Origin of the sequence: Dactylosporangium sp. CA-092794 (assembly GCF_050948465.1) — a bacterium.
Lineage (GTDB): Bacteria > Actinomycetota > Actinomycetes > Mycobacteriales > Micromonosporaceae > Dactylosporangium.
In genome coordinates, this window is sequence record NZ_CP192044.1 from 4,866,805 (window position 1) to 5,324,261 (window position 457,457).

Consider the following 457,457-nt stretch of genomic DNA (forward strand, 5'->3'; position numbering starts at 1 on the left):
GCCATCAGATGACGTGATTGGCGACGAAGCGGCCCGCCGGGTCCACCGCGGCCCGGATCCGGCGCAGCCGGGACAGCGTCTCCGGCTCGAACGCCCGCGCGGCGTCGACCTTCGTCTCGGCGAAGTTGAGGTACTCCCGCCCGTTCGACCAGGGCCGCATCGCCCCGACGACCCGCTCGGTGTCGGCCAGCGCGGCCGCGGCGGCCTCCGGCCCGGGCACGATGCCGCAGGTGAACAGCGCGTAGGCGCCGTCCAGGCGGGGCAGCGCGCCGTGCCGCGGCGCCCGGCGGCCCAGCGCCCCGCCGAGCTGGCGCAGCTCCGCGGCGAGCAGCAGCGAGCTGCCCGCGTCGGGGCCGGCCGCGGCCAGCAGCGCGTCGACCGCCGCGGCGTCCAGGTCGCCGAGCAGGGCGGACCGGCCGATCGCCGGGCTGGGGCCCTCGGGGTCCATGTGCAGGCGGACCAGCGACGCGGCCGGCACGTCGGCGAACGTGTCCAGCTCCGGCCGGAGCGCGCGCAGCGGGGCGAGCACCGCCGGGTCGCCGAGCACCGCGCCGTCGATCACGAGCAGCTGCCGGCCGCGCATCGGCTCGGGGATCTGCGGGATCGGCGGCAGCTGCAGCAGCCGCAGCGCGGTGGTCACGTGGTCGGGCGCGGTCGCGGCCCACTCGAGCCACACCGGCACCACCCGCTCCGCCGCCCGCCAGTCCCAGACCAGCCAGCCGGCGTGCGCCTGGGCGATCGGGAAGAGGCCGAACTCGACCGCGGTGACCAGACCGAAGTTGCCGCCGCCGCCGCGCAGCGCCCAGAACAGGTCCGGCTGCGAATCCTCGCTCGCCCGCGCCAGCTCCCCGTCGGCGGTGATCAGCTCGAACGCGGTCACGCTGTTGGTCTGCATGCCGTGCTGGCGGGCGTACCAGCCGATGCCGCCGCCGAGGGAGTAGCCGACCACGCCGACGTCGGGGGAGGAGCCGTGCAGTGCGGTGAGGCCGTGCGGGGTGGCCTGCTCGACGACGTCGATCCAGAGCGTGCCGGCCTCGGCGCGGGCGGTACGGGCGACCGGGTCGACGGTGACCCCGGTCATCGCCGAGGTGCGCAGCAGGACCACGTCGTCGAGCGGGCCGAGCGGGCCCGCGTTGTGGCCGGTGCCCTGCGGGGCGACCCGCAGCCCGGCCGCGGCGGCGGCCCGGATCACCTCGGCCGCCTCGGCGGCGTCGGCCGGGTAGGCCACGGCGGCCGGGCGCTGGTCGACCGCCACGTTCCAGGGCAGGCGGGCGGTGTCGTACCCGGGGTCGCCGGGCAGGTGGATCGCGCCGCCGCAGAGGCCGCGCAGCGAGTTGGCTATCGTCGTCACGATTGTTCTCCCAGTGGTTGATCGGTGCTGGGAACACCGTGCCGGGCACCGGTTGGGCCGCTCTTGCGGCCGACCTGAGCGCCACGTGAGCCGAACTGTCAGCCAGCCGCCTGTTTGCGGCGGATCGCCGCGAGGGCGTCACGGACCGTGTGCGGGGTGAGGAACAGCGCCTGCGCGATCTCCCGCTCGTCGGCGCCGCCCTCGGCCAGGGCGAGCATGCGCCGCTCGCCGGTGGTCAGCTGTACCGGTGGCTCGGCCGGAACGTCCTCGCCGAGGGCGATCAGCGCGGCCGCGATCTGCGCCCGCAGCCCCAGCGCGCCGCACTCCTCGGCCAGCTTGAGCGCCTCGCGGAGCCGGTCGGCCGGGTCGTCGACCACCCGGCCCAGGGCGAACAGCGCCCGGGTGTGCTCCAGCCGGGCCGTGGTGGCCGCGAGCAGGTCGACCGCCTCGCGCAGCCGGTCCGCGTCGCCGGCGATCTCGCCCGCGATCCGCAGCGCGCGGCCCACCGCGCGCCGGGCGCCCCACGCGCGCATGTGCGCGAGGTCGTCCTCCGCCGCCGCGACCGCCTCCGCGGTCCGGCCGAGCCCGGCCAGCGCCACCGCCCGCAGGCCGCGCTCCTCGAACCACTGCGGGTTGCCCGCGGGCGGCGCCGCCGGCAGCAGCGCGAGCGCCTCGGCGTGGCGGCCCTCGGCCATGAGTAGGTACGCGTGGGCCTGGTTGACCAGCCGGATCCCGTCGCCGACCCGCGGCCGGTGCACGTTGGCGTCGACGAACGCCCGCGCGTCGGCGAGCCGCCCCTGGTCGACCAGCACCCGGATGAGGAACGCCTCGCCGTAGGAGATGCCCAGCGCCGGCACCCCGCCCCAGGCCAGGCTCTGCTCGTTGGCGGCGACCAGGTGCTGCACCGCCTCCGGCAGGTCGCCGCGCTGCCAGTCCCGCCAGCCCATCCACAGCTGCGCGGCGAGGACGGTGAACAGCGAGCCGCGGGTGTGGCCCTGGGCGAGCGCGTCGTCCCACAGCGTGCCGGCGTCGACGTCGGTGTCCTCCAGCACCACGCCCGCGATGACCCAGAACAGGCCCGGGTCGCCGTCCAGCAGCGACCCGTTCTCCAGCGCGAACGTGGCGAGCCGGATCGCCTCCTCCCGCTGCCGGCCGCGGGCGAGCAGCTCCCAGCCCCGGCAGGCGGCGAGCATCCGCGCGCCCAGCCCGTCGCCGGTGATCTCGGTGTCGAGGTCGCCGGCGACGTACGCCTCGCCGCTGTACATGTACGCCGCGATCCGCTCCAGCGCGGTCATCGCCATCCGCTCGTCGACGAACTCCGCCGCCAGCCGCGCCGAGGCCCGCCGGGCGAACGCCGGGGCGTTGCCCTCCGGCCCGGCGAAGATCAGCGTGTGGATGAGCATCCGGGCGACGCCGGCGAACGTCGCCGGGTCGGTCCACGGGTCGTCGTACGCCTCCCGCAGGTGCGCGATCGCTGCCCGCCCGTCGCGCAGCGTCTCCACCTGCCCCAGCGCGAGCAGGACGGCCGGGCGCAGCCGCGGCTCGGGCGGCTCGGCCAGGGCCCGGCGCAGGTACGTGGCGGCCCCGTCCGGCGCGCCCCGCCGTTGCGCGGTGTCGGCCGCGGCGCGCAGCACCTCGACCACCCACGGGTCGCCCCGCTCCGGTATCTGCAGCAGGTGCGCGGCGATCTGCTCGGGGGCGGCGCCGGCGAGCACCCGGGCGGCCCGCTCGTGCTGCAGCTGCCGCTCGCCCGGGGGCAGATCCTGATACACCGCGTCGCGCACCAGCGGATGCACGAAGCCGATGGGGTACTCGTGGCGAACCACCTCGGCCCGCGCGAGCGCGGCGACGGCCAGCGCCGCCTCGGGCTCGTCGACCTGGGCGAGCGCCGCGATGGTCGGCAGCCCGGCGCCGTCGCCGAGCACCGCGATGGCCCGCGCGACCGCGATGCCGGACGCCGGCATCCGCCGCAGCCGGATGAGCACCATGCTGGACACGGCCCGCGAGCCGATCGCGGTCACCGTGCCGGCGTGCGCGGCGGTCGGGCGCACCCCGCTGGACTCCAGCGCCCGCAGCAGCTGGCGCAGCAGCAGGGGATTGCCCGACGTGGTGCGGTGGCAGGCGGCGATGAACACGTCCTCGGCCTCGCCTTCCAGCTCCGCCCGGACCAGATCGCCCACCCCGGCCAGGCTCAGCGGGCCGGGCCGCACCGCGGTGGTGGCCGGGTCGAGCTGCAGCTCGGCGAGCAGCGCCTCGTCCTCGTATTGCTCGCCGGTGCGCAGCGTGGCGACCACCAGCACGGGCAGCCCCTCGAGCCGGCGGGCGAGGTACGCCAGAAATCGCAATGACCCCGTGTCGCACCACTGCAGGTCGTCGACCACGATCGCGAGGGGCCCCGCGGCGGCGGCGTTCGTGGTCAGCCAGTAGAGCCCGTGCAGCGCCGCGAACGTGTGGTCGCCCGGCGCCTGCGGCTCCGACGTCAGGTCGAACACCGCGGTCGCGGACGCGGCGGCGCCGGACAGCAGCCGCCCGCGGGCCTCCGGGTCGGTCAGCAGCGCCTCGAACAGCTGCCGGGCCGCGCCGAAGCCGAACTCCTTCTCCAGCTGGCTGCCGCGCGCGGTGAGCCCGAGCGCGCCGTGCTCGTCGGCGATGCGGCGGGCCTCGGTGAGCAGCCGGCTCTTGCCGATGCCGGCCGGGCCTTCGATCATCACCAGCCGTGCGCCCCCGGCGAACGCCTCGGCGGCGGCGTCGCGCAGCGCGGCGACCTCCCGCTCCCGATCCACGAGGTGGTCGCGCCCGCGCCCGGCTTGCGGTCCCCGCGTTTCCGCGTTTCCCGATGTGGTACTCCCGGCAGCCCCGCCCCGCGCCCCGGCGCCCGTTCCACCCGCCGGCCCCGGCCACGCGCCACCTCGTCCCGCACCGGCCCCGGCGGCTGGCCCTGGCCGCGCGCCACCTCGTCCCGCACCGGCCCCGGCCACCGGTCCTGGCCACGTGCCTGCTTGCCCCGGGCCGGCCTCGACTTGTCCGGCCCCGGCCACCGGTCCTGGCCACGTGCCTCCTTGGCCCGGGCCGGCCTCGACTTGTCCGGCGCCGGCCGCCGGCCATGGCCGTGCCTCGCGTTGCGCTGCGCCGGTCGCGCCCGCGTGCCTTTGCCGCGCGCCGCCCTGCGGCGCACCGGCATCGCCGACGGGGCTCGGCCAGGCGGCGGCCGCCGCGCCCTGCGCACCCTCCCCACGGGCCGCCGCCGCCGTAGCCGCCGCAGCCGCTTCGGTCGCTTCGGTCGCGGAATCGGTTGCCGCAGGAGCCATCCCGCTAAATGATGATATGTCCGAAAAGTCCGGCGCTTGCGCCGGACTTTTCGTGACTTGGGCCGATGCCGTGGTCGGGGGCGGCGCGTCCAGAGAAGGGGCCTGGGCCAGGACCTCGGCCTCCAGTTGGCGCAGGGCCGGGCCGGGGTCGACGCCCAGCTGCTCCGACAGCGTCTGCCGGGCCCGCCGCAGCGCGCCGAGGGCGTCGCCCTGGCGGTGGGCGCGGTACAGGGCCACGACCAGCAGCCGCCACCGTTTCTCCCGCAGCGGCTGGTCGGCGACGAGCGCCTCGAGCTCCGGCACCAGCACCGCGCTCTCACCCAGGGCCAGCCGCGCCGCCAGGACCTCCTCCCGGGCCACCTCGCGCAGCTCGCCCAGCCGGGCCGCCTCGGCCTGCGCCCAGGGCTCGTCGGCGTACTCCGCATACGCCGGGCCCTGCCACAGCCCGAGCGCCCGGGCGAGCAGGTCGCGCTGCTCCGGGTACCGCTGCAGGCGCAAGGCCTGCTGGACCATCGCGTCGAAGCGCCAGGCGTCGACCGCGTCCGGGTCGAGGGCGACCGCGTAGCCGGGCGGGCGGCTGGCGATGACCTTGTCGCGGGCCCGGGCCGTGCCGCCCGGCTCGAGGCGGCGGCGCAGGTGGGAGACGTAGGCCTGCAGGGCGCCGGCGGCGCTGGCCGGGGGGCGGTCGCCCCACACGCAGTCGATGAGCCGGTCGGTGGGCACGATGTCGCCGCGGTTGAGCACCAGGACGGCGAGGACCGCGCGCTGGCGCCGGCCGCCGAGGTCGACGGGCTCGCCGCGCAGGGTGGCGGTCAGGTGGCCCAGCACGCTGACCGACAGCTCCACCCCGGACACGCTCCCTGCTCCTGGGGGTCAGCACCCCCTGAGCGAACAACGTACCGCGTGCGGAGCCTAGAGATAGACGTCCAAACGGCCGGGGAACAGACTAGTAGTTTGCAGTCTTTGCTGCTGTACCGCGTCAAAATTGGCCCGCGCGTCCTCGGCCCGCTGCCGCAGCTGGTCCTCCAGGTCCCGCTGCTGCTGGATGCGCTGCTGGTCGTCGAGGCGCTGCTGCTCCTGGGCGGCCTGGTCGTCCAGCCGCCGCTGCCGCAGCTGGTCCTGCTGGCGCGCGGAGTCCTGCTGGTCGACCCGCCGCTGGTCGTCGATGCGCTGCTGGGCCAGCCGCTGGTCCTCGATGCGCTGCTGGTCGAGCCGCTCCTGCTGCAGCCGCTCCTGCGTGTCCCGCGCGGTCGGCGTGCCGGGCGTGGTCGCCGTGGTGGCGCTCGTGGTGGTGGCCGTGGTCAGCGGGGCCGGTGCGGCCGCTGCTACCGGTGTGATCGACATCGCGTACCCCGTTCTAGCGATTCGACTACTCTCCGATTTCTTCTGGCTACTACACGTTAGCACCCTCGGGGAACCCGGGCGCACCGCCTAGGCTTGCCTGGGGCCGTGCAGAGACGCCGGTCACGTTTCGGAATCGTTGCTGCCCGTTGCCGTTGACTCGTAATGTCCACGGCGGCAGTCCGACGGAGAGGCACTCCAGAACAATGTCCAGCGACGCGGTCCTCCACGAATCCGACAACCGGCACGCCCCACCGGCGACGGTGGTCATCTTCGGCGCCTCCGGCGACCTGACCCGCCGGAAGCTGATCCCCGCCATCGAGAGCCTGGCCCGGCACAACCGGCTGACCGAGCGCTTCGCGGTCGTCGGTGTCGCCCGCACGCCGATGGACGACGAGCAGTTCATCCGCAACGTCCTCGGCGACCGTGGCCTGTCCGGCATGCCGCAGCTGACCGGCGCGGTCCGCTACATCGCCGGCGGCTACGACGATCCCGAGACCTACAAGAACCTCGCCGCCCTGCTCGACGAGCTCGACGAGCAGCGGGGCACCGCCGGCAACCGGATCTTCTACCTGTCGACCCCGGCCGAGGCCTTCCCGCTGGTCGTCAACGGCCTCGCCGGCGCCGGGCTCAACCAGGCCCGCGACGGCTCCTTCGCCCGCCTGGTCATCGAGAAGCCATATGGTCACGACGAGCGCAGCGCCAAGGAGCTCGACCAGACGGTGCACGCGGCCTTCGACGAGACGCAGGTCTTCCGCATCGACCACTACCTGGGCAAGGACACCGTCCAGAACGTGCTCGCCCTGCGCTTCGCCAACTCGATCTTCCAGCCGATCTGGAACCGCACCTGGGTCGACCACGTGCAGATCACCGTGGCCGAGACCCTCGGCGTCGGCACCCGCGGCAGCTTCTACGAGCACGCCGGCGCGATGCGCGACATCGTGCAGAACCACGTGCTGCAGGTCCTCGCGCTGGCCCTCATGGAGCCCCCGGCGTCCTTCGCCGCCGAGGCGGTGCGCAACGAGAAGGTGAAGCTGCTGCAGGCCATCCGCCTGCCCCGCGGCCGCGACATCGACGACATCGCCGTCCGCGGCCAGTACACCCGCGGCGGTAGCCGCGAGGAGCTCATGCCAGGCTACCGCGAGGAGCCGGGTGTCGACCCGCTGTCGCGCACCGAGACGTATGCCGCCCTGCGCCTGGACGTGGACAACTGGCGGTGGGCCGGCGTCCCGTTCTACGTGCGCACCGGCAAGCGCCTGCCCAGCCGGGTCACCGAGGTCGCCCTGCAGTTCCAGCGCCCGCCGCACCTGCCGATCCCCGACTCCCAGCTGACCGAGCTGCAGCCCGACGCGCTGATCCTGCGCATCCAGCCCGACGAGGGCATCGCCCTGCGCTTCGGCGCCAAGGTCCCCGGCCACTCGTTCCGGGTCCGCTCGGCGAGCATGGACTTCTCCTACGACAAGACCTTCCGCGAGGAGTCGCCGGAGGCCTACGAGCGCCTGCTCCTCGACGCCCTGATCGGCGACACGACGCTGTTCATCCGCTCCGACGAGGTCGAGCAGTGCTGGCGCATCGTCGACCCGATCATCGAGCGCTGGGCCGGCGACACCAGCCCGATCCCGACCTACGAGGCCGCCTCCTGGGGCCCGACCGACGCCAACCGCCTCATCGAGCGCAGCGGCCGCGCCTGGCGCAACACCGTCGCCTGACGATCCGTGGCCCGGGCGGCGCCCCCGCGCCGCCCGGGGCGAACCGCGTCAGGCGCCCTGCCGCTTGCGCAGCGCGTCGACGGCCCGGTCGGCGTGCGCCTCCGTGCGGATCTCGCTCCTGATGATTTCCAGTACCGTGCGGTCGGTGTCGATGACGAAGGTCACCCGCTGCGCCGCGGTCAACCCGAACAGCCCGCGCTTGACCCCGAACCGCGCGCGCACGGTGCCGTCCGGGTCGGACAGCAGCGGGTAGCCCAGGGTGTTGCGGGTGGCGAACTCGGCCTGGCGCTCGACCGCGTCACCGCTGATGCCGACCGGCTGACCGCCCACCGCCTTGAGATCCGCGGCGAGATCGCGGAAGTGGCACGCCTCGGCCGTGCAGCCCGAGCTCAGGGCCGCAGGATAGAAGAACAGCACCACCGGGCCGTCCGCGAGCAGGCCGGTCAGCGACCGGGTCACGCCGTGGTCGTCGGTCAATTCGAAGTCCTCGACGATGTCGCCGACATTCATCCGAGCCACCTTTCCCTCATCTTCGGATGCGCCGGTTCACCCCCGGCACCGCGCCGAATTGTCACCCGCCGCACCTGGCGCGACCGAGCCCGGTGGCCGTCGGGGCCGCGATAGCGTCGGGCGTGTCCAGTCAACGTCATAGCGTCACCAGGGTCGATGTCGCCACCGGCATCCCCTACGACGACTTCGTGAACCGGTTCGAGCACGCGGCGCCCGCGTTCGACCCGGGCCCGTTCGAGCGCATCGCCGAGCACGGCGGCGGCTGGGACGAGGTCCGCGCCGCGGTCGCCGCCAACGCGCCGAACGAGATGATCCGCTACGCCCGGATCGACGTCACGCCCCTGCTGCGCCCCGCGGGGCACGCGACCCGGTCGACGGAGTACCTGACCGGCAACCACGTCATCGCCGAGTCGATGTTCCGCCACGACCCGCGAGCGCTGCTCTACGCACCGTTACGGATGCTGGTGTACAGCGACGACGACGGCAACGCCGTGTTCAGCATGCACCGGCCGAGCGACGAGTTCGCCAGCCTCGGTATTCCGGCGGTCGCCGAGGTGGGTGAGGAGCTGGACCGGCTCGTGGTCAACCTCCTGCGGGTATGCGGGGTCGACGCCGCGCCCGAGTTCGCCTGAGCGCTCCTGCCGTGGCGGCGTGCGTGACACGCGCCTGCCGGCCGCGCTGCGGCCAGCCACGAGAATGTGCGGCTTCCCGGCCTGCGGGCGGCGCGCGCCCGCCGCGGGTCCGGGAAGCCGCACCGATCCGGTCGTCAGGGGTAGCTGACGACCGTGTGCGGGACGACGCTCGAAGGCAGGGCGGCGTCGCCGGTGTCGTTGATGACGTGGGTGATGGAGCCCTTGCCGAGTGAGACGGTCAGGATGTCGTGGAACTTGACGTTGGTGTTGACCGGTGCTTCGTAGGAGTGGTAGGCGGCGATGGAGGGGTCGGTGGTGAATACGCAGTAGCTGCCCATGCCCCATGCCTCGTGTGAGGTCACGGTGTTGGCGACCTTGTAGGCGGCGTAGCCGGTGATCCCGTCGTGTGACCAGGCGGCGGCCGAGGGCGGGTCGTAGGGCAGTTCGTTCTGGAAGAAGATGGTCTTGCCGCCGTTGCCGTTCCAGATCACGTTGTACTTCTCGAAGTGCTCGACGAACAGGCCGTAGGCGGTGACGTTCTGGCCGTTGACGATGAGGCCGGTGTCGGAGGGGTTGGAGGTCCAGCCGGCGCCGTCGCCGTGGTCGGCTCGCCAGGACCAGATGTGGTCGATGATCGTGTTGTTGTTGTTGACCACGATGGCGTTGGTGACCTTGGCCGCGCCCGCGCCGCCGACGCGCAGGAACACGTCGGAGATGAGGTTGGGTGCGCCGGCGTGGTTGCCGGTGGCGCCGGTGGGGCCGACCTGGAGCAGGGCGGGGGAGTTGGTGGTGCCGGCGTCGAAGAGCAGCCCGGCGATCTTCACGCCGTCCACGTCGCCGACGGCCATGGGCAGGGCGCCGTTGTCGGCCACGATGGTGGCGTAGCCCAGGCCCAGGACGACGGTGCCGGCGCGGTTGATGTTCACCGTGGAGTTGAGGTGGTACACGCCGGGGGTGAACAGCAGGTTCAGGCCCTGTGCCACGGCCTGGTTCAGCGTCGCCGCGGTCACGCCGGGTTTGGCCACGTAGAACTGGTTGATCGACAGCGAGGATCCGGGGGTCTGCCCGTTGGTCCAGGTCGCGCCGCTGGAGTTGGTGCGCAGCGACGGCACGAACACCCGGTAGCCGGCCGCGTCGGCGTACAGGTACGGCTTCTCCTGCGTCACCGGCGACGTGGCGAGGGTCGTGATCGGCGGCGAGGGGAAGCTCTGCGCGGGCGCGCCCTGGACGCCCGAGAACACCATGTTCCACAGGGCGCCCTTCCAGCTGCCGATCGTCGAGTCGCGGGTGAACCACTGCTGCTGCGAGCACGGGCTGATCTGCCCGCTGACCCGGCTGTCGGCGATGTACCCGCCGGAGGCCCAGCCGCAGTTCGGCGAGGCGAGGGTCATGCCGCCGTGCACGTCGATGCGGCGGAACGGCGCGGCCTGCGCGACGGCCCACCGGTCGGTGCCGGAGACCGGGTAGACGGACAGGTTCTCGGCCGAGCGCCAGAAGTTCTGGGTGGCGTTGCCGGCCATCCAGCCCGCGTCGACCGTGATGTCGCCGTGGATCTGCACGTCCTGCGGGTTCTGCCCGAGACCGTTGATCGACGTATAGAAGCCGAGTTGCGCGTTCAATCCGGAGTACGACCCCGGCTTGAACAGGAACTGGTAGCGCTCCTGGCCGAACTGGTTCTTCTCCTGCTGGGTGAAGATCTGGTCCAGCTTCGCCTGGATCGTCGCGGACGACTGGCTCGGGTCGAACACGATCACGTTCGCGCCCAGGTCACCGCCGCCGGGCAACTCCGGGCCGCTCGGCGGGGCACTCGGCGTGACGCTCGGCGACGGGCTCTCCGGCGCGCCCGCGCCGTAGACGGCGAACTCGAACAGCGAGTAGCCGTACTGGGTCGCGCGGCTCGTGCCGTACATCCGGATGAAGCGGCCAGAACCGGTGACGGTCAGCGTCTCGGTGCCCCCGGCGCCGGTCGTGGTCGAGTAGATCGGATCCCAGCCGCTCACGCCGTCGGCGGAGACCTCGATCCGGTACGCCTTCGCATAGGAGCGCTGCCAGGTGAGCACCACCTGGCAGATCTGCGTGGTCGCGCCGAGGTCGATCTGGATCCACTGCGGGTCGACGCCGTGCGCGCTGGACCAGCGGGTCGAGGTGTTACCGTCGACCGCCTTGGCCGGCGTCAGGCTGCCCGACTCGTTCGAGGACGAAGTGGCCGGACGGTTCAATGCGACGTTGGTGGTACCGCAGGCAGTGGCGGCGCTCGCCTGCCGGGTGACCACGACGAGCGCGCACGCCATGAACGCCGCGGCGACGGCCGCGACGGCGAGCAGCGCACGACGCCGGCGCGGCGGCGCGCCGGAGTGTTCGGATGACGGTGGCATGGGCATCTCCAGGGGATCGACGGCATGGGCCATCGCCGCGCCGCGCGGACGGGGCGCCGCGGCGCGTGAGGCGGAAACGTGCTGGGCCCCGGGGGTGTTCGGGGCCGGGCGGATGAGTGGACAGTAGGTCCGCACGACGCCGCCCGGCAACCGCTTGCCAAACCTTTGCCATTACGATCTTCGTGGTCCACTGTGGACCTTGGAGCGGCATGGCAAATGATGGCAAGCGCTTTCCTCAGGGTTTGCGGCGCTGCTACCGTCGGCAACCATCCATTGTTGATGCTCGATTCAACCGCCAAGGAGTCGACATGAGCATCAGATCCGCCCTGCCCAGGTTCCGCCTGCACCTGACGATCGCCGGCGCCGTGCTCGCCCTGGCCGGCGGTGTCGCGCTCGCCGGCCCGGCCGCCGCGGCCGACGACCCGCCCAAGGCGCAGTACCACGAGATGCACGCCAACTGCAAGGTCAACCACAGCCTCAGCGACGACCCGATCGTCTTCCCGGGCCTGCCCGGCGCCTCGCACAACCACTCGTTCATCGGCAACCCGGCCACCAACGCGAACTCCACCCCGGAGTCGCTGGTCGGCGGCGCCACGTCGTGCGAGGACACTCTCGACGCCTCCGGCTACTGGTTCCCGACCCTGCTGCAGCGCGGGGTACCGCTGCAGCCCGACAAGCCGACCGTCTACTACAAGTCCGACGTGCGCGACTACCGCACCGTGCAGCCGTTCCCGGCCGGCTTCAAGCTCCTCGTCGGCGACGTCCGCACCCCTGACGCGGCCCACTTCCAGGGCAACTGGCAGTGCACCGGCTACAAGGGCAACGACATCCCGGCGTCCTGCCCGGCCGGCGCCACGCTGCAGGTGCGCCTGACCTCGCCGAGCTGCTGGGACGGGGTACACCTCGACACCGCCGACCACAAGTCGCACATGGCGTGGCCGGTGAACGGCGTATGCCCGGCCGACCACCCGGTGCCGCTGCCGATGCTGGAGATCAAGCTGCCGTACCCGCTGAACAACGGCGACACCGGCGGCCTGGCCTACTCCTCGGGGGCCGGCTACACGTTCCACTACGACTTCATGAACGGCTGGGACCCGGCCCGCCAGGCCTACCTCGTCTCCTACTGCATCAACGGCGGGCGGCAGTGCAACGGCTTCGGCGAGGACCCGAAGAAGCCCTGATCGGCGCGAGGATGGGCCGGTGCTCCAGCGTGCGCCGGCCCATCCGGCTGAACGCCGGACGGGCTCAGCCACAGTCAGTCACAGCCATCCGTTGATCGCGGCGATGTGCACCGCGGCTTCCGGAGCGGCGAGACCCCCGGCGGCCCCGCCCGCCGCGCGCGGCGCTGGTGACCCCTGCGGCCGGTGCGGCGTTTTGCTTCCGTGATCATGCGCCGGACGCGTCCACTGACTGGGATCCTCATGATCGCGGAGTGATAGTGCCGCTCCTGGTACATCGTCGCTCCACGATCATGGAGATCCCGCCATTCGGGACGCTCCTCGGCATGATCACGGAAAGAAAGCGCCGCCGGGGGCCCCTCATGTTCCTTGGTCGCTAAACCAACGACCGGAGACCTCGCTCATTGTCGATCTCGACACGGGTTGGGCGCCTCGGCCTCCGTGACGGGCACGTCGAGGAACCCGTTCACCGCCGGCCCTAACGCCGACGGGCTCAGCGGTCCGTGCCGGTCAGTGCCTCGGCGGCGGCCAGGGCGCAGACGGCGGCGGCGCCGTAGGTGGCTACGTAGGCGGCGCACGGTGGCGGTTCGCCGTGCGGGAGGCCCATCTCCACGACCGTGGCGTCCGGGCGCGCGGCCAGCAGTGCGCCGAGGGCCGCGGCGATCCACGGGTGGCGGTGCGCGTCGCGGACCGCGATGACCAGCGGCCGGCCGGCCGCCGCCGCGGCCAGGGCGGCGGGGTCGCCCGGTGGTTCGGCGCAGCGCAGCCCGGTGGTGGCGGGCAATTCGCGGGCGAGGGCGGCGGTGAGGCCCCACCGCGTGTCCGGGCCGATCTGCGCGTTGACGGCGGGCGACAGCTCGATGACGTGCGGCGCGGCCGGTAGCGGGCGGAGCGCGCCGGTGATGCGCAGGGCCCGGCGCGCGGCGATCAGTCCGATCGTGCGGTCGCCCGCCCAGATCGTCGTGTCGCCGTCGTCCGCCTTTGGTGTCGTCTCGCCGTCGTGACCGGCCCTCGTTGTCGTGTCGTTGCCCGCCTTTATCATCGTGTCGCCGTTGTCACGTGCCGTTCTTGTCATGTCGTCGTCGTCACGCGCCGTTCTTGTCGTGTCGTCGTCGTCACGTGCCGTTCTTGTCGTGTCGCCGTTGTCACGCGCCGTTCTTGTCGTGTCGTCGTCGCGGGCGCCGAAGGCCCAGGCGGCGACCTGCAAGGTGCGGGCCGCGGCCTCCGCGAGCCGCTGCTCGTCGAGGCGTCCGGTGCGCACGGCCGCGGCGATCGCGTCGCGCAGCCGGGCCACGACGGCCTCGGCGTCTCGCCAGCCGCCGATGCACACGGCGTCGGCGCCGGCGGCGATCGCGCGGACCGCGCCCTCCTCCAGGCCGTACGTCTTCTTGATCGCCGCCATCTCGATCGCGTCGGTGATCACCAGCCCGGCGTACCCGAGCTCCTCGCGCAGCACGCCCGTCAGCAGCCGACGGCTCAGCGTGGCGGGCACGCCATCGATCGCCGGCAGCAGGATGTGGGCGGACATCACCGCGCGCACGCCGGCGTCGATCGCGGCGCGAAACGGGGTGAGCGCGGCCGCGAGGTCGCCGGCGTCGTCGTCGAGCACCGGCAGCCCGACGTGGGAGTCGACGGTCGTGCCGCCGTGGCCGGGGAAGTGCTTGGCGCACGCGGCCACCCCCTGCGACTGCAGCCCGGTGACGAACGCGGCGGTGTGGGCCGCGACCCGGCCGGGGTCCGCCCCGAACGAGCGCACGCCGATGACCGGGTTGTTGGGGTTGACGTTGACGTCGGCGACCGGGGCGTAGTTGAGGTTGATCCCGGCCGCGGCGAGGTCCCGCCCGATCTCCGTGGCCACGGCCCGGGTCAGCTCGACGTCGTCGGCCACACCCAGCGCCGCGTTGCCCGGCCAGGAGCTCCCGGTTCGCGACTCCAGGCGGGTGACGTCGCCGCCCTCCTCGTCGATCGCCACCAGCACGGCGGGATTCTCCGCCCGCAGCGCGCGCGTCAGCTCGGCGAGCTGCGCCGGGCCGGCGACGTTGCGGTCCCACAGCAGGACCCCGCCGAGCCCGTCGGCCAGGGATCGGCGCAGCCAGTCCGGGGGCGTCAACCCGTCGAACCCCGGCTGCAGGACGGCGTTGGCCATCCGCGTCAACTCGTCCATTCCGCGGCGCTCCTCCGGTGCGGTTGCGATCAATATATATGCTTGTGGATATTCGAAAGGGGTGGCGATGCGGCTCGCACGTCTATGGTGGTCCGGCGCCGTGGTGGCGCTGCTGGCGGTCGGCGGGTGCGGCGGCTCCGCGGACCGGAAAGGCGGCGGCGACGCTCAACCGGGCGCCGCCGTCACGACCGCGGCGGCGTCCGCCGGGCCGGTCACCTTGCAGGCGGAGTTCACCGGGCCGAAGCCCGACCACGTGCTGCAGATCGGCGTGCAGTCGGCAACCCGCACCGGCGACCGCATCGCGCTGGTGCTCACCGGGACGTACGGCGGCAACCGGACCACGCGATGGGACGCTACCTCGGTCAATGCCAGCACCGGCGCCGGCCAGTGCCAGGTGACCGCCGACCCCGGTTTCCCGCAGGGTTCCAGCCGGCCCGGCAGCGTGGTCACCGGCACGTGGACCCTGACCTGCTCGGGCGGCGGCCCGGTACATCTGGTGGTCGACCCGTTCGGCGGCCTGCTGGACTCAGACACGAGCTTCCGCATCACCCTGCGCTGATCCTGCGGACACGTTCGGGTGATCGTGCTCGCATCGGACCGCCTTCGAACGTTTGTACGAGTATCCTGGAGCTCGTCCTCGTTCGTTGCCCAGGGGGGGTGGTGACGGTGGCCCGTCTCGGTGTCCCGCGCAGCGGTCCGGCCGGCTACGCGGTGCGGCTCGACTGGCCCGGCTCGGCGCTCGGCACCGGCCCGGCCGCGCTGAGCCACGAGTTCACACAGTTCACGACGAGCCTGCCCCGCGCCTTACGCCACGCGGCGGCCGCCCGCCGCTTCTGGTCGGCCGGCCCGCTACGACCACTGTCGGTCACGGTGGTCCCGATCGACCGCCCGGTCTACCTGAACCACGGCCGCGAGTGCGCGTCGCCCGACTGCCCGACCACGGCGCCACTGCTGGGCCTGGACCCGGCCGGCGCCGACCCGCGCCCGCGCCCGCACGCCGACGCAGCCCACCCCCGCCGCGCCGGCCCGTCGTAGCTCACCCGCGCCGCGGCAGCCCGTCGCAGTTCACCTCGCCACATCGGCCCGTCATGGTTCACCCTCGCGGCGCTGGCCCGTCGTAGCTCACCCGCGCCGCGGCAGCCCGTCGCAGTTCACCTCGCCACATCGGCCCGTCATGGTTCACCCTCGCGGCGCTGGCCCGTCGTAGCTCACCCGCGCTCCGTGGTCATGAAAAACCGTTGGTGTCGGCAGTTGGTTCGGCATGATCGCGGAGACTCTCGGTCGCTGCGTGCAGTTCCGCGGCGGGCAGCGCCGGCCGTGTATGGCCGTGCTTGCTGACCGTGCGCGCCGTGGGCGTCTGGACGCGCAGGCCGCCGGGTATCGCGGTGCCCGCAGGCATGACGGCGCCGGCCCGCGGCGCTGGCGCCGGTGACGCCAGTGCGCGGGCCGGCGCTCGGTCCGCGGTGCGGGCCCTGGCGCCGGTGCCGCCAGTGCGCGGGCCGGCGCTCGGGTCCGCGGTGCGGGCCCTGGCGCCGCCGGACGGGCGGGCCGACCGGGACCGGCGTCGGGGTCGGGCAGATGGGGTGGCCGGGGCTACAGGGAGACGTCGCGGGTGACGTCGAAGGCGGGGCCGGGGTTGTGCGGCAAGGTCGGGTGGGCCACGTCCGTGTCGAGGTCGAAGGGGGCGTCCTCGGCGTCCTCGGTGAGTTCCTCGTCGGCGTCGGCGTCGATGGCGCCGAAGTCGGCGGCGCCGTCGGCGTGCAAGGGCTCGGTGGTGTGTGACGCGACACCCGAGAAGTTCACAGCGGCCTCGTCCGTGCTCATTCAACGAGCGTGGGGGATTGCCGCGGGCCGCGCAACCAACGGCAGGTGAACCCGGACGGGGGTGCGGGCCTTGACGTGTGGACCGTTTTCGATGACTCTGATGTCCAGAGAGCGCTCTCCCATCATCATTTCGACGTCCCCGCCAGGAGCCGTCCATCATGCTCTCTCGAAGACTCAAGACCGTTTTCGCCGCGGCTGTGGTTGCCGCGGCCTACGCGCTCGTGGCGCCTGCCGCGGCGCACGCGGCCGGGACCCTGCTCTCGCAGGGCCGGCCGACCACCGCGTCGTCGGAGGAGAACGGCGGCACCGTCGCCGCCAACGCCACCGATGGCAATGCCGGCACGCGCTGGTCCAGTGCGTTCAGTGACCCGCAGTGGCTGCAAGTGGACCTCGGTGCGACCAGCACCGTCGACCAGGTCACGCTCGTGTGGGAGACCGCCTACGCCAGCTCCTTCCAGGTGCAGATCTCCGCCGACGCGGCGAACTGGACCAACGTCTACAGCACCACCACCGGCACCGGCGGCACGCAGACGCTCGCCGTGTCCGGGACCGGGCGCTACGTTCGTATGCTCGGCCAGGTCCGGGCCACGCAGTGGGGCTACTCGCTGTGGGAGTTCCAGGTCTTCGGCACGCAGGGCGGCACCAACCCGCCTCCGCCGACGGGGACGCCGATCTCGCGGTACAAGGGCGTGACCGCGTCGTCGTGGGAGGGCGGCAACGTGCCCGGCTACGCCCTCGACGGGCGGGCCGACACGCGCTGGAGCAGCCAGTTCAGCGACCCGCAGTGGATCCGCATCGACCTCGGCGCGACCGCGAGCATCACGCAGGTGCAGCTCGTGTGGGAGGCGGCCTACGGGACCGCGTTCCGCATCGAGACGTCGGCGAACGACAGCACGTGGACGGCCATCTACTCCACGACGACCGGCACCGGCGGTACCCAGGTGCTCAACGTGACCGGCACCGGCCGGTACATCCGGCTGTACGGCACCGCACGGGGCACCGGCTACGGGTACTCGCTGTGGGCGTTCGACGTGTACGGCACGCTCGACACCGCCTCGACCAGCCCGCCGCTGCTGTCCGGTCCGACGAAGGCGCCGGCCACCACCGGGCAGTTCGCGCTCAGCGCGCCGGCCGACAACGCGATGGTGACCACGACCCGGCGGCCGGCGTTCAGCTGGGCGGCGGTCGCCGGCGCGACGCGGTACCAGCTCTGGCTCAACGTCAGCCGCACCGACTACGACTTCACCCAGTCGGGCAACCTCATCGACCTGTACACCAAGGTCGCGGAGCCGACCGGGACCAGCTACACGCCGACCTGGGACATCTCGGACCGCTGGACCTACAAGTGGTACGTCACCGCCGTCACCGGCTCCGGCAGTACCACCTCGAACATCAGGAAGTTCTCGCTCTACCTGCCGGACGTGGAGACGGTCGCCGACGGGGTGAACCTCGTGAACGGTGCGCGGGACCTCAACAAGAACGGCACGATCGAGCCCTACGAGGACTGGCGGCAGCCGGTCGAGACGCGGGTCAACGACCTGCTCGGGCGCATGACGCTCGAGGAGAAGGCGTACCAGATGTTCTACAACGCCCAGGTCTTCGCCCAGTCCGGCTGGCACTTCGGCCCGGCCGAGGCGGCCGACCTCGACGCGATCCTGCGCAACGCCGCCGGCACGCGGCTGGGCATCCCGCCGATCTCCGCCGGTGACACGATCCACGGGTACAAGACCACGTACCCGACGCAGAGCGCGCTCGCCGCGGCCAAGGACTACCCGCTGGACTACAAGCTCGGCGACATGCAGCGGCGCGAGCAGCTCGAGGTCGGCACGCGCGGCGTGCTCGGGCCGCTCGCCGAGGTCGGCACGAAGGTGCTGTACCCACGAATCCAGGAGGGCAACGGGGAGAACGCCGACGTCGCCGCGGCCCAGGTCCGGGCCCTCGTGTCCGGGCTGCAGGGCGGGCCGGAGCTCAACCCCGGCTCGGTCCTCGCGACCGTCAAGCACTGGCCCGGCGAGGGCGCCGGCGGCGAGGCGCTGATCACCTACGACGCGGTCACCATCAAGTACCACATGATCCCGTTCCGGGCGGCGATGGAGGCCGGCGCGGTCAACATCATGCCCGGCTACGCCGGCTCGTCGTATCTGGACCCGGGCGGACCGGGGGCCGGCGACTCCGCCAAGATCCTGGCGTACCTCCGGCAGAACCTCGGCTACACCGGCCTGATCACCACCGACTGGCTGCCGTCGACGGCGTGGATCGGCGCCGCCAACGCGGGCTCCGACGTCATGGGCGGCGCCGACCCCGGCGCGGCGGGCTTCTCCATCGCCCAGTTCACCGCCGGCGTCCCGCAGGCCCGCATCGACGACGCGGTGCGGCGCATCCTGCGGCTCAAGTTCACCCTCGGCATCTTCGAGACGCCGTACGGCGACCCGGTCAACGGGCCGACCCGCTTCCACCAGCCAGCGTACGCGGCGCTGGCGAACCAGGCGTCCCGGGAGGCGCTGACGCTGCTGAAGAACACCGGCGGCAAGCTGCCGATCCGGCTCAACCCCGGCGACAACATCGTCGTCGCGGGCGCCCGGGCCACCGACCCGCTCGCGTGCTGCATCTGGACGTCGTACTTCCACCAGGAGTACGGCTCGCTCGACATCCTCGACGCCATCAAGCAACGGGCGGCGACCGCGGGCGTGAACGTGTACCAGGACACCGGGCCGGCGCCCAAGCTCGCCGTCGTCGCGGTCGGCGAACCCTCCTACACGCACGCCACCGCGTGGGTGAAGGAGCAGCCGTACCTGCCCGCCGACCAGCTGGCGATCATCCAGAACTTCCAGCGGCAGGGCATCCCGGTCGTGGTCGTGCTGGTGCTGCCCAGGCCGTACGTGATCACCGAGTGGAACGACCTCGCGTCGGCCATCCTGGTGACCTACCGCGGCGGCGAGGAGATGGGCCCGGCGGTGGCGAGCGCGCTGTTCGGGGACTTCACACCCTCGGGGCACCTGCCCTGGCAGCTGCCGCGGAACCTGTCCGACGTGCTGGTCCCCGGCGGTACCGACACCCCGGCCGACGCGACGGAGAGCTGGGACCTGCCCTACGACCTCGGTGCCACCGCGGCGCAGCGGGCCGACATCCGGGCGAAGATCGACGCCGGCCAGACCGTGCCGACCACGTACGGCAACCCGCTGTACCCCTACGGCGCCGGCCTGACCAACTGGTGATCCACCGTGCCCCGATAGACCTGCGTGCATGAGATTGCTGTGAGCCGGCGGCTGCTGGGCACCTCAGCCGCCGCCGGCGCCCGCACCCCGCGCGGGCCGGTGGTCGGCCCCGGGTCGAGGCCGACCGCGCCAGCGAGCCGCTCACCGGCTCGTTTACCACGCTGCATACTGCTGGGCGTGGCTCACTTCAGCAGGCTCTACGCGATCGTGATCGACGTGCCGCGCCCGGACCACGCCGCCACGGTGGCGTTCTGGTCGGGCGCGGCCGGCGTCGAGTTACCGGTCGTGGCGAAGTACCCCAACTTCAGCGGCAACGTCCTGCCCACCCACGACATGCTGCTGCTCGCCCAGCAACTCGGCGACGGCGCGCCCCGGGTGCACCTGGACATCCACACCGACGACCTCGACGCCGAGATCGCCCGCCTGGAGGCGCTGGGCGCGTCCCGCCTCGAGCGCGCCGGCAACTGGCAGGTCATGCGCGACCCGGCGGGCCTGCCGTTCTGCGTGGTACGGGACCGCCCGGGCACGCTGTCGGAGGCGAACGCCACCCGCTGGGAGTGAACCTGCCTCCCGGAAGCGTGCCACGTCGGGCGGGGCGCGCACCGTGGGGCCGGGCCGTGGCGCACCTTCGGTTCTACCACCGCAGCGCACCCTTCGGTGGTACCACCGCAGAGCACCGAGGAGCGCCCCATGTCCCGTCGAATCGTCTTCATCGCCGCGGCCGCCCTCGGCGCGCTCGCGCTGAGCGCCTGCGACAAGCAGACCACCGGCGGCACCGCCGCCGCCCCCGCCCCGTCCGCGCCGGCCTCGTCCGCCGCCGCCCCGGCCCCTTCCGCGGCCGCCTCGCACCCGGCCTCGGCCTCGGCTTCGGCGAAGCCTTCGGGCTCGCGCCAGGCGGGCGGGCTGCCCGACATCTGCAAGCTGCTGTCCAAGGCGGACGTCACCGGCCTCACCGGCGAGCAGGTGACGCTGATGACCGACGACGGCGGCAACTCGCCGAGCACGCGGTACTGCCAGTGGCAGCTCTCGCAGGGCCAGCTGACGATCACGGTGAGCGTGGAGACCCGGGAGAACTTCGACGTCCGCAACCGCCAGGCCACCCCGGTCCTCGGCGTCGGCACGACGGCCTACTCGCTCAGCGGCCACCTGTTCGTCTGGGAGGACGGCCACGACGTCGACGTCTACGCCACCCCGAAGTCCACCGACCAGGCCAACCTCCAGGTCGAACGCCGCGCCGCCACCGAGTTCCTCCCCCGCCTGGCCACCGCGACCCACTGACCCGATTCGCCGCGGCGGTCATGTGGCCCTATGCATCCCTAATGGGTACGGTGGCGGCATGACCTCCCGGATCGCTGTCGGACTCCCCGATGATCTCCTCGAATACATCGACCGTGAGGTTGCCGCTGGCGCGGCGGCGAGCCGGGCCGCGGTCGTGACGCGGGCGCTGCTCCGCGACCGGCGGCGCGCACTGGCGGAGCGGGACGCCCGCATGTACGCGGCGTCCGCGGACCAGAACGCGGACGGCCTCGACGACCTCGCCGCATGGGCGGCACGCCAGCCGTTGGACCTGGACTGACCCGGCCGATCCACCTGGTGCGGCTGGACAAGATGCGCTCGGCGCTGGTGCCGACCCGACCTGACGCGACTGCTAGCGATCGTTGGCCGCTGCAAGAGCAATTTGGCCACCCCGGCACCGGCCCGCGCCGCTGTCCGCGATGCCCGCCGGCGGCCACCGGTGCCCGGCCTGCGCGTCCCAACAAGCGGGCACGGTCTGCGACCACGTCCCACCCGTCGGGCGCTACCCGCCGCGCGGCACGGCGCAGGGACCGGAAGTCTCCGTGATCATGCGCAACCCGGCGTCGACACCAACGGTTTTTCATGATCGCGGAGCGCTGATGCACCCCTGTGTACCGAAAGGTTCCGGGATCATGGCAAACCCGTGGTGCGGCCACCGTGGGCAGCATGATCACGGCGACATTCACCCGCCGCGGGCCCGCGCCTGCCACCTGGCCACCGCGACCAGGCGCCGGCCACCTCATACACCACGCCAGCGGCCGTGACCGGATAACCACGACGGGCTGGCGCGGCGCAGGTGAACCACGACGGGCTGGTGCTGTGACGGGTAGCGGCGCGCCGGGGCGGGCGGCGAGGTGCCGCGCCGCCCGCGGCGGGGTCGGTGGGTTCAGCGGGCCGGGGTGGAGCTGGGCGGCGAGCCGGACGGGCTGGCGGTGGTGTAGCCCGGGTCGGCGGACAAAACGACGGTGGCGCCAGGGACGGTGGCGAGGCGCCCCTTCAGCGCCGGGATGTCGGCCGAGCAACGGAGCGTGAAGCGCCACGACTCGGGCAGGCTGTACCGACTCGTCGCCGCCACCAGGTCGGGTGCGTCGGCGAACTGCTGCTTGAACTGCTCCCACGCCTCCTCCTGGGTCACGTGTCTGAATGACGTGACCTCCGGCGTTTGCCGCAGGGCCGCGACCACCTGTGCCCGCTGGTCGTCGGTCGGTGCCGGGGACTCAAGGAAGACCGAGCCGTTGATCGGGGCGCAAGGCGGTGCCGCGACCCGGTCCCGGTCCGGCGGTGCGCCGTCGCGCGTGAACCACCAGCCCGCGGTCAGCGAGCCGGCGAGGATCAGGGCCAGGGCGGTCGCGGCGGCCAGGGCGGATCGGCGGTGGCGCCGGGCCGCGGCCGGCACCGCGGCGGCGCCGGGGGAGCGGATCGCCCGTTCGGCGGTGGCGCCGAGGTCGTGCAGGGCGGCGCGGAGCCGGTCGTCGAGGCGGTCGTCGGGCTCAGGCATTGTCGGTCACCTCGTCGTCGGTCAGGTGGCGGGCCAGGGTACGGCGGGCGCGGTACAGCCAGGTGCGCACCGCGCCCTCCCGGGCCCGGCACAGGTCAGCGATCTCGGCGACGGTCAGGCCGGCCAGGTAGTGCAGCACCACCGCCCGGCGCTGGTCGGCCGGCAAGGCCGCGAGCGCGGCCTCGATGGCCACCCGCTCCGGGCCCGGACCGGCGATCGGCTCGGGGCGCTGGCTCTGGCGGTACCGCAGCGCCGTGCGCATCCGCCGGATCCGGCTCGTCGCCAGGTTCCACGCGACGCGGCGCACCCAGGCGACCGGATCGTCGTAGCGGCCGATCCGGGCCCACCGGGTCCAGGCGCGCGTGAACGCCTCCTGGGTCACCTCCTGCGCCTCCTCGACGCCGCCGAGGTATACGGCGAGTTGCCCGGCGATCGGGCGGAACCAGGTCGCGTAGCACTCGGTGAAGTCCGGTGTGAGCGCCTGCTCTGCCGGGACCGGTGGCGGCACGCCGTCGAGTGCGGGCATCGTCGTCATACCTTTCCACACGCGCGACGGCCCATCGACGTCACAGGCCGTCCGGTCGTCTCCATCGACTTCACCCGGACGACGCCCGTGCGATGATCGCTGCCGTGGAACGGAACAACCCGGACGGGCGCGGCAGCGGGTGGCCACGGCGCCTGCTCACCATCGCCCTGGTCGTCCTCGTCGTCGTGGCGGTGTTCGTCTTCTGCGTCTGGGGGCCGTGACCGGACGCCTCAGACGGCGGCGCGGACCGTCCAGCCGGCGCGGCGGGCGTGGCCGGGCAAGGCGATCCGGCCGGTGGCCCACAGCAGGGTCCGGCCGGGCTCCGGGTCGGCGCCGGGCGGCACGTCGTGGGCGAACAAGCGGGCCAGCACCGCCGCGGACAGCTCGGCGGGCGGGGTCCAGGCCAGGCCCAGGCCCTGGGCGATGTCCCAGGTGTGCACCAGGATCTCGTCGACGGCCATGGCGGCGAAGCCGGTGCGGTCGGCCGGGCCCCAGTGCCAGGCGCGCGCGTCGGGCCCGGCCGCGTCGAGCTCCAGGCGCAGCAGCCGGGCGCACGCCGCCACGATCCGCAGCACGTCGCGCGGGTGGGTGCCGGGGCGCACGAGGAGGTCCAGCGGCAGGTAGCCCGCGGGGTCGGCGCCGGCCAGCTGGGTGGCGTAGGCGGTCAGGTCGTGGGCGATGTGCTCGGCGGTGCGCAGGCAGGTCCACTCGAGCACCCCCGCCGGCACCGTCCAGGCGGCGTCGGTGCGCTGGTCCTCGTCGAAGACCGCGTCGCGGTCGGCGCCGTCGGCGGGCCGGGCGCGGGTGATCGTGCCGGTGGCGGCGTCCCAGGCCGCGCCGGCCGGGGCGGCCAGCAGGCTCAGGGACTCGTCGAGGGCGCGCCCGACATGGATGCTGTCCACTGCTGCACCGTATCGGTGGCGGGCAGGGCGCGCACGTCCTCCGCGGTCAGCGGAATCGGGCCCTGGAACTGCCGGGCGACCGCGGCGAACCAGCCCAGGTGGAACTCGTCGCGGTCGGCGGCGAACGCGGCGCGCAGCTCGTGCCAGCGCAGGCCGGGGTGGCGGTGGTGGACCTGGTGCAGGTTGAAGGCGAGGACGAACAGCTCCAGCGGGCGGGGCAGGCGCAGGTTCATCGCGTCGAGCGGCCGCTCCAGACGGGTGCGGTAGTGGTACGCGTTGTCGGCCAGCGACACCATGAGCGCCCGGGCGCCGACCGCGATCCACAGCAGCCAGGCGTGCCGGCCGTAGGCGATCGACGAGCCGGTGTAGGTGACGATGACGGCCAGGGCCTCCAGCCGGAAGCGGCGCAGGTTGTCGCGGCGGGCGACGCGCTCGAACAGCAGGCCGCTGACCGAGTCCAGCGAGTCGGTCTGGCGCACCAGCAGCCGCCAGCCGCCCCGGGGCAGGACGACGAGCAGCACCGAGGCGATCTCGGCGGCGTAGAGGCCGCCGAGCAGGCGCGGATAGTAGCTGCGCGCGGCCGCCAGCCAGGTGGTGCGCTCCGGGTCGTAGACCTCGCTGCGCTCCCGCTGGGTGCGGCTGTACCGATGGTGCAGCAGATGCCCGGCCTTGAGCAGCGTGAACGGGCCGCCGTAGCCGACCGCGAGCACGCGGGCCAGCCGGTCGTTCCAGCCGCGGTCGGACAGCAGGGTGCCGTGGATGCCCTCGTGGATGAGCGACCACAGCGGCACGGTGGTGAGCGCGATCGGCACCAGCAGCCAGGCCCAGCGCAGGTCGAGCGGGAGCAGCAGGAGGGGCAGCACGACGAGCTGGAGCAGCAGGGTGGCGAGCGCGGCGCTGCCCAGCGCGATGGACAGCGCGGACTGACGGCGGACCATATTGGCACGCTAACCGGGGGAAGGAAACCACCGAGTGACTTCTTTACGAAGCCTTTCCATCGGTACCGCTGGAATCGTGACAACGCTTGGCACGATGGGCTCGTGCTGCTGGAGATCATCGCGCTGTCCGCCGCCGACGCCCGCAACGCCGAGGCGGGCGGCGCCGACCGGGTCGAGCTGGTCGCCGACATGGCCGTCGGCGGGCTGAGCCCGGCCCCGGCGACGGTGGCGGCGGTGCGCGCCGCGGCGGCGATCCCGGTGCGCGTGATGCTGCGCACCACCCCGGACTTCGCCGCCGACCCGCCGGCGCTGCGCCGCGCCGCGCGGGACCTGCGCGCGGCCGGGGCGGAGGCGTTCGTGCTGGGCTTCCTCACCCCCGCCGGGGCCGTGGACCGCGCCGCGCTCGACGCGGTCCTGCCGCACCTGGACGGGGCGCCGTGGACGTTCCACCGGGCGATCGACGCGGCCCGGGACCGTGCGGCCGCGTGGCGCGCGCTGGAGGGCCTGCCGCACCTGGACGCGGTGCTGACCGCGGGCTCGCCGGACGGCCTGACCGCCGGCCTGCCGACGCTGATTGCCGAGGCTTCGGGGGGTACCGTGAACATCCTGGCCGGCGGCGGGCTGCGCGAGCGGCACCTGTCCCCGCTCGCCGCGTCCGGAGTCACCGCCTTCCACTCCGGTTCCGCGGTGCGCCCGGGCGGGGACTGGTCCGCGCCGGTCGACCCGGCCCGCGTCCGCCGGCTGCGCGCGCGGCTCGACGGGTCCGTTGGCCGTATTCATATTTTGTAAGTAGGATTATCGCCCATGGCGAAGCTGCCGCGTTCCAGTCGCCTCGCGAGCCCGGTCGACACCGGAGCCTATGGCGAGTACCGCATCAATCAACGTCCGGACGACCCGCGGCCGCTCTACCGCTTCACCGGGCACGTCGAGGAGGGCTCCGGGCCCGGCCGCTACCACATCTATGCCGGCTGGTTCTGCCCCTGGTCGCAGCGGGTCACCATCGCCCGCGCGCTGGCCGGGCTGCAGGACGTGGTCAGCGTGTCGTATGTCGACAACGCCCGCGACGGGCGGGGCTGGGCGTTCCGCGAGCGCTACGGCCCGGACCCGGTCAACGGCTTCACGCTGCTGCGCCAGGCCTACGAGGCGACCGAGCCCGGCTTCGACGGGCACGTGAGCGTGCCCACGCTCTGGGACCGGATCACCGGGCGGGTGGTGAGCAACGACTTCAAGGGCATCGGCATCGACCTCGCCACGCGGTTCCGGCACCTCGCCACGCCGGTCATCGAGACGTACCCGCGGGAGCGGCGCGAGGAGATCGAGCGGCTCGACGCCTGGCTCGGGCCCGCGGTCAACCACGGCGTGCGGCACGCCGCGCTGCCGGGCGAGGACGGCGAGCCGGCCCGCAAGGCGCTGCACGAGGCGTTCACCGCCCTCGACGAGCGCGTCGGCAAGGGCCGCTACCTGGTCGGCGACGCCGTCACCGAGGCCGATATCCGGCTGTATGTGACGCTGGTGCGCTACGGGGCGGGGATCACGAAGTACCCGAATTTGTGGGCCTACGCGCGCGATCTCTACGCCATCCCGGCGTTCCGCGACACCACCGACTTCTCCACCTTCACGCCGGTCGGGGCGGAACTGCCCGACTGGGCGGAGGGCTGAAGCGGGGGCCACACGGAGGCGGTTGTCAATGTAGAGTAACCGCGTGTTCACGCTGGCGGTACCAACGGAGGGTCCGCGCTCGCGTGAGTACGTCCACAAGCGCCGCCCCGACGAGGTGCGCTGCTACTACGTCGTCAACCCGGCCTCGCCGCACGCCGGCTGGGCGCTGCGCGAGATCATCCGCCCGGCATTCCGGGCGCTGCACGCCGACTACGGCCTCACCGCGGCGCCGCTGGCCTACGGCGAGCTGCCGCCGCCGCGCGACGACGCCGTCACCTACGTCATCTACGGGCCCACCAACCCGCTGACCATGGCCGCCCCCGAGCGGCAGTATCTCGCCGCGCTCGCCCGCGGCGGCGCCCGCACGAACATCATCTCGGCCTACCCGCTGACCGCGGCCGGCCGCGACCGCCCCGGCTACCGGCGGGCCCGCACCGCCGTGCCGCGGCTCTGCGACGAGCTGGACATCAACGCCATCTTCCCCGACGAGCTCGACCTGGCCCGCGGCATCCGGACCAACACCTGGCACGACGTCTACGTCAACGTCATCGGCGAGACGATCCGGGTCAAGTATCGGCCGGTCCGCAGCGACGACCCCGCCGACGAGGCCCGGCTGGCCGCCCTGCGCCGCGAGCACACCGCCGACGTCGCCGAGCTGGCCCGGCTGCACCGCGAGTTCCGGCTCTGGCAGCGCAAGCCCTACACCGACGGCTCGCTGATGTTCGTGCACGACGGGCAGTGGCTCGTCTCCCAGACGATGACCGACAAGACGCTGATGACCCCGGACGACTTCGACCTCGTCACCGGCTACGACGAGCGGCTGGACAGCGTCACCTACACCGGCGCCCGCCTGCCCAGCTCCGACGTCCCCGAGTTCCTCGTCCTCGCCGACCTGCTGGCCCGCGGCGGCCGCCGGCCCCGGCTGATCGCCCACTTCCACCACCGCCGGCTGACCCGCGACCCCCGCTTCCGCCGGCTCGTGTCCGACACGACCATCGAGTGCGGCCTGTTCGCCGCCGGCCACCGCTTCCTCGCCGAGCTGCGCGCCCGCGACAGCGACTGGTTCATCATCCGCGAGCACGGCGTCGTGTGGGTCGGCGAGTCGACCGCCCACTTCGCCGACTTCGCCGCCCGCGTGGCCGGCTGAGACCGGGCGGCCACGCCCTACGATGAGGCGTGTCCCATCCCAGTCTGCTCAGCGCGGTGGGCGTCGATGTCGTGGGGGCTGGCCGCCGTGGCGCTGGTGCTCGCGCTCATCGTGCACGACACCAGGCTGCTGCTCAGCTGCGTGCGGCTGTTCGGGCGGGCGGGCGTCGCCACCGTCTCGGCGCTGCGCGCCGGCGCGGGCGAGCGCGGGCGGTGCCTGCTGATCGGGCGGTTGCGCGACGCGTCCGGCGGGCCGGCCACGGTGCGGTCCGGGCAAGCCGTCGCCTGGTACCGGGCCCTGCGCACCTGGCAGACCCGGGACAACCGCGGCGAGTTCGGCGGCAGCCAGACGGTGCCGATCGCCGTGGACACCGGGCCCGAGTCGCTCGTGCTCGACGACGGCACGGGCACCGCCGTCGTCCCGGCGCACTTGGTGACCCTGGACTCGTGGCGCTCGGTCATGACGAAGACCATCGACGTCCGCAACGGCGCCGAGCGTACCGAGGAATGGATCATTCCCGCCGGCGCGGACGTCGCCTTCGTGGGCGCGTGGGTGCGCCGCGGCGGCGGTGTCGTCGAACTGGCCTCGTCACGCACCTGGGCGGCCGAGGCGCTGCGGACCCCGAGGCTCGCCCGGACGCTGCTGCTGATGCGGGCCACCGGCTACGCGCTGCGGGTGCTCGGACTGGCGACCGTCGGCGGCATCATGAGCTACGTGATCGTGGGCGTCAACGCCGGACTGATCAGCGGCTGAGAGCCGGTCACGCTGCTCGCGCGCTCCGCACGACGACGCTGGGCGACTCCGCGGCCGGCGACCGTCGACATTGCCGGCTACGTTGCCGGCCTTCGGTGTCCGCCTCGCACAGCCGCTGGAGCCTGGGCGGCCCGTCGGCTGGACGACGCGCAGCTGCGGGCGGCGATGGACCACGCCTCGCGCCGGACCTCGTAGCCGGGTTCCTCAGCTCAGTTCCTCGGCCAGCGCGAGGATGATGCCGCTCGGTCCGCGGAGGTAGCAGAGCAGGTAGCTGTCCTCGAAGCGGGTTACCTCGCCGACGAGTTCGGCGCCGTGCGTGCGGAGCCGGGCCAGCGTGTCCTCGATGTCGTCGACGGCGAACATGACGCGGTGCAGGCCCAGCGTGTTCGGCGGGGTGAGCTCCGGATCGGCGGTGATCGCCGCCGGGTTGTGGTACTTGGCCAGCTCCAGCCGACCCGGACCGCCCGGGATTCGCATCATCGCGATCTCGCTGCGCATGTCGTCGAGGCCGACGACCTTACCCGCCCAGGCTCCCTCGATCGGCGTCCTGCCCTCCAGCTCCATGCCGAGCTCGGTGAAGAACGCAACGGCGGCGTCGAGGTCGTCGACGACGATGCCGACGTTGTCCATGCGCTGAATCGTCATGCCCCGACAATAGGGCGGGGTCCGACGCCGCCGGCTCAGCTGAGCACACGCGTCGAGCAGATGCGGATGCGAGACCGGTGAGCCGGAGTTCCGGCTCGCCGCGTTGATCCACCGGGCCCGGTGCACTCCGGACGCGATCGGCGACGATCTCGTACCGGCTGCAATCGGGCTGTTGCGCAAGATCGCCGACGCCGCACCGCCGGAGCGGCCGTGGCCGGCTTGCGTTGCTTGACACCTTTGCACTTCGCGACGCGGCCGACGTGCTCGGCCAGATCGGTCCGCCGGCGGCTGCAGCGCTGCCCCTCGTTGATCGCGGCGATGTGCACCGCGGTTTCGTAGCGCACCCCCAGGTGCGCCACCCCGGTCCGCGACGGCGCGGTGGCGCTCGACCCGCGCTCCACCGCGTGGCACTGCTGGCGGGTCGCGGGGCCGAAGGCGGTGGCCGGGGCCGCCTTCGACCCCGGCTTGCGCCCGCCCATGCCGCCGGATCCAGCGGCCGGCTCAACCCCGTCGATCCACAGCGGCGCAACCCCCAGCGGCTCCGCCCCGCGCGGCGCTGGTGGCCCCCGGCGGCCGGTGCGGCGTGCGGGCGGTGCGGCGTTTTGCTTCCGCGCTCATGCGCCGGAGGCGTCCATTGGCTGGGATCCTCATGATCGCGGAGTGATAGTGCCGCTCCTGGTACATCATCACTCCACGATCATGGAGATCCCGCCATTCGGGACGCTCCTCGTCATGATCGTGGAAAGAAAGCGCCGCCGGGGGCCGTTCGCCAACGACCGGAGACCTCGCTCATTGTCGATCTCGACACACCCGAACCTCAGGGCGGTCCGCCACCACCGCCCACTTCGACACAGGCCCTGGAACTCTGGCAACGGGTTTTGAAGTCAGGCTAGTGTTGTGCGGTGGACCCCATGTCGATGCCCGCCAACCGGTGGTGCCCCATCGCCCGGTCGCTCGGCGTGCTCGGGCAGAAGTGGAACCTGCTCCTGCTGCGCGAGGCGTTTCTGGGGCGCACGAGATACGGCGAGTTCCAGCGCATCGGCGTGCCGACCGGCACTCTCGGCGCGCGGCTCGATGCGCTGGTCGACGCCGGATTGTTTGAACGCCGCCCGTATCAGGAGCAGGGCGAGCGCTCGCGTGACGAGTACATCCTCACCGCAGCGGGCCGCGACGTGCTGCCGGTGCTCGCCGCGCTGATCGAGTGGGGTGAGAGTCACCTTTCGCCCGCGCCCGGCACCGGCGGCACCTACGCCGCGACGTCGCCCGAGGGTCACGCCGTCCGCCTCGCGTTCGTCGACGATCGCGGCACGGTCGTCGACAACGACGCTGTGACGGTTGCACGGAAACGGTAGCTGAGCGTCGGAGAGGTCCGCCGCATCATGGCGGACATCTCCGATCGGGCGGTTCTCGTCGTGCTCGCGCTACGGGTGGATGCCGAACGGACCGAGGATGCCGGTGTCGATGCGGGCGGAGTTGACCATCGCGGCGGCATTGGCGGTGGTGAAGACGTCGGCGGCGGCGAGGCGGCCGGCGTACTTGGCGGCGACGGGGGCGGCGGCCTGTTCGGCGGCGGCGTCGAGGTAGGACTTGAAGATGGCCCAGGCGTTCCCGGCGGGGCCGTACTTGGCGAAGAACGGCGTGGGGTCGAGGGTGCCGAGGACGGTACGGGTGCTGGCGGCGAGGTCGTTGACGTAGTCGCGTTGCAGAGAGGCGTCGGCGCGGGTACCGAGCCGGCCGAGGTGCCCGCCGATGAGGGTTTGCCAAGGGGTGGCCAGCACGGCGTCGTGGGCGGCGATCCAGCCGGGGACGTCCTGGGTCTCGGCGAGGTTCTTGAACGGGGCCCAGCCGGGGAAGACGACGTCGACCACCATCAGCGTTGCCGCGGACGGGACCTGGATGAAGATGTTGTCGGGGCTGTGGTTGGGGCCATGGTACGACAGAGTCAGCCGTTCGCCGCCCACCCGCAGTTCGTAGCAGTCATCGAAGGTGATGGTCGGCAGCGGGCGGTTGGTGTCGCGGGCGGTCTTGAGCAGTCGCTTCGTCTCGGTGTGGGCGACCCGGGTGACGCCGGCGCCGAAGATCGAGGCGGCGCCGATGTGATCGGCGTGGGAATGCGAGTAGACGAGGTGGGTCACCCGGGCGGGTCGGTGGCGGGCCTGAGTGACCTCCTCGATGGCCCGCAGGAGGTTGCGGCCGATGGTGGGTGGTGCGTCCACCACGACGACGCCCTCGGTGGTGGTCAGGAACATGGCCTGGTAGAAGCCGTCGGTGACCCAGTACAGGTTCCCGTTGATCTGGCCGACGTAGTAGCCCGATGCGTTGACGGCGGGGCCGAACGCGCCGGGCGGCACGGGGGCGTAGTCCGGCAGGGCGTCCGAGGACGCGGCCGCCGCCGGAGCGGCGTGGGCGCTGCCGGGAAGATCGAGAGTCAGCAGGCTCGCGGCGGCCGGAATGGCCGCAGCGACGGCGGCCCGACGCAGGAACGTGCGCCGGTCGGGCTGAGGGACAGTGTCCACGGTTCCTCCTAATAATTGCGTCTGAGAGCAACTTTATGGGCCCACAACGACGCTCTGGTTGCTCGACGGTGGTTGTACGTTGTCAGTATGCCGAGAATTGATTGCTCTCGCAAGCAATCTAGTGAGGCGTTGGCCACGCTCGGACGGCCGACCTCAGTCGCCGGAGCTCTTGCGGAGTGCCTCCAGCACGCGGGACAGCACCTGCGTCATCGTGCGCATCTCGCTTTTCGCGATGTGGTCGAGCACCAGTGCGCGGACCCGGGCGAGATGGCCCGGATACGCGGCAGCGAGCAAGGCCGTGCCGTCGGCGGTGATGGCGGCGATCGCGCTGCGCCCGTCTTGTTCGGACTTGCGGCGGGCCACCAGCGAGCGGCGTACCAGATCGTCGACGACCCGGGTGATCCGGCTGCGGGACAACGCGGTTGCCTCGGCGAGATCGCTCATGCGCAGCTCGCCGTCCTGTGCCTCAGACAGTGCGACGAGCACCGAGTACTCGGTCATGCCGACCCTGGCCTCCCGATCGAACTGTTCGTCGAGCACGTGGGGGAGCCGCACGACCACTTCGATCAGGGATCGCCAGAGCATCTCCTCGTCGCGGTCCAGGCCGGGCACGGGCGTCGTCATCGCAGCAGCGTACCGTCGGTGCCGGGCTCGGCTGCGCCGCCCGTCAGGACGCGCCGATCGGCGCCGGGCCGGGGTTTCCTGCCCGAGATCCAGGAGGGCGCGGCCATGTCGGCGTCGATGCACCGACGTGCGGACCGACCGCGAGCGCCGTCACGGCAGATCAGTCGATGGCGATGTCGGTAAGGTCAATGGAGATCAAGGTCGGGCCGGGCAGGGATGTACCGTCCTGCGCTACCGGGACCACGTATCGGTGCGTCGGGAAGACCAACCCGGAGACCGTACGGTGGGCGCCGACGTAATGCGCGGCCAGGCCCGGTGCGTTGCCCTGGATATCGACTCGGTAGTCGTGGCGGCACAGTAGGCCGGATTCGTCGTAGTAGAACGTCTGTTCCGGGCAGTGGGTGGCGATGCTCGGAGGAAAGGTCACCTGGAGCCGGCGCCACCGCTCACCCGCCTCCTGCCATGGGTGCACCTCTTCGGCCTGGACGCCTGGAAGCGTCAGCAGGTACGGGGCGGTGAGGTAGTTCCACAGCGCGTATCCGCCGAAGTACAACGCATGCAACTGGTCCCAAGCGCTGCTCTGGTTCAAGCCGGCGAAGGCGTCCCGCGGTGACTGGCGTTCCCGCAGGACCGTTCCGTCCGAATCCTCGATCGCGACGCGATCGGGTGTGTAAACGCCCTTCCGGCCGGGGCCGGTGAAGTCGGCGAATACTCCATGCTGCCGCTGCACGTCGAGCGTGAGGTCCGTGTGGGCGAAGATCGCTTCCTGCTTGCGCTTCTGGAACGCCAGGCCCCCCACCTCGGCGTTCACCCGGATCGTCGTGGTCTGCCGCCAGTGCTCGAGGCCACCATGGGCAACGAGTGCCAGGTCGAGGAGGTCGGACATGGTGCCAGCTCGCTTTCGTTGCGCGGCGGGCTCGGAGTCGTGGCCGGACAGGTCGGTCAGGCTCTCGCGCCCTGTTCTGACTGCTCTCCAAACCTAGCACCCTGGGAAGGAATTTTGAAGTCAGGGTGCGACGGTGAGGTGCGCGACGCTGGGTAAGGCCGCCTGCCGTTACGGGCGGGATGAGCTTTCGTGAATGTCGAGGGTGAACGGCACGGTGACGTCGCGGGGCGGGTCGTCGCGGCGCTCCATGTGCTGGCTGATCAGGTCGACGGCTGCGTCGGCGATGGCCGGTTTGTCGGGCGCGATGGTCGTGAGCCGGGGGGCGCTGTAGCGGCCTTCGTCGATACCGTCGAAGCCGACGACGGCGAGGTCGTCGGGGATGGCGAGGCGGCGGTCGCGGGCGGCGCTGAGGGCGCCGATGGCGAGCAGATCGTTGAAGCAGAACACGGCGTCCGGCGGTTCGGCGAGGTTGAGCAGGTGGGCCATGGCGGCCGCACCGTCGGCCCGGCTGTAGCTGCTCGACGTCACGTTGAGCCGGGGGTCCGGGGTGAGCCCGGCATCGTGCAGCGCCTTGTGGTAGCCGGCGAGGCGCAGCGCGGCGGTGCCGTTCTGGCCGGGCTGGTCGCCGATCGCCGCGATCCGCTTGCGGCCCAGGCCGATCAGGTGCGCGGTCGCCAGTTCCGCGGCCTTGACGTTGTCGATGGCGACGTGGTTGGCGGGCGCGTCGAGGGCGCGCTCGCCGAGCAGTACCAGCGGGGTAGCGTTGTCGATCTCGGCGATGTCCGACGGTCGCAGGCCGATCGGGCTGAGCACGACCGCGTCGACCAGCGCCCGGTGTGCGGTGTTGACGACTGCGAGTTCGCGTTCCCGCACGCCGCCGGTCTGTTCGATGAGCACCGTCCAGTCGCGCCGGGCGGCGGCGACCATGACGAGGCCGCAGAGCTCCGCGAAGTACGGGTTGGAAAGCTCGGGAACGGCCAGAGTCAGGAAGCCGGTGCGGCCGCGGCGCAGGTTGCGGGCGCCGATGTTCGGGACATAGCCGAGTGACTCGATGGCGGCCTGCACCCGGCGCCTGTTGTCGGCGGTGACGAACGAGTAGCCGTTGACCACATTGGAGACGGTCTTGACGGAGACGCCGGCGTGCGCGGCGACGTCCTTCAGGGTCACGGACATCCACGATCCTCCCATTGGCGGAGCCGACGATACAACGATGTAACGAGTTTGGGAAGCAGCCTTTACAACGTCGTTCCAACGATGCAACATGTGCTGACCCTGTCCCGCCGCAGGTCCGGCGGGCGCGTTCTCACACCAGCCGGGAGACGGAAGGTCGACCCAATGGCATCCATAACGAAGATCGGCACCGGACTCGTCGCCGCGTTACTGCTGACGGCGGGTTGCGGCGGCGGCACGCAGTCCGATCCCGACGCCGCCGTCGAGCTCAGCCTGTGGACCGGGTTCACCGGTCCGGACCGGCCCGCCTACGAGGCCCTGGTCAAGCAGTTCAACGACAGCCATCCCAAGATCAAGGTCACCATGGACGTGCAGCCGTGGGACGCGATCGGCCAGAAGCTGCCCGGCGCCTGGGCCACCGGCCAGGGCCCCGACCTGGCTACGCCCAACTTCGACCCGGGCGTGCTGTTCAACTACGTGAAGACCAACTCGGTGCTGCCGCTGGACGAGGCCGTCGGTACCGGCGACGGCAAGCTGAACAAGGATGCCTTCCCGGCCACCGTGAACACCGCGTTCACCATCGACGGCAAGCTCTACGCGGCGCCGGCGAACGTGGCGACGCTGGTGCTCTACTACAACAAGCAGATGCTCAGCGCGGCCGGTGTCGCCGAGCCCAAGACGGCGGACGACCTGGTGGCGGCGGCCCGCAAGCTCACGAAGGTCGAGGGCGGCAAGGTCACGCAGTACGGCATCTCGCTGGCCGACCACTCGACCATCCAGATGTGGCCGATCCTGCAATGGATGAACGGCGGCGACATCGTCGACGCGAAAGGCTGCGCCGTCATCGCGTCCCCGGCCAGCGTCCAGGCGCTGCAGACCTGGGCCGACCTGGTCACGAAGGACCAGGTGAGTCCCGTCGGCCAGACCGGCGCCGACGCCGACACCCTCTTCTCCGCCAAGAAGGCCGCCATGGAGATCAACGGCCCGTGGGCCGCGGCCGGGTTCACGTCGGCCGGCATCGACCTCGGGATTGCGCCGATCCCGGTCGGCGTGGGCGGTCCGGTCACGCTCGCCTCGACCGTGCCGCTCTCGGTCGGCCGCCAGACCAAGCACAAGGCGCAGGCGCTGGAGTTCCTGAGCTGGTGGACGGGCAAGACCGCGCAGGCGGCCTTCTCCGCGGCGTCGGGCTTCCCGGCGGTGCGTACCGACGTCACGACGAACAACGCGGCCGTGGCGCCCTTCGCCGCCGGGCTGCCCAACGCGCGGCTGTACCTGCCCGGCCTGCCCAGCTCGGCGAAGATCGACTCCGACGCGTACGTGCCGCTGATCGGCAAGATCACTCGTGGTGAGCCGGTCCAGGCGTCGGCGCAGGCCGCGGCCGACGCCATCAACAAGATCACCGGCTGCAAGAGCTGACCGGGCGTCCGGCCCGCCCGGGGAAGGCGGGCCGGACAGCGCCGCGAAGGGATGAACCATTCCATGAAGACGGCCAACCGAGCGCTGCGGTCGCTCAATCCGGCCTACCTGTACCTGCTGCCCAGCCTCGCGCTCATCGCGGTGTTCATCGCCGAGCCCATCGCCGGCTCAGGGTGGATGAGCCTGCACGACTGGACGATCGGCGAGGAGACGCACCGCTGGGTCGGCCTCGGCAACTACGCCGAGCTGCTCGGCGACGAGCGGTTCCGCAACGCGCTCACCGTCACGTGGCTGTACACCGCCGTGGAGGTCGTCGGTCAGGTCGGGCTCGGATTCGCCCTGGCCCTGTGGCTGCGCCGCACGACGTGGCTGACGAAGGTGCTGCGCTCGGCTTTCTTCTTCCCGACGGTGGCGTCGTTCGCCGTCGTGGGAGTGGTGTGGAAGTTCCTCCTCGATCCGCAGGTCGGGCTGGTCAACGGGTGGCTGGGACGGATCGGGATCCTCGGTCCGACCTGGCTGACCGACACGAGACTGGCTCTGCCGACCGTGATGGCGATCGGCATCTGGAAGGGGACCGGCTTCAGCATGATCGTGCTGCTGGCGGCGCTGCAGGACGTCCCGCGGCAGCTCATCGAGGCGGCCACACTGGACGGTGCCGGCCGGTGGCAGCAACTGCGGGCGGTCGTCGTCCCCGCGGTGCGCCCGGCCCTGCTGTTCACGGTCGTGATCGCGACGGTCACGTCCCTGCAGCTGTTCGACCTGGTCTACGTGATGACCTCGGGCGGGCCGCTGTTCCACACCGAGTCGATCGTGGCGTACCTGTACCAGCGCGGGTTCGTCGAATTCCGTATGGGCTACGCCAGCGCGATCGCCTGGGTCCTGTTCATCATGATCCTCGCGGTGTCACTGCTGCAGCTGCGCATTGGTGGCCGCGATGACGACGATTAAGCTGCTCCGTCGCACCGGCCGGCTCCTGTCGTGGCTGGTGCTGTGCATCGCGGCGGCGGCCACTGTCCTGCCGTTCGTGTGGATGCTCAGCGTGGCGGTGCGGACCCCGCAAGACCTGTACGGCGACCCGGGCGGGCTGTGGCCGGGCCGGTTCACCCTCGCCGGGTTCCATGCGATCGTCACCGATCTGCCGTTCGCGCGGCTGGCGTTCAACACGTTCCTGTTCGCCGGCGGAACGACCGTGCTGCTGGTGTTCTTCGACTCGCTGACGGCCTATGCGCTGGCCCGGTTGCGATTCCGGGGCCGCCGGGCGGTGTTCGTCGTCATCCTGGCCACGCTCATGGTGCCGTTCCAGGTGACCCTGATCCCGGTGTTCCTCACCCTGTTCCACCTGGGTTGGCTCAACACGTTCCAGGGCCTGATCATCCCGAGGGCCACCAGCGCCCTGGGCATCTTCATGCTCCGCCAGTTCTTCCTCACCATCCCCCGCGAGCTCGACGAGGCCGCCCGCATCGACGGGGCCGGCTCGTTCCACGTGTACCGCCGGATCATCCTGCCGCTGGCCAAACCGGCGCTGGCGTCGCTCTTCGTCATCCAGTTCATGGCCCTGTGGAACGACTTCCTGTGGCCGCTCGTCGTCTCCAGCACCATCGAGATGCGAACGCTGCCCTCCGCGCTCACGCTCTTCCAGAGCCAGTCCGGCGTCGACCACGCCGCCCTCATGGCCGGCGCCGCGATCTCGCTCGCGCCGCTGGCCGTCGTATTCCTGCTGGCCCAGCGCTTCCTCGTGCAGGGCGTCGCCACCACCGGTCTGAAATAGATGGGACCCATCGTGCTCAACTGCCACGTCACGCTCGACCCCGCGTTCCGCATCGGCACTGTCGACCCGCGCTTGTTCGGCTCGTTCGTCGAACACATGGGCCGCTGTGTCTACGGCGGCATCTTCGAGCCCGGACACGACCATGCCGGCACCGACGGCCTGCGCCAGGACGTGCTCAAGCTCACCCGGGAGCTCGGCGTCACGATGGTGCGGTACCCGGGCGGCAACTTCGTCTCGGGGTACCGCTGGGAGGACGGCGTCGGCCAGGTGAGCGAGCGGCCCCGCCGGCTCGACCTCGCCTGGCGGTCGGTGGAGACCAATGCCTTCGGTCTCAACGAGTTCATGACCTGGGCCCGCCGGGCCGAGGTAGAACCGATGATGGCGGTCAACCTCGGCACGCGGGGCATCCAGGAGGCGTGCGACCTGCTCGAGTACGCGAACCATCCGGGCGGTTCCTACTGGTCCGACCTGCGCATCGCGCACGGTGTCCGGGAACCGCACGGCATCAGGCTGTGGTGCCTGGGTAACGAGATGGACGGACCGTGGCAGGTCGGCCACAAGAGCGCGGATGCCTACGGCGTGCTCGCCGCCGAGACCGCCAAGGCCATGCGGCAGGTCGACCCCGGCATCCGGTTGGTCGCCTGCGGCAGCTCCAACGACCGGATGCCGACCTTCGGCGCCTGGGAGGCGACGGTCCTCGACCACACCTTCGACCACGTCGACTACATCTCATTGCACGCGTACTTCGAGAAGGCCGGCGACGACCGCGCGAGCTTCCTCGCCTCGGGCCTGGCCATGGACCGTTTCATCGACGGGGTCGTCGCGACCGCGGACCACGTCGCAGCCAAGAAGCGGTCCCGGCGCAAGCTCCTGCTGTCCTTCGACGAGTGGAACATCTGGTACGAGAGCCGCTTCGCCGGCCACACCAACCTCGACTGGGCCCAGGCGCCGCGCCTCATCGAGGACGAATACACCACCGAGGACGCGGTTGTCGTGGGATCGCTGCTGATGAGCCTGCTGCGCCACGCGGACCGGGTCGGCGTCGCGTGCCTCGCCCAGCTGGTGAACATCATCGCTCCCATCCGCGCCGAGCCGGACCGGCCGGCCTGGCGGCAGACCATCTTCCACCCCTTCGCCCTCACCGCCCGCCACGCGCGCGGCGACGTGCTGCGCGTCGAGCCGATCACGCCGACCTATGACACGGCGAAGCACGGCGACGTGCCGGTCGCCGACGTGGTCGCCACGCACGACCCCGACAGCGGCGCGGTCACCGTGCTCGCGGTCAACCGCAGCGAGACCGAACCGGTGCTCCTCCAAGCCGCGACCCGCGCCCTGCCCGGGCTGCGCGTCGCCGAACACCAGATCATTGGCGGCATCGCCGACGAACTGCTGCTCACCAACCACGCGGACGCCCCGGAACGGGTCGGCCCGCGTCAGGGACGGGGCGCCGTCATCGACGCCGGCGTCCTCGCCGTCGAACTGCCCCCGGTCTCGTGGAGCATCCTGCGCCTCGCCCGCTGACCTTCCCGACGAGCCCGATCGTGCCGGATCGGGCTCAGCAGGCGAGCTGGGCACACTTGGGTGATGGGACTGCATGATCTCGGCGTGGCGGTGCGCCGGTTGCGGGAGCGTACGGCGCCCGCCGCGGTCGGGCTGCCGGTCGGCGGCCGGCGGGTTCGTGGGTTGCGGCGGGAGGAGCTCGCCGAGCTGGCCGGAGTGTCCGCGGATTACGTGCGGCGGTTGGAGCAGGGGCGCAGTCACCCTTCGGCCGGTGTGGTCAACGCCATCGCCCGGGCGTTACGGGTGGGGCGGGCAGACTATGAGCGGCTGTGTGCGCTGGCCGGGTATGCCGCGGCGGACGGGCTGGTGCCGCGGCGGGTGGGTGCGGGCGCGATACGGCTGCTGGAGCGGCTCGACGACACCCCCGCGTTCCTGTGCGACGCGGCGTGGAACGTGGTCGCCGTCAACAGCGCGTGGACGGCGTTGCGCAGTGGCGCGCCGTCCGGGCAGGCCTGGGACTGGAACGTCGCGTGGCGCACGTTCTGCAGTCCGCTCGGCGGGATCAGCCGGACCGCGGAGGAAGCGGCCGGCTTCAAGGCGATGCTCGCGGCCCGGTTGCACGGTGCGTCGCTGCGGTACCCGGCCGACGAGTCCCTCGCCGGGCTCGTCGACGAGCTGCGGAGCACGAGCCGCGCGTTCGACACCTTGTGGCGCACTCCGGGAGCTGTCCGGGCGCACGAGAACAGCGCCGTGTTCCGTCATCCCGACGGTGGTGTTGTCACGCTTGACGGCAACATGCTCGCGGTTCCGGGCGACGACCTCGTGGCGGTTGTCCTGACGGCGGCGCCGGGATCGACGGACGCGGCGCGGCTGGCGGAGATCGTCGGCGGCTCCGGGAAGCCGGCCGTGCTCAAAGTGGGACAACCTGGCCCAGGCTGACCGGGCCTGTCACTGCCATGCTGACCTCGTGTTGATCATTCCCGCCGGCTGCAGCGCACCCGAACCGCGTGGCGGGGGTCACGCTCGCTCCGGGATTGCTTCGATCTCGTAGCAAGTTGCGCCGTATGTGCTTCAACTTCGAAGCACTTCCGTCGAAGGCAGGCTCAGACATGAAGGCAGTGCGTTTCCATGAGTACGGCGACCCCGACGTCCTGCGTTACGAGGACGTGGCGCAGCCCGTCCCCGGACCCGGGCAGGTCCGGATCCGGGTCGCCGCGACGTCGTTCAACGGGGTCGACGGCAACATCCGTGGTGGGTTCATGCAGGGCCCCATCCCCGTGCGGCTGCCGCATACCCCGGGTATCGACGTGGCCGGCACGGTCGACGCGGTGGGCGAGAACGTGGCCGGCGTCGCGGCCGGTGACACGGTCGTCGGGTTCCTGCCGATGGCCGCCGACGGCGCCGCCGCGGAATACGTCCTGGCACCGGCCGAGATCCTGGCGGCGGCGCCCACGAGTATCCCGCTGGCTGATGCTGCCGCGCTGCCGCTGGTTGGCCTGACCGCGTGGCAGGCCCTGTTCGACCACGCCCAACTGACCGCCGGGCAGCGGATACTGATCAACGGTGCCGGTGGTGCGGTCGGCGGTTACGCCGTGCAACTGGCGAAGAACGCCGGCGCCTATGTGATCGCCACCGGCAGCCCCCGCAGCGGCGAGCAGGTCAAGGCCGCCGGCGCCGACGAGGTCATCGACCACACCACCACCGCGGTGAACACGGCGGTGACCGAACCGGTCGACGTCGTGCTCAACCTCGCCCCGATCGACCCGGCGCAACTGGCCGCTCTGCTCACCCTGATCCGTCCCGGCGGTGTCTTGGTGAACACCACGGTGTGGATGCCCGCCCCCAGCGACGAGGAACGCGGCGTGCGCGGCATCGACCTGTTCGTCCGCAGCGACGCCGGCCAGCTCTCCCGCCTGGTGACACTGGCCGATTCCGGGCAGTTGCGCGTCGACGTCGCCGAACGGGTACCGCTGAACGAGCTTGCCACAGTCCACGCCCGGGCGGCCATGGGCGCGCTGTCCGGCAAGGTCGTCATCGTGGTGGAAGCACTCTCCAGATAGGAAGAACGTCGATGTCCGACAGAAAAGTGATCGCGGTGCTGGGCGCGACCGGCACGCAGGGCGGGCCGTGGCGCGGGTGCTGCTGGCCGACGGTGAGTTCGGCGTGCGGTGTTCGACGGGGCGTACGGCGCGTTCCTGGTCACCCCGTATTGGGAGCACCGCTCCCCGGCCCGGGAACTGGCCGAGGTGGAGAACCTCATCAGCGCCGCCCAGGCGGCCGGCCTGCAGCACGTGGTGTGGTCGACGCTGGAAGACACCCGGGAGGTCATCCCGGCCGACGACGGCCGGATGCCGATGATCGACGGCGGTTACCGGGTGCCGCACTTCGACGTGAAGGGTGGCTCGGCCGACGCCTCCAGGACGCTGGCCATCGAGCCCGTCTGCGCGGTGCTACCCCTCGGGCACCCACTCGCCACCCGCGACGCACTGCGCGGGCCGGTCAGTGGCAGGTGGCGCGGGCGGCGGCGAGGATCTGGTCGACCACCGGCTCCGGGTGGGAGATCAGGGTGAGGTGCGAGCCGCCCGGCACGCGCAGCACGCTCGACTTCGCGCGGGCGGCCATCGTGGCCTGCGACTCGGGGGTGATGATGCGGTCCGCGGTGCCGATCACCGACCAGGACGGGATGCGCTGCCAGGCGGCGGCCGTCGAGCGGGTCATGAACGCGGCGGTGGAGGCCGGGCGCTGCGACGCCCACAGTACCCGGGCCGTGGCCGGCGGCAGGTCCGGGCCGAACGACCGCAGGAACACCGGCTCCTTCAGGTAGAGGTCGGCGGCGCCGCCCGGCGCGGACGGGTACGGCACCCGGTCGTAGAGCGTGCCCGGCGGGCCGCCCAGCGCCGAGCCCGCGCCGCTGAGCTGGGCCGTGGTCTCGCCGACGGCGGGCATCGCGGCGTCGACGTACACCAGGGCCTTGACGTTGCCGTTGCCGGCCGCCGCGTTGGTGATGACCGAGCCGCCGTAGGAGTGCCCGACCAGCACGATCGGGCCGTCGACGGTGCGCAGGAAGTCGGCGACCGACGCCGCGTCGCCGGTCAGGCCGCGCAGCGGGTTGGCCACGGCGCGGGCCACGTAGCCGGCCTCCTGCAGGCGGCCGACCTCGCCGCTCCAGCTGGAGGTGCCGGCCCAGGCGCCGTGTACGAGGACGACCGTGGGCTTGGCGGCGCAGCCCGAGGGCGGGGCCGGCCGGGCGGCGGGTCCGAGGGCCGTCAGCATGAGCACGGCCAGGACGAGCGGCTTCATGCGGTGCAACTACCCGGAATCGGGCCGGGTAGTTGCACCGCACAAGCCGCATAAAGCCGCGAACTAAGCGGGCACCGTCCAGTTCTGGTTCGTGCCGCCGCCGCAGGTCCAGATCTGCAGCCGGGTGCCGTTGGCCGAGCTCGGCCCGGTGGCGTCCAGGCACTTGCCGGAGCCGACGTTGACCAGGGTCTGGCCGGTGCGGGTCCACTTCTGCGCGTTCGTGCCGTTGCAGTCGTAGAGCTGGACCTTCGTCCCGTTCGCCGTCCCCGCGCCGGTCACGTCCATGCACTTGCCCAGCGCCCGCAGCGTGCCGTCGGTGGCCCGGGTCCACTGCTGGGCGGCGGTGCCGTTGCAGTCGTAGAGCTGCACGGCCGCACCGTTGGCGGAACTGGCGCCCGCGACGTCGACGCACTTGCTGCCGTAGCCCACGATCTGCCCGGTCGAACCGCCCGGGCCGGTGGGGCCGCCGGTGGTCGGCCCGGAGGTCGGGCCGGTGCCGAGCCAGGTGTTGGCGGCGTTGGCGCCGGTGGTGTCGATCGCGGCGTTGTTCTCCACGGGGCTGGGCACCGAGCCGGGGAACACGATGAACGTGACCGGCCCGGCCGTGCCGCCGGTCGCCGGATTCGGGTCGATGCCGAGGGCGACGGCGAGCGCGTACGACCCCTCGCCGATGATGTTGTTCGGCCCCTCGTCGGCGAAGACCGCGTAGGCGACCTGGTTGTTGTAGACGACCGCGGCCACCGACCCGGCCCGGATGCCGTTGGCGCCGTAGTCGAAGCGGGAGCTGGGTAGCGGCACCACGTAGTAGCGCGTGACGTCGGAGGTGAAGTACGCGCCGGTCGAGGTGGTGAACGAGGTCTGCGGCTGGTACCACGGGTCGGTGCCGGCGTTGCAGTGCGACGTGCCGATGCCGTCGCAGTCGATGTCCATGTCGGCGGTCCAGAAGTAGGCCGAGCCGCTCTTGCAGATCGCGACCGTGGCCGCACCGCCGTCGTCGGTGGCGTACTTGCCGTTGGACACCTGGGTGCAGGTCTGGGTGCGGGCCAGCAGCTGGCTCGCGCTCGGCCCGGCGGCGAGCGCGGCGGTGCCGGACCGTGTGATCGCGAAGGCGGCGGTCGCGGTCAGCGACAGCGCCACCGTCACGACCGCGATGAGGGGGAGACGGTACCTGAGCACGGGCAGCTCCTAGGAAGACTCGGAGGAGGGTCTCCCGACGGCGAGCGGACGGAACCGCCGAAGGTTGAACGATAGGTAACCTGACTGACAGATATCTGTCAATACTCACGTTCATCCGGCAGGAGCGCCCGCGCCGCGTCGGCATCCCCGGCCCGCATCACCGCGTGGATCCGGTGCGCCAGGGCGGTGACGTCGGTGATGCCGACGGTCCACTCGTCGACGTACTGCCGCACGGCCTCCCCGGACAGCCCCAGCTGCAGCGACCGCCGCTCCGGCAGGGGCCGCAGGTGCAGGTCGCGCTCGGGGTCCCACTGCACCCGCACCGGGCTCTCGCGCAGCCGCCGTCCCCACTCGGCGCGGCTGGCGTGCACCCGCGGCTCGTAGTGGCTCAGGCACGCCCGCGCGAGCGCGTCGTCGAACCCGTCGCGCCGCAGCTCGACCGCCAGGACGTGCTCCTGGCCGGGCTTGGCGGCCCAGCCGCTGCGGTACATCATCCACAGGAACGACGGCTTGATCCAGGTCATCCGATCCCGCTTGAACGGCGGCACGAAGCGCCCGGCGGCGACCGCGGCGCGGGCGATCTCCGGGCTGTACGCCTGATACACCGTGATCGTCGCGGTGGTGTAGAGGGCCTGGATCTCGCGCGTCGCCACGCGGCCATCCTGGGCCCCCGCGCCGGGGTCGCGCCAGCGGGTTTCCGGCATGCTTTGCATCGTGGACGAGACCCACCCCTTCACGCTCGCCGATCTGCCCGCGGTCGCCGCCGACGTGGCCGCGAAGCTGGCCGAGGCCGGCTTCACCGAGGCGCCGCACCTGCGCCAGACGCTCGCCCTCGCCGAGGAGGCCGGCGAGCTGGTCGGGGCCGTGCGGCGCCACTACGGCATGGCCCGGCGCACCGGCCCGTTCTCCGACATCGAGGCCGAGCTCGCCGACGTCGTGCTCACCGCGTTCGTCACCGCCCACACGATGGGCATCGACCTGGAGCGGGCGCTGGCCGCCAAGCTCGCCGTCGTCTACACCCGCGGCTGGCGGGACGACCGGTGAACCGGCTGGACCTGATCGGCTGGGCCGGCGCGGCGCTGCTGGTGTGGTCGCTGTTCCAGCGCCGGCAGCTGCGCCTGCGGCTGCTCAACCTGGCCGGCTGGGCGATCCTGGCCGGCTACGCCGCGGCGGTGCGGGTCTGGCCCCTGGCCGGCCTCAGCCTCGCCCTGGCCGGCATCAATGTCCGGAAGTGGTACTCCCTGATGCGCGACCGCCACGACGAGCGCGCGTATCAGGTGGTGGAGGTCGCGACCGACGACAACTTCCTGGCCCACGTGCTGCGGGTGCACTGGGCCGACATCGCCCGGTTCAACCCCGACTTCCGCTTCGAGGACGACGAGCGCCTGGCCTTCCTCACCCTCAACCGCGACGAGGTGGTCGGCGTGCTGGTGCTGCGCCACGACCCGGACGACCCGGAGGTGGCGCAGGTCGAGCTCGACTACGTGACCGGCCGGTACCGCGACCTGACCCCCGGCGAGTTCGTCTTCCGCCGCAGCGGCCAGCTCACCGCGCACGGCTTCCGCCGGGTCCTGACCCCACCCGGCATGGTCGCCCCCTACTACGCCCGGCTGGGCTTCCGCCCGATCGGCGACCGGTACGCGCTGGAGCTCACTTCTCATTAGCTCTGCTAAGGAGGTATTCTCGGGGGTATGGATCACCAGGCCCTCGCGGACGCCCTGTTCGCCCAGCTCAACGGCGTGCGCCGGGTGCTGCGGCGGCGCACGCGGGCCAGCCTGGAGCAGATCGGCGGCCCGGTCCGCCCGGAGCTGACCCCGAGCCAGGTGGAGCTGCTGCGCCTGGTGGAGGCGGCCCCCGGCACCGGCGTGGGCGCCGCGGCGCAGGGCTTGCACCTGGCCGGCAACTCGGTCAGCACGCTGGTCAACCAGCTCACCGAGCTGGGCCTGCTGCGCCGCGACCGCGATCCGGCCGATCGCCGCTCGGCCCGGCTGTTCCTGACCCCGGCCGCGCAGTCCCGCCTGTCGGCCTGGCGCGCGGCCCGGGTGTCGCACCTGGCCGCCGCGCTGGCGCACCTCGATCCGCCCGACCGCGAGCAGCTGACCGCCGCGATCCCGGCCCTGTCCCGCCTCGCCGACATCCTCACCACCATGGACATCCCCGCGGCCTCGGACGCCGCCGGCGCGTCGCCGAGTCCCGTCGCGGCTCCGGGCACCCGCAAAGCCGCGGACGAAGCACCGCCCGGGCCGTCGTCGGTCACCGCCGCAAGTCAGCGGCCGGCGGGGGATTCTCTTCCTAGTTTCCTAGGAAATAGTACAGAGCGTGACGAGCGCGAAGGAGCCGCCCGATGACACCGGCAGTCGAGATTCGCGGGTTGCGGCACCGCTTCAAGGAGACCGTCGCCGTCGACGATCTGTCGCTCACCGTCCAGCCCGCGGAGATCTTCGGCCTGCTCGGGCCCAACGGGGCCGGCAAGACCACGACGATCCGGGTGCTCACGACGCTGCTGCCGCCCCAGGCGGGCGAGGCGGCCGTCTTCGGCCACGACGTGCGCCGCAACCGCATGGCCGTGCGCCGGCTGATCGGCTACGTCCCGCAGGCCCTGTCCGCCGACGCCGGGCTGAGCGGCCGCGAGAACGTCGCCCTGTTCGCCCGGCTCTTCGACGTGCCGCGGGCCGAGCGCAAGGCCAGGGCCGACGCCGTGATCGAGGCGATGGGCCTGGCCGACGCCGCGGACCGCCCGGCCGCGACGTATTCCGGCGGCATGGTCCGCCGGCTCGAGCTGGCCCAGGCGCTGGTCAGCGCGCCGCGGCTGCTGGTGCTCGACGAGCCGACGATCGGCCTGGACCCGGTGGCGCGGGCCGGGGTGTGGGAGCGCATCACCCAGGTGCGGGCCCAGACCGGGATGACCGTGCTGGTCACCACGCACTACATGGAGGAGGCCGAGGAGTTCTGCGACCGCGTGGCGCTGATGCACCGCGGCCGGATCCGGGCCCTCGGCACCCCGGCGGAGCTGATCGCCTCCGCGGCCGGGGAAAGTCTGGACGACGTCTTCCGGGAGTACACCGGCGATGATCTCGACTCGGGAGGGTTCAGCGATGTCCGTGCAGCTCGCCGCACCGCACGCCGCCTCGGCTGAGCCGCGGCCCGTCGGCCCGGCGCGGGTCCTGCTGACCCGCGTGTGGGCGATGTGCCTCGTGGAGCTGCAGAAGCTGCGCCGGGACCGGACCGAGGTGGTCACCCGGGCCATCCAGCCGGCGCTGTGGCTGGTCATTTTCGGTCAGACGTTCACGCACCTGCGGGCGATCCCGACCGGTGACGTGCCGTATCTGGACTTTCTGGCGCCGGGCATCCTGGCCCAGTCGGCGCTGTTCGTGTCGATCTTCTACGGCATCCACATCATCTGGGAGCGCGACGCGGGGGTGCTCGCGAAGCTGATGGTGACGCCGACGCCGCGGGCGGCGCTGGTGGCCGGGAAGGCGTTCGCGGCCGGGGTGCGGGCGCTGGTGCAGGCGGTGGTGGTGCTGGTGCTGGCCGCGGTGCTCGGCGTGGCGCTGTCCGCCAATCCGCTCAAGCTGCTGGGCACGGCGGTGGTGCTGGTGCTCGGTTCGGCGTTCTTCTGCTGCCTGTCGATCATGCTGGCCGGCCTGGTGCTGAAGCGGGACCGGATGATGGGCATCGGTCAGGCGATCATGATGCCGCTGTTCTTCGCGTCGAACGCGCTCTATCCGGTGTCGGTGATGCCGGGCTGGCTGCGGGTGCTCAACCACATCAATCCGCTCAGCTACGAGGTGGACGCGCTGCGCGGCCTGCTGATCGGCACGCCCGCCCACCTCCTGCTCGATTTCGGGGTACTGGTGGGATCGGTCGCCGTCGCGGTGTTCCTGGCCTCGGCGATCCTCGGTCGACTCACGCGCTGACGGGTCGATGCTCTACGATGCGTACCCATGACGGAGGGTGGCGAGTGGTCGGACCGGATCGACACGACCACGCCCCATCCGGCCCGTCGATACAACTACTGGCTGGGCGGCAAGGACAACTTCGCCGCCGACCGCGCGTCGGGTGATGCGATCGCGACGGTGTATCCGGCGATCCGCACGGCCGCCCGGGAGAACCGGGCCTTCCTGCAGCGGGCGGTGCGGTTCCTGGCCGCCGAGGCGGGCGTGCGCCAGTTCCTCGACATCGGCACGGGCATCCCGACCGCCGACAACACGCACGAGGTGGCGCAGTCGATCGCGCCGGCGTCACGGATCGTGTATGTCGACAACGACCCGATCGTGCTGACCCACGCCCGTGCGCTGCTGACGAGCACGCCGGAGGGCGCCACCGCCTACATCGACGCGGATCTGCGCAGCCCGGCGTCGATCCTGCACCACGAGACGCTGCGCCGGACGCTGGACTTCGACCGGCCGATCGCGCTGATGCTGATCGCGATCGTGCACTTCCTGTTCGACGAGGACAAGCCGTATGAGACGGTCGGCGCCCTGGTGGCGGGGCTGCCGTCGGGCAGCTACGTGGGGATGAGCCACGGCACGGGCGACCTGGTGCCGCGGGCGCAGCGCGAGCGCGCCGAGGCGGAGATCCGGGCGGGCCGGCTGCGGGTGGACGCGGTGGCCCGCTCGAAGGAGGATGTCGCCCGGTTCTTCACCGGCCTGGAGCTGCTCGAGCCGGGCATCGTCCCGATCTCGCAGTGGCGCCCGACGGTGCCGGAGGAGGACCGCCCGCCGCTGGCCGACGCGTCGCTCTATGGCGTGGTCGCCCGCGTCCCCTGACGGGGTCAGTCGCCGAAGTCGTCACCCGGATCGATCTCGACGCGCTGTTCCTCGGTGATCCGGATGCCGTTGCCGGTGAGCGCCCGGCGCCACGCCTCGGGCAGGGGCCGCGAGGAGAACCGGGTCTGGACCGTCCGGCCGGCCACGACGAGCTTGAGGGCGGTGTGCACGGGTCGTTCCCGGTCGGAGTCGTCGACGAAGGCCTTGCGCACGATGTGGACCCGCGTGATCGAGCCGGGCGGATAGGTCTGGGTCCGGCCGCTGAACCTGCGCACGGTCAGCCCGGCGGGGCTCAGGCGCAGCTCGGCGGCGGCGCGTCGCTCCCGCCGGAGCAGCCACAGGCCGACGAGCGCGCAGAGCGTGTAGGCGGGGACGATGGTGCGCAGGTCGAACGTGAACGTCGAGATGCCCGTGGCGAGGAAGAGGATCACCACCAGGGTGAGGAACTGGCTGTCGAAGAGCAGTGTTCCGCCGTCGGGCGCCCAGGTCAGCTCGTCGTCGCCGGTCATGTATGCATGATGGCCGAGGTCTGGCCGGCGATCGACCCTGTCGGGGGCTGACCGTGCCGGGCCCGGGTCGGCGTCCCGAGCCCGGCACGGTGTCCTCAGGCCTTGGCGAAGGTCTGTGCGCCGCTGCCGTTGCAGTCCCAGATCTGCAGCCGGGTGCCGTTGCCGGTGTTGCCGCCGGGTGAGTCGAGGCAGCGGCCGGACTGCGGGTTGGACAGGGTGCCGTTGGTGCCCGCGATCCAGACCTGCGCCGGGTTGCCGGTGCAGTTGTGCAGTTGCAGCTGGGTGCCGTTGGCGGTGCCGCCGCCGGCGATGTCCAGGCACATGCCCATCGTGGTGAGCGAGTTGCCGGTCCAGGCCCAGTTCTGGTCCCGGGCCTGGTCCTGGCAGTCCCACAGCTGCACGGCGGCGCCGTCGCCGCCGATGTCGTCGCCGTTGACGTCCACGCACTTGCCGGCCGGGCCGATGATGTTGGAGGCGCCGCCGTTGTACGCAAACGTCTGGGCGCCGCTGCCGTTGCAGTCCCAGATCTGCAGCCGGGTGCCGTTGCCGGTGGCGCCGCCGGGGGAGTCGAGGCAGCGGCCGGAGCCGACGTTGACGAGGGTGCCGTTGGGCCGGGTGACCCACTTCTGGTTGGGTCCGCCGTGGCAGTCCCACAGCTGGACCTGGGCGCCGTTGCCGGTGGCGCCGTTGACGACGTCGAGGCAGCGGCCGAGGGTCTGCAGCTCGCCGTTCTTCAGCAGCCAGTGCTGGTCCCTGGCCCAGGACTGGCAGTCCCAGAGCTGGACCGCGGTGCCGTTGCCGCCGGTGTCGTCGCCGGCGACGTCCATGCACTTGCCGGCCGGGCCGACGACGGTGTAGCCGGATGCGGTGGTACCGCCGCCGCCCGGGCCCTTGTTGTAGACGGCCACGGAGTCGATGACGAGCGAGGCGCCGGAGACGGTGGCGGCGTTGGGGCCGCCGCCGTAGGCGTTGGGGAAGCCGCCGCCGATGGCCAGGTCGTAGATGATGAAGAACGGGTGGTCGACGGCGTTGGACCAGGTGGTGGCGTCGACCTGGTTGCCGTAGAGGGTGAAGAAGTTGCTGCCGTCGAGGTAGAAGCGGATCTGTTCGGGCGAGACCGACCGGTCGATCTCGACGGCGTAGTCGTGGAAGCCGGTCTGGCAGCCGGGGCAGGCCCGTTCGCCGCTGCCGAGGCCGATGCTCTCGTTGCAGGGGCCGTTGGGGTTGACGCCGCAGTGCAGGGTGCTGAAGACGGAGCTGCGGCCGTTGATGTCCTCCATGACGTCGATCTCGCCGGAGCCGGGCCAGGGCACGCCGTTGCGCAGCGGGGCGCCGAGCATCCAGAAGGCGGGCCAGTAGCCCATGCCGTTGGAGGTGTTGACGTTGGGCTGCTGCAGGATGGATTCGATGCGGACCACGCCGCCGGGGTCGGCGCCGAAGGAGGCCGACTGGGTCTCGACCCGCCCGGAGGTCCAGCCGGAGCCGGGGTCGGAGCCGCTGTGCAGGGCGGTGAGCAGCAGGTGCCCGCTGCCGTCGTAGTGGACGTTGGCGGTGCTGCTGGTCATGGTCTCGATCTCGCCGGTGCCGAACGAGCTGCCGGGGCCGGTGTCGTAGCGCCACAGGCCGGTGTCGATGCCGCCGCCGGCCGGGCCGTTGAAGTCGTCGCTCCAGGTGAGGCTGAAGCCGGGCGGGGCGGGGTTGACGGTGGCCCCCGCGGGGCTGGTGGTGGCGGAGGCGTAGAACGGGACGGCGATGATGGCCGCCAGGGCGGCGGCGCGTAGTGCCGGCCGGGCGCCCCGGCCGAGTCTGGGATGCATCGGCGGACCTCCTCTGTCAGCATTGTTTACAGTTTCACCTCCGTGGTGTCAACGACTGTCGATATAGGCTCACTGTCCGTGCAGTGCCCGCCCGCCTGCTAGGTTGCGTAGAGTAACTGAACGGTGGCGTGGGGTGATTGCTCATGGGTGGCAAGCTTGGCGTCCTCGCGGCCGTGGCCGCCGTCGTCGCGGGAACGGGCGGCTCGGCGGGCGCCGCGCCGGCCGAGGGCACCGTCTACGGCCCGGCCGGGGAGGCGAGCGGCTACGTGGTGCTGCTCAAGGACTCGGCGGCCGCGCCGCGCGCCGAGAGCACGCAGGACCTCGTCTCGGCCCTGACGCGGCGGTACGGCGGCACCGTCCACGAGCAGTACACCTCCGCGCTGCACGGGTTCGCGATCGGCGGCCTCGACGAGACCCGCGCCCGGCAGCTCGCCGCCGCGCCCGAGGTCGCCCGGGTGGAACGCAACGTCCTGGTGCGCGCCCGCCGCGCCGCCCCGCCGCCGCGCGCCGAGGCCACGCAGAGCTACCCGCCGTGGAACCTGGACCGGATCGACAACCACCCGGGCAACATCGACGGCACCTACGAATACCCGGACACGGCCCAGGACATCACCGCCTACGTGCTGGACACCGGCATGCGGATCACCCACCAGGACTTCGGCGGCCGCGCCTCCTACGGGCGCAACTTCGTCAACCGGGTGATCAATTACTACCCGAACCCGGCCAACGACAACAACAGCAACGACCCGGACAACAGCGACGACTGCGACGGCTACGGCACCCACGTCGCCGGCACCATCGGCGGCACCGACTGGGGCGTGGCGAAGCAGATCAAGCTCGTCGCCGTCCGCGTGCTCGACTGCAGCGGCAACGGGTTCGTCTCCGAGATCGTCGCCGGGATCGACTGGGTCACCGCCCACGCCCAGCACCCCGCCGTGGTCAACCTCGACACGACCGGCGACCCGACCATCCTCATCGACGCCGCCGTGCGCCGCTCGATCGGATCCGGGCTGACCTGGGTCGTCCCCGCCGGCGACGGCTACGACGAGGACAGCGCGCCCGAAGCCTGCGCCGCCACGCCCAGCGACATCCGCGAGGCGATCGTCGTGTCGTCGTCGAGCCAGGACGACGACCCGGTCTACTACGCCGGCTACGGCCCGTGCGTCGACCTCTACGCCCCGGGCATCGACATCCCGGGCCCGTGGATCGGCTCCGACACCGCCCTGCAGTCGCGCGGCGGCACGTCCCTCGCCGCACCGCACGTCGCCGGGGCGGCCGCGCTGATCCTGCAGGCCCACCCGGACTACAGCCCGGCCCGGATCCGCGACGCGCTGGTGCAGGGCTCGACCGTCGGCAAGCTGCGCTGGTCGGCGGTCCGGCCGATTGTCGGGCAGAGCACGCCGAACCGGCTGCTGTTCGTCCGCCAGGCCGATCCGCCGCGCCCGGTGGGCCGGACGCGGAGCCTGTACAACCCGCGGTTCGGCACGACCGAGGTGTACGCCCGCTCGAACGCCGCCGACCATCTCATCTACGCCTACTGGTCGGGGGACTGGTCGGACTGGACCGACCTCGGCGGCACCCTCGCCGGCGACCCCGCGGTGCTCTACAACCCGAGGTTCGGCACCACCGAGGTGTACGCCCGGATGGCCGACAATCACCTCGCCTACCGCTACTACTCCGCCGGCTGGTCGCCGTGGATCGACCTGGGCGGCGACCTCGCCGGCGACCCGGCGGTGCTCTACAACCCGAAGTACGGCACCACCGAGGTGTACGTACGCACCTCCGCGAACACGCTCGCCTACGTCTACTACTCCGGCGGCTGGTCCGGCTGGAACGACCTCGGCGGCGCCCTCACCGGCGACCCGGGCCTGCTGTACAACCCGAAGTACGGCACCACCGAGGCCTACGCGACCACCGCGGGCGGGCTGGCCTACCGGTACTACCTCGGCGGCTGGTCGGACTGGACCGGCCTCGGCGGATCCGGGCAGGGCACGCCGTCGGTGCTGTACAACCCGACGTACGGCACCACCGAGGTGTACCTACGCACCACCGGCGACCAGCTCGCCTACGTCTACTACCTCGGCGGCTGGTCCGGCTGGAACACCCTCGGCGGCGCGCTCGACCAGCCGCCCGGCGTCGTCTACAACCCGACCCACGGCACGACCGAGGTGTACGTCCACACGCCGGACAACACGCTGCAGTACGTCTACTACCTGGGCGGCTGGTCCGGCTGGAACGACCTCGGCGGCGCCACCGCGGGCAGCCCGTCGGTGCTGTACAACCCGCGGTTCGGCACGACCGAGGCCTACACCCTGGCCCAGGACGGGCATGCGTACTACAAGTACTACGCCGCCGGCTGGGGCGACTACATCGACATCTCGCCCTGACCGGGGCGGCGGTTCAGGACCGCCACAGGCGGGTGACGGCGCCGGTCAGCGGCGCGCGGCGGGCCCGGCCGTCGCCCGCCTCGACCATGATCCGCCCGGCCGGGGCCATGTTCACGCCCGACTTGTTGCGGTGGTCGACGCGGGTGGTGAGCAGCCGCGGCCAGCGCCCGGCCCGGGCCAGCACGGCGAGGGTGACGCGCAGCTGCAGGTCGGCGAAGGCCGCGCCGAGGCAGCGGCGGGCGCCGACGCCGAACGGGAAGAACTGGTACGGCCCCGGCTGGGCCGAGCCGTCGAGCCAGCGCTGCGGGCGGTAGGCGCCGGGCTCGGCGTAGACGTCCGGGTTGCGGTGCTCGACCACGGTGGAGGCGACCAGCAGCGCGCCCGCGGGCACCGGCGGCGACCCGGCGATCTCCACGTCGTGCTGGACGCGGCGGGGCAGCGAGCCGGCCACCGACGGCAGTACCCGCTGCGACTCCTTCACCACCGTGTCGATGACGGTGTCGTCGGTGAGGTCGAGCTCGTCGAGCGGGTCCGGGCCGCCGGCGCCGGCGGGCCGGCCGGTGAGCGCCAGGATCGCCCACACCAGCGCCAGGGCGGTGGTCTCGAATCCGGCCGCGAACAGGCCGTGCAGCTCGCCGACGACAATGGGGCAAACCCCGTGATGGCCGGTCGTCCGCGGGCATAAGCACCGAAGACGCGGCCCCGCGGGCCGGCGGTGGCCGGCACAGGCCACAATCGGGTGTCGCGGTTGGGGAGGGGTTGGCTTGGCGGAGACGATCACGCCGTGGTGGCAGGCGGTCGACGAGGCCGTCGCGTCGCTCGTCGGGGCGTTGGCGGCGGCGGCCGCGCGGGCCGGCAACCGGGGCGGTCGCAAGCGCCCGCGGGGCCGGGCCCGGCCGAAGCGGGGGAGCAACAGCACCCGCCGGCACCTGGCCGACGTCATCCGCTCGCACCGGCTGGCCCCCGGCGTGGCCGCGGACCGGGACACGATCGCGGCCCTGTTCACCGGACACCGCGGGCTCGTCACCGACCCGGTGCTCGTCGTGGCCGTGGCCCGGGCCTGCGGCATCGTCGCCGGGCGCAAGCTCACCGCCAAGGAGGCCGCCCGGCTGCGCGCGGCCAGCATCCGCATCGCGAAGCTGATCGCCCGCGCCGAGGCCGCCGACCGCGCCGCCATGCGCGCCGCGCCGCCGGAGCCCGTCGTGCCGGTCGCGCCGCCGGAGCCCGTCGTGCCGGTCGCGCCGCCGGAGCCCGTCGTGCCGGTCGCGCCGCCGGAGCCCGTCGCCGCCCCGGAGCCGGTCGAGGTCCCGGTCGACGTGCCGTCGCCGCGGGAGCCGGACGTGGTCGCCGTGCCCGTGCCGCGGGAGCCGGACGTGGTCGCGGTGCCCGTGCCGCGGGAGCCGGACGTGGTCCCGGTTCCCGCGGTGCCGCCGGCCGTCCCCGTGGATCGCCCGGCGGCACCGGGGGAACCGGGCCGGCGGTGGCTGCTCGTCGCGGCCGCGCTGCTGCTGCTCGTCGTGGTGGCCGTGCTCGTCGCGCTCTTCGCGGCCGGCTGAGCGGGCGGTCAGGCGAGCAGGGAACGCAGGTAGGCGAGGTTGTCCCGGGTGCGCTCCTCCAGCGGCAGCGCCGTGGAGAAGTCCTCCAGGGTGACCCAGCCGTCGTAGCCGTGCTCGCGCAGCGCGGCCAGGTAGGCGCCGACGTCGGCCTGGCCGGCGCGCAGCGTCGCCCAGTCGGCCCGCCACGTCACCGTGCCGTCGGCGGCGGTGGCCTGCGGTGCCCAGGCGACGTTCTTCACGTGCACGTGCTGCAGGTACGGCCCGAGCAGCTGGAACGCCGCCCGGTGGTCCTCGTGGCCCTCGATGACCAGGTTGCCCAGGTCGTGGATGACGCCGACGGCGGCCGGGTCGAGGCCGTCGACGAGGCGCAGCGCGGCCGACGCCGACGAGGCGATCGTCTCGTGGTGCAGCTCGACCAGCACGGTGACGCCCCGGGCGGCCGCCTCCGCGGTGGCCCACTCGAGGTCCTTGCGGGCGGCGGCGAACAGGTCGCGGTAGTCGCCGGTCTTCAGCAGCGGCATGGTGACCCGCACCCGGCCCGCGCCGAGGGCGGCGGTGGCGGCGATGAGCCGGGCCACGTCGGCGTGTTCGAAGCTGCGGGCGTACCCGCCGATGCCGGAGTAGTCCAGGCCGGCGCCCCGGGTGAGCCGGTCGATGTCGGCCAGGTGGTCCTCGAGCCCGGTCAGCGGCCAGGTGGCCCGGTTGCCGGCCCAGAAACCGGGGACGTCGGCGTCGGCCTGGTCGGTGACGCGCCACTCGATGCCGTCCCAGCCCTGCTCGGCGAGCTTCGCGACGGCCTGCTCGGGGGTCCAGTCGGGGGTGGAGGCGGTGAAGACGGAGAACTTCACGGCAGTAGCTCCTTGGCAACAGCGGTGACGTCGTCGAAGACGCCGTCGAGGACCTGGTCGAAGTCGACGGGGCGGCCGAGGGCGGCGGACACGTAGACGGCGCGGACCAGCGCCAGGGCGAGCAGCCCGTCGGCGACCCGCACGCCCGGCGGCCGGCCGGTGTCGATGGCCTCCACGATGTCCTGGTACTGCCGCAGATGGCCGACCACGAACCCGTCGACGGGCTTCGGCGCGCCGGTGAGCTCGCCGGCGGGGACCAGATCGGCGGCGGTGAGCGCCGGGTCGGCGGCGGTGTGGAAGTACTCCAGCTGGTCGTCGTGCAGGATCGCGGAGCCCTCGGTGCCGTGCACGGCGAGGCGCACCGGCAGACCGGGCCGGGCGCCGGTGGTGGCGTGCAGCACGGCGTGGGCGCCGCTCTGGAACGTGATCGTGGCGACGGCCAGGTCCTCGACCTCGATGCGCTCGTGGCAGACGCGGGCGGTCCGGGCGTACACCTCGACCGGACGACCGAGCAGGGCGAGCATCTGGTCGACGAGGTGGATGCCCTGGTTGGCCAGCGCCCCGCCGCCGTCGAAGCGCCAGGTGCCGCGCCAGTCGGCGGAGTCGTAGTAGGCCTGGTCGCGCCACCACGGCATGGACACCACGGCGGACGTGACCCGGCCCAGCCGCCCCGCGCGCACGGCGCCCGCCACGGCGGCCATCGCCGGGTCGAAGCGGTGCTGGCTGACCACGGCGCAGACCAGGCCGCGGGCCTCCGCCTCCGCGGCGACCTTGGCGAACTCGCGGGCCTTGGGCAGCAGCGTGTCGAGGGGCTTCTCGACCAGCAGGTGCGCGCCGGCCCGCAGGGTCTGCTCGCCGGCCTCGACGTGCAGGCCGCTGGGCGTGCAGATGGCGACCAGGTCGATGCGCTGCGCCTCGAGCGCCTCGGCGAGGGTCAGGTGGGTCGCCGGGCGCCGGCCGGGGGATTGGGCGTCGACCTTGGCGGCGAGGCCCTCGGCGGCCTCGATGCGGGAGTCGACCAGGGCGGCCAGGCGCAGCCGCGGGTGGCGGGCGATCGCCTCGGCGTGGTTGCCGCCGATGATGCCGCTGCCGACGATCGCCACGTTGAGCACAGTCATTTCACTCCTCCGGCCGTCAGGCCACCGACCAGGAACCGCTGGAATGCGAGGTACAACACCACCACCGGCAACGCGCAGATGAGCGCCGAAGCCATCAGCTGTCCGTAGAGCGGGATCGCGCCGCCCTCCTGGGTCGCGCCGAACACCTGCAGCGCGACCGCGGCGGTGCGGGTGTCGGCGTCGGTGATCACCGAGGCGAACAGCACGTCGTTCCAGCCGAGCAGGAACGCGAAGATGGCGGAGACGACCAGGCCGGGCCAGCTGAGCGGGATCACGATGGAGCGCAGGATCCGCCACGAGGAGGCGCCGTCGAGGCGGGCGGCCTCGTCGAGCTCGGGCGGCAGGCCGCGCAGGTAGGTGACCATGACCCAGGTGGAGAACGGCAGCGCGAAGGTCAGGTAGGTGACGAACAGCGCCCACCGGGTGCCGATCGTGTCGATGCCCAGCACCCGGGCCAGGTTGGCGAAGAGCACGAACACCGGCAGCAGCATGAGGGTGCCCGGGATGCTCTGCAGCGCCAGCAGCCCGCGCAGGATCAGGCCCCGGCCGAAGAACGTGAACCGGACCAGCACGTAGGCGGTGGCCACCGACACGCCCGCCGAGACGATCGCGACGCTGCCGGCGACCAGGACGCTGTTGACCAGGCCGGCGCCGAGCGCGACGGTGTCCCAGATCCGCAGGTAGTTGGCGGGGTGGAAGCCGGCGGGCCAGAAGCCGCCGCGGGCCACCGCGAGGTCGTCGTTGACGCTGGCGAACAGCATGTAGAGCACGGGGGCCAGGGCGAAGAGGAGCAGCAGGGCGATGACGACCGCCTGCACCCCCTTGGGCAGCAGCCGCTGGACGTCAGTCTTCATTGCGGTTGAGCCTCACGGCGCGCAGGTACACCGACAGCGGGATGGCCACCAGCACCAGCGACAGCACCGCCATCGCCGCGCTCAGGCCGAACTTGAAGTTCTGGAAGCTCTCCACGTAGGTGAGCACCGGCAGCACCTCGACGTCGTGCGGGGCCGGCACGCCGAAGAGCACGTAGGGCAGGGTGAAGCTGTTGAGCGTGTGCAGGAACTCGATCACCATGCCCAGCGCCAGCACGCCGCGCAGGTGCGGCAGCACGATGTGGCGCAGCTTCGCCCACCAGCCGGCGCCGTCCAGCGCCGCGGCCTCGTGCACGTCGTCGGCGATACCCGAAAGGCCCGACAGGGCCAGCAGGTACAGCAGCGGCCACGACGTCCACAGCTGGACCACGACCAGGGTCCAGTAGCTGCGCGGGCCGTTGAGCCACAGGTACTGCTCGCCGAGCAGATGGTTCACCGGCCCGGCCGGCTGCAGCACCGTGCGCCACACGGTGCCGACGACGAACGCGGGCAGCACGTAGGGCACCAGGAACGCGGAGCGGACCAGCGCCCGCCCGGCGAAGCGCTGCTGGGTGGCCAGCGCCGCGGCCAGCCCGAACGGTACCGCGGCCACGGTGACCAGCACGGCGTAGCCCACGGTGATCCAGATGGCGTGCGGCAGCGCCGTCTCCCGCCACGCCTCGACGTAGTTGCGCCAGCCGATGTTCGGCGCGTCGGTCCACTGGCGCAGCGTGTAGGCGTCCAGGTCGAGGGTGGAGACCAGCAGGGCCACGCACAGCGGCAGGACGATGACGACGAGCAGGAGCACGCCACCCGGCGCCAGCATCCACAGTGGACGCTGGCGCCGGCTGACGGTGCGGCGCGCCGGCCGGGCGATCGTGGTCACTTGGCCTCGTTGACCGCGTTCTGCGCGTCCTTCTGCGCCGCGGCGACCAGGGACCTGAGCTTGCCGTCGTCGACCTTCCCGCCCTGCAGATCCGGGATCGACTGCACGACCACGTTGAGCAGGGCCAGCTGCACCTTGCTCCAGCCGCCGTTGAACGGCGTGCCGGCCGACTTCGACGCCGAGTCGACGATCGCGGCCAGCGCCGGGTCCGCCGAGAGCTCCTTGGACGCCGAGGCGTTGGTGGGCAGCTCACCGAAGGTCTTGTAGTACGACTTCTGCTGCTCGGGGCTGGTCACCAGCTTCACGAAGGCCAGCGCGAGATCCTTGTTCTTGCTGTACTTGGCCACCACCAGGTTGTCGCCCGACAGGATGCTGGTGGCGCCGACACCATTGCTCGGGCGGCTGGTCGTCCCCGGCGGGATCGTCGGCATGATGGCGTAGGCGTACTTGCCCGCGACCTGCGACTTGTCCAGGGTGACCTTCGAGGTGGCCGACACCATCGGCAGGAACGCGGCCTTGCCGGCGCCGAACTCGGCGATCGCCTGCGCGTTCTTCCAGCCGACCGCGGCCGGGTCGACGACCTTGTCGGTGGCCAGCCAGCCCAGGTAGGTCTGGTACGCCTTGAGCGTCGCCGGGTCGTCCAGGGAGGCCTTCTTGCCGGCCACGAGCGGGTTGCCGGACTGCACGCTCATCGCCCAGATGAACTTCCACGGGTCGAACCCGTCGGCGTAGGCGACGGCCATGCCGTAGGTGGTGCCGTTGGTCAGCTTCTTGGCCTGCTCGCGCAGCCCGTCCCAGCTGTCCGCCGGCTTGTCGATGCCGGCCGCCTTGAGCAGCTCGGTGTTGTACGCCATGACGAACGGGCGGCTGGTGAACGGGATGCCGACCTGATGCTGGGCGTCGGGCCCGGAGATGCCCAGCGCCGCCGGCACGAACGCGTCCTTGCCGCCGACCTTGGCCCAGTCGGCGTCGGTGAGCTCCAGGAACGCGCCGGTGGCGTAGGCGGTGGGGGTGAACGTGGTGCCGAGGGAGTACACGTCCGGACCCTGCCCGGACACCACCGACGTCTGGATCTTCGTCAGCTCGTCGTTGGCGGACGCGAACGTCTCGAACTTGACCTCGGCGCCGGTCTGCTGCTTGAACGTGTTGCTGATGTCGGTGAACCACTGCTTCTGCTGCGTCGGATAGATCGTGTTGGCCTGGACCAGCACGTTGAGCGTCTTCCCGGCGCCGCTCTGCGCGTCGCCGCCGCTGCTGTCGTTCCCGCACGCGGCCAGCGTCAGCACCGCGGCGGCGCCGACAGCGATGATCTTAGATCGGTTCATAGGGGTGTCCACTCCTCAGTGAGCGCAGCGCGGCCGTGGGAATTGGGGGTGTCGGCAACGCATCGATGCTGCTTGACGGCGGATCGAGGCGGACGCTATCAGGGCGAATCGGGCGATGGCAATCGTTTGCCATCGTTTGCCAAACCTGGTTTGCTTGGTGGCCATGCCCCGCGGTACCGGCCGGGAGCGCCCCGTCACGATCAACGACATCGCCGCGGCGACCGGCGTGGCCGCCTCGACGGTGTCCCGCGCCCTGAACAACCCGGGCCGGGTCAACGCCGCCACCCGCGAGCGCATCGAGGCCGCCGCCCGTGAGCTGCGCTACGTGCCCAGCTCCCCGGCCCGGGCCCTGTCGTCGGGCCGCACCCGGGCCATCGCCGTGCTCGTCTCCGACGTCACCAACCCGTTCTACTTCGGCGTGCTGCGCGGCACCCAGCAACAGCTCAAGGCCGCCGGTTACGCCCAGCTGCTCATCGACACCGAGGACTCCGGCGCGGTCGAGGCCGAGCTGCTGCACAAGATGCGCCGGTCCCTGGACGGCGCCATCCTCGCCGCGTCCCGCCTCCCCGACGCCGAGCTGGCCCGCCTCGCCGCGGAGATCCCCCTCGTCACCATCAACCGCAACGTCCGCGGCGTGCCCAGCGTCATCATCGACACCCCGTCCGGCATCGGCCAGGCCGCCGAGCACCTGCTGTCCCTGGGCCACCGCGACATCGCCTACGTCTCCGGCCCGCAACGCTCCTGGCCCAACGAGGCCCGCTGGCACGCGATGCGCGCCGTCGCCGCCCGCCACCGCCTGACCTTCACCCGCGTCGGCCCGTTCCCGTCCGGCCGCCCCTCCGGCGCGGCCGCCGCCGACGCCCTGCTCAACACCGGCGCCACCGCGGCCATCGTCTTCAACGACCTGCTCGCCATCGGCATCCTGCAACGGCTGCGCGAGCGCGGCGTCCGTGTCCCGGAGGACCTGAGCATCGTCGGCTGCGACGACATCTTCGGCGCCGACTTCTGCCACCCGCCGCTCACCACGCTCACCGCCCCCATCGAGCAGGCCGGCCGGGTCGCGGTATCGATGCTGCTCGCCCGCCTGGACCGCACCGCGCCGCCCCCGCCGAGCACCCGCCAGCAGGTCATGCTCCCGGTCCACCTGACCGTGCGCGGCTCCACCGGCCCTTTACTATGATGCCGCCATGCTGCTGGCTGGCCCCGCCTACGAGTCCGACCCCTGGGAGAGCTTCGCCGTCGCCGAGGTCGGCGCCGCGGCCGCTCTCGCCGGTCTGCTGGTCGTCGCCTGCTCCATCAACATCGCCCGCATCATCGAGACCCCGGCCTTGGTCCAGCGCCTCGGCGCGACCTTGACCCAGTTCACCGGCATCCTCGTCGTCGGCAGTCTGCTGCTGGTACCGGGCCAGCCCCGCTGGCTACAAGGCACCGAGATGGCCGTCGTGGGCCTCATCGTCGCGGGCCTGGTCTTCATGCAGCGCGGCCTGCAGGGCCTGGAGCCGCAGTACCGCCGCTCCGCCCTGACCTCCGTCGTCCTGGCCACCGTCGCCGCCCTGATGCTCGCCACGGGCGGCGCCGGCTACGCCACCGAGTCCATCGGCGGCCTGTACTGGCTGGTCCCCGGCATGCTCCTCGGCTTCGCCATCGGCCTGCTCAACGCCTGGGTCGCCCTGGTGGAAATCCTCCGCTGACCCCTCGTTGTCTGGTCAGATTTCGCCGTCCGCGTCCGGCCCACCGTCCACGATGGGCCGGCCCAACTGCCGGACCGCCGACACGACCAGGCCGGCCACGTCGTCGCCCCGCCCGAGCGGCTTCGGATTGATCCGCACCTCGCCGCCGCCGGCGCCGACCACGATGAAGCGGGTCGGCTTCCCGCTGCGGCTCGTCGCCACCACCAGCCGCTCGATCCGCGCCCACGGGATGACGTCGACCCTCCGCCCGGCCACCGCAACGATCCCGCCGTCGTAGAGATAGGTGGACGCCGCCCCCGCGAACGCGAGCCGCAGCGACAGCCCGACCACGAACACCCCACCCACAAATACCACGGCGCCGATGGCCATGAGCCCGAGCAGGAGCACGTGGTACCCACCGATGTGGACGGCGGAACCGGCCCGGAAAATGAGCACCCCCACGCCCACCAGCACCGCCGCCATGACGAGCCCGGCGACCGCGCTGAAGATGTTCGCCCCGATCTCCCGCTCGGCCTGCCAGGCCCGCCGCTCACCGAGCCCGTCCCGCGCCGCCACCTGCGCGGCCCGCACCGACAACCTGTCCTCTTTGGCGGCCACCTCGGTCATCGCCCGAACTCCGTCCATACGAACGCGAGCACTCAGAATATCCGCCACGGTCTATCGGCAGCAGCCCCTTTTCGCCGCCCGCAGGCTCAGCCGCGACCGCGACCAGGTCGCGTCCGCCGGCGGGGCACGCCGGTCATCGGCGCCGCTCCCCTGGGCGGCGCGGCCGGGCCGGCCATATGTCTCCGTGATCATGCTGCTCGCGGTGACCGCACACCGGGTTTGCCATGATCCAGGAGACTTGTGGTACACGGGGGTACGTCAGCACTCCGTGATCATGAAAAACCGTTGGTGTCGATGCCGCGTTGCGCATGATCGCGGAGACTTCCGGTCGCTGCGCCATGCCCCACGGCGGCCGGCGTCCGGCGGATGGACCTGCATCGCCGACCGTGCCCGGCTCTGGGCTTCATGTACAGCAGCGGGGTGGGCGTCGCCAAGGACCGTGGCAAGGCGGTCGCCTGCTATCGGTCCGCCGCCGAGCTCGGCGACGTGTTCGCCATGCATAACCTGGCCCTGCTCAACATCAAGGACGAGGGTCAGTACCTGCCGTTCCGCTTGAGTCGATGGGCGGCACCGACTTTCAGGCCGCGGCCGCGACCAGCGCCTTCACCCCGCTGCGGATGCTGGCGGGCGAGGAGTCATCGACGACCGAGACCGCCTTGCCTTTCGGGTCGCCGCCGACCGCGACGTGCCTGATCGCGGGAAATGTGTCGATGCCAAGCGTCATCGCGGCGACCGGCACGTCGCCGGCGGCGATGATGACTGTGCAGTGCTGGACTCCGAGGGTGTTGTAGTAGGTGAGGCCGTTGGCCGCGGTCTGTGGGCCGCTGATGGCCAGGTGCTGCACCTTGATGAGGGTGGCGAGCGAGGCGTCCTGCATCCCGTCCCAGGCGGCCTTCGCGGGCTCGCCGGCGAGGTCGTGGTCGTCAGTGAGCAGACAGGCAGTGGTGGCCTTGTACTGCCGCTCCCTTGGCGCCGGAGGCCGGTCGGGCCAGGCAAGCCAGGTGATGAGCGCGGCCAGGACCGCGGCGAGCGCACCGGCGACGATGAGAGTCCGCCGGTCGGTCAGGGCACGGTGCATCGCCGACCTCCCGTGTGACTCGGCATGCGGCTGGGACATTAGCGGTTGCCGGGACCGGCCGGAAGCCCCCGGAATCCGGCCGGTTCGTGCGAGCCGCGCTGAGCTGGGAATCTCATCACCGTAATTATTTCCATCATTCAATGCCTTGCGCGTAGTGATCGATGAGCTGCAGACTGCACCCGCGCTGTCGAAATTCGCACGGGGGAGGCTGCGATGAGCGGTCGTATTGTGCTGGGTGCTGCGCTCCCGCGGAGGCAGCGAACCGGCCGGCTGACCCGGCGGGTCGGTGTGGTGGTCGTGCTGGCCATGCTGCTCAGCGTCGGGATTCCGGCGGGAGCGCTGCCGTCCGGGCCGGGTCCTGGGCTGCCGGTCTCGTGGCTGTGGCGATGGCTCGGCGAGCCGGTGAGCTGGGCCAAGGACCCGAAGGGGCCGGAGCAGCTGCGCGGCAAAGGCCCGGACGGCCACTACCAGGCCGCGGCCCGGGCCCGCGACAGCGAGTCGAAGGTCCACGCCAAGGGCGAGCTGGCGAGGTACCAGCCGAATCAGCTCAAGGCGGAGAACCTGAGCACCGGGCCCGCGAAGAAGGGCTTCGACCCGAGGACCAGCCAGCGGGTCGCGTCGAAGGCGACCGAGCGCACGGACGTGTACCAGAACGCCGATGGCTCATACACACAGCGGATCTTCGAGGAGCCGGTCAACTTCAAGGCCGCGGACGGTTCGTGGGAACCCATCGACAGCACACTGCGCCCCGACGCGCAGGGCCGGCCGCAGGTCGGTGCGAACGCGTTCGAGCTGAGCTTCGCTGGCGGCGGGGCTCGCAAGCTCGACGCCGACGGGCAGGCGTTGAAGACCTCGGCGGCGGCCGGTGACGACCTGGTGCGCCTTACGCCTTCGAAGGGCACCGAGCTTGCGTACTCCCTTGCCGGCGCGACGCTCGGCAAGGCCCTCGTCAGCGGGCAGGTGGCGACCTACCGCGAAGTGCTGCCTGGCGTCGATCTCGAGCTCGCAGCGTTGTCGAGTGGCGTCAAGGAGACGCTGACGCTGCGTTCGGCCGACGCTCCGGCCACGTACGTCTATCCGCTCCGGCTCAAGGGCCTGACCCCGCGCATCGGCGCCGATGGCGGGGTCGAGTTCGTCGACGACACCGGCGCTGTCGTGACTACGATGCCGCTGGGTTACCTGGAAGACTCCGCGGTCGACATCAGTGGCGCCGGCGCGACGTCCTACGCAATGCGATACGAGCTGATCACTGTCGACGGCGGCCCCGCGATCCGGATGAGCGTCGACCAGGCGTGGCTGAAGGACCCGAAGCGCGAGTTCCCCGTCCGGGTCGACCCCGACATCGAGATGCAGCCCATCTACCCGTTTGGCGACACCTACAGCCTGTCATCCGAGACGACCTTGACCCACGGCGCCAACGACACCGTCGCGGCCGGCCGCTACGACGACTCGGTGGCCAACAAGGCGCGCGGCTTCCTCCGCTTCGGCGACATTCCTGCGTTCTTTGCCGGCAACAACTTCAAGCTCGACTCCGCGCGGCTGCACCTGTTCCAGACGTACCAGATCAAAGACGGCACCAACTGCCCGCAGAAGACGACGAACGTCTACCGCGTGACCGGCAACTGGTCCGAGAGCACACTGACCTGGAACAACCAGCCGGGCGACAACCAGGCCGCACGGGAGCTGGCCGGCCTGCAGCCGATGGCCTCCGACAACACGGCCAACAACGCCGCGTGCAACAACCTCGGCGGTACGCGCAACGTCGGCACGTGGATCGCCCCGTGGCTCGACAACGCCGAGGTCAAAGACTGGGCGATCCACAACAACACGTACGGCATCGTGCTCAAGGCCAACGAGAGCGACCCGACGTCGTGGAAGCGGTTCACCTCGTCCGATACGGTCCTCGTCTGCAACGACTCGCACTTCGGTGCCATCAATTGCTCGCCCTGGATCGAGGTCAACTACACCACGAACGCGGGGCCGGAGGTCTCGGCGCAGTACCCGGCGAACAACACGTCGGTGAGCACGCTGACGCCGGAGTTCTCGATGCAAGGCTACGACCCGGACAACTGGCCCGGCTACGGCGTGCAGTACCAGTTCCTGGTCTTCAACGACCAGGGTGTCCGGATCGCGGACTCGGGCCTGAGCGGCAACAGCGTCTGGAAGCCCAACCCAGGCGTGCTGCAGTGGGGCAAGCAGTATTTTTACCAGGCGAAGATCTACGACCAGCAGGTGTGGGGCCCGAGCAACCCGGTCACGTACGCCTTCTCCACCGCGGTACCGCAACCGCTCGTAAGCTCGTCGCTGGCGCAGAACGGCGGCAAGGGTTTCGAGGGCTCCGTCGGCAACTACACCACCTCCGACGTCGACGCCCAGGTGACCACGGTCGGGCCGGCACTGGCGATCAACCGCGACTACAACAGCCTCGACACCCGCGCCACGAGTTCGTTCGGGCAGGGCTGGTCATCGGTAACCGACATGCAGGTGCGCGAGGGCAAGGACGCGGGTGGCGCGCTGCAGACGGCGACGGTGCGATACCCCAGCGGCCAGGAGATCGCCTTCGGCCGCAACAACGACGGCTCCTGGACGCCGCCGCCCGGCCGGTACTCGGTGTTCAAACCGATCACCGGTGGCTACTCGCTCACCGACAAGGACTCCACGACCTACGAGTTCACGCGGAGCCAGGTCACCGGCGTGTACGGGCTGACGAAGATCACCGATCCGTCCGCGCGGTCGGTCACGTACCACTACGACGCCTCGGGCCACATCGATATGATGCAGTCCCTCGCCTCGCAGCGGGCCCTGCACCTGACCTGGAGCACCCCGCCCGACGCCACGGCGGCCCACGTCGCCGCGGTCACCACCGACCCGACCGACCCGGCCGTGTCCTCCAGCACACTCACCTGGGCGTACACCTACACCGGCGACAAACTCACCAAGGTCTGCCCGCCCGGTACCGCGACCGACTGCGCGAGCTACGAGTACCAGATCGTCAACCAGGCGCCGAGCTCGGTGCTCAACACCGGCCCCTACTCGTACTGGCGGCTCAACGAGGGCGCCGGGGCTACGCAGGCGCAGAGCGGCGTGCTGTCCAACGACGGCACCGACAACGGCATCTATACCAACGTCACGCTCGGCGGCGCAGCGGCGCTGGACCAGTCCGCCGCCACGACGGCCTCGTTCAACGGCACCAACTCGTCCGTCAAGCTGCCGATCAAGCTCGCCACGGAGAGCTCGTACCAGTCGATTTCGCTGTGGTTCAAGACCTCCACCCCGCTCGGCGTGCTGTTCTCCAACCAGACCAGCACGGTCGCCCCCGGCGTCACGCCCACCGGCGGCTACGACCCGGTGCTGTACATCGACAGCGACGGCAAGCTGCGCGGCGAGTTCTGGAACGGCACCGGCAACCCGGTCACCACCACCGGCACCGTCACCAACAACCAGTGGCACCACGTCGCCCTGTCCGGCAACGGCGGCAGCCAGAAGCTGTACCTCGACGGCGAGCCCGTCGGCACCGCCTCGGGCAACATCGTGCTGCACAACACCGGCCAGTCCAACCTGTACCTCGGCGCCGGCATCCTCGGCGGGAGCTGGCCCGGCCAGTCGTTCGCCACCCCCACCCCGGTCTTCTTCAACGGCTCGCTCGCCGACGCCGCGTACTACAACAAGCCGCTCACCGACGCCATGGTCACCGCCCTGTACACCGCAGGCCGCAACCCGGCCCCGGCGATGACCAAGGTGACCAGCAACGCCGGCCGCGTCCGCGCCCAGATCACCTACGACAATGTCAACGGCCGCGTCCACCAGGTCACCGACGAGGCCGGCGGCGCCTGGCAGATCGGCGTTCCCGCAACCTCGGGCTCCAGCCAGCTCTACGCCTCCACTGTCTTGGGCTCGCGGCCCAACGAGTACTACCGATTCAACGACATCACGCTGCCGCAAGGCCCGTACAGTCAAGTGGCATCAGGGTTCCAGTGGCGCTACAACAACGTCACCTTCGACACGACCCAAACCGGCACCAGCCCGTTCAGCGACTCGCACGGTGCGATCTTCAACGGCACCAGTTCGTACGTGCGGGCGGGCGACTATGACAAGTTCCAGGAGATGCCGCTCTGGAACCCGGTCTCCATCGAAATGTGGTTCAAGACGCCCGCCAACTATGCCGCCAGTGGAGTGCTGTACGCGAACCAGGCCGCAACCGTTGACGGACCGAATCCGAACACGCCCAACTGGGTTCCCATCCTCTACGTCGGCGGCGACGGTTACCTGCGAGGACAGTTCTGGAACACCACATTTGCGCCGATTACCTCAACGGCCAAAGTCAACGACGGCAACTGGCATCACGTCGTCCTGACTGCCGAGCGCACGACCGGCGATTTCGGCGCGAACAAGCAGAGCATGTACCTCGACAACACCATCGTCGGAACGAAGACGGACGGCTGGCTGGACGATCCTGGTGGGATCTACGCATATATCGGCGCCGGCACCACGCAGAACTGGCCCGGTTCCACCAGCACCGTCAGTTACTTCAAGGGCGACATTGCCGAGTTCGCCTATTACGATCATTCGTTGACGGTCGACCAGGTCGACGCTCACTACAAGGCGTCGCGAAGCGCTCTCGGCGTGCCCGGCACGCTAACCCCGGTCTCCTCCGTGGCGGTCACCGATCCGGGCGGTAAGACGTCAACGCGCACTTACGACGTGCTCAGCGGCAGCCGGCTGATCGCGGACACCGATGCGGTTGGGAACACCACCACGTACGGCTACGACGTCGCCGGTTTCGTTACCGTGGTGTACGACCCACTCGGCCAGAAGACCGAAACGGCGAAGGACGTGCGCGGCAATACTGTGCGCACAACCACCTGCAGCAATGAGACCGCTGGGCAGTGCGAGAGCACGCTGTACAAGTACTATCCGGACTCCACCAGCGTGAACCTGACGCCTGACGGGCGCAATGACCAGGTCACCGAGGTCAGCCACTCCGACCAATGGAGCAGTGGCTTGGCCGTCACCAAGTTGACCTATGACGGCCCCGCCGGCAACCGCACTACCATGACGTCGCCGCCGGTGCCCGGGTTCCCGAACGGCCGCACGACCACGATCGCTTACACGACGGCGACAACGGCGGCCGTCGGCGGCGGTGTAACTCCGGCGGGCTTGCCGACGACCACGACGTCGCCGGGCGGCGGGGTGCAGCGGACCGAATACAACGCCGCCGGCGACGCGGTCCGGGTGACCGATCCGGCGGGACTCGTTACCGAATTCAGCTACGACGGCATCGGGCGGGTCAAACAGCAAAAGATACTCGCGCCTGGCTATTCGAACGGCCTTGTCACCAGCTATCGGTTCGACCAGGAGACGCTGGTCGAGACGACCGAGCCGACGGTGACCAACGCCATCAGCGGTGCCCAGCACCAGGCCCGCACCACCGACGTTGTCGATGCCGACGGCAACATCCTGTCCCGCACCGTCAGTGACGTGACCGGCGGTGACAGCCCGCGCAGTGTGACCAGCGAATACAACACGCATGGGCAGTTGGTGAAGAGCAACGACCCGACCGGCGCGGTCACTCTGTACGGATACGACGTCTACGGCCGGCAGAATCAGCGGGTCAACTGCGACAGTAGCCCCGCGGCCGGCAGCCCGTGCCCCGCCGGCGATCGGCTGCAGACCCTCGGCCAAGCGTTCGACGCCAACGGCAAGCTACTCACCAGCACCCTGACCGGCAAGGACGGCACCGCCGTCCAAGAGACCTACAACGTCTACTACGCCAACGGCGACCTCGCCTCCACCACGGACGCGATGGGCTGGACAACGAAGTACGAATACTGGGACGACGGCAAGGTCAAGAAGGTCAGCCGCACGGACGGCACCAAGACCACCGTCCTGCAGGAGAACTACTACGACTCCCTAGGCAACCTCATCTCGGTCACCCAGAACAACGGCGCCACCGAGGTCGATCAGAAGTTCGACGACGCGGGCCGAATGCAGTCGACCATGACCTACACTACCGACCGGTCGATCGACGGTCCCCCGGACGGCCGCGGCACCAATTTCATCTACGACGCCGACGACCACGTGGTCGGCACTCGTCACGTCGCCGGGAATCCGCTGTATGTCACGCAGGTCATGAGCGACGAGCGCAGCACGTACGACCCCATGGGACGGCTTACCTCCCATTCGGTCGGCGTGGACGGTGCATCCGGCCCGGCCGCCTGGTGGAAGCTCGACGAGACCGCGGGCACCGACCCCAACAACAACCTTGGCGTCACGGTTACCGACTCCTCCGGTTCGCGCCTCGACGCCAACGCGGACGTCCGTGACGGCACGACACTTGGCAACGGTTATGCCAGCTTCAACACCAGCACCCCGATCGAAACCGAGTACCCGGTGCTCAACACGACCCAGTCGTACTCGGTGTCGGCATGGGTCAAGCTGAACTCGTTCAGCGGCGAGTCGACGTTCGTCGGCCAGGGCGGCGACAACATCGGTGCCTTCTTCGTGCTGTACCACTCGGGCAACGGCAAGTGGACGTTCATCGCGCCCAATACGGACAGCCAAAACCCGTCGGCCTGGAACAATGCCACGGCCGGGACCGCCGTGGCCACGAACCAGTGGGTGCATCTCGTGGCGGTGTTCGACGCGAGCACCAAGCGGATGTCCTTGTATGCGAACAACGTGCGCGGCACCGATGCCACGAACCCGACGCCGTTCAATTCGACGGGCGGGACCTTCATCGGTGGAACCCACGGGCGACTCGGCGGTCCTTCGTGGAAGCTCAACGGCGCCGTCGACAACGTGCAGGTGTTCCAGCGGGCGCTGACCGACGCCGACGTGGCGGCCCTGTGGAACAGCGGCAACGGGCGTAGCAACCAGGTCGCGCTCACCGGGAGCGCGCTGACCACGAACTACGCCGTCGACCAGCGGGGTCTGACGACGGGGATGACGGACCCGAACGGCAACACCACGTCGTACGTCTATGACGAGGACGGGAACCTGACCAAGACGCTGGCGCCCTCGGTGTTGGTGGAGACGTCCGGGCAGACCGCAGTGTCGGTGCGGCCGACGACGGTGCAGGGGTACAACGCCTTCGGCGAGACGGTCGAGGTGCAGGACCCGCTGGGCAACGTGGCCACGACCCGCAGGGACGCGGCCGGGCGGGCGTGGAAGACGATCCTGCCCGCGTATACGCAGCCGGGTGCGGGCGGGCAGACCATCATCGACGCGAGCACGACGTCGACCTTCGACAAGCTGGGCCGGACTACCTCCACGACCGACCCGCGGGGCAAGACGACGTCATACGAGTACGACACGCTCGGGCACGTCACGAAGACGACCGATCCGGCCGGCAAGGTGTCCACGGCGAAGTACGACCAGATCGGTGACGTGCTCGAGACGGTTGACCCGACCGGTGCGAAGACCAGCGCGACGTACGACTACCTGTCCCGGAAGGTGACCAGTACGCAGTGGGAGCGGCAGCCCACCCAGCAGGCATACGTCACCACCTACGACTACGGCACGGGTGCGTACGGCAGCTCGGCGAATTCCGGGCCGTGGCTGCGGAAGGTTACCTCGCCGGACGGGGTGAAGGCGGAGTCGACGTACAACAACGTCGGCGAGGTCGTGTCCAGCAAGGACCCGGCCGGGAACGTCACCACCACGTCCTATGACGCGCTGGGCCGGCCGGTGACGGTGACCCGGCCGGACGGCACGAAGAGCGTCACCACCTACGACGCGGCCGGGCGGGCGGTCAAGAGCCAGGAGCTCAACGCCGCCAGCACGGTGCTGACCACGAACACGGCCGGCTACGACAACAACGGCAACCTGCGTACGTCGACCGACGCGCGGAATTCGACCACGACCCTTACCTACAACGCGCTGAACCAGGTCACCGATGTGTCCCAGCCGGTGACCACCAGCACCTCCATCCATACGTCGTACGGCTACGACGCGGCCGGGCACCAGACCCGGTTCACCGACGGGCGTAGCAACCAGTTCTGGAACACGTACAACACCTGGGGTCTGCCGGAGTCGCAGATCGAGCCGGCCACGATCGCCTACCCCGGCGCCGCGGACCGTACCTTCACCGCCGTCTACGACGCCGGCGGCCGGATGACCGCGCAGCTACAGCCCGGTGGCGTACGCGTCGACTATGCGTACGACGATCTCAACCGGCTGACGGGGCAGAGCGGGTCGGGCGCCGAGGCGGCTACCGCGACGCGGACGCTCGGCTACGACGACGCGGGCCGCCTGACGTCGCTGTCAGTGCCGGGCGGTACGGACACGATCACGTACAACGACCGTGGCCTGCCACTGACGATCACCGGCCCGTCCGACAGCACGACGTACACCTACACCAACGACGGCCGGGCGGCGTCACGCGTCGATGCGGCCGGCACGACGAACTTCACGTACGACCCGGCCGGCCGGTTCCAGACGGCGTCGAACACCACGACGACGAACATCAACGTCACCGCCACCTACAACAACATGTCGTTGCCGCAGACGATCGTCTACGGGTCCAGCAACCAGACCCGGACGTTCACCTACGACGACCTGCACCGGCTGACCAACGACCAGCTCAAGCAGACGTCCGGCAGCACGATTCTGGGCAACATCGCCTACGGGTACGACGCCAACGGCAACGAGACGTCGAAGACGACGACCGGGTTCGCCGGCGCGTCCACCAACACGTATACGTATGACTTGGCGAACCGGCTTACGTCGTGGACGTCCGGGTCGACGGTCACCAATTATGAGTACGACGCCTCGGGCAACCGGACCCGCAACGGCAGCAAGACCTTCGCCTACGACCAGCGTAACCAGCTCGCCAGCGCCTCCGACGGCACGACGTACACGTACTCGGCGCGTGGCACGCTGCGACAGACGAGTAATTCGGGCGGGGTATACGCCACCACCGCCGACGCCTACGGGCAGGTCATCACCCAGCAGGCGGCGGGCGGGACGAGCACCAACCAGTACGACGCGGCCGGGCGCGTGGTCCGGACCGGGTTCAAGTACAGCGGCCTGGGCAACACGCTTGCTCAGGACAGTGCCGCCACCTATACGCGCGGCCCGTCCGGCGAGTTGCTCGGCGCTGGAAGCGGCACCGGCGCGTCCTCCAACTACGTCTGGACGGACCAGCACGCCGACGTCGTTGGGCAGTTCAAGGCCACCAGCACCAGCCTGACCGGGTCGGCCAGCTATGACCCGCTGGGCAAGGTTCTGGCCACCAGCGCACTGGTGGGCAACCTCGGCTACCAGTCCGAGTGGAAGGACAGCACCACTGGCCGGGTCAATATGCTGGCTCGCTGGTACAACACCGACACGGGCCAGTTCGACACCCGCGATCCGGTAGCGAACAGCCCGATCCCCGCCGCGGTCGCCGCGAACCGGTTCCAGTATGCGGGCGACAACCCGCTGACGAACGTCGACCCGGACGGCACCTCGTTCTGGAGCAAGCTCAACAACGCTGCCAGCAAGGTCACGAACGTCGTCAACCACTCGGTGCAGGTGATTCAGAACACCTACAACTACATCGAGACCAAAACGTCCCAAGCCTGGGACTACGTGACGACCAAGGCCTCGGACCTCGGCAACTACGTCTGGGACAAGACCAAGAAAGCTTCCAAGGTCGTCGCCGATTCGACGACGAAGTGGGTCAAGAACAAGTACAACGACGTCAAGGACAAGTACAACCAGGCCAAACAGTGTCTGCAGGGCGGCGTCTCCAAGTGCGTCCAGGAAACCGCCAAGGCTGCGGTCAAGCACGTCGCCGACACCGTCAAGAGCACCGTCGACGCGATCAAGCAGGATCCGTGGAAGTTCGTCGCCACCGCCGCGGTCGGGATCCTGGCCACCGTCGCGGTCGGCGCGCTGTGCGCCACGGGCGTCGGCTGCCTGATCCTGGCCGGCGCGATCGCCGGTGCGATGCAGGCCGGCGCGGGCTACATGGTCGACGTCGCCCGCGGCGACGCGGAGTTCTCCTGGTCCGGCCTGGCCGACACGATGATCGAGGGCGGCCTGGACGGCGCCCTGAGCGCCGGCGTCGGCAAGTTCACCGGCGGCGCCACCAAGTTCATGTCCAAGCCCTTCAAGGCCGCCGGCGCGGGCGGCATGAAGAAGGCGTTCGGCGGCGGCTCCAAGGAGGCCACCGCACTGCGGCGCTCCCGCGGCGGCTCAGGGGAGGGTTCCCCGGAGTCCACGGGCCCGAAGCGCTCTGGCGGAGCCGGTTCCGACGACGGCGACGGACCAACGGGCGGGCAATCCGGCGACGGATCTGGCGGTGGGTGCCGAAATGGTGGGCCGCGGCACAGCTTCGCCCCGGACACGCCGGTCCTGCTGGCCGACGGCACCACGAAGAAGATCGAGGACGTCAAGCTCGGTGACGAACTGGCCGCGACAGATCCGGCGACCGACACGACATCGGCGAAGCCCGTCACCAAGCTGTGGCGCAACCACGACACGGACCTGACCGACGTAACCGTTCGGGTGAGCACCCCGACGTCCGGGCACACCGCGCTGGCACCGAACGCGTCGAGGCTGTCGCGCGTCGGCGCGGCGCTGGTGACGGCGGCAGCGGTGACGGTCGGCATGACCACGACCGTCCTGCACACCACCCAGCACCACCCCTTCTGGGACCGCACCACCAACACCTGGATCGACGCCGCGGACCTGCAGCCGGGCGACCAACTACAGACCGACGCGGGCGCAACCGCCGAAGTCGCCGCCGTCCGAAACCTCACCGGCGCCGCAGACATGCGCGACCTCACCATCGCCGACATCCACACCTACTATGTGGTAGCCGGGGACACGCCGGTCCTGGTCCACAACTGCGGATTGTCGGATCGGGCGAGCGAAATTCACGCCGCAGAGCCAGATCAATACGTGCGCGATAACGTCAACACGGTATCAGTGGTCCGGGCGCAGACACCACATGGAGTGGTCGACGTGATTGCCGGCTCCGGCGATGGTCTAACACCTGCACAGATGTCTGTACCCCTCCGGCCCGGCGAGATGCATGCGCCGAATATTCCGGGTACGCACGCTGAGCAGAATGCATTCCTGTTTATTAACCAGCAAGGATGGACGCCAATCGCTGGGGGTAGTTCGAGAAACGTATGTCTTTCGGTCTGCGCTCCGTGGATTCGGGGCACCGGGGGAAGAATGATGGGCAAGGTCTATCATGGCAGCTTCCTTACCACGACGCGTCAGAGGAGCTTCGAGTGGTAGTTGACGAGGGCACTGTGCGCGCTCTACGCGAGGGTAGCGGACAGCTAGCGCGGATCTTCGCGGCGAGTTGCGCGGAACGATTGGTGCAGGTTTTCTGCGCCGCCCGGGCAACCGACCTCAGCCGTGCTGACGACATCGCCTACGTGGTCGAAACGCTTGAGGATCTCTGGGATCTGAAACGTCCGACCGGCACGTTCGACGATCGGCGTGAACATCTGCTTTCGTTCCCGGAACTGCAACCGAACGAAATGGGCTTCACTCAAGTCGCCGACATCTACTCTTTCTACGGGTGTCTTGTTCTTATGTATGCGACAAAGTGTGCAGCGGCCGGGGGCGATCCGGAGGCCGCTGTCAGTTGTGCGCATGCGTCTCTCACGGCTATGGGTCAGCTTGATCAGAACGTCGCCGGCGCGACGTTTTTTTCGGAAGAGAAGTCCCGGCAGGAGGCGACGATAGACCGATTCGGAAAGGGTGCTCCGGTAGCTCGGATTCGTGACGATGACCGCATCGCCGCCCAGGAGTTGGTCACGGCGATTCAGGATAGAATCAGCGGCGAGTGAGGATGCACCGTCACCACGTGCGTAGTGCAGTTAGTTCATCACAATGTCCTTGATCACCGCGAAAGGCAGCCCACGCTACTTGGACCTGTCGCAACGCTGGCGTCATCGGGCGTCATCGCCTGCGGTGCCTGCGGGCGCTCCCCGTTGCGCCCGCCGCAGTTCGTCCATCACCGCTAGGTGCCGACGCGCACGCGGGCGTCATCCCGCGCCCGTGATGCAGGGGCCCTCTACCTCCAGCGCCTCCCCACGCACGCGGGGAATCGGTGGACTCCAGCGCTGGCGCGTTCGGTCGACGCGGTCGAGTTCGGTACGTTGGCGCCGATTAAATGGGAACTCGCGCGGATAAACATCGATAACTCGGGATGACAAAAGCGTGCCAGGGTCAAGTTTCACTGACTGTTGACATAGCTCAAAGCGAGAGCCTTCTAGATCCTTGGGTTTGAGAATCTGAACACGAGAGTCGGGTTTTCAGGCTGCGGTTTTGAGTCGTGCGCGGTTGATGTAGTCCTGGACGTGCTGGTCGATGGTGGTTAGTGCCTGTCGGAGGGTGGGTGGGGCTTGGGGCTGGTCGGCGGCCAGGAGTGGTCGGAGGAGACGGTCGTGGAGTTTGGTGTAGAAGATCGCGAGGCGTTGCCCGTCAGGGGTCAGGACGTAGGTGTGGGTGTGCTCGACTCGGGTGATGAGGCCGTTGAGGCGCAGGCGGCGTAGGTCGTAGGTCATCTGGCCGGTGGTGTAGGTGGTGCCGAGCAGCCGGGCGGTCAAGGCACGGAGGCGCTTGTTGGTGACGCCGGTGACGGCGAAGAGGTGCAGGCAGAGGGCGCCGGTCAGGGCCATGACCCGAGGGTCGCCGAAGCGTAGGGCTGGGGCCCTCCTGCCGTCCTCGGTGAGGGTGGGCTGCGCGACCCGCTCAAGGGCTGGGCTCGCAAGGACGCAACCCTGAACGACCCGGATAGTGTCCAGCAGTCGGCGGTTGACGTCACGGGTCTTGGCGATGATCTCGTCGAGGTGTTCGAGGCGGCGCAGCACACCGAGGTCGTAGGTGTCGTTGATGACGGTTTCGATGCGCAGCGCGCGGCGGTCTTTGAGGTAGTACTTGATCCGGGAGTGGCGGTAGAAGGCGTTGACCACGATGCCGTCGTTGTCGCGGTCGATGGCGGTGCGGAACACGCCGTGGGTGGTGGCGCGGATCTGCCGGTTGAAGATGATTTCCATGTTGTCGGGGCGGCCGAGACGCGCGGCCTCCACGACTGCGATTTCTGCCCGCCCGGCACGAACCGCATCGCCGATCCGCGGCCGGGCCGGAACTGGCTGGCGTTTTACGAGATCGGGGTGCCGGCTGGGCCGGGCGTAATGTTCGCGGCGCCGGCGCTGGTCTGGCATTACGTCACCGCGCACGACTACCGGCCGCCGGCGGAGTTCGTCGAAGCGGTGCGGCGCTACGACGCCGGCTGGGCCACCGAGCCGAGCCCCTAGATTCCGCCCGACGCGAAGCGTGACGTCTGGAACTGCACCAGCGTGTAGCCGGGGTCAGCATGACTCGGCGACCGTGGATCTCGCTAAAAGACCGCTCGGTCAGGCTGAACCTGAGGCGTGAACCAAGGATCGGTATCCAGAAGCCCCACGCAGGGTCCTGCGTCGAGTGTGGCTGTCGTGCACAGTATTACCCCTCCGCCCGCCACAGCTCGTCCATAACTGCGAGGTGTCGGCGCCGGGGAGCGAGTCACTGTTCGGCGAGCACCGCGGCGGTGTCGATGACCGCGACCATCCGTCGGCCAACGGTGGCGGCGCGAATCGGAGGGGTGCGCGCCAGCCGAGCCCCCAAGACGACCGCGAAGGCCGCCAGCGAGGAGCCGGCAGCAGCGTCCGGACCGGCATGAAGAAGGCGTTCGGCGGCGGTTCCAAGGAGGCCGTCGCCTCGAGGCGAACTGGCGGTGCCGAGGGCTCCGGCGGCGGACGGCAGTGGCGGTCTGAGGAATCCAACGGGTCGCGCGGCGACGGTGGCGGCGGTTGCACAGCGGCAGGGGAACATAGTTTCGCGCCCGACACCCTGGTATTGCTCGCAGATGGTGCCGCCAAGCCAATCAAGGATGTCGCGGTTGGAGACCAGGTCCTCTCAACCGACCCGCGGACTGGGAACACCGAAGCGAAGACGGTCCAACTCCTGCACCGTAACCACGACACGGACCTGACCGACGTCACCGTTCGGATCGATGACCGGAACCCCGGCGACGTTTCCCAACCGGACCGTACCGAAGTGCTGCACACCACCTGGCACCACCCGTTCTGGGACGAGACGGTCGGCAAGTGGGTATACGCGCAGGACCTCAAGGTGGGTCAAGCGCTTCGGACGCTTGACGGTGACCTGGTAGTCGTCATCGTGTTGCACAACTTCGTCGGCGCCGCGCAGATGGATGACCTAACGGTTGCCGACGTCCATACCTATTACGTCGTCGTGGACGGCGAAGTAGTCCTCGTCCACAACAGATGCAAGGACAAGTATCACGACCGCGGCCGGGACCCCCGTGCCACGCACGGCGGCCAGGTACGGTACGGCGGGCTCGACGACCACGGCCGCCCCACCGGCGTGCACGCCCAGATCACCAAGGACATGCTGGACACGGGCGCAGGGGCCGGCAATCGCACGCCGGCGGGCTGGCCCGGCAACGGTTCGGACCACAATGTCGGGCGGGGCCACCTGCTGGCCCAACGCCTCGGTGGCCGAGGCTGGAAGGAGAACCTCGTCACGATGACGCAGTATCCGACCAACTCCCCGATCATGCGTGACGATATCGAAGACGTCATCTTCAACGCTGTGGACGCTGGCGAGAACATCCAGTACAGCGCGGTGCCGCATTACCTCGGCGACAACCCGATCCCGGACAAGATCGTCATTACGGCCGTCGGCAATCGCCGGTTCAACCGGACTTGGGAGTTGCCGAACCCCGCTGGGATGTTCGGATTTGACGGCGAACTCTAGCGTTGCGGCCGCCGAGCCATCCGTGACTCGGCGGCCACCGGCCGTTCATGACCAGATCGGTGCACCGCGGCGATCGGTAGTGCGGACAATTCGCGATCCCATGGTCGGCGCCACCGCCGTCGCGAATACGCGGACGGCGTTGTCATCCTCGGGTGGATAGGCGAACCGGATTTGGTGGGCGTATGCGGTCTCGTACGTGATGATCCAGTCGCGGTTGACGGCGGCGAAGAAGTCCTGCCGGTCGTCCTCGTCCTCGTCGCCGAGCGCGCTGCCGCGTTCCTGGATCGGGGCTAGGGCGTCCTTGAGCACCCGCAGGCGCTCCTCGTAGGGGATGTCGCTGTCCGACAGTACGACGTAGGCGTGGCTCCGCCTCCGGAACGGCTGGAACCACGGCGGCACGTCTGGCGATGCGATCAGCAGCCGCGACTCCAATGTGCCTTGCAGCCAGCCAGCCAGAAAGCCAGTGGCGTCGTGGTCGAAACGCTCCACACGGCGGTTGCGCGCGTCCCAGATCGTGACCCGCCATGACTCGGGTGGCCCTGCAGTCACCCAGCAGTAGGAGACGCCGTCATCGTCGACCGCCCACTCGAGCAGACCGCTGGCGGCCGGATAGAAGCCCGTCGGGGACAGTTCGGGGTAGTCTTGCAGCGTCTTCCGCTCGCGCTCAGTGAAGGAGCGGGCCCGCGCGAGGAGGCTGGCCGTCGGCCCGAAGGCTTGCAGGGGCGTGACGTGGTCCACGAACTGCCCGCGGCCGTATGTTTGGACCAGCCCCTTGAAATCGTCGGGCAGGGCCAACCCCAACTCAGTCTCAACACCACGCCAATCGCCTTCGGCATCGACCGGCAGGGCTGGCGGAGGGACGAGTCGAGTCAGCTCTTCGATCGTCATATCGCTACGCTAACAGGGAACCCGCAGCGTTCCATCGGCGCGCACGTGCGTAAGCGCTAGGCAGTCGCGCTCGATCGTCCGACGCAGGTAAACGAGCGGAGGTTCGCCGAAGACCGCGTCTGGAGCTGAAGTTGCGGGGTGAATCGCCCGGCGGCGACTCGATGGGCAGGCGGCCACCCGCCCCCTTCGTGGAATGTCAGCTTTTCGGCTGTGGGTTGGCGTGCCCCTGCGGAGGAGCGGTGGTTGTGGTGCGGCGGCGGACGATGGCTGCGGTCTTTTCGGCTCCCGGCAGGCACGCCATGCGCTGACCCAACCTGTCGGCTGAGTCATTTCGCACGCCCAGCTGCGCCGGCGGATTGTTCGGCTGCTCGTGACAACGGCTGTGTCGTCGATGCAAGGTAGCGTCGGGCGTCACCGGTGCCGAACCGACGCTAAAGATCTTTCGGTATTTGAGTGATGGTCAGAGACGTAGGCCGGTGTGGTCGAGGAAGTTGAAGCACAGTTGGTAGCTGCTGCCGATGCGGTGCAGTCCGGTGTGGGCCGTCCGGACTTGGTGGCGGATGGCCTCCGGGTGGCAGCAGAGCTCGTAAGGCTCTGGCCCAAGCCGCGGCTTCCGCTCGACTGGCAAGGGTCCGAAAGCTGGCTTGGTGGCCTGGCTGAGAAATCGCAGAATCCGAGCGGACTAATAGGCACTGTGAATGGGCAGATTGCATTCCACAAGCTCGGCAAAATTCGAGCGAGCTCCCCTATTCAGTAAGTCAGGGCGCAACTCCGGAGCGTAATGGTTTCATTGCAGTGTGCGTAGAAGTGCGTGGCTGTTCGTCTGGGTTGCTGTCAAACATCTGGAACGTATATAAATTGATAAATCTGGCTGATGTGGACGGTTGGCCGGGTCGACTTGCAGTAGCGTGATCGGCTGAGGGTGCGTGGGCCGTTGGTTCGCGCGTCTGGCGCCGGCACGCTGTCCGTTGGCCCGTCGCGTAGCGGCGGGGCGTCGATCCCCGGGAAGTCATCTCGGTCTGGACCGGCGAAGGGATCGTCACGGCCTTGTGTGCCGGATTCGAAGGCCTTCGTGGGTCCTTCTGGCGCTCTGTTGCGTGGGCGCGTGCGCGGGGCCGGAACGGCTGTAGCGCGTGCGCGTGCGTCCGGCCTAGTGATCGGCCGGACGATGCGGCGGGTCAGGGCGGCGACCAAGAACTGCAGGGCCTCGGTCTCCCGCGGACCAGGTGGTGGCGGACGTGGAGCAAGGGCACGACGAAGCCGACCTTCAACCGGAACGAGACGTGGATCCGGCAGAAGATGAAGGATGGATACGAGATCATCGACATCGGTCCGGACCCGAGCCGCACTGATCCCATCGGCAAGTACCACGGTATGGAAGTCCAGGAGACCGACGGCTACGGCAGGATGCACTTCATGAATTGGCCACCGTCGTGAGAAAGCGGGATCTTCGCGCCTCCGCGACCGGATGCGAGCGCGCGTTCGGCTTCCTGACCACGGATTTCGGCTACCGGCACGTCAGCACCACGATCCGGGACGCGGGCTTCCGCATCGACTATGCCGGCCCGGTGCTCGGCGTGCGCCTGGACTGGGAGCACGGCGACCCGTTCTTCGTGTGGCTCGTGCGTCTGGTCGACGGCGACTTCCCGCCCCGGTCGGGGATCCGCCCGGACACCCCGCTCGACTACCTCGATCTGGAAAGCCTCGAGGACGTGGTCGGCTATGAACGGCAGGTCGAGACGGGCGACTTCAGCCCCCTGCCGGACGAGACCACGGCGCGGCTCGTTGCGGAGAGTCTGCGGTCGTGCGGTGCGAGCCTGCTGCGCGGCGACCTTGGCCGGTGGGGCGCCGTCGAGACCTATATCAAGCAGCGCTTTCGCGACAACCTCGTCAAGCATCGAGCCTATGATCTCGGGCGGCAGCTCGGCTGGTTTTAGTACTGCAACGACAGGTTGTTACATAGAGCGGTTTTGTGGTACGTGATCGTGTCGTGTTGGAGGAGATGGCGGTCGGGTGGTCGGCGGGTTTCGCGGCGTTCGTTGGTCGGTTCGCGGGGGACGTTAGCCCCCGGCATTCGACCGGGGGTGGGCTTAGGCCGACCGTCGGCCGACTGCCTGTAGGGCGTCATGGAGCGACGCGGCGGAGGTGGGTGACGGCGCTGTCGTGGTTGCGGTACAGGGACTTGTCGAGGCCGTGGGCCGCCAGGAACGCCGACTGGTAACGCGTGCCGGTGTCGGCGTCCTGCCAGGTGCCGGCGGGCAGGAACGGGAGGCGGGCGGGCGGGGCCGGTTCGCCGTAGTGGTGGCCGTCGAGGAACTGGAAGACCGCGGCCTCCTCGCCGTCCGGCGACAGGTAGGCCAGGGCGGGGGCGGTGGACTCGCGGGGGGAGCGTAGCCGGTGGAGGCGGCCGTGCTGGACGATTGGGCGGATGCGCTTGTACTGGGCGATCAGGTCCGCGGCCAGCGCCAGGTCGTCGGGGGTCCAGGCGGGCAGGTCGCCGCCGATGCCCAGGACGCCGGCCATGGCCACGTGGAAACGGTAGCGCAGCGGCAGGCGGTTGCCGGTCAGGAAGTTCGGGGAATCCGTGACCCAGGCGGTCATCGCGCGGGCCGGATAGAGCTGGCTGAAGCCCTCCTGGATGTGCAGGCGGTCGCTCGCGTCGGTGTTGTCGCTGGGCCAGACCTGGTCGGTGCGGGCCAGGATGCCCAGATCCACGCGGCCGCCGCCGGAGGCGCAGGACTCGAAGCGGACCTCGGGGTGGTCGTGGCGGAGGCGATCCAGGATGGTGTACAGGTTGCGGGCGTGGCGGGTGGACCACAGCAGGTCGCCGTAGGGGCCGGGGTCGGTCACCGGGCGGTTCATGTCCCACTTGACGAAGGCGATCTCGTGCTCGGTGAGCAGCGCGTCGAGCCAGCCGTGCAGCCAGGCGGCGACCTCGTCCTTGCCGAGGTTCAGGACGAGCTGGTTGCGCAGTTCGTGGCGGGGGTACCCGGGGGAGTGGTAGACCCAGTCGGGGTGGGCTCGATAGAGATCGCTGTCGGGGTTGACCATCTCCGGCTCCACCCAGATGCCGAAGCGCATGCCCAGCTCGGTGACCCGCTTGATGAGGGGGTCCAGGCCGTTGGGGAAGCGGGTCGGGTTGGGGGTCCAGTCGCCGAGGCCGGCGGTGTCGGTGACCCGGGTGCCGAACCAGCCGTCGTCCATCACGAACAGCTCGCAGCCCAAGGCGGCGGCGCGCTCGGCCAGGGACATCTGGTTGGCCTCGTCGAGCAGGAAACCCGTTGCCTCCCACGAGTTGTACAGGACCGGGCGCAGCTCGTCGCCGTGGGGCAGGACGTGGCCCCGGACGTAGTGGTGCCAGGCGCGGCTGGCCGCACCGAAGCCTTCGGCGGTCCACAGTCCGCACGATTTCGGAGTTTCATAGGTGGTACCCCCCGTCAAAACGGCAACCGGGGGCTCGTGGCCGGCGCCGGCGTTGGCGACGACCCGGCCGGACGGGCTGCGCTGGACGTCGATCCGCCACGTGCCCGACCAGGCCAGCGCGGCCGTCCACACCTCGCCCGCCGTCTCGGTCGCGGTGCCGTCGTCGATGGCGAACCACGGGTTGTGCATCGCGCTGGTCGTGGTGCGGCGGCTGCCGAGGCGTACCACTCCATCGGCAAGCGGCGAACGGTCGAGCCGGCCGTCGGCGCCCCAGCGGCCGTGCAGCGAGCTGATCCGGTAGTCCTCCCGCGGCGGCAGGCACCACGCGGCGCTGTCGGCGCGGACGACCTCCACCGGGACGTCCGTCGCGAGACTCGCCCAGCGCTCGATGACGTCGTGGGCGTCCGTGACCCGGTAGTGCAGGGTGAGCCGCAGCGGGCGGGTCAGCTCGGTGAAGCGCAGGCTCAGGTGCCCGGGATCGGCCGCATCGATCTCCGCCGCGGCGAACATCCAGCGCACGGTGCGGCCGCCGTCGGGGAAGCGCACCGCGAGGGCCGGCTCCGCGAAGCGCATTCCGGTGTCCGACGGGTACTCCTCGCGGCCGTCCAGGCGGCTCTCCCAGCTGCCGCGGGCCGGGTCGAACGGCACCCGGGCCAGCGCCACCGCCGCCTCGTCGTCGACCGGGGCGCCCCAGTGCGCGGCGATCGGCACGTCCTCGCCGCCGAGGGACAGAACGTAAGCGCTGCGGGGTGTGCGCAGGACCCAGACATTGGGCGCAGGCTCGGATACGAGGGGCGAGGGCATCTCATGTTCGTAGCATCCAAGAGCCTCGTTGCGCGCGGGGCTGGGACCAAACTCACGTGCGGGCGGCAAAACTCAGGCGCGGCCGGCAAAAGCCGCGCCCAGCAACGCCGAACGCTCGGTGTCGGCGACCGGGCGGGCCGGCACCGGCAGGGCCAGGGCCGGGTCGATGAGGTCCCAGGCGCCGGTCATCGAGCCGCCCACGACGACCACCTCGGCGCCGAAGCGGCCCAGCCAATCGGTGAGCAGCCGGCCGAGGATCCCGAACGCGGTGTCGACCACCTCGCGGGCGTCCCGGTCGCCGGAGCGGGCCAGCTCCGCCAGGCCGCGCATGCCGTCGACCGTGGTGCCGGTGCGGGCGAGATACCCGCGCACGAGCGCCCGGTCGGAGACCAGGTCCTCGATGTTGACCCCGTCGACGTCGCAGAAGTGGATCTCGCCGTCCGGCGGCACGTCGGGGCCGCTGGAGACGATCGCGCCGTCGGCCAGCCAGGACGAGCCGATGCCCGTGCCGAGGGTGATGGCGACGCTGCGCCTGGTGCCGGTCGCGGCGCCGTCGACCCACTCGCCGAGGCCGAACGCGTCGGCGTCGTTGACGAACGTGAACGCCGCCGGGTCGGCCGGGATCGCGTCGGCCAGGGCGGCGCGCAGGCTCACCCCGTGCAGGCCGTCGAACTTGGCGACGCCTTCGTGCAGGGCCACCCCGGCCGCGTAGTCGAACGGGCCCGGGAACGCCACCGCCCACCGGTCGCCCGGCCCCGGGTCCAGGCCCTTGGCCGCGGCGGCGAGCACGCCGATGATGGTGTGTGCGTCCCGCGCCGGGTCGAGCGGGTGCCGCTGCCGGTCGAGGATCTTGCGGCCGTCCACGTCGACGGTGCCGGCGGTCACGTGACTGCCGCCGACCTCGAGGACACGCACGAGGCCGGGGACGGCGACGGTGGGATGCACGACGTAACGTTAGCGCACACATGATCGGCATCAGGCCGCCGTCATGGTCGCGGCGCGCGGGAGTCCGGGAGGCGCCATCAGAGTTCTGGTCACCGGCGCGGCCGGCACCATCGGCACCGCCGTCTGCGCCCGGCTGCGCGCCGCCGGCGCCGGCATCCACGCGCTGGTCCAGCCGGCGGCGCCGGTCGAGGGCGCCCGGCGGGTCGTCGCGGGCGACGCGGGCGACCCCGAGGTCGTCGAGGCGGCCATCGGCGACGGTGTCGACGCGGTGGTACACCTGGCCGCGATCCCGCATCCGCTGACCGACCCGCCGCTGACGGTCTTCGCCGGCAACACCCGGGCCACCTTCGCGGTGCTCGAGGGCGCGGCCGGCCGCGGGGTGCGCCGGGCGGTCATCGCCAGCAGCTACTCGATCCTCGGGCTGCGCTTCGCGCCGCGGACGCTGCACCCGGCGTACTACCCGATCGACGAGGCCACGCCCCAGCAGGCCGAGGACGCGTACTCGCTGTCCAAGCAGGTCGACGAGGCCACCGCGGCGATGATGCACCGCCGGCACGGCCTGGACATCGTCGCGCTGCGGTTCCCGTTCACCGCCGTCCCCGCCCGGCTGGCCGAGGTCGCCCAGAAGTGCGCGCGGGACCCGGGGACGATGGCCGCCGATTCGTGGTCGTACCTGCACGCCGACGACGCCGCCGAGGCGGTGTGGCTGGGCCTGACCCGCCCGGTGCGCGGCGTGCACCCGCTGCTGCTGGCCGCGCCGGAGACGATGTCGGCCACGCCGACGGAGGAGCTGATCGCGCGGTACCACCCGGACACGCCGCTGCGCCGGCCCATCCCCGGCCGGGCCACGCCGATCGACACCGGTGCGATCGAGCGCCTGCTGGGCTTCCACGCCACCCGGCTGCTGCCGGTCGGCTGACCCGCCGCGCGGTGGCCGGGCGACCACCGCGCGGGCGGGCGCGGTCAGTGCTTGCCGATGGAGTACAACCCGATGATCACGGCGATCACCACGAGCACGGTGAGGATGGCCATGGCGATCTTGAAGGCGCTGTACGGGCGCTCGCCGGCCACCTCGCCGGTCACGCCGTTGACCTGGATGTTGTACGTCTTGCCGGCATACAGGTAGCAGGCGATCCACACCGGCAGCAGCATGAGCTTGAACGTCACGTCGTTGTACTGCGTGTGCATCTGCTCGACGCGCTGCTCGTCGCCGCCGATGTCCTGGCGGCAGTCGCCCTCGATCACCGGGACCATCTTCTGCTTGGCCGCCTCGAGGCCGTGCTCGGGCTCGACGTCGTAGCGCAGCGTCTCGTGGCCGGCGAGGTACTCCGGCCGGTACGGCTGCGAGTTCGGCAGCGGCCACGGCTCCAGCGAGTCGAGGTGCTTCTGCGTCACCTTGGTCGTGCCGGTCACCAGCACGTCGTCGAACGAGCGCGCCACGGTGCCGCTGGCGTGGTACCACCGCGTCTTCTGCACCTGGCGGGTCTTCGTCTCGCCGTTCTCCGTATAGGTCTCGGTGACCCAGTAGTGCTCGCCCCGCTGACCCTGGTAGTCCGTCACCGTGTTGGAGTCGTACGTCCAGTGCGGCATGTACATGCTCTTCGCGGTCTCCGCCTCGGTGACCTTCTTCAGGCCCGACGGGGCGAACCAGCGCGACTTCGCCCACTTGCCCAGCGACTCGCGCAGCTGCCGCTTGTCGAGGACGAAGGGCAGTACCGCCTCCGGAACGACCAGATCGCGGGCGTTGAGCTCGGCCACGACCGGCGCGCTGCAGAACCGGCAGCGGTCGGAGATGGCGTCGCTCTCGGTCTGCGCGCCGCAGTTGCGGCACACGAACACGTGCTTGGCCAGCTGCGCGATCGGCTTGCGGGGCAGGCTGGTGAAGTTGAGGTAGTCGTGCTCACGGATCCGCGCGCCGGAGCTCTCCAGGGCGGTCTCGTGCCCGCAGTAGGGGCACTTGAGCACGTTGGTACCGGGGGCGAACTCGACGTTGGCGCCGCAGCCGGCGCACGGGTACTGGCTCTGTGACACCGCACTTTGCGACATGGATCAGCCCATCGGGGGGAACGGCGGGGGAACGGCGGCGAAGAGGTTGCCGAGCTCGGGGATCTGACCGGCCGGCGTCCACTGCGCCATGCCGTTCTTCCACACGAGCGTGTCGCGGGTGATCTGCCCGGCCTGCACCGCACCGGCGAGGCCGGCGGCGTCGAACGGGCCGGCCTGGGCGCCGTTGATCCCGGCGAACCAGGCCGCCGGCTGCGGCAGCGGCGGCGGGCCGGCCGGGGGAGCGGCCTGCGGAGCCGGCTGCGGCGCGTACTGCGGCTGCTGCGGCGCGTACTGCGGCTGCGGCGGGCGCTGCGCGGCGTTCATCGAGGCGGCCACCTGCTGCGCGGCCGCCATGCCCAGGCCCAGGCCGAAGCCCTCGCCCGCGCCGCCCTGGTTGTTCGCCGCCGCCTCCATGGCGTTGGCGGCCTGGAACTTCGAATACTGGTCCAGGTTGCCCAGCACGCCCATCGAGGTGCGCTTGTCCAGCGCCTCCTCGACCTCCGGCGGCAGCGAGATGTTCTCGATGATGAACTTGGGGATCTGGATGCCGTAGCCGACCAGCTCCTGGGTCAGCACCCCGGCCAGCTTCTGCCCGATGGTGAGCTGCTGCGCGGCCAGGTCCAGCACCGGCACCTGCGCGGCGGCGAGGGCGCTGCCGAGGTGGCCGACGATGAGCTGGCGCAGGAACTCCGACACTTCCTCGGTGCGGAACTGCGGGTCGGTGCCGACCAGCTCCTTGAGCAGCTTCTCCGGGTCGACCACGCGCAGCGAGTAGGCGCCGAACGCCCGCAGCCGCACCATGCCGAACTCGGCGTCGCGCATCATGACCGGGTTCTGGGTGCCCCACTTGAAGTCGGTGAACTGCCGGGTGTTGACGTAGTAGACCTCGGCCTTCCACGGCGAGTCGAACCCGTACTTCCAGCCCTTCAGGGTGGCCAGGATGGGCATGTTCTGCGTCTGCAGCGTGTAGGTGCCCGGCACGAACACGTCGGCGATCTGGCCCTCGTTGACGAAGACCGCGACCTGCGACTCGCGCACGACGAGCTTGGCGCCCATCTTGATCTCGTTCTGGTAGCGCGGGAACCGCCAGACGATCGTGTCCCGGCTGTCGTCGAGCCACTCGATGATATCGATGAACTCGCCCTTGATCTTGTCCAGCAGTCCCACGGTCGTCCCCTTAGCGTCCAGATCACCGAGCGTCGAAGACCCTAGCAACCGTTTCCGTGTGGAATACAAGTGTTGTCGGGAAGACGCTTGCTACGAATTTGAGCGTAGGACGGCTGGTCACGTCAGTCGGGAACCGGGCAGCCTGGGTGCTGGGACCGGATAGATGACACCTGTCCCGGTTCGACCTGGAACGCTCCGGCCGTCCCCGACCGCCCGGCCCGATGCGCCGGCGGCCCTCGCCGACGTCCGGATGAGCCGGTTTCTGCCCGATCGGACCGGCAAACGCGCCCGACCGGCGATGGCGCCTTTGCGCCCCCTGTGACACTTACCACGCCTTTGTCGCAAGCCGCTCGTGGCGCCTACCGCGCTGTTCGGGACGAAAAATCCAGACACTCCGTGTCCGGATTTTTCGGACTTATACCCTGACCGGGGATAAGTCCGGTAAGGTCGGCTGAATCTCTCCGTGATCATGCGACTTCCGCCGGCGCGCGGCGGGTTTCCCATGATCACGGAGACATATGGTACCTATGGGTACATAGTTACTCCGTGATCATGAAAACACGTGCTGCGGGCGGCGACTACAGCATGATCGCGGAGAGTTCTGGTCGAGCGCCCGCCGAGGGATGTGGCCGCTGCCCGGGCCGGTCCGTGGTGGTCGGCTGTCCCGGCCCCCGAGCGGTGCGGATCGAGAGCCCCGCGGCCGGCCGGAGCTGGGCTGCGCCGGCCGGAGCCGGGCTGTGCCGGCCGGCCGGCCGGTTGACGGGGCGGGCGTCAGAGGTAGATGTCGACGCCCTTGCCGTCCGAGACGTTGGCCGCCACCCGCAGGTTGTGCTTCGTGCTCAGCAGCTGCGTCAGCGTGTCCGCCTGGGCGTTGACCTGGGCCTGCCGGGTCGCCGGATCCACCTTGGTACCCGCGGCCGGCACGCTGAACGTGACGGCGTCACCGATGCGCATGTGCGTGTCCCTTCGCTGCAAGCGAGACGCGAGACCTGTCGCTCGAATGATCGGCCGCGGGCGGCGGGACGTGAGGCTAACGGCCCAGCCGCGCCTGCGCGGCCAGCGCCACCAGGGCCGCGAGCATGACCGCCCCGCCGTAGCACAGCACCGTCGTCAGCAGGCCCAGTGGCGCCACCAGCTGGCCCGCGACGATCGCCGGGACACCGAAGGAGAGGTACGCCACCAGGAACACCGCGGCGAACAAGCCGGCCCGCTGATGGGCCTCGGCGAGCGGGCCGACCGCGCGCAGCGCGCCGGAGAAGGTGGCGCCGAAGCCCGCGCCGCCGACCAGGCCGCCGACCCACAGCAGCGGCAGGGTGCCGGTGGCGATGCCGATCAGCACCACGGCGGTACCGGCCAGCACGGCGACCGTGCCGAGGCGCACGACGGCGCGGGCCGGGTGCCGGCTGAGCAGGTAGGCCGTGGCCGCCGCGGTGGCCGGGGGCAGGAACGCGGTCAGGCCGTTGAGCAGGCCGCTGCTGTGGTGGAACACGTCGCGCAGGATGCTCGGCGACAGGCCCATGAACAGGCCGGCCAGCATCCACGAGGCCAGGTGGGCGGGGGCGGCGGCCAGGAAGTCGGGGCGGGCGGCGCGCGGTACCGAAACCTGGGGACGCAGCGACGCGAGGGCGCCCGGTCGCGGGCTGACGGTCTCGGCCGACAGCACGGCGGTGGCGGTGCCCAGCGCCATGATGACGGCGAGGCTGGTGAACACGATGAGGTTCGCCGCGTGCGTGAACTGCACGGCCGCGCCGGTCAGCAGCGCGCCCAGACCGAGGCCGCCGGCCGGGGCGACCGCGCCGAGAATGCCGCCGAGGCGCTTGTGCGCGGGCGGCGCCAGCTCGACCAGGACCGCGGTGAACGCGCTGCTGGCGGCGCCGGTGGCCAGACCCTGCACGATCCGGGCGGCGATCACCCAGCCGATGCCGGGCGCGAAGACGAACATGAGCATCGCGGCGAGCTCGACGACCAGCGCGCCGACCAGGACCGGGCGGCGCCCGACGTGGTCGGACAGCGAGCCGACCACCAGCAGCGAGGCGAGCAGGCCGAAGGCGTACGCCGCGAAGGCGACGGTGAGCACCCAGGGCGCGAAGCCCCACTGTCTCTCGAAGAGCACCAGCAGGGGCGTGGGCGCGCCCGCGGCGAGGTACAGCGACGCGAACGCGAGCCCCGCCCCGGCGAACGCGACGCCCGGGGACAGAGTGCGGCGGCCGTCGGCGGTGAGCGGGCGGTCGAGTGTTGCGGTAGACATCGCGCGACTCCTAAAGCAAAGTTCCTTGCGTTACGCTGAAGGTACGCCCCGGGAACGCCATTAAAGCAAAAATCATTGCTTTAGTTAGGAGGGTCACATGACTGCGCCTGTGCGCCGCACCGGTGGGCGCAGCGCCGCCGTGTTGTCCGCGATCCGGTACGCCGTGGAAGAGCTCGTCCGCGAGCGCGGCGCCGAGAAGGTGACGATCCCCCTCGTCGCCGAGCGGGCCGGGGTGAACCCGACCAGCGTCTACCGGCGCTGGGGCGACGCCGCGGCGCTGCTGAACGACATCGCGACCTACCACCTCGACCCGGACCGCCCGCTGCCCGACTCCGGTGACCTGCGGGCCGACCTGATCGCCTGGGCCGGCGGGATCGTCGAGCACTACCGCAAGCCGCTCAACGCCGCGCTGCTGCGCGGGGGCACCCCGATGGCGGGCGAGCGGGAGACCGACTGCCTGCGCAACCGCCGCGCCGAGGCCCTGCAGATCGTGGAGCACGCGGGCTCGACCGCCCCGGGCGGCCCGGTGACGGCCGACGAGATCATCGATCAGCTCATCGCGCCCATCGTGTACCGGGCGATCTTCCTGCCCTGGACCCTGGACGACGATGATCTGGCGGTACGCCTGGTCGATCGCCTCCTGCCGGCCTAGCTTTGGTCCAATGAGTCGCCCACACCTGATCCCAGGTCCCGACCACCCGATCACCGTCACGCCGGCCGACGTGCGGGTCGTGGTGCGCGCCGGCGAGCACGTCGTCGCCGACACCACCGACGCGCTCGCCCTGCAGGAGTCGACCTATCCCGTCGTGTACTACGTGCCCCTCGCCGACGTCGACCAGCGGCTGCTGGAGCGCACCGAGCACAGCACCTACTGCCCGTACAAGGGCGACGCCTCCTACTACTCGGTCGTCACGCCGGACCGGACCCTCGACAACGCGGTGTGGAGCTACGAGGAGCCGTATCCGGCCGTCTCGCCGATCGCCAAGCGTGTCGCCTTCTACACGGACCGTCTCGAGGTGACGGTCGTCTCAGGCTCCTGACCCCGCGTAAACCGAGCCCCTTGCGCGCGGCGTCTATCATTCGGACGCCGCGCCGCGTCAAGCGGAACGGCGCACAGTCACTCGTTCGGACATTGTGCGCAATACGGGCCGGGGGTTTTGCGACGCGGTGCCTGATCGGTACCGTTCGCGAACGGGGAGGGCATAGAGAGATGTTGAGTCGTCGCAAGATGCTGACCGGCGGCGCCGGGATCGCCGCGGCCGCCGCGCTGGCAGCCTGCTCCGGCAACGACAGCAGCGGCAAGAGCACCTGGACGGCCGGCGGATCCTCGGCCGGGCCGGAGGGCGGCGGTGGCGACGGCGGCGGTGCCGCCACGCCCGCCAAGCTCACCATCACCCCGGCCGCCGACAGCAAGGACGTCGCGCCCACCAGCCCGGTCACGGTCGCCATCGAGGGCGGCACGCTCACCTCGGTCACGGTCGCCGCCGGCAGCAAGAACCTCGACGGCAAGCTCGCCGACGACAAGCACAACTGGACCTCGACCGGCACGCTGTCCTACGGCCAGACCTACACCGTCACGGTCAGCGGCACCGACGCCGGCGGCAAGGACGTCAGCCAGACCAGCAGCTTCACCACGCTGAAGCCGGCCTCGGTCGCCTCGATCACCTTCCAGGCCAACCCGATGCTCGCGCTGAAGAACGGCGGCACCTACGGCGTCGGCCAGCCCGTCATCGTGTTCTTCAACAAGGCCGTGAAGAACCAGGACGCGGCCGAGCAGGCGATGAAGGTCACCGCGTCGCCCGCGGTCGAGGGCAAGTGGCACTGGGTGAGCAACCAGAGCGCGCACTGGCGCCCGGAGAAGTACTGGGCGAAGGGCACCACCGTCAAGGTGAGCGTCAACCTGCTCGGCGTCGACCTCGGCGGCGGCGTCTACGGCGGCGGCAACTCCAGCGCCAACTTCTCCATCGGCCCGGCCCGCATCGCCATCGCCGACTCCAACACGCACCAGATGCAGTGCTTCATCGACGGCCAGATGGTCAAGCAGATCCCGATCAGCATGGGCAAGGGCGGCACCACGACCGGCTCCAAGGGCGAGACCATCGACTTCTTCACCCGCTCCGGCGTCCATGTGCTGATGACCAAGGAGCCGGTCACCACGATGAGCTCGGCGAGCTACGGCATCACCGACAAGAACAACCCCAACTTCTACGAGGAGAAGATCAAGCTGGCCTGCCGGATCTCGCTCGCCGGCGAGTATGTGCACCTGGCCGACTGGAACATCCCCTCGCAGGGCAAGGCCAACACCTCCCACGGCTGCATCAACGTCGCCCCGGCCAACGCCCAGTGGTTCTACGACACCTTCGACACCGGCGACGTCGTCGAGGTCCGCAACACGCCCAAGCAGCTGCCGCTCACCGACGGCATCGGCGACTGGAACGTGCCCTGGGGCCAGTGGTGACCCGCGCCACACGGACCATCCGGACGGAGTTCGCGTTCACCCGCTGAGCCGGAAATCTTCACCGATGCGGAGGATCGGTGCGGGGTGGACCTTGCATAGGCTTCCCGGCATGGGTCCGCGCTCCGCACGAGCCAGCCGCGTCACGGTCGCGGCGCTCCTCGTGCCCGCCCTGCTGGCCGGGGCATGCTCCGGCGGCCCGGACATCAAGCCGGGCGCCGACGTCGATGCCGCCGGGCCGCACTACACGGTCTCGGCGGGCCCGCCGGGCGCGCCCGCGACCGCGACCCCGGTCGCCGTGCAGCAGCCCGCGCCGGGGTCCTCCTCGCCCAAGCCGAGCGGATCGGCGGGCGCCCCGGGCACGGTCGACGGCGTTCGCGCGGCCGTCGTCCAGGCGATGAGCGCCGACGACCTGGCCGCGGCCTCCACGGTCGCCGTCGAGCAGCGCCCCGCCGCCCAGAACCAGCTGGTCTTCACCTGGACGGTCAGCAGCGACCCGGACGACACCGAGGCGCGCGACCGGGTGCGGGAGCAGGCGCTGCTCATCCTGCAGCAGGCCAAGCTCTCCGGCCTGCCGTACGGCTCGGTGCTGCTCATCGCCAACGCCTCCGTCCGCGACTCCAGCGGGCGCAAGACCCAGGTCGCCGCGGTGCGGGCCAAGTACAGCCGCGCGCTGGTCCTCGGCACCGACTTCACGAAGGTCTCCCCGGCCGACGTGTTCAAGCTGCCCGACGACAAGCCGGCCGAGATCGACCCGCACTTCAAGTAGCCGTCAGCACCTCGCGCGGCCTGGCCGCGAAGGCCTTCGGGCGCAACACGTGCCCGGAGTGCCCGCCGGTGAACTGCACGCACTCGCGGCCCAGCAGCCGGGCCAGGTGTCGGCGTCGATCGCCCGGCTGCTGGACAACGGCTCGGTGGTGACCGCGCCCGACCCGCGCGACCGGCGCCGCACCCTGGTCCGTCCCTCGGCCGTAGCCGCCGGCCGCCTCCTGGTGATCATTGACGCCCCGGCCGGCGACGCCCTGCGGGGTGCCCTCGACGACCCCGCCGCGTTGCCGGAGGTCCAAGGGCATCTTGTCGAGCGGGGGTGAATGGCGCGCGTCGCTGCCGAAATCATGATATGTCCGGATTTAAGATTCTTTGTGCCGGACATTCGCGAGGTCGGGAGGCGTCTTGAGGCCGTTAGCCGCAGCGGGGCTGCTGGTGGTGCCGGCGGCGGTGTTGACCGCGAGCGTGCCCGCCCATCCCGAGGCGCTCGTCGCGCCGCAGCCCGAGACGGTGGCCGCGGCAGGACCGGTGACCGCCGCGGACCTCGTGCGCGGGGCGGCGTTTCGCAGCCCGGAGCCGGACGTCGTGGGCTACGACCCCACGGCCGGCGTCGTCGTCGCCCAGTCCGGCAGCGGGGCCGAGCTGGCCGGGCTCGACGCGGGGACCGGGGCCGTGCGGTGGCGGCGGGCGCTGGACAGCGCGGGCGCCTACGGCACCGTGCTCTGGTCGCAGGCCGACCTCGGCGGCGGCTCGGTCGTCGTCAACACGTTCCGGCGGGACACCAAGACGGCGGAGCTGACCGCCCTGAGCACGCAGACCGGCCGGCTCAGCTGGTGGATGCCGCTCTCCGCCCGCACCGTGGCCATGTCCGCCGGCCCCGCGCTGATCGTCGGCGAGCCGGCGGCGGACACGTCGGCGATGCGCTGGGCCAACCCCCGCGACACCGCCCCGAACGACAAAAACACCGATAAAACGGATAAATCCGATTTGTCGGATGGGTTGCTCGTGACCGAAACGCCCGTCGTCGTCGGGCCCAAAACCGCGCCCAGCCGCGGTGCCACCCAGCACCCGACCCAAACCCCCGGCACGACCCCCGGCACGACCCCCGGCACGACCGCCGGCACGACCGCCGGCAAGAGCCCGAGCAGCGGCCCGCGGGTGAAGGCCAACGACAGGGCGCAGAGCGCCAACGGCACGAGCGGCGCGGCGAAGCGGTCGAATGCGGGCAGCGAAGCGAGCGGCGGGCCGCCGCGGCGGGCCGGGCAGTCCCGCGTCGGCGACACCGAAGAGGACACCGGCATGGCGACGACCCGGGCCGCGCCCGGGCCGGGCAGCATCACCGCGGTCGCGGCCGGCACCGGCGGACGGCTCTGGACGACCGACCTGCCCGAGGGCTGCGACCTGCGGGCGACCGCCGGCGACGGCACGACCACCGCGATCCGCCTGGCCTGCGCGGACGGCGACCGGCTCGAGGTCCGCGACGCCCGCAGCGGCGCGCTGCGCGGCAGGGCGGCGCTCGACCCGGCCGTCGACGACGGCGGGATCGGGCTGCTGGTCCGCGACGGCGCCACGGTGGTGCGGGGCGCGCGGACGTTCGCCGTGTTCGCCCCGGACGGCCGGGAGCTGGTCCGCCGGGCCGGGGACGGCTGCGCCGAGTTCTGCGACGTCGCCGTGGAGAACGCGACGGTGGTGCTCGCCCAGTCCGGCGGCAGCACCGACCGCACGGACGGGGCGCTGGAGGCGTTCGCGCTGCGCGACGGCCAGGAGCGGTGGCGGGCCGAGCGGACCGTCCGGGCGCTGGTCCGCGAGGGTGGCCGGCTGTACGCGGTGGGCCCCGCCCCGGCGCCGGTGCCGTTCCTGGCGGTGAGCGGGGTGGGGGAGGGCGGCGTGTCGGCGCCGTACCCGACGCTGCTGCCGGCCGCGAGCGCGCCGCAGGCCGGCTCGGCGCTGCTGATCGCGCAGGCCGACCAGACCCTGGCGTGGTACCGCATCCGGCCGGTGGCGGCGCCGGTCGCGACCGGCCGGCCGAACCCGTGCGCGGTGCTGCCGCCGGCCGAGGTGCGGCGCAGGCTCGGCAAGGGGCGGGTCACCGCGCGGCGCGAGGACGCCGCCGCGTGCGAATACACGCCGGCCAAGGGGCGGGCCGTGCGGGTGACGGTGCTGTGGGCGGGGGCGGACGAGGCGTCCGCGATCGCGCGGTACGACGTCGTCAAGGGCGAAGGCGTCGAGCGCTTCGGCGCGGTCGTCGTCAGGATCACGAGCTGACTTGGTGAGGCCGGTGGTGCCGCCGTTCCGTCTCTCGAACACCTTACAACACGCGTCCAAATCCGGACGTGACGCAGCGTAGACGTGACGATCGCGGATCGGCCACGTCCGCCAGCTTAGTGTATGAGCTTGGCGTGTCCGTCACGGAGTCGGGTGCGCCGCGGGCGGCCGGGGTGGCCAGAAACCGGCGCCGGTGGCCGCGATGCCTGCCGGCGGCTACGTGGTGCCCGATCTGCGCGTCCCGGGTGGGCGCGGTCGGCGATTACGTCCCACCCGTCGGTCGCTGCACGGCGCAGGGACCGGAAGTCTCCGTGATCATGCGCATCAGAACGTCGACACCAAGGGTTTTTCATGATCGTGGAGTGGTGATGTACACCCGTGTACCACAAGTCTCCGGGATCATGGCAAACCCGGTGTGCGGTCACCGCGGGCATCATGATCACGGAGACATTCGTCCGCCCCGGGCCGCGCAGGTCGGATGGTGCGCCTGGCGGTGCGACATCCGCGCCGGTCCGCCCTCGCCGCGCCGGTCGGGGCGACGCCGATGATCGCTGGTGCCCCGCCGGGGGCCACCGACGCCAAGCGTGCGGACGGGCGACCGCGGATGCTAGAAGTCGTCGTCGATGAGGCCGTAGGGCGGCTGGTCGGCGCGGCGTGAGTAGCGCACGATCACGTCGTCGGCGGCGGTTGGTGGCGGGGCGTTGTCAGCGACGATGATCTGCGCGCCGACGCCCCGGCCGGCCAGCCAGTCCTCGATGTGGCGGTAGATGCGCTCGATCGTCTGGCTGTCGGCGAGGTCGCCCAGGGCGCCGAGGTTCTTCTGCGGGCTGTCCAGCAGTAAGAACCCGGGGTGTGACGAGCGGCTCTCCCACGCGGTCTCGAACATCGCCAGCTGCCAGGCCAGGGCGATGAGGGTGCGCCCGCCGGAGGAGGCGGCGGTGTAGGGCTCGCCGCGCACGTAGGGGGTGAGGTCCTCGGCCAGGTAGGCGTCGGCGAGCTTCGGATACCGGAACTCGGACAGCACCTGCCGGTAGCGCTCGCTGACCCGGCGCACGACGGCGGACCGGTCGGCCCGGCGGGCGGGCGCCCCGGCCGCGGCGAGCTCCTCCCGGTCGGTGGCGATCTGGTCCATCATCTGCACGATGCCGGTGGCGCGCCGCTCCAGGCTCTGCACCAGGCGCAGGCCGCCGGCGGCGCGCTGCATGGTCGCCGCGGCCTCCTCCCGGCGGCGGGCGATCGCGTCGCGCTCGGCCAGGAACGGGGTGACGGCGTCCGCGGTGACCGCGTCGACCTCGGCGGCGGCCCGGGCCTCGGCCTCCTGCGCGCGCGAGGCGTCGGCGCGCAGCTGGGGGATCTCCCGATCGAGCTCCTCGAGGTAGCGGTTGAGCTCGGCCAGCCGGGTCTTGGCCGAGCGCAGCTCCGCCGAGACGTCGATGCGGGTGACCGGGAAGCGGCAGGCCGGGCAGCGCTCGTCGGCGGCCGTCAGCGGGGTCAGGCAGGAGGCGCAGGCGGTGGCGCCGGTCTCGAAGAGCCGGTCGGCCTCGGCGAGCATCGTCCACTTGCTGACGTCCTCGGCGTAGCTGCCGCGCAGCGGGATCATCCGCTGCAGCTGGGTCTCGCGGTCGCGCAGCTCGCTGTAGGCGGCCTGGGCCGCCCGGGCCGCCTCGCGGTGCCGCTCGCGCAGGTCGGCGGCGAAGCCGGTGCTCGCCCGGCCGCGGGTGTCGAGGTCGGCGAGGGACTGGGCACAGGCGGCGAGCTCGTCCTTGGCGGACTGGTGCAGCGACTCGAGGTCGGGGCGGGCGCCGATGTGCTGCTCGTCGACGAGTTGCTCGGCGGCGCGGTAGGCGGTGCGGGCCGCGGCCAGCTCGGCCTCGACGGTGCGGATGCGCCGGCCGATCTCCACGGTGTGGTCGTCGTGCACGTCGAAGACGACGTCGACGACCTGGCGCAGCTTGAGGTGCTTCATCGGCACGCTCTCGAAGAGCAGGTCCTTGCCGTCGAGCCGCTCGTTGGGCAGGAAGCACAGCCACATGAGGTCGCGGAAGCTCAGCGGGTCGTCGGTGTCCAGCGACAGCCGCACACCCTGCAGCTTGCAGTGCGACAGCAGCAGGCTGGAGAGGCTCTCGGGCTGCCCGGCGGGGCGCAGCGGCCGGCGCACCGGCGGGGTCGCGCCCGGCTCGTCGAGGCGCCCGGCGCGCACGTAGGCGAACATGGACGGCTCGCCGACGGCCCGCTCGATGAGATAGGGCGAGCCGGACAGCTCGACCTCCAGCGTCGCGGCCTTGACCTTCGGCATGATCTCCGGGTGCCGCGGATGGTCGCTCGCGCCCAGGCAGTAGTCGAGGAACTCGAGGATCGTGGTCTTGCCGGTGCTGAACGCGCCGGCGAGCACCGACAGCGGCCTGGGCGAGTCGTCGGGGGCGCGGAAGTCGACGTCGTATGCGCGGTCGTCACCCTGCAGGCGCAGGCGCCGTATCCGGATGCCGTGGGTTCTTAGGCCGATCATAGCGAACCCTTCAGTTGCCCGCTGTATACCGGGAGAAGCCACTGCCGTAGGCCCTCACGAAGTTTACGACCACTGAGGCGCCGGAGTCGCCGGATGACGATGCGTACCGCTGTGATGTATGTCTGAGCATACATCGCGGTGAATCGACTGGCGATGTCAACTCCCTCGTCGGTGAGCCGGTAGGTCACCCGCCCGGCGGCGCTGACCCGCACCAGCCCCTGGGTGACCAGGGCGGTTAGGTCCCGGCTCAGGTGCAGCTGGGCGGTGACGAACCGCTGGGCCGGGCTGTCGTAGGCGACGGTGCGCTCGTCGAAGCCGGCCAGCCGCAGCGCGGTGCGGTCCGGGTCGTCCTCGGCCCGGGCCAGCAGCAGCGGGTGACCGGCCAGGAACTCGTAGATCCCGAGCCGCTCGGCGTCGACGCCCTCCTCCGCCACGGCCAGGACCAGCAGGATTCGGGCGCGGCGGAAGGCGCTCACCTCGTCGGGGGTCATACCAGCTCCCGCCAGTGCGTGACCCAGCCGGCCCGGCGCTGCTCGACCACCCGGTGCATGAGCCCGCACTTGTGCACCGGCCCGGCGCGCAGGGCGTCGGGGAATGCGCTGCTCTCGCGGATCTCGCGCATCACCGAGGCGTGCAGCCCCGGCAGCAGCCCGTCGTCGGGGAACTTCGCGGCGTGCCGGTTGAAGTCGGCTTCCCAGATGCCGTGCACCACCCCATCAGCGTCCTCCAGCGCGTCCAGTTCCGCCGGGATCCGCTTGTCGAGAATTTCGCGGGCCAGCAGGTCGGCGTTGAAGTACTCGCGCTTGGCCGCCCCGACCTCCACGTGACCGGCCTCGCGCAGCTGGCGCACGAAGAGCGCCTGGTCGAGAGCGTCGTCCTCCGCCGGAGCAAGATCATGCAGCGGTACCCGCGGTGTCTGGACCGGCACCGGGCGCGGCGCGGCGTAGGGGTCGTAGAAGTGCCGGCGCACGTCCGCGCAGTCGGGCTTGATCAGCAGGTTGCGCAGCACGTTCTCGTGCCAGAGCTCGATCTGCACGCCGGTCTCGCGCTGCCGGCGGGCCCGCCAGTTGTCCCACCACTGGGCGGTGGGCGCGTCCATGCTCGACGGCACACACAGCACCCACTGCGCGAGCCGGTAGCCGTTGCGCTGCGCGGCGGCGACCGCGGAGTCGAACGACTCGCGGATCTGGCCCTGGTGCGAGCGGGTGACGACCGGGAAGAAGTACTTCGACTGCCAGATCACGACGAGGCCGGAGAGCTCGCCGAGCAGGATGTCGATGCCCCAGTCGCCGGGGTTGGCGGTGATCGCCCGGGCGCCGGGGTAGACCGCCGCGAGCAGCATGGCCAGCATCTGCTCGAAGTCGTCCCGGGCGCCGGCCAGGTTGCCGGCCCGCAGCTGGTGTGCGGCGAAGTTGATCGGAGGCTCGCCGGAGGCAAGGCTGGTCGCAGCCGCTGTCGCCGTCATCTCCCCTCCGCCCCTGGTTGTCTGTTGCCAACACGCGCATCGGGCACAGGCACGCCGGTGGTCTCCCACCCCGCGCCTCCGATGCCACCGCGCGGACCGCGGCACCGGTGCTTGCCCTGCGCTGACCCCCAGCTGGCGTGATCTTCTGGATACCAGGTTTTCACGCGCGGCAATGTCACCGCTACTATGAGCGTAGATTTCACCAAATGTGTGATCACAGTTTGTTCAGATCGACGTCCGCGTAGATAGCCGCGTGGTCCGACCCGGCGTGCACCGCCCGGGTCATCGTGTCGTAGATCGGCCACAGCACGCCGTTGCGCCCGCCCCACACGCCCTTGCGCTGGATGCCGCCGCCGGTCGCGGCCGCGAACAGCGCCGGGGAGAGCAGCAGGTAGTCGAGCTTGTTGCGGGCCGTGCAGGAGCCGTAGGTGCCCGGCCGCCCGCCGTCGGTGAAGCCGGGGTGCGCCGAGATGTCGCGCAGGTCGGTGCCGCGCAGCAGTGGCGCGAGCGGCTCGCTCTCCGGCGTGTCGTTGAGGTCGCCGAGCACCACCACGTAGGGCGAGCGCTGCGCCCGGTAGATCTCGGCCACCCGCGCCGCCTGCCGCCGCCGGGTCGCGTCGGAGGCGACCTTGCCGCCGTAGCCCTTGCTCTTGAGGTGGTTGACGAGCACGACCAGCCGTTCGTCCCGGCCGATGTCGAAGTGGTACTCCGGGCAGTCGCGGCTGAACACCCGCCCGCGCTCGTCCTCGTCGTCGACGTGGGTGCGCTGCCCGGAAAGCGGGAACGCGGGCGTGGACATGACCCCGACGTCGATGCCGCGCTCGTCGTTGCCGTCCATGACCATGATGTGGTGGTACAGCCCGCGCAGCCCGCCCTCGGTGAACCGCTTGAGCGCGTGCCGGCTCTCCGCCTCGATCACGCCGAGCACGTCGGCGCGCACGTCCATGATGACCCGGGCGGTGTTGAGCAGCGCCTGCTCGTCGCAGCGGTCCGTGGTGAGCTCGACCCACCCGATCCAGTCCGCGCGCCCGCCGGCGATCACCTCGACCCGCCCGTCGCGGGAGCGGCGCAGCAGCCGCCCGCGGTTCTGCCGCAGCCGGGCGAACTTGGCCAGGTCCCCGTTGCGCAGCCCGAGCCGGTCGAGCTCCCGCAGGATCTCCCGTTTCACCTCGTCGGTGTACACGGGCTCCTCGAGCAGCTCCCCGGCCCGCGCGAACGCCTCCAGCACCGGTCGCCCGGCCGCCCAGGTCCGCTGGTCGAGCGCCTTGGCCCGGTTGAACAGGTTCTCGACGTTGTAGCTCGCGATGCGCATCGTCCACGAGATTATGGGGAGATCGTCATCTGCGGATGACATGGTCCCCCGGATGGTCGCCGAGTTCATCGTCGTGTTCGTCGCGCTTCCCGCGCTGTTCGCCTTCGTGCACATCCCGGGCGGCCCGATCCCGGTCCTGCTGCTGCTGACGGTGGTCGTGGCGTTCTACATCCGCCGGGCCAAGGACTTCGACCGCGCCAGCCTGTGGCGGGCGGCGGCGCTGCGCCCCGCGCTGTGGCCGATCCTGCGGCTGTGGCTCGTCGCCGCGGTGCTGCTCACCGCGGCGGTGGCGGTGTTCGACCGCGGCCACCTCTTCGACCTGCCGCGGCACAACCCGATCCTGTGGGCGCTGATCGTGGTGGCCTACCCGGTGTTCTCGGTCTACCCGCAGGAGCTGCTGTTCCGCGCGTTCCTGCTGCACCGCTACGCCCCGCTGTTGCGCGACGACCGGGTCGCCGCCGGGGCCAGCGCGATCTCCTTCGGCCTGGCCCACCTGCTGTTCGGCAACCCGATCGCGGTGCTGCTCACCCTGGTCGGCGGCTGGCTGTTCGCCCGCCGCTACCAGCGGACCCGCTCACTGCTCGTGGTCTGCGTCGAGCACGCCGCCTACGGCCTGCTCATCTTCACCATCGGCCTGGGCCGCTTCTTCTACCACGGCACCAACTTCGCCGGGTCCTGAAAGCCGGCCAGAAGGCGGGTCCTGAAGGAGGGGACTGGAGCCGGTTCACGAGGCCGTGTCCAGCAGGTGGGTGGCCGCGCGCAGGGCGAGGCCGCCCAGCGGCTCGGCGCGGATGGCGGCCCGCACCGAGCTGCCGTCGAACAGCAGCAGGAGCTGGGCGGCCAGGAAGCCGGGGTCGCTCACCCCGAGCCGCTCGGCCTGCCTGCGGAAGTACCCCTCCATCTGGTTCTTGAACTCCAGCGCCACCGCCGCCGCCTCGTGGCCGGGGTCGTGCAGCTCGATGGCCGTGTTGGCGAACGGGCAGCCGTGGAACGACGGCGAGCCGGACTGCTCCTCGAGGCGGGCGAAGACGTGCAGGATGCGCTCGCGCGGCGAGACGTCGGCGTCCGCGGCCGGGAAGTAGCCCGCCACGGCGGCCGGGCCGTGCACCCGCAGGCTCTCGGCGATGACCTCGTCCTTGGTCGCGAACAGCTGGTACATCGACTTCTTCGACACCCCCGCGGTCCGGCACAGCCGCTCGACGCCGACCGCGGCGGTGCCCTCGGCGTAGAAGAGCTCGGCGGCGGCGCGCAGCAGGCGCTCGCGGGGCGGGGCGTTCGACGTCACACCGCGAGGTTAGCGCGCGGCTCGACAATCGGAAACCGATCGGTTTATGGTGTTGGAAACCGATCGGTTTCCGACTCTCGTGGAGGTACCCCATGAAGCTCAACGACGCCGTCGTCCTCGTCACCGGCGGCAACCGCGGTCTCGGCAAGGCGTTCGTGGAGGAGGCCCTCGCCCGGGGCGCGCGCAAGGTCTACGCCGCCGCCCGCGACCCGCGCACCGTGACCACGCCCGGCGCCACGCCGCTCGCCCTCGACATCACCGATCCCGATGCGGTGCTGCGGGCCGCCGCCGAGGCGCCGGACGCGACCCTGGTGATCAACAACGCCGGCCTCTCGCTCGGCGTCAACCTGCTCACCGGCGACCTGGCCGAGGTCCGCCGGGAGTTCGAGACCAACTTCTACGGGCCCGTGCTGGTCACCCGCGCGTTCGCGCCCGTGCTCGCGGCCAACGGCGGCGGGCACTTCCTCAACGTGCACTCGGTGCTGTCCTGGATCAGTTTCGGCACCTCGTACAGCGCCAACAAGGCGGCCCTGTGGCAGGCCACGAACGCGTTCCGGCTCGCCCTCGCCCCGCAGGGCATCGGGGTGACCGGGCTGCACGTCGGCTACATCGACACCGACATGGCCGCCGCGGTCACCGGCCCGAAGGTCGCCGCCGCCGAGGTCGCCCGGCAGGGCCTGGACGGCGTCGAGGCCGGCACCTTCGAGGTGCTCGCCGACGACGTCAGCCGCAACGTCAAGCAGGGCCTCGCCGCCGACCCGTCCGCGCTGTACCCCCAGCTGATCTAATGGGACGGTGAACGCATACCGGGCAGAGGGCGAGTTCCGGCGCGACTCCCGCTACATCGGCACCCGCGTCACCGCGGACGGCCGGGACGGCTATCCGGTCGAGCCCGGCCGCTACCGCCTGGTGGTGAGCCGGGCCTGCCCCTGGGCGAGCCGCGCGATCATCGTCCGCCGGCTGCTCGGCCTGGAGGACGTGCTGTCGATGGGCGTGTGCGGGCCCACGCACGACCAGCGCAGCTGGACGTTCGACCTCGACCCGGGCGGCCGCGACCCGGCGCTCGGCATCGAGCGGCTGCAGGAGGCGTATTTCAAGCGCTTTCCCGGCTACGAGCGCGGCATCACCGTCCCCGCCATCGTCGACGTCCCCACCGGCGAGGTCGTCACCAACGACTACGCCCCGCTCACGCTGGACCTGTCCACGCAGTGGACCGCCTACCATCGCGAGGGCGCACCGGACCTCTACCCGGAGCCGCTGCGCGCCGAGATCGACGAGGTCAACGAGCTGGTCTACCGCGACGTCAACAACGGGGTGTACCGGTGCGGCTTCGCCGGCAGCCAGCCGGCCTACGACGAGGCGTTCGAGCGGCTGTTCGCCCGCCTGGAGTGGCTCTCGCAGCGGCTTTCGCTGCAGCGGTACCTCGTGGGCAGCTCCATCACCGAGGCCGACGTGCGGCTGTTCACCACCCTGGTCCGCTTCGACGCGGTCTACCACGGCCACTTCAAGTGCAACCTGCGCAAGCTCACCGAGATGCCGGTCCTGTGGGCCTACGCCCGCGACCTGTTCCAGACCCCCGGCTTCGGCGACACCGTCGACTTCGACCACATCAAGCGCCACTACTACGTCGTCCACCGCGACATCAACCCGTCCGGCATCGTCCCGCTCGGCCCCGACCTCGCCAACTGGCAGGACCCGCACGACCGGGCCGCGCTCGGCGGCACCCCGTTCGGCGCCGGCACCCCGCCCACCACCCCCGCGGACCGTTAGGGCACCGCGGGCATGGGCAACGTCACCGTGGTCACCGGCGGCAGCCGGGGCATCGGCGCCGCGACCTGCCGCCGGCTGGCCCAAGACGGCCACGCCGTCGCCGTCGGCTACCGCACCGCGCCCGAGGCGGCCCAGGACGTCGTCGACGCCATCGCGGCGGGCGGCGGCCGGGCCATCGCGGTCCGCGCCGACACCACCGACGAGGACGACGTCGCCGCCCTGTTCGACACCGCCGCCGACCGCCTGGGCCCGGTCACCGGCCTGGTCAACAACGCCGGCATCGCCGCGCCGCTCACCCGCCTCGCCGGCCTGCGCACCGCCGACCTGCGCCAGGTCATGGAGGTCAACGTCGTCGGCGCGTTCCTCTGCGCCCGCCAGGCCGCCCGGGTGATGACCACCGGCGGCGCCATCGTCAACGTCTCGTCGACCGCCGCCACCCTGGGCAGCCCCGGCAACTACATCCACTACGCGGCGAGCAAGGCCGCCGTCGACGCGCTCACCCTGGGCCTGGCCAAGGAACTCGCGGCCGACGGCATCCGGGTCAACGGCGTCGCACCCGGCTTCGTCGACACCGAGATCCACGCCCAGTCCGGCGACCCGGACCGGGCCGCCAACGTCGTCGGCCGCATCCCGGTCGGCCGCCTCGGCATGCCCGGCGAGATCGCCGAGGCCATCGCCTGGCTGCTCAGCCCCGCCGCCTCGTACACCACCGGCACCACCCTCCGCGTCGCCGGCGGCCTGTAGCCGGGGCCGCTCGGCCTCGGGTGAACCGCGGATGCCGTTGCGCTGCAGTCGCCGCGGCGGAGCTGACCGCCGGGCGAATCAGGAGTGGGCGATCGTCGCGGCGCCGGTGCGGGTGAGCAGGACGACGCCGGCCGCGGCGGTCCCGGCCGCGAGGACGCCGAGGGCGATGGTCGCCGTCCCGGAGGTGACCTGCTCGCCGAGGACCAGCACGCCGAGCGCGGCCGCCGCGACCGGGTTGGTGATGGTCGCCGTGGCCAGCGGGGCACTCAGGCTCCGCCGGTAGGACAGCTGGGCGAGCAGCCTCGCAACCGAACCGCACCCGTGGACGGTCAGGGCAGCGGCTCCCAGGAGAAGGCGTCGCCGGTTTGCCGCACGGTACCGAAGGTGACGTCGGCGAAGTGGATGCCGAAGCCGATCGCCCGCTCGTCGGCGAGGCGCCGCAGCACCTGGCGCCGGACGGCGGCCGACTCCTCGGGCGACGACTCGCCCAGGAGCGGCCAGTCCGGGTGGGACACCTGCACCGCGGAGTGCATGACGTCGGCGAACGCGAGGAGCCGCGCGTCGCCGGACGTCAGCAGGTATCCGGTCTGGCCCGGGGTGTGACCGGGCAGGGCCAGCGCGGTCACGCCGGGCAGGATCGGCTCCGCGGCGCTCACCGGCCGGAACCGTTGCCCGATGGCGGTCAGGACCTGCTCGGACACCCCGGGCGTCGCCGCGCGCCCGGACCATTCGGTGTCCGACAGTAGGCAGGGCGCGTGGGCGAACGCGGGGTGCGCGGCCCAGCCGACGTGCTCGATGTGCAGGTGGGTGATCGCGATGGCCTCGATGTCGCGCGGTTCCCGGCCGAGCCGGCGGAGGTTGTCCAGCAGCGCGCCGCCGTACATCTCGGCGATGCCGTACTCCATCCGGGAGACCGGCTCCGGATACGGGCCGTAGCCCGCGTCGATGAGCACGGCCCGGTCGCCGTGCTCCACGAGCAGGGCGCCGCTGCTGATGGTCAGCCGGCCCGCGTCGTCGAGGAAACGGGCGTTGTCCGCCCAGTCGGTCTCGGACGTGCCGGGGAAGAGGAACCGCGGGACCATCTTGACCGCACCGTCGGGCACGAAGCTCACCCGCAGCGCACCGACCTGCACCTGCCGAAGTCTGTCCACGGCGGTGAGACTACTAGGCACATCCGACGGCGCCAAGAAGCGTATGAAAGGCCGCAATTCATCCCGTGGTACCGGACTATTAGTCGCATCGGCTACGCTCTGGCCGGTGAGTGATGAGCTGTCGTTCACCGCGTATGCGGTGCTGGGCGTCCTGTCGATCAACCGTGAGATGCTGACCGCCGGCGAGATCAAGCAGCGCGCGGGGTACGGCTTCCGGCACTTCTACGGCTCGCCGGCGGTCAGCCACATCCGCCGGGAGCTGCAGCGGCTGCTCGCGCTCGGCCTGGTCGAGGACCGGGAGGTGCCGATCGGCGGCGTCCGGAGGGCGCAGGTGTTCCGGACCACCGAGGCGGGGGAGCGGCGGCTGCGGGAGTGGGTCGCCGAGGGCGGCGCCGCCGAGCCGGTCGTGGTCAAGAATCCCGTGCTGCTGCGCGTCTTCCTGGGCCGCGAGATACCGCTGCCGGACGTGCTCGCCATCATCGACGCCCGCCTGCGGCAGGTCGACGACGACGTCCGCCAGATGCAGCGGGGCCGCCGCCGCGCGACCGACATGGGCCTGATCCCGCACCCGGACCGCGCCTACTCCACGGCGGTCTCGGACTACCTGCTGCGGTCCCTGTACTTCGAGCGGGCCAACCTGTGCCAGCTGCGCGACACGATCGCCGGCTTCGACCCCCAGCCGCCCGGCGACGACGAGCCCAGCACCTTCCGCCCCGCCGATTGACGTGGTTTCCGGCTAGAGGCAGGCCTCGAGCGCGTCGTAGAGGGCGTTGCTGCGGTCGTGGCCGGCCAGGTGGCGGGTCACGTAGGCCATGCGGTAGCCGTCCGGGTCGGTCAGGTGGCCGCCGGCCGAGGAGCCGCCGATGCCGCCCATGCCGATCCAGTCCTCGTCGCGGCGCCAGCCGAGGGTCCAGGTGGCGTCCTCCTCCAGCAGGCGGTCGAAGCCCACCGCCTGCGGTGCCAGGGCCTCGGCGAGCAGGCCGGCCGGCAGCAGCCGGGGGAGCGCCTGGTAGAGCCCGGCCAGCCCGCGGGCGGTGGCGTGCGCGTTCACCGCGGCCAGCTCGCCGGTGCGCCAGGCCGCGCCGTTGAGGACCGCGGTGTCCAGCAGGCCCGCGGGGTTGCCCAGGGCCCGCGCCCACAGCTCGCCGTGTCCGTGCACGGACCGATCCGGCCAGTCCGGCGCGCCGTGCTCGACCTCGGCGCAGCGGGCCAGGTCCGCGGTGGACAGTCCGATGTGGACGTCATGGCCGAGGCCGCGGACCACCGCACCGATGGTCTCGCCCGTCGCGCCGCGCAGGATGGCGCCCAGGATGTTGCCGTACGTCAGGGCGTGCTCGCCCACCGCCGTGCCCGGCTCCCACTCCAGCGGGCCGGCGAAGATGGCGTCGGTGCAGCGCCGCCGATCCAGGGCCTCGGCCGGCGTCAGCGGCTCGGCGATGGTCGGCAGGCCGAGCCGGTGCGCCAGGGCGTGGCGGACCGTTCCGCCCGGGTGGGCGAACGCCGGGTGGAAGCGGGCGACCGGGTCGTCCAGACCGATTCGGCCCTGCGCCACCCGGGTCAGCAGCGCCAGCGCCGCGACCGGTTTGCCGGCCGAGAACACGGTCGCGAGCGTGTCGGCGCGCCACGGTTCGGTCCGGGCCGCGTCGGCCCAGCCGCCCCAGAGGTCCACGACCAGGTTGCCGCCCGCGTACGCGGCGACGGAGGCGCCGGTCTCCGCGCCGGAGGCGAGCAGACCGGCAAAGGTCTCCGCGACGGGCTCGAACCCGGGGGCCACGGTGCCGTGCACGAGGTCGTTCACGGTCGGCTACGGTACCGGCCGGGCAGACCTTTGGCTGCCGGATATCCGCCGTTCATCCCGGACCGGTTCGATGACCGCGTGATCGCAACGGTTCGCCGGCTCCTTGTGGTGGGCATGGACGGGGTCAACTGGCCCCAGGTCGAGGCCGCCGGAACGCCGCACCTGGACGCGCTGGCCGCCGCCGGCGCCTTCGGGCAGAGCCTGGTGCCGTGCCCGCCGGACGTCGCCGAGACCTGCAGCGGCCCCGGCTGGTCGACCGTCGCCACGGGCGTGTGGCCGGCGAAGCACGGGGTGCGCGACAACGGTTTCGCCGGGCAGCAATACGGTGCGTACCCGGACTTCCTGACCCGCCTGCAGCGCGCGGATCCCCGGCGGCACACCTACTGCGCCGTCGACTGGGCCGCGCTGCACGAACAGGGCACCTTCGGCCCGGACATCCACACCCGCCTCACCCTCGACGGCGAGGCGGACGGCTACGCCACGCAGGACGAGAAGCTCACCGCCGACGCGGAGCAGCGGCTGCGCGACGACGACTACGACGCGTCCTTCGTCTACCTGGGCAACACCGACGCGGTCGCGCACCTGACCGGCACCGGCGCCGAGTACCGCGCGGCCATCGAGGAGCAGGACCGGCAGCTCGGCCGGTTGGTGACGGCGATCGAACAACGGTCTGCCCGGCGTACCGAATCGTGGCTCGTGATCGTCACGACGGACCACGGCCACCGCGTCCCGTCCGGCGGGCACGGCGGCTGCGATCCGGACGAGCGGGGCACCTGGATCGTCGCGAGCGGCCCCGGCATCGCCGCCGCTTCCCGCCCGATCGGCACCGCCCAGGTCGACGTCGCCGCGACCGCGCTGCGCCACTTCGGTCTCACGCCGCCCCTGGACGGCAGACCTTTGCAGGACCGGTGAGCCCGGTCGCCGGACCTTTGCCGGGCCGGTGGGGTAGAAACGCTGGATGACCAGCGCTGTCGACGGCGGGGTGCCCCCGCACGGGCGGATCCCGAAGTACTACGCGGTGAAGGCGCAGCTGCTCAACCTGCTGTCCGAGCTCGGCGAGGGCGCCCTGCTACCCGCCGAGCGGGACCTGGCCGCCACCTTCGGCGTGGCCCGCTCGACGCTGCGGCAGGCGATCCAGGAGCTGACCGTCGAGGGCCGGCTCAAGGCGTTCCGCGGCCGGGGCACGTTCGTCGCCGCGCCGAAGCTCATCCAGCCGCTGGGCCTGGTCAGCTACACCGAGGCGGTCCGGGACGCGGGCCGGCGCCCCGGCCGGCGCGTGGTCACCGTCGAGACCCTGCCGCCCGGACCCGACCTGGCCGCCGACCTGTCCATCGACCCCGCGACGCACGTGCTGCACCTCGAACGGGTCCTGCTGGCCGACGACGAGCCGCTGGGCCTGGAGAGCACGTACCTGCCGACCTCCCGCTTCCCGGACCTGCTCGACGGCTTCGACCCGACGACGTCGCTGTACCGCCACCTCGGCACCCGATACGGTCTGGTCTACACCGAGGCCCGCGAGCGCATCGAGACCGCCCTGGCCACACCCCGCGACGCGATGCTGCTCGGCACCAACCCGTCCGCGCCGATGCTGCTGATCCAGCGGCTCTCGACCGATCAGCACGGGGTTCCGATCGAACGGGTCCGCTCGCTCTACCGCGGGGACCGAATCGGCTTCGAAACCACCCTCCGCGCCGGCTGACCCGCCGCCGAACACCGCTGAGCCCCGCGCGATCCGCGATCACGGTCCTGCGCGGCCGGTCCGCACGCCGTGGAGCGCGGCGCAGCGACCAGAAGTCTCCGCGATCATGCCGCGCTCGCCGCCGGCACCAACGGTTTTTCATGATCACGGAGTGATCGTGTACACCCGCGTACCGAAAGTCTCCGGGATCATGGCAAACCCGCGGTGCGGCCGCGGCGACACGCATGATCACGGAGACATTCGGCCGCCGCGAGGCGGTGTAAATCGGATATTTCGCCTGGCAGGCGAAATATCCGGAATGAGGCGCCCCACCTCGCGGCGGAGGGGGCGGCGGGGACGGTGAGGGTGTCGCCGGGGTCCGCGCGGTGCCGGCCGGCAAGGTGGCGTTGATGACCGCCGTGCCCATCGGCGGCCAGCGCCGCCCCGCGTTCGCCGCCTCGGGGCTGCGTGATCGGCGCCACGCTTCGGGAGATGCGCCGGTCCGGTAGATTAAAGGTCCGAACCTTTGATCAAGGGGGTCGGCAGTTGAGGATCGTGATCGTCGGCGGCGGGGTGCTGGGCACCATGCATGCCTGGCACGCGGTGCGGCGCGGCCATGCGGTGGTGCAGCTGGAGCGCGAGGCCGAGGCTCGCGGGGCATCGGTTCGCAACTTCGGTCTGGTCTGGGTTTCCGGGCGGGCCGTCGGCGCGGAGCTGCGAACCGCGCTGCGGGCCCGCCGGTTGTGGGAAGAGATCGGCGCCGCGGTGCCCGGCATCGGCTTCCGCGGAAACGGTTCGCTGACATTGGTTCGCACCCAGACCGAACTGGCCGTCGCCCGGGCGGCGGCCGCCGCGCCGGACGCGGCCGAGCGTGGGTGGCGATTGCTGGAGCCGGACGAGGTCCGGGCGGTCAACCCGGCGCTGCGCGGGGAGTACCTGGCCGGGCTGCACTGCGCGGCCGACGGGGCGGTCGAGTCGCGCGTCGCGCTGCCGGCGCTGCGGGCGGCGCTCGAACACACGGGGCGGTATACCTGGCTGGCCGGGCGCGAGGTGCGGACCGTTTCCGGCGATTCGGTCCGCGACGACACCGGGGCCGTGCATACCGCTGACCAGATCGTGCTCACCACCGGAGCGGCGCTCGGCGGGCTGGTGCGCGAGCTGGCCGGTCCGCTGCCGGTCCGCCGCGTGTGGTTGCAGATGGCGCAGACCGCGCCGCTCGGGGAGGCGCTGACCACGTCCGTCGCGGATGCCGACAGTTTTCGGTACTACCCGGCCTACGACTCGGCGGCCCTTGTGGACCGCCAGCCGCAGCCGCCCGTCGCCGCCGAGCACAAGATGCAGCTGCTCATGGTCCAGCGGCTCGACGGCGGGCTCACGATCGGCGACACGCACGCCTATGCCGAACCATTTCCGTTCGACGAGGTCGAGGCGCCCTACGACCACGTGACCGAGGTCGCCTCCGCGCTGCTGGGACGGCCGTTGCCGCGGATCGAGCGGCGGTGGAACGGGGTCTACGCCCAGTGTCTGGATCCGTCCGCGGTCGTCCACCGCGCCGCCGTCGCGCCGGCCACCTGGCTGGTCACCGGGCCGGGCGGGCGCGGCATGACCTGTGCTCCCGCCATCGCCGAGCAGACCGCTGAGGAGCTGCAATGGTAGACCTGGTCGTACTGGACATGGCCGGCACGACGGTGCAGGACGGTGGCCTCGTCGAGCGCGCGTTCACCGCCGCGATCGGCGAGCGGGGCGTGCGTCCGGGCGACGCCGCCTACGACGGCATGCTGGCCCACGTCCACGCCACCATGGGCGAGTCGAAGATCAGCGTGTTCCGCCACCTGCTGGCCGGCGACGAGGCCGCGGCCCAGGCGGGCAACGCCGCGTTCGAGCGCGCCTACGCCGCCCTGGTCGACGAGGGACACTGCGCACCGGTTCCCGGCGCCGCCGAAGTGATCGACCGTTTGCGTACCAACGGCATCAAGGTCGCCCTCACGACCGGCTTCTCGCGGGAAACGGCGGACCGAATCCTCGCCGCCCTGGGCTGGCGCGACATCGCCGACATCACGCTGGTTCCGGCCGAGGCCGGCCGCGGCAGACCATTTCCGGACCTGGTCCTCACCGCCGTGCTGCGCCTGGAGCTCGACGATGTCCGCGAGGTGGCCACGGCCGGCGACACGACCTACGACGTGCTGTGCGGCCTGCGCGCCGGCGCCCGCTTCGCCGCGGGCGTGCTGACCGGCGCCCACGACGAGCCCGCGCTCCGGGCCGCCGGCGCCACCCACGTCCTGCCATCGGTCCGCGAACTCCCGGCCGCCCTCGGCCTTTGACCTCGACCGCCAGTGCTGGTCGGCCGCGGTTGACTGTCGAGGTCCCCCGGTGCATCTGCTGCCGATCTCGTTGGCGCTGGTAGCGGCACTCATCCTCGGACATCAGCGCGGTGAGGTGCGGTCCTGCTCGCCGCCGTCGCCGTCCCCGGCGGCGACGGTGTCGAGCGCTCGCTCGAGGTACGTCGCGAGCCGATCGACGTCGGCGTGCTTGAACGCGGTGTCGCCGATGATGCTGCGTAACATGCGTACCCCGGTGCACATCGCCAGCAGGAGTGCCGCTCGCGCCGTCGCATCGTCCCCGGGGAGCTGCTCGGCGAGCTGTCGCTGCGAGCTCGTCTCGAGGCGTTCCCGCATGATCTCCGCCGCCTGCGGGTTCGCTGCGGAGCGGAGGATGAGCAGCATCGGGCGTGGTTGCTGCACCAGGGCGACGACGTCGTCCCGATCCCGGGAACGCGTCGCGAGCGCTACCTCGAGCAGAACGCCGCGGCAGCGTTCGTCGCGCTGAGCCCCGACCAGCTGGCCGACCTCGACACGATCCGGGTCCACGGGGCGCGCCACGAAGGGATGGGTGCGATCCCGAACTGGTACGACGGCGTCACCCCGCCGCGGGTCCTCTGACCGCGACGGGCACGGCCCCCGCAGACCCGCCGGCGCAGGCTCGACCGGCCAGGTCCTGTGCCTAAGTCGGCGGTATTGGCGGACCGCGCTGAGGTTCGGGCATGTCGAGATCGGCAATGAGCGAGGTCTCCGGTCGTTGGCTGAACGACCAAGAACCGTAAGGGGCCCCGGCGGCGCTTTCTCTCCGCGATCATGCCGAAGAGCGTCCCGAATGGCGGGATCTCCATGATCGTGGAGCGACGATGTACCAGGAGCGGCACTATCACTCCACGATCATGAGGATCCCAGCAAGTGGACGCGTCCGGCGCATGATCACGGACGCAAAACGGTCGCGGCCCGCCCCGGTGGCCGATCTGTCGACGCGGACGGCCTCGTGGTGCGGCCCGGGCCGCGGCTGGTCGACGGGGTGGAGGCGCTGGCCGCGATCCTACATCCGGCGCTGATGCCGGCCGCCCCACCCGGCACGGTGGGCCGAGTGGCCTGTTCCCAGATGGGGTGTAGATCGGACTGGCGCGTGGCGGGCGAGGTCAGCGGACCGTATCGATGCCGGTGATGACCAGGCGGAGCGGCAGGACGCCGTGGCTCAAGGTGGCGGCGAGCGCGGTCGCGCCCTCCCGGGTGGCCAGCCCGGCGCCGGAGATTTGCGCGTCGCCGCTGATGACGTCGTTGATCGTCGGGGCGGTGACGATCTCGTTGTCCATGAGCACCGCGACCTGCGTTGCCTGGCCTGAGCTTTCGCCGGAGTCCATCGCCTCCTTGGTCAGGGCGGTCCACTTGGGCTGGCCGGCCGCGGTGAACCGCAGCGTGACCACCCACGAGCCCGATTCCTTCTGGATGACGGCCTCGGCGGCGGCGAGGTCGGTGCCGATCACCTTTGCCACGTCGAGGAGGTACTTGGCGCCGCTCTCGTCGCACGCGGCGGCCTGGGCGGCGGCGTCGTCCAGCGTGCCCGCCGGGCGGCCGTCGAGCATGGCGCAGGTGACGGCCGGGACGGCGTACTGCATGGACGGGGGCAGCGCGGCGATCTCGGCGCAGGTCAGCGCGTCGAAGCCGGTCAGGTTCTGCCCTTCCGCCGGGTCCTTGATCGCGGCGGCGGCGTCGAAGGTCGCGCCGAGCTTGGACTTGGCCGAGGCCAGCGCGGCGGCGCGGTCGGTGCGCCCCTGCGGGTCGGCCTTGCAGGCGGCGCCGGGGTGGTCGGTCGTGACGGACAGGACCTTCCGGAACGTGAGGCTGCCCGGCACGAGGACCGCGCGGGCGCGCTCGGCGTCGGCGTGGGCGGCGGTGACGAGCAGGGTGTCGGCGGAGATCGCGGTGACCGTCGGGCGGGTGAGATCGAGCTGGCGCATGCGGGACAGGATGATCTGTTTGGTCTGCTCCAGCGCGGCGGCGGAGGGGCGGTCGCCGTCGGCGCCGGTGAGGCGGACCGTGATCGAGACGTCGCCGGGGGACGGGCGGCCGTCCCAGCGCCGGCCGAGGATGATGGCGGTGGTTCCGGCGGCGATGGCGACGATCGCGACGACACCGAGCGTCAGCCACAACCACGGCAAGCGCCGGGCCGGCCGCTCCGGTTCGGGCGGGCGGTACCCTTCGGGCACGTAGCCGAGCCCGGGCGGGGCCACGGGCGGCAGGTATTCTGGCGCCGGTTCGTGCGTCGACATGGCGACAGGGTACGGGAGGTGCGCTCGCGTGCGACTCGGCGTGGACTTCGGTACATCGAACACCGTCGGCATGCTGGACCGTGCGGACGGGTCGGTCACGCCGCTGCTGTTCGACTCGTCGCCGCTGCTGTCGTCAGCGGTATGCGCGGAGGCCGGATCGACCCAGACCAGAACGGAACCGAGGCAGAGCGGGGAGGAGCTGCTGACGGGCGGCGATGCGGAGCGGGCGGCGATCGCGCACCCCGGCGGGCTCGAGCCCAACCCCAAGCGGCGCGTCGACGACGTGACGACCTGGCTCGGCGAGCGGGAGTTCGCGGTCGTCGACCTCGTCGCGGCCGTGCTCGGCCGCGAGTGGGCCGAGGCGCGCCGGGTCGGCGGCGCATCCCCCGAGGCCGTGGTGCTCACCCATCCGGCGACCTGGGCGCGGACCAGGCTGGCGCTGCTCACCGAGGCCGCCCGGCGGGCCGGTATGCCGCCGGTGACGCTCGTGCCGGAGCCGGTCGCCGCGGCCGCGTACTTCGCCGCGATCCTCGGCCACGAGGTGCCGCCCGGGCGGGCGCTGGTCGTGTACGACTTCGGCGCCGGCACGTTCGACGTGAGCGTGGTGCGGCGCGATGCAGAGGGCTTCGCGGTGGTGGCCGCCGGCGGGCTGCCGGACGTCGGCGGGCTCGACCTCGACGCCGTCGTCGTCGAGCATGCCCGGTCGCTGACCGGCAACGCCGCCGGCTGGGCCCGGCTGGACTGGCCGGAGACCACGGCCGACCAGCGGTCGCGGCGGGACCTGTGGCTGGGCGCGCGGGCCGCGAAGGAGCTGCTGTCCCGCCGCTCGCGGGCCGACCTGCACGTGCCGCTGGTCGACGCCGACCTGCACATCACCCGCGAGGAGTTCGAGCGGGTGGCCCGGCCGCACCTGGACCAGACGGTGGCGGCCACGCTGTCGGTGGTGCGGTCGGCCGGCATACCGCGGGAGCGCATCGCCGGGGTGTTCCTCGTCGGCGGATCGAGCCGGATCCCGCTGGCCGCCGCGCTCCTGCACCGCCAGTTGGGCATCGCACCGACGGTCATCGACCAGCCGGAACTCGTGGTCGCACACGGCTGCCTGAAGATGCCCCAGGTCGCCCCGCCGCCCGCCCCACCGGCTCGACCCACGCCACCGCCCGCACCGCCGCGGCCGGCAATGACGCAAGCGCCCGCACCAACACGGGCACGGGCGCAGGCGCAGGCGCAGGCGCTGCCGGCGGTCGGTGGGATCCCGCCGCGGGGCGTGCTGCCGGCCGACTTCCCCGTCCACCTGGTCGAGATATCGTTGGGCGGCCGCGTGGGGTACACCGTGCGCACCTACCTCACCGACGACGACGGCGGCGCGACCGCGGTCTTCGCCAGCGAGGGCGGCCGGCTGCCGCTGTTCGCCAAGCCCGAGCGGGCCGCCGACCACGCCGCGGGTAGCGACGGCCACGCGATGACCGAGGTGCTGCACTGGGAGGCGCTGAGCGAGGCGATGGCGGGCGCCTTCCTCACGCTCACCCCGCCGAACCGTTACAGGCTCGACCTGCCCTCCGTCACGCTGCAGCGCGCGCCCAAGGAATGGCTCCTCGACGTCGTCGTCGCGGCCGGCACCCTGGCCCGCGAGCTCGTCAACGCGCTGGACATCGAGGCGGGTTACGAGTTGCTCGGCGAGGGCACGATGCTGGACCGGCTCGACGACGCGCTGCGGGTGGCCCAGCGCATACCGTTCGGCCGCGGCCGGCGCGAGCTGCGGGCCTTCGACCGCGAGCGGCTGGCCGCCGACTGGGGCCGCGTCGCCGACCTGATCGACGAGCGCCTGGACTGGCGATAGAGGCGAGCGCCTGGACTGGCGATAGCGCGCTCAGGCCGAGCGGCGGAGCCGGTTGCAGGCGTCCAGCGCCTGGTGCAGGCCGTTCTCGACGGCGCTGAGGTCGTGCCGGTCGAGGGCGCGCCGCACCCGGGCGAGACACGCGGCGAGCAGGCGCGCCTCGCCGTGCGCGGCGGCGGACCGGGCCGCGCCGCCGCGGACCCGCACCAGCGCGCCCGCCGCCGCGAGCACGGCCAGGTCGCGGTGTGTCGTGGCGAGCGAGGCGCCGGTCGCGGCCCGGGCCTCGGCGACGGTGACGTATTCGCGCTCGGCCAGCAGCTCGATGATGCGCCGGTGCCGGACCGCCGGCAGTAAGGCGATGGTCATGGTGTCGTACACGTCGAACATCAGGAGATGGGATAGAGCTGGCCGCCGGTCTCCGCGGCGACGGCGGGACCGAAGTCGACCTCGCGGCCGTCGATGGTGAAGCGGTACCGGTCGAGCCGCCGGATCGCAGGCGTGGCGTCGAGGTAGGCCCGCAGATCCTCGAGCTCGGCCGGGGTCAGCCAGCTCGGCGGGTCGGAGACGGCCCGGAAGCCGCACACGTCGGCGAGGTCGCGCAGCCACCGCAGCTGCTGGGCGGTGAGCAGGTTGAGCTTGCTGCGGAAGTACACCACGTCGGGATCGACCTGCACGAGCGGGGACTGCCACAGCCGGTGCACGCTGTTGACGACGGCGTTGCGGGCGGTCGCGTCGGACGGGTCCTGCGAGGCGTAGTTGTCCCACATCGGGGCCACGTCCGGGCCGCTGCGCACGCCGTCGAGCAGGCCCAGGGAAGGCAGCAGGATCGCGCCGGAGCCGAGCAGGTACACGTCGTCGCCGGCGGTCTCGCGGATGAGCCGCAGCCCGTCGCGGTACACCCGCTCGCGCTCCCGGCCGGGGACGAACGCGGCGGCGGCGTTGATGAAGTCGAGCTTGAGGTACTTGAAGCCCCACTCGTGGACCACGGTGTGGACGAGCCCGGCGAGGTGCTCGCGGGCGTCGGCGCGGTCGAGGTCGAGCGCGAAGTACGGGCCGCCCCAGTTGTAGCCGGCGACGACCGGCCGGCCGGAGGCGTCGCGCAGCAGCAGCTCCGGCCGCTCGGCGGCCAGCCGCGAGTGCGGCAGCGCGATGAACGGCGCGAGCCACAGCCCGGGGGTGAACCCGGCGTCGGCGATGCGCTCGGCGAGGCCGCGCATGCCGCTGGGGAACTTGGCGTTGGGCTCCCAGTCGCCGACCTGCTGCTCCCAGCCGTCGTCGATCTGCACGACCTCGAAGGGCAGCCCGGCCAGGTCGGCGATGTCCTTGGTGAGCTGGGTCTCGGTGATGTTCTCGTAGTAGGCGTACCAGCTGCACCAGACGTTGCCGGCGCGGCGCCCGCTCACGCCGAAGCGCCGCGCGAGCTGGTCGGCGTAGCCGCCGAACACCTCTTCCTCGGTGCCGTAGGCGAGGAACCAGTCGGCGCCGGACGCGGCGTACCAGCCGGTGAGGGTGTCCTGGTCGGCGACGAGCCGGGGCGTGTCGAGGCCCAGCGCGCCCAGCAGCAGGGTCCGCCCGCCGGGGCCGCGCAGCGCGGCGACCGCCGAGGAGTGGTGGCGGGCCGGGTCGTCGAAGGCCGGGTCGTCGGCGGTGACGAGCCGGGTCGGGTTGGGCACGCGCAGCGGGGGCTCGCTCAGGCGCCGCCAGCCGCAGGGGCTCCACGAGTTCTGCCCGTGCCGGTAGAACGACGCGTCGCCGAGCCCGTGCAGGATCGACACCCGGCCTGGGGGCAGCAGGACGCCGCCGTCGACGGGGCGCGGGGTTCCGTCGCCGGAGTGCTGGAGGGCGAAGGGGCGTCCGTCGAGGTGCACGAGCTGTGCCATGGTTCTCCTTTGCGAAGCGACGGCGGGGCGCCAGGAAGGGCGCCCCGCCACGAGGACCTACTTGAACAGGCCGTTGACCTGGTCGTTGGCTTTCTTCAGGGTGTCGGCGGCGCCGGCCTGGCCCAGGGCGATGGACTGGATGGAGTCCTGCACGATCTGGGCGACCTCGTTGCCGTGGTCGCTGATCGGCAGGAAGAAGGTGCCGCCCGGCGCGGCCGCCTCGTCGGTGAAGACGTGCACGTCCCGGCCGGCCGCCTTGTGCGCGGCCAGGGCCTTCTCGGCGCCGGACTTGATGGCCGGGAAGACGACCGCGCGCTCGCCGACGATGTCCTGGCAGGCGGGCGAGCCGAGGAACTTCACCCAGGCCCACGCCTGATCCGGGTGCTTGGTGCCGGCGTAGATGGCGTCGGACAGGCCGTTGATGGCGGTCTTGCGCCCGGTCGGGCCGGTGGGCAGCGGGGCGAACGCGTACTGCTGCTTGGCGCCGGTGCCGAGGTAGGTGCTGATGGTCCAGGAGCCGACGATGGTGAACGCGGCCTGCCCGGCGTCCATCACCGCGTCGCGGCCGAGCGCGGACTGCTTGTCGAACTTCGGCGCGTAGCCCGCGTCGATGAGGTGCTTGAACCAGCCGATGGTCTGCGCGAGCTTGGGGTCGTCGTAGTTGTAGTGGCTGCCCCACGGGTTCTTGTCGAGGTAGGTGAAGCCGTTGGCGACGGCGAGGTCGCCCCAGCCGTTCTGGCCCTGCGAGCCGTCCGCCCACTCCGGCAGGAAGCCGTAGATCTTGACGTGCGCCTTGTCGAAGGCCGGGTCGAGGCCGTTGTGGCCCTGGGCGTCGACGGTGGCCTTGGCGATCGCCTGCTCGAACGTGCCGCCGTCGGCCGGGTTCCAGGTGAGCTTGTCCAGCCCGGTGGTGTCGGTGACGTACTTGGTGTTGTAGACCAGCGCCATGGTGTCCCAGTCCTTCGGCAGGCCGTAGCGCTTGCCGTCCTTGACGAACAGGTCGGCGAGGCCCGCCTGGTACTGGCTCAGGTCCACCTTGTCGCGGTCGACGAAGGGCTGGATGTCGAGGATCTGGCTGCTGGAGACGAACTGCGGGTAGTACGACGCGTGGTCGGTCCAGACGTCGGGCGCACCGCCGCTGGCCAGCTGGGTGGTGAGGTTCTGCCAGTACTGCGCCCACGCGGTCTGCGTGAACTTGACGGAGATGTTCGGGTTGGCCTTCGTGAACTCGTCGGCGCACGCCTGGTAGGCGGGCTGCTGCTTGTCGTCCCACAGCCAGTAGTTGAGCTCGACCTTGCCGCCGCTGTCGGCGGACTCGGCCGAGCAGGCGGCCAGCGGTAAGGCGATCGCCGCGGCGGTCAGCGCCGCCGCCGCCCGGATGCGAGTGGTCATCGGGATTTCCCTTTCAGGCGGGGAGGGGTGTCATTTGATGCCGGTGAAGTTCAGCGACTGCACCAGCCGCTTGCCCAGGAAGATCAGCAACAGCAGGACGGGCAGGACCGACAGGGTTGAGCCGGCCATCAGCCCGGTCCAGTCCGGAGAGGTGTTGGGGGACTGCTGGAGGAACACGCCGAGCGCCACGGTGAGCACCCGGGTCTGCTCCCCGCGGCCGACGAGCAGCGGCCACAAGAAGTCCTTCCACGCCCACACCGACGTGGTGAGCGCGATCGTGATGAGCGGGCCGCGGCTCATCGGCACGATGACCCGCCAGAAGACGCCCCAGCGGCCGGCACCGTCGATGATGGCCGCCTCCTCGACCTCGCGTGGCACGGAGAGGAAGAACTGGCGGAGGAAGAACACCGCGAACGGGGTCATCAGCAGGGCGGGCGCGACCATGCCGGCGAACGTGTCGATGATGCCTAGCCGCCGCACGAGCGTGAAGTTGGGCAGCAGCGTGAAGATCGGCGGCACCATCAGCGCCGCGACGACGGCGCCGAAGACCAGGTCACGGCCGGGGAAGCGGAGACGGGCGAAGGCGTACCCGGCCATGGCGCAGCAGAACGTCTGCACGATCGCGATGAGTCCCGAGTAGATGATCGAGTTGAGGGTGTACCGCAGAAAATTGATCCTCGCCCCCGACCCGCCGGCCGCCCGCGCGGTCTCGTCGTCGACCAGGCCGAGGACCCGCCAGAAATTGATCATCGTGGGGTGGGCGGGCACGATGCCGGTGCTGTCGGTGTAGATGTCGGCGGCCGGGGTGATGGCCGTGCGGACCATCCAGTAGAACGGCAGTACCGTCAAAACCAGAAACGCGATGAGCGCGGTCCAGGCCAGCAGGCGGCCGGGCCTCAGGCGGCGGGTCATGGTGTGAGCCCTTCTCAGGTCAGATCGGAACGCGAGGCGCGCAGCAGCCGCATCTGCACGGCGGTCAGCAGCCCGAGGATCGCGACGAGCACCATCGCGGCCGCCGCGGCGTAACCCATGTGGAAGTACGTGAAGGCCTGCTGGTAGATGTAGAAGTAGATGACCCGGGTGGCGCCGACCGGCCCGCCCTTGGTCGTGACCGCGACGGTGTCGAAGATCTGGAACGAGCCGATCAGCGACACGACGAGCACCAGGGCGAGGATCGGGCGCAGCAGCGGCAGCGTGATCCGGCGGAACATCCGCAGCTCGCCGGCGCCGTCGAGGGCGGCGCTCTCGTAGAGGTGCGGCGGGATCTGCAGCATGCCGGCGTACAGCAGCAGGGCGGTGTACCCGGTGTACGCCCACGTGTTGATGAGCGCGACGGACGGCATCGCCCAGGTCGGCGAGGTGAGGTAGCCGCGGTTGTCCAGGCCCAGGGCACCGGTGAGGTGGTTGACGAAGCCGAGATTCGCGTCCAGCAGCCACATCCACAGCAGGCCCACGGTCACGTTGGGCACCAGCCACGGCAGCAGCAGCGTGGCCCGCACGACGACCGAGCGGGTGAGCCGGTGCATCAGCGCGGCCAGGCCGAGCGCGAGCAGCGTCTGCGAGCCGATGTTGATGACGACGTACTCGGCGGTGACCTTCAGCGAGTTCCAGAACTGCGCGTCGCTCACCAGCTCGGCGTAGTTGTCGGCGCCGACGAAGGACGGGGTGTTGAGCAGGCTGTAGTCGGTGACGGAGTACCAGACGCCCTGGACGGTCGGGTAGAGGTAGAACACCGCGAAGCCGGCGAGCACGGGCAGCAGGAACAGCCAGGCGATCCGCCGGTCGTCGCGACCGCGGCGGGGCGGGCCGGCGGCGGCCGGGACGGCGGGCGCGGCCGGCGCCGGTGGGGCGGTCGTCGCCACGGAGTTGCGCGTCGTCACGATCCGACCTCGTTTCGTTGATCGAAAATCTTCGAATTTTGTGTCTTGCGGCGGGAGGTGGGCGGCCGCTAATAATGATGAAGCTCAGGGAAACTTTGTCAACACCTCCTCGAATCACACCCCCGGAGGCCCCTCCATGCCTGCTGCCCTGCGGCGGCGCGCCCTCGCGTCGGCCGTCGCCCTCTGCACGGTCGCCGCCAGCGCCGTGCTCGCCCTGGCGCCGCACGTCGCCGCCGCGTTCGCGCCCGTGCCCGCCGGCCCGCCCGCCCGCCCGGCCCCGCCGGCCGCGCCGAGCCCGTCCCTGACCGACCATCCGCTCACCGCCGCCCCGAGCCCGCTGGACAACCCGCTCAAGGGCTTCGCCCGGTTCTACTTCCCGGGCGAGGACCAGAGTCTGGGCTACCCGCGGTCACTGGCCTGGAGCTACTTCGGCCTGTCCGAGGTGATGACCAGCGCCACCGACTGCTCGGCCTACAACTGGTCCATTGTGGACAACGCGCTCAACGAGATCGCGTCGTACGGCAACCAGGCCGCCATCCGCTTCTACATGGAGTACCCCGGAGGCACCGGCAGCCACCCCGGCAACGCCATCCCGCACTGCTTCGACGGTCACGTCACCTACCGCAACAACACCTACTGGGGCACCGTGTCACCCGACTACGACAGCCCCTACCTGCTCAACGCGGTGACGAACTTCATCGCGGCCCTCGGCGCCCGCTACGACGGCGACCCGCGGATCGGCTTCATCAACCTCGGCCTCGTCGGGCTGTGGGGCGAGTGGCACACGTGGCCGTTCGACACCGACACCGCCGACGGCTACCCGAACCTGATGCCCACCGACGCGCACGCGGCGCAGATCGTCCAGGCGTTCGACACCGCGTTCAACACCACCAAGCTGGAGATCCGCTACCCGGACTCGGCCGGCGGCGCCGCGAACGCCCGCGACATCGGCTACCACGACGACTCCTTCTGCTACAAGGAGGGCTCGCCGCTGGCCGGCGTCACGCTGCCCCAGTCGCTCGGCGGGGCGAACTACGCCCAGCTGCAGCGCGCGCTGAACCAGGGCGTGGAGAACAAGTGGGTCACCGACTCGATGGGCGGCGAGGTACGCCCGGAGATCCAGAGCTCCGCGTTCACCTCGTGGCCCGGCGGCTCCGGCCAGGTCGACACCATGAAGGCCTGCATCGAGCTCGAGCACACCACGTGGAAGATCAACCAGACCAGCCAGAGCTACTCCGCGTCGGATCCCAACGTGGCCGCCGCCGTGCGGCTCATGGGCTACGACCTCACCGCCACACACGCGTACTTCCAGAACTCCGTGTCCGGCACCAGCGCGACCGTCGGCGTCACCGTCGCCAACAACGGCGTCGCCCCGTTCTACTACCCGTGGACGATGACGCTCGGGCTGAAGAACTCCGCCGGCACCGTGGTCAAGACCTGGGACACCCCCTGGGACCTGCGCACCGTCCAGCCGCTGAAGATCCGGGCCTTCCCGGACTGGGGCGTCGGCGCGGACCCCACCTACCGCGACTTCGGCTACCCGCAGTACTTCCAGTCCGACGTCAGCCTCTCCGGCGTGGCGTCCGGCTCCTACCAGCTCGTGCTGCGGGTCAAGAACCCGTTGGAGGCGGTGAGCCCGGCGGCGAAGCGGCTGCGCTTCGGCAACGCCACCCAGAACGCCGACGGCTGGCTGGGCCTGGGCTCGATCGGCGTCGGGACCACGGGCGGCGGGGGCGACACGACACCGCCGTCGGCCCCGACCGGGCTGGCCTCGCCGGCCCAGACGTCCTCCAGCATCTCGCTGTCCTGGAACGTGGCCACGGACAACGTCGGGGTCACCGGATATCGGGTGTTCCGCAACGGTACCCAGGTCGGCACGCCGACCGGCACGTCCTTCACGGACACCGGCCTGACCGCGGGCTCCTACACCTACACCGTCAAGGCCGTCGACGCCGCCGGCAACCTCTCGCCGGCCTCGGCGTCGCTCACCGTCGCGACCGCCGCGACGCCACCGCCGCCGGTCGGCCTGGTGCTCGACAACTTCGACGGGACGCCGGCCTATCCGTCGGCGGCGCAGAACGACCTCGGCCACTGGACCGGCGGCAACTGCTTCCTCAACGGCGGCGGCAATGGCGTGGTCTCCGGCGGGGCGCTCGCGTTGCAGTACAACAACTGCGGCTGGTTCGGCAGCGACGTGCTCACCGACCTGTCCGGCTACACGTACCTGGTCGTGCGGATCAAGGGCGCGAGCGGCGGCGAGCAGACCCATTTCAACCTCAGCCTGGGCGGTGTCACCAAGGTCTTCGGGGACTACACCCTCGACGGCGGCGGGCATCCGGCGCTGACCACCGCCTACCAGGACATCAAGATCCCGATGGCGGCCAACGGCATGAACCGCGCCGGCCCGGGGCAGCTCGCGATGGGCTTCTGGTACGGCGGCAACAGCACCATCACCATCGACAGCTTCTCCTTCAGCAACTGAGCAGGGTAGCGATGAGCATTTCGGTTCGGAGGATCGCCGCCGCGGCGGCGGTCCTCGCCCTCGCCCTGGCCGGCGCGCCCGGCGCCGCGCACGCCGACCCGCCCACCATTTCGGTCACCTACGCCGGCGACTTCGGTACGGTCTTCACCAACCCGGAGCGCGGCTTCCACAACCGCTACGAGATCGTCAACGACCCGAGCGTCAACGACTACGCCAGCAACACCATCCCCGGGTTCAACCCCGACCAGCTCGACCGCACCTTCGCCCGCGCGAAGGCCGACGGCGACACGCTGATCCACAGCTATGTCCACCTCGACAAGTACCAGACGAGCGACCTCCCGCAGGCCCTGCTGGACAACCTCGGGACCGGCCTGGCCGCGGTCCGGGCGCAGGGCATGAAGATCGTGCTGCGGTTCGCCTACGTCTGGGACGGCTACTCCGCGGTGACCGAGCCGCAGATGGAGCGGCACATCGACCAGCTGGCGCCGGTGCTGGCCGCCAACGCCGACGTCATCATGCACCTCGAGGCCGGATTCTTCGGCGCCTGGGGCGAATGGCACGAGAGCCCCTACACCGCCTCCTCCGACGAGAGCCAGGCCCCCGTGCGGTACCGCCTGGTGAAGAAGCTGCTGAGCAGCACGCCGGCGTCGATCCCGGTCGCCATCCGCTACCCGATCTTCAACTACGAGTTCGCCCAGCGCACGACGCCCCCGCCCGGCTGCACCCTGCCGGACAACTGCCTGCTGACCACCCAGGACTTCGACCGGCTCGGCTTCCACGACGACTGTTTCCTGGCCGACTCGGCCGACATGGGTACCTACGACCAGAACTCCTGGCTCGGCTGGTTCGACGTGTCGGTGAAGAAGCAGTGGGTGTACGACATGGCGACCTCCTCCGGCGGCAACAAGATCGTCGGCGGGGAGACCTGCAACTCCAGCGGCGCCAACGACACCGCCGGGGTCAACGCCCAGTACGAGCTCTCGCACCAGCACTGGACCGAGATCAACGAGGACTACGCGCCGGTCAACATCGACATCTGGAAGCAGGCCGGCCTCGCCGCGTCCGGCACCGACCCGGCGGAGACGCTGTTCACCCGGATCAAGCGCAAGCTCGGCTACCGCCTGCGCCTGGTCGACGCCACCTACACCGCGCAGGCCACCGCCGGCGCCCCCTTCACCTTCGCCGCCCACCTGGCCAACGACGGCTACGCGGGCATCATCAAGCCCCGCCCGGTGTACCTCGTCTTCGACGACGGCACGCACCGCTACAACGTGCCGCTCGCCGGAATTGACGCTCGCACCTGGCGGCCGGGCGCCGTCACGGTCCCGGCCCAGACGGTCACCCTGCCGGCGATGGCCGCCGGCACCTACCGGCTCGCGCTGTGGCTGCCCGACCAGGCCGAGGGACTGCGCGCCAACCCGGCCTACTCGGTCCGGCTCGCCAACACCGGGACCTGGGACGCCGCCAAGGGCTACAACGTGCTGACCGGCGCCATCAGCGTCGGCACGTGTACCGCGAACTGCGAGCCGCCCGGCGGCGGCACCGACACGACACCGCCGTCGGCGCCGACCGGCCTCGCCTCGCCGGGCCAGACCTCGTCCAGCATCTCGCTGTCCTGGAACGCGGCCACGGACAACGTCGGGGTCACCGGATATCGGGTGTTCCGCAACGGTACCCAGGTCGGCACGCCCACCGGCACGTCCTTCACGGACACGGGGCTGACCGCGGGCTCCTACACCTACACGGTCAAGGCCGCCGACGCCGCCGGCAACCTGTCACCGGCCTCGGCGCCGCTCACCGCCACGATCGCGGCACCACCACCGCCGCCGGTCGGCCTGGTCCTCGACAACTTCGACGGCACACCCGCCTATCCATCGGCGGCGCAGAACGACCTCGGCAAATGGACCGGCGGGAACTGCTTCCTCAACGGTGGCGGCAGCGGTGTCGTGTCCGGCGGGGCCCTGGCGTTGCAGTACAACAACTGCGGCTGGTTCGGCAGCGACGTGGCCACCGACCTGTCCGCGTACACCTATCTGGTAGTGCGGATCAAGGGCGCGAGCGGCGGCGAGCAGACCCACTTCAACCTCAGCCTGGGCGGTGTCACCAAGGTCTTCGGGGACTACACCCTCGACGGCGGCGGGCATCCGGCGCTGACCACGGCCTACCAGGACATCAAGATCCCGATGGCGGCCAACGGGATCAGCCGCACCAGCCCGGCCCAGCTCGCGATGGGCTTCTGGTACGGCGGCAACGGCACCATCACCATCGACAGCATCGCCTTCCAGTAGCGCGCTTGCGTTCGCGGAACTAGTTTGTAAACTCCATAGCAATATTGGCTGGCTTTCGGCGGACGGGGCAAGGGGCTGACTGTGGCGGATCAGGTCATCGCCGGCACCGATCTGTCCCGGCTGCGGGAGCTCAACTCGTTGACGGTCGTCCGGGCGTTGCGCGATCAACCCCTGGCGACCGTCACCGAGCTGGCCAAGCTGACCGGGCTGTCGCGCCCGGCGGTCGACGTCATCGCCCAGGGGCTCGTCACGGGCGGCTGGGCGACCGTCGTCGAGCCGGGCGCGAGCAGCACGGTGGGGCGCCCGGCCCGCCGCTACCGGTTCCGCGCCACGGCCGGCCACGTCATCGGCGTCGACGTCGGCGCCCACAAGATACTGGCGCTGCTGGCCGACCTCGACGGCAACGTCGTGCACACGGTGCGCAGCGCGGTGGCCGCCGACGCCGACCCCGGCGAGCGGCTCGCCGCGCTGGATGAGACCCTCGCCGCCTGCCTGCGCGAGGCGGGCAAGACCGCCGAGGACATCTGGGCCGTCACCGTCGGCGTCACCGGCCCGGTCGACGCCACCGGCCGGACCACCCTGTTCACCCCGCTGCCCGGCTGGCGCACGGTCGACCTGCCGGCCCACCTCAGCGGCCGGTTCACCTGCCCGATCATCGTCGAGAACGACTGCAAGCTCGCCGCCCTCGCCGAGCAGTGGCGCGGCGCCGCCCGCGATGCGAACGACATCGTCTTCCTGCTCGCCGGCATGCGCACCGGCGCCGGGCTGATCATCGACGGCATTCTCCGCCGGGGGTACGGCGGCGCCGCGGGCGAGATCGGCGCGCTGAAGGCCGTCCGCTGGCTCGCCGCGCCGTCCCATCTGGAGCACTGCCCCGGCGTGCCGGCCACGGTCAGCCCCGATGACGCCGCCGCCTGGGTGTTCAACGCCGCCCGCGACGGCAACCGCGACGCCCGGACGGCCGTCAACCGCTACGTGAAGGACCTCGCCGTCGGCACCGCCGCGCTCGTGCTGGCCCTCGACCCGCAGATCGTGGTCTTCGGCGGCGGCTTCTCCCGCTCCGCCGACCTGGTCCTCGACCCGCTGCGCCGCGAGCTGCGCAAGCTGTGCCTGCGCGTGCCGGACGTGCGCGCCTCGACCCTCGGCGCCGAGATCGTCGCGCTGGGCGCGCTCCGGCTCGCCCTCATCGAGGTCGACCAGCGACTGCTCACCGCCGGCCTCAGCGCCCCGGTCGCACCCCGCCGCGCCGAGCCGGCCTGACCCGCAGCGCACCCGGGTCGCGCGCCGCCGGGGCCGACACCTCGGCCTCCGCCGCCCCGGACCGCCGAGTGCCGCCGATTGTCTCCGCGATCATGCTCAACCGGCCGGGTGCACCAAGGGTTTTTCATGATCACGGATGCTGGATGTACGCCTGGGTACCAAATGTCTCCAGGATCGTGAAAAACCCGGGGTTTCGGTTGGCCGCCCGCATGATCGCGGAGGGTTCTGGTCGTCGGGTTCTATGTCTCCGCGGTGTCCAGCCGGGTCATCTCGATGACCTGGGTCAGCGCGGTGTGCAGCGCCAGCAGTTCGTCCATCGGCATGCCGAGCGCCGCCACGACCGCGGGCGGGACCTGCTCGGCCCGTGCCCGCAGCGTCCGGCCCGCGTCGGTCAGCGTGACCTCGAGGACGCGCTCGCTGGATGGACGGATTCGGCAAGATCCGCCGCCGCACCGACCGCAGCGGGCACGTCATCGACTTTGTGGCGGCCGGTCAGCGCGTCGCGCCGACCGACTCCAGGGCGTCGGCCGCGACCGAGCCGGCCGCGCGGGCGAAGGCGGCGACGGCGGGCGAGCGGGAGTCCTGCGGCCACGCGACGGCGAGGGTCCACGGGGCCAGGCCGGCCACCTCCCGGTAGGCGATCCCGGGCCGGGTGTGGCGGGTGGCCAGCGAGCAGGGCGCGAACCACACGATGCTGCCGACCTCGATCAGGCTGAAGATCTGCGGCAGGTCGAACCGGGGCCGGTCCGGATCCGGGCGGTACTGCGTGTCGGGCCGCCCGCCCGACTCGGCCGGCGACCCGTCGGGCAGCACGCGGCCGGCCAGGTCGGCCAGGGTGAGGCCGGTGCGGGCGGCCAGCGGGTCGTTCGCGGCCAGGGCGACCAGCCGGGGCTCGGTCAGCAGCGGCTCGACGTCCAGGCCGCGCTCGTCGACCGGCAGCACCAGCAGCGCGATGTCGGCGCGGCCCTCGCGCAGCGCCGGGGCCTGCTCGCCGCGGCCGCCGAGCAGCAGCTCCACCGGGATCGAGGCCGGGTCCAGCTGGAAGGCGGTGAGCATGCGGGGCAGCAGGCCGGCGTCGTAGTCGGCCTTGAGCGCGACGCGCAGCGTCGGCACGGCCTGGCCGGTGTGGCGGGCCCGGCGCTCGGCGGACGCGACCGCGTCGAGCGCGGTCCGGGCGTCGCGCAGCAGGGACTCGCCGGCCGGGGTGAGGCAGACGTGCCGGGTGGTGCGGTGCAGCAACTCGACGCCGAGGTGGTGCTCCAGCTCGCGGATCGCCCGCGACAGCGGCGGCTGGGCCATGCCGAGCCGCTCGGCCGCCCGCCCGAAGTGCAGTTCCTCGGCGACGGCGACGAAGTAGCGCAGCTGCCGTACCTCGAGGTCACTCATATCGCCACGGTATCAATCGGGACCGGATCGGTCCTTCAGCGCGGCCCGCGGCGCCGGTTCACTGGAGCGCATGACGATAGTGATCACCGCTCCCACCGGGCAGATCGGCGGCCAGGTCGTGCAGGGCCTGCTCGATCGCGGTGAACCGGTCCGGGTCATCGCGCGCGACCCCGGCCGGCTGAGCGCCGCAGTCCGCGAGCGGGTCGAGGTGGTGGAGGGCTCGCACGGCGACCCGGCCGTCGTCGACCGGGCGTTCGCGGGCGCCGGCGCCGTGTTCTGGCTGGTGCCGGCCGACCCGCGGGCCGCCTCCGTCGAGGCCGCCTACGTCGGCTTCAGTCGCCCGGCGTGCGCGGCCTTCGCCCGGCACGGCGTCGGCCGGGTGGTCGGCGTCTCGGCGCTCGGCCGCGGCACGCCGATGGCCGGGCGGGCCGGCTACGTGACCGCGTCGCTGGCCGTCGACGACCTGATCGCCGCCACCGGCGTGCCCTACCGGGCGCTGACCATGCCCTCGTTCATGGACAACCTGGTGCGCCAGACCGCCGGCCTCAAGAGCGACGGCGTGTTCACCGGCGTGCTCCCGGGCGACCACAAGGCGCCGGCCTGCGCGACCCGCGACATCGCCGCCGCGGCCGTGCGGCTGCTGGCCGACGGCGGCTGGACCGGCGCGGGCAGCCTCGCCGTGCTCGGGCCCGAGGACCTGTCCTTCAACGACATGGCCGCGATCATGACCGAGGTCCTCGGCCGGCCCGTGCGCTACCAGCAGGTGTCCGGTGAGGCGTTCAAGGCCCGGATGATGGGCTTCGGTACCTCGGAGGCGATGGCCCAGGGCTGGCTCGACATGGCGCTGGCCAAGGCCGACGGCCTCGACAACGCCGAGCCGCGCACCCCCGAGTCGAGCAGCCCCACCAGCTTCCGCCAGTGGTGCGCCGACGTCCTGCGCCCGGCCGTCAACGGCTGAGGACCGCCCGGCGCCCGCGGCGGCCTACAGGACGACCTTGAGGTCCCCCGACGGGCCGGCCGTCGGCGGCGGTCCGAGGTTGGCCAGGGCGGCCGCTTGCCGGAACGCCTGGACGGCGCCGTTGGCGTCGCCCGCGTCCATCAGGGTGTTCGCCAGTTCGACCCAGGTGCGCGCCGCCTGGCGGGATGCCTTGAGCTGGCCGAGGGTCTGTGCCGCCTGCGCGAAGATCTCCGTGGAGCGTTCGTGCTGGCCCTCGGCCGCCAGCGCGGCGGCGAGGGCCGTCCCGGCCCGGGCCCGCTCCAGCACGGCCTCGTCCCCCAGTTCCCGCAGGGACCGTTCGGCGGCGTCGGCGGCGGCCGCGCTGTCGCCGATCATCAGGTAGGCGCGGGACAGCTCGGTGAGGACGTAGCCGCGGTCGTAGCCCCGGCCGCACTCGACCAGGATGGCGAGCGCCTCCTCCAGGGTGGCCTTGGCGTCGACCGGCCGGGGCGGCTCCTGGTGCAGCAGGAGGTGGCCGTACTGGTTCAGCAGCCGGGCCGTGGAGCGCTGGTCGCTCGCCTGCCGGAAGTGCACGAGTGCCTCCTCGGCCAGCTCCAGCGCCTCACGGTAGCGGCCGCGCTCGCTGGCCAGATTGCTCGAGTTCCACAGCACCGAGGCGCGGGCGATGGGTGAGCCCATGCGCTCGGCCCGTTCCATTCCCTCGCGGAGCAGTCGCTCCGACTGACCGATGTCGCCGAGCTCGAAGTGCGCGGCGGCGACGGTGGCCAGCAGTTGGATGGCGGCGTCGGACTGCCACGCCTCCAGGCGGTCCAGCTCGCGCATGACGCCGGTGCCGATCTCGATGACCCGGTTGAGCTCGCCGATCTCGTAGAGGCATCGGCACCAGCTGATCACGACGTTGAGGGACGCGAGGTAGGCCGGGGTGTGCATCGCCTCGCGCACCAGGCTCTCGTACATCGCGGCGGCCTCCGCGAGCCGGCCCTGTGCCTCCAGCGCCCGGGCCCGGCCGATGGCGATGTCCGAGCGGGCCAGGGGATCCAGGTCCGGCGCGGCCAGGGCCGACGCGAAGTGCTCCTCGGCGAGACCGGCGTCGTCCGCCTCCAGGGCGATCTGTCCGAGGCGCACGTTGAGCGCCGTCGGCATCTCGGCCGGATGGTCTTTCTCGCCGGTCAGCTCCGCCACCGAGCACCCCAGCGTGCGGGCCAGCGCGCTGATGGTGTCCGGCGTGGGCGTCCGGCGGCCGGATTCCAGCAGCGATACGTAACTGACGGAGACGGAGTCGCTGGCGACGTCGCGCTGGGTCAGGCCGCGCGCCAGGCGAATGCGCTTCAACCGGTGGGCAAAGTCCGGTTGACTCGGTTGACTCATCGGACTCCTTGGCGTCTACTCAGTCAGTCATGTCGATGTTTGCTCTGAAAGGTATGGTACATGAGGTCTTTCCTGCTCTGGGTCATTGTGCTCGCCGCGACCGTCCTGCTCGCGGCCGGTGTCCGGGCGGTGCCGGCGATCAGTGCCGACGATGAGCCTCCCTTCGGGCCGGTCAGTTGCTGTTGGTGACACACGGGCGCCGTGGTGCCCCGGAGAGTGGCAGACGTCGATTGACAAGATTGACTCAAGTAGTCAAAATGAGTCGACAACATCGGTTGCGTCGGGGCCGGACCCAAGCGTCCCCCGCACGCCGACGGTGAGCACGTCGACGAGTCGAGTGGAGGTGAAACAGATGACGCATCATCGGTGGCACAAGCCCCGCATGGTTCGCACCGAGTTCGCAGCGCGCATGGACTGTGCGTGCGCATGCTCGGCGTTCGCGGGCGCCGGTGGCGGCGGGGGCACCTACACCCCGCCCACCTGCGGCTGCTGAACGGCTGTCCGCGACGAAGTGATCCCAAGCAAGCGCATGGGGAGTGGCCGATGGATAGCGGGCCGGGCACTCCCCATGATCCAACATGGATGGGGGAGACCGTGAAGCTGATCCAAGCGTGGCCCGACCTCGTCGCGCCGGCGGACCTCGTGCAGTTCCGGTGCCGGGACCGGTACCTGGTCGCCAATCCCGGGCTCGCCGCGTGGACGACGTTCGACGAGGACGGGATGGCGGTGCTGCGGGCGTTGGCGCGTGGCGAGGCGCCGCCGCCGCTGCCGGCCGCCGCGGTCGAGCGGACGCTGGCCGACCTCGTCCTGCACTGGCTGGTCTACCTGCCGGGACGCGTCCCCCAGGTGCGACCGCCCGACCCGGTGCTCAACGTCGTCTACTACGCGATCACCGACGGCTGCAATCTGCGCTGCCCGTACTGCTACGCGTCGTCCACCCGCCGGTTGCCCGGCGAGCTCACGACCGCGGAGTCGATCGACCTCGTTGATCAGGTCGCCGCCCTCGGCGCGAAGACGATGGTCTTCACCGGCGGCGAGGCGATGCTGCGCAAGGACCTCTTCGACGTCGCCGCCCACGCCCGCGGCCGCGGCCTGCGGGTCAACCTGATCACCAACGGCACCCGCATCCTCGACGAGGCCGTCGCGCGCCGGGTCGCCGACACCTTCGACGAGGTGACGGTCAGTCTCGACGGAGGCACCGCCGAGACACACGAGCCGACCCGGGGCAAGGGTACGTTCGCGCTGACGGCACGAGCCCTCGCGCTGCTCAACGACGTCGGCGTGGTCCCCTCGATCAACCACGTCGTCACGTCGGACAACGTCCCTGTGGTGGACCGGCTCGCCGAGTTCGTCTCGGGCCTGAAGGTGCGCCGCGTCCGGATGATGATGCACTCCGAGATCGGTCGCGGCACCCACGACAACCTGGGGTTCACCTTCGACGACTACCTGGCGCTGCAGCGCTTCACCTGGACGCACCCGCTGGCCGAGAACCTCCTGACCGACGGCCCGAAGGCGGCCGCCAAGCCGTGCGCGATCCGCGGCAACTGCGGGCTGGGCGGCAACGAGATCTACGTCAACTCGCTGGGCGACGTGTATCCGTGCAAGCTCATCACCGACCAGCCTCACCGGGCCGGCAACGTGCGCGAGCAGCGCCTGGCCGAGGTCTTCGCCTCGCCCGTGCTGGCCGATCTGCGCGGCAGCAGCGTCTTCCACGGCACGAACTTCAGCGACTGCGAGCGCTGCTACATCCGCGGGGCCTGCGGCGGCGGCTGCCGGGCCTTCCACGCCGCGCGGTCCGGCGACCTCAAGCGCAACAGCCGCGCGCTCTGCCGGGTGCTGCGCCAGTCGATGGTCAGCAGCATGTGGCAGGCGAGCGGCTACACCGGCGCCGACCTGCGCGACCACCAGGACGACATGATGACCCCCCGGCTGGTGCGCGACGGCGAGATTCATCCGGTCTACGAGGACTGGCGCACCGAGCCGTCCCGCCTGCTTCCGCTGCTGGCCTGAAGGAGCCGACGATGACGTTGTCCGTGAGCCAAGACGTTGTCTGGACGGATGCCGATGACGAGGTACGCCTCTACGACTCCGGCAGCGGCGAGTTCCAGACGCTGAACTCGAGCGCGGCGCAGATCTGGCGGCTCGTGGCCCAGGGCCGGCCGGCCGACGCCATCGTCGGCGAGCTTGCGGCCGCCTTCGCCCACGACGACGAGTACGAGGCCGAGCTCATCGCGAAGGACGTCCTCGAGTTCATCGAGACGCTCCGGGCGGCCGGCCTGCTCCACGACACGGGCGATGACCCGGCAGCCGATGTCGGATAACCCGTACGCGCAGCTCGTCCGCTCGGCGCTGGACCGCACCGGGCGCGCGGTCGTCAAGGCCGCCGGGACGAGCATGTCGCCGACCATCGCACCCGGCTCGGCGGTGACGCTGGCCGCCCGGCCGTTCGACGCGATCCGTCCCGGCGATGTCATCGCGTTCTGCCTCGGGCCCGACATCTTCGTCCATCGCGTCGCCGAGCGCGACCGCGACCGGCTGCTGACCATCGGCGACAACATGCCGCTGTTCGACCCGCCCGTCGGCGCCGACGGCTACCTGGGATGCGCCGAGGGCATCGGGGCGCCGCCGCCGGGCCGCAACGCCCCGCCCGGGGCCGCCGCCGACCTGACCGGCACCACCATCTGGACGCCGCGGCCGCCTGCCGATCGGTCGCTCGCGGCCCGGCTGGCCGCCCTGGGCGCCACCCTGCGCACCGCGGACTGGCCCGCGCTGCCCGCGCTGCTCGAACGCGCCCCGCAGGGTGCCCGGGTCGGCCTGTCCAGCGCCGGTGCCGGCGTCGCGCGAAGCATCCCGGCGCTGCTCGGCGGGGCCGGTCACCTGCTGGTGGGCTACCGCTTCGGCGGGCCCCGGCACGCGGCGACCGGGTGCCTGCCGCCCGACCTCGTCGACCACCATGTTCGAGCCGACACACCCCTGCGGGAGGTCTCGTTGGACCACGCCCTCGGCGTCATCGCCGCGACCTTTGCCGGCTACGGCGTCCGCGCCGGCGAGGGGAGCGCGTCATGACCGCCGCCGTCGAAGCCCAGGACGTCGTCAAGCGCTACCACAACGCGACCCGCAACGCCGTCGACGGCATCAGCTTCACCATCGACCCGGGCCAGGTGGTGGGCGTCCTCGGCCCCAACGGTGCCGGCAAGTCCACGCTCATCAAGCTGATCTGCGGCGCCATGCCGCCCACGGACGGTGCGGTGACCATCTTCGGCGGCAACCCGGCCGACAGCCGGGTGCGCCGCCAGCTCGGCGCCGTCCATCAGGTCACGTCGTTCGACATGATGCTGAAGGTGTCGGACAACCTGCGGATCGCGGCCGCCTTCCGGGGTCTGCGGTGGCGCACCGTCCGGGCCCACGCCGAGCAGCTGCTCGAGGCGTTCGACCTCGTCGGCACCGTCGACCAGCTGGTGTTCACCCTGTCCGGCGGCCAGCTGCGGCGGCTGCAGGTCGTCCGGGCGCTGCTGCGGGTGCCGCGCCTGTTGCTGCTCGACGAGCCGACCGCCGGCATGGACGTCGCGGGGCGCCGGCTGGTGTGGCGGCTGCTGGACGAGATCACCGCCGAGCACGGCACCACCGTGCTCTGGACGAGCCACAACATCGACGAGCTCGAGCGGAACTGCGAGAGCGTGCTGGTGATCCATCGCGGCCGGCTGCTGCAGCACGCCAGCCCCCGCTCGCTCGTCGAGCAGTTCGGCCGGCGGTACCTCGCCGTCCGGCCCGGCAACGCCGAACACGCGAGCCGGATCATGGCGCTCGCCGACCGGGCGGGCCTGCACGGTGAGCAGGAAACGGGCGCCGTGCGACTCTCGGGCCCCGACGTCGAGGACCGGCTGCCGGCGCTCCTCGCGACGCTGCACGAGCACGGGATCGCGGTCGCCTCGGTCGAGGTGCGGCAGATGTCACTGGAGGACGTGTTCATGGCGCTGACCAACGCGGACGAGGACCACCGGACCGTGGGGAGCGCGGCATGAGCGGCCCGTCGCGCGCCGCCGCCATGCCGACCACCGAGTCGCCGTGGGAGCGTGGCGACCTGTCCGCCACGCTGTACCGGGAGATGATCCTGCTCACCCACAACCGCACTAACCTGCTGCTGGCCGTCACGCCGACCATCATCTACATCGTGCTGTTCGCGACGTCGCTGGCCCGGCTCGTGCCGCACGTGCGGTACCACGACGCCACCATCGCCTATCCCGACTTCGCCGTCCCCGGACTGATGTTCTCCTCCCTCCTGGCCGCCTCGGCTTCCGCCGCCACGGCACTGTTCCAGGAGCGGATGGGCAACATGACGGTCGAGCTCTGGAGCACTCCGCTGAGCCGGCCCCGGTACGTCGCCGCGAAGCTGCTGGCCGGGGCTGGCCTGGTGACCGTGCAGGCGGTCGGCGCGCTCGCCGCCGCGGCGCTGGTGTTCCAGACCAGCTGGGCGGTGGACCGGTGGCTCACGTTGCTCGCCGGCGCCGTCGCCGCGTCCTTCGCGTTCAACGGCCTCTACCTGCTGCTGGCCATTTACATTCGCGAGTTTCAGCGGTTCATGGTGCTGGTCAACATCGTCACCCCGGTCCTGCTCTTCGGCAGCCCGGCGTTCTACCCGGCGGCCCAGATGGCGCCGCCGCTGCGCTTTCTCGCGCACTTCAATCCGGTCACCTACGGCGTCGCGTCGCTGCGCGACGGCCTGGTCTTCGGCTTCGGCACGGCGCTGCCGTCCATCTTGCTGATGGCCGGGGTGGCGGTCGTCACGGGGCTGATCGTGGGCCGGGCGCTGCGGCGGGGCGCGCAGGACGTGTGACCCGCCGCGCCGGGTCCTGAATGCGACAGCCGGGAACGCTCCGGCCCGGCCTTCGCCACCCTCACCGTCTACTCCGAGCGGGGCACCGTCGGGCTGGACCGGCTCACCGCGCTGCCGCGGGAGCAGCTGCGGGCGTGACCGGGCGGCGGTAGGCGACGACGCGCCGGTCGACGACGAAGCCGGCCCGCGCGTAGACGCCGGCCGCGCCGGTGGGGTTGGCGGCGTCGGTGTCCAGCCCGGCCCGGACGTAGCCGGCCCGGCCGGCCGCGGCCAGCGCCTCGGCGAGCAGCGCGCTCGCCACACCCCGCCGGCGCCAGGGTCCGGCGGTGCCGACCTGGCCGATGTACACCCGGTCCGGCTCGCCGCTGTCGTAGGCCAGCAGGTAGCCGGCGATCGTGTCGCCGGCGAGCGCCAGCCGGGACAGCTCGGGCCGGAAGGTCCCGGACCGCACGGTCAGCGCCGCCCACGACCCGAAGTCGCGCTCCTGATACCCCCAGAGGCCGCGGAAGGCCGCCGTGTGCGCGGAGTACACCCGCCGCTCTTGATCTTGTTGGTACGGCGCGAGCCGTATGCCGCCGGCGGGCGTGACGACCGGCGCCGGTGTCGTCGGCGCCGTCATCTCCAGGAAGTAGCGGGCGACGGCGAAGCCGAAGCGCTCGTAGAGCCGGGTCGCGGCCGCGTCGGCGGCGCCGGTGACGACCTGGGCCTGCCACCGCGCCTCGGGCGCGATCTCGGCGTGCCGGGCCGCGGCCCGGCCGAGCTGCCAGGCCAGCAGCTCCCGCCCGAGCCCGGCCCCGCGCCGGTCGGGGCGCACCCCGCCGATCAGCTCGAGCCGGTCGCCGCCCGCGGGCGGCAGCGGCACCAGCGCGGCGCCCACCAGCGCCCCGCCGGCGTCGGTGAGCAGCCGGGTGTCGGCCGCCGGGTCGCGGATCTCGTGCTCCACCACGCCCTCGACGTCGGCCGCGGCGAACCCGCCGGGGCCGCCGCCGGCCTCGGCGATCGCGTTGATCAGTCCGGCGATCGCCGCGGCGTCGCCCGGGCGGTAGGCGCGCGCGTGGACATCCATCACCCGTTCACGGTATGCGCCGCCGCAACCGGTTTGCGGTGCCGGTGGGCTTGGCGGCGTCGGGTACAGTCGGGCGGCCGGAGTGGGGCGGAGGTTTGGCATGAGCACGCCGCAAGAGGTCGGGGCCGTGCCGTCGGAGAGCGCACCGCCGCCCGGCCCGTCGATCGCCGGGCTCGGCAGCCGGGTCGTGACGCTCGTCGGGGCCCTCGCCGCCCTGTTCGCGCTCGCCCTGCCGTGGGCCCGGGAGGACAACACCATCACCGTCGGCACCGACCTCGGCGACACCGCCACGCTGCTGCAGCGCGGCGGAGACCAGTGGACCGGGTGGGCGCTGCACGGGGCGAGCCGGCTCGACGGGCACCGGCCGGTCACCGTGGCGATGGCCATGCTGCTGATCACCGCGACGGTGGTCCTGGCCGGGGCGGCCTGGACCGCCTTCGAGCGGCCGCGGACCCCATGGCTGGCGCCCGGCGTCGCCGGCGTCGCCGTGCTGACCCTCGTGGCGAGCATTCCGGGGCTCGACGGGGTCGCCGGACGCTTCGGCGCCGGATACGTCACGACCGTCGAGTTCGGCGTCGTCGTGTGGCGCACCGCGCTGATCGTGGCGGCCGTCGGGGCGGCCCGCCTGGCGCTGCTGCAGCGCATCGGCCGGCCGCCGGAGTAGCACCGCCCGGCTGCCTCGATCGCTGTCGACCACCGCGCCAACCACGGTGCGGCCGCCGGCGGTGATCCCGGACGCGACCGCCGGCCCGCGCGAGCGCGTCCTCGAGGTCACGCTGACCGACGCGGGCCGGGCGCTGCGGGCACGGGCCGAGCGGATCCCGCCCGCGGTCGTGGCGGCGCTCGGCATGCCGATGGACGAACTGCTGGCGCTGCACACCGCGCTGACCCGGGTCATCGAGATGACCCGGCTGGACACCGCGGAGGCCTAGAACCCGACGGCCGGAACTCTCCGCGATCATGCGGGCGGCCACGCCGAACCCCGGGTTTTTCACGATCCTGGAGACATTTGGTACCCAGGCGTACATCCAGCATCCGTGATCATGAAAAACTCATGGTGCACCCGGCCGGTTGAGCATGATCGCGGAGACATCCGGCGGCATCCGGCGGTCCGGGGCGGCGGTGGCCGAGGTGTCGCCCCGGCGGCGCGCGACCCAGCTGCGCTGCCGAAGCCGGTCCGTGGCCGAGCGACCGGGCGTCGCGGTCCCGCGCCTCAGGGCGTCAGGGCGCCAGCGTGCCCCGGGTGATCCAGGCGAGGTTGGACGGCCGCAGCGCGTCGGTGCGCTCGCCGAGGATCTCGTGCTGGTTGGTGTGCTCGGCCCGCATGCCGTGCCGGGCGAGCAGCGCGGCGAGGCCGGCGGGGGAGAGGAACGACAGCCAGGGCTCGCCGTGCTGGGCGTTCACCGGGCCGACCGCCTCGACGTAGGCCTGCCCGGCCGCGTCGCGGTCGGCCTCGGGCACCATGTGGTCGAGCACCAGGATCGTCCCGGCGCCGAGCCGCGCGACGGCGGCGACGGTGCGCTCGATCGCCGCCTCGGTGAGGTACATCGTCACGCCGAGCCAGCCGACCACCGCCGGCCGCCGCGGGTCGAACCCGTGCGCGACGAGCCCTTCGAGCAGGTCGTCGCGCTCGAAGTCGGCCGGGACATAGGCGGCGGCCTCCGGGATCCCCGCCGTTCGCAGGGCATTTCGCTTGTACCGCTGGGTCGCCGCCCGGTCGACCTCGAACACGCGCACGCCGTCGGAGGCCCGGTAGGCGTAGCTGTCGAGTCCGGCGCCGAGCACGACATACTGCTCGTATCCCGAGCCGCGCAGCGTGTCCTCGGCGTAGCGGCCCCGGCACACGACCTGGGCCCGCGCCCCGGCGAGCACGGGGTGCTCGCCGTGCAGCCGGTGATACTGCAGCAGCTCCTCGGCCTGCTCGCCGAGCAGCGCGCCGGCCAGCGAATCGACGAACACGTGCGGCTCGCCGTCGACGATGAGATGCGCGGCCCGGGCGGCGGCCGCCATGAGCGCGGTGCGGCTGATGGTTGCGGTATCGGTCACGCCGCAAACGCTAGCCACCGATCCGGACATCATATCATAAACGCCCATATTTATCCAGTACCGTCCGGGCCCGCGGCGCCGTCCTTACGGTCGATTTCCGGGGTCGCGCGCAGGAGCGGCGGGTAGAGGATCGCCGCGGGGCCGCGGCGGAACAGCTGGGCCGGGCGGCCGCGCTCGCCGGCGGTGGAGCGGCCGGTCGGGGTGACGAAGCCGGGGGTCGAGGTGGCCTTGCGGTGGAAGTTGCGGGGGTCGAGCGGGGCCGACCAGACCGCCTCGTAGACGCCGCGCAGCTCGGCGATGGTGAACTCCGGCGGGCAGAAGGCGGTGGCCAGCGGCGAGTACTCGAGCTTCGCCCGGGCCCGCTCCAGGCCGTCGGCCAGGATGCGGTCGTGGTCGAAGGCGAGCGCCGGCACCGCGGAGACCGGGACCCAGTGCGCCTCGGCCGCGTCGCCGCCGGCGCGCGGGGCCGGGGCGTCCGGGAGCAGGGCCAGGTAGGCGATGGTGACGACCCGGCCGCGCGGGTCGCGGTCCGGGGTGCCGTAGCTGCCCAGCTGCTCCAGGTGGCCCGCGTCGGGGACGCCGGTCTCCTCGGCCAGCTCGCGCGCGGCCGCGTCGCCGAGGTCCTCGTCCTGCAGGACGAAGCCGCCGGGCAGCGCCAGGTCGCCGGCGAACGGCGGGTAGGCGCGGCGGACGAGCAGTACACATAACGCCGAATCGCGGATCGTGAGCACCACGAGATCGACCGTCACCGCGAATGTCATGTAGTTATCACCACCTTGACGATAAAAGGCGACGACGTATATCGTCGGTTGGACGATAACTGATGGGGAGGGTCGCCATGGCGGATCTGACACGCCGCATGTTCCTGCGCCACCTGCGCGGCACGCCGACCAGCTGGATCCGGCACCACGTCAAGGGCAAGGTGCGCCACGAGGGCATCGGGCAGTCGTTCTGGTATCGGCCGCTGACCGCCGTGCTGTCCGAGGTGCCGGTCGACGACCGGGAGCTGCCGCTGCTGTTCCACGCCCGGACCGCCGACTTCGCCGACGTGACCGTGCAGGCGACCGTGACCTACCGGATCAGCGCGCCGGCGGTCGCGGCGGCGCGGCTGGACTTCTCCGTCGACCCGACCGGCGGGCAGTGGCGCGGGCAGCCGCTCGACCAGGTCGCCACCCTGCTGGCCGAGCTCGCCCAGCAGCCGGCCCTGGACCTGCTGGCGCGGCTGCCGCTGACCGAGGCGCTGACCGCCGGCATCGCGCCGGTGCGCGAGGCCGTGTCGGCGGCGCTGGGCAGCGACCCGCGCCTCGCCGACACCGGCGTGAGCGTGGTCAGCGCGCGCGTCGTGGCGATCCGGCCCGAGCCCGACCTGGAGCGCGCCCTGCAGACGCCGACCCGGGAGGCGGTGCAGCAGGAGGCCGACCGCGCCACCTACGCGCGCCGGGCCCGCGCGGTCGAGCAGGAGCGCGCCATCGCCGAGAACGAGCTGCAGAACAAGATCGAGCTGGCCCGGCGCGAGCAGCAGCTGGTCGAGCAGCACGGCGCCAACACGCAGCGACAGGCCGAGCTCGACGCGGCGGCCGCGCTGGTGGCCGCGCAGGCCGAGGCCGAGCGCTCGCGGGTCGCCGCCCAGGCGGAGGCCGACGCCGACCGGGTGCGCACCCAGGCGCGCGCCGACGGCGTGCGGGCGGTCGGGCTGGCCGAGGGCGAGGCGGAGGCGGCGAAGCTGGCCGCATACCGCGACCTCCCGCCCGCGGTGCTGCAGGCCCTCGCGCTGCGCGAGCTGGCCGGGCAGCTGCCGGAGATCGGCCAGCTCACGGTCACCCCCGACGTGGTGACCGGCCTGCTCAACCGACTGGGCCGATGAGCACCCTGGCCCCGCGGGTGGTGATCGTGTCGCGGCGCAGCGAGCTCGACGAGCTGCTCGCCCGGCACGGCACCCGCGCCGCCGCCGACTACTACCTGCGCGAGCGGGGCCGCGACCTGGCCGAGGTCGCGGCCCGGCACGAGGCGCTGCGGGCCGCGCTCGCCGCGACCGGCGCGGCGATCCCGGCCGACTGGCGGCGCGGCCACATCGACCGCGACGACCTGCCGCGGTTCCTGTTCGGCCCCGAGGACGTGGTGATCGCGGTCGGGCAGGACGGGCTGGTCGCCAACGTCGCGAAGTACCTCGACGGGCAGCCGGTGATCGGCGTCGACCCCGAGCCGGGCCGCAACCCCGGCGTGCTGGTCCGCCACGAGCCGGGCGCGGTGGGCCCGTTGCTGCGCGGCCGGCGCGAGGCCGAGCCGCGCACGATGGTCTCCGCCCGCCTCGACGACGGGCAGGAGCTGCTGGGGCTCAACGAGGTGTATTTCGGCCACGCCACCCACCAGTCCGCCCGCTACACCCTGTCCACCCCGGCCGGGCGGCGGGAGCGGCACTCGTCCTCGGGCGTGGTGGCCGGCACCGGCACCGGCGCCACCGGCTGGTGCTCGTCGATCGCCCGCGAGCGGGCCGGCGCGCCGGCCCTGCCCGGCCCGCGGGAGGCGGCGCTGTGCTGGTTCGTGCGCGAGGCCTGGCCCTCGCCGGCCACCGGCGTGGCGCTCACCAGCGGCCGGCTGGCGGCGGGGGAGCGGCTGGAGCTGGCCTGTGAGGGTGAGCGGCTGGTGGTGTTCGCCGACGGGCTGGAGGCCGACCGGCTGGAGCTGTCCTGGGGCCAGCGGGTGAGCATCGGTGTCGCCGACCGGCAGCTCAGCCTGGTCGTGTAAGAACAGGACGTGAACACCTATCCGCTGGGCGACCGTGAAGTCCACCGCGTCGGCTTCGGCGCCATGCAGCTGCCCGGGCGGGGCGCCTTCGGGCCGCCGCGGGACCGCGCGGAGGCCCTCGCGGTGGTGCGCCGCGCGGTCGAGCTGGGCGTGGACCACATCGACACCGCGCAGTACTACGGCCCGGACGTGGCCAACGAGATCCTGCGCAGCGCGCTGTATCCGTACCCGGACCAGCTCGTCTTCGTCAGCAAGGTCGGCGCCGCCCGCGACGAGAAGGGCGGCTGGCTGCCCGCGCAGGAGCCGCGGCAGCTGCGCGAGGGCGTGCTGGACAACCTGCGCGCGCTCGGCGTGGAGCGGCTGCACGCGGTCAACCTGCGCCTGAACGCCAAGGGCGACCCGGCGGTCTTCGACGCGCAGCTCGACGCCATGGCGTCGATGCGCGACGAGGGCCTGATCGGCGGCGTCGGGCTGAGCAACGTCGACGAGGAGCAGCTGCGCCACGCCCTCGGCCGCACCGAGATCGTGTGCGTGCAGAACCCGTTCAACCTCGTCGACCAGCAGTCCCGGCCGGTGCTGGACCTGTGCATCGAGCGGGGCATCGCCTTCGTGCCGTTCTTCCCGCTGGGCGCGGCGTTCGGCCGGGAGCGGGTGCTGGGCCTGCCGCGGGTGAAGGCGGTCGCCGAGCGGCTGGACGCCACCCCGGCCCAGGTCGCGCTGGCCTGGGTCCTCGCCGTCGCGCCGAACACGCTGCTCATCCCCGGCACCGCGTCGCTGGAGCACCTGGCGGAGAACGTCGCCGCCGGGCGCCTGCGGCTCGACGCCGAGGCGCGGGCCGCGCTCGGCCTGCCGGGTGCGGTGGGATGAAACGGCGGCAGGTCGCCAACCTGCTCGCCCTCGCGGTGCTGGGCTACCTGAGCCAAGGGCCGATGCACCCCTACGAGCTGTCCAAGACGCTGCGCAACAACGGCGACGCGCGCAGCATCCGCTTCACCCACGGTTCGCTGTACATGGTCGTGCAGCAGCTGGCCAAGGCCGGCTTCGTGGCCGAGCAGGAGACCAGCCGGGCGGGGGCGCGCCCGGAGCGCACCGTCTACGCGATCACCGACGCCGGGCGCGCGGAGCTGCGCGACTGGCTGCGCGAGCTGGTCGGCGAGCCGCAGCACGAGTACCCGGCGTTCGTCTCCGCCCTGTCGCTGGTCGCCGCGCTGCCGCCGGACGAGGTGGTGGCGCTGCTGCACGAGCGGGAGTCGGCGCTCGACGGGCTGCGCGCCGAGACCGCCGCCCTCATCGAGCGTGCCGAGGCCGAGGGCGTGCCCGCGCTGTTTCTCATCGAGGAGGTGTACCGGCTGAGGCTGATCGACGCCGAGCGCGCGTTCGTCGCGGAGTTCATCGGCCGGATCACGGATCCGCAGCAGGGCTGGGGCCCGATGTGGGCGGCGGCGCACGGTACCGAATTCGAAACCAAATAGTTGACACTGACTAATCGCTCCCGGATAGTTGAGACCAACTAATCCGGGAAGCGGGGTGCGCTCATGTCCGAGGCCGGCAACGCGATCATCATCGGCGGCGGGATCGGGGGCCCGGTGGCGGCCATGGCGCTGCGCCGGGCCGGCATCGAGGCGACGGTGTACGAGGCCTATGCCGGCCCGGCCGACGGCGTCGGCGGCGCGCTGAGCATCGCCCCGAACGGCCGCACCGCGCTGGCCGCGATCGACGCCGAGGCGGCCGTGGCGGCGGTCGGCCACCCGATGCGGGCGATGGTCATCCAGAGCTGGACGGGCAAGCGGCTGGCCGAGTTCGGCACCCCGCCCGGCCTGCCCGGGATGCTGCTGGTCTGGCGCGCCGACCTCTACCGCGCCCTCTACGACGAGGCGGCCCGCCGCGGCGTCCACATCGAGCACGGCAAGCGCCTGGCCGGGCTGTCCGACGCCGGCGACCGGGTCGTCGCCCGCTTCGCCGACGGCACCGAGGCGACCGGCGACATCCTCGTCGGCGCCGACGGCATCCGCTCCACCGTCCGGCGGCTCATCGACCCGGCCGCGCCCGAGCCGCGGCACGCCGGACTGCTCGGCTTCGGCGCCCGCATCGACGGCGACGGCCTGCCCGGCACCGCCGAGAAGATGCACATGGTGTTCGGCAAGCGCGCGTTCCTCGGCTACCAGATCGGCGGCCCGCAGACCGGCTGGTTCGCCAACCTCCCGCACCCGGCCCCGATGAGCGCCGCCGAGGCCCGCGCGATCCCCGCCGCGCGGTGGCTGGACCGCCTCACCGAGGTGTTCCGCGACGACCGGGGCCCGGCCCTGCAGCTCATCCGCCGCACCGACCCCGCCGAGCTCGTCGTCACCGGCGGGCTCGAGGACATCCCGACCGTGCCCACCTGGCACCGCGGCCGGGTCGTCCTGATCGGCGACGCCGCCCACGCCACCTCGCCCAGCTCCGGGCAGGGCGCCTCGCTCGCGATCGAGAGCGCCGTGCAACTGGCCCGCTGCCTGCGCGACCTGGACGTGCCGGAGGCGTTCGCCGCCTACGAGGCGATGCGCCGCGCCCGGGTCGAGCGGATCATCCGGATGGCGGCCCGGACCAACAGCGACAAGGCCGCCGGCCCGGTCGCCCGGGTGCTGCGCGACCTGCTCATGCCCGTCGCGATGCGGCTGCTCGCCGATCCGGCGAAGTGGGCGTGGCAGTATGACCACCCGATCGACTTCGCCGCGCCGGTTCCCGCCGCCGACCGGCCCCGCGTCGATCGATAGAGATCTTCCGGTACCGTCAGGCCCATGGTGCTTCCGAGCCCGTCCTCGGCCGAGGGCAAGGCCGGCCTGGCGGCCATCGTGAGCCGCCCCGCCGAGGCGACGCTGGCCCTCGACTTCGACGGGGTCATCGCGCCCATCGTCGCCGATCCGGCCGACTCCCGGCCGTTCCCCGGGGTGATCGCGACGCTGCACCGGCTGACGTCGCTGGTCGGCTCGGTGTCGATCGTGACCGGCCGCGCCGTCGCCCACGTCATGGCGCTCGGCGACTTCGGCGCCCTGGCCGAGGACGACCGCTTCGGCGTCTTCGGCCTCTACGGCCTGCAGCGCTGGGATCCGCAGCGGCGGGAGGTCGTCTCGGCCGTCGACGCCCCCGGGGTGCCGGTGGTGCGCCGGCTGCTGCCCGGCGTGATCGCCGCCGCCCCGGACTCGGCCGGGGTCGTCATCGAGGACAAGGGCATGTCGCTGGCCGTGCACACCCGGCGCGCGGACCGGCCGGAGGAGGCGTTCGCGGCGCTCAGGGGACCGCTGATCGACCTCGCGGCGGCCAACGGGCTGGCCATGGAGCCCGGCCGCTTCGTGCTGGAGCTGCGCCCGCCCGGAGTCAACAAGGGCAACGTGGTGTCCGGCATCGCCGAGCGCCGCGGCGCCAAGGCGGTCGCCTACTTCGGCGACGACCTCGGCGACCTGGCCGCCTTCGACGCCGTCGACGCGCTGCGCGCGGACGGTGTCGCGGGCCTCAAGGTCTGCAGCGGCTCCGACGAGGTGCCGGCGCTCAAGGAGCGCGCCGACCTCGTCGTCGACGGCCCGCCCGGCGTGGCCGCCTTCCTGACCGGACTCGCCGGCACGCTCGAGGGGTGAGCCGCCCGGCCGGTGTCACCTTGCCGACCTGACGCACCGTTCCCGGCTGCTACGTTGCGTGACATGCGGCTCGCGACGTTCAACGTGGAGAACCTGTTCGCCCGCGCCAAGGCGATGGACACCACCGTGCGTGACGAGGGGCAGACCGCGCTGTCCGCCTTCGAGACCTTCAACCGGATCGCCGCCAACCAGACGTACACCCCGCAAGACAAGACGGACATGCTCGACGCGCTGGTGACCCTCGGGGTCCTGGTGCAGACCCGGGAGGGCCGGCGGCTCAACGCCCGGCAGTTCGACACCGCCTGGGCCCTGCTCCGCGAGAACCGCGGCGACTTCCTCGCCGCGCCGGCCAACGCCGAGCCGCACATCGTGGCGAACGGCCGCGGCGACTGGACCGGCTGGGTCGAGCTGACCGTCGAGCCCGTCGACGAGCTCGGCACCCGGATGACCGCGCGGGTGATCACCGACCTCGCCGCCGACGCGATCTGCCTGGTCGAGGCCGAGAACCGCCCGGCGCTGGCCCGCTTCAACGACCAGCTGCTCGGCGGCCGCTACGGCCACGCGATGCTGGTCGACGGCAACGACCCGCGCGGCATCGACGTCGGGCTGTACCTCAACGCCGAGATCGAGATCGACTGGGTGCGCAGCCACGTCGACGTGCCCGACCCCGCCGTGCCCGGCAAGCGGCTGTTCAGCCGGGACTGCCCTCTCTACAAGCTGCGCCTGCCCGGCGGCACGGACCTGTACCTGCTGCTCAACCACCTCAAGAGCCAGAGCTTCGCCTCCGGCGACCCGGACCCGCTGCGCACCCGGCAGAGCACCGAGGTGCGCGCCATCTACGACCGGCTGCGCGCCGGCGGCGCCGACTACGTCGCGGTCCTCGGCGACTTCAACAAAGGCCCGGACCGCCGGGATCCCAAGCAGCACCCGACGCTGGAGGCGCTGCTCGGCTCGGGCACGCCGCTGGTGAGCTGCTACGACCTCGAAGCGTTCGACCAGCTCTTCGACCCCAAGGACACCGGCCGGGAACGGCCCGGCACCTTCCAGACCTGCTCGATCTCCAACCGGCTCGACTACATCCTGCTCTCGCCCGAACTGGCAGCGAAGGTGACCGGCGGCGGCGTGTTCCGCAAGGGCCTGTGGGGCGGACCGGACAACAAGAAGCCGCCGAAGCTGTGGAGCGTGTACCCGGAGCTCGACGCCGCCAAGCACGCCGCCAGCGACCACGCCGCCGTCTGGGTCGACCTCGACCTCTGAGGCGACGGCGGGACCTTTGGCCTTGGCGCGGCGGCCGCGGCACGGGAACGATAGGTACTCGTGTGGGCCGCCCGGCAAATCATCCTGTTCTGGGTGGCGGCGCTGCTGCTCACCGCCGGCGTGGGGGCCGCCGCCGCAGGCGCTACGGGCTGGCCGTCGGCGCTGTGGACCGGCGCGGCGGTCGTCGGGCTGGCGTACTCGACGGTCACCATCGCCGTCGCGGTGCGGCGCCGCCAGCCGTCGGTGGACGTCATCGCGTGGCTGGCGCTGGCCGGCGCACTGCTGGTCGGCGATCCGCTGGCGGGCGCCGTGATCGCCGTCATGCTGTTCACCGGCGGTGTGCTGGAGGCACGCGCGTCGGCCCGGGCCCGCCGCGAGCTCGGCCGCCTGGCCGCCGGGGCGCCGCGGATCGCCCGCCGGGCAGGCCCGGACGGCGTGGCGGAGATCCCGGTGGACCTTGTCGCGGTGGGCGACCGGCTGCTGGTCGGCGCGGGCGAGCTCGTGCCGGTCGACGGCCGGCTGCTCGACGACGGCGTGTTCGACGAGTCGGCGCTGTCCGGCGAGCCACTGCCGGTCGACCGGCGGGCCGGCGACAGCGTGCGCAGCGGTGTCGTCAACGCCGGGCCGGCGGCGCGGATGCTGGCCACCGAGACCGCCGCCGCGTCGACCTATGCGGGCGTCGTCCGCCTGGTGGAGCGGGCCCAGGCGAGCAGCGCCCCGTTCGTCCGCCTCGCCGACCGGTTCGCGCTGGCCTTCGTGCCCCTGACCCTGCTGGCGGCCGGGCTCGCGTGGGCGATCTCGGGCGAGGCGGCGCGGGCCGTGGCCGTCCTCGTCGTGGCGACCCCCTGCCCGCTGCTGCTGGCCGCCCCCATCGCGATCATGTCGGGGGTGTCCCGGGCAGCCCGGCACGGCGTGATCCTCAAGGGCGGCGCGGCCCTCGAGCGGCTGGCCACCGGGCGGGTGCTGCTGTTCGACAAGACCGGCACCCTGACCGGCGGCCGGCCCGTCCTGTCCGCGATCATCAGCCACGACCGCCCGGCCGACGACGTGCTGCGGCTGGCCGCCGCGCTCGACCAGGCGTCGGCGCACGTGCTCGCGGCGCCGATCGTGACCGCCGCCCGCGACCGCCGGCTGAGCCTCCCGCCGGCGTCGGGCGTGCGGGAGCGGCACGGCTCCGGCATCGAGGGCGTGGTGGAGGGCCGTTCGGTACGGCTGGGCAAGGCGGCCTGGGTCGTCGACGGCCCGGCACCGGACTGGATGCGCCGCGCCCGCCGCCGCGCCGCCCTGGACGGTTCGCTGACCGTGTTCGCGGCCGTGGACGGCCGCCCCGCCGGGGTGCTGCTGCTCACCGATCCGCTGCGGCCCGACGCGCCCCGCATGATGCGCACCCTGCGGGAGGCCGGCATCGAGCGCACGGTCCTGATCACCGGCGACCGGGCCGACATCGCCGAGACCGTCGGGCGGATCGCCGGGGTCGACGCGGTCTACGCCGACCGCGACCCGGCCGACAAGCTCGCCGTCGTCCGCGCCGAACAGGCCGCCGCACCGACCGTCATGGTGGGCGACGGGGTGAACGACGCCCCGGCGCTCGCCGCCGCCGGCGTCGGGGTGGCCCTGGCGGCCCGCGGGGTCACGGCCGCCGCCGAGGCGGCGGACGTCGTGCTCACCGCCGACCGCGTGGACGGCCTCGCCGACGCGATCCTCGTCGCCCGGCGCGCCCGGCGCATCGCCCGCCGCTCGGCCGGGGTGGGCATGGCGCTGTCGCTGGCCGCGATGATTCCGGCCGCGGCCGGGCTGCTGACCCCGGTCGCCGGTGCGCTGCTGCAGGAGGCGATCGACGTCGCGGCCATCGGCCTCGCCCTGACGGTCCTGCTGCCGCAGCGCACGCACACCGTCACCATGCCGGCCGGCGACCTCGCCGTGACCCGGGAGCTCTACGCGCAGCACACCGCCATCCGGCCGCTCGTCGAGCGGATCCGGGCCGTCGCCGACGACCTCTCCGCCACCGGCGGCGACCTCGGGCCCGTCCGCGAGCTGCTGGACCACCTCGAGTCCGACCTGCTGCCGCACGAGCGCGCGGAGGAGCGGCAGCTGCTGCCGATCGTCGCGCGCGCCCTCGGCGGCCCGGACCCGACCGGGGCGCTCAGCCGCACCCACGCCGAGATCGAGCACCAGATCCGCCGGCTGCGGCGCGCCGTGCCGGACACCGGCGAGCGGCCCGAGCCCGAGGACGTCGTCGACCTGCGTGCCGGCCTCTACGGCCTCTACGCCATCATGCAGCTGCACAACGCCCAGGAGGAGGAGAACGCGTTCAGCCTCATGCCGGCGCCCGACATCGCGGCGGCCGACCGGATCTAAGTTGTCGGGTCGTCGGTTGTTTGTGGGCGCCGGTCGAGGGGTGGGCGCGCCGCCCCTGAACCGGTGCCGCCGACCGCGATGCCAGCGGTGCCCCGCCCCAACACCGCGGCGCGATCACGTCCCAGACGGCGGGCGCTGCACCCGCGCGGCGCGGTGCTGGGACCGGAAGTCTCCGTGATCATGCACACTCGCGCGTCGACACCAACGGTTTTTCATGATCACGGAGTGCTGATGTACCCCCGTGTACCACAAGTCTCCGGGATCATGGCAAACCCGGCGTGCGGTCACCGCGGGCCTCATGATCACGGAGACATACCGTCCGGCCCGGCCGCGCGGATCGCAGGTTGCGCCCGCCTGGTGCGACATCCGCACCGGGGGCCGGCGCCGATGACCGCTGGTGCCCCGCCGATGGCCACCGACGCCCAGCCTGCGCCGGGCGTCGGGCATCAACCAGCACGATCAGGCGCTGGCCTCCATACACCAGGAATGCCATCAGATGAACGGCGCGTGACGGCAACGGATCGGCCTTCTGTACGGCCTCGGGGACCGTTCATTGCCGCCGCTTGCCCTATCCCGTCACCCGCCGCCCCCGCCGCACGATGGATCGACACGGTGCAGGGAGGCGGCGGTGGCGAGGTTCTTTCCGGCCCGGCCGCGGGCCCGCGCGACGCGCGGGGAGCGACTGGTCTTCGACCGCCTCGGTGCGCTGTCCGACGCGTGGCACGTCTTGCACAGCCTCGGCTACGTCGTGGAGGGCCGGGACGGGCTACGGTTCGGCGAGGCCGACTTCGTCCTGCTGCATCCGCGGCTCGGGCTGCTCATCGTCGAGGTGAAGGACGGCGCCTACGTCGTCGAGGGACGGCAGTGGACCGCGGTGCGCGGCGACGGCGGCCGGGTGCCGCTGGCGCGGGACCCCTTCGAGCAGGCCGCGACCAACCGGTTCCGGCTGGTCGCCTGGCTCAAGGAGCAGGCCGGCGTGCGCTGGGTGCCGGCGGCGCACTGCGTGCTGTTCACCGACGGGCGGCCGTCGGGCCACCTCGGGCCGAACGCACCGGACGCGCTGGCACTGACCGGCCCGGCGCTGCACCGGGTGCGCGAGGCCGTCGGATCGGTGTTCGACCACTGGCAGCTGGGCGGGTGGGCGCATCCCGACGACTTCGCCAAGGTCCTCGCCGCGCTGTGCCCGGCGGCGACCGTGGAGCGGACCGTCGACTACGACGTCGACGTGGCGACCGGCGAGATCGAGCACCTGACCCGGCGGCAGATCGACCTCACGTCGCGGCAGTTGGAGGTGCTGGCCCAGACATCGCGGCGGCGCCGGTCGCTGGTGCTCGGCGCGGCCGGCACCGGCAAGACCGTGCTGGCGCAGGCCCGCAGCAGGGCGCTGGCCCGTGACGGCGCCGTGGTCGGGCTCATCGGCCAGCCTCGGCACCTGCGCCAGCAGCTGCGGCAGTCCCTCCAGGCCAGCGGCGTGTACTGCGGCGACGCGGCGGACGTATTCAGCGACGCCTTCGGCACGGAGGCGTTCGCCGCCCAGCGCGGCAACGATCTGTGGTACGCCGCCCTCGAGCTCGCCGACACCCACGGGCCGCCCTTCGACCACCTGATCGTCGACGAGGCGCAAAGCCAGGACCCACTGCTGCTCGACGCGCTGGAGCACCTCGTGCGCCCCGGCGGCACAACCGTGCTGTTCGCCGATCCCTACCAGCGCGACTCGACCGGCATGTGGCGGCCGGCCGGCGACGGCTTCAACGAGTTCTGGCTCACCGAGAACTGCCGCAACGCCCTGCCGATCGCCCGGCTCGTCGCCCGGCTGTCCGGCGCGCACACGCCGCAGTCCGGCCCCGACGGCCGGACGCCGCGGCTCACCATGGCCGAGCACGGCGGCAGCGAGGAGATAGTCCGCATCGTCCAGGCGCTGCTGCTGGATCTGCTGCCCAGTCAGGTCGTCGTCCTCACCCGCAGCGCACGCGGCCACGAACCGCTGCGCCGGACCCTCACCAACGCCGGCGTCTCGCGCCGGCTGCTCGTCTGCTCGGTCGAGCAGTTCCGCGGCTGCGAGGCGCAGGTGATCGTCTACGCCGCGGACACCCCAGACGGCGGCGATCGGACCCTGGACTACATCGCCGCCAGCCGGGCCTGCGCCTACCTGCACGTCGTGGGTGACATACGGCAGTGGGAAGACACCCGTTTCCTGATGGAGGAGCACAAGTGACACTCTTCGAGGAGGCAACGAGCTACCTGCGGGCCGAGGGTTACTCGATCGGCACGACCGACGCACGGACCGGGCTGGTCAAGGCCGAAAAGGCCGGCATCGGCGGGATGAACGACCAGATCACCGTCTGGTGCCCGCCCTACGGCGAGCCCGAGGAACTGCGCCGCAACGAGGGCGGCATGCTGCACCGGTTCAAGGAGGACTCCCGCACCGGCGGCCTCAAGTTCCTGCTGCTCGAGTCGACGCAGGGGCTGTCCGCCGGGTTCCGCCAGCAGGTGCTGTCGAGCTATGACGTGCAGACCCGGGTACCGATCCAGTTCTTCGACACGCCGTTTCGCTGGGACGGCGCCGCCGCGCAGCAGCAGGCCGCCACCGCGGCCCGGAAGCTGCACGGCGAGGGCGAACAGGCCGCCCGGTCGCGCACCCCGCAGCCGTTCGAGCGGGTCAGCCGTGGCCAGGAGGGACCGGACCTGCTCGGCGAGCTGCAGCGCCGCTTCGGCGGCTCCGCGGAATGGGATCGCCCGATCATCCTGGTGACCGCGCCGGCCGGCTCGGGCAAGAGCATGCTGTTCAAGTCGCTGTTCGCCGCGCTGCACACCCAGTTTCTGGCCGGCAAGCGCCAGCAGCGGCGGGGCCGCCGGCCGTTGCCGCTGCTGCCGGAGTACCTGTCCACGGCCAGCGCGCCCGCCCTGCGGCCGATGGTGGAAGCGTTCATGCAGACGGAGTTCGCGCGCTCCACGAATCCGGCGACGTTCGAGTGGATGCTGACCCGGGGGTACGCCAGCTGGCTGCTCGACGGTCTCGACGAGGTGATCTCGCGGGATCCCCGGTTCTTCGAGTACATCGACGACATCATCAACCGCGACGGCCACCCCCGGATCCTGATCTGCGTGCGCGACTCGCTGCTCGGCTCGAGCCCCGGACTGCGCGACTACCTGGCCGACGCGTCCGACCGGATCGACGAGTACCGGCTGGTGCCGTGGCAGCGGGAGTCCGTCGTCACCTTCGCCCGGATCCGGCTCCAGGACCGCGACGAGCGGCTGATCTCGCTGGTGGACTCGCGGCCGAAGCTGCTCGAGCTGTGCGGCACGCCGTACTACGCCGAGTTGCTCGCCACGCACGTCGCCGAGGACCCGGTGGGTGAGCTGCCCGGCGACTACTCGGAGCTGGCACTCATCGAGGACGCCACCCGCTCGATCATCCGGCGGGAGTACGACAAAGGCCTGCTCACCTCCGCGATCGACATGGAGGACCTGCTCGACCTGGTCACCGAGGTCGCCGTCGAGGAGCTGCGCGACGTGCGCGACCGCGGCGTCGACGTCGCCTACATCGACGAGCTGGCCGCGCTGTTCCTGTCGGAGCTCGACGACGAGGTGCGGGAGCGGATCGCCGGGCAGATCCGGCAGCTGTCGCTGCTGCGCGGCGCGCTGGAGCTCAACCGGGTCCGCTTCGCGCAGGACGTCATCTTCGAGTACTTCATCGGCGTCCGTGCGATCGCCTACTTCCAGGCCAATCCGACCATGTTCCAGCAGCTGCTGGGCTGGCGGCGCTTCCCGCCCGACTCCATCGCGCTGCGGCTGCTGCGCACCTGGATCACGCAGCACAACGCCGGCGAGGACCTGCTCATGCGACTCACCCAGGCGGCCGACCACGACGTGGCCTTCCACAACATGCTGCAGACGCTGATCGGGCTGCCTCGATGCGCGGCGCTGCTCCAGGAGGCGCCGCTGGAACGCCGGGACCTCTCCGGCCTGGTGTTCTCCGCGATCCCGCTGCGCGAGGTGTCGCTGCGGGGCGCGAACCTCGAGGCGACCAAGTTCGTGGACTGCGACCTGACCGGCTGCAACCTCGCCGACGCCATCCTGTCCGAGACCGTCTTCACCGGCACCAGCCGCGAAAGCCTGCCGCGCGCCGACTTCGGCGACCTGGCGAGGTTCGTGTCGGTCCGGCTGGACCGCAAGACGGTCGACTCGGCCGACGCGTTCGTCAGGCTGATCGTCGAGCAGGGCGGCCACGCCCGCTCGGTCGATCCCTGCGCGTCCGCGCAGCAGCTGACCGGCCTGTTCCTGAAGTTCGTCCGGCCCAACGGGCAGGCCCGCCGGGACTGGCTGGACACCAAGGCCGTGCTGGCCGGCAAGCGGCACATCGACGATCCGTCGGTCGTGGTCAACGCCGCGGTGCACGCCGGATTCATCATGCCCGGCTCGGGGCGCGCCCGCTACGAACGCACCCACAGCGAACTCTACGCGGACATGGTCGCCTACGTCAGGGACCAGCGGATGGCCCCGAGCATCACCGCACTGCTCGCCGAGATCTGCCGGGAGCCGGACTGCGCCCATGCCTCCGCCGCGACCGGCTGACGGCCTCACGACCGCAGGAGGGTCAGCACGGCGAGCACCCGGCGGTTGACGTCGGGCAGGGCGGGCAGGCCGAGCTTCACGAAGATGCTGCGGATGTGCGCCTCGACCGTGCGCTCGGCCAGGAACAGCTGCTCCGAGATGGCCACATTGGACAGTCCCTCGGCCATGAGCGCGAGGATCTCGCGCTCCCGGTCCGACAGCGCGTCGATGCCCTCCCCGCGGCGGCGCGGGCGGCGCATGACCCGCTCGACCACGAGCGGGTCGACGGCCGTGCCGCCGGCCAGGACCCGGCGCACGTCGGCCAGGAACCGGTCGATGTCGGTGATGCGGTCCTTGAGCAGGTAGCCGACGCCGGCCTCGCCCTGCTCGAGGATCGTCACCACGTCGCGCGTCTCGATGTACTGCGACAGCAGCAGGATCGCCAGCCCCGGCGCCTCCTGGCGCAGCCGCAGCGCCGCCTTGAGCCCCTCGTCGGTGAACGTCGGCGGCATGCGGATGTCGACGATGACCGCGTCCGGGCGCACCTCGTCGACGCTGCGCAGCAGCTCCGCCGCGTCGCCGACCGACCCGACCACGTCGAATCCCTCGGCGGCCAGCAGCCGCTCCAGCCCGGCCCGCAGCAGCAGCGAGTCGTCGGCGAGCACCAGCCGGTTGCTCATCGTGCATCCTCCTCGGCGTTCGCGACGTTCAACGGCAGGCGGGCGGCCAGCAGGGTGCCGCCGCCCGGCGGGCTGCTCAGCGACAGGCGGCCGCCGCACGCCTCGACCCGGTCGCGCAGGCCCTCCAGGCCGCCGCCCGGCACGAAGGCGGCCCCGCCGGCGCCCGAGTCGCGGACCGAGACGAGCAGCCGGCCGTCCACCGTGGTCAGCCGCAGCTCGACGCCGCCGTCCCCGCCGTGCTTCTCGGCGTTGGTCACCGCCTCCAGCGCCACGTAGTACGCGGTCACCGCCGTCTCCTCCCCGATCTCGGTCGCGCCGACGCGATCGTCCACATCCACCGCGACCCGGGACCGCTCCGCGATCGACTCCAGCGCCCCGGCCAGGCCGTGGATGACCAGCGCCGGCGGGTTCATCCCGCGGGCGATCTCGCGCAGCTCGTTGACCGCCGTGTTCAGCTCCGACAGGCCCTGGTCCAGCAGGGCGGCGCCGGAGCCCTCGCCGCCGCCGGCCCGCTGGGCCTGGCGCAGCAGCAACGACGCGGCGATGAGCCGCTGCTGGACGCCGTCGTGGATGTTGCGCTCGATCCGGCGGCGCTCGGCGTCGGCGGCCTCGACCAGGCGGCGGCGGGAGCGCAGCACCTCGTCGAGCTGATGGGAGTTGTCGAGCACCAGGGCGGCCATGCGCAGCACCGCGTGGAAGACGTCCGGGGCGGCGGCCAGGGCCGGGTCGTGCACCAGCGCGCCGACGTCGCGGCCGCCGTGGCGCAGCGGGGTGAGCGCGGCGCCGGGCGGGCGGCGGCCGCCGAGGCGCCCCAGGTCGGCGGGGGAGAGGACCTCGAGCGTCGGGTCGCCCAGGCCGGCGCGCAGCGCGTCGCGCAGGCCGGCGGGCCCGGCCGGGTCGGCGCCGAGCGCGGCGACCAGCGAGCGGATCGCCGGCGGCGGTGGCTGGCTGCGGGCCAGGCTGAGCGCGGCGCCGACCGGGATCGCGGCGCTGCCGGCGTAGTAGACGATCTGCGGTAACGAGCCGCCGACGTACCACTCGGAGCTGACCACCGCGGTCGCGGCCACGTTGACGAGGTTGGCCACCCAGAACGGGGTGTAGGCGGCGCGGTACAGGGGGCTCGCCACGCGGTACCGCCGCAGCAGGAACAGCAGCAGTCCGGCGCCCACCACCGGATAGGCGACCGCGCGCACCTCCAGCAGGCCACCGATGCCCGCCGGGTGACCGGGCGTGAGCCACCAGCCGAGCAGTACCGCCGGCCAGAACAGATATCCGGCCAGCGCGGTGGCCCGGTCCAGCCGCCCCTGCAGCCGCCCGACCGGGATGACCAGCGCGCAGTGCAGCACCAGCGGCTGGTAGACGGCACCGAGCATCAGCCCGTCGCGGAACAGCCACGGCACCGCCACCCGGCCCGCGCCGTCGGCCAGCCAGCACAGCCCGGCGGCGAGCATCAGCGGCCCCATCCGCGAGTCCGGGCGGGCCCGCCACATCCGCTGCCCGACCTCGGTGTGCAGCACCCCGGTCAGCACGAAGCAGGTCAGCTCCCACGCCCCCCAGCCGCCGCGCACGCCCAGCACCGCGACGGCGATCGCCATCGCCACCGCCGCGCTCCGCAGGCCCGTCCGCACCGCAATATCGTCGGGCACCCGACGTATCAAGGGAATACGTGCTGCCACTGATGTCCGGGATCCCGGCCGATTCCTACCTTGAGCGCATGCGAATCCGAATCATTCCCCTGCTCGTCGTGGTCGGCCTGGCCGCCACCGCGTGCTCGCACGACCCTTCCGCGCCCACCGTCGCCGCGCCGGTCAGCCAGGCGCCGTCCGCCGCGGCCACCACCGCTACCGCCGCCCCGACGACCGCCGCCGCGACCGGCACCACCGCGCCCGGCGACGTCGGCGGCGACGCCGGCAAGCTCACCCTCGACCTGGTCGAGCGGCAGGTCGAGCCGGTGCTGTCCAAGGACCCCGACTGCCCCAAGGGCGAGTGGACCACCGACGTGTCGAACCTGCCCGATCGGTACCGCTCCGGCGCGAAGCAGTTCGCGCAGTACGACTGCCACCTCAGGGCCGGTGAGGCGGTGCCGCACCGGGTGGCGCAGGCCGTCTACATCACCTTCGCCGACCCGCGCATGGCCAACGACTACGCGGACAACGAGGCCGGGCTGTCGCCGTCGCTCGTCGCCTACAACACGGTGGTCGTGATCGGCTCGGGCCTGCCGACCGTGAACATCCGCCAGACGCTGCGCACCATCTCGCAGGCCTGCGTCTGCGGGCACGTCAGCTGAGCGACGTTTCACCGAATCTGCACAGCGCGCACACCCGCCGCCCCGACCCGCTCCCTACGGTCGGGGCATGCGGGTTCTCATGATTCTGCCGGCGCTGACCGAGGCGACCAGTCCGCTCTTCCGGCCGATCAAGTACTCCCTCTTCCCGCCGCTGGGCCTGGCGACGCTCGCCGCCTACCTGCCGGCCGACGACGACGTGCGGATCGTCGACGAGCACGTCGAACGCTTCGACCCGGCGGCGGCCGAGCTGCCCGATCTCGTGGTCATCCAGGTGTACATCACCTCGGCCCGCCGCTCGTATGAGCTGGCCGACTTCTACCGGGCCCGCGGCGTGTTCGTGGCGCTCGGCGGGCTGCACGTCACGTCGCTGCCCGACGAGGCCGCCGGCCACGCCGACGCCATCTTCCTCGGGCCGGGCGAGGACACGTGGCCCGTGTTCCTTTCGGACCTGCGACGGCGTTCGCCGCTTCGGCGGTACACCTCGAAAGCACGCGACCTGACCAGGCTGCCCCCGATCCGCCGGGACCTCATCCAGCGGCACCGCTACCTGGTGCCCAACTCGATCGTCGTGTCGCGCGGGTGCCCGCACCACTGCGACTTCTGCTACAAGGACGCGTTCTTCGAGGGCGGGAAGTCGTTCTACACCCAGGCCGTCGACGCCGCGCTCGCCGAGATCGACCGGCTGCCCGGCCGTCACCTCTACTTCCTCGACGACCACCTGTTCGGCAACCGGCGCTTCGCCCTGGAACTGTTCGCCGGCATGCGCGGCATGGGCCGGGTCTTCCAGGCGGCGTCCACAGTGGATGCGGTACTCGCACCGGACCTCTTGCCGGCAGCGGTCGACGCGGGGCTGCGCAGCCTGTTCGTCGGCTTCGAGTCGGTCAACGCCGGCAACCTCGCCGCCCAGCGCAAGCGCCAGAACGTCGGGAGCGACTACGCCGCCGTGGCCCGGCGCATCCACGACGCTGGCGTGATGGTCAACGCCAGCTTCGTCTTCGGCATGGACGAGGACGGACCGGACGTGTTCGACCGGACCGTCGACTGGGCGGTGGCGCAGGGCATCGAGACCGCGACGTTCCACATCATGACGCCGTACCCGGGCACCGGCCTGTTCCGCCGCATCGAGGCCGAGGGCCGCATCGTCCACCGCGACTGGGACCGTTACGACACCCGCCACGTCGTCTACACCCCGCGCGGGATGACCGCGCGCCAGCTCGAGGACGGCTACTGGCGCGCCTACCGCGACTTCTACCGCTGGGGCAACCTGTGGCGCGGCGCCGCCACGCACGAGCGCACCGGCGACCGGCTGCGGCACCTGGCCTACGCCGGCGCCTGGAAGAAGTTCGAACGGGTCTGGGACGCCCTGATCCGCACCCGCCAGGTCCTGCACGCCCTGCCCCTGCTGGAGTCCGCCCTGAGCAGCTTCGGCGCCCGCCGCCCAGTGCGGGCGGCGCCGCCGCAGCGTGCGACGATCGCGGCATGACACTGGCAGTGCTGGGCACCGGGATCATGGGGGCGGCCGTCGCCCGCAACTGGCTCAAGGCGGGCCACGACGTGCGGGTGTGGAACCGCACGCGGGCCAACGCCGAGCCGCTGGCCGCCGACGGCGCGGTCGTGGCGGACTCGGCCGCCGAGGCGGTGCGCGGCGCCGATCCGGTGGTCACCATGCTGTTCGACGCGGCCTCCGTCGCCGAGGTCATCCGGGCCGCGGCCCCGGGGCTGGCGCCCGGCACGCTGTGGCTGCAGCTGTCCACCGTCGGCGCGGACGGCGCCGACCAGCTGGGCGCGCTCGCCGCCGAGCTGGGCCTGGTGTACGTCGACGCGCCCGTGCTCGGCACCCGCGGCCCGGCCGAGCAGGGCAAGCTCAACGTGCTCGCCTCCGGCCCGGACGAGGTGCGGGCCCGGGTCGAGGAGCTCGCCGGGCCGATCGCGGCGAAGGTCACCTGGCTCGGCGCGGCCGGGCGGGGCAGCCGGACCAAGCTCGTGGTCAACAGCTGGGTGCTGACCACCGTGGCCGCGCTCGCGCAGAGCGTCGCGCTGGCCGACGCGCTCGGCGTGGACTTCCTGCCGCTGATCGCGGGCGGGCCGCTGGACATGGTGTACGCCCAGGTCAAGACCCCGCTCATGCAGCAGCGCGGCTACCCCGTCGCGTTCCCGGCCGAGGGCGCGGTCAAGGACGCCCGGCTCGTCGGCGAGCTCGCCGCCCAGCTCGGCGTGGACTCCTCGGTGGTCGACGCGGCGCGGGGCCTGCTGGAGACGGCGGTCGCCCGCGGCTTCGACGGCGACGACATGGCGGCGATCTACGAGGCCGTCCGCTCGCCGTCGTGACGCTCACCCGCCGGGCCGTGCTGGCGGCGGGCGGCGCCGCGCTGGTCGCGGGCTGCGCGGGCCCGCAGCGCCGGCCGCCGGTCGGGGCGGCGGCGTCGCCGTCGGCGGGCTCGCCGGCCTGGTCGATCCCGGTCACGCTGCCGCAGGCGTGGGCCACGCCGCCGGTCACCCGCTACGACGCCGGGCTGCGCGCCGCGGTGAGCCGCTACCTGCGCCCGACGCCGGACCATCCGGCGCATCCGATGTACCCGGGCGCGGTCGCCTTCGCCGCCGTCGACGGCCGCGTCGCCGCCCACTTCGCCGTCGGCGACGCGGTGCGGTACGCGCCCGACAAGACCGAGCTGCCCCCGGCCGAGCGGGTGCCGGCCCGCCCGGACACCATCTACGACCTGGCCTCGCTGACGAAGGTGTTCACGGCGGTCCTCGGCCTGCGCCTGGTGGAGTCCGGCCGCCTGGACCTCGACGCGCCGGTCGCGAAGTACCTGCCGGCCTTCTCCGACAAATCGGGCATCACCGTGCGGATGCTGTTCACGCACACGTCGGGCCTGTCCAAGGACACGCCGCTCGCCGGCGGGTCACCGGCGCAGCAGCTGGACCACGTGCTGCACGAGCCGCCGGTCGCCGCGCCCGGGTCCGGATTCATCTACGCCGACCAGAACTTCGTCGCCCTCGGCGCGATCGTCACCGAGCTTTCCGGCGAGCGCCTCGACGCGCTGGTGCGCACCCAGATCGCCGCGCCGCTGGGCATGGCCGACACCGGCTTCCTGCCGCCGGCCGCGCTGCTGCCCCGCATCGCCGCCACCGAGGGCCCGCTGCGCGGCACCGTCCACGATCCGACGGCCGCCGCGTTCGGCGGCATCGCGGGCCACGCCGGGCTGTTCTCCACCGCCGCGGACGTGGCCCTCTTCGGCCGCGCCCTGCTGGGCGGCGGCGGCCCGCTGCTGCGCCCGGCCACCGTGCGGCAGATGCGCACGAACGCCAACGCCCGCTTCGGCCCCCTCGCCGCGCACGGCCTGGGCGTCGACGTCGACCAGGCGTGGTACATGGGCCGCCTGGCCGGCCACGGCGCCTTCGGCCACACCGGCTTCACCGGCACGTCGATCGTGCTGGACCCGCACCGCGACGCGATCCTGGTCCTGCTGACCAACCGCGTGCACCCCGACGCCGCCTGGGGCAGCAACAACCCGGCCCGCAAGGCCGCCGCCGACGCCCTGGCCGGCTAGCGCGCCGCCGCCTCACGCCCGGGCATCTCTGTCGATCGCCCGGATGACGCTGCGGCGCTTTCTTTCCGCGATCATGCCGAGGAGTGTCCCGAATGGCGGGATCTCCATGATCGTGGAGCGACGATGTACCAGGAGCGGCACTATCACTCCGCGATCATGAGGATCCCAGCCAGTGGATGCCTCTGGCGCATGAGCGCGGAAGCAAAACGCCGCGGGGTCGCTGGGGGTCGCGCCGCTGCGGATCGGCGGGGTTGAGCCGGCTCTGGTTCTGGCGGCGTGGAGGCGGCCGGTCACCGCCTTCGACCCCGCTGATACAGGCCTTAGGCGCGGCCTTCGGCGGGGCCGGTGGGCGGGTCGCACGTCGGTCCGTCGAGCCACAGCCGGTCGGCCGTGCCGGCCGCGAGGTGCCCGGCGTAGATCTCCACCTTCGCGTGGATGACGGCGAGGGCCTCCTGCAGGTCGGCGACCTGCCGGCGCACCTTCGCCTCGTGCCGGCGCAGGATCTCGAACCGCTCGGCCTCGTTGCCGGCGCCGTCCCGGGCCAGCTGTGCGTAGCGGCGGATCTCGGGTAGGGGCATGCCCGAGGAACGCAGCTTCGTGCACACCCGCAGCCACTCCACCTCGTCCTCGGTGAACACGCGCCGCCCGGCCGCGTTGCGCCGCACGGGGGCGAAGAACAGTCCCTCCTGCTCGTAGAAGCGCAGCGTGTGCGTGGTCAGGCCGGTCATCGCGCTGACCTCGCCGATGGTCAAGGTGCTCATCCCGCCAGTGTACGAGTTTGACTTCGAGTCGACTCGAACTCGTAGCGTTGCGGACGAGAGCGACGAAAGGAACATCATGCCCACGACGTGGTTCATCACCGGTACCTCCTCCGGCTTCGGCCGCCTGCTCACCGAACGCCTGCTGGCCCGCGGCGACCGTGTCGCCGCGACGCTGCGCCGGCCCGAGGCGCTGGACGGCCTGCGGGCCGGGCACGGCGACCGCCTCTGGGTCGCCCGGCTCGACGTCACCGACGCCGAGCAGGTGCGGCGGGCCGTGGACGGCGCGTTCGCCGCGCTCGGCACGATCGACGTGGTGGTCAACAACGCCGGCTACGGCGTCTTCGCCGCCGTCGAGGAGGCCGGCGACGAGCAGATCCGGCGGGTGATCGACACCAACCTGCTCGGCTCGATCCGGGTCATCCGCGCCGCGCTGCCGCACCTGCGCGCCCAGGGGCACGGGCGCATCCTGCAGGTCTCGAGCGCGGGCGGGCAGACCACCTATCCGAACTTCAGCTCGTACCACGCCTCGAAGTGGGGCATCGAGGGCTTCTGCGAGACGGTGGCCCGCGAGATCGCGCCGTTCGGCATCGGGCTGACCATCGTCGAGCCGGGCGCGACGCCGACCGGGTTCGCCGACGCCGCCGTCACCGCCCCGGTCATGCCGGAGTACGAGCACACCCCGGCGGGCGAGGTGCGCCGCGCGGTCACCGGTGGCGCCTTCGACTTCCCCAACGACGCGCGGAAGATCGCCGCGGCGATGATCGACCTCGTCGACTCCGGGGCGGCGCCGCTGCGCCTGCCGCTCGGCCGCGACACCTACGACGACGTGCGGGCGTCGCTCGCCGCCCGGCTCGCCGAGCATGACGCACACCGCGAGGTCGCGTTGTCGGTTGTGCGGGATGGCGCGCAAGGGGGTGATGCGGAACGGCGGTGATGAATGCCGCATTCACGTTCTCATCCCCGTGAATGCGCGGTTACCGCAGCGGTCTCCGTCGATACCATCGAGCAGGGGGTATCGAGATGACGCACGGCACTACGCTGCTGCGGAAGATCGGCTGGGCCTTGCTCACCGGGTTCGTCGGCTTCGCAGGCTCCGCACTGCTGGACAACGTCCTGCGGGTGACCCTGGCCGACCAGCTGATCCTGACGGTCGTCATCGGCGGCGTGACGCTGCTCGCGCAGTACCTGGTCGACGTCGAACGCCGCCTCGACGGCTCCGAACGGGCCCACCGGGCGGCGATCGCGGACCTGCGCGAGCTGATCCGGCGCGGCTTCGACGGCGTGAGCGAGGCGACCGAGCTGATGGCCGAGATCGAGCAGTCCGCCGTCCGCCGTGACCTGCTCAAGCAGGTGATCCGCCGGTCCGCCAACGTCACGGCCGCGAGCCCACCGCTGGTGCGGGCCCTGGCGGAGAGCGAGACCAGGCGGCTCGCCGAGACGCTGCAGTCGCTGTCGGACGGACACGAGCTCTTCTACGACGGCGAGGACCGGGAGTTCCTGCTCGCCCTGGCCCGCGGGATCACGGAATCGGTCCTCGCCACCAGTTGGGCGACGGTCAACGCGGACGAGGTCGGCTTCGAGGCCGGCTTCTGGCTCAGCGACCTCGGCGCCCGGTATCTCGACCTGCAGCGCGTCGCCGTCCGCCGGGGCGTGGTCATCCGGCGCGTCTTCATCGTCGAGTCGCCGACGCTGCTGAACCATCCGGAGCTGAGCCGGATCCTGGTGATGCAGCGCAGCGCGGGCATCGAGGTGCGGCTGGTCGACGGCGGCGATGTGGCGCGGGACGGCGCGCTGTCCGACTTCGTCATCTTCGACGGGCAGATCTGCTACGACACGACGCCGGTGACCCGTTCAGAGGCGCCCGGGGCGTCGTGGCGGTACACCACCCGGCTCGTGCTCGACGAGGAGGCGGTCCGCTACCGCATCGAGCGCTTCCACGAACTGTGGGCGAGCGCGCTACCGGTGAGCCAGCCCTACCTCCGCCAGAACGGCTCGCCCGTGGTCCCCGGTGCGGAGCCCCTCGGACCGGCGTAGGTCGGCGGTGGCGTGGACGACCCGCAGCCACCGGTCGCTGCCGTCGTAGCGCGCGGTGAACGGCCGGCGCCCGTGCACGCTCCGCAGGTTGTCGATGATCATGATCTCGCCCGGTGCGAGCGGCACGTCCTGCATGGTGTGGCCGACCGCCTCGATCACCGTTTCGAGCGCGACACCCACCCGCGGGTCCTCGTCGCCGCGCCGGCTCATGAACGCCGGATCGAGCCGGACGAACGGGCGGTCGGCGTCACCGCTGAGCACGGCGACCGACGGCAGTCCGGCACCGGTTGCCCTGGCCGTGTTCGACGAGTCCGGCTCGATGCGGAAGAGCGGCTGGAAGAGCACCGAACGGGTGGACTCGTCGAGCGGCACGTCGGTGATGCGCGCGAAGCTCGTCGCGGTGCGGTCGGGGTTGCGCAGGCACAGCAGGCAGATCCAGTCGGGGCGCAACGGGTGGTACGCGTCCTCGTTGTGCCACATCAGCTCGCCCGAGGAGCTGGAGCCGAGCTGCGTCGTCTCGTTGCCGGGCAGGGGACTCACGTCCCGGACGAGCCGCCCGTCGTCGACGCCCGCCTGGGAGACCGGATAGCCCAGGAACGACGCGACGAGCAGCAGCATGGCGTCGGCCCGGGCGAGCTCGTCGTGGCGGGGCGGCTCGGCGCTGATCGGCGGGCTGGTGCCCAGGTCGGCGTCTTCGAGCGGCAGGCCACCCACGACGAGCCCGCCGTCGCCGGACAGCCGGAAGTCCACCAGCGCCCGGCGCAGCGCCATCGGCAGCTCCTGGGAGAGCAGCGCGACCGCGTGTAGCCGCGCCTCCGGCCGATCGTGACGAACCTCGGTCAGCACCCGGTCGGCCAACGTGCGGATGGCCGCGCCATCCTCCAGCGCGAGCGGCAGTCGCGCGATAGGCCGCACCGCGTTGGCAGACACCATTGTCCTCCGCTGATCGAGACGTCAAAGCCACCGGGACCCTGGCCGACGAACGACGGCCAAAGACGCCGCAAATCGGGACAAGCCGGTACACCGCCAGGCGATGACGCAAAGGATACGCCCGGCGTTGTGTGCTACCCGGGCGGGTCCAATATTTTGCTGCCCGGCCGGCGCCCCTGCGCGGATTCATTCTCGATGCCCGGCGGTGCTACTCCTCGCCGAAGTCGCCGCCCTCGTCGTCGAAGAAGACCTCGTCGATGATCTCGCCGGCGACGAGGCCGCCGACGATGCCGGCGGCGCCGGCGGCTACGACGGTGCCCATGCCGGGGCCGGTGCGGTGGCCGTGGCCGTGGCCGCCGTAGGGGCCGTGGCCATACGGGTCGTGGGCGTAGCCGTGGGCGGGAGGCAGGTGACTCGCGTAGCGCTCGGTGGCCTGGCGCACCCAACCGTCCACGACGGCCGGCCAGTCGGTGCCGGCGGTCTGGTCGTGGCCGATGCCGAAGCGGCTGTAGGCGTCGTGCCCGGACTGGAACAGGCCCGCGCGCTTGTCGAACTCGAGCACCACCTCCACGCCGTGCGGGTTGGTGACGAAGGTCAGCTCCACCTCGGTGATCCGGCCGCCGTACTGCGGCGCGGGCCAGAACTCGATCTCCTGGTAGACGGGCAGCTGCTGGGCGCCGTGGACGCGGCCGTGCTCCACGTCGGCGGACTTGAAGCGGAAGCCCAGCGTCGTGAAGGCGTCCAGGATCGCCTGGTGCAGCGGCAGCGGCTCGATCGCGACCGGGTCGAGGTCGCCCTTGTCGCGGCCGCCCGCGACCTCCAGCTCGGTGCGCACGCCCATCACCATGCCGGGCAGGCGCCGGTCATAGACGTCGGTGATCGGGGTCTCCCACGGCACCGGCAGGCGGAACGGCAGCGACTGTGCCTGCCCGGCCGGCACCCGGAAGCGCTCGGCGGCGACGACCCGCTCCAGCTCGAGGCCGGCCTCGCGGTCGAACGCCCCGCCCTCGAACTCGGCCCGCGTGACGAGGGAGAGCACCACCCGCTCGATCTGCGCGTCGCGGTCGCCGCCCTGGACGTGCACGGTCCCGTCGATGAATCCGCCCGGCCGGACGGTGGGCGTGTCGAGCACGGTGTCGACGCCGGGGCCGCCGACCCCGAACGCCGCGAGCATCTTCTTGAACACCATGGAATGGACATTAGCACGTGGAACTGTACGGTTTCCGCAATACCGAACGGACGCCGCTGAACGGCGGGCAAAGCGCCGGTTACCAGCAAGATTGGGCTTTGCGGACCGTAGTGCCTGCTCGATGATGGACACCGTGGCACAGGTCGCAGCCGCGGCGCCGAGAGCGTCGGGGTCGTGTTCGTCGACCTCGACCGGATGAAGCAGGTCAACGACACGCTCGGGCACAACGTCGGCGACCGGCTCATCGTCTCGTCCGCCCACCGGCTCACCGCGGCGGCCACCGAGGGCGACCTCGTCGCGCGGCTCGGCGGCGACGAGTTCGCGGTGCTGACCCGGGTCGCCGGCGCCCGGCGGCCGGACCTGTCCGCCGTCGCGCTCGGCGAGCGGTTCCGGCAGGCGATCGCCACGCCCGATCCGGCGCTGCCGTCCGGCGCGCACAGCGTGGCCAGCGTCGGCGTCGCCATCGGCGCGCCCGGTGCCGATGCCGAGACGCTCCTGCGCGAGGCCGACCTGGCGATGTACCGCGCGAAACAGGCCGGCGGCGACAAGGTCCGCATCGCCGTCGACATCGGCGCGCGGCTCGGCCCGCGCCCGGCCAGCGGCGAGGGCATCGTCCCCGCCATCGAGCGGGGCGAGCTGCGGCTGTTCTACCAACCGATCATCGGCGTCAACGACGGGCGGGTCTGGTCGGTCGAGGCGCTCGTGCGCTGGCAGCACCCGCAGCACGGGCTGCTCACCCCCGACCGGTTCCTGTCCGGCGTGCACCGCGCCCGGCAGCTGCCGGCGCTGGACCGCTGGGTGCTCGACCGCGCCTGCGCCGACCTCGCCGCCTGGGACGCCGCGCTGGGCGAGCAGGCGCCGCGGGCGGTCAACGTCAACCTCACCGTCGAGACGCTCAGCGCCCCCGACCTCGCCGGCCAGGTGCTCGCCGCGCTGCGCCGCGCCGGGCTCGCCCCGGACCGGCTGCGGGTGGAGCTGCCCGAGTCGGCCGACCTCGCGCAGCTGCAGGACGCCGTGCGGCAGCTGCGGGAGCTGCGCGACCAGGGCGTCGGCATCGTGCTCGACGACATGGGGGCCGGTTCGGCGACGTTGCGTCATTTGTCGGTACTACCGGTCACCGGCCTGAAGATCGACCGCTCGTTCGTCGCCCGCATGCTCGACAGCCGCAACGACGACGCGGTCGTCCGGCTGCTCGGCGACCTCGGCCGCAGCGTCGGCATCGACGTGACCGCCGAGGGCGTGGAGAGCGAGGACCAGCTGGACTGGCTGCGGCAGCTGATGGTGCCGTATGCGCAGGGCTACCACCTCGGCATGCCCGCGCCCGCCGACCACCTCACCGCGCTGCTGCGCACCGGCCGCCCGCGCGGCGTGGCCCGGGTGCCGATCGCGCCACACGTTCCCTGATCCCGGGAGCGTCGCGTCGTGGGGTACCATGGCCGGGTGATGCTGGGTTATCAGGCGTTTACCGTGGCTCCGGGTGGAGCCGGCGGTCACGCACGCTGACCTAGACCACCCGGAGCCAGCCAGGGCAGAGACCGAAGTCTCTGCCCTTCGTCGTGTCGCGCGGCGGGCTGGACACACCGGGCCCGCCTCCCTGGGAAGGAAACCGAGACGGGCATGAACACCAGCAATCTTCGGGTCACCGGCTACCGGCCGCTGTTCACCCCGCGCCAGCTCGCCGCCGAGCTGCCGATGGACGAGCGCCGCGCCGACGTGGTGCAGCGCGGCCGGGACGAGGTCCACGGCATCGTCACCGGCGGCGACGACCGGCTCCTCGTGGTCGTCGGGCCGTGCTCCGTGCACGATCCGGTGGCCGCCGTCGACTACGCGCGGCGGCTGGCCGAGGCGGCGCGGCGGCTCTCCGCCGACCTGTCGATCGTCATGCGGGTGTACTTCGAGAAGCCCCGCACCACCGTGGGCTGGAAGGGCCTCATCAACGACCCCGGGCTGGACGAGACGTTCGACGTGCCCCGCGGCCTGCGGCTGGCCCGCGAGCTGCTGCTCGACGTGCTGGCGCTGGGGCTGCCGGTCGGGTGCGAGTTCCTGGAGCCGACCAGCCCGCAGTACATCGCCGACGCCGTCTCCTGGGGCGCCATCGGTGCGCGCACGCCGGAGAGCCAGGTGCACCGGCAGCTGGCCTCCGGGCTGTCCATGCCGGTCGGGTTCAAGAACGGCACCGACGGCGACGTGCAGGTGGCGATCGACGGGTGCCGCACCGCGGCGAGCCGGCACGTGTTCTTCGGCGTGGACGAGGAGGGGCGGGCGGCGGTGGTCTCCACGACCGGCAACCCGGACTGCCACATCATCCTGCGCGGCGCCCGCGGCGGCCCGAACTACGGTCCCGGCGACGTCGCCGACGCCCTCGCCCGGCTGGAGAAGGCGCAGATGCCGCGGCGGCTCATCGTCGACGCGAGCCACGGCAACAGCGGCAAGGACCACGTGCGGCAGGCGGTCGTGGCCCGCGAGGTGGCCGACCAGGTGGCCGGCGGGCAGGACGGGATCGCCGGGGTGATGCTGGAGAGCTTCCTGGTCGCCGGCCGCCAGGACCTCGGCGGCGAGCTGACCTACGGCCAGAGCGTCACCGACGCCTGCATGTCCTGGGAGACCACGGAGGCCCTGCTCGACGACCTCGCCGCCGCGGTCCGCGCCCGCCGCGCCCGCTGACCGCTCCGCGGCCGCCGCGACCCCGGGGATCGCGGCGGCCGCTTCGCGGGACGACGGGGCCCGGCGAGCCACGACCCGACGCAGAGGACGTCAGCGCCGGCGCAAGCGGGCGTCGAGCAGCGCGGGCGGGGTGGTGAAGTAGTTGTCCTCCGGGTTGACGTCGAGGCCGGGCGGCACGATCGCGTCGATGCGCTCCAGCACGTCGCCGCTCAGCTCGACGCCGGCCGCGGCGAGCAGGTCGTCGAGCTGGTCCGCCGTGCGCGGGCCGATCAGCACCGACGTGACGGCGGGGTGGGCCCCGGCGAAGCCCAGCGCCAGCCGGGGCAGCGTCAGCCCCGCCTCCCGCGCGAGGTCGCCGAGCTCGGCGAGGGCGGCGACCTTCGCGCGGCCGTAGGGTGCGCCGGCGTCGTACCGGGCCGGCTGCCCCGAGGCGCGGTGGCCGGCCGTGGGATCGGCCCGGCCGGACAGCCAGCCGCCGTTGAGCGGACCGAAGGTGAGCACTCCGAGGCCGTGGCGCTGGATGGCCGGGAGGACGTGCGCCTCCGGCCGGCGGGTGAAGATGGAATACATCAGCTGTTCGGTCTGGAAACGGTACGTCCCGTGCCGCTCCGCCGCCCACTGCGCCGCCACGATGTGCTCCGCGGCGAACATCGACGAGCCGAAGGCCCGGATCTTCCCGGCCCGCACCAGGTCCGACAGCGCGGCGAGGCTCTCGGCGACGTCGGTCTCGTGGTCGGGGCGGTGCATCTGGTACAGGTCGATGTGGTCGGTGCCGAGCCGGCGCAGGCTGTCCTCGACCGCCCGGAAGATATACCGGCGCGAGCCGCCGCGCCGGTTGGGATCCTCGCCCATCGGCAGGCCGAACTTGGTGGCGAGCACGACGTCGTCCCGGCGGCCCTTGAGGGCCCGCCCGACGATCTCCTCGGACTCGCCGGTGGAGTAGACGTCGGCGGTGTCGACCAGGTTGATCCCGGCGTCGAGGGCCCGGTGGATGATGCGGATCGCGTCGTCGTGGTCGGGGTTGCCGTACTGGCCGAACATCATCGCGCCGAGCGCGAGCTCGCTGACCGAGATGCCGGTCGTGCCGAGCGTTCTGCGTTGCATGTGGTACGTGCCTTCCGGTCGGCGTTTCGGACCGTTCCATGCCAGCACCGGCGCCGGGCCGGCGGCGAGCCCGATCCTGCCGCCGGGCTGCCGGATCCTGCCAAGCTGGTCGGCGTGGACCTTTTGCACGAGCTGCGGGCGCTCATCCTGCGCCACGCCGGGCGCGGGCCGGCGGTCACCCGGACGATCCTGGACGGGGTGACGGTCGCGCGCGTGGACCGGCCGACGGAGCCGGTGGCGGCGATGTCCGAGCCGTCGGTCGCGATCGTCGCCCAGGGCGCGAAGCGCACCACGCTGGCCGGCGTGCCGTACGACTACCGCGCCGGGCAGTTCCTCGTGCTCACCCTCGACCTGCCGGTGATCGGCCAGGCCCTGCGGGCCAGCCCGGACGAGCCGTTCGCCGTGGTGAGCCTGCGGCTGCGGGCCGCCGACATCGCGCCGTTGCTGCCGGACGTCCCGGCCCCCGCGGGCGGGCCGCAGACCCGCGCACTGGCGGTCAGCGACGCCGGACCGAGGCTGCTCGACCCGGTGGTCCGGCTGCTGCGGGCCGTGGGCGATCCGGCCGAGCTGCGCGTGCTGGGCGACGGCTACCGGCGGGAGATCCTGTGGCGGCTGCTCACCGGGGAGCAGGGCGCGACGGTACGCCAGATCGGGCTGGCCAACGGAACCATCGCGCACGTTTCGCGGGCCATCCGCTGGATCCGCGACCACTACCGCGAACCGATGCGGGTGGGCCGGCTCGCCGCGCTGTCCGGGATGAGCCCGACCTCGTTCCACCGGCACTTCCGGGCGGCCACGTCGATGACGCCGGTGCAGTTCCAGAAGGAGATCCGGCTGCAGGCCGCCCGCACGCTGCTGCTGACCGAGGCCGACAGCGTGGCGGCGATCGGCGGCATGGTCGGCTACGAGAGCGCGTCGCAGTTCAGCCGGGACTACCGCCGGGCATTCGGTACGTCACCCGGCCGGGCCCGGGGAACCGTGGCGTAGCAAGACCTTTGCGGCATCACACACGGTGATGCAAGTGCTTGCAAAGATCATGTTGATTTTTGCACGACCTTCGCTACCCTGAGGGGGTGGTGACGAGGCTGTCCGAGGTGGCGCGGTTCGCGGGCGTGAGCGAGGCGACCGTGAGCCGGGTGCTGCACGACAAGCCCGGGATCGCCCGGGCAACCAGGGATTCCGTGCTCACCGCGCTCGACGTGCTGGGCTTCCAGCGCCCGTTCAAGCACCGCAGCGAGATGGCCCGCCTGGTCGGCATGGTGCTGCCCGACTTGCACAACCCGATCTTCCCGGCCTACGCGGAGGCGATGGCCGGTGCGCTGTTCCGGCAGGGCCTGGTGCCGGTGCTGTGCACCCGCACCGCCGACGGCGTGTCCGAGGCGCACTACATCGAGATGCTGCTGGCCAGGCACGTCGCGGGGATCATCTTCGTGGGCGCGAGCTACGCCGACGCCGGGCCCGAGCAGGCCGAGGCGCTGCGCCGGCGCCGGCTGCCGATGGTGCTGATCAACGCCGCCGACGAGAACCTCGGCGTGGCCCGGGTCGCCGTCGACGACGCGATGGCGGTCGACCTCGCGCTGAGCCACCTGACGTCGCTGGGGCACGAGCGGATCGGGCTGGTCGCCGGCCCGGCCGGGCACGTGCCCTCCGACCGCAAGGCCGCCGAGTTCCAGCGCCTGCTCAAGCGTGGCGCCGCCCGGCTGGTCGCGCGCACGCTGTTCTCCATTGAGGGCGGGCAGGCGGGCGCGGCCCGGCTGCTCGACGCGGGCGTCACCGCGGTGGTCTGCGCCAGCGACACCCTCGCCCTCGGGGTCATCCGGGCCGCCCGTAAGCAGGGCCTCGCCGTGCCGGCGGACCTGTCGGTGGTGGGCTTCGACGACTCGTCCTACATGGCCTTCACCGACCCGCCGCTGACCACGGTCCGCCAGCCGATCGACGCCATCGGCGCCGCCGCGGTCGCCTCGCTCGTGGCCCAGATCGAGGGCCGGAAGGCGGCGCTGGACGAGGCGCTGCACGACCCCGAGCTGATCGTGCGCAGCTCGACCGGGCCGGCCAGGCACTAGGCATCGATGGATGCCGTGTTTGCAGTCTGAAGCAAGCCGGAGCGGATCGGCTTGCAAAGACTTGCACCAGACTATGGACTTTCCGACGTCCATGGTCCTACTCTCGTGTCCACGCGGTCCGCTGATCGGGCCTGCGACCCGCGAGTAGCTCACGAAGCGTAACCTTCCGGGACCCGCCAGGCCCGGACGATCCTTTGTGCCCTCAGCAAGGGGAGGACCCATGAAGCGAGCCTTAGCGGCGCTGCTGTCGACGGCCCTGCTGGCCGGTGCCGCCGCGTGCGGCGGCGGTGACGACAAGACCGCCGCCGACGGACCCGTCACCATCACCGTCAACGGCCTGCCCGCGGCCACCGACGAGTACAACCGGGCCAATTTCGAGCGGGACATCCGCGACTTCGAGGCGAAGTACCCCAACATCAAGATCGACGCCAAAGAGGGTCAGATGGACCCGAAGACGTTCGCGGCCAAACTCGCCGGCGGCCAGCTGGAGGACGTCTTCTACGTCTACTTCACCGACCCGCCGAATCTCATCGCCAAGCACCAGGTCTCCGACATCACCCCGTATCTCGGCACCGTCCCCGCGATCAAGGACGTGCGGCCGGGGCTGATGAAGGTGTTCAGCGACGACAAGGGCAAGGTCTACGGCCTGCCGTCGGCGAACTACTCCCTCGGCCTGCTCTACAACCGCAAGCTGTTCCAGCAGGCCGGCCTCGACCCGGACAAGCCGCCGGCGACCTGGGCGGAGGTGCGCGAGGCCGCGAAGCGGATCACCGCGCTGGGCAACGGCATCACCGGCTACGGCGACTACAGCAAGAACAACACCGGCGGCTGGCACTTCACCGCCGAGCTGTACTCCGTCGGCGGCGACGTCGCGGTGAAGGACGGCGACACCTGGAAGGCCGCGTTCGACAACGACAAGGGCCGGCAGGTGCTGCAGACCCTCAAGGACCTGCGCTTCACCGACCGGTCGATGGCCGAGAAGCAGCAGCTGGAGTACGCCGACCTGCTGCAGCAGATGGCCGCCGGCAAGCTCGGCATGTTCGTCGGCGGCACCGGCGACCTGCCGAACATCGTCAACCAGTACAAGGGCAACTACACCGACTACGGGCTCGGCGTCATCCCCGACGGCAAGGCGACCCTGGGCGGCGGCGACGGCTACATGTTCAAGGCCGGCCTCAGCCCCGCGAAGATCAAGGCCGGCTTGCAGTGGCTCGCCTTCCGCAAGCTCGATCCCGACCGGGTCGACGCCGACAAGAAGCTCGACAACGACAAGAACCAGCCGGTGGGCATCCCCGAGCCGGACATCTGGACCGGTGCGTCGGAGCAGAAGCTGCTCGCGGCCAACGTGAAATACGCCAACGTCCCGGCCGCCAACTACAAGCCGTTCACCGACCGCAGCGCTACCGTACCGCTGAAGCTCGAACCGCCGAACGCCCAGCCGATCTACGCGGCCCTGGACACCGTGATGCTCAAGGTCCTCACCGACCCCGGGGCGAACGTCGACCAGCTGCTCAAGGACGCGCAGAGCCAGGTCAACCAGATCCTGGCGACGGTGAAGTAGCCGGTCATGGCGGTGCTCACGCCCACCCGTCCCGCGCGGCGCCCGGTCCCGGCGCCCGCGCGGGGCGGCGGCTCCCGGCGCCGGCGGCGGCTGGCGGACAACCTGCACGCGTACCTTTTCCTGGCCGCCGGTCTGCTCTGCTTCGGGCTGTTCAGCTGGTACCCCCTGGTGAAGGGCATCATCCTGGCCTTTCAGCAGGACAATTTCGTCACCGACCCGGTGTGGGTGGGCTTCGACAACTTCACCGCGGTGTTCGACGACCCGCTGTTCTGGACGGCCTGGAAGAACACGCTGGAGTTCACCGGCCTCGCGCTGCTGTTCGGGTACCTCGTGCCGTTCGTCGTCGCGCTGGTCATTCACGAGCTTCGGCACCTGCGGGGGTTCTTCCGCTTCGCGGTCTACCTGCCGGTGATGCTCCCGCCGATCGTGACCGTCATCCTGTGGCAGTACTTCTACGATCCCGGCAACGGTCTGTTCAACAACGTGCTGGCGGCGCTGCACCTGCCGGAGTCCGGCTGGACCCAGTCACCGCGGATGGTCATGGTGTCGCTGGTGCTGGTCAGCACCTGGGCCAACATGGGCGGCACGGCCATCATGTACCTCGCCGGGCTGGCCGCCATCCCCGGCGAGCTGTACGAGGCCGCCGAGCTCGACGGCGCCGGCGTGTGGCGGCGGATCCGGCACGTGACGCTGCCCCAGCTGCGGTTCCTGCTGCTGGTGCTCCTGCTGCTGCAGGTCATCGCCACGATGCAGGTGTTCATCGAGCCGTATCAGCTCACCGGCACCACCAACCCGGACTCGATCACGGTGATGGTGCTGATCTACCGGTACGCCTTCACCGTCAACAACGACTTCGGCATGGCCGCGGCGATGAGCGTGCTGCTGTTCGTGGTCCTCGGCGCGTTCTCGGCCGCCTACCTGCGGCTCACCCGCGACGCGCAGGACTGAGGAGGACACCGATGGACCGTTCCCTGATCTCCGACGCCGACCTGCGCCGCGGCCACGCCCGCCTGGTCTACCGGCTCGTGCTGTGGGGCCTGGCGGCCGCGTTCGTCGTCATCTTCTTCTTCCCGCTCTACTGGATGGTGACGGGGGCGGTGAAGACGCCGGTGGAGCTGGCCCAGCCGACGCCGACCCTCGTGCCGCACAGCTGGCATCCGGGCACCTATGTGGACGCCTGGCGGAAGCTGGAGATCGGCCGGTTCCTGCTCAACACGGCGTTCTACGCCCTGGGCGGCTGGCTGATCCAGCTGGTCGTCGACGTCGCCGCGGCCTATGCGTTGTCGAAGCTACGGCCCCGGTTCGGCAAGCTCATCCTCGGCGGCATGCTCGCCAGCCTCATGCTGCCCGCCGCGGCGCTGCTCGTGCCCAGCTACCTGACCGTCGCCGACGTGCCGCTGCTGCACCTCAACCTGCTCAACACCCCGTGGGCGCTGTGGCTGCCGGGCGCCGCCAACGCCTTCAACATCTACGTCCTCAAACGGTTCTTCGACCGGATCCCCGACGACCTGCTCGACTCGGCCTCGATCGACGGGGCCGGCCGGCTGCGCCTGCTGTGGCACGTGATCCTGCCGCTGTCCCGGCCGGTCCTCGCGGTGGTGTCCATCTTCGCCGTCGTCGGGGCCTGGAAGGACTTTCTCTGGCCGCTGCTGGTCCTGCAGGACCCGGACAAGCAGACGCTGAGCGTGGCCCTCAGCCGGCTGTCCTTCACCGGGTACGTCACGCAGAACGAGATGTTCGCCGGCCTCGCGATCGCCAGCATCCCGATGGTGGTCGTGTTCGCCGTCTTCCAGCGCAGCATCCTGAGCGGGCTGTCCGCCGGCGCGCTCAAGGGCTGAACCTTTTCAGATTGGAGATCAATCCGATGCTCCGACGATCCCGCCTGCTCGCGATCGGGTCCGCCGTCCTGGTCGCCGCCGCCGGCGTCCTGGGCGCCATGCCCTCCGCCACCGCCGCGACCACCGTCTACCAGGCCGAGTCCGCCGCCCTGTCCGGCGGCGCCGCCGTCGCCACCGACCACAGTGGATACACCGGCACCGGCTTCGTGGCCGGCTACACCGACGGCAACAAGGGCAACGCCGCCACGACGTTCACCGTCCCGGGTACCGGGAGCCGCCAGCTCACCCTCCGCTACGCCAACGGCACCACCGCGACGATGACGCTGTCGTTGTACGTCAACGGTTCCAAGCTGTCGCAGGTCTCGCTGGCGCCGACCGCGAACTGGGACAGCTGGGCGACGCGCACGGATACGGTGTCGCTGCCGAACGCGAGCAACTCCGTCGCGTACCGTTTCGACAGTAGCGACTCGGGCAACGTCAACCTCGACAGCCTCACCGTGGCCGACGTCCCGGCGCCGCCGCCGGGCACCTACGAGGCCGAGTCGGCCGCCCTGTCCGGCGGCGCCGCGGTCGCGACCGACCACAGTGGATACTCCGGCACCGGGTTCGTGGCCGGCTACACCGACGGCAACAAGGGCAACGCCGCCACGACGTTCACCGTCCCGGGTACCGGGAGCCGTCAGCTGGCGCTGCGCTACGCCAACGGCACCGGCGCGACGATGACGCTGTCGTTGTACGTCAACGGTTCCAAGCTGTCGCAGGTCTCGCTGGCGCCGACCGCGAACTGGGACAGCTGGGCGACGCGCACCGACTCCGTGTCGCTGCCGAACGCGAGCAACTCCGTCGCGTACCGTTTCGACAGTACCGACTCGGGCAACGTCAACCTCGACAGCCTCGCCGTCACCGAGGTCACCCCGCCGCCGGCCGGTGGCGCGGAGCTGGAGACCGCGTTCCTGTCCGGCGGCGCCGCCGCGGCCGCGTCGATCGCCGGCTACAGCGGCACCGGCTACGCGACCGGCTTCACGACGGCCGGCGCGCGGGTCATCCGCACCGTCAACGTCACCGCCGCCGGCAGCGCCTCGGTCGCCCTTCGCTACAGCAACACCAGCGGTGGCACGAAGACCCTGTCCGCCTACGTCAACGGCATCCGGTCCGGTCAGGTGTCGATGGCCGCCGGCAGCGGCTGGCAGAGCGTCACCCAGACCCTGCCGCTGCGGGCCGGGCTCAACCTGATCGGCTACCAGTACGACGCCGGCGACTCCGGCAACGTCCAGCTCGACAGCGTCACCGTCACCGGCGCGGCGGCGCTCGCCGCCCGCGGCGCGACCCTGCCGTACACCACGTACGAGGCCGAGAACGGCACGACCAACGGCGTGGTCCTCGGCCCGGACCGCACCTACCGCACCATCGCGTCGGAGTCGTCCGGCCGCCGGGCGGTGCGCCTGGACAACGCCGGCAAGTACCTGCAGATCACGCTCGCCCAGCCGGCCGACGCGGTCGTCGTGCGCTACTCCATCCCGGACAACGCCGCCGGCACGGGCACGACCGCGCCGCTGGCGCTCTACGCCGGCGGCGCGAAGGTCACCGACCTGACCCTCACCTCCGCCTACAGCTGGGTCTACGGCGCGTACCCCTTCCCGAACGACCCGTCGCTGGGCAACGGGCACCGGTTCTTCGACGAGACCCGGCTGAAGTTCGCCACGACGTACCCGGCCGGGACCGTCCTGCGACTGCAGAACGACACCGGCACGCCGATCACCGTCGACCTGGTGGACGCCGAGGTCGCCGCCCCCGCGCTCGCCGCGCCGGCGAACTCGCTCGACGTCACCGCCTACGGCGCCACCTCCGGCTCCGGCGACGACACCGCCGCCTTCAACGCCGCGATCAGCGCCGCGAAGGCGCAGGGCAAGGCCGTCTGGGTGCCGGCCGGCACCTTCGACCTCACCTCCCGGCTCACGGTCAGCGGTGTCACCGTCCGCGGTGCCGGCGTGTGGTACTCCACGATCCGCGGCAACAACGGCCGCGGCGGGTTCTTCGCCACCGGCGGCAACGTCCAGCTCGCCGACTTCACCTTCGCCGGCGACGTGCGCTACCGCGACCCGGACGGCACCGTGACCACCGACGCGGCGATGGAGGGCGACTTCGGCACCGGCTCGCTCATCCACAACGTCTGGGTCGAGCACTCCAAGGTGGGCCTGTGGGCCAACGGCAGTACCAACGGCCTCTACGTCGCCGGCGTGCGGGTCCGCGACACGTTCGCCGACGGCGTCAACGTCAACACCTTCCCCAACCCCGACATCGCCAACAACGGGGTCGCCAACGTCCGCGTCGAGCAGAGCACCTTCCGCAACACCGGCGACGACGCGCTCGCCATCTGGTCCTACGCCACCCCGGTCACCGGCGGCGCCTTCCTGTTCAACACCGCCGCCCTGCCCATGCTCGCCAACACGGCGGCGATCTACGGCGGCAACGACAACCGCATCGAGGACAACCTGTTCTCCGACACCGTCGCAGTGTCGGCCGGCATCACCGTCAGCACCTGGCACAGCGCGCAGCCGTTCGGCGGCACGACGCTCGTGCGCCGCAACACCCTGACCCGCACCGGCGGCTGGAACGAGAACTGGGGCAGCAGCCAGGGCGCCATCTGGATCTACGCCGAGTCCCGCGACATCACCGCGCCGGTGCTGGTGCAGGACGTCGACGTCCTCGACTCCACCTATCAAGGCATCCTGATGAGCTGGCAGAAGACCATTTCCGGGATCACCTTCGACCACGTCCGGGTCCAGGGTGCCGGCACCTACGGCATCGACATCGCGTCCCCCGGCAGCGGCACGTTCAACTACGTGACGGTCTCCGGCACGGGCTCGGGCGGCCTCAACAACCCCACCGGCTTCTCGATCGTCCGCGGCCCCGGCAACAGCGGTTTCTAGCACCCCTCAGGAGGGATTGACAGTGTCCACAGCAGACACCCGATGGTGGCGGCATGCGGCCATCTACCAGATCTACCCGCGCAGCTTCGCCGACTCCGACGGCGACGGCGTGGGCGACCTGGCCGGGGTTCGCGGCCACCTCGGGTATCTGCGGGACCTGGGGATCGACGCCATCTGGTTCAGCCCGTGGTACCCGTCGCCGATGGCCGACGCGGGCTACGACGTGGCCGACTACCGCGACATCGACCCGGTGTTCGGCACCCTCGACGAGGCGCAGGCGCTCATCGACGAGGCACACGCGGCCGGTATCCGGATCATCATCGACATCGTGCCCAACCACGCCTCGGTGGAGCACGCGTGGTTCCGGGCCGCGGTTTCCACCGGCGAGTTCCGCGACCGTTTCCACTTCCGGTCCGGGCGGGGCGAGGCGCCGCCGAACGACTGGGAGTCCATCTTCGGCGGCCCGGCGTGGACCAGGGTCGCCGACGGCGAGTGGTACCTCCACCTCTTCGACGCCGGCCAGCCCGACCTCAACTGGGACCACCCGGCGGTGCGCGAGGAGTTCGACGACATCCTTCGGTTCTGGTTCGACCGGGGCGTCGACGGCATCCGGATCGACTCGGCGGCAATGGTCGCCAAGGACCCGGCCCTGCCCGACTTCGACCCGGCGGCGCCGCCGGAGCCGCACCCCTGGAACGACCGCGACGAGCTCCACGAGCTGTACCGGCGGTGGCGGCGCATCGCCGACGCCTATCCGCAGCCGAAGGCGCTGATCGGCGAGGTCTGGCTGGCCGACCCGCTGCGCTTCGCCCGCTACCTGCGCCACGACGAGCTGCACGCGGCGTTCAACTTCGACTTCCTCGGCTGCCCGTGGGAGGCGAAGGCGTTGCGCCGCTGCATCGACGAGACCATGGCCGCCCACGCCACGGTGGGAGCGCCGGCGACCTGGGTGCTGTCCAACCACGACGTGACCCGGCACGTCACCCGCTACGGCCGGGCCGAGACCGGGTTCGAGCACGCGCTGCGCCAGACCCGCCACCGCATGCCGGCGGACCTGGCGCTGGGCACCCGGCGGGCGCGGGCGGCGGCGCTGCTCACGTTCGCCCTGCCCGGCTCGGTCTACGTCTACCAGGGCGAGGAGCTGGGCCTGCCGGAGGCCGAGGACCTGCCGCCCGAGGCGCGCCAGGATCCCATCCATAAGCGCACCGGCGGCATCGACCCGGGCCGCGACGGCTGCCGGGTGCCGCTGCCCTGGTCGGGAACCGAGCCACCGTACGGCTTCGGCGGCCCCGGCTGGCTGCCCCAGCCCGCCGACTGGGCCGCGCGGACGGTCGCCGCGCAGACCGGCGACCCGTCCTCGATGCTGCACCTGTACCGCGGCACGCTCGCGCTGCGGCGCTCCCTGCCGGGGCTGGGCGACGGGCCGATGGAGTGGCTGGACAGCCCGGACGGGGTGCTCGCGTTCCGCCGCGACGGCGGTTTCGTCTGCGTGGTCAACCTGTCGCCGGAGCCGGTCGGGCTGCCGGCCGGTGTGCCGCTGGCCGCCAGCGGTCCGCTCGCCGACGGGATGCTGCCACCGGACACCGCGGTCTGGCTGACGCAGGAGTAACCTCAGGCGAAGACCGGTGGCTGGCCGGTGGCCTCCAGGACCGACAGCCACAGGTCGCCGTCCGGGTCGACCAGGTTGCGCGAGCTGATGGCCAGCGCGATCGGCACATGGACGAACCGGCCCCGCCAGCGGCCGACGACCATCTCGGTGCGGCCGGCCATCGCGGCGTGCACGGCGGCGTGGGCCAGGCGGATGCAGTAGACGCTGTCGTAGGGGTCCGCCGGGACGCTGCGGATGGTGTAGCTCGGGTCGATGTACTTGAGGTTCGCCTCGACCCCGGCGGCGGCGAAGTGCTCGGCGATCCGGCCGCGCAGGTAGCGGCCGAAGTCCTCCAGCCGCACGTTGCCCGACGCGTCGACCCCCTTCGCCGTGAGGTACTCCTGCCCGGCCCCCTCGGCCACGACCACCATCGCCTGGCCGCGGTCGACCACCCGGCGGCGCAGGTGCTCGAGGAACCCGCCCGGCCCGTCGAGCGCGAACGGCACCTCGGGGATCAGCACGTAATCGGCGTCGTTGTTGGCCAGCGCCGCGTAGCAGGCGATGAACCCCGAGTGCCGGCCCATCAGCTGGACCAGGCCGATGCCGTTGGGGAACGCGGTCGCCTCCACGTGCGCGGCCCGGATGGCCTCGGTCGCCTTGCCGAACGCGGTCTGGAAGCCGAAGGACCGTTCGATGTAGGGGATGTCGTTGTCGATGGTTTTCGGTACGCCCACGACGGCGAGCCGCAGCCCGCGCTCGGCGACCACCTCGGCGATCTTCAGCGCGCCGCGCATCGAACCGTCGCCGCCGATGACGAACAGGATGTTGACCGACAGCTGCTCGAGGCAGTCGACGATCTCGTTCGGGTCCTGGTTGCCGCGGGAGGTGCCGAGGATCGTGCCGCCGTACTCGTTGATGCCGCTGACCGCCTCCGGGTCGAGGTCCACGACGGGCCGCGCGTAGCGGGCGGTCAGCCCCTGGTACCCGTTGCGGAAACCGAAGATGCGCCGCACGCCGTAGTGGTTCGTCAGCTCCAGCACCAGCGCCCGGATCACGTCGTTGAGGCCGGGGCACAGCCCGCCGCAGGTGACGATCCCGACCCGGGTCTTGGACGGGTCGAAGAAGATCTTCGCGCGCGGGCCGCCGGGCTCGAATCCGGGCAGCTCGCCGATCGGCACGCCGCGCGCCGACACCAGCGAGACCGTGTCGTCGAGCAGCACCCGGTCGTGCTCGTCCACGTAGTGCCGGGTGGTCGGCCGCTTGCGCAGCATCGCCGACAGGGGCGAGTCGATCCGGCACTCGCCGAGCCTCGCGACCTCGAGCTGCGCGCGTTCGTCGACCATGAATCCCATGGTCGGCCAGCGGCGTTTCGCCGGGGTTAATCGGTTGAACCGGGTCGGCGGCAGGGTCCATGGTGGCAGGTATGCGGGTGACCTTCGTCCGGCTCGCCGACCACGAGTGGGGCCACGTCGCGATCGAGCGCGACGACGGCGTGGTGTACCACATGAACACCGGACCGCTGACCGGGCAGACGCCGCACGATCTGGTCCACTACACGGTCGAGGACGCGCTCGGCATCGCCGACGGCATCTGGGGCGCGATCGCGGGCGGCGTGGTGTTTCGCAGCATGCGGCACGTGTCGGGGCGCCGGCCGCCGCACGCCGCGGAGCGCTCGCGGGAGCTGATCCGCGAGCACCGGGACCGGCTGCGCAACGCCGAGCTGATCGGCGGGCTGTGCGAGCGGTCCGCGGACCTGTCGGCGGAACAGCTGGCGCGGTTCGTGGCGGGGGAGCCGAGCCTGGCGCTGACGGTGGAGCAGCTGGCCGTGGCCGGGGCGGCGCTGCGCGAGGCGGGGGCCCGCTGGTCGGCGCTGCCGGTCGGCGGCCGGCTGGAGCTGCGGTGGCCCGGCCACCGCCGGCTCAGGGCAGCAGGCCCGGCGCCTGCGCCGACGGAGCCACCGGCACGATCTCGAAGTCGACGAGGTCGGACCACTGCGCGACCCAGGCCATCAGCCGGGTCACGTCGTCGCACTCCATGAGCTGGAAGCAGCGGGCGAAGTCGGCGGCGACCCAGCTGTCGACGTAGCGCAGCCCCTCGGGCAGCAAACGGCCGCGCTCCGCGGCCCGCTCGTACACCGGCCGCGGCTGCCCGCCGCGAAACCGTTCGATCACCATGAACAGCACGCGACCACGATAGCGACCGGGTCCCGGGCGGCCACCCCACCGTCGCCGCACCGGGACCCGGACGTCTCTCACGTCCCGCGGATCAGGGCAGTGTCCAGCGCTGGTTGGCGCCCGCGAAGCAGGTCCAGATCTGCAGCCGCGCGCCGTCGGCGCTGGAGTTGTCGGTCACGTCCAGGCACTTGCCCAGCGAGCGCAGCGTGCCGTCGGCGTTCGCGGCCCAGGTCTGCGCGGCCGAACCGTTGCAGTCGTAGAGCTGGACCTTCGTGCCGTCGGCGGAGTTCGCCCCGGTGATGTCCAGGCACTTGCCGAGGGCTCGCACGGTGCCGTCGGTGCCGATCGTCCACTGCTGCGCGGCCGTACCGTTGCAGGTGTACAGCTGCACCGCCGTGCCGTTGGCCGGGTTGGCGCCCGCCACGTCGACGCACTTGCCGCCCAGCCCGGTGATCTGGCCGACCCGCGAGCCGCCACCGCCGCCGCCGGTCACGCCGGACTTCCAGGTGAAGGTGGCCGATGTCTTGGTCGGCAGGCTGTAGGTGAAGTGCTGACCGCTCCAGTTGACCGTCACCTGCTGGGTGCTGCCGGTGTTGTTGTAGGCGATCAGCGCCCGGGTGCCGTCGGTGTTGAGGTAGGCGATGTTCGGCACGCTCGCGTTCGCGGTCGAGTCGACCCGCCACGCGCCCGGCTTCACGAACTTCGTCAGGTGGCCCATCGTGTAGTACTCGATGGTGTAGTCCACCTGCCCGCTGCGCGAGTCTCCGTTGTGGACGGTGATGAGCCCGGTGCAGGTGCCGCAGCCGCCGTTGTGCGGGCCCATGTTCTGGTCCACGGCGAGGCTCCACTTGGTGAAGCTCTTACTCCAGTTCCGGCCGTAGTCGATGATGTTGAGCATGTCCTCCTGCTGCTGGTTGCCGATCCAGGTGCCGCCGGAGTGCTCGGTGCTGTAGGCGTTGATGTTCGGGTACTGGTTGTGGACCGAGGTCTGCTTGGTGACGTCGCCGCCGTAGCCGTGCCAGGCGATGCCGCCGAACAGCGAGTCGTTGCGGATCGCGGCGTCGTTGACCGACTGGGCCGCGTAGGAGTCGTAGACGTCCCAGTTCCAGTCGTGCACGAGGACCTTTGTGGACAGTCCGGCCGCGTGGAAGGCCGGCAGCAGGTTCGTGCCGACGAAGTAGTCCAGGCCGCTGGCGTTCCAGCTCATCGACGGGTATCCGGCGCAGCAGGTCGGCTCGTTCTGCGGTGTCACGAAGTCGACCTTGACGCCCTGCGCCTGGAAGGCCTGGACGTACTTGACGAAGTACTGCGCGTAGGCGGCGTAGTACTGCGCCTGCAGCCAGCCGCCGTTGAGGTTGCCGCTGTCCTTCATCCAGGCCGGCGCCGTCCAGGGGCTGGCCATCGTGGTCAGCTGCGGGTTGAGCTGCTGGGCCTGCTTGGTCAGCGGTACCACGTCGGCCAGGTCGTGCGAGATGCTGAAGCTGGCCAGGCTCGGGTCGGTCTGGCCGGCCGGCCGGTCGTCGTAGGTGTAGCCGTTGCGGGCGAGGTCGGAGGCGCCCATCGGGTTGCGCAGGAAGCTCACGCCGATGCCGTTGACCGGATCGAAGAGCTTTTGCATGACGGTACTTCTGGTGCTGGCGGACAAAGCGCCCGAGCTGTTCATCAGCCAGGCGGCGGTGTCGGTGAACGAGGCGCCGCCGCCGGTGAACGTCTGGTAGCGGGTCGCGTCGTCGACGGTGATGTTCTGCCCGCTGCCGCCGGTGCCGGAGGTGAAGCTGACGGCGGTCTGCTGGGCGAGGCCGCGGGTGACGGTGCGGCCGCCGGCATCGCTGGTGGTGGTGAGCCAGACGTTGACGGCCTCGCCGGCGGCGAGCGCGTTGGGGGCGGCGATGAAGCCGACCACGCCGAGCGTGACGGCGCCGAACGCCGCCAGCGCGACGCGCAGTCTGATACGGGGGCGTTGCATGCGGCCTCCTAGGCCAGGGCGGGTTTGGCGGGTGCGGACGCCGGCGCGATGTAACAGATGAAACATCCTGTAACATCGCAGAGCATCAGGAAACCGCCGGACGCATTGACTGTCAAGAGTCTTTAAAGAACGGGGACGTGACATGGCCGGAAACCGGCGGGTCACGGTGCGCGAGATCGCGGCCGAGACCGGAATGTCGATCGCGACCGTCTCGCGCGCGCTCAACGACCACCAGGCGGTCACGCCCGCCACCCGGGCCCTGGTCCGCGACGCGGCCGAGCGGCTGCGCGCCCGCACCGGCGCGGCCGCGCGACCCAAGGGCGGCGCCGTGTTCGTGCGCTGCCCCTACATCCTCACCGACTACTTCGGGCTGATCGTCTCCTCGATCGCCGAGACGCTCACCCTGCACGGCCGGCAACTGGTCCTCACCGCCGGCGAGGCCGCCCAGCGCACCCCGCTGCTCGCCGACCTCGACGGCCGCGACGGCGTCACCGGCGTGATCGTGATCCTGCCCCCGGATCCCGGCGCCGACCTGGTCGAGCTGCAGCGCCGCCGCATGCCGTTCGTCGTCGTCGACCCGCGCACCATCCTGCCCCGCGACATCGTCTCCGTCTCCGCCGCCCACTTCGCCGGCGCCCGCCGGATCACCGCCCACCTGGTCGAGCTCGGCCACCGCCGCATCGGCGTGGTCGGCGGCCCGACCGAGTGGCTGGCCAGCGACAACCGCCTGGCCGGGCACAACGCCGCCCTCGCCGACGTCGGCGTGCTGCCCTCCGCCGAGCTGCTGCGCACCGTCGAGCCGTCCACCGAGCGCGGCCACCGCGCCGCCGCCGAGCTGCTCGACCTGCCCGAACCGCCGACCGCCCTGGTCTGCTTCAACGACAAGGCCGCGGTCGGCGCGCTGCGGGCCGCCGCCGAGCGCGGCCTGCGGGTGCCGGCCGACCTGTCCGTCACCGGCTTCGACGACCTCGACCTGGCCCAGGCGACCGGGCTGACCACCGTGCGCCAGCCGCTGCGGGAGATGGGGCGGATGGCGGTGTCATTGCTCGTACGACTGCTGGAACAGCACGAACTCGATGCGCTGCACGTGGAACTGGCCACCGAGCTGGTGATCCGCTCCTCGACCGCCCCGCCGCGGCCGGCCTGACGATGCGATCCTGGACAGCATGACGCGACCCCGCATCTGGTTCGCCCTGCAACACCGCCCGGGCCCCGCCGCCGCCCCCGGCGTCCGCATCACCGACCAGCCCGGCTTCGAGGAGCACCTGGCCTTCCTGCGCCGCCGCGCCGCCGACGGCACGCTGGTGGCCGCCGGCCCGTTCGACGACACGCCCGACGCCGCGGACCAGGGCATGACGATCCTGGCCGCGCCCAGCCTCGAGGACGCCCGCCGGCTGGCCGAGCAGGACGACGAGGCCGTCCGTGGCGGCCTGCTCGCCGTCACCGTGCGCACCTGGACCGTGGTCATGGCTCCGGTACTGCCGGACTGACGCCCGTTCGGGGGCGGATTTCTGTCGTACCCCTGTGGTGAGATGTCGGCATGTTCGGGCTGCTGTTCGGTGCGCTGCGGGCTCGGTGGGCCCAGGCGCTCGTCATGCTGGCCCTCGCTGCCGTGACCGTCGTGGCCGCCGGGGTCGCGGCGCGGGCCGCCGGGCCGGCCGGGCGCGACGCCGGCCGGGCCCGGATCGCCGGCGCCACCGTCGCCGAGCGCACGCTGCGGGTCCGCGGCACCGTGCCGCCCACCGTGCGGCCCGACGACGCGCTGGGCCGCATCCGCGACCTCACCGCCGCCCCGGTCGAGGCCACGTCCGAGGCGATCCGCCTGCCCGGCAGCCTCGTCGCCGCCTCCGGCGACCGCCGGCAGGACGCGGAGCTGCGCGCCGCCGGCGCCCTGTGCGCCAACGCGACGGTGCGGCAGGGGCGCTGCCCGGCCGGCGACGGCGAGGCCGTCCTCGGCGAGGAGCTCGCCCGGCAGCTCGGCGCGGGCATCGGCGACACCGTCACCCACAAGGGCGGCCTCACCGCCACGGCGACCCCGCTGCGGATCGTCGGCATCATCGCGCCCGCCGATCCGGCCGGCTGGTTCTGGGCCGGGCAGGACGGCGCCGCCGCATACACCACCGCCGCGACCGTCGCCGCCGCCCGCGCCACGGTCACCGTCACCTACGACGCCCTGCTGCGCCCCGAGGCGTTCGACGACGCCGGCGCACTGCGCGCCGGGCTCGACCGGCTGCAGGCCGCGGGCTTCGACGTCTCCTCCGGCGCGCCCGCCCTCGCCGACACCGTCGCCGCCGACCGGCGCGCCGTGCGCCGCGGCATCACCCTCGGCGAGGCCCAGATCCTGCTCTTCGGCGCGCTCGCGATCGCCGTCGCCGGGGCATACGCGGCCCAGCAGCGCCGCGCCGACGCCGCCCGGCTGGCGATCCGCGGCCTGCCGCGCTGGCGCATCCGGGCCGCCACCGCCGGGCAGAGCCTGTTACCGCTCGCCGCCGGCGCCGCCTGGTCGCCGCGGCTGTTCGCGGCCGGCGCCGTCATCGTCGCCGCCACCGACTGGAGCGCCACCCGCGGCGGCGTCGCCGAGCTCATGCGCGACGTGCCGCCCCGGCGCCCCCTCGCCGCCGCCACCGCCGAGGTGTGCGCCCTCGGCCTGGCCGTCGCCGCCCTGTTCCAGCTGCTCGCCGCCCCCGCCGCCGACGTGCGCCGGGACACCGGCTTCGGCCTCGCCCAGGCCGCCGCGCTGCTCGTCGCCGCCGGCCTCGGCGTGCTCGCCACCCGCCTGCTGCTGGCCGGCGCCACCCTGGCCGGCCGCGCCGCGCTCGGCGCCGGCCGGCTCAGCGCCGCGCTCGCCGGGCTGACCCTCGGCCGGCGCCGCACCGCGTTCCGCATCGTGCCCCTCCTCGCCGCCGCCACGTGCCTGCTCGGCCTCGCCGCCCAGGACTGGGCCGGCGCCGCCGCCGCGCGCGCCGATCGGGCCGGCGTCGAGCTCGGCGCCGACCGGGTCCTGCGGGTCGCGCCCGTCGACCGCGAGCGGTTGCTGGCCGCCGTCCGCGCCGCCGACCCCGGCGGCCGCTCCGCGATGGCCGTCGTCGTCACCGGCCCGCCCGGCGGCCCCGCCGTCGTCGCCGCCGACACCACCCGGCTGCGCGCGGTCGCCGGCGTCGACGGCGCCGCCCTGCACCCGCCCGCCCCGCCGCCGCTCACCGTCACCGGCCCGAGCCTCCGGCTGCGCGCGTCCGGCGCCGGCGCCCGCGTCCGGCTCCTGCTGATCGCCGCCGGCACCGGCGCGCCCGCCGCCGCCGAGTTCGGCCCGCTGACCGGCGAGCCGGCCGACTACACCGCGACCGTCCCCGCCTGCGCCCGCGGCTGCCGGCTCGCGGCGGTCGACGCCGACCACGGCCCCGTCGACCTGCTCGACCTGTCCAGCGACGGCCACCCCGTCGCCGCCGGCCCGGTCCTGGCCGACCCCGCCCGCTGGCGCACCACCGTCGCCCGCGCCGCCAGCGGCATCCAGGTCGCCCAGGGCGACGGCCGGCTGCGCATCGCCGACGCGCCGCCCACCACCGGCGACCGCACCGTCGACAGCCGGCTCTACGTCGTCGACACCCCGGTCCCGCTGCCCGCCCTCGCCGCCGGGGGAGCGGGCCAGGACGACGTCCACGACCAGCCCGCCGCGAGCGTGTTCGGCGTGACGGTGCCGATCCGGCCGCTGCCCGCCGCGACCGTCCCCCGCGGCGGCGGGCAGGGCCTGCTGGTCGACCTGGAGTATGCCGCCCGCATCGCCGCCGCGACCGACGTCACCGTCCCGGCCGCGGAGCACGCCGAGGTCTGGCTGGCCCCCGGCGCCGGCGCCGCCGTCGTGGCCCGGCTGCGCGCCGCGGGCCTCGACGTCACCGGCTCCGACACCGCCGGCGCCGCGACCGCCCGCGCCGCCCGCCTCGCCCCCGCCGTGACGCTGCTCGGCGACCTGGCCGTGGCGGGCGTCGTCGCCGTGCTGGCCACCATCGCGGCCTTCGTCGTCGCCGCGGCCGACCGCCGCGACCGCGACGCCGACCTCGCGGCCCTGCGCCGCCAGGGCCTGCCGGCCGCCCTCGCCGGCCGCGTCGAGCGCCGCGCCGCCCTCGCCCCGGTCCTGGTCGCCGTGCTCACCGGCCTGGTCGCCGCCGCCCTGCTGCGCGCCCTGGCCCCACCGCCGGTCCGCCCCTTCGCCGACGCCTGGCCGCTGCATCCCTCCGCGCTGCAACCCCTCGCCCTCCTCGCCGCGGGCGCCGCCGCCCTGCTCCTGTTCGCCTCCGTCGCCCTGCTCCGCCCCCGCCGCCGCTGCGGGCCGCCCCGCCCGGATGGCCGGGGTGGCCCGGGGGTTGCCGGTGATGGCGGCGCGGAGGTGGGGCGGTGACCGCGTTGGTGCTGGCCATGCTGCGGTCGCGGTGGGCGCAAGCGTTGACCGTCGCGGTGCTGACCGGGCTCGCCACCGTCGCCGCCGTCGCGGGGCCGGTCTACCTCGCGCGCACCGACCGCAGCATCGTCGACTCCGAGGTCGCCCGGGCGAGCGTGGCGGAGCGCGACATCCTGGTCACCGGCACCGTCGAGTCCGGCGGCGACGGCACCATCCCGGCCACGTTCGAGCGGCTCGCCGCGGGCTGGCTCGACGCGCCCGGCTACACGAGCGTCTTCAGCGCGCAGTTCGCCGCCCAGCCCGCCGACGTGCCGATCGCCGCCCCCGAGCAGCTCAGCCGGGTGTCGTATCGGGAGGGGCTGTGCGACCACGTCGTGGTCGTGACCGGGCGCTGCCTGATGGGCGTCGGCGACGCGGTCGTCGGCGTGGCCGACGCCCAGCGGCTCGGCGTGCGGCCCGGCGCCGCGGTGTCGCTGACCGGTTCCCGGTTCGACTCCACCAGCAACCACTACCTGGCCGCCGGCCGGCCTTCCGGGCTGACCGTCGTCGGCGTCGTCCGGCCGCGGGACCCCACCGAGCCCTACTGGGGACGCGGCGCCGCGCCCAGCGCCGGCACCGACACCGGGATCGGTCCGGCGTTCCAGGTGGACCGGCGCACCCTGGCGACGTTCTCCCGCCCGGCCGACCTGCAGTCGTATGAGGCGTATCCGCGGCCCGGCGCGATCAGCGTCGCGCGCCTGCCGCAGCTGCGCGCCTGGCTCGACGCCGCGGACGAGCGCAGCAGCGGCACCGGCCGGATCACCACCGACCTGGGCGACCTGCTCGACCGGATCGACGCCCGGCGCGCGGAGGTGCGCCGCACGGTGCCGTTCGCGGTCGCGCCCGTGCTGGTGCTCGCCTGGGCGGTCATCGTCCTGGCCGTGTCGGCGGCGACCCGGGCCCGCCGGTTCGAGCACGGCGTCATCGCGCTGCGCGGCGTCGCCCGGCCCGGCCGCTGGTGGCTGGCGACCGGCGAGACGCTGCTCCCGATGCTCGTGGGCGCGGTGGCCGGGTTCACCGCCGCGGGCGGCTGGAGCACGCCGGGCGCCCCCGCCTACGCGGCCGTGGCCGTCCTCGGCGCCGTCCTGGCCGGGGTCGCCACCGCGATCCGGGCCGTGTCGGCGCCCGTCGCCGCGCTGCTGCGCCGGGTCGACGTCCGCGGCGGGCGCTGGGGCGCGCGGATCGCGCTCTTCGCCGCCGTGGCCGCGGCCGCCGCCACGGTCCAGCTGCGCGGCTCCGGCGGCGGCGTGGCCGGGCTCGCCCCGGCGCTCGTGCTGCTCGCCGCGGCCCTCCTCACCGCGGTCGCCGCCCCGCCGCTCGCCGCCCGGCTCGGCGGGGCCGCGCTGCGCCGCGGCCGGCTCACCGCCGGGCTGGCCGGGCTGTGGCTGGCCCGCCGCCCGTCCGCGGCCCGGCTGCTCGCGGTGCTCGTCGTCGCCCTCGCGTCACTGGCCTTCGCCGCCGCGGCCACCGGCCAGGCCCAGCGCCGGCAGGAGGAGCGCGCGGTCGCCGAGGCGGGCGCACCCACCGTGCTCTCCGTCGGCGCCGTCAGCCGGCTGGAGCTGCTGCACGCGGTGCGCGCCGCCGACCCGCACGGCCGCTACGCCATGGCCGTCGTGCCGCTGGACGGCGCCCTCGCCGTCGACACGCCCGGCCTCGCCGCCACGGCGCTGTGGCCCGGCGGCACGGCCCCGGCCGGCCTCGCCGCGGCGCTGCACCCCGGCCCGTTCGGCGCCCCGGTGACCGTGCAGGGCACGACGCTGACGCTCGACATCACCGTCACCCGCCTCGACCGCGCCGACGACGCCCTCGCCGTCGCGCTCGCCCCGGTCGACGGCAGCCCGGCCGCCTCGGCCGAGTTCGGCGCCCTCGTCGCCGGCCGGCACACCTACACCGCCGCCGTGCCCTGCGCGGCCGGGTGCTTCGTGCGCCGGCTCGCCGTGCGCCTCGCCCCCTACCCCGGCCCCGCGCTCGAGCTGACCGTCCACAATGCACCGTCCACCACGTGGCAGGCGCCGCCCGGCGCCACGGTCACCGCAACCGGCACCGACCTCAGCGTCACCCTGCCGCCCGGCCCCGACCCCGGCGCCGGCATCCTGCGCCCCGGCGACGGCCCGGCCGTGCTGCCGATCGTGGCCACCGGCCCGCTGCCGCCGGACGGCCTGTTCGCCGGCTTCGACCGGCCCCGGCCGGTGCCCGCCACCGTCGCGGCCACCGTGGCCCGGCTGCCGCGGCTGGGCGCGTCCGGCGCTCTGGTCGACCTCGAGTTCGCCGACCGCCTCGCCGCCGACAGCTCCGCCCGCGGCGCCGAGGTATGGCTGTCCGCCGACGCCCCGCCCTCCACCGTCGACGCCCTCACCGCGGCCGGCCTCACCATCGAGGCCCGCCACACCCTGGCCGACGCCCGCAGCGCCCTGGCCGGCGAGGGCTCGGCGCTCGGCCTGCGCTTCTTCCTCATCGCCGGCGTCCTGGCCGTGGCCCTCGCCGCCGCGGCGCTGCTGAGCGGCACCGTGGAGGCCTCGACGACCGACCTGTCGGCACTGCGGGCCCAGGGCCTGGCCGCCCGCCGCGCCGCCACCGTCGAACCGCTGGCCGCCGTCCTGCTGGTCGCCTTCGCCGGCCTCGTCGCCGCACCCGCCGCCGCGGCCGCCTGGCTCGCCGCCGCCCCACCCCAGCTGCGCGGCCTACCCCCGGCCGGCCGGCCCGCCCTCGCCCTGGCCACCGCGGTCGCCGCCCTGGCCGCGGTCGCCGCACTGACCGCTTTACGCCGCCGCCCGAGCCGCCCGCGCTCGCCCTGACCCCCGCCACCGCCCGCCCGCGCCTGCCTGCCCGCGCCCGCTCGCCCGCGCCTGCCCGCGCTCGCCCGCCTGCGCCTGCGCCCGCCCGCCCGTCCGCGCCCGCCCGTCCGCGCCCGCCCGTCCGCGCTCGCCCGCGCTCGCCCGCCCGTCCGCGCTCGCCCGCCCGCCCGTCCGCGCTCGCCCGCCCGCCCGTCCGCGCTCGCCCGCCCGGCCGGGGCGGGCCCGCCTCCGCTCCGCCACAGCTACGCGGCCTGCTTCGGGCGGCCGGCCCGTCTTCGCCGCCGCGGTCGCTGGCCGCAGCCGTTTGGGCGCCGACGGCCCCGGCGCAGTTCGGTGGACTGTCGTCGGGCGGTTCGCCGCGCCGCTCGCTCCGACCGCGCCCCACGCCGCACGAGCTTGCCCCGACCACCCGCGGTCGCCGGCCGCGGCCTGGTGGTTGATGTCGGCGGCAGGGGCGGCGGCCACCGCGGGCTGGCGGTGCTGGCCGCCGGTGGGGCACGGCGGTCATCGGCGCCGACGCGGCTGGCCGGCCCGTGCCTCGGTACGCAGCGGGGCGCCGGCCACGGTGGACGGCAGGGCGGATACTACGGATATATCAGCTGTCGGGCGAACACCCGATTTGCGTGGCTGGCGCGGATGTATGTCTCCGTGATCATGCGCAACTGGCGCCGACACCAACGGTTTTTCATGATCACGGAGTGTCGATGTACACCCGCGTACCAAAAGTCTCCGGGATCATGGCAAACCCGTGGTGCGGCCACGGCGGGGATCATGATCGCGGAGACTTTCTGTCGGTCCGCCCTGCTTTGCGGCGTCCAGCGCCCTACGTGTGCGCCGATTGTGCCCGACCCGGGGCGTTGGGGTGTGCAGGCCGGGCGTCGCGGCCGGCCGCCGTGCTTCGCGGCGTGCAGCGGCCTGTGTGTGCGCCGATCGTGCCTGACCCGGGGCGTTGGGGTGTGCAGGCGGGGCGTCGCGGCCGGCCGCCGTGCTTCGCGGCGTGCAGCGGCCTGTGTGTGCGCCGATCGTGCCCGACCCGGGGCGTTGGGATGTGCAGGCTGGGCGTCGCGGCCGGCCGCCGTGCTTCGCGGCGTGCAGCGGCGTGGGTGTGTGTCGATCGTGGCCGCCCCGGGGCGTTGGGCGCGGGCCGCGCGTCGCGGTCGGCGGCGGACGTGGCTGGCGGCGGACGTGGTCGAGGGCGGACGTGGCCGGGGGCGGACGTGGTCGAGGGCGGACGTGGCCGGGGGCGGACGTGGTCGGGGGCAGGGCTATGGCCGGGGGCGGGGTCAGGAGCGGGACAGGACGAACTGGTGGATGCGGGCGGCGATGGCCGGCAGTGGCTCTGTGCCGTCGACCACCAGGTCCGCGAGCTGGCGGCCCGGCGCCACGTTGCGGGCGTGTGCGGCGCGGCCGGTGTCGAGGTAGGTCTGCAGGACGGCGCGCGGGTCGTCCTGGCCCAGGGCGCGGCGGGCGAGGCTGATGTCCAGGGGCGTGTCGACGTACACCGTCCATCGCGCCGCCCAGCGGATCGGGGGCAGGGCCAGTGCGAACACGCCCTCGACCACGACCAGGGGCGCGTCCTCGTGGTTGTCCAGCCGGCCCTGCAGGGTGATCAGGTCGACGGCGTGCTGGTCGGCGCCGGCGCTGTCGTCCAGGCCGACGACCGGGGCGCCGATGCGCTCGGCCACGGCGCCGGCGATGCTGGTCTTGCCGGACCCGGCGGGGCCGCCGATGACGAGCAGGGGCGGCAGCACGCGCATCATGAAGCGCGACCCTACCGTCTCGGCCGACGTGGCCGGTACCCGATTCGCGCCGGCCGGCGATCATCGCGACCGTCGATGCCTGGCGGCAAGTGCGGGGTCAGGCGGTGGAGCGCACCGTGCGCAGGAGGAAGCCGGGCAGGACGAGCCGCTGGCCGTCCGGGTGGGCGACCACGTCGATCTTGCGGATGTCGGTGCGCGTCCAGATCGGCTCGGCGAAGGCGGCCCGGAGGAACTCCTCGGTGACGCCCCAGGGCTGGCCCGGCTCGAGCGAGACCGCGAGCACGAACACGGTCGCGCCCGGCGCGGCGAGGGCCGGCAGCAGCGCCAGGTAACGGTCCGTGGCACGGTCGCCGTCGCGGTGCAAGGAGTGCAGCAGGCCCGAGTCGAACACCGCGTCGAAGGGGCCCCACGGCAGGGACAGCTCCGTCGCATCCTGAACCTCGAAGCGAATCGTCAGACCCTTGGCGGCGGCCTTGGCCCGGGCCATGTCGATGGCCACCCGCGAGATGTCGATCGCCGTCACGTCGTAGCCGCGCTGGGCCAGCGCGATCGCGAGATCACCCGGGCCGCAGCCGACGTCGAGCACCTTCGGGCCCTTGACGCCGTCGTCGAGCACTGCGGCCAGCGCCGGCTGCGGACCGCCGATGTCCCACGGCGGGCCGCCCGAGCCGGCGGCGTCGAGGTAGATCCGGTCGTACTCGATCATCGTGAACCTCCCCTCGAAGACCGACCTTATCCGAGCGCGCCCGGCGGCGGTGAGCCGGACATATCCGTCAATGGAACGGCAGGTGTCCGCACCGCGACGTGACGATCAACGCCGATCCACCGCAGACCCACACGGGCGTGCGGTACCGTAACGCCCGTGTCGTGCTGATCACCTCCGGTGAGGATGGAATCGTTGCCGCGCGGACCTGCATCGAAGCCGCTGCTCGTCGCGGCGTTGTCGGTGGCCGCCGTCGTCGGGCTCGGCGGCACGGGGCTGCTGCCGCCCTGGTGGTCGCAGCTGGTCGACGACGCCGGCCAGTTCTCCGCCGGCGTCGCGGCGACCCTGGCCTGCTGGCTCACCGCTCGGCGCCACGCCGGTGCACAGCGGCGGTGGCGGCTGTGGATGGGCGCGGGCACGCTGGGCTGGACGATCGGTCAGTCCATCTGGAGTTGGTACCAGCTGTTCCGGGCCGACGCGCTGCCGTCCCCGTCCCTGGCCGACGCCGGCTACCTGACCCTGCCCGTGTTCGCGCTGCCCGCCATCGTCTCGCTGGCCGCGGCCCGGCCGCCGCACGGCGCGCCGCGGCGCCGGCCCGGTCAGCTGGTGATGGTGCTCGACGGGCTCATCGTCGTCGGCGCGCTGTTCGTGCTCACCTGGGCGACCAGCCTCGGCTCGGTGGCGCGGGCCGGCGCGGCGACGCCGTTCGCCTACTCCGTCGCCATCGCCTACCCGGTCACCGACCTCGTGCTGACCGTGATCGTCATCCTGCTGCTGGCCACCTCGGCCCCGGCGAACCGCGGCCAGCTCACCATCCTGGGCCTCGGGCTGCTGTGTCTGTCGCTGTCGGACAGCATCTTCGCGTATCTGGTGTCCAAGGGCGCGGACAGCATGCCGCCGCTGTTCGACGCCGGGTTCATCGCCGGGCAGGCGCTCGTCGCCGTCGCCGCGCTCACCCCGGCCCGGCCGGCCGAGGCGCCACCGCCGCGCCGGAACGCCCGCTGGGCGCACCTGCTGCTGCCGTACGTCCCGGTCGCCGGCACCGGTGTGCTGTTCATCGGTCAGCTGATGCGCGGCGTCCGGATGGACGGCGTGGAGATCACCGTCGAGACGGCGGTCATCTCGCTGCTGATCATCCGCCAGGCGGTCACCCTCCTGGAGAACGCGGTCCTGCTCGACCGGGTCTCGGACAGCCAGGCCCGCCTCACCCACCAGGCCTTCCACGACAGCCTCACCGGCCTGTCCAACCGGATCGTCTTCCACGACCGCCTCGAGCACGCCCTGGCCCTGCACCACCGCGACGGCCGCTCCCTGGCCGTGCTCTTCTGCGACCTCGACGACTTCAAGACCGTCAACGACCGCTTCGGCCACCACGCCGGCGACCGGCTGCTGCGCGCCGTCGCCGACCGGCTGCGCGCCGCGGTCCGCGACACCGACACCGTCGCCCGGGTCGGCGGCGACGAGTTCGCCATCCTGCTGGAGGGCACCGGCGACCCCGGCGAGCCGGCCGAGCGGGTCATGGCCGAGATCGGCCGGCCGTTCGACCTCGACGGCCAGACCGTCACCGTGGGCGCGAGCATCGGCCTGGTCCAGGCCGGCGAGCACGGCCGCGTGCTGTCCGCCGACGCCCTGCTGCGCCGCGCCGACGCCGCGATGTACGCGGGGAAGCGGCAGGGCAAGGGCACCCTCGTGCGGTACCGTCTCGATCTGCCGGACGGCACCGGCACGTCGGACCTCGCCGAGGCCCTCGCCGCCACGCTGCGCGACGGCCGCGGGCTCGACGTGCACTACCAGCCGATCGTCCGGCTGCGCGACGGGGCGATCGTCGCCGTCGAGGCGCTGGCGCGCTGGACCCATCCGACCCTCGGCCCGGTCTCCGCCGACGCGTTCATCGCCACCGCCGAGGAGATCGGCCTGATCCGTCTGGTGGACGATTTCGTACTCGACCGGGCCTGCCGCGACGCCGCCACCTTCCGCGGCCCGTGGGCCGACATCGCCGTGCACGTCAACACCTCGGCCGCGCGGCTGGGCCGGCCCGAGCACGAGGAGACGGTCCGCGCCGCCGTCCTGCGGCACAACCTGGCCCCGCACCGGCTCCTGCTGGAGCTCACCGAGACCGCTCCGCTGCCCGACCTCGGCGCCGCCGCAGGGGCCGTGCGGCGGCTGCGCCGCCTCGGCGTGCGGTTCGCCTTGGACGACTTCGGCACCGGGTACAACGCCCTCGCGCAGCTGCACGCGATGCCGGTGGACGAGGTGAAGCTGGACCGGTCGTTCACCCTGGCCGACGGCGGCCGCAGCGAGGCGATCTGCCGCTCGATCGTGCAGATCTGCGCCGGCATGGACGTCACCGTGGTCGCCGAGGGCATCGAGACCGAGCACCAGGCGACCGCGATGGCCGCCCTCGGCTGCCGCTACGGCCAGGGTCACCGCTACGGCGCCTCGGCCCCCCTGGTCCAGCTGGCCCCGCCGGGCGTGCTGGACTCGGGGGACCGCGCGGTCATCGCGGCTGATCCCCGGTGACGGGTGCGGGCCGGAAGCCCCAGCAGAGCAGGTAGACGCCGACGAGGAACTCCCACACCGCGATCGGCACGTTGAGCGCCGCCGCCGCCGAGGAGACCTGGTCAAACGCGCCGAACAGCGTGGAGAGCGCGGAGATGAGCAGCAGCGGCGCCCCGATGAGGCCGATCGCGGGGATGAATCGCGGCACCAGCCGGGAGCGCAAGAGCAGCGAGCCGAGCAGCAGCGCGTTCATGGCCGGCATCAGGCCGGGCCCGAGCAGGAAGGTCCAGTCGCGCACCGCGACCAGCGTCTTGCCCGTGGTGACCAGCGTGGCCGGGTCGGTGCCGGCCGTCCCGGCCACGTCCTGCCGCAGCGTGACCACGGCGAGGAGGCACACGACGCCGATCATGATGACGGCCGCCTCGATGACCCGGGAGGTCACGAAGCCCAGCGCGCTCGCCTCGTTCTGCCGCTTGAGCACGGGGAACAGGGTGACCGCGGTGCCGATGCCGGCGAAGGCGTTGACGACGTCGAGCAGGCACCCCAGCACCACGCGGGCGTCGGAGCCCCCGCTGACGATGTAGTCCGAGTTGTCCAGGACCGGGCCGATGAGGATCAGCGCGGGGATCGAGGCGACGAAGGTGAGCAGGTAGAAGGCGCCCGCGACCCGAGCGGTCGTGCGGGTGCCGGCCGTGGGGATCCGGGCGGCGGTGGTTGGCGCGGCGGTCGTCATGTCAGTCGAGGTGCCCCGCGGACGGGGGCGCTCCTTTCGCGTCGGGGGACGCTCGAACGGTAGGCGCCGATGTGGTGATCGCGGATCACCACATCTGGTGATCCGCGCCGCGCGCTACAGCAGGTCGAGCCGGCCGGCCTGGCGGACCGCCGCGCGGCGGCTGTTGACCCCGAGCTTGGCGTAGATGTTGCGGGTGTGGGTGCGCAGGGTGTTGACCGAGATGCCCAGCCGGCGGGCGATGCCGGGCCCGTCGAGGTCGGAGGCCAGCAGGCGCAGCACGCCCAGCTCGCGCTCGCTGAGCGGGTCGACCAGCCGCTGCCCGGCGTCGGGGATCCGGCCGCGGGAGGTCTTCCCGGTCGCGTTCATGAGTTGGCGGGGGTACTGTGCGGACTCCCGCCGTTTCGCGACGGTGCTCAGCAGAGTAGCCACCGCGGGGCCGCCGTCGACGAATACTCGGACGTAGCCCTCGGGCTCGGCCAGGCTCAGCGCGCGCTCCAGCGGTACCAGTGCCGCGGCGGTGTCACCGCGGGCCTGCAGCGCGCGGGCCCGCAGTATCAGAACCTCGATGAGATTTCCGGCCCGGCCGCCCTCTTCCGCGGCCGTCTCCAGGCGGTGCAGCAGGCCCAGGGCCGCCTCGTGGCCGTCGGCGGCGGGTCCGGACAGCAGGACCGCGGCCAGCGTGATGTGCTCGAACTCGCGCGCGTAGGACAGGTCGTCGCCGGCGGAAAGCCCCCGGTCGCGCGCCCACCGCAGCGCCTCGCCGGTCCGCCCGTGCGCGGCCAGCAGCCGGGCCCGCAGCGCCGCGATCGGCCGCACGTCCGGGGCGAAGTCGCCGACGTACACCCGCTGCGCCTCGTCGAGCAGCTCGAGCGCGCCGTCCGGATCGCCCTGCGCCTGCCGGAGCCCGGCCAGCGCGACCCGCCGCCGGTAGGGGTGCTGCGGCATCCCGGTGTGCTCGCCGAGCTCGTCGCTGCGCCGCAGGTGCCCGGCGGCGGCTGCCAGGTCGTCGCGCTCGCACGCGATCTGGCTCAGCCCCACGCGCATGTCGGCCGTTCCCCGGACCACCGTCCCGGCCTCGCGGGCGGCCAGCCGCAGCGCGGACTCGTAGGTCTCGGCCGCCTCGCCCAGCCGGCCCTGGGTGATCCGCAGGTCCGCCAGCGTGATGGAGCAGCCCAGGACGTCCGGGATGTGCCCGGCCCGGAGCAGCCCGTCCACGCAGGCCGAGTAGGCGCGGTGCGCGGCCTCGAGGTCCCCGCCGCCCCAGAACGCGAGCCCGCGCAGGCCGGCCGCCGCGGCCCGGGTCATGTGGTCGTCGCCCGCGCGGTCGACGGCCAGCTGGGCCTGGCCGAGCGCGGCCGGCACGTCGCCCAGCCCCAGCGCCAGCCCCGCCCGATACAGCGCGATGGTTCCGGGCAGCCGCGCCAGGCCCTCCCGGTCCTGCACGACGATCCCCCCGGGCGCGGCCAGCGACCGCTCGGCTCCGGCCAGCCGGCCCTCGACGCCGTCGAGCTGGCCGCCGGCGAGCAAAGCCCCGGCGAGGGCGGCCGCGAGCACCGGCCGGGCCCGCACCACGTCGTCGGGCACCGCGCCGATCCAACCGCGGATCGTGGCCTCCTGCCGGGTGCGGCGCAGCGCCGGGACGGCCAGCTCCATCAGCCCGGCCGCGTGCTCGACGTCGCCGGCGGCCAGCGCGTGCCGGACCCCCGCCGAGGGTTCGCCGTGCCGGTCGTACCACTGGCTCGCCCGGCGATGCAGCCCGGCGACCTGCTCCGGCCGCTCGTCCAGCAGGCGGGCGTGCAGCACGTCGGCGAAGAGGCGGTGGTAGCGATACCAGCGGCGGTTGTCGTCGAGCCGGACCGTGAACAGGTTGGCCCGGTCGAGCGCCTCGAGCCGGGCCTTGCCGCCGGACTCGCCGGTCACCGCGTCGCACAGCGGCCCGCTGAGCCGGTCGAGGACGGAGGTCTGCAGCAGGAAGCCGCGCACGTGCTCCGGCTGGCGGGACAGCACCTCCTCGACCAGGTAGTCGACGATGTACCGGTCGTCGCCGGCGAACCCGGCGATGAACCCCGTGACGTCGGCCCGCCCCTGCAGCGACAGCGCGGCCAGCTGCAGGGCGGCGATCCAGCCCTCGGTGCGCTCCTCCAGCGCCGCGACGTCGGCCGGGGACAGCCGCAGCCCGGCCACCTCGCTGAGGTAGGTGGCCGCCTCCGCCGAGGTGAACCGCAGGTCGGCCGCGCGCAGCTCGACCAGCTCGCCGCGGGCGCGCAGCCGGGCCAGCGGCAGCGGCGGGTCGGCGCGGGTGCTGATCACCAGATGCACCCGCGGCGGGAGGTGCTCCAGCAGGTACCCCAGCCCGGCGTGAATGTCGCCGTTGTCGACCAGGTGGTAGTCGTCGAGCACCAGGTCGACGTCGCCGTCGACGGCCGACAGCTCGTTGACCACCGTGGCGAGCAGCCCCTCGATCGGCGGCTGCGCGGATTCGAGCAGCGCGAGCGCCCCGGCGCCGACCCCGGGCACGGCCCGCTGCAGGGCGGCGATGACGTACGCCCAGAACGTCGCCGGCCGGCTGTCCCCTTCGTCGAGCGACACCCACGCCACCGCCCGCTCCGCCGCGCCCGCAGCGCCCGGCCACGCACTGAGCAGCGTCGTCTTGCCGAACCCGGCGGGCGCCGACACGAGCGTCAGCCGGGCCGCCGCCCCACGCACCAGCCGCTCACGCAACCGCGGCCGCGCGACCACGCTCTGCCGGATCGCCGGAATGAGCAGCTTGGTCGCGACCAGGGGGCCTTGCACCGGCAGCTCCCCTCATGGGCCTTCTATGCCGATGCGCAGGAGCGTAGCCCCCCGGGACGCTCACCCTTCGGTCTGGTCGCCGTCCCAGGTCCAGCGGGGCACTTCGCGGATCGGGTGCAGGTCGTCGTCGGTCGCGGCGTGCGAGTTCTGCATGGCGACCTGCGTGCCGAACTCGACGTGCGAGCGCACCGCGTCGCGGAACGGCCGGTCGGTGGGCATGCCGACGGCGTCGAGGGCGGCCAGGTACAGCTCGACGAACCGCCGGCGCTGCTCCTCGGTGATCTTCAGGTGGCGGTGGACGTCGATGAGGTGGGCGAAGCCGAGCTCGCGGGTGAAGCGGTCCGGCCCGCCGAAGGACTCCGCGGTGAACCAGGTGAGGTGCTCCACGTGGTGCGGCTTGCCGGCGCCGAACAGCGGCCGCAGCAGCGGGTCGGCGAGCACGCCGGCGTAGAAGTGGTCCTCGAGCCGGTGCAGGGCGTCGGTGCCGCCGGCGTGCTCGTACAGACTCTCGTGTGCCATATATGGGACGCTACGGATCGGATCCTCGCGCCGCGAACAGGACGTACCGATGACTGAACAGGCACGGCCGGTCGCGCCGTCCTCGATCGAGCTGCGGCACCTGCGCTACTTTCTCGCCGTCTGCGAGGAGCTGAACTTCACCCGCGCCGCGCGGCGGCTCCACGTCGTCCAGCAGACGCTCAGCGAGGGCATCGCCCAGCTCGAGGACATCGTCGGGCTGCGGCTGTTCGAGCGGGCGACCCGGCCCGTGCGGCTCACCGATGCCGCGGTCGAGTGGCTGCCGTACGCCCGGGAAACCGTCGAGGCGGCCGAGCGCGCCCACACCGCCGCGGTGCGCCTGCGCGACGGACGCGCCGCCCGGCTCCGGGTCGGCCTGGCCGCCACCGCCGCCTTCCCGCTCACCCCCGCGCTCCTGGAGGCGTTCCGGCGGCGCCATCCGCGGGTCGCCCTCAGCACCCGCCATTTCGACTTCGGCGACCCCACCGGCGGCGTGCTCACCGGCGAGACCGACGTCGCGATCGTCCGCCCGCCGTTCAGCGCGGACGGCGTGGAGCTGCTGGTGATCGCCAGCGAGCCGCGCTACGTCGCGCTCGCCGACCGGCACCCCCTGGCCGGCCGGGCGAGCATCGGCTTCGCCGAGATCGAGCACGAGCCGTGGATCGAGATCGACGAGTCCGACCCGGTCTGGTGCGCCTTCTGGCGCCTGACCGCGCTGCGCCGCCGGCCGCCGCGGGTCGGGGCCACCGGCCGGCGCCTCGAAGACCTGCTCGAGGCGGCCCGCACCGGCCAGGCCGCCGGCGTCGTCGCCGAGTCGGTGGCGCGCGCCCAGCCGTGGCCCCGGCTCGCGTTCGTCAAGGTCGACGACATCCCGCCCTCGGACGTCGCCGTCGCGTGGCGGTCCGGCGAGCACCCGCCGCCGGTGGCCGAGTTCATCGCCGTCGCGCGGGAGCTGGCGGCTCCAATATGATGACGGGATCGATCGACACCTTGATTGGGCCGGCTGCCACAACGTGCGCGATCTGGGCGGCCTGCCCACCGCCGACGGCCGCACCACCCGCTGGCGCGCCGTCGTGCGCGCCGACAGTCTCGACCGGCTCACCCCGCAGGGATGGGCCGACCTGGCCGCCTACGGCGTGCGGACCGTGGTGGACCTGCGCGAGGACGACGAGCGCTCGACCGGGGTCGCGCGGCCGGCCGGCATCGCGGTGGTACCCGTGCCACTCGACGACAACGCGGACGCCGCGTTCTGGTCCGAGCTGGTCGACGACGACATCGACGACGGCACGCCGCTCTACTACCGGCCGTTCATCGAGCGCAAGGCGGAGCGCTGCGTCGCGGCGATCGCCGCGGTGGCCCGCGCCGAACCGGGCGGCGTGGTCGTGCACTGCGGCATCGGCCGCGACCGCACCGGCCTGGTCGCGCTGCTCCTGCTCACCCTCGCCGGCGTGACCCCGGACGCGATCGTCGCCGACTACGCGCTCAGCGGCGAGCGGCTGCGACGGTACTTCGCGCGGGCCCGGCCCGACGACGACGATCCGGTCGCCGCCCGGCTGGCGCTGCGCGGCACCACGATCGCCGCGGCGTTGCACGACGTGCTCGCGGGGGTGGACATCGGGGCGCACCTGCGCGCCGCCGGTCTCACCCCGGAGGACGTGCGCGCGGTCCGGGCCCGATTGATCGGCGACGGGTCGCGGCTGCCGTAAGGTTGCGGCATGAGCGAGGCCAACAGGGCGATCGTGTACACGCAGTTCGGCGACGCGTCGGTGCTGCGCGAGGTCGAGCGGGACATCGTCGAGCCCGGCCCGGGCGAGGTCCGGGTGCGGGTGGCGGTGTCGGGAGTGAACCCCACCGACTGGAAGCAGCGCACCGGCGCCACGGCCACCTCGGACGTTCCCGCCGACGGCGCCGTGCCCAACCAGGACGGGGCCGGCGTCGTCGACGCCGTCGGCGCCGGGGTGGGCGGGCTCGCGGTGGGGGACCGGGTGTGGGTGATGCTGGCCGCCTACCAGCGCCCCGGCAGCGGCACCGCGCAGCGCTACACGGTGGTGCCGGCCGAGCGGGTGGTGGCCCTGCCCGACGGCGTCGGGTTCGAGGCCGGGGCGAGCCTCGGCGTGCCCGCGCTGACCGCGCACCGGGCGCTCACCGTCCACGAGGGTGCGCCGGTGCGGCTCGCCCCCGGCGCGCTCGACGGGGTCAACGTGCTCGTCGCCGGCGGGGCCGGGGCGGTCGGCAACGCCGCGATCCAGCTCGCCACCTGGGCCGGCGCGTCGGTGGTCACGACGGTCAGCGGGCCGGAGAAGGCGGCGCTGGCCCGCGCCGCCGGGGCCGGGCGGGTGGTCAACTACACCGAGCCCGACGCGGCCGCGCAGATCCGCGACGCGTTCCCCGACGGCGTCGACGTGGTCGTGGAGGTCGCCGCCGCGCACAACGCCGAGCTCAACCTGTCCGTGCTGCGCCCGGGCGGCACGATCGTCGTCTACGCCAACGACAGCAGCGGCGGCCCGCTCGCCCTCGACGTGCGCCGGCACATGGTGCTCAACGTGCGGTACCAGTTCGTCCTGCTGTACTCGGTAGGCCAGGACGCCCTCGCCCACGGCGCCGCCGCCGTCAACGCTGCCCTGACCGACGGCGGCCTGCGCTTCGGCGCCGACGCGGGCGTGCCGCTGCACCTGTTTCAGCTGTCCGAGACCGCCGCCGCGCACGCCGCCGTCGAGTCCGGCGCGGTCGGCAAGGTGCTGATCCAGGTCGATCCGTCCGTCGCCGGCTGACCGCCTTCAGGGGCGCCGCAGGATCACTGACCGTCCGCCGGCTGTGGCGCCGCCGTGTCCAGCTCGCGCCCCAGCCCTGGCCCGGCGACCCGCGGCCGGCGGTCGATCAGCCGGCCCGCGAGCGCGGCGGCCAGCGGCGACAGGTACCACGCGAGCTGCATCCACGCCGTCAACCACCACACCAGGCCGACGGTGGCCGCCCAGTACCCCGTGATGATCCATGAAACGATGACCGTCGTGCGGACCGTGCCCGGGTCCACGTGGGGCCGGAGCAGCTCGCCCCGGTACCCCTCGCTCTGGATCACCGACCGGCACAGCAGCAGGGCGGCCACCACCAGGCCGTAGAGCAGGGCGGCGAGCGGGTTGTCGGGATAGTGCCCGAGCACCGTCGTGGGATACGGCAGGAACCCGACCAGCAACAGCAACGGGAAGTGCCAGGCCACCATGCGCTTGGAGACCCGCTGGACGCGGTCGAGCAGCACGTGGTGCTGCCGCCACACGATCCAGAGCATGAAGAAGGCGAGGAAGTACGCGTAGAAGGAGCTCGCCTGGTCGATGAGGAAGGACCACAGGTGCTCGGCCGCCTGCGCCTTGGAGACCCCCTCGCCGACCTGGAACGCCTCCGACTCCGGCCGCGGTATCTCGATCACCAGCAGCGTCATGGCGATGGCGAACAGGGCGTCGGTGAAGAAACCGACGCGCTCGGGCGTGAGCCCGGGAGGTGCCGGCTCGCCGGCGCTGTCGTCCCGCATGCGCGCAAACGATAGCGGTTCCTCGATCGGCCGGCGGGGGCGGCCCGGCGTCATGCGACGTCCACCAGGACCTCGCCGACCGCGCCGCGCTCGACCTTGACCAGACAGCCCGCGACGCGGTCGTGCAGCATCGACCCGATCCTGGCGGCCCGCGTGGAGACCCTGTTCGACCTGCTGCAGGCCCGGCTCGGATCGGCCCGCTGGGGTAGCGTGGGCGCGTACCCGGTGAGGAGTGGAGACATGCCCGGTCGTTCGAGCGCGCGTTGACGTCCTAGGCTGCGATCGGCCTGCCATCGCGTGCTGCCCCGAATCGTGCGGCACAGCGAGCGTTGAGCCCTGTCCGCTGCGATCCGAGGGGTCCGCGTGCCGTCCGATGCCGATGTCGTTGCGCCTGGTCTCTGGCGGAGCCCCGACTTCCGCGGGCTGTGGGTGGGTCAGACCGCCTCGCAGCTGGGGGAGCATGCGAGCCTGGTGATCCTCCCGCTGCTCGCCGTCCTCACGCTCGACGTCGGTGCGGGGCAGCTCGGTGTCCTGCGGGCGGCCGGGCAGGCGCCGCTGCTGCTGCTCACGCTGTTCGCCGGCGCCTGGGTGGATCGGTGGCGGACCCGGACCGTCATGGTGCTGTCGGACCTCGGGCGGGCGGTGGCGCTGGGCGCGGCCGCCGTGGCCGGCCTGGTGGGCGGGCTCGGGCTCCCGCTGCTGCTGGTCATCGCTTTGGCCGTCGGCGCCTTGTCGGTGCTCTTCGACGTCGCTTATCAAGCCGCAGTGGTACGTCTGGTGCCACGCCACCAGCTGCTCCCGGCCAACAGCGCGCTCGAGGGGAGCCGGTCGGCGGCTCAGATCGGCGGGCCGGCGCTCGGCGGGGCGTTGACGTCCCTGCTGCCGGCGCCGGTCGCGGTCGCGGCCGGCGCGCTGTGCTTCGCCGTGTCGTCCGCGTCCATCGGCCGCATCCGCCACCGCGAGCCGATCCCTGCGCATCCCGGTCCGATCCGCGAGGGCCTCCGGTTCGTGGCGGGCGACCCCCTGCTGCGGACGGTGTGTCTCGCCTCGGCCGCGTTCCAGTTCTTCCTCGCCGCCACGATGACCACGTACCTGCTCTTCCTGCCGAGGGAGCTGCACCTGTCCGGCACGGCCATCGGCCTGGCGCTCGCCGCGACCGGGCCGGGCGCGCTGGCCGGTTCCCTGCTCGCCGCGCGCCTCCCGGGCCGCCTCGGCTACGGGCCGGTGCTCGTCGCGGCCGCGGCGGTCGGCGACGGCGTGATGCTGTGCGTGCCCGCGCTGCACGGCGGCCCCGGGGCCACCGTCCCCGCGCTGATCGCGATCAACCTGGTGTTCGGCGGCTTCGGCCAGATGGTCAACGTCACGGTCATGGCCGTCCGGCAGGCCGTCACGCCGGACGCGTTGCAGGGGCGCGTCAGCGCGACGATCACCTTCGCCGGGATGGGGCTGACCCCGGTCGGCTCGCTGCTCGGCGGCCTCCTCGCCGAGCAGTGGGGGATGCGCGCGGCGCTGCTGGTCACGGCCGCCGGCATGCTGCTGTCGCCGGTGCTCATGGCGGCGTCACCGCTGGCCCGCCTGAGGCGGACAGGAGTGGTACCAGGATCTCGTCCACCGCGGTCACCTCTCGACCCGACCGCCACCTGCACACGGTCGGCGGCGTCGTCCGGACCGGCACGCACTGCTCCGCCGCCGACCTGGCTGCCCTGAAGCAGCGCAGCACCGGCCGCTGAACGTCGATCTCCACCGCGCCGCGCGCGACCGGAAGTCTCCGTGATCATGCGTACCCGGGCGTCGACACCAACGGTTTTTCATGATCACGGAGTGTCCATGTACACCCGTGTACCGGAAGTCTCCGGGATCATGGCAAACCCGTGGTACGGCCACCGCGAGCAACATGATCACGGAGACTTTCATCCGCCCGGCCCGCGCGGATCGGAGCTTGCGCCCGCTGGGTGAAAGGGGACGTAGGCGAGCCGGCCTACGTCCCACTCTCGGGTTGCCGATCAGATCACGAAGGTGAATCCGGCGCTCGTCGGACGGCGCAGCGGAATGTCGCACTTGGTCCGGCGCAGCACCTCGTTTCTGCTGAGGCCGAGGCCTCGCGCGATGAGCCAATCGGGGCGCACCGGCACCGGATCCTCGAAGACGACCTCCACCTGGAGCGGCCACGCCTCGTCGAGCGGGGCGGGCGGTATGTCCAGCCGCCAGGCGCCCCGCCAGTCCAGGGTGAACCGGTTGCGCCGGGCGAACAGCGGATCCAGCAGCGTGGCCGCCACCAGCCCCGGATCGTTGGCGTGGTAGCCGTCGAGCTCGGCCGGATCGATGGTCCTGACCGGCGCTCGCTCGTGCACGGTGAGCTTGTTCGTCCGGTCGCAGGACACGCAGCGGGCGAGCAGCCACACGTCCAGCAGCTTGCCGTTGGCGTTGACGCGGAACCTGCCCTCGCCGGTGGTGGCCGACGCCGACCGGCAGTCCACGCACCGCAACGACAGCAGGGGCAGCCTGGTCCGGCGAACGACCCAGGGCAGCACGATATGAGGTTGTGAAGACATGATGATCTCTCTCAAGACCTGACCGGAGGCCGATGAGCGCGGCCTCAAACGCTGCATGAACGGGCGCACGCGGGCAGCCCGGCACGGCCGGCGGGAGCGTCGGCCTGAAGATGCGCGGAAGCGGGTGTCAGGTCTAGAGAGCGGGCGGGGTCACGCGGTTTTGTCCTCTGTCCTCGCGGCGACGGGCCACAGGCAACCTACGGGAACGCGGAAGGACGGCTCAACGGGTTTTCGGCGTCACCGGTCGTCGACGGCCGGCCTGAACGGGGCGAGGGCCGGGCCGCGCGCTCGGTCGACCTCAGTCGCCCGCGTTGACGGCATTCCCGGCTCCATTCCGCCGGCGCAGCTCGGCGCGCCGGACCTTTCCGGCCTCGTTGCGCAGCGGTTCGCCGGTGAACTCGAACGTGCGGGGGAGCTTGTAGGGGGAGAGGCGCCGGCGCAGGAACTCCGCGAGCTCCTCCGGCGCGATGGTACGCGCGGCCGCGGTCTGCACGATGGCGTGGGGTGCGGCGCCGAGGTCCTCGTGCGGCACGCCGATGACGCAGGAGTCCAGCACCGCCGGGTGCTCGTTGAGCGCCGCCTCGACCTCGGCCGGGTAGACGTTCGAGCCGCCGACCAGGATCATGTCGGTGTCCCGGTCGGTGAGGTACAGGTAGCCGTCGGCGTCGAAGTAGCCCAGGTCGCCGTAGCACTCCCAGCCGCCCTCGCGGGTCCTGGCCTCCGCGCCGAGGTAGTGGTAGCCGGACGCGGCGCCGGGGCCGCGGCGCAGCCACACGTGGCCGATCTCGCCGGTGGGCAGTTCGCGCTCGTCGAGGTCGAGGATCGTGATCTCGCCGAGCAGCGGGCGGCCCACGGATCCGGGGTGGGCGAGCCACTCGGTGCCGTCGATGGCGGTCGCCGCGGTGCCCTCGGTCGCGGAGTACACCTCGAGGACGCGCTGCGGACCGAGCCAGTCGATCCACGCCCGTTTCAGCCACGGCGGGCACGGCGCCGCCATGTGGACCATCCGGCCGAGCGAGGAGAGGTCGTACCGGTCGCGGATTGCCGGGTCGAGGCGCCAGATGCGGTGCAGCATCGTCGGCACCGCGTAGAGCCAGCCGGCCCGGTGCGTCTCGATGTCGCGCAGCACCTGCTCGGCGTCGAACCGCGGCTGGAGCACGACGTGCGAGCCGAGCAGCAGCGCCACCGTGCTGAACAGGAACGGGCCGTTGTGGTGCAGCGGACCGGGCACGACGGCGGCGCCGTCGCGGGGTATCCCGGTGAGCGCGGCGAGCGGGGTGACGGTGCCGAGCTGGGCCGGCGCGTCGGCCACGATCACCTTCGGCCGGCCGGTGCTGCCGCCGGAGGTGGGCGCCTTCCACGCCGGTGACACGGCCCGGGCCAGGGCGCCGTCGTCCTCGCCGGGCGCCTCGGCGGGCAGCTCGGGGAAGCCCGAGTCGGCGCCGGCGCCGACGATGCCGGCCGGCCGCACGACGTCGAGGACGGCGGCGCGCTCGCTCGGCGGCATGCGGTCCGACAGCGGCTGCGGCACGGCGCCGAGCTTCCACGCGGCGAACGCGGCGACCATGAACTGGGGGCCGGTGTCGAGGCTGATGCTGACGTAGTCACCGGGCCGTACCCCCGAATCGGCGAAGGCGCGGGCCAGCTGGTTGCTGCGGCGGTCCAGCTCCGCCCGGGTGAGGGTCCGCCCGGCGCACGTGATGGCCGGCCGGTCCGGGGCCTGGGCGGCGAGGCTGCCGATGGCCTCGCCGAACGTCGTGGTCTCGCTGGCAGTCACGGTGTGCACCTTCCGAGCGTGGCCGGTCGTGGTCAGTCGGCGGTCTGGTAGACCGTGACGACGCAGGCGGAGCCTATGCCGATGTTGTGCTGCAGCGCGGTCCGGGCGCCCTCGACCTGCCGGCCGCCGGCGGTGCCGCGCAGCTGCCAGGTGAGCTCGGCGCACTGCGCGAGGCCGGTGGCGCCGAGCGGGTGTCCCTTGGACAGCAGGCCGCCGGAGGGGTTGGTGACGACCCGCCCGCCGTAGGTGTTGTCGCCGTCCATGATGAACTTCTCCGCCGTGCCGGCCGGGGTGAGGCCGAGCGCCTCGTAGGTGATGAGCTCGTTGGCGGTGAAGCAGTCGTGCAGCTCCACCACCGGGATGTCCTCGGGGCCGATGCCGGCCTGCGCGTAGGCGGTGGCCGCGGCCGAAGCGGTGATGTCGTAGCCGACGACCTTGCGCATGTCGTCGCCGAAGCTGGACGGGCGGTCGGTGGTGAGGGCCTGCCCGGCGATGCGCACCGTGGCCGGCAGCCCGCGCCGGCGCGCGTAGTCGGCGCTGACGAGCACCGCGGCCGCGGCGCCGCTGGTGGGCGGGCAGCACTGCAGCCGGGTCAGCGGGCCGTAGATGTGCGGCGAGGCCATGACCTCCTCCAGCGTGACCGGGTCGCGGAAGACGGCGTAGGGGTTGTGTGCGGCGTGCCGGCGGGCCTTGACCGAGATCCGTCCGAAGACCTCCGCGGGGGTACCGAACTCGTCCATGTACGCGCGGCCCGCCGCGCCGAAGAGCTGGGCGGCCGGTGGGGCGCCGTCCTCGGTGCCGTAGATCTCCGCGAGGCGGTCCAGGTAGCGCATCGCCGGGCCGAGCCGGTCGGTCCAGTGCGCGGTGAGTGCCCCGCGCTGCATCTGCTCGAACCCGAACGCGAGGGCCACGTCGGTCTCGCCGCTCGCGACGGCCTGGCGGGCCAGCCACAGCGCGGACGAGCCGCTGGCGCAGTTGTTGTTCACGTTGACGAGCGGGGCACCGCTCAGGCCGACCCCGTAGAGCGCCGCCTGGCCGCAGGTCGAGTCGCCGTAGACGTAGGAGGCGAAGACCTGCCCGACGTCGGCGAGGTCCAGCCCGCTGTCGGCCAGCGCCGACCGGATGGCGTCGCGGGCCAGGTCCTCGTAGCGCTTGCCGGCGCTCGGCGTGGCGAAGGCGACCATGCCGACCCCGGCGACGCGCACGTCCGTACCCATGCGTCCTCCTCACTCAAAACAGTCAGACTTGACTGAGGCTAGGACACCTGTAACGTCATCGCAATGAGCAATCTCCAGGACCGCACCGCCCTCGTCACCGGCGCCGGCCGGGGCATCGGGCAGCAGACCGCGCTGCGGCGCGCCGGCTGATGGGCGTCAACCAGCGGGCCCAGGTCGCGATGACCCCCGGCGAGGTCACCCGGTTCATCGAGGAGCAGCGCACCGCGTGCCTGGCCACCCTCGGCCCGTCCGGCCGGCCGCACCTGGTCGCCATGTGGTACGCCATCGTCGAGGGCCAATTGTGGTTCGAGACCAAGGCCAAGGCGCAGAAGGCGGTCAACCTCCGCCGCGATCCCCGGGCCACGGTCCTGATCGAGGACGGCCGGACCTACGACGCGCTGCGCGGCGTCTCCCTGGACGGCGACGCCGTCGTGGTCGACGACCGCGACGCGCTGTGGGCGGTCGGGGTCAGCATGTGGCAGCGGTACCAGGGGCCGTACACCGAGGAGATGCGCCCGCGGGTCGAGGCGATGATCCGCAATCGGGTCGCGGTGCGCTTCGACGTCGGGCGGGTCCGGTCCTGGGACCACCGCAAGCTCGGGCCGCCACCGGCGACCACCTGACGTACCATCGGCGGTCAAGAACGACGGTAGGAGGCGCCCGCGTGGCAGCGGAACCAGCGCGGGCCGGTCGCGCATCGGCCGACCGCTCCGCGTCGATGCAGTGGCGGCTGCTCGACGCGGCGATCGCGGTGCTGGACGAGAAGGGCTACAGCGGCACGACCACGCTGGAGGTCCAGTCCCGCGCGGGCGTGTCCCGCGGCGCGCTGCTGCACCACTTCGGGTCCCGCACCGAGCTCATGCTGGCCGCGGTCAACCACCTCGCGCAGCGCCGCCTGGAGGCGATCCTCCGGCTCGTGCGCACGCAGGCCCCGGACACCGGGCGGATCGAGTGGGCGGTGCGGGTGCTGTGGTCGCAGCACGACGGGCCGCTGTTCCGCGCCTCGGTCGCCCTGTGGCTGGCCGCCCGCACCGACCCCGGGCTGCTCGCCGCGCTGCTGCCGCAGGAGCGCGTCGTCGGCCACTCGATCCGGGCCGTCGCCGCGGAACTGTTCGGCCCCGAGGTGGCCGAGGCCGACGGCTACGGCGACGCCCTGGACATCGTCATCGACGCGATGCGCGGCGCCGCGGCCCGCGAGGTGCTGCGCGCCCCCGGCTCCGACGACCGCCTCATCCGCCTCTGGTCCGCCCTCATCTCCGATCGGGTCGGCCTAGCCAGTCAACTTTGACTGTCGGGGTGGCAGGCTGCGCCGCTCGGGCCGCCGCTGTGCGTCCCGGCCTCCGCCGGGGCCGGCCGGGCCCGCCGGCCGACCTCGGCGCGCACGACCGGCGCCACCTCGGTGCCGAGCAGCTCGATCGCGCGCATGATCTCGCGGTGCGGCACCGAACCGACCGCGAGCTGGAGCATGGTCCGATCGTGGCCGAGCACCTCGTGGTGGTGCAGCAGCTTCTCCACGACCTGCTGCGGGGACCCGACCGCGTAGGTGCTGCCCGGGCCGTTCTTCGCGGCGGTGTGCGCGGCCGTCACGCCGCGGACGCCCCGCTCGGCGCCGGCGATGTTGAACAGCTCGGCGTCGGCGCCGAAGTACACCTCCCCGGCTTTCTGTGACGTGTCGGCGACGAAGCCGTGCAGCGTCATCGACAACGGCGGCCGGTCCTGGCCGTAGCGGGCCAGCCCCTGCCGGTACAGCGCGGCCAGCGGTGCGAACTGCTCCACCAGTCCGCCCACCGTCCCGATGACCATCGGCAGTCCCAGCTCGGCGGCGCGGACCACCGAGTGCGGGCTTCCACCGACCGCGACCCACACCGGCAAGGGGTTCTGCACGGGCCGCGGCAGCACCACCTCCCCCTGCAGCGGCGGCCGGAACCGGCCCGACCAGGTCACCGGCTCGCCGGTGCGCAGCCGGAGCAGGAGGCGCAGCTTCTCGTCGAACAGGTCGTCGTAGTCGGCGACGTCGTGCCCGAAGAGCCGGAAGGAGTCCAGCAGCGCGCCCCGCCCCACCATGAGCTCCGCCCGCCCCTGCGAGGCGAGGTCGAGGGCGGTGAACTGCTCGAACACGCGCACCGGATCGTCGGAGCTGAGCACCGTGACGGCGCTGGTGAGCCGGATGCGCGACGTCCGGGCCGCCGCGGCGGCCAGGATCACCGCCGGGGCCGGCGCGGCGAACCCCGGGTGGTGATGCTCACCGATCCCGAACACGTCCAGACCCACCTCGTCGGCCAGGGCGATCTCCTCGAGCAGCTCCGGGACGCGCCGGGCGGGACCGCCCGCATCGCCGGGCCTGACATCCACGAACGTGAACGCACCGATCTCCATGGCGGCTATCGCGCTTCGGCCGGCGTGGCGGAGAGCTGCTCGAGGAACCCGCTGAAGTCGAGGTCGGTCCAGTGCTCCACGATCACACCGCCGGCGATCCGGTCCACCGACGTCGCGGTCAGGTAGGCGGTGTTGCCGGCGGCGGGGACGCCGGCGAACTCGCCGGTCTGGGTGCCGCCGAGCCGGTAGCGGGTGGCGACCTTGTCGCCCTCGGCCACCTGGTCGAGCACGGTCAGGCTGAAGTTCTCGAACGCTCCGAACAGCGTGGAGTCGAAGTCGATCCACGCCCGCCGGTTGTAGCGCCCGTCGAGCGCGTGGTTGACCAGGTCCGGTGAGATGTAGGCGTCGAAGTTGGTCTCCAGATCCTTGTCGTTGTAGCCCTCGTAGAACGCCCGGGCGATCCGCTTGGTTTCGTCGGACATCTCGTCCTCCTGGGTTGTGGATTAAGTGACGCGGCTGCGTCAGTTAATCCTAGCAACGCCGGGCGCGACGTGCCTATTCCGGTCACGCGGGGTCGTTGTCGTGCAGCCGCAGCAGGGCCCGGTAGGTCTCGGCGACCGAGGGCGCCGGCGGCAGCGAGACGGCTCCGGGCGCGGCGAAGGCCTGCAGCAGGTAGCCGAGCAGCCGGGCGGAGAAGCGCTCGGCGAGCCGCCCGGACCCGGCGACGACACCGGCATGCGCGAGCAGGAGCAGGACGATGTCCTCGGCGACGAAGTCCTCGCGCAGCCGCCCCGCCGTCTTGGCCCGTTCGATCAGCCGCTGGATCGCGTCCCAGGCCCGGCGCCGGCCTTGTTCGTAGCGCATGGACGCCGGAAAGGTCATGGTCAGCATCTCGGCGAAGCCGCGGTCGACCAGCTGCATGCTCGCCATCTGCCGCAGGAACGAGGTGAACCCGACCCACGGGTCGAGGTCGCCGAGCGCGGCCTCGGCCGCCTCGGCGTACAACACGACTTTGTCCTCGAACGCCTCCGCGATCAGCGCTTCCCGGCTCGCGAACCGCCGCCGCAGCGTGGGCTCGCTGACGCCGGCGTGCCGGGCGACCTGCCGCATCGACACGCCCAGCCCTTGCTCGGCGAACACCTCCCGCGCCGCGGCGAGCAGCCGCTCCTTGTTCTGCGCGGCGTCCGCCCGCAATCCACCACCCTCGCGCTGAGCCATGTGACGATCGTAACGAACCGGCGCACTTGCGTCAGTTATGCCGGTACGCTAGAGGCGACGCAGCTGCGTCAGTTGACCACTCGGCCGGCGCGGCGGGCTCGCTGTTCCGGATACCGACGTGTGCTCCCCGCGCCCGCGGGGATGGTCCCAAGCTCGACCGGTCGCAGCGACCGGAAGTCTCCACGATCATGCCGAGCCCGGCACCGACACCAACGGTTTTTCATGATCACGGAGCGGCGATGTACCCCTGTGTCACCCCTGTGTACCGGAAGTCTCCGGGATCATGGCAAACCCGTGGTGCGGCCACCGCGCGCATCATGATCACGGAGACATACGCCCGGCCACGCATCGGCTATGGCGACTGCGGGCGCGACTCCGGCCCGCGCGGCGGCAACGGTGGCGTCGACGAGAACCTCACCGCGAGGTCATAAACGGGACCGGGGAACCTCCAGCGGGTGCTCCGCGTTCTCCCGGGCGGCGGTGGTGGCCATGGCGGCCTGATATTCGGCCCGGTCCAGGTGACCGGTCAGGAGAGCTTGCGTGGCGGCGCGCTCGGCGCGATCGCGGCGGCGGGCCGCGGACTCGGCCAGCCACACGGCGATGCGCGGGTCGGAGCCGTCGGCGGACGGGCCGCGCTTGCGGATGACCGCGGTGTACATCGCGATCATCCCGACGTACACGCTCGCCACGATCGCGGCGACGAACATGGTCGCGCCCATGGTGTCACCCCTTTCTCGGGACTCAGGGTAGGAGCCGCGCGGGGCCGGGGGACAGGGTCGAAGGTCCTCACCGGACGGAGGTCCCGCCGTGGCGGGCCGGCCGGCCCTGCCCGCGGGCGGTGGGGCGGGTGAGGTTGGGAGGCAAGCGATGGGGAAGGGAAGGGCGATGACCACCAACCTGCGCGACCTTGGCCTCAGTACCGGCAAGAAGGCCAGGCTCAACCGCATCCTCTACCAGCACGGCGCCCGCAACGGCACGGCGCTGTTCCTGCCTTACGACCAAGGGCTGGAGCACGGGCCGCGGGACTTCTTCGCCAACCCGGCGGCCGGGTCGCCGCAGTACATCATGAAGCTCGCGGTCGAAGGAGGCTTCAACGGCGTCGCGGTGCAGATCGGGTTCGCCGAGAAGTTCTACTGGGAGTACGCGGGCGAGGTACCGCTGATTCTCAAGCTCAACGGCAAGACCGAGATCCCGCCGGACGACGAGGCGCTGTCGCCGCTCAACGCCGCCGTCGAGGAGGCCGTGCGGCTCGGCGCCGACGCGGTCGGCTACACGCTCTACGTCGGCACGCCGGCGCAGGATCGGGACTTCGCGCAATACCTCGAGGTCCGGCAGGCGGCGCAGCGGCTGGGCATACCGCTGATCGTGTGGGCCTACCCCCGCGGCTCGGCGATCGACGCGGCCGGCGGCAAGGACTCCTTCTACGCCGTCGACTACGCGGCCCGCGTCGCCAGCGAGCTCGGCGCCGACATCGTCAAGGTGAACTTCCCGCACCCGGAGAAGCGGTCCGGGGTTCGCAAGCCATATGACGAGGGGTACTCCGAGCAGCAGGCCATCGACGCCGTGGTCCGCTCCGCCAACCGGACCCTGGTGCTCATCTCCGGCGGCGAGAAGGCCGGCGACGAGGCGATGCTGGACAAGGCGCAGATGTCGATGGAGGCCGGCGCGACCGGGCTCATCTTCGGCCGCAACATCTGGCAGCGCGAGCACACCGAGTCGCTGCGGTTCGCCGCGCGGCTGCACGAAGTCCTCGACAAGCACCCGCGTTGAATCGAGTTAACGATGGACACCATCATCGCCATTGTCGTGGTCGTCGCTGCCGTGGTACTCGTGGTCGCGATCGCCAGCCTGCGCCTGGTCCAGCAGTACCAGCGCGGCATTGTTTTCCGGTTCGGCCGGGTGCTGGACGCGAACCGTGAACCCGGGCTGCGGGTGATCATCCCGCTCGTGGACCGGATGGTGAAGGTCACCATGCAGACCGTCGTCATGCCGGTGCCGGCCCAGGGCGCGATCACCCGCGACAACGTCACGCTGACCGTCGACGCCGTCGTGTACTTCCGGGTGGTTGATCCGGTCAAGGCGCTGGTCAACGTCCGGGACTACCCGGGCGCGGTGCTGCAGGTGGCGCAGACGTCGCTGCGCGCGGTCATCGGCCGGGCCGACCTCGACACGCTGCTCAGCGATCGGGAGCGGATCAACACCGAGCTGAAGGCCGTCATCGACGCGCCGACCGAGAAGCCCTGGGGCGTGCTCATCGAGCGCGTCGAGGTCAAGGACGTCGCCCTGCCCGACTCGATGAAGCGGTCGATGTCCCGGCAGGCCGAGGCCGAGCGCGAACGCCGCGCCCGGGTCATCGCCGCGGACGGCGAGTACCAGGCCTCCCGTCGCCTCGCCGACGCCGCCCAGGCGATGGCCGCGACACCGGGCGCGTTCCAGCTGCGCCTGCTGCAGACGGTTGTCGACGTCGCCGCGGAGCGCAACAGCACCCTCGTCATGCCGTTCCCGGTCGAGCTGCTCCGCTTCTTCGACCAGGTGGCCGGCCGCCCGACCGGTACCGCCGCCGCGGCGACCCCGCCGACCGGCACCGAGGTCAAGCTGACGCTGCCGCCCCTGGTCGGCGCCGGGGCATGACCGCACCGCCCGCCGGCCGGCCGCGGTTCAGCCGCACCGGCCGGCGGAAGCCCTCTTCGAGGAGGTCGTCGTGACCGACTATCCGGTGCGGATCACCGCCCGGCCGGACACCCCCGGCCGGTGGCTCTGGCTGGTGAAGTGGCTGTTGCTGATTCCGCACTATGTTGTACTGATCGCGCTGTGGATCGCGTTCGTCGCGCTGACCGCGGTCGCCTACCTGTCGGTGCTCTTCACCGGGCGGTACCCGAGGCCGGTGTTCGACTTCAACGTCGGCGTGCTGCGGTGGAGCTGGCGGGTGGGCTACTACGGCTACTGGGTGCTCGGCACCGACCGGTACCCGCCGTTCACGCTCGCCGACGTGCCGGACTACCCGGCCCGCCTGGAGATCGACGGCCCGCCGGCGCCGAAGCGCTGGCTGCCGCTGGTGGCGTGGCTGCTCGCGCTGCCGCACCTGCTGATCGTCGCCGCACTGACCACCGGGTTCAGCTGGACCGCCGACAACGGCACGCGGTACAGCGCGCCCGGCGTCGCGGCCCTGGCCGCGCTCTTCGCCGCCGCCGCGCTGCTCTTCACCGGCCGCTATCCGGCCGGCCTGCACGCCCTGCTCATCGGGGCGTGGCGGTGGTCGCTGCGGGCCTGGGCCTACGTCGCGCTGCTCACCGACCGGTACCCGCCCTTCGCCCTGGACCTCGGCGAAGGCGAGCCGCCGGCCGCGCGGCCGGCTCCGACCGGGTCATAGGGGTGCGCAGGGCGTCGCGGACGGAGCTCGGGGTGTGACCCGGGGGATCGTTCAGGACTGGCGTCGCAGGTCGCGCACGGAAGCGGGCAGCAGCGCCAGGAGGGTCGCCGCGGTCATGACGGCCGCGGTGGCGAGGAGCCAGCCGCGTTCGCCAACCGTTTCGGGTAGCGCCGAGGCCGGCACCGTCTGCGGGAGCACGGCGCGAGAGTTCGGCCCGGAGATCGCGGCGAGGGCCCCGTTGACGGCGCTCATGACGTGTTGATGGTTCGCGACACGCCCGGGCACGCATCGCCGCGGGCGCTCGCGGAAGACCTGGGCGTGTCTCCGGCCGGCATGACCGGCCGGCTCGACACCATGGAGAAGGCCGGCTACCTCAAGCGCACACCCAGCCCGACCGACCGTCGCAGCGTGAACATCGAGGCCACCAGCGCGGGCGTCGCCGTCTGGCGACGCGCGCTGGCGCTGCGCGGCCGTGCCGAGGAGGAGCTGTTGGGTGCCTTGTCCGATAAGGAACTGGCCAGCCTGAATCGCCTGCTCAAGAAGCTGACGACCGTCATCGAGAGCGCCGGCGGATAGGGAGGTCCTGATCCTGGGCGCGGGTGAGCCCCTGGTCGTAGGCGAAGATGACGGCCTGGATGCGGTCGCGGGCGCCGATTTTCGCGAGCACCCGGCCGACGTGGGTTTTGACGGTCGATTCCGACAGGACGAGCCGTTCGGCGATCTCGCCGTTGGTCCAGCCGCGGCCGATCGCGATCAGGATCTCGTGTTCACGGTCGGTCAGCGTGCCGAGCCGTGGATCGGCCGCGGGGCGCTGCTGTGCCGAGGCGCCGCCGAGGTGCTGGGCGAACTCGTCGAGCAGGCGCCGGGTGAGCGCGGGCGCGATGACCGCGTCGCCCGCGGCGACCGCGCGGATACCGGCGAGGAGTTCCTCGGGGTGGGCGTCCTTGAGCAGAAAGCCGCTCGCGCCCGCGCGCAGCGCGGCGTGGACGTATTCGTCGAGGTCGAACGTGGTGAGCATGAGTATGTGCGAGCGGCCGCCGGACTCCACGATCCGCCGGGTGGCCTCAATGCCGTCCATGCCCGGCATGCGCACGTCCATCAGGACCACGTCGGGGTGCAGTTCCGTGGTCCGGCGCACGGCGTCGGCGCCGTTGGCGGCCTCGCCGGCCACGTGGGTGTCGGTGTTGCTGTCCAGCAACATGCGGAAGCCGAAGCGCTGCAGGGGCTGGTCGTCCACAATCAGCACGGTGATCAATCTGGGTCACCTTCTCGGTGGGCCGGTGGTGCGAGGTCAAGGTCCGCCTGCACCGTCCATCCGCCGCCGGGGGCAGGCCCGGCGGTGATGGTCCCGCCGTAGAGCGCGGCGCGTTCTCGCATGCCGATCAGGCCGTGGCCGTGCTCGTTGGGACCCGGATGAGCCCCGGGAGAGCCGGTATCGCGGATCAGGATTCGCAGCCGGATATCGTCGGTGCTCAGCGTGAGCCGCACGGTCGTTTGCGGGCCGGCGTGCTTGAGCGTGTTGGTGAGCGCCTCTTGCACGATCCGGTACGCCGCGAGCTGCACACCGAGGTCCAGGGTGCTCAGCTCGCCGGTGCTGCGGTATTCGACCCGGGGGCCGGCGGCGCGGATGCGTTCGCACAGGCCGTCGAGGTCGGCGATGCCGGGCTGCGGGTGCAGGTCGGGCTCGTCGGTCTGGTCGCGGAGTACCCCCAGCATGCGGCGTAGCTCGGCCAGCGATCGGCGGCCGGTGTCGCCGATCAGCCGCAGCGCCTCCTTGCTGCGTTCGGGAGCGGTGTCCGCGGCGTACGCGCCGCCGTCGGCGAGGGTCACGATGACCGAGAGGCTGTGGCCGACGATGTCGTGCATCTCGCGGGCGACGCGGGTGCGTTCGGTTGCCGCGGCCAGCTTGCTGCGCTGGTCGCGTTCGATCTCGAGCCGCACGGCGCGGTCGCGCAGCGCGGCGAGCTGGGCACCGCGGACGCGCACAGCGAATCCCAGCGCCGCGGCGCCCGCGCCGGCGGTCGCGGCGAAGAACGTGACGTCCCACACCGAAACGACTGACGCCATCCGTACCAGAAACACGACGAATGCTGCCAGCAGGACAGGAATCGCCCAGGGCAGGCGCCGCAGCCGCCCGTGCCGGACGAGGCTGTAGACGGCGACCAGGATGGCCGCGTCGGCGCGCAGGATGACGCCTGCGGTCCATAGCAGGATGAAGACCGCGGCGGTGGCGTGCAGCACCAGCAGCGGAGCCCGGCGCCGCCACCACAGCGGGATCACCAGCGCTGCCTGGAGCAGCAGCATCTGCGGGACCGTGAGCTGTGTGAACTGGATCGGCGTGTCCGGCGGCCCGCCGTCGTGGCTGCGGCCGGCCGCCCAGAACAGCAGGAACAGCGCCAGCACGACGGCGGTGTCCAGCGCCCAGCGATGGGTGGCGTCCCACTGCCGCAGGCGCCGCCCGGCGCGAAACAGCCCAGCGGTCACCGGATGCCCCACGAGCGTGCCGACGGCGGCGTCTTCGCTGCTCACCGACCTATCGTCGGGCACGTCGGTTGCGGGCCGGCGCAGGGGGCGGCGAACAGCCGTGTGCGGCACCCGGGCAGGCCGGGTGCCGCGGCGCACGGATCGCGGCATCAAGCGTCGGACCGCATCAACCGGTAGGCGGCACCGCCCAGCGCCAGCGCCGTCCAGCCGAGCAGCACCAGCAGACCGGCCCCGGCCGACAGCATCCCGGGGGCGGGTACCAGCGCGAAGATCGACTCACCGGCATTGCTGGGCAGGTACTGGGAGATGTCGTCCCGCCAGGATGCCGGCAGCAGCGACATCAGCCCGGGCACCAGCAGGAACGTGCCGACCAGCGCGGAGATGCCGCCGGCGGTGGAACGCAGCAGCGCGCCGAGCGCGACCCCGGCGACGCCGACCAGACCCAGGTAGACACCCACGCCGAGCAGGCTGCGCACGACGCCGCTGTCCGAGATGGTCATCGCGATGGGGCTGCCGGACAGGACCGCACTGCCGATCAGGAACGCGGCGAACGCACCCACCACGCCGGCCACGAAGGCCAGCACACCGTAGACGGCGGCCTTGGCCCACAGCACCGGCAGCCGGGTCGGTACGGCGGTCAGCGTCGAGCGAATCATGCCGGTCGTGTACTCACCGGAGGCCGTCAGCACCCCGAGCACACCGAGAGCGAGCAAGGCGAACGGCACCCCGAACAGCGAGAGGCTCAGCGTCGTCGCGCGGGCGAAGTCCGGATCCGCCGGCTGGCCGGAGGTGCTCATCACCTTGTAGCGCACCGCCGCGATCGTGCCGAACGCCAGCAGGAACAGCAATCCCAGGCTCAGCGTGATCCAGGTCGACCGCAGCGACCAGAGCTTGGCCCACTCGGAGCGGAGCACCCGCCGGCCGGTGACCTTGCCCGCATACTGGGCCGGGCGCGTCGGCGCGGGCCGAACCTCGGTGACGATGCTCATGCCGCCCTCACCGGAGTGCTCGCGCCGTGGTACTCCACCGCGTCCCTGGTCAACTCCATGAATGCCTCCTCCAGGGAAATCGTCCTGGCACCCAGTTCGAACAGGGCGATGCCGTGCTCTGCCGCCCGCAGCCCGACCTCGCGCGCCGACAGGCCGGTCACGCTCAGCCGCTCCGCGCCCGGCTGGCCGGCGACCTGCACACCGGGGCCGGTCAGGACGCCGCGCAGCCGGGCCGGGTCGGCGCTGGCGACCACCACCGTGTCGCCGCCCACCTGCCGGACCAACTCCTGCACGGTGGTGTCGGCCAGGACCCGCCCGCGCCCGACCACGATCAGGTGGTCAGCGACCAGCGCCATCTCGCTCATCAGGTGCGACGAGACGAACACGGTGCGGCCCTCGGCCGCCAGGCCGGTCAGCAGATTGCGGATCCACTGCACGCCCTCCGGGTCGAGTCCGTTGACCGGCTCGTCCAGCATCACCGTCTGCGGGTCCCCCAGCAGGGCGGCGGCGATGCCGAGGCGCTGTCCCATGCCGAGCGAGAACGCGCCGGCCCGCCTGCGGGCCACCGACTGCAGCCCGGTCATCTCGATCACTTCGTTCACCCGGACCCGGGAGATGCCGTGCGTGTACGCGAGGGCCATCAGGTGGTCGAACGCCGACCGGCCGGGATGGATCGACCGCGCCTCCAGCAGCACGCCCACCTCATGCAACGGCGCGGTGTGCTTGGCGTACCTGCGGCCGTTCACCGTCACCGTCCCGGATGTGGGAGCGTCAAGCCCGATGACCATCCGCATGGTGGTCGACTTGCCCGCGCCGTTGGGCCCCAGGAAGCCCGTCACCGCCCCCGGACGGACCGTGAAATCCACGCCGTCGACCGCGATCTTCTCCCCGTACCGCTTCGTGAGCCGTCGCGCCTCAATCATCGCTCTCCCTCGCAGAACCATACGTCCTGCTCACGACGCTAGAGCCGGGCCCGGGGCGATCCGTCATACCGCGGGCCGATCCCCGGGCGAGGCTGTAGTACCGCGGTACCCCACGCTCTGCGCCGTTCGCCACGGCGCACTACGCCGTCAGGCGCCCGCGCCGCCGTCGACCGGGATGACCGCGCCGGTCACCATTGAGGCGCGGTCGCTGAGCAGCCATGCGGCCGCCTCGGCGACCTCGTGAGGCTCGGCCATCCGTCCGAGCGGGATCGTCGCCGTCATGTGCTCGACGATGCCGGGGGTCGCCGCTTCCCACGTGTCGATCATCTCCGTGGACGTGCCGCCGGGGGTGAGGCCGTTGACCCGGATGCCGTGCGGGGCCCAGCTCACGGCGGCGGTCTCGGTGATGCTGTTGAGTGCGCGTTTCATGGCGCCGTATGCGGGGAGGGCGGGGTTCGCGCGCCGGCTGCCGATGCTCGAGGTGTTGACGATCGCCCCGCCACCGTGCTTTCGCATGAGTGCGGCCTCGGCGGTCATGGCGGTCCAGTGCGAGCGGAAGTTCACCGCGAACTGCTCGTCGATGTCCTCGTCGGTCGTGGTGTCGAGCGGGCCGAACCCCTGCTGGGGGACCGCACCGTTGTTGAAGGCGCCGTCGAGCCGTCCGTGCAGTTCCTCGACGCGGTCGACGGCGGCGCGGATACCGGCCCGGTCGGCGAGGTCCAGGGTGACGGCGTCGGCGACGCCGCCGTCGGCGCGGATCTCGGTGACAATCCGCTGGAGGGCGTCGGTGCCGCGGGCGGCGAGCACGACGGCGGCACCCTCGCGGGCGAAGAGCCGGGCCGCGGCCGCCCCGATGCCGCGGCTGGCGCCGGTGATGAACACGACCTTGCCGGTGAGCAGGCCGATCGGTGCGATGTCGGTGGTGTTTGCCATGACGACAATGTCAGCCCGGTCCGCGGGCCGCAGGCAGGCACAGACGGTACCAGGATCCGCCGCCACGCCGCGTGCAGACTTGGGGTATGGACAAGCAGCAGCTCGGGGCGTTCCTCCGGAGCCGCCGGGAGCGGCTGCGGCCGGAGGACGTCGGCCTGCCCTCGGGCCCGCGGCGCCGGACGCCGGGTCTTCGCCGCGAGGAGGTGGCGGTCCTCGCGCACATCTCCACCGAGTACTACGTCCGCCTCGAACAGGGCCGGGCACCGCGGCCGTCGGGCGAGGTCCTCGCCGGGATCGCCGGCGCGCTGCGGCTCATGGACGCCGAGTCCGATCACCTCCACGTCCTCGCGGGCACCGCGCCGAGCCGCACCGGACTGCACCGGCGCGACGTCCGCCCGAGCATCCTCGCGCTCCTCGAACGGCTGCCGCAGACCGCCGCGTTCGTGATGTCCGCCGCGTTCGAGGTGCTCGCCTGGAACGACCTCGCGGCGGCCCTGATGGAGGACTTCGCCGGGCTCGCCCCGGCGGACCGCAACCTCGCACGGAAGGCGTTCCTCGGGCCGGCGCGGCCCGACGCGACCCTGTACGGGATCCCCGACGACGCCGAGTTCCGGCACGGCGTGGTCATGGAGCTGCGTGCCACGCTCGCCCGGTATCCGTCGGATCCCGCGGTGATCGCCCTGGTCGAGGAGCTCCGCGGGGGCAGCCCCGAGTTCGCCCGGCTGTGGGAGCGACATGACGTGCACGCCGCGCCGATGCTCACCAAGACCTTCCGGCACCCGGCGATCGGGGAGATCACCGTCGACTGCGACTCCCTGACGCTCACGGACCGCGACCAGCACCTCGTGCTCTATACCGCGCCACCGGGATCCCGGGACGCGGAGGCGCTAGCTCTCCTGAACGTGCTGGGACCCGAGAGCATCGACGCGACCAGACCGCGCTGACGAAGCCGGGTCCCGGGTGACGTCGGTGGCCCAGCTGGCCAGAATGGGCAGTATCCGGGCCGTCGGAGAGCCGGGTTCGACGGTGTACACGACGAGGTGCTGGCCGGCGAGGTGGGGCGCGGTGACGATCTCGATGCCGAAATCGAGGACGCCGGCCTCGGGATGGACGATGCGTTTGGACACCGAGGCGTAGTCGCGCACGGCATGGTCCTGCCACCAGCGGGCGGCATCGGGGTCGCTGTCCAGCAGGTCGCGGACCTCGTCGGCGAGCTGCCGGTCGTGGGGCCGCCGGCCGACCTCCAGGCGCATCGCCGCGATCGACCGGGCGCCGAACTCGGCCCAGTTGACGATCCGCTCGCGGGCCAGGGGATCGCGGAACAGGAAGTCCATGAAGGACGAGCCGGGTGGCAGGGGGCGGCCGAGGACCGCCTGCAGCAGCGCGTTGCGGGCGAGCACCTCCGAGCGCTGGCCGAGCAGCAGCACGGGGACGTGGTCCAGGGCCACGGCCAGGCGCAGCAGTCCGGGGTCGGGCCGTTGCACCTCGGGTGCCGGGGCTCGTTGCCGGGACGTCGGGGCGGCGAGGTCGCGCAGGTGCGCGGCCTCGACGTCGTTGAGCCGCAGCGCCCGGGTCAGGGCGGTGAGCACGGACTCGGACACCGCCGACTGCCGGCCCTGCTCCAGCCGGCTGTAGTGGTCGGTGCTCAGGCCCGCGAGCATCGCCAGCTCCTCCCGGCGCAGCCCCGGCACGCGCCGGGCGCCGGGGAACGCGTCGATGCCGGCCTGGGCGGGCGTGAGCCGGTCCCGGCGGGCCCGCAGAAAGGCGCCGAAGGCCGAACGATCCTGACTCATGGCGCCACGGTACGTCGGGCAAACCTCCGGTGCCTGGTCACGCCGTGCCCAGGCAAGCCTCGCACTGGCAGGTGCCCGGCGGTCCACGGACAAATGGTGGTCATGACCAACGCACAGGTACTTCCCTTCGGCGGCCGGACCGCGATCGTGACCGGCGCGACCAGCGGCATCGGCGCCGCCATCGCCCGGCTGCTCGCGGCCCGGGGCGCCCACGTGATCGTCAGCGGCCGCGACGCCGGGCGCGGCGAGGAGGTGGCGGCCGGGATCCGCGCGGCGGGCGGCAAGGCCGACTTCGTCGCCGCCGACCTGGCCGGCGACGCCACCACGGTCCGCGAGTTCGCCGCCCGGGCGACGGCGGCCGCCGGCGGGCGGGTGGACATCCTGGTCAACAACGCCGGCATCTATCCCGCGACGGCCACCCCGGACCTCTCCGACGCCGACCTCGACGCGATGCTCGCGATCAACATCCGCGCGCCGCACGTGCTCGTCGCCCAGATCGCGCCCGGCATGGCGGAGCGCGGCGCCGGGGTCATCGTGACGATCGGGTCGTGGATGGCCGTCGTCGGCAGCCCGTTCGCCGCCCTGTACACCGCCACCAAGGCCGCCGACGAGCAGATGACCCGCGCCTGGGCCGCCGAGTTCGGCCCGCGCGGGGTCCGGGTCAACGCGGTCGCGCCGGGCGTCACCCTGACACCCGGCAATGAGAGCGCCCGCCCGATCATCGACCTGATGACCGCCGCGACCCCGGCCGGCGTCCCGGTCGCGGCCGAGGACATCGCCCACGCCGTCGCCTTCCTCGCCTCCGCCGAGGCCCGCATGATCCACGGCACCACCCTGTACGTCGACGGCGGCATCACCACCACCCGGCTCGCGCCGTAAGTACCGCGCCCTACTCTGGCCCCCGCGGGGCACGGCGGAGCGACCGGAAGTCTCCGCGCAAGGGGGGCGCATGGCGAACAAGTGGGCGGGGCTTGCGGCACTGCTCGCGGGGTTCTTCGTCATCCTGCTCGATACCACGATCGTGGCGGTCGCGAGTCCGAGCATCCAGGAGGATCTCAAGCCGGACGTCTCGGTCTTGTTCTGGGTGACGGCAGGATATCTGCTGGCGTTTTCCGTCCCACTCCTCGTCGCCGGGAGGCTCGGCGACCGGTACGACCCCAAGCGTGTCTTCCTCGCGGGGATGGGCGGCTTCGCGATCGCCTCCGCGTTGTGCGGGCTTGCCCCCTCCGTGGGCTGGCTCGTTGCCTTCAGGGTTGCCCAAGGTCTGGCGGCGGCCGCGATGACTCCTCAGCCGCTCACGCTGATCAGGCGGTTCTTCGCCGAAGGCGAGCGCGGACGCGCGCTCGGCGCGTGGGGCTCGGTCGCGGCGGCCGGCACGCTCTTCGGTCCGATCCTCGGGGGACTCTTGACGGCATCGCTTGATTGGCGGTGGATCTTCTGGGTCAACGTCCCCCTGTGCTGCATCGCACTGCTCATGGGAGTGCGATGGATTCCCCGCAGTCCGGCGCAGGTGGCGCGGCTGGACCTGTTCGGGGCGGTGACGAGCACCACCGGCCTCGGTCTCCTCGTTTGGGCACTGCTCGCATGGAGCGATGCCCCGGTACCCGCGATCATTGCCGCGGTCGCCGTTTCGGCGGCACTGCTGTCCGTCTTTGCCATCCACGAGTCGCGAATGGGCTCCACGGCGCTCGCGCCCCTGGCGCTCTACCGCTCGTCCGGCTACCTCGCGGCGAGCATCGCGATGGCGGCGCTCGGCACGGCAGTCATCGCGATGGCGCTGCCTACCATGCTGTATTTGCAGCAGACGCGGGGCCTTGGGCCGATGGAGGCGGCCCTGGTGATCACGCCGGACGCCGTCGTCGCGGCCGCGTTGTCCCCCGTCGCCGGCCGGTGGATCGACCGGGTCGGACCACGACGTCCGGCAATGACGGGCATGGCGTTGCTCGCGGTCAGCCTGGTACTCATCGGACTCGTCGTCGTCGTGAACATCAACCCGTGGTGGGTGGCGCTCGGCGCTACGGTACTCGGAATCGCCAACGCCGTGGCCTGGTCACCCCTGTCGGCGACCGCGATCGCGTCCGTCGAGCCGGCAGCGGCCGGCGCCGCCTCGGGAATGTTCAACGCCGTGCGCCAGGCCGCGACGGTGGCCGGGGTCGCGATCGTCGGAGCGATCCTGGCCGGGCTGGGATCGACTCCGGCTGTCGCCTACGGCCTGGTCTTCGCGCTGCTGACGCTCATCGCGGTCGTCGGCGTCGCCGCCACGGCCCGGCTACCCGCCGCGCGGGCCCGGGTGGCGGTGGCGGCTTCCGACGCCTCCTGGAAGTCGACGATGGCCCCGCCGTAGTCCCTCGCCCAGTTCGTCAGGACCTCGATGGGCTCGACGAGGGTCCGGCCGAGGTCGGTGAGGCTGTACTCGACCCGCCGTGGCGCTTCGGCCTGGCGTTCGACCAGACCGTACTGCTGGAGCCGGCGCAGCGTCTGGGTGAGGACCTTGCGCGAGATGCCGCCGATGAGGTCGACGAGCTCACCGTGCCGGCGAGGCCGTTGGCTGAGTCCGAAGAGCACGAGCACGGCCCACTTGTCGGAGATGATCTCGACCGCCAGCCGCGTGGGGCAGTCGGCAAGGAAGGCTGGTCCAGCCGTGTTCTGCATAAAAGTCGAAGGTACCAGGAGGTAACCCACGGCTCCGTAACGTCGTCCGCGAGCACCGAAACAGCACCGAATGCGGAGGAGTCACCATGCCACGAGTCGTCGTGTTCGACGAGTTCGGCGGGCCGGATGTCATGCACGTCGTCGAGGAGCCGGTCGTCGGGCCCGCGGCCGGCGAGGTACGGGTCAGGATCGAAGCGTTCGCCGTCAACCCGCTCGACCAGATGATGCGTTCCGGCACCTCGCCCGCGGTCATCCCGCTGCCACACGCGCGCCTCGGCGTCGAAGGAACCGGGGTCATCGACGCGCTGGGCCCCGAGGTCACCGGGCTGGAGATCGGCGATCCGGTCATTCTGGCGGCCATTCCGGACGCGAGCGTCAGGGGCAGCTACGCCGAGTACACCACGGTCCCCGCGAGCCGGGTCGTCGCCCGGCCGGCCGGGCTCGGCATCACGGAGGCGGCGGCGATCTGGGTCGCGTACTCCACCGCCTACGGCGCGCTCGTCGAGAAGGCGAGGATGCGGCCCGGTGACCACGTCCTCATCACCGCCGCGTCCGGCGGCGTCGGCCGGGCGGCGATGCAGATCGCCAATCAGATCGGCGCCGTGCCGATCGCCATCACCCGGCACACCGCGAAGCAGGACGACCTGCTCGCCGCCGGCGCCGCCGCGGTCATCGCCACCGACCACGTGGACGTCGCCGAAGCCGTCCGCCACCACACCGGCGGGACCGGCGCCGACATCGTCCTCGACGTGGTCACGGGCCCCGGCCAGCAGGATCTCGTGAAGGCGGCCCGCCCCGGCGGTACCCTGGTCGCCGCGGGCTTCCTGGACCCCCGGCCCACACCCTTCCCGACCGGCGCGCCGCTCACGATCTTCAGCTACCGGAGCTTCGAGCACACCCTCGACGCCGTCGTGGTGCGGCGCATGGCGGCCTTCCTGAACGCCGGTGTGCGCCTCGGCGCACTGCGGCCCGCCGTCGACAAGGTGTTCACCCTCGGCGACGTGGCCGAGGCACACCGCCACCTCGAGCAGGGGCTCCACGCCGGGAAGATCGTCGTCACGGTCTAGCCGCTCACGGGTGCGCGGGGTCCGCGCCGGGGAGCGGGATCTCCACCCGCAGGCTGGTTCCGCCCCCGGCCGGGCTGTCGAGGAGGAGCCGGCCGCTGAGCGCCTCGACGCGGTCCTTGAGGCCGACCAGGCCGGTGCCGCGGGTGAAGTTCGCGCCTCCGACGCCGTCGTCGCGGACGGCGACCAGTAGGGCGCCGTCCGCGGTGCCGACGGTGACGGTGACGTTCGACGCGTGGGCGTGTTTGGCCGCGTTGGTCAGCGCTTCGGCGACGATGTAGTACGCGCTGATCTCGACCGGCTCGGGGAGCGGGACCTCCGCGGGCATGTCGAGGTGGACCGGGACCGGCGAGCGGCGGGCGAGCGCGCGCAGGCCCGCGCCGAGGCCGCCCTCGGTCAGGATCGCCGGATGGATGCCGCGCGCGATCTCGCGCAGTTCCTCAAGGGTGTCGCTCACCCCGTTGACGGCCCGGTCGAGCTGTGCGCCGAGGTCACCGAGTCCGGGTGGCATGGCGTCCTGCAACGCGCGGAACTGCAGGGCCAGCGCGACCAGTCGTTGCTGGGCGCCGTCGTGCAGGTCGCGCTCGATGCGCCGGCGCGTCTGGTCGGCCGCGGCGACGATCCGCGCCCGCGATGTGGTGAGCTCGGCCCGGCTCTCGGCGTTGGCGATGGCGGTGGCGACGAGTTCCGTGAAGTCCGCCAGCCGTTGTTCGGTGTCCTGGGAGAGCAGCTCGCCCTGTGACGTGACACCCATGGCGCCCCAGACCTGGCCTTGGACCACGATCGGGCTCGCGATCCCGGAACGGTCGCGCGCGGCCTGGCCCGTGACCTGCACCGACGCGATGGCGGAGTGGGCGTCGGGCTTGCCGCGCCAGCCCGGTGCGGAGCGGTCGAGCCGGTAGCTGCCCATTACCGTCACCTCGCGGTCCGGCTCGAACCGCACGATCGCCGTGGTGCCGGCGCCGAACAGCGCGCCGACCTCCTCGGCCACCGCGGCGAACACGAGATCGGGCAGCGCACCGCGGGCCACGAGCGTCGCCACCCGGCGCAGCGCCGCCTGCTCGCCGGCGATCCGGCGGAAGCCGGCGTACAGCTGGGCGTTGTCGAGCGAGACGGCGAGCTGGCCGGCGATGAGCTTGACCCCGTCGAGCCGTTCGGTGGCGAAGGCGTCACGGAGCAGGCGGTTCTCGATCAGCAGCACGGCCTGCACGGTGTCGCGGCTGACGATGGGCACGGCCACCAGCGAGCAGCGGGCGACGCCGGTGAAGTAGGGGTCGTGGGCGAAGCGGTCGTCGCGGGTCGCGTCGCCCACGACGAGCGGGGCCCGCAGCCGCCGGGAGTAGCTCAGCACGGACATCGGCGCCACGGGTTCGTGGCCGGTGCCGCCGACCGGGACGACGCCGCCGGCGCCGGGCGCGGGGGCCAGCCACGCCTGCCGGTCCTCGCTCCACAGCAGCAGGCGGACATCGGTGGCGCCGGTCATCGCGCTCAGCACGTGCGCCACCCGAGAGCGCACGCCCTCGATGCTGGTCTCCGAGCTCAGCGCCTGTGACGCGGACAGGATGCCGAGGAGATCGATCGTTCCGGTCGTGACGGTGGAGCGGCGGTGGGGCAACTCGGTTTCCGGCCCGGTGACCGCGCCGGTTCGTGGCCGCAGGCTCGGGTGTGCCCAGTCGAGCTGTTCGACCTTCGCCGTCGCGCCCCACGAGAGGTAGTCCTGGCGGGCCTCGGCGAGCAGATCGGAGCCGACGTTCTCGATGCCGTGGGCGAGGTAGCAGCGCGCCGCGCGTTCGGTGATCAGGGCCCGGTGCCATGGGCGGTGGCGCTGGGCGACCTCGCGCCGGGCGGCGTCGAAGCCGAGGGCGGCGCCGCGGAAGTCCCCGACGGCCCAGGCCCGCTCCGCCTCGAGCAGCCGCACCAGGTGCTGGAAGTTCGCCGGCGCGTAGGCGGCCCGGGTGTCCAGCCACCGCGTCACGTCGTCGAGGTCGGCCAGCCTCGCGTCGCGCTCGGGGCAATCAGCGGCCCGGGCCTGCTCGGCGAGGGCGAGTCCGTGCACCAGGCGCGCCAGGGCGGTCGCGTACAGGCCCTGGGCGCCGGCCGGCAGCAGCCGCATCGCGGCCGCGGCGTGCCGCCGCAGGGCGGCCTGGTCGTCGAGGAGGGCGGCCGCGACCGCGCTGGTGAGCTCCACATGCAGCAGTGTCTGCGGGCTCTCGGCGTACCGGTCGAAGGGGAGCGCGTGGTCGGCGGTGGTGGTGGTCTCGCCGCGCAGCACGCCGGCCAGCCACCGGTAGGTCGAGAGCAGCTGGACGGTGTGTTCGTTGCCGGTGCGGTGCGCGAAGGCCAGTCCGGTCTCCACCTCGGTGACGTAGACGTCGAGCGACGGCGCGCATTCCAGCAGGCCGGAGGCGACCGCGTAGTGCGCGTATCCGGCGTTGGCCAGGTCGCCGCCCGCGAGCAGCCCCTCGCACGCCCGCCGGGCCGCGTCGACGCTGCTCTCGATCGGCTCGAACCAGCAGCTCAGCAGGGAGAGCAGGAAGCGGGTCTGCGAGATTTCGGGCTCATCGCCGCGGGCCTCGGCCAACGCCAGGACCCGCCGCAGCGACCGGGACCCGGCGGCGTAGTCGCCGCGCGTCGACACCGCGGCGAAGCCGGCGTGGCTGATCGGGCCGAGCATGGCCCGGGCGGGACCGCGCTCGGTCCACATCCGCAGCGCCTCCAGGCTCATCCAGCCGGCCATGACGTGATCGGCGACGACGAACAACGTCGGCAGCAGCGCGTTGATCAGGCCGCTCGCCGCGAGCAGCGCCGGGTCGGTGAGGTCCGGCCGGTCCAGCTCGGCGGCCCCGTCGGAGTGGTCGAGCCACCGGTACAGGTCGTCGAGGCGCCGGTCGAGCTCCATCGGGAGCCGCTCCGTGGCCGGGGCGACGATGCCGAGGTCGCGCAGCGACCCGAGACACAGCCTGATCGCCTCCGCGAAACGGTTCCGGTGGGTCAGGCTCCGGGCCTGCACGATCGTCGCGTTCGCGAGGTCCGCGGCGTTGCTGCACAGCCCCTCCAGGATGTGGTACTCCTCGTCCGCCTCTTCCAGGCGCCCCAGGCTGTACAGCGCGGCGTGGCGACGTGTGTGTACCTCGACGAGCGCGGCGGTCTGGTCCGGCTCGATCAGCCGCAGCGCGGCGGCCAGCAGCGAGTTCACCAGCGTGTAGTCCCCGATCAACGCCGCCTGCCCGGCGGCGCTGCGCAGCAGCCCCGCCACCCGGCGCCGCTCCGCGGGATCGTCGGTCGCGTCGGCCACCGGCAGGTACTGCTCGGCCGCGACCGGGAACAACTCGGGCACGGCGGCGAGCCGCCGGGCCATCGCCAGCCGCAGGGCGCGCAGCCGCGGCGGGTGCAGCCCGTGCAGGATCACCTCGCGGAGCCGGTCGTGGCGGAACCGCACCGCCGGATCCGGACCGGGCTCGACCACCAGGACGCCGTCCTCGATGGCGGGCGCGAGCCGCCGTTCCACCTCGGCCGCCGGCTCGGCCGTGGCCGTTTGCAGCAGGCCCAGCTCGGCCCGCCCGCCGAGGCACGCCATCGCCTCCACCATCCGCTGGGACGCCGCAGGCAACGCGTCGACCCGCGTCGCCAGCAGCCCGGCGACCTCGGACCGGCCGAGGTGAGTGTGCACGGCCGCGGTATCCCACCGCCAACCGGCGGCCGTGGCGGTCAGCAGGCCGTCGCGGCGCAGCGCGTTGAGCAGCTCCACGATCTCGTACGGGTTGCCCGAGGTGCACGGCTGGATCAGGTCGGCCAGGCCCCGCGCCGCCGCCTGGTCGACGCGGAGCATCTCGGCGACCATGAGGGCGCAGCCGCGCGCGGGCAGGTTGGTCAGCCGGAGGTACCGCACGCCGGTGTGGTCGCGCCAGCGGGACAGCGGCGCCGCCGGCGACTGCGCGGCGTTCGCGTCGTCGTCGCGGTACGCCCCGACCACCAACAGGCCGTCGATGCGCTCATCGCCGAACAGGAGGTCGATCACGCCGAGCGGCGTGCGCCCGGCCCACTGCAGGTCGTCGAGGAACACCACGATCGGGCGCCGCGGCGAGGCGAGGGCGCGGAGTGTCTCGACGGCCGTCCGCTGGGCCCGCAGCTGCGCGGTCAGCGGATCGCCCGCATCGGGCGGCACCGCCAGCAGCGCCGCGAACTCCGGGTTCAGCGCGGTCAGCAGACCCGCGTTCGGCCCGACCGTCTCCAGGATCCGGACGCGAACCTTGCCGAGCTCGTCCTCCGGCCCGGACAGCGACAGCCGGCCCAGCGCGCGAAGCACCTGATGGACCCCATTGAACTCCAGATCCCGCCGGTACTGGTCGAACTTGCCGGTCACGAACCAGCCGTCCCGGCCCGTCACCACCGTTCGCAGCTCGTTGACCAGCGCGGTCTTGCCCACACCGGGCGCGCCGCCGATCAGCACCCCACGGCACCGGCCCGTCAGCGCATCCGCGAACGCCGCCTCCAGCGCGGCGACCTCGGCGTCGCGGCCCACCAGCCGCGACGGCGGCAGCAGCCGCAGCGGTACGTCGCACGCGCCGACCGCCGCCTGGCCCGGGCCGGCGTCCCGCAGCCGCCGCAGGTCGTGGAGCAGGCCGTCCGCGCTCTGGTAGCGGTCGTCGGGCTCCTTCTCCAGCAGGTGCATGACGATCTCGGACAGCGGCACCGGCACGGCCGGGTTCACCTGCGCGGGCGGCGCCGCCATGCGGGCCAGGTGGGCGTGGGTGAGCTGGAGCGGGTCGCCGGAGCCGAACGGCGGTGTGCCGGTTGCCAGCTCGTACAGGGTCGCGCCCAGCGCGTAGAGGTCGGCGCGCTGGTCCACGGATCGGCCGGTGCGGCCGGTCTGCTCGGGTGCCAGGTAGGCCAGCGTGCCGATGATCTCGGCGTAGTGCGTGAACTCCGGGCGGATCTCGCCGAACGACGTCGCGAGGGCGAAGTCGGCCAGGCAGGGGGCGCCGTCCGGCGAGACCAGGACGTTCGCCGGTGTGATGTCGCGGTGCATCACCTGCCGGTGGTGCATGCCGGCCACCGCGCGGGCGAGGTGCAGGGCGATCCGGATCAGCTCGTCCGCGGGAAGCGGCTTGGCCAGGCCGGCCAGGGTGGTGTCGCCCGCGTCGGCGAGCATGATCCAGTCGGGGTGGTGCGACGCCTCCGCGAGCTGTACCACGCCGGTGACGCCGCGCAGCCGCTCCAGCATTGCCCGTTCATGCCGCACCCGCCGCCGCGCGTCCGGCCCCAGCGGCTCCTTGCGGATGATCGGGTGCCCGGCGACGAACAGCCGAGTGACGCGCGTGCGGTTGCTCTCGTGCACCGTTTCGCCTCGGACTGGCGGGTCCCGGCCTGTTCGCATGCGACGCCCTCCGCTCCACCGCCCCGCGTGCCACGCCCACCCTCCATCCTCCCGCGCGCGCGACAATTCGGTACATCCGGAGAAATCGGCACGTGGTCCGTCTGCCGGCGGGCGTCCCGCTACCCGGCGAAACCCACCACGCGTGACGGTGCCGGTTGGTCGCGACCGGATACGACTCGGTATTCACTTACGAGGTCACGATGGCTTGTATGTACACAAGCTCGGCTCTACTGTGTTACCGACCTCATGCGTATGGAAATTCACAAGATGGGACCGGTTCGGGCAGAGGGGCCGATCGACATGCAGCTCACGCAGACACCTCACAACGCGGCGCACGGTGACCCGGGCCGGATCCCGCCCGCGTCCGGTCCGGTCGTGGGGCTCGGCTTCCATGCCTCCTTCGACACGTTGCGCGCCACGGCCGCGGCGGTGGAGGAGGCGGGCGGCAACGGGTTCTTCGTCTCCGAGGCGGATCACGACGCGTTCGTCATGCTCACCGCCGCGGCGGAGCACACCCGGCACGTCACACTCGGCACCGCCGTGGCGATCGCGTTCGCCCGCACACCGATGTCGCTGGCCTACACCGCACACGACCTGCAGCGGCTCAGCGGCGGACGCCTCGTCCTGGGACTCGGCACGCAGATCGCGCCGCACGTGGTCAAGCGGTTCGGAATGCCCTGGTCCCGCCCGGCGGCCCGGATGAAGGAATACGTCGCGGCGTTGCACGCGATCTGGGGTTCCTGGCAGGCGGGCACGAAACTCAGCTTCGAAGGCGACTTCTACACCCACACCCTGATGCCCCAGGCGTTCTCGCCCGGTCCGCTGGACGGGCCCGTCCCGGCGATCTGGCTCGCCGGAGTGGGTCCGAAGATGGTCGAGGTCGCCGCCGAGGTGGCCGACGGCCTGTTCCTCCATCCGATGACCTCGGCCGACTACCGCGACCAGGTCATGCTGCCGTCGGTTGACGCCGGCCGTGCCGCGGCGCGACGCTCCGGTCCCTTCGCCGTCGCGGCGATGGCGACGGTCGCCACGGGTCGCACCGACGAGGAGATCGCCGCCTCGGTCGCGCTCACGAAGCGTCAGATCGCCTTCTACGCCTCGACGCCGGCGTATCTCCCGGTGCTCGCCCACCACGGCTGGGAGGAGCTCCACCACGCGGCGAACGAGGGCATGCGGCGCGGCGACTACCTCACCCTTGGCGAACTCGTCGATGATGTGGTACTCGAAACCTTCGCCATCGTCGGCGATCCACGGCAGGTTGCCGAGCGCTTGCGAGAGCGGTACCAGCCAGTGGATCAGGTCATCCTCACCATGCCCTTCCAGGACGCCGCGGCACAGGCGGCCGCCCTCGAGATCCTCGCGCTCTGCCGACACTGACGAAAGGCCGGCCATGACAACGACCACCCTCGCCACGGCGAACTTCGACCACCTGCTCGTCCGGGAGGCGGAGAACGGGATCTTCGTGGTCACCCTCAACCGGCCGGAGCGGCTCAACGCCCTCCATGACGCGCTCTGGGACGAACTGGACTCGCTGTGTGCCGTGCTCGAGCGCGACCCGTCGGTCCGCGTCGTCGTCCTCACGGGCGCCGGACGCGGCTTCTGCGCCGGCGCGGACCTGGACACGATCACGGCGCTGCCGGGCGGCACCGTCACGGACTTCATGCGCATCCAGGAGAAGGGCGCGAACGTCATCGCGCGGGTGAAGCGGCTTCCGGTCCCCGTGATCGCCGCGGTCAACGGACCCGCCGCCGGCGGTGGCCTGGCCCTCGCACTCGCCGCGGACGTCCGGATCGGCGCACCGGAGGCGCGGTTCAACGTCGCCTTCGTCCGGCTCGGCCTCAGCGGCTGCGACGTCGGCGTCTCCTGGCTGCTCCCGCGGGTCGTCGGGCTCGGCCATGCCTCGGAGCTGATGCTGACGGGTCGCCTGATCGACGCCGCGGAGGCCTACCGCATCGGGCTCGTGAACCGCGTCATGGCGGCGGACGATCTCGTGCCCGCGGCACTGCGGCTCGGCCGGGAGATGGCGGCCAACAGCCCGTTCGCGTTGAAGCTGACCAAGGAGGGCCTGCAGCTCAACGTCGACGCCAACTCGATCGAGGCGGCGATCGCCCTGGAGAACCGTAACCAGGTCCTCGCCTCCCGCACGCAGGACGCTCCGATCGCCATGGCGGCGTTCGTCGCCAAGACCACCCCGGCGTTCACCGGGCGCTGAGGCGGCCCTTCAGCCGTTGCCCGGTTTGCGCCGCTTGGTGGCCGCGAGCGCCTCGGCCATGGCCGATCGCGCCGCCCCGGTCAGCGCGCCGATCGCCTGTGCCCGGGCCTCGGCATCCAGATGGTCACGCAACGATGAGCCCGCGCCGGCGTTGAGGAGTCGCTTGCTGGCCTGCACGCCATAGGCCGGGTGCCCGGCCAACGCCGTCGCGAGGTCCGTTGCGGCGGCGAGCGGGTCCGCGCTGATGCCCGCGGCGAGCCCGGACGCGACCGCCTCCTCGGCGTTGAGGACTCCGGCGGAGAAGAACAGGTGTGCGGCACGGCCGTGCCCGATGATGCGGGGCAGCAGCCAGGAGAGCCCGAAGTCCCCGACCGTCATCCCCAGCCGCAGGAACGGGGCCGAGAACCTGGCGTCGGGTCCGACCACGCGAACATCGGCGGCGGCGGCGAACGCGAACCCGGCTCCGACCGCGTGCCCCTGGACGGCGGCGACGACCGGCTGCGGGATCGTCCGCATCGCCCACGTGACGGCCGCTCCCGCCGCCATCCCGGCCTGGGTCGCCTCCACGGGATCCGCGATCGCCGGGTCGGCCAGGCCGGCTTCCAGGTCGAGGCCGACGCAGAACGCGCGCCCCTCACCGGCCAGCACCACGGCGCGGACGTCGTGCCGGTCGCCCAGGCCGAGCAGGGCGTCCCGAAGCTCGACCAGCAGCCGGTGGGTGATCGCGTTCAGCCGACCGGGCCGGGCCAGCGTCACCCTCCCGACGCCGTCGCGCACGTCCACCCGCACGGTGCTGCCAGTCTCGTGTGCTGTTCCAGTCGCCATGGCTACTTTATATCAGCCAACATGGACTTGAACGACTGACGTAGAGAAGAGCATACTGATTCGACTCGCCGAGAACGGTCTCGCCGGGTGCTGCCAAGAAGAGGAGATGGCATGCCCGAGAACAAGGCAGTGGTCGCCGGCGTCGGGATGATCCCGTTCGCCAAGGCCGGCCACAGCGACCCGTATGACGTCATGGGCGCCGAAGCCGCTCGCCGCGCCCTCGCCGACGCCGGCGTCGAGTACAGCGCCGTCCAGCAGGCCTACACCAGTTACATCTACGGCGACTCGACCGGCGGGGAGAGGACCCTCTACCGCGTCGGCATGTCCGGCATCCCGATCATCAACGTCCACAACAACTGCTCCTCGGGTTCCACGGCGCTGTTCCTCGCCCGGCAGGCCGTGGAGAGCGGTGTCGTCGACGTCGCGCTCGCGCTCGGCTTCGAGCAGATGGAGGCCAACGTCGAGGGCAGGTGGCCCGAGCGGCCGCACCCCCTGGAGGAGTTCGTCAAGGTCGTGCTCGCCAAGCAGGGCATGCCCGAAGGGGGGATCCCCGGCGCCGCCTTCTTCTACGGCGCGGCGGGTGACCAGTATGTCGAGGAGCGCGGTATCGACCCGTCGGTCTTCGCGCACATCACCGTCAAGAACCGCCGCCACGCCGCGAACAACCCCTACGCCGTCTTCCGCGACCCGCTCACCGTCGAAGACGTCCTCGCGTCGCGCCGGATCTCAGGCCCGCTGACGAAGTTCCAGTGCTGCCCGCCCACCTCGGGTGCCGCCGCCGCGGTCGTGGTGTCGAAGGAGTACGCGAAGCGGCACGGCCTGCGCAGCGACGTGGTGATTGCCGCCCAGGCGATGGCCACCGACTTCCCGACCACGTTCGAGGGCGACATGAAGCGGCTCATCAGCTACGACATGACGGCCGGCGCCTCGAAGGAGGTCTACGAGCACAGCGGCATCGGCCCCGAGGACGTCCGCGTCGCCGAGCTGCACGACTGCTTCACCACGCACGAGTTCCTCATCTACGAGGCGCTCGGCCTCACCCCGGAGGGGACGGCCGAGAAGTTCGTGCTCGACGGCCAGAACACCTATGGCGGCAAGGTCGTCGCCAACCCCTCCGGCGGCCTGATCGCCAGGGGCCACCCGATCGGCGCCACCGGGCTCGCGCAGTGCGCGGAGCTCGTCTGGCAGCTGCGTGGACAGGCGGAGGGCCGCCAGGTCGAGGGTGTCACCACCGCCCTCCAGCACAACGTCGGTCTCGGCGGCGCGGCCGTCGTGACGATGTACCAGAAGGTGGATGCCTGACGTGGGAAAGCTCGAAGGTAAGTCCGCACTCGTCACCGGGGCCGGCCGCGGCATCGGCCGCGCGATCGCGTTCAAGCTCGCCTCGGAGGGCGCATCCGTCGTGATCAACGATCTCGACACCGAACCCGCCGTCGAGGTGGTCGAGAAGATCAACGCCTCCGGCGGCCGAGCCGTCGCGGTTCCGGGCAGTGTGACCGCCGAGGGGTTCGCCGACCGGATCATCGGTGCGGCCGTGGAGAGCTTCGGCGGCATCGACATCATCATCAACAACGCCGGCTACACGTGGGACAACGTGATCCAGAAGATCACCGACGAGCAGTGGCACGCCATCGTCGACCTGCACCTCAAGGCGCCCTTCGACATCCTGCGTGCCGCCCAGCCGGTCATCAGCGCCGCGGCGAAGCGGGAGAAGGCGCAGGGCATCGTGGTCCACCGCAAGGTGGTCAACATCTCCTCGGTGTCCGGCCTCCACGGCAGCTCCGGCCAGGCCAACTACTCGGCCGCCAAGGCGGGCATCGTCGGTCTCACCAAGACCCTCGCCCACGAGTGGGGCCGCTACAACGTCAACGTCAACTGCGTCGCGTTCGGCTTCATCGAGACGCGGCTGACCGCGCCCACCGGCGTGTCGACGATCCAGGTCGAGGGACACGAGATCAAGGTCGGCGTGCGGCCCGAGGCCATCGAGGGGCTCAAGATGCTGATTCCGCTGGGCCGGCCGGGCACGCCCGAAGAGGCCGCCGGTTCGGTGGTCATGCTCACGTATCCCGAAGCCGACTTCGTCTCCGGCCAGGTCATCACGGCCGCCGGCGGCTACGAGTACTGACGTCGAGTAGGGATCTGATGAGTACAGACAACGGCATCACCGACTTCGAAGGGCGAGTCGCCTTCGTCACCGGCGGCGCACGCGGCATCGGTCTCGGCATCGTCCGGGCCCTGCTGCGCCGCGGCGCGAACGTCGCCATCGCCGACATCAGTGGCGACGCGCTCGAGCGGGCACGGGACAGGCTCGGCGTGTCGCCGGACCGGCTGCGGGGCTACCGCCTCGACGTCACCGACCGTGAGCAGTACGCCGACGTCGCCGCCCAGGTCCGCCGCGACCTCGGCGAGGTGTCGCTGCTGTTCAACAACGCGGGCATCATCGACTCCGTCAGCCCCAGCAAGCTCTCGTACGCGATGTGGGACTACGTCATGGGGATCAACCTCGACGGCGTCTACAACGGGATCCAGACGTTCGTTCCCGGGATGCTCGCCTCGCCACGCCGCTGCCACGTCGTGAACACCGCCTCCGAGGCGGGCCTTGTCGAGGCGGGTTCCGGGTTCCTCTACCACGCGAGCAAGTACGCGGTGGTCGGCTTGAGCGAGTCGTTGCGCCGGGAGCTGGCGCACTTCGGCGTCGCGGTCTCGGTCCTCTTCCCCGGGCCGGTCGCGACCGACATCGTCGAGAACACGCGGCGTCTGCGGCCGGACACCGCGCCGGCCCACTCGGAGCGGGTCACCCAGATCCTCGACACCGCTCACCGGATCCTCAACGAACAGGGTGCCTCTCCCGACGGCGTCGGCGAGCTGGTCCTCGACGCGGTCGAGACGAACGCGCCCTATATCGCCACCCGCAACGAGCTGGGGGAGTACCTCCGCCGCCGCAACGACGACCTGACCGCGGCCATGCGGCGCGCCGAGAGCTTCCTGGCGAGCTACGACACGACCGTGGAGCAGGCCGTATGACCCAGCGGCCCGCCGGCCGCAGGATCGCCACCCTAAGATCAACGCCACGCTGAAGGTTTAAGATGGCCGCTGTGAGTTCCCGAGGACAACGCCGGATCGATGAGATCGGCGACGAGAGTCGCCGCCGCATCCTCGACGCAGCCGAAGAGCTGTTCGCCGAGCGCGGGTTCGACCGCACGTCCTTCGTCGACATCTCCGAGCGCTCGGGCATCAGCCGCGGCTCGATCCCGTGGCACTTCAAGAACAAGCACGGTCTGGTGATGGCCGTTGTCGAGCGCGCGCTCGAGCGCGCGGTCCGCGTCGAGCACTACCCGTCTCTGCCGACGCTGACCGAGCTGTTCGACGACTACGCCAACTGGGTGCGTGGCGGCAACTCGGCGCTGATGTTCATGATCCTGACCGAGGCCATGAGCAGCACGGGCGCCGTCCACCGCCAGTATCAGGAGTTCCTTGCCCAGCGGCGGCGCGGCGTCGGGCTCTGGCTGCGTGCGCAACGCCCCGAAGGTGTCGATCCCAAGATCGCGTCGAAGCGCGAGCGCGCCTTCGCGGCAGCGCTCACCGGAGCGCTCTACGGCATTCACCTGCATGCGCTCATCGACCCTGACGGCGTCGACCTCGACGAGGCCTTGCGGCTGATCGCCGCTCAGTTCGACAAGAACCGCGCCGACCTCTGGAACACCCTGCCGGCGCTCGACGACGCACCCCACAACGGCCGAAACGCGGGCAAGACCAGCGACTGATCCGGCCGCGCCGCCAACACCTTCTGAACTTCATCCCTCGGCCCTACTTTATGTCCGGTGACATAGAGTTGGTCCGCTTGATCCTACGATCGAGAGAGGTGCGATATGGATGCTGCGGAGATCGCGCAGATCCTGAAAGCCAGCCCGTCGGAACCGTTCGTGCGGACGATGGCCCGGCTCGCGGACGAGGACCCGGACTTCGTCGCCATCAGCCACGAGGACGACTCCATCACGCGTCGCGAGTTCGAGCGGCGTTCCAACCGGCTCGCCCGCGTCTACGCCGAGCAGGGCGTGAAGTTCGGCGACTACGTCGCCGTCTCGCTGCCGAACGGCATCGGCTTCTACGTCGCCTTCTTCGCGGTGCTCAAGGTCGGTGCGGTGCCGCTGCCCTTGTCGTACCGCCTGCCGATCGCGGAACGTCAGGCGATCATCGACCTCGCCGAGGCCGCACTCCTCGTCGGCGTGAACGAGGGGGACCACCCCGGGTATGCCGCGCTGCCGGCCGGGTTCGAGCCGGACGCCTCGGTGAGCGACGCGCCCCTGCCCGAGGTCGTCTCCCCGGCGTGGAAGGCGCCCACGTCCGGCGGCAGCACGGGACGCCCCAAGATCATCCGGGCCGGCGCCGGCGCCGAGGCATCGCCGGCGATCAACCAGATCGTGTTCCGCTACACGTCCCAGGACACCCAGGCCGTGGTGACGCCGCTCTACCACAACTCGGCACTGGGGATGTCCGTCGGCGGCCTGCTGCTGGGTCAGCACATCGTGGTCATGAACAAGTTCGACGCCGAGCAGACGCTGCGGCTCATCGAGAAGCATAAGATCACCTGGCTGATGCTCGTGCCCACGATGATGCACCGCATGTACCGGGTGATCGAGGCCGGCGGGAAGTATGACCTGTCGTCGATCCGGGCCCTGCTGCACCTGGCATCCAAGTGCCCCGAGTGGCTGAAGGAGAAGTGGATCGAGCTGCTGGGCCCGGACAAGATCCTCGAGATCTACGGCGGCACCGAGTCGGTCGCGATCACGCTCATCACCGGCAGCGAGTGGCTGCAGCACCGCGGCTCGGTCGGCCGGCCCTTCGTCGGCGACATGAAGGTCCTCGACGCCTACGGCAACGATCTGCCGGCCGGCGAGATCGGCGAGATCTACATGAAGAGCGACGACGGCCTCGGGCCCGCCTACGAGTACGTCGGTGCCGAGACCAGGTCGATCAACGGGTGGGAGACCCTCGGCGACCTGGGCTGGATGGACGAGGACGGCTACCTCTACATCAGCGACCGGCGCGTCGACATGATCGTCAGCGGCGGCGCGAACGTCTACCCCGCCGAGGTCGAGAGCGCGATCGACCAGCACCCCAAGGTGCTCTCGTCGGTCGTCGTCGGTCTGCCCGACGACGACCTCGTCCAGCGGGTCCACGCCTTGGTGGAGGCCGAGCCCGGCACGACCGCGCAGGAGATCCTCGACTTCCTCGCCGACAAGATCGTCCGCTACAAGATCCCGCGTTCCATCGAGTTCATCGACCGGCCGTTGCGGGACGACTCCGGCAAGGTGCGCCGCAGCCAGATGCGCGACGCCGCAATCGAGAGGATGAAGAGCAATGCCTGAGACCGCCTTCGAGCGGATCCGCTACGACGCTCCCGTCGATCGGGTCGCACGCATCACGCTGGCGCGCCCGGAGATGCGCAACGCGCAGGACTACCAGATGCTCCACGAGCTCGACCGCGCGTTCCAGCAGGCCACACTCGACGACGAGGTCCGGGTCATCATCCTGGCGGCCGACGGGCCGCACTTCTCCGCGGGTCATGACCTGACCAACACCGCGACCGGCGCCGACTTCGAGCCGCACTGCATGACCGGTGGGTACCTCCAGCCCGGCCAGGCCGGGGGCATGGCCAACGAGGAGGAGTTCTACCTCGGGATGTGCTGGCGCTGGCGCAATGTGCCGAAGCCGACCATCGCCCAGGTCCAGGGCAAGGTGATCGCCGGCGGCCTGATGCTGGTGTGGCCGTGCGACCTCATCATCGCCAGCGAGGACGCGACCTTCGCCGACCCGACCGTCGCCCTCGCGGTCAACGGGCACGAGTACCACACCCACACCTGGGAACTCGGCGCCCGCAAGGCCAAGGAGATGCTCTTCCGCGGCAACGCGCTCACCGCCCGCGAGTGCGAGAGCCTCGGCATGGTCAACCACGTCGTCGCCCGCGACGACCTCGAGCGGTTCACCCTCGACCTGGCCGCCGAGATCGCCCAGCGCCCCGCGTTCGGCCTGAAGCTGGCCAAGATGTCGGTCAACGGAGCACTGGAGGCCCAGGGTCAGTTCAACGCGCTCCGCCACGCGTTCGCCCTGCACCAGACCGCCCACGCCAACGCCCGCGCGGTCTTCGACGGCATCCCCGTCGACCCGTCCGGCATCGAGGTCATGCGGCAGCTCTCCAAGCGCGGCTAGTCACCCGCCCGCCCCGGATCACGGAAACGGCCTCCGGCGTCACCGCGCCGAAGGCCGTTTTCCCGTCCAAGCGCCTCCGCGTCAGGAGACCTCGTCGACGACCGGGTCGGGCATCGACTCGAGCAGAGCCTCCATCCGCATCCTCACGTAGGCCTTGACCGAGCCGTCGGTGTGGATCCACGTCGCCTTGGCCTCCATGCCGGCGATGACCATTTCGCCGACGGCGTCGATGCTCGCGCCCGAGCCGAGGAAGGCTTCGGTCTCCTTGTTGGCGCCGTCGCGCTGCACGACGGAAACGCCCTCGCCGACCCGCTCCGTGTTGCTCAGGATGCTGGTGGCGACGGGGCCGGGGCACAACACGCTCACGTCGATGCCGTACTTGGCCGCCGACAGCTTGAGCGACTCCGAGAGCCCGACGACCGCGAACTTCGAGGTCGTGTACAGCACGTTCGGGCCACCGACCAGTCCGGCACCGGAGGCCGTGTTGACGATGTACCCGCCCGCGCGGCGCTCGATCATGCGGGGTGCGAAGGTCTGCAGGCCGTTGACCACGCCCATGAGGTTCACGCCGAGCGCCAGGTCCCACATCTCGTACCGCATCTTCGACAGCGACGAGTACGGCGCGATGCCGGCGTTGTTGAACAACAGGTTGACCGGGCCCAGCTTCGCCTCGGCGTCGTCGGCGACCGCGGCGAATGCCTGGCGATCCCGCACGTCGAGCCGAAAGGTCTCGACGTCGGTCACCTGGGCGAGCTCGCTCCGGCTGGAGGTCAACGCCGCCTCATCGATGTCGGCCAGCGCGAGGCGTACGCCGCGCTTGGCCAGCGCGCGCGCAATGCCCAGCCCGATGCCCTGACCGCCGCCGGTGATGAAGGCGACCGAACCCTTCCACTCCCTCACAAGACTGCCTTTCTCCGATGGGCCCGCACGCGGGCGCACTCTCTGTCAATCAGCATAGGCTTGTTAGTCAAAACCTGTGTTGTCCTGTTGTCTATGTGCTGATCAACATAGTATCGTGTGGTCCACGTCACGGGGAGTCCGCCAGTCCGCCACGGGAAGGAAACCCAAAATGCGTAGAAGGATGCTTATCGCCGGCGCTGCCGGCTTACTGTTGGCCGCCACTGCCGCCGGGTGCGCTCAGGACAGCAACGACTCCGCCCAGGGAGCCAGCCAGGCCCCGACGTCGGCGACGTCGAGCGCGGCCGCCAGCAGTCAGCCGTCGGCGGCCTCGAGCGTGAAGTACTTCAAGACCGAGATCACCCCCGACACCGGAGTCGCCGCGGGAGCGGTGCTGACCACCACGTCCACGGGCGCCACCCCCTCGACGGCCTACCTGTGTCTCGTCGCCGTGTTCGACGCCAGTGGCGGCGGAGTGTCGGCACCCGACAAGTCGACCTTGAAGAACGTGAAGTCGGATGCCGACGGCAAGCTCACCTGCGAGGTCACCTACAAGCCCTTCTCCGCGCCGGACACCGCGGGCGTCACGCGCCACTGCCCCACCACTGCCGCTGACCAAGCGGCGGGGTTCAAGTGCGGCGTCGTGCTCGCCGACGCCGCCACCGTCGGCGCCGTCTCCGCGTCGGCCGTCGCGTTCACGCCCAAGGAGTAGCAGTCCCCTCGATCGAGCCGCTCGAGCCACCCGTTCGGTCCCGGGTCCGAGCAAGCAGGCGGCCCGGGACAGCGACGCCGGCAGGCGTCCGCGACAGCACAACTGAGGAGACTGATCGTGCGGTGAAAGGGGTACCGATGACCGAAGAAGACCGCGCAGTGAGCAGCGACCCCCGATCCATCGCCGCCGCCGTGCTGGCCAGAGAGACGCTCGGCGGCCGGCACGACTCCGCAGGACCCGAGGACGGTGCTCCGCACGGCGCGGAGGTCGCGCCCGAGCCGGAGGTGACCTTCAGGCAGGTCGTGTCCATCGGCGGGCGCGCCACCATCGGCCTGCTCTTCGGCCTCGCGGTGCTCGACAGCGTCGACAACGCGATGTTCACCGTCTTCGCACCGGACATCCGCGAGTCGATCGGCATCGGGTCCTCGGCCGTCGCGGTCGTCGGTGCGCTCGCCGGTGTCATGGTCTCCCTGGGCGCGCTCCCGCTCGGCTCGCTCGGAGACCGCTTCCGGCGCACGGCCATCGCGGGCGTCTGCACCCTCGGCTGGGCGGTCGCCGCTGCCTTCCTGGGGTTCGTCCAGGCCCTGTGGCAGCTGGTCATCGTCCGGATCGTCGCCGGCGTCGGCAAGGCGAACGAGGGACCGATCCAGGGTTCGATCCTGGCTGACACCTACCCGCCGGCGGGGCGCGGCCGGGTCTTCGGCGTTCACCGGAGCGGGCTGCCGCTCGGCATCGTGCTCGGGCCGGTGCTGGCGGCCGTCGTCGCCGTGATCGTGCCGGGCGGCCACGATGCCTGGCGGTGGGCGTTCGGTGTCCTCGCCGTTCCCGGCGTCGTGCTCGCGCTGGGCGTCCTGCGTCTGCGTGAGCCCGTACGGGGACGGTTCGAACAGGAGGCGCTACTCGGCGGCGAGCTGCCGCCCGACCCCCACGCGCTCCCGATCACGCTCGGGGCGGCGTTCGCCCGGCTCAAGAAGATCCGCACGTTCTACTTCGTGATGGTGGCGCTCGGCGCGTTCGGTCTCTGCGTGACCACGATCCCGATCTACCTCAGCCTCATCCTCGAGGACCACTTCGGGCAGAGCGTCGAAGCGCGCGGCGTGATCGGCGCCGTGACCGCGATCGGCGGCCTGGCCGGCGCCGCACTCGGCGGTATGTACAGCGACCGCCTCTTCCGGCGCAGCCCCGCGGCGTGCCTCTACCTGGGCAGCGGGGCGCTCGCCGCGCTCGGCGTCGGGTTCGGCATCCAGGCGTACGCCCCGAACATCGCGACGTACGTGGTCGTCGGGATCGTCACCACGGCCATCCTCTTCTTCGGCCTCGTCCCGCTGACGCTCGTCGTCGCCGCGGTCACTCCCGCGCAGTTCCGCGCCACGGCGTTCGCGCTCTCGGGGCTCTACCTGGCGCTCGTCGGCGGGCTCGGCGGGGCACTGGTGACCGGCCTCGCCGAGGAGTCCTGGGGCACCCGGGCCGCCATCGCCGTGGTCGCGCCGGCGGCCTCGATCCTGGCGGGCCTCATCCTGGCGAGCAGCGCCGGGCACCTGCCGCGCGACATCGCGCGTGCCGCCGCCGACCTCATCGAGGAGCGCACCGAGCGGCTCCGTCTCGCCCGGGGCGACGAGGTGCCGCTGCTGCAGGTGAGCCATCTCGACTTCTCCTACGGCCCGGTGCAGGTGCTCTTCGACGTCTCCCTGGAGATCCGCAAGGGGGAGACCCTCGCCCTGCTCGGCACCAACGGCGCCGGCAAGTCGACCCTGCTGCGCGTCATCTCCGGTCTCGAGTACGCCGACCGCGGCGCGGTCCGTGTCTCCGGTCGCACCGTCACCTACGCCGACCCGGCGACGCGCGTCCGGCTGGGGATCGTCCAGGTTCCCGGTGGCCGCTCGGTCTACCCGAACCTCAGTGTTTCGGAGAACCTCCTCATCGGCGGGTACACCCTGCTCGGTGACTCCTCGAACCTCGAAGCGCGAGCCCGGGAGGTGCTCGAGCGGTTCCCCGTCCTGCAACACCGCCTCGACCAGCCGGCCGGCACGCTCTCGGGAGGCGAGCAGCAGCTGCTCGGTCTGGCCACCGCGATGCTGCTGCGCCCCGAGGTCCTGCTCATCGACGAGCTCTCCCTCGGCCTGTCGCCCGTGATGGTGCAGCAGGTCCTGGAGATCGTCGAGGGACTGAAGGCCGACGGCCTGACGATGGTCATCGTCGAGCAGTCGGTGAAGATCGCCCTGTCCATCGCCGACCGGGCCGTCTTCATGGAGAAGGGCCAGGTCCGCTTCGAGGGCCCGGCTCAGGAGCTCGCCCACCGCGACGACCTGGTGCGCGCGGTCTTCCTCGGCACGGGAGGTGCCTAGCATGGGTATCCCCGGAACGAGTTGGACGATCGGGTCCGACATGCTCGTGTTCGGAGTCCTCGCCGGACTCGCCTACGCCATCCTCGCGGCCGGCATCGTGCTGGTCTACCGCGCCACCAAGGTGATCAATCTCGCCCACGGCGAGATCGGCGCCTTCGGGGCGGCGCTGCTGGCCAAGCTCGTCCTTGACTGGCACTGGAACTTCTGGCTCGCGCTCGTCGCCTCGCTCGCGGCCGGCGCGGCGGTCGGTGCGGTCGTCGAGATGGGCGTCATCCGCAGGCTCGCGAAGTCGCCTCGCCTGATCCTCCTGGTCGCCACGCTCGGGGTCGGCCAGGTCGCGTTCCTCGCCCGTGTGCTGCTCCCCAAGATCAAGAACTACGGTCCCTTCCCGTCGCCCTTGAACCGCGAGGCCGAGTTCGGTGGGGTGATCCTCAGCTCGCCGCACTTCATGATGCTGGCCTTCGTACCGGCCGTGATCGTCGGCCTGACCCTGTTCCTGACGAAGACGCCCTTCGGTGTGGCCGTCCGCGCATCCGCGGACAACCCTGACCGCGCCAAGCTCGCCGGCGTCCCGGTGATGCGGGTGTCGACCACGGTCTGGGCGGTCTCCAGTGCGCTCGCGGTGCTGACCGTGGTCCTGCTCAACCCCGTCAGCGGCGCGGTCGTCGGCCTGCCCACCGCGTCGGTCGGCCCAGGCCTCCTGCTGCACGCGCTCGCGGCCGCCCTCGTCGGCGGCCTCACCTCGATGCCGCGCGCACTGGTCGGCGGCATCGTCGTCGGTGTCGTCGAGGCGGTGATGACCGCCAACGGCGCACCGCCCGGCTCGACCGATCTCGTCCTCTTCATCGCGATCCTGGTGATGACCCTCCTGCGTCGCCCCGACGTGGATTCCAGCGCGGACGGGTTGGGCATCAGCGTCAAGACGCCGCCGCTGCCCGAGGTGATGCGCAACCTGTGGTGGGTGCGCCGCTCCGGACTGGTCGCCGCCGCCCTCGCGGCCGTGGTCGCGGTGTGCCTCCCGCTGATCTTCACCAGCTCGGCCAACACCTACAGGCTCACCACGGTCTTGGTCTTCGCGCTCATCGGGCTCTCCGTGACCGTGCTCGCGGGCTGGGCCGGCCAGCTGACGCTCGGGCAGTTCGCGTTCGTCGGCATCGGCGCGCTGGTGGCGACCCAGCTCGCGAGCCATGGCGTCCCGTTCCTCGCGGCGGTCGCCGAGGCCGCGGTCGCGGGCGGCGTCGCGGCCTTCGTGGTCGGCCTCCCCGCGCTGCGCGTCAAGGGCCCGTTCCTCGCCATGACGACCCTCGCCTTCGCCGTGGCCTGCCAGTCATGGCTCTACGGGCAGGACCTGTTCGGCAGGGGACCGATCTACACCTTCCCCAAGCTCGAACTGTTCGGGGTGTTCGACCTCTCCTCCCAACGTACCGTCTATTTCCTCACCCTGATCGTCCTGGTCGTCGCCGCCGCGGCGGTCGCCCGCCTGCGTCGCACCGGCGTCGGGATCTCGATCATCGCGGTGCGGGACAACGAGCGGGCCGCGGCCAGCTTCGCGGTCTCGCCGGTCGCGGCGAAGCTCTCCGCGTTCGTCTTCGCCGGCGCGCTCGCCGGCCTGGCCGGTGGCCTGTACGCCGCCGCCGCGGGTCAGTTCGCCCTCACGGCGACGACGACCCCGGCGATCTTCGGCCCCGATCAGTCGACCTTCATCATCTCGATGGTTGTGATCGGGGGACTGGGCCGGGTCTCCGGCTCGGTCCTCGGTGCGATCTACCTCGTCGGCCTGCCCGCGCTGCTCGGCGACTCGGTCTCGGTCAGCCTCGCCACCTCCGGCATCGGAGTCCTGGCGCTCATCCTCTTCCTGCCCGGCGGTCTGACCCAGGTCGGGCTGTCGGCGCGCTCCGCATTTCTCACCTACATCGCCCGCGGACGCGAGGCCGCGCCGGCTCCTTCGCGCCCGCCGATCGACGCGCTGCCGCGCCCCGAGCCCCGCCCCGTCGCCGACCCGGCCGCGCCGGCGATCGAGGTCAGCGGGGTCAACGTCGCCTTCGGCGGCAAGGTGGCGCTCAAGGACGCCTCGTTGCGGGTCGCCCGGGGCGAGGTCGTCGGCGTGATCGGCTCCAACGGCGCCGGCAAGTCGACCCTGATGAACGTCATCAGCGGTTTCATCAGCCCGCAGTCGGGCCGGATCCACATCGGCGGCGCCGACGTCACATCGTTCAGCCCCCACCGGCGGGCGGCCCTCGGGATGGGGCGCGTCTTCCAGGACGCGCGACTCTTCGGCGACCTCACCGTCCACGAGACCGTCCGGGTCGCGCTGGAGGCCCAGGAGCGCTCGGAGTTCGTTCCGTCCCTCCTCGCGCTGCCCGGGGGATGGACGAGCGAGCGGCGGAAGCTCACCGACGCCGACAGCTACATCGACTTCATCGGCCTCGGCCGCTACGCCCACACCCTCACCGCCGAGCTCTCCACGGGCACCCGGCGCATCGTCGAGATGTGCTGCCTGCTCGCCCAGGGAGCCGACGTGCTCCTGCTCGACGAGCCCACCGCCGGCGTGGCGCAGAAGGAGTCGGAGGCGTTCGGGCCGCTGATCAAGAGCATCCAGACCGAGCTGTCGGCGACCGTCGTCATCATCGAGCACGACATGCCGCTGGTCATGTCGATCTCCGACCGCCTGTACTGCTACTCCGCCGGCCGGCTCATCGCCGAGGGCACTCCCGAGGTCGTCCGCGACAACCCCGACGTCGTCGCCGCCTACCTCGGCACCGACAAGCGGGCGATCGAACGCAGCGACGCCCTCACTGGCGCGAAGGATCCCGCATGACCCGGACCAGCCGCAGGACCCGCACGCTGCTCGGCCTGACCGCCGGGCAGTGGCAGACGATCCTGCTCGCCGTGATCCTCGCCGGAGTGCTCCTGGCCGTGACCCTGCCCGCCGTCCTCGACTGACCGCCTGCCTGCGAGGGATATCCATGACCAGAACGTCGCGCTTCCAGGTGCTGGCGCCCGCTCGCGCCTACGCCGTGCTCGTTGCCGTCTCCGGCCTGCTGCTCACCGTCGGCCTCGTGCTGCCGCTCGCCCTGGCGTCCTCCGCGCCGGCGAATGTCGGTACCGGCCGCAGCAACACCGGTCCCATCGCCGTCGAGAGCGCCAGCGCCAGCGCCGGCCCGGGCTCCGGCCCGCCCCGCAGGTCGACCGCCGACCAGGTCACCGACGTCGCCCAGGGGGTCACCGACACCACGATCAAGGTCGGCGTCGTCCTGCTCGACCTCTCGTCGGTCGACTCGCTCGGGCTCGGACTCCCGAACTACGACATCCAGCTCCAGCAGGCGGCATTCGACTCGCTCTTCAACGCGGTCAATGCCAGCGGCGGCATCAACGGTCGCATGATCAAACCGATCTACGCCAGTCGCGACACCCTCGCCACGACCGGCCCGCACTCCGACAAGGAGATCTGCATCAGGCTCGCCAAGGACGAGCAGGTCTTCGCCGTCATCGGCCTCACCTACGACGCCGGCACCTGCGCGGTACTGCAGTACCACGTGCCCGTCGTCACGCGGTACCCCGCGCTGGAAAAGGTCTACCAGGATTCGCACGGCCTCCTGGCCACCCTCGATCCCCCGCTGGAGCAGATCGAGCGCAACTGGGCGACCGTCCTGGTGAAGTCGGGACTCGTGAAGGGTCACAAGGTCGGCATGCTGAGCGTCGCGGACGGGTCCACCTACCAGCTCTCGGGCGAGGCGGCCGCCGACACGCTCAAGCAGCGCGGGTACCCGCTGACCGTCATGGGCGAGCTCAACCCGGCGAACGGCGTCCCGGAAATTCAGGCGCTGATCCAGAAAATGAAGTCCGCCGGGGTCGACTCGGTGATGCTCGCATCCGACTTCGCCAACGCGCTCCGGTTCGTCGCCCTGGCCGAGGCGCAGCACTACACGCCGCAGTACCTCACCAGCGACCTGGGGTCCCTGGCGTCCGACGGTCTCCTGGCCAACGCCGGGCAGAGCCTGGACGGCGCCATCGCGTTCACCGACAACGCCTGGCCGGCCAAGGGCGCGCTCGCGACACCCGAGAACCAGACGTGCGTGGACAACTACAACAAGACCACCACGACCACGGACATTCCGCCGGGAGCGCAGAGCGCCGTACCGCTCGTCTGCGCCATCACGCAGATCTTCGTGCGCGCCGCGACCGACGCTGGAACCCGCCTCAACCCGCGCAGCTTCGTCCAGGCGCTGGAGGGCATCGGCGCCATCGAGGGCCTCCCCGCCGTGCTCCCGGGCACCTTCGCGCCGGGCAAGACCGGCTATTCCGACCAGCTACAGCCTCTGCGCTGGTCGAGCGCCACGAAATCCTATTCCCCCGACGGAGCCCGGGTGGATGTCAGCTAGCGTCAGCATGGAACTGCCGGGTGCACACGAAAAGAGAAATCATGCCAGACAACGGCCCCCATCTGACCACGCCGCTGGACGTGAGGACGAGCGAATCTCCGGGCTGGTTCACCTCGGCGCTCGCGACGCTTCCCGAACAGGGCGCGACGGCCGTGGACGGCGCGACCATCGTCTACCGGGCGTGGGGCGAACCTGGCGGCCCGGGCATCGTCCTGGTGCACGGCGGCGCGGCGCATGCCCGGTGGTGGGATCACATCGCCCCGTTGCTGGTGGAGGGCCATCGGCGGGTCGTCGCGGTCGACCTCTCAGGGCATGGCGACAGCGACCACCGCGCCTCGTACAGCCTGGACACATGGGCGATGGAAGCGCTGGCCGTCGGCGGGGCGGCAGGCATCACGAGTCCACCGGTGATGATCGGGCACAGCATGGGCGGATTCGTCACCCTGCGGACCGCCACGCTCTTCGGCGCGCGTCTGTCCGGCGCCGTGGTTGTCGACTCACCGGTGCGAGAGCTCACCCCGGAGGAATCGGCGGCGAGGGCGGGAGTCGCCTTCGGCCCGCTGCGGGTCTATCCGACGTTCGAGGACGGGCTGCGGCGCTTCCGCCCCGTGCCCGACCAGCCGGTGCTGGACTACATCGCCGCGTACGTCGCCGAACACTCGCTCCGCCGCGTCGACGGGGGCTGGGCCTGGAAGTTCGACCCCAACATCTTCGGGCGGGCGCACCTGACGCCTTCGCTGCTCACCCGGCTCGAATGCCGCGTGGCCCTCTTCCGAGGCGAACACGGCATTCTCTCCCAGCAGATGACCGATGTGATGTACGACAAGATGGGGCGCGTCGCGCCGGTGATCGAGATCCCCGACGCGGGCCATCACATCATGCTCGACCAGCCGCTCGCCCTCGTCACGGCGCTTCGGACGCTCCTGTCGGACTGGGACCACTCACGCCCGATTTCCAGCCCGATGTGAGCGGACGAGTGCACTTCATGCTCCGCGTCGGCACCTGGATCAGCGTCATCGCGCTGGCCAGTACCGGATGGACGATTTACCGAAATCTGCTGGACGGCAGCAGCTGGCCCATTGTCGTCGTGCTGGCTGTCTCGTGCGGCGCGCTGGTCTTTCGCGGCCGTCACGCGCTGGCTCCGTGGCTGGTTTGTGTCTCGGCGCTCGTGTTGGTTTCCGGCGTCAAGGGCACCGGCGGTGCGACTGCGGCGTTGTGCCAGCTGGCGCTGTTCCATCTGGTGTCGCTGCGGGGCCGGCGTGCGGCGGCGGTGGCCACGGTGGCGACGTTCGGTGCCTTGTGTCTCGTGGTGTGGTGGCAGACCCCGTTCGCTGTCGTCGGATGGGGTGGGATCACCGCGGCGGCGTGGACCATCGGCTCCGCGGGTTCGGCCGCGGCCAGGCGAACGCGTCGGGAGTACGTAGCGACGGTCGAGGAACGAGCGCGGTGGGCGTTGGCCACGCGTGAAGCCGAGGCGAGCCGTCGCGTCATCGAGGAACGGCTGCGGATCGCGCGAGAGCTTCACGATGTGGTGGGACATCACGTCGCGGTGATCCGGGTGCACGCCGGAGTGGCGCGGCGCACGCTCAGCACCGCGCCGGACCGGGCCGCGACCGCGCTGGCCGAAACCGAGGTCGCGGCCAAGGCCGTCATGCGCGAGATGGCCGGCATTCTCCGGGTGCTGCGGAATACCGAAACGGCGGACCTGCCGCCGCCCGCACCCGGCCTCGCCGACATCGACGCGCTGATCGCCTCGGTGCGTGCCGGAGGGCTCGACGTCGTGCTCGACCGGCAGGTGGACGCAGGCCGAGTGTCGCAGTTGGTAGGCGTCACGGCCTACCGGGTGGTCCAGGAGTGCCTGACCAACGCGCGCCGGCACGGGACCGGGCAGCTGAGGTTGACGTTGCGCACCGAACCCACCGTGTTGGCGATCGAGGCGACGAACCCGATTTCGCGCGCTCCGGTCACCGGTGAGACCGCCGGCTTCGGGCTGATCGGCATGCGCGAGCGGGTGCGAGCCGTCGTGGGCCGCCTGGAGACGTCGAACCGCGACGGGCATTTCCGGGTGTGGGCCGAGTTGCCGCTGGAGGAAAGGGTCGAGGTGGCCCAAGGCGAAGGCAGGAGACCGTAAACGATGACCGATCCGCAGCCGATCCGGGTGCTGCTCGCGGACGACCAGGCGCTGATCCGCGTCGGATTGCGTGGCGTGTTCGAATCCGAGCCCGAGATCACGGTCGTCGGCGAGGCGGTGGACGGAGCCGAGGCGGTGCGAACGGTCCGCGCCGGCGGCGTGGACGTCGTGCTGATGGACCTGCGGATGCCGGGCATCGATGGGATCGAAGCGACCCGGCAGCTGACCGCGGATTCCGGCGCTTCCCCCGGCGTCGCGGTCCTGGTTCTGACCACGTTCGAGACAGACCAGTACGTGCTCGACGCGGTCGCCGCCGGCGCACGTGGCTACCTCGGCAAGGACACCGATCCCGAAGACCTGGTGCACGCGATCCGGATGATCGCCCGCGGGAAGACGTTGCTCTCGCCGCGCGCGATGACGGCACTGGCCGCCCGCGCGGCCGCGCCGGTGCCGGCCGATCCGCGCGCGGCGCGAGCGCTGGCCGCGCTGACCGACCGGGAACGGGAGATCGCTGAGCTGGTCGCGCGCGGGCTGACGAACGAGGAGATAGCTCGCCAGCTGGTGATCTCACCGCTCACGGTGAAGACGCACGTCAATCGGGCCATGGTCAAACTGGATGCCCGTGACCGGGCCGCGCTGGTGGTCGCCGTCTACGCCGGCCGGTCGCCCGACGTACCGCCGGCGCAGTAGACGGGCGTGCCGCCGGCGCGGTAGGGGAGTTGCCGCCGCTGGACGACGCCGTCAGCGCCGCGGACCGCGACGCTGGATGCCATGGCTCGCTTTCTCTTCCGGCTCGGTCGCGCCAGCGCCCGACACCGCATTGTGGTGCTCGTCCTGTGGATCGCGATCGCCGTCGCGCTCGGCGTCGGCGCCTCGCACACGAAGTTCAGCGCCGACGCCTTCTCGCTGCCCGGTTCGGAATCGAGTCGCGCGCTCGACCGGATGCACGCGGATTTCCCGGCGACGGCATCGTCCGACGACGATGGCACGGGCACCCTGGAGCTGGTGCTGACGGTCCCCGACGGGCAGCAGATCACCAGCGCCGAGAACATGACGCTCGTCCGTGAAGTACTCACGGAAGCCGGGAAAGTCCCCCACGTCAGCGCGGCGAGCAACCCGTTCGACGCTCAGCGCCCCTACGTGTCGAAGGACGGCGCCACCGCGGTGTCGACGCTGTCGCTCACCGGCCTCACCGGCGAGAACCGCGAGGGCGTCTACGACGACGTCCGTACCGTGGCCGCGAATGCCCGTGCCGACGGACTGGACACGCAGGTCGGCGGATCGATCGGTGACTTCGGCGCCGAGGGAGGCCAGCTCACCGAGGGGCTCGGCGTGCTCCTCGCGTTCGTCGTGCTGATGTTCACGTTCGGGTCGCTCGTCGCCGCCGGCGCGAACCTGCTCGGCGCCCTCGTCGGCGTCGCCGTCGGTCTCCTCGGCGTACTCACGTTCTCCGCGATCCACCCGTTGACCGACACGACGCCGACGCTGGCGCTGATGCTCGGCCTGGCCGTCGGCATCGACTACTGCCTGTTCATCCTGGCTCGCTTCCGCTCCGAACTGCGTGACGGACGGCCGGTGGAGGAGGCGATCGGCCGTGCCGTCGCAACGGCCGGTTCGGCGGTGCTGTTCGCCGCCGCCACGGTCGTCATCGCGTTGGCCGGCCTGTCGGTTGTCCGGATCGGGTTCCTCACCGAGATGGGTCTGGCCGCGGCGTTCACCGTCGCTGTGGCGGCCGCGATGGCCGTCACACTGCTCCCCGTTCTCATGCGGACGATGGGGCGCCGTGCCCTGCCGCGCCGTGAGCGTCGCGGTGCCGCTCCGCGGGCGTCCCACTCGACGCGGACGACCTTCCTGGAACGTTGGGTCCGCACAGTGGTACGGCGGCCGGTGCTGGTCGGTGTCCTCGCCATTGCGGGCCTGCTGGCGCTGGCGGCGCCGACGCTGTCGATGACCACCGCGCTGAGCACTCCGGGCGGAGACGACCCGAACAGCACGCAGCGGGCCGCCTACAACCAGATCGCGGCCGAGTTCGGCCCCGGCGCCCAGAATCCGCTCATCGTGCTGGTCGAAGGCACGGCCGTCAACGACCAGCTACCGGCCGTGACGCACCTGCTCAGCGGGCTCGACCACGTCATCGCGGCCACACCGGCCGGCGTGGCCGAATCCGGTGGTGCGGCCCTCGTGCAGGTGATCCCGGACGGCGGGCCGATCGAGGCGAGCACGCAGGACCTCGTGCACCGGATCCGCGACGCGTCCGGCGACGTCGCGGGCGTGCGCTTGTCGGTGACCGGCCGGACCGCGGTCAACATCGACACGAACAGCGCGTTGCAGGACGCCCTCACCACCTATCTGATCGTGGTGGTCGGTCTGTCGTTGCTGCTGCTGATCGTGCTCTTCCGTTCGCTCCTGGTTCCGTTGCTCGCGACGCTGGGCTTCCTGCTGTCGCTCGGCGCGGCGGTGGGCGTGACCGTGGCGGTCTTCCAATGGGGCTGGCTGGACCAGCTGTTCGCCGCACCGTCCGGCAATCCGATCCTGAGCCTGCTCCCGATCCTGATCGTGGGCATCCTGTTCGGGCTGGCGATGGACTACCAGGTCTTCCTGGTCTCGCGGATGCACGAGGCGCACCGGCACGGGCTGAGCCCGGTCGAAGCGATTCTCGACGGCTTCGGCCGCACGGCGGCGGTCGTCGCCGCCGCCGCGCTGATCATGGGAGGCGTGTTCGCGGGGTTCTCGCTCACCCCCGGATCGGTGATCGCCTCGCTCGGACTGGCCCTTGCGGTGGGTGTACTCGCCGACGCGTTCGTGGTTCGTATGATCATCACACCGGCGCTGCTCACGCTGCTGGGCGAGAAGGCGTGGTGGATGCCACGATGGCTCGACCGCATCCTGCCGCATCTCGACGCCGAGGGCAGCGCGCTGGAGGAGACCGCCGCCGAGCCGTCGGCGCCGGTCCTCGCCGCGCGGCGCTGACCACGTCGAGAGCCGCACTCGGCGCCAAGCATCAGCGGTGCGCGCGATGCCGGGTGGCGAGGGCGACCACGATCGCCCCGGCCACGAGCGTGAGCCCGGCCCCGGCCTGCAGCGCGGTGCTGGCGCCGGTGACGAAGGCGTCGGCGATCTGGCCCCGCGCGCCGGGGTCGAGTGCGGTTGCTTCGGCGACGGTGCGGGGCAAGGGGTCGAGGGCTTGCAGAGCGGAGGGCAGGTGCCGGGAGAACACGGCGACGGTGATCGTGCCGACGACGGCGATGCCGAGGGCGCTGCCGAGCTCGCGCGCGGCCGATTGGAGGCCACCGGCGACGCCGGCCTGCTCCGGCGGGAGGCCGGAGGTCAGCTCCGCGGTGAGGGTGGGCAGCGCGAGGGCGAAGCCGATGCCGAGCACGACGAGCCAGATCGCGTAGACGATGAACGGCTGCCGGGTCGCGAAGGACAGGCCGAGCAGGCCGCCGCTGATGCAGAGGAAGCCGGCGCCGAGCGCGACGGGGATCCCGATCCGGGCGACGAGGGCCGGGATGAATCGGGAGCCGATCAGGATGGGGATGGCGAGCGGGAGCGTGGCGAAGCCGGCGGCAAGCACCGAGAAGCCGCGTCCGTACTGCAGCAGCGAGGCGTTGAGGTAGAACAGCCCGAAGCTGCCGAACCAGGTCACGAGCATGCCCAGGCTCGCGCTGGTCAGCATCGGTGCCCGGAACAGGCGCGGGTTGAGCAACGGATGTCTCACCCGCAGTTCGACGAGCACCCAGACGGCCCCGAGCACGACGGCGAGCACGAAGGCGCCGAGCACGACGGGGCTTGCCCATCCCCGGTCGGGGCCTTCGATGATGCCGATGAGCAGGGCGACGGAGGTCGCGACGAGCAGTACGGTCCCGGCCGGGTCGAGACTGCGGTACGTGCGAGGGCTCGACGTGGTGATGACGGCGATCCCGGTCGCGCAGAGCAGCGCGACCGGGACGACGCCCCAGAACAGTGTCTGCCAGGCCCCGGTGTTCAGCAGCGCGGCCCCGGCGGTGTTGCCGACGATGCCGCCCATGCCGGAGATCGCGCCCCAGATCGCGAGCGCGCGGCGGCGGCGATCCTCGCCGGTGGCGTGGACGAGCACGCCGACGCAGTTCGGGAGCACGAGTGCGGCGCCCAGGCCCGAGACGATCCGGCCGGCCAGCATGAGGGGCACGGCAGTGGAGAGCGCGGAGATCGTGGCTCCGGCGGCGAAGACGAGCAGGCCGGTCAGGAGCGCGCCTTTGCGGCCGAAGCGGTCGCCGACGGCTCCGCCGGGAATGACGAGGCAGGCGAAGACGATGACGTAGGCGTCGACGATCCACAGCAGCTCGGACGATCCCGGGTGCAGGTCGCTGCTGGCGAGCAGCGGTACCGCGAGGTTGATGGCGGCGACGAAGCCGACGACGAGGATCGTGCAGGCGCAGACGGCGACGAGCACGAGGGTTTCGCGGCGGCGCACCGCGGCGCTGGGCTGGTTGACTTGTGTTTCGATCACGCGTGGTCCTCCAGCGGGTGGCGCCGGCGCCGTGGGGACGCCGGCGACACCCGGGATCGTGGGGTGGAGGGGGATCAGCTGGCGGTGTAAGCCCCGGAGCGGATGTCCTCGAGCAGGCCCGGGCCGGTCGGCCGCCACGAGAGCAGCTCGCGGGTGCGGTCGCTGGAGCCGGTGAGGGTCTGGCCGAAGAAATGGCCGACGGTACCGAAGTGCGATTCCGCGTCGGCCGGGTCGATCGAGGTCACCGGCAGGCCGAGTGCCTCGCCGATGGCCTCGGCGATCGCCTTGGTCGGGATCGCCGGCTCGGCCACCGCATGCATCCGGGTGCCCGCGGGGGCGTTCTGCAGGCCGAGGCGGATAAGGCGGGCGGCGTCGGTGACGTGCACGGCCGACCACTCCGTGCCGCCGTCGCCGATGTAGCCGGAGACGCCCTGCTTGCGCGCGGCGGCGGTCAACCAGGCCACGAAGCCCCAGTCGCCGCGCCCGTGCACAGTGGGGGCGAAGCGCACCGCGATGGAGCGGATGCCGCGCGAAACCGCGTCGAGGGCGAGGTTCTCCGACCCGCCGCGGTCGGAGTCCGGGCCGACCGCGGGGGAGGCATCTGTCTCGACCGCCGGGCGGCCTTCGACGATGCCGGAGAGGCCGTTGGCGATCACGAAGGGCTTCGCCGAGCCCTCCAGCGCGTCGAGGATCGCCTCGACGGCGGCCCGCTCGGCGCGGTCGGTGCCCTCCGGGTCGGACCAGTCGTGCTTGTTGGCGAGGTGGACGACCGCCTCGGCGCCGGAGGCGCCGCGGTGCAGGGAACCGAGGTCGTCCAGGTCGCCGCGCAGCACCTGCGCGCCCTGGGCTTCGAGCTTCGCCGCGGACTTGTCGGAGCGGGCGAGCCCGAGCACCTCGTGGCCGGACCGGAGCAGCTCGTCCACGGTGGCCGATCCGATCCAGCCGGTGGACCCTGTCACGAAGACGCGCATCGCGCGGTCTCCCTTCCGCCCTCGCGGGCACAACGTCGGCGCCGCCGACACTTACGAGTCATGGTGTACCGAAACCGTAGCAGATAACGGTGCATGGTGTCCAGAAATTAGCTCGGCCCGCCGGGTGGGGCAGAACGATCGCGTCGGGCACCACCAGCGAGACACCGAATGCCTCACAACGGCTGGGCGGCGGCCGATCGGACCGGCGAAGACCGTGCCCGAACCGGTCGGAGGACGACCCGCGATGCGACAGCGCAGCCCGGCCGATGGCGGCCTCCCGGACCCGGCGGACCCGGGCCCGCCGCGGCTGCCGCGCACGGAGACCCTGCACGCCGACGGCCGGGTCCGCATCCAGCGGGTCTGGTCGGCCGATGGCACCCGCACCGCCATCCGCAAGGAGCCGCTGGGGCCCGGCGCCGCCGAGCGGCTCCGCGCCGAGACGGCGGCGCTGCGCCGGCTCGCCGGGCTGCCCGGCGTGCGGGCGCTGCTGCCGGACGGGGTTCCGGGCGCCATGCTGCTGGCCGACGAGGAGGGCCGGTCGCTGGCGGAACTGCTCCGCGCCGGGAGCCTGCGGCAGGCGCTGGACCCTGCGGCCCGGCTCGCATTCGCGGCCCGGCTCGCCGCCGTCGTCGCCGCCATGCACGCCCGCGGCGTCGTCCACCGGGCCATCTGTCCGATGAATGTGCTGGTTGTCGGCGAGCGGCCCGATCCGATGCTGGTCGAGTTCGATTGGGCCACGGTCACCGACGACGAGCAGCCCGACCCGTACGGCGACCGCCCGGCCGGCATGGCGCCGTACCTCGCGCCGGAACAGACGGGCCGCACCGGCGGGACGGTGGACCATCGCTGCGACCTCTACGGGCTCGGCACGGTGCTGTACGAGCTGTTCGCCGAGCGACCGGTGTTCGACGCCGGTAACGAGCTGCTGGTCGTCCGCGACGTGCTGGTCCGGGTGCCGGAGCCGCTGCGGCAGGTGGCCCCGGGCGTGCCGCCCACGCTGTCCGACATCGTTGCGCGGCTGCTGGAGAAGGACCCCGACCAGCGGTACCGCACCGCCGGCGGGCTGTTGCACGACTTGCGCCGCGTCGAGGCCGCCCCGCAGCGCCGGTTCACGCTCGGGCGGGGGGACGTCCCGGTGCGGCTGTCGCCCGCGGGGCCGCTCGTCGGCCGTGACGCGGAGCTGGCCGCCCTGCGCGCGGCGCTCGACGCGGCGCTGGACGGCGGGCCCCGCGGCGTCGTGGTCGCCGGCCCACCGGGCGCCGGCAAGTCCGCCCTGATCCACGAGCTGGGTGTGGTGGTACGGGCCCGGGGCGGATGGTTCGCCGGCAGTACCGCGGCGGCGCCGGGCTCGGACACGGCCGGCGCACTGCTGCACGCGGTGCGGGAGGTGGTCCGGCTGCTCCTGGCCGAACCCGAGGACCGTCTCGGACCGCTGCGCGACGTCGTGCGCCGCGCCCTCGGGCCGAGCCTCGACGTCGCCGCCGATGCCGTGCCCGAACTCGTCGCGCTGCTCGACGCCGCACCCGGGGCCGCCACGCCGGCTGGTTCGGCACCCGGGCCGGCCGCGCCGGTCGGCGTGCCGCCCGAGGCCGCCGCACCGCGCGGCCGACACGCCGCGGTTCGCCTCGACGATCCGGTCACCCGGCGCGGTCGGCTGCACCAGGCCCTGCTCGCCGTCCTCGCGGCGGCCGTCGCGGCCGGCCGCCCGCTCGTTGTCGTGGTCGAGGACCTGCACCTCGCCGACCGTGGCACGCTGGACGCCCTCGACGCGGTCCTCACCGACGCCGGGCCGTCCGGGATACTCGTGGCCGGCACCTACCAGCCGCGGCGGGCCGGGTCCGGTGACCGGCTGGCCGGCCTGCTCGAGCGGTGGGAGCGGCTCGGCGTCCTGCAGCCCATCGTGACGCTGGCCAACCTCGACCCGCCGGCCGTCGCCACCCTCCTGGCCCGGATGTTGCGGCTGCCCGCCCGCCGGGCCGCCCGGCTCGCCGCGGCCGTCGCGCCCTGGACCGCGGGCAACCCCGGCGACACGGTTGAGCTGGTCAACGCCCTGCGCCGCGACGGCGTCCTGCGCCTGGACGCCGGCTCGGGATGGACCTGGCGGCTCGCCGCCGTGCGGCACTACGTCGGCAGCAGCACGGTGACCGACCTGCTCACCGAGCGGCTGCAGCTGCTGCCGGCCGGTTGCCGGGACCTGCTGCTGACGCTCGCCTGCCTCGGTGGTACCGCCGATCTCGGGCTGCTCAGCGCGGCCACCGCTCCTGGCGGGGCGATCGAGCGAGCCCTCGCTCCAGCCCTCACCGACGGACTCCTGGCCATCGACCGGGCCCGGCACGCGGGCCTGGCCGGCCCGGTCGAGCCGGGCAGCGTGGCGCGCTCGGGCGGCACGGACGGTGACCGCGCGACGGCCGTCGTCGCCTTCCGCAACGAGCGCGTCCATCAGGCCGTGCGAGCCGCACATGACCTGGCCGACGTCGCCAGGCGGCACCTCGACATCGCCCGGGCGCTGGCTGAGACCCCGGGCCGGGAGGCCGAGGCGGCACGGCAGTACCTGGCCGCCGCCGACGGGCTCGATCGGCGGGAGCACCGGCGGGCCGCGGCGCTGTACCGGCACGCCGCCGCTGAGGCCCGCCGTACCGGCGACTATGTCGCGGCCGAGCGGTTCCTCACCGCGGCGGCCGGGCTCTGGCGGGAGCTGGAGCGCCCGGCGGACGCGCCGGCGGCCCTCGGCGTCGCCGTCGAGCGGCACGCCGCGCTGTACGGCCTGGGCCGCCTCGGCGAGGCTGACGCCGTCTATGCCGAGATCGTCGCGCGCCATCCGCCGCCGATCGATCTCGTGCCGGCGGCCTGCCTGCAGATCAGCAGCCTGAGCCAGCGCGGCCGGTATCGCGATGCGGTCGAGCTCGGGCTGCGGCTGCTGCCCGGCCTCGGCCACGTCCCGCCCACGCCGCCGCCGGACGAGGAGCCGCGGCCGCGGGACGACCGGCAGCGCGAGCGGGGCGACGGTCCTGGGCCGGACGGGGAACTCCGGGAGCTGTTCGCCTGGACGGCCGGCCTGAGCCTGCGCCGGGACCTTGAGCGGCCGGAGGCGACCGATCCGCGGGTCCACGCCGTCGAGCGCGTCTTCGACCGCCTGCTGCCGGCGGCCGGCTTTGCCGGCACGCGCTGGCTGACCGATTGGATCGTGCTCGAGAGCTGGCGGCTCTGGGTGCGGTTCGGCCCGTCGCCCGGCCTCGGCGCCAACCTCACCTGCGTCGGGTTCGTCGCCGTGGACGCGACCGGTGACCGCCGCATCGGCCACGCCGTCGGCCGGCACGTGCTGGCGGTGGGTGAGGCGCGCGGCTACGAGCCGGCGACGTCGGTGATGCGGCACCGGTACTCGCTGCACCTGATGCCATGGGTCGAGCCGCTCGAGCACGTCATCGGCCAGGCGCAGCGGGCCCGCGAAGGGCTGGTCCGGGGCGGCGATCTGCAGATGGCCAACCACACGTACCTCGCGCTGCTGCCGGCGCAGTTCGAGTGCGGCCCGTCGCTGGAGACCTACGTCGGGGAGGTCGCCGCCGCGCTGGCCTTCGCCGAGCAGACCGGGCACGACAACAACGCGGAGATCCTCGTCGCGGGGCGGCAGCTGGCCCGGGCGTTGCACGGCCGGACGAGCGCCCCCGGCCGCTTCGACGACGACGAGTTCGCCGAAACCGCACATCTCGCCACCGTGACCGGCAATCGGCTCGCCACCGCCGCCTACCACGTGTACCGGGCCCTCGCCGCGCTGCTGTTCGCCGATCGGCCGGCGCTCGCCCACCACAGCGAGGAGGCGATGCGCAAGCGCGCGGCCCTGGTCGGCTACCCCCTCGCCCTGGCCCACCTCTTGCGCGCCCTGAGCCTGGCCCAGCGGCTCCAGCAGGACGAGGCCGGTCCGGACGAGGCCGGCCTGCGCGAGCAGCTACGGGCCAGCCGCGACTGGCTGGCCGCCCGCGCCGCCGACGCGCCGCACAACTTCGGCCACCTGCTGCTGCTCGTCGACGCCGAGGACGCCTGGTCCCGTGCCGAGCCGGCGGCGGCGCTCGCCATGTTCGACGCCGCCCTGTGCGAGGCGGAGGCGCGGGACCGGCCGTGGCACCAGGCGTGGATCACCGAGCGTACCGCGGCCCTGGCGGCGCAACTGGGCCTGCACCACCTCGCCACGCAAGCGCTGTCCGACTGCCGGCGGCTCTACCGCGCATGGGGCGCGACGGCGAAGGCCGGCGCGCTCGACACCGAGCACCCGACCCACCCCGCGGAGCGCGACCCCGCGCCCGGCACGGCTCCCGGGCCCGACATCGGACCCGGCGGCGGCCGGCTCGACGCGCTGGCGCTCCTGCGCGTCTCGCAGGCACTGAGCTCCGAGACCGGCGTCGACCGGCTCCGCGGCGCCGTCGCCGAGCAGCTGACCGCGCTCACCGGCGCCACCGACGTCCACCTCGTGGTGCACGACGACACCCGCGGCTGGTATCTGCCGGTAGGCGCCGGCCCGCAGGCGGGGGTCGCACTCGAGGCAGCGGGCGAGCGAGGGCTGGTGCCGGCGAGCGCGGTGCGCTACGTCCTGCGCACCGGTGACACGCTGGTGGTCAGCGATGCCACCCGCGACCATCGCTTCGCCGGGGACGAGTACCTGACGCCGCTGCGATGCTGCGCGTTGCTCGCACTGCCGATCGCGCACCAGGGCACCACACGCGCCGTGCTCCTGCTCACCAACCGCCTCAGTACCAACGCCTTCACCGCGCAGCGTCTGGACGCCGTCCGGCTCATCGCCGGCCAGCTCGCGGTGTCGGTCAGCAACGCGCTGCTGTACGACGAGCTCGAGGCCCGAGTCGCGGCGCGCACCCGGGAGCTGGCCGAGGCCAACCGGCGGCTCGCCGTGCTGAGCCTCACCGACCCGCTCACCGGACTGGCGAACCGGCGCCGCTTCGCCGAGGGCCTCGACCTGGCCTGCGCCACGGCGGCGCAGCGCAGCACGCCGCTGGGTCTGGCCATGGTCGACGTCGACCACTTCAAGGGGTACAACGACCTCTACGGCCATCCCGCCGGGGACGCGTGCCTGCGGCAGATCGGCGAGACCCTCGCTCGGGTCCTGCGCCCCGACGACCTGGCCTGCCGCTACGGCGGCGAGGAATTCGCCATCGTGCTGCCCGGCGCGGACACGGCCGCCGCCGTCGCCGTGGGGGAGCGGGCGCGGCACGCCGTGGAGGCGATGCGGCGCCCGCACGCCCGCAGCCCCGCCGGCGTGGTGACGCTGAGCGTCGGCGCCGCGGCGTGCGTCCCGGACGGCGCGGACACCCCGGCGCTGCTGCTGGCGCGCGCCGACGCGGCGCTGTACCGGGCGAAACAGTTCGGCCGGAACCGCACCTGCGCGGCCGGCTGAGCGCGCCCGCCGGCGGCCGGCCGCTCAGGATGCCGGGTCGGGGAAGTTCGACCTGGGCGGGCGGCGGCGGACGTCGATGAACGTCGTGGCCACGGGTGCACCGTCGGCGGTGCGCAGATCGAAGTGGACGCGGAAGCTCGCCGGCCCGGCCGGGACGGGCGTGGAGGTCCAGATCGGGGCGGTCAGGGAGTACGGGCGGATCGTCAGGCCACCGAGTTGCTGCTCCCGGCCCGGTGCGCCGGGCCGTCCGAGCCGGGTCAGCAGCCGCAGGCCGGTGAGCTCGGACGGACCCACATGGGAGATCTCCACCGGGAGACGCAGCTCGGTGGCGTCGCCGATGACCAGATCGATGCCGGGTGCGACCGGGGAGAGGCCGGGAATGATGACCGTCTCGGCGTGGACCGTGCTGTAGTCGAAGCCGCCGGTGTCCTTCGGATTGCGCCAGGCGTCGTGCACGCCGACGATCTCGTTCTCGATGTCGAACAGCTCGGTGTAGACGTACCCGTGGTTGTCCTGCTCGCGCCGCATGAACAGGGTCTGCCACCGGCTGTGCCAGGCCCGGTCGAGGCTGTTCCAGCCGCCGCCGTATTCGCTGTTCAGCAACGGCTGATCGGCTCGTTCGAATCCGCAGACCTCCAGCGGCTTCTCGACGCGATGGCGAGGGCTGTGCCAGGTGACCAGCTGCCCCTTGGGACCGAGAATGCCGGGCAGGGTGTCGCGGAAGGAGGACGGATCCTGGTCGTAGTAGTGCCAGTCGACGACATCGGTGTCGACGTGGGCCCAGCCGGAGTTGTCGACGATCGGCCTGGTCCCGTCGAGGGCGCGCAACTCGCCGACCGCCCGGCGCAGCGCCGCCACGCGCTGCTCGTCGGCCGTGACGTCCCAGTCGAGTCCCCACTCCTCGTTGTACGCCGACCACAGCACGATGCTCGGGTGGTTGTAGTCGCGGGCGACGAGTTCGCGAAGCTCCTGCTCGAACAGCGCGGCCGCCTCCGGCGAGAAGTGTCCCGGGTTCGGCGCCTCCGCCCACACCAGGACACCGAGCTCATCCGCGTAGTGGTACCAGCGCCGGTCCTCCGGCTTGATGTGCTTGCGCACGAGATTGAAGCCGAGTCGCCGCGCGAGCTCCAGGTCGGACCGCAGCGCGTCGGGGGATGGGGGAGTGATGCCGGAGTTCGGCCAGTAGCCCTGGTCGAGCACCCCGCGCAGGTAGACGCGTTCCCCGTTGAGGTAGAACCCGTCCCGCCCGGTCTCGAAGCGACGCATGCCGGCCCTGGTGCCGACCTCGTCGAGACCGTCCTCGAGTACGGCGCCGACGGTGTACAGATAGGGGGTTCGGGGTGTCCAGAGGTGGGCGCCGGGGACGTCGACACCGACCCGGGCGATCCCGTCGGGGCCGGTCACGGCGGTGTTCGTGGTCTCCGCGAGGCGCACGGTGACGCTCCGGCCGGCCGGGCGCTCTCCGCCGGCGCGCACCTCGACGTCGAAGCCGTCGAGCGACGCCCGCGGCGTGACCCGGACGGCGGCGATCCACGTGCGGTTGCGCGGCTCGATCCACACCGAGGACCACAGGCCGGACGACGGGGTGAAGCAGCATCCGTCGTAGTCGTCCGCGGGTATGCTGCGTTGTTTGCCGTGCGGGATGAGCAGCTTGTCGATGGGTGCGGTGATCCGGACGACGAGCGTCGCGGGCCTGCTGATCTCGGCCCCCGGGACGGCCACTTCGAACGGGGTGTAACCACCCACGTGGCGCCCCCGGTGAACGCCGTCGACCCAGACGTCCGTGGTGTAGAAGGCCGCCGCGAAGTGGAAGACCACATCGTCGGCGTCCCAGTCGTCCGGCACGGTGACCTCGCGCCGGTACCAGCCGACCTCGAGCCAGTTGCGCCGCCGCGGCTGGGTGGGATCCTCCCAGACGCCCGGCACGCGCATCTGCGCACCCCAGTCCTCGTCGTCGGCGCGGAAGTCCCAGAGGCCGTCGAGCGAGGACCACCGCCGCGACCGGTCGAAGTCGGGCCGCGGATAGTCGGAGTTGAGCATGTGGTTCCCTTTCAGGCGACGTCCACGTGGCTTGATTCGCGGATCGCCAGATGATGGTCGACGTAGATGAGCTCGGCCGGGCCTGCCTCGCCCTTCAGCCTGGCGACCAGCAGCCGGGCGGCCGTGGCGGCGATGCCGCTCTTGTCCGGGGAGATCGATGAGAGGGTCGGATTGCTGTACCGGCCCTCTTCGATGTCGTCGAATCCGACGACGGCGATGTCCCGGGGGATGAGAAAACCGGCCCTTCGCAGCTCGTGCATCGCGCCGAGCGCCATGGAGTCCGTCGAGCAGAAGGCCGCGTCCGGCTGCTGATCGGCGGCGATGAGCTGCCGGGCGGCCCGGGCGCCGGCCTCGTAGGAGTAGCTGGTCGCGACCGGCATGAGTGCTTCGATGCAGGGCAGGCCGGCCTCATCGAGGACCTGACGGAATCCCTGCTCGCGGAGCAGGGCGGTCCCGGTCGGCTGCTCCTGACGCCCGATGAAGGCGATGCGGCGCCGGCCGATCTGCACCAGGTGCGACGTCGCCGTGCGCGCGGCCCGCACGTTGTCGATCAGGACGTGGTCGGCCTCGGCGCCGAGCTGCTCGCCGAGCAGGACCACCGGCGCGACGAACTTTCGATGGGCGAACTCCTCCGACGACAGTGCCACGGTGCTGAAGACGACCCCGTCGAAGAGCGTTGACCGGCTGGTGCCCAGGAGGATCTCCCGCTCGCGCGCGAGCTTGCCGTCGGTCTGCTCGATGACGACCGTGAAATCCTGATCCGAGAACTCCTTGATGAGGCACTGGGTCAGCTCGGCGAAGTACTGCGAGCGGATGTCGGGAACGACGACGCCGATCATGCCGGTGCGGCCGGACCGGAGATTCCTGGCGGTCAGGTTGGGCCGGTAGCCGAGCTTGTCGATCGACGCCTGCACCCGCTGCCGCAGGGCGGGCGTCACGTGCGGCCAGTCGTTCACGACGTTGGAGACCGTGCGCACCGATACACCGGCATGTTGCGCTACGTCCTTCAGCGTCACCGCTCGTTGAGGGGTCATGCGTTCATCGTTGCACAAGACTGCGTCACGAATAAGTACCTGCTCAGAGAAGACCTGTTGACAGCCGTAACCTGCTGGTTACCATCGTCTGTGCAACGATGCACAGGACGGAGACCTGCATGAAAGCCATTACGACCTCCGCTCTCGCCCTCGTGGTGGGAACGGCGCTCGCCCTCACCGGGTGCAGCAACGGAACCCAGGACGCCGGCGGCAAGGTGACCCTCACGTTCTGGAACGCCCTGACCGGCTCGGACCGAGCCGCGGTCGACGAGACCATCAAAGACTTCAACGCCAGCCAGCCGGACATCACCGTGCAGAGCACGGTCATCCCGGGCGACGTGCTGCAGCAGAAGCTGCTGTCGAGTATCGCGTCCGGCGACGGCCCGGCAACCGTGGCCCTGGACACGGCGAATGCCGCCCAGTACATCAGCGCGGGAGCGCTCCTGCCGGTCGACGACTTCTACTCCAGCGGCCAACTGGACACGAGCAAGCTGGTGCCGACCGCCGTCGACGCCACGAAGGTCGACGGCAAGCACTACGGCATCCCGCTGAACTTCTTCACCGAGATGCTGTACTGGAACAAGGACCTGTTCGCCCAGGCCGGCATCACTCAGCCACCCGCGACCTGGGATGAATTCGCCGCCGATGCCCAGAAGCTCACGAAGGACACGAACGGGGACGGCAAGCCCGATCAGTATGCGATCGCCCTCGCCGACCACAGCACACTCGCGATGTACGCGCCCTTCTTATGGAACACCGGCGGCGGCCTCGTCAGCGCCGACGGCAAGCAGGCGACCATGAACTCCCCGCAGTCGCTGCAAGCGCTGAACTTCTGGGTCGATCAGGTCCGCACCAAGCACGTCTCGCCGATCGGTCTCTCCGGCGCCGACGCCGACCAGCTGTTCACCAGCGGCAAGGCCGCCATGGAGCTCGTCGGCCCCTGGGCCGCACCGACGCTGAAATCGGCCGGGCTCAACTTCGGCATCGCGCGGACGTTCGCGGGTCCCACGGCCCGGACGTCGCTGGCCGGTGCCGAGGAGTTCGCGATCCCAAAGGGAACGTCCGACAAGGAGAAACAGGCCGTCTACAAGTTCGCCGCCTACTGGAACAGCCACGACGCGCAGGCGAAGTACTCGTCGATGACCGGCTTCCCCCCGACCCGCACGGACGTCGTCGCGGCGGACATCAAGGACAACCCGTATCCGGCCATCTTCGGCGCACCAGACGTCGTCGGCGAATCCCGCGTGTTCATGGCCGGGGTCACCAACGGCTCGTCGATCACGACGGAGGCGTTCGAGCCGGCGCTGCAGTCCGCGCTCAACGGCAAGGGTACGGTCGACGATCTCTTCCAGTCGGCGAACCAAAAGGCCACCGACCTTCTCGGAAAGTAACCGCTCCATGAGGTCATCACCAGTCGCGGGCCGGCGGCGGATGTCGCCGCAGGCCCGCGCGGCCTGGCTGTTCCTGGCGCCGAGCCTGGCGGTCCTCGGCGCGTTCTCGCTCTACCCGATGTTGCGGGCGGGGTACCTGTCCTTCACGTCCTACAACCTGCTCGGATCGCCGGACTGGGTCGGGTTGCGCAACTACCGGCAGCTCCTGCACGACCCGGACGCCGGGCGCGCGCTGCTCAACACCCTGTACTACTCGGTCGTCACCACGGTGCTGAGCGTGCTGCTGGCGCTGTTCGTCGCGGTGATCCTCAACCGGAAGTTCGCCATGCAGGCATTCGCCCGCACGGCGATCTTCCTGCCGTTCATCGTCTCGACCGGAATCATCTCGCTGGCCTGGACCTATCTGCTCAACCCGCAGGTGGGCCTGCTCACCCAGTGGCTGGCCCACCTCGGGCTCGCGCCTGCACAGGGGTTTCTGCAGACGCCGGGCTGGGCGATGCCCGCCGTGATCGCCGTCGGCGTCTGGAAGAACCTCGGCTTCTACGTCGTCATGTACCTCGCCGGGCTCCAGTCCGTGCCCCGGGAGTTGTACGAGGCCGCCGAGACGGACGGCGCCGGGCCGATCCGTCGCTTCTTCCGTATCACGTGGCCCCTGCTGGCGAACCAGACGATGCTCGTGGCGATCATCGCCACGATCAACAACGTGCAGGTGTTCGACCAGATCTACGTGATGACCAACGGCGGACCGATCCATTCCACCGAGACCCTCGTGATGCTGCTGTACCACGACGGATTCACGCAGCTGCAATTCGGCTACGCCTCGGCGCTCTCCTGGGTCCTGATGGCCGTGATGTTCGTGCTCACGCTCGGCCAGTTCTTCTACTTCCGGCGAAGGGCGGTTTCCTACTGATGAGCCCGAAGAGCCGGGCACGGACGGTCAACATCCTGCTGAGCATCTCGGCGACGGTCATCGCGCTGGCGGTCCTGCTACCCGTGATCTGGATGGTCTTCGCCTCGCTGCGCCCGGACGCCGACATCCTCCGATTTCCGCCGACGATCCTGCCCAGGCAGTGGTCCCTCGACAGCTACCAGCAGGTCTTCACGCAGATCCCGTTCGCGCGCCTGTATGCGAACTCGGTGATCTTCGCGGGCGTGGTGACCGTGGTGTCACTGCTGCTGGACTCCATGGCCGGATACGCGCTGGCCCGCCTGAAGTTCCGGGGCAGCACGGTCGTGCTCGTCGTCGTCCTGGTCATGCTCATGATGCCGATCCAGGTGACGCTCGTGCCGTTGTACGACGTCATGCGGCATCTCGGGTTGGTCGACACGCTGCCGGGTCTGATCGTGCCGCGCATCTCGAACGCGTTCGGAATCTTCTTCATGCGCCAGTTCTTCCTGTCGCTCCCGGGTGATCTCGAGGATGCCGGCCGGGTCGACGGCGCGGGGGAGTTCCGCATCTTCAGCCGGCTGGTGCTGCCACTGACCCGGCCCGCGCTGCTGACGCTGGGACTCTTTCAGTTCCAAGGGAACTGGAACGACCTCATCTGGCCGCTCGTCATGACGAACAACATCGAGAACGGCACCCTCCCCGCCGGCCTCGCCCTGTTCGCGGGCCAGAACAGCACGCAGTACAGCCTCGTCATGGCCGGGTCCGTGCTCGCGCTGCTGCCCATCGTCGTCATGTTCCTGCTGGTGCAGCGAAGCTTCGTGGAAAGCGTCGCCACCACCGGCTTCAGATAAGGAAACCATCAATGAATCTCCCCACCGCGAGCCGGCAGGACGGCACCTACCCCCGGCCGCAGCAGCTACGCGCCCACTGGGCCGACCTCACCGGCGTCTGGTCGTTCCGGCACGACGACGCGGACGCCGGCCTCGCCGACGGCTGGGCCCACGGCCTGCCGGACGCCCGGGACATCGTCGTGCCGTTCCCGCCCGAGTCCAGCGCCTCCGGCATCGACGAGCCCGGCTTCCATCCCGTCGTCTGGTACGCCCGCACCATCACCCGCGACGATCTGGCCGTCGCCGGCCTCGGCACCGGGCGTCCGCGTGTGATCCTCCACTTCGGCGCCGTCGACTACGGAGCGCAGGTCTGGATCGACGGCGCGTTCGTCGGCCGGCACGAAGGCGGCCACACGCCCTTCTCGTTCGACGTGACCCGGCACGTCACCGGTGGCGCGGCGCACACCCTCGTCGTCCGCGCCGAGGACGACCCGTTCGACGCCACGCAGCCCCGCGGCAAGCAGGACTGGCACGAGACCCCGCACGAGATCTGGTACCGGCGCACGACCGGCATCTGGCAGACAGTCTGGCTCGAGGCCGTCCCCGAGACGCACATCGCCCGGCTCCGCTGGACGCAGGCGGGCCCGGCGGCCGTCACCGCGACCCTTCACCTTGACGGGCACGTCCCGGCGGGCGGCAGCGCACGTGTGTCGCTGCGCTTCGACGAGGTCAGCCTCGACACGGTCGAGGTCGAGATCGCCCCACCTGCCCGCCGGGTCGATGTGACGGTGCCGATCGCGCGCCTGCGCAACGGGCAGGCCGCACGCGAGCTGTTGTGGAGCCCCGAACACCCCCGGCTCATCGACGCGACGGTCTCGCTGCGCGCGCACGACGGCGCCGTCCTCGATGCCGTGTCCAGCTATCTCGGCCTGCGGACGGTCGCGGTCGACCGGGGTGCCTTCCTGCTCAACGGCCACCCGTACGACGTGCGCGGCGTGCTCAACCAGGGCTACTGGCCGCAGAGCCACCTCGCCGCGCCGTCGTACGACACGCACCGGCGGGAGGTCCAGCTCATCAAGGACCTCGGCTTCACGGCGGCCCGGATCCATCAGAAGATCGAGGATCCCCGGTTCCTGTACTGGGCGGACCGGCTCGGGCTGCTCGTCTGGGCCGAGGCGCCCGGCGCCTACGAGTTCTCGCCGACGGCGGTGCAGCGGCTCATGCGCGAGTGGATGGACGCCGTCGAGCGGGACGTATCGCACCCGAGCATCGTGACCTGGGTGCCCGCGAACGAGAGCTGGGGCGTCCAGCACATCGCCGACGAGCCGGCCGAGCAGGCCTACGCCCGGGCGCTCGCCGACGTCACCCGGGCGCTCGACCCGTCGCGGCCGGTGATCTCGAACGACGGCTGGGAGCACCAGAACTCGGACATCCTCAGCGTCCACGACTACGAGGGCGACGGGGCGATCCTCGCCCGTACGTACGCGGACGAGGCCGCGCGCCGGCGGCTCCTCGACCGGATGGGCCCGGCCGGCCGGCGGCTCCTCGTCGGCGGCGCGCCGGACCACGGCCAGCCGATCATGCTCACCGAGTTCGGCGGGATCACCTATCAGCCGGACACCGAGCGGGACGACTCCTGGGGCTACACCGAGGCCGCCGACGGCGACGACTGGATCAAACGGATCACCGCGCTGTATGACGCGATCCGCGCGAGCTCGTTCCTCGCCGGCAGCTGCTACACCCAGTTCACCGACACACTGCAGGAGACGAACGGCCTGCTGACCGCCGCCCGGGTGCCCAAGATGCCGATCGAGGACATCCGCGCGGCGGTGACGGGCCGGAGGAAGCAACGTTGAGGCTTGGTCAACGGACCTTGCGTACGCGCGTGACGCCGAGGGCCCCGAGGATGCCGAACAGGGCGCCGCCCAGGAACAGGCCGGGATAGCCGAATGCGGCGATGACGCCGGGGGCCGCGATGGGGATGAGCGACTGGGGCAGCGACTGAGCGAGGTTGGCGACGCCGAGGTCCTTGCCCGCGGTCTCCTCGTTCGGCAGTACGTCGGCGATGAGGGCGAGTTCGACGGCGAAGAATGCGCCCACGCCGGCGCCGAGGATCAACTCGCCGAGGAGCAGCATCGGTATCGACGTGGACACGGCGATGAGGGAGAGACCGACGGTCGCGATCAGCGACGAGGTGATGACGAACGGCTTGCGGCGACCGAGCTTGTCGGAGAGCCATCCGAGCACCGGGGTGACGATGAGGAGGCCGACCGCATTGACGAGCACGGCCTCGAAAACCATGGTCGGTGCGTCCGCGTCGCTGACGTGGAACTGCGCGATGAGGAAGTACGTGAGGTAGCTGGTGGCGGTGAACTGCGTCGTGTTGAGGAAGAACCGCGTCAGCCAGGCCCAGCCGAGGTCGGGGTACCGGCGCGGGTTGAAGACGAAGGATCCGAACAGGGTCCGCAGATCGAACCGGTCGGCCGGCCGTTCGGTACGAATCCGGTCCTTGACCGGCGTGACCGCGGCGAGCATGAGCACCACGCCGAAGAGGCTTGGGACGAGGCCTTGCAACACACCGATCGGGAAGAGCTGCACCAGGAAGGTGGCGCCCACGCCGCCGACGTTCTGGGCGAGGCTGATGAACGACGCGACGCGTCCACGGCGATTGGGTTCGACCTGGTCCGGCAGCATGGCGATCAGGGCGGCGAGGCAGAAGTTGAGACCGATCTGCGCGACGCTCCAGCCGGCAAGGACGAACAGCACATTCGGCGCGAACGCGATGATGGCGATGCCGGCATAGCCGATGGCGGCCCCGCCGAAGATCCACGGTTTCCGCATGCCGAAGCGGCTCATGGTCCGGTCGGAGAATCGCCCGGCGAGCGGGTTCGTGACGAAGGAGAACAAGGCGCCCACCCCGAGCACGAGCCCGAGGTTCACCGCCGCGCCGTCGAGATCGAGCTCGCGCAGCCGGAGTGCGATCGTGATGGCCAGCGGCGGTACCAGCGCGATCGACCAGCCGAGCAGGGCGAGCGGTATCGCGATGACCGCGTACCGGGACCGGACGGATTGTGGGGGAACGTCCGTTATGGGGAGTAACGTGCCGTCGCCTACAGACACAGATGTGCTGTTCGATTCGTCCACATTAAGATCCTCTGAACTGAGGTAACGCAGCAGGTGCTGCAGCGTGGTCGAACCGTAACACCGAATTGTTCCGCGTGGAACTTTTTCTTTCGGCCGTTCTGCCGGGCCGGTCAGGCCGTGTGCGGGCGCTCGGTCCCTGCCGGCGCGAGCAGGTGCTCGAGCAGGGCCATGCCGGCGTACATGTCGACGTCGGGGTCGAGCAGCGACTGGGTGGAAAGGCCGTCCAATGCGGCGATGAGGAGCGAGGCCGCCGTGTCGAGGGGGATGTCGCTGCGGACGGCTCCGCGATCCCGCGCGTGCCGCAGCACGACCAGGGCGTCCTGGCGGATCGACCGGTAGCGGTCGCGGAAGAACTCCAGTGAGTGCTCGTTGCCCGGCTCGAGCGCGCGGGCGACCATGCTGTGCCGCAGGGCCATGAGCCCCGGCGCCTGCAGCGCGTAGTTCGCGGCCAGGGCCGCGAATCCCGGCTGCCGGTCCAGGCCGGTCTCGTGGGCGTCGGCCAGTGCCTGGCGGTCCTTGGCCCGGAGGACCTGGAGGAAGAGCTCCTCGCGGGTGTCGAAATAGCGCCGGAGCGCGGCATGGCTGACCCCGATGGCTTCACCGATCGCGCGCAGCGATGTGCCTTCGAATCCGAGGTCGGCGAAGACCTCGATCGTGCGGTCGAGGATCTGCTGGCGACGGAGAATCCCCTTCGGGTAGCGTCCGCGAGACCCCGTGCCCGATACCGACGAAGCCCTCGCCGCCGCCTCTTCCGCCATCTTCCGCACCTTCCCCCTCCTCGACATGCTCCCGCCACGACCCTAGTGAACGCGAAAAGTTCCAGTCGGAACTTTTCGGTGTTACCGTGCTGACATGCATGACAACGACGCCGGGGCGCGGCTGCGCATCGGCAATCTGGTGAACACCAGGCTCGGCCCGCGCCTCTTCCGGCGGACCTCGCCGCTGACGGTGAGGGCGTGGGAGGTGCCCGATGAGCCCGTACCCTTCGCGGAAGCCGTTGTCCAGTCGTTCCGGCCGTTCTCGGTCGGGGACCGGTGGAGCAAGCCCTGGGGCACGACCTGGTTCCGTGTCACCGGGGAGGTGCCGGCGGACTGGGGCCGCGCCGGCACGACCGTCCAGCTGCTCGTGGACCTGGGGTTCAGCGGACTGCTGCCGGCCTTCCAAGCCGAAGCGCTGGTGTACCGCCCGGACGGCTCGATCGTGAAGGGCATCGAACCCTTCAACCACGTGGTCGACATCGACCCGGCCAGTTCGGAGATCGACTTTTACGTCGAGGCCGCGTCGAATCCCAACCTGCTCGAGCACTTCTTCGTGACGACCCTCGCCTCGGCATCCGGGGGCGGGCCGTTGCCCTCCGGTTTTGCCGCGGCCAGGAAGTCGGACACGGTTCATATGGGCGACAAGGCGACGGCGGGCATCGACCCGATCTACTCGCTTCGTCAACTCGCCCTGGTCGAGCGCGATCTCGTCGTGGACGCTCTGCTCCAGGATGTCGCCGCACTCATGGGCCTGATGGCCGAACTCGACCCGGTCTCACCCCGTCGTGCCGCGATCCGGCACGCGCTCGAGCGGATGTGCGATGTGCTCGACCCCGACAACGTCGAGAACACGATCGGAGCAGCCAGGAGCGAACTGCGGGAGGTCCTGGCTTCCCCCGCCCACCCGAGTGCGCACTCGATCGTGGCGGTAGGGCACGCTCACCTCGACTCGGCCTGGCTGTGGCCGACCCGGGAGACGGTCCGCAAATGCGCACGCACCTTCTCCAACGTGCTGGCCCTGATGGACGTCGATCCCGACTTCGTCTTCGCCTGCTCCAGCGCCCAGCAGCTCGCCTGGGTGCAGCAGTTCTACCCGGACCTGTTCGAGCGGATCCGGGCCCGGGTCCACGAGGGCCGGTTTATCCCGGTCGGCGGCATGTGGGTCGAGAGCGACACGAACATGCCGGGCGGCGAAGCCCTGGTGCGCCAATTCCTGCTCGGGCAGACGTTCTTCCTCCGGGAGTTCGGTGTCCTGTCGCGTGAAGCGTGGTTGCCGGACTCGTTCGGCTTCACCGCGGCGTTGCCGCAAATCGCGCGCGGCGCGGGCCTGGACAGCTTCCTGACGCAGAAACTCTCGTGGAACGACACCAACCGGATGCCGCACCACACCTTCCTCTGGGAAGGCCTCGACGGCAGCCGGATCTTCACCCACTTCCCGCCCAACGACACCTACGGCTCCAACCTCGGCGCCGGCGACCTGGCGAAGGCGCAGCGGCAGTACGCCGAACGGGGCGCCTCGAACGTCTCCATGACCCTCTTCGGCTGGTCCGACGGTGGGGGAGGGCCCACGCCCGAGATGCTCGCGGCGGCCCATCGCAACCGGGACCTCGAGGGCGCCCCCCGCGTCGCGCTCGGCTCACCGGCGCGTTTCTTCGACGAGGCCAAGCGGACGTTGCCCGACCCCGCTGTCTGGTACGGCGAGATGTATCTCGAGGGGCACCGCGGCACCTACACGAGCCAGGCCAAGACGAAGCACGGCAACCGGCGCGGCGAGCATCTCCTGCGCGAAGCCGAACTCTGGAACGCGACCGCGGCGGTCCGCGGGCTGATCGACTATCCCTACGACGAACTCGAGTCGATCTGGCAGACCGTCCTGCTGCAACAGTTCCACGACATCCTCCCCGGATCGGCCATCGCCTGGGTGCACGACGAGGCCGAGGAACGCTACCGGGAGGTGGCGGCCCGGCTCGAGGACCTCATCGAGGCTGCCCAGCGCGCCCTGGCCGGCCACGGCAGCGAAACGGTCGTCTTCAACGCCGCCCCGATGGCCGCCGGCTCCATCGCGGCCTTGGGATCCGCAATCGTCGACCCCCTCGCGGACGACGCTGCGGTGACTCCGGTCCAAACCGGCTCCGGCTACGAGTTGCGGAACGGCCGCGTTCTCGCGCGTTTCGACGCGGCCGGGCTCTTGATCTCCTTCATCGACCGGGCAACCGGCCGAGAACTGATCGCACCGGACGAGGCCGCGTCGGTACTCCAGATCTTCCGTGACATCCCCAACATGTTCGAGGCCTGGGACATCGACCGCTCCTATCGGCGATCGATGACCGAGCTGCGGAACCCGGACGCCGTCGAGATCGTCGGCCACGCCATCGTGGTGAGTCACACCTACGGAAAATCGTCGATCACCCAGCGGTACTGGCTGGCCGAGAGCGACAGCGAACTGCAGATCGAAACGGTCGTCGACTGGCACGAGCACGAGAAGCTCCTCAAGCTGGCCTTCCCGCTCGACCTCCGAGCCGACCAGGCCGCCTCGGAGATCCAGTTCGGCCACGTGCTCCGCCCGACCTTCGTCAACACCTCCTGGGACCATGCGCGATTCGAAACGGTCGCGCACCGGTGGGTACACGTGGCAGAGCGCGACTTCGGTGCCGTGATCGCCAACGCGTCCACCTACGGGCACGACATCACCCGGACCGTACGTGATGATGGCGGGACCACCACGCTGGTGCGCGAGTCGCTACTGCGTGCACCGAAGTTCCCGGACCCGGAGGCGGACCAGGGGGTCCATGTCTTGCGCACCGCGCTCGGCGTCGCTCCCGGCGTCCTCGACGCGGCCTCCGCCGGCTACCGCCTGAATCTTCCTACCCGTACCGTGAGCGATGCCCTGCACGGTGTCGAGCCCATCGTGAGCGTCTCGGCGGCGTCCGTGTTCGTGGAGGCGATCAAACTCGCCGAAGACCGCTCCGGCGACCTTGTCGTCCGTCTGTACGAGGCGGCCGGAGCCCGCGCCCGGTCCACCATCCACCTGAACTTCGACTTCACCGCGGCCTGGCCGACCGATCTCCTCGAACGCGCCCTCGACCAGCGAACGTGGCGTCCCGAGGACGGCATCGCACTCGATCTCCGACCGTTCGAGATCGCGACGCTGCGAATCAGCCCGGTCCGGTGAGGGTCGCGCTTTCAACCGTCTCGGACGTGACGAGTGTGGGCCAGAGCGTGGTGAGGGCTTCGGGCAGCGTCATCGCTCGCAGGTCATCGGCCGCCGGGCCGGCCAGCTTCCGAGCCACGCGCAGGGCGTCCGGCATCGCTGTCTCGTGGCATTCCACGACGGTGCGGATGTCGCGTTCGAGCGCGGAGACGAGGTGCAGTACCGCCGCGAGGGTTTGCAGCGGCCCTCCGAGCGGGCCTTGCCGACGGGCCCAGCGCCGAGCCATGTGCTGGTTGAGCGTGGGCAGCTGATCGATTCCGGACCACATCGGGTCCGGGGCGGCGAACCGCACGGCGCCGATGTGGCTGTGCCGGAGGGCGGCGGTACAGAGGAAGCACGGTTCGAGCGTGGAGTAGAGGACGTGGTCGCTGTAGTCGCCCGGGGTCAACGTCGCCAGCGCGTTGATCTCGGCGTGGGCGAGGTTACTGCCGCCGATCTGCCCGGCGACCACGTCCGTTTCATTCCAGCGGTTACGCCCACGGGCGACGATCGTTTCGCCGGCGTCCACGAGGACCGCACCGACGGGAATGCTGTGCGCCTGGAATGACTCCCAGGCGAGGAGAAAGCAGTCCCGCCAGGCCGGTGCGACTGCCGCCCAGAATTCGTCCACGCCCCCTGCCGAGGCCAGCAGCGGGCGTTCGAGGCGATCGGTCATGGCCGCACCATATCGGCTCGCGCCTGACCCGAAGGAGACTTCCGGTCCCAGCACCGTGCAGCGCCCGCAGACCCGTCGTCGGCGCGACCGGCGCAGCGTCACCCTTGTTGCTGGTGGTACCGCGAGGCGAGGCGAGGCGATTGGTTGCCGAACGCGGCCAGGTCAGCGTCGAAAATGTGCTCGATCAGGCTGTAGTCCTCGACGCCGGGCGCGATGACGGTCTCGCCGAGTTCGATGCCGGCCAGCGTAGCCGTGACGACGTCGTCCGCGGTCATCCGGGGTACCGCGGAAAGGTCCATTCCTTGGATCTCGTGGAACTCAGTGGCGACGATTCCGGGGCAGACGACGTGGACCCGCACGCCGGTGTGCTCCAGTTCGGCGTGCAGTGTCTGCGTCATGGCCACGGTGTAGGCGAGCGTGCCGGTGTAGATCGCGCGTTGCGCCCGGGGTGCGGCCGCGGGAGCGGGTCCCGAGAAGGCCAGCATGCCCGCGACGTTGATGACGGTTCCGGCCTGACGGTCGATCATGCCCGGCACGGCGGCCCGGGTCAGTACCGTCGGTGCGGTCACTTTGACATGCATCAGCTCCCGGGCCTTCGCCGCGGGCAGTTCGTGGAAGGGCATGTAGTGGGCGACGCCCGCGTTGTTGACCAGCACGCTCAACGGCTGGCTCGCGGCGAGGGCGGCCACGGTCTGTACACCTTCGTCGGTGGCGAGGTCGGCGACGACGACTTGGACGTGGGTCGTCGGGAGCGACGCGGCGAGGGAGTCCAAGCGGTCTTTCCGGCGGCCGACGGCGATGAGGTCGTGACCGTCGGACGCCAGACGGCGGGCGAACGCGTTGCCGATCCCCGATGAGGCGCCGGTGACGAGCGCGAGCGGAGGCATGATCGTGTTCCTTCCTCGGGAGTAGCTGCCGGTCACTGCTTCACCAGGCCTCTCCTTACCAGGCTCTCGGCGGCAGCGGTGATCGCGTCCTTCGGATCGCGGGCCGTCCAGCCCAGCACGCGCCGCGCCTTCTCGTTGGAGGTCTGCTTCGCGTAGCCGAGGTCGGGTGCGAAGGAGCGGAACTCGGGGGAGAACAGGGAGGCGGTGCGAATGACGATGTTCGGAACCGTCCGGGTGGGCACCTTTTCCGCCGCCGCGCCGAGCCGGGTCCTGATCGTGGCCCCGATGTCCTTCAGTTCGACCGCCGGGCCGTTGGAGAGCAAGAACCGCTGCCCGGCGGCGTCCGGGACGGTCATCGCGAGGATGTGCGCCAGGGCCACGTCACGGACGTCGACGATTGGGAAGAACAGGTGCGGGAGCGCGGGCATATCGCCGTTGAGGATACGCTGGATGAGGTGGTTCGAGCCGGAGACGTCGTTGCCCATGACCGGCCCCATGACAGCGACAGGAAGCATCGTGACCAGCTCCATCGGGCCGATCGTCTCCTGCATGAAGTCCCACGCGGCCCGCTCGGCCAGGGTCTTGCTCTTGCCGTAGGCGTCGACGCCGGGGCCGTCGAGGATTGTCCAGTCGCTTTCGGTGAAGACGTGGCCGGTGCGGGGATGACCCCAGCTGACGGCGTGAAATGCCGAGGTCAGCACCACTCGTTTGACGCCGGCGTCCCTGGCGGCGCGCAATACCCGCAGCGCCCCTTCGCGGGCCGGGACGATGAGGTCGTCCTCGTTGTCGACGTGGCCGGGTTGCACCGGCGAAGCCACGTGCAGAACGAAATCGACGCCCTGCATGGCCTCGGGCCACCCGTTATCGCGGGTCAGGTCCGCGGCGACGAAAGTCAAATGCTGACCGTTGACCATTCCCGCGTCGACGAGAGCGGAACGCACAGATGCCTCCCGCTCCAGCGAGCGAATCGTGGTGCGGACCCGATATCCCGACGCGAGGAGTTGCAGTATGCAGTGCCCCGCGATAAAGCCGGAGCCTCCGGTCACGAGAACATTGTTGGTGGGCATGTGTTTCCCCCGAATCGGCGGAGTTCTGGCTGCTCTCACTCTCGGCGGGCCCGGCCGGTGCAGCCAGTCCCGCCCCGATCCTGGTAGTCCGGCGACCACCCCTCGGTGTGTCGTCGCGGTATACCGTGAGGCATGACCAACGCGTCGAACCCGCTCGGCGAGTTCCTGCGCGCCCGCCGCGAACTGGTGACACCGGATCAGGTCGGCATCTCCAGCGGCGGCGTGCGCCGAGTCCCCGGGCTGCGGCGTGAAGAGGTCGCCATGCTGTCCGGAATCAGCAGCGAGTATTACCTGCGACTGGAGCAGGGTCGGTACCGGAATCCCTCCACACAGGTCATCGAGGCCGTTGCGCGCGTGCTGCGGCTTGACGACGAGAGCCTGTCGTACCTCCTGCGGTTGGCCACCGAGAAGAGCCGCACCGGGCGCCGGCGCACACGACAGGAAGCGGTGCCGGCCGGGGTGCGGAAGTTCGTTGCCGGTCTTCCCATGCCCGCGTTCGTCGAGGGCCGTTACCTCGACGTTCTCGCTGCCAATGCCCTGGCGACCGCCGTCTCGCCGCGGCTCGTCGTCGGCGCCAACCGGCTGCACGACGTATTTCTCGACCCGGACGAACGCGACCTGTTCATCGACTGGGAGCTCGCCACGGAAGGCCTTGTCGCTGCCTTTCGGCAATCCGTCGGAACGCAACTCGACGATCCGCGCGCGGTCGAGCTCGTCGGCCAGCTCTCGCTCGCCAGTCCGCGTTTCCGCCGGCTGTGGGGACGCCACGATATCGGCGGCCGGCGGGGCGCCATCATGCGCTTTCGGCATCCGCTCGTCGGTGAGCTGCACCTCAACCGCGAGAAACTGATCGTGGGTGAGGCCCAGAACTTGACCGTTGCCGTATATCACGCGGACAAAGGAACGGAGGACGCCGACAAACTCGCTCTCCTCGCTTCGGCCGCAGCCACCGCAATTCGAGCGGCCGCATCACCGGACCGGACAAACGACCGCGCCCGCCCCTGAGGCGCTCGGCTCCCGCTCGGCCCGAAGGCGGTATCTCAGGCGCGCAGGCGGTCCGCGACCATCGCCTCGGACCGCTCCCACAGGCCGCGCGCCAGGTCCGCGTCGGCCGCCTGCGCGTGGCGGGGGCGGGTGTCGCGCCGCCGGATGTAGTAGGCGCCGGATCGCCAGTCCTCGCCGGGGGTACCCTCCGCGAGCCAGACGATCTGGTCCGCGCCCTGCTCCGGTGTGGACAGTCGCAGCAGGCGGTGGCCGATCGGGTTGCCGCCGACCAGGCGGACGAGGCGGACGATCGGATTCGTGGTCTGCGCACCGAAGCTGGTCGAGACGTTGCCGGGGTAGAACGACGCGGCCGAGACGCCGCGTGCGTGGAAGCGCCGGTGCAGCTCCGTGGTGAACAGGATGTTCTCCAGCTTCGCGGCGGCGTAGGCGCGGGCCGGCTCGAAGTTGCGCGTGTGGCCGAGGTCGTCGAGGTCGATCGTGCCGGTGAACCGCACGGTGCTGGACGTCTGGAGCACGGACGCGCGGGACGCGATCAGCGTGTCCAGCAGCAGATTCGTGAGCAGGAAGCCCGCGAGGTGGTTGACCTGGAACGTCTTCTCGTGCCCGTCGGCGGTGACGGTCCGCGCGCCGAACATGCCGCCCGCGTTATTGGCGAGCACGTCGATGCGGGGGTACGCGTCGCGCAGCTCGCCGGCCAGCCGGACGACGTCGTCGAGCCGGGTGAAGTCTGCGATGTGATGCGGTGCGCCGAGCGCGCCCGCGACCGCGCGGGTCCGCTCCGGCGACCGGCCGACCACGACGACCGTGTGCCCGTCCGCGTGCAGGCGGCGCGCGGCGGCGGCACCGATGCCGTCGCTGGCGCCCGTGATGACGACGACCTTCTGCATGACACGCTCCCCAGTAGAACTAAGTCTCACTTGTGAGACACAGTATCAGATGTGCGGTCGAGTACCATTCCGTGCATGAGTGCGAACGGTGGCGCCCGGGCGCGCGCCCGCGCCGCGATGCGCGCCGAGGTCAGCGTGATCGCCGGGGATTTGGTGCTGGAGCGCGGCTACGAGGAGACGACGGTCGAGGACATCTGTGCGGCCGCGGAGATCTCGCGCAGCACGTTCTTCCGGTACTTCCCGTCGAAGGAGGACGCGCTGTTCGGCCAGACCGCCGACGCCGGGGACCGGCTGCTCGCCGCGCTCACCGCCCGGCCGGACGACGAGACCGCGTGGACCGCCATGCGCCGCGCGCTCGACCCGCTGCTCGCCGCCGCCGAGGTCAGCGACGAGCGTGCCCGGCGCCTCACCCGCCTGATCGCGGCCACGCCCGCGCTGGCCGCGCGGCACCGGGAGAAGAACGCGCGCTGGCACCGGCTGCTGCGTCCGGAGATCGCCCGCCGGCTCGGCGCCGATCCCGATGACGAGGCCGACCCGCGCCCGGACGCGGTCGTCGCGGCCGCGATGGGTTGCTTCGACGCGGCGCTGACCGCCTGGACGTCCGCCGCCGACCCGCACCCGCTGCCGGAAATCCTGGACCGCGCCATGACCGCGCTCGGCTGACCCACCTCCTGCCGCCAGAGCCAGTCGATCATCAACGCCACGCCACGCCACGCCACGACACGGCATGGTCGCGGCATGGTCTCGCGGCCGGGGACGGCGCACGCGTGTGGCTCGGCGAGGGTGGCATGCTCGTCGCGGTCGGCGATCACGTCCCGCACGTCGGGCGCCGCACGGCGCAGCGACCGGAACTCTCCATGATCATGCGCAACCGGCATGGACACCAACGGTTTTTCATGATCACGGAACAAACAGGTACACCCGTGTACCACAAGTCTCCGGGATCATGGCAAACCCGGTGCGCGGCCACCGTAGACATCATGATCACGGAGACATCCGTCCGGCCCGGCCGCGCAGATCGGCGGCGGTTGCGCCCGACGGGTGCGGCATCCGCACCCGTCCGCCCGCCGCTCGGCGTCGCCCCATCCGGAGATGTTGACATCGGAGCACGGCATCCTGAATCCTGGGTCCAGGATGCCAGTTTGAATCGCATTGACCTGGACTGACAGGGAGGAACGATTGTGCGCGTCGACGCCCTCACCGCGGTTGTCTCCGGTGGCGCCTCCGGGCTCGGCCTCGCCACCGTGCGGCGGCTCCTGGCGCAGGGCGCCCACGTGGTCATCGTCGACCTACCGTCGTCGCCGGGCGCCACGCTGGCCGCGGAGTTCGGGCCGCGCTGCCGGTTCGTCCCGGCCGACGTCACCGACGAGGAGTCGTTCGCGCCCGCCTTCGCCGATCTGGACGGGCTGCCACCCTTGCGCGCGGTGGTGCACACGGCGGGCCGCGGCCGGCCCCAGCGGATCGTGACCAAGGACGGACTGCCGGGGCCGGTCGACGCGTTCGAGGATGTGCTGCGCCTCAACGTGATCGGCACCTACAACGCGCTCCGGCTCGGCGCGGCCGCGATCGCGGCCCAAGAGGTCGTCGAGGCCGAGCGCGGCGCGATCGTGCTGACGTCGTCGGTGGCGGCCTTCGAGGGCCAGATCGGCCAGATCGCTTACGCCACGTCCAAGGCGGCCATCGTGGGCATGACGATCTGCGCCGCGCGCGACCTGGCCAGCCGGCGGATACGGGTCTGCACCATCGCACCCGGGATCTTCGACACGCCCCTGATGGCCGGAGTCTCCGACGACATTCGGGCCAAGCTCGACGCTTCGGTACCGCATCCGCGGCGGATGGGCCTGCCCGACGAGTATGCGGCGCTGGCATCGCATCTGCTGGAAAACCCTTACCTCAACGGCGAGACGATCCGCCTGGACGGCGCGTTGCGGATGGCGGCGGCATGACGCTCTCGGGGAAGGTGGTCCTGGTGACCGGCGCGACGCGCGGCCTTGGTCGTGCGATGGCCGGGGCGTATGCGGCCGCCGGCATGACGGTGGTGGTCTCCAGCCGTGACGAGGCGGCCTGCCGGCGGACGGCCGAGGAACTCACCCGGGAGTCGGGTGCGCGCGCGGTGCCGATCGCCTGCCATGTCGGTCGCTGGGACGAGCTGGACCGTCTGGTCGAGCACGCCTACGACCAGACCGGCCGCGTCGATGTTCTGGTCAACAACGCCGGCAGCGCCCCGACGTACCCGTCCATGGCCGCGATCTCCGAGGAGCTGTTCGACAAGACGATCGCGGTCAACCTCAAGGGGCCGCTGCGGCTCGGCTCGCTGGTCGGCGCTCGCATGGTCGAACAGGGCGGCGGGTCGATCATCAACATCACCAGCACGGCGGCGCTGCGGCCCCGGCCGGACGTCGCGGTGTACGCGGCGGCGAAGGCGGGGCTGGAGGTGGTGACGATCGCGCTGGCGCGTGCCTACGCGCCGTCGGTGCGGGTCAACAGCATCATGGCCGGGCCGTTCGCGACGGACGTAGCCGCGTATTGGGACATGGATGTCGTCGGCCCCCGGCTGCGGAGCTATCCGGCCGGCCGGGCCGGCGAACCGGCCGAGATCATCGGTGCGGCGCTGTATCTCGCCGATGACGTCTCGAGCTTCACCACCGGGTCCGTCATCCGCGTCGATGGCGGGATGGCGATCGCGTGAACCTGGAGTTCGACGACGACGAGGTCGCCGTCCTGGACGCGGCCGCCGACACACTCGGCCGCGTCGCGCCGGTGCCGGTATCGGCCACCAGGGGCATGCGCCCCGACCGGTGGAACGCCGTCGTCGGTGCGGGCTGGTCGGAGATCGGTGCCGGCGTCGAGGCCGGCGATATCGACCTCGCCGTCGCGGCCGCCATCTACCGGCGAGCCGGAGCGCTGCTGCTGATCGAGGACTTCGTGACGAGCGGATACCTGCTGAACGCGCTGGCCTACCACGCCGACGGCAACGGCCGGGCGGCGATCGAGGCCGCGCTGCGAGCGCGTCGGGGGGTTCTGCTCGGCGACGGCCGCGCCGAGGCCGTACCGGTCGTCGCACCGGGAACATCGCACGGATACTGCTTCGGCGCGACCGGGGCGGTCGACGCATACCGCCTCGTCGGTGCCGGCGGCGGGTTCGTTCTGCAGCGGGCGATCGACCCCCCGGTGCGGGTCGCGCCGGTCGGCGAGGCCGGCCTGGCCGTTGCCGGTGTGTCCGTCGACCCCGGCGCGCGCTGGGAGTCCTGGCCGGTCGACGTCGGCCCTCATCTGGCCCGGCTGCGCACCGACGTCCTGCTGATCCACTCGGCCGCCCTCGTCGGGTGCGCCGAGCAGATCATTCTGTCCACGCGCGACTTCGTCGCCCAGCGGATCCAGTTCGGGGTACCCATCGGCAGCTTCCAGGCCGTCAAACACCGGCTCGCCGACGCCCACACCGCGGCTACGATCGCGTGGAACGCCGTGCTCGGCGCGGTCGCTCGCGGTGCCGACCGGGAACTCGCGCCGCTGGCCGCGCGACTGCTCACGGTCGACGCCGCCATGATCGCGGCCCGGGCCGGCGCCCAGCTGCACGGCGGCGTCGGGTTCACCGCCGAGCTGCCGCTCCAGTTGTACCTTCGCTCCATGCTCGACGGTGTGCAACGGTTCGGCTCGCCGGACGAGATCGCCATCCGGCTCGGGCAAACCTTCGTGAGGCAGGCATGATCACCGTCGAGGACACTCCCGAGCAGGCCGCCTACCGTGCCGAGATCCGCCGCTGGGCCGAGCGGCACATCACCGGCGACATGCGCTTCAGCCGTGACCACGCGCGGCTGCTCGACCTCGACCGGCTCCTTGCCCGGCACGGGCTGCTCGCCGCCAGCTGGCCGGCCGAATACGGCGGCGCCGGGCTGCCGCTCGTGCTGCAGACGATCCTCACCCAGGAGCTCGAGCGAGCCGGGGTACAGCGGGCGAAGTCGCCGTCGCACCAGGGCGTCAACAACATCGGTCCCACGCTCATCACCCACGGCACCGAGGACCAGAAGCGCCGGCTGTTACCGGCGATCCTCTCGGTGACCGAGCTGTGGTGCCAGGGCTTTTCCGAGACCGAGGCCGGCTCCGACCTGGCCTCGGTGCGCACCACCGCGCGGCGGGCCGGGGACGAGTACGTGGTCAGCGGGGCCAAGATCTGGACGTCCGGGGCCGAGCACGCTTCATGGATCTATTTGCTGGTGCGCACCGGTACCCCGTCGCAGCGGCACCGCGGGCTGTCCTTCCTGGTCACGCCGACCGACGTCGCCGGCCTCACGACCCGCCCCATCGAGCAGGTCGTCGGCGAGAGCGAGTTCTCCGAGGTCTTGCTCGACGAGGTCCGGATCCCGGTCGGGAACCGGGTCGGCGCCGAGGGCTCGGGATGGTCGGTGGCGATGGCCCTGCTGTCCTCGGAGCGTCTGTCCGGTCGCCACCGCTACGGCCTGCTGCGGCACGAGCTGGTGGCGCTGGCCGGCGAGTATCAGCGTGACGGCCGGCTCGGCGACGCCGCGGCCCGCGATCTCGGCCGGCTCGTCGCCGAGGTCGAGGGAATGAAGGCGCTGGCCGATCGCATCGAGTCGCTCGCCGCCGCCGGCTCCGACGCCGGCGTGCTCCCCTCGGTGAACAAGCTGTGGTGGCCGGCCGTGCACCAGCGCCTCGCGGAGGCCGGGCTCGGCGCGACGACGTCGGGACGGGGCGATCCATCTCCGTGGTACGACCAGTGGCTGGCCACCCGGCCGGAGTCGATCTACGGCGGGGCCGCCGAGATCCAGCGCAACATCATCTCGGAGCGGTTTCTGAAGCTGCCACGGTAGCGCCGCCGGCGGGTCAGGCGGCGGGATCGATCCGGGCCAGGATCTCCGCGGTGTGCTCGCCGAACGCGGGAGCCGGGTGCGCGATCTCGAAGTGCTCGCCGGCGACCTTGACCGGCGGCGCCAGCACACGCACCGGGGTGCCGGTGACCGGGTGGGCCGTGTCGACGAACACGCCGTGATGGGCCGCGTGCGGGTCGGTCAGCAGATCGGCCGGGGCGAGGACCGGCGCGATCGGAAGCTTGTGCTCGATCGCGAAGCGGACCCACTCCGCGCTGCTGCGGGAGGCGAAGATGCCGGCAAGTTCCCCGGCGAGGCGGTCGTCGGCCTCGTAGCTGAGCCCGCCGGCGTCGTCGGTGGCGAGGTCGGGCCGGTCCACGCCCCGGCAGAAGGCGTTCCAGAACTTGGCTTCGATGAGGCCGATCATCATCCAGCGCCCGTCGGCGGCGGCGTAGCAGCCGTAGCGGGCGCCGATGCCCTCCGAACCGGGGAACAGCTGACCCGAGTTGGCCAGGGCGATCAGGTTGCCGTACTGCCAGGTCACGGCCGACTGCCAGCACGAGACGTCCAGGTAGGCCCCGGCGCCGGTCCGCTGGCGGCGCAGGAGCGCGGCCGCGATCGCCAATGCCGCGTTGAGGGCGCCGCTCTGGCTGGCGTTGAAGGTCCGGACGTTCGGTGCCTGTGCGTGGCCTGCCCGGTCCGCCGGCCCGTCCATGTTGATGTTGCCCGATGCGGCCTCCATCTGCGCACCGTGCGCCGGCAGGTCGGCATACGGCCCCGATTGGCCGAAGGCGCTCAGCGAGCAGTAGACGATGTCGGGCCTGAGCTGACGGACCTGCTCGTATCCGTACCCGGCCGCGGCTGCGGCGCCCGGCCGGCCCGCCTCGATCAGCACGTCGGCCGAGCGGACGAGTTCGGCGAAGGCCCGCCGGCCCTCCTCCGAGCGCAGGTTCAGGGCGACGCTGCGCTTGTTGCGATTCAAGTAGATGTGCATGAGGCTCAGGCCATCGGCGAGCGGGACGACGCTGCGCAGGTAGTCGCCGGCCGGTGGCAGCTCCACCTTGATGACGTCGGCACCCAGGTCGGCCAGCTTCTGGCTCGCGTACGCGCCGGGAATGAGCCGGGACAGGTCGAGGACGGTGATGCCGGCAAGTAGAGTGAACACTCGCTCACCTTTCTGGCGCCAAGGCGGCGCTCACGGACCGGACGCGGAGAACCTCGGATCAGGCGACGGGACAGCCGATGCTGGTGAGAATCAGGCGTCGCTGCATGGAGATGAAGCCATCGAGGTCGAGGTACTCGGAGTAGAGCCGGTGGTTGACCGACCACTGATGCGCCAGGACCACGAGATTGTCGGCGATCGTGGTCAGGACCAGCTTGCGCGGGCCGGGAACGCCCTTGGGCGGCGCGGCACGGTCGAGCAGGGTCACGAAGATGTCGCGCAGCTGGCGCTCCATCGCGAACAGCGTCTCGCGCGCCTGCGGCTCCAGGACGTGGTTGTGCCGGTAGTTGATGCGGGTGACCTTGTAGCGCCGGTCCGTGACGCGCAGGAACTGCTCGATCGCTCCCGACAGCGCCTCCATCGGGTCGCGCGCGGGATCGAGCCACAACAACAGGGCCTCCTCAACCTCCTCGGTCTGGAAGACGGAGGCGAGATAGAGGATGTCGTGCTTGGACCGGATGTACTTGTAGAGCGCGCCGACGGTCAGCCCCGACGCCTGCGCGATCTCATCAACGGAGGTCTCGTGAAAACCCTTGGTCGAAAACAGTTCGATCGCGGCCTCGACGATGTTGTGCCGGCCGCGCCGCAGCAACTCCGGGTTTCGGATGCTCGACGGGACCTCAATTACCCGTTGCGACGCAACAATGAAGTCGACCCGCCCGTCAGTCGGAGTCACTCATGCCTCCCGCATTCTCGACGTCGTGCCAGGAAATCGACATCAGGCTAGATGATCCCAGAGCCGGGGCACCGCCGAGGCGCCGCCACTCGGCGTCCTCGAAGCCGATCAGCCGGTCCAGCGTGACGAGTTCCCCCCACGACGGGTCGTCCACCCGGGCGGCCAGGTCACCGCCGGCGGCCGCCTCGTCCAGCAGGAACGACTTCAACGGCCGGGCCTGCACCATCGTCACGTCGTTGTGCGCCGCCCACTTGACGACGTCGTCGACGGTGCGGGCCGCCAAGGCGGCCCCGAGCAACTCCGCCGCGCCCGCCCCGGGCTCGGGGTGCAACCGACCCGCCAGCGTGGCGTCCAGCGACTCCAACCGCCGGCGCTGGACCTCGGTCACCGCCGCGACCATCACCCAGCCGTCGGAGCAGGGGTACAACCGGTGGCAGGCCGCCGGCCCGACCGGATCGGGCCCCAGGGTCATCGAGTGCCAGTCCGGATCGGGCCGCAGACAAATCGCCGCGTGCCGGTAGAGCGAGGTGGCCAGCAGCGAAACCTCGGCCTCGTCGCCCTGTCCCGTTTGCCGTCGCCGGTGCAGGGCGGCCAGCACGGCGAGCGTGCCGAGCAGCGTCGTCCCGCTGTCGGACGGGCCACCGCCGTAACCGACCGGCTCGACGCCTCCGCCCTGCACGAGCGGGCCACCCGTGATCGCCTCGAAATTGACATCGATGGAGGGGAGCCCGGAGTCCGGGCCGTTGCGGCCGTACCCCGAAACGATGAGCACAATCGCGGTCGGGTTGAGACCGTGGATGCGTTCGGTCGTCAGTCCGAAACGTTCCGCGATCTCGTCCCGGAAATTGTGCACGACGACGTCGGCCGACCGCACCAGATCCTCGATGCGTTTCCGGTCGCCGGCGTCGCCGATGTTCGCCGGGACGGAGCGCTTGCCACGGTTGACGGACATGAAGCTGTAGGCGAGTCCCCGGAACGGGTCCCCTTCGGACGGCTCGATCTTGATGACGTCGGCCCCGAGCCCGGCGAGAATCCGGGACACGCCCGGCCCCGCGGCGAGCGTCGAGAAGTCCAGCACGCGCAGGTTCACGAGCGGTGGACCCGTGCGGGGCCTGCCGGTGCGCCCGGTGCCGGCGCGTGGTGCCGGCGAGGTGTGTTCGCCCAGGCGCGGCGGGCGGGCGGGACGGACCGGCGGCATCGCGGCGGCGTGGATCGGCAGACCGGGGGCGGCGGTGATCGCATCATCGCTGCCTTCGGCCTCCACCCGCATCCCGATGGCCCGGACCTGGTCGGTGTCGAGCGCCGCGCCCGGTTCGAGCAGGGATCCGGCGATGACGCCCTCGGCGCGGAAGATCCGCAGCCACTCGGCGACCGTGCGCCCCCCGATGATCTGCTCGATCCGCTCCACGAGGTCGACGCGGGCCTGCGCGTCGGTGATGTTGAACGGAGCACCGAAGTAGCGGGGATCGGCGAGCAGGTCGGCCGCGTCGAGCGCGATGCACAGCTTGGCCCACAGCGATTGGCTGACCGCTCCGACGGTGAGCCAGCCGTCGGCCGCCCGGAAGAACCGGATCACCGGCGTGGTGATCCGCTTCGGGTCGCCGTCGATCGGCATCGCGGCCGGCGACCGGTCGGGTTTGACGGTGGCCGAGAACATCATCATGCCCAGGGCGCCGGCCCGATGACCGACGCGTACCACCGGGGAGCCGGCGAACGCGGGTGTGAGCGCGAGCAGCGCGGCGGTCGCGGCGAGTACGCCGGTGCCGAAGGTGGCCGTCGACTCGACCAGGAAGAACGGTCCGTCCCGGTAGCCCTGCTGGAGGTGGCACATGCCGGTGAGCGCCTCGGCGAGCGAGGCGTAGACGTCGGGCGAGACGCTCGGGTCGACGTAGGCGTCGCCGACATCCATGACCGTCACGACGGTCGCCCGCCGTGCCCGCGGCCGTCCGGCCAGCTCCCAGGCCAGCTCGTCGATGAGCAGCACGTCTGTGGCAGCCGCCGCGCCGGCTGGGCCGGATTCGAGGTCCTCCGCCAGGACGCTGCGCAGACCTCGGGCCCACGTGTGGAACCCGCCTCCGCCCCGCAGCGGATGACCGGTCGCGCTCTCGATCAGGGTCACCTCGGCGCCGAGACCGCGCAGCAGACCTCCGGCGATGAGCACGGCCGACCCGTTCGAGGATGCTGTCACGGTGAGTCCGTCAAGCATGGGTGAGCCGCTCCATTTCCACGCTCGGGCGCCCCGGCCAGATGCGACCCAGCGCGCGGATCGTCTCGAGGGCCTCGTCACTGCCGGTGGCCGCCTGCTCCACCCGGGCGACCAGCTCGGTCACGCCCTCGGCCGCCAACCACTCCAGGCGTTCGCGAATCCGCTCGTCGTCGCCGACGATGCAGTAGCGGTGGATCACATCCACCTCCGTCTCCGGAGCGGCGGCGAACCGGGCGATGTCGGAGACGGAGCTCTGCTGGTGCTTGAAGCTGCCGAACTCCGCGCCGAGCCGCCTGATCGCGCGCCGGGTCGCCTCCTGGGCTGTCGGTCCCCACACGACGTCGGCCAGGACCGGCCGCACCACCGCCGGCCGGCCGAGCCGGTCGTCCATCTCCCGCAGCAGCGCGACCTGCCGGTCCAGCCCGGCCATCGGATTGGGCACGACGCCGTCGGCCACCTCGGCCAGAGCGTCCAGCTCGGGTCGGGTCCGGGCCGCGGCCAGGAACCGCGGCGCCGGGTCGATGACGAACGGCAGTACGGTCTCCCGGGCCTGCCAGGGACCGATGCTGAACGTCACCGACTCGCCCGCGAGCAGCGCGCGGGTCTGCCGGATGCATTCGCGGGTCATGGCCAGCTTCTCCGCCGGGTCGGCGCCCACGGCGGCGAACTCTCGCCGCCGGAAACCCGTGCCGAATCCGACCACCGTGCCGGCCGAGACCGACGCCGTGGTCGCGATCGCCTCGGCGAGTTGTACCGGGTGGTACAGCGGGGCGAGGGCGACCGCCGTTCCGGTGGTCATCCGTGGATGGCGGGCCGCGAGCCACGACAGCAACTGGAAGGGCGGCGGGAAGAAGGCCTTCGCCTGGTGGTGCTCCGGCGTCCAGACGCCACGCCACCCCGCTTCGTCCGCCGCGGTGGCCTGACTGTCGAAGCGGGTCCACAGCTCGCGCAGCCCGGTCGCGTCGGCGGCGACGGGATACAGGTACAGCGAAAGCTCCATCACTTCTGGCCGATGGTCACGACGGGACGCTCGCAGCAGGTGAGCTCGCCGCCACCGTCGCGGATGACGATCGCCTCCGAGCCGCACTGCTCGCATCGGACCTTGGAACCAACCTTCATCGCATCGCCCTCCTCAATCGCTGGCCGGAAGCGGGGCCACGTCGACAACTTCCATCGGCACCCCGTGACAGGTGAACCGTCCGTCGCCGCGCTTGAGACACATCACTTCGGTCTGGCACTGCGCGCACCGGTACCGTTTGCCGAGCTGGTTGCTCGGCCGCGGCTCCGTCATTCCCATTCCTCCTGCACTCAACGGTCTACTTCCCGGTCTGAGTCGCCGCCCAGCGACAGCACCTTCCCGCCCAGATAGGCGGCCCTGGCCTGTTCCCCCGCGAGGACCTCGCGCGGCGGGCCCTCGGCCACGACTCGGCCCTGGTCCATCAGGATGAGGCGGTCGACCACGCTCGCGACGAACTCGGAGTCGTGGTCGACGAGGACGGTGGCGATGCCGCGCGCCCGGATGACCTCGAACGTGGCGGCGATGAGCCGCCGCTCCGACGCCGCGGTTCCCGATGTCGGCTCGTCGAGCAGCAGCAGCGTCGGCCGGCTCAGCAGGGCGCGGCAGATGTCGGCGATCTTCTGAATGCCGTACGGCATCTCGCGCAGTACCGTGCCGGCCCACTGCCGCAGGCCGAACTCCTCGAGGGTGGAGCTCGCCCGGTCGCGTAGCTCGCGATCGGCACGGACGGTGCGGCGGGTCGCCAGGAGCGAGCCGAACAGCGACGGCCGGTGCCGGGCGAGGTCCCCGAGCATCACGTAGTCGACCAGGGTGAAGTCGTGGAAATGCTCGGCGAGCTGAAACGTCCGGGCGACGCCCAGCGCGGCGAGCCGATAGGGCGGCATCCCGTCGAGGCACCGGCCGTCGAACGTCATGGAGCCGGTGCGGCCCACCACGCCCGAGACCGCGTTGAGCAGGGAGGTCTTGCCGGCGCCGTTCGGTCCGATGACGCCGACCCGTTCGCCAACGCCAACCGTCAGGTCCACATTCGACACCGCGTGCACGCCGCCGAACACGACGGAGACATCGCGAACAGCGAGGACAGGCTCACTGGATGTCATCTCGGCTCCCCACAATGATCGAACGCAGATCGTCCGACGAAATGTCGCCCCTTCGTCCCTGCCAGACGATGCCGCCCTGCTGCAGGATGACAATCCGCTCGGCCAGCGTCAGCGTGTGCGAGGTCTCCTGGTCCACCAGCACGAGCGCGACCCCGAGCCGGGCACGCAGCTCGTCCAGGGTCTCGGTCACCGCCTCGATCGCGACCGGTGACAGGCCGAGCGACGCCTCATCGACCAGGAGTACCGCGGGCTGCGCCATCCAGGCCATGGCGAGTGCCAGCATCTGCCGCTCGCCCCCGCTGAGCACAACGGCCTGGCGCTTGCGGTGCTTGGCGAGGCGGGGAAACTGCTCGAAGACGGCGTCGACCCGGTGGGCGTCGTGCCGGTTGAGCCGCAGATGCTCCTCGACACTGAGCACCGGGAACACCTTGTCCCGCTCCGGCACGTACGAGACGCCGTGGCCGAAGCACTGGTACGGGGCCAGCCGCGCCACCTGCCGCCCGCGTACGGTCACCGAGCCGGCGACCTGTACCCCTTCGGACTTCAGGTAGCCGGAGATGCCGCGCAGCGCGGTCGTCTTGCCGGCCCCGTTGCGGCCGAGCAGCGCGACGACCTCGCCGGCGCCGACCTCGAGGTCGAAAGCGGCGAGCCCGACGCCGCCGCCGGGGTAGGTGACCTTCAGTCCGGTCACCTGCAGCACTGATGGTGTCGGGTCCGTCATGGCCGGTCCGCCGTGGTGAGAGGGGTGGACGTGCTCGAGTCGCCGGGTGCCGGCACACCGGGCCGGTCGGCGGTTCGCCGCAGGAACCGGCGCAGCCGCTGGCCGAGCCCGACGACGCCGTCCGGGTCCAGGACGAACACGACGAGCAGCAGGACCGCGTAGATCGCGGTGGCGAGATTGCCGCCGTTGACGGTGAGCCAGTCGCGCGCCACCGCGGGCAGCGCGCCGGTGGACTGCAGCCGCTCGAGCAGGTTCGGGCCGTAGCCGACGAACAACGCACCGATCATCGGCCCGATCAGCGTGCGCCGCCCACCGACGTACACGACGACGACCACCTGGATGGCGAGGGTGAGCGTGAACGCCTCCGACGAGACGTTGCCGGTCGTGTAGGCGAAGAGCCCGCCACCGATCGCGGTGATGACCGAGCTGACGACGAACGCGGACAGCTTCCATGACACGGTGGGCACGCCCATGACCCGTGCGGCGACCTCGTTCTCGCGGATGACCTGCCACACCCGGCCCGGGCCGGTCGCGTAGAGGTTGCGCAGCACGAGCACGGTGAGGGCCAGGACGATGGCACCGAGGTACAGCGTCGGCCGCCCGGGCGCCACCTGGTATGCGCCGATCTCGGGGACGCTGATGAAGATGCCGGCGATGTTGGGTCCCTGAATGCGCTGCCCGGCGTACTGCACGATGATCTGCAACGCCAAGGTGGTGAGCAGCAGATAAAGACCGCGCACGCGAACCCCGGGCAGGCCGATGATCACGCCGATGACGGCGCCGACCACCCCGGCGGCGACCAGCGGCAGGGGAAAGGGCAGCCAGGCCAGGTCCTGGCTCTTCGCCACGGTGAAGGCGCCGACCGCCATCAGGGCGGCGCCGCCGAAGGTCGCCTGCCCGGCCCGGTTGAGGACCAGGTCCTGGCCCAGCGCGGCGATCGCCAGCGGGATGGCGGCGGCGACCAGGAAGACGGTCGAACTGTCGGCGAGGAACGCGACCAGGAGCAGGACGACGACGACCGCGGCGGTCGAGATGAGATCGGATCGAGTGAGTCTCACAGCCGGGCGACCTCTCGCGAGCCGAACAAGCCGCTGGGCTTGAACAGGATGACGCCGAGCATCAAGGCGTACGAGATGATGTCCTGCTCCTGACCGCCGATCCAGGTGATCGTCGCGCTCTCGATCAGCCCCAGGATTATCGACGCGATGATGGCTCCCTTCAGCGAATCGAGGCCACCGAGGATGAGCACCGGGAAGACGAGCAGCCCGAGGTTGGGGATGGTGTTGGGGTCGATCTGGGCGGAGAACGAGTAGCCGATCCCGGCCAGCGCGGCGGTGACGCCGCCGATGCCCCAGGCGACGGCGGAGACGCTGCGGACGTTCACGCCGGCCTGTGCCGCCAGCAGCGTGCGGTTGGCGGCCGCCCGCATCGCCAGGCCGACCGGTGTCGCGAACAGGTAGAGCAGGATGCAGGCGAAGCTCACGACCGCGCCGCCGAGCAGGAAGATCGTCGTCCACGGGATGTTCACGGTGCCGGTGACGTGCCAATAGCTGTTGCTCACGAGTCGTGGCGCACTGACCGGCACAGACCCGAAGACCATGATGATGACGAGTTGCAGCAGCATGCCCAGGCCGATGCTGGCGATCGAGGAGACGAACGCGTCCGCCCCGGTCAGGCGGGCGAAGACAAGCCGGTAGGCCAGCACGGCGACGACGCCCACGACGACCAGCGTCAGTGGGAGGCCGACGTAGAGCATCCAGGTCGGACGTGAGTCGCTGATGTAGTGGTAGACGACGGCGCCCAACAGCATCAAGTAGCCCTGAACGAAGCTGACGACGCCCGTGGCCCGGTAGAGCACCACGAATCCCACCGACACCAGCGCGAAGATCGACGCGAGGAACAGCCCCTGCGTGATCATGTTCGCGATCTGGTTCACTGTTTTCCTTCCAGCGTTTGGGGGGAAGGCCGTGGTCGGAGCCAGGCGCCCGGCGCCGACCGCGGCATGGGTTAGCGATTCGTGGTCGTCACACCGCGAAGTTCTCGGTCAACTGTTTCGCGGTGTTGGTCGCCGTGTCCCAGTGGTACGCGCTGTAGGACCGGGGGCCCATGTGCAGGTCCGGCGTCATGCGGAAGTCGGAGGCGAGGCCCTTCGCGTCCAGGCTGACGTTCTGCAACGCCGCCGCGAGTGACGTGCCGGTGCAGTCGGCCCCACAGCCCTTGAGCGCCTGGCCCAGGGTCATGGCGCCCAGGTAGTACGGAATGAGCAGGGAGTCGTTGAGCGCGGCCGCTCCGGTCACACCCTGCGCCGACATGTCGGCGATGTAGTCCTTGACGACCTGCGGGTTGTCGGGCGCGTCAGGGACGATGAGCGGGCCCATGGACATCTGGTAGAAGCCGGGGTCCTTCATGGTCTCGAAGGTCGTGTACTGACCGGTGTTACTGGTGTTGATGACCGGTGCCTGCGAGCCTGATGCCCGCAGCGCCGAGACCACGGACGGGTTGAGCGGACCGCCGAGCTGCACGAGGACCACGTCGGGTTTCGCCGCCGCCGCGTTGCGGGCGAACGGGCTGACGTCGGCCGAGGTGGCCGGTGCGTACTGGGTGGCGACGGTCCAGCCGCGTTGGGTGGCCGCCTGCTCCACGGCTTTCACCCAGGCGTGGTTGCCGCCGGTGTCGAGGGTGACGATGCCGATCTTGAGCGGCTTGCCGGAGACGAGCGAGCCGGCGAGCTTCAGCATCGGCTCGGCGTAGTCCGAACCGCCCCACCCCGCCGTGCCGAACAGGAACTGCTGGGCCGGCTGGAAGGATTCGGGCGCGCCTTTGCCGCAAATGGCGGGAATCTTGACGGTCGCGACGTACTGGCCGGCCGCGGTGCACAGATCGGTCAGGTCCGGCCCGAGCAACGCGACGACCTTGTCGCCGTCGACGAGCTGGCGCATCGCCGCCTGCGCGGCCGTCGCGGTCGCGCCGTCGTTCTTGACCACCAGCTCCACCTTGCGGCCGTTGATTCCGCCGCTGGCGTTGATGCGATCGAAGTAGCCCTGCGAGGCGTGCACCAGGTTCTGGCCGACGTAGGTGAAGTTGCCGGTCAGGGTGGCGATGACGCCGATCTTGATCGGGCCGGCCGAGCCGGCCCCGTTGCCGTCGCTCGAGTTGGAACAGCCGGCGGCGAGGCTCACCGCGAGCGCGGCCGCCATGACCGCAACGAGCTTCACTCCATGGCGCCTACCACGACGCCGGGAAAGCGGCAGTGGCATTCAGTGTCTCCCCTCACGCTCCAAGGAACGGGTTGTCTGTGATAGTGACCTTGGCTGGCGGAAAGTTAACAGTCACTTTCCAAGCATGTCAACAACGTGTTTCGGCTGGCCCGGAGGCTGATTCCCTTTACTGGCAACGCTTTCAGGAACCGCGCACGGTTGAGGACCGGGCGTCGCCCGGCTCCCGACGATCGGTCTGGACGGCGTCAGAGTCGTTCGATGACCATGGCGTTCGCCATGCCGCCGAACTCGCACATGGTCTGCAGGCCGTACCGTCCTCCGGTGCGCTCGAGGTGGTTCAGCAGGGTCGCGAGCAGCCGGGTCCCGGAGGCCCCGATCGCGTGTCCCAGCGCGATCGCGCCACCGCACGGGTTCAGCCGGTCGGGGTCCGCGTCCAGCTCCCGGCACCAGGCGAGGGGTACCGGGGCGAACGCCTCGTTGACTTCGTAGGCGGCGAGGTCGGCGAGGCCGAGCCCGGCGCGCTCGAGCACCCGCCGGGTGGCCGGTATGGGTGCGGTGAGCATCAGCAACGGGTCGGCGCCGGCCACGGTTCCGGCCACGAAGCGGGCCCGGGCGGTCAGCCCGAGGCGTTGGGCCGCCTCGCCCGACATGATGAGCGCCGCCGAAGCGCCGTCGGTGAGGGGCGAGGACGTCCCCGCGGTCACGCGCCAGTCCAGGTGTGGCCGGACGGCCCGTTCGGCCTCGGTGGCGAAGACCGGCGTGAGCGCCGCCAGGCTCTCGGCCGTCGTGCCCGCGCGGACGGTCTCGTCGATGGTGTGTGAGCGCTCGCTTCCCGAGGCGTCGGTGACGGTCACCGGCACGATCTCGTGGTCGAACCAGCCACTCGCCCTCGCCCGGGCCGCCCGCTGGTGCGACCGGGCCGAATAGCTGTCCAGTTCGGACCGGGCGAGCTTCCAGGCGTCGGCGACCAGTTCCGCCGCCACGCCCTGGGAGGTGAACCCGTCGGGATACCGCGCGCGGGCCATGGTGCCCCGGGCGTCGCGGCCCATCGCCGCCGTCGGTATCGGGACGCGGCTCATGCTTTCGACCCCGCCGGCGATGACGATGTCGCTCGCGCCGGACTTCACCGCCTGGACGGCGAAGTGCACCGCCTGCTGGCTCGAGCCGCACGCCCGGTTGATGGTCGTGGCCGGCACGGACTCCGGCAGTCCGGCGCCGAGGACCGCGAACCGGGCCAGGTTGCCGGCCTGCTCTCCCGCCTGCGTGACGCAGCCGAGGATGACGTCGTCGACCTCGGCCGGATCGATCCCGACCCGGCCGAGCAGCGACTGGAGCACTCCCGCCATCAGGTCGATGGGGTGCATGCCGGACAGGGCACCTCCCGGCTTGCCTTTGCCGGAAGCGGTGCGGACGATGTCGATGAGGACGGCCTCGGTCACGCGCGGACCTCCGTAATGAGACTGACGACTGAGCGGCGGATGAGCTTGCCGGTCTCGGTGTGGGGCAGTTCGGGGACGAGAAAGACCTCGTCCGGCGTGCGCGAACCCCGCAGTCGCTCGCGGCACCAGGCGCGCAGCACCGCCGCGGTGACCGTCGGGTCGTCGGCGACGACGGCGGCGGCGATGCGCTCACCCCATTCGTCGTCCGGCAGTCCCACGACCGCCGCCTGCCGGACGCCGGGGTGAGCCAGCAGCGCGTCCTCGATCTCGGCCGGCGCGATGTTCTCGCCGCCCCGGATGATGGTGTCGTCCGCGCGCCCCTCCATGAACAGGTAACCGTCGGTGTCGAGGCGGGCCCGGTCCGCAGTGGGGAACCAGCCCTGCGGGTCGAGCGCCGAACCGTGCAGGTACTCGCCGGAGACCTGCGGGCCGCGCACCCACAGCAGCCCGGTCTCGCCGACCGGCAGCACCAGGCCGGCCGGGTCGCGGACCTGGGCCTCGACCCCGGGGACCAGGCGGCCTACGGAGGACAGCCGGTCGCGGACGGCGGGGTCGGTGCTCGTGACCGCGGCGCGGTGGTCGTCGGGGCCGAGCACCGCGATCGTTGAGCTGGTCTCGGTCAGTCCGTATGCGTTGACGAAGTCGACGCCGGGAAACGCGGCGAGGACCCGCTCCAGCACCGGCCTGGGCATCCGCGCGCCGCCGTAGGCGAGCGACCGCAGGCTCGGCACGTCGGCACTCGCCCCGCCGAGGTGCTCGACGATGCGCGCCAGCATGGTCGGCACGACCATCGCATGCGTCACCTGATTGGCGCGAACAGCGTCAAGCCAGACGCTCGGGGAGAAGTCGGCCAGGTAGGCCATCGCCCGGCCGGAGTACACATTGGTCAGTGCCGCCGCGACCCCGGCGACGTGGTAGGGCGGGGTCGCGATCAGGGCGGTGTCGCCGTCGCGCGCGCCGGCGAAGGCGACCGTGTCGAGCACATACGACACGAGGTTGTCGTGGCGCAGCACGACGCCCTTGGGGGTCGAGGTCGTCCCGCTGGTGAACAGGATGACGGCCGCGGCGCGCTCGTCGAGGTCGCGGGGCACGAGCCGGTCGGCCGTCGCGGCCCGGTCGATCAGCTCGGTCACCAGCACCGTCGGCGCCGCGCCGGCCAGGGTGGTCAGGTAGCGCTCGTCCGTGACGACCAGCGGGTTCGCGAGCTCGGCCAGGCGGGCCACCAGCTGGTCCCCGCTGAGGCGGTAGTTCAGGACGGCGAGCGGGACGCCGGCCTTCGCCGTGGCGAAGAGCAGCAGCGGCAGCACCGGGCCGTTGACGCCGACGTGAACGACGGTGGCGTGGCCGGTGAGCAGGCAAGCGGCCCGGCTGCTGAGGTCGTCCAGTTCGGCGTAGGTCCAGCGCCGGGTTCCGTCCTTCACCGCGGGGCGGTCGGGCATGACCGACATCGCCATGTCCAGGAGCATCGCCGTGCCCAATTGGCTCCTCCTCGGTTACGACAAGAGCTTGATCCGGAGTTGGAAAGTGAGTGTACACTCGCCAACCATGGCACCCCAAGGGTCAGCCCCCCACCGACCGGCCCACTCCGCCGACGACGTGGTCGCGTGGTCGGCGGTGCGCGACTGGATGGACGAGCGTGGTGTCGGTGCCGGCGACATCGTCGACGCGACGCTGCTCGCCGGCGGCACGCAGAATCTGTTGCTGCGGTTCCGGCGCGGCGACGACACGTACGTGCTGCGGCGGCCTCCGCTGAACAAGCGCCCCAACAGCGACGAGTCGATTCGTCGGGAGGCGGCCCTACTGGGCGAGCTCGCGACGACGGTCGTGCCGCATCCTCGGTTGATCGCGGCGTGCCTGGACCCGGCGGTGCTGGGAGCCAACTTCTATCTGATGAGCGAGGTCGACGGCTTCAATCCGAAGACCTCGTTGCCCGCGGCGTTCGAGGCCGACCGGGGGTTTCATCGCCGGCTGGGACTGGCGATGGTGGACGCGTTGCTGACGCTGGAGTCGGTGCCGGTCGATCGCCTGCGCGAGGCCGGTTTCGGCGATCCGGACGGCTGGCTGGAGCGTCAGGTGGAGCGGTGGTCGCAGCGCCTAGACGCGTGGGCCGTGATGGCCGGGACGGAGCCGGACGTTCTGCTGCCGGGCGCGGTTGCCCTGAGCCGGGTCCTGCGGTCCACGCGGCCCGCCTCGTGGCGGCCGGGCCTGCTGCACGGTGACTTCCATCTGTCCAACGTGCTCGTGCGGTGGGACCGCCCGGAGGTGGCGGCCATCGTGGACTGGGAGGTCGCGACGGTGGGTGACCCGCTGATCGACCTGGGGCATCTGCTGGCGACGTGGCCGGACCGCCGGCAGGCCGGCTCGCCCGCAACGGTCCTGGACCTGCCGGGGCTGCCGTCGCCGGAGGAGCTCATCGAGCACTACGCGGCGAACTCGGCTCGCGATCTCACTCACCTCCCGTGGTACCGCGGCATGGCCTGCTACCGCTTCGCGATCCTCCTCGAGGGCACCTACGCCCGGTCGCTGGCGGGGCTGGCCGATCCGGTGGTTGGTGAGCGCTTACACACCATCGCCCGAAGCTTGATCGATCAGGGAGCGCGGATGGTCGCCGCGTGACTCCGGGCCCGTCCCGACCGATGACACTACAAGGAGGCCGCAGATGAGCTGGGACTTCTCCACCGAGCCCGAGTTCGAGCACAAGCTCGGGTGGATGCGCCGGTTCGTGGCGGAGGAGATCATCCCGTTGGAGACCCTGCGGGACCGCTGGCGTGCGCCCGGCGGGGCCACCGCCTACGCCGCCGCGACCGCGGGGCTGAAGGACGAGGTACGCCGCCAGGGACTCTGGGCCGCGCACCTGCCACCCGAGCTGGGTGGCACCGGCTTCGGCCAGGTCAAGCTCGCGTTGATGCACGAGATCATCGGTCAGAGCCCGCTCGCCGCACCCATCTTCGGCAACAACGCCCCGGACTCCGGCAACGCCGAGATGCTGGCGCTGGCCGGGACGCCGCGGCAGAAGGAGCAGTGGATGGCTCCGCTGCTGGACGGCCGGATGTACTCGTCCTACTCGATGACCGAGCCGGGCGCCGGCGCCGACCCACGGCTGTTGCGGACGACGGCGCGGCTCGACGGCGACGAATGGGTGATCGACGGCCACAAGTGGTTCATCTCCAACGCGTCGGTGGCCGACTTCCACATCGTGATGTGCCGCACCTCCGACGACCCCGAACTGCGTGCGCACAAGCGGTTCTCGATGATCATCGTCCCCAGTGCCACCCCGGGCGTGACGGTGCTGCGCGACATCCCGACGATGGAGAACGTCGACCATCGCTTCGGCGAGTTCGGCAACCACGCGGAGGTCCGGTACGAGTCGGTCCGGGTGCCGCGGGCCAACCTCATCGGCGACGTCGGTGAGGGCTTCGCCTTGGCCCAGAAGCGACTGGGACCGGGTCGCGTCCACCACGCGATGCGCTGGCTCGGCCAAAGCCGGCGCGCGTTCGACATGCTGTGCGAGCGGGCCGTCAGCCGCTTCACCCACGGCTCGGTGCTGGCCGACAAGCAGCTGGTCCAGGACTGGGTGGCGCAGAGCTGGGCCTCGATGCAGGCGGCTCGCCTGCTGACCCTGCAGGCGGCGTGGACGATGGACCGGCTGCACGAGCAGGGCCGGCCGCACAGCGATGCCAAGATCGAGATCGGGGTCATCAAGTTCTGGGGGGCCCGGGTGCTCTACGAGGTGATCGACCGGGCCATCCAGGTGCACGGCGCGTTGGGATACTCCGCCGACCTGCCGCTGGAGGCCATGTACCGCAAGGCCCGCGCGGCCCGGCTGGTCGACGGCCCCGACGAGGTGCACAAGACGAACGTGGCCCGGCAGATCCTCAAAGGTTACACACCGACCGACGTCCCGTCGCAGCACATCCCGACGATGCGCGCCCGGGCCGAGGCCAGGTTCGCCCGCTATCTGGACGACGCCGCCGTCAACAGCTGACCCCTCCGGAGGAATCGTGTCCGACTACGAGTACCTGCTCTACGAGACCTTCGACGAGTCCACCATCGCCCGCATCACGCTCAACCGCCCGCAGACCCGCAACGCGCAGAACCGGGGCCTGCTGGTCGAGCTGGACGACGCGTTCGCCCGGGCCCAGGCCGACGACGACGTCCGCGTCGTCATCCTCGCCGGTGCCGGCCCGGCGTTCTCGTCGGGGCACGACCTCGGCTCACCCGACCGTATCCGGGAGTCGACCCCGGGCCCGGACCAGCACGTGACCTACCAGTGCAACGGCGCCACCCGCGCCGGAGCGGAGAGCCGCGTACGCCAGGAGTGGCACTACTACTTCGACAACACCCGGCGCTGGCGCAACCTGCGCAAAATCACGATCGCGCAGGTGCAGGGCAACGTCTACTCGGCCGGCCTCATGCTCGCCTGGTGCTGCGACCTCATCGTCGCCGCGCAGTCAGCCCGCTTCGCCGACGTGGTCGCCACCCGCCTCGGCATGTGCGGCGTGGAGTACTTCGGCCATCCGTGGGAGTTCGGCCCCCGCAAGGCGAAGGAACTCCTGCTGACGGGCGACGCCATCGACGCCGGCGAGGCCCACCGGCTGGGCATGGTGTCGAAGGTGTTCGCCGACGCCGAGCTCGCCGAGCGCACGCTCGACTTCGCCCGCCGGGTCGCCCGCGTGCCGACCATGGCCGCTCTGCTGATCAAGGACTCGGTGAACCACACGGTCGACGCGATGGGCTTCACCAACGCGCTCAACACGTGCTTCGCGCTGCACGAGCTCAACCACAGCCACTGGATGGAGCTCTCCGGCGGCAAGGTCGCGCTCGGCACACCCGAGTTCGGCGGGCCCGACTGGCGCACCGCACCACCGGTCCAGCTGGCCGCCCGGGACACGCCGTGACCTGAGGTGCCGGCCACCCGGCCGAAGAAAGTGACCGATCGCTATCTGACAGGATTCATGATTCTGCTATGGACATCAACACCGTCACCGGCGTCATCCAACCCGGCGATCTCGGCTTCACCATGCCGCACGAGCACATCATTGTCGCCTGGGACGGCACCTTCCTCGACAGCACGCTGGCGATCGACTGGGTGGAGCTCGAGCGGGAGGCGATCGAGAAGTGCAAGCTCGCGGTCGCCAGCGGCATTCGGACGATCGTGGACATGACCACCATCGAGATGGGTCGCGACGTCTCGCTGCTGCAACGTGTTTCGGAGGCGAGCGGGCTGCAGATCATCGCGATCTCGGGCCTGTTCGCCGATGCCTACGGCGTGCCGCACTACTTCCGGCAGCTTACCGAGGCCCAGATCACCGACATCTACGTCCGGGAACTGACCAAGGGGGTCGGCCGCACCGGCGTCCGGACCGGAGCCATCAAGATAGCGACGGGTCAGAAGGAGCTCACCGACCTGGAACGGCTGATCATCCGGGCGGGCGCCAAGGCCCACCTCGAGACCGGGGCGCCGATCCTCACGCACACCGGCTACGGGTCGCTCGGCGACAGGCAGGTGGACCTGCTCGTCGATGAAGGCGTCGACCCCGCCCGCGTGGTGGTCGGGCACAGCGACGTCAGCGCCAACCTCCGCTACCACGCGCGGATCCTGCGCAAGGGCGCGACCGTCGGGTTTGACCGCATCGGTCTGCACACGTTCATGCCCGACGACATCCGGGCCCAGTGTATTGCCGCGCTGATCCGCATGGGCTTCGCCTCCCGGCTGACGATGTCGCTCGACTGCCACCTGCGCTGGTGTGGCCGGCCCAACGAACTGGTCATCGAGGATCGCGACTTCACCTGGCTGGCCCGCAACTTCTTCCCGCTGCTGCGCACGGCGGGTGTCTCGGACGAGGACATCAACATGATCATGACCGACAACGTCCGACGGCTGTTCGAGTAGACCCATGTTGCGACTCGGACTTCAGTTCGACCTGCGGGCTCCGGCCGGCGGGCCGTCCACCACCGACTTGTACGCGGCGGCCGTCGACCAGTGCGCCTGGGCCGACGGGCTCGGCTTCGAGACCGTCTACATCGGCGAGCATCACGGGGCCGAGGACGGCTACTGCCCTTCGCCGATCGTCGTCGGCGCCGCGATCGCGTCCCGCACCAGCCGCATCGCGATCCACCTGTCCGCCCTCATCGCCGTCCTGCACAACCCGCTGCGGCTCGCCGAGGACCTCGCGGTCCTCGACATCCTCAGCAACGGCCGGCTGGTGCTCACCCTGGGTATCGGCTACCGGCCCCACGAGTACGCCATGTTCGGCGTCAGCAAGGCCGAGCGGGCGGCGATCCTCGAGTCGACCATCGAGGTCCTGGATCGGGCCTGGACCGGCGAGGCGTTCGACCACCAGGGCGTCCGAGTGTTGGTCCGGCCCACTCCGGCACGCCGGCCGAGGCCTCCCATCTACATCGGCGGTTCGCTGCGGGCCTCGGCACTGCGGGCGGCTCGCTATGGGGACAACTACCTGCCGGCCGGCGACGCGACCCTCTTCGAGGTGTACCGGCAGGAGCGCGAGCGCCTCGGCCTGCCGGTGGGGGAGCCACCACCGGTCCGCGGGCCGATGTTCGTCCACGTCACGCGGGACCCCGAGGCCGACTGGCCGGTGATCGGCCCGGCCGTCCTGTACGCCGCCAACTCCTACGCCGACTGGGCCACGGAACGAGGCGGGGGCGGCGGCTCATACACCCGGACGGCGGATCTCGACGCGTTGCGGCGCAACCCTTCCTACCGGCTGGTGACGCCGGCCGAGTGCGTCGAGATGGCCGAGACGCTGGGCGACGGCGGCGAGCTGATCTTCCAGCCGCTCTTCGGTGGCATCGAGCCCGAGCGGGCCTGGCGGAGTCTGCGGCTGTTCGAGAGCGCGGTGCTGCCCGAACTCGAGACCCGAGGTCTACGTCCCGCGCGGTCCGGCGATTAGTCCTCTGTGGACGCTCCGGTGAAGAGCGGCCCTGCCGCCGGCGGGGCGACCTCGGCCTCGGCCGCTTCCTCGTGCGTCACCACCCAACCGGTGCCGCGGCGCCACACCTCGTGGCGCCGCGGCGGGTCCGCGCCGGACGCCCCGATGCCGGCGCAGACTCCGGCCATGGCGACGTCGAGGAGATGCCCGCCCCCGGACAGTTGCGACCGGACGGCGGCCGCCGCGGCGTAAAGCCCCGTGAGCGGATCGGCGATGGCGTCACCGCAGAAGACCGGCCGTCCCGCACCGTCCCACGCGACGAGCGCGCCCGCGACCGCAGCGTCGTCGCCGAACGCCACCCGGTGCTCGCATTCGGCGGTACGACCATAGCCGGTGATCGACAGCCACGTGCGTCCTGGCCGATCCGCCACAAATTCCTCGGCGATCAGACCCAACCGGCGCAGCGCCCGCGGCCGGCTCGCCTCGACGACGACGTCGGCCCCGGCGACCAGTTCGCGCAGGTCCTGCTGGCCTGAGGGCGAGCCGAAGTCGAGCCGGACGATCCGCTGGCCGTGGTGCAGTTGTGCCCAGAACCGCGGCGGGCCGAAGCGCGCGCCGTCGGGGCGGCGGACGTCTTCCACCTTGACCACCGTCGCGCCCGCACGGCTCAGGATGCGAGCGGCCAACGGGCCTGCCCACATGGCGGAGAAGTCCACCACGACCGGGGGCCGGCGCCGCCGGCTCGCCGGCCGTCCCACCCGCAGCCACCGCACCGGCGCCCTACCGGCCGCCTCGCCCAGCACCGCCGCGGGAATTCCGATCTCCTGCAACGCCGCGACGACCTCGCGCGCCGGCCGTGTCCCCGCGAGGTCGGCCAGCGCGGCCCAGGCGTTCGCCGTCTCGATCGGCCGGCCGAGCACGGCCGGGAGGACCTCGAGGTCGTACGAGCGGGACAGATTGACCGCGATCCATCCATCCGGGGCGCCGAGCAGGCGGGCGCTGCCATTTGCCGATGTCCGGCCGCCCCCGCGCGTCCAGCCCTGCTCGCCGGCCCGCGCGGACAGCAACGATCCCGTGTCCAGGTCAACCCGGCGGCCCCAGCGCGCTGTGGCGTCGGCCAGCGCGGCGACCACGGCGGTGACGCGGCCCGCGACCGGTCCGAGCGGCGCCAGCGGCGGTCCGTCCGGATGGCCGGTCAGCGCCATCGCGCCCGATCGGGCCCAGTCGAGCACGGCGCAGGCAGTACCGTCGGCACCGGCACCGCAGGCGAGGGTGAACGTGACGCGATCGGTCATGCCGGCTCCACGGCGTCCACCAGGCCCCAGCGGCGGGCCGTCCCGGCGTCGATGGGCTCGCCGGTGAACGCGAGCCACGCGGTGCGCCGGCGCCCGATGCGGCGGGGCAGGCTGACCGTGCCGCCCGCCCCCGGGATCAGGCCGAGGGCCAGCTCGGGCAGGGCGATGCGCGTGTCCGGCGCCGCGACCACCCGACCGGCGAAGGCGGGCAGCTCGATGCCCGACCCGTAGCACGCCCCGTGCAGGTGGACGGTGACGCGGGCCGCCAGGCGGCTCAGCAGCCGGGCGGGGCTTCGAGTAAGCCGGATGACATGGGCCGATGCCGGGTCCGCGCGCGAGCCGAACTCATCGAGGTCCCCGCCGGCACAGAACGACGGACCCGCGCCCTCCAGGCGCACGGTCAGGTCCGGGTCGTTGGCCGCGATCGTCAGCGCCTGCACAAGCTCGTCGCGCATCCGGGCGTTGAGCGCGTTGCGTACCTCCGGCCGGTTGAGCTTGACCCGCAGTTCGTCTCCGTAGCGCTCGACCAGCACGGCCGGGCCCCGATCCGAGCGCGTTCGCGGCGGGCGAGCGGCACGCCAGGCGGCGAACTCCGGCCCCGCCTGCAGCATCGAGTAGGTCGTCGACTCCGCCACCAGCCCGGCATCGATACCGGACGGGGCGCAGCGAAGCAGCAGCGCGAGCGCGGTCGCGGCGAGCGGGTGGGCCTGCACCGCCGCCACCAGTGCCGGAAGCCGGGCGGCCGTCACCACGACATCCATCACCGATGCGTAGGGCTCGGACCCGGCGGCCAGGTCCTCGACGGTCCCGGCCACGGGGTCGGCGGCTTCGGAAACTCCGACGAGCACAGCAGGCAGGCCCCGCACCTGGGCGGCCAGGTCGGCGGGCGGGCCGGACCCGGTCGTCGCGAGATCCACCACAACGAGACAGGAGCCAGACCCGTGCGGGCCCTCTGCCGCCTGGGCCGTGGACAGCCACCGCTCCAGGTCTGCCACCGCGAGAACGTCCACGACGCATCATATGGCGGGTGGACTCGGGCGGGCCAGCAGGCCCCGCACGGGTTGCCGCTGCGTAGGCACCGTTTGCCTGGCCTGATCAAGCAGCGTATCCTGTATCCGGGATGCAGGAACCTTCCGGAGCGCGAAAGGACGGGCCATGGCGGGGCCGCTCGACGGGTTGCGCGTGCTGGAATTCGCGGGGCTCGCGCCCGGGCCGCACGCCGCGATGGTCCTGGCCGACCTCGGCGCCGACGTCGTGCGTATCTGCCGGCCCGGCCAGGACGCCGTTCCCGTCGCGGAGGACCACCTGCTGCGGGGTCGTGACAGTGTCGCGGTCGACCTGAAGTCGGCCGCGGGGCGCGACCTCGCCCGGCGCATGGCCGAGCGCGCCGACGTGTTGATCGAGGGCAACCGGCCCGGCGTGATGGAGCGACTCGGCCTTGGCCCCGACGACTGCCTCGCCGCCAATCCCCGTCTGGTCTACGCCCGGGTCACCGGCTGGGGACAGGATGGTCCCCTGGCGCTACGGGCGGGTCACGACATCAACTATGTCGCGCTGACGGGGGTTCTGCGGGCCATCGGCCACGCGGGCGAGCGGCCGGTCCCCCCGCTCAACCTGGTCGCGGACTTCGGCGGAGGGTCGATGCTGCTGTTGGTCGGCATCCTCGCCGCGCTCTGGGAACGCGACCGGGGCGGCCGGGGACAGGTGGTCGACGCGGCCATGGTCGACGGCGTCGGGGTGCTCGCCCAGATGGTCTGGGCCCTGCGGGCCCGGTCGCGCTGGTCGGACGAGCGCGGGACCAACCTGATCGACTCCGGAGCCCCCTTCTACGACACCTACCGGTGCGCCGATGGTGAGTATGTCGCCGTGGGCGCCATCGAGCCGCAGTTCTATGCCGCACTGCTCGCCGGCCTCGGCCTGGCCGACGCCGGCCTGCCGGCGCAGCGCGATCGGGCCGGCTGGCCGACGCTGCGGGCCCGGCTCGCCGAGGAGTTCGGCCGCCGGCCGCGCGCGCACTGGCAGCGTGTCTTCGAGGGCACCGACGCCTGCGTGACGCCCGTGTTGAGCTTCGCCGAGGCACCGGACCACCCCCACATGCGGGAGCGAGCCGGCTTCGTCGACATCGCCGGAGTCCGCCAGCCGGCCCCGGCGCCGCGGTTCTCGAGGACGAGCGCCGGCCCGCCCGGCGCGGCCCGCGACATCGACGTCGCGGCCGCCGCCGCGCGTTGGGCCCAGCCGGACGAGCAGCGGGAGGAACGGGCGTGAGCGAAGTCGAGGTCGCCGCCGACGGCGGTGTCCTGGTCATCACCATCAACCGGCCCGACCGGCGCAACGCCGTCAACCAGGCGGTGTCCACGGGGGTCGCGGGCGCTCTGGACCAACTGGATCAGCGGGACGACCTCGCCGTGGGGATCATCACCGGCGCGGGTGGCACGTTCTGCGCCGGCATGGACCTCGGCAGCTTCCGGCTCGGCGAGCGCGTGTCCCTGCCGGGACGGGGCTTTGCCGGGCTCACGCAACGACCTCCGGCGAAGCCACTGATCGCCGCCGTGGAGGGCTATGCGCTGGCCGGCGGCTTCGAAGTCGTCCTGGCGTGCGATCTCATCGTCGCCGCCCGCACCGCGACCTTCGGCCTGCCCGAGGTCAAGCGCGGTCTGGTGGCGGCGGCCGGCGGGCTGTTCCGCCTGCCGTCGAGCCTGCCCCGTCACGTGGCCATGGAGCTCATTCTGACCGGAGATCCGATCTCGGCGGAGCGTGCCCTGCATTTCGGGCTGGTCAACCGGCTCACCGAGCCGGGCCAGGCCCTGGGCGAGGCGCTGCTCCTCGCACGTGCGATCGCCGCCAACGGCCCGCTCGCACTGGCCGCGAGCAAGCGAATCGTCAGCGAGTCCCGGGGATGGCCGGCCGACCAGGCATTCGACCGCCAGCGGCCCCTCACCGACCCCGTGTTCTCCTCGGAAGACGCGCGCGAGGGTGCCCTCGCGTTCCTCGAGAAGCGCGCGCCGGTGTGGCAGGGGCGATGACCGACCCGGGCGAGGGCATCCGGCCCATTCCGATCCGCACCACGAGGATCGTCGATGACATCACGCAGTACCTTCGTGACCTGATCCTCGACCACAAGCTCCCTCCCGGTACGACGGTCCTGCAGACCGAGTGGGCCCGGCGGCTCGGGGTCAGCCGCACGCCGTTGCGGGAGGCGCTGCGCCTGCTGGAGCAGGATGGGCTGGTCCGGATCAGCAACGGCAACCGGACCGTTGAGGTGGTGCGTTACAGCGCCGACGACCTGCGGGACCTCTACCAGTTGCGGGAAATGGTGGACGGCCTGGCGGCCCGGCTGCTGGCGGTCAACGGAATCCCTGACGCGTTGGACCGCGAGCTCGCCGATCTGCTGTCCACGATGGACGACGCCGCCGACCCGTTCCGTCCTTCGGTGTGGTTCCCGGCGCACATCGCGTTCCACGTGCGCATCACCGAGGAATGCGGTAACCCGCGCCTGCGCCCGCTGCTGCACGTGGTGCGCTCGACCGGATTGGCGCTGCACTCGCCCATGGCGGACGAGGGCGTCCCGGCCGACGAACTGGCCAAGATCCTCAACGTGGGCCGGACGCAGCATCGGGCCATCCTCGACGCCATCCGCGACGGGTCGGGCGCGAAGGCTGAGGCTGCCGCGCGCCGGCACATCTTGTCGACGCTGCGCTCCGACCTCATCCGCCGCAGCGCCAGCGGCGTGGAGCCCGCGCCCCGCCGGGCATGACCGTAAGTCGCGCACCGTCGCGACGGCAGCGCAACGGTCAGCCGGCACGGCGCCGAGCCAGCGCGGCCAGCAGGTCCGCCACGCCTTGCCGGAAGGCCGGGCGGCCGGTGGACCAGTGCTGGGCCTCGGTCTCCCGCGCCAGCGCCTCGGCGTGGCGCAGCGTGGACAGCGACTCACGGGTGCTCTGGACCAGGCGCCGGGTGTAGGCGGCCTCCTGGCCGTCCAGCCGCCGGCCGAGGTCGACAGCGGCCGCCACCAGCGCGTCGCTCGGGTGGACCGCGGCGACCAGACCCGCCGCGAGCGCGGCCTGTGCGTCCCACTGTTCGCCGAAGACCGCGGCCAGGGTGGCGCGTTGCGCGCCGACCGCGCGGGTCAGCAGCCACAGGTGGCCGCCGCCCGGGTGGATGCGCAGCTGGGCGAATCGCGTGTCGAACAGTGCGCTGTCGCCGGCCAGCCGCACGTCACAGGCCAGCGCGAGGTTGAATCCGGCGCCGACCGCGGGACCGTTGACCGCGGCGATGGTGACCAGCGGCGAGCGCAGGATCCGCAGGAAGCCGTCGTAGACCACGCGCACCCGGTCGAATTCGCCGTCCGCGGCCGCCTGCAGGGTGGACAGTTCGGCGCCGGCGCAGAAGGCCGGGCCGGCCCCGGTGACCACCACGGCGCGGGCGTCCGGGTCGCTCTCGATCTCGTCCATCGCCCGGCCCACGGCGGCGACCAGCTCGGCGGAGAGCACGTTGCGGCGGCGGGGTGCGTTGAGGGTCAGTACCGCGGTCCCGCCGTGCCGCCGCACCAGGACCTGGTCAGGTTGCGTCATCGTCTGCCTCCCGGGTCGATGCTGGAGATCGGGGGCCGCGTCGTCCGCGGCGGGCCCGCCGTCACCGCGGTGCACCGGAGGCTTCGCGGAAGGCCGCGACGAAACCGGCCGGGTCGGCGGTCGTCGGGAGATGGACGCGGAAGTCGGTCACGCCGGCGCCGGCCAGCCGGGGGACAGGGGCGAGGGTGGCCGCCACATCGATGCTCCGGTCCGGTAGCCGGATGGTGCGCAGTGGTGCGGAGACCCGGAGCTCGTCGGCGGAGCCGGCCAATGCCGCCAGTGCCGTGCGCATCCGGGCGATCCCGCGGTCGATGTCGGACTCGTCCTCGCCCCAGGGGATCCAGCGCCGTCCGTACCGCGCGACCCTGCGCACCACGCGGTCGTTGACGGTGCCGGAGATCCAGATCGGTACGCCGCCGGACTGCAGCGGCTTCGGCATGGCGTGGATCCCCTCGAACGACAACTCGGTCGTCCGGTAGTCGGCCCGGGTCTGGCCCCAGAGCAGCTGGCACACGTCGAGGGTGTGTTCGAGCAGCCGCCCTCGCTGCCGGTAGTCGAGGCCGGCGACGTCGTACTCCTCCCGCTGCCAGCCCACGCCGACGCCGAGGTCCAGCCGGCCGTCGCTGAGCACGTCCAGGGTCGCGGCCGACTTCGCGAGCACGGCGGGGCGGCGCAGCGCGGCGAGAATGATGTTCGTGCCCAGGCGGATTCGGGTGGTTCGCCCGGCGATGACGGCGAGCGTCGTCAGCGGCTCGAGCCAGTGCCCGTCCGGCCCGGTCGGCTGCACACCGCCGGTCCGGCCGCCGGCGCCCGGGTCGCCGTAGGCCGCGAGGTTCTCCCCGAAGGCGATGTGGTCGGAGACCACGAGCCGGTCGACCCCGGCCGCGTCAAGCTGCTCGGCGCGGCGCAGCATCCCGGCCCAGTCCGCGGACTCGGCGTCGGCCGCGTAGCTGCGCAGGTCGACGGTCAGCCGGGGCCGGGTGGTGTCTGGTCGTTCGTCCACGGCGCGAGGATACCGCAGTTGTTGACGCACCAACCAGACGTTTGGCAGACTCAGAAAGGTTCCCAACGTTCGCTTCGGATGGAGGTCAGTCGTCTATGGCGATTGACGTGCAGCACTACATCGACACCTATGATCAGTTCAAGTTCGAAGTCGTCGAGGACCGGGTGCTGGAGATCGTCTTCTCCAACCCCGGCAAGCTCAACGCGGTCAGCGCGCGCGGTCACGCCCAGCTGGCGGTCATCTGGCCGGACATCAGCGCCGACGAGAACATCCGCGCGGTCATCGTCCGCGGCGAAGGCCGGGCGTTCTGCGCGGGTGGCGAGATGGACATCATCGACGAGATGGCCGTCAGCGCATCGGCCCGCCTGCGCGGCATGCGCGAGACGCGTGACATCGTCTACAACATCATCAACTGTTCGAAGCCGATCGTCTCGGCGATGCATGGGGTCGCCGTCGGGGCGGGCCTGTGCGTCGGCCTGCTCGCCGATGTCTCCATCGCCACGCCGGACGTGCGTCTCGTCGACGGTCACACCCGCTTCGGGGTGCCGGCCGGCGACGGCGCGGTGCTGATCTGGCCGCTGCTGATGGGCATGGCGAAGGCGAAGTACCACGTGCTGACGTGCGAGCCCATCCTCGGCAAGGACGCCGAGCGGATGGGGGTCGTGTCGTTGTGCGTCGAGGCGGACGAGCTCGTCCCGACGGCCCGCAAGGTCGCCAGGCGACTGGTGTCCGGCTCGCAGAGCGCCATCGAGATGACCAAGTACGCGATGAACAGCTGGCTGCGGCTGGCCGGCCCGAGCTACGACATCTCGATGGCGTACGAGTTCCTGGGCCTGGCCGGCGACGACGTCCAGGAGGGCGTCAAGGCACTGCGCGAGAAGCGCGAGCCGAACTTCAGCTAGGCACCGGTGCGGTCTGTTCCGCGGCAAGGCGCTGCCAGGTCGCGGAGCCGGCCGGCGGCGCCGAGACGAGCCCGGCGATCAGCGAGTCCGCATAGGTGTGGGCCAGCTCGTCGGGGGAGATCGGCCCGCCCGGCCGGTACCAGAGGTAGATCGAGTTGATCAGGCCGAAAATGCCGAACGCGACGACCTTGCCGTTGAGCCCCGCGGGCACGGCGCGGGCCTCGACCGCATCGTCCAGCAGGGTGCGCAGCAGGTCCTCGAATCGGTGACGCGCCTGCGCGATCCGGTCCCGCCCGGCGCCGGGCGGCAGGTCGAGGGTCGCCTTCGTCAGGCTGCCCATCGTCGGGGTCCGCGCGTTGAGCAGGATGAGGCTGTGGATGAACATCCACAGCCGCTCGATGGGTTCGGACACCGAGTCGACCGCGGCCGACACCTCGGCGAACACGTGCCGGTGCGCGCGCTCCTCGACCTCCAGCAGCAGCTGCTCCTTGGACCGGACGTAGTGGTACGTGCTGCCCTTGAGGATCCCGAACTCGTCCGCGATCTCCTGGATCGTCGCCGCCGAGTAGCCGCGGCGGTGGAACACCCGCTCGGCGGCGTCCAGCAGTTGGGAGCGCCGTGCGCTGCTCTCCTCGCCGCCGGTCCGCCGCTGCCTGGCCGGACTCATGCGCCGGCCCAGTGCGCATCGCGCTTGGCGAAGAACGCGGCCAGCGCCTCGGCCATGTCCGCCGACTGGTAGAGCTTCTCGAGCTCGGCGTCGATGCTGGCGAAGCTCTCGCGGTCGGCCTGCTCGCTCGCGGCCAGCGCGATGCGCCGGGTGGCGGCGAGCGCGAGCGGCGCCCCGAGCGCGACCTGGCCGGCCAGCTCCAGCGCCGCCGCCCGGGCCTGCCCGGGCTCGCAGACCCGGTTGACCAGGCCGTAGCGTTCGGCCTCCGCGGCGGTGATCGTGCGACCGGCGAGCAGGACCTCCATCCCGATGTTGCGCGGCAGCGCCCGGATCGCCCGGGTGAGTCCGCCACCGGCCGCGATGAGTCCCCGTCGCACCTCGGGCAGGGAGAAGTACGCGTTCGTGGAGGCGACGACCAGGTCGGCGGTGAGCACCATCTCGAATCCGCCCGCCAGGGCCGGTCCGTCGACGGCGGCGATGAGCGGTTTGGTGCGCGCGCGTCGGACGATGCCGCCGAACCCGCCGCGTTCGGTCGACAGGGACGCCGCTTCGCCCCGCTGCACGGCTTTGAGGTCCGCCCCGGCGCAGAACACCGGTCCGGTGTGGGTCAGCACGGCGAGCCAGAGCTGCGGCGTCGACTCGAGAAGATCCAGCGCCGCCTCCATGCCCGTGGCGAGCGACGCGGAGACGGCGTTGCGGGCCGACGGGTTGTCCAGCTCGATGACGAGGACGTGCCCGTCCGGCGCGGCGCGCAGGTGCTCCGACTCCACGACTGCATCCACCAACCGATTGGTCATTAGATCAGTATTGCGGATGCCAACTGCGTCTGGCAAACACCCGCCTGCCGGGCATCGCGTCCCGTCCGGCCGAAAACCAAACAGACGGTTGGCAGAGAGGCTGATCGGTCGTAATCTCTGTCCACCGGACTCACGCGAAAGGTGGCTTGATTCGTGGCCGCGATCCTCTCGCCCCGCCTGGACGTCCTGCCGGACACTGCCGCGCTGGTCGGCGGCAAGAAGCTCGGGAGCATGTCCGGCGGTGCCCACCAGCACCGCTATGCCGGCAACGGCGCGCCCACCCGGGAAATCCCGCTCGGCGGTGCCGAGGAGGTCGCCGCCGCGATCGCCGCCGCCCGCCGGGTCCTGCCGCAATGGCGGGCGCTGCCGGCCAACGAACGCCGCCGCCTGCTGCTGGCGGTCGCCGCGCTGATCCGCCGCGACATCGAGCAGCTCGCGCAGATCTCGGTCATCGACAACGGGAAGACCATCGGCTCCTCCCGGGTCTCGCCGGCCATCACCGCGGACGCGTTCGAATACTATGCGGGCTGGGCCGACAAGGCGGCCGGCGAGGTCATCCGTTCCTGGCCCCAGCCGGCACTCGACTACGCGGTCGAGGAACCGTACGGCGTCGTCGGCATCATCATTCCGTGGAACGCGCCGGTGTACGGTTTCGCGCAGACCGTCGCGCCGGCGCTGGCCGTGGGCAACTGCGTGGTGGTCAAGCCCCCCGAGCTCGCGCCGTACGGCGCCCTGCGCCTGGGTGAGCTGTTCGCCGAGGCGGGCTTCCCGCCCGGGGTGGTGACCGTGATTCCCGGCGGCCCGCTCGCCGGGGAGGCCATGGTCCGGCACCCGGGTATCGACAAGCTCCACTTCACGGGCAGCGGCGCGACGGCCCGCAAGATTCTCGCGATCGCCGGCGAGCGGCTGCTGCCCACCGGCCTGGAACTCGGCGGGAAGTCGGCGAACATCGTCTTCGAGGACGCCGACCTGGACGCCGCCGTCACCCAGCTCGCGCTGGGCGCGATCATCAACACCGGCCAGGCCTGCATCGCCGGCAGCCGGCTGCTCATCCAGCGTTCGGTGTACGACGACGTCGTCGACGGCCTGGCGACGGCGCTGGCGAAGGCGCCGATCGGTGACCCCGCGATCGAGCAGACCGTGATCGGCCCGGTGATCACCGCGCAGGCCGCCGACCGGATCCTCGGCGTGGTCCGAGACGCCGTGGCGGGACAGGCCGGCCGGCTGGTGACCGGCGGCACCCGGCTGGACGGCGACCTCGCCGACGGCTACTTCGTCGCGCCGACGCTGCTGGCCGACGTCGACAACGCCGCGCCGGTCGCGCAGCACGAGATCTTCGGCCCGGTGCTGTGCGCCATACCGTTCGACGACACCGACGACGCCGTCCGCATCGCCAACGACACCCAGTTCGGCCTGGCGGGGTACCTGCACACCGCGGATCTCGGCCGCGCCCATTCGGTGGCGTCCAAGCTGGAGTGCGGTGTCGTATCGGTCAACGGCAACCCGGGCCTGCCCATCGGCGCGCCGTTCGGCGGCGTCAAGCAGAGCGGCTACGGCCGCGTGCAGGGCCTCGCGGGCCTGCGGGAGTTCACCCGGCCGAAGAACGTCTGGATCGCACTGCCGGGCTGAGCCGGAGCCTCGCCACCCATCGGTGTCGCCGACGCCGGCAGGTGGCTGTATCGGGAGTGGGGGGAGCGCTGGTGAAGGTGGCCCGAGCCGTGGTAGACGGCGCGGACGTGGTAGGGGTGGTGGACGGCGACCGGTTCCGCGCGCTGCACGACGACGCCCCCGGGCGGGTGCTGGAGCTGCTGCTCACCCGGCCGTCGACCGGCGCCGCGCAGGCGGTTCCGCTGACCGAGGTGCGACTGCTGTGCCCGACGCACGCGCCCCCCTCGTTCCGCGACTTCATGATCTTCGAGGAGCACGTGGCGAACGCGCGCCGGGGTCAGCCGGTGCCCGACGCCTGGTACGCCGCGCCGGCGTTCTATTTCACCAACCCGGCGTGCCTGTTCGGGCCGGACGAGGACATTCCCGCCCCGCCGGCGAGCCGCCGGCTCGACTTCGAGCTCGAGGTGGCCGCGATCGTCGGTGCCGACGCGGCCGGGCTCGACCCGGACGACCCGGCCACCCTCGAGCTCATCGCGGGATTCACGCTGATGAACGACTGGTCCGCCCGGGACCTGCAGCTGACCGAGATGCCGGTGGGTCTCGGCCCGGCCAAGGGCAAGGACTTCGCGACCTCGCTGGGCCCGTGGCTGGTGACCCCGGACGAGCTGTCCCCGGACGGCAAGGGACGGTTCGCGCAGCGGCTTGACGTCTGGGTGGACGGGCGGCGGCTGGGCGGGGGCAATCTCGCCGACTCCTACTTCACCTGGGGGAAGGTGCTGGCCCGCGCGGCCGAGAACACCCGGTTGTGCCGGGGTGACCTCATCGGATCCGGCACCGTCGGCACCGGCTGCCTGCTCGAGCTGCGCGCGCTGGGGGACAAGGACAGCTATCCCTGGCTGCGTCCGGGCAACGTCGTCGAGCTCGTCGGTGCCGCGCTGGGCCGGCTGCGCAACCGGATCGCGCCGGTGCCGGCCACCGGCGATCAGGGTTGACAGTGCCGTCACGCGAATCGTAGCGTGCACCAAACGAATGGTTGGTAGTTTTACGGGCGCCGCCGCGCGGCGACGGATGACGTTTCTAGTCGAGTGAGGCAGATGCATGACCACGCTGCAGGTCCACCGCGATGGCGCGATCGCCTGCCTGACGGTTGACCGGCCACGTCAGGCCAACGCGATCGACAACGCGACGCTGGAACAGCTCGTCGCCGCGTACGAGAAGTTCGATGCCGACCGCGAGGTCTCGCTCGTCGTGCTGCGCGGCGCGGGGAAGGGCTTCTCCTCCGGCCACGACCTCGGGTCCGGCGGCGACATCCTCGCCTCCCTGGCCTCCGGCGACGTCATCTCGGACTGGCACCGCCTCGACGCGGCCAACCGGCTGCTGTTGCGGCTGTGGGACGGGTCGCTGCCCATTCTCGCCGCGGTGCACGGCTTCTGCCTGGGCGCGGCCGTCGAGCTGGTCATGATGTGCGACTTCGCGATCGCCGCCGAGGACGCGCGGTTCGCGCAACCGGCGCTGCGCGGCACCGGCGGCGCGCCGACCGAGCTGATCCACCCGTTCGTGATGGGGCTACGCCGGGCGAAGCAGTACCTGTGGCTCTCGCAGGAGCTGTCCGGCCGCGAGGCCGCCGACTGGGGACTGGTCAACCTCGCCGTACCCGCCGACCAGCTGGACGACACGGTGGCGGCGTGGGCCGGCCGGATCGCGGCGATGCCGAACGACAACATCCGCCTGATGCGCCGGGCCATGCACCGGCTCGTCGACGCCAACGGCTTCCGCCAGGCGCTGTCGGCCGGGGTCGAGATCGACGCGATCGCGCACGCCTCCGGCAAGACGCGGGAGTGGCTGGCCAAGATCGATGCCGTCGGCCTGAAGCAGGCGGTGGCCGAGCGGGACCTGCCTTTCGCGAACGGGGTGGCGCCGAAATGAACTTCGAATTCACACCGGAGCAGCAGATGCTACGGGCCGCAGTACGCGCCTACGCCGAGGCCGAGCTGGCGCCGGCCTACCGGGACCGGGACACGTCCGGGGAGTTTCCGTTCGACGTCTGGCGCCGGCTCGCCGACATGGAGATCACCGGCCTGGCGGTGAGCGAGGCCAACGGCGGCAACCCGGGTGGGTACGTCGCGATCGGCATCGTCGCCGAGGAACTGGCCCGCGGCGATCACTCGTCGGCGTACCTGATGCTGATCACCCCCATCGTCGGCGAGCTGCTCGACCGCTGGGGCACCGACCGCGCCAAGAAGGACTGGCTGACCCGGTTCCTCGCCGGCACCTCGGTCATCAGCCTCGCGGTCACCGAGAGCTCCGGCGGCAGCGACGCCGCCGCGATGCGGATGAAGGCGGTGGCCACGCCGGACGGCTACCGGCTGACCGGCGAGAAGTCCGGTGTCACGATGACGATGGCGGTCGACGCGCTGATCGTCTTCGCGCGCGCCGTCGTCGACGGCGTCGACAAGGGGATCACCGCCTTCCTCGTCCCGATGGACGCACCGGGGGTCAGCCGGCATCCGATCGACGACATGGGTGCCCGCAGCATCGGCCGCGGCATCGTGGCCTTCGACGACGTGCTGGTGCCGGTCGACTACCGCCTGGGCGAGGAGGGCACCGGCTTCCGCGAGGTGATGATCGGCTTCGACTGCACCCGGGTGATCCTCGCGCTCATGTCGATCGGCGCCGCGATGAAGTCGATCGAGGAGACCCTGGAGTATGCGCGCCAGCGCACCTCGTTCGGCCGGCCGCTCGCGGCCAACCAGGGTGTCCAGTTCCCCCTCGCCGAGCACCACACCAAGCTCGAGATGGCCCGGCTCTACTGCTACTACGCGCTGTGGCTGCGGGACACCGGGCGGCCGCACACCCGCGAGGCGGCCGCCTGCAAGTGGATCGGTCCGGAACTGTCGGTCGCGGCCATCCACGACTGCATGATCCTGCACGGGCATTACGGATGGACCCGGGACCTGCCGCTCGAGCTGCGGCTGCGCGACGTCATCGGCACGGAGATCGCCGACGGTACCCCGCAGATCGCCAAGTCGGTCGTCGCGCGGGAACTGCTGGGCCGCGGCTTCGTGCGGCTGGACGGAACCGTCGGGCGATGAACTTCGAGTACCCCGCCGAGGTGGAGCAGTTGCGCGAGCGGGTGCGCGCGTTTCTCGACGAGCACTGGCCGGCCTCCCACCGGCGGTACGCGATGAACGACACGGTCTCGCGGGACCTGCAGGCACCCGAGGTTCGGCTGCCCGGTGTCGACCGCACCGAGATCCAGGAGTTCTGCGCGAAGCTCGGCGGCGCCGGGCTGCTGGGCTACGGGATTCCGGTCGAGGCCGGCGGGCAGGGCGGCGGGCCGCTGGAGCGCTACGTGGTGGAGTCCGAACTGGCCTGCGCCGGCGCGCCCTACCCGTCGATGGCGCTGGGCACGGTCGCACCCACCCTCGTCTGGCTGGGGGCGGTCGAGCTGCAGCGGCGGTTCATCCCGCAGATCGTCAGCGGTGGCATCGAGTTCGCCCTGGGCTACACCGAACCCAACGCGGGCTCCGATCTCGGCGCGCTGCGGACCAAGGCCGTCCGGGACGGCGACGACTACGTCATCAGCGGACAGAAGGTCTTCTCCAGCGCCATCCACTACGCGAAGTACTACTGGCTGGCGGCCCGGACCGATCCGCGGGCGCCGACCCGCTCGGCGATCTCGATCTTCATCATCCCCGCCGACGCGCCGGGCCTGTCGGTGACCGGGATGTACACCATGTCCGGAATCCGCACGAATATCGTGTTCCTCGACGATGTGCGGGTGCCCGCGGCGGACCGGGTCGGTGCGCAGAACGACGGGTGGCGGGCGGTCGGCTACGCGCTCGCGCACGAGCGGTACACGGCGATCATGGCCGGACCGCTGAGCATGGCCGCCGAGGCGTGCGCCGCACACTTCGCCGCCCGGCTGCACGAGCCGCGCGTCGCCGAGGCGCTCGTCCGCATCGAGACCGACTGCCACGCCGCGCGGCTGGTCGGCCAGTACGTCGCGTGGACCGCGGCCCAGGGACGCGCCGTCACCGTCGAGGCGTCCGCGGCGAAGGTGATGATCACCGAGCTGCGCCACCGGGTCTCGCGCACCGTGCTCGATCTGCTCGGGGCCGAGGCGGTGCTGGCCGAAGGCGACGCCGGGGCGCCGGCCGAGGGTCAGTTCGAGCGGATGTACCGGCATGCCCCGATCACCCTGTTCACCGCCGGGACCAACGCGATCCAGCGCGATCTGGTCGCCGAGGCCGGACTCGGGCTGCCGAGGTACCGCGGATGAGACTCGACTTCGACGCCGATCAGCTCGCGGTGCGCGAAGCGATCGCGGCCGCGCTCAAGGGCGCGAGCGGCGACCGCATCCGTGAGATCTGGGGCCGTGGCTTCCTGGACACGGAGTACCGGGCGCTCGGGCAGATGGGGATGTTCGGCTTCGCCGCCGGCGAGCCGGTCGACAGCCCGGGCGGCGGACAGGTCGAGGCGTGCCTCCTCGCCGAGCAGCTCGGCCTGCACGCCGCCGTGTCGCCGGTCCTGGCCTGCGTGGTCCAAGCCGCCGGGGCGCTGCGGCCGCACCCGCGGTTTGCCGAGCAGTACGGCCGGCTGGTGGCGGCCGAGGCGGTGTGGACCTGGGCGCACCTGGAGGCGGCCACCCGGCCCGACCGGCCGCCCGCGCTGCGCGCCGTGCCCGACGGCGGCGGCCTGGTGCTCACGGGTGAGAAGGCGTTCGTGGAGTGGGGTACCCGCGCCGAGCGCTTCGTGGTCACCGCGACGGCGGACGGCGAACCGCTGGTCGTCGTCGCGGCGGCCGACGCGGCCGGAGTGACCGCCGCACCGCGGCAGACCAGCACCGGGGGTGAGATCGCCCGGGTGGCATTCGACCGGACGCCGGTAGCCGCGGCGGACGTCCTCGCCCGCGGGGACGCGGCCGTGCGGCTGATCGCCGCGACGTGGCGCCGCACGCTGCTGTTCCAGAGCGCGTACCTGGTCGGCCTCGGCCGCCGGGCGCTGGACCTGACCATCGCCCACGCCACGGTGCGCGAGCAGTTCGGGCGGCCGCTGGGCGCCTTCCAGGCGGTCAAGCACGCGCTCGCGGACTCGCACATCGCACTGCTGGCCGCGCGACTGCTGGTCTTCGAAACGGCCAGCGGCACCGCCCTGCGCACACCGGTGGCCGCGCTGGCCGCGATGAAGGCCTGGGTCGCGGAGGCTACCACCCAGGCACTCCGGGTGGCGCACGAGATCCATGGCGGCCTCGGCGCGGTCGACGACCACGAGGTCACCCTCCTGTTCCGCCGGGCGCTGGCCGAAAGCCAGCTGCACGGCTCGGCCTCGCAACTGTGGGAACTGGCCGCCCAAGCGCGCGCTGACATCGGGGCGGGCACGCGCCGGCCCCCGCACTAGAAAGGGATACCCATGCAGCTCGGTCTCGAAGGGCGCACGATCGTCGTCACCGGCGGCGCATCCAACATCGGTCGGGCGACGTCGCTGACCCTCGCGAAAGAGGGCGCCAACGTCGTCATCGCCGACCTCGACGTCGACCAGGCCAACCGGGTGGCGAAGGAGAGCACCGGTCCAGGGCCCATCGCGGTCTGCGAAACGGACGTCACCAGCCTCGAGTCGGTGCAGGCGCTGGCCGCCTTCACCGCCCGGGAGTTCGGCACCACCTTCGGCCTGGCCAACGTGGTGGGCTGGGAGGACGTGCACAAGTTCGTCGACACCACGCCGGAGTTCTGGCAGAAGGTCACGGCGATCAACTGGACGGGGGTGCTCAACACGACGTATGCCTTCCTGCCGCAGATGATCGAGGCGGGCACCGGCGTGCTCCTGCACGTCGCCTCCGATGCCGGGCGGATCGGCGAGTACAAGGAGGCGGTGTACGGCGGCTGCAAGGCCGCGGTCATCAACTTCTCCAAGACGATCGCGCGCGAGGTGGGTCCGCTGGGCATCCGCTCCAACGTCGTGTGCCCGGGGATGACCATGCCGACCTCGGAGGCGGAGTACGGCGCGCTCTCCATGCACGCCACCACCACGAAGATCGGCTCGGCGATCAGCCCCGAAACGCTGGAACGGGCCAAGCGCCTGTATCCGTTGCGTAAGTTCGGCACCGGGCAGGATCTCGCGAACTCGATCGCGTTCCTGCTGTCACACGAAGCCGCCGGCCACATCACCGGACAGACACTGAGCGTCAGCGGCGGGTACACGATGATCTAGTCCGCGGGCCGCGGACCTCGACCAGCGGGAGAGACCATGACCGCACGTTCGCTTGCCCTGCACGAACCGCTGACCGCGACCGAGATCGTGGAGCTGGCCGTGCTCGCCGAGGGACTCGGCTACGACCGTATCTGGTTCGGCGAGGTCCGCGGGCCGGATCCGTTCGTGTGCGCCGCGGCGGTGGCGATGCGTACCCGACGGGTCGAGCTCGGCACGTCGATCGCCTCGTACTTCGCGCGCTCGCCGTTCAGCCTGGCGGTCTCGGCCACCTCGGTGGCCGACCTCTCCGGCCGGACCTTCCGGCTCGGCATCGGCCCCGGGGGCAAGGGGTTGGTGGAGAACATCCACCAGCGCGAGTTCGGCAAGCCCCTGGAGGCGGGTCTGGCGGCGATCCAGGCGATCCGGGACGGGCTGGGCGACGGCGGGCCCCGGTCGCGGGTGCGCTGGCAGCGCGAGGTGGACGTGCGGGTGTATCTCGCCGCGCTCGGTCCGAAGATGCGGCATGCGGCCTACCAGCACGCGGACGGCTTCATCGCGCCGTTCGAGACGCCCGAGTACGTGCGGGCCGTCGACAAGGAGCGGCAGGAGGTCCCGTCGAGCGCCGAACACTGCGTGCGGCTGCTGGTCGCCGTCACCGACGACGTGCGGCCGGCCCGCGAGCGGATGCGCGAGACGATCCGCTTCTACCTCGACTCGCCGCACTACCGGCGGCACTTCGCCGCCCAGGGATTCGCCTCGGAGGTCGCGGACTACCTGGCGGCCAGTGCCCGGGGCGAGCGGGCCGGCCAGCTGGCGGCGGTCAGCGACGCGCTGGTCGACGCCATGCTCGTGTGCGGTTCAGCCGGCCACTGCGCGGGCCGGATCGCCGAGTACCTCGACTCCGGGGCCGGCGACCTGATGGTGTCCCCGTTCTCCGAGCTCGGCCCGGCCGTCGTCGCCGCCACCGTCACCGCGCTCGCCCCGAACCGCTGACCAATACCGAACCACTCGGCTGGAGGATAGAGATGGCCGGACTGCCGACATTGGGCGAGTTCACGGAGTTCTTCACGACCCAATTCGAGACCTACCTGCCCGAGCTGGAGCGCACCGACCAGGTGCCGGACGAGCTGATCAAGGCGGCCGCGGCGCTGGGCGCCTTCCGGCTCACGATCCCCCGCGAATACGGTGGCCTCGGGCTGCACGTGCGCGACTACCTGCCGTACCTCGAGGCGGCGGCGATGGGTCCGGGCGCGGCGCGCATGCTCGTCCACGTGGCCAACGGCCTGTGGCGCCCGCTGCTGCAGTTCGGCACCCCGGCGCAACGGGCGATCGTGCAGGGGATGGCGGAAGGTTCGCAGCGCATCACCTTCGCGCTGACCGAGCGCGGCGCCGGCACCGGGCGCGACATCGAGACCCGCGCCGTGCGCGACGGCGACGGCTGGCGACTGACCGGCGAGAAGCACCTCATCACCTTCGCCGACAAGGTCGACTACTTCATCGTCATCGCCGCGACCGACGACCGGAAGGCGTCGGACTCGGTGACCGCCTTCCTCGTCCCGCGCGACGTCGAGGGGTTCGACATCGACCTGTCGCAGCGCACCATGGGGCTGGCCGGTACCGCGCACGCCTTTCTCACCTTCACCGGCGCGTACGTCGACGACAGCGCCCGGCTGGGCGAGGTCGGCCAGGGTCTCGACGTCGCCTTCAGCTTCCTGGACTACAGCCGGCTGTCGCTGGCCGCCTGCATGGTGGGGATGGGCCGGCGGGCGCTGGCCGAGACGGCCGCCTACACCGAACGACGGGTCACCTTCGGCAAGGCGATCGCGCGGCGGCAGGCGATCCAGATGCACATCGCCGACATGGAGACCGACATCGCCGCCGGGGCGGCGCTGGTCCGGTCGGTCGTCGACCTGATCGATGCCGGCGAGTCATTCACCGCGGACGCGGCCACCGCGAAGCTCTACTGCCTGAAGATGATCGGGCGGGTGACCGACCACGCGCTGCAGGCGCACGGTGGCTACGGCTTCACCACCGACGCGGCGATCGAGCGCATCTACCGGGATGCGCGCGGATTCTGGTTCGAGGAGGGTACGGCCGAGGTCCAGCAACTGGTCGTCGCGCGCCATGTGCTGCAGCGTGAGGCGGCCGCTCGGGTGGGGTCGTCCTGATGCCGGCCCGGGCGGAGCTGCGGCGGGCGCTGGTCTACGCGGGCGGCCCGGCCGTGCTGCGGGAGGTCGACCGTCCCGCGCTCGGACCGGGTGACCTGCGGATCAGGGTGCTGGCCTGCGGGGTGTGCGGGACCGACCTCGAGCTGCTGGCCGGCCGCGCCTTCGCCGGCCGGCTGCCGCTGCCGATCCGGCCCGGGCACGAAGTGGCCGGCGCGGTGACCGAGGTCGGCGCCGCCGCCGGAGGCCGCTTCGCGGTGGGCGACACGGTGGTGCTGCATTCGATCGGCGCCTGCGGCCGCTGCGCCGACTGCACCTCCGGTCACGACAACCGGTGCCGCACCGTGACCACCCTCGGCCTCGACCACCCCGGCGGGTTCGCCGACGAGGTGGTGTGGCCCGCGGCCCGCGCGGTGCGCTTCCGCGGCCTGGCGCCGACCCGGGCGGCCCTGCTGCCCGACGCGGTCGCCACCGCCTACCACGCGCTGCGCCGGGCGGCGACCGCACCGGGCGGCACCCTGGCGGTCATCGGCGTCGGCGGTCTGGGTTCCCACCTGCTCCAGCTGGCCCGGCTCACCCGCGGCGACCTGCGCCTGGTCGGCGTCGGACGCAGCGAACGCAGCCTGGACCGGGCCCGGCGGCTCGGCGCCGCCACGATCGCGGGCCTCGGCGCCGCGGCGCGGGCCGAGGCGAAGCGGGCCGGCCTGTTCGACGCGGTCGTGGACGTCTCCGGCGCCGCCGACGCGGTCGAGTTCGGCCTGGCCACGCTCAAGCGCGGCGGGCGGATGGTGCTGGCCTCCGTCCACGAGAGCGGCCTGACGACCACGATGACCCGGACCGCCTTCATGACCAAGGAACTCGAACTCGTCGGTTCATACGGGTCGTCCCTGGCCGAACTGCGCGAAGTGACCGAGCTGGCAGAAAGCGGCGCGCTCGACCTGAGCGAGTCGGTCAGCCGGGTGATCTCCCTCGACGACCTGCCGGCGGCGCTGACCGACCTGCTGACCAGCCGCGACGGCGCGGTGCGCACCGTCGTGGTCCCCGACCCGGACGCCGGGAGCTGACGTGGCGACGCCGGCGGACACCGGAGCCGAGGCGGGGCTGGCCGAGCTCGTCCAGCGCCTGTGGGACATCGAGCAGATCAAGCAGCTGAAGGCGCGGTACTGGCGCTACATCGACGAGCATAACTGGAGTGCGTTCGGGACCCTGTTCACCGCGGACTGCCACTTCCGGTACGGCCCCCGCGACCAGCACTTCTGCACCGGTGGCGCCGAGATAGCGCCGTTCGTCAAGTCCTGGACGGATCCCGGTGTCACGGTCCATCATGGGCACACTCCGGAGATCACCATCTTGTCAACGACGACAGCCGAGGGGATCTGGGCCTTGTATGACCACGTCGACGCACACGGTTCCCGCGGCCGCGCCAAGTTCGAAGGCTACGGTCACTACCACGAGCGGTACGCCAAGGGCGACGACGGCCTGTGGCGGATCTCCGCGAGCAGGTTGACCAGGCTGCGGGTCGACCAGCCCGGCACGGCCTGACATGCCGGCCACGAACGCCGGCGCCAAGCCGGCCCTCACCGCACGCGGGCCCGGCCTCGGCTTCGTGCCGCCGCCGGCCTCGCTCAGCGCCGCCGCCCGGCGGGCCCGCGCCGTCGCGGCGGAGATCGGACCCCGGGCGCACGACGGCCCGCGGGAATGGCCGCGCGAGGCCCTTCGCGCGCTCGGCGCCGCCAAGCTGCTGGCCGCCGCGCTGCCGGCGGAGGCGGGCGGCCCCGGCGAGTCGATCGAGTCCTTTGTCCAGATCACCGAGGAGCTCACCGCCGTGCGCACCGTCCTCGGCTTCCACATGGAGAGCTCCTCGCTGATCACCGCCCTGCTCGGCACGTTCGGCGACCCGTCCCTCGCGGCCGAGTACGTCCCCCGGGTGCTGGCCGGCGAGATCGCCTCCACGCATGCCACCACGGAGCCGGCGGGGGGCTCGTCGATGAGCGCGATGCGCACCCAGGCCGAGCGGGACGGCTCGGACTGGCTCATCACCGGACGTAAGGCGATGGCCGCGCTGGGCCAGGTGGCCACCCTCGTCCTCGTGACGGCCCGCACCCCGCGGGGGCCCTCGGTGTTCGTGCTGCCCGCCGACAGTCCCGGGGTCAGCGTCGGACCGCGGTACCCGCACGCCGGGCTCGCGGAGCTGCCCATCAACCCGATCCACTTCGACCGCGTCCGGGTGCCGGCGCGCGCACTGGTCGGCGAGGAAGGGCGCGGGGGCGCGGTCTTCGTCGGGGAGCTGGCCCGCACCGGCCGGCCGGGTCAGGCCGCGCTGTTCGTCGGCCTGGCGCGGGCGGCGCTCGAGTGCGGCTACCGCTTCGCCGCCCGCGGCCGGCTCGGTGACCGGACCGTCAAGCCGGACGGCCGGGACACCACGCTCGCCCGGCTCGACCGGGACCTGGAGTCGGCCCGCGCGCTCACCGTCGCCGCCGCGCGCCAGGCCGACCTGGACGGCGGCGATTCCGCCACGCTGCTGCGCCTCGCGTCGTCGGCGAAGTGGCTGGCCTCCGACGTCGCCCGCGCGGTCTGCCTGACGGTCATGGAGCTGCAGGGCGCCTGGGGGACGCTGCCCGGGCGCGGCGTGACGGAGCTGCTGGCCGACCTGCTGGACCTGCTGCCCGGCGGCGGCTCGAACGACGCGATGGCCGGGGCGATCGTCTGGTCCCGGCTCAACGGCCCCACCGCAGGGAGATGAGATGTCGAATTCACCGCCAGAACGCTTCTACATCGACGTGCTTCGTGACCTGTACCGCGCCGACCCCGGTCAGGAGGTCGTCGTGGGGAAATCCCGCTGGACGCTGCCCGAGTTCGGCGAGGATGTCGTGCGGATGGCGCGCGGCCTCTACGACCTGGGGCTGCGCCCCGGGTCGACGGTGGCCACCCTGCTGCCCACCGGCATCGACGCCATGGCGTCGTTCTTCGCCCTGTCGATGCTGGGCTGCGTCGCGGTGCCGATCAGCGTGCGCCTGAAGACGGACGAGGCGGCCTACCTCCTCGGCGACGCGCAGGTCGACGCCGTCCTGCTCACCACCGAGCACGAGCACCGGGTACCGGTCGGCCGGCTGATCCAGGACGTTGTCGCGGAGTATCCCGCTGCCGCGCCGAAGTTCGCCGTGGACCTGAACCGGGCCGTGACCCCGGCCGGCGCGGCCCGGCCCGGCTGGCTGCACGGGCGCGAGGCCCTCGACCAGGACTTCGACGATCTCTCGCCGGAGTGGTCGGCGCCCGGGCCGGCGCCTGAGCCGGTGACACTGCTCTACTCGTCGGGCTCGACGGCGCAGCCGAAGGGCGTGATCCTGCACGAGACGCAGATGGTGCGCAAGTCGCAGGCGTGGGCCGGCTATTTCGCCGGCCTCGAGCGCGGCGACCGGCTGTGGAACCCGCTGCCCTTCTTCCACGTCGGGGGCATCAGCGTGCTGCTGGCGGCGTTCCTCGCCGAGGCGACCTACCTCACCGACGTCTTCTTCCAGGCCGAGGCGGCCCTGGAACAGATCGAGGCGGAGGGGGCGACCTTCCTCTGGCCGGGCTTCACCACGATCCTCTACGACCTGGTCCGGTCGCCGCGGTTCGCCCAGGCGGACCTGGGAAGCGTCCGGGCCATCGGCGCGGCCGGCCCGCCCGAGGTCCTCACCGACCTGCAGCGGCACTTCCCGTCCACACCGATGGTCACCGTCTACGGCACCACGGAGACCGGCGGCATCGTCACGGTGACCCGGCGCGACGACCCCGAGCCGCAGCGGCTCACCACGACGGGCCGGCCGCTGCCCGGACTCGAGCTGCGCATCGACCGTTCGGACGGCCGGGAGACGTCCACCGACGGCGAGATGACGGCCGGGGAGATCCTGGTCCGGGGATACAGCACCTGTACGAGCTACTACCGCAAGCCCGAACAGACCGCCGAGCTGCTGGCCGGCGACGGCTGGATCCGCACCGGCGATCTGGGCTGGCTGGACGGCGACGGGTGGCTGCACTTCGCCGGGCGGCTCAAGGACATCGTGCGGGCCGGTGGGGAGAACATCTCGGCCGCGGAGCTGGAGGCGGTGCTCAACACCCACGAGGCGGTGGTGCTCACGCAGGTGATCGCGATCCCGCACCAGCGACTCGGCGAGGTGCCCGTCGCCTTCGTCGAGCTGCACACGGGCCGCGAGGTGAGCGAGGAGGAGCTGCTCGAGCACTGCCGCACCAGGCTTGCGCGCTTCAAGTGGCCGGCGCGCGTGATCGCGGTGACCGAGTGGCCCATGTCGTCGACGAAGGTGCAGAAGTTCAAGCTGCGCGAGCTGGTGCCCGACGTGGCCCAGGGCTGAGCCGGCCGGGTCGACCGCCGTCCGCGGACATCCGCGGACGGCGGTCAGACGGTCACCATGCCGCCGTTGACGTTCAGGGTCTCGCCGGTGATGTAGGAGGCGTCGTCCGAAACCAGGAACAGCACGGCGGTGGCGATCTCGCCGGGCTCGGCGGTGCGGCGCATCGGGACCGGGCCGCCGATACCCTTGGGGGACCGGGCGAACATGGGGGTACGCACGGTGCCGGGGGCGATCGCGTTGACGCGGATGCCGCGGTCGGCGACCTCCTTCGCCACCGAGCGGGTCAGCCCGAGCACGCCGGCCTTGGCGCTGGAGTAGTGCGGCATGCCCAGGCCGCCCACGACACCGCCGACCGAGGAGATGTTGACGATCGAGCCGGCCTGCCGGGGGAGCATGATCCGCAGGGCGGCGCGCATGCAGTAGAAGACACCGTCCAGGTTGATCGACATCATCCGGCGCCACTGCTCGTCGGTGAGCTGCGCGGTGACGTCCAGCGGGGCGCCGGTGCTGAAGTGCTCGGCCAGGCGCGCCTTCGCGTCGGTGTCGTCCACCCCGGCGGCGTTGACCAGGATGTCCAGCCCGCCCGCCTGGGCCACCACCGCCGCCACGGTGTCGTCGACCTGCCGGGAGTCGGCCACGTCGGCCGGAAGGGCGAGCGCGCCAGGGATGCCCGCGGCGATCCGGCGGGTACCGTCGGCGTCGCGGTCGACGACCGCGACGCGCGCGCCTTCGGCGGCGAGCACCTGGCACACGCTGGCGCCGATTCCCGAGGCACCGCCGGTGACGACGGCGGTCTTGCCGGACAGTCGCATGGTTGCCCTCCCAACGGATCAGATCCGCAGCGGATCAATTCCCTCGAACACCGTGCCCTTGCCCAGCGGCGGGAACGCCGGGGGGCGCCGCTGCAGGAAGCTGGCCACTCCCTCGGCGAAATCCGGGCCCTGGACCGCTTGGCGCATCAGCCCGGCGGCCGCCGCGTAGGCCGCCTCGACGTCCCGGGTCGCGTCCGACAGCAGCTGCGCCTTGATCGCCGCTATCGACGCGGGGCTGCAGTTGGCCGCGACATCCTGCGCGTACCCCAGCGCATGCGCAAGCAGTGCCTCCGGCTCGACGGCGGCGGTGGCGAGGCCGAGCGTGACGGCCTCCGCCGCGGTGATCACCCGCCCGGACAGCAGCAGGTCCGCGGCGCGCGCGCCGCCGACGACCCGCGGCAGCAGCCACGAGATGCCGTGCTCGGCGGCCAGGCCGCGGCGGGCGAAGGCGGTGGTGAGCTTCGCGGTCGTCGCGACGAACCGCACGTCGCAGACCAGCGCGTGGACCAGGCCGATGCCGGCGCACCCGCCGTTGATCGCGGCCACGGTCAGCTTCGGGATGCGCAGCGGGAAAATCATCGGATCGGCATGGGCCGCGGTCTGCCCGGCCGCCTCGATCTGCTTGAGGTACTCGGTGTCCGCGCCGGGACAGAAGCTCCGTCCGGCGCCGGTCACGACGATGGCGCCGACCGCGTCGTCGGCGGCCGCGCGCCGCAGCGCCTCGTAGTAGGCGACCTGCAGCGGCGGGGTCCAGCCGTTCCTCTGGCCGGGGCGGTTGAAGGTGATGAGCGCGGCACCATCACGGACCTCGTACAGCACCAGACTCTCCGTCACGATGGATCTCCTCTGGTCCGTGCGCCCGATCGTCGGTACCATACCAGACGGCATTACCAATCGGTTGGTTGGTTTGCTTGGCGTATCGCGATCGGGAGGTGCTGGCGCAATGCTCAACGGCCGGGTGGTGATCGTGACCGGCGGCGGCCGTGGCATCGGCCGTAGCCACTGCCTGACGCTGGCGGGACTGGGCGCGACGGTGGTGGTCAACGACCTCGGCGTGACCGTCCGGGGTGAGCGCAGCGAGGAGACGCCGGCCGACTCGGTCGTCGCCGAGATCGTCGCGAAGGGTGGCGCCGCCGTCGCGGACAACACGTCGGTCACCGACTCCGACGGGATCGGCAAGCTCGTCGCGCGCACCGTCGAGCAGTTCGGACGCCTCGACGCCGTGGTCAACAACGCCGGCATCCTGCGCGATCGGATGATCACCTCGCTGACGCTCGCGGACTTCGAAGCCGTGATGGCGGTCCACGTCAGCGGCACCTTCGCCGTCACCAAGCACGCCTGCGACTACTGGCGGGCGATGTCGAAGGCGGGTGAACCCGTCGCCGGACGGATCGTCAACACCACCTCCGGCACCGGCCTGTTCGGCAACATCGGCCAGTCGCCGTACGGTGCCGCCAAGGCGGCCATCGCCAACCTGACGATGATCACCGCGATGGAGATGCAGCGCTACGGCGTCACCGCCAACGCGATCTCGCCGATCGCGGCCACCCGCATGACCGGCACGGTGGAGCATCTGGCCGGGCCCGACGGTACTGCCGGCGCTGGCGGCGCCCCCGGGTGGACGCCGATGGACCCGGGCAACTCCTCGCCGGTGGTGGCCTGGCTGGCCTCCGAGGCCTCCGGCTGGCTCACCGGCGCCGTGCTGCGGGTGGACGGCAACAAGGTGAGCCGCATGCGCCCCTGGGCCGTCGACGAGGACGTCACCTACGTCGGCCCGGCCGGCCGGCCGGTCCCGGCGCAGGCGCTGGACGCCGGGATGCGCGCCGCCTACGGGCTGGTCCCCAAGGGGCTGCCCGCCTCCTCGCCGGTAGCCCGCCCGTGATCCGGTTCCCGATCGAGGAAGGGCAGATCCTCCAGTTCGCCCGGGCCATCGGCGACACCAACCCGATCTACGCCGACCGCGACTACGCGGCGTCGACCCCCTTCGGTGCGGTGCTGGCGCCGCCGACCTTCACCGTGGCCGCCGTGATCTTCGATCCGGACTTCGAGGGGCGGCCCAGACCGGGTCACCCGTGGCCGCCCTCCGGTCGGGGCGGCCCGCAGGCCGGCGACACCTTCCACAGCCAGCAGTCGTTCGAGTACCTGCGGCATCCCGTCGCGGGCGAGGTCCTCGCCGTCACCTCGGCCCCGGCGCGCACGTGGCAGCGCACCGGCCGGCGGGGCGGGGTCCTACGCTTCAACGAACGGTGCAGCGAGTTCACCGACGCGGCCGGCGACGTGGCGATCCGCTCGGTGTTCACCAGCGTGCAGACCGAGCACGAGGTGGATCCGGCCGCGCGCTCGCAGGCCGCGCCTGAGCTGTCCGGCCCGGGCGCGGTGCTCGTCGAGGGTCTGACCCGCACGCAGATCGTCATGTACGCCGCCGCGGCCGGTGACTACCACCCGCTGCACCACGACGAGCAGTTGAGTCACGAGCTCGGATACCCGGCGATCTTCCCCCACGGCATGTTCCTGATGGGGCTGGCCGGGCGGCTGCTCACGGACGCCTACGGCGACGGCGCGCTGCGCAGCTTCGCCGCCCGCTTCCTGCAGCCCATCTGGCCCGGCGATACCGTGCTGGGCCGGATCCAGACCGTGCCCGACGCCGCCGTGACCGGCCGGCGGGTGGCGGTCGAACTGTTCACCCAGGAGGACGTGGTGGCCATGCGTGGCCATGCCGTCGTGAGCAAGGGCTGAGTCGTCCCATGGCAGCGACGCAGGAGGGCGCGCGGACCTGGGCCGCGCTCGTGGCCGGGCAGGAGGCGAGCGCGCCGGCCGTGGTCACGGCCGCGGGCGCGCTGAGCCACGGCGACCTGGTCACCGCCGCCGGCCACGCCGCCGCCTGGCTCACGCGCCACGGTGCGGCGCCCGGCGTACCGGTAGCCGCCCTGTTGCCGTCCAGCCGGGCCGCCTTCGCGCTCGCCGTGGCGGGTGCGCTGACCGGGCGGCCGCTGGCGCCGCTCAACCCCCGGGCCACGGTGCGGGAACTGGTCGAGTGCGTCCGAGGGCTGCCCGACGGCCTGGTGGTCGCGACACCGGAGCACGCGGGCCTGGGGCAGGCGGTCGCCGACGCGGCCGGGCGCCGGCTCGGTGTCGTCACCGACCTCGGCTCGGCCTCCGCGGAGCTGAACTGGCAGGTCGACGCGGCCGGTCCGGTTGCCATCGTGCACACCTCGGGTACCACCGGCCGGCCCAAGCCCGTCACGCTGCGCCAGGATCGCCTCGCGGCCCGCACGCGGGTCTTCGCCGGGATCGTCCGGCTGGGCCCCGGCAGCGTGTTCACCTCCGGCTCCCCGTTCCACCACATCGCCGGCGTGGGGATGTTTCTCACCGCGCTCGCCGCCGGCGCGGCCATGGCGGAGTTCCCCGGCTTCTCGGAGTCGGCCTGGGCCGGGATGCACCGGCTGGGGGTGACCCACGCGCTGCTCGTCCCGACCATGATCGAGAAGTTGCTGGCCGCGGGGCAGCTGGGGCTGGACACGCTCCGGTCGTTGCAGTACGGCGCCTCGCCGATCCGGGCGCAGACCGTGCGCGAGCTGCACCACGCGCTGCCGCGGGTGCGGCTGACGCAGCTGTTCGGGCAGACCGAGGGCTCGCCGATCACGGCACTCACCCACGAGCACCACCTGCTGGCCGGCGAACGCGCGCCGGAGCTGCTCACCTCCGTCGGGCGTGCGGTGCCCGGACTCGAGTTGCGGGTGGACGCCCCCGACGAGCGCGGGGTAGGGCAGCTCCACGCCCGGGCACCGCACCTGTTCGGCGCCGACGAGCACGGCTGGCTGCACACCGGGGACCTGGGCCGGATGACCCCGGACGGATTCGTCTACCTGCTCGGCCGGATCGGGGACACCATCATCCGGGGCGGGGAGAACGTGTATCCGGTCGAGGTCGAGCGGGTCATCGGCGAGCATCCGGCGGTGAGTGACGTCGCGGTGGTGGGCCGGCCGGATGCCACCCTCGGCGAGACCGTGCAGGCATTCGTCGTCCTGGCCGGCGGCGCCGCGGTGACGGCCGACGAACTGCGAGCGCACACCCGCGACGCGTTGTCCGGCTACAAGGTACCCACCGATTGGCAATTCGTCGCCGAACTGCCGAGGAGCGCGGCCGGCAAGGTGCTGCGCCGGCAGCTGCGGCGCGAAGCCTCCTGAGCCGGCCGCGGCACCTGGTTCATCGGCGAGGTCCCTGCTAGAGTCCAAACAATCGGTTGGTTGACGACGCGAAGGAGCGTGGCGCCGATGCGCGGTCTGGCCGGCAAGGTGGTCGTGGTCACCGGCGCGACCAAGGCGATGGGCGAGGCGATCGCGGTTCGATTCGCGGAAGAAGGAGGCCTCGTGGTCGGCTGCGGCCGTTCCGCGGACCGCGGCGAGGCGGTGGCCCAACGGATTCGCGACGCCGGTGGCCGGGCGATCTTCGTCCGCGCCGACATCACCGTCGAGGCCGACGTGGTGGCGGTCGTCGATGCGGCGCTCGGCGAATTCGGGCAACTCGACGTCGTGGTGAACAACGCGGCCGCGGTCGACGTCATCCGTGGCGGCGGCGAAAGGCCGGTCACCGACGAGCCGATCGAAACGTTCGACCGGATGTTGCGGGTCGGTGTTTACGGCCCGTTCCTGCTGGCCAAGCACGCGATCCCGGCGATGCTGAAGGGCGGCACGCCCGGCGGAGCCTTCGTGCACCTCTCCTCCACGGCCGCCGGGCGCGGCCTGGGCGCGGTGCCGGGGTATGCCGCGTCCAAGGGCGCCCTGGAGGCGCTCAGCCGCCAGATCGGCACCGACTACGGACCGCGGTGGATCCGGTCCAACACCATCCGGGTGGGCACGATCCGGGTCCCGGACAACGCGGCGCTGCACGAGCACCCGGTCGCCGGGCCCATCGTCATGGCCAAGAACATGCTGCCGCGGGTGGGGCTGCCGGAGGACGTCGCGGCCATGGCGGCGTTTCTCGCGTCCGACGACGCCGGCTTCGTCACCGGTGTGGTGATTCCGCTCGACGGCGGCGGGTCGAACAAGAACGCCGTCATCGGTATGGACAAGGTCTACGGGGACAACTGATGTTCGAGATCGCGAGAGGAGGCGTCGATGGGTCTTCAGGTCGGTCCGCTGAGCCCGTTCGATGAGTATCCGATCCACCAGACCTCGGAGCCGTTGCGGTTCATGGCCAGCAGCGACGGCCGGGCATTCGACCGCTGCTACTTCGCCGCGTCCGACCTCGCGCAGGAGTTGCTCGTCGAGCTCGGCTTCGGCGTCTATCCCAACGCCGGCACGGCGGACGCCTTCGCGATCTTCGCCCATGGCGGTCAGCACGTCTCGGTCCGGGCCCACCGCCTGATCGGCTACGACCGGGCCGACATGCGCTTCGGACCGATCTCGGCCGAGGTCGTCGTCCCCTTCCAGGAGTGGCGGCTGCGGCTGGCGGAGAACTCCGAGGGGCTGAGCTTCGACCTCACCTACCACGACACCAAGCCGCAGGTGTTCATCCGCCGGTTCCCCGTACCCGCCTCCTACGACGGGATCACCCGGCCGGACGAGCACTCGGGCTACGAGGGTTTCGGGCGGGTCTCGGGCTGGGTGGAGTTACAAGGGCGGCGGTTCGAGCTGACCGCCGAGGCGACCAGGGCGACCCGCGACCACCACTGGGGCATCCGCGAGGGGATGGGCGGCCGCGGCTTCATCCTCACGGAGATGCACCGCTCGACGCACTGCAGCCAATACGTGGAGTTCGGCGACTGGGGAATCTGGGCCGGGCGGGTGTTCTACGACCAGGGCACCGGCCGGCCGCCGGCGGTGGACGTCGTGAAGATCGAGCGGCAGTTGCGCTTCGACCCCGAGACCAAGGACCTCATCGGTGGTACCTTCATCAACCACCTCGAGACCGGCGAGGTGAAGCGGGTCGACTACGAGCAGGTGGCCAACTGCGTCGCCTACCTGCGCACCGGGATGTACATCGGCCCGGACCGGCGCGGCACGCCCACCGGCGACGTCTCGCACGGCCAGTTCGTCGGCGACGGCGTGGTGGTCGGCGAGACGCACGATGTCTCCACGACCGCCGGCCGCCTGCACCTGCAGGGCATGGGCGACCGCCTGTGCCGGGCCAGCTGCGACGGCGAGACCACCTTCGGCGTCCTGGAGACGATCGACCCGATCGCCTACGAGCTGTGCGCCGCCGCCACCCCGGGCTTCGCCTTCGCCGAGGAGCGGGTATGAGCGAGCGCTGGGACAGCCCGCTCGCCGCGTTGCGCGTGGTGGAGATCAGCCAGGGCGTCGCCGCGGCCTGGGCCGGGCACCTGCTCGCGGCCCTCGGCGCGGACGTCGCTCGGGTGGACCTGCCGGTCGACCCGCTGAGCGACCGGGTGAGCAGTCCGGCCGGCGGCGCGCACGGCGGGCTGGCGAACTACCTGCACGAGCGCAAGCGCAGGCTGGCGCTCGACCTGGCCGAGCCGGCGGGGCGGGTGCGCTTCACCGAGTCGCTGCGCGACGCGAGCGTCCTGGTCGAGGATCTCGGCGTGGGCGGCCTGGAGGGCGCCGGCATCACCGCCGAGGCGCTGCGCGAGGCGCACCCGGCGCTGTCGGTGCTCCGCCTCTCGCCGTACGGCCAGACCGGGCCGTCGGCGGGCTGGGCCGCCTCGGAGCTCACCAGCCAGGCCGCCGGCGGCTGGGTCGGGCGGCACGGGCTGGTCGGCGCGGTGCCGTTCGGCATCGGGGCGGCCATGCCCGACTACGGCGCGGGCGGCTTCGCCGCGGTGGTCGCCGTCCTGTCGACGTTCTCCTCGCGCGCCGGCGGCCGGGGCGTGCACGCCGACCTCTCGCTGGTCGAATCCATGCAGTGCCTCACCCCGCCCTTCCTGCTGATCAACGAGTTCTACCGGCGCCGCGGCGGCAAGCCGATCGAGGATGCGTACATGCCGCTCGGTGCGGAACGCTGCATGGACGGCTGGGTGGGCGTCAGCACGCTTACCGCGCAGCATTGGGTCGATGCCTGCATCTGCCTGGAGGCGCCCGAATACATCGACCGGCGCGAGGACGTCCGGCAGGATCCGGGGTCCTACGCCGAGTTCCGCGCCAAGGTCGAGCGGTGGCTGATGCGACGCACCACGGACGAGGTCGTCGAGCAGCTGCAGGCGTTCCGGGTGCCGGCCACCCGACTGGCCGTGGGCGCCTCGGTGCTCGACACGCCGCAGTGGAAGCAACGGCCCTTCTTCACTCGCCCGCCCTGGGCGCCCGGCGAGGGCGTCGTGGTCCCGTCCGCGCCCTGGCGCAGCGCGCCGGCGGCCGAGACGGCGCCGGTGACCACCGGCTTCGTTGCCGCCACGCCCCGCCGGCCGCTGGCCGGGCTGCGCGTGCTGGACCTCGGCAGCAACATCGCGGTACCGGTGGCCGGCGCGTTGTTCGGCACCGCCGGCGCGGACGTCATCAAGGTCGAGTCGATCCAGCGGCCGGACAGCTTCCGGTTCAACCGGACCCTGCCCACCGACACCGACCAGTGGTGGGACTCGAGCTCGCTGTGGCAGGCCGCCAACACGAGCAAGCGCGACCTGACGCTGGACCTGACCAGCGAACGCGGGCGCGAGCTGTTCCTCGAGCTGGTGCGCCACAGCGACGTCGTGTTCGAGAACTACTCCGCGCGGGTGTTCGACCAGTTCCGCCTCGGCTATGCGGAGCTGGCCGAGGTGAATCCCGGAATCATCCTGCTGCGCGTGCCGGGCTACGGGCTGGAGGGGCCGATGCGCGACTTCGTCGGCTTCGGCAACTCGTTCGAGCAGCTGGCCGGTCTGGCCGCGGTCACCGGTCCGGCCGGCGGCGGACCGGTGACCCCGGGCGGCTACATCGACCCGGTGGTGGCGGCTCACGTCGCCGTGGTGACCCTGGCCGCGATCGAGGAGCGGTCCCGCACCGGCGTGGGCCGCTTCATCGAGCTGCCGCAGATCGAGATCGGCGCGGCGATCGCCGCCGAACCGCTGCTGGACGCGCTGGTGGCCGGGGCCGCGATCGCCCCGCAGGGCAACCGCTCGCCGGCGTTCGCGCCGCAGGGCGTATACCAGTGTGCCGACGGCTGGCTGGCCCTGACGGTGCGCGGCGCGGCGGAATGGAAAGAGCTGGCGACACTCCTCACCCTGCCGGCCGAGCTGGCCGGCGCCGACCTCCCGGCCCGGCAGTCGCGGCACGACGACATCGATTCCGCGATCTCGGCGTGGTCGGCGTCGCTGGCCACCGACGATGCCGCGGCCCTGTTGCGCGACCGCGGCGTGGCCGCGGCCCGCGTGCTGACCCCGGACCTGTACACGGAGGAGCCGCACTTGCACGCCCGTGGCCTGTTCACGCCCATCGCCCACCCGGTCGGCGGCGACATCACCATCGCCGGCTGGCCGGTGCTCTCCGCCGACCTCGACCTGCGCCGCCACCGGTTCCGCGCGCCGCAGCTCGGCGAGCACAATCACGAGATCCTGCGCGAGCTGGTAGGGCTGACCGGCGACGAGATCCGCGAGCTCGAAGCGGACGGCGTGATCGGCACCGTGCCGGTGGGAGCGCGGTCATGACGACACCCGGCACGGCAGCCGCCACGACACCCGCCGACTCCGAGCTGATCCGCTCCTTCCTCGGCCGCAGCGACGACGCGGCCCAGGTCGCTCCGGATCCGGTGAACCTGCCGATGATCCGGCGGTGGTGTGACGCCCTCGGCGACGACAACCCGATCTACACGTCGGTGGGGGCGGCGCGCGCGGCCGGCCATCCCGGCATCGTGGCGCCCCCCGGCATGCTGCACGTGTGGACCACGCCAGGGCTGCGGGGACGGGCCCTGGCGGGGGTGACGGCCGAGGTGCAGAATGCCCTGAACGACGCCGGCTACACCGGCACCGTGGCGGTCACCCTCGACAACGAGTACCTGCGCTACCTGGTGCTCGGCGACCAGCTGACGTGTGTACGCACCATCGAGTCGATCTCCCCGGAGAAGCGGACCGGCCTCGGGCCCGGAGTCTTCGTGACCTCGCGCGCCGACTACCGGGACGCCGACGGCGAACTGGTCGGCACGATCCGGCTGACCTTCCTGCGCTTCCGGCCGCCCGGAGCAAGCGTCCCGCCGGTCGGCCGGCCGGGAGGTGAGCGCGCATGACGCAGGCTTCCCCGGCCGCCCGGCCCCGCCCGGCGGTCAACCAGGACAACGCGTTCTTCTGGGACGGCGTGGCGCGCGGCGAACTGCTCGTCCAGCGGTGCGCCGACTGCGGCCACCTGCGCCACCCGCCCGGACCCATGTGCCCCTGGTGCCAGAGCTTCAACTGGCACGAGGTCGCGTCCTGCGGGCGGGGCCGGGTGTACAGCTTCGTGGTCGCGCACCGGCCGCTGCCACCCGGATTCGCCGGGCCGGTGCCCATCGTCCTGGTGGACATGGACGAGGGGTGGCGATTCCTCGCCGGCATCGGCGGCATCGAGCCGGCCGGCTTGCGGATCGGCCTGCCGGTGGTCGTCGACTTCGTGGAGTTCGAGCCCGGCTTCGTCCTGCCCCATTTCCGGCCCGCACCGACCTCGGAGGAGCCCGCATGAATTTCGAGCTGAGCGAGACGCAGCTGCAGATCAGTGGGTTGGCGCGGACCGTGCTCGGACCGCGGTCGCTGTCGCAGGGCACGCCGTCGCGGCTGCCCCGCACGGAGGAGTTCTTCGACCGGGAGACCTGGTCGCTGCTGGCGCGCACGGACCTGCTGGGCCTCGGCGCGCTGCCGGAGGAGGACGGCGGGGGGTACCCCGCGGTCTGCTGCCTGCTGGTGGAGACCGGGCGGGCCGCCGCCCGCGTCCCCGCCGTCGAGTGCCTGCTGCCGGCGCTGGCGATCGTCCAGCACGGGACGGCCGCCCAGCAGAGCCTGGTCGACGCGGTGGCCGCCGGTCAGACGCTGCTCGCCCTCGCCCTGCACGAGGAGGGCGCGTACGGGCCGGCGGACCTCACGACGAGTGCGCGTCCGGACGGGTACGGCTGGCTCCTGGACGGCGCCAGGACCGATGTGGGCTACGCCCGCGACGCGGACCGGCTGCTCGTGCCGGCCCGGGTCGGCAGCGGGGGCTGCGTGCTGCTGCTGGTCGACCCGGCCGCGCCCGGCGTCCACCTCACCGATCTCGAGACGTCGACGAATCAGCCGTCGTGCGTGGCCCGGTTCGACGGGGTGGCGGTCCCGCACGCACAGGTCGTCGGCGGCACGGCGCTGCCGGCCGGGGTACTGGAAACGCTGTGGCTGCAGGCGGCGACGGCGGTCTGCGCGCTGCAGCTCGGCCTGATGGAAGGCGCGGTGGCGATGACCGTCGAGCACCTTCGCACGCGCAAGCAGTTCGGCCGTGAGCTGGCCACATTCCAGGCCGTCGCGATGCAGGCGGCCGACGTGCACATCGCCGTCGAGGCGGCGCGGCTGACCTTCTGGGAGGCGGTGTGGCGGTTGTCGACCGGACGGCCGGCCGCCGCCGAGGTGGCCATCGCCAAGTACTGGGCGGCCGCCAGCTCCGCGAAGGTGATGACCGCGGCACAGCACCTGCACGGCGGGATGGGCGTGGACACCGACCACCCGATGCACGCCTACGTGCTCTGGTCGCTGGCCTGGCAACGGCAGTTCGGCTCCGCCTCGTCGCAGCTGTTCGACCTCGGCGAGCTCATCGCGAAGCAGCGGACGGTGGCGTCGTGACGGCGAACGGGCCCGGCCGCCCGGCGTACCTCGTGGGCCAGACCCGGCTGCCGTCGCTGCGGATCCCGGTCACCACGACGTTCGTCGTGACGACCGCGATCGCGTCGAACGACTTCATGGCGGTGCACCACGACCGCGATGCGGCGCAGGCCCAGGGCAGCCGCGACATCTTCACCAACATCCTCACCGACACCGGGCTGATCAGCCGCTACGTGACGGACTGGGCCGGCCCTGCCGCGGTGATCCGGAAGATCGCGGTCAAGCTGCAGGCCCAGAACCCGGTCGGCGAGCTCCTCGAAATCAGCGGCGAGGTGACCGGCGAATCCGAGCCGGGCACCGCCGAGATCCTCGTGCGCGCGACCAACGGCCTGGGGACGCACTGCACCGCGACGGTGACCGTCGCCTGGCCCGCCGGTGAGCGCGGCGAGGTGGTGTCGTGAGTTACGCCGGAACCACCGCGATCGCCGGCGTCGGCGCTACCGAGTTCTCGAAGAACTCCGGGCGCACCGAGTTCCGCCTGGCGCTGGAGGCGATCACCGCGGCCCTGGACGACGCCGGGCTGGCGCCCGCCGACGTCGACGGGCTGGTCACGTTCTCCGCCGACGCCAGCCCCGAGATCGCCGTCGCCCGCGCGCTGGGCTTTCGCGAGCTGACCTACTTCGACCGGATCGACTACGGCGGCGGCGCCGGATGCGGCTGTGTCCAGCATGCCGCGATGGCGGTCGCGGAGGGTGTGGCGGAGGTGGTGGTCTGCTACCGCGCCTTCAACGAGCGTTCCGGCTACCGGTTCGGTTCGGGCGCGCGGCCGTTGCTGCCCAACCAGCAGGGCATCGACGACAGCCTGCACCGCACCTTCGGCCTGGCCACCGCGGCGTCGTTCATCGGCGTCGTCGCCACCCGCTACATGCACGAGTACGGCGCGACGAGCGCGGACTTCGGGCAGGTCTCCGTCGCCTGCCGGGCGCACGCGGCGACCAACCCGGCGGCGTGGTTCTACCAGCGCCCGATCACGCTGGCCGATCACCAGGCCTCCCCGTTCATCGTCGAGCCGCTGCGGCTGCTGGACTGCTGCCAGGAGACGGACGGCGGCGTCGCGATCGTGGTGACCTCGCTGCGGCGGGCCCGGTCGCTGCGGCGCCCGCCGGCCGTGATCGCGGCGGCCGCACAGGCGATCGGCGCCAACCACCAGAACATGACCAGCTTCTACGACCGGGACCTCGCCGCGGGCCTGCCCGGCGGGGACCTGATCGCGAAGCAGCTGTGGAAGACGTCGGGACTGACGCCGGCGGACATCCAGACCGCGGTCATCTACGACCATTTCACGCCGTTCGTGCTCATGCAGCTGGAGGACCTGGGTTTCTGCCCACGGGGCGAGGCCCGCGACTTCGTCGCCGGCGGCAACATCCAGCTCGGCGGCGGGCTGCCGCTCAACACCCACGGTGGCCAGCTCGGCGAGGCGTACCTGCACGGGATGAACGGGATCAACGAGGCGGTGCGCCAGGTCCGCGGATCGGCCGTCAACCAGGTCGCCGACGTGACCAACGTCCTGGTCACCTCGGGATCCGGTCCGCCGACCAGCGGACTGATCCTGCGGCGGGACGGCTGACGTGAGCGCGCCGGTGCCGGGCGGAGGCCCGCTGTCGGGCATCCGGGTCGTCGAGCTGGCGGCGCAGGGCCCCGTGCCGTTCGCCGCGATGCTGCTGGCCGACCTCGGGGCCGAGGTGATCCGCATCGACCGCACGGTGCCGCGCGACGGGATGCGCACCGCGCCGCTGCGCGGCCGCCGGTCGATCGCGATCGACCTGTCCCAGCCGCGCGGGGCCGAGCTCGGCCGCGCGCTGATCGCCGGCGCGGACGTCGTCGTCGAGGGTTTCCGGCCCGGCGTGATGGAGCGGCTCGGGCTGGGGCCCACGCAGTTCGAGGCCAGCAACCCGGGGCTGGTGTACGGGCGGATGACCGGTTGGGGTCAGGACGGGCCGCTGAGCCGGCGGGCCGGGCACGACATCAACTACCTGGCGCTGTCCGGGCTGCTGTGGGCGATCGGGCGGCCGCCGGACCGCCCGGTGCCGCCGCTGAACCTCGTCGGGGACTACGGCGGCGGGGCGATGTTCCTGGTCGTCGGCGTGCTCGCCGCCCTGCTCGAACGGGTCCGCAGCGGCCGTGGCCAGGTCATCGACGCCGCGATGACCGACGGCATCGCCGCGCTGAGCACACCGCTGCACAGCCTGCGCGCATCGGGTGGCTGGTCCGATGCGCGGGGCACCAATTTCCTCGACACCGGCGCGGCCAACTACGAGGTGTACGAATGCGCCGACGGCCAGTTCGTCGCGGTGGGCGCGCTCGAGCCGGCGTTCTACCGCGCGCTGATCGACGGCCTCGCCCTTCACTGCCCGGAGTGGCCCGGCGCCGCGGCGGAGCGGGGCGCCGGCGCGCCCTCCGAGGGCTCGGCGCAGCGGCTGGCCGATGCCTTCCACCGGCGCACCCGCGACGAGTGGACGGCGGCCTTCGAGGCGACCGATGCCTGCGTGGTGGGGGTGCTGTCGCCGGCGGAGGCGCCGCATCATCCTCACCACCGGGCCCGCGGCACGTACCTGGACGTCGACGGCGTGGTGCAGGCGGCGCCGGCCCCGCGCTTCAGCCGTACGCCCGGCCGGCCTCGCGAACCGACCACCCGGCTCGGCGGGCACACCACGGAGGTGCTCGCCGAGCTGGGCCACACCGCCGCCGAGGTCACCGCCCTGATCGCGGAGCGCATCGTCTCCGCAGCCCAACTCCCTGTCCGCCCGTCCGAAGATTGAGTGCCGTGATGGACTTCGCGCTTTCCCCCGCTCAGGTGGCATTGCAAACCGAGCTTCGGGGGTACTTCCCGACGCTTGCGACCAAGGCCGAGCTGGATGACATGTGGAAGGAGCCGCGCCGCGGCCCGCTGCACCGGCGGATCGTGTCGCAGCTGGGCAAGGACGGCTGGCTCGGCCTGAACTGGCCGGTCGACTACGGCGGCAAGGGGCTCAGCGCCGCCGAGCAATGGATCTTCCTCTGCGAGGCGAAGCTGGCCCGGATCCCGCTGCCGCTGCTGTCGCTCTACACCGTCGGGCCGACGCTGATCCGGCACGGCACCGCCGAGCAGAAGGCGCGGTTCCTGCCGCCGATCCTCGCCGGTGAGATCGAGTTCGCGGTCGGCTACACCGAACCGGGTGCCGGGACCGACCTCGCCGCGCTGACCACGCGGGCCGTGCGCGACGGCGACGAGTACGTGGTGAACGGCAGCAAGATCTTCACCAGCGGCGGCGACGTCGCCGACTTCGTCTGGCTGGCCACGCGCACCGACCCCGACGCTCCGAAGCACAAGGGCATCACCCTGCTGATCGTCGACACCGAACAGCCGGGCTTCAGCTGGACGCCGATCGTCACGGTCTCCGGTGTCACCGCGACCATCACCTACTACACCGACGTCCGGGTACCGGTGGCCGACCGGGTCGGCGACGAGAACGACGGCTGGCGGTACATCACCGCGCAGCTCAACCACGAGCGTCTGCTGCTCGCCTCGGACGGCGCGATCGCGAGCCGGCTGTACGACGAGGTCGCGAACTGGGCCGCCGCGACGCCGGCGCGCACCGGCGCGCCGGTCATCTCCCTGCCCTGGGTCCGGGAGAACCTCGCCCGCTGCGCGGCCATCCTCAAGGCGGTCGACCTGATCAATACCCGGATGGCGGTCTCGCTCGACGCCGGGACGTTCACCGCGGCGGACGCCTCGACCAGCAAGGTCTTCGGCACCGAGGCGGTCATCGAGGTCATCGGGCTGCTCAGCGACATCGTCGCCCGGTCCGGCTTCCGCCGCGGCGCCACCGAGGCGGACCGCCTGCGCGCTCAGCTGGAGCGCCAGCATCACCTGGCCGTGGTGAACACCTTCGGCGGCGGGACCAACGAAGTGCAGCGCGAGATCGTGGCCCGGGTCGGCCTCGGCCTGCCGCGCGTGCGCTGACCGTCCGTGCGCGGAAAGGAGATCTGGCGATGGCAGCTCCGGCAGTGCCGGCCCGGCCGGCCACCGGCACCGAGGTCACCGGCTTCGTCGCACGCGCCCAGGCATACCTGCGCCGGCGCCTGGACCGGCCTGACCTGACGGTGACCGGCACCTGCCAGGCGACCGGCGGCGGCTCGCGCCTGACCCGTTCCGTGACGATCGAGTGGACCGACCACGACGGCCGGCGCCAGGAGCGGCTGGTGTTCCGCCTCGACCCACCGGCCGGGATCCTGGACAGCAACCGCCACCTCGAATTCGAGATGTACTCGGCGTTCCATCCCGTCGAGGGGGTGCCGGTGCCGGAGCCGATCCTCGTGGAGGACGACCCGCAGCATCTGGGCATGACCTTCCTGCTGATGCGGTGGCTGCCGGGATCCGGGTCCAAGGCCGGCGTGATGCGGCCGGAGTACGACGCCGTCCGGCCGAGGCTGGGCCGCCAGATGTTCGAGATCCTGGGGACGATCGCGCGTACGCCGGTCGAGCAGCTGCACCTGCCCTACGCCTCGCGCAACGGACTCGACTGGCGGGACCGGCTCGACCATTGGCACGACGTGATGGCCGGACACGCCCTCGGCCCGACGCCGGTGTTCGACGCGGTGATCCGGTACCTGCGCCGCAACCCGCCGCCACCGGCCCCGACCACCGTCGTCCACGGCGACTTCCGCATCGGCAACTACCTGTACACCGCCGAGGACGGCATCCAGGGTGTGGTCGACTGGGAGCTTTCCCACCTCGGCGACCCGCACGAGGACCTCGCGTACGCCTGCCTGCCGTACTGGCGTCCGATGGCCCATCCGGACCTGATCGCCGGCGCCATCACCGAGCCGGAGGCGATCGGCATCTGGGAGCGCACCAGCGGCCTGGTCGCCAGCCGTGAGGCGCTGCGCATCTGGACCATGTTCGCCTACATCCGGCTCGCCGCGATCCTGTCCACCGGCGCGTACTTCGTGGCGCGCGGCGAGGCGACCGAGGCGCTGCAGACCGCCACCGGCATCACCGAACCACCACGCTTCCAACTGCTCGCCGCGGAGCTGATCGAGGTGGCCGACCGATGAGGAACATCCCGACCCAGGTCGCCCTGCGCGCCCTGGCGGCCGAGGTGCTCAAGGCCCGCGACACCGTGACCGACGAGAAGGTCGACCAGCTGATGCGGGCCGTGCAGTCGGTCATGGAGGCCGTGGCGGACGAGTGGGACGACTGCGTCCAGTGGCGGCTCGACGAGATCGCCGCCTTCGCCGCGCTGCTGCGGCGCGGCGAAGCGCTGGCCGAACCGGAACTGGCGGCGCGGCTGGCCGCCGTGCGCGCCGCCGGGCCCACCGCCGACCTGCGTATCTCGACCCTCGACGACCGTCTCGACGGGCTGCGCGCCGCCGCCGGCGAACTCGCCGCGTGGCTTGAAGGGCATCCGGGCCCGCCGGCGGACGCGCTCTGGCGTGAGATCTGGCAGCGGCTGCTGGACGGGCTGCGCCGCCAGTCGGCGCGACCCGGGATGACCGCGTACTAAGGGCCGAACTAGACCAGACGTTTGGTATCAAATGGAGGATGACGATGGACGAGGCCGTGATCGTCGATGTGGTGCGTACCCCCCTCGGCCGGGGAAAGGCGCGCGGCGCGCTCGCCGGCGTGCATCCGGTCGACCTGCTCGCGCTGACGCTGCAGGCCCTCGTCGAGCGCACCGGGATCGACCCGGACCTGGTCGAGGACGTCCTGGGCGGCTGTGTCGGCCAGGTCGGGGAGCAGTCGACGAACATCGCCCGCAGCGCCGTGCTCGCCGCGGGCTTCCCGGAGCACGTGCCGGCCACCACGATCGACCGCCAGTGCGGATCGTCGCAGCAGGCCGCCCACTTCGCGGCCCAGGCGGTGATGGCCGGGGTCAACGACATCGTGATCGCCTGCGGAGTCGAGTCGATGAGCCGCGTCCCGATGGGTTCGGCCAAGGCCGGCAAGGACCACTTCGGACCGATGGTCGCCGCGCGGTACCCGGAAGGGCTGGTTTCGCAAGGCATCTCCGCCGAGCTGATCGCGGCCAAGTGGCAGCTGGACCGCGAGGCGTCCGACGAGTTCGCGGTGCGCTCGCAGCGGCTGGCCGCGGCGGCGCGCGATGCGGGTCTCCTCGCCCGCGAGATCGTGCCGGTGTCGACGACCGACGCCGGCGGCGACCCGGTCACGGTCGACGCGGACGAGGGCATCCGGCCGACCACGACGGAGTCGCTCGCCGCCCTGAAGCCGGTGTTCTACGACGCCACGATGGCGCAGCGCTTCCCGGAGATCGGGTGGACGGTGACGGCCGGGAACTCGTCCCAGCTCACCGACGGTGCCGCGGCGATGCTGATCATGAGCCGGCGGCGGGCCGACGAGCTCGGCCTCGCGCCGCGGGCGGTGTTCCGCGCCTTCTCGGTGATCGGCGACGACCCGCTCTACAAGCTCACCGGGATCATCCCGGCCACCGAGGCCGTCGTCACGCGCAGCGGCATCCCGCTCGGCGACATCGACCTGTTCGAGGTCAACGAGGCATTCGCCTCGGTGGTGCTGGCTTGGGAGTCCGAGCTGGGGGTGGACCGCGACCGGATCAACGTCCACGGCGGTGCCATCGCGCTCGGCCACCCGCTCGGCGCCTCCGGCGTCCGGCTCACCGGGTCGCTGCTGAACACGATGCGGCTGCGCGGAGCGCGGTACGGCCTGCAGGTGATGTGCGAGGGCGGCGGCATGGCCAACGCGATGATTGTGGAAGCGCTGGCCTGAAGCTGCCTGGAAGCCCGCCTCAGTCGGGCGCGGTGCGCTGGTCGGCGATCGGGTTGGCCAGCGCGCTCGAGTCGAAGGCGCCATCCGAGACGAGGCCGGACACCAGCAGATCGGTGAGAATGCGGGCGATCTCGTGGGGCGGCACGCTGCCTTCGGGCTTGTACCAGAGGTCTGTCGACTGCGCCATGCCGAGAATCCCGTAGGCGGTGATCTGCAGGTTCAGCGTCTTGCTCAGCCGCCCGGCCGCCTGGGCGTCTTCGAGCAGGCCGAGGAGCAGATCCTCGAACTTCTTGCGTTCCCTCAGGATGCGCCGCCGGCCCTTGCCCGGCGGCAGCTCCAGCGCGGCCTTGGCCAGGCCGCCGATCGCGGGCTCCTCGGCCAGCGTGTGCACCATCGTGTAGATGTACAGCCAGATGCGGCCGATCTCGTCGTCGGTCTGGCCGATGGTGGACTGCATCCGCCCGAGAATCTTGTGGTGCGCGCGCTCCTCGACCTCCAGCAGCAGCTCTTCCTTGGAGCGCACGTAGTGGTACAGGCTGCCCTTCAGGACGCCGAACTCGTCCGCGATCTCCTGCATGCTCGCACCGGCGTAGCTGCGCCGGTGGAAGACCCGCTCCGCCGCGTCCAGCAGGTCTGACCTTCGGGGTTGCTCGACCGGTCGGGTCGCCCGGGGTTTGCGTGTGGTCATAGTGCCCGATCTTCGCCGATGTGTGTGTGGGGTTCGTCCGTCACCACGCACGGAGCATACCGTCGCGACCGGTGGATTGCGGCTCGTGGGGGCTCCTGGCTTCGTTACGGGGAGGTTGCCGCACCGTTGCTGAGGCGGTTGACATCATCCGGGAGCCAACCTACGGTTGTCACCAAACAGACGGTAGGCAGGTGCGGAGGAGTGATGCGCGCAGCGGTCCTTCACGAGGTCGGCGCACCGTTGAGCATCGAGTCCGGGCTGCGCGGCGCTGACCTCGCACCGAGCCAGGTCCGCCTGCGCGTGGACGCGAGCGGGGTCTGTCACTCGGACCTGAGCGTGGCCAACGGCTCGACACCGATGCCGCTGCCGATGATCCTCGGTCACGAGGCCGTCGGCACGGTCATCGAGGTCGGGCGCGACGTCGGCAAGGTCCGCGTGGGCGACCGGGTGATCACCTCCTTCACGCCGGCGTGCGGCGCGTGCTGGTTCTGCGTGCGCGACATGACGAACCTGTGTGAGTCGATACCGACCGCCGAGCGCAGCGTGGCCGTCCGCGCGCACACCCCGTCCGGGGACGGATTGCACGCCATGGCGGGCCTCGGCGCGTTCGCGGACGAGCTGATCGCCGAGGAGACGATGGCGGTCCCGGTGCGGTCGGACCGCCCGGCCGCCCAGCTGGCGCTGATCGGCTGCGGCGTGGCCACCGGGGTGGGGGCCGCGCTCAACACCGCCCGGGTCGCGCCCGGCGCGACCGTCGCCGTCTTCGGCTGCGGCGGCGTCGGCCAGGCGATCGTCCAGGGTGCGCGGATCGCCGGCGCGGCGCGCATCATCGCCGTCGATCCCGTGCCGCTCAAGCGCCAGACGGCCCACGCGCTGGGCGCGACCGAATCGCTCGATCCGTCGACCGGTGACGTGCCGGCACGGCTGGTCGAGCTCACCGACGGCCGAGGGGTCGACTACGCCTTCGAGGCGGCCGGGGTTCCGCAGCTGATCCTCGATTCGTTCAACGCCACCCGCCGCGGCGGCGCGGTCGTGGTGGTCGGCATGCACCCGGCGACCGCCACCGTCACCTTCCCGGCGGCCGCGCTGTTCGCCTCCGAGCGCAAGATCCTGGGCTGCATGTACGGCTCCACCCAGGTCCGCCGGGACTTCCCGCGGCTGGTCAGCCTCGCCGACGCCGGGCGCCTGGACCTCGAGTCGCTGGTGAGCCGGGAGATACAGCTGAACGAGGTGAACGACGCCTTCCGGGCCATGCAGGCAGGAGAAGTGATTCGCAGTGTCATCGTCTGAGGTCACCTCGTCGGTGCGGGTCGCGATCGACCGCGCCAAGTGCCAGGGGCACGGCCGCTGTTACGCGCTCAACCCCGACCTGTTCGAGGCCGACGACGAAGGCTACGGCCAGGTGCGTGACCTCGCGGTGCCGCCGGCGGTGGCGCAGGGCGCGGTGCTGGACTGCCCCGAGCTCGCCATTTCCGTTCTCCCCAACCAGATGTGAGGAAGGAGGTCAACGATGACCTCGACTGCTGACCCCGCGGCCGCCGAGCAGGTGCGGGAGCGGCTAGCCACCTTCAGCATCCACGACAACTCGCTGGTGGACGAGATCTACGATCTGTTCGCCCAGATGCGGGACCTGTGCCCGGTCGCACACAGCAACGCGGACAACGGGTTCTGGGCGGTGTCGCGGCATGACGACGTGGTGCACTGTCTCAAGGACGCCGGCACATTCAGCGTGGCCCGCGGAGTGAGCATCCCGGCCAACCCGGACCGGCCCAGCTGGCTGCCGATGGCGGTCGACCCGCCGGCACACACCGACTACCGCCGCGACCTCAACGTGTTGTTCTCTCCGCGCGCGGTGAAGGCGGTCGAGGACCGGACGGCGCTGCGGGCGCGTGAGTTTCTGCGACCATTCGTCGCACGTGGCGGGGGAGAGGTCGTCTCCCAGTTCTCCGGGCCGTTTCCCTGCGTCACCTTCCTGCTGCTGCTGGGCGCACCGGTGGAGGACCTCGACCAGCTGGTCAGCTGGGAGCACACGCTGGTGCGGGCGATCGCGGACGAGCAGGCGCGAGCGGAGCTGGCCAGCACGGTGTTCCCGGCGATCGTCGCCTACTTCAACCGGTTGCTGGACGAGCGGGCGGCGGCGGACGACCCGCCCGACGACTTCCTCTCCGGGATCCTGCGGGCCCGGGTCGGCGACCGGCCGTACACCCGTGACGAGATGCTCCGGGTGTGCGCATTCCTGGTGATCGCGGGGCTGGACACGGTGACCCAGACACTGTCCCGGTCCATCCACTTCCTGGCCGAACACCCCGGCCATCTGCGTCAGCTCGTCGAGCGGCCGGACCTGATGCCGAGCGCCGTCGAGGAGCTGCTGCGGATGTTCGCGATCGTCAATCCCGGGCGGTCGGTCACCAGGGATGTCGAGTTGGACGGGGCCAGCCTGCGGGCGGGAGACACCGTCCTGCTGCTGACCACCTCGGCCGGCCGGGACGAGCGGGCATTCGACCATCCCGAGGCCGTCGACTTCGAACGCGAGCACAACCGGCACATCTCGTTCGGGGCCGGCGCGCACCGATGCCTCGGTTCGCACCTGGCCCGGATGGAGCTGCGGCTCGCGCTCGAGGCGATCGTGGAGCTGATGCCCGAGTTCCACCTCGACGACTCCTATCCGTTGCGGCAGCACCTGGGGCACCTGTTCGGCGTCGACGAGCTGCACATCGTCGTCGGGCCGCGGGCCGCCGCCTGACCACACGGGCTGCCGCCCGTGCTACTGCTCCGCTCCGTCTGACCGTGCCGCCGCGCGTTTGGCCGCTCGGGCCGCCGCGATCTTGCTGTGGTCCCAGCTGCTGATCTTCACGGGATCGATGCGCAGCCAGGCGTGACGGCCGTCCGGTTTGGGGTCGCCGCGCTCGGTGTACTTGTGCGTCAGCAGGCGTTCCGGCTCGGCCACCCGCGGATCCTCGCGGGCGGTCCGGGGGATGTCGCCGACGGGCGTGGCGATGCCGTCGATGCGCACACCGCGCAGCTGGCCGTACCGCTCGCCGGTGTCGAACACGGCCGACACGCGCGGGGAGGCGGCGATGTCGACCCAGCGCTGGCTGCGCACCAGCGATGAAATCCAGACAGCGTTGTCGTGCCAGACGAACCAGACCGGGCTGACATGGGGAAAGCCGCTCCCGCCGTAGGTGGCCAGCCGGCACGTCAGGCAGGCGTGCAGGAAGGCGTCGAGTTCGGCCTCGTCCATGGCGATGGACCGGCGGCGGCGCTGCATCTGTGTGGTGGTGCGGGCGAACTCCGGCATGACGGGCGCTCCTGAATCCGACGCCGCCGTCCGTGCGGTCACGGCGTCCTACCGAGGTCACGTGCTCTGTCGATGGTGGAGCCGGGGGGCGAGCCCATCACCGGCCGATTACCCCACGACAACAGTATTGACGCTCCCGTAACACGATGTCTAAGGTAAGCAAACGGTTGGTTGGGTGATGGGGCTCACAGGGCCGCCACCCACGCGCAGCAAGGCTCGGACCACTCTGATGAAGGAGCCTCGATGGGCAACAACACGATGATCATCTCGGTTGATGGGCACGCCGCGCCGCCGATGGAGGCGTACCGGCCCTATCTGGAGAAGAAGTTCCTGCCGGCGTTCGAGGAGCAGCTGGCCGCGCACGCCCGGGTCAGCATCGACTTCTTCCTGTTTTTCGACCCGGTCGTGGTGGATCCGTGGAAGAAGAAGCTCTACGACACCGGCATCATCAACGGGCGGTGGGACGCCGACCTGCGCGTGAAGGAGCTGGCCGCCGAAGGCATCGTGGCCGAGGTGCTGTTCCCCGACGGCGCGCCGTTCGGCGCGGCGGGCATCGGCCACGAGCGGGTGTACAGCCCACCGGACGAGCAACTGGCCGGCGGCCGGGCCTACAACCGATGGCTGGCCGATTTCATCTCCGCCCATCCGCAGCGGTTCGCGGCCCAGGGGATCGTGACGCTGTGCGACATCGACGAGGCGGTCAAGGACGTCTACTGGTGCGCCGAGCACGGCTTCCGCGGACTGGTCATGCCGGGCGTGGAAAACGACGTACCCAAGTTCTGGGACCCGGTCTACGTGCCGTTCTGGAAGGCGTGCGAGGAGACCGGCCTGGTGCTCAACTTCCACGGCGGCATCGGTTTCTCACCCGGATTCGGCCCGCAGATCGAGGGCGTGCCGATGGAGGTGCGCATCCGCGTCGGCACGATGGAGTTCCCCTTCATGGCGCACCGCCCGCTGTGGTGGCTGCTGTGGAGCGGGGTGCTCGAGCGGCACCCGGGACTGACGCTCGTCTTCACCGAGCAGCACAGCGACTGGGTGCCGTCGGTGCTGGCCAAGATGGACCACTCCTACCAGTTCGGCAAGTACCGGGACGACATCAAGAAGGTCGTGCCGCGGCTGCCGAGTGAGTACTGGAAGCGCCAGTGCTACACCGGCTCGTCGATCCTCTCGCGCCACGACCTCGCCTGCCGCCACGAGATCGGCGTGAACAACATGATGTTCGGCGCCGACTTCCCGCACCCCGAGGGCACCTTCACGAACACGACCCACTACCTGCAGGCGACCGTCGGCGTGAACGACATGCCGGAGGACGAGACGCGCGCCTTCCTGGGCGGTACCGCCGCCCGGGTCTTCCGGTTCGACGTCGACGCCCTCGCCCCGCTCGTGGCCAAGACCGGCCTGGACATCGACACGATCCGCACGCCGTTGCCGGCGCAGTTCGAGTCCGAGTTCACCCGTACCGACGTCCTCCGGCCCGCCTGACCGCGATGCGTATCGTTCCCGGAACAGTCGCCGTGGTCACCGGTGCCGCCAGTGGCATCGGTCGCGCCCTCGCCCGCGAACTCCTCGCGCGGCAGGCGCGGCTCGTGCTCGCCGACGTCGACGCGCAGCGCTTGGACCACGAGGTCGACGCGCTGCGCGCCGAAGGCGCCGCGGTCGTCGGTGCGGTAACCGATGTGGCGTCCCCGGCGGCGGTGCGGGCGCTGGCCGAGCTGGCCTGGCGCACGTACGGCGGCGTCGAGGTGCTCTGCAACAACGCCGGCGTGCTCGACGCGGCGCTGACCTGGGAACGCACACCGGAGCAGTGGCAGCGGGTCATCGGCGTCAACCTCGGCGGGGTCGTCAACGGCATCCACGCCTTCGTACCGCGCATGCTGGCCGACGGGCGACCCGCTCACGTGGTCAGCGTGGCGTCCATCGCGGCATTGCTGCCCCGTCCCGGGATCGCCGCGTACAACGCGAGCAAGTCGGCGGTGGTGGCGGTCTCCGAGACGCTGGCGATGGACCTGGCCGCCGTGCGGGCCGCGGTGGGCGTCAGTGTCGTCCTGCCCGGTGGCGTGGCCACCCGGCTGTCCCGCGACATCCGCACCGACCTCGGCGACGACGAGGCGCCGCTGAGCGCCGGCATGCGCCCGCCCGCCGATGTGGCGCGGCAGGTGCTCGCCGGGATCGAGGCCGGGAAGTTCTACATCTTCACCCACCCGGAGCGTTACGCCGGGGTCGACCAGCGCATCAGCGCCGTGCTCGCGGCGCTGCGCGGCGAGCCCCAGGAGGCCGTGGCGCTGGCGGCACAGACGGACGAGACGCAGTCGTCGATCGGCGGCCACCTGCACACCACTCAGTTCTCGGGAGTCCGACCATGACCGCCAACCTGGACCAGCTCGAGCGCTACGAGCCGAACAACCCGCGGCTGCAGGACGACCCGTGGCCCATCTACGCGCGCTACCGCCAAGCCGACCCCGTGCACTGGGGGCAGGCCGCCAACCCGCTGCTGCCCGGCGCGTGGTTCGTCTTCGGCTACGACGACTGCAAGCAGCACCTGCTCAACCCCGACCTGCACATCAACCCCAAGTCGGTCGGGATGCAGGAGGAGTTCCCGGCGGCGTTCAAGCCGGCGATCGAGATCTTCGACCAGTGGCTCGGCGCGACCGACGAACCGGAGCACGCCCCGATCCGCCGCCTGCTGCTCAAGGGCTTCACCAACCGGTCCATCCAGGCGCTCGCACCGCGGATCGGCCAGCTGGCCGGCGAACTGCTGGACGAGGCGCTGGAAGCGGGCGACGACGGGTTCGACTTCGTCGCCGGGCTGGCCTTCCCGCTGCCCATCATCGTCATCTGCGAACTGCTCGGCGTGCCGAGCGCGGACCGCAAGATGTTCGGCCGGCTGTCGCGCGACTTCATGGCGGCCATCGCCGACCCGGCCGACGACGAGGTCGCCCGGACCGGGTCGCGCGCGGCGCTGGCGATGCGCGAGTACTTCCAGGAGCAGTGCGCCGATCGCCGGGCCCGGCCCCGGGACGACTTCATCAGCCTGGTCGTCCAGGCGGCCGACTCCGGAACGCTGCAGCTGTCGGCCGCGCAGCTCGCGGCGATCAGCATGGAGCTGGTCATCGGCGGGCACGAGACGACGGTCAACGGCCTGTCCGGCGGCATGCTGGGCCTGCTGCAGCAGCGCGACCAGTACGAGCTGTTGTGCGGCGACCCCGACGGGCTGGTCAAGCCGGCCGTCGAGGAGATCCTGCGCTGGACCAGCCCGGTCAAGCGGCCGCGCAACCGCTGGGCGTTGGCCGAGATGCGGATCGGCGACCGGCAGGTGCGGCGGGGCGACGCGGTGTACCTCATGGTCGCCTCGGCCAACCGGGACGAGCAGCACTTCCCCGACCCGGACCGGCTCGACATCCGGCGGGCGGGACCACCGCACCTGGCGTTCGGCCACGGCGCGCACTTCTGCCTCGGTGCGCCGCTGGCCCGCTTGGAGATGCAGACCGCCTTCAGCGTAGTGGCCAAGCGCCTGCCGAATCTCGAACTCGACCCGGTCGGGCTGCGGTGGCGACCCAACGTCGTGCTGGCCGGCCCGTCGCAGCTGTCGGTGCGCGTTTCCTGACAACCGAACAGACACCCCATACGGCGACTGCTGTGCGCCGCGGATCCGGCGTCGGCCAGGCAGCTCGCTGACAACACCGAGCAGACCATTCGTGAGAAGGGCTATTTCAGATGCGAGTTGACAGAGGCCACCGGCTGTGGCTGGCGGGCGTGGCCGCGGCCAGCGCCCTCGTCTTAGCGGCGTGCGGTTCGTCCGATGACAAAACGACCGGTGGTGGCGGCGGTTCGACCTCCTCGTCGGACCCCATCAAGATCACGATGATCACCGGTACCGGGCCGGGCACGCCCGGCGCCGAGGGCATTCCCGGCGCGAAGGCGGCCGTCTCCGACGTCAACGACAACGGCGGCGTCAACGGCCGCAAGCTGGAGCTGACGGTCTGCGACGCGAAGGCGGACGCGAACCTCGCCGGCGCCTGTGCCCGCACCGCCGTGGGGGACAAGGACCAGGTCGCCACGGTCGGCAACGCGCTGTACGGCTACACCGACCAGCAGTACGCGGTGCAGAACCAGGCGAAGATGCCGGCCATCGGGGTCAAGATGTACGGCCTGGCCGAGCACGGGTCACCGATGTCGTTCCCGGTCGAGGCGGGCGGTATCGGCTCGGTGCCCGCGGGCGTCGCGCTGCTGGCGGCCAAGGGCGTGAAGAAGGTCATGTTCGTCTCGGTGAACGTGCCGTCGAGCACCAACACCGATGCGTTCATCCGCAAGTACGTGATGCCGACGTTCCCGAACAGCAGCTACATCAAGCCGGTGCTGGTGCCTACCACCCAGACGGACATGCAGGCGACCTCGGCCGAGATCATCCGGTCGGCGCCGGACGGCATCCAGGTCGGCCTGCCGCCGGCGCAGGCGATCGCGTTCGTCAAGACGATCCGGGCCCAGGGCTACACCGGCCCGCTGGTCATCCCGTCCAGCGTGCTGACCGCGCAGCAGATCAAGGACCAGATCGGCGCCGCGGCCGGCAACCTGATCATCAGCGGTGAGTTCTCGCACGAGGGACCCGGCTGGGAGGCGTTCCTCGCCGGCATGAAGAAGTACCAGCCCGACGCGAACGTCACCGAGCAGGGCACCAACCCCTGGATCTCCGTGCACATGTTCGCCGACGTGGCCAAGACGATCAGCGGACCGATCACCCGGGAGAGCGTGCTGGCCGCGTTCCAGAAGCTCGACCACTACGACACCAAGGGGCTCACCCCGGCGCTGGACTACACCAAGCCACCGACGTACGAGGGCTACACCCGCGACTTCAACCCGACGGTCGTCGAGCTGCAGTACAAGGACGGCGTGATCTCGAACGTCCCGCCGGTGAAGTTCACCAACGTCTTCACCGGCCAGGCGCTCACCAGCTGACTCGAGCCGCCCGCAGGACAACCAGGAGAGCTAAGGGAAATCGATGACCGATCTGGTGAGATTCATGCTCTTCGGCCTCGGCGATGCGGCCGTGTACGCGCTGCTCGCCTCCGGAGCCGTGGTGATCTACCGCGGCTCCGGGGTGGTCAACTTCGCTCAGGGCAGCTTCGCGCTGGTCGGCGGTTACACATACTACGAACTGCGCGATCTGCCGCCCTGGATCTCGGTGCCCGCGGCGATCGTCGTCTGCGCGCTCGGCGGGTTGCTCGTCGAGTACGCCGTGATGTGGCCGATGCGACGCTCCTCGCCGTTGGCCCGGGTCATCGCGACCCTGGGCATCGTCGCGGTCCTGTCGCAGGCGGCGCAGGTCATCTACGGCGACACGCTCCGGCTGGTGGAGTCCGTTCTGCCGACCGACAGTTTCCAGCTGACCGGGTCGATCGTGCTCTCCCAGGAGCGGTTGTGGATGTTCGTCATCGCGGTCGTCCTGATCGGCCTGCTCTGGGTGGTGTACCGGCGCACCCGGTTCGGCCTGGCGACCTCGGCCGCCGGGGAGAACCAGGACGCGCTGGCCGGGCAGGGCTGGTCGCCGCGGGCGGTCGCCGGAGCCAACTGGGCGATCGGCTGCGGGCTGGCGGGGTTGGCGGGCGTGCTGTTCGTTCCGTCCGGTGGTCTGGACCAGAACGTGCTCACGCTCGCCATCGTCCCGACGCTCTCGGCGGCGCTGGTGGGCGGCTTCGCCTCGTTCCCGCTGACCCTGGTCGGCGCGATGATCATCGGAGTCCTGCAGTCGGAGACGACCCGGTGGATCTCCACCCCGGGGTGGAACGTCGCGGTGCCGTTCCTGGTCATCGTCTTCATGCTCGTCATCCGCGGCAAGGCGATCCCGATCCGCAGCTTCCTGGCCGACCGCCTACCCGCCGTCGGCAGCGGACGGGTCCGCCCGCTCTGGCTGATCGTGGCCGTCGGCGGCAGCATCGGGGTGCTGTTCGCCGGGCCGAGCGGATGGGCGGACGCGGTCACCCTCACCGCGATCATCTCCGTGCTGTGCCTGTCCGTGGTCCTGCTGACCGGCTACGCCGGCCAGATCAGTCTCGCGCAGTACGCGCTGGCCGGCATCGGCGCGCTGATCTCCAGCCGGTTCGCCGACGCGCTCGGCGTGCCGTTCGTCCTCGCGCTGCTGCTGGCCGTCGCGCTCAGCGTGCCGATCGGCATGATCGTCGCGCTGCCCGCGCTGCGGGCCCGCGGGGTCAACCTGGCGGTGGCGACCCTCGGTGTCTCCGCCGTACTCGAAAGCGTCGTGCTCGCGAACGTGGACTACACCGGCGGCCCGCTCGGCACCAACGTCGATCCGCCGACGCTGTTCGGCTTGGACATCAACGCGGTGGAGTACCCGCACCGCTACGCGATCGTCTGCATCGTGCTCGCCACGGCGGTGGCACTGGTGGTCAGCAACATCCGGCGGGGCCGCGCCGGCCGGCAGTTGCTGGCCGTGCGCGACAACGAACGGGCGGCGGCCAGTGTCGGGGTCGCCGCCACGACGGCGAAGGTGTACGCGTTCGGCGTCGCCGCGGCGATGGCGGCGCTGGGCGGGGTGCTGCTGGCATTCCGCAACCAACACGTCGACTTCAGCGGGTACAACGCGATCACATCGATCAACATCGTCGTGCTCACGGTGATCGGTGGCGTCGGCTACGTGTTCGGCGGCGTGACCGGCGGCATCCTGATCACCGCCGGCGCCGTCGAGTGGCTGATCCGGCGCGGCGTGGACCTCAGCAGTGAGTGGCAGCTGTTCCTCGGCCTGTTCCTGCTGGTGCAGATCATCCACGCGGCCAACGGCATCGCGCACGTCCAGGTGGAGCTCATCGCGAAGCTGCGCGCGTGGCTGGAGCCGCGGCTGCCCTGGCGGGCGGCCCCCGGCCCGGCGACCGGGAGCGACGCCGGCGGGGGTGCGGCGGCCACCCGCACCGCGGTCTCCGTCACCCCGCAGACGCTGGAGCTGCGGGGCGTGACCGTGTACTTCGGCGGCAACCGCGCGCTGAACGACCTCACCCTGGTCGTCAATCCCGGCGAGGTGGTCGGGCTGATCGGCCCCAACGGCGCGGGAAAGACCACCTTGATCGACGTCGCCACCGGTTTCGTCCGGCCGTCGGCGGGCGAGGTCCTGCTCGGCGGCCGCCCGCTGCGCAAGCTGTCGCCCAGCGGCCGGGCGCGGGCCGGGCTGACCCGGTCCTGGCAGTCGCTCGAACTGTTCAGCGTCATGTCGGTCGAGGAGAACCTGCGCACGGCGGCGGAGGAGTGCCACACGCGGCATTACCTGCGCGACATGATCTGGCCCCGGCGGGAGCCGCTGCCGCCGGTCGCCCAGGCATGCATCGCGCAGTTCGACCTCGCCGACGTGCTGGACCGGTCGCCGGAGCAGCTGCCCTACGCCATCCGGCGCCTGGTGGGCATCGCCCGCGCGGCGTCGCTGGGACCGTCGGTGCTGCTGCTGGACGAACCGGCCGCCGGCCTCGACGACACCAGCACGGCCCGCCTGTCCGTCCTCGTCCGCCAGCTCGCGAAGGAGTGGGGAATGGGAATCCTGCTCATCGAGCACGACGTCTCGATGGTCATGAACACCTGTGACCGCGTCATGGCGCTCGCCTTCGGCGCCGAAATCACCACCGGCACACCGAACGCGGTGCGCAGCCACCCCGAGGTGATCTCGTCCTACCTCGGCGCGAGCGCCGGCGGCGGTACCGCGCCGCGGGTCCAGACCGGTGCCGGCCGGTCGCTGCCCTCCACCGTGGTCGAGGGGTCCTGACATGGCCGGCGACAGTGCGGTGCTGGAAGCCCGGGGCGTCTCGGTCGGCTACGGCGCGATCCCGGTGGTCCGCGAACTCGACCTGACCGTGGGCCGCGGTGAGGTGGTCGCGCTGCTCGGCGCCAACGGTGCCGGGAAGACGACCACGCTGATGGCGCTGGCCGGCCTGCTGCCGCTGAGCGCGGGCGCGGTGTACCTGCACGGGAAGCAGACCACCGACACGCTGTTCCGGCGGGTGCGGCGGGGACTGTCCTACGTACCCGAAGAGCGCGGAATCTTCCGGCAGCTCACCGTGATGGAGAACCTGCGGCTCGGCCGTGGCGATCCGGCCCGCGCCATCGAACTGATGCCGCCGCTGGGCGCACTCACGCAGCGCCGCGCCGGCCTGCTGTCCGGCGGCGAGCAGCAGATGCTCTCCCTGGCCCGGGCGCTGGCCGCCGAACCGGCGGTGCTGCTGTGCGACGAGTTGTCCCTCGGTCTGGCCCCGCTGATCGTGGAGCGGCTGCTGGAGCGGATCAGCGTCGCGGCGCAGGCGGGCCTGGGCGTGCTGCTGGTGGAGCAGCAGGTCCGATCCGCGCTGATGGTGGCCGACCGGGCCTACGTCCTGCGCCGGGGCCGGGTGGTGATGTCCGGCACCGCGTCGGAGCTGGCCGAGCGGCTGGACGAGATCGAGTCGCACTACCTGTCCGGCCTGGAAACCGCGGACGAGAGGCGCTGACCGTGCCGATGGCCGACCAGGTAGCCCTCGACCTCGTGGGCCGGCTCGACGAGGTCGTCGAGCCCGCGCGGCGGCTGCGCGGCAAGGTGGCGGTGATCACCGGCAGCGGGCACGGCATCGGCGCCGCCACCTCGGCACTGTTCGCCGCGCACGGGGCGACGGTGATCGGCCTGGACATCGACGCGGACGCCGGGGCGGCCCTCGCCGAGGCGCTGGGCAAGCGGTTCGGCCCCGGCGCCGCCGTCTTCCACGCGGTGGACGTGGGCGACGTGGCCGAGGTCGGCCGGGTGGCCGCCGCCGTCCTCGACGAACACCCCCGGATCGACGTGCTGTTCAACAACGCGGGCATACTGGGGGACTTCGACACCCCGCTCGCCGAGACGGACTTCAGCCGGTGGCGACGGATCGTCGACGTCAACCTCACCGGCGTCATCGCCTGCAGCCAGGCGTTCCTGCCGGGCCTGCGCCGGTCGGCCGCCGGATCGGTCATCCACAACGCCACCATCGACGCCCTGCTCGGCAATCCACACGCGGCCCTGTACTCGGCGTCCAAGGGCGGGATCATCCCGCTGACGCACGTGATGGCCTACGAGTTCGGCGTCTGGGGGATCCGGGTCAACTGCATCGTGGCCGGCGGGATCCCCACCGGCCTGGGGCGCGGCCAGGTCAGCTCCGAATACGAGGACGCGCTCGCGGCGGCCACGTCGCTGCGGCGCCGAGGCCGGCCGATCGAGGCGGCGACGGTGGCGCTGTTCCTGGCCACCGGCGACTCCTCGTTCGTCAACGGTACCTCCCTGCAGGTCGACGGCGGCCGGATCGGCCTGACGCCCGGAACTCTCTGAAGGGGACTTACTGCCATGACCATGAGCATCGACCGCTTCATGGAATTCAAGCGCGGCGCGACCGGCGCGAAGCGGCACACGCTGCTGCCGGACCCCGAGCGGCGCAAGCGTCGCTACACCGTCATCTCGGTCGACGACCACGTGGTCGAACCCCCCGACACGTTCGAAGGGCGAATCCCCGCGAAGTTCCTCGACCGCGCGCCCCGGGTCATCGACACCGACGACGGCGGCCAGGCGTGGCTGTACGACGGCAACATCCTGCCGAACGTCGGCTTCAACGCCACCGTGGGCCGCCCGTTCGAAGAGTCCGACTATGACCCCACCCGGTTCGAGCACATGCGGCGCGGGGCCTGGGACGTGCACGCCCGCTTGGCGGACATGGATCTCGACGGTACCTGGGCATCGCTGAACTTCCCCTCGTTCCTGGCCGGCTTCGGCGGTGCCCGGCTGCAGATGACGACCAGCGATGCCGACCTCGCCTTCGCCGTGTTCCGTGCGTACAACCAGTGGCACCTGGAAGGCTGGGCCGGCGCCGCGCCGCAGCGGTTCATCCCCTGCCAGCTGCCGTGGCTGCTGGACCCGGAGGTCGGTGCGCAGGAGGTGCGGCGCAACGCCGAACTCGGGTTCCGCGCGATCACCTTCCCCGAGGCGCCCGACCGGCTCGGCCTGCCGTCGCTGTTCACCACCCACTGGGACCCGATCATGCGGGCGTGCGCCGAGACGGGCACGGTCGTCTGCGCCCACACCGGGTCGGCGGGCTCGCTGCCGGCGACCGCGCCGGACGCGCCGATGGCGGTGACCGGCATCCTGTTCGGCACCTACGCGGTCGCGCCCACGGTGGACTTCCTGTACTCGTTCATCCCGGTGCGGTTCCCGGACATCAAGATCGTGATGTCCGAGGGCGGCATCGGCTGGGTGGTGGGGCTCAAGGACCGCCTGGAGCACTCACTCAGCCGCAGCCAGCCCGAGATGCGGCAGCGGTGGGCCGAGGCCGGCATCCGCCCGCTGGAGGCGCTGGAGCGCAACTTCTGGTTCTGCGCCCTGGACAACCCGTCGTCCTTCGTGACGGCCGACCGGATCGGGATCGACCGGATCCTGCTCGAGGTGGACTACCCGCATGCCGACTCGACCTGGCCCGACTCGCAAGCGGTCTTCGAGACGTCGCTCGCGCGGCTGGATGCCGAGGCGACGCGGCGCATCTCGTGGCAGAACGCCTCGGAGCTGTTCCGCTTCGAGGTACCCGAGGCCGTGCAGAACAATCCCGACGGGTACTGAGCGCGCCGTGCCTGCGATGCCCGACGCCCCGGGCCGGGCGGCCCTGCTCGGCTGGATGGCGGTCGGCCGGGCCGACGACGAGCGGTACAACTCGTGGTACTCCTACGAGCATGTCCCGGAACGGCTCGCCGTCCCCGGTTTCGTCCGCTGCTGCCGGTTCCGGTCGGTCGGCGGCGGCCCGCAGACGATCTACTTCACCTGGTACGAGGTGGCCGGTCTCGCGGTCCTCACCTCGCCGGCCTACCTCGAGCGGCTGGACAATCCGACGCCGCTGACCCGGGCGACCGCGCCGTGCAGCCGGCTGCTGGCGCGGGGCGCGTTCGAGGTGGCCGGCCGGTGGGGCGGCCCGGGCGTCGGCGGCGTGGTCCGGGTCCTGCCGCTGGCCGTACCGGCGGCCGAGCTGGCCGCGGCGCCGGTCGCGGCCGCCCTGGCCGAGGCCGCCGGCGGCGCGCGGGGGTATGCGGCCGGGCTGGCGGGCGCGTGCCTGCTGCGCAACGACGTGGCCGTGGCCGGCGCGCGGGCCGGCACGAGCGAGGGCCGGCTCACCGATCCCGCCGCTTCGCCGGGCGGTGACGTGCTGGTGCTCGAAGCGGACTCGACCGCCCAGCTCGACCACTGGGCGCGGCTGCTGGCCGGCCTGGGCCTGTGCGTCGCATCCACCGAGTGGTCGCGGTGGAACTACCGACTCATGTTCGCGCGCCGGCCCACCCCGTGACGGCCGGGGCCCACCGGCCGGTGGACCTGCTCGGCGCCGTGCTGGTGCTGTCGGTGACGTCGTTCTCCGTGCTGCAGGGCATCGTCGTCCCGGCGCTGCCGACGATGGCGGTCCACCTGCACTCGACGACGTCCGGGGTCACCTGGGTGTTCACCGCCTACCTGCTGTCGGCCTCGGTGGCCACGCCGGTGCTGGGCCGCGTCGGCGACCTGTACGGTATGCGCCGCACCTATCTCGGCATCCTCGCGGCGCTGGCGGCGGGCTGCCTGCTGGCGGCGCTGGCGCCGGGCCTGCCGGCGATGATCGCGGCCCGGGTGTTGCAGGGGGCCGGCGGAGGGGTGCTGCCGCTCGCCTTCGGTGTCATCCGCGCGGCGTATCCGCCCGCGCGGGTGTCCGCCCGGATCACCGTCGTGGCCGCCGTCGCCTTCGGCGGTGCGGGGCTGGGCACCGCGGTCGCCGGGCCGGTCCTCGACCACCTGGGCTACGTCTGGCTGTTTCTGGTGCCGATGACCATGACCGTCGGCTCCGCGGTGGCGGCCGCCTTCGTGCTGCCGGTGACCAGGCGCACCGGCGGAGCGGGACTGAACATCGGCGCGGTCCTGCTGATGTCGACCTGGCTGGTTGCGCTGCTGCTGGTGATCAGCGAGGGGAACGCCTGGGGGTGGTCCTCACCGTACGTGCTGGGCCTGGTCCCGGTCGGGATGGTGGCCGCCCTCGGCTGGGCGACCGCCGAGCTGAGATCCCGGGTGCCGCTGGTGGACCTCCGGATGCTGCGCCGGCGGGCGATCGTCGTGGCCAACCTCGCCGCCCTGCTGCTGGGGGCGGCCATGTTCGGCAACAACCTGGTGATCCAGGTGCTGCTCCAGTCGCCGGGCACCTCCTACGGCTTCGGCCTGACCGTCACCGTGTCCTCGCTGGTGGCGCTGCCGCAGCAGGCGCTGGTGTTCCTGGTGGGTCTCGGGTGCGGCGCGGTGGTACGCAGGATCGGCTACCGCGTCACGCTCGCCGCCGGTGGCCTCATCAACGGCCTCGGCATCACCCTGACCGTGGTCGCGCGGGACAACCTCGTGACGGTGTGCCTGTGCACGGCGCTGTGCGGCATCGGCCTGGGGCTCGCCTTCACCGCCCTCGCCCTGCTCGTCGTGGCGGTCGTACCCCCGGAGCAGACCGGCGTGGCCAGCGGGACCAACGCCAACGTGCGCAGCATCGGCGGCGCCGTCGGCACCTCCGCGACGGCCACCATCCTGAGCGCGACCGCGATCGCCGGGACGCCCGCAGAGTCGGGCGTGATGCTGTCGCTGGCCTTCTTCGCCGTCGCCGCCGCGCTGTCGGGGCTGGCTGGGCTGCTGCTGCCCCGGGTGGTCGCCCACCACGCCGCCGCGTGACGGGCGCCGGCCTCAGTCGCTGGCGGGCAGTGGCTTGGCCGTCTTGACGACCAGCACCTCGCCGTCGGCGGCGAGGGTGCCCTGGCCGGCCTTCGTGACGAGCAGTTCCAGCCCCTCGTCGGCCGCGGCGGTGTAGCGCTTGCCCAGCAGCGTCCCCGTGTCGAGGCCCGGCGCGGGCGTACCGGTGCCGCCGGGTGGTTGCGCGTCCATGGCGACGAGGTCACTGCCGCCGCAGGTCAGTCGCAGCGGCCGCCCGGGCCGCCGGACGACGATGACCTCGGTGGTGCAGACCTGGCTGCGCAGCCGCGTGCCTACCGTGTATTCCATTACCGCCCTCTCGAGAGTTGCTCCGGCGTGCCGGCAAGCCACCCGGCCACGGTCCTGGCCACCTCGCGCCGCGACAGCTTGCCGGTGTGGGTGTGCGGCAGTTCGCCGAGGAACACCACCTCGTCAGGGGTACGCGAGCCGCGCAGATGGGCGCGCACGTACTGCTTGATGGCGGTCTCCTCCACCGTGCTGCCGTCGCGGGCGACGACGGCGGCGACCAGGCGCTGCCCCCACTCGTCGTCCTCGACGCCGACAACCGCCGCGTCCAGGATGTCAGGATGACCGAGCAGGACGTCCTCGATCTCGGCCGGGGCGATGTTCTCTCCGCCCCGGATGATCGTGTCGTCCGAGCGGCCCTCGATGAACAGGTAGCCGTCGGCGTCGAACGAGGCCCGGTCCCTGGTCGGAAACCAGCCGTCGGCGTCCAGCACGGAGCCCAGGCCGGAGTACTGCCCGGAGACCTGCGCGCCGCGCACCCACAGCTCCCCGCTCCGCCCGGCCGGTAGCACCTGCCCGTTCGCGTCGCGGATCTGCATCTCGATGCCGGGCACGGCGCGGCCCACACTGGACAGCCGGGCGCGGATGCGCGGATCCTCGGCAGCGGCGGCGGCCCGATGGTCCTCGGGCCCGAGCAGGGCGATGGTCGAGCTGGTCTCGGTCAGGCCGTAGGCATTGACGAAGTCGCACGCGGGAAACGCGGCCATCGCCGCCAGCAGCACGGGCTGTGGCATGCGCGCCCCGCCGTAGGAGATCAGCCGCAGGCTCGGCACCTCCGCCGGTGCCCCGGCCAGCCGCTCGACGATGCGATGCAGCATGGTGGGAACCAGCATGGCGGTGGTGACGCGCTCCTCGCGCACCAGCGAAAGCCAGGCCGAGGGGTCGAAGTCCGGCAGGTGGACGACGCGGCGGCCGGAGTAGAGGTTGGACAGCGCCGAGCCGATGGCCGCGATGTGGTAGGGCGGCACGGTCACCAGCGCCGCCTCGTCCGCACCCGCGCCGCCGAACTCGACCGTCGCGAAGACATACGACATCAGGTTCTCGTGGCGCAGCGGCACCGCCTTGCTCGTCGCCGACGTGCCGCTGGTGAACAGCACCACGGCGGGTGCCGAGTCGTCGACCGGCGCGGCGGGACCCGCACTGCCCGCCGCGGCCCGGGCGGCGGCGACGAACTGCGCCACGCTCATCGCCGGCGCCCGACCGGCCACGATGGGCAGGTAGTCGTCGTCGGCGACGACAACGGGGCCGACCAGGTCGGCGAGCAGCTCATGGATCCGCTCGGCGCTGAGCCGGTAGTTCAGCGGTACGAACGGGATGCCGGCGTGCGCGGCGGCGAACAGCAGGTGGGGCAGGATCGGGCCGTTGCGGGCGAGCAACACGGCGGTGCCGGCCGCCCGGGCACCGAGGACCGCACCACCGCCGGCGACGAGCCCGGACAGCTCGGCGAACGTGACCGCGGCGGAGCCGCGACCGAGCGCGATCCGATCAGCGTGTCCGGCGCTCGCCATCTCGATGAGGAGACTGAGGCTCACGAGGATGCAGACTACCCGGCCGCCGCTTCGACGCCAACCGTTTGTTTGGTATACCTGTACTGTCGCAATCCCTTCCCTTGCTGGAGGTGGTCGCTGGTGTCAGGTCCACCCGGCATCCAGTTCGTACCGACCATGTTGACGCCGGCCGAGCAGCGGTTGCAGGCCGAGGTCCGGGCGTTCCTGGCCGAGGAGCTGGGCGGCCCCGGCTACCGGCCCGGGCTCGGCATGAACGGCGCCGCCGACGGGGACTTCTCCCGCAAGCTCGGGGCCCGCGGCTGGCTCGGCATGGCGCTGCCGAAGCGGTTCGGTGGTGGCGAGCGCAGCGCGGTCGACCGCTTCGTGGTCACCGCCGAGCTGCTGCGCCGGGGCGCACCGGTCGGGCACCACTGGCTGGCGGACCGGCAGAGCGGCCCGATGATCAACCGCTTCGGCACCGCGGAGCAGAAGCGCCGCTACCTGCCCGGCATCTGCGCCGGCGAACTGAGCTTCTCGATCGGCATGAGCGAGCCGGACGTGGGCAGCGACCTGGCCGCCGTGCGGACCCGGGCGGTCCGCGACGGCGACGGGTGGCTCATCAACGGCACGAAGGTGTGGACCACCGGCGCGCACCGCAGCGACTACATGGTCACCTTGTGCCGTACCTCGGACGAGCCGGACAGGCATGCGGGCCTGAGCCAGTTCATTGTCGACCTGCACCAGCCCGGCGTGGCCGTGCGCGGCATCCAACTGCTCGACGGCACGACCGACTTCAACGAGGTGGTCCTCACCGACGTGCGGGTCGGCGACGACATGCTGCTGGGCATGCCCGGCCAGGGCTGGGAGCAGAACACCGCGGAGCTGGCCTTCGAGCGCGGCGGCCCGGATCGCTTCCTGTCGACCTACCCCGTCTTCGAGGCGTTCCTGCGCGAGACGGACCCGGCCGCACTCGACCAGCGGGCGCACCGCGCGCTCGGGCGCCTCGTCGCGACCTACTGGGTGCTGTACGGCCTGACGCTGTCGGTCGCCCGGGCGGTCGACCGGGGCGAGTCGCCGGTCCACCAGGCGGCACTGGTGAAGGAGTTCGGTACCCGCTTCGAGCAGGACGTGGTCACCACGCTGCTGGACATCACCGGGATCGCCCCGGTCACCGACGCCGCCTCGGTCTTCGAGCGGATCCTGTGCGAGGCGATCCTCACCGGCCCGGTGCTCACCATCCGCGGCGGAACCATCGAGATTCTCCGCTCGGTTGCGGCGAAAGGGCTGCTGGGATGACGGACGCACTGCTCACCGAGGCGGTTGACGAGCTGTTCACCGCGACCGTCACCCCGGAGGTGATCGAGGCCGCGGAGGCGAGCGGCTGGGCCGATGGGATATGGGCGCAGGTCGCCACGATGGGCCTGCCCTGGATCTCGGTACCCGAGCAGGCCGGCGGCGAGGGCGGCACCCTGCTCGACGCGCTCGCCGTGCTCCGCCTCGCCGGGCGCCACGCGGTCCCGCTGCCGCTCGCGGAGGCCGGCGTGCTGGCCGGCTGGCTGCTGGCGGCCGCGGGGCTGCCGATCGAGCGGGTACCCACGACGGTGACGGCCGACGAGGGGCTGCGTGCCGACGGGCACCGGGTCACCGGCGTGGCCCACCGCGTGCCGTGGGGAGCCGCGGCGCAGCGGCTGGTGGTGCTGGCCGGCGGCGCCGTGTTCGTCTTCGATCCGGCCGCGTTACGCATCGAGCGGCATCGGAACCTGGCCGGCGAGCCCAGCGACACCGTCCATTTCGACCACGCCGTACCGTTGGCCGTCGCGGCCGCCGGGCCTGGCGTCGAGCGGACGGCGTTCTGGGTGCGCGCCGCTCTCACCCGGGTCGTGCTCATGGCGGGTGCCCTGCGGCGCGTGTCGGAGCTGACCACGACGTACGTCGAGCAGCGCGTGCAGTTCGGGCGCCCCATCGGCCGGTTCCAGGCGGTGCAGCAACACGTCGTGCACGTCGGCCAGCAGTCGGCGCTGCTGGACCTGGCCGCCGCCCAGGCGGGCGCGATCGTCGCGGCCGGGGCCGACCCCGCCTCCGCGCGGTTCGCGGTGCTGTGCGCGAAGGGCGTTGCCGACGAAGCGGCCACGATCGGCACCCGCGCCGCCCACCAGGCGCACGGGGCGATGGGGATGACCCGGGAGTATCCGCTGCACCACGTCACCCGGCGGCTGTGGGCCTGGACGCGGCAATCGGGTACCGGCGGGCAGACCGCGATCGAGCTGGGCACCCTGGCGGCAGGAGCCGGCGCCGACGGCCTGTGGCCCCTGCTGGCCGGATGACGCATCGCCGCTTCGGGCGTGCCTAGCCTAGCCGGCCGCCGTTTCGGGCGTGCCTACCCGGCGGCCGTTTCGGGCGTGCCTACCTGGCCGCCGCGAGCAGCGTCGACATCCGGCCGACCGCGCCGGTCGCGGCGGCCGGGTCGAGCCGCCGGGGCAACCGCACCAGCACCCAGCTGACGCCGTTGTCAGCCAGGGAGGCCAGCTCCGCGCGGATGGCCGCGGGCGGAGCTTCCCAGTCGAATCTGGCGCGCAGCACGCAGATGTCGAACCGGTCCGCACCGCGCCCGGATTCCTCGAGCAGCCGGCGAACCTGCCGGAGGCGTTCCGGGAGGGTCTCGGCGGTGAAGGCGGACGTCCGGGTCGCGGCGGCGACCGGCGCTTCGGCCTCGTAGGGCGCCCAGCCGTCGCACGAGCGCACCGCACGCCGCATGGCCCGGTCGCTGTTGCCGCACATCCAGATCGGCGGCCGGGCGCCGGCGGATGGTGCCGGCCGCATGAGGTTGCCGCGCACCTGCCGGCCGGCGACGTGCGCGTGGACGGGCTGGCCGGTCCAGGCCGCTTTGATCGCCTCGATCGCCTCGTCGGTCAGCTCGTTGCGCCGGGCGAAGTCGGCGCCGAGGGCGTGGAACTCGGGCTCGTGGTAGCCGGTCGCGCCGCCGAGGATCAGCCGCCCGCCGGCGAGGTGGTCAAGGCTCGCGGCGGCCTTGGCGGTCAGGAACGGATTCCGGTACGGCAGCACCGCGGCCATCGTGATCAGCCGGAGCCGCGAGGTGACGGCGGCGATCGCGGCGAGCTGGACGAAGGGGTCCATGGTGTGGTGCACCGTTGCCCCGTCGGCCTCGACGAGCGGAAACGGGTGGTCGGCGACCGCGCAGCCGTCGAACCCCGCATCCTCGATCGCTTTGGCCAGCGCCAGCGTCGCGGCCGGGGTCGGTGTGGTCCGGCTCTGCGGATAGGGCAGCTGGACGCCGATTCGCGGCAGCACCGTCACCTTGGGCACAGTAGCCGAGTTCACCAGTACCCACCAGACGTTTGGGCTATCAACCAAACGGAAGGTTGTTATACACTGTCGGCCGGACCCAGGACTGAGAGGGAGGCGCCAATGACCGCCCTGGCTGAGCGGTACCGTGTGATCGACACGGACACTCATGTGATCGAGCCCGTTGACCTGTGGACGTCGCGAGTGTCCTCAACTCGCAAGGACGACGTTCCACACGTGGAGTTCGACCCGACGTGGAATGTCCAGCGCTGGCGGTTGGGCGACCGATGGCTGAACCCGGTCGGCTACTACAGTGCCGCCGGGTGGCCGGAGCACGTGCCGTCGTATCCGCCGACGCTGGACGAGGCGAATCCGGCCGGTCACAACGCGCACGAACGCCTGAAGATCATGGATGAGTACGGCCTGTACGCCCAGGTGCTGTACCCGAACATCATCGGCTTCGAGAGCCAGATGTTCGCCGACATGCAGGACCAGCGCCTCGCCCTCGAGTGCGTGCGCGCCTACAACGACTTCCTCACCGACTTCGCCAGCGCCGACCCGAAGCGTCTGCTGCCGATCACCATGCTGCCGTTCTGGGATGTCGACGCCACCGTGCAGGAGATGACCCGTTGCCGCGAGGCCGGCCATGCCGGCGCGCTCTGGGCGGCGAAGCTGCACGTGCTCGGCTACCCGCGCATCAACAACCGGCACTGGGACCGGGTCTACGCGGCCGCGCAGGACCTCGAGGTGTCGCTGAACCTGCACATCGGGCTCGGCGCCTTCACCAACGACGACATGGCCTTCATGTCCCTCAACCGGGAGAACTTCCACGTCGGCGCCTACGTCGTGGACTCGGCCGTGTCGTTCTCCAGCAACATGCACACGATCGGCACCCTGCTGGTCAGCGACGTCTTCGAACGCTTCCCGAGGCTGCAGGTCGTTTCGGTCGAGAGCGGCTTCGGCTACGTGCCCTACCTGCTGGAGTCGCTGGACTGGCAGTGGAAGAACTCCGCCGGACCGACGAAGTACCCGTCCCGCCGGCTGCCGAGCGAGAAGTTCTTCGACAACGTGTGGGCCACCTTCTGGTTCGAGAATCAGACCCTGCGCCTGCTGGAGTCGCTGCCGCAGTATGCCGACCGGTTGATGTTCGAGACCGACTTCCCGCACACCACCAGCCTGTCGCCCGGGCCGGCGTCCTCCTCACCCCGCCCCAGTGAGCTGATCGAACAGAGCGTCGGCAACCTGGACCCCGCGATCGCCAAGAAGATCCTGCAGGACAACGCCCGCCGCCTGTACCACATCAAGTAAGCGTCCGCGAGGCACCTGGCGGGTGCGGCATGTGCGGTGGCGCCCGGCTGAAGTGACACTTCGGCCGGCCGCCACCGCACAGTCATGTCTCCGGGACGGCCTCGGCGACGCGGGCGAGCGCGTTGCGACCCGGGCGCTGCCCGACTTCGCGGTCCGCACCCTCGCCCTGGTGAACTCGCGGGTCCGGCCGATGGTGCACGAGCTCGGCGGGTTCAAGCCACCGAGCAACGAGCGGGCCCGCCGCGTCCTGGGATGGCAGCCGCGCTCCGCCGAGGGCGCCTTGATCGCCACCGGCGAGAGCCTCCTGCGACGCGGCCTGATCAAGCGTCAACCGTTCTCCGGGACGCCGGGCCGCAGCACGCCCGCCACCAGCGGTCACCTCATTGAGTGAGGTGAATGATTCAACGGCGGGTGCCGGCGCCGCCCGCCGAATCACGGCGACACGCCCGTGCTCGTGTAATTTAATAGACTGTTACGGATGCTAAGTGATCTGTAGCCATTCCTGGATTTCGGTACAATGGCCTGGCGCATACGCCGGGAGTCGTCTGTATGGCCACCGGCGGGCGCGGCGGGTCACCGGCGACCTGAGCACGACCCGACCAGCCGTTCGTCCGCCCGCCGTCGCGCAAGGGTGGCGGTAGTCACACCTCATCGTCGGTTCGACCAGACTCTGTGCCCGCCGCGCCGGAAATGCAGATACATTGGCTACTACGAATTTGCTGAGGGTGCAAATGTATTCTGTGGCGCCGGTGGGTTTCGATGCGAATGTTATGGTGCCGGCGGCCGGGGAGGCCGGCCTCGACTTCCGGATCATGGGGTCTCTGGAGGTGGCCTCCACCCACGCGCCGCTGCAGCTACGGGGCTTACACCAGCGCGCCGTGCTGGGCTATCTGCTGATGCGGCCCGGCGCGGCCGTGGCCGTCAGCGACCTCGTCGCGGCGCTGTGGGGCGGCCGGCCACCCTCGACCGCGCGCAAGATGTTACAGAACGCGGTCGCGGGAGTGCGTCGCGCGATGATCGCGGCGGGCGCACCGGGTGCCGACCTGTTGATCACCCACCCGCCGGGGTACCGGCTGGACGTCCCGGCCGACCGGATCGATCTGTGGCGGTTCCGCAAGCACGCCGACCAGGGCCGGGCCCGGTTCGAGCGCGGGGACTGGTCGGGCGCGGCCGTGCCGCTGCGGGCGGCGCTGGCCCTGCGCCGCGGGCCGATCCTGGCCGAGCTGGTGGAGGAGGGCATCAGCTGGCCGGAACTGCAGGCGGAGGAGAGCGCCTGGCTCTCCGTCGTGGAGGATCTCGCCGAGGCCACGCTCGCGCTCGGCCGGCACCAGGAGGCGGCGGCCCAGCTCGAGGCCGTCCTGACCGGCGGCCGCGAGCTCGTGCGGGAGCGGATGTGCGGCCTGCTCATGCTGGCGTTGTACCGGGCCGGCCGGCAGGCCGATGCATTGGCCGTGTACCGGCGCACCAAGACCGCACTGGTCGAGCAGCTGGGCCTGGACCCCGGCCGGGATCTGCAGGACCTGGAGCGCGCCATCCTGGCCCACGATCCCGTGCTCGCCGTGCCCGGCGGCCGCGGGCCGGCCTCCGCGGCCGCCGGGGCTTCGCCGCCCGCCGCCGCGCGGGACCGGCCCTGCGCCGACGAGCCCGAGGGAGCCGGACCGCGCGGCATTCCGGTGGGCGGCATTCCGGTGGGCGGCGCAGCGGCGGGCGGCGAGCGCCGGCCGGTCACCGTCGTGCTGGTCCGGCTCGGCCTGGGTAGCACGGAAGACCCGGACCCCGAGGCCGTCCACGGCGCCTGGACGTGGCTCTCCGCGTGCGTGGAGCAGGCCGCCGCCCGGCACGGAGGGCTGCCGCTGACCGGCATGGTGGGCCCGGTCCGCGGCGCGGTGTTCGGTGCCGCGCGGGTGTCCGACGACGACTCGGAGCTGGCCATCACCGCGGCGGAGGACCTGTGCTGGGCCCTCACGGCCGGCGCGGCGGCGCCTCCGGACGGGTCCGGTCCGCTCGTCCAGCTGGCGGTGGCCAGCGGCGAGGCGCTCGTGCGCCGCCATGACGGCGCGGCTGTCGAGGTCACCGGGGGACTGCTCGACCGGGCACTGGAGCTGCTCGCCACCGCCGCGCCCGGCGAGATCCGGGCCTGCGAGAAGACCCTGGCGGCCTGGCCGCGCGCGGAGGCCGCGCCGCGGGCGGCCAGCCCGGACGGCGACGGGGGCGTGCTGCTGCACCTGCCGGTGCGGCGACCGGCCACCGAGGTCATGCTGGTCGAGCGCCACCGCGAGCTGCAGCTGCTGACCTGCGCGTTCGACGAGGTGCGGCGGGGGCGGCGGGCGCAGTTGCTCACGGTCGTCGGGGAGCCCGGCATCGGGCGCAGCCGCCTGGTGCGGGAGTTCGTCGGCCGGCTGGAGCGCTCGCACCGGGCGGGCCGGCCGCAGCCCGCGGGCCGGTGCGTGCAGGTGCGGGTGCGCCGGCCCGGCGCGTGGACGCTCGACGCGGTGGTCGCCGAGATCGTCGCGGCGCTGGAGCGGCGCCCGGTGCGCGGGCCGGCGCGGCCGGGCGCCGACGCCGGCGCCCGCCACGACCTGCCGATGCGCAGCCACCGGCTGATCCTGGAGGCCGCCGCCCAGGCGCCGCTGGTCATCGTGGTCGAGGACCTGCACAAGGCCGACGGCCCGGTGCTGGACTACATCGCCGACCTGACCGTCCTGGCCCGGGACGCGCCGCTGCTGGTGCTGGTGACGGCCCGCTCCGAGCTGCTGACCCGGCGCCCGCACTGGGGCGGCGGGCAGGCCGGCAGCGCGTGCACCGTCGCGCTCGGGCCGCTGTCCGACCGCGGCGCCGAGGACCTGCTGCGCGCGATGCTGGAGTCCGGCCGGCGCGGCGCCGAGTGGCGCGACCTCGTTCCGGAGCTGATCCGCCTGATCGGCGGCAACCCGCGCTTCGCGGTGGAGTACGTCGGGCACCTGTCGGCGGCGCGCTACCCGGCCGGGCCGAACCGCCCGGCCGACGCCCTGGGCGTGCGGACGCTCGACCTGCCGCTCGTCGTGCATCGCATGATCGCGGCGTGGCTGGACACGCTGCCACCGCGGACGAAGACCGTCCTGCAGGACGCGGCCGTGCTGGGCGACATCGTCTGCGCCGGCGGCGTGGCGGCCATGAGCGGCGGTCGCTGGCAGGACGTCACCGAGCACCTGCGGCTGCTGGACACGCGGGACCTGCTGCGGCGGGCACCCCGGCAGCTGGTGCAGGACGACCCGCTGGGCGAGATCTACGTGTTCCGGTACGGCTCGGTGCGCCAGGTCGCCTACGAGCAGCTGCCGCGCGAGGTCCGCGCGGAGAAGCACGCGCGGATCGCCGCGTGGCTGCGCCGCACCACCGTCGCGTCCGAGGAGTTCTACGAGCACCACCTCGCGGCGTCGCGGCTGCTCGCCGAGCCGGACCGGGCCCGGATACCGGGCGGCGTCATACGCTGGGCGCCCGACCACGCCGACGCGAGCTGACGATCGGAGATCCGGTGACGTACCTCGGCATCGACATCGGCGGGACGAAGGTCGCCCTGCGCGTTGAGGGCGAGGGCCGCACGGCGGCGGAGCACAGCGTGCGCTGGCCCGGCCCGCCCGCGGCCGTCGGCACCGATCTGGCGGTGCTCGCCGCGGCGGTCCGCGAGCTGCGCACCGGCTGGGACGCGCCGATCACGGCGGTCGGCATTGCGCTGCCCGCGACGGTCGCCGCCGACGGGCGCGTCGCGGCGTGGCCGAGCCGGCCGACCTGGAGCGGCCTGCCGGTCACCGCGACCCTGGCCGGGCTGGTGCCCGGCGCGCGGGTGCGGTGGGCCGACGACGGCGACCTCGCCGCGCTCGCCGAGGCCCGCGCGGCCGGCGTCCCCGATGCCGTGTACCTCGGCGTCGGCACCGGCATCGGCGGCGGCCTGGTGACCGCCGGACGGTCCACTGTGGAGTCCGGCCGGGGCTCCGTCGAGATCGGGCACATGGTCATCGACCGGCGCGGCGAGCGCTGCGCCTGCGGCCGGGCCGGCTGCCTGCAGTCGATCGCGTCCGGCCCGGCGACGCTCGCCCGGGCCGCCGGCGGGCGCGGCGCCGCGGTGTCCTACGAGCGGCTGCGCGAGGGCTGGCTGGCCGCGGGGGAATGGGCGGTGGACGCGATCACCGAGAGCTGCGACGCGCTGGCCGCCGCGGCGGTCAGCCTCAACGAGGTGCTGCACCCCGACGCCGTCATCGTCGGTGGCGGCTTCGCGGCGGGGCTGCCCGGCTACGTCGACCTGGTGCGCCGGCGTGCGGAGCACTGGGCCCGGCCCGGCCACCCGCCGCCCGCCATCCGCCCGGCGCTGCTCGCCGGCCTGTCCTCGCTGCACGGCGCGGTGCACCTGGCCCGGGCGGCGACCGGCTGACGGTGCCACCGCCGTCACGGCACCCGGTGCAGCAGGGCCCGGGCCGCGAGCTGGTAGCCGAACGCCCCCAGCCCGACGATGACGCCGCTGGCCAGCGGGGCGAGCACCGACTCGTGCCGGAACGCCTCCCGGGCCCAGACGTTCGACAGATGTACCTCGATAAACGGTGACGGATAGCTGGCCAGCGCGTCCCGCAGGCTCCAGCCCGCGATCATGAGCGCACCGGGATTGACGATCGCGCCGACCGTGTCGTAGTTGCGCTGTACCACGCCGATCAGCTCGCCCTCCGACTCGTGCTGCGCGGCGATCACCTTCCAGCCCCGCTCGCTCACCGTCGCCGTGACCGCCGCCTCGATGTCGGCCAGCGTGTCGAAGCCGTAGATCTCGGGCTCCCGGCGTCCCAGGATGCCCAGATTCGGGCCGTTGAGCAGGAGTACGGCGGACACATGTTCCTCCTCGGACGCGGTTGTGCCGGCGGGTCACCGATCAGCAGGATGGGCCGGGCCCGCGCCCCCGCGCAATCTGTCGCGGCGGCATCAAGGGGCACATAGGGGCGGGCTAGGGGAATGACGCCCATCGACGGCCCGATTAGCGTTCGCCCTGGCCGCAACGCTGCTGCTGGGCTCACCAATGCCGGCCCTCGGCCCACGTTTCCCGTTATCGAAGAAGGGGTACCGTCATGGCCAGTCCGACCCGGAATTTTGATTTTCCGTTGTGGCCCCAATTCGACGACACCGAGCGCGCCGGGCTGATCCGCGCGCTGGAGCAGGGGCAGTGGTGGCGGATCGGCGGCAGCGAGGTCGACCGGTTCGAGGAGGAGTTCGCCGCCTACCACGGCGCGCCCCGGGCCCTCGCCGTCACCAACGGGACCCACGCGCTCGAACTGGCCCTGGACGTGCTGGGCGTGCGCCCCGGATCCGAGGTCATCGTGCCCGCGTTCACCTTCATCTCCTCGTCGCAGGCGGCGCAGCGGCTCGGCGCCGTGGCCGTGCCGGTCGACGTCGAGCCGGACACGTACAACATCGACGTCGCGGCCGCCGCGGCGGCGGTGACCGACCGCACCAGCGCCATCATGCCGGTGCACATGGCCGGCCTGCTGGCCGACATGGACGCGCTGGCGAAGCTCTCCGCCGACACCGGCGTGCCGCTGCTGCAGGACGCCGCGCACGCCCACGGTGCCCTCTGGCAGGGCCGGCGGCTGGGCGAGCTGGGCTCCATCGCCGCGCTGAGCTTCCAGAACGGCAAGCTCATGACCGCCGGTGAGGGCGGGGCCGTGCTGTTCCCCGACGCCGAGCGCTACGAGGAGGGCTTCCTCAAGCACAGCTGCGGCCGGCCGCGGACCGACCGCTGGTACGTGCATCGCACTTCCGGCTCCAACTTCCGGCTCAACGAGTTCTCCGCCAGCGTGCTGCGCGCCCAGCTGGCCCGGCTCGACGGCCAGATCGAGCTGCGCGAGCAGCGCTGGCCGGTGCTGTCGCGGGCGCTGGCCGCGGTGCCCGGCGTCGTGCCCCAGCGCACCGACGAGCGCACCACCCGCAACCCGCACTACATGGCGATGTTCCGCGTCCCGGGCCTCGACGAGCGGCAGCGCAACGCGCTCGTCGAGGACCTGGTCCGGCGCGGGCTGCCGGCGTTCGTCGCGTTCCGGGCGATCTACCGCAGCGACGGCTTCTGGGAGCACAGCGCGCCGGCCGAGACGCTCGAGCAGATCGCGGCCCGCTGCCCGGTCACCGAGGAGCTGTTCCGCGACGGGGTCTGGCTGCACCACCGCACGCTGCTGGGCACCGAGGAGCAGATGCAGCACATCGCCGACGTGGTGGCCGAGGCGCTGGCGGACCGGCCGTGACCGACGGCGCCGTGCGGGTCGCCCTGGTCGGCCTCGGCTGGGCCGGCCGGTCGATCTGGCTGCCCCGGCTGCGGGCCCATCCCGGCTTCACCGTCGCCGTCGCGGTCGACCCGGACCCGCGGGCGCGCCAGGCGCTGCCGCCCGAGGCGTCGATCGCGGCCGTGTCCGGCGTGGAGGAGCTGGACCCCGCCGCGGTCGACCTCGCGGTGGTCGCGGTGCCGAACCATCTGCACGCGCCGACGGCCCTGCGCCTGCTGCGCGCCGGCATCGACACGTTCGTGGAGAAGCCGGTGTGCCTGACCTCGCAACAGGCGCGAGAGCTGGCCGCCGCCGAGGCGGCCGGCCCGGCCATGCTGCTGGCCGGCAGCGCGGCCCGGCTGCGGGCGGACGTGGCGGCGCTCGGCCGCGCGGCCGGGCAACTCGGCCGGGTGCGGCACGTCTCGGCGGCCTGGATCCGCGCCCGGGGCATCCCGGGCGGCAACGGCTGGTTCACCGACCGCCGCCGGGCCGGCGGCGGCGCGCTGGTCGACCTCGGCTGGCACCTGCTCGACGTGATCCTGCCGCTGCTCGGCGAGCCCGAGTTCGGCCAGGTGGTCGGGACCGCCTCGGCCGACTTCATGGCCGCCGGGACGGCCGCCGCGGCGTGGCGGCTCGACGCGCCCGCGCCCGGCGGCGACCGCGGCGGCGACGTGGAGGACACCGCGCACGGCTTCCTGGTCACCACGACCGGGGTGTCGGTGCACCTGCGCGCCGCGTGGGCGTCGCACGAGCCCTACGACAGCACGCGCATTCGCGTGGAGGGCAGCGCCGGCGTCGCGGAGCTGCGCTGCACGTTCGGGTTCAGCCCGAACCGGGTCGGCGGGTCGGCGCTGACCGTGACCCGGCAGGGCCGCACGAGCACGCAGCCGGTCCCGGCCGAGCCGATCGGCGCGGAGTACCACCGCCAGCTCGACGACATCGCCCGGACCCGGGCCGACCGGACGGCGAAGGGCCGCGCGGCGGCCGAGGCGGCGCGCGCGATCGAGCTGATCGAGCGCTTCTACGAGTCGGCCGACCGGTGGCGGCCGGCCGCGGCGCCCGTGCCGGTACCCACCGGCTGATCGGCCCCATCTGGCAGACCACTGAGCCGTAGGAGTGCAATGCGATGACAGCCACGCCGATCCGCGCCGTGATCTTCGATCTCGACGGTGTCCTGGTGGACAGCTTCGCGGTCATGAAGGAGGCGTTCGCCGCCGCCTACGCGGAGGTCGTCGGGCCCGGCCCGGCGCCGTTCGCCGAGTACAGCAGGCATCTTGGCCGGTACTTCCCGGACATCATGACGATCATGGGGCTGCCGCAGGAGATGCTCGAGCCCTTCGTGCGCGAGAGCCAGCGGCTGGCGCATCGGGTGCCGCTGTTCGACGGCGTCCCGCAGCTGCTCGCGGGGCTGCACGAGCGGGGCGTGCGGCTCGCGGTGGCCACCGGCAAGAGCGGCGAGCGCGCCCGGTCGCTGCTGGGCGGGCTCGGCGTGCTGGACCGGTTCCAGGCCGTGATCGGATCGGACGAGGTGGCCCGGCCCAAGCCGGCCCCGGACATCGTGCACCGGGCGCTGGAGGTGCTCGACGCCGACGCCCGCGACGCGGTCATGGTCGGCGACGCGTGGATCGACCTGGCCAGCGCCCAGCGTGCGGGCGTGCGGGCGGTCGCCGCCATGTGGGCGGCGGTGGACGTCGAGGCCCTGATGGCGCGGTCGCCGGACGCCGTGCTGCACCATCCGTGGCAGATGCTGGAGCTGTTCGCGCCCCCGGTCTCCGCGGGATAGCCGCCCACGCATCGATGCCCCGCGCCGCACCCGGCGCGGGGCATCGGCACTGGCGGGTCAGGCCGCGCCCATCCCGGCGAGGAGCCGCCGCACCTCGCCCTCGGGCACGCCGGGCACCAGCCGCGCGCCGTCCGGCCCGTCCAGCACGAACGCCAGGCCGTGCAGGGCCTTCTTGTCCAGCCGCATCGACCCGATCAGCGCCTCGGCGGACAGCCCGGCCGGCAGCGCGGTGGGCAGCCCGTAGTGCGCCACCACCGCCAGGTGCTCGTCGCGGCGCCGTTCGCCGATGCGGCCCAGCGCGTGCGCGAGGCGCCCGGCGAAGACGGTGCCGATCCCGACCGCCTCACCGTGGCGCACCGCGAACCCGCTGACGTGCTCGACGGCGTGCCCCAGCGTGTGACCGTAGTTGAGCAGGTGCCGCAGCCCGCTGTCGCGCTCGTCGGCGGCGACGATCTCCGCCTTGCGGGCGACGCTCGCCGCGATCTGGTCGGTGACTGGCAGCTCGCGCAGGTCGCCCGCGCCGATGAAGTGGCAGCGGGCGATCTCGCCGTAGCCGTTGACCCACTCGCGGCCGGGCAGGGTGGCCAGGAAGTCCGTGTCGCACAGCACCGCGCGCGGCTGCCAGTAGGCGCCGACGAGGTTCTTGCCGGCCCGCAGGTTCACCGCCGTCTTGCCGCCGACGCTCGCGTCGACCTGCGCCAGCAGCGTGGTCGGCAGGTGGATCACGGCCACGCCGCGGTGGTAGAGCGCGGCGGCGAGGCCGACCGTGTCGGTGGTCGTACCGCCGCCACAGGAGACGACCACGTCGTGCCTGGTCAGCCCGAAGCGGGCGAACTCCAGGCAGAGCTGCTCCACCGTGGCGAAGGTCTTGTGCTCCTCGCCGTCGCGCGCCGCCACGAACAGCCACGGCAGCCCCGGATCCGGGACCAGCTCGCGCGGCCGGGCCGAGACGACGACGGCCCGGCTCGCGCCGGTGCCGGCGACGACGTCCGCCAGCAGGTGCCGCACGCCCGGCCCGATCTCCACGGGGTAGGCGCGGTCGCCGAGCTCGACCCGGACGGTGCGCCGCGGCTCGGCGCCGGCCGGCGCGCCTGCGGTGCTCGGCGCGCCTGCGGTGCTCGGCGCGGTGCGTGTCATCGCCACTCCCCTCAGGCCGCCGCGACCAGTGCCTCGGCCGGCGCCGCCGACCGGGCCGCGACGAGCGACCCGCGCAGGGCCCGGGCCGCCGCCGCACCCACCGCCGGCGCCAGGCCGAGCCGGTCGTGCGTCGCGTGGGCCAGGTCGAACAGCAGGTACGGCAGCGGCCCGTGGGCCCCGTCCCGATGGCCCTGCAGCGCCGCGCCGACGCGCTGGGCGTAGCGCTGCAGGGCCGACTGCCACGGCTCGCGCACCTGCCCGCTCAGCGGGCCCTCGGCGTGCCGGTCGGCGGTCGCGGCGAGACGCACGCGGTCGGGCGGGGTGAGCGACCGGCTCCAGTGGTGCCAGCCGTGGAACAGCAGCGGCAGGTGGTGCTCCGGCGCGAGGAAGTCGTAGAGCCGCCGCAGGTGTACCACCGCCAGGCCGAACTGCTCGTCGGCGGTGAGCGGGTGGGCGGCCACCTCCACCGCGAAGTCGCTGGAGGCCGCCGCCAGCCGCGGCAGCAGGTCGTCGTCGCCGGCGCCGGAGCCCGGTTCGCCGGCCGGCGCGGGCGGGTGCACCGACCAGCCGTGGCGGGCCGCGTCCAGCCCCAGCCGGTGCAGGAGCTCGTCCGCGACCGGCGGCGTGGACCACACCGATACCTCCAGCCGCGGCGTCGCCGCGCCGTCGAGGCGGCGGAAGCGCCAGTGGCCGTGCGGGTCGGCGTCGCGCAGCCGGCGGGTCAGCGCGGCCAGCGCGGCCAGCGCCGCGCCGGGCACCCCGGCCCGGGCGCCGTCCGGCGCGGACAGCAGCGCCGACCTCCATGCGCGGCGTTGGGCAGGGCGATCTGTGCTCATCAGTGCCTCCGGGCGTCGCTGCTGTGTCGGGGTCGGCATCCGCGGACCGTCCCGGCGCACGGGACGGCGCCTCCCGCGCTCACGGGCGGCGACGGGCCGCGCCGCGTACCGCAGGGGACACCGCTCGCCGGAGCCGACGATAGCCAGACCCGGGCGCCGCGCGCGGGCGCGCGGCGCAGTTAGGGCCGCTATAGGGGGTCCTGCTGGGGTACGGCGCGCCCGGCCGGAACCCAGACTGGCCTGGCATCGCCCGCATCCGTGTGCGCCGCCGTCCGGCGGCGGCGCGCCGCCGCGGGCCGGCCACGACTGGATGGGGTGGACATGCTGCGTACCGAGCTGGTCCGGCCGCTTCCCGAGACGCTGCGCCACCAGGCCGCCGCCTTCGCCGCCAAGACGGCGTACCGCGACGCCCGCCGCAGCGTCACCTACGCGGAGCTGGAGACCCGCACCGCCAACCTGGCCGGCAACCTCGCCCGGCTGCACCTGCAGCCCGCGGACCGGGCCGCGATCTACCTCGGCAACACCGTCGACATGGTGGAGAGCTACCTCGCGCTGGTCCGCGCCGGCGCGATCGGCGTGCCGATCAATCCGCGCGCCACCGACGCCGAGCTCGGCTACCTGCTCGACGACAGCGGCGCGCGGTTCCTGATCAGCGACCTGGCGCACCTGCCGCAGCTGCGCCGCGTGCTCGCCGAGCGGCCCGAGGTGCGGCTCGTGCTGGTCGGCGCCGACGTGCCGCCGCGCGACGCCCCCGAGCGGACCGTCTCGTTCGACGCCCTGGCCGCCACGCCGGCGCCGCTGCCGCCGCGGGACGACCTCGGCCTCGACGACGTGGCGTGGATGCTGTACACCTCGGGCACCACCGGCAAGCCGAAGGGCGTGCTGTCCACCCAGCGCAACTGCCTGTGGTCGGTCGCCGCGACCTACGTCCCGGTCACCGGGCTGTCCGCCGACGACCGGGTCGTGTGGCCGCTGCCGCTGTTCCACAGCCTCTCCCACATCGTGTGCATCCTGGGCGTGACATCGGTCGGGGCGACGGCCCGCATCGTCGACGGATTCGCCGCGCCCGACATTCTCGCGGCGCTGCGGGAGGAGTCGGCGACGTTCCTGGCCGGCGTGCCGACGGTGTACCACCAACTCGTCACGGCCGGCCGCGAGCAGGGCTTCCGCGCCCCGCACCTGCGGATGAGCCTGGTCGGCGGCGCGGTCACCACCGCCGCCCTGCGCCGCGACGTCGAGGAGCTCTTCGGGGTGCCGCTGATCGACGCCTACGGCAGCACCGAGACGTGTGGATCGATCACCATCAACTGGCCGACCGGCGCCCGCGTGGAGGGCTCCTGCGGCATCCCCGTGCCCGGCCTGAGCGTGCGCCTGGTCGACCCCGAGACGCTCGCCGACGTGGCGCCGGGAGTGGAGGGCGAGGTCTGGGTCAGCGGCCCGAACGTCATGGTCGGCTACCACAACCAGCCCGAGGCGACCGCCGCCGCGATCCGGGACGGCTGGTACCGCACCGGCGACCTGGCCCGCCGCGACGAGGCCGGCTACTGCTTCATCACCGGGCGGATCAAGGAACTGATCATCCGCGGCGGGGAGAACATCCACCCCGCCGAGGTGGAGGAGGTGATCCGCCGGGTGCCCGGCGTCGCCGACGTCGCCGTGGCCGCCCGGCCGCACGAGGTGCTGGGCGAGGTGCCCATCGCGTACGTGGTGCCCGCCGCGAAGGGCCTCGACACCGAGCGCGTCTTCGCCGAGTGCCGCGAGCAGCTGTCGTACTTCAAGATCCCGGAGGAGATCTACCGGATCGAGCGGGTGCCCAGGACCGCGTCCGGCAAGACGATGCGGCTGGCGCTGGCGCAGACCCCGGCCCGGCTGCTCGCCTCGGCCAGCGGCTCCCCGGAGCACCTGTTCGCCGTGCGCTGGACGCCGCTGCCCGCCCGCGCCGACGCCGCGGCCGCCACCCCGCCGCGCCGCTGGGCGGTCGCCGGACCGGACGCCGCCGACCTGGCCGCCCGGCTCGCCGCCGCCGGCCGGCCGGCCGAGACCTACCCCGATCTCACCGCCCTCGCCGACGCGATCGCGGCCGGGCAGGCCCGCCCGGACGTGGCCGTGCTCCGCCTCGACGAGGCCGGCGCCCCGCCGGCGCCCGAGGCGGACCCGGTCGAGGCGGCGCTCGGCCGCCTGGACGCGGCCACCGGCCCGGTCTCGGCGTGGCTGGCCGCCGAAACCACGGCCGGTGTACCGCTCGCCGTGCTGACCCGGCACGCCGTCGTCACCGGCGGCGACCGCGCCGCGGCCGACCTGACCGCCGCGCCGCTGTGGGGCCGGCTGCGCGCGGCCCGGCTGCGCGCACCCGGCCGCCTGCTGCTGTGGGACCACGACGGCGACGAGTCCGTCGGCGAGCTGCTCGCCGCGCTGCCGCTCGACGCCGAGCCCGAGGTCGCCCTGCGCGGCGGCGTCGCGCTCGTGCCCGGCCTGCAGCGGGCGACCGGCGGCGCGCGCCGGGTCGAGCTCGGCGACCCGCAGGCGACCGTCCTGCTCGTCGACGCCGCCGGCCCGCTCGCCGCGCGCGTGGCGCACCACCTGGTCAGCGCGCACAAGGCCCGGCAGTTCCTGCTGGTCAGCCCGGGCGGCGGCGCCGACCCGGGCGCCGCCGAACTGCTCGCCGACCTGCACCGGATGAAGGTCGGCGCGGCGCTGGTGCCCGAGGCCGCCGTGCCGGATGCCCTGGCGGCCGCCGGTGGCCGGTCGGTGACCCTGGTCGTCCACGCCGCCGGCGCCGAGCCGTTGCGCCGCGCCCTGCGCGGTGCGCTGTCCGCCGCCGCCCTCGCCCGCCCGCACGGCGCGGTCACCGTCCTGCTCACGGAGGCCGACCTGGGCGGCACCGGCGACCCGGCCGGCGACGCCGTCGCCGCGTTCCTCACCGCCCTGGCGCAGTCCCGGTCCGCCCCCGGCGCGCCGGTCCGCGCGCTGTCGCTGCCCGCCGCGCCCGGGGCCGCCACCGGCTCCGGACTCGCGGCGCTGGACGCCCGGTCGGCGGCGGCCATGTTCGACGCGGCCCTGGCCGGCGACCAGCCCGCGCTGCTGGCCGGGCGGCTGGACGCGGCCCGGCTGCGCTCGGGCGAGATACCGGCAATGCTGCGCCGCCTGGTCGGCACGTCCACCGCCGCCGCGGCCGCGAGCGACACGGTCACCGCGGCGCTGCGCGAGCGCCTCGCCACGCTGACCCCGGCGAACCGGGAGCGCGAGGTGCTCCGGCTGGTGCAGCGCGAGGCCGCGCGGCTCAGCGACGCCGACCCCGAGGCGGTGCCGCCGGACCGGCCGTTCAGGGACGCCGGGTACACCTCGGCCCAGGCGGTGCAGCTGCGCGCCGGGCTGATCACGGCGACCGGGCTGCCGCTGCCGACCACCCTCGCCTTCGACCACCCCACCCCGCGGGCCGTCGCCGGCCACCTGCTCGGCGAGCTGTTCCCGATCCCGCCGGCCGCCGAGCCGGGCGCGCCGCCCGCGCCGGTGCCGCTCGACGACGACCCGGTGGTCATCGTCGGCATGGCCTGCCACGCGCCGGGCGGCGCCGACAGCCCGGCCGAGCTGTGGCGGATCGTCGCCGAGGGCGCCGACGTCATCGGCGACTTCCCGGCCGACCGCGGCTGGGACCTCGGCGCGCTGTACCACCCCGACCCGGACCACCCCGGCACGACCTACGTGACCCGGGGCGGCTTCCTGTACGACGCCGGCGCCTTCGACGCCGGGTTCTTCGGCATCTCGCCCCGCGAGGCCCTGGCCACCGACCCGCAGCAGCGGCTGCTGCTGACCACCTCGTGGGAGGCCCTGGAGGACGCCGGCATCGACCCGGCGAGCCTCAAGGGCGCACCGGTCGGGGTGTTCGCCGGCGTGATGTACCGCGAGTACGGCACCAACCTGCACCGCGCGCCGGAGGGCACCGAGGGCTACCTCGGCATCGGCTCGGCCGGCAGCGTCGCGTCCGGCCGCGTCGCCTACACCTTCGGCTTCGAGGGGCCCGCGATCACCGTCGACACCGCCTGCTCGTCCTCGCTCGTCGCGCTGCACCTCGCCGCGGCGTCGCTGCGGGCCGGCGAGTGCGAGCTGGCGCTGGCCGGCGGCGTGGCCGTGATGGCCCAGCCCACCTCGTTCATCGAGTTCTCCCGGCAGCGGGGACTCGCCGCCGACGGCGTCTGCCGGGCCTACGGCTCCGGCGCCGAGGGCACCGTATGGTCCGAGGGCGTCGGCATCCTGGTGCTGGCGCGCCGCTCGGTCGCCCTGGCCCGCGGCCACCGGGTGCTGGCGGTGGTGCGCGGCAGCGCGGTGAACCAGGACGGCGCCTCCAACGGGCTGACCGCGCCCAACGGCCTGGCCCAGCAGCGGGTCATCCGCGCCGCCCTGGCCGCGGGCGGGCTGCGCCCCGGCGACGTCGACGCGGTCGAGGGGCACGGCACGGGTACCGCGCTCGGCGACCCGATCGAGGCGCACGCCCTCATCGCCGTCTACGGCGCGCAGCGGCCCGAGGCGGCGCCGGTGTGGCTGGGCTCGCTCAAGTCGAACATCGGCCACGCCCAGGCGGCCGCCGGCGCGCTCGGCGTCATCAAGACGATTCAGGCCCTGCGGCACGGCACGCTGCCGCGCACGCTGCATGCCGAGGAGCCCTCGCCGCACATCGCCTGGGAGGGCAGCGGCGTCGCGCTGCTCAACCGGGCCCGCCCGTGGCCCGCGCGCGACGGCGCGCCCCGCCGGGCCGCGGTGAGCTCGTTCGGGGTGAGCGGCACCAACGCCCACGTCATCATCGAGGAGCCACCCGCCGCGCCGGCGGCGCCGCGCACCGAACCGGCGCCCGGAGCCCTGCCGCTGCTCGTCAGCGGCGCCGACCCGGCCGGGCTGCGCGCCCAGGCCGGCCACCTCGCCCAGCACGTCGAGCGGTGGTCCGACGACCCCGGGCGGCCGCGCCTGGCCGACCTCGCGTGGTCGCTGCTGCACACCCGCTCCGCCCTGCCGCACCGGGCGGTGCTGGTCGCCGACGACCTCGCCGGCGCCGCGCGGGCGCTGCGGGCGCTCGCCGGCGCCGATCCCGCCGCTCCCGCGGGCGCCGGGCCGGCGGAGGGGGCGCTGGCGGTCCTGTTCACCGGGCAGGGCGCGCAGCGGGCCGGGATGGGCGCCGGGCTGCACGCGCGGTTCCCGGAGTTCGCCGCGGCCTTCGACGAGGTCTGCGCCCACCTCGATCCGCTGCTGGACCGGCCGCTGCGCGGTCTGGTGTTCGGCACCGACCCGGACGCACCGGCCGAGCTCGAGCGCACCGGGTACACGCAGCCCGCGCTCTTCGCCCTGGAGGTGGCGCTGTTCCGGCTCTTCGAGTCCTGGGGCGTGCGACCGGACTTCGTGGCCGGCCACTCCGTCGGCGAGTTCGCCGCCGCACACATCGCCGGCGTGCTGTCGCTGGCCGACGCGGCCCGCCTGGTCGCGGCGCGCGGCCGGCTGATGCAGGCACTGCCGGCCGGCGGGGCGATGGTCGCGGTCGCCGCCGCGGAGCATGTGGTACTGCCGCTGCTCGCCGATCTGCAAGAGCGGGTCTCCGTCGCGGCCGTGAACGGCCCGGAGGCCGTGGTCATCTCCGGCGAGCGGGAGCCCGTCCTGGCCGTCGCCGAGCTGCTGAACGCCCGCGGCGTGCGCACCGGCCGGCTGCGCGTGTCCCACGCCTTCCACTCGCCCCTGATGGCGCCGATGCTCGACGACTTCCGCGCGGTGGCCGGCACGGTGACGTTCCGTCCGCCGCGAATCCCGCTGGTGTCCACGCTCACCGGTGCCCTTGCCGCCGCCGAACTCGCCGACCCCGAGTACTGGGTCCGCCAGGTCCGCTCGGCCGTGCGCTTCGCCGACGCGCTGCACACCCTCGACGAGCAGGGCGCGTCGACCTACCTCGAGCTGGGGCCGGGCGGGGTGCTCACCGGGATGGCCGCGACCGCCCTGGCCGAGCGGCGGGCCGCGTTCGTCGCCGGGCTGCGCCCGGACCGCCCGGAGCCGCACGCGGCACTGCTGGCCGCCGGCGACCTGCTGGTGCGCGGACACGGCGTCCACTTCGGACGGTTGCTGGCCGGCGCGGAGCGGGTCGACCTGCCGACGTACGCCTTCCAGCCCGAGCGGTACTGGATTCTCCCGGCCTCCGCCGGCCACCCGGCCGGGCTGGGCCTGGACGACGCCGAGCACCCCCTGCTCGGCGCCGTCGTGCCGCTGCCGGACCGCGACGGGGTGCTGCTCACCGCGCGGCTGTCGACCCGGACCCAGCCGTGGCTCGCCGACCACGTCGTCGGCGGCCGGGTCATCGTGCCGGCGGCGGCGCTGGTGGAGATGGTGATCCGGGCCGGCGACGAGGTCGGCGCGGCCGGCGTCGAGGAGCTGGTGATCGAGGCCCCGCTGGCGATCGAGCCGGGCCGCGCGGCGCAGGTCCAGGTCGACGTCGCCGCCCCGGACGCGACCGGGCGGCGCGCGGTGACCATCCGGTCCCGCCCGGCCGGCGCCGCGGCGGACGCCGAGTGGCGCCGCCACGTGACCGGTGCCGTGACGAGCGCCGCCGCGCCGGCCGAGGGCCTCGCCGGGGCCTGGCCGCCGCCCGGGGCGATCGAACAGCCGCTGGACGACTTCTACGCCCGGCGCGCCGCCGACGGCATCGACTACGGCCCCGCGTTCCGCGGCCTGCGCCGGGTCTGGGTGGCCGGCGGCGACGTCTACGGCGAGGTGGCCCTGCCGCAGCCGGTGCTCGCCGACGCCGGCGCGTTCGGCGTCCACCCGGCGCTGCTGGACGCCGCGCTGCACGTGTGCGGCTTCGGCGCCGCACCGGGCGGCTCCGGCGACGGTCTGCGGCTGCCGTTCGCCTGGCGCGACGTCGCCCTGCACGCCGCCGGGGCGAGCGTCCTGCGGGTGCGCCTGCGCGCCGGCGCCGACGGCCCGGCGCGGCTGGATCTGGCCGACGCGACCGGCGCCCCGGTCGCCACGATCGGCGCGCTGAGCTTCCGCCCGGCTTCGGCGCAGCCGGCGGCCGACCACGACGATCTGTGGGCCGTGCGGTGGGTGCCCGCGCCGGTCGGCGCCGCGCCCACCGGGCCGGACGCCGGCGACTGGGCCGCCGTGGGGCCGGACGCCGGGCCGGCGGCGACCCGCCACGCGACGGTGGAGGAGCTGCGCCGCTCCGTCGGGCGGGGCACGCCGGCGCCGCGGGTGGTACTGCTGCACGCGGGCGAGCCGGTCGGCGACGCCGACCCGGCGCGCCGGGCGCACGCCCTGGCCGCCCGGGTCCTCGATCAGCTGCAGCGGTTGCTCGCGGCGCCGGAGCTGGCCGCCGCCCGGGTGGTGGTGACGACCCGCGGCGCGGTCGCCGTCTCGCATGCCGCGGAGGTCGCCGATCCGGCGGCGAGCGCGGTCTGGGGCCTGGTCCGCTCCGCGCAGAGCGAGGAGCCGGGCCGGATCGTGCTGGCCGACGTCGACACCGGTCCCGGGTCCGCCCGCGCCTTCGCCGCGGCGGTCGCGGCCGGCGAGGACCAGTTCGCCGTGCGGGCCGGCACGGTTAGCGTGCCGCGGCTCGTCCCGGCCGGCCGCGACGTGCTGACGCCCCCGGCCGGCGCCGCCGGCTGGTGCCTGACGGCGACCGGCACCGCCCTTGACGAGCTGGCCCTGGTGCCGGTCCCGCCCGCCGCGCTGGGCCCCGGTGAGGTGCGCATCGGCGTGCGGGCGGCCGGCGTGAACTTCCGCGACGTGCTGGTGACGCTGGGCATGGTGCCCGGGCAGTCCGGCCTCGGCGGCGAGGTGGCCGGCGTGGTCATCGAGGTCGGCGCCGCGGTGACCGGCGTCCGGCCGGGCGACCGCGTCCTGGCGATGGTGTGGGACTTCGGCGGGTTCGGCCCGGCCGTGGTGGCCGACCGGCGGCTGGTCGCGCCGCTGCCGCCGAGCTGGAGCTTCGCCCAGGGCGCCACCGTCGCGATCGCGTTCCTCACCGCGCTGTACGGGCTGCGCGACCTGGCCCGGGTGCGGCCCGGCGAGGCGGTGCTGGTGCACGCCGCCGCGGGCGGCGTCGGCATGGCGGCCGTCCAGCTGGCCCGGGTCCTCGGCGCGACCGTGTACGCGACGGCGAGCCCGGCCAAGTGGCCGGTGCTCGACGGCCTCGGCGTGCCCCGGGACCGGCAGGCGTCCTCGCGCGACGCCGGCTTCGCCGGGCGGTTCCTCGCCGCGACCGACGGCCACGGCGTGGACGTCGTGCTGAACTCGCTGGCCGGGCCGCTGGTCGACGCCTCCCTGGCGCTGCTGCCCCGCGGCGGGCGCTTCCTCGAGCTGGGCAAGACCGACATCCGGCCCGCCGCGGACGTCGCCGGCGCGCACCCGGGCGTGCGGTACCAACCCTATGATCTGCGCGACGCGGGACCGGACCGGATCGGTGAACTGCTGGCGGAGCTGGCCGGGCTGTTCGCCTCCGGCGAGATCACCCCGCTGCCGGTCGCCGCGTGGGACGTGCGACAGGCGCCGGCGGCGCTGCGGCACATGAGCCAGGGCCGGCACGTGGGCAAGGTGGCGCTGACCGTGCCCCGGCCGCTGGACCCGGACGGGACCGTCCTGATCAGCGGCGGCGGGACGCTCGGCGGGCTGGCCGCGCGCGAGCTGGTGGCCGGTCACGGGGTGCGCCGGCTGCTGGTGGCCAGCCGCCGCGGCGCGGCGAGCGCCGGGCTGCCCGAGCTGGTGCGGGAGCTGACCGCGGCCGGCTGCCACGTCGACGTCGTGGCGTGCGACCTGGGCGACCGCTCGGCGGTGGCGGCGCTGCTGGCCGGCGTGGCGGCGGCCCACCCGCTCACCGCGGTCGTGCACACCGCCGGCTCCGTCGACGACGGCGTGCTCGGCGCGCTGACGCCCGAGCGGATCGACCGGGTGTTCGGCCCGAAGGTCGACGCGGCGTGGTACCTGCACGAGCTGACCGCCGGGGCGGACCTGGCCGCGTTCGTGCTGTACTCCTCGGCCGCCGGTGTGCTGGGCAACCCCGGGCAGGGCAACTACGCGGCGGCCAACGCCTTCCTCGACGGCCTCGCCCAGCTGCGGCGCGCGCAGGGGGCCGCCGCCCTCGCCCTCGACTGGGGCTTCTGGGCCCACGAGAGCGCGCTGACCACCGGGCTGGACGAGGTGAGCCGCCGGCGCACCGCCCGCGACGGCATGCTCGGCCTCGACGCGGCCGGCGGCGTCCGGCTGTTCACGCAGGCCCTCGGCGCGGCCGACGCCGTGCTGGTGCCGGCCCGCTTCGACGTGCCCGCGCTGCGCGGCCGGGGGACCGGCGAGCCGCTGCCCGCCGTGCTGCGCGGGCTGGCCCGCCACCCGCGCCGGGCCGCCGCCGCGGCGGCGATCCGCGAGGACGACCTGAGCCGCCGGCTCGCCGGCCTGCCGGCGACCGAGCGCGACCGGGTCCTCGTCGAGCTGGTCCGCGAGCACGCGGCGGCGGTGCTCGGCCACGGCTCCGCCGAGCTGGTCGAGCCGGACCGGTCCTTCCGTGACGCCGGGTTCGACTCGCTCACCGCGGTCGAGCTGCGCAACCGGCTCAGCGGGCCGACCGGCTTGCGCCTGGCCGCGACCGTCGTCTTCGATCACCCGACCCCGGCCGCCCTCGCCGGTCACCTGCGCGCGGGCCTGCTCGGCGCCGCGCCCGCGCCCGAGCCGGCGGCGCCCGCGCCGGCCTCCGCCGGGGCCGCCGAACCGATCGCGATCGTGGCGATGAGCTGCCGTTTCCCCGGCGGCGTCGACGGACCGGAGGCGCTGTGGCGGCTGGTGGAGTCCGGCGGTGAGGTGATCGGTGACTTCCCGGCCGACCGCGGCTGGGACCTGGAGGCGCTCTACGACCCCGATCCCGACCATCCGGGCACCTCCTACGTGCGCCGCGGCGGGTTCCTGGAGTCGATGGCCGACTTCGACGCGGAGTTCTTCGGCATCTCGCCCCGCGAGGCCACGGCGATGGACCCGCAGCAGCGGCTGCTGCTGGAGAGCTCGTGGGAGGCGTTCGAACTGGCCGGGATCGACCCCGCGTCGGTGCGCGGCGCCAACGTGGGCGTGTTCACCGGCGTCATCAACCACGACTACACCGTCCGGCTGCACCACAGCACCGCCGAGCTGGAGGGCTACCGGCTGACCGGGATCTCCGGCAGCGTCGCGTCCGGCCGGATCGCCTACACCCTGGGCCTGCACGGCCCCGCCATCACCGTCGACACCGCCTGCTCCTCCTCCCTGGTCGCGCTGCACCTGGCGGTGCAGGCGCTGCGCGGCGGCGAGTGCGACATGGCGCTGGCCGGTGGCGTCACCGTGATGGTCACGCCGGACAACTTCATCGAGTTCTCCCGGCAGCGGGGGCTCGCCCCGGACGCGCGGTGCAAGGCCTTCGGCGCCGGCGCCGACGGCACCGCGTGGTCCGAGGGCGTCGGCGTGCTGCTGGTCGAGCGGCTGTCCGACGCGCTGGCCAAGGGCCACCCGGTGCTCGCCGTCGTTCGCGGCAGCGCGGTCAACCAGGACGGCGCCTCCAACGGCCTGACCGCCCCCAACGGCCCCGCCCAGCAGCGGGTCATCCGCTCGGCGCTGGCCGCGGCCGGGCTGGGGGCCGGCGAGGTCGACGTGATCGAGGCGCACGGCACCGGAACCGCGCTCGGCGACCCCATCGAGGCCCAGGCCGTGCTCGACGTGTACGGCGCCGGGCACAGCCCCGACCGGCCCGCGTGGATCGGCTCGGTGAAGTCGAACATCGGCCACACGCAGGGCGCCGCCGGTGTGGCCGGGGTGATCAAGATGGTCGCCGCGCTGCGGCACGGCGTATTGCCGCGCACCCTGCACGCCGACGAGCCCTCGCCGCACGTCGACTGGTCCACCGGCACGCTGTGCCTGCTCACCGAGGCGCGACCCTGGCGGCGCGGCGAGACCCCGCGCCGCGCCGGCATCAGCTCCTTCGGGGTCAGCGGCACCAACGCGCACGTGATCATCGAGGAGGCGCCGCCCGTCGCCGCGCCGCCCGAGCCGGCCGACCCGCCCGAGCCGGCCGACCCGCCCGAGACCCCGGCGCCGCTGGTGCTCTCCGCCCGCTCCGCCGCCGCGCTCCGCGCACAGGCCCGGCGACTGGCCCGGCGCCTGTCGGCCCCGGACCGCCCGGCGCTGCCCGACGTCGCCTGGTCGCTGCTGCGGGCCCGGGCCCGGTTCGAGCACCGCGCCGTCGTGGTCGCCGCCGGTGCCGACGAGGCGGTGGCCCGGCTCACCGCGCTGGCCGACGGCGAGCCCGACGCCGCCGTGGTGGCCGGCTCCGCCGCGGGCGGCTCGCTGGCCGCGCTGTTCACCGGGCAGGGCGCCCAGCGGGTCGGCATGTGCGTCGCGCTGTACGAGCGGTTCCCGCAGTTCGCCCGGGTCGTCGACGAGGTCACCGCGGTGCTGGACGTGGAGCTCGCCGGGTACGCCACCCCGTCGGACGGCACGGCCGTCGGCGTGTGGGACGTGATCACCGGCGCGCCGGGCACGGCTGGCCTGCTCGACGAGACCGGCTGGACCCAGCCCGCGCTGTTCACCGTCGAGGTGGCGCTGTACCGCCTGTTCGAGTCCTGGGGCGTGCGCCCGGACGCGGTGCTCGGCCACTCGGTCGGTGAGGTGGCCGCGGCGCACGTCGCCGGCGTGCTGTCCCTGCCCGACGCGGTCCGCCTGGTCGCCGCCCGCGCCCGCCTCATGCAGCAGCTGCCGGCCGGCGGCGCGATGCTCGCCGTCGAGGCCGGCGAGGCGGAGGTGCTGCCCCTGCTGGCCGGCCGCGAGGACCGGGTCGCCGTCGGCGCCCTCAACGCCCCTGCCTCCGTCGTCGTGTCCGGCGCGGCGGACGACGTCGCCGCGATCGGCGACGAGCTGGCCCGGGCCGGCCGGCGCACCCGGCGGCTCAGCGTCTCGCACGCCTTCCACTCGCCGCTGATGGAGCCGATGCTCGCCGAGTTCCGCGAGGTGCTCGCCACGCTCACGTTCCAGCCCGCCCGGCTGGCCTTCGTCTCCACCGTCACCGGCGCACCGGTCGACGACGCCACGCTGTCCTCGGTCGACTACTGGCTGGGCAACGTCCGCCGCCCGGTGCGGTTCGCCGACGCGGTGTCGGCCGCGCGGGACGCCGGCGTGGCCACGTTCCTGGAGGTGGGGCCCGGCGCGGTGCTCACCGCCCTGGGCCGCACCGTCCTCGGCGACGCGGCCGAGTTCGTCGCCGCGGTCCGGCACGACCGGCCCGACGACGTCACCGCGCTCACCGCGCTCGGGCACGTGTTCGTGCGGGGCCACCGCGCCGACATCGCCGCCGTCGTGCCCGCCGGCCGCCCGGTGCCGCTGCCCACCTACCCGTTCCAGCGCCAGCGGTACTGGGCGAACGTCCACGCCCCGGCCGCCGCGCTCGACCGGGCCGGGCTCGTGCCCGCGGGGCACCCGATGCTCGCGGCGGTGGTGCGGCTGCCCGCTACCGGCGGCCTGGTCTGCACCGGCCGGCTGTCCACGGACGACCAGCCGTGGCTGGCCGACCACGTCATCGCCGGCGCCGTGGTGCTACCCGGCGCGGCGCTGGTCGAGCTGGCCCGGTACGCCGCGGACGAGCTGGCCGGGGCGCTCGACGAGCTCGTCATCGAGGCGCCGCTGCCGCTGCCCGACTGCGGCGCGGTCGAGCTGCAGGTCACCATCGGGGAGCGGGACGGCGCCGGTACCGCCCCGCTGAGCATCCACGCACGCCCGGCCGGGTCGTCGGCGCCGTGGACCCGGCACGCGACCGGGACGGTCGCGGCACCGGCCGCGCCGCGGCCCGGCCCGGCACCGGCCGCCTGGCCCCCGCCCGGCGCGGTCGAGCAGGACCTGGAGGGCTGCTACGACCGCCTCCACGAGCAGGGCTACGAGTACGGGCCGGCGTTCCGCGGGCTGCGGCGGGTCTGGACCGCCGGCGAGGAGGTGTACGCCGAGGCCGAGCTGCCGGCCGACGAGGACCCCGACGCCGGCGGATACGGCCTGCACCCGGCACTGCTCGACGCGGCCCTGCACGCGACGAGCTTCGCCGCCGGCATCGGCGGCTCCGGCCGGCTGCTGCTGCCGTTCGCCTGGCGCGGCGTCCGGCTGCACGCGAGCGCCGCGGACCGGATCCGGGTGCGCGTCACCCCGGCCGGCGCCGACACCGTCGCCATGCGGCTGGCCGACCCGCAGGGAGCCCCGATCGCCGACATCGACGCGCTGGCGCTGCGGCCGGTCGACGCCGGATGGCTCGCCCGCGCCGCGGGCGGCGCGCTGGCCCGGGAGGACTGGCGCACCACCGTGCCGCTCGTGCCCACCGGCGCGCCGGCCGACGTGCGGCACCTCGACGGCGCCGCGGCCGGGCTCGACGAGATCGCCGCCGGGCCGCGCCCGGATGCGGTGGTGTTCACCCCGCACAGCGACGCGACCGGCGCCGCCCGGGCGCTGGAGCTGGTCAGCGGCACGCTGGCGGTGCTGCGCGACTGGCTGGGCCGCGGCGAGCTGGAGCCGGTGCCGCTGGTCGTGCTCACCCGCGGCGCCCTGCTGACCTCCGAGACCGACCCGGGCCCGGTCGACCCGGCCGCGTCCGCGGTCTGGGGGCTGCTGCGCACCGCACAGTCGGAGCACCCCGGCCGGTTCGTCCTGCTCGACGTCGACGACCCGCGGGCACTGCCGCCGCTGGACGCGGTGCTCGCCACCGGCGAGCCGCAGCTGGCCGTGCGCGCCGGCACCGCCTTCGCGCCGCGCCTGGTCGACCTGCCGGCACCGCCCGGTCCGGCGCCCGCCCTGGACGGCGGCACGGTGCTCGTCACCGGCGGGACCGGCGCGCTCGGCGGCATCGTCGCCCGGCACCTGGTGCGACGCCACGGCGTGCGCCGGCTGGTCCTGCTCTCGCGCAGCGGCCCCGCCGCCGAGGGCGCCGGGCAGCTGGTCGCCGAGCTGGCCGGCCTCGGCGCCCAGGCCGACGTCGTGGCGGCCGACGCGGCCGACCGCGAGCAGCTCGCGGCGGTCCTGTCCGGCATACCGGCCGAGCATCCGCTCACCGCCGTGATCCACGCCGCCGGCGTGCTGCGCGACGGCGTGCTGACCGGGCTCGACGCCGCCGCGGTGCGGGCCGTCTTCGCGGCCAAGGCCGACCCCGCCTGGCACCTGCACGAGCTGACCAGGGACCGGCCGCTGCGGGCGTTCGTGCTGTACTCCTCGATCGCCGGCGTGCTGGGCAACCCCGGGCAGGCCAACTACGCGGCGGCCAACTCGTTCCTGGACGGCCTGGCCGCGCTGCGCCGCGCCGCCGGGCTGCCGGCCACCGCGCTGGCCTGGAGCCTGTGGGACACCGGCGGCACCGGGATGGGCGGCGCCGACGCCGAGCGCAGCCGGCGGGCCGGCCTGCGCCCCCTTGCCCCGGACGCCGGGCTGGCGCTGCTCGACGCCGCCCTGGCCGGCGACGCGGCGGCGGTCGTCGCGGCGAGCCTCGACCCGGCCCGGCTGGCCGAGCTCGGCGCGGCCGGCACGCTGCCGCCGCTGCTGCGCGACCGCGTCCGGGCGCCGCGGCGGCCCGCGGCCGGCGGCGCCGCCCCGACCGGCGGCGGCAGCCTGGCGCAGCGGCTGGCCGGGCTGGGTGGTGCGGAGCGGGAGCGGGTGGTGGTGGAGCTGGTGCGGGGGGAGACGGCGGTGGTGCTGGGTGCCGGTGGGGCGGGGGCGGTCGGTGCCGGGCAGGCGTTTCAGGAGCTGGGGGTGGATTCGCTGGCGGCGGTGGAGCTGCGCAACCGGTTGTCGGCGGTGGCGGGGGTGGTGTTGCCGGCGACGCTGGTGTTCGATCACCCGACCCCGGCCGCGGTGGCCCGGCTGCTGCTCGACGAGCTGACCCGCGCGGAGCCCGGCGGCCCCGGCGGTGCGGGGGAACCCGCCGACGCCGCGGCGCTGCTGGCCGAGCTGGACCGGCTGGACGGCGCGACCGACCGGGACGCGGTGGACCGGCCGACCCGGGACCGGATCGCCGCCCAGCTGCACCGGCTGTGGCTGCGCTGGCAGCCCGCGGCGGTGAGCGGCGCGCCGGAGCGGCCCGCCGACCTCGACGCCGCCAGCGACGAGGAACTGTTCGACCTGATGGACAACGAGTTCGGGCGGTCGTGACGCCGATCGCGGTGAGGAGTGGCAATGTCCGACGAAGCGAAGTTGCGCGAGTACCTCAAGCGGGCCGTCGGCGAGCTGCGCGAGACCACGTCGCGGCTGCGCGAGGTGGAGGCCGCGCAGCGCGAGCCGATCGCCATCGTCGGGATGGCGTGCCGCCTGCCCGGCGGCGTGGCGACCCCCGCGCAGCTGTGGGACCTCGTCGCCGGCGGCGTCGACGCCACCTCGGCGTTCCCGGCCGACCGCGGCTGGGACACCGAGGCGCTGTACGACCCCGACCCGGACCGGGCCGGACACACCTACGTGACCCGGGGCGGGTTCCTGCACGACGCCGCCGAGTTCGACCATGAGTTCTTCGGCATCGCGCCGCGGGAGGCGCTGGCGATGAACCCGCAGCAGCGGCTGCTGCTGGAGACGGCGTGGGAGGCGTTCGAGCACGGCGGGATCGACCCGTCCCCGCTGCGCGGCCGGCCGGTCGGGGTGTTCGCCGGCGTCATGTACCACGACTACGCGCCCCATCTGCAGCCGGTGCCGGACGGCGTCGAGGGGTACCTCGGCATCGGCAACTCCGGCAGCGCGACCACCGGGCGCGTCGCGTACACCCTGGGCTTCGAGGGCCCGGCCGTCACGGTCGAGACGGCCTGCTCCTCGTCGCTGGTCGCGCTGCACCTGGCGGCCCGCTCGCTGCGGGCCGGCGAGTGCGAGCTGGCCCTCGCCGGCGGCGCGACGGTGATGGCGCTGCCCTCGGCGTTCGTGGAGTTCTCCCGGCAGCGCGGGCTGTCGCCCGACGGGGTGTGCCGGGCGTTCGGCGCCGGCGCCGACGGGACGGTGTGGTCCGAGGGCGCCGCGCTGCTGCTGCTGGAGCGGCTCGGCGACGCGATCGCCAACGGGCACCGCGTCCTGGCCGTGGTGCGGGGCTCGGCGGTCAACCAGGACGGCGCCTCCAACGGGCTCACCGCCCCGAACGGCCCCTCGCAGCAGCGGGTGATCCGGGCCGCGCTCGCCAGTGCCGGCCTGGCGCCGTCCGACGTGTCCATGGTGGAGGGTCACGGCACCGCGACCGTCCTCGGCGACCCGATCGAGGCCCAGGCGCTGATTTCGGTGTACGGCCGCGGCCGGTCCGGCCCGCCGCTGTGGCTCGGCTCGCTCAAGTCCAACATCGGGCACGCCCAGGCCGCCGCCGGCGTGGCCGGAGTGATCAAGATCGTCGAGGCGCTGCGGCACGAGGAGATGCCGCGCACCCTGCACGCCGACCCCGGCTCCGAGCACGTCGACTGGACCGCCGGGGTGCGGCTGCTCACCGAGGCCCGGCCCTGGCCGGCCGGGACCGGCACGCCGCGGCGGGCCGGCGTGAGCTCCTTCGGCGTCAGCGGCACGAACGCCCACGTGATCATCGAGGAGGCCCCCGCCGTCGCGACGCCATCCGCCGCGCCGGCCCCCGCCGCGCCGGCCCCCGCCGCGCCGGCCGAACCGCTGCCGTCGGCCGTGCCGGTGCCGCTGGTGGTGTCGGCCCGCTCCGCGGCGGGGCTGCGCGGCCAGGCGCGGCGCCTGGCGGCGTGGCTCGACGCCGGCGTGGAGGACCTGCGCGACGTCGCCTATTCACTGGCCACCACCCGGGCCCGGCTGCCGCACCGGGCGGTGGTCCTGGCGGCCGACCGGCCCGCCGCCGTCTCGGCGTTGCGCGGCCTCGCGGCGGAGGAGGACGAGCGGCCGGCGGCCGGTGGCTCCGTGGCGCTGCTGTTCACCGGGCAGGGCGCGCAGCGGGCGGGCATGGGCGCCGGGCTGTACCGCGCGTTCCCCGTGTTCGCGGCCGCGTTCGACGAGATCGCCGCGCTGGTCGACGCCGAGGCGCGGGGCGCGGTCTCGCTGCGCGACGTCGTGTTCGGCGCCGTCGGCGCCGAGGCGATCGACCGCACCGAGTGGACCCAGCCCGCGCTGTTCGCCGTCGAGGTGGCGCTGTACCGGCTGGTGGAGTCGTGGGGGCTGCGCCCCGGCCTGGTCGCCGGTCACTCGATCGGCGAGATCGCCGCCGCGCACGTCGCCGGGGCGATCGGGCTGCCCGGCGCCGTGCGGCTGGTCACCGCCCGGGGCCGGCTGATGCAGGCGCTGCCGGCCGGCGGCGCGATGGTCGCCGTCGAGGCGCCGGAGGCCGCGGTGCTCCCGCTGCTGGCCGGCCGCGCGGAGCGGGTGTCGATCGGGGCGGTCAACGCCGCGTCGGCGGTCGTGCTGTCCGGGGTGCAGGAGGACGTCCTCGCGGTGGCGGCGGAGCTGACCGCCCAGGGCGTGCGGACCCGCCGGCTGAGCGTGTCGCACGCGTTCCACTCGCCGCTGATGGAGCCGATGCTGGAGCGGTACCGCCGCGTCGCCGCGACCGTCGAGTTCCGCGAGCCGGCGGTGCCGATCGTGTCGACGTGCACGGGCGCGCCGCTGTCCGGCGCCGAGCTCGCCGACCCCGGCTACTGGGTGCGCCAGGCCCGGCACGCGGTGCGCTTCGCCGACGCCGTGCGCGCGCTGCACGAGGCGGGCGCCCGCACCTTCCTCGAGCTCGGGCCCGGCGGCGTGCTCACCGGCCTGGCCCGGCAGAGCGTCCCGGACGACGGCACCGCCTGCCTCGCGACGTTACGGCCCGACCGGGACGAGCCGCAGGCCGTGCTGACCGCCGTCGCGCAGGCGCACGCCCGCGGTCACGAGGTGACGTTCGCGCCGCTGCTGGCCGGCGGGCGGCCGGTGGAGCTGCCGCTGTACGCGTTCCAGCGCCGGCGGTTCTGGCTGCGCGCCGAGGGCCGGGCCGGCGCGGCGCCGGCCGCGGGGCTGGAGGCCACCGGGCATCCGCTGCTGCCCGCGCTGCTGCGGCGGGCCGACTCCGGCGGGCTGGTCCTCACCGGCCGGCTGTCCCGGTCCGCGCAGCCCTGGCTGGCCGACCACGTGGTCGCCGGGGCGCTCGTCGTGCCCGGGGCGGCCCTGGTCGGCCTGGCGCTGCGCGCGGCCGAGGAGGTCGGCGGGCACGTCGAGGAGTTCGTCGTCGAGACGCCGGTCGTCGTGCCCGGCACCGGCGGCCTGCGCCTGCAGCTGGTCGTCGACGAGCCGGACGACACCGGCCGGCGCGCCTGCACCCTGCACACCAGCCCCGACCACGAGGACGCGGCCTGGACCGCCGCGGCGTCGGGCGTGCTGAGCGCGCCGGCCGCCGACGCCCCGGAGCCGGTCGCCGCCCCGCACCCGTGGCCGCCCGCCGGGGCGGTGCCGGTGCCGCTGGACGACTTCTACCCGGCGCGGGAGGCCGACGGGCTGCGCTACGGTCCGCTGTTCCAGGCGCTGCGGCGGGTGTGGACGCACGGCGACGAGGTCCTGGCGGAGGTCGAACTGCCGCCGGCGGCGAGCGCGGAGGCCGCCGACTTCCCGCTGCACCCGGCCCTGCTCGACGCCGCGGTGCAGGCGTGCGTGTTCAGCCCCGCCACCGCCGTCCTCGCGGGCCGGCTGGCGCTGCCCTTCGCCTGGCGCGGCGTGCGCCTGCACGCGCCCGGCGGTTCCGCGCTGCGGGTGCGGCTGCGCCCCGGGCCGGGCCCCGCCGACGTGGCGCTGCACCTGGCCGACGCGGCGGGCGAGCCGGTCGCCACGGTGGCCGGCCTGCTCCTGCGTCCGGTCGGCGGCGCACTGCGCGCGGCCGGCCGCGGCGCCCTGTACCGCGTGGACTGGCCGGCACTCACGCTGCCACCCGCTGCGGGGCCGCCCGACTGGGCCGTCGACGGCGGCGTGCTCCCCGGCCTCGATGCCGCACCCGGCGCCGAGCCCCGGCACGTCGTCGTGCTCGCCGCCGGCGGGGAGGCGCCGTTGCCGGCCGCCGCGCACGCCGCGGCCGCCCACGTCCTGGGCCGGCTGCGGCACTGGCTGCTGGACGCGCCGGCCCGCCCGCAGCGGATCGTCGTGCTGACCCGGCGGGCGGTCGCGGTCGCCGGCGAGGACGTCGACCCGGCGGCGGCCGCGGTCTGGGGCGTGGCCCGGGCGGCCCAGCTGGAGCACCCGGGGCGCGTCGTGCTCCTCGACATCGACGACACCCCCGTGTCGGCGGCGCTGCTCGACGCGGCGGCGGCGGGCGACGAGCCGCAGCTGGCCGTGCGCGGCGGCGAGGCGCACGCGCCGCGGCTGGCCCGGGTGGCCACCGCGGCGGCGGAGCCGGGCCCCGCCCGGTTCGGCGGCGGCACGGTCCTCGTGACCGGCGGCACCGGCGCCCTGGGCGCGCTGGTCGCCCGGCACCTCGTGACCGAGCACGGGGTACGCCGGCTGCTGCTGGTCTCCCGCCGCGGCGCCGGCGCACCCGGCGCGGCGGACCTGCGGGCCGACCTGTCCGCGCTGGGCGCCCGGGCCGACCTCGTGGCCGCCGACGTGGCCGACCGCTCCGCCCTGGCCGACCTGCTGGCCGCGGTGCCGCAGGACGCGCCGCTGTCCGCCGTCGTCCACACGGCCGGCGTGCTCGACGACGCGGTGCTGGCCGGGCTCGACCCGGATCGGCTCGCCGCCGTGCTGCGGCCGAAGGCGGACGCGGCCTGGCACCTGCACGAGCTGACCGCCGGGGCGGACCTGGCCGCGTTCGTGCTGTTCTCCTCGATCGCCGGCACGCTCGGCAGCGCCGGGCAGGCCAACTACGCCGCGGCCAACGCCTTCCTCGACGCCCTGGCCGCGCACCGGCGGGCCGCGGGCCGGCCCGCGACCTCGCTCGCCTGGGGGCTGTGGGACCAGGCCGCGGGCATGGCCGGCGGCCTGGCCCGCTCCGACGCGGCCCGGGCGCGCCGCAGCGGCCTGGTGGCGCTCGAGCCGGCGGAGGCGCTCGCACTGTTCGACGCCGCGCTGTCCGGCGCCGACGCGGTGACCGTGCCGGCCGCCTTCGACCTCGCCGCGCTGCGCCGCTCGCCCGCCGGGCCGGTGCCGCCCCTGCTGCGCGGCCTCGTCCCGGCCGGCCGCGGCGGCGGGCCGGGCCGCAGCCTGGCGCAGCGGCTGGCCGGGCTGGGTGGTGCGGAGCGGGAGCGGGTGGTGGTGGAGCTGGTGCGGGGGGAGACGGCGGTGGTGCTGGGTGCCGGTGGGGCGGGGGCGGTCGGTGCCGGGCAGGCGTTTCAGGAGCTGGGGGTGGATTCGCTGGCGGCGGTGGAGCTGCGCAACCGGTTGTCGGCGGTGGCGGGGGTGGTGTTGCCGGCGACGCTGGTGTTCGATCACCCGACCCCGGCCGCGGTGGCCCGGCTGCTGCTGCACGAGGTCGCCGCCGCCGCGGGCGGGACGGACGCGGCCGCGCAAGAGGGCGAGCTGCGCCGGGTCCTGGCCGAGGTGCCGCTGGAGCGGCTGCGCGCGCTCGGCGTGCTCGACCCGCTGCTGACGCTGCTGCCTCGGCGCGTGCCGGCCCCGGCGGGCCCGGCACCGCAGGCGGCACCCGCGCCGGCGGCCGTGGCCGACCGGTCGGAGCAGATCGCCGAGATGGACGTGGATGAGCTGGTCGCCCGGGCGCTGGGCGGCCGCGGGGCGTGACCCCCGCCGTACCGAGGAGGTCGCATGTCACCATCGCAGGACACCGTCGTCGAGGCGCTGCGCGCGGCGTTGCTCGACAACGAACGGCTTCGGCTGGACAACGCCCGGCTCACGGCCGCCCGGGACGAGCCCGTGGCGATCGTCGGCATGGCCTGCCGGGCGCCCGGCGGGGTGTCGACCCCGGACGGGCTGTGGCGGCTGGTCGCGGACGGGACGGACGCGGTCTCGCCGTTCCCGGCCGATCGCGGCTGGGACGTCGAGGGGCTCTACGATCCCGACCCGCAGCGGCCGGGCCGGACGTACGTCACCCACGGCGGCTTCCTGCACGAGGCCGCCGACTTCGACGCCGGCTTCTTCGGCATCGCGCCCCGGGAGGCGCTGGCCACCGATCCGCAGCAGCGGCTGCTGCTGGAGGTCACCTGGGAAGCGCTGGAGCAGGCCGGCATCGACCCGCAGACGCTGCACGGGCAGCGGGTGGGCGTCTACACCGGCGCCATGTACCACGACTACGCCTCCCGGCTGCGGCGCGTCCCGCCCGAGCTGGAGGGCTTCCTCGGCGTCGGCAACTCCGGCAGCGTCATCTCCGGCCGGATCGCCTACACCTTCGGCCTGGTCGGGCCCGCCGTGACCCTCGACACCGCGTGCTCCTCGTCGCTGGTCGCGCTGCACCTGGCCGGCGGCGCGCTGCGCGGGCAGGAGTGCGACCTGGCGCTGGTCGGCGGGGTCACGGTCATGGCCACGCCGGCGCCGTTCGTCGAGTTCTCCCGGCAGCAGGGGCTCGCCCGCGACGGGGTGTGCCGCGCGTACGGTGCGGGCGCCGACGGCACGGTCTGGTCGGAGGGCGCGGGCGTGCTCGTCGTCGAGCGGCTGTCCGACGCCCTCGCCAACGGCCACCGCGTGCTGGCCGTGGTGCGCGGCTCGGCGGTCAACCAGGACGGCGCCTCCAACGGGCTCACCGCCCCGAACGGCCCGGCGCAGCAGCGGGTCATCCGGGCCGCGCTGGCCGCGGCCGGGCTGACCCCGGGGGACGTCCAGGCGATCGAGGGCCACGGCACCGGCACCGCCCTCGGCGACCCGATCGAGGCGCAGGCGCTCGCCGCGGTGTACGGTGCGGCCCACTCGGCGGAGCACCCGGTCTGGCTCGGCTCGCTCAAGTCCAACATCGGGCACGCCCAGGCCGCGGCCGGGGTGCTGGGGATCGTCAAGACGGTGGAGGCGCTGCGGCGCGGGACGCTGCCGCCCACGCTGCACGCGGACCCGCCGACGCCGCACGTCGACTGGACCGGCGGCCTGCGGCTGCTCACCGAGGCCCGGGACTGGCCGGCCGGCGACCGGCCGCGACGGGCCGCGGTCAGCTCCTTCGGCATCAGCGGCACCAACGCGCACGTGATCCTGGAGCAGGCGCCGCCGCCCGGCCCCGACCCGGCCGGCGCGCCCGGCGCAGCGGAGCCCGGCCCGGTGCCGCTGGTGCTCTCCGCCGCCTCGGTCGCGGCGCTGCGGGCCCGGGCGGCCGGGCTCGCGGAGCTGCTCGACGGGGACTCCGCGCCGGCGCTGCGGGACGTGGCCTGGTCGTCGGCGGGCCGGGCCGCGCTGAGCCACCGCGCGGTCGTGCTGGCCACCGACCGGCCGGGAGCCGCCGCGCGGCTGCGCGACCTGGCCCGGGGCGAGCCGGACCCCGACGTGCTCACCGGACCGGCCGGGCAGGGCGCGCTGGCCGTGCTGTTCACCGGGCAGGGCGCGCAGTACGCCGGGATGGGTGCCGGGCTCTCGGCCGCCTACCCGGTCTTCGCCGACGCGTTCGACCGGGTCGCCGCGGAGCTCGACCCGCTCCTCGAGCGGCCGCTGGCGGAGGTCGTGTTCGCGCTGCCCGGCTCGGAGGGCTCGGCGCTGCTGGACCGGACCGGGTTCACCCAGCCGGCGCTGTTCGCCGTCGAGGTGGCCCTGTACCGCCTGCTGGAGTCCTGGGGCATTGTCCCCGACCTGGTGGCCGGGCACTCGGTCGGCGAGTTCGCCGCGGCCCACGTCGCCGGCGCGCTCACCCTGGCCGACGCGGCCCGGCTGGTCGCTGCCCGCGGCGCGCTGATGCAGTCCCTGCCGCCGGGCGGCGCGATGCTCGCGATCGCCGTGGGCGAGCAGGAGGCCGCGGCGCTGCTGGCCGGGCGGGAGGACCGGCTGGCCGTCGCCGCGGTGAACGGTCCGTCCTCGGTCGTGCTCTCCGGCCCGGAGGCCGAGCTGCGGGCGGTGTCCGACGGGCTCAACGAGCGCGGCGTGCGCACCCGGCGGCTGGCGACGTCGCACGCGTTCCACTCGCCGCTCATGGATCCGATCCTGGACCTGTTCCACGCGGTGGCGGCCTCGGTCACCGTGCGCCCGCCCACGCTGCCGCTGGTCTCCACGCTCACCGGCCGGCCCGTGGCGCAGGACGAACTGGCCGACCCCGCCTACTGGGTGCGGCAGGTCCGCGAGCCGGTGCGCTTCGCCGATGCCGTCGCGGCGGCGCACGAGGCGGGCGCCCGCACGTTCCTGGAGGTCGGCCCGGGCGGGGTGCTGACCGCGCTGGCCGCGGGGGCGCTGCCGGACACCGGCGTCGCGCTCGTGGCCGCGCTGCGCCGCGACCGCGGCGACGCGCGCGGCGTGCTCGAGGCCGCCGGGCGGCTGTTCGCCGGCGGCCGCACCGTCGACTGGCCGGCCGTCGTGCCCCGCGGCGAGCGGGTCGACCTGCCGTTGTACCCGTTCCAGCGTCGGCGGTACTGGCTCGACGCTCCGTACCCGAATCGAGGCGACAGCGACATGGTCGACGACACCGAGCGCATCGAGACCGAGCGCATCGAGACCGAACGCATCGACGCCGAACGCATCGACGGCGAGCCGGTCGAGGACGCGCCGCAGGACGGCGCCGACCGGCCCGCCGGCGACGGCGGCGCGGGGCTGCGCGCGCGGCTCGCCGGGCTCGACGCCGCCGAACAGGAGGCGGTCCTGCTCGACCTGGTCCGCTCCGCCGCGGCCGAGATCCTCGGCCACGACGACGCGGCCGCGGTGGAGGCCGAGGCCGGCTTCTTCGACGTCGGGTTCACCTCACTGACCGCGGTCGAGCTGCGCGACCGGCTCGCCGCGGACACCGGGCTGGAGCTGCCGGCGATGCTCCTGTTCGACCACCCCTCGCCGGCGCTGCTCGTCGAGCACCTGCGCACCCTGCTCGACAAGGCCTCCACCTGAAACCCACCGGAAGGAGCACGATGTTCGACGTCGACGTGTACCTCGACCGGCTCGGCCACACCGGGCCGCGCCGGCCGTCCCCCGACCTGCTGCGCGAGCTGCACAAGCGGCACATGATGACCATCCCCTTCGACAACGCCCTCAACGCCGCCCGCGGCCTGGACATCTGGGAGGGGGTGGACATCGACCTCGACGCCGTCTTCGACCAGGTCGTCGCCGGCGGCCGGGGCGGGGTGTGCCACGAGATCAGCGGGCTGTTCCGCGAGCTGCTGCGCCGGCTGGGGTTCGACGTGGTGATCATGTCGGCGGGCGTGCGGATGGCCAACGGCGCGTTCGGGCCGCAGCGCGAACACATGTTCCACGTGGTCGGGCTGGACGGCGCGCGGTGGATCGTGGACGTCGGCTTCGCCGGGCCGTCCTTCATCGAGCCCATCCGGTTCGAGCCGGGGGAGCAGCAGCAGTACGGCAGCTGGTTCCGGCTCGAACCGGACGGCGGCGCGTGGGTGCTGCACCGCCGCCCGCGCGACGGCGCCTGGCAGCCCACGTACCGCTTCCTCGACCTCGAGCGGGACCTGTCGGAGTGGCCGGGCGATCCGGACCTGCGGGCGTACGCCCGCGAGCTCACCATCGCCGAGACGCTGATCCGCGGCCGGGCGCACGACAACGGCCAGCAGACCCTGATCGGGCGGCGGTACACCCGCGTCGACGACGGCGTGGAGCAGGTCCGGGTCCTGGTGAAGACCGACGAGTTCGCCGCCGTCACGGCCGGCATCCTGCGCCCGGACCGGCTGATCGGAACCGCCGGATGAGCGAGGCGGACGTCCTCGTCGTCGGCTACGGCCCGGTGGGGCAGGTCCTGTCGATCCTGCTGGCGCAGCGCGGGTGGCGGGTGACGGTCGTCGAGCGGTGGCCGCGACCCTATCCGATGCCGCGGGCGGTCGCCTTCGACAGCGAGGCGGGCCGGATCCTCGCCGAGGCGGGCGTCGGCGCGCATCTCGCCGAGTTCGGCGAGCCGTCCGGCGAGTACAGCTGGCAGAACGGCGCCGGCGACGTGCTGCTGCACATCGACGCGTCGCCGCTGGGCCGGTGCGTGTGGCCGGACTCCACGTCGATGTACCAGCCGGGGCTGGAGGCGGCCCTGTCGCGGCGGGCCGAGCTGCTGCCGAACCTGCGCGTGCGGCGGGGCTGCGAGGTGGTGGGCCTGCACGAGGAGGCGGACGCGGTGCGGGTCGACATCCGCGCCGGCGACGGGGAGCTCACCCGGGTGAGCGCCCGCTGGGTGGTGGGGTGCGACGGCGCGAACAGCACCGTGCGCCGGTACCTGCCGGAGGGCAGCGTCGACTTCGGCTTCGCCCACGACTGGCTGATCTGCGACACGGTGGTCCGCGACGGGCGGCCGTTCCGCCCGAACAACCTGCAGGTGTGCGACCCGGCCCGGCCGCGCACCGCGGTCTCGGCCGGTCCCGGGCACCGTCGCTGGGAGTTCATGCTGCTCGACGGGGAGGACCCGGAGGAGTTCGACACCGAGGGCCACGCGTGGCGGCTCTTGGAGCTGTTCGGCATCACCCCGGACAACGCCGTCCTGAAGCGCCATGCGGTCTACCGCTTCCAGGCGCGGCTGGCGCGGCACTGGCGGGCCGGCCGGCTGCTCATCGCGGGCGACGCCGCGCACCTGATGCCGCCGTTCGCCGGTCAGGGGATGTGCTCGGGGTTCCGGGACGCGGCCAACCTGGCGTGGAAGCTCGACACGGTGCTGGGCGGGCGGGCCGGCGCGCCGCTGCTGGACACGTACGCCGCCGAGCGCTCGGCCCACGTGCGACACGCGATCACCATGTCGGTCAACCTCGGCAAGGTGATCTGCCTGACCGACCCGCGGGCCGCCGCCGACCGGGACGTGTCGATGCTGACCGCCCGGGAGCGGGGACTGTCCGCGGGGCAGCCGCGGGCCGCCGTCCAGGCGCTCACCGCGGGCCTGCTGCGCCGGACCGGCGGCAACCGGATCCCGCCCGCGGGGCAGCTCTCGCCGCAGGGCCGGGTGGCCCGCGGCACGCGGACCGGCCTGTTCGACGATCTGGTGGGGTACGGCTTCGTGCTGCTGTGCCGGGAGGAGCCGCGGCAGCTGCTGGACGAGCCGGCCGCGGCGGTGCTGGACCACCTCGGCGCCCACGTGGTGCACCTGGTGCCGCCCGGTGCCGCGCCGGCCGATCCGGACGCCGTGGTCGACCTCGACGGCGTCTATCTGCCCTACCTCGCCGAGACGAGGTCGGTGGCGGTGCTGGTGCGGCCCGACTTCTACGTGTTCGGCGGGGCGCGCGAGGCGACCGGCGTGGCCGCGCTGGTGCGGGACCTGGCCGATCAGCTGGCCCTGGCGCGGACGGCGGCCTGAACCGCGAACGGTGCGGCCCGGGCGGTGGAGTCACCGCCCGGGCCGCACCGGTTGTTCGTCGCGCCGGACCTACTGGACGGCGGCGGCCTCGCCCAACGTCTCGGTGGGCGGCACGTCCTGCGACTCGGCGGCCTCGCCGGCCGCCGGCGCGGCGCCCGGGATGAGGAACGCCAGGAACGCCGCCACCACGACGGCGATGCCGCCGAAGAGCGATGACGTCTTCAGGCCGTCGAGCACCTCCGAGACCGGGTTGACCGCCCCGTCGCTCAGGTCGAGGCCGATGTTCGCCACGGCGATGAGCGCCGCCATGCCCATCGCGCCGCCGAGCTGGGCCGCGGTCTGGGCGAGCCCGGAGGCCACGCCCTGCTCGGTCGGCGCCACGCCGGAGCCGGCCGTCATGAACATCGCCGGGTACAGCATGCCCGCGAACAGGCCCCACAGCAGCACCGCGGGCAGCAGCACCCAGTAGGACCGGTCGGTGGTCATGGTCGCGGCCAGCACGATCATCGACGCGCCGACGCCGAGCATGCCGATGAACAGCACGGCCCGGGCGCCCAGCTTGCCCAGCAGGAACGGCAGCAGCCGGTTGGAGCCGATCATCGCGAACGCGCTCATCGGCAGGAACGCCAGGCCGGCCTGCAGCGGGTTGTACCCCAGCACGTCCTGGATGTCGATGAAGAACAGGTAGTGCAGCGTGTTGATCGCGCCCTGGAACACGAAGATGATGGCCATCGCGATGACCAGGGAGCGCACCGTGAACAGCCGCGCCGGGGCCAGCGGATCCCGGCTGAGCCGCTCGATGACGAAGAACAGCGCGAGCAGGACCGCGCCGGCGACCAGCGTGCCGATCACCACCGGCGAGTCCCAGTGATACGTGGGGCCGCCGATGAGGCCGAACACCAGCAGCGTGATGGCCGCGGTGGCGACCAGCGCGCCGGGGATGTCGAAGCGGCCGGCGCCCTGCTCCCGCCGTGTGTCGGCGGCGAGCAGCGTGAGCGCGCCGACCACGGCCACCACGCACAGCGGGATGTTGGCGAAGAACACCCACCGCCAGCCGAGGTAGTTGGTGAGCAGGCCGCCCAGCATGGCGCCGACGATCGCGCCGGACGCACCCGCGGTGCCCCACCACGCGAAGGCCTTGTTGCGCTGCGGACCCTCGGTGAAGTTGGTGGCGATGAGCGACAGCGTGGCCGGGAAGAGCAGGGCTCCGCCGATGCCCTGCACGACCCGGGCGCCGACCAGCGTCCCGGCGCCGGTGGCGACGCCGCCGACCAGCGAGGCCACGGAGTAGAGCAGCAGCGCCACGACGAGCAGCCGCCGCGCGCCCAGCCGGTCCGCCGCGCGGCCGCCCAGCAGCAGCAGGCCGCCCAGGCCGACCGAGTAGGCGCTGACGACCCACTGCAGCGACTGGGCGGAGAACCCGACCTCCTTGCCGATCTCCGGCAGGGCGACGTAGACGATGTTGTAGTCGATCGAGAAGATCAGCATGCAGAACGCGAGGAGCGCCATCTTCGGCGCGGCGGTACCGCCCTGCCGACCCACGGTCGCGGTCGCGACCTCTCCCATCTCTCTTCCTCTCTCGGTGTCATTGCTGGCTGTATTGCGCGGCCCATGGGGAACGACTTGTTACCCCCTCCATCGTCTGTAACCATGGTGGTCGGGCGGAAGGAGGCACTTTGATGTCCCGGAGTAACACCGGTGTCACTGTGGAACGGGAGCCGGCCGCACCGATCGGCGAGCCGGCGGCGCCGTGCCCGGTCCGCGAGGTCCTGGAGCGGGTGAGCGGGAAGTGGAGCATCCAGATCGTCATCGCGGCGGCCCCCGGGCCGATCCGCTTCACCGAGCTGGAGCGCGCCATCGAGGGCATCAGCCGGCGCATGCTCACCCTGACGCTGCGCAGCCTTGAGCGCGACGGCCTCATCGAGCGCACCGTCTATCCGACCGTGCCGCCGAAGGTGGTGTACACCCTCACCGACCCGGCGCGGGAGCTCTACGAGTCGTTCCTGCAGCTGATGGAGTGGGCGGAGCGCAACCGTGCCCAGATCACCCAGGCGCGCCGCCGCTACGACACCGAAGCCACGCGCGAGCCGCTCCCGGTGTCCTGACCGGCCCCTCAGCGGGGCTCGACCAGCAGCAGCAGCGGGTCCTGCGGGTCGGCGGTGACCCCGTAGCCGGCCGCGGTGATCGGCTCGACGTAGTCCGCGGCCCGGTTGTCCAGGCTGGCGGCCAGGATCGGGGCGCCGCCCTCGACCGCGAAGCCGGCCTGCTCGTCGGTGAGCTCCGGCAGGCCGGCGGTGCGCAGGGCGTGCCGGATCCGCTCCGCGTGCCGGTCGTGCTCGGTCCACAGCGGGCGGCCGAAGGCACCGTGCCCGAACGCGGGCTCGGCGTCCGGCTCGGCGTGGCGGGCCTGGCGCGCGACCTCCGCGACGAGGTCCGGCAGCCACAGCGACGTCGGCGGGGCGAGCAGGTGCTGCACGCGCAGCACCGCGGCGCGCACCGTCCCGGACACCTGCGCGGCCAGCTGCACCTGGGTGGAGTACCGGGAGAACAGCGCGGCGGCGGGCGGTGCGGTCCCGGTGGTCTGCGCGTAGTCGAAGTCGCCGCTCAGCGCGGCCAGCCAGGGGATCAGCGCGATGCCGGCCGCGTCGCGGTAGAACTGCCGCGCCCGGTCGGCGTCGAAGGGACCGTCCAGGTCGACGATGCGGCCCAGCGCCAGCGCCGACTGCGCCGCGACCGTCATGCCCTGGCCGTAGAGCGGGTTGAAGCTGCACACCGCGTCCCCGACGGTGACGTAGCCGCCGGGCACCGCCTCGAGTTCCTCGAAGCGCCGCCGCCGGTTGGACGGGAAGGAGTAGCCCACCGGCTCGCTCAGCGGCTCGGCCTTGCGGGTCAGCTCGGCGATGACAGGATCCGGCAGGCTCTCGGCGTGCAGGGCGAAGCCGGTCTCGTCCGCGGCGGGGTACTCGCCGTGCCAGCCGCCGACGGAGACGAGCCACCGGTCGTCCTCGACGGCCAGCGCGGCGCCGATGCGCTTGCCCGCGGGCGGGGTCGGCTGCACGAACGCGGCCGGCACCCCGAGGTCGCCGGGCGTGCGCCGGTACAGCCGGCTCACGTAGCCGACGTACACCTTGACCTCCTCCAGCGCCGGGACCGCCCAGCCCAGGTCGGCCAGCCACCGGTCGGAGCGGCTGCCCCGCCCGGAGGCGTCCACGACCAGGTCGGCGTCGAGGGTCCGGCCGTCGTCCAGCCGCACCCCGCCGATCCGGTCGCCGGAGCCGGTGAGCGCCGACACCGCGGTCGCGGCGAGGAACCGCACCTGCGGCCGGCGCCGCAGCTGCTGCCGCATGGTGTACTCCAGCAGCGGCCGGGTCAGCGAGACGAACGGCAGCCCGGTGGTCACCGGCGCCCACGCCGCGCCGAGGCGGTAGAGATGCAGATCCCGGCCCGAGTCGAAGTCGAGCGCGCCGGCGGAGCGCAGCTCCTCGAGCAGGCCGGGGAAGATCTGTTCGAGCGCCTGCTGCCCGGCGGCCAGCAGGATGTGCGAGTGCTGACCCTGCGGCACCCCCTTGCGGGGCCGGGCCGAGTCCGGCAGCTCGTCGCGGTCGAGGACGATCACCTCCGGGAAGCGATCGGCCAGCACGCGAGCCGCGGCGAGCCCGGCGATGCCGGCGCCGATGACGATCGCGGTGTGCCGCGTGGCCGGCGTGCTCATGCGGTCCCCAGGCCGGGACACGGCCGTGGAAGACGGTTCATGATGACGTCCTTTCCACTCTGCGGTGTGAACGCCATCGACCGTAGGCCGCGCCGTCCGTGGCCCGGGACCCCACAGGATCCCCTAATGTTCGGGATGTTCGGGGAGGTCAAGGCCGAAGAAGCGGCGATATGCGTCGATCTGGAAGTCGAGCATGTGATGGCCGTGGTGCACTGTGAGGTCGCGCGCCCGGGCCGCGCGCAGCAGCGCGGTGGTGTGCGGCTGCATGATGATGTCGGCCACCACCGCGTGGCCGGGCAGGCCGGCCGGGTCGAACGGCAGCGGGTCGGCCGGCCGCAGCCCGAGCGGGGTGGCGTTGACGGCGAGGTCCACGCCGTCGAGCACGGGCAGCGCCGTCGCGGTGACGCGGCCGGGCCAGTGCCGGGCCAGCCGCCGCCGCACCGCGTCGCGGCGGTCCGGGTCCGGCTCGCACAGGCGCAGGGCCGCCACCCCGGCGTCGAGCAGGGCGGGCGCGATCGAGCTGCCGGCTCCGCCCGCGCCGGCCAGCAGCACCGTCCGCCCGCGCGGGTCCACGCCCGCGTGGCGCAGCCCGGCGACGAAGCCGGCGCCGTCGAAGTTGTCGCCGTACCAGCCGCCGCCGGCCTCCCGCCGCAGGGCGTTGACGCTGCCGGCGGCGGCCGCGGCCGGGCTGACCCGGTCGGCCAGCGCTCGCGCGGCGAACTTGTGCGGCACGGTGACCAGCAGGCCGTCCAGGTTGCCGATGCGGCGCAGGCCGGCGAGCACGGTCTCGAAGTCGGCCGGGCCGACCTGCACCGGGACCAGGACACCGTCGTGGCCCAGGCGGGCGAACAGCGCGTTGACCAGCGCGGGCGCGCGCACCTGGAGCACCGGATCGCCGAGCACCGCGAACAGCCGGGTCCGCCCGCTGATGGCCGGCGGCTCAGCCACGGATCAGCTCCGCGAGCCGCGCGGCCAGGACGGCCGCCTGCGCGCGGTTGAGCCGCGGGTCGCAGGCGGTCTCGTAGCGCCCGGGCAGGTCGGCCTCGGTGAGCGGTTGCGGGCCGCCCAGGCACTCGGTCACGTCGTCACCGGTGAACTCCAGGTGGATGCCGCCGGGGTGGGTGCCCATGCGGCGGTGCACCGCGAAGAAGCCGTGCACCTCCTCCACGATGTGCTCGAACCGGCGGGTCTTGTAGCCGGACGCGGACTCGTGGGTGTTGCCGTGCATCGGGTCGTTCTGCCAGATCACCTGGTGCCCGGTGGCGGTCACCGCGGCGATGATCGGCGGCAGCAGCTCGCGGATGCGCCGGTGGCCCATGCGGGCGATGAGCGTGAGTCGGCCCGGCCGGCGCTGCGGGTCCAGCCGCCGCACGTACTGCACCGCCTGCTCCGGCGTGGTGCCCGGGCCGAGCTTCAGCCCGATCGGGTTGGCGATCAGCTCGGCGAGCGCGACGTGCGCGCCGTCCAGCTGCCGGGTCCGCTCGCCGACCCACAGCATGTGGCCGGACGCGGCGAACAGGCGCGGCCGCTCGGCCGCGCCGTCCACCCGGAGCAGGGCCTGCTCGTAGTCGAGCAGCAGCGCCTCGTGGCTGGCGTACACCGGCGGGCCGGCACGCAGCGCCCGGACCAGGTTCAGCGCGCTCGCCGCGTGGGCGTAGGCGGCGAGCAGGCGCTGGGGCCGAGGCGTGCGGGCGGCCGGATCCGGGTCGAAGCCGTTGACGATGTCGCCGCGGTATGCGGGCAGGCCCAGGGCGTCCACGTCGGACGAGCGGGGCTTGGCGAACTGACCGGCCAGCCGGCCGACGAGCACGATCGGCAGGCCGGTGGGCCCGCCGACGGTGGCGGCCATGGCCCGGATCGTGGCGAGGTTGCCGCGCAGGTGCGCCTCGGTGTTGTCGGCGAAGGTCTCGGCGCAGTCGCCGCCCTGCAGCAGGAATGCCTCACCGCGGGCGACCGCGGCCAGCTCCTCGGTGAGCCGGTCGACCTCCTCGGCGGTGACCAGGGGAGGGCGCGCGGCCAGCTCCAGGCGGGCGGCGCGCACCTCCTCCTCGTCGGGCCACGGCGGCTGCTGCCGGGCCGGCCGGGCGAGGGCCGCCCGGACCTCGGCGCGCAGTGCCGGGAAGCCGGTGAACTGGACCGGATCCCGGTTCGTGGCGGTGGTTGGGGCTGCGGTTGGTGCCGTCACGGCGGTCCTTCCGTCGCAGAGCCGTGGGCCGACGCGGGCGCGTCAGCGTGATGATGGGGTCATCGCCGGCCGGCCCGGAACCCCGGACCGCCCCCTAAGCGGCGGGGGACCTACACGGCCGACATCCGGATGGCGCGCCGGGTGAGGTCCAGCGGCAGGTCTCGGCGGTGTTTGACGTTGAGTTTGCGGTACACCCGGGTGAGGTGCTGCTCGACCGTGCTCGCCGTCACGTAGAGCTTGCTGGCGATCTCCCGGTTGGTGTAGCCGATCGCGGCCAGCGCCGCGACCCGCCGCTCGGAGGTGGTCAGCGTGCTCAGCGCGCTGGTCATCCCGTCGGGAGCCGGCGAGTCGCCGAGGACGTCGCCCAGCGAGAGCAACTCGCGCTGCAGCGGCTCGGCGCCGCACAGCCGGGCCAGGTAGAGCGAGCGCCGGAAGATCATCCGGGCCCGCCGGTCGTCGTCCAGCGCGTGGTAGGCGTTGGCCAGCGCGGCGAGCGTCTGCGCCTGCTCGTAGCGGTCGCCGCACTCCTCGAGCAGCTCCAGCGACTCCAGCAGCATCGGCAGCCGCTGCGCCGCCGGCCCGGTGAGCGCGAGCAGCCGCAGCGCGGTGCCCCGGCTGCGGCCGCTGTCCCGGCCGGGCCGGCTCAGCTGCCCGCTGATCAGCCGCCGGGCCTGGTCCCGGTCGCCGAGGCGCAGCCACGCCTCGGCGGCGCCGGCCCGCCACGGGACCATGCCGGCCGTGTCCAGGCCCCACCCGCGGATCTGCTCGCCGCAGGACAGGAAGTCGGCCAGCGCGGCGTGGTGGTGGCGGGTGGCCAGGTGCAGCTGGCCGCGGGCGAAGAGGTAGAGCGGCCCGTACCGGCTGGAGAACATCGCCTCCGGCACCGGCTGGGCCAGGCGGGCCGCGGCCGCGTCGGGGCGCCCCAGCCGGGCCTCGGCCAGCGCGGCGCTGGCCAGCGGCAAACCGACGGCCACGCCCCAGGACCGGGGCGGGATCACGGTGAGCGCGGCGGTGGCGTGCTCCGCCGCCTCGGCCAGCTCGCCGCGGTGCAGCGCGACCTCGGCCCGGGCGGCGCCGAGCACCGCCGACCACAGCGTCGGGCGGGCGTCGGGCCGCGGCGGCGTCAGGCGCTGCGACCACACGGCGGCGGCCTCGACCTGGTCGGCCTGCAGCAGGGTGCCGAACGCGGCCAGGGTGGCCTCGTGCGCCCAGCCGGTGTGCCGGCCCAGCTGCAGATCGCGCAGGACCTGGTGGGCCTGCTCGACGCCGTCGCGGCCGCGGCCCCGGCTCAGCAGGTCGCTCAGCGTGGCGGCGGAGGGCAGCCACGGGTCCAGCTGCGCGGCGACCACCGGCTGCGCCGGCGGCGGCCCGGACGGCCCGCCGCCGGCCGGGTGCCGGCGGGCCAGCGCCGGGAACGTCGCCGACAGCCACACCTCGAGGTGGCGCGATTCCGGCGTGACCGACGAGTCGGGCCGCCGCTCCCGCGCCCGGATCACGTCGAGCGCGGTGCCGGCCTCGCCGGTGCGGCCGTCCCACAGCAGGTGCCGGACGAGGTCGACGCCGTCGCGGCGGTCCAGCCGGTCCTGCACCAGGTCCGACACGCAGCTGCCGAGGTGCCGCGCGGCCGAGATCGGGTTGAGCTCCCATTCGGCCTGGCACAGCCGGGCCCGGATGGCCGCCGCCCGGCGCGGGTCGGGCTGGGCGCGCAGCGCCGCCTGCAGGTAGGCGACCGCCTCGTCGCCCCGGTCGGCGGCGAGCTCGTGCTCGGCGGCGGCCACCAGCACCGGCGCCGACCAGGCCGGCGCCGGCCGGTCCGCGGCCAGCAGCTGCGCGGCCACCGCGGTCGCCGGTGCGCCCGCCTCGTGCAGCTGGTTCGCGGCGGTGAGATGCAGGTCGGCCCGCATGGTCGGGGGCAGGTCGGCGAGCACGGCGGCGCGCGCGGCGGCGTGCCGGAAGACGCCGTCCGCGAGCAGGCCGGCCGCCTCGAAGGACTGCACGGTGCGGGTCACGACCGCCGCGTCGGTGTCGACCATCGACGGCAGGGCCACCGTGCCGGCGTGGTCGCCGAGCACCGCGAGGGCGCCGATCACCTCGCGGCCGGCGCTGCCGGCCCGGCTCAGGCAGGTCACGACGGCCCGGCCGTACGCCTCGGTGTCCGGCCGGGCCCCGGCGAGCGCGCTGAGCAGCAGCGGGTTGCCGCCGGTGGCGCCGTGGTAGTCGGCGCCGGTGGCCGGGTCGGCCGAGCCGAGCCGGTCGGCCACGAAGGCGGCGGTGCCCGCGGAGCCGAGCGGCGCGACGCTCATCCGGTGCACGTGGGGCTGCCGGTGCAGCTCGGCCAGCAGCGCCGGATGGCCGGGCCCGGAGTCCTGCGGGTCGGTGAGCACGATGAGGATCCGGCTGTACCGCGAGCGGCGGATCAGGTACCGCAGCAGCGCGACCGAGACGTGGTCGGCGTCGCCGATGTCGTCGATGAGCAGCACCAGCGGCCGCGCGGCGGCGAGCTGGTGCAGCCAGAGGCACAGCGTGTGCAGCACCCGCAGCAGCTCGGCGTCGACGGTGGCGGACGCGGCCGGCTCGGCCCCGCGGGCCGCGAGCGTGCCGAGCAGCTCGATGAAGCGCTCGCCGTCCTCCCGGCTCATCGTGATGCCGTGCCACAGCTGGCTCACCACCCCGCCGGGCAGCAGCCGCTCCCCCTCGACGCAGGACGCGTGCAGCGGCAGCATGCCGCCGGCCGCCAGCCGCTCGGCGGCGGCCTGCAGCAGCGCCGTGCGGCCGCAGCCGACGGGCCCGGTGACGAGGACGATCTGGCCCCGCCCGGCGCGGGCCTGTGCGCCGAGCCGGTCGAGCTCGGCCAGTTGCTGGTCGCGTTCGATCAAGTTCACGCCGTCCCCCATTGGCGTCCCGGTATCGACGGAGTTCGGTCCCGGCTAGGAAAGCTAGCAACGCCGCGACGCTTGACCGGGTTGTCGGCGCCCACTCACCGCCAACTGCACGCCCATCGCCCTCCGTGGCCGTGGTGTCACCTGGACGACATTCCGCCGCCCGGACCGGGAGCGATCAGGTCTGCCGGGCGGCAAGGAACTCGTCGAAGGTCCGCGGGTCGTGGCCGGTGAGATCCCGCACCGCCGTGGTGACGCCGGACAGGCTCCCGGCGGCGACCTCGCGCCATAGCTCGACCACATCGGCCGCGAACCGCGCGGACACGCCCTGGGCGGTCAGCCGGGCCGCCATCTCCTCCGCGGACAGCTCGAGGGTCCCCACCGGCCGGCCGAACGCGACCGACAGCTTCGCCGCGATCTCCGCCTGGGTCAACGCCTGCGGTCCGGTCAGCACATACGTGCCGCGGTCGGCCGCGGGACCGGACAGCAGCGCGGCGCCGGCCGCGGCGATGTCGAAGCAGTCGATGTACGAGACGCGCCAGTCGCCGGCCAGGCCGATGAGGTCGCCGCCGTCGGTGAACGCGCCGGCGCCGGTCAGGAAGTTCTGCATGAAGCCGCTCGGCTGCAGCAGCGACCACGCGACCGGTGCCGCCTTCAGGTGCTGCTCGATCTGCCAGTGCGCGCCTTCGGCGAGCCGGCCGCCCGGCTTGGCGCCCCACACCGAGACCTTCACGATCTGGGTGACGCCGGCGGCGACCGCCGCGTCGATGGCCGCGATCTGCTGGCGGACCATCGGCTGCGGGCCGGTCGACGGGACGGCGCCGGCACCGTTGAGGAACAAGCGGTCCACGCCCGACATCGCGGCGGCCACCGACCCCGGATCGTCGAAGTCGGCGACCACGACGTCGCACTCCAGGGCCCGGCCTCGGGTCTCGTCGCGCACCATGGCCCGAAACGGCGTCCCGAGCCGCCGCAGCCGGCGGATCAGATGGCTGCCGATGGACCCCGTCGCACCGGTTACGAGGATCACGTCGTGCTCCTTTCGAGCTAAACTGAGGGACCCTCGGAAATATATTGAGGGTGCCTCGAATTAGCAACAGACGGGATGTCGTCGTGGTGAACAGCACCGGCCCGCGCCGCCCCCGGGCCGACGCGCGCCGCAACGCCGAGCGTCTGCTCGCGGAGGCCGAGACCGTGTTCCGCGAGCACGGCGTGGACGCGCCGCTCGAGCACATCGCCCGGCGGGCGGGCGTCGCGATCGGCACCCTCTACGGGCACTTCCCGAACCGCAGGTCGCTGCTCGGCGCGTTGCTGCGCGAGCGCAACGACAGGCTGTTCGCGCTCGGCGACCGGCTCGCCGACGGGCCGGACGCGGAGGCCGACGCCGCGCTGGCGAGCTGGATCCACGCGGTCGTCGAGCACGCGGCGGCGTACCAGGGGCTCGCCGGCGTGCTCGCCGACGGTGTCGACGACACCGCGTCGGAGCTGCACGCCAGCTGCGCGCGGATGCTGGCGATCGGTGAACGGCTCATCGCCCGGGCCCGGGCGTCGGGTGCCATCCGGCCGGAGGTGCACGGCAAGGACGTGTTCGCGCTGATGAACGCGGCGGCGTGGCTGCGCCGGCACGGGTCGGCCGAACAGGCCGATCGGCTGGTGGCTTTCACCGTCACGGGCATGCGCGCCACACCCGCATGACGATCCCGCGCTGCCGCCCCGGCGGCGACGCGGCGGCTAGGGCGCGCTGGTTCGGCCGTTGCGTTGCCAGGCGCGTGCCGCAGTCCAGTGGCGGAGCATGGCGACGATGCGAAACAGGAATACCAGGACGGCTGCGACGGTGGCGACGACGGGCATCGGCAGGTCGGTGTGATGTGCGCCCGCGACGAGGATCGCACCGGCCGCCGCCGGGATCGAGTAGAGGCCCGTGTCGACCTGGACCAGGGCGGGTGTCTCCCGCGCGGTGATGTCCCGCAGGACTCCGCCACCGACGGCGGTGGTGATCCCGAGCAGTACCGCTTGCAGGGAACCGAGGTGGAATTCGAGGGCTTTGAGGGTGCCGGTGACGCAGAACAGCCCGAGCCCGGCGGCGTCGAAGACGAGCACCGTGAAGGCCAGCCGCTGTACCACGGGATGGATGAAGAACGTCACGACCGCGGCGATCAGCGGGATCAGCAGGTAGCCGATGTTCGTGAAGGCGGCCGGCGGCGTGTCCCCGATGATCAGGTCACGCAGGATGCCGCCGCCTACCGCGGTAAGCATGGCCAGAACCACGATGCCGACGACGTCGAACCGTTTATGGATGGCCATCAGGGCGCCGGACGTGGCGAACACGTAAAGGCCGACGAGCTCAAGGACGTCGATGGCAGTGCGTGCTGGCATGGCCACATTCTCGACCGGCCGCCCCGGCCGCGGTGCCGGCGGGCCCAGGTCGTTGCCCGCCCGGGGGAATACCCGCGATTCCCTAGTGTTCCTATAGGTATTGCACAGGATCTCGCGCCGCGGCTACAGTCACGTGCAGGTCATGAGTGTCAGCGTCAAGCCCTGGCTTGCTGACCGGCAACCCTCCGTCGCGGTGGGGTGCTCCAGGTGACGACCTGGCGGTGCGGGTCATGTGCCGCAAGCGCGAGTGGCGTGCGGTGGGGCGCCAGGGTGGAGGACAGGGGCATGACGCGGTTGATCGCTCGTCGGCACATTGATCTGCAGCGCGTGGCCGCCTCGCTGTGTGTCCGCCGCACTCGTTAGTCGGCCAACTCATCCACGAGTGCGCGGCCTGCTGGCATCAGCCGGTTCTTGACCGCCTTTTCCGGTCCGTCTCGTCGAAAGCGATGCCTTATGTCTGACCCATCCGATTTCCTGCACCTGGCCGTCGCCTTGGACGGCGCCGGCTGGCACCCCGCCGCGTGGCGCGAGCCCGACGCCCGGCCGCTGGAGCTGTTCACGCCGAAGTACTGGGTGGAACAGGTGCGGCAGGCCGAACGCGGTCTGCTCGACTTCGTCACGATCGAGGACGGGCTGCGGTTGCAGTCCGACGATCCGCTGGAGCCGGACGAGCGCACCGACCGGGTCCGCGGCCGCCTCGACGCGACGCTCATCGCGGCCCGCGTCGCGCCGGTGACCAGCCACATCGGTCTGGTACCGACGGCGGTCGTCAACCACACCGAGCCGTTCCACCTGTCCAAGGCGATCGCCACGATCGACTACGCCAGCACCGGCCGCGCCGGCGTCCGGGTGCAGTTGGACGCTCGCGCCGACACCAACGCTCATTTCGGGCGTCGCGAGATCCCCCCGCTGCGCCCCGAGGACTACGCCAGCATCCGCGACGGCATCGAGGTTCCGGAACTGCAGCAGCGGCTGCGCGACTCCTTCGACGAGGCCGCCGACTACGTCGAGGTGCTGCGCCGGCTCTGGGACAGCTGGGAGGACGACGCCGAGATCCGTGACGTCGCCACCGGCAGGTTCATCGACCGGGACAAGCTGCACTACATCGACTTCCAGGGCCGCTGGTTCTCCGTGAAGGGCCCCTCGATCACCCCGCGGCCGCCGCAGGGGCAGCCGATCGTCACCGCGCTGGGCCACGCGACGATCCCGTACCAGCTCATCGCCCGCTCCGCCGACGTCGGCTTCGTCACGCCGCACGACGCCGCACAGGCGGCGGCGATCGTCTCGGAGATCCGTGCGGAGCAGCGGGCGGCCGCACGTGCGGACGAGACGATCCATGTCTTCGGCGACCTCGTCGTCTTCCTGGACGACACCCGCGAGGCGGCCGTGGCCCGCAGGCAGCGGCTGGACGAGCGGGCCGGGGCCGAATACGGCAGCGACGCGCTGATCTTCACCGGTACCCCGGCCGAGCTGGCCGACCTGCTGCTGGACTGGCGGGGCGCCGGGCTCAGCGGGTATCGACTCCGCCCGGCGGCGGTGCCGCACGACCTGGCCCAGATCACCGGCGGGCTCGTCCCCGAACTGCAGCGCCGCGGCGCCTTCCGTACCACCTATGCAGCAACGACCCTGCGTGGGCTGCTCGGCCTGCCCCGCCCGACGAACCGCTACGCCACCACCGCCGCGGCCTGAGCGGACGGCGATCGCTCCACTGCTGAGAGGAAGACATGACCAAGCCGATCAAGCAGGTCCACCTGGCCGCCCACTTCCCGGGTGTCAACAACACGACCGTGTGGAGTGACCCGGCCGGCGGCAGCCACATCGCGTTCGAGAGCTTCGAGCACTTCGCGCGGACCGCCGAGCGGGGCAAGTTCGACTTCCTGTTCCTGGCCGAGGGACTGCGGCTGCGCGAACAGGGCGGGAAGATCTACGACCTGGACGTCGTCGGGCGGCCCGACACCTTCACGGTGCTGGCCGCGATCGCCGCGGTCACCGAGCACCTCGGGGTGACCGGGACGATCAACTCCACGTTCAACGAGCCCTATGAGGTGGCGCGGCAGTTCGCCAGCCTGGACTGGCTCTCCGACGGCCGGGCGGCGTGGAACGTGGTCACCAGCTGGGACGCGTTCACCGGGGAGAACTTCCGCCGCGGCGGCTACCTGCCCCAGGATCAGCGGTACGAGCGGGCCAGGACGTTCCTGCAGACCGCGATCGAGCTGTGGGACTCGTGGCGGGGGGACGAGATCGTCGCCGACCAGGAGACCGGCCGGTTCCTGTCCACCCCGGCGCCGGGAAGCTTCGCCCACCGGGATGCGCACTTCGACATCGCCGGGCAGTTCGACGTGCCGCGCAGCCCGCAGGGCCGTCCGGTGATCTTTCAGGCCGGCGACTCCGACGAAGGGCGCGACTTCGCCGCCGCCCAGGCCGACGCGATCTTCACGGGCCACTCGCAGCTCGAGGACGGGCAGGCGTTCTACACCGACGTGAAGAACCGGCTGGCCAAGTACGGCCGCACCCGTGACCAGCTGCTGATCCTGCCCGCGGCGACCTTCGTCCTGGGCGACACGGACGCCGAGGCCGCCGAGATCGCCCACGAGGTGCGACTCGCGCAGGTCTCGCCGGCGACCGCGGTCGCGTTCCTCGAACAGCTCTGGAACACCGACCTGTCCGGCTTCGACCCCGACGGTCCGCTGCCGAGCTTCGACCCGGTCGTCAGCGACGTCGACGGGCTGATCTCCAAGGGACGGGCCAGCGCCCGGCACTTCGCCAAGGACCCGATCGGCCTGGCCAACCAGTGGCGCGAGATCGCGGCGGCCAAGAACCTCTCCGCCCGCGAGGTGATCGTCGAGGTGACCGGCCGGCAGTCCTTCATCGGCTCGGCCGACACGATCGCGACGGCGATCAACCATCACGTGCAGGAGGACGCCAGCGACGGTTTCATCCTGGTCCCGCACATCACCCCGGCCGGGCTCGATCCGTTCGTCGACACGGTGGTGCCGCTGCTGCAGGAGCGTGGCGTGTTCCGCACCGAGTACGAGGGCCGCACGCTGCGCGAGAACCTGGGCCTCGCCGCGCCGGTGAGGGGAGCACGCTGATGAAGTTCATCACCATCACCCTGATCGTCCACGCGCCCGACCCGGTGACGGGCGCGCAGCAGTCGACCCACGACCGCTTCGTCGAGGTGCTGGACAACGCGCGGCTGGCCGAGGAGCTCGGCTTCGACGGGTTCGGCGTCGGCGAGCGGCACGAGCGCCCGTTCATCTCGTCCTCGCCGACCGTCGTGCTCAGCCACATCGCCGCCCTGACCAAGCGGATCCGGCTGTTCACGGCGGTCACCACCCTGAGCCTGCTCGACCCCGTCCGCGCCTTCGAGGACTACGCCACCCTGGACCACCTCTCCCAGGGCCGGCTGGACCTGATCATCGGCAAGGGCAACGGCGCGGCGCAGCGCGACCTGTTCAACGTCACGCCCGAGGACCAGTGGGACCGCAACGCCGAGTCCTACGAGGTGTTCCGCAGCCTCTGGCACGAGAACAAGATCACCTACGGCACCAAGTTCCGGCCGCCGCTGACGGACGCCGAGGTCTGGCCGCGGCCCTACCAGCGCCCGATCCGGATCTGGCACGGCAGCGCCACCAGCAGGGAGTCGGTGGACCTGGCCGCCCGCTACGGCGATCCGCTGTTCTCCGCGAACGTCACCAACCCGATCGACCCGTACGCGGAGCTGATCGACTACTACCGCGAGCGCTGGGCGCACTACGGCCACGACCCGAAGCTGATCACCATCGGTGCCGGCACCGCGGGTTACTACGCCACCAGGAACAGCCAGGACGCGATCGAGACATACCGTCCGGTCTTCGCGGGGTACCTCAAGTTCGCCGAACGGCTCGGCGTCGTGCCGGTGTTCCCGACGCTGGAGGACTTCGTCGAGCGCTCGTCGGCGCTGATCGGCAGCCCGGCGCAGGTCATCGACAAGGTACACCGCTACCACGAGCGGTTCGGCCACCAGGTGCTGCACCTGCACGCGGACGCGGGCGGGCTGACCGACGCCCAGCACCGGGACAGCCTGGAGCTGTTCCAGGCCGAGATCGCCCCCGTGCTCCGCCGGGAGATTCCCGACCCACCGCTGGGCTGGGAGCCCGGCCCGATCGTCTCCGACGAGGTGGCGGCGGGCACGACGGGTACCGAATCGGTCAGCGGCATCGCCGCACCCATCACCGTCACCGGCTGAAAGGCGCGACATGACCCGCACACCCTTGGCCGTCCTCGACCTCGTCCCGATCTCCACCGGCTCGAACGCGACCGAGGCGCTGCGCAACAGCATCGACCTCGCCCAGCACGCCGAACGCGCCGGCTACGCGCGCTACTGGTTCGCCGAACATCACCTGAACCCCGGCGTGGCCGGCACCTCACCCGCGCTCGTGCTGGCCGTGACCGCGGCCGCCACGTCGCGCATCCGCCTCGGCTCCGGCGCGGTGCAGATGGGACACCGCACGGCCCTGTCGACGGTCGAGGAGTTCGGTCTGCTCGACGCGCTGCACCCCGGCCGCTTCGACCTGGGGCTGGGCCGATCCGGCGGCAAACCGAAGCTGCTCGACGGCGAACTGTCCGCCGGCGCGGCTCCCCCCAAGGCGCCGACCGGCGAGCAGGCGAAGGTTGTCGATGGGCACCATCCGACCGGGCTGCGGATCCCGAAGCAGTTCTCGTTTTTCAAGCTGCTCGATTCACCCCGCTTCGCGCTGCACAGGCGGCTGCTCACCCTGCCGGAGGCCAAGCCGCAGGACTACGCCGAGCAGATCGACGACGTCCTGGCGCTGATCGCCGGCACCTACAAGTCGGGCGAAGGCGAAGCGGCGCACGTCGTGCCGGGGGAGCACGCCGATCTGGAGATCTGGATCCTCGGCAGCAGCGGCGGCGAGAGCGCCGAGGTCGCCGGCCGGCGCGGGCTGCGGTTCGCCGCGAACTACCACGTCAGCCCGGCCACCGTGCTGGAAGCGGTCGACGCCTACCGCGCGGCGTTCGAGCCCTCGCAGGTGAGGACCCAGCCGTACGTGTCCGTCAGCGCCGACGTCGTGGTCGCCGAGGACGAGGCCCGCGCCCGGGAACTGGCCACCGGATACGGGCTGTGGGTGCGCAGCATCCGCACCGCCGAGGGCGCCATCCAGTTCCCGACGCCCGAGCAGGCCCGCCGGCATCAGTGGACGGACGAGGAACGCGAGCTGGTGCAGGACCGGATCGACACGCAGTTCGCCGGCTCACCCGCCCAGGTCGCGGACAAGCTCGAACAGCTCCGTGACGCCACCGGCGCGGACGAGCTCATCGTCACGACCATCACGCACGACCACGCCGACCGCGTCCGGTCACATGAGTTGCTGGCCCAGGAGTGGGGACGGCGGGGGTACCTCTGAGCTCGCTGCGGCGGTTCCGCCGCGCCCGGTTGTGTTACTTGTGGGTAGGAGGTTCTTGCGCCGCTCGGTAGAGTCATCGTGTGCTGGATACCTCCCCCGCCGCGGGCGCCGGGTCGCCGGACGCGGGGGAGAACGCCGCGATCGAGGCCCTGCGCGCGCTCGTGCGGATTCCCACCGTCAGCCGCCGCCGTGCCGAGGACGTCGAGGAGGGCGTCTTCGAGCGCTTCCACGCCGAGCTGCGGGCGCGCTTTCCCCTGCTGCACGAGCACCTCGAGCTCACCCGGGTCGGGTCAGCCGGTCTGCTCTTCCACTGGGCCGGCCTCGTCCGCGGGGCAGGGGAGGACGCACAGTCGCAGCGCCCGGTGGTCCTCATGGCGCACCAGGACGTCGTGCCGGTCGAGCCGGACGATCCCTGGCAGCATGATCCTTTCGGCGCCGAGCTCGTCGGCGGCTACGTCTGGGGCCGCGGCACGCTCGACGACAAGGGCCCGCTCGTCGCGGTGTGCGCCGCGGTCGAGAACCTGCTCGCCGGCGGTTTCACCCCGGCGCAGGACGTCTGGCTCTCCTTCGGCTGCGACGAGGAGGTCGCGGGCAGCTCGGCCGCCGCAGCCGTCGACGAACTGCGCCGGCGGGGCGTCGAGCCGTGGTTCGTGCTCGACGAGGGCGGCGCGGTCGCGTCGGGCGCGGTGCCGGGCGTCGAGGTGCCGACGGCGGTGGTCGGCGTCACCGAGAAGGGCCTGACGAATGTCGAGCTGCGCGTCGAGGGCCGCGGCGGGCACGCCTCGGTGCCCGCCCGGCTGGGACCGACCGCGCGCCTGGCCAGGGCGGTCACCAGGATCGACGCGATCGACCACCCCGCGCACGTGCCGGACGCGACGGTCGAGTTCTTCCGCCGGCTCGCGCCGTACGCCCCGGCGGTCGTGCGCCCGCTCCTGCAGCATGTCGGGCGGCTGCGCCCACTGCTCGGCAGCGTCCTCGGCCGGCTCGGGCCCGAGGCGTCGTCGATGACCCGCACGACCGCGGTGGCCACGACGCTGTCGGGTTCGCCCGCGCTCAACGTCGTCGCGACGGCCGCGGTGGCCGGGGTCAACATCCGGGTCATGGTCGGCGACAGCGTGGACGACGTCCTGGAGCGTATGCGCCGGGCCGTCGCCGACGATCAGGTGACCTTCACGGTCGTCGACCGCAACGAGCCATGCCCGCTCTCGCCGGTCGACGACGACGCGTTCCGGTTGCTGGAGGCGACCGTCGGCGAGGTGTTCCCCGACGCGGTCACGGTCCCGTACATCATGATGGCCGCGACCGATTCCCGGCACTTCACCGCGATCTGCCCGCGCGTCTACCGGTTCGCGCCGCTGCGGATGTCGAAGGATCAGCGCGAAGCGATCCACTCGTACGACGAACGCGTGGGCGTGCAAGACTTCCACGACGGGGTGACGTGGTACCAGCGACTGCTGCGGAATCTCGCCTGAGCCCTGCCCCGGGCGAGGTGGCGGCAGTGGCCCGAGCACGACCCGACGACCGGCGCGCCCGCGCGTCGTCCGAGAGGAGCCGGCGATGAGCCGACCCGAGTCGACTGTCGAACCCGCCGCCCCGGGTACCGGCCCCGCGGGTTCCCGGGTGCCGGGACTCGTGCGCATTGTCGGGTTTCTCGTCTGCGTCGAGATCGCCAGCGGCATCCTGCAGGGCTACTACACCCCGATCTGGAAGGACATCGCCGGCCACCTCGCGATGAGCGACGCCGACGTCAACTGGTTCGAGGCCGCGCAGCTGATCGTCGCGGCGCTCGCCGTGCCGCCGATGGCCCGGCTCGGCGACATGGTCGGGCACAAGCGTGTGCTCGTCGCCTCGACGGCCGTCACCGCGCTCGGCTCGTGGATCCTGGCGTTCTCGCCGAACTTCGTCACCTTCCTCATCGGCTTCGCGGTGCAGGGCGCCTACATCGTGTGGCTGCCGATGGAGATCTCGATCATCCACCGGCGTACGGCCGGCAGCCCCCGCCAGCACGCGCTCACCCGCTACGCGGCGGCCGTCCTGGTCGGTGCCCTCGAACTCGCCGTGATCATCGGCGCGCTGACCAGCGGCGCGCTCGTCGAGTCGACCTCCATGTCGTTCGTCCTCGCGCTGCCCGCGATCGCCGTCACGCTCGTGCTGGTCCTCGTCGTCGCCGGCATCGAGCACGTGCCCGGCCATGGCCTGACCGACCCCGATCTGCCGGGCTTCGGACTGCTGACCCTCGCGCTCGGCCTCATCATGGCCGGGCTCATCACCATCCGCCTGCAGGGCCCGGCGAGCGCCCTGGCCTGGGCCCTGCTCGTGCTCGGGATCGCCGCGCTCGTCGTGTTCACGCGGTTCGAGGCCGGGCGCGAGCATCCGTTCGTCGACGTGCGCCTGCTCGCGCTGCCCAGGCAGTGGCCGGTGCAGCTGACGGCGTTCCTCTTCGGCATGTCGGTGCTCGGTGCGCAGATCCCGCTGTCCACGTTCGCGCGGACCGATCCGGACGTCGCCGGCTACGGGCTCGGTGCCGGCGCGTCGTTCGTCTCCACGCTCATCGGCGTGTATGTCATCAGCCTGGCGATCGGGGCGTTCACCCTCCCCGTGGTATCGCGGCTGCTGGGCACCCGCACGGCACACGTCCTGTACTGCCTGCTCGTCGCCGTCGGCTACGGGCTCTGGTTGCCCTTCCACGCCACGACGCTGCAGGCCGTCATCAACATGGTGATCGCCGGGGTCGGCTCGGGCGCGCTGGTCGCCGCGCTGCCGGCCTCGGCCGCCGCCGGTGCACCGCCGGCCGCGACCGGCCTGGCGACCGGGATGACGAACGCGACGAAGACCGTCGGCGGCGCGATCGCGTCGTCGATCTTCGCGATCTCGCTGTCCGCCACCGGTTCGCTCGGCGATCCCACCGCCGGGCACGCGCCCCTGTCCGGGTACATGATCGTGTGGTCGGTGTGCGCCGTCGCGGCGCTGCTGGCCGCGATCGGACTCGTCCGGCTGCCGTCGGATCGCGGCGACGGCCACGAGCCGAGCTTGCCGGGTGAGCCAGCCGTCGCGCCGGCGTCGGCGGGCCGGCCCGTCGGCACCGAAAGCTGATGTATCGACACGCTTCCGGCGCCGCCGCGGCTCAGCCGGTCAGCAGCCGCATGGTGACGTCGTGGAGGCGGCGGGCGTCGCCGAGTTTCCAGAGTCCGGGTTCGAGCGGTACCCGCCGGCCCTCGAGGACGGCGGTGAGGGGTTCGCGGTTCGCGGGTTCGAGGAACGGCAGGATCTGGGCCGCGGCCGTCGTCACCGGCTTGCCGATGACCCGCAGGTGGTCGATTTGGGCGGCGGTGACCGGGTCGTACTCGCCGGCGAAGCTGGTGACCACCACGCCGGGGTGGTTGAGGACGTAGCGGATGCCGGTGGTGGCGTAGCGGTCGGCGAAGTCGAGGCCGGCCAGGTCGTTGAGCCGTCCGGCGTGGCCCATCGCCCGCACGCCGTGGTAGTCGCGTTCCAGCTGCAGGTCGTCCCAGCGGATCGGCCCGGTTTGCCCGGCGGCGCCGAAGTTGAGCACGACCGGGTGTTCGGCGCGGCTGAGCGGGCCGGTCAGCCCGTGGCCGAGCAGGAAGCGGCTGAGGTAGAACAGGGCGAAGTTGGTCTCGAAGCCCTCCGGGGTGACGGTCCGGGTGGAGCGGTGGTAGCGCGCGCCGAGCACGAGCACGTCGATCACCGGGTACCGCTGCGAAATCTGTTCGAGCAGGCGGCGGTTCTCGGCCACCAGGCTCAGGTCCGCGGCGACGAAGCGCGCGCGCTCGCCGGAGTCGGTGAAGGCGCGGCCCTTCTGCCGGCTGCGTCCGACGACGAGCACGTCGAAACCGCGGCGGAGGTACTCCCGGGCGAGCTCCCGCCCGATGCCGTCGGTGCCGCCGGTGATCACTGCCGTGCCCATGCGCCGTTCCTCCCGCCGGAAACCAGGCTACTGCCCCGCGCCTGGCGGCCGGCCACGGTCCACTCGCACGTGGGGTTCGGTGCTTCCCGCGACCAGTCGGGAGCACCGCAGCGCACCGCCGGCCCTCCGCCGCGCTTCGCCCGAGACCGGGCAGGCAGGGTCGACCGCGGCCTCGGCGTTGGCGAACCGGTTGACGACGCTTGACGGCGGATCTAGCCTAGAACGAACAATTGTTCGCTTGGCGAACGGCATGCATCGGTGGTGACTATGGGTGTGGGCGCCCTGCGGAAAGGCGGCCGGTGGTGAGCCGGCGGCGGCTGTGCATGACGGACGGGGAGGTGCAGGCCACGCTCGCCCTGCCGGGGCAGCGCATGGTGGTGGCAACCGTCCTGCCCGGCGGGTGGCCGCACCTGACGGTCGTGTGGTACGGGTTCACCGAGGATCGCCGGCTGGGATTCACCGTGCCGGCCGGCTCGCAGAAAGCACGGAACCTGCTGCGCGATCCGAGGATCACCGTGCTGGTCGACGCCGGGACCGAGCACAGCGAGTTGCGCGGCGTTCAGATCGCCGGCCGGGGCGTGCTGCACGACTCGCCGGCGGTGAAGCTCGAGATCCATCACAGCGTCGCGCAACGCTATCCGGTCAAGCCGTCGCGAGACGTCGGGCGCATGCTGGCCAAACGCCTCGCCGTCATCGTAGAGCCGGCGAAGATCGTCTCGTGGGACCACCGGTTGCTCCCGGTCAGACCACAATTCCCGGAATAGGTGCCGGACCATTGCCGACCACACCCGCCCATAGCGGTCCGCTCGCCGGCCTCAGCGTCATCGAACTCGGCGGCATGGGGCCGGTTCCGTTCTGCGGCATGGTGCTGAGCGATCTCGGCGCCGATGTGCTGCGCATCCACCGCACCGCCGAGGTCGGCAAGCCGGTCAACCCGGTGCTCGCCCGAGGCCGGCGGTCCTTCGCCGTGGACCTCAAATCGGCTCGCGGGGTCTCGCTCGTCCGGCAGATCGTCGACCGGGCGGAGGTCGTCATCGAGGGCTTCCGGCCGGGGGTGGCCGAACGGCTCGGATTCGCGCCGGATGTGCTGCGGGCGACCAACCCGCGCCTGGTCGTCGGCCGGATGACCGGCTACGGGCAGACCGGCCCCGCCGCTCAGCGGGCCGGTCACGACATCAACTACCTCGCCGCGTCGGGCGTGCTGGGTGCGCTCGGCACACCCGGCGCGCCGCCGCTGCCACCCTTGAATCTGCTCGGCGACTTCGGCGGGGGCGGCATGCTGCTCGCGGTCGGGGTGCTCGCCGGTGTGCTGCGGGCCCGCGCGAGCGGTGTCGGCCAGGATGTCGACGCCGCGATGGTCGACGGCTCGGCGCTGCTGATGGCGATGGTCTACGGACAGCTCGTGCGGGGCGACTGGCCGCGCGAACGCGGCACCGGTCCGTTCAGCGGAGTACGTCCGTATTACACGACGTACGAGTGTGCTGACGGCGGCTACGTCGCCGTGGGTGCCAGTGAACCGAAGTTCTTCCGCGCCCTGGTGCACGGGCTCGGGCTCACCGCGGCCATCGACCTGGACCGGCAGAGCGATCCGTCGACCTGGGACGAGCAGCGCCGGCGGTTCGCCGCCGCGTTCGCGGCACAGCCCAGGGACGAATGGGCGCGCCGGTTCGCCGCATCGGACGCCTGCGTGACGCCTGTCCTTGCACCCGAGGAAGCGCCGTCCGACGCGCATCTGGCCGCTCGCTCGACGTTCCTCGTCGACCCGGCGGGCAACGCCCAGCCGGCCCCGGCCCCGCGCTTCAGCGAAACGCCGCCGGCCCGGCCGGAATCGGCGCCCCTGCCGGGCGCCCACACCACCGCGGTGCTCACGGAGTTGGGGCTGGATGCCGAGGACATCGCCGCCCTCCACCGGGACGGGGTCGTCGCCTCCGCCGCATAACCCGTCGAGCCGCAGTTGATGGCCGGTTGTGTCTTGACGCGTCCAGCGCGCCTTTCTAGTGTCGTTCATATAACGCACACATGTTCATTGAGCGAACACCCCGACATTCGCGACGCTAGGAACGGTGGTCCGCCATGGCCGATCAGCACAGTCAAGAGAGTCGTTGCCCGGTCACGGGGCTGGGCCCCGCCTCGATGACCGCCTCGCTGAGCCCGTTCTCGAGCGAGTACCTGGCCGATCCGTATGCCGTCTTCAAGGCCGCTCGGGCCGGCTCCCGGGCGTACTACAGCGAAGACCTGGGCTATTGGATCCTGACCCGTTACGAGGACATCAAGCAGGTCATCCGGGACACCCGCAACTTCTCCGCGGATGCCGCGAACTCGCCGCTGCAGCCGTTCGGCCCGCCGGTGATGGAGGAGCTCAGCAAGGTCGATTTCCGTCCGGTCCGGGTGCTCGTCGACAACGATCCGCCCGACCACGTGCGCGTGCGGCGTCAGGTCAACAAGGCGTTCAACGCGCAGCGGCTGCGGCTGATGGAGGAGCCGATCCGCGAGCTGGCGCGCCGCCACATCGACCGGATCGCCGGCGATCGGGAGGTCGACTTCGTCGCGGCCCTGGCGTGGCCGCTGCCGGCGCTGGTCCTCTTCCACCTGTTCGGGATGCCCGACTCCTACCTGGACGTGGTGAAGAACGGCTCCGCCGATCGGGTCATCCTCACCACGGGCCGGCCGGACGAGCAGGAGTCGCGGCGCGCGGCCAAGGGTCTCGCGGAGTTCTACGCGCTGTGCCGGCAGCTCATCGACGAGCGGCTGGCGAACCCGAAGGACGACTTCCCCAGCGACCTGATCCGCGCCGGCGAGGGGCAGGAAGGAGCGCTGAACCCCCGGGAGCTGGTCCAGGTGATGTACTCCATGCTCTTCGCGGGCCACGAGACCACGACCGCCCATCTCGCCCACCTCATCCGGCGCGTGCTGCTGGAGCCCGGGCTGTGGCAGCGGTTGCGTGCGGAGCCCGAGCTGATCCCGAACGTGGTGGAGGAGGTCCTGCGGCTGGAGGCGCCGGTCATCAACTGGCGGCGGCGGGCCAAGCGCGAGGTGGAGGTGGCCGGCGTGACGCTGCCGGCCGACGCCAAGGTCCTGCTGCTGCTCGGCTCGGCCAACCACGACGAGGACTTCTTCGACGAGGCCGACACGCTCCAGCCGGAACGGGCGAACGCGCGCACCCACCTCACGTTCGGATTCGGCGAGCACCTGTGCCTGGGCGCGCCCCTGGCCCGGCTGGAGGGACGGATCGTGCTGGAGGAGATGGTCGCCCGCTTCCCCGCACCCGGCCTGGCCGAGCAGGAGCTGGACTTCACGCCGAGCATCCTCTTCCGATCGCCGAAGGCGTTGCGGATGACCCTGTAGGCCGGACGGACGGCGGCGCCGGGCTCAGTTGCGCAGCCGCAGGATGCGCTCGATCTCGGCGCCCGTCGCCCGCAGGGCGGGCAGATACCCCTGCTCCATCGACTCGATGGAGGTGCGGCTGGCGTGCGCCGCCACGCTGATGGCCATGGTCGGGCGGTTGGGCTGGCGGACCGGGACGGCCAGCGCGCAGATGCCCACCTCGATCTCCTGATCCATGATGCAGCAGCCGCGCTCGCGAACGTCGGCGATCACCTCGCGCAGCTGGTCGGGATCGGTGATCGTGCGGTCGGTCTCCCGCTGCAGCGGGGTGGTCGCGAGATACTCGTCGAGCTCCTCGTCGCTGAGCTCGGCCAGCAGGACCCGGCCGAGGGCGGTCAGGTAGGCCGGGATGCGGGTGCCGACCGACAGCGCGAGCGTCATGATGCGCGGGAAACTGGTCTGGGCGCGGGCCACGAAGACGACGTCGTGGCCGTCGAGGACGCCGGCCGAGCACGACTCGTGGAGCTTCTCGGCGAGCTCGTGCAGCTCGCTCTGGAAGACCTGGTCCACGGACATGGTCGACAGGTAGGTGTAGCCGAGCTCGAGGATGGTCGGACGCAGCCGGTACCGCCCGTTCTCGCTGGTCGCGTATCCGTCGGTCTCGAGCGTGTGCAGGAACCGGCGCGCGGTGGCGCGGTTGAGCCCGGCCGCGCGGGCCACCTCGGCGATGGTCAGCGTGGGCTGGCTCTGGGAGAAGCAGCGGATGACGGCGAGGCCGCGGCCGAAGGCGCTGACGTACGCCGAACGTGGGTCCTGATCACTCGCCGACGTGCCGCTGTCCTCGTCGGCTTCCTGGATGTCGTAGCTCACTGTGTCCCTGGGTGTCGTGCTGGCGAACAGACCTTCGCCTGCGCTCGGAGTTGCCTCTTGGCCGTCCGGTCGACGCTGGAGCCCTCCGCCGTCGAGTGATCATAAGAGCACCGGCGACCGTTTTCGACCCGTTGTTGCAGGCACAACGCCCGTTTCGGCTCCAATGTGACCGTTGACACGTCAGAATACAGCGCTTATGTTTCGAACAGGTGGGCGGTGTGCGAACGAATTTGCGAGCGAGACACGCTCGCCGCGTCGGACCCGGGCCGCGAGATCGCGCCCACGACCAGGTTGATGTCGCAAGGAGGCGCATGGTGCCCGAGCCAGCACGTCCGGAAGACCCGGCCACCGTCCCGGCGGTGCCGGATCCGGTCCGCAAGGCCGGTGAGGCGGTCCTCGAGGTGCGCAACCTCGCCGTCCGGTACGGTTCGGTCGCCGCGCTGCGAGGCGTCGACGTGAAGGTCCAGGCGGGCGAGATCGTGGCGCTGCTCGGGCCCAACGGTGCGGGCAAGAGCTCGCTGGCCCGCGCGATCACCGGCATGCTGCCCCAGTACGGCGGCACCCTCGTCTCCGGCGCTGTCGTCGTGCGGGGCACCGAGGTGCATCGGCGCCCGCCCAGCGCGATCGTCAAGGCCGGGGTCAGCCAGGTGCTCGAGGGCCGGCAGACGGTCATGGAGCTGACGGTCGAGGAAAACCTGCGGATCGGCGGCTACACCAGGCGGCGGGGCGGGGGCTCCGCTGACGTCCTCGAGCACGTCCTCGACCTCTTCCCGGTGCTGCGCCAACGGTTGCGCGACCGGGCCGGCTACCTGTCCGGCGGCGAGCAGCAGATGCTCGTGATCGGCCGGGCGCTGATGCAGGAGCCGACCGTGCTGGTGCTCGACGAGCCCGGCCTGGGCCTGTCGCCGAAGATGGCCGCGCACATCTACCGGCTCATCCGGCAGATCAACGAGCAGGGCACGAGCATCCTGCTGATCGAGCAGAACGCGAACGCGGCCCTCGCCGTGAGTCACTACGCCTACCTCCTCGACTCCGGCCGGACCCAGCTGGAGGGCTCGGCCGCGCAGGTGTCGGGCGACGAGCACGTCAAGAACGCCTACCTCGGTGTCGGCGAGGGCGCCCAGTCCTACCGGGCCGTTCTCGGTCTCGGCGGCGCCGACGAGGCGCCCGTCCCCGAGGTGCCCGGCCCGGCGGACGGGCTGGTCGTCAGCGGTCTGGGGCTGCGCATCGGCGGCATCAACGCGCTGTCCGACGTGTCGTTCTCGGTCGGTGCGGGCGAGTTCTTCGCCGTGATCGGCCCCAACGGCGCCGGCAAGACCTCGCTGCTCAACTCGCTGAGCGGTTTCTACCGTCCGCAGCAGGGCAATATCGCGTTCGGCGGCACGCCGCTGCTCGGGAAGTCCCCCTCCAAGATCGCGCGGCTCGGCATCGCGCGGACCTTCCAGAACCTCGCGCTGTTCGGCCAGCTGCCGGTGATCGACAACGTCATGGTCGGGCGCGAGCGGTTCCGCCGCTCGGGCGCCCTCGCCGGGGCGGTCTGGCTCGGCAAGTCCCGCCGCGAGGAGCTCCGCTCACGCGAGATCTGCAGCGAGCTGATCGACCTGATGGGCCTCGGCAAGGTCCGCAACCTGCCGGTCGGATCGCTGTCCTATGGGCAGCGCAAGCGGGTCGAGCTGGCCCGGGCGCTCGCGTCCGAGCCCCGCCTGCTGCTGCTGGACGAGCCCGTCGCCGGGATGAACTTCGACGAGACCGCCGAGCTCGCGTCCTACGTGCTGCGCGCCCGCGAGGAGATGCGCTTCGCCGTCCTCCTGGTCGAGCACGACCTGCACCTGATCATGGACATCGCCGAGCGGGTCCTCGTCCTCGACTTCGGCCAGCCGATCGCGCTCGGCACACCGCAGGCGGTGCGCGCCGACCCGGCCGTCGTCGCCGCGTACCTCGGGGTCTCCGACGCGGCCGAGGTCAACGCGCCGGACGCGCCGGCGCTGTCGCTCGAACCGGAGGTGGTGTTGTGACGCCCTTGGCCGTCAGCGGGGTGGAGCTCACCCAGACCGGGCTGTCGGGTCTCGCGCTCGGCTCGCTCTACGGGTTGATCGCGCTCGGATTCGTGATCGTGTACAAGGCGACCCGGGTCATCAACCTCGCGCAGGGCGGCACGGCCCTGCTCGGCGCGTACCTCACCTTCTGGCTGCACGTCCAGGCCGGGCTGCCGTACATCCTGGCGGTGGTGGTCGCGGTCCTGCTCTGCGCGGCGCAGGCCGCCGCGGTCGAGCGGTGGCTGATCGAACCGGTGCTTTCCCGCGACATCCACGCCTCGCTGATGGTCACCATGGGCATCCTGATCGCGGTCCAGGCGCTGGTCGCCGGCGTGTGGGGCACCGACCAGCGCAACCCGGACGACCCGTGGCGGCTCGGCAAGGTCTCGCTCGGCGGGCTCTCGATGACCACCCGCGACCTCTGGGTGATCGGCCTCGCGGCGCTGGCCGTGGTGGGCTTCTTCCTCTTCTTCCGTTTCACCCTCGTCGGTACCGCCATGCGAGCCACCGCCTTCCACCGGGTGGCGGCCTCCGCGCAGGGCATCGACTCGCGGCGGATCGGGATGCTGGCCTGGGCCATCGCGGGAGGTCTCGGCGGGCTGGCCGGGATCCTGCTCGGCACGACCGTCGGCGGCGGCCTGCAGCCCGGCATCGCCAACGCCGCGCTGGTGGCCTTGTCGGCGATCATCGTCGGCGGCCTCGACTCGCCCGGCGGCGCGGTGCTCGGCGGGGTCATCATCGGCCTCGCCCAGCAGTTCGCGGCCAGCTATGCCCCGATCTCGCTGGGCCAGGACGTCTCGACCGTGCTGCCCTACGTCGTGATGGTCGCCATCCTCGTGTTCCTGCCCACCGGCCTGCGCGGTACGGCCGAGATCCGGAGAATCTGATGTCCGTCATCCAGGCACGCCAGGAGCACCGCCCCGAGCCCGCGCTCTCCAGAGCCGACCTCGCCCGGGAGATGCGGCTGGTGCGCGGCTGGCCCCAGGGTGTCGCGCTGGCGGCCTTCGTCATCGCCGCGGTCGCCGTGCCGCTCAGCGTGGTCAACGCGTTCTGGTCGTCGATGATCGTGCTCACCGCGATCGCCGGCATCGGCGCGATCGGGCTCAACCTCTCCATGGGATACGCGGGCCAGCTCTCGCTCGGGCACTCCGCGTTCCTCGCCGTCGGTGCCTACACCGCGGCGGTCACCGGCGGCGAGCACGGCTGGCCGCTGTACCTGTGGCTGCCGGCGGTCGCGGTCGTCACCGGCCTGCTGGGCTGTCTCGTGGGCCTGTTCACCTTGCGCCTGCGCGGGCCGTACCTGGCGATCGTCTCGCTGGGCCTGGTCTTCTTCGCGATCTACCTGTTCAACAACTGGGAGTCGGTCAGCGGCGGCGTGAACGGGCTGTCGTTCGATCTGCCCAGCGCCATCGGCCCGCTCAACTTCACCGGCCTGACCTTCGGCGACGCCCTCTACGGCCGCGAGCAGAGCCTCGGCGTGCTGTGCTGGCTGCTCGCCGGGCTGGCCCTGCTCATCTCGCGCAACATCGTCCGCAGCGGCTTCGGGCGCGCCATGCTCGCCGTCCGCGAGCAGGACATCGCCGCCGAGGTCCTCGGCGTCCGGCCCTTTCGCACCAAGGTGGTGGCGCTCGGCATCGGCAGCGCCATGGGCGGCGTCGCGGGGGCGCTGCTGGCCAACGAGCTGCAGTACGTGCTGCCGGCCGGCTTCGACCTGCAGATGTCGATCCAGTACGTCGCCATCATCGTCATCGGCGGCATGGGCACCACCTTCGGCCCGGTCATCGGTGCCGCCTTCGTCACCGCCGTCCCGCAGCTGATCAACCTCTACGCGCAGCACATCCCGTTCGTGAAAGAGGCGACCGACCCCGGCTTCGGCCTCACGAAGAACAACGCGGGCCTGGTGATCTACGGCGTGCTCATCGTCGTGACGCTGATCGCCGAGCCCGAAGGCCTCGCCGGCCTGGGACGCCGCCTGCGTCGCCTCGCCCGGCGCGCCGTCTCCGCGCGCACCGATCCCCACTAGCTGCCGCACCGCAGCCCTCGTCACCGACCGGTCACACCCCACCGGTGTGCTGGGCGCTGCCCGCTATCAGGACGTCCGAAGTCCGCACATCCTCCGACGAAAGAGTATGAAGATGTCCGCATTCCTGCGTCGGGTCCGCCGCCGCCCGGCCGTCGTCTTAGCGACGGCCGTCGTCACCGCGCTCGCCGTGTCCGGCTGCGGCGCCACCTCCGCCAGTTCCGCCGGCTCGTCCGGCGGCGCGAAGGGCGCGACACCCGGGTACAACGCCAGCACCAAGACCTTCGCCGTCAGCGCCATCCTCCCGCTCAGCGGTTCGCTGGCGCCGGCCGGCACCGCGATCTCCGCCGGTGAGAAGATCTTCTTCGACGCCCTCAACGCGAAGGGCGGCGTCAGCGGCAAGTACAAGGTCGACTACAAGGCCGAGGACTCCCAGTACAACCCCCAGACCACCGTGCCGCTCTACAGCCGGATCAAGGGCGACAACGTCCTGATCTCCGGCCTGCTCGGCACCGCGATCATCAACACCCTCAAGCCCCAGTTCGCCACCGACAACATGACGGTGGTGGCCGACTCCAGCAGCGGGGCGCTACTGCGCGAGCCGCACCTGCTGCCGTACGGGTCCTCGACCCAGACGAACATGATCAACCTGGCGGCGTACGCGGCGCAGAAGCTCGGCCACCAGAGCGACGTGTTCTGCTCGGTGACCCAGGCCGACGACCTCGGCAAGGAGAACCGCGACGGCGTCCAGTTCGCCGTCACGGAGCTGGGGCTGAAGTTCGGCGTCGACGCGGCCGTCCAGCAGACCGACACGAACTTCACACCCCAGATCCAGAAACTGAAGAACGCGGGCTGCCAGGTCGTCATGCTGGGCGCCACCACCGGACAGGTCCCCGGCCTGATCGCCGCCGCGGTCCAGCTGGGCTACCAGGCCCAGTGGATGGGCCAGAGCAACGTGTACGACCCGAGCTTCGCGTCCTCGCCGATCGCCCCCTACCTCAAGGACCACCTGCTCACCGCGCTCATCGGCGTGGACTGGGACAACGCGGCGCCGGGCATGGTCGCGCTGCGCGAGGCGTTCGACAAGTACGGCAAGGCGGCCAGCGCCAAGCAGAGCTCCTTCACCCAGCTCGGCTACGCGCACGGCATGCTGGTCGAGGCGATCCTGCAGCAGGCGGTCGCGAACGACGACTTCACCCGCGCCGGCATCCTGAAGGCCAGCCAGCAGGTCGGCGACTTCGACTACGGCGGCATCCTGCCGAAGTTCGGCTATCACGACCCGGACAAGCGGACGGCCCCGCTGGTCACCTCCATCTTCAAGGTCGACCCGAGCAAGCCGATGGGTCTCGCGCCGGAGTCGGTCGACTACGGCACCCCGGCGGCGTCGAAGTTCGTCGCGCAGTAACACCTGCCCCAGGGGTCGCGGCCGGACGTCCGGCCGCGGCCGCCTGAGGCATGCTCGGCGACATGTTCGCAGGTCGCGGGCTTACGCTGCGACCTTGACGGGCGGTTGGGCTCGTCATACGGTGGTGTAGCGAGAGCGATCACATGGGCGCTCTGCGAACACTCGTCAGCGAACACCCGGCCATCCGGCCGTTCCCTGTGGCGCTGCTCTAGGAGGTGCTGCCTTGATCACCGTCGAGGAGACCGAGAACCTGACCCACGTCGGACCGGGCACGGCCGCCGGCGAATACCTCCGCCAGTTCTGGCTGCCGTTCCTGGGCTCCGACGCGGTCGAGGCGGGCGGCCAGCCGTTCCCGGTGCGCCTGCTCGGGGAGGACCTGGTCGCCTTCCGCCGGGAGGACGGCAAGGTCGGCCTCGTGGACGTCGCCTGCGCCCACCGGCGGGCGCCGATGCTCTACGCCCGCAACGAGGGCTGCGGCCTGCGCTGTGTCTACCACGGCTGGCAGTACGACATCGACGGGCAGTGCACCGACATGCCGGCCGAGCCCGCCAACAGCCGTTTCAAGCAGCACGTCAGGATCAAGGCGTACCCGTGCCGGGAGCGCAACGGCGTCGTGTGGACGTACCTGGGCAAGGGCGATCCGCCGGAGCTGCCCGAGGTCGAGTGGAACCTCGTCCCGGCGCAGAACGTGCACGTGTCCTTCCGGGTGCAGGAGACCGACTGGCTGAGCTCCTACGAGGGCGAGATCGACTCGGCACACGCCCCGATCCTGCACGGGCGGCTCGACACCACCAGCAAGCGCTCCCGCACCACGATGGCACGATCCGGGCGGCCGATCTTCGACGTCATGCAGCAGGACTTCGGCGTGAGCATCGGCGCCCGCCGGACGGTGCCGGACCGCGACGAGCTGTACTGGCGCGTCAACCAGTTCGTGATGCCCTTCTACACGCTGGTGCCGCCCAAGAGCGAGGAGTGGGCCGAGCTCACCGGGCACGCGTGGGTGCCGATCGACGACTCGCACACGCTCGCCGTCGGCTTCACGTATCTTCCCGACCGGCCGCTGAAGGACCGGATGGTCGACGTCTTCACGCACGGCCACAAGGGGCGCGAGACCGGCCACCCGAGCGTGGACGCCTACGACCCGGACATCCCGCGGAACGTGCCCTACTGGAAGTACACCACCAAGTTCCGGCACGCCACCAACTACCGGTTCGACCACAGCCTGCAGCAGACCACGTACTTCTCCGGACTGCCCGGGCTGTGGGTGCAGGACGTCGCCTGCCAGAACGGGGCCCAGGCGGTGCCGCGCGGCCACGAGCACCTGACCTCCAGCGACGCGGGCATCGTGATCGTGCGCCAGGTGATGCGCGACTGCGTCGCGGCGTACGCCGAATCCGGTGAACTGCCCACCGCCGCCACCGATCCGACGGTCTATCGCGTCCGCGCGGTCGCCAGCCTGCTCAAGACCGACGAGGCGTGGGTCGAGGCCCTCGGCGAGTTCATGTTCAAGGACGTCGGCGAGCCACTGGGCTACCAGATCCCCTGAGCCGTGCCCCGCGCCCGGACCGTCGCACTGTCGCACCGTCGGAGAGGAACCACCGTTGAAGATCATTGCCAGCCGCGAACGCTGCAAGGGCCACGGGCAATGTGAACTGTTCGCGCCGGACTACTTCGAGATCGACGACCAGGCGCTCGTCGTGGTCGTCAAGGACGACGTCGCGCCGGCCGACGTGGCCGCGGTCGAGGACGCGGTCAGCCACTGCCCCGAGGTCGCTCTCCGGCTGCAGCGGGTCTGAGCGGATGGCGGTGATGACGGCGATGACGGTCGGCGACTACCTGCGGGTGCCGTACCTGGTGACGGCCCAGTCGGTGCCGCTGCCGGACGGGTCCTGGGTGCGCCGCGTCGAGCACCCCGAGCTTCCGGACTGCGCCGCGCAGGCCGAGTCCATCCTCGACGCGCTCGCCCTGCTGGACACCAGACGGATCGAGACGGTCCTGGCGATGCTCGCGAGCGGGCAGACCCCGCCCACCCGGCGCTACCTGCTCGGCGACACCCAGGCCCGGCAGCGCGTCCAGCGGGCCGGCCTGGCCGAGCGGGTCGAGCCGCTGTGGCGCAGCGACGGGCAGTCCCTGCGCGAGCGGGCCGGGTGAGCGGATGAATACCGGTGCCGCGTTCATCGGAGTGGGGTACTCCGCCGTCGACCGCAAGAGCGACCGCAGCGTCCTGTCCTATGCCCACGAGGCGGCGCTGGACGCCCTGCGCTCGGCCGGCATCGATCGGGATGACATCGACGGCTACGTCGGCATCGGTTCGAACCCGAACCCGCCGGCCGTCGCCGGGGACGGCGCCGACCACGTCTCGGCCTACCTGATGTGCGACAGCCTCGGGCTGGGGCCGCTGTCGTGGGTGAGCGACGTGTCGGGATTCGCCGTCAACATGGCGGCCACGGCCGCGGCCGCCATCCGCGCGGGCCTGTGCACGGCCGTGCTCGGGGTGCGCGCGGTGCACCGGGGCGGCGCGGAGGCGCCCGGCGCCGGTACGACCGCCCGGGCCGCGGGCGAGGACCAGTGGACGCTGCCGTTCGGCGCCGGCCCGGGCGGGACCCGGTTCGCGCAGCGGATGCGGCAGTACCTCGAGCGCTCCGGTGCCCGGCGCGAGGACGTGTGGGCGATCGTGAGCGCCGCCCGCGAGCACGCCCGCGACAACCCGGTGGCCTACTTCCGCGACGCCGGCCTCTCGCTGGAGGAGTACCTCGCGGCGCCGATGATCAGCGATCCGCTGTCGCTGTACGACTGCGATCTGCCGGTCAGCGGGGCCGGCGCGTTCGTGATGGTGTCCGCCGAGGCGGCCCGGCAGGACGGACGCCCGGCGGCCTACCTGCGCGCCCACGCCAACTGGACGAACGCCGGCAGCGTGCTGGAGCGGGCCGGTCTGGTCCCGGCCGACATCGACGTCTGCCAGCTGTACGACGGCTACTCGTTCATGGTCTACGAGTGGCTGGAGCGCCTCGGCTGGTGCGACGAGGACAGCGGCTGGAAGTTCGTGGCCGACGGGCACACGCGGCCCGGCGGCGACCTGCCGGTCAACACCTTCGGCGGCGCGCTGGGCGAGGGCCGGCTGCACGGCATGGGCCATCTCCGCGAAGGGATCGCGCAGGTCATGGGCGCGGCCGGACGTCGACAGGTCGCGGATGTCGAGCACTGCCTGGTGCAGATCGGTCCCTTCGACCGGTCGGCGCTGGCGGTCCTGAGCAGGGAGGCACAGTAACGATGGACGATGCGGGCGACCGCCGGCCCCCGGCGGCCCTCGACGGCTGCCGGGTGCTCGAACTGAGCCATCTCGCCGGGGCGGTGGCCGGGAAGATCCTGGCGGATCTTGGCGCCGACGTGGTGAAGGTCGAGCCGCGCGGCGGCGAGCCGGCCCGCTGGACCGAGCCGGCCCACACCGACAGCCACGGCGGGCGGCACGGCCTGGAGTTCCTGGCGTTCAACGGCAACAAGCGCAGCGTGACGCTCGATCTCGCGGCGGAGGCCGGCCGGGAGATCCTCGCCCGCCTCGCCGGTACCGCCGACATCGTGCTCCTGGATTGGGAGCGGATCGGCGATCCGGGCGAGGCCGACCGGCTCTTCGAACTGTGCGCCCGCGACAACCCGAAGCTGGTGTGGTGCGAGATCTGGCCCTACGGGCGGGGCGCCGATGAGACGACCCTGGCCACCGAGCTGACCCTGCAGGCCCAGGGCGGCCACCTCTACCTCAACGGCGAGATCGACCGTCCGCCGGTGCGGGTCAGCGCGCCGGTCGCGTCGGTGCAGAGCGGCGCGGAGGCGGCGAGCGCGGCGCTGATGGCCCACTACCACGCGGTGCGGACCGGCGTCGGCCAGCGCGTCGACGTGTCGGTCCAGGAGTGCGTCGTGTGGACGCTGCTCAACACGACGATGACCTGGCAGTGCCTCGGCGTGGACGAGGTGCGGGGCGGCTCGGTGAAACGGGAACGCGGCAACACGTTCTTCACCCGGCTCGTCTGGCCGTGCCGCGACGGCTTCATCCAGTTCGGCCCGGTCGGCGGGGGCGGCGGCGCGGCCCGCGAGACCTCCTACCGCACGCTCGTCGAGTGGATGCGCGACGAGGGCTTCTACGCCCCGATCCTGGACGCCCACGACTGGAACGGCGAGGCCCGCTTCGGCGTGCCGCAGGAAGCCTACGACGAGGTGAGCGAGGCGATCGGCGCCTTCATCCGCACCCGCACGCTCGACGAGCTGATCGAGCGCGGCATGAAACGCCGGATCCTGCTCGCGCCGATCTACTCGATCCCGCAGCTGCTGCGGGCCGAGCAGCTGCTCGCTCGCAACTACTTCCGGCCGGTCGAGGACCCGCTGCGGGACGCCACGGCCGTGCACCCCGGGCCGTTCGCGGTGATGTCGCGGACCCCGTTGGTCGAGCCCGGACCGGCGCCGGTCGCCGGGGCCCACACCAGAGCCCTGCTGAGCGACGCCGGGCTCGGTGCCGAGGAGATCGAGATGCTCATCGCGGCGGAGGCGGTATGACGCAGGGCGACCCGACGGGGCAGGCGGCCCCGGGCATCTTCAGCGGGCTGAAGGTGCTGGACTTCACGTGGGCGGCGGCCGGGCCCATCGTCACCAAGCAGTTCGCCGACAACGGCGCCGAGGTGGTGAAGATCGAGTCGCGCAGCCACCCGGACAGCGTCCGGCTGGGCGGCCCGTTCTTCGAGGCGAAGCCGGGCATCAACCGCAGCGGGTTCTTCGCCGACTTCAACAGCTCCAAGAAGAGCGTCGCGATCGACCTGGGCAGCGACGAGGGCCGCGACGTGGTCGGCCGGATGGTGCGCTGGGCCGACGTCGTCGCCGACAACTTCCGCCCGGGCGTGCTGGACCGCTGGGGTCTCGGCCACGACCGCCTGTCCGAGATCAACCCGCGGGCGATCCTGGTCAGCTCCTCGCTGTACGGCGAGGGCGGGCCGTGGTCGAGGCTGGCCGGCTTCGGCGCGCAGGGCGCCGCCGCCGCGGGCATCCACGGCCTGACCGGCTGGCCCGATCTGCCGCCGGCGCTGCCCAAGGGCGCCTACACCGACTCGGTCTCGCCGCGCTACGCCATGGCCGCGATCACCGCCGCGCTCATCGAGCGGGAGCGGACCGGGCTGGGCCAGCGGATCGAACTGTCGCAGGTGGAGACGACGGTCGGCATCCTGGCCGGGCAGCTGCTGCAGTGGCAGCTGACGGGCCGGGCACCCGGCCGTGACGGCAACCGCCGGCCGGGCCGGCGGCTGCACGCCGTCCTGCCGTGCGCGGGCGAGGACAACTGGATCGCGGTCGACGTGCGCACCGACGACGAGTGGCGCGCCCTGTGCCGGGTGCTGGTGGACTTCGGCGGGGAGTACCTGGCCGACAAGCTGTCCGCGGTCGACGCGCTCGCTCGCGCGCAGGAGGTCGAGGAGCTGGTCGCCGCCGTGACGGCCGCCGCCGACCGGTTCGCGTTGATGGAGCGGCTGCAGGCCGCCGGCGTGCCGTCGGGGGCCGTGCTCAAGGGCTCCGATCTGCTGGCCGACCCGAGGCTGCGCAACCGCCGCCACTTCTGGGCGCTCGAGCACGCCGAGATGGGGACGCTGGACTACAACGGGCCGGCCTACCGGTTCGAGAAGACCCCGTCCCGGCTGACGTCGGCGGCGCCGCTGCTCGGCGAGCACACCGACGAGGTGATGCGCGACGTGCTCGGGATGGACGCCGGCACGATCGCGCGACTGCGGGCGAACGGCGTCCTGCAGTGATCGATCGCACGGAGGCACTCATGCAGCAGGTGGTCCGGTGAGCACCGTGACGGCGCGCGCTCTGGTCCTGGAGGCGCCCGCGACCGAGCCGGTCCTGGCCGAGATCGACGTCCTGGACCCCGGCCCGGGGGAGGTCCGCATCAAGGTGAGCGCCTCCGGCGTGTGCGGGACCGACGGGCACGCCATCGAAGGCACGCACCCGATGCCCGTGCGCCCCGTCGTCCTCGGCCACGAGGGCGCCGGCGTCGTGGAGAGCGTCGGCGCGGGCGTCACCGGCCTGGCGCCCGGCGACCACGTCGTGTGCGCCCTCGCCGTGCCGTGCGGGACATGCCGGCAGTGCCGGCGCGGTCTCGCCGAGCACTGCAACAGCCCCGCGCGCCGGCAGGCGATGTCCGGCGTCATGGCCGACGGCGGAAGCCGGCTGCGATACAAGGGGGAGCCCGCCTACCCGTTCTTCGGGGTCGGCACGCTGGCCGAGTACACCACGGTCCGGCGCGAGCAGGCCGTGCGGGTCGACCCGGCGCTGCCGCTCGACGAGTTCTGCCTGGCCGGCTGCGGCGTGATCACGGGCTACGGCGCCGTGCTCAACGTCGCCCGGGTCGGCCCGGGGGACACGGTCGTGGTCGTCGGGGCCGGCGGGGTCGGGGTCAACGTCATCCAGGCGGCGCGCACCGCGGGCGCGAGCACGATCGTGGCGGTCGACGGTGTACCGGAGAAGCTCGACCTGGCCCGCAAGTTCGGCGCCACGCACGTCGTCGAGGCGTCCTCGGACGTCGCCAAGGAACTGGGCGCCATCGAGCCCGACGGCGCCGACGTGGTGTTCGAGGTCGTGGGCAAGCCCGAGCTGCTCACCATGTGCCTGGGACTCACCCGGGTCGGCGGTACCTGCGTGATGGTCGGCATCCCGCCGATGGGCGCGCGGCTGTCCTTCGACGCGTTCACGGTCAGCGCCAACCGGCGCCTGCTGGGCTGCCGCGGCGGCGCCGTGGTGCCCGAGCGGGACATCGAGCGGCTGGTGGCGCTCTACCGGGCCGGCTCGCTCAACCTCGCCGGCCTCATCGGGCAGCGGATCGGGCTGGACGACGTCTTCACCGCGCTGGACGCGCTCGGCCGCAGCTCGTTCGCCCGCAGCCTGGTGGTCTTCTGATGACCGGCACCGCCGCGCCGGCCGGCGTCGTCGTGGTCGGCGGCTCGCTCGCCGGGCTGCACACCGCGGAGGCGCTGCGCATCGAGGGGTTCTCCGGGCGCATCACCGTGGTGGACGCCGACCCGCAGCCGCACTACGACCGGCCGCCGATGTCCAAGGACTATCTGCACGGGCGCCTGCCGGCCGAGCGGCTGCTGCTGCGCGACCGGGAACGCATCGACGCGCTCGGGGCCGACTGGCGGCTGGGCACGACGGCGACGGCGCTGGACCCGGCCCGGCGCACCGTGCGGCTCTCCTCGGCGGCGGGGGCCGCCGAGGTGGAGTACGACGAGCTGGTGATCGCGACCGGCGTGACCCCGATCCTGCCGCCGTCGCTGGCCGTGCCGGGCGCCCACGTCCTGCGCACCAAGGACGACGCCGACCGGCTGCGCCGCGAGTTGCGGCCCGACGGCTCGCTGGTCATCGTCGGCGGCGGTTTCATCGGGCTGGAGGTGGCCGCCGCCTTCCGGACCGTCGGCGCCCGGGTGGACGTCGTGGAGGCGCTGGACACGCCGCTGCACCGGCAGCTCGGTCCGGTCATCGGCCGCGCGCTGCAGCGCCGGCACGAGCGCGAGGGCGTCGTCTTCCACCTCGGGCGGCAGGCGAGCGCGGTCTCGCCGGACGACCGGGGCATCGCGGTCACCCTCGACGACGGCACGGTCCTGGAAGCCGGGGCGCTGCTGGTCGCGGTCGGGTCCGCCCCCGGCACGGCCTGGCTGGCCGGCTCCGGGATCGACACGGCCGGCGGCGTCGTCGCCGACGGGCACCTGCGGGCGGCCCCGCACATCCACGCCGTCGGTGACGTCGTGCGCTGGCCGCACCCGCTCGCCGGCCGGCCGGTGCGCATCGAGCACTGGTCGACGGCGATCGAGCAGGCGAAGTACGTCGCCCGGCGGATCACCGGCACCGGCGGGGACAAGCCCTTCGACGCGCTGCCCTACTTCTGGTCCGACCAGTACGACCGGAAACTGCAGGCACACGGCTTCCCGGACGGCAACGCCGAGATCGAGGTGATCGACGGCGACCTCGACGGTGACCGGTTCGCCGCGCTCTATCTCACCGAGGGCCGGGCGACCGCGGTCGTCGGGATGAACAACCCGCGGCAGACCCTGGCCGGCAGGCGCCGGGTGCTCGCCGAGCTGACAGTGCAGGAGGCATCATGACGGACGCGGACACCCCGGCCGCGGCGCAGCGGCCGGCCTATCCCATGGGGCGTGAGGCCGGATGCCCCTTCGCGCCGCCGCCGGAATACCGGCGGCTGCGGGACAGCGAGCCGATCTCCCGGGTCCGGCTGTACGACGGACGCGAGGCGTGGCTGTTCACGCGGTACGAGGACATCCGGGCCGTGCTCGCGCACCCGTCGGTGAGCGCGGAGACGCTCGATCCCCGGTTCCCGTTCCTGACCCCGGGCGACAAGGTCTCCAAGCAGGCGCAGTCCTTCCAGCGCTGGGACGACCCGCGGCACGCCACGCGCCGGCGGATGCTGATGCCCAACTTCACGATCAAACGGATCGAGGCGATGCGCCCCCGGATCCGGGCGATGATCGACGACATCTACGACCGGATGATCGCGCTGGGGCCGCCGCTCGATCTGGTCGAGCACCTGGCCCTGGCGTTGCCGTCGTCCGTCGCCTGTGACCTGCTCGGCGTCGACTACAGCAGCCACGAGTTCTTCGAGACCCGCTTCGCGGTGCGCCTGGACCGCCGCTCGAGCGCGGAGCAGGTGCAGCGGGCCAACGCCGAGGTCCGGGCGTTCGTCGACGACGTGGTCCGGTCCAAGTACGGCGCGAACAAGCCCGACCTGATCGGGCAGTTCGTGACCAGGCACGTGGAGACCGGGGAGGTCGCCCACGAGGACGCGGTCACCGACGCGATGCTCCTGCTGCTGGCCGGGCACGAGACGACCGCCAACATGATCGCGCTGGGCACCCTGGCGCTGCTCGATCATCCGGGGCAGCTCGACCGGGTCCGCGCCGACCGGGGGATCGTCCCGAACGCGGTCGAGGAGCTGCTGCGGTTCCTCACCATCTCGCACTCCATGGGCGTGCGGCTCGCCAAGGAACCGTTCGAGATCTCGGGCCAGGCGATCGCGGCCGGCGACGGGCTGCTGGTACCGGTGGCCGCCGGGAACTGGGACGACTCGGTCTTCGCGCACCCGGAGCGACTCGACGTCACCCGCGAGGCCCGCGGGCACCTCACCTTCGGCTTCGGGCCGCACGTCTGCCTGGGGCAGCCGCTGGCCCGTATGGAGCTCGACGAGGTGTTCTCCACGCTGTTCGAGCGCTTCCCCGGGCTGCGCGCCGAGCGTCCCGCCGGCGAGGCCGCCTTCAAGTTCGACGCCGTCTTCTACGGCCTCTACGACCTGCCCGTCACCTGGGACGCCGAGGCGGCCCGGGAGGTCGCGGCACAGCACGCCCCGGAGGTAGTCGCGTGAGAGTCACCGTCGATTCCAGCAAGTGCGTCGCGGCGGGCCTGTGCGTGATGACGGAGGCCAGCGTCTTCGACCAGGCCGAGGACACCGGCATCGTGACGCTGCTGACCGACCGTCCGGCGCCGGAGATCGGCGACCAGGTGCGCGAGGCCGCCCGGATCTGTCCCGCGGTCGCCATCGCCATCCACGAGGACGGTGACGCGTGACGCCGGCGCCACCGACCGTCTCCACCACCGGCACGACCAGGAGGACCTTCGCGTGACCACCGCACCCGAGATCGATCCGGACATCCGCTCGACCATCCAGCTGCCGCCCACCGATCTGCTGATCGGCGGCGAGTGGCAGCCGGCGGCGACGGGCGAGCGCTTCGAGGTCATCGACCCGGTGACCGAGCAGGTCATCGCCCGGGTGGCCCGGGGCCGGCAGGCGGACGTCGAACGGGCCGTCGCCGCGGCCCGCGCCGCCGTCGACGGGGGCGCGTGGTCGAAGCTGTCCGGAGTCGACCGCGCCAAGCTGCTGTTCCGTCTCGCCGACCTCATGGAGCGCGACTTCAGGGCGATGACGCTGGTCGAGACGCTCGACATCGGCCAGCCGCTGAAGAACCCGGCGGCGGCCATCGCCGCGCTGCGCTACTTCGCGGGCTGGGCCGACAAGATCGACGGCCGGCACGTGATGCTCCCCGACAGCAACGGCCGCCCGACGCACACCTACGTCCGGCGCGAACCCATCGGCGTGGTCGCCGCGATCACCCCGTGGAACTCGCCGCTGATGACCGGCGCCTGGAAGATCGCCCCGGCGCTGGCGGCCGGCTGCTCGGTGGTGATCAAGCCGCCGGAGGACGCGCCGCTGTCCACCCTGTACCTGGGCGCGCTGGCGCTGGAGGCCGGCTTCCCGGCGGGTGCGATCAACATCGTTCCCGGCTACGGCCCCGAGGCGGGCGCGGCGCTGGTGGCCTCGCCGGGCGTGGACAAGGTGACGTTCACCGGGAGCACGGCCGTCGGCCGCCAGATCGGCGCCACCGCCTCCGGCGCGCTGAAGGCGGTGACGCTGGAGCTCGGGGGCAAGTCGCCGCAGGTGGTGTTCGCCGACGCGGACATCGAGCGGCACATCCCGATGATGGCGCGCCAGTTCTACCTCAACAGCGGCCAGGTCTGCGCCGCGGGAACGCGCCTGCTGGTGGAGCGCGCGGCGATGGACCAGGTGGTCGAGGGGGTCGCCCGGCAGCTGCGCCGGGTGCGGGTCGGCGATCCCTTCAAGCCCGACACCCAGATCGGTTCGCTGATCAGCCGCAAGCAGCTCGACCGCGTGTCGGGTTACATCGACCAGGGCCGCGCGCAGGCCGAGCTGGTCACCGGGGGCAACCGGATCGGGGACACCGGCTTCTTCGTCGAGCCGACGCTGTTCATCGGTACCAACGACGTCGTCATCGCCAAGGAGGAGATCTTCGGGCCGGTGGGCGTGGTGGTGCCGTTCGACACCTACGACGAGGCCATCCGGCTGGCCAACGAGACGCCCTACGGCCTCGCGTCGGTGGTCTACACGAGCGACATCGGCACGGCGCACCGGGCCGCCGCACAGATCAGGGCGGGGATGGTCCGGGTCAACGGCGGCGCGTCCGTGCCGTCGGTGCACGTGCCCTTCGGCGGCATGAAGGCCAGCGGCATCGGCCGGGAGCTCAGCTTCTCGGGCATCGAGGCGTGCACCGTCGAGAAGACCGTCAGCTTCGAGCTCTGAGCGCCGGCCCACGTACGACATCAACGAGAGGACAGGCATGTTCGACGATCTCACCAACAAGGTCGCCATCGTGACCGGAGCCGCCCGCGGCATCGGCCTCGCCTACGCCACGGCGCTGGCCGGGGCGGGAATGAAGGTCGCGCTGTCCGACATCCTCGACGAGGAGGGGGAGCGGGCCGCCGCCGAGCTGCGCGACCACGGGCACGAGGCGGTCTACATCCGTGCCGACGTGAGTGACCAGCAGTCGGTCCAGTCGCTGGCGAAGCAGACCGCGGAGACCTTCGGCGGGATCGACACCCTGGTCAACAACGCGGCCATCTGGGGCGATCTGCAGTTCGCGTCGGTGTTCGACATCTCGCCCGAGCGGTGGGACCGCTCGTTCGACGTCAACGTCAAGGGCGTGTTCCTGACGTCGGTGGCCGCGGCCCGGTACATGGAAGGCCGGCCGGGCGCCGCGATCATCAACCAGGCGTCCACCGCGCCGTACATCGCCACGCCCCGCACGGCCGACTACAGCTCGGGCAAGGCCGCGGTCATCACCCTCACCAAGACGCTGGCGAAGAGCTTCGGCGACCTCGGCATCCGGGTCAACGCCATCGCGCCGGGCGGGATCGCCACCGAGGCGTCGCTGAACAAGTCGGTGGACCTCTTCGCGGACGCCGCGATCGCCCAGCAGTGCATCAAGCGCGCCGGGCAGACGTCCGACCTGATCGGTCCGCTGCTGTTCCTGGCGAGCGACGCCTCCGGCTACATGTCGGGGCAGACGCTCGTCGTGGACGGCGGAAAGACGATGACCGCCTGACCGGCGGTCGGGGAAGGAGCCTCGACGATGGGTGGCACGATCAGCGCGGCCGGAGCAGCCACCGGCGCGCATCCCGTCCATCATGATCGCCTCTACCTCGGCGGTCGCTGGGTCCCGCCGGCGTCGGACGAGCGGATCGCGGTGGTCTCGCCGTCGTCGGAGGAGGTCATCGCCACGGTCGCGGCACCGGCGGCGCCGGACGCCGACGCGGCCGTCGCCGCGGCGCGGGCCTCGTTCGAGTCGGGGCGGTGGCGCCGCACCCCCGTGCCGGAGCGGATCGCGGCGATGCGGCGGCTCGCGGACGCCTACGAGGCCCGGGTACCGCAGATCGGCGACATCCTGACGTCGGAGATGGGTGCCGTCACCCGCTGGACCCGCATGGTCCACGCCGCGGGTTCGGTGGCGCTGATCCGGGCGGTCTGCGACGACGCGGAGCGGTACCCGTGGGAGGAGACCCGGCTCGGCGGCGCGGCGAGCGTCATCCGGGAGGCCGGTGGCGTCGTCGTGGCCATCCCGCCGTGGAATGTCCCGCAGTCGACCCTGCTGTCGAAGCTGATTCCCGCGCTGCTCGCGGGATGTTCGGTCGTCGTCAAGCCGTCGCCCGAGACCCCGCTGGACGCCCTGGTACTCGCCGAGCTCATCGACGGTCTCGGGCTCCCGGAGGGGGTGGTGAGCATCCTGCCGGGCGGCCGGGACATCGGCGAGCGGCTGGTCGCCCACCGCGAGGTCGACCACGTCGCGTTCACCGGGTCGACGGCGGCGGGCCGCAGCATCGCCGCCGTCTGCGGGCGGGACCTGAAGCGGGTCACCCTGGAGCTGGGCGGCAAGTCGGCGGCGATCGTGCTCGACGACGCGGACCTCGACGTCGTCGCGGCCGGTTTGCGGGCGTCCGCGTTCAACATCAGCGGGCAGGCGTGCATCGCCCAGACTCGGGTGCTGGCCCCTCGCCACCGGTACCGGGAGGTCGTCGACGCGCTGGCGGGCATGGTCGGCGGTCTGCGGGTCGGCGATCCCTTCGATCCGTCGACCGACCTCGGGCCGCTGGTCAGCTCGGTCCACCGGGACCGGGTGCGCTCCTACGTCCGGATCGGCGTCGCCGAGGGCGCGCGGGCGGTGGTCGGCGGGGCCGACGCCCCGACCGGTACCGATCGGGGCTGGTACCTGCGGCCGACGCTGTTCGCCGACGTCGACAACCGGATGCGCATCGCGCAGGAGGAGATCTTCGGGCCCGTCCTGTGCGTGATCCCGTACGACGACGACGCGGACGCCGTGGGCAAGGCCAACGACTCCGAGTACGGGCTGGCCGGCACGGTGTGGACGACGGACCCGGCGCGGGCCGACGCCGTGGCCCGTGAGGTCCGCACCGGCATGATCGGCGTCAACGGGTTCCGGCCGCACTTCTCGATGCCGTTCGGCGGCGTCAAGTCCTCCGGCATCGGCCGGGAGTTCGGCCGGGAGGGGCTGGACACCTTCGTCGAGCCGAAGGCCTACTACCATCCGCTGCCGGCATGACGGCGGGCGGCCCGCAGCCGGTGCCCTCCGCCGAGACCCGGCCCTTCTGGGCCGGGCTGGCCGCGCACGAGCTGCGCCTGCCCTGGTGCTCCGGCTGCGGGCGGTTCGAACATCCGCGCGCCATCCGCTGCCCGCGCTGCCTGCGTGAGCCCGTCTGGCGGCGGATCTCGGGCCGGGCGTCCGTGGCGTCCTGGACGGTCGTGCACCGGCCCCTCGTGCCCGGCCTGGCGCCGCCGTACGTCGTGGGGACGGTCTGTCCCGACGAGCAGCCGGACCTGGTGCTGGACACCCGCCTGGCGGCGGCCCCGCAGGACCTGCGGACCGGGACACCGGTCGAGGTCGTCTACCACGACGATCCGCGCGGGTTCACGGTGCACGCCTTCCGGGTCCGGCGTGCGGCGGACGGCATCGCGGGTCGTTGACATGCCCGCCGGCCCGAACCTAGTGTTGCCTATGGAACGACCACATGTTCGTATCGTGAACGCGGGTCGTGACGACGAGAATGGAGGAACCGTCATGGGCGGCTCCGTGCTCCAAGCGACGGACGGCGATCTGTTCATCGACGGGCGGGCCGTTTCGGGCGGCCGTCGCGTCGAGGTGCGCGATCCCGGCCGCACCGCCGACGTCGTCGCGACCGTCGCCGAGGGCGGGCCCGAGCACGTGCGGCTCGCCGTCGAGGCGGCCGACCGGGCCCGCCGCGGCTGGGCCGCGACGCCGCTGGATCGCCGCCTGGCGGTGCTGCTGGCCGCGGTGACCGCGGTGGAGCAGCGGGTCGACCGGCTCGCGGTGCTGCTGTCCAGGGAGAACGGCGGCACCCGGATCGAGTCCACGATGGATCTCTCCCGGGGCGCGGCGCTGTTCCGGGACTTCCTGCGGCGCGCGCCCGGCGTGCTCGACGAGCGCGTGGTCGACAACGACCAGCACCGGCTCACCGTGGCGCGCCGGCCGGTCGGCGTCGCGGGCCTGATCGTCCCGTGGAACTCGCCGGTCGTCCTGACGATCTCCAAGCTGGCACCGGCCCTGATCGCCGGCAACACGGTGGTGGTCAAGCCGTCGCTGCTCGCGCCGGTCGTCATCGGGCAGGTCCTGCGGAGCATCGGCGAGCTGCTGCCCGACGGCGTGGTCAACGTCGTGCACGGTGGTGCCGCGGTGGGCGGTGCCCTGGTCGCGCACCCCCGGGTCCGGAAGGTCTCCTTCACCGGCAGCGTGGCCGTCGGGCAGCAGATCATGGCGGCCGCGGCCGGCAACGTGGCGCGGATCAGCCTCGAACTGGGCGGCAACGACCCCGCCGTCGTCCTCGACGACGTGGACCTGGACGCGGCGGCGCCGCTGCTGGCCCGGGGGATCTACACCCGGGCCGGGCAGGTCTGCTTCGCGGTGAAGCGGGTGTACGTGCCGAGGTCCCGTCACGACCAGGTGGTGGAGGCGATCCGCGCCGTCGTGGACGGGTTCCGGGTGGGGCACGGGCTGGACGGCGAGACGACCTTCGGGCCGCTGATCACGGCGGCCGCGCGGGAACGCGTCGAAGGGCTCGTGCGGCGCGCCGGCGCGGCGGGGGGCACCGTGCACCAGCTCGGCCGGCCCACGGCCGCCGTCGACTGGGACGGCGGCAACTTCATGCTCCCGCGGCTCGTCACGGGGCTGGGCCAGGACGCCGAGCTGGTCGCCGTGGAGCAGTTCGGGCCGGTCGTCCCGGTGATCGCCTATGACGACGTCGACCAGGCCGTGGCGATGGCCAACGACTCCGAGTTCGGGCTGTGCTCCTCGGTGTGGAGCGCCGACACCGGCCGCGCGTTCGAGGTCGCCGGCCGGCTCGAGGCGGGTGGCACGTTCATCAACAGCCACAACGTCTCCTCGCTGTCCTTCGACATGCCCTTCGGCGGGGTCAAGCACAGCGGCCTCGGCCGCGAGCGCACCGACCTCGGGCTGCTGGAGTACGTCGAGGAGCACGCGATCCGGCTGGCCCACTGAAGCAGCACAGCGCACTGGAGCAGAGCAGAGGACAGGATGAAGGACTTCGAGGCGGAGCTCGCCGCGCTGCGGGCGCAGATCAAGGTGCAGCGCGAGCCGCTGCCGAGGCCACCGGCGGATCCCGACCTGGTCGTGCATGAGCGGGATCTGATCTGGTACGAGCCGGCCGACAACCCGGCCCGGCTGGCGCCCGTGCTCGGCACGCCGATCCGGTCGTTCGAGCTGTTCCTGCAGGAGTTCGCCCCGGGCGGCTCCTCCGACATGCAGCGGCACCACCACGAGGCGGTGCACTACGTGCTGGCCGGGCACGGGTACAGCGAGATCGGCGACGGCCGGCACGACTGGGCGCAGGGAGACTTCGTCTGCGTCCCGCCGATGATGTGGCACCGCCACTACAACGGCAGCGCCACCGAACCTGTCCGGATGCTGATCATCGAGAACTCGAAGATCCTTGAGGCGCTCGGCATGAACTTCCGCGACTCGGTCGGCCTGCTGACCTGGGACGAGCTGCGGCAGAAGCTCGGCGGTGAGGCCTGATGGGCGCGCTCCGGCTGACCACCGCCGCCGTCCGCGGCCTCTTCGCCATCATGCCCACCCCGGCCCTCGATGGTTCCGAGGATCCGGCCATGACCGACACCCTGGATCGGGCCGAGACCCGGCGCGCCGTCGACGCGCTCATCGACGACGGCGTCGACGCCGTGATGAGCACCGGCACGTTCGGCGAATGCGCCACCCTGACCTGGCCGGAGCTGCGTGACTTCGCCGAGATTCTGGTCTCCGCGGCCGCCGGCCGCGTGCCGGTCCTCGTCGGTGCGACGACGCTGAACACCCGCGACACCATCGCCCGCGCGAAGGCGCTGCGCGATCTCGGGGTGGACGGGCTGCTGCTGGGCCGGCCGATGTGGGCGCAGTGCGACGACGACAACCTGGTCGCGTACTACCGGGCCGTCGCCGAGGCGGTGCCCGAGCTCGGCATCGTGGTGTACGACAACCCTGAGGCGTTCAAAGGCAAGATCAGCACCGCGGCCTACGCCGCCCTCGCCGAGATCCCGCAGGTCGTCGCCGCCAAGTATCCGGTCTTCGGCCCGCAGTTCGCCGCCGACCTCGCGGCCGTGGCCGGCCGGATGCGCCTGCTGCCGGTCGACCGCGACTGGTGCACGGCCCACGCGCTGGGCCCCGACGACGTCGTGGCCTGCTGGAGCGGATCGGCCGCCTGCGGCCCGCTCGCCCACGTCGAGCTGAGCCGGCGGATCCTCGCCGGGGACCTCGACGGCGCGCGGGCGATCGCCGGCGAGCTCGGCGCCGCGTCGGCCGGGTTCTTCCCCGAGGGCTCGTTCGCGCTGTTCTCCCGCTACAACATCCAGCTCGAGAAGATCCGCATCGATGCCGCCGGGTACATCAAGGCCGGGCCATGCCGTCCGCCGTACGTGCGGTGCCCGCCGGAGTACGCCGCGGGTGCCCGCGAGTCCGCGCGCCGCTTCGCCGAACTGGACGCCCGCTACCGCGCCGCTTCGCTGGGGAGCCGGCGGTGAGCGCGGACTTCGCGGACAAACTCGCCGTCGCGGAGCTCGCCCAGACCGAGCGCGCCGCCCGCGACGCGCAGCGGTGGGAGCTGATGGCCGGCTGCTACCACCCGGACGACAACCGGGTGTTCCTGAGCTGGTTCGACGGCACGGCGGCGCAGTTCATCGCCGCGTCCAGGGCGATGGCCGCGGAGCCCGGCGGCCACGCGATCCACTCGCTCGGCCCGTCCCTGGTCCGCGTCGCGGGCGACCGGGCGCTCGTCGAAACCCCGTGCGCCATCCTCTTCCGGCGGACCTTCGCCGGGATCGAGTGCGACATGACGGCGTACTGCCGGCACCACTCGCGGGTGCGCCGCGTCGCCGGCCGCTGGCGGCTGGTCTCCTTCGTCGGCGTGTACGAGAAGAACACCCTGGTTCCGGTCCTGCCCGGCACCGCGCCCGCGCTGGACGCCGCCAAGCTCGCCGGCTACAGGGCCAGCTACGCGTTCCAGTCGTACTTCCGGGCGCAGGAGGGCAAGCCCGTCCACCACGACCGTCCCGGTGTGGACCGGCCCGACCTGGTCGCGCGGTTCCTGGACGCCGAGGACACCTGGCTCTCCGGCGCCGACGTCCCGCTCGGGGTCGGCGCCGATGCCTGAGCCGGTGGACGCCGCCGACGTGGTCGTCGTCGGGGGAGGCCTGGCCGGGCACGCCGCGGCGCTGGCCGCCGCGGAGGCGGGCGCGCACGTCGTGCTGCTGGAGAAGCGGGCCCGCCACGGCGGATCCTCGGCGCTGGCCGGCGGCGGGCTGCTCTTCGCCGGGACCCCGCTGCAGCGGCGGGCGGGCGTCGCCGACTCCGCGGACGCCCTCAGAGCGGACCTGGCCGCCGCCGGGCGGGGCGCGAGCGACCCGGCGCTGCTCGACGCCTACGTCGAGGCGCAGGCCGCCGTCTACGACTGGCTGTGCGGCCACGGCGCCGGCTTCTCCCTCACCGGGCAGCCGGTCCGGCGCCTGCACGTCATGGCGCCGGGCGCCCTCGTCGACCTGCTCCACGCCAGGGCGCTCGAGCACCCACGGATCCGCTACCGCCCGGGCGCGCCGGTCGTCGCCCTGCTGACGAACCGGCGTGCTGTGACCGGCGTCATCGCCGGTGCGGGCGAACTCCGCTCGCCGGTGACGAGCCGGTGCGTCGTGCTGTGCTCGGGCGGGTTCTCCCGCAACCGGGCGATGGTGGCCGAGCTGGCCCCGCAGTGCGCCCCGGCCGTCGCGATGGGCGGGGCCGGCAGCGACGGCGACGGCCTGCGGATGGCCATGGAACTCGGCGCGCAGCCGGCCGGGATGGAGTTCGTCGAGGCCTCGTTCGGCGCGTCCGCGACCGCCGGGGTCGAGCCCCGGCTGCTCTACGCGCACTTCGACGGCGCGGTGATCGTCAACTCCCTCGGCCGCCGGTTCGCCGACGAGGGCAGCGACATCAAGGCGCTCGGCAAGGCGGTGGCCGGCCAGCCCGGCGGACTGGCCTTCCAGATCTTCGACCAGGCCGTGATGGACGCGTCCCGGCCGGCGCCGAAGCCGCGGGACTTCGCCGCGGCCCTGCGCGACGGGCTGCTCGTGCAGGCACCCACACTGGCCGGCCTCGCCGACCGGATCGGCATGCCGGCCGCGACACTGCAGGAATCGGCCCGCACCCTGGGCCGCCCCCCGTACTACTCCTTCGCCTGCACGGCCGGCCTGACCTCGACCTACGGCGGACTCCGCGTCGACCGGGCGATGCGGGTGCTGGACGGCGCGGGATCGGCCATCCGGGGACTGTTCGCCGCCGGCGAGATCGTCGGCGGGTTCCACGGCGCCGGCTACCTCGTGGGGAGCGCCCTGGGAAAGGCCGCCGTTTTCGGTCATCTCGCCGGCCGCGAGGCGGCACGGACCATCACCCGGTCCATGCCGTCCGCGGCCGGGACCTGACCCCAGCTTTCGTCCCGTGTCACTGGCTCGGCCCGTGACGACCCGTATGCGAGAACCAGGTGATCACATGACCGGAGACTCCATTCGTGTAGCCGTGATCGGCTGCGGCATCGGCGGTATGGCGGCCGCCAACGCGCTGCTGCACCGCGATATCGACGTGCACGTCTACGAACAGGCACCCCAGCTCGGCGAGGTCGGCGCGGGGGTGCTGATCACGCCCAACAGCCTGCGCCTGCTGGACCGGATCGGGCTCGGCGGGGCGGTCGCGGCGGTGGGCGCGAGCGTCGGCGAGGGTTCGCGGTACTACCGCGAGGACGGCTCGACCATCGCCCCGATCCTCACCGTCGACTCCAGCGGCTGGAACGGCATGTTCGGCGTCCACCGGGCCGACCTGCTCGGCGCGCTGGCCGACGCGTTTCCCGCCGAGCGCCTACACACCGGGCACCGGTGCGTCGGGTTCACGCAGGACGAGACGCAGGCCGCGGTCACCTTCGACAACGGCCGGGAGATCCGGGTCGACGCGGTCATCGCCGCGGACGGCATCCACTCGACCCTGCGCACGTACGTCGCCGAACCGTCGGCGCCGGTGGACTCGGGCTCGGTCGCCTACCGCGGTCTCGTGCCGGCCCAGCAGGTGCCGTGGTGGCCGGCCGGCATCTCCCAGCTGTGGATGGGGGAGCGGCGGCACTTCCTCGTCTATCCGGTGCGCCGCGGCACCCTCATCAACTACGTGGGGTTCGTCCCGTCCCACGAGAAGACCGTCGAGTCGTGGAGCGCGGTGGGCGACGTGGACACCCTCCGCAAGGAGTTCGCGACCTGGGACAGCCCGATCCCCCGGCTGCTGGCGGAGGTCACGGCGACGAACTGGTGGGGTCTGTACGACCGGGAGCCGCTGACGACCTGGACGGCGGGCCGGCTGACCATGCTGGGCGACGCGGCACACCCGATGCTGCCGCACCTCGGTCAGGGCGCGAACCAGTCGATCGAGGACGCCGCGGCCCTGTCCGTGTTCCTGGCCGGCGCCGGCCCGCAGGGCGTGCCGGAGGCCCTGCTCGCCTACGAGAACCTTCGCCGCCACCGGACCACCGAAGTCCAGCTGGGCGCGCGAGCGAACGGCCGCCGCTACGACTCCCACTTCCAGGACCTGGCCGAGCGCGACGCCGAGATCGCCGGCTCGGTCCCGTTCCGGTCGTGGCTCTACGACTACGACGCCGAGGCCGCGGCCCTGGAGGCGCTGGCCGGTCGGTGACCGCCCTCAGCAAGGAGACTCCCCAATGGCATACGCATCGGGTCACGCGCAGCGGGCCTTCATCTGCCTGTCGCACAGTCCGTTCATGACCCTGCCGGATCGCCGTGATGCCGGCTACGAATACCGGGCGGCCGTGGGCGAGACGAAGAAGTTCATCGCCGAGTTCGCCCCGGACGCGGTCGTCATCTTCGCCCCGGACCACATGAACCTGCTCAACCAGGTGCGGCCGCCGTTCACCGGCATCGTGTCCGGCAGCACCCTGCCCGAGTTCGGCATCCCCGAGCTGCGGCTCAACGTCCACCCCGTCGCGCGGCGGCTGTTCGAGGACCTCGTCACGATGGACGTCGATCTGGCCGTGGGCGAGGACGTCGCGGTCGACCACGGACTGGGACTCACCCTGCTGCAGCTGTTCGACGAGCCGGCGCTGGTACCGCTGGTGCCGATCATCGTCAACGCGATCGGATACCCGCTGTTCCCCGTCGCCCGGGCGCGGCGGGTCGGCGAGCAGATCCGCAAGGCGATGGCTCCCTACGACGGCCGCGTGCTGTTCATCGGTACCGGTGGGTTGAGTCACAACCCGCCCTTTCCGGCGCCGGCGCCCGGCGTGCATCGCTTCACCGCCGAGGAGCGCGCGGCCTCGCTGGCCACCGCCCTGGCGTATCTCGACCCGGCGTGGGACCAGGGTCTGCTGGCCCGGATGGCCGAAGGCGACGCGGATTGTTTCAGCGACCTCACCCAGGACGAGGTCGACGTGCGCGGCGGTGGTGCCAATGAGGTGCGCACCTGGGCCGCCGCCTGGGCGGCCGCCGGATCGCCGCCGGCCGGCTTCACCGGCTACGAGGCGGTCGAGCCGTGGATCACCGGCATGGGTGTGGCCTTCGGCCCGGCTTCGAGTTGACGCGCGCGGCGGACGACGACGAGCGCACCAGGATCGGGTTCGGTCAGCCACGCGCGGACGGCAGGCTTCTGGCGATGCCCTGGGCGGCCACCCGCAGCGCGGCGACCAGCCGTCCCCGGGTGCGGCGTAGGTCGGGCACCACGAAACCGACCGAGGCGACCACGTCCGGCCCGGACGTGATCGGTACCGCCACGGAACAGGCGCCGAGGGTCATCTCCTCGGCGGTGGTGGCGTAGCCGTCCGCGCGTACCCGGTCGAGCTGTTCCTCCAGGACGCGCGCCGAGGTCACCGTGTACGGCGTGAAGCGGCGCAGCCCGGCGTCCAGGACGGCCCGGCGGACGTCGGCCGGGGCGTGGGCGAGCAGGACCTTGCCGACGCCGGTGCCGTGCATCGGCAGGCGGGAGCCGGTGGTGCTGATGATCGGCACCGAGCGGTGGCCGGCGAGGCGGTCGACGTAGAGCACCTCGAGGCCGTCGCGGACGGCCAGGTGGACCGTCTCCAGCGTCGCGCCGTAGAGGTCGTGCAGGAACGGCGAGGCCACCTCCCGCAGGTCGGTCTGCACCGGGGCGAGCAGCCCGAGGTCCCACATGCGCCGGCCCACGGCATACCGCCCGGACGGCAGCCGGCGCAGCGCGCCGCAGCCGGTCAGCTCGGCCACCAGCCGGTGGGCCGTGCTCAGCGGCAGCCCCGCCCGGGTCGCCAGCTCGCTCAGCCGCAGCGTGCGATGCCGCTCGTCGAAGGCGCCGAGCAGCGCGAACACGCGTGCGGTCACGCTCGGTGCCGACATGCCCGCTCCTTCCGCTCAGCGGAAGTCTAGGCTGGCGCGACGTCTCGCGCGGCGGGACGGTGTCGCGGTGAGCATCCCCACCCAGCAGCAGATCTCGGCGGAGATCGCCGAAATCGCCGCGCGCCCCGGGCCGGGCGACGCGCCGCAGCCGCGCGTCGACTACCCGCCGTACCGTTCGAGCATCCTGCGGCACCCGACCAAGGAGCCCCGCCACGCCGACCCCGAGACGATCGAGCTGTGGGCGCCGTGCTTCGGCCACTCCGACGTGCATCCGCTGGAGGCCGACCTCACCGCCGGCGCCCACGCGGGCACGAACACGGCCGTGTTCGGCGAGCCGATCGGCGAGCGGATCACGGTCACCGGCCGGGTCGTCGACGGCGAGGGCCGGGCGGTGGCGGGCCAGCTGGTCGAGGTGTGGCAGGCCAACGCCGCCGGCCGCTACATCCACAAGAACGAGCGGCACCCGGCACCGCTGGACCCGAACTTCACCGGCGTCGGGCGCTGCCTGACCGGCCCCGACGGCTCCTACTCCTTCCGGACGATCAAGCCCGGACCGTACCCCTGGGGCAACCACCGCAACGCCTGGCGGCCGGCGCACATCCACTTCTCCGTCTTCGGCCGCGCGTTCACCCAGCGGCTGGTGACGCAGATGTACTTCCCGGCCGACCCCCTCTTCGCGCTGGACCCGATCTATCAGTCGATCACCGACCCGAAGGCCCGCGACGCGCTCGTCGCCACCTACGACCACGACCTGACGGTTCCCGAGATCAGCCTGGGGTACCGGTGGGACATCGTGCTGAGCGGTCCGGCCCGGACCTGGACGGAGGTCGCGGCGTGAGCAGCCCCTTGACCACCCCGGGCCAGACGGTCGGGCCGTTCTTCGGCCAGGGGCTGCCCTACCCCGGCGACAGCGAGCTGGTGCCGGCCGGCCGGGCGGACGCGATCCGGCTGCACGGCCTCGTCCTCGACGGCGCCGGCGCGCCGATCCCGGACGCGATGGTGGAGATCTGGCAGGCCGGCCCCGACGGCGCCGTGCCGCGCGCGGAGGGCTCGCTGCACCGCGACGGCTGGACCTTCACCGGCTGGGGCCGCGCGTCCACCGACCTGCGCGGGCACTACGCGTTCACCACGGTCGTGCCGGGCGCGACCGACGAGGGGCGGGCGCCGTTCTTCGCCGTCGCCGTCTTCGCCCGAGGGCTGCTCGACAAGCTGTTCACGAGGATCTACCTGCCCGGCCACCCGGACAACGCCACCGACCCGCTGCTCACCGCCCTCGACGAGGCCGAGCGCGGCACGCTGGTGGCCCTCGCCGAGCCGGTCGGGCTGCGCTTCGACATCTACCTGCAGGGCGAGCGCGAGACGGTGTTCCTGCGTCATGGCTGACCTGCTGTGGCCGGGCGACCACCGGGCCGGGGAGGTCTTCACCGACGCCGCCTTCCTCGCCGCGATGGTCTCGGTCGAGCAGGCGTGGCTCGACGCCCTGGCCGCCGCGGGGGTCGCGGCCGGGGCGGTGCGCCTGGCGGGCGCGGCCGGCCCGGCCGACCTGCCGGCCCTCGCCGAGGGCGCCGAGGCGGACGGCAACCCGGTCACCGGCCTCGTGGCGCTGCTGCGCGAGCGCACCGGGTCGGGCTGGGTCCATCGCGGGCTCACCTCCCAGGACGTCGTGGACACCGCGCTGGTGCTGTGCCTGCGCGACGCCCTCGGGCGGGTCCGCGCCGATGCCGGGCGGCAGGCCGGCGCGCTCGCCGGGCTGGTGCGCGAACACCGCACGACGCTCATGGCCGGGCGCACCCTCACCCAGCACGCCGTCCCGATCACGTTCGGGCTCAAGGCCGCGACCTGGCTGCAGGCCCTGTGCGCGGCCGTCGAGCGCCTGGAGCGCGGCCCGGCGCCGCCGGCGCAGTTCGGCGGGGCGGCGGGCACCCTCGCCGCGCCGGCCGAGCTCGCCGGCGGGGCCGCCGCGGCGCTGGCCGTCGCCGAGGACGCCGCCGCGCGGCTCGGGCTGGCGTGGGCCGCGCCGTGGCACACGGAACGCTCCGCCCTGACCGGGCCCGCCGACGCGCTGGTGGGCCTCGCCGACGTGTGGGGCCGCATCGGCGGGGACGTGGCGCTGCTGTCCCGGCCGGAGATCGGCGAGCTGCGCGAGGCCGCCGGCGGCCGCTCCTCGACCATGCCCGGCAAGGCCAACCCGGTGCTGTCGGTGCTGCTGCGCCGGCACGCCCTCGCCGCGCCCGCCCTGGCCGCGACGCTGCACACCGCCGCCGCGGCGTACGCCGACGAGCGGCCCGACGGCGCCTGGCACGCCGAGTGGGCTCCGCTGCGCACCCTCGCCCGGCGCAGCGTCACCGCCGCCGCGCAGGCCGCCGACCTGCTGGAGGGCCTGGTCGTCGACCCGGGGCGAATGCGCTCCCGCGCCGAGCGGGCGGCCGCGACGCTCACCGCCGAACAGCGCGCCATGGGCGGCCCCGGCGCCGACCCCGGCGCCTACCTTGGCGCCGCCGACCCGATCATCGACGCGGCCCTGCACCGGGCGGGCCGGCTGTGGAAGGACCTGTGATGGGCGTCCCCGAGATCACCCTGGTCCGGCTGGCGGGGGAGCCCGGCCGCCCGCCGCTCGTCGTCGGCCCCTCGCTGGGCACGTCCGTGACGGCGCTGTGGGGCGCGTGCGCGCGGCTGCTCGGCGAGCGGTTCCACGTCGTCGGCTGGGAGCTGCCCGGGCACGGCCACGGCGCCCCGGCGCGGGAGCCGTTCACGATCGCCGGCCTCGCCGCCGGCGTGCTCGCCGCCGCCGGCCGTTCGCTCGGCCCGGTC

At 72.4% G+C, this 457,457-nt stretch carries 382 protein-coding genes, 5 pseudogenes and 1 riboswitch (1 of these 388 running past the window's edge); of the genes and pseudogenes, 247 read left to right on the forward strand and 140 right to left on the reverse strand.

All coding sequences use genetic code 11. From position 1 onward, the window contains the following. Window positions 1-4: 4 nt before the first annotated feature. The 4 genes and pseudogenes from ACQPXD_RS20990 to ACQPXD_RS21005 all read right to left on the reverse strand — a co-directional run bounded on the left by ACQPXD_RS20990 (window position 5) and on the right by ACQPXD_RS21005 (window position 6,003). Entirely contained in the window at window positions 5-1,351 is a 1,347-nt protein-coding gene (locus ACQPXD_RS20990) for an FAD-binding oxidoreductase (protein ID WP_432840985.1), read from the reverse strand. A 98-nt stretch (window positions 1,352-1,449) separates the two neighbouring features. Continuing rightward, window positions 1,450-4,134: an ATP-binding protein gene (locus tag ACQPXD_RS20995; protein ID WP_432843914.1), complete on the reverse strand. Its 2,685-nt coding sequence runs from the start codon at window positions 4,132-4,134 to the stop codon at window positions 1,450-1,452. 693 nt (window positions 4,135-4,827) lie between these two features. Then, window positions 4,828-5,514: pseudogene (locus ACQPXD_RS21000) on the reverse strand (AfsR/SARP family transcriptional regulator); the annotation flags it as partial. A 57-nt stretch (window positions 5,515-5,571) separates the two neighbouring features. Beyond that, the gene (locus ACQPXD_RS21005) at window positions 5,572-6,003 is read right to left on the reverse strand and encodes a hypothetical protein (RefSeq protein WP_432840987.1); all 432 of its coding nucleotides are present in this window, start codon (window positions 6,001-6,003) and stop codon (window positions 5,572-5,574) included. 203 nt (window positions 6,004-6,206) lie between these two features. Between ACQPXD_RS21005 and zwf the strand changes: the two genes are divergently transcribed. Then, the gene (zwf, locus tag ACQPXD_RS21010) at window positions 6,207-7,709 is read left to right on the forward strand and encodes a glucose-6-phosphate dehydrogenase (protein WP_432840989.1); all 1,503 of its coding nucleotides are present in this window, start codon (window positions 6,207-6,209) and stop codon (window positions 7,707-7,709) included. A gap of 48 nt (window positions 7,710-7,757) precedes the next feature. Here the strand turns inward: zwf and ACQPXD_RS21015 are convergent, their stop codons facing one another. Next, a complete protein-coding gene (locus tag ACQPXD_RS21015; protein ID WP_432840991.1) occupies window positions 7,758-8,219 on the reverse strand; it encodes a peroxiredoxin in 462 nt (153 codons plus the stop codon). A 122-nt stretch (window positions 8,220-8,341) separates the two neighbouring features. On the opposite strand from ACQPXD_RS21015, the gene ACQPXD_RS21020 reads away from it, so the two are divergent. Next, the gene (locus tag ACQPXD_RS21020) at window positions 8,342-8,851 is read left to right on the forward strand and encodes a DUF302 domain-containing protein (RefSeq protein WP_432840993.1); all 510 of its coding nucleotides are present in this window, start codon (window positions 8,342-8,344) and stop codon (window positions 8,849-8,851) included. 134 nt (window positions 8,852-8,985) lie between these two features. Here ACQPXD_RS21020 and ACQPXD_RS21025 read toward each other — a convergent pair whose 3' ends face one another. Continuing rightward, complete coding sequence (locus tag ACQPXD_RS21025; RefSeq protein WP_432840995.1) at window positions 8,986-11,226, reverse strand: discoidin domain-containing protein; 2,241 nt, start codon at window positions 11,224-11,226, stop codon at window positions 8,986-8,988. Window positions 11,227-11,534: 308 nt separating this feature from the next. Here ACQPXD_RS21025 and ACQPXD_RS21030 point away from each other — a divergent pair, with 308 nt between their 5' ends. After that, window positions 11,535-12,407, forward strand: a complete 873-nt coding sequence (locus ACQPXD_RS21030; protein ID WP_432840997.1) for a DUF1996 domain-containing protein — start codon at window positions 11,535-11,537, stop codon at window positions 12,405-12,407. 490 nt (window positions 12,408-12,897) lie between these two features. Here the strand turns inward: ACQPXD_RS21030 and ACQPXD_RS21035 are convergent, their stop codons facing one another. Continuing rightward, window positions 12,898-14,568 (reverse strand): glycoside hydrolase family 3 protein, encoded by a 1,671-nt coding sequence (locus ACQPXD_RS21035; RefSeq protein ID WP_432840999.1) that lies wholly within the window; start codon window positions 14,566-14,568, stop codon window positions 12,898-12,900. A 67-nt stretch (window positions 14,569-14,635) separates the two neighbouring features. Between ACQPXD_RS21035 and ACQPXD_RS21040 the strand changes: the two genes are divergently transcribed. Then, on the forward strand, window positions 14,636-15,127 hold the full coding sequence (locus ACQPXD_RS21040; RefSeq protein WP_432841001.1) for a hypothetical protein: 492 nt from the start codon (window positions 14,636-14,638) through the stop codon (window positions 15,125-15,127). Window positions 15,128-15,234: 107 nt separating this feature from the next. Beyond that, window positions 15,235-15,603, forward strand: coding sequence for a hypothetical protein (locus ACQPXD_RS21045; RefSeq protein WP_432841003.1), 369 nt, complete (start codon window positions 15,235-15,237; stop codon window positions 15,601-15,603). Between the two features lie 558 nt (window positions 15,604-16,161). Here the strand turns inward: ACQPXD_RS21045 and ACQPXD_RS21050 are convergent. After that, window positions 16,162-16,392 (reverse strand): hypothetical protein, encoded by a 231-nt coding sequence (locus ACQPXD_RS21050; RefSeq protein ID WP_432841005.1) that lies wholly within the window; start codon window positions 16,390-16,392, stop codon window positions 16,162-16,164. A 158-nt stretch (window positions 16,393-16,550) separates the two neighbouring features. Here ACQPXD_RS21050 and ACQPXD_RS21055 point away from each other — a divergent pair, with 158 nt between their 5' ends. The 4 genes from ACQPXD_RS21055 to ACQPXD_RS21070 all read left to right on the forward strand — a co-directional run bounded on the left by ACQPXD_RS21055 (window position 16,551) and on the right by ACQPXD_RS21070 (window position 21,183). Next, window positions 16,551-19,607 carry a discoidin domain-containing protein gene (locus ACQPXD_RS21055; protein WP_432841007.1) on the forward strand — a complete coding sequence of 1,019 codons (3,057 nt, stop codon included), beginning with the start codon at window positions 16,551-16,553 and terminating at the stop codon, window positions 19,605-19,607. Between the two features lie 177 nt (window positions 19,608-19,784). Beyond that, window positions 19,785-20,168, forward strand: a complete 384-nt coding sequence (locus tag ACQPXD_RS21060; protein WP_432841009.1) for a VOC family protein — start codon at window positions 19,785-19,787, stop codon at window positions 20,166-20,168. A 129-nt stretch (window positions 20,169-20,297) separates the two neighbouring features. Beyond that, on the forward strand, window positions 20,298-20,885 hold the full coding sequence (locus ACQPXD_RS21065) for a hypothetical protein (protein WP_432841011.1): 588 nt from the start codon (window positions 20,298-20,300) through the stop codon (window positions 20,883-20,885). Window positions 20,886-20,943: 58 nt separating this feature from the next. Then, entirely contained in the window at window positions 20,944-21,183 is a 240-nt protein-coding gene (locus ACQPXD_RS21070) for a hypothetical protein (protein ID WP_432841013.1), read from the forward strand. 606 nt (window positions 21,184-21,789) lie between these two features. Here ACQPXD_RS21070 and ACQPXD_RS21075 read toward each other — a convergent pair. The 4 genes from ACQPXD_RS21075 to ACQPXD_RS21090 all read right to left on the reverse strand — a co-directional run bounded on the left by ACQPXD_RS21075 (window position 21,790) and on the right by ACQPXD_RS21090 (window position 24,767). Continuing rightward, a complete protein-coding gene (locus ACQPXD_RS21075; RefSeq protein WP_432841015.1) occupies window positions 21,790-22,401 on the reverse strand; it encodes a permease-like cell division protein FtsX in 612 nt (203 codons plus the stop codon). Beyond that, the gene (locus tag ACQPXD_RS21080; RefSeq protein WP_432841017.1) at window positions 22,394-22,927 is read right to left on the reverse strand and encodes an RNA polymerase sigma factor; all 534 of its coding nucleotides are present in this window, start codon (window positions 22,925-22,927) and stop codon (window positions 22,394-22,396) included. Before ACQPXD_RS21080 ends, ACQPXD_RS21075 begins: the two co-directional genes overlap by 8 nt. 230 nt (window positions 22,928-23,157) lie before the next feature. After that, window positions 23,158-23,829, reverse strand: a complete 672-nt coding sequence (locus ACQPXD_RS21085; protein WP_432841019.1) for a maleylpyruvate isomerase N-terminal domain-containing protein — start codon at window positions 23,827-23,829, stop codon at window positions 23,158-23,160. Continuing rightward, window positions 23,787-24,767, reverse strand: coding sequence for a fatty acid desaturase family protein (locus ACQPXD_RS21090; protein ID WP_432841021.1), 981 nt, complete (start codon window positions 24,765-24,767; stop codon window positions 23,787-23,789). Before ACQPXD_RS21090 ends, ACQPXD_RS21085 begins: the two co-directional genes overlap by 43 nt. Before the next feature lie 102 nt (window positions 24,768-24,869). Here ACQPXD_RS21090 and ACQPXD_RS21095 point away from each other — a divergent pair, with 102 nt between their 5' ends. The 4 genes from ACQPXD_RS21095 to ACQPXD_RS21110 all read left to right on the forward strand — a co-directional run bounded on the left by ACQPXD_RS21095 (window position 24,870) and on the right by ACQPXD_RS21110 (window position 28,326). Beyond that, the gene (locus ACQPXD_RS21095) at window positions 24,870-25,556 is read left to right on the forward strand and encodes a copper homeostasis protein CutC (RefSeq protein ID WP_432841023.1); all 687 of its coding nucleotides are present in this window, start codon (window positions 24,870-24,872) and stop codon (window positions 25,554-25,556) included. 15 nt (window positions 25,557-25,571) lie between these two features. Beyond that, window positions 25,572-26,426 carry a glutathione S-transferase C-terminal domain-containing protein gene (locus tag ACQPXD_RS21100; RefSeq protein WP_432841025.1) on the forward strand — a complete coding sequence of 285 codons (855 nt, stop codon included), beginning with the start codon at window positions 25,572-25,574 and terminating at the stop codon, window positions 26,424-26,426. A gap of 43 nt (window positions 26,427-26,469) precedes the next feature. After that, window positions 26,470-27,573, forward strand: coding sequence for a hypothetical protein (locus ACQPXD_RS21105; protein WP_432841027.1), 1,104 nt, complete (start codon window positions 26,470-26,472; stop codon window positions 27,571-27,573). Between the two features lie 66 nt (window positions 27,574-27,639). Next, window positions 27,640-28,326, forward strand: coding sequence for a hypothetical protein (locus ACQPXD_RS21110; RefSeq protein ID WP_432841029.1), 687 nt, complete (start codon window positions 27,640-27,642; stop codon window positions 28,324-28,326). A gap of 204 nt (window positions 28,327-28,530) precedes the next feature. Here ACQPXD_RS21110 and ACQPXD_RS21115 read toward each other — a convergent pair whose 3' ends face one another. Next, window positions 28,531-28,971, reverse strand: coding sequence for a VOC family protein (locus ACQPXD_RS21115; protein WP_432841031.1), 441 nt, complete (start codon window positions 28,969-28,971; stop codon window positions 28,531-28,533). Window positions 28,972-29,882: 911 nt separating this feature from the next. On the opposite strand from ACQPXD_RS21115, the gene ACQPXD_RS21120 reads away from it, so the two are divergent. Beyond that, entirely contained in the window at window positions 29,883-30,323 is a 441-nt protein-coding gene (locus ACQPXD_RS21120; protein ID WP_432841033.1) for a winged helix-turn-helix transcriptional regulator, read from the forward strand. A 69-nt stretch (window positions 30,324-30,392) separates the two neighbouring features. On the opposite strand, the gene ACQPXD_RS21125 is transcribed toward ACQPXD_RS21120, so the two are convergent. From ACQPXD_RS21125 to ACQPXD_RS21140, 4 genes are all read right to left on the reverse strand, one after another. Then, on the reverse strand, window positions 30,393-31,487 hold the full coding sequence (locus ACQPXD_RS21125) for an MBL fold metallo-hydrolase (RefSeq protein WP_432841034.1): 1,095 nt from the start codon (window positions 31,485-31,487) through the stop codon (window positions 30,393-30,395). A gap of 153 nt (window positions 31,488-31,640) precedes the next feature. Further along, window positions 31,641-32,111 (reverse strand): MarR family winged helix-turn-helix transcriptional regulator, encoded by a 471-nt coding sequence (locus ACQPXD_RS21130; protein WP_432841036.1) that lies wholly within the window; start codon window positions 32,109-32,111, stop codon window positions 31,641-31,643. A 160-nt stretch (window positions 32,112-32,271) separates the two neighbouring features. Then, a complete protein-coding gene (locus tag ACQPXD_RS21135; protein ID WP_432841038.1) occupies window positions 32,272-32,997 on the reverse strand; it encodes a hypothetical protein in 726 nt (241 codons plus the stop codon). Between the two features lie 168 nt (window positions 32,998-33,165). Further along, the gene (locus ACQPXD_RS21140) at window positions 33,166-34,170 is read right to left on the reverse strand and encodes a LacI family DNA-binding transcriptional regulator (RefSeq protein ID WP_432841040.1); all 1,005 of its coding nucleotides are present in this window, start codon (window positions 34,168-34,170) and stop codon (window positions 33,166-33,168) included. A 162-nt stretch (window positions 34,171-34,332) separates the two neighbouring features. Here ACQPXD_RS21140 and ACQPXD_RS21145 point away from each other — a divergent pair, with 162 nt between their 5' ends. The 7 genes from ACQPXD_RS21145 (at window position 34,333) to ACQPXD_RS21175 (ending at window position 41,421) form a co-directional block, all read left to right on the forward strand. Beyond that, window positions 34,333-35,583 (forward strand): ABC transporter substrate-binding protein, encoded by a 1,251-nt coding sequence (locus ACQPXD_RS21145; RefSeq protein ID WP_432841042.1) that lies wholly within the window; start codon window positions 34,333-34,335, stop codon window positions 35,581-35,583. A 63-nt stretch (window positions 35,584-35,646) separates the two neighbouring features. Beyond that, on the forward strand, window positions 35,647-36,531 hold the full coding sequence (locus ACQPXD_RS21150) for a carbohydrate ABC transporter permease (RefSeq protein ID WP_432841044.1): 885 nt from the start codon (window positions 35,647-35,649) through the stop codon (window positions 36,529-36,531). After that, on the forward strand, window positions 36,518-37,351 hold the full coding sequence (locus ACQPXD_RS21155) for a carbohydrate ABC transporter permease (RefSeq protein ID WP_432841046.1): 834 nt from the start codon (window positions 36,518-36,520) through the stop codon (window positions 37,349-37,351). Before ACQPXD_RS21150 ends, ACQPXD_RS21155 begins: the two co-directional genes overlap by 14 nt. Next, entirely contained in the window at window positions 37,352-38,872 is a 1,521-nt protein-coding gene (locus ACQPXD_RS21160; RefSeq protein WP_432841048.1) for an alpha-N-arabinofuranosidase, read from the forward strand. A gap of 63 nt (window positions 38,873-38,935) precedes the next feature. After that, window positions 38,936-39,790 carry a helix-turn-helix domain-containing protein gene (locus ACQPXD_RS21165; protein WP_432841050.1) on the forward strand — a complete coding sequence of 285 codons (855 nt, stop codon included), beginning with the start codon at window positions 38,936-38,938 and terminating at the stop codon, window positions 39,788-39,790. A 170-nt stretch (window positions 39,791-39,960) separates the two neighbouring features. Then, window positions 39,961-40,911, forward strand: a complete 951-nt coding sequence (locus ACQPXD_RS21170) for an NADP-dependent oxidoreductase (protein WP_432841052.1) — start codon at window positions 39,961-39,963, stop codon at window positions 40,909-40,911. Between the two features lie 108 nt (window positions 40,912-41,019). Continuing rightward, window positions 41,020-41,421: an NmrA family NAD(P)-binding protein gene (locus ACQPXD_RS21175; RefSeq protein ID WP_432841054.1), complete on the forward strand. Its 402-nt coding sequence runs from the start codon at window positions 41,020-41,022 to the stop codon at window positions 41,419-41,421. Here ACQPXD_RS21175 and ACQPXD_RS21180 read toward each other — a convergent pair. The 3 genes from ACQPXD_RS21180 to ACQPXD_RS21190 form a co-directional block, all read right to left on the reverse strand. Continuing rightward, complete coding sequence (locus ACQPXD_RS21180; protein ID WP_432841056.1) at window positions 41,351-42,151, reverse strand: alpha/beta hydrolase; 801 nt, start codon at window positions 42,149-42,151, stop codon at window positions 41,351-41,353. The genes ACQPXD_RS21175 and ACQPXD_RS21180 overlap by 71 nt on opposite strands. A gap of 63 nt (window positions 42,152-42,214) precedes the next feature. Further along, window positions 42,215-43,327 (reverse strand): ricin-type beta-trefoil lectin domain protein, encoded by a 1,113-nt coding sequence (locus tag ACQPXD_RS21185; RefSeq protein ID WP_432841058.1) that lies wholly within the window; start codon window positions 43,325-43,327, stop codon window positions 42,215-42,217. Between the two features lie 98 nt (window positions 43,328-43,425). Continuing rightward, complete coding sequence (locus tag ACQPXD_RS21190) at window positions 43,426-44,031, reverse strand: DUF4291 domain-containing protein (protein ID WP_432841060.1); 606 nt, start codon at window positions 44,029-44,031, stop codon at window positions 43,426-43,428. A gap of 10 nt (window positions 44,032-44,041) precedes the next feature. Here ACQPXD_RS21190 and ACQPXD_RS21195 point away from each other — a divergent pair, with 10 nt between their 5' ends. From ACQPXD_RS21195 to ACQPXD_RS21220, 6 genes are read left to right on the forward strand one after another with little or no spacing between them, the layout of a single operon-like run. Continuing rightward, window positions 44,042-44,371, forward strand: a complete 330-nt coding sequence (locus tag ACQPXD_RS21195) for a MazG nucleotide pyrophosphohydrolase domain-containing protein (protein ID WP_432841062.1) — start codon at window positions 44,042-44,044, stop codon at window positions 44,369-44,371. Next, window positions 44,368-44,991 carry a hypothetical protein gene (locus tag ACQPXD_RS21200; protein ID WP_432841064.1) on the forward strand — a complete coding sequence of 208 codons (624 nt, stop codon included), beginning with the start codon at window positions 44,368-44,370 and terminating at the stop codon, window positions 44,989-44,991. Before ACQPXD_RS21195 ends, ACQPXD_RS21200 begins: the two co-directional genes overlap by 4 nt. A gap of 27 nt (window positions 44,992-45,018) precedes the next feature. Further along, a complete protein-coding gene (locus ACQPXD_RS21205; protein ID WP_432841066.1) occupies window positions 45,019-45,675 on the forward strand; it encodes a MarR family winged helix-turn-helix transcriptional regulator in 657 nt (218 codons plus the stop codon). Beyond that, on the forward strand, window positions 45,672-46,463 hold the full coding sequence (locus ACQPXD_RS21210; protein ID WP_432841068.1) for an ABC transporter ATP-binding protein: 792 nt from the start codon (window positions 45,672-45,674) through the stop codon (window positions 46,461-46,463). Before ACQPXD_RS21205 ends, ACQPXD_RS21210 begins: the two co-directional genes overlap by 4 nt. Beyond that, window positions 46,423-47,244, forward strand: a complete 822-nt coding sequence (locus tag ACQPXD_RS21215) for an ABC transporter permease (protein ID WP_432841070.1) — start codon at window positions 46,423-46,425, stop codon at window positions 47,242-47,244. The genes ACQPXD_RS21210 and ACQPXD_RS21215 overlap by 41 nt, the downstream gene beginning before the upstream one ends. Before the next feature lie 27 nt (window positions 47,245-47,271). Continuing rightward, a complete protein-coding gene (locus ACQPXD_RS21220) occupies window positions 47,272-48,096 on the forward strand; it encodes an SAM-dependent methyltransferase (protein WP_432841072.1) in 825 nt (274 codons plus the stop codon). A 5-nt stretch (window positions 48,097-48,101) separates the two neighbouring features. Here ACQPXD_RS21220 and ACQPXD_RS21225 read toward each other — a convergent pair whose 3' ends face one another. Both ACQPXD_RS21225 and ACQPXD_RS21230 read right to left on the reverse strand, forming a co-directional pair. Beyond that, window positions 48,102-48,605: a hypothetical protein gene (locus ACQPXD_RS21225; RefSeq protein WP_432841074.1), complete on the reverse strand. Its 504-nt coding sequence runs from the start codon at window positions 48,603-48,605 to the stop codon at window positions 48,102-48,104. A 95-nt stretch (window positions 48,606-48,700) separates the two neighbouring features. Further along, window positions 48,701-50,422 carry a ricin-type beta-trefoil lectin domain protein gene (locus ACQPXD_RS21230; RefSeq protein WP_432841076.1) on the reverse strand — a complete coding sequence of 574 codons (1,722 nt, stop codon included), beginning with the start codon at window positions 50,420-50,422 and terminating at the stop codon, window positions 48,701-48,703. 143 nt (window positions 50,423-50,565) lie between these two features. Here ACQPXD_RS21230 and ACQPXD_RS21235 point away from each other — a divergent pair, with 143 nt between their 5' ends. Then, entirely contained in the window at window positions 50,566-52,809 is a 2,244-nt protein-coding gene (locus ACQPXD_RS21235) for a S8 family serine peptidase (protein WP_432841078.1), read from the forward strand. Window positions 52,810-52,822: 13 nt separating this feature from the next. Here the strand turns inward: ACQPXD_RS21235 and ACQPXD_RS21240 are convergent, their stop codons facing one another. Next, window positions 52,823-53,392: a cytochrome P450 gene (locus ACQPXD_RS21240; protein WP_432841080.1), complete on the reverse strand. Its 570-nt coding sequence runs from the start codon at window positions 53,390-53,392 to the stop codon at window positions 52,823-52,825. A 181-nt stretch (window positions 53,393-53,573) separates the two neighbouring features. On the opposite strand from ACQPXD_RS21240, the gene ACQPXD_RS21245 reads away from it, so the two are divergent. Next, window positions 53,574-54,365 (forward strand): hypothetical protein, encoded by a 792-nt coding sequence (locus ACQPXD_RS21245; protein WP_432841082.1) that lies wholly within the window; start codon window positions 53,574-53,576, stop codon window positions 54,363-54,365. A gap of 8 nt (window positions 54,366-54,373) precedes the next feature. On the opposite strand, the gene ACQPXD_RS21250 is transcribed toward ACQPXD_RS21245, so the two are convergent. The 5 genes from ACQPXD_RS21250 to ACQPXD_RS21270 are packed head-to-tail and all read right to left on the reverse strand — an operon-like array spanning window position 54,374 to window position 59,393. Then, window positions 54,374-55,213, reverse strand: coding sequence for a sugar phosphate isomerase/epimerase family protein (locus tag ACQPXD_RS21250; RefSeq protein WP_432841084.1), 840 nt, complete (start codon window positions 55,211-55,213; stop codon window positions 54,374-54,376). After that, a complete protein-coding gene (locus ACQPXD_RS21255; RefSeq protein ID WP_432841086.1) occupies window positions 55,210-56,331 on the reverse strand; it encodes a Gfo/Idh/MocA family protein in 1,122 nt (373 codons plus the stop codon). The genes ACQPXD_RS21250 and ACQPXD_RS21255 overlap by 4 nt, the downstream gene beginning before the upstream one ends. Continuing rightward, window positions 56,328-57,185, reverse strand: coding sequence for a carbohydrate ABC transporter permease (locus tag ACQPXD_RS21260; protein WP_432841088.1), 858 nt, complete (start codon window positions 57,183-57,185; stop codon window positions 56,328-56,330). Before ACQPXD_RS21260 ends, ACQPXD_RS21255 begins: the two co-directional genes overlap by 4 nt. Next, the gene (locus tag ACQPXD_RS21265; RefSeq protein ID WP_432841090.1) at window positions 57,175-58,068 is read right to left on the reverse strand and encodes a carbohydrate ABC transporter permease; all 894 of its coding nucleotides are present in this window, start codon (window positions 58,066-58,068) and stop codon (window positions 57,175-57,177) included. Before ACQPXD_RS21265 ends, ACQPXD_RS21260 begins: the two co-directional genes overlap by 11 nt. After that, the gene (locus tag ACQPXD_RS21270) at window positions 58,065-59,393 is read right to left on the reverse strand and encodes an ABC transporter substrate-binding protein (RefSeq protein WP_432841092.1); all 1,329 of its coding nucleotides are present in this window, start codon (window positions 59,391-59,393) and stop codon (window positions 58,065-58,067) included. The genes ACQPXD_RS21265 and ACQPXD_RS21270 overlap by 4 nt, the downstream gene beginning before the upstream one ends. 163 nt (window positions 59,394-59,556) lie before the next feature. Here ACQPXD_RS21270 and ACQPXD_RS21275 point away from each other — a divergent pair, with 163 nt between their 5' ends. Both ACQPXD_RS21275 and ACQPXD_RS21280 read left to right on the forward strand, forming a co-directional pair. Beyond that, complete coding sequence (locus tag ACQPXD_RS21275) at window positions 59,557-60,573, forward strand: LacI family DNA-binding transcriptional regulator (protein WP_432841094.1); 1,017 nt, start codon at window positions 59,557-59,559, stop codon at window positions 60,571-60,573. Between the two features lie 7 nt (window positions 60,574-60,580). After that, on the forward strand, window positions 60,581-61,084 hold the full coding sequence (locus tag ACQPXD_RS21280; protein WP_432841096.1) for a hypothetical protein: 504 nt from the start codon (window positions 60,581-60,583) through the stop codon (window positions 61,082-61,084). Window positions 61,085-61,099: 15 nt separating this feature from the next. On the opposite strand, the gene ACQPXD_RS21285 is transcribed toward ACQPXD_RS21280, so the two are convergent. Together ACQPXD_RS21285 and ACQPXD_RS21290 are read right to left on the reverse strand one after the other, a co-directional pair. Then, on the reverse strand, window positions 61,100-61,690 hold the full coding sequence (locus ACQPXD_RS21285) for a hypothetical protein (RefSeq protein WP_432841098.1): 591 nt from the start codon (window positions 61,688-61,690) through the stop codon (window positions 61,100-61,102). 577 nt (window positions 61,691-62,267) lie between these two features. Continuing rightward, complete coding sequence (locus ACQPXD_RS21290; RefSeq protein WP_432841100.1) at window positions 62,268-62,768, reverse strand: hypothetical protein; 501 nt, start codon at window positions 62,766-62,768, stop codon at window positions 62,268-62,270. A gap of 213 nt (window positions 62,769-62,981) precedes the next feature. Here ACQPXD_RS21290 and ACQPXD_RS21295 point away from each other — a divergent pair, with 213 nt between their 5' ends. Together ACQPXD_RS21295 and ACQPXD_RS21300 are read left to right on the forward strand one after the other, a co-directional pair. Next, window positions 62,982-74,000, forward strand: a complete 11,019-nt coding sequence (locus ACQPXD_RS21295) for a LamG-like jellyroll fold domain-containing protein (protein ID WP_432841102.1) — start codon at window positions 62,982-62,984, stop codon at window positions 73,998-74,000. Continuing rightward, window positions 73,994-74,560, forward strand: a complete 567-nt coding sequence (locus tag ACQPXD_RS21300; RefSeq protein WP_432841104.1) for a hypothetical protein — start codon at window positions 73,994-73,996, stop codon at window positions 74,558-74,560. The genes ACQPXD_RS21295 and ACQPXD_RS21300 overlap by 7 nt, the downstream gene beginning before the upstream one ends. Before the next feature lie 468 nt (window positions 74,561-75,028). Here ACQPXD_RS21300 and ACQPXD_RS21305 read toward each other — a convergent pair whose 3' ends face one another. Next, complete coding sequence (locus ACQPXD_RS21305) at window positions 75,029-75,727, reverse strand: hypothetical protein (RefSeq protein ID WP_432841106.1); 699 nt, start codon at window positions 75,725-75,727, stop codon at window positions 75,029-75,031. Between the two features lie 3 nt (window positions 75,728-75,730). On the opposite strand from ACQPXD_RS21305, the gene ACQPXD_RS21310 reads away from it, so the two are divergent. Together ACQPXD_RS21310 and ACQPXD_RS21315 are read left to right on the forward strand one after the other, a co-directional pair. After that, window positions 75,731-76,033 (forward strand): hypothetical protein, encoded by a 303-nt coding sequence (locus ACQPXD_RS21310; protein ID WP_432841108.1) that lies wholly within the window; start codon window positions 75,731-75,733, stop codon window positions 76,031-76,033. Window positions 76,034-76,259: 226 nt separating this feature from the next. After that, entirely contained in the window at window positions 76,260-77,537 is a 1,278-nt protein-coding gene (locus tag ACQPXD_RS21315) for a polymorphic toxin-type HINT domain-containing protein (RefSeq protein ID WP_432841110.1), read from the forward strand. A 45-nt stretch (window positions 77,538-77,582) separates the two neighbouring features. On the opposite strand, the gene ACQPXD_RS21320 is transcribed toward ACQPXD_RS21315, so the two are convergent. Continuing rightward, window positions 77,583-78,425: an SMI1/KNR4 family protein gene (locus tag ACQPXD_RS21320; RefSeq protein ID WP_432841112.1), complete on the reverse strand. Its 843-nt coding sequence runs from the start codon at window positions 78,423-78,425 to the stop codon at window positions 77,583-77,585. 1,421 nt (window positions 78,426-79,846) lie between these two features. Here ACQPXD_RS21320 and ACQPXD_RS21325 point away from each other — a divergent pair. After that, window positions 79,847-80,362 (forward strand): hypothetical protein, encoded by a 516-nt coding sequence (locus ACQPXD_RS21325; RefSeq protein WP_432841114.1) that lies wholly within the window; start codon window positions 79,847-79,849, stop codon window positions 80,360-80,362. 187 nt (window positions 80,363-80,549) lie between these two features. On the opposite strand, the gene ACQPXD_RS21330 is transcribed toward ACQPXD_RS21325, so the two are convergent. Together ACQPXD_RS21330 and ACQPXD_RS21335 are read right to left on the reverse strand one after the other, a co-directional pair. Next, window positions 80,550-82,652, reverse strand: coding sequence for an alpha-galactosidase (locus ACQPXD_RS21330; protein ID WP_432841116.1), 2,103 nt, complete (start codon window positions 82,650-82,652; stop codon window positions 80,550-80,552). Window positions 82,653-82,724: 72 nt separating this feature from the next. Then, window positions 82,725-83,597: an ROK family protein gene (locus tag ACQPXD_RS21335; protein WP_432841118.1), complete on the reverse strand. Its 873-nt coding sequence runs from the start codon at window positions 83,595-83,597 to the stop codon at window positions 82,725-82,727. Window positions 83,598-83,640: 43 nt separating this feature from the next. Here ACQPXD_RS21335 and ACQPXD_RS21340 point away from each other — a divergent pair, with 43 nt between their 5' ends. Further along, window positions 83,641-84,516: an NAD-dependent epimerase/dehydratase family protein gene (locus ACQPXD_RS21340; protein WP_432841120.1), complete on the forward strand. Its 876-nt coding sequence runs from the start codon at window positions 83,641-83,643 to the stop codon at window positions 84,514-84,516. Between the two features lie 44 nt (window positions 84,517-84,560). Here the strand turns inward: ACQPXD_RS21340 and ACQPXD_RS21345 are convergent, their stop codons facing one another. The 4 genes from ACQPXD_RS21345 to ACQPXD_RS21360 all read right to left on the reverse strand — a co-directional run bounded on the left by ACQPXD_RS21345 (window position 84,561) and on the right by ACQPXD_RS21360 (window position 89,058). Further along, window positions 84,561-85,628, reverse strand: coding sequence for a hypothetical protein (locus ACQPXD_RS21345; protein ID WP_432841122.1), 1,068 nt, complete (start codon window positions 85,626-85,628; stop codon window positions 84,561-84,563). An 18-nt stretch (window positions 85,629-85,646) separates the two neighbouring features. Next, window positions 85,647-86,810, reverse strand: a complete 1,164-nt coding sequence (locus tag ACQPXD_RS21350) for an SPFH domain-containing protein (RefSeq protein ID WP_432841124.1) — start codon at window positions 86,808-86,810, stop codon at window positions 85,647-85,649. 771 nt (window positions 86,811-87,581) lie between these two features. Next, window positions 87,582-87,764, reverse strand: coding sequence for a hypothetical protein (locus ACQPXD_RS21355; protein ID WP_432841126.1), 183 nt, complete (start codon window positions 87,762-87,764; stop codon window positions 87,582-87,584). 76 nt (window positions 87,765-87,840) lie between these two features. After that, window positions 87,841-89,058: an MFS transporter gene (locus tag ACQPXD_RS21360; protein ID WP_432841128.1), complete on the reverse strand. Its 1,218-nt coding sequence runs from the start codon at window positions 89,056-89,058 to the stop codon at window positions 87,841-87,843. A gap of 97 nt (window positions 89,059-89,155) precedes the next feature. On the opposite strand from ACQPXD_RS21360, the gene ACQPXD_RS21365 reads away from it, so the two are divergent. From ACQPXD_RS21365 to ACQPXD_RS21390, 6 genes are all read left to right on the forward strand, one after another. Beyond that, window positions 89,156-89,710: a TetR/AcrR family transcriptional regulator gene (locus ACQPXD_RS21365; RefSeq protein WP_432841130.1), complete on the forward strand. Its 555-nt coding sequence runs from the start codon at window positions 89,156-89,158 to the stop codon at window positions 89,708-89,710. 10 nt (window positions 89,711-89,720) lie between these two features. Then, window positions 89,721-90,098, forward strand: coding sequence for a DUF427 domain-containing protein (locus ACQPXD_RS21370; protein ID WP_432841132.1), 378 nt, complete (start codon window positions 89,721-89,723; stop codon window positions 90,096-90,098). A gap of 170 nt (window positions 90,099-90,268) precedes the next feature. Then, window positions 90,269-91,516 carry an Ig-like domain-containing protein gene (locus tag ACQPXD_RS21375; RefSeq protein ID WP_432841134.1) on the forward strand — a complete coding sequence of 416 codons (1,248 nt, stop codon included), beginning with the start codon at window positions 90,269-90,271 and terminating at the stop codon, window positions 91,514-91,516. Window positions 91,517-91,625: 109 nt separating this feature from the next. Then, window positions 91,626-92,282, forward strand: a complete 657-nt coding sequence (locus ACQPXD_RS21380) for a hypothetical protein (protein WP_432841136.1) — start codon at window positions 91,626-91,628, stop codon at window positions 92,280-92,282. A 58-nt stretch (window positions 92,283-92,340) separates the two neighbouring features. Next, entirely contained in the window at window positions 92,341-92,604 is a 264-nt protein-coding gene (locus ACQPXD_RS21385; protein ID WP_432841138.1) for a hypothetical protein, read from the forward strand. 82 nt (window positions 92,605-92,686) lie between these two features. Continuing rightward, the gene (locus ACQPXD_RS21390) at window positions 92,687-94,546 is read left to right on the forward strand and encodes a PQQ-binding-like beta-propeller repeat protein (protein ID WP_432841140.1); all 1,860 of its coding nucleotides are present in this window, start codon (window positions 92,687-92,689) and stop codon (window positions 94,544-94,546) included. A 607-nt stretch (window positions 94,547-95,153) separates the two neighbouring features. Here ACQPXD_RS21390 and ACQPXD_RS21395 read toward each other — a convergent pair. The 4 genes from ACQPXD_RS21395 to ACQPXD_RS21410 form a co-directional block, all read right to left on the reverse strand. Beyond that, window positions 95,154-97,052 carry a DNA recombination protein RecN gene (locus tag ACQPXD_RS21395; RefSeq protein ID WP_432841142.1) on the reverse strand — a complete coding sequence of 633 codons (1,899 nt, stop codon included), beginning with the start codon at window positions 97,050-97,052 and terminating at the stop codon, window positions 95,154-95,156. Further along, window positions 97,049-97,543: a hypothetical protein gene (locus tag ACQPXD_RS21400; RefSeq protein ID WP_432841144.1), complete on the reverse strand. Its 495-nt coding sequence runs from the start codon at window positions 97,541-97,543 to the stop codon at window positions 97,049-97,051. The genes ACQPXD_RS21395 and ACQPXD_RS21400 overlap by 4 nt, the downstream gene beginning before the upstream one ends. After that, window positions 97,540-98,517 carry a hypothetical protein gene (locus ACQPXD_RS21405; protein WP_432841146.1) on the reverse strand — a complete coding sequence of 326 codons (978 nt, stop codon included), beginning with the start codon at window positions 98,515-98,517 and terminating at the stop codon, window positions 97,540-97,542. The genes ACQPXD_RS21400 and ACQPXD_RS21405 overlap by 4 nt, the downstream gene beginning before the upstream one ends. 214 nt (window positions 98,518-98,731) lie before the next feature. After that, the gene (locus tag ACQPXD_RS21410; RefSeq protein ID WP_432841148.1) at window positions 98,732-99,829 is read right to left on the reverse strand and encodes an endonuclease/exonuclease/phosphatase family protein; all 1,098 of its coding nucleotides are present in this window, start codon (window positions 99,827-99,829) and stop codon (window positions 98,732-98,734) included. A 52-nt stretch (window positions 99,830-99,881) separates the two neighbouring features. On the opposite strand from ACQPXD_RS21410, the gene ACQPXD_RS21415 reads away from it, so the two are divergent. Further along, window positions 99,882-100,508, forward strand: coding sequence for a CPBP family intramembrane glutamic endopeptidase (locus ACQPXD_RS21415; protein WP_432841150.1), 627 nt, complete (start codon window positions 99,882-99,884; stop codon window positions 100,506-100,508). A gap of 45 nt (window positions 100,509-100,553) precedes the next feature. Here ACQPXD_RS21415 and ACQPXD_RS21420 read toward each other — a convergent pair whose 3' ends face one another. Beyond that, window positions 100,554-101,114 carry a TetR/AcrR family transcriptional regulator gene (locus ACQPXD_RS21420; RefSeq protein WP_432841152.1) on the reverse strand — a complete coding sequence of 187 codons (561 nt, stop codon included), beginning with the start codon at window positions 101,112-101,114 and terminating at the stop codon, window positions 100,554-100,556. A gap of 92 nt (window positions 101,115-101,206) precedes the next feature. On the opposite strand from ACQPXD_RS21420, the gene ACQPXD_RS21425 reads away from it, so the two are divergent. From ACQPXD_RS21425 to ACQPXD_RS21435, 3 genes are read left to right on the forward strand one after another with little or no spacing between them, the layout of a single operon-like run. Further along, window positions 101,207-101,902 carry an SDR family oxidoreductase gene (locus ACQPXD_RS21425; RefSeq protein ID WP_432841154.1) on the forward strand — a complete coding sequence of 232 codons (696 nt, stop codon included), beginning with the start codon at window positions 101,207-101,209 and terminating at the stop codon, window positions 101,900-101,902. A 7-nt stretch (window positions 101,903-101,909) separates the two neighbouring features. Then, the gene (locus ACQPXD_RS21430) at window positions 101,910-102,884 is read left to right on the forward strand and encodes a glutathione S-transferase family protein (protein ID WP_432841156.1); all 975 of its coding nucleotides are present in this window, start codon (window positions 101,910-101,912) and stop codon (window positions 102,882-102,884) included. A gap of 12 nt (window positions 102,885-102,896) precedes the next feature. Next, window positions 102,897-103,628: an SDR family oxidoreductase gene (locus tag ACQPXD_RS21435; protein WP_432841158.1), complete on the forward strand. Its 732-nt coding sequence runs from the start codon at window positions 102,897-102,899 to the stop codon at window positions 103,626-103,628. A gap of 78 nt (window positions 103,629-103,706) precedes the next feature. Here ACQPXD_RS21435 and ACQPXD_RS21440 read toward each other — a convergent pair whose 3' ends face one another. Then, on the reverse strand, window positions 103,707-103,838 hold the full coding sequence (locus ACQPXD_RS21440) for a hypothetical protein (RefSeq protein ID WP_432841160.1): 132 nt from the start codon (window positions 103,836-103,838) through the stop codon (window positions 103,707-103,709). Between the two features lie 119 nt (window positions 103,839-103,957). Further along, entirely contained in the window at window positions 103,958-104,779 is an 822-nt protein-coding gene (locus ACQPXD_RS21445; protein WP_432841162.1) for an MBL fold metallo-hydrolase, read from the reverse strand. A 106-nt stretch (window positions 104,780-104,885) separates the two neighbouring features. Between ACQPXD_RS21445 and ACQPXD_RS21450 the strand changes: the two genes are divergently transcribed. Further along, complete coding sequence (locus ACQPXD_RS21450; protein WP_432841164.1) at window positions 104,886-105,503, forward strand: PadR family transcriptional regulator; 618 nt, start codon at window positions 104,886-104,888, stop codon at window positions 105,501-105,503. A 12-nt stretch (window positions 105,504-105,515) separates the two neighbouring features. On the opposite strand, the gene ACQPXD_RS21455 is transcribed toward ACQPXD_RS21450, so the two are convergent. Continuing rightward, entirely contained in the window at window positions 105,516-106,577 is a 1,062-nt protein-coding gene (locus ACQPXD_RS21455; RefSeq protein ID WP_432841166.1) for a serine hydrolase domain-containing protein, read from the reverse strand. Window positions 106,578-106,655: 78 nt separating this feature from the next. On the opposite strand from ACQPXD_RS21455, the gene ACQPXD_RS21460 reads away from it, so the two are divergent. From ACQPXD_RS21460 to ACQPXD_RS21475, 4 genes are all read left to right on the forward strand, one after another. Beyond that, window positions 106,656-107,489, forward strand: coding sequence for an alkaline phosphatase family protein (locus ACQPXD_RS21460; RefSeq protein ID WP_432841168.1), 834 nt, complete (start codon window positions 106,656-106,658; stop codon window positions 107,487-107,489). A 46-nt stretch (window positions 107,490-107,535) separates the two neighbouring features. Continuing rightward, a complete protein-coding gene (locus ACQPXD_RS21465; protein ID WP_432841170.1) occupies window positions 107,536-108,276 on the forward strand; it encodes a GntR family transcriptional regulator in 741 nt (246 codons plus the stop codon). 525 nt (window positions 108,277-108,801) lie between these two features. Then, on the forward strand, window positions 108,802-109,911 hold the full coding sequence (locus tag ACQPXD_RS21470; protein ID WP_432841172.1) for a TIGR03364 family FAD-dependent oxidoreductase: 1,110 nt from the start codon (window positions 108,802-108,804) through the stop codon (window positions 109,909-109,911). After that, window positions 109,905-110,576: a phosphonatase-like hydrolase gene (locus tag ACQPXD_RS21475; RefSeq protein WP_432841174.1), complete on the forward strand. Its 672-nt coding sequence runs from the start codon at window positions 109,905-109,907 to the stop codon at window positions 110,574-110,576. The genes ACQPXD_RS21470 and ACQPXD_RS21475 overlap by 7 nt, the downstream gene beginning before the upstream one ends. A 102-nt stretch (window positions 110,577-110,678) precedes the next feature. Here ACQPXD_RS21475 and ACQPXD_RS21480 read toward each other — a convergent pair whose 3' ends face one another. After that, window positions 110,679-110,978 (reverse strand): hypothetical protein, encoded by a 300-nt coding sequence (locus ACQPXD_RS21480; RefSeq protein ID WP_432841176.1) that lies wholly within the window; start codon window positions 110,976-110,978, stop codon window positions 110,679-110,681. A 9-nt stretch (window positions 110,979-110,987) separates the two neighbouring features. Between ACQPXD_RS21480 and ACQPXD_RS21485 the strand changes: the two genes are divergently transcribed. After that, window positions 110,988-111,194, forward strand: coding sequence for a hypothetical protein (locus ACQPXD_RS21485; protein ID WP_432841178.1), 207 nt, complete (start codon window positions 110,988-110,990; stop codon window positions 111,192-111,194). A 527-nt stretch (window positions 111,195-111,721) separates the two neighbouring features. On the opposite strand, the gene ACQPXD_RS21490 is transcribed toward ACQPXD_RS21485, so the two are convergent. Continuing rightward, the gene (locus ACQPXD_RS21490; protein ID WP_432841180.1) at window positions 111,722-112,852 is read right to left on the reverse strand and encodes a SecDF P1 head subdomain-containing protein; all 1,131 of its coding nucleotides are present in this window, start codon (window positions 112,850-112,852) and stop codon (window positions 111,722-111,724) included. Window positions 112,853-112,880: 28 nt separating this feature from the next. Here ACQPXD_RS21490 and ACQPXD_RS21495 point away from each other — a divergent pair, with 28 nt between their 5' ends. Further along, window positions 112,881-114,689 carry an Hsp70 family protein gene (locus tag ACQPXD_RS21495; RefSeq protein WP_432841182.1) on the forward strand — a complete coding sequence of 603 codons (1,809 nt, stop codon included), beginning with the start codon at window positions 112,881-112,883 and terminating at the stop codon, window positions 114,687-114,689. Between the two features lie 30 nt (window positions 114,690-114,719). On the opposite strand, the gene ACQPXD_RS21500 is transcribed toward ACQPXD_RS21495, so the two are convergent. Genes ACQPXD_RS21500 through ACQPXD_RS21520 form a run of 5 tightly spaced genes read right to left on the reverse strand, consistent with a single transcriptional unit; the run spans window position 114,720 to window position 119,838 of the window. Continuing rightward, window positions 114,720-115,073, reverse strand: a complete 354-nt coding sequence (locus ACQPXD_RS21500) for a DeoR family transcriptional regulator (protein ID WP_432841184.1) — start codon at window positions 115,071-115,073, stop codon at window positions 114,720-114,722. Beyond that, the gene (locus ACQPXD_RS21505) at window positions 115,073-116,566 is read right to left on the reverse strand and encodes a glycoside hydrolase family 36 protein (protein WP_432841186.1); all 1,494 of its coding nucleotides are present in this window, start codon (window positions 116,564-116,566) and stop codon (window positions 115,073-115,075) included. The genes ACQPXD_RS21500 and ACQPXD_RS21505 overlap by 1 nt, the downstream gene beginning before the upstream one ends. A 57-nt stretch (window positions 116,567-116,623) precedes the next feature. After that, a complete protein-coding gene (locus ACQPXD_RS21510) occupies window positions 116,624-117,958 on the reverse strand; it encodes an ABC transporter substrate-binding protein (RefSeq protein ID WP_432841188.1) in 1,335 nt (444 codons plus the stop codon). A gap of 30 nt (window positions 117,959-117,988) precedes the next feature. Next, window positions 117,989-118,870, reverse strand: coding sequence for a carbohydrate ABC transporter permease (locus ACQPXD_RS21515; protein WP_432841190.1), 882 nt, complete (start codon window positions 118,868-118,870; stop codon window positions 117,989-117,991). Window positions 118,871-118,884: 14 nt separating this feature from the next. Next, the gene (locus ACQPXD_RS21520) at window positions 118,885-119,838 is read right to left on the reverse strand and encodes a carbohydrate ABC transporter permease (protein ID WP_432841192.1); all 954 of its coding nucleotides are present in this window, start codon (window positions 119,836-119,838) and stop codon (window positions 118,885-118,887) included. A gap of 136 nt (window positions 119,839-119,974) precedes the next feature. Here ACQPXD_RS21520 and ACQPXD_RS21525 point away from each other — a divergent pair, with 136 nt between their 5' ends. From ACQPXD_RS21525 to ACQPXD_RS21535, 3 genes are all read left to right on the forward strand, one after another. Continuing rightward, the gene (locus ACQPXD_RS21525) at window positions 119,975-122,320 is read left to right on the forward strand and encodes a DUF4832 domain-containing protein (RefSeq protein WP_432841194.1); all 2,346 of its coding nucleotides are present in this window, start codon (window positions 119,975-119,977) and stop codon (window positions 122,318-122,320) included. An 11-nt stretch (window positions 122,321-122,331) separates the two neighbouring features. Continuing rightward, window positions 122,332-124,608 (forward strand): DUF4832 domain-containing protein, encoded by a 2,277-nt coding sequence (locus tag ACQPXD_RS21530; protein WP_432841196.1) that lies wholly within the window; start codon window positions 122,332-122,334, stop codon window positions 124,606-124,608. A gap of 81 nt (window positions 124,609-124,689) precedes the next feature. Further along, window positions 124,690-125,868, forward strand: coding sequence for an ROK family protein (locus tag ACQPXD_RS21535; RefSeq protein WP_432841198.1), 1,179 nt, complete (start codon window positions 124,690-124,692; stop codon window positions 125,866-125,868). Between the two features lie 492 nt (window positions 125,869-126,360). On the opposite strand, the gene ACQPXD_RS21540 is transcribed toward ACQPXD_RS21535, so the two are convergent. Further along, window positions 126,361-127,254, reverse strand: coding sequence for a LysR family transcriptional regulator (locus ACQPXD_RS21540; protein ID WP_432841200.1), 894 nt, complete (start codon window positions 127,252-127,254; stop codon window positions 126,361-126,363). A 70-nt stretch (window positions 127,255-127,324) separates the two neighbouring features. On the opposite strand from ACQPXD_RS21540, the gene ACQPXD_RS21545 reads away from it, so the two are divergent. Continuing rightward, window positions 127,325-128,212 carry an NAD(P)H-binding protein gene (locus ACQPXD_RS21545; protein ID WP_432841202.1) on the forward strand — a complete coding sequence of 296 codons (888 nt, stop codon included), beginning with the start codon at window positions 127,325-127,327 and terminating at the stop codon, window positions 128,210-128,212. A gap of 24 nt (window positions 128,213-128,236) precedes the next feature. On the opposite strand, the gene ACQPXD_RS21550 is transcribed toward ACQPXD_RS21545, so the two are convergent. Beyond that, entirely contained in the window at window positions 128,237-129,580 is a 1,344-nt protein-coding gene (locus ACQPXD_RS21550) for a helix-turn-helix domain-containing protein (RefSeq protein ID WP_432841204.1), read from the reverse strand. A 382-nt stretch (window positions 129,581-129,962) separates the two neighbouring features. Between ACQPXD_RS21550 and ACQPXD_RS21555 the strand changes: the two genes are divergently transcribed. The 6 genes from ACQPXD_RS21555 to ACQPXD_RS21580 all read left to right on the forward strand — a co-directional run bounded on the left by ACQPXD_RS21555 (window position 129,963) and on the right by ACQPXD_RS21580 (window position 134,414). Beyond that, window positions 129,963-130,073: a hypothetical protein gene (locus ACQPXD_RS21555; RefSeq protein WP_432843916.1), complete on the forward strand. Its 111-nt coding sequence runs from the start codon at window positions 129,963-129,965 to the stop codon at window positions 130,071-130,073. 101 nt (window positions 130,074-130,174) lie between these two features. Continuing rightward, on the forward strand, window positions 130,175-131,590 hold the full coding sequence (gene stsB / locus ACQPXD_RS21560; RefSeq protein ID WP_432841206.1) for a StsB family radical SAM/SPASM domain sactipeptide maturase: 1,416 nt from the start codon (window positions 130,175-130,177) through the stop codon (window positions 131,588-131,590). 11 nt (window positions 131,591-131,601) lie between these two features. After that, window positions 131,602-131,901: a PqqD family protein gene (locus ACQPXD_RS21565; protein WP_432841208.1), complete on the forward strand. Its 300-nt coding sequence runs from the start codon at window positions 131,602-131,604 to the stop codon at window positions 131,899-131,901. Then, window positions 131,891-132,646 (forward strand): S24/S26 family peptidase, encoded by a 756-nt coding sequence (locus ACQPXD_RS21570; protein ID WP_432841210.1) that lies wholly within the window; start codon window positions 131,891-131,893, stop codon window positions 132,644-132,646. Before ACQPXD_RS21565 ends, ACQPXD_RS21570 begins: the two co-directional genes overlap by 11 nt. Beyond that, on the forward strand, window positions 132,643-133,602 hold the full coding sequence (locus tag ACQPXD_RS21575) for an ATP-binding cassette domain-containing protein (RefSeq protein WP_432841212.1): 960 nt from the start codon (window positions 132,643-132,645) through the stop codon (window positions 133,600-133,602). Before ACQPXD_RS21570 ends, ACQPXD_RS21575 begins: the two co-directional genes overlap by 4 nt. After that, complete coding sequence (locus ACQPXD_RS21580; protein WP_432841214.1) at window positions 133,599-134,414, forward strand: ABC transporter permease; 816 nt, start codon at window positions 133,599-133,601, stop codon at window positions 134,412-134,414. Before ACQPXD_RS21575 ends, ACQPXD_RS21580 begins: the two co-directional genes overlap by 4 nt. A 103-nt stretch (window positions 134,415-134,517) precedes the next feature. Here the strand turns inward: ACQPXD_RS21580 and ACQPXD_RS21585 are convergent, their stop codons facing one another. Beyond that, window positions 134,518-135,480, reverse strand: coding sequence for a GNAT family N-acetyltransferase (locus ACQPXD_RS21585; RefSeq protein WP_432843918.1), 963 nt, complete (start codon window positions 135,478-135,480; stop codon window positions 134,518-134,520). Between the two features lie 100 nt (window positions 135,481-135,580). Between ACQPXD_RS21585 and ACQPXD_RS21590 the strand changes: the two genes are divergently transcribed. Next, a complete protein-coding gene (locus ACQPXD_RS21590; RefSeq protein WP_432841216.1) occupies window positions 135,581-136,144 on the forward strand; it encodes a hypothetical protein in 564 nt (187 codons plus the stop codon). 61 nt (window positions 136,145-136,205) lie between these two features. After that, window positions 136,206-136,412: a hypothetical protein gene (locus tag ACQPXD_RS21595; protein WP_432841218.1), complete on the forward strand. Its 207-nt coding sequence runs from the start codon at window positions 136,206-136,208 to the stop codon at window positions 136,410-136,412. A 289-nt stretch (window positions 136,413-136,701) separates the two neighbouring features. On the opposite strand, the gene ACQPXD_RS21600 is transcribed toward ACQPXD_RS21595, so the two are convergent. Continuing rightward, window positions 136,702-137,526, reverse strand: a complete 825-nt coding sequence (locus ACQPXD_RS21600; protein WP_432841220.1) for a class I SAM-dependent methyltransferase — start codon at window positions 137,524-137,526, stop codon at window positions 136,702-136,704. 50 nt (window positions 137,527-137,576) lie between these two features. Next, the gene (locus tag ACQPXD_RS21605; protein ID WP_432841222.1) at window positions 137,577-138,287 is read right to left on the reverse strand and encodes an NUDIX hydrolase; all 711 of its coding nucleotides are present in this window, start codon (window positions 138,285-138,287) and stop codon (window positions 137,577-137,579) included. A gap of 77 nt (window positions 138,288-138,364) precedes the next feature. On the opposite strand from ACQPXD_RS21605, the gene ACQPXD_RS21610 reads away from it, so the two are divergent. From ACQPXD_RS21610 to ACQPXD_RS21655, 10 genes are all read left to right on the forward strand, one after another. Next, window positions 138,365-139,390, forward strand: a complete 1,026-nt coding sequence (locus tag ACQPXD_RS21610; protein ID WP_432841224.1) for an SPFH domain-containing protein — start codon at window positions 138,365-138,367, stop codon at window positions 139,388-139,390. Further along, window positions 139,387-140,271 (forward strand): hypothetical protein, encoded by an 885-nt coding sequence (locus ACQPXD_RS21615; RefSeq protein ID WP_432841225.1) that lies wholly within the window; start codon window positions 139,387-139,389, stop codon window positions 140,269-140,271. Before ACQPXD_RS21610 ends, ACQPXD_RS21615 begins: the two co-directional genes overlap by 4 nt. Window positions 140,272-140,280: 9 nt before the next feature. Next, entirely contained in the window at window positions 140,281-141,138 is an 858-nt protein-coding gene (locus tag ACQPXD_RS21620; RefSeq protein WP_432841227.1) for an oxidoreductase, read from the forward strand. Next, window positions 141,135-141,743 (forward strand): PadR family transcriptional regulator, encoded by a 609-nt coding sequence (locus tag ACQPXD_RS21625; RefSeq protein WP_432841229.1) that lies wholly within the window; start codon window positions 141,135-141,137, stop codon window positions 141,741-141,743. The genes ACQPXD_RS21620 and ACQPXD_RS21625 overlap by 4 nt, the downstream gene beginning before the upstream one ends. A 63-nt stretch (window positions 141,744-141,806) precedes the next feature. Continuing rightward, a complete protein-coding gene (locus ACQPXD_RS21630) occupies window positions 141,807-143,024 on the forward strand; it encodes an FAD-dependent oxidoreductase (protein ID WP_432841231.1) in 1,218 nt (405 codons plus the stop codon). A 24-nt stretch (window positions 143,025-143,048) separates the two neighbouring features. After that, window positions 143,049-143,882: a trehalose-phosphatase gene (gene otsB, locus ACQPXD_RS21635; RefSeq protein ID WP_432841233.1), complete on the forward strand. Its 834-nt coding sequence runs from the start codon at window positions 143,049-143,051 to the stop codon at window positions 143,880-143,882. Window positions 143,883-143,945: 63 nt separating this feature from the next. Then, window positions 143,946-145,139, forward strand: coding sequence for an endonuclease/exonuclease/phosphatase family protein (locus tag ACQPXD_RS21640; protein WP_432841235.1), 1,194 nt, complete (start codon window positions 143,946-143,948; stop codon window positions 145,137-145,139). 60 nt (window positions 145,140-145,199) lie between these two features. Further along, window positions 145,200-147,497: a heavy metal translocating P-type ATPase gene (locus ACQPXD_RS21645; protein WP_432841237.1), complete on the forward strand. Its 2,298-nt coding sequence runs from the start codon at window positions 145,200-145,202 to the stop codon at window positions 147,495-147,497. 628 nt (window positions 147,498-148,125) lie between these two features. Beyond that, a complete protein-coding gene (locus ACQPXD_RS21650; protein ID WP_432841239.1) occupies window positions 148,126-149,712 on the forward strand; it encodes an NERD domain-containing protein in 1,587 nt (528 codons plus the stop codon). Continuing rightward, window positions 149,709-152,072 (forward strand): NACHT domain-containing protein, encoded by a 2,364-nt coding sequence (locus ACQPXD_RS21655; RefSeq protein ID WP_432841241.1) that lies wholly within the window; start codon window positions 149,709-149,711, stop codon window positions 152,070-152,072. The genes ACQPXD_RS21650 and ACQPXD_RS21655 overlap by 4 nt, the downstream gene beginning before the upstream one ends. Window positions 152,073-152,077: 5 nt before the next feature. Here ACQPXD_RS21655 and ACQPXD_RS21660 read toward each other — a convergent pair whose 3' ends face one another. Together ACQPXD_RS21660 and ACQPXD_RS21665 are read right to left on the reverse strand one after the other, a co-directional pair. Then, window positions 152,078-152,731, reverse strand: coding sequence for a response regulator transcription factor (locus ACQPXD_RS21660; RefSeq protein WP_432841243.1), 654 nt, complete (start codon window positions 152,729-152,731; stop codon window positions 152,078-152,080). After that, window positions 152,728-154,359 carry a sensor histidine kinase gene (locus ACQPXD_RS21665; RefSeq protein WP_432841245.1) on the reverse strand — a complete coding sequence of 544 codons (1,632 nt, stop codon included), beginning with the start codon at window positions 154,357-154,359 and terminating at the stop codon, window positions 152,728-152,730. The genes ACQPXD_RS21660 and ACQPXD_RS21665 overlap by 4 nt, the downstream gene beginning before the upstream one ends. Window positions 154,360-154,445: 86 nt before the next feature. On the opposite strand from ACQPXD_RS21665, the gene ACQPXD_RS21670 reads away from it, so the two are divergent. The 4 genes from ACQPXD_RS21670 to ACQPXD_RS21685 all read left to right on the forward strand — a co-directional run bounded on the left by ACQPXD_RS21670 (window position 154,446) and on the right by ACQPXD_RS21685 (window position 158,569). Next, complete coding sequence (locus tag ACQPXD_RS21670; RefSeq protein WP_432841247.1) at window positions 154,446-155,018, forward strand: hypothetical protein; 573 nt, start codon at window positions 154,446-154,448, stop codon at window positions 155,016-155,018. Between the two features lie 67 nt (window positions 155,019-155,085). Continuing rightward, window positions 155,086-156,501 carry a B12-binding domain-containing radical SAM protein gene (locus tag ACQPXD_RS21675; protein WP_432841249.1) on the forward strand — a complete coding sequence of 472 codons (1,416 nt, stop codon included), beginning with the start codon at window positions 155,086-155,088 and terminating at the stop codon, window positions 156,499-156,501. Then, on the forward strand, window positions 156,498-157,346 hold the full coding sequence (locus ACQPXD_RS21680) for an NAD(P)-dependent oxidoreductase (RefSeq protein WP_432841251.1): 849 nt from the start codon (window positions 156,498-156,500) through the stop codon (window positions 157,344-157,346). The genes ACQPXD_RS21675 and ACQPXD_RS21680 overlap by 4 nt, the downstream gene beginning before the upstream one ends. After that, window positions 157,343-158,569, forward strand: coding sequence for a serine hydrolase domain-containing protein (locus ACQPXD_RS21685; RefSeq protein ID WP_432841253.1), 1,227 nt, complete (start codon window positions 157,343-157,345; stop codon window positions 158,567-158,569). The genes ACQPXD_RS21680 and ACQPXD_RS21685 overlap by 4 nt, the downstream gene beginning before the upstream one ends. A 320-nt stretch (window positions 158,570-158,889) precedes the next feature. Here ACQPXD_RS21685 and ACQPXD_RS21690 read toward each other — a convergent pair whose 3' ends face one another. Next, complete coding sequence (locus tag ACQPXD_RS21690; RefSeq protein ID WP_432841255.1) at window positions 158,890-159,330, reverse strand: MerR family transcriptional regulator; 441 nt, start codon at window positions 159,328-159,330, stop codon at window positions 158,890-158,892. A 76-nt stretch (window positions 159,331-159,406) separates the two neighbouring features. Between ACQPXD_RS21690 and ACQPXD_RS21695 the strand changes: the two genes are divergently transcribed. Further along, window positions 159,407-160,264 (forward strand): SDR family oxidoreductase, encoded by an 858-nt coding sequence (locus tag ACQPXD_RS21695; protein WP_432841257.1) that lies wholly within the window; start codon window positions 159,407-159,409, stop codon window positions 160,262-160,264. A gap of 86 nt (window positions 160,265-160,350) precedes the next feature. Next, window positions 160,351-161,364: a DUF6879 family protein gene (locus ACQPXD_RS21700; RefSeq protein ID WP_432841259.1), complete on the forward strand. Its 1,014-nt coding sequence runs from the start codon at window positions 160,351-160,353 to the stop codon at window positions 161,362-161,364. On the opposite strand, the gene ACQPXD_RS21705 is transcribed toward ACQPXD_RS21700, so the two are convergent. Together ACQPXD_RS21705 and ACQPXD_RS21710 are read right to left on the reverse strand one after the other, a co-directional pair. Further along, a complete protein-coding gene (locus ACQPXD_RS21705; RefSeq protein WP_432841261.1) occupies window positions 161,287-162,279 on the reverse strand; it encodes a TauD/TfdA family dioxygenase in 993 nt (330 codons plus the stop codon). The two genes, ACQPXD_RS21700 and ACQPXD_RS21705, sit on opposite strands and share 78 nt — an antisense overlap. Window positions 162,280-162,502: 223 nt before the next feature. Next, complete coding sequence (locus tag ACQPXD_RS21710) at window positions 162,503-163,483, reverse strand: sporulation protein (protein ID WP_432841263.1); 981 nt, start codon at window positions 163,481-163,483, stop codon at window positions 162,503-162,505. 174 nt (window positions 163,484-163,657) lie between these two features. On the opposite strand from ACQPXD_RS21710, the gene ACQPXD_RS21715 reads away from it, so the two are divergent. Both ACQPXD_RS21715 and ACQPXD_RS21720 read left to right on the forward strand, forming a co-directional pair. Continuing rightward, window positions 163,658-164,887, forward strand: coding sequence for a putative bifunctional diguanylate cyclase/phosphodiesterase (locus ACQPXD_RS21715; protein ID WP_432841265.1), 1,230 nt, complete (start codon window positions 163,658-163,660; stop codon window positions 164,885-164,887). Window positions 164,888-165,100: 213 nt separating this feature from the next. Beyond that, entirely contained in the window at window positions 165,101-166,147 is a 1,047-nt protein-coding gene (locus tag ACQPXD_RS21720) for a 3-deoxy-7-phosphoheptulonate synthase (RefSeq protein ID WP_432841267.1), read from the forward strand. A gap of 90 nt (window positions 166,148-166,237) precedes the next feature. Here the strand turns inward: ACQPXD_RS21720 and ACQPXD_RS21725 are convergent, their stop codons facing one another. Further along, on the reverse strand, window positions 166,238-167,251 hold the full coding sequence (locus tag ACQPXD_RS21725; RefSeq protein WP_432841269.1) for an aldo/keto reductase: 1,014 nt from the start codon (window positions 167,249-167,251) through the stop codon (window positions 166,238-166,240). A 114-nt stretch (window positions 167,252-167,365) separates the two neighbouring features. On the opposite strand from ACQPXD_RS21725, the gene ACQPXD_RS21730 reads away from it, so the two are divergent. The 7 genes from ACQPXD_RS21730 to ACQPXD_RS21760 all read left to right on the forward strand — a co-directional run bounded on the left by ACQPXD_RS21730 (window position 167,366) and on the right by ACQPXD_RS21760 (window position 177,252). After that, window positions 167,366-168,238, forward strand: coding sequence for an AraC family transcriptional regulator N-terminal domain-containing protein (locus ACQPXD_RS21730; protein ID WP_432841271.1), 873 nt, complete (start codon window positions 167,366-167,368; stop codon window positions 168,236-168,238). A gap of 86 nt (window positions 168,239-168,324) precedes the next feature. After that, window positions 168,325-169,314, forward strand: coding sequence for a LacI family DNA-binding transcriptional regulator (locus tag ACQPXD_RS21735; RefSeq protein ID WP_432841273.1), 990 nt, complete (start codon window positions 168,325-168,327; stop codon window positions 169,312-169,314). A 220-nt stretch (window positions 169,315-169,534) separates the two neighbouring features. After that, window positions 169,535-170,875, forward strand: a complete 1,341-nt coding sequence (locus ACQPXD_RS21740) for an ABC transporter substrate-binding protein (protein WP_432841275.1) — start codon at window positions 169,535-169,537, stop codon at window positions 170,873-170,875. A 6-nt stretch (window positions 170,876-170,881) separates the two neighbouring features. Then, window positions 170,882-171,823, forward strand: a complete 942-nt coding sequence (locus tag ACQPXD_RS21745) for a carbohydrate ABC transporter permease (RefSeq protein WP_432841277.1) — start codon at window positions 170,882-170,884, stop codon at window positions 171,821-171,823. Between the two features lie 11 nt (window positions 171,824-171,834). After that, window positions 171,835-172,713 carry a carbohydrate ABC transporter permease gene (locus ACQPXD_RS21750; protein WP_432841279.1) on the forward strand — a complete coding sequence of 293 codons (879 nt, stop codon included), beginning with the start codon at window positions 171,835-171,837 and terminating at the stop codon, window positions 172,711-172,713. Between the two features lie 26 nt (window positions 172,714-172,739). Beyond that, complete coding sequence (locus ACQPXD_RS21755) at window positions 172,740-175,643, forward strand: CBM35 domain-containing protein (RefSeq protein WP_432841281.1); 2,904 nt, start codon at window positions 172,740-172,742, stop codon at window positions 175,641-175,643. A 22-nt stretch (window positions 175,644-175,665) separates the two neighbouring features. Beyond that, a complete protein-coding gene (locus ACQPXD_RS21760) occupies window positions 175,666-177,252 on the forward strand; it encodes a glycoside hydrolase family 13 protein (RefSeq protein WP_432841283.1) in 1,587 nt (528 codons plus the stop codon). Between the two features lie 2 nt (window positions 177,253-177,254). On the opposite strand, the gene ACQPXD_RS21765 is transcribed toward ACQPXD_RS21760, so the two are convergent. Next, window positions 177,255-178,574, reverse strand: a complete 1,320-nt coding sequence (locus ACQPXD_RS21765; protein ID WP_432841285.1) for an ATP-dependent 6-phosphofructokinase — start codon at window positions 178,572-178,574, stop codon at window positions 177,255-177,257. An 80-nt stretch (window positions 178,575-178,654) separates the two neighbouring features. On the opposite strand from ACQPXD_RS21765, the gene ACQPXD_RS21770 reads away from it, so the two are divergent. Next, window positions 178,655-179,269, forward strand: a complete 615-nt coding sequence (locus ACQPXD_RS21770) for a hypothetical protein (protein WP_432841287.1) — start codon at window positions 178,655-178,657, stop codon at window positions 179,267-179,269. Here ACQPXD_RS21770 and ACQPXD_RS21775 read toward each other — a convergent pair. Together ACQPXD_RS21775 and ACQPXD_RS21780 are read right to left on the reverse strand one after the other, a co-directional pair. Then, entirely contained in the window at window positions 179,151-179,405 is a 255-nt protein-coding gene (locus ACQPXD_RS21775) for a DUF3303 domain-containing protein (protein ID WP_432843920.1), read from the reverse strand. The two genes, ACQPXD_RS21770 and ACQPXD_RS21775, sit on opposite strands and share 119 nt — an antisense overlap. A 91-nt stretch (window positions 179,406-179,496) precedes the next feature. Beyond that, a complete protein-coding gene (locus ACQPXD_RS21780) occupies window positions 179,497-181,371 on the reverse strand; it encodes a ricin-type beta-trefoil lectin domain protein (protein WP_432841289.1) in 1,875 nt (624 codons plus the stop codon). A 142-nt stretch (window positions 181,372-181,513) separates the two neighbouring features. Here ACQPXD_RS21780 and ACQPXD_RS21785 point away from each other — a divergent pair, with 142 nt between their 5' ends. The 4 genes from ACQPXD_RS21785 to ACQPXD_RS21800 are packed head-to-tail and all read left to right on the forward strand — an operon-like array spanning window position 181,514 to window position 188,598. After that, window positions 181,514-182,518: a LacI family DNA-binding transcriptional regulator gene (locus tag ACQPXD_RS21785; protein WP_432841291.1), complete on the forward strand. Its 1,005-nt coding sequence runs from the start codon at window positions 181,514-181,516 to the stop codon at window positions 182,516-182,518. A 19-nt stretch (window positions 182,519-182,537) separates the two neighbouring features. Further along, window positions 182,538-182,861: a YciI family protein gene (locus ACQPXD_RS21790; protein WP_432841293.1), complete on the forward strand. Its 324-nt coding sequence runs from the start codon at window positions 182,538-182,540 to the stop codon at window positions 182,859-182,861. Between the two features lie 50 nt (window positions 182,862-182,911). Next, window positions 182,912-185,764 carry an ABC transporter permease gene (locus tag ACQPXD_RS21795; RefSeq protein ID WP_432841294.1) on the forward strand — a complete coding sequence of 951 codons (2,853 nt, stop codon included), beginning with the start codon at window positions 182,912-182,914 and terminating at the stop codon, window positions 185,762-185,764. Further along, the gene (locus ACQPXD_RS21800; protein WP_432841295.1) at window positions 185,761-188,598 is read left to right on the forward strand and encodes a hypothetical protein; all 2,838 of its coding nucleotides are present in this window, start codon (window positions 185,761-185,763) and stop codon (window positions 188,596-188,598) included. Before ACQPXD_RS21795 ends, ACQPXD_RS21800 begins: the two co-directional genes overlap by 4 nt. Before the next feature lie 1,283 nt (window positions 188,599-189,881). On the opposite strand, the gene ACQPXD_RS21805 is transcribed toward ACQPXD_RS21800, so the two are convergent. Continuing rightward, window positions 189,882-190,358: a uridine kinase family protein gene (locus ACQPXD_RS21805; protein WP_432841297.1), complete on the reverse strand. Its 477-nt coding sequence runs from the start codon at window positions 190,356-190,358 to the stop codon at window positions 189,882-189,884. Between the two features lie 97 nt (window positions 190,359-190,455). Continuing rightward, window positions 190,456-191,064 (reverse strand): class I SAM-dependent methyltransferase, encoded by a 609-nt coding sequence (locus ACQPXD_RS21810; RefSeq protein WP_432841299.1) that lies wholly within the window; start codon window positions 191,062-191,064, stop codon window positions 190,456-190,458. A gap of 192 nt (window positions 191,065-191,256) precedes the next feature. On the opposite strand from ACQPXD_RS21810, the gene ACQPXD_RS21815 reads away from it, so the two are divergent. Further along, on the forward strand, window positions 191,257-193,581 hold the full coding sequence (locus ACQPXD_RS21815; protein ID WP_432841301.1) for a putative bifunctional diguanylate cyclase/phosphodiesterase: 2,325 nt from the start codon (window positions 191,257-191,259) through the stop codon (window positions 193,579-193,581). On the opposite strand, the gene ACQPXD_RS21820 is transcribed toward ACQPXD_RS21815, so the two are convergent. From ACQPXD_RS21820 to ACQPXD_RS21830, 3 genes are all read right to left on the reverse strand, one after another. Next, window positions 193,559-194,293, reverse strand: a complete 735-nt coding sequence (locus tag ACQPXD_RS21820; protein ID WP_432841303.1) for a DUF4386 domain-containing protein — start codon at window positions 194,291-194,293, stop codon at window positions 193,559-193,561. The genes ACQPXD_RS21815 and ACQPXD_RS21820 overlap by 23 nt on opposite strands. A gap of 114 nt (window positions 194,294-194,407) precedes the next feature. Beyond that, a complete protein-coding gene (locus tag ACQPXD_RS21825) occupies window positions 194,408-197,086 on the reverse strand; it encodes a LuxR C-terminal-related transcriptional regulator (RefSeq protein WP_432841305.1) in 2,679 nt (892 codons plus the stop codon). A gap of 60 nt (window positions 197,087-197,146) precedes the next feature. Next, window positions 197,147-197,605 (reverse strand): group II truncated hemoglobin, encoded by a 459-nt coding sequence (locus ACQPXD_RS21830; RefSeq protein WP_432841307.1) that lies wholly within the window; start codon window positions 197,603-197,605, stop codon window positions 197,147-197,149. Window positions 197,606-197,654: 49 nt separating this feature from the next. On the opposite strand from ACQPXD_RS21830, the gene ACQPXD_RS21835 reads away from it, so the two are divergent. The 3 genes from ACQPXD_RS21835 to ACQPXD_RS21845 are packed head-to-tail and all read left to right on the forward strand — an operon-like array spanning window position 197,655 to window position 200,373. Next, entirely contained in the window at window positions 197,655-198,572 is a 918-nt protein-coding gene (locus tag ACQPXD_RS21835) for a LysR family transcriptional regulator (protein WP_432841309.1), read from the forward strand. Window positions 198,573-198,579: 7 nt separating this feature from the next. Then, the gene (locus tag ACQPXD_RS21840; protein ID WP_432843922.1) at window positions 198,580-199,308 is read left to right on the forward strand and encodes a tyrosine-protein phosphatase; all 729 of its coding nucleotides are present in this window, start codon (window positions 198,580-198,582) and stop codon (window positions 199,306-199,308) included. 9 nt (window positions 199,309-199,317) lie between these two features. Then, window positions 199,318-200,373 carry an NADPH:quinone reductase gene (locus tag ACQPXD_RS21845; RefSeq protein ID WP_432841311.1) on the forward strand — a complete coding sequence of 352 codons (1,056 nt, stop codon included), beginning with the start codon at window positions 199,318-199,320 and terminating at the stop codon, window positions 200,371-200,373. Between the two features lie 23 nt (window positions 200,374-200,396). Here the strand turns inward: ACQPXD_RS21845 and ACQPXD_RS21850 are convergent, their stop codons facing one another. Beyond that, on the reverse strand, window positions 200,397-201,125 hold the full coding sequence (locus ACQPXD_RS21850; RefSeq protein WP_432841313.1) for a TMEM175 family protein: 729 nt from the start codon (window positions 201,123-201,125) through the stop codon (window positions 200,397-200,399). 50 nt (window positions 201,126-201,175) lie between these two features. Continuing rightward, on the reverse strand, window positions 201,176-201,367 hold the full coding sequence (locus ACQPXD_RS21855; protein WP_432841315.1) for a hypothetical protein: 192 nt from the start codon (window positions 201,365-201,367) through the stop codon (window positions 201,176-201,178). 187 nt (window positions 201,368-201,554) lie between these two features. Between ACQPXD_RS21855 and ACQPXD_RS21860 the strand changes: the two genes are divergently transcribed. After that, entirely contained in the window at window positions 201,555-202,832 is a 1,278-nt protein-coding gene (locus ACQPXD_RS21860) for an MFS transporter (RefSeq protein ID WP_432841317.1), read from the forward strand. Between the two features lie 296 nt (window positions 202,833-203,128). Here ACQPXD_RS21860 and ACQPXD_RS21865 read toward each other — a convergent pair whose 3' ends face one another. The 3 genes from ACQPXD_RS21865 to ACQPXD_RS21875 form a co-directional block, all read right to left on the reverse strand. After that, complete coding sequence (locus tag ACQPXD_RS21865) at window positions 203,129-203,656, reverse strand: DUF1062 domain-containing protein (protein WP_432841319.1); 528 nt, start codon at window positions 203,654-203,656, stop codon at window positions 203,129-203,131. 319 nt (window positions 203,657-203,975) lie between these two features. Next, complete coding sequence (locus tag ACQPXD_RS21870; protein WP_432841321.1) at window positions 203,976-205,454, reverse strand: AMP-binding protein; 1,479 nt, start codon at window positions 205,452-205,454, stop codon at window positions 203,976-203,978. A 32-nt stretch (window positions 205,455-205,486) separates the two neighbouring features. Then, a complete protein-coding gene (locus ACQPXD_RS21875; RefSeq protein WP_432841323.1) occupies window positions 205,487-206,671 on the reverse strand; it encodes a lipid-transfer protein in 1,185 nt (394 codons plus the stop codon). A 149-nt stretch (window positions 206,672-206,820) separates the two neighbouring features. Between ACQPXD_RS21875 and ACQPXD_RS21880 the strand changes: the two genes are divergently transcribed. After that, window positions 206,821-207,294, forward strand: a complete 474-nt coding sequence (locus tag ACQPXD_RS21880; RefSeq protein WP_432841325.1) for a pyridoxamine 5'-phosphate oxidase family protein — start codon at window positions 206,821-206,823, stop codon at window positions 207,292-207,294. A 41-nt stretch (window positions 207,295-207,335) separates the two neighbouring features. Next, window positions 207,336-207,959, forward strand: a complete 624-nt coding sequence (locus tag ACQPXD_RS21885) for a TetR/AcrR family transcriptional regulator (protein WP_432841327.1) — start codon at window positions 207,336-207,338, stop codon at window positions 207,957-207,959. Here the strand turns inward: ACQPXD_RS21885 and ACQPXD_RS21890 are convergent. The 4 genes from ACQPXD_RS21890 to ACQPXD_RS21905 form a co-directional block, all read right to left on the reverse strand. Next, complete coding sequence (locus tag ACQPXD_RS21890; protein ID WP_432841329.1) at window positions 207,950-209,047, reverse strand: LLM class flavin-dependent oxidoreductase; 1,098 nt, start codon at window positions 209,045-209,047, stop codon at window positions 207,950-207,952. The genes ACQPXD_RS21885 and ACQPXD_RS21890 overlap by 10 nt on opposite strands. Before the next feature lie 5 nt (window positions 209,048-209,052). Then, complete coding sequence (locus tag ACQPXD_RS21895) at window positions 209,053-209,469, reverse strand: ester cyclase (protein ID WP_432841331.1); 417 nt, start codon at window positions 209,467-209,469, stop codon at window positions 209,053-209,055. Between the two features lie 82 nt (window positions 209,470-209,551). Next, the gene (locus ACQPXD_RS21900) at window positions 209,552-210,205 is read right to left on the reverse strand and encodes a TetR/AcrR family transcriptional regulator (protein ID WP_432841333.1); all 654 of its coding nucleotides are present in this window, start codon (window positions 210,203-210,205) and stop codon (window positions 209,552-209,554) included. 425 nt (window positions 210,206-210,630) lie between these two features. Further along, complete coding sequence (locus ACQPXD_RS21905) at window positions 210,631-210,924, reverse strand: hypothetical protein (RefSeq protein WP_432841335.1); 294 nt, start codon at window positions 210,922-210,924, stop codon at window positions 210,631-210,633. A 166-nt stretch (window positions 210,925-211,090) separates the two neighbouring features. Between ACQPXD_RS21905 and ACQPXD_RS21910 the strand changes: the two genes are divergently transcribed. The 3 genes from ACQPXD_RS21910 to ACQPXD_RS21920 all read left to right on the forward strand — a co-directional run bounded on the left by ACQPXD_RS21910 (window position 211,091) and on the right by ACQPXD_RS21920 (window position 213,575). Beyond that, a complete protein-coding gene (locus tag ACQPXD_RS21910; RefSeq protein WP_432841337.1) occupies window positions 211,091-211,975 on the forward strand; it encodes a class I fructose-bisphosphate aldolase in 885 nt (294 codons plus the stop codon). A 12-nt stretch (window positions 211,976-211,987) separates the two neighbouring features. Further along, window positions 211,988-212,836, forward strand: coding sequence for an SPFH domain-containing protein (locus ACQPXD_RS21915; protein WP_432841339.1), 849 nt, complete (start codon window positions 211,988-211,990; stop codon window positions 212,834-212,836). A gap of 70 nt (window positions 212,837-212,906) precedes the next feature. Continuing rightward, window positions 212,907-213,575 (forward strand): DUF4389 domain-containing protein, encoded by a 669-nt coding sequence (locus tag ACQPXD_RS21920; RefSeq protein WP_432841341.1) that lies wholly within the window; start codon window positions 212,907-212,909, stop codon window positions 213,573-213,575. Between the two features lie 51 nt (window positions 213,576-213,626). On the opposite strand, the gene ACQPXD_RS21925 is transcribed toward ACQPXD_RS21920, so the two are convergent. Next, the gene (locus tag ACQPXD_RS21925; RefSeq protein ID WP_432841343.1) at window positions 213,627-213,827 is read right to left on the reverse strand and encodes a hypothetical protein; all 201 of its coding nucleotides are present in this window, start codon (window positions 213,825-213,827) and stop codon (window positions 213,627-213,629) included. 9 nt (window positions 213,828-213,836) lie between these two features. Between ACQPXD_RS21925 and ACQPXD_RS21930 the strand changes: the two genes are divergently transcribed. Beyond that, window positions 213,837-214,151 carry a MarR family winged helix-turn-helix transcriptional regulator gene (locus tag ACQPXD_RS21930; RefSeq protein ID WP_432841345.1) on the forward strand — a complete coding sequence of 105 codons (315 nt, stop codon included), beginning with the start codon at window positions 213,837-213,839 and terminating at the stop codon, window positions 214,149-214,151. On the opposite strand, the gene ACQPXD_RS21935 is transcribed toward ACQPXD_RS21930, so the two are convergent. From ACQPXD_RS21935 to ACQPXD_RS21955, 5 genes are all read right to left on the reverse strand, one after another. Next, on the reverse strand, window positions 214,129-214,830 hold the full coding sequence (locus ACQPXD_RS21935; protein WP_432841347.1) for a response regulator: 702 nt from the start codon (window positions 214,828-214,830) through the stop codon (window positions 214,129-214,131). The two genes, ACQPXD_RS21930 and ACQPXD_RS21935, sit on opposite strands and share 23 nt — an antisense overlap. After that, window positions 214,827-216,104 carry a sensor histidine kinase gene (locus tag ACQPXD_RS21940; RefSeq protein ID WP_432841349.1) on the reverse strand — a complete coding sequence of 426 codons (1,278 nt, stop codon included), beginning with the start codon at window positions 216,102-216,104 and terminating at the stop codon, window positions 214,827-214,829. Before ACQPXD_RS21940 ends, ACQPXD_RS21935 begins: the two co-directional genes overlap by 4 nt. Before the next feature lie 104 nt (window positions 216,105-216,208). After that, window positions 216,209-217,048 (reverse strand): ABC transporter permease, encoded by an 840-nt coding sequence (locus ACQPXD_RS21945; protein WP_432841351.1) that lies wholly within the window; start codon window positions 217,046-217,048, stop codon window positions 216,209-216,211. Beyond that, entirely contained in the window at window positions 217,045-217,971 is a 927-nt protein-coding gene (locus tag ACQPXD_RS21950) for an ATP-binding cassette domain-containing protein (RefSeq protein ID WP_432841353.1), read from the reverse strand. The genes ACQPXD_RS21945 and ACQPXD_RS21950 overlap by 4 nt, the downstream gene beginning before the upstream one ends. Window positions 217,972-218,118: 147 nt before the next feature. After that, window positions 218,119-218,904, reverse strand: coding sequence for an SDR family NAD(P)-dependent oxidoreductase (locus tag ACQPXD_RS21955; protein ID WP_432841355.1), 786 nt, complete (start codon window positions 218,902-218,904; stop codon window positions 218,119-218,121). 86 nt (window positions 218,905-218,990) lie between these two features. On the opposite strand from ACQPXD_RS21955, the gene ACQPXD_RS21960 reads away from it, so the two are divergent. Further along, window positions 218,991-219,848 carry a helix-turn-helix transcriptional regulator gene (locus tag ACQPXD_RS21960; RefSeq protein WP_432841357.1) on the forward strand — a complete coding sequence of 286 codons (858 nt, stop codon included), beginning with the start codon at window positions 218,991-218,993 and terminating at the stop codon, window positions 219,846-219,848. On the opposite strand, the gene ACQPXD_RS21965 is transcribed toward ACQPXD_RS21960, so the two are convergent. Further along, complete coding sequence (locus tag ACQPXD_RS21965) at window positions 219,792-220,697, reverse strand: helix-turn-helix transcriptional regulator (RefSeq protein WP_432841359.1); 906 nt, start codon at window positions 220,695-220,697, stop codon at window positions 219,792-219,794. The genes ACQPXD_RS21960 and ACQPXD_RS21965 overlap by 57 nt on opposite strands. A gap of 102 nt (window positions 220,698-220,799) precedes the next feature. Between ACQPXD_RS21965 and ACQPXD_RS21970 the strand changes: the two genes are divergently transcribed. After that, on the forward strand, window positions 220,800-221,576 hold the full coding sequence (locus tag ACQPXD_RS21970; RefSeq protein WP_432841361.1) for an SDR family NAD(P)-dependent oxidoreductase: 777 nt from the start codon (window positions 220,800-220,802) through the stop codon (window positions 221,574-221,576). 70 nt (window positions 221,577-221,646) lie between these two features. Further along, a complete protein-coding gene (locus ACQPXD_RS21975) occupies window positions 221,647-223,041 on the forward strand; it encodes an MFS transporter (RefSeq protein ID WP_432841363.1) in 1,395 nt (464 codons plus the stop codon). 53 nt (window positions 223,042-223,094) lie between these two features. Here ACQPXD_RS21975 and ACQPXD_RS21980 read toward each other — a convergent pair. Beyond that, window positions 223,095-223,349 (reverse strand): annotated as a pseudogene (locus ACQPXD_RS21980) (winged helix-turn-helix transcriptional regulator); the annotation flags it as partial. Window positions 223,350-223,435: 86 nt separating this feature from the next. Here ACQPXD_RS21980 and ACQPXD_RS21985 point away from each other — a divergent pair. Continuing rightward, entirely contained in the window at window positions 223,436-224,416 is a 981-nt protein-coding gene (locus ACQPXD_RS21985; RefSeq protein ID WP_432841365.1) for a zinc-dependent alcohol dehydrogenase family protein, read from the forward strand. A 4-nt stretch (window positions 224,417-224,420) separates the two neighbouring features. Here the strand turns inward: ACQPXD_RS21985 and ACQPXD_RS21990 are convergent, their stop codons facing one another. Beyond that, on the reverse strand, window positions 224,421-229,751 hold the full coding sequence (locus tag ACQPXD_RS21990; RefSeq protein WP_432841367.1) for an AAA family ATPase: 5,331 nt from the start codon (window positions 229,749-229,751) through the stop codon (window positions 224,421-224,423). A gap of 339 nt (window positions 229,752-230,090) precedes the next feature. Here ACQPXD_RS21990 and ACQPXD_RS21995 point away from each other — a divergent pair, with 339 nt between their 5' ends. After that, window positions 230,091-231,167, forward strand: coding sequence for a TIGR03617 family F420-dependent LLM class oxidoreductase (locus ACQPXD_RS21995; RefSeq protein WP_432841369.1), 1,077 nt, complete (start codon window positions 230,091-230,093; stop codon window positions 231,165-231,167). A 13-nt stretch (window positions 231,168-231,180) separates the two neighbouring features. Next, a complete protein-coding gene (locus ACQPXD_RS22000) occupies window positions 231,181-232,002 on the forward strand; it encodes an enoyl-CoA hydratase/isomerase family protein (protein WP_432841371.1) in 822 nt (273 codons plus the stop codon). 9 nt (window positions 232,003-232,011) lie between these two features. Here the strand turns inward: ACQPXD_RS22000 and ACQPXD_RS22005 are convergent, their stop codons facing one another. Further along, window positions 232,012-232,827: an enoyl-CoA hydratase/isomerase family protein gene (locus tag ACQPXD_RS22005; protein ID WP_432841373.1), complete on the reverse strand. Its 816-nt coding sequence runs from the start codon at window positions 232,825-232,827 to the stop codon at window positions 232,012-232,014. A 111-nt stretch (window positions 232,828-232,938) separates the two neighbouring features. On the opposite strand from ACQPXD_RS22005, the gene ACQPXD_RS22010 reads away from it, so the two are divergent. From ACQPXD_RS22010 to ACQPXD_RS22035, 6 genes are all read left to right on the forward strand, one after another. Continuing rightward, entirely contained in the window at window positions 232,939-234,129 is a 1,191-nt protein-coding gene (locus ACQPXD_RS22010) for a lipid-transfer protein (RefSeq protein WP_432841375.1), read from the forward strand. Then, window positions 234,122-234,952, forward strand: a complete 831-nt coding sequence (locus tag ACQPXD_RS22015) for an SDR family NAD(P)-dependent oxidoreductase (RefSeq protein WP_432841377.1) — start codon at window positions 234,122-234,124, stop codon at window positions 234,950-234,952. Before ACQPXD_RS22010 ends, ACQPXD_RS22015 begins: the two co-directional genes overlap by 8 nt. 17 nt (window positions 234,953-234,969) lie before the next feature. Continuing rightward, window positions 234,970-235,851, forward strand: a complete 882-nt coding sequence (locus ACQPXD_RS22020; protein WP_432841379.1) for an SDR family oxidoreductase — start codon at window positions 234,970-234,972, stop codon at window positions 235,849-235,851. Between the two features lie 71 nt (window positions 235,852-235,922). Further along, window positions 235,923-236,591 (forward strand): TetR/AcrR family transcriptional regulator, encoded by a 669-nt coding sequence (locus tag ACQPXD_RS22025; protein ID WP_432841381.1) that lies wholly within the window; start codon window positions 235,923-235,925, stop codon window positions 236,589-236,591. 105 nt (window positions 236,592-236,696) lie between these two features. Beyond that, window positions 236,697-238,196, forward strand: coding sequence for an AMP-binding protein (locus ACQPXD_RS22030; RefSeq protein WP_432841383.1), 1,500 nt, complete (start codon window positions 236,697-236,699; stop codon window positions 238,194-238,196). Further along, window positions 238,189-239,037, forward strand: coding sequence for an enoyl-CoA hydratase (locus ACQPXD_RS22035; protein WP_432841385.1), 849 nt, complete (start codon window positions 238,189-238,191; stop codon window positions 239,035-239,037). The genes ACQPXD_RS22030 and ACQPXD_RS22035 overlap by 8 nt, the downstream gene beginning before the upstream one ends. Window positions 239,038-239,118: 81 nt before the next feature. On the opposite strand, the gene ACQPXD_RS22040 is transcribed toward ACQPXD_RS22035, so the two are convergent. Further along, the gene (locus ACQPXD_RS22040; RefSeq protein WP_432841387.1) at window positions 239,119-239,937 is read right to left on the reverse strand and encodes an SDR family oxidoreductase; all 819 of its coding nucleotides are present in this window, start codon (window positions 239,935-239,937) and stop codon (window positions 239,119-239,121) included. A gap of 181 nt (window positions 239,938-240,118) precedes the next feature. Here ACQPXD_RS22040 and ACQPXD_RS22045 point away from each other — a divergent pair, with 181 nt between their 5' ends. The 9 genes from ACQPXD_RS22045 (at window position 240,119) to ACQPXD_RS22085 (ending at window position 252,474) form a co-directional block, all read left to right on the forward strand. Next, window positions 240,119-240,646, forward strand: a complete 528-nt coding sequence (locus tag ACQPXD_RS22045) for a hypothetical protein (RefSeq protein ID WP_432841389.1) — start codon at window positions 240,119-240,121, stop codon at window positions 240,644-240,646. Between the two features lie 137 nt (window positions 240,647-240,783). Beyond that, a complete protein-coding gene (locus ACQPXD_RS22050) occupies window positions 240,784-242,991 on the forward strand; it encodes an MFS transporter (protein WP_432841391.1) in 2,208 nt (735 codons plus the stop codon). 1 nt (window position 242,992) lies between these two features. Then, window positions 242,993-245,809 (forward strand): ABC transporter permease subunit, encoded by a 2,817-nt coding sequence (locus ACQPXD_RS22055; RefSeq protein WP_432841393.1) that lies wholly within the window; start codon window positions 242,993-242,995, stop codon window positions 245,807-245,809. Beyond that, window positions 245,806-245,934, forward strand: coding sequence for a hypothetical protein (locus ACQPXD_RS22060; RefSeq protein WP_432841396.1), 129 nt, complete (start codon window positions 245,806-245,808; stop codon window positions 245,932-245,934). The genes ACQPXD_RS22055 and ACQPXD_RS22060 overlap by 4 nt, the downstream gene beginning before the upstream one ends. A gap of 23 nt (window positions 245,935-245,957) precedes the next feature. Next, entirely contained in the window at window positions 245,958-247,373 is a 1,416-nt protein-coding gene (locus ACQPXD_RS22065; RefSeq protein ID WP_432841398.1) for an ABC transporter substrate-binding protein, read from the forward strand. A gap of 41 nt (window positions 247,374-247,414) precedes the next feature. Beyond that, window positions 247,415-248,341 (forward strand): alpha/beta fold hydrolase, encoded by a 927-nt coding sequence (locus ACQPXD_RS22070; protein WP_432841400.1) that lies wholly within the window; start codon window positions 247,415-247,417, stop codon window positions 248,339-248,341. Window positions 248,342-248,358: 17 nt separating this feature from the next. Then, window positions 248,359-249,504: a sensor histidine kinase gene (locus tag ACQPXD_RS22075; RefSeq protein WP_432843924.1), complete on the forward strand. Its 1,146-nt coding sequence runs from the start codon at window positions 248,359-248,361 to the stop codon at window positions 249,502-249,504. 3 nt (window positions 249,505-249,507) lie between these two features. Next, on the forward strand, window positions 249,508-250,194 hold the full coding sequence (locus ACQPXD_RS22080) for a response regulator transcription factor (RefSeq protein ID WP_432841402.1): 687 nt from the start codon (window positions 249,508-249,510) through the stop codon (window positions 250,192-250,194). Between the two features lie 81 nt (window positions 250,195-250,275). Further along, window positions 250,276-252,474: an MMPL family transporter gene (locus ACQPXD_RS22085; protein ID WP_432841404.1), complete on the forward strand. Its 2,199-nt coding sequence runs from the start codon at window positions 250,276-250,278 to the stop codon at window positions 252,472-252,474. 31 nt (window positions 252,475-252,505) lie between these two features. On the opposite strand, the gene ACQPXD_RS22090 is transcribed toward ACQPXD_RS22085, so the two are convergent. Both ACQPXD_RS22090 and ACQPXD_RS22095 read right to left on the reverse strand, forming a co-directional pair. After that, window positions 252,506-253,993: an MFS transporter gene (locus ACQPXD_RS22090; RefSeq protein WP_432841406.1), complete on the reverse strand. Its 1,488-nt coding sequence runs from the start codon at window positions 253,991-253,993 to the stop codon at window positions 252,506-252,508. 74 nt (window positions 253,994-254,067) lie between these two features. Then, complete coding sequence (locus tag ACQPXD_RS22095) at window positions 254,068-254,964, reverse strand: SDR family oxidoreductase (protein ID WP_432841408.1); 897 nt, start codon at window positions 254,962-254,964, stop codon at window positions 254,068-254,070. Between the two features lie 244 nt (window positions 254,965-255,208). Here ACQPXD_RS22095 and ACQPXD_RS22100 point away from each other — a divergent pair, with 244 nt between their 5' ends. Then, window positions 255,209-260,365: a diguanylate cyclase domain-containing protein gene (locus ACQPXD_RS22100; protein ID WP_432841410.1), complete on the forward strand. Its 5,157-nt coding sequence runs from the start codon at window positions 255,209-255,211 to the stop codon at window positions 260,363-260,365. Window positions 260,366-260,389: 24 nt separating this feature from the next. Here the strand turns inward: ACQPXD_RS22100 and ACQPXD_RS22105 are convergent, their stop codons facing one another. Next, window positions 260,390-262,405 (reverse strand): glycoside hydrolase family 2 protein, encoded by a 2,016-nt coding sequence (locus ACQPXD_RS22105; RefSeq protein ID WP_432841412.1) that lies wholly within the window; start codon window positions 262,403-262,405, stop codon window positions 260,390-260,392. A gap of 11 nt (window positions 262,406-262,416) precedes the next feature. Continuing rightward, entirely contained in the window at window positions 262,417-263,439 is a 1,023-nt protein-coding gene (locus tag ACQPXD_RS22110; protein ID WP_432841414.1) for a LacI family DNA-binding transcriptional regulator, read from the reverse strand. A 119-nt stretch (window positions 263,440-263,558) separates the two neighbouring features. Between ACQPXD_RS22110 and ACQPXD_RS22115 the strand changes: the two genes are divergently transcribed. The 4 genes from ACQPXD_RS22115 to ACQPXD_RS22130 are packed head-to-tail and all read left to right on the forward strand — an operon-like array spanning window position 263,559 to window position 268,405. After that, on the forward strand, window positions 263,559-264,830 hold the full coding sequence (locus ACQPXD_RS22115; RefSeq protein ID WP_432841416.1) for an ABC transporter substrate-binding protein: 1,272 nt from the start codon (window positions 263,559-263,561) through the stop codon (window positions 264,828-264,830). A 7-nt stretch (window positions 264,831-264,837) separates the two neighbouring features. Continuing rightward, a complete protein-coding gene (locus ACQPXD_RS22120; protein WP_432841418.1) occupies window positions 264,838-265,740 on the forward strand; it encodes a carbohydrate ABC transporter permease in 903 nt (300 codons plus the stop codon). Beyond that, the gene (locus ACQPXD_RS22125) at window positions 265,740-266,570 is read left to right on the forward strand and encodes a carbohydrate ABC transporter permease (protein ID WP_432841420.1); all 831 of its coding nucleotides are present in this window, start codon (window positions 265,740-265,742) and stop codon (window positions 266,568-266,570) included. The genes ACQPXD_RS22120 and ACQPXD_RS22125 overlap by 1 nt, the downstream gene beginning before the upstream one ends. Before the next feature lie 11 nt (window positions 266,571-266,581). Continuing rightward, window positions 266,582-268,405: a glycoside hydrolase family 2 protein gene (locus ACQPXD_RS22130; RefSeq protein ID WP_432841422.1), complete on the forward strand. Its 1,824-nt coding sequence runs from the start codon at window positions 266,582-266,584 to the stop codon at window positions 268,403-268,405. Window positions 268,406-268,412: 7 nt separating this feature from the next. On the opposite strand, the gene ACQPXD_RS22135 is transcribed toward ACQPXD_RS22130, so the two are convergent. Both ACQPXD_RS22135 and ACQPXD_RS22140 read right to left on the reverse strand, forming a co-directional pair. Then, the gene (locus ACQPXD_RS22135) at window positions 268,413-269,669 is read right to left on the reverse strand and encodes an MFS transporter (protein WP_432841424.1); all 1,257 of its coding nucleotides are present in this window, start codon (window positions 269,667-269,669) and stop codon (window positions 268,413-268,415) included. Between the two features lie 134 nt (window positions 269,670-269,803). Then, window positions 269,804-270,451, reverse strand: a complete 648-nt coding sequence (locus ACQPXD_RS22140; protein ID WP_432841426.1) for a TetR/AcrR family transcriptional regulator — start codon at window positions 270,449-270,451, stop codon at window positions 269,804-269,806. Between the two features lie 94 nt (window positions 270,452-270,545). On the opposite strand from ACQPXD_RS22140, the pseudogene ACQPXD_RS22145 reads away from it, so the two are divergent. Both ACQPXD_RS22145 and ACQPXD_RS22150 read left to right on the forward strand, forming a co-directional pair. Further along, window positions 270,546-270,755, forward strand: a pseudogene (locus ACQPXD_RS22145) (hypothetical protein); the annotation flags it as partial. Between the two features lie 63 nt (window positions 270,756-270,818). Then, on the forward strand, window positions 270,819-273,623 hold the full coding sequence (locus ACQPXD_RS22150; RefSeq protein ID WP_432843926.1) for an alpha-mannosidase: 2,805 nt from the start codon (window positions 270,819-270,821) through the stop codon (window positions 273,621-273,623). On the opposite strand, the gene ACQPXD_RS22155 is transcribed toward ACQPXD_RS22150, so the two are convergent. The 3 genes from ACQPXD_RS22155 to ACQPXD_RS22165 form a co-directional block, all read right to left on the reverse strand. Next, on the reverse strand, window positions 273,607-274,317 hold the full coding sequence (locus ACQPXD_RS22155) for a nucleoside deaminase (protein ID WP_432841428.1): 711 nt from the start codon (window positions 274,315-274,317) through the stop codon (window positions 273,607-273,609). The two genes, ACQPXD_RS22150 and ACQPXD_RS22155, sit on opposite strands and share 17 nt — an antisense overlap. A 98-nt stretch (window positions 274,318-274,415) precedes the next feature. Next, window positions 274,416-275,204 carry an SDR family NAD(P)-dependent oxidoreductase gene (locus tag ACQPXD_RS22160; protein WP_432841430.1) on the reverse strand — a complete coding sequence of 263 codons (789 nt, stop codon included), beginning with the start codon at window positions 275,202-275,204 and terminating at the stop codon, window positions 274,416-274,418. Window positions 275,205-275,236: 32 nt separating this feature from the next. Continuing rightward, entirely contained in the window at window positions 275,237-276,271 is a 1,035-nt protein-coding gene (locus tag ACQPXD_RS22165) for an SDR family oxidoreductase (protein ID WP_432841432.1), read from the reverse strand. 132 nt (window positions 276,272-276,403) lie between these two features. Between ACQPXD_RS22165 and ACQPXD_RS22170 the strand changes: the two genes are divergently transcribed. Continuing rightward, window positions 276,404-277,276, forward strand: coding sequence for a helix-turn-helix domain-containing protein (locus ACQPXD_RS22170; protein ID WP_432841434.1), 873 nt, complete (start codon window positions 276,404-276,406; stop codon window positions 277,274-277,276). Window positions 277,277-277,311: 35 nt separating this feature from the next. Here ACQPXD_RS22170 and ACQPXD_RS22175 read toward each other — a convergent pair whose 3' ends face one another. Next, window positions 277,312-278,163 carry an SDR family NAD(P)-dependent oxidoreductase gene (locus tag ACQPXD_RS22175; RefSeq protein ID WP_432841436.1) on the reverse strand — a complete coding sequence of 284 codons (852 nt, stop codon included), beginning with the start codon at window positions 278,161-278,163 and terminating at the stop codon, window positions 277,312-277,314. 75 nt (window positions 278,164-278,238) lie between these two features. Between ACQPXD_RS22175 and ACQPXD_RS22180 the strand changes: the two genes are divergently transcribed. The 5 genes from ACQPXD_RS22180 to ACQPXD_RS22200 all read left to right on the forward strand — a co-directional run bounded on the left by ACQPXD_RS22180 (window position 278,239) and on the right by ACQPXD_RS22200 (window position 282,992). Beyond that, a complete protein-coding gene (locus ACQPXD_RS22180; protein WP_432841438.1) occupies window positions 278,239-278,826 on the forward strand; it encodes a TetR family transcriptional regulator in 588 nt (195 codons plus the stop codon). A gap of 518 nt (window positions 278,827-279,344) precedes the next feature. Continuing rightward, window positions 279,345-280,109 (forward strand): SDR family NAD(P)-dependent oxidoreductase, encoded by a 765-nt coding sequence (locus ACQPXD_RS22185; RefSeq protein ID WP_432841440.1) that lies wholly within the window; start codon window positions 279,345-279,347, stop codon window positions 280,107-280,109. Then, window positions 280,106-280,852 (forward strand): SDR family NAD(P)-dependent oxidoreductase, encoded by a 747-nt coding sequence (locus ACQPXD_RS22190; protein WP_432841442.1) that lies wholly within the window; start codon window positions 280,106-280,108, stop codon window positions 280,850-280,852. Before ACQPXD_RS22185 ends, ACQPXD_RS22190 begins: the two co-directional genes overlap by 4 nt. Further along, the gene (locus ACQPXD_RS22195) at window positions 280,849-281,871 is read left to right on the forward strand and encodes an acyl-CoA dehydrogenase family protein (RefSeq protein ID WP_432841444.1); all 1,023 of its coding nucleotides are present in this window, start codon (window positions 280,849-280,851) and stop codon (window positions 281,869-281,871) included. Before ACQPXD_RS22190 ends, ACQPXD_RS22195 begins: the two co-directional genes overlap by 4 nt. Next, complete coding sequence (locus ACQPXD_RS22200; protein WP_432841446.1) at window positions 281,868-282,992, forward strand: acyl-CoA dehydrogenase family protein; 1,125 nt, start codon at window positions 281,868-281,870, stop codon at window positions 282,990-282,992. The genes ACQPXD_RS22195 and ACQPXD_RS22200 overlap by 4 nt, the downstream gene beginning before the upstream one ends. 13 nt (window positions 282,993-283,005) lie before the next feature. Here the strand turns inward: ACQPXD_RS22200 and ACQPXD_RS22205 are convergent, their stop codons facing one another. From ACQPXD_RS22205 to ACQPXD_RS22260, 12 genes are all read right to left on the reverse strand, one after another. Beyond that, window positions 283,006-284,154 carry a CaiB/BaiF CoA transferase family protein gene (locus ACQPXD_RS22205; RefSeq protein ID WP_432841448.1) on the reverse strand — a complete coding sequence of 383 codons (1,149 nt, stop codon included), beginning with the start codon at window positions 284,152-284,154 and terminating at the stop codon, window positions 283,006-283,008. Window positions 284,155-284,212: 58 nt separating this feature from the next. Then, window positions 284,213-284,887, reverse strand: a complete 675-nt coding sequence (locus ACQPXD_RS22210) for a TetR/AcrR family transcriptional regulator (protein ID WP_432841450.1) — start codon at window positions 284,885-284,887, stop codon at window positions 284,213-284,215. Then, window positions 284,874-287,093, reverse strand: a complete 2,220-nt coding sequence (locus ACQPXD_RS22215) for a CoA transferase (protein ID WP_432841452.1) — start codon at window positions 287,091-287,093, stop codon at window positions 284,874-284,876. Before ACQPXD_RS22215 ends, ACQPXD_RS22210 begins: the two co-directional genes overlap by 14 nt. After that, window positions 287,086-288,093, reverse strand: coding sequence for an LLM class flavin-dependent oxidoreductase (locus ACQPXD_RS22220; protein ID WP_432841454.1), 1,008 nt, complete (start codon window positions 288,091-288,093; stop codon window positions 287,086-287,088). Before ACQPXD_RS22220 ends, ACQPXD_RS22215 begins: the two co-directional genes overlap by 8 nt. After that, window positions 288,093-288,212, reverse strand: coding sequence for a desulfoferrodoxin (locus tag ACQPXD_RS22225; protein ID WP_432841456.1), 120 nt, complete (start codon window positions 288,210-288,212; stop codon window positions 288,093-288,095). Before ACQPXD_RS22225 ends, ACQPXD_RS22220 begins: the two co-directional genes overlap by 1 nt. Before the next feature lie 189 nt (window positions 288,213-288,401). After that, window positions 288,402-289,211, reverse strand: coding sequence for an ABC transporter ATP-binding protein (locus ACQPXD_RS22230; protein WP_432841458.1), 810 nt, complete (start codon window positions 289,209-289,211; stop codon window positions 288,402-288,404). Beyond that, on the reverse strand, window positions 289,198-289,932 hold the full coding sequence (locus ACQPXD_RS22235; RefSeq protein ID WP_432841460.1) for an ABC transporter ATP-binding protein: 735 nt from the start codon (window positions 289,930-289,932) through the stop codon (window positions 289,198-289,200). The genes ACQPXD_RS22230 and ACQPXD_RS22235 overlap by 14 nt, the downstream gene beginning before the upstream one ends. After that, the gene (locus ACQPXD_RS22240) at window positions 289,929-290,990 is read right to left on the reverse strand and encodes a branched-chain amino acid ABC transporter permease (protein WP_432841462.1); all 1,062 of its coding nucleotides are present in this window, start codon (window positions 290,988-290,990) and stop codon (window positions 289,929-289,931) included. The genes ACQPXD_RS22235 and ACQPXD_RS22240 overlap by 4 nt, the downstream gene beginning before the upstream one ends. Beyond that, complete coding sequence (locus ACQPXD_RS22245; protein ID WP_432841464.1) at window positions 290,987-291,868, reverse strand: branched-chain amino acid ABC transporter permease; 882 nt, start codon at window positions 291,866-291,868, stop codon at window positions 290,987-290,989. The genes ACQPXD_RS22240 and ACQPXD_RS22245 overlap by 4 nt, the downstream gene beginning before the upstream one ends. An 88-nt stretch (window positions 291,869-291,956) precedes the next feature. Then, on the reverse strand, window positions 291,957-293,147 hold the full coding sequence (locus ACQPXD_RS22250; protein ID WP_432841466.1) for an ABC transporter substrate-binding protein: 1,191 nt from the start codon (window positions 293,145-293,147) through the stop codon (window positions 291,957-291,959). A 248-nt stretch (window positions 293,148-293,395) separates the two neighbouring features. Next, window positions 293,396-294,589, reverse strand: a complete 1,194-nt coding sequence (locus ACQPXD_RS22255) for a thiolase family protein (protein WP_432841468.1) — start codon at window positions 294,587-294,589, stop codon at window positions 293,396-293,398. Continuing rightward, entirely contained in the window at window positions 294,586-296,043 is a 1,458-nt protein-coding gene (locus tag ACQPXD_RS22260; protein WP_432841470.1) for a class I adenylate-forming enzyme family protein, read from the reverse strand. The genes ACQPXD_RS22255 and ACQPXD_RS22260 overlap by 4 nt, the downstream gene beginning before the upstream one ends. On the opposite strand from ACQPXD_RS22260, the gene ACQPXD_RS22265 reads away from it, so the two are divergent. From ACQPXD_RS22265 to ACQPXD_RS22285, 5 genes are all read left to right on the forward strand, one after another. Then, window positions 296,027-297,205, forward strand: coding sequence for a phosphotransferase family protein (locus tag ACQPXD_RS22265; protein ID WP_432841472.1), 1,179 nt, complete (start codon window positions 296,027-296,029; stop codon window positions 297,203-297,205). The two genes, ACQPXD_RS22260 and ACQPXD_RS22265, sit on opposite strands and share 17 nt — an antisense overlap. Window positions 297,206-297,248: 43 nt before the next feature. Next, complete coding sequence (locus tag ACQPXD_RS22270; RefSeq protein WP_432841474.1) at window positions 297,249-298,574, forward strand: acyl-CoA dehydrogenase family protein; 1,326 nt, start codon at window positions 297,249-297,251, stop codon at window positions 298,572-298,574. Window positions 298,575-298,590: 16 nt separating this feature from the next. After that, window positions 298,591-299,487 carry an enoyl-CoA hydratase gene (locus ACQPXD_RS22275; RefSeq protein ID WP_432841476.1) on the forward strand — a complete coding sequence of 299 codons (897 nt, stop codon included), beginning with the start codon at window positions 298,591-298,593 and terminating at the stop codon, window positions 299,485-299,487. Window positions 299,488-299,555: 68 nt separating this feature from the next. Next, window positions 299,556-300,482 carry a phosphotriesterase family protein gene (locus ACQPXD_RS22280; protein ID WP_432841478.1) on the forward strand — a complete coding sequence of 309 codons (927 nt, stop codon included), beginning with the start codon at window positions 299,556-299,558 and terminating at the stop codon, window positions 300,480-300,482. Between the two features lie 4 nt (window positions 300,483-300,486). Next, a complete protein-coding gene (locus ACQPXD_RS22285) occupies window positions 300,487-301,500 on the forward strand; it encodes an LLM class flavin-dependent oxidoreductase (protein ID WP_432841480.1) in 1,014 nt (337 codons plus the stop codon). Here ACQPXD_RS22285 and ACQPXD_RS22290 read toward each other — a convergent pair. Both ACQPXD_RS22290 and ACQPXD_RS22295 read right to left on the reverse strand, forming a co-directional pair. Then, window positions 301,497-302,774 carry a CoA transferase gene (locus ACQPXD_RS22290; protein ID WP_432841482.1) on the reverse strand — a complete coding sequence of 426 codons (1,278 nt, stop codon included), beginning with the start codon at window positions 302,772-302,774 and terminating at the stop codon, window positions 301,497-301,499. The genes ACQPXD_RS22285 and ACQPXD_RS22290 overlap by 4 nt on opposite strands. Continuing rightward, window positions 302,771-303,784 (reverse strand): enoyl-CoA hydratase/isomerase family protein, encoded by a 1,014-nt coding sequence (locus tag ACQPXD_RS22295; RefSeq protein ID WP_432841484.1) that lies wholly within the window; start codon window positions 303,782-303,784, stop codon window positions 302,771-302,773. Before ACQPXD_RS22295 ends, ACQPXD_RS22290 begins: the two co-directional genes overlap by 4 nt. 145 nt (window positions 303,785-303,929) lie before the next feature. Between ACQPXD_RS22295 and ACQPXD_RS22300 the strand changes: the two genes are divergently transcribed. From ACQPXD_RS22300 to ACQPXD_RS22310, 3 genes are read left to right on the forward strand one after another with little or no spacing between them, the layout of a single operon-like run. Beyond that, a complete protein-coding gene (locus ACQPXD_RS22300) occupies window positions 303,930-305,039 on the forward strand; it encodes a CaiB/BaiF CoA transferase family protein (protein ID WP_432841486.1) in 1,110 nt (369 codons plus the stop codon). Next, window positions 305,036-305,797, forward strand: a complete 762-nt coding sequence (locus ACQPXD_RS22305) for a crotonase/enoyl-CoA hydratase family protein (protein WP_432841488.1) — start codon at window positions 305,036-305,038, stop codon at window positions 305,795-305,797. The genes ACQPXD_RS22300 and ACQPXD_RS22305 overlap by 4 nt, the downstream gene beginning before the upstream one ends. Then, window positions 305,794-306,528, forward strand: a complete 735-nt coding sequence (locus ACQPXD_RS22310; protein WP_432841490.1) for a GntR family transcriptional regulator — start codon at window positions 305,794-305,796, stop codon at window positions 306,526-306,528. Before ACQPXD_RS22305 ends, ACQPXD_RS22310 begins: the two co-directional genes overlap by 4 nt. Before the next feature lie 37 nt (window positions 306,529-306,565). On the opposite strand, the gene ACQPXD_RS22315 is transcribed toward ACQPXD_RS22310, so the two are convergent. Together ACQPXD_RS22315 and ACQPXD_RS22320 are read right to left on the reverse strand one after the other, a co-directional pair. Further along, a complete protein-coding gene (locus tag ACQPXD_RS22315) occupies window positions 306,566-307,345 on the reverse strand; it encodes an enoyl-CoA hydratase-related protein (protein ID WP_432841492.1) in 780 nt (259 codons plus the stop codon). A gap of 61 nt (window positions 307,346-307,406) precedes the next feature. Beyond that, window positions 307,407-308,348 (reverse strand): TIGR03619 family F420-dependent LLM class oxidoreductase, encoded by a 942-nt coding sequence (locus tag ACQPXD_RS22320; RefSeq protein WP_432841494.1) that lies wholly within the window; start codon window positions 308,346-308,348, stop codon window positions 307,407-307,409. A gap of 95 nt (window positions 308,349-308,443) precedes the next feature. Between ACQPXD_RS22320 and ACQPXD_RS22325 the strand changes: the two genes are divergently transcribed. Continuing rightward, window positions 308,444-309,250, forward strand: coding sequence for an enoyl-CoA hydratase/isomerase family protein (locus tag ACQPXD_RS22325; RefSeq protein WP_432841496.1), 807 nt, complete (start codon window positions 308,444-308,446; stop codon window positions 309,248-309,250). Here ACQPXD_RS22325 and ACQPXD_RS22330 read toward each other — a convergent pair. Both ACQPXD_RS22330 and ACQPXD_RS22335 read right to left on the reverse strand, forming a co-directional pair. Further along, the gene (locus tag ACQPXD_RS22330) at window positions 309,243-309,917 is read right to left on the reverse strand and encodes a TetR/AcrR family transcriptional regulator (protein WP_432841498.1); all 675 of its coding nucleotides are present in this window, start codon (window positions 309,915-309,917) and stop codon (window positions 309,243-309,245) included. The two genes, ACQPXD_RS22325 and ACQPXD_RS22330, sit on opposite strands and share 8 nt — an antisense overlap. Then, window positions 309,914-310,714, reverse strand: coding sequence for an enoyl-CoA hydratase-related protein (locus ACQPXD_RS22335; RefSeq protein ID WP_432841500.1), 801 nt, complete (start codon window positions 310,712-310,714; stop codon window positions 309,914-309,916). Before ACQPXD_RS22335 ends, ACQPXD_RS22330 begins: the two co-directional genes overlap by 4 nt. A 153-nt stretch (window positions 310,715-310,867) precedes the next feature. Here ACQPXD_RS22335 and ACQPXD_RS22340 point away from each other — a divergent pair, with 153 nt between their 5' ends. The 13 genes from ACQPXD_RS22340 to ACQPXD_RS22400 all read left to right on the forward strand — a co-directional run bounded on the left by ACQPXD_RS22340 (window position 310,868) and on the right by ACQPXD_RS22400 (window position 325,028). Beyond that, window positions 310,868-312,343 carry an aldehyde dehydrogenase family protein gene (locus ACQPXD_RS22340; protein ID WP_432841502.1) on the forward strand — a complete coding sequence of 492 codons (1,476 nt, stop codon included), beginning with the start codon at window positions 310,868-310,870 and terminating at the stop codon, window positions 312,341-312,343. Window positions 312,344-312,414: 71 nt separating this feature from the next. Then, window positions 312,415-313,314, forward strand: a complete 900-nt coding sequence (locus ACQPXD_RS22345; RefSeq protein ID WP_432841504.1) for a fumarylacetoacetate hydrolase family protein — start codon at window positions 312,415-312,417, stop codon at window positions 313,312-313,314. Window positions 313,315-313,420: 106 nt separating this feature from the next. Continuing rightward, window positions 313,421-314,248 carry an enoyl-CoA hydratase/isomerase family protein gene (locus ACQPXD_RS22350; protein ID WP_432841506.1) on the forward strand — a complete coding sequence of 276 codons (828 nt, stop codon included), beginning with the start codon at window positions 313,421-313,423 and terminating at the stop codon, window positions 314,246-314,248. Beyond that, a complete protein-coding gene (locus ACQPXD_RS22355; protein WP_432841508.1) occupies window positions 314,245-315,414 on the forward strand; it encodes an acyl-CoA dehydrogenase family protein in 1,170 nt (389 codons plus the stop codon). The genes ACQPXD_RS22350 and ACQPXD_RS22355 overlap by 4 nt, the downstream gene beginning before the upstream one ends. Next, window positions 315,411-316,604, forward strand: a complete 1,194-nt coding sequence (locus ACQPXD_RS22360) for an acyl-CoA dehydrogenase family protein (protein ID WP_432841510.1) — start codon at window positions 315,411-315,413, stop codon at window positions 316,602-316,604. The genes ACQPXD_RS22355 and ACQPXD_RS22360 overlap by 4 nt, the downstream gene beginning before the upstream one ends. Next, window positions 316,601-317,722 (forward strand): acyl-CoA dehydrogenase family protein, encoded by a 1,122-nt coding sequence (locus ACQPXD_RS22365; RefSeq protein WP_432841512.1) that lies wholly within the window; start codon window positions 316,601-316,603, stop codon window positions 317,720-317,722. Before ACQPXD_RS22360 ends, ACQPXD_RS22365 begins: the two co-directional genes overlap by 4 nt. Window positions 317,723-317,734: 12 nt before the next feature. Beyond that, window positions 317,735-318,532: an SDR family NAD(P)-dependent oxidoreductase gene (locus tag ACQPXD_RS22370; protein ID WP_432841514.1), complete on the forward strand. Its 798-nt coding sequence runs from the start codon at window positions 317,735-317,737 to the stop codon at window positions 318,530-318,532. 36 nt (window positions 318,533-318,568) lie between these two features. Further along, on the forward strand, window positions 318,569-319,504 hold the full coding sequence (locus ACQPXD_RS22375) for an LLM class flavin-dependent oxidoreductase (RefSeq protein ID WP_432841516.1): 936 nt from the start codon (window positions 318,569-318,571) through the stop codon (window positions 319,502-319,504). Between the two features lie 32 nt (window positions 319,505-319,536). Beyond that, entirely contained in the window at window positions 319,537-320,679 is a 1,143-nt protein-coding gene (locus ACQPXD_RS22380; protein WP_432841518.1) for an acyl-CoA dehydrogenase family protein, read from the forward strand. Beyond that, window positions 320,679-321,740 (forward strand): alcohol dehydrogenase catalytic domain-containing protein, encoded by a 1,062-nt coding sequence (locus ACQPXD_RS22385; RefSeq protein WP_432841520.1) that lies wholly within the window; start codon window positions 320,679-320,681, stop codon window positions 321,738-321,740. The genes ACQPXD_RS22380 and ACQPXD_RS22385 overlap by 1 nt, the downstream gene beginning before the upstream one ends. A 1-nt stretch (window position 321,741) precedes the next feature. Then, complete coding sequence (locus ACQPXD_RS22390) at window positions 321,742-322,218, forward strand: nuclear transport factor 2 family protein (protein WP_432841522.1); 477 nt, start codon at window positions 321,742-321,744, stop codon at window positions 322,216-322,218. 1 nt (window position 322,219) lies between these two features. Then, window positions 322,220-323,419, forward strand: coding sequence for an acyl-CoA dehydrogenase family protein (locus ACQPXD_RS22395; protein ID WP_432841524.1), 1,200 nt, complete (start codon window positions 322,220-322,222; stop codon window positions 323,417-323,419). 1 nt (window position 323,420) lies between these two features. Further along, window positions 323,421-325,028 (forward strand): class I adenylate-forming enzyme family protein, encoded by a 1,608-nt coding sequence (locus ACQPXD_RS22400; RefSeq protein ID WP_432841525.1) that lies wholly within the window; start codon window positions 323,421-323,423, stop codon window positions 325,026-325,028. Between the two features lie 44 nt (window positions 325,029-325,072). On the opposite strand, the gene ACQPXD_RS22405 is transcribed toward ACQPXD_RS22400, so the two are convergent. Continuing rightward, window positions 325,073-325,840, reverse strand: a complete 768-nt coding sequence (locus ACQPXD_RS22405) for an SDR family NAD(P)-dependent oxidoreductase (protein ID WP_432841527.1) — start codon at window positions 325,838-325,840, stop codon at window positions 325,073-325,075. An 18-nt stretch (window positions 325,841-325,858) separates the two neighbouring features. Further along, window positions 325,859-326,674 (reverse strand): enoyl-CoA hydratase-related protein, encoded by an 816-nt coding sequence (locus tag ACQPXD_RS22410; protein ID WP_432841529.1) that lies wholly within the window; start codon window positions 326,672-326,674, stop codon window positions 325,859-325,861. Between the two features lie 109 nt (window positions 326,675-326,783). Between ACQPXD_RS22410 and ACQPXD_RS22415 the strand changes: the two genes are divergently transcribed. The 16 genes from ACQPXD_RS22415 to ACQPXD_RS22490 all read left to right on the forward strand — a co-directional run bounded on the left by ACQPXD_RS22415 (window position 326,784) and on the right by ACQPXD_RS22490 (window position 343,299). Then, entirely contained in the window at window positions 326,784-327,722 is a 939-nt protein-coding gene (locus ACQPXD_RS22415) for an SDR family NAD(P)-dependent oxidoreductase (protein ID WP_432841531.1), read from the forward strand. Next, a complete protein-coding gene (locus ACQPXD_RS22420; protein ID WP_432841533.1) occupies window positions 327,719-328,576 on the forward strand; it encodes a MaoC/PaaZ C-terminal domain-containing protein in 858 nt (285 codons plus the stop codon). Before ACQPXD_RS22415 ends, ACQPXD_RS22420 begins: the two co-directional genes overlap by 4 nt. Window positions 328,577-328,584: 8 nt before the next feature. After that, window positions 328,585-330,027 (forward strand): class I adenylate-forming enzyme family protein, encoded by a 1,443-nt coding sequence (locus tag ACQPXD_RS22425; RefSeq protein ID WP_432841535.1) that lies wholly within the window; start codon window positions 328,585-328,587, stop codon window positions 330,025-330,027. 87 nt (window positions 330,028-330,114) lie between these two features. Next, window positions 330,115-330,930, forward strand: coding sequence for an SDR family NAD(P)-dependent oxidoreductase (locus tag ACQPXD_RS22430; protein WP_432841537.1), 816 nt, complete (start codon window positions 330,115-330,117; stop codon window positions 330,928-330,930). A 27-nt stretch (window positions 330,931-330,957) separates the two neighbouring features. Continuing rightward, the gene (locus ACQPXD_RS22435) at window positions 330,958-332,082 is read left to right on the forward strand and encodes a hypothetical protein (RefSeq protein ID WP_432841539.1); all 1,125 of its coding nucleotides are present in this window, start codon (window positions 330,958-330,960) and stop codon (window positions 332,080-332,082) included. Beyond that, window positions 332,079-334,412, forward strand: coding sequence for a CoA transferase (locus tag ACQPXD_RS22440; RefSeq protein WP_432841541.1), 2,334 nt, complete (start codon window positions 332,079-332,081; stop codon window positions 334,410-334,412). The genes ACQPXD_RS22435 and ACQPXD_RS22440 overlap by 4 nt, the downstream gene beginning before the upstream one ends. Next, window positions 334,409-334,987, forward strand: coding sequence for an FAS1-like dehydratase domain-containing protein (locus ACQPXD_RS22445; protein ID WP_432841543.1), 579 nt, complete (start codon window positions 334,409-334,411; stop codon window positions 334,985-334,987). The genes ACQPXD_RS22440 and ACQPXD_RS22445 overlap by 4 nt, the downstream gene beginning before the upstream one ends. After that, a complete protein-coding gene (locus tag ACQPXD_RS22450) occupies window positions 334,984-335,415 on the forward strand; it encodes a Zn-ribbon domain-containing OB-fold protein (RefSeq protein ID WP_432841545.1) in 432 nt (143 codons plus the stop codon). The genes ACQPXD_RS22445 and ACQPXD_RS22450 overlap by 4 nt, the downstream gene beginning before the upstream one ends. Further along, window positions 335,412-336,536, forward strand: coding sequence for an acyl-CoA dehydrogenase family protein (locus tag ACQPXD_RS22455; protein WP_432841547.1), 1,125 nt, complete (start codon window positions 335,412-335,414; stop codon window positions 336,534-336,536). Before ACQPXD_RS22450 ends, ACQPXD_RS22455 begins: the two co-directional genes overlap by 4 nt. Next, a complete protein-coding gene (locus tag ACQPXD_RS22460; protein ID WP_432841549.1) occupies window positions 336,533-336,976 on the forward strand; it encodes an acyl dehydratase in 444 nt (147 codons plus the stop codon). The genes ACQPXD_RS22455 and ACQPXD_RS22460 overlap by 4 nt, the downstream gene beginning before the upstream one ends. Then, window positions 336,973-338,142: a lipid-transfer protein gene (locus tag ACQPXD_RS22465; RefSeq protein ID WP_432841551.1), complete on the forward strand. Its 1,170-nt coding sequence runs from the start codon at window positions 336,973-336,975 to the stop codon at window positions 338,140-338,142. The genes ACQPXD_RS22460 and ACQPXD_RS22465 overlap by 4 nt, the downstream gene beginning before the upstream one ends. A 1-nt stretch (window position 338,143) precedes the next feature. Next, a complete protein-coding gene (locus ACQPXD_RS22470) occupies window positions 338,144-339,334 on the forward strand; it encodes a CaiB/BaiF CoA transferase family protein (RefSeq protein ID WP_432841553.1) in 1,191 nt (396 codons plus the stop codon). Window positions 339,335-339,342: 8 nt separating this feature from the next. Next, complete coding sequence (locus ACQPXD_RS22475) at window positions 339,343-340,518, forward strand: acyl-CoA dehydrogenase family protein (protein WP_432841555.1); 1,176 nt, start codon at window positions 339,343-339,345, stop codon at window positions 340,516-340,518. A 29-nt stretch (window positions 340,519-340,547) separates the two neighbouring features. Next, window positions 340,548-341,612, forward strand: a complete 1,065-nt coding sequence (locus ACQPXD_RS22480; RefSeq protein WP_432841557.1) for a phosphotransferase family protein — start codon at window positions 340,548-340,550, stop codon at window positions 341,610-341,612. After that, window positions 341,609-342,061, forward strand: a complete 453-nt coding sequence (locus tag ACQPXD_RS22485) for a hypothetical protein (RefSeq protein WP_432841559.1) — start codon at window positions 341,609-341,611, stop codon at window positions 342,059-342,061. Before ACQPXD_RS22480 ends, ACQPXD_RS22485 begins: the two co-directional genes overlap by 4 nt. A gap of 44 nt (window positions 342,062-342,105) precedes the next feature. Next, window positions 342,106-343,299 carry a thiolase family protein gene (locus ACQPXD_RS22490; RefSeq protein ID WP_432841561.1) on the forward strand — a complete coding sequence of 398 codons (1,194 nt, stop codon included), beginning with the start codon at window positions 342,106-342,108 and terminating at the stop codon, window positions 343,297-343,299. Window positions 343,300-343,318: 19 nt separating this feature from the next. On the opposite strand, the gene ACQPXD_RS22495 is transcribed toward ACQPXD_RS22490, so the two are convergent. After that, the gene (locus tag ACQPXD_RS22495; protein ID WP_432841563.1) at window positions 343,319-343,987 is read right to left on the reverse strand and encodes a TetR/AcrR family transcriptional regulator; all 669 of its coding nucleotides are present in this window, start codon (window positions 343,985-343,987) and stop codon (window positions 343,319-343,321) included. 204 nt (window positions 343,988-344,191) lie between these two features. Here ACQPXD_RS22495 and ACQPXD_RS22500 point away from each other — a divergent pair, with 204 nt between their 5' ends. Genes ACQPXD_RS22500 through ACQPXD_RS22510 form a run of 3 tightly spaced genes read left to right on the forward strand, consistent with a single transcriptional unit; the run spans window position 344,192 to window position 346,730 of the window. After that, window positions 344,192-345,277 (forward strand): Zn-dependent alcohol dehydrogenase, encoded by a 1,086-nt coding sequence (locus ACQPXD_RS22500; protein WP_432841565.1) that lies wholly within the window; start codon window positions 344,192-344,194, stop codon window positions 345,275-345,277. Next, window positions 345,264-345,482 (forward strand): ferredoxin, encoded by a 219-nt coding sequence (locus tag ACQPXD_RS22505; RefSeq protein ID WP_432841567.1) that lies wholly within the window; start codon window positions 345,264-345,266, stop codon window positions 345,480-345,482. Before ACQPXD_RS22500 ends, ACQPXD_RS22505 begins: the two co-directional genes overlap by 14 nt. Window positions 345,483-345,497: 15 nt before the next feature. Beyond that, on the forward strand, window positions 345,498-346,730 hold the full coding sequence (locus tag ACQPXD_RS22510) for a cytochrome P450 (protein ID WP_432841569.1): 1,233 nt from the start codon (window positions 345,498-345,500) through the stop codon (window positions 346,728-346,730). Between the two features lie 21 nt (window positions 346,731-346,751). On the opposite strand, the gene ACQPXD_RS22515 is transcribed toward ACQPXD_RS22510, so the two are convergent. Then, window positions 346,752-347,285 carry a pyridoxamine 5'-phosphate oxidase family protein gene (locus ACQPXD_RS22515; RefSeq protein ID WP_432841571.1) on the reverse strand — a complete coding sequence of 178 codons (534 nt, stop codon included), beginning with the start codon at window positions 347,283-347,285 and terminating at the stop codon, window positions 346,752-346,754. Window positions 347,286-347,528: 243 nt separating this feature from the next. On the opposite strand from ACQPXD_RS22515, the gene ACQPXD_RS22520 reads away from it, so the two are divergent. From ACQPXD_RS22520 to ACQPXD_RS22565, 10 genes are all read left to right on the forward strand, one after another. Then, on the forward strand, window positions 347,529-348,767 hold the full coding sequence (locus ACQPXD_RS22520; RefSeq protein ID WP_432841573.1) for an amidohydrolase family protein: 1,239 nt from the start codon (window positions 347,529-347,531) through the stop codon (window positions 348,765-348,767). A 5-nt stretch (window positions 348,768-348,772) separates the two neighbouring features. After that, window positions 348,773-349,648, forward strand: a complete 876-nt coding sequence (locus ACQPXD_RS22525; protein WP_432841575.1) for an SDR family NAD(P)-dependent oxidoreductase — start codon at window positions 348,773-348,775, stop codon at window positions 349,646-349,648. After that, window positions 349,645-350,889 carry a cytochrome P450 gene (locus ACQPXD_RS22530; RefSeq protein WP_432841577.1) on the forward strand — a complete coding sequence of 415 codons (1,245 nt, stop codon included), beginning with the start codon at window positions 349,645-349,647 and terminating at the stop codon, window positions 350,887-350,889. The genes ACQPXD_RS22525 and ACQPXD_RS22530 overlap by 4 nt, the downstream gene beginning before the upstream one ends. Before the next feature lie 110 nt (window positions 350,890-350,999). Next, a complete protein-coding gene (locus ACQPXD_RS22535; RefSeq protein WP_432841579.1) occupies window positions 351,000-352,238 on the forward strand; it encodes an ABC transporter substrate-binding protein in 1,239 nt (412 codons plus the stop codon). Window positions 352,239-352,281: 43 nt separating this feature from the next. After that, window positions 352,282-355,044 (forward strand): ABC transporter permease subunit, encoded by a 2,763-nt coding sequence (locus ACQPXD_RS22540; protein ID WP_432841581.1) that lies wholly within the window; start codon window positions 352,282-352,284, stop codon window positions 355,042-355,044. Between the two features lies 1 nt (window position 355,045). Further along, window positions 355,046-355,762: an ABC transporter ATP-binding protein gene (locus tag ACQPXD_RS22545; RefSeq protein ID WP_432841583.1), complete on the forward strand. Its 717-nt coding sequence runs from the start codon at window positions 355,046-355,048 to the stop codon at window positions 355,760-355,762. A gap of 8 nt (window positions 355,763-355,770) precedes the next feature. Further along, entirely contained in the window at window positions 355,771-356,604 is an 834-nt protein-coding gene (locus ACQPXD_RS22550; protein ID WP_432841585.1) for an SDR family NAD(P)-dependent oxidoreductase, read from the forward strand. Window positions 356,605-356,625: 21 nt separating this feature from the next. After that, window positions 356,626-357,879: an amidohydrolase family protein gene (locus ACQPXD_RS22555; protein ID WP_432841587.1), complete on the forward strand. Its 1,254-nt coding sequence runs from the start codon at window positions 356,626-356,628 to the stop codon at window positions 357,877-357,879. Between the two features lie 7 nt (window positions 357,880-357,886). Beyond that, the gene (locus ACQPXD_RS22560; RefSeq protein WP_432841589.1) at window positions 357,887-358,594 is read left to right on the forward strand and encodes a hypothetical protein; all 708 of its coding nucleotides are present in this window, start codon (window positions 357,887-357,889) and stop codon (window positions 358,592-358,594) included. Beyond that, a complete protein-coding gene (locus ACQPXD_RS22565; protein WP_432841591.1) occupies window positions 358,591-359,979 on the forward strand; it encodes an MFS transporter in 1,389 nt (462 codons plus the stop codon). Before ACQPXD_RS22560 ends, ACQPXD_RS22565 begins: the two co-directional genes overlap by 4 nt. Before the next feature lie 12 nt (window positions 359,980-359,991). Here the strand turns inward: ACQPXD_RS22565 and ACQPXD_RS22570 are convergent, their stop codons facing one another. Next, window positions 359,992-360,306 carry a hypothetical protein gene (locus ACQPXD_RS22570; protein WP_432841593.1) on the reverse strand — a complete coding sequence of 105 codons (315 nt, stop codon included), beginning with the start codon at window positions 360,304-360,306 and terminating at the stop codon, window positions 359,992-359,994. Next, window positions 360,306-361,835: a class I adenylate-forming enzyme family protein gene (locus ACQPXD_RS22575; protein WP_432841595.1), complete on the reverse strand. Its 1,530-nt coding sequence runs from the start codon at window positions 361,833-361,835 to the stop codon at window positions 360,306-360,308. The genes ACQPXD_RS22570 and ACQPXD_RS22575 overlap by 1 nt, the downstream gene beginning before the upstream one ends. 96 nt (window positions 361,836-361,931) lie before the next feature. Between ACQPXD_RS22575 and ACQPXD_RS22580 the strand changes: the two genes are divergently transcribed. Then, a complete protein-coding gene (locus ACQPXD_RS22580) occupies window positions 361,932-363,086 on the forward strand; it encodes an acyl-CoA dehydrogenase family protein (RefSeq protein WP_432841597.1) in 1,155 nt (384 codons plus the stop codon). Then, window positions 363,083-364,114: an acyl-CoA dehydrogenase family protein gene (locus tag ACQPXD_RS22585; RefSeq protein WP_432841599.1), complete on the forward strand. Its 1,032-nt coding sequence runs from the start codon at window positions 363,083-363,085 to the stop codon at window positions 364,112-364,114. Before ACQPXD_RS22580 ends, ACQPXD_RS22585 begins: the two co-directional genes overlap by 4 nt. Window positions 364,115-364,193: 79 nt before the next feature. Here the strand turns inward: ACQPXD_RS22585 and ACQPXD_RS22590 are convergent, their stop codons facing one another. After that, window positions 364,194-365,105 (reverse strand): TIGR03619 family F420-dependent LLM class oxidoreductase, encoded by a 912-nt coding sequence (locus ACQPXD_RS22590; protein WP_432841601.1) that lies wholly within the window; start codon window positions 365,103-365,105, stop codon window positions 364,194-364,196. A gap of 111 nt (window positions 365,106-365,216) precedes the next feature. Here ACQPXD_RS22590 and ACQPXD_RS22595 point away from each other — a divergent pair, with 111 nt between their 5' ends. The 4 genes from ACQPXD_RS22595 (at window position 365,217) to ACQPXD_RS22610 (ending at window position 370,806) form a co-directional block, all read left to right on the forward strand. Then, window positions 365,217-366,401 (forward strand): amidohydrolase family protein, encoded by a 1,185-nt coding sequence (locus ACQPXD_RS22595; RefSeq protein WP_432841603.1) that lies wholly within the window; start codon window positions 365,217-365,219, stop codon window positions 366,399-366,401. Between the two features lie 52 nt (window positions 366,402-366,453). Beyond that, the gene (locus ACQPXD_RS22600; protein ID WP_432841605.1) at window positions 366,454-366,792 is read left to right on the forward strand and encodes a hypothetical protein; all 339 of its coding nucleotides are present in this window, start codon (window positions 366,454-366,456) and stop codon (window positions 366,790-366,792) included. A gap of 421 nt (window positions 366,793-367,213) precedes the next feature. Next, window positions 367,214-369,898, forward strand: a complete 2,685-nt coding sequence (locus ACQPXD_RS22605; protein ID WP_432841607.1) for a BTAD domain-containing putative transcriptional regulator — start codon at window positions 367,214-367,216, stop codon at window positions 369,896-369,898. Between the two features lie 14 nt (window positions 369,899-369,912). Continuing rightward, complete coding sequence (locus ACQPXD_RS22610) at window positions 369,913-370,806, forward strand: ROK family protein (protein ID WP_432841609.1); 894 nt, start codon at window positions 369,913-369,915, stop codon at window positions 370,804-370,806. A 14-nt stretch (window positions 370,807-370,820) separates the two neighbouring features. On the opposite strand, the gene ACQPXD_RS22615 is transcribed toward ACQPXD_RS22610, so the two are convergent. Continuing rightward, on the reverse strand, window positions 370,821-371,252 hold the full coding sequence (locus ACQPXD_RS22615; protein WP_432841611.1) for a type II 3-dehydroquinate dehydratase: 432 nt from the start codon (window positions 371,250-371,252) through the stop codon (window positions 370,821-370,823). 233 nt (window positions 371,253-371,485) lie between these two features. On the opposite strand from ACQPXD_RS22615, the gene ACQPXD_RS22620 reads away from it, so the two are divergent. Genes ACQPXD_RS22620 through ACQPXD_RS22630 form a run of 3 tightly spaced genes read left to right on the forward strand, consistent with a single transcriptional unit; the run spans window position 371,486 to window position 374,453 of the window. Further along, window positions 371,486-372,652: an aminotransferase class I/II-fold pyridoxal phosphate-dependent enzyme gene (locus ACQPXD_RS22620; RefSeq protein WP_432841613.1), complete on the forward strand. Its 1,167-nt coding sequence runs from the start codon at window positions 371,486-371,488 to the stop codon at window positions 372,650-372,652. Beyond that, window positions 372,649-373,752 carry a Gfo/Idh/MocA family protein gene (locus ACQPXD_RS22625; RefSeq protein ID WP_432841615.1) on the forward strand — a complete coding sequence of 368 codons (1,104 nt, stop codon included), beginning with the start codon at window positions 372,649-372,651 and terminating at the stop codon, window positions 373,750-373,752. Before ACQPXD_RS22620 ends, ACQPXD_RS22625 begins: the two co-directional genes overlap by 4 nt. A 44-nt stretch (window positions 373,753-373,796) precedes the next feature. Next, window positions 373,797-374,453 (forward strand): HAD-IA family hydrolase, encoded by a 657-nt coding sequence (locus tag ACQPXD_RS22630; RefSeq protein WP_432841617.1) that lies wholly within the window; start codon window positions 373,797-373,799, stop codon window positions 374,451-374,453. Window positions 374,454-374,510: 57 nt separating this feature from the next. Here ACQPXD_RS22630 and ACQPXD_RS22635 read toward each other — a convergent pair whose 3' ends face one another. Continuing rightward, window positions 374,511-375,590, reverse strand: coding sequence for a 3-dehydroquinate synthase family protein (locus ACQPXD_RS22635; protein ID WP_432841619.1), 1,080 nt, complete (start codon window positions 375,588-375,590; stop codon window positions 374,511-374,513). Between the two features lie 11 nt (window positions 375,591-375,601). Continuing rightward, on the reverse strand, window positions 375,602-376,426 hold the full coding sequence (locus ACQPXD_RS22640; protein WP_432841621.1) for a hypothetical protein: 825 nt from the start codon (window positions 376,424-376,426) through the stop codon (window positions 375,602-375,604). A gap of 321 nt (window positions 376,427-376,747) precedes the next feature. Here ACQPXD_RS22640 and ACQPXD_RS22645 point away from each other — a divergent pair, with 321 nt between their 5' ends. The 5 genes and pseudogenes from ACQPXD_RS22645 (at window position 376,748) to ACQPXD_RS22665 (ending at window position 402,692) form a co-directional block, all read left to right on the forward strand. Beyond that, complete coding sequence (locus ACQPXD_RS22645) at window positions 376,748-391,579, forward strand: SDR family NAD(P)-dependent oxidoreductase (RefSeq protein ID WP_432841623.1); 14,832 nt, start codon at window positions 376,748-376,750, stop codon at window positions 391,577-391,579. Window positions 391,580-391,603: 24 nt separating this feature from the next. Beyond that, window positions 391,604-397,090, forward strand: a pseudogene (locus ACQPXD_RS22650) (type I polyketide synthase); the annotation flags it as partial. A 57-nt stretch (window positions 397,091-397,147) separates the two neighbouring features. Beyond that, a pseudogene (locus tag ACQPXD_RS22655) lies at window positions 397,148-400,306 on the forward strand (type I polyketide synthase); the annotation flags it as partial. Window positions 400,307-400,326: 20 nt separating this feature from the next. Next, window positions 400,327-401,115, forward strand: coding sequence for an arylamine N-acetyltransferase family protein (locus ACQPXD_RS22660; protein ID WP_432841625.1), 789 nt, complete (start codon window positions 400,327-400,329; stop codon window positions 401,113-401,115). Then, complete coding sequence (locus tag ACQPXD_RS22665; RefSeq protein ID WP_432841627.1) at window positions 401,112-402,692, forward strand: bifunctional 3-(3-hydroxy-phenyl)propionate/3-hydroxycinnamic acid hydroxylase; 1,581 nt, start codon at window positions 401,112-401,114, stop codon at window positions 402,690-402,692. The genes ACQPXD_RS22660 and ACQPXD_RS22665 overlap by 4 nt, the downstream gene beginning before the upstream one ends. Before the next feature lie 69 nt (window positions 402,693-402,761). Here ACQPXD_RS22665 and ACQPXD_RS22670 read toward each other — a convergent pair whose 3' ends face one another. After that, on the reverse strand, window positions 402,762-404,258 hold the full coding sequence (locus ACQPXD_RS22670; protein ID WP_432841629.1) for an MFS transporter: 1,497 nt from the start codon (window positions 404,256-404,258) through the stop codon (window positions 402,762-402,764). A 113-nt stretch (window positions 404,259-404,371) separates the two neighbouring features. Between ACQPXD_RS22670 and ACQPXD_RS22675 the strand changes: the two genes are divergently transcribed. Then, complete coding sequence (locus ACQPXD_RS22675) at window positions 404,372-404,797, forward strand: winged helix-turn-helix transcriptional regulator (RefSeq protein WP_432841631.1); 426 nt, start codon at window positions 404,372-404,374, stop codon at window positions 404,795-404,797. An 8-nt stretch (window positions 404,798-404,805) separates the two neighbouring features. Here the strand turns inward: ACQPXD_RS22675 and ACQPXD_RS22680 are convergent, their stop codons facing one another. From ACQPXD_RS22680 to ACQPXD_RS22700, 5 genes are all read right to left on the reverse strand, one after another. Next, window positions 404,806-406,404 (reverse strand): NAD(P)/FAD-dependent oxidoreductase, encoded by a 1,599-nt coding sequence (locus tag ACQPXD_RS22680; RefSeq protein WP_432841633.1) that lies wholly within the window; start codon window positions 406,402-406,404, stop codon window positions 404,806-404,808. A 123-nt stretch (window positions 406,405-406,527) separates the two neighbouring features. Beyond that, complete coding sequence (locus ACQPXD_RS22685; RefSeq protein ID WP_432841635.1) at window positions 406,528-407,352, reverse strand: shikimate dehydrogenase family protein; 825 nt, start codon at window positions 407,350-407,352, stop codon at window positions 406,528-406,530. Further along, window positions 407,345-408,589, reverse strand: a complete 1,245-nt coding sequence (locus ACQPXD_RS22690) for a 3-deoxy-7-phosphoheptulonate synthase (protein WP_432841637.1) — start codon at window positions 408,587-408,589, stop codon at window positions 407,345-407,347. Before ACQPXD_RS22690 ends, ACQPXD_RS22685 begins: the two co-directional genes overlap by 8 nt. A gap of 110 nt (window positions 408,590-408,699) precedes the next feature. Further along, window positions 408,700-411,471: an AAA family ATPase gene (locus ACQPXD_RS22695; RefSeq protein ID WP_432841639.1), complete on the reverse strand. Its 2,772-nt coding sequence runs from the start codon at window positions 411,469-411,471 to the stop codon at window positions 408,700-408,702. A gap of 175 nt (window positions 411,472-411,646) precedes the next feature. Continuing rightward, a complete protein-coding gene (locus ACQPXD_RS22700; RefSeq protein ID WP_432841641.1) occupies window positions 411,647-412,498 on the reverse strand; it encodes an NmrA family NAD(P)-binding protein in 852 nt (283 codons plus the stop codon). An 83-nt stretch (window positions 412,499-412,581) separates the two neighbouring features. Here ACQPXD_RS22700 and ACQPXD_RS22705 point away from each other — a divergent pair, with 83 nt between their 5' ends. Then, the gene (locus ACQPXD_RS22705) at window positions 412,582-413,163 is read left to right on the forward strand and encodes a TetR/AcrR family transcriptional regulator (protein ID WP_432841643.1); all 582 of its coding nucleotides are present in this window, start codon (window positions 412,582-412,584) and stop codon (window positions 413,161-413,163) included. A gap of 36 nt (window positions 413,164-413,199) precedes the next feature. Here ACQPXD_RS22705 and ACQPXD_RS22710 read toward each other — a convergent pair whose 3' ends face one another. Beyond that, window positions 413,200-413,844, reverse strand: a complete 645-nt coding sequence (locus tag ACQPXD_RS22710) for a trimeric intracellular cation channel family protein (RefSeq protein WP_432841645.1) — start codon at window positions 413,842-413,844, stop codon at window positions 413,200-413,202. A 138-nt stretch (window positions 413,845-413,982) separates the two neighbouring features. After that, window positions 413,983-414,094, forward strand: a riboswitch (SAM riboswitch). A 35-nt stretch (window positions 414,095-414,129) separates the two neighbouring features. On the opposite strand from ACQPXD_RS22710, the gene ACQPXD_RS22715 reads away from it, so the two are divergent. From ACQPXD_RS22715 to ACQPXD_RS22745, 7 genes are all read left to right on the forward strand, one after another. Next, a complete protein-coding gene (locus ACQPXD_RS22715; protein WP_432843928.1) occupies window positions 414,130-414,207 on the forward strand; it encodes a putative leader peptide in 78 nt (25 codons plus the stop codon). A gap of 90 nt (window positions 414,208-414,297) precedes the next feature. After that, entirely contained in the window at window positions 414,298-415,533 is a 1,236-nt protein-coding gene (locus tag ACQPXD_RS22720; RefSeq protein WP_432841647.1) for an LLM class flavin-dependent oxidoreductase, read from the forward strand. 35 nt (window positions 415,534-415,568) lie between these two features. Continuing rightward, a complete protein-coding gene (locus tag ACQPXD_RS22725; protein ID WP_432841649.1) occupies window positions 415,569-416,936 on the forward strand; it encodes an NtaA/DmoA family FMN-dependent monooxygenase in 1,368 nt (455 codons plus the stop codon). Then, window positions 416,936-418,072: an LLM class flavin-dependent oxidoreductase gene (locus tag ACQPXD_RS22730; RefSeq protein ID WP_432841651.1), complete on the forward strand. Its 1,137-nt coding sequence runs from the start codon at window positions 416,936-416,938 to the stop codon at window positions 418,070-418,072. The genes ACQPXD_RS22725 and ACQPXD_RS22730 overlap by 1 nt, the downstream gene beginning before the upstream one ends. A 10-nt stretch (window positions 418,073-418,082) precedes the next feature. Continuing rightward, on the forward strand, window positions 418,083-419,249 hold the full coding sequence (locus ACQPXD_RS22735; RefSeq protein WP_432841653.1) for an LLM class flavin-dependent oxidoreductase: 1,167 nt from the start codon (window positions 418,083-418,085) through the stop codon (window positions 419,247-419,249). Window positions 419,250-419,329: 80 nt separating this feature from the next. Further along, window positions 419,330-420,721 (forward strand): M20/M25/M40 family metallo-hydrolase, encoded by a 1,392-nt coding sequence (locus ACQPXD_RS22740; protein WP_432841655.1) that lies wholly within the window; start codon window positions 419,330-419,332, stop codon window positions 420,719-420,721. An 85-nt stretch (window positions 420,722-420,806) separates the two neighbouring features. After that, window positions 420,807-422,342, forward strand: a complete 1,536-nt coding sequence (locus ACQPXD_RS22745; protein WP_432841657.1) for an MFS transporter — start codon at window positions 420,807-420,809, stop codon at window positions 422,340-422,342. Window positions 422,343-422,373: 31 nt separating this feature from the next. Here the strand turns inward: ACQPXD_RS22745 and ACQPXD_RS22750 are convergent, their stop codons facing one another. Beyond that, complete coding sequence (locus ACQPXD_RS22750; protein ID WP_432841659.1) at window positions 422,374-423,177, reverse strand: SDR family NAD(P)-dependent oxidoreductase; 804 nt, start codon at window positions 423,175-423,177, stop codon at window positions 422,374-422,376. Between the two features lie 323 nt (window positions 423,178-423,500). Between ACQPXD_RS22750 and ACQPXD_RS22755 the strand changes: the two genes are divergently transcribed. The 3 genes from ACQPXD_RS22755 (at window position 423,501) to ACQPXD_RS22765 (ending at window position 426,522) form a co-directional block, all read left to right on the forward strand. Beyond that, complete coding sequence (locus ACQPXD_RS22755; RefSeq protein ID WP_432841661.1) at window positions 423,501-423,941, forward strand: pyridoxamine 5'-phosphate oxidase family protein; 441 nt, start codon at window positions 423,501-423,503, stop codon at window positions 423,939-423,941. Between the two features lie 74 nt (window positions 423,942-424,015). Beyond that, window positions 424,016-425,116, forward strand: coding sequence for a CaiB/BaiF CoA transferase family protein (locus ACQPXD_RS22760; protein WP_432843930.1), 1,101 nt, complete (start codon window positions 424,016-424,018; stop codon window positions 425,114-425,116). 194 nt (window positions 425,117-425,310) lie between these two features. Beyond that, window positions 425,311-426,522, forward strand: coding sequence for a cytochrome P450 (locus tag ACQPXD_RS22765; RefSeq protein WP_432841663.1), 1,212 nt, complete (start codon window positions 425,311-425,313; stop codon window positions 426,520-426,522). Window positions 426,523-426,546: 24 nt separating this feature from the next. Here the strand turns inward: ACQPXD_RS22765 and ACQPXD_RS22770 are convergent, their stop codons facing one another. Next, the gene (locus ACQPXD_RS22770) at window positions 426,547-427,371 is read right to left on the reverse strand and encodes an IclR family transcriptional regulator domain-containing protein (protein ID WP_432841665.1); all 825 of its coding nucleotides are present in this window, start codon (window positions 427,369-427,371) and stop codon (window positions 426,547-426,549) included. Between the two features lie 311 nt (window positions 427,372-427,682). Between ACQPXD_RS22770 and ACQPXD_RS22775 the strand changes: the two genes are divergently transcribed. From ACQPXD_RS22775 to ACQPXD_RS22895, 25 genes are all read left to right on the forward strand, one after another. Beyond that, window positions 427,683-429,386, forward strand: a complete 1,704-nt coding sequence (locus ACQPXD_RS22775; RefSeq protein WP_432841667.1) for an ATP-binding cassette domain-containing protein — start codon at window positions 427,683-427,685, stop codon at window positions 429,384-429,386. Further along, a complete protein-coding gene (locus tag ACQPXD_RS22780) occupies window positions 429,383-430,294 on the forward strand; it encodes a branched-chain amino acid ABC transporter permease (protein ID WP_432841669.1) in 912 nt (303 codons plus the stop codon). The genes ACQPXD_RS22775 and ACQPXD_RS22780 overlap by 4 nt, the downstream gene beginning before the upstream one ends. After that, complete coding sequence (locus ACQPXD_RS22785) at window positions 430,294-431,430, forward strand: branched-chain amino acid ABC transporter permease (protein ID WP_432841671.1); 1,137 nt, start codon at window positions 430,294-430,296, stop codon at window positions 431,428-431,430. Before ACQPXD_RS22780 ends, ACQPXD_RS22785 begins: the two co-directional genes overlap by 1 nt. Before the next feature lie 112 nt (window positions 431,431-431,542). Continuing rightward, window positions 431,543-432,832: an ABC transporter substrate-binding protein gene (locus ACQPXD_RS22790; protein ID WP_432841673.1), complete on the forward strand. Its 1,290-nt coding sequence runs from the start codon at window positions 431,543-431,545 to the stop codon at window positions 432,830-432,832. 223 nt (window positions 432,833-433,055) lie between these two features. Continuing rightward, window positions 433,056-434,378, forward strand: a complete 1,323-nt coding sequence (locus tag ACQPXD_RS22795) for a Rieske 2Fe-2S domain-containing protein (RefSeq protein WP_432841675.1) — start codon at window positions 433,056-433,058, stop codon at window positions 434,376-434,378. Between the two features lie 55 nt (window positions 434,379-434,433). Then, window positions 434,434-434,628, forward strand: coding sequence for a ferredoxin (locus ACQPXD_RS22800; RefSeq protein WP_432841677.1), 195 nt, complete (start codon window positions 434,434-434,436; stop codon window positions 434,626-434,628). Window positions 434,629-434,641: 13 nt separating this feature from the next. Then, window positions 434,642-434,983 carry a type II toxin-antitoxin system HicB family antitoxin gene (locus ACQPXD_RS22805; protein WP_432841679.1) on the forward strand — a complete coding sequence of 114 codons (342 nt, stop codon included), beginning with the start codon at window positions 434,642-434,644 and terminating at the stop codon, window positions 434,981-434,983. 4 nt (window positions 434,984-434,987) lie between these two features. Continuing rightward, window positions 434,988-436,100, forward strand: a complete 1,113-nt coding sequence (locus ACQPXD_RS22810) for a thiolase family protein (protein ID WP_432841681.1) — start codon at window positions 434,988-434,990, stop codon at window positions 436,098-436,100. Window positions 436,101-436,102: 2 nt separating this feature from the next. Beyond that, the gene (locus ACQPXD_RS22815; protein ID WP_432841683.1) at window positions 436,103-437,377 is read left to right on the forward strand and encodes a CaiB/BaiF CoA transferase family protein; all 1,275 of its coding nucleotides are present in this window, start codon (window positions 436,103-436,105) and stop codon (window positions 437,375-437,377) included. Next, window positions 437,374-438,615 carry a CaiB/BaiF CoA transferase family protein gene (locus tag ACQPXD_RS22820; RefSeq protein ID WP_432841685.1) on the forward strand — a complete coding sequence of 414 codons (1,242 nt, stop codon included), beginning with the start codon at window positions 437,374-437,376 and terminating at the stop codon, window positions 438,613-438,615. Before ACQPXD_RS22815 ends, ACQPXD_RS22820 begins: the two co-directional genes overlap by 4 nt. Before the next feature lie 37 nt (window positions 438,616-438,652). Beyond that, window positions 438,653-439,762: a zinc-binding dehydrogenase gene (locus ACQPXD_RS22825; RefSeq protein ID WP_432841687.1), complete on the forward strand. Its 1,110-nt coding sequence runs from the start codon at window positions 438,653-438,655 to the stop codon at window positions 439,760-439,762. Next, a complete protein-coding gene (locus ACQPXD_RS22830) occupies window positions 439,762-440,964 on the forward strand; it encodes an NAD(P)/FAD-dependent oxidoreductase (RefSeq protein ID WP_432841689.1) in 1,203 nt (400 codons plus the stop codon). Before ACQPXD_RS22825 ends, ACQPXD_RS22830 begins: the two co-directional genes overlap by 1 nt. Further along, complete coding sequence (locus ACQPXD_RS22835; RefSeq protein ID WP_432841691.1) at window positions 440,961-442,235, forward strand: cytochrome P450; 1,275 nt, start codon at window positions 440,961-440,963, stop codon at window positions 442,233-442,235. Before ACQPXD_RS22830 ends, ACQPXD_RS22835 begins: the two co-directional genes overlap by 4 nt. Next, the gene (locus ACQPXD_RS22840; protein ID WP_432841693.1) at window positions 442,232-442,438 is read left to right on the forward strand and encodes a ferredoxin; all 207 of its coding nucleotides are present in this window, start codon (window positions 442,232-442,234) and stop codon (window positions 442,436-442,438) included. The genes ACQPXD_RS22835 and ACQPXD_RS22840 overlap by 4 nt, the downstream gene beginning before the upstream one ends. Window positions 442,439-442,490: 52 nt before the next feature. Beyond that, complete coding sequence (locus tag ACQPXD_RS22845; RefSeq protein WP_432841695.1) at window positions 442,491-443,966, forward strand: aldehyde dehydrogenase family protein; 1,476 nt, start codon at window positions 442,491-442,493, stop codon at window positions 443,964-443,966. 37 nt (window positions 443,967-444,003) lie between these two features. Then, window positions 444,004-444,768: an SDR family NAD(P)-dependent oxidoreductase gene (locus ACQPXD_RS22850; protein ID WP_432841697.1), complete on the forward strand. Its 765-nt coding sequence runs from the start codon at window positions 444,004-444,006 to the stop codon at window positions 444,766-444,768. 27 nt (window positions 444,769-444,795) lie between these two features. Further along, on the forward strand, window positions 444,796-446,280 hold the full coding sequence (locus tag ACQPXD_RS22855; RefSeq protein ID WP_432841699.1) for an aldehyde dehydrogenase: 1,485 nt from the start codon (window positions 444,796-444,798) through the stop codon (window positions 446,278-446,280). Continuing rightward, window positions 446,277-446,702 (forward strand): Zn-ribbon domain-containing OB-fold protein, encoded by a 426-nt coding sequence (locus tag ACQPXD_RS22860; protein WP_432841701.1) that lies wholly within the window; start codon window positions 446,277-446,279, stop codon window positions 446,700-446,702. Before ACQPXD_RS22855 ends, ACQPXD_RS22860 begins: the two co-directional genes overlap by 4 nt. A 55-nt stretch (window positions 446,703-446,757) precedes the next feature. Then, window positions 446,758-448,251 carry an aldehyde dehydrogenase family protein gene (locus ACQPXD_RS22865; protein ID WP_432841703.1) on the forward strand — a complete coding sequence of 498 codons (1,494 nt, stop codon included), beginning with the start codon at window positions 446,758-446,760 and terminating at the stop codon, window positions 448,249-448,251. Window positions 448,252-448,287: 36 nt separating this feature from the next. Then, window positions 448,288-448,788: a cupin domain-containing protein gene (locus tag ACQPXD_RS22870; RefSeq protein ID WP_432841705.1), complete on the forward strand. Its 501-nt coding sequence runs from the start codon at window positions 448,288-448,290 to the stop codon at window positions 448,786-448,788. Then, window positions 448,788-449,783 (forward strand): dihydrodipicolinate synthase family protein, encoded by a 996-nt coding sequence (locus ACQPXD_RS22875; protein ID WP_432841707.1) that lies wholly within the window; start codon window positions 448,788-448,790, stop codon window positions 449,781-449,783. The genes ACQPXD_RS22870 and ACQPXD_RS22875 overlap by 1 nt, the downstream gene beginning before the upstream one ends. Continuing rightward, complete coding sequence (locus ACQPXD_RS22880; protein WP_432841709.1) at window positions 449,780-450,412, forward strand: nuclear transport factor 2 family protein; 633 nt, start codon at window positions 449,780-449,782, stop codon at window positions 450,410-450,412. The genes ACQPXD_RS22875 and ACQPXD_RS22880 overlap by 4 nt, the downstream gene beginning before the upstream one ends. After that, entirely contained in the window at window positions 450,405-451,712 is a 1,308-nt protein-coding gene (locus tag ACQPXD_RS22885; protein WP_432841711.1) for an FAD-dependent oxidoreductase, read from the forward strand. The genes ACQPXD_RS22880 and ACQPXD_RS22885 overlap by 8 nt, the downstream gene beginning before the upstream one ends. Window positions 451,713-451,779: 67 nt before the next feature. Continuing rightward, window positions 451,780-452,961, forward strand: a complete 1,182-nt coding sequence (locus ACQPXD_RS22890; protein ID WP_432841713.1) for an FAD-dependent monooxygenase — start codon at window positions 451,780-451,782, stop codon at window positions 452,959-452,961. Window positions 452,962-453,046: 85 nt separating this feature from the next. After that, complete coding sequence (locus tag ACQPXD_RS22895; protein WP_432841715.1) at window positions 453,047-453,859, forward strand: hypothetical protein; 813 nt, start codon at window positions 453,047-453,049, stop codon at window positions 453,857-453,859. Window positions 453,860-453,902: 43 nt separating this feature from the next. On the opposite strand, the gene ACQPXD_RS22900 is transcribed toward ACQPXD_RS22895, so the two are convergent. After that, window positions 453,903-454,646 (reverse strand): IclR family transcriptional regulator, encoded by a 744-nt coding sequence (locus ACQPXD_RS22900; protein WP_432841717.1) that lies wholly within the window; start codon window positions 454,644-454,646, stop codon window positions 453,903-453,905. A gap of 67 nt (window positions 454,647-454,713) precedes the next feature. Here ACQPXD_RS22900 and pcaH point away from each other — a divergent pair, with 67 nt between their 5' ends. The 4 genes in view from pcaH to ACQPXD_RS22920 are tightly spaced (each overlapping or abutting the next) and all read left to right on the forward strand, a layout consistent with a single transcriptional unit that may run on beyond the window. Further along, window positions 454,714-455,484 carry a protocatechuate 3,4-dioxygenase subunit beta gene (pcaH, locus tag ACQPXD_RS22905; RefSeq protein WP_432841719.1) on the forward strand — a complete coding sequence of 257 codons (771 nt, stop codon included), beginning with the start codon at window positions 454,714-454,716 and terminating at the stop codon, window positions 455,482-455,484. After that, window positions 455,481-456,029 (forward strand): protocatechuate 3,4-dioxygenase subunit alpha, encoded by a 549-nt coding sequence (pcaG, locus tag ACQPXD_RS22910; protein WP_432841721.1) that lies wholly within the window; start codon window positions 455,481-455,483, stop codon window positions 456,027-456,029. The genes pcaH and pcaG overlap by 4 nt, the downstream gene beginning before the upstream one ends. Next, window positions 456,022-457,203, forward strand: a complete 1,182-nt coding sequence (locus ACQPXD_RS22915; RefSeq protein WP_432841723.1) for a lyase family protein — start codon at window positions 456,022-456,024, stop codon at window positions 457,201-457,203. The genes pcaG and ACQPXD_RS22915 overlap by 8 nt, the downstream gene beginning before the upstream one ends. Continuing rightward, window positions 457,203-457,457 carry the 5' end (the start) of an alpha/beta fold hydrolase gene (locus ACQPXD_RS22920; protein WP_432841725.1) on the forward strand. 876 nt of this gene lie beyond the right edge of the window, so only the first 255 of its 1,131 coding nucleotides appear in the window; its start codon is at window positions 457,203-457,205; its stop codon lies off the right edge, out of view. Before ACQPXD_RS22915 ends, ACQPXD_RS22920 begins: the two co-directional genes overlap by 1 nt.

What these genes read in the sequence shown, in the direction of transcription:
- ACQPXD_RS22455 (WP_432841547.1), top strand. Translation starts at nt 335,412, where the DNA reads ATGAATTTCGAGCTGAGCGAGACGCAGCTGCAGATCAGTGGGTTGGCG.
- ACQPXD_RS22120 (WP_432841418.1), top strand. Translation starts at nt 264,838, where the DNA reads ATGAGGTCATCACCAGTCGCGGGCCGGCGGCGGATGTCGCCGCAGGCC.
- ACQPXD_RS22105 (WP_432841412.1), bottom strand. Translation starts at nt 262,405, where the DNA reads ATGCTCAACTCCGACTATCCGCGGCCCGACTTCGACCGGTCGCGGCGG.
- ACQPXD_RS22200 (WP_432841446.1), top strand. Translation starts at nt 281,868, where the DNA reads ATGATCACCGTCGAGGACACTCCCGAGCAGGCCGCCTACCGTGCCGAG.
- ACQPXD_RS22110 (WP_432841414.1), bottom strand. Translation starts at nt 263,439, where the DNA reads ATGACCCCTCAACGAGCGGTGACGCTGAAGGACGTAGCGCAACATGCC.
- ACQPXD_RS22805 (WP_432841679.1), top strand. Translation starts at nt 434,642, where the DNA reads ATGACGGCGATGACGGTCGGCGACTACCTGCGGGTGCCGTACCTGGTG.
- ACQPXD_RS21005 (WP_432840987.1), bottom strand. Translation starts at nt 6,003, where the DNA reads ATGTCGATCACACCGGTAGCAGCGGCCGCACCGGCCCCGCTGACCACG.
- ACQPXD_RS22745 (WP_432841657.1), top strand. Translation starts at nt 420,807, where the DNA reads ATGAGCCGACCCGAGTCGACTGTCGAACCCGCCGCCCCGGGTACCGGC.
- ACQPXD_RS21180 (WP_432841056.1), bottom strand. Translation starts at nt 42,151, where the DNA reads ATGAAGCCGCTCGTCCTGGCCGTGCTCATGCTGACGGCCCTCGGACCC.
- ACQPXD_RS22325 (WP_432841496.1), top strand. Translation starts at nt 308,444, where the DNA reads ATGGCGATTGACGTGCAGCACTACATCGACACCTATGATCAGTTCAAG.
- ACQPXD_RS22425 (WP_432841535.1), top strand. Translation starts at nt 328,585, where the DNA reads ATGGCAGCGACGCAGGAGGGCGCGCGGACCTGGGCCGCGCTCGTGGCC.
- ACQPXD_RS22070 (WP_432841400.1), top strand. Translation starts at nt 247,415, where the DNA reads ATGCCAGACAACGGCCCCCATCTGACCACGCCGCTGGACGTGAGGACG.
- ACQPXD_RS21100 (WP_432841025.1), top strand. Translation starts at nt 25,572, where the DNA reads ATGGCGAAGCTGCCGCGTTCCAGTCGCCTCGCGAGCCCGGTCGACACC.
- ACQPXD_RS21525 (WP_432841194.1), top strand. Translation starts at nt 119,975, where the DNA reads ATGCCTGCTGCCCTGCGGCGGCGCGCCCTCGCGTCGGCCGTCGCCCTC.
- ACQPXD_RS22510 (WP_432841569.1), top strand. Translation starts at nt 345,498, where the DNA reads ATGACCTCGACTGCTGACCCCGCGGCCGCCGAGCAGGTGCGGGAGCGG.
- ACQPXD_RS21845 (WP_432841311.1), top strand. Translation starts at nt 199,318, where the DNA reads ATGAGCGAGGCCAACAGGGCGATCGTGTACACGCAGTTCGGCGACGCG.
- ACQPXD_RS21675 (WP_432841249.1), top strand. Translation starts at nt 155,086, where the DNA reads ATGCGGGTTCTCATGATTCTGCCGGCGCTGACCGAGGCGACCAGTCCG.
- ACQPXD_RS21820 (WP_432841303.1), bottom strand. Translation starts at nt 194,293, where the DNA reads ATGACGACCGCCGCGCCAACCACCGCCGCCCGGATCCCCACGGCCGGC.
- ACQPXD_RS22480 (WP_432841557.1), top strand. Translation starts at nt 340,548, where the DNA reads ATGGCAGCTCCGGCAGTGCCGGCCCGGCCGGCCACCGGCACCGAGGTC.
- ACQPXD_RS22645 (WP_432841623.1), top strand. Translation starts at nt 376,748, where the DNA reads ATGCTGCGTACCGAGCTGGTCCGGCCGCTTCCCGAGACGCTGCGCCAC.
- ACQPXD_RS22790 (WP_432841673.1), top strand. Translation starts at nt 431,543, where the DNA reads ATGTCCGCATTCCTGCGTCGGGTCCGCCGCCGCCCGGCCGTCGTCTTA.
- ACQPXD_RS22640 (WP_432841621.1), bottom strand. Translation starts at nt 376,426, where the DNA reads ATGAGCACAGATCGCCCTGCCCAACGCCGCGCATGGAGGTCGGCGCTG.
- ACQPXD_RS21070 (WP_432841013.1), top strand. Translation starts at nt 20,944, where the DNA reads ATGACCTCCCGGATCGCTGTCGGACTCCCCGATGATCTCCTCGAATAC.
- ACQPXD_RS21290 (WP_432841100.1), bottom strand. Translation starts at nt 62,768, where the DNA reads ATGCACCGTGCCCTGACCGACCGGCGGACTCTCATCGTCGCCGGTGCG.
- ACQPXD_RS21505 (WP_432841186.1), bottom strand. Translation starts at nt 116,566, where the DNA reads ATGGCACAGCTCGTGCACCTCGACGGACGCCCCTTCGCCCTCCAGCAC.
- ACQPXD_RS21320 (WP_432841112.1), bottom strand. Translation starts at nt 78,425, where the DNA reads ATGACGATCGAAGAGCTGACTCGACTCGTCCCTCCGCCAGCCCTGCCG.
- ACQPXD_RS21945 (WP_432841351.1), bottom strand. Translation starts at nt 217,048, where the DNA reads ATGAGCATCGTCACCGAGGTTCGGCCCGCGCCGACGCGCCCGGCCCAG.
- zwf (WP_432840989.1), top strand. Translation starts at nt 6,207, where the DNA reads ATGTCCAGCGACGCGGTCCTCCACGAATCCGACAACCGGCACGCCCCA.
- ACQPXD_RS21080 (WP_432841017.1), bottom strand. Translation starts at nt 22,927, where the DNA reads ATGCCCGCACTCGACGGCGTGCCGCCACCGGTCCCGGCAGAGCAGGCG.
- ACQPXD_RS21090 (WP_432841021.1), bottom strand. Translation starts at nt 24,767, where the DNA reads ATGGTCCGCCGTCAGTCCGCGCTGTCCATCGCGCTGGGCAGCGCCGCG.
- ACQPXD_RS22015 (WP_432841377.1), top strand. Translation starts at nt 234,122, where the DNA reads ATGCCTGACGTGGGAAAGCTCGAAGGTAAGTCCGCACTCGTCACCGGG.
- ACQPXD_RS22225 (WP_432841456.1), bottom strand. Translation starts at nt 288,212, where the DNA reads ATGAAGGTTGGTTCCAAGGTCCGATGCGAGCAGTGCGGCTCGGAGGCG.
- ACQPXD_RS21285 (WP_432841098.1), bottom strand. Translation starts at nt 61,690, where the DNA reads ATGACCGAGGTGGCCGCCAAAGAGGACAGGTTGTCGGTGCGGGCCGCG.
- ACQPXD_RS21900 (WP_432841333.1), bottom strand. Translation starts at nt 210,205, where the DNA reads ATGGCTCAGCGCGAGGGTGGTGGATTGCGGGCGGACGCCGCGCAGAAC.
- ACQPXD_RS22050 (WP_432841391.1), top strand. Translation starts at nt 240,784, where the DNA reads ATGACCGAAGAAGACCGCGCAGTGAGCAGCGACCCCCGATCCATCGCC.
- ACQPXD_RS22400 (WP_432841525.1), top strand. Translation starts at nt 323,421, where the DNA reads ATGTCGAATTCACCGCCAGAACGCTTCTACATCGACGTGCTTCGTGAC.
- ACQPXD_RS21465 (WP_432841170.1), top strand. Translation starts at nt 107,536, where the DNA reads ATGACCAGCGCTGTCGACGGCGGGGTGCCCCCGCACGGGCGGATCCCG.
- ACQPXD_RS21190 (WP_432841060.1), bottom strand. Translation starts at nt 44,031, where the DNA reads ATGCCGGAAACCCGCTGGCGCGACCCCGGCGCGGGGGCCCAGGATGGC.
- ACQPXD_RS21545 (WP_432841202.1), top strand. Translation starts at nt 127,325, where the DNA reads ATGACGATAGTGATCACCGCTCCCACCGGGCAGATCGGCGGCCAGGTC.
- ACQPXD_RS21130 (WP_432841036.1), bottom strand. Translation starts at nt 32,111, where the DNA reads ATGACGACGCCCGTGCCCGGCCTGGACCGCGACGAGGAGATGCTCTGG.
- ACQPXD_RS21145 (WP_432841042.1), top strand. Translation starts at nt 34,333, where the DNA reads ATGGCATCCATAACGAAGATCGGCACCGGACTCGTCGCCGCGTTACTG.
- ACQPXD_RS22765 (WP_432841663.1), top strand. Translation starts at nt 425,311, where the DNA reads ATGACCGCCTCGCTGAGCCCGTTCTCGAGCGAGTACCTGGCCGATCCG.
- ACQPXD_RS21875 (WP_432841323.1), bottom strand. Translation starts at nt 206,671, where the DNA reads ATGGGTACGGACGTGCGCGTCGCCGGGGTCGGCATGGTCGCCTTCGCC.
- ACQPXD_RS22495 (WP_432841563.1), bottom strand. Translation starts at nt 343,987, where the DNA reads ATGACCACACGCAAACCCCGGGCGACCCGACCGGTCGAGCAACCCCGA.
- ACQPXD_RS21210 (WP_432841068.1), top strand. Translation starts at nt 45,672, where the DNA reads ATGACACCGGCAGTCGAGATTCGCGGGTTGCGGCACCGCTTCAAGGAG.
- ACQPXD_RS22095 (WP_432841408.1), bottom strand. Translation starts at nt 254,964, where the DNA reads ATGCGCGTCTTCGTGACAGGGTCCACCGGCTGGATCGGATCGGCCACC.
- ACQPXD_RS22265 (WP_432841472.1), top strand. Translation starts at nt 296,027, where the DNA reads ATGACCGACATCGCCATGTCCAGGAGCATCGCCGTGCCCAATTGGCTC.
- ACQPXD_RS21155 (WP_432841046.1), top strand. Translation starts at nt 36,518, where the DNA reads ATGACGACGATTAAGCTGCTCCGTCGCACCGGCCGGCTCCTGTCGTGG.
- ACQPXD_RS22730 (WP_432841651.1), top strand. Translation starts at nt 416,936, where the DNA reads ATGAAGTTCATCACCATCACCCTGATCGTCCACGCGCCCGACCCGGTG.
- ACQPXD_RS21360 (WP_432841128.1), bottom strand. Translation starts at nt 89,058, where the DNA reads ATGTCTACCGCAACACTCGACCGCCCGCTCACCGCCGACGGCCGCCGC.
- ACQPXD_RS22915 (WP_432841723.1), top strand. Translation starts at nt 456,022, where the DNA reads ATGGCTGACCTGCTGTGGCCGGGCGACCACCGGGCCGGGGAGGTCTTC.
- ACQPXD_RS22440 (WP_432841541.1), top strand. Translation starts at nt 332,079, where the DNA reads ATGAGCGAGCGCTGGGACAGCCCGCTCGCCGCGTTGCGCGTGGTGGAG.
- ACQPXD_RS22220 (WP_432841454.1), bottom strand. Translation starts at nt 288,093, where the DNA reads ATGGAGCTTTCGCTGTACCTGTATCCCGTCGCCGCCGACGCGACCGGG.
- ACQPXD_RS22060 (WP_432841396.1), top strand. Translation starts at nt 245,806, where the DNA reads ATGACCCGGACCAGCCGCAGGACCCGCACGCTGCTCGGCCTGACCGCC.
- ACQPXD_RS22635 (WP_432841619.1), bottom strand. Translation starts at nt 375,590, where the DNA reads ATGACACGCACCGCGCCGAGCACCGCAGGCGCGCCGAGCACCGCAGGC.
- ACQPXD_RS21260 (WP_432841088.1), bottom strand. Translation starts at nt 57,185, where the DNA reads ATGAAGACTGACGTCCAGCGGCTGCTGCCCAAGGGGGTGCAGGCGGTC.
- ACQPXD_RS22270 (WP_432841474.1), top strand. Translation starts at nt 297,249, where the DNA reads ATGAGCTGGGACTTCTCCACCGAGCCCGAGTTCGAGCACAAGCTCGGG.
- ACQPXD_RS21930 (WP_432841345.1), top strand. Translation starts at nt 213,837, where the DNA reads ATGGTTCGCGACACGCCCGGGCACGCATCGCCGCGGGCGCTCGCGGAA.
- ACQPXD_RS21680 (WP_432841251.1), top strand. Translation starts at nt 156,498, where the DNA reads ATGACACTGGCAGTGCTGGGCACCGGGATCATGGGGGCGGCCGTCGCC.
- ACQPXD_RS22820 (WP_432841685.1), top strand. Translation starts at nt 437,374, where the DNA reads ATGACGCAGGGCGACCCGACGGGGCAGGCGGCCCCGGGCATCTTCAGC.
- ACQPXD_RS22290 (WP_432841482.1), bottom strand. Translation starts at nt 302,774, where the DNA reads ATGACCGATCGCGTCACGTTCACCCTCGCCTGCGGTGCCGGTGCCGAC.
- ACQPXD_RS22570 (WP_432841593.1), bottom strand. Translation starts at nt 360,306, where the DNA reads ATGGAATACACGGTAGGCACGCGGCTGCGCAGCCAGGTCTGCACCACC.
- ACQPXD_RS22445 (WP_432841543.1), top strand. Translation starts at nt 334,409, where the DNA reads ATGACGACACCCGGCACGGCAGCCGCCACGACACCCGCCGACTCCGAG.
- ACQPXD_RS21205 (WP_432841066.1), top strand. Translation starts at nt 45,019, where the DNA reads ATGGATCACCAGGCCCTCGCGGACGCCCTGTTCGCCCAGCTCAACGGC.
- ACQPXD_RS21965 (WP_432841359.1), bottom strand. Translation starts at nt 220,697, where the DNA reads ATGAGTCAGGATCGTTCGGCCTTCGGCGCCTTTCTGCGGGCCCGCCGG.
- ACQPXD_RS21055 (WP_432841007.1), top strand. Translation starts at nt 16,551, where the DNA reads ATGCTCTCTCGAAGACTCAAGACCGTTTTCGCCGCGGCTGTGGTTGCC.
- ACQPXD_RS22815 (WP_432841683.1), top strand. Translation starts at nt 436,103, where the DNA reads ATGGACGATGCGGGCGACCGCCGGCCCCCGGCGGCCCTCGACGGCTGC.
- ACQPXD_RS22875 (WP_432841707.1), top strand. Translation starts at nt 448,788, where the DNA reads ATGGGCGCGCTCCGGCTGACCACCGCCGCCGTCCGCGGCCTCTTCGCC.
- ACQPXD_RS22415 (WP_432841531.1), top strand. Translation starts at nt 326,784, where the DNA reads ATGCTCAACGGCCGGGTGGTGATCGTGACCGGCGGCGGCCGTGGCATC.
- ACQPXD_RS21805 (WP_432841297.1), bottom strand. Translation starts at nt 190,358, where the DNA reads ATGATGCGCGTGCTGCCGCCCCTGCTCGTCATCGGCGGCCCCGCCGGG.
- ACQPXD_RS22545 (WP_432841583.1), top strand. Translation starts at nt 355,046, where the DNA reads ATGGCCGGCGACAGTGCGGTGCTGGAAGCCCGGGGCGTCTCGGTCGGC.
- ACQPXD_RS21225 (WP_432841074.1), bottom strand. Translation starts at nt 48,605, where the DNA reads ATGACCGGCGACGACGAGCTGACCTGGGCGCCCGACGGCGGAACACTG.
- ACQPXD_RS21790 (WP_432841293.1), top strand. Translation starts at nt 182,538, where the DNA reads ATGACGCGACCCCGCATCTGGTTCGCCCTGCAACACCGCCCGGGCCCC.
- ACQPXD_RS22680 (WP_432841633.1), bottom strand. Translation starts at nt 406,404, where the DNA reads ATGAGCACGCCGGCCACGCGGCACACCGCGATCGTCATCGGCGCCGGC.
- ACQPXD_RS21605 (WP_432841222.1), bottom strand. Translation starts at nt 138,287, where the DNA reads ATGACATTCGCGGTGACGGTCGATCTCGTGGTGCTCACGATCCGCGAT.
- ACQPXD_RS21835 (WP_432841309.1), top strand. Translation starts at nt 197,655, where the DNA reads ATGACTGAACAGGCACGGCCGGTCGCGCCGTCCTCGATCGAGCTGCGG.
- ACQPXD_RS21270 (WP_432841092.1), bottom strand. Translation starts at nt 59,393, where the DNA reads ATGAACCGATCTAAGATCATCGCTGTCGGCGCCGCCGCGGTGCTGACG.
- ACQPXD_RS22710 (WP_432841645.1), bottom strand. Translation starts at nt 413,844, where the DNA reads ATGCCAGCACGCACTGCCATCGACGTCCTTGAGCTCGTCGGCCTTTAC.
- ACQPXD_RS22860 (WP_432841701.1), top strand. Translation starts at nt 446,277, where the DNA reads ATGACGGCGGGCGGCCCGCAGCCGGTGCCCTCCGCCGAGACCCGGCCC.
- ACQPXD_RS21275 (WP_432841094.1), top strand. Translation starts at nt 59,557, where the DNA reads ATGCCCCGCGGTACCGGCCGGGAGCGCCCCGTCACGATCAACGACATC.
- ACQPXD_RS22435 (WP_432841539.1), top strand. Translation starts at nt 330,958, where the DNA reads ATGGGTCTTCAGGTCGGTCCGCTGAGCCCGTTCGATGAGTATCCGATC.
- ACQPXD_RS21120 (WP_432841033.1), top strand. Translation starts at nt 29,883, where the DNA reads ATGTCGATGCCCGCCAACCGGTGGTGCCCCATCGCCCGGTCGCTCGGC.
- ACQPXD_RS21765 (WP_432841285.1), bottom strand. Translation starts at nt 178,574, where the DNA reads ATGGTCGACGAACGCGCGCAGCTCGAGGTCGCGAGGCTCGGCGAGTGC.
- ACQPXD_RS22020 (WP_432841379.1), top strand. Translation starts at nt 234,970, where the DNA reads ATGAGTACAGACAACGGCATCACCGACTTCGAAGGGCGAGTCGCCTTC.
- ACQPXD_RS21375 (WP_432841134.1), top strand. Translation starts at nt 90,269, where the DNA reads ATGTTGAGTCGTCGCAAGATGCTGACCGGCGGCGCCGGGATCGCCGCG.
- ACQPXD_RS22475 (WP_432841555.1), top strand. Translation starts at nt 339,343, where the DNA reads ATGGACTTCGCGCTTTCCCCCGCTCAGGTGGCATTGCAAACCGAGCTT.
- ACQPXD_RS22720 (WP_432841647.1), top strand. Translation starts at nt 414,298, where the DNA reads ATGTCTGACCCATCCGATTTCCTGCACCTGGCCGTCGCCTTGGACGGC.
- ACQPXD_RS21810 (WP_432841299.1), bottom strand. Translation starts at nt 191,064, where the DNA reads ATGATCGAGTACGACCGGATCTACCTCGACGCCGCCGGCTCGGGCGGC.
- ACQPXD_RS21565 (WP_432841208.1), top strand. Translation starts at nt 131,602, where the DNA reads ATGACGTTGTCCGTGAGCCAAGACGTTGTCTGGACGGATGCCGATGAC.
- ACQPXD_RS21755 (WP_432841281.1), top strand. Translation starts at nt 172,740, where the DNA reads ATGCTCCGACGATCCCGCCTGCTCGCGATCGGGTCCGCCGTCCTGGTC.
- ACQPXD_RS21140 (WP_432841040.1), bottom strand. Translation starts at nt 34,170, where the DNA reads ATGTCCGTGACCCTGAAGGACGTCGCCGCGCACGCCGGCGTCTCCGTC.
- ACQPXD_RS22160 (WP_432841430.1), bottom strand. Translation starts at nt 275,204, where the DNA reads ATGCCTCCGCTCGCGCTCGTCACCGGCGCCTCATCGGGGATCGGCAAC.
- ACQPXD_RS22380 (WP_432841518.1), top strand. Translation starts at nt 319,537, where the DNA reads ATGGCCGGACTGCCGACATTGGGCGAGTTCACGGAGTTCTTCACGACC.
- ACQPXD_RS21295 (WP_432841102.1), top strand. Translation starts at nt 62,982, where the DNA reads ATGAGCGGTCGTATTGTGCTGGGTGCTGCGCTCCCGCGGAGGCAGCGA.
- ACQPXD_RS21750 (WP_432841279.1), top strand. Translation starts at nt 171,835, where the DNA reads ATGGACCGTTCCCTGATCTCCGACGCCGACCTGCGCCGCGGCCACGCC.
- ACQPXD_RS22285 (WP_432841480.1), top strand. Translation starts at nt 300,487, where the DNA reads ATGTTGCGACTCGGACTTCAGTTCGACCTGCGGGCTCCGGCCGGCGGG.
- ACQPXD_RS21745 (WP_432841277.1), top strand. Translation starts at nt 170,882, where the DNA reads ATGGCGGTGCTCACGCCCACCCGTCCCGCGCGGCGCCCGGTCCCGGCG.
- ACQPXD_RS22335 (WP_432841500.1), bottom strand. Translation starts at nt 310,714, where the DNA reads ATGACCAATCGGTTGGTGGATGCAGTCGTGGAGTCGGAGCACCTGCGC.
- ACQPXD_RS21395 (WP_432841142.1), bottom strand. Translation starts at nt 97,052, where the DNA reads ATGATCGGCCTAAGAACCCACGGCATCCGGATACGGCGCCTGCGCCTG.
- ACQPXD_RS22675 (WP_432841631.1), top strand. Translation starts at nt 404,372, where the DNA reads ATGTCCCGGAGTAACACCGGTGTCACTGTGGAACGGGAGCCGGCCGCA.
- ACQPXD_RS21630 (WP_432841231.1), top strand. Translation starts at nt 141,807, where the DNA reads ATGTCCGAGGCCGGCAACGCGATCATCATCGGCGGCGGGATCGGGGGC.
- ACQPXD_RS21970 (WP_432841361.1), top strand. Translation starts at nt 220,800, where the DNA reads ATGACCAACGCACAGGTACTTCCCTTCGGCGGCCGGACCGCGATCGTG.
- ACQPXD_RS21770 (WP_432841287.1), top strand. Translation starts at nt 178,655, where the DNA reads ATGCGGGTGACCTTCGTCCGGCTCGCCGACCACGAGTGGGGCCACGTC.
- ACQPXD_RS22395 (WP_432841524.1), top strand. Translation starts at nt 322,220, where the DNA reads ATGCCGGCCACGAACGCCGGCGCCAAGCCGGCCCTCACCGCACGCGGG.
- ACQPXD_RS22670 (WP_432841629.1), bottom strand. Translation starts at nt 404,258, where the DNA reads ATGGGAGAGGTCGCGACCGCGACCGTGGGTCGGCAGGGCGGTACCGCC.
- ACQPXD_RS22620 (WP_432841613.1), top strand. Translation starts at nt 371,486, where the DNA reads ATGGCCAGTCCGACCCGGAATTTTGATTTTCCGTTGTGGCCCCAATTC.
- ACQPXD_RS21580 (WP_432841214.1), top strand. Translation starts at nt 133,599, where the DNA reads ATGAGCGGCCCGTCGCGCGCCGCCGCCATGCCGACCACCGAGTCGCCG.
- ACQPXD_RS22660 (WP_432841625.1), top strand. Translation starts at nt 400,327, where the DNA reads ATGTTCGACGTCGACGTGTACCTCGACCGGCTCGGCCACACCGGGCCG.
- ACQPXD_RS22585 (WP_432841599.1), top strand. Translation starts at nt 363,083, where the DNA reads ATGACGGACGCACTGCTCACCGAGGCGGTTGACGAGCTGTTCACCGCG.
- ACQPXD_RS22115 (WP_432841416.1), top strand. Translation starts at nt 263,559, where the DNA reads ATGAAAGCCATTACGACCTCCGCTCTCGCCCTCGTGGTGGGAACGGCG.
- ACQPXD_RS22180 (WP_432841438.1), top strand. Translation starts at nt 278,239, where the DNA reads ATGAGTGCGAACGGTGGCGCCCGGGCGCGCGCCCGCGCCGCGATGCGC.
- ACQPXD_RS22165 (WP_432841432.1), bottom strand. Translation starts at nt 276,271, where the DNA reads ATGCCCACCAACAATGTTCTCGTGACCGGAGGCTCCGGCTTTATCGCG.
- ACQPXD_RS21720 (WP_432841267.1), top strand. Translation starts at nt 165,101, where the DNA reads ATGAACACCAGCAATCTTCGGGTCACCGGCTACCGGCCGCTGTTCACC.
- ACQPXD_RS21660 (WP_432841243.1), bottom strand. Translation starts at nt 152,731, where the DNA reads ATGAGCAACCGGCTGGTGCTCGCCGACGACTCGCTGCTGCTGCGGGCC.
- ACQPXD_RS22365 (WP_432841512.1), top strand. Translation starts at nt 316,601, where the DNA reads ATGAGACTCGACTTCGACGCCGATCAGCTCGCGGTGCGCGAAGCGATC.
- ACQPXD_RS22075 (WP_432843924.1), top strand. Translation starts at nt 248,359, where the DNA reads ATGCTCCGCGTCGGCACCTGGATCAGCGTCATCGCGCTGGCCAGTACC.
- ACQPXD_RS21925 (WP_432841343.1), bottom strand. Translation starts at nt 213,827, where the DNA reads ATGAGCGCCGTCAACGGGGCCCTCGCCGCGATCTCCGGGCCGAACTCT.
- ACQPXD_RS22330 (WP_432841498.1), bottom strand. Translation starts at nt 309,917, where the DNA reads ATGAGTCCGGCCAGGCAGCGGCGGACCGGCGGCGAGGAGAGCAGCGCA.
- ACQPXD_RS21380 (WP_432841136.1), top strand. Translation starts at nt 91,626, where the DNA reads ATGGGTCCGCGCTCCGCACGAGCCAGCCGCGTCACGGTCGCGGCGCTC.
- ACQPXD_RS22190 (WP_432841442.1), top strand. Translation starts at nt 280,106, where the DNA reads ATGACGCTCTCGGGGAAGGTGGTCCTGGTGACCGGCGCGACGCGCGGC.
- ACQPXD_RS21215 (WP_432841070.1), top strand. Translation starts at nt 46,423, where the DNA reads ATGTCCGTGCAGCTCGCCGCACCGCACGCCGCCTCGGCTGAGCCGCGG.
- ACQPXD_RS22500 (WP_432841565.1), top strand. Translation starts at nt 344,192, where the DNA reads ATGCGCGCAGCGGTCCTTCACGAGGTCGGCGCACCGTTGAGCATCGAG.
- ACQPXD_RS21570 (WP_432841210.1), top strand. Translation starts at nt 131,891, where the DNA reads ATGTCGGATAACCCGTACGCGCAGCTCGTCCGCTCGGCGCTGGACCGC.
- ACQPXD_RS21955 (WP_432841355.1), bottom strand. Translation starts at nt 218,904, where the DNA reads ATGGCAAACACCACCGACATCGCACCGATCGGCCTGCTCACCGGCAAG.
- ACQPXD_RS22155 (WP_432841428.1), bottom strand. Translation starts at nt 274,317, where the DNA reads ATGACCGATCGCCTCGAACGCCCGCTGCTGGCCTCGGCAGGGGGCGTG.
- ACQPXD_RS22035 (WP_432841385.1), top strand. Translation starts at nt 238,189, where the DNA reads ATGCCTGAGACCGCCTTCGAGCGGATCCGCTACGACGCTCCCGTCGAT.
- ACQPXD_RS21625 (WP_432841229.1), top strand. Translation starts at nt 141,135, where the DNA reads ATGAAACGGCGGCAGGTCGCCAACCTGCTCGCCCTCGCGGTGCTGGGC.
- ACQPXD_RS21850 (WP_432841313.1), bottom strand. Translation starts at nt 201,125, where the DNA reads ATGCGGGACGACAGCGCCGGCGAGCCGGCACCTCCCGGGCTCACGCCC.
- ACQPXD_RS22260 (WP_432841470.1), bottom strand. Translation starts at nt 296,043, where the DNA reads ATGGCGATGTCGGTCATGCCCGACCGCCCCGCGGTGAAGGACGGAACC.
- ACQPXD_RS22750 (WP_432841659.1), bottom strand. Translation starts at nt 423,177, where the DNA reads ATGGGCACGGCAGTGATCACCGGCGGCACCGACGGCATCGGGCGGGAG.
- ACQPXD_RS22490 (WP_432841561.1), top strand. Translation starts at nt 342,106, where the DNA reads ATGGACGAGGCCGTGATCGTCGATGTGGTGCGTACCCCCCTCGGCCGG.
- ACQPXD_RS21025 (WP_432840995.1), bottom strand. Translation starts at nt 11,226, where the DNA reads ATGCCACCGTCATCCGAACACTCCGGCGCGCCGCCGCGCCGGCGTCGT.
- ACQPXD_RS21435 (WP_432841158.1), top strand. Translation starts at nt 102,897, where the DNA reads ATGGGCAACGTCACCGTGGTCACCGGCGGCAGCCGGGGCATCGGCGCC.
- ACQPXD_RS22355 (WP_432841508.1), top strand. Translation starts at nt 314,245, where the DNA reads ATGAACTTCGAATTCACACCGGAGCAGCAGATGCTACGGGCCGCAGTA.
- ACQPXD_RS21795 (WP_432841294.1), top strand. Translation starts at nt 182,912, where the DNA reads ATGTTCGGGCTGCTGTTCGGTGCGCTGCGGGCTCGGTGGGCCCAGGCG.
- ACQPXD_RS21115 (WP_432841031.1), bottom strand. Translation starts at nt 28,971, where the DNA reads ATGACGATTCAGCGCATGGACAACGTCGGCATCGTCGTCGACGACCTC.
- ACQPXD_RS21915 (WP_432841339.1), top strand. Translation starts at nt 211,988, where the DNA reads ATGGACACCATCATCGCCATTGTCGTGGTCGTCGCTGCCGTGGTACTC.
- ACQPXD_RS22775 (WP_432841667.1), top strand. Translation starts at nt 427,683, where the DNA reads ATGGTGCCCGAGCCAGCACGTCCGGAAGACCCGGCCACCGTCCCGGCG.
- ACQPXD_RS22830 (WP_432841689.1), top strand. Translation starts at nt 439,762, where the DNA reads ATGACCGGCACCGCCGCGCCGGCCGGCGTCGTCGTGGTCGGCGGCTCG.
- ACQPXD_RS21370 (WP_432841132.1), top strand. Translation starts at nt 89,721, where the DNA reads ATGAGTCGCCCACACCTGATCCCAGGTCCCGACCACCCGATCACCGTC.
- ACQPXD_RS21555 (WP_432843916.1), top strand. Translation starts at nt 129,963, where the DNA reads ATGGTTCGCACCGAGTTCGCAGCGCGCATGGACTGTGCGTGCGCATGC.
- ACQPXD_RS22080 (WP_432841402.1), top strand. Translation starts at nt 249,508, where the DNA reads ATGACCGATCCGCAGCCGATCCGGGTGCTGCTCGCGGACGACCAGGCG.
- ACQPXD_RS21700 (WP_432841259.1), top strand. Translation starts at nt 160,351, where the DNA reads ATGACGCACGGCACTACGCTGCTGCGGAAGATCGGCTGGGCCTTGCTC.
- ACQPXD_RS22530 (WP_432841577.1), top strand. Translation starts at nt 349,645, where the DNA reads ATGACCGCCAACCTGGACCAGCTCGAGCGCTACGAGCCGAACAACCCG.
- ACQPXD_RS22045 (WP_432841389.1), top strand. Translation starts at nt 240,119, where the DNA reads ATGCTTATCGCCGGCGCTGCCGGCTTACTGTTGGCCGCCACTGCCGCC.
- ACQPXD_RS21585 (WP_432843918.1), bottom strand. Translation starts at nt 135,480, where the DNA reads ATGGATGTCCACGCGCGCGCCTACCGCCCGGGCGACGCCGCGGCGATC.
- ACQPXD_RS22855 (WP_432841699.1), top strand. Translation starts at nt 444,796, where the DNA reads ATGGGTGGCACGATCAGCGCGGCCGGAGCAGCCACCGGCGCGCATCCC.
- ACQPXD_RS22315 (WP_432841492.1), bottom strand. Translation starts at nt 307,345, where the DNA reads ATGACGCAACCTGACCAGGTCCTGGTGCGGCGGCACGGCGGGACCGCG.
- ACQPXD_RS21500 (WP_432841184.1), bottom strand. Translation starts at nt 115,073, where the DNA reads ATGTTCGACGTGTACGACACCATGACCATCGCCTTACTGCCGGCGGTC.
- ACQPXD_RS21975 (WP_432841363.1), top strand. Translation starts at nt 221,647, where the DNA reads ATGGCGAACAAGTGGGCGGGGCTTGCGGCACTGCTCGCGGGGTTCTTC.
- ACQPXD_RS22130 (WP_432841422.1), top strand. Translation starts at nt 266,582, where the DNA reads ATGAATCTCCCCACCGCGAGCCGGCAGGACGGCACCTACCCCCGGCCG.
- ACQPXD_RS21150 (WP_432841044.1), top strand. Translation starts at nt 35,647, where the DNA reads ATGAAGACGGCCAACCGAGCGCTGCGGTCGCTCAATCCGGCCTACCTG.
- ACQPXD_RS22030 (WP_432841383.1), top strand. Translation starts at nt 236,697, where the DNA reads ATGGATGCTGCGGAGATCGCGCAGATCCTGAAAGCCAGCCCGTCGGAA.
- ACQPXD_RS21235 (WP_432841078.1), top strand. Translation starts at nt 50,566, where the DNA reads ATGGGTGGCAAGCTTGGCGTCCTCGCGGCCGTGGCCGCCGTCGTCGCG.
- ACQPXD_RS22605 (WP_432841607.1), top strand. Translation starts at nt 367,214, where the DNA reads ATGGGGTCTCTGGAGGTGGCCTCCACCCACGCGCCGCTGCAGCTACGG.
- ACQPXD_RS22085 (WP_432841404.1), top strand. Translation starts at nt 250,276, where the DNA reads ATGGCTCGCTTTCTCTTCCGGCTCGGTCGCGCCAGCGCCCGACACCGC.
- ACQPXD_RS21615 (WP_432841225.1), top strand. Translation starts at nt 139,387, where the DNA reads ATGAGCACCCTGGCCCCGCGGGTGGTGATCGTGTCGCGGCGCAGCGAG.
- ACQPXD_RS22835 (WP_432841691.1), top strand. Translation starts at nt 440,961, where the DNA reads ATGACGGACGCGGACACCCCGGCCGCGGCGCAGCGGCCGGCCTATCCC.
- ACQPXD_RS21830 (WP_432841307.1), bottom strand. Translation starts at nt 197,605, where the DNA reads ATGGCACACGAGAGTCTGTACGAGCACGCCGGCGGCACCGACGCCCTG.
- ACQPXD_RS22520 (WP_432841573.1), top strand. Translation starts at nt 347,529, where the DNA reads ATGGGCAACAACACGATGATCATCTCGGTTGATGGGCACGCCGCGCCG.
- ACQPXD_RS22280 (WP_432841478.1), top strand. Translation starts at nt 299,556, where the DNA reads ATGGACATCAACACCGTCACCGGCGTCATCCAACCCGGCGATCTCGGC.
- ACQPXD_RS21220 (WP_432841072.1), top strand. Translation starts at nt 47,272, where the DNA reads ATGACGGAGGGTGGCGAGTGGTCGGACCGGATCGACACGACCACGCCC.
- ACQPXD_RS22485 (WP_432841559.1), top strand. Translation starts at nt 341,609, where the DNA reads ATGAGGAACATCCCGACCCAGGTCGCCCTGCGCGCCCTGGCGGCCGAG.
- ACQPXD_RS21065 (WP_432841011.1), top strand. Translation starts at nt 20,298, where the DNA reads ATGTCCCGTCGAATCGTCTTCATCGCCGCGGCCGCCCTCGGCGCGCTC.
- ACQPXD_RS21475 (WP_432841174.1), top strand. Translation starts at nt 109,905, where the DNA reads ATGGTAGACCTGGTCGTACTGGACATGGCCGGCACGACGGTGCAGGAC.
- ACQPXD_RS22535 (WP_432841579.1), top strand. Translation starts at nt 351,000, where the DNA reads ATGCGAGTTGACAGAGGCCACCGGCTGTGGCTGGCGGGCGTGGCCGCG.
- ACQPXD_RS21910 (WP_432841337.1), top strand. Translation starts at nt 211,091, where the DNA reads ATGACCACCAACCTGCGCGACCTTGGCCTCAGTACCGGCAAGAAGGCC.
- ACQPXD_RS22540 (WP_432841581.1), top strand. Translation starts at nt 352,282, where the DNA reads ATGACCGATCTGGTGAGATTCATGCTCTTCGGCCTCGGCGATGCGGCC.
- ACQPXD_RS21365 (WP_432841130.1), top strand. Translation starts at nt 89,156, where the DNA reads ATGACTGCGCCTGTGCGCCGCACCGGTGGGCGCAGCGCCGCCGTGTTG.
- ACQPXD_RS22810 (WP_432841681.1), top strand. Translation starts at nt 434,988, where the DNA reads ATGAATACCGGTGCCGCGTTCATCGGAGTGGGGTACTCCGCCGTCGAC.
- ACQPXD_RS21280 (WP_432841096.1), top strand. Translation starts at nt 60,581, where the DNA reads ATGCTGCTGGCTGGCCCCGCCTACGAGTCCGACCCCTGGGAGAGCTTC.
- ACQPXD_RS21775 (WP_432843920.1), bottom strand. Translation starts at nt 179,405, where the DNA reads ATGGTGATCGAACGGTTTCGCGGCGGGCAGCCGCGGCCGGTGTACGAG.
- ACQPXD_RS21400 (WP_432841144.1), bottom strand. Translation starts at nt 97,543, where the DNA reads ATGACCCCCGACGAGGTGAGCGCCTTCCGCCGCGCCCGAATCCTGCTG.
- ACQPXD_RS21780 (WP_432841289.1), bottom strand. Translation starts at nt 181,371, where the DNA reads ATGCAACGCCCCCGTATCAGACTGCGCGTCGCGCTGGCGGCGTTCGGC.
- ACQPXD_RS22010 (WP_432841375.1), top strand. Translation starts at nt 232,939, where the DNA reads ATGCCCGAGAACAAGGCAGTGGTCGCCGGCGTCGGGATGATCCCGTTC.
- ACQPXD_RS21610 (WP_432841224.1), top strand. Translation starts at nt 138,365, where the DNA reads ATGGCGGATCTGACACGCCGCATGTTCCTGCGCCACCTGCGCGGCACG.
- ACQPXD_RS22665 (WP_432841627.1), top strand. Translation starts at nt 401,112, where the DNA reads ATGAGCGAGGCGGACGTCCTCGTCGTCGGCTACGGCCCGGTGGGGCAG.
- ACQPXD_RS21075 (WP_432841015.1), bottom strand. Translation starts at nt 22,401, where the DNA reads ATGCCTGAGCCCGACGACCGCCTCGACGACCGGCTCCGCGCCGCCCTG.
- ACQPXD_RS22515 (WP_432841571.1), bottom strand. Translation starts at nt 347,285, where the DNA reads ATGCCGGAGTTCGCCCGCACCACCACACAGATGCAGCGCCGCCGCCGG.
- ACQPXD_RS22100 (WP_432841410.1), top strand. Translation starts at nt 255,209, where the DNA reads ATGCGACAGCGCAGCCCGGCCGATGGCGGCCTCCCGGACCCGGCGGAC.
- ACQPXD_RS21165 (WP_432841050.1), top strand. Translation starts at nt 38,936, where the DNA reads ATGGGACTGCATGATCTCGGCGTGGCGGTGCGCCGGTTGCGGGAGCGT.
- ACQPXD_RS22235 (WP_432841460.1), bottom strand. Translation starts at nt 289,932, where the DNA reads ATGACGGACCCGACACCATCAGTGCTGCAGGTGACCGGACTGAAGGTC.
- ACQPXD_RS22895 (WP_432841715.1), top strand. Translation starts at nt 453,047, where the DNA reads ATGACCCTGCCGGATCGCCGTGATGCCGGCTACGAATACCGGGCGGCC.
- ACQPXD_RS21030 (WP_432840997.1), top strand. Translation starts at nt 11,535, where the DNA reads ATGAGCATCAGATCCGCCCTGCCCAGGTTCCGCCTGCACCTGACGATC.
- ACQPXD_RS21905 (WP_432841335.1), bottom strand. Translation starts at nt 210,924, where the DNA reads ATGGGCGCGACCATGTTCGTCGCCGCGATCGTGGCGAGCGTGTACGTC.
- ACQPXD_RS22525 (WP_432841575.1), top strand. Translation starts at nt 348,773, where the DNA reads ATGCGTATCGTTCCCGGAACAGTCGCCGTGGTCACCGGTGCCGCCAGT.
- ACQPXD_RS21050 (WP_432841005.1), bottom strand. Translation starts at nt 16,392, where the DNA reads ATGAGCACGGACGAGGCCGCTGTGAACTTCTCGGGTGTCGCGTCACAC.
- ACQPXD_RS22140 (WP_432841426.1), bottom strand. Translation starts at nt 270,451, where the DNA reads ATGGCGGAAGAGGCGGCGGCGAGGGCTTCGTCGGTATCGGGCACGGGG.
- ACQPXD_RS21950 (WP_432841353.1), bottom strand. Translation starts at nt 217,971, where the DNA reads ATGATTGAGGCGCGACGGCTCACGAAGCGGTACGGGGAGAAGATCGCG.
- ACQPXD_RS21640 (WP_432841235.1), top strand. Translation starts at nt 143,946, where the DNA reads ATGCGGCTCGCGACGTTCAACGTGGAGAACCTGTTCGCCCGCGCCAAG.
- ACQPXD_RS21540 (WP_432841200.1), bottom strand. Translation starts at nt 127,254, where the DNA reads ATGAGTGACCTCGAGGTACGGCAGCTGCGCTACTTCGTCGCCGTCGCC.
- ACQPXD_RS21255 (WP_432841086.1), bottom strand. Translation starts at nt 56,331, where the DNA reads ATGACTGTGCTCAACGTGGCGATCGTCGGCAGCGGCATCATCGGCGGC.
- ACQPXD_RS22360 (WP_432841510.1), top strand. Translation starts at nt 315,411, where the DNA reads ATGAACTTCGAGTACCCCGCCGAGGTGGAGCAGTTGCGCGAGCGGGTG.
- ACQPXD_RS22595 (WP_432841603.1), top strand. Translation starts at nt 365,217, where the DNA reads ATGACCGCCCTGGCTGAGCGGTACCGTGTGATCGACACGGACACTCAT.
- ACQPXD_RS22715 (WP_432843928.1), top strand. Translation starts at nt 414,130, where the DNA reads ATGACGCGGTTGATCGCTCGTCGGCACATTGATCTGCAGCGCGTGGCC.
- ACQPXD_RS21855 (WP_432841315.1), bottom strand. Translation starts at nt 201,367, where the DNA reads ATGTCTCCACTCCTCACCGGGTACGCGCCCACGCTACCCCAGCGGGCC.
- ACQPXD_RS22785 (WP_432841671.1), top strand. Translation starts at nt 430,294, where the DNA reads ATGTCCGTCATCCAGGCACGCCAGGAGCACCGCCCCGAGCCCGCGCTC.
- ACQPXD_RS21710 (WP_432841263.1), bottom strand. Translation starts at nt 163,483, where the DNA reads ATGGTGTTCAAGAAGATGCTCGCGGCGTTCGGGGTCGGCGGCCCCGGC.
- ACQPXD_RS21960 (WP_432841357.1), top strand. Translation starts at nt 218,991, where the DNA reads ATGGACAAGCAGCAGCTCGGGGCGTTCCTCCGGAGCCGCCGGGAGCGG.
- ACQPXD_RS22725 (WP_432841649.1), top strand. Translation starts at nt 415,569, where the DNA reads ATGACCAAGCCGATCAAGCAGGTCCACCTGGCCGCCCACTTCCCGGGT.
- ACQPXD_RS21160 (WP_432841048.1), top strand. Translation starts at nt 37,352, where the DNA reads ATGGGACCCATCGTGCTCAACTGCCACGTCACGCTCGACCCCGCGTTC.
- ACQPXD_RS22405 (WP_432841527.1), bottom strand. Translation starts at nt 325,840, where the DNA reads ATGCGACTGTCCGGCAAGACCGCCGTCGTCACCGGCGGTGCCTCGGGA.
- ACQPXD_RS22230 (WP_432841458.1), bottom strand. Translation starts at nt 289,211, where the DNA reads ATGACATCCAGTGAGCCTGTCCTCGCTGTTCGCGATGTCTCCGTCGTG.
- ACQPXD_RS22000 (WP_432841371.1), top strand. Translation starts at nt 231,181, where the DNA reads ATGACAACGACCACCCTCGCCACGGCGAACTTCGACCACCTGCTCGTC.
- ACQPXD_RS21415 (WP_432841150.1), top strand. Translation starts at nt 99,882, where the DNA reads ATGGTCGCCGAGTTCATCGTCGTGTTCGTCGCGCTTCCCGCGCTGTTC.
- ACQPXD_RS21230 (WP_432841076.1), bottom strand. Translation starts at nt 50,422, where the DNA reads ATGCATCCCAGACTCGGCCGGGGCGCCCGGCCGGCACTACGCGCCGCC.
- ACQPXD_RS22430 (WP_432841537.1), top strand. Translation starts at nt 330,115, where the DNA reads ATGCGCGGTCTGGCCGGCAAGGTGGTCGTGGTCACCGGCGCGACCAAG.
- ACQPXD_RS22550 (WP_432841585.1), top strand. Translation starts at nt 355,771, where the DNA reads ATGGCCGACCAGGTAGCCCTCGACCTCGTGGGCCGGCTCGACGAGGTC.
- ACQPXD_RS22375 (WP_432841516.1), top strand. Translation starts at nt 318,569, where the DNA reads ATGACCGCACGTTCGCTTGCCCTGCACGAACCGCTGACCGCGACCGAG.
- ACQPXD_RS21550 (WP_432841204.1), bottom strand. Translation starts at nt 129,580, where the DNA reads ATGAGTCAACCGAGTCAACCGGACTTTGCCCACCGGTTGAAGCGCATT.
- ACQPXD_RS22450 (WP_432841545.1), top strand. Translation starts at nt 334,984, where the DNA reads ATGACGCAGGCTTCCCCGGCCGCCCGGCCCCGCCCGGCGGTCAACCAG.
- ACQPXD_RS22125 (WP_432841420.1), top strand. Translation starts at nt 265,740, where the DNA reads ATGAGCCCGAAGAGCCGGGCACGGACGGTCAACATCCTGCTGAGCATC.
- ACQPXD_RS22900 (WP_432841717.1), bottom strand. Translation starts at nt 454,646, where the DNA reads ATGTCGGCACCGAGCGTGACCGCACGCGTGTTCGCGCTGCTCGGCGCC.
- ACQPXD_RS22175 (WP_432841436.1), bottom strand. Translation starts at nt 278,163, where the DNA reads ATGCAGAAGGTCGTCGTCATCACGGGCGCCAGCGACGGCATCGGTGCC.
- ACQPXD_RS22005 (WP_432841373.1), bottom strand. Translation starts at nt 232,827, where the DNA reads ATGGCGACTGGAACAGCACACGAGACTGGCAGCACCGTGCGGGTGGAC.
- ACQPXD_RS21740 (WP_432841275.1), top strand. Translation starts at nt 169,535, where the DNA reads ATGAAGCGAGCCTTAGCGGCGCTGCTGTCGACGGCCCTGCTGGCCGGT.
- ACQPXD_RS22300 (WP_432841486.1), top strand. Translation starts at nt 303,930, where the DNA reads ATGGCGGGGCCGCTCGACGGGTTGCGCGTGCTGGAATTCGCGGGGCTC.
- ACQPXD_RS22555 (WP_432841587.1), top strand. Translation starts at nt 356,626, where the DNA reads ATGAGCATCGACCGCTTCATGGAATTCAAGCGCGGCGCGACCGGCGCG.
- ACQPXD_RS21590 (WP_432841216.1), top strand. Translation starts at nt 135,581, where the DNA reads ATGAGCACGCCGCAAGAGGTCGGGGCCGTGCCGTCGGAGAGCGCACCG.
- ACQPXD_RS21510 (WP_432841188.1), bottom strand. Translation starts at nt 117,958, where the DNA reads ATGACCACTCGCATCCGGGCGGCGGCGGCGCTGACCGCCGCGGCGATC.
- ACQPXD_RS22760 (WP_432843930.1), top strand. Translation starts at nt 424,016, where the DNA reads ATGGGGCCGGTTCCGTTCTGCGGCATGGTGCTGAGCGATCTCGGCGCC.
- ACQPXD_RS21670 (WP_432841247.1), top strand. Translation starts at nt 154,446, where the DNA reads ATGCGAATCCGAATCATTCCCCTGCTCGTCGTGGTCGGCCTGGCCGCC.
- otsB (WP_432841233.1), top strand. Translation starts at nt 143,049, where the DNA reads ATGGTGCTTCCGAGCCCGTCCTCGGCCGAGGGCAAGGCCGGCCTGGCG.
- ACQPXD_RS21170 (WP_432841052.1), top strand. Translation starts at nt 39,961, where the DNA reads ATGAAGGCAGTGCGTTTCCATGAGTACGGCGACCCCGACGTCCTGCGT.
- ACQPXD_RS21725 (WP_432841269.1), bottom strand. Translation starts at nt 167,251, where the DNA reads ATGCAACGCAGAACGCTCGGCACGACCGGCATCTCGGTCAGCGAGCTC.
- ACQPXD_RS21340 (WP_432841120.1), top strand. Translation starts at nt 83,641, where the DNA reads ATGGTCGCGGCGCGCGGGAGTCCGGGAGGCGCCATCAGAGTTCTGGTC.
- ACQPXD_RS21490 (WP_432841180.1), bottom strand. Translation starts at nt 112,852, where the DNA reads ATGTCGACGCACGAACCGGCGCCAGAATACCTGCCGCCCGTGGCCCCG.
- ACQPXD_RS21135 (WP_432841038.1), bottom strand. Translation starts at nt 32,997, where the DNA reads ATGTCCGACCTCCTCGACCTGGCACTCGTTGCCCATGGTGGCCTCGAG.
- ACQPXD_RS21405 (WP_432841146.1), bottom strand. Translation starts at nt 98,517, where the DNA reads ATGACGGCGACAGCGGCTGCGACCAGCCTTGCCTCCGGCGAGCCTCCG.
- ACQPXD_RS22350 (WP_432841506.1), top strand. Translation starts at nt 313,421, where the DNA reads ATGACCACGCTGCAGGTCCACCGCGATGGCGCGATCGCCTGCCTGACG.
- ACQPXD_RS21995 (WP_432841369.1), top strand. Translation starts at nt 230,091, where the DNA reads ATGCAGCTCACGCAGACACCTCACAACGCGGCGCACGGTGACCCGGGC.
- ACQPXD_RS22170 (WP_432841434.1), top strand. Translation starts at nt 276,404, where the DNA reads ATGACCAACGCGTCGAACCCGCTCGGCGAGTTCCTGCGCGCCCGCCGC.
- ACQPXD_RS21040 (WP_432841001.1), top strand. Translation starts at nt 14,636, where the DNA reads ATGCGGCTCGCACGTCTATGGTGGTCCGGCGCCGTGGTGGCGCTGCTG.
- ACQPXD_RS22870 (WP_432841705.1), top strand. Translation starts at nt 448,288, where the DNA reads ATGAAGGACTTCGAGGCGGAGCTCGCCGCGCTGCGGGCGCAGATCAAG.
- ACQPXD_RS21530 (WP_432841196.1), top strand. Translation starts at nt 122,332, where the DNA reads ATGAGCATTTCGGTTCGGAGGATCGCCGCCGCGGCGGCGGTCCTCGCC.
- ACQPXD_RS21410 (WP_432841148.1), bottom strand. Translation starts at nt 99,829, where the DNA reads ATGCGCATCGCGAGCTACAACGTCGAGAACCTGTTCAACCGGGCCAAG.
- ACQPXD_RS21785 (WP_432841291.1), top strand. Translation starts at nt 181,514, where the DNA reads ATGGCCGGAAACCGGCGGGTCACGGTGCGCGAGATCGCGGCCGAGACC.
- ACQPXD_RS22885 (WP_432841711.1), top strand. Translation starts at nt 450,405, where the DNA reads ATGCCTGAGCCGGTGGACGCCGCCGACGTGGTCGTCGTCGGGGGAGGC.
- ACQPXD_RS22755 (WP_432841661.1), top strand. Translation starts at nt 423,501, where the DNA reads ATGACGGACGGGGAGGTGCAGGCCACGCTCGCCCTGCCGGGGCAGCGC.
- ACQPXD_RS22055 (WP_432841393.1), top strand. Translation starts at nt 242,993, where the DNA reads ATGGGTATCCCCGGAACGAGTTGGACGATCGGGTCCGACATGCTCGTG.
- ACQPXD_RS21695 (WP_432841257.1), top strand. Translation starts at nt 159,407, where the DNA reads ATGCCCACGACGTGGTTCATCACCGGTACCTCCTCCGGCTTCGGCCGC.
- ACQPXD_RS21035 (WP_432840999.1), bottom strand. Translation starts at nt 14,568, where the DNA reads ATGGACGAGTTGACGCGGATGGCCAACGCCGTCCTGCAGCCGGGGTTC.
- ACQPXD_RS22850 (WP_432841697.1), top strand. Translation starts at nt 444,004, where the DNA reads ATGTTCGACGATCTCACCAACAAGGTCGCCATCGTGACCGGAGCCGCC.
- ACQPXD_RS21330 (WP_432841116.1), bottom strand. Translation starts at nt 82,652, where the DNA reads ATGCCCTCGCCCCTCGTATCCGAGCCTGCGCCCAATGTCTGGGTCCTG.
- ACQPXD_RS21480 (WP_432841176.1), bottom strand. Translation starts at nt 110,978, where the DNA reads ATGCTGCTCATCCTCCGCTCCGCAGCGAACCCGCAGGCGGCGGAGATC.
- ACQPXD_RS21880 (WP_432841325.1), top strand. Translation starts at nt 206,821, where the DNA reads ATGGGCGTCAACCAGCGGGCCCAGGTCGCGATGACCCCCGGCGAGGTC.
- ACQPXD_RS21015 (WP_432840991.1), bottom strand. Translation starts at nt 8,219, where the DNA reads ATGAATGTCGGCGACATCGTCGAGGACTTCGAATTGACCGACGACCAC.
- ACQPXD_RS21355 (WP_432841126.1), bottom strand. Translation starts at nt 87,764, where the DNA reads ATGCGCATCGGTGACGCCGTCACGTTCAGCGTGCCGGCCGCGGGTACC.
- ACQPXD_RS21110 (WP_432841029.1), top strand. Translation starts at nt 27,640, where the DNA reads ATGTCGTGGGGGCTGGCCGCCGTGGCGCTGGTGCTCGCGCTCATCGTG.
- ACQPXD_RS22065 (WP_432841398.1), top strand. Translation starts at nt 245,958, where the DNA reads ATGACCAGAACGTCGCGCTTCCAGGTGCTGGCGCCCGCTCGCGCCTAC.
- ACQPXD_RS22310 (WP_432841490.1), top strand. Translation starts at nt 305,794, where the DNA reads ATGACCGACCCGGGCGAGGGCATCCGGCCCATTCCGATCCGCACCACG.
- ACQPXD_RS21575 (WP_432841212.1), top strand. Translation starts at nt 132,643, where the DNA reads ATGACCGCCGCCGTCGAAGCCCAGGACGTCGTCAAGCGCTACCACAAC.
- ACQPXD_RS22890 (WP_432841713.1), top strand. Translation starts at nt 451,780, where the DNA reads ATGACCGGAGACTCCATTCGTGTAGCCGTGATCGGCTGCGGCATCGGC.
- ACQPXD_RS21690 (WP_432841255.1), bottom strand. Translation starts at nt 159,330, where the DNA reads ATGAGCACCTTGACCATCGGCGAGGTCAGCGCGATGACCGGCCTGACC.
- ACQPXD_RS22215 (WP_432841452.1), bottom strand. Translation starts at nt 287,093, where the DNA reads ATGCTTGACGGACTCACCGTGACAGCATCCTCGAACGGGTCGGCCGTG.
- ACQPXD_RS21895 (WP_432841331.1), bottom strand. Translation starts at nt 209,469, where the DNA reads ATGTCCGACGAAACCAAGCGGATCGCCCGGGCGTTCTACGAGGGCTAC.
- ACQPXD_RS22735 (WP_432841653.1), top strand. Translation starts at nt 418,083, where the DNA reads ATGACCCGCACACCCTTGGCCGTCCTCGACCTCGTCCCGATCTCCACC.
- ACQPXD_RS21425 (WP_432841154.1), top strand. Translation starts at nt 101,207, where the DNA reads ATGAAGCTCAACGACGCCGTCGTCCTCGTCACCGGCGGCAACCGCGGT.
- ACQPXD_RS22385 (WP_432841520.1), top strand. Translation starts at nt 320,679, where the DNA reads ATGCCGGCCCGGGCGGAGCTGCGGCGGGCGCTGGTCTACGCGGGCGGC.
- ACQPXD_RS22630 (WP_432841617.1), top strand. Translation starts at nt 373,797, where the DNA reads ATGACAGCCACGCCGATCCGCGCCGTGATCTTCGATCTCGACGGTGTC.
- ACQPXD_RS21890 (WP_432841329.1), bottom strand. Translation starts at nt 209,047, where the DNA reads ATGGAGATCGGTGCGTTCACGTTCGTGGATGTCAGGCCCGGCGATGCG.
- ACQPXD_RS21985 (WP_432841365.1), top strand. Translation starts at nt 223,436, where the DNA reads ATGCCACGAGTCGTCGTGTTCGACGAGTTCGGCGGGCCGGATGTCATG.
- ACQPXD_RS22370 (WP_432841514.1), top strand. Translation starts at nt 317,735, where the DNA reads ATGCAGCTCGGTCTCGAAGGGCGCACGATCGTCGTCACCGGCGGCGCA.
- ACQPXD_RS21515 (WP_432841190.1), bottom strand. Translation starts at nt 118,870, where the DNA reads ATGACCCGCCGCCTGAGGCCCGGCCGCCTGCTGGCCTGGACCGCGCTC.